Genomic DNA, 461373 nt, shown 5'->3' with positions numbered 1-461373 from the left:
AAAATTTCTCAAAAACTTAAAAGCCAGCTTTGGTGGCTTATTATATCGGTTGATTATGATTACAGCCGGATATCTATTGCCGAACACGACATTACGGATGAAGTGCTTACTTTGTGGCTGGAAGATAAGCAGGATTTTAAAAATTCAATTGATGAATGTCTCCAGGTAGATATCCGGGTCCGTGACCTGGCCCGGATCATTAAAACTGAAAACCTGAATAGCTACGAGGGGACCAAATTGCATCCAACCAAAAACTTTGTTTACAAAGCCCGCATCGAAATTAACACTCCCCTGCAATGGTATAAGGATGATGCATCATCACCTGAACAGCAGTGGACCCGTGAAGCTGTATTGAAAGCTTTGCTTACACAACTTGTAGAAGAGGGCGCAGCAAGCGATTATGAGTATTAAATTAGCTATGAAATATGCTATTTGGCATTGTTTACATAATTTGCCAGGTTGTTAAAATTGCTTTAAATGCTGCTTTTTATGCTTAAGCAAATTAAATTTGATTGATAGCTTGTTGTAAAAGCCTGTTAAATTCTGCAGGTTTTTCAATCATAGGGAAATGCCCTGTGGCATGTATTTGCAGCAAGCGGTAAGGGATCCCTGCTTTGACAAACCCAATTGTGTCATTAGGTGTGTAGTCGCTGTTAATAAGATAGAGCTTTGTTTTGGCGGCTTTAAGTTTGGCTGTTGTGTTAAAACTGTTGTCTTCCATACTTGCTATGGCAATGGCACTATCGGCATTGGCCACATCGTTAAGTATGCGTTTCCTGATTGCGGCGCTGGTTGTTTTATAAAAAAGGTCCTGGTTAAAATAGGTTGTGGCTACTGCTTTAAAATGTTTTTTTAACATGGCTATGGCTTCTGCATAATCGGCTTTGGCCTTTGCGCTTTCGGGTTTTCCGTCAAAGCCCTTAAAGTTATCAATGCCTACCAGCCCTATCACCTGGTTAGGGGTATTGAGCCTGGCCTGTACAATAATTTCGCCGGCCATGGAGTGGCCAATGAGGATTACGTTTTTTAATTTAAGAGTGGTTATCGCGAAGGTTACATCACGGGCAAAATCATTCACCGTCCATGAGTTACGGTTTTTACCTGATTGGCCGTAGCCAGGCAAATCAATCGTAACAACCCGGTATTTATTACCAAAATATTTTACCTGATTGTTAAAGTAGCTTTTGTTAATGCACCAGCCATGTACAAAAAGCAATGTGGTATCACCCTTGCCGGTATCTGTATAAGCAATGTTAACGCCATGGTTGCTGATTTTTATGGCGGGCTTATCAATTGTATTTTTGTTTTGCGGGTGCTGGGTGCAGGCATACCACAATCCGATTGAAGTTGCCAGTGAAAATAATGCGGGTAACTTTTTCATACAGACAGATAATTATATGCAATGATTTCGCTATATAAATATCCGTTTATGAATAGGTTGCAGCCAAATGTTTAACTTATTTTAACAAAGTAATTACTGTGAGCCTGAAGGCGACGGCAGGAGGCAGGTTTCGACACTATTTTACTTTTACCAGCTGTTGTTCTTTTTCAATATGCTCAACAAGCTCCAAATCTTCGCTAACAGCTTCGGCCTCCGGACTTGCGTAATTTAGTTTGCGGAAACGCCACTGGGCAAATGCAGGTTCCTGGAAACGGTTTATCAGTTTAAAAAATTTGGGAAAATTGTGTACCTCTTCCAATAACAGGCCGGTTACAATGCCATTGTTATCAAGTATTTCGCGGATGGTGTACTCCTTATCCCTGGTGATCCAGATCTCAAAATCCTGCCGTATTTCAGCCATCTTTTCAGGATCTATTTTGTCGTTTATACAAATTACCTTATCGCCCGGTTTCATGATAGTCGCAATTTTATGTATCCCTTTTGTTAAGAGATTGTGAATGTAAAGGTCGGCTTTTTATGCGTATTTTAAAATTTGTGCATCGGGTAATTTTTGTGTTAGAAAAATATTCGAAAAAAGTTTTAAATATTATGCAACCTTATTTTATTGGCTTCGTATTAAAATGTATAATGAATGTTTAATATCAGGGCTTTATATGGATTATTTTTATTTGTTTATGATAGGAGGGCTCGGACTGGTATTTGTTATTTTACAGTTTGATAAGCAGCAACGGAGCAGGGTTAATTTATTGCTGAAAAATGCGAACGATGTGCAGCCGTTACTTATGAAAAGGTGTGTGGATCAAAAATTTAATAAAATTAATGCAGGGCTCACTACCGATACCTATCATACGCATATGCGCAACGATGCGAAGCAGAAAATAGAGGCAAGCCTGCAACAAATAGCAAGTGATTACAATACAGGAAAGATCAGTTTGCCTGTTTATAATGATAAACTTGGCGAGCTGCTTGAAAATTTAGGAAATAAATAGTTGTTGTTTTAACCTAAGCTTATTTATTGTCATATATAGTTTTTGTTGGTTAGTTTTACTTTAAGGTCATTTGCTGTTGGGGCATTTGACCTTTTTTGTTTTCGGGGCTTGTTCAATAAGCAATTATATATTGCATGGATAAACAAAATGATTATTATTGCAGTCACTTATGTCTGACGAAGCGATTATAAAACGGTTAAAGGTAGTTGTGAAAGAGCATGGCGGCCAGCTGGGGCTTGCCGGTGCTATTGGCGTTGATCAGGGGTTTATTAGCAAAGTGATCAACAAAAAGCAGGATATTAGCTATTATCTTATCCGTAAGCTTTGTTTTCAGCTTAAATATTCGCCCGAATGGCTTATCCTTGGTACCGGCGAAAAGATGATCAACAAGCCCGAATCAGCCAAACTCATTACCGAAATACAAATGATGCGTACCGAGGTTGATATTTTACAGGCCCGTATGCGCGCCTACGAAATGGAATTGAAAGAGCTGCGTGAACAATTACATATAGCAGGTAAGAAGGCTGTATAGCCCACGCAGTTCCGCGCAAATGTAAAAGCCCCTTGCGGGGCTTGGTTGTTATTTATAGATCAGTTAATAGTTATTTATTTTACGAGTATTGTAAATAAAAAGTTATTGTTATTTACAATATTTTGCAATGGAATCGGCCGCTTCTTTTGAGCCCATACTTAAAGCTTTATTCATATCGGCGCAGCTGCCTGTTTTATCATCAAGAGCTATTTTCGCAAGCCCCCTTTGTAAATAGGCCCGGCTATTTTTTGCATCAAGGCTTATTGCGGTATTACAATCCAAGACGGCTCCGTTCAGGTCTTTTAAATTTGTTTTGGCCGCAGCCCTGTCAATATATAGATCCGGATTGTTAGGAGCAAGTTTAAACGCGGTAGCAAAGTCTTCTTTTACCCCCTGGGCATCCCCAAGATTGCTTTTAGCAATACCGCTATGCGCGTAAGCTTTTACATTTGCATCGTTCATATAGGTGGCGTTATGATAATCATCGGCAGCGCCGGCATAATCCTTCATAGCCATTTTGGTATCGCCCCTGAGTAAAAAAGTTTCATCGTTTGAGTAAATTGATACAGCACGGTCAAGATCGGCAAGGGCGCCTTTATAGTTTTTAAGTTTGGCTTTTACAAAGCCGCGAGCTTGCCAAACTAAAGCGGTTGAGTCGGATAATGAGTCGATTTTTAATGCACTGCTCAGATCAGCTATGGCGCCGCTGTTGTCTTCGGCATCTGCTTTGGCCAGGCCACGTTTTAACAATAACGTTATATTTTTAGGTGCTTTGAGTACACCGGTGTTATAATCGGCCATGGCCCCTTTGCCGTCACCTGCGGCGGCTTTTGCTTCACCGCGGTAAAGGTAAAAATCGGCAATTGCAGGGTTCAGTGTTATAGCCTTAGTAAATAGTTGTACGCCATTATTAGTGTACTTGTAAAAATTATTGATTTTACCCAATCGTAAATAGCCATTTTGCTGTTGCGGGGCAATGCTGATCAGTTTTTCGAGGTCATTTACGGCCGCAGTATAATCACCCAGTTTGGTTTTTTCAATAGCCCGGTTTAAAAAGGCGTAAGTATAAACCGGGTTTATAGCAATGGCTTTAGTGTAGTCGTTAATGGCGGCCAAAGGGACCCCTAAGTCACGATAGGCATCGCCGCGTGACAAATAGGCTTCATCGCTTTTACCGTTCAGGTTAATAGCTTTTGTTAAATCTGCAATCACCCCTGCGGTATCCTTCATAGCCATTTTAGCTTTGCTCAGGCTTACGTAAGCACTTATGCTGTTAGGGTTTATTTTAATTGCCGAATCGGCATCAAGTTTAGCACCTCCGTAATTGCCTAATGCCAGTTTTGAAAATGAACGGCTTTGGTATGTATCGCCATTTTTAGGGTCAAGCGCAATAGCTTTGTTAAAATCCTCCAGGGCAGCCTGGTTATCTTTCTTGTCACTTTTAATAATTCCGCGGTACAGGTACAGGTTTGCATTTTTAGGGGACTGCGCAATAGCCTTGTTAAAATAATCGAGAGCGCCATTGGTATCGCCCAGGCTGCTTTGGGCATTAGCCATGTAAAGCAAAAGGTTTTTAAGGTTGGGGTTGATAGCGGCCGCTTTTTTATAATCATCAACAGCACCTTTTAAATCATTTAGTTTTGCCCTGGTATTTGCCCGGTAAAAATAGGCTTCGGCATTATCAGGATTAAGCGAAAGCGTTTTGGTATAATCAGCAATAGCGCCATTATAATCGTTTATGCTGGCTTTGCTGCCTGCCATATATTGGTAAACCTCGGCGCTGTTAGGGTTTAGTTTGATAGCCATATTATAATCGGCAATGGCTCCGGTAAAATCGTTATTATTGTTTTTGGCCAGGCCACGGTATTTATACAGGTCGGCATTGTTTGGCGTAAGTTGAAGTGCGGTGGTAAAATCGGCAATAGCGCCGGTATAATCGCTCATGTTGCTTTTGGCATTGCCCCTGTAATGGAACATGTCTGCTGTTTTTGGTCCCAATGCTATCGCCCGGTCAAAATCAATAAGGGCGGCTTGATAATCTTGTATGGCAGCCTCGGCATTAGCTTTATACAGGTAAGCATTGGTCAGCTCTGGTTTCAGCGCAATGGCCTGCGCATAATCATTAATAGCCGCCTTATAGTCTTTAAGGTTGCCATATGCATTAGCCCTGTAATAAAAAACATCGGCATTTTTGTTGTTTAATTCTATAGCGCGGGTAAAGTTCTGCACGGCATCTTTATAATCCCTGGCATTGGCTTTTGAATTTCCCTCCCGGATATAGGTACTTGCTGTTTGGGCAAGTGAGCACAACGGCAAAAAAAGCAGAAACAGAATTTTTTTCATGAACGCGGTAGCGGTTTATCAAATATCAATAAAAAACTATTATTGATTATGGCAAAACTTATACCATCATGAAATATCTTATAACTAATAAGAAATGAGCGGAGGGTAGTGTGGTATTGGGGTAAAATTGGGGCGTAAAAGCCCCAATGTTAGAGAGGTTAATTAAAACCCAACTGAAATATTCCTTTGTTTTTTTATCAGTGATCAGGAAAAAGAAGCTTCGTTTGTCCTGTTCTGATTTCGTTTTTTTCCGTATGCTATTGCGGCAGTACAAAGCGCAATGCAAACCAATAATGCTACCTCAATTACAACATGAACCACCGGAACCTTGCCAGGAAAATTTGACAACAAAATACCTGCATCAGGAACCAGTAAACCAACCAGCGGGAAGCAGAAGAACATTCTTAATATTATTAATTTTTCCATAATTATTAACATTTAGTATGACAATGCTAAGGTACGGGTTATTTCTTTATAATTTAAATAAAATTTACATTCATTAATCGAAGCCTTCAAAAATAGCTTGCTAAAGCCTTTATAATTTTTAATTAAACAATAGTAAAACACGGGACCCCGGTTATTGTTTTAGCGTTCGTGTTTTTTATAGATTTTTTTAATGGTGATACAAGTTTTCGGTTTGTCATTTTAGCTATCTTAGGGGAATTTAAACCTTATGGAAACCCAGGTATTCAGATTAAATCCCGAAAGCTACCCTGCGCTGCGTAAAAGAATAATCATTAGAACAACTTTGCTCATGTTGATAGCATGGGGTGGAGTATCGTTCATGCTGTTAAAAGATGGGGATAACGACGGCACCGGAATGTGGTTTGTAATTGGCATGGCATTGTTTTATGGATATCTTATTTTTAAAACATCAAAAAAGCGGAGAAAAATATACGAGAGCTATACTTTAGTTATCGATGAGTTGAATATAACACGTAAGCAAGATGGTTTGAAAGATATGCAGGTTCCATTAAGTGAAATTACTATCATTGAGAAGAACGCGGAAAACCGGTTTGAGATAAGAGGAAAAAGTAAGGCGCCGTTTGAACGGATATTAATTCCGCGGCAGGTTGAGGGCTATGATAGGGTAGAAGAAATCCTGGCCGGCATTAAACCCATCGAAATAAATCCTAAACCCAATTATCTGGAGAAATATGGATTGCTGGTCACATTGATACTTATAGCCCCAATTTTAGGTGTATATATTGTTGATAATAAGATAATTGTTAGTATTTGCGCGGTATTGGCCGTAACAATGCTTGTTTATAGTATGTTTTATATGCTAAAATACAAAAACACTGTAAAAAGCTGGAAACACACTTTGTGGATGTTGCCCCTCGTTATTATATCAATTTTGGTGGTTGCCTATTATAAACTGATAAGTTAATTTTAATTGGCACAGTTACATGCCCGGCTGCATAAAATGCTATCATCCAAATACTGCGTAATGTAAAGGTTTCCTGAATTATATGAAACTGGTAGTCCGGTTTTATGTAAAGTGATTAATAGCCAAGTTGTTATAGTTAGTTTTAAGCTTTCTGCTTTTAGAAAATAAAAATAAAATTTTAAATAAACGAACGCTCACTTATATTTGTATTGAAATGAGGCCACGCGACGAATATAAAGAAGCCCAAATACGCCAAAAGGCGATAGCGTTGATAGTTGCTGAAGGGCTTGACGGTTTTGGGGTTAATAAACTTGCCCGGGCCGCAGGGGTATCACCTGCTACCATCTATATTTATTATAAGGATAAAGAAGAATTAATAAGCAGTATTTGCGTTGGTGCAGCCGAAAAGATGATGACTTTTAGTCTTCAGAATTTTTCGCCCGATATGGATTTTGCAGATGGGTTAAGGGTACAATGGCACAACAGGCTTGAGTATTTCATGAAATGTCCATTAGATATGGAGTTTATTGAAATTATGCGTTATACTCATTTTTATGAAAAAGTAACGGCCATGCTTACCGTTAATTTCGGACAGGTACTGGGAGCATTTATGCGTAATGCCGAAGAAAAACAGCAGCTTATACCGTTGCCTTTTGAGGTTTACTGGGCAGTAGCTTATGCGCCTCTTTATCAACTCATTAAATTTCATAACCAGGGCAATAGCTATGTGAACAGCAGTTTTGCACTGGATGATAAACTGATGGAACAAACACTCGGCCTTGTATTAAAAGCATTAAAACCCTGATTATTATGTCGGTAACTACTATTAAGCTTAATCATGTTAATTTGCCGGTGACCGATGTTGCTGCCAGCTCTCATTTTTTTGAGCAATATTTTAACTTTAAATGTACCGGTGTAAAAGGCAATAATATGCTGGCGGTAATGGAGGGCAAGGATGGCTTTATCCTGGTGCTTATGGCCGATACCTTTAATCGGAATGGCAACAACAGCTACCCGGATGCTTTTCATATCGGTTTTTTGGTTGACAGCCATGAGCAGGTGGCCGAAGTTTATGACCGCCTGATAAAAGGAGGGATAGCTGTAACCCAACCTCCGGCCTCCTTGCGGGGTGGTTACGGGTTTTATTTTAATGCTCCGGGTAATATATTAACAGAGGTTACCTGTTTAGCTCAATAAATTTAACATTTAAGTATCTAAATAAAATAGTTAACTTATGGTACATGCATCAGCCTATAAAGATCCTCATCATGTAATGCTTTTTTTTGAAGAGATTGGCAGTCTTGCGGATAACGAACAATGTTTAGTTGACAGGAATGGTTATTACGATGATCTTAAAAGCAATGGTAAAGTAGTTATAAGCGGTAATTTCTGGAACCAGGACAAAAATTTTGTAATTGTTTCTGTATCAGATGATAATGAGCTTGTTCAGATCATTGAAAACGATCCTGCCATAAAACATAATGTACTGGAATTGGTAAAAGCAATGCCTTTTTAACCCTTTTTTGAGGTGAAAATACGTAGTGTAAAATGGGTTAAAATACGGGGTGCATTGTGCTTGCATATCTGTATGTTACACAATATTTTTGTGTACACGGATGCCCATGGAGCCTTTTGAACTAAAAGTTAATAAACGGACTTATAAAATTATACCTTCGGCTGCTAATAAAACTACGTTTAGTGTATTAAACTACTCGGCTTTTTACACCATAACCAGGTTAACAAAAGGTTACTGGGAAATTATTGAGCATCGTTTCGGAGATCATTTGATCCCTTTGCAGGAAATAGGCCGCTCAATTGAGGAGTATTATAAACTCTGATATTATCGAATCCTTTAAAAACGTTTCATTAACCATGCCGAAAATATTTATTGCTTTTTAATAAATATTATTTTTTTATTACTTTGTAAAGTTTTAAATTAGACGTATTAAACTTATACCTTAAATGTTATGGAAAAATTAGCAATTTTAAGAATGTTTGCCGGCTTTCCATTGTTCGGCTTATTACTGCCTGATATTTCTACTTTTATAGTTGGCCGTTTTAAAGATATTTCTCCTTTTCATATTTACATTGAATGTTTTTTATTGCTTTTTATAATTGCGTGTACATTGGGCATAGCCTACATGCGGAAATTAGGCGATAGGCCTGATTCGCAGTTGCAATAATAAATTACCGGCTTTGTCCAGTGGCCGCCGGTCGTTTTTATAAATATATCATTGATAAGCCAGTACATTGTTTAGCACCCTTAAAGCCAGGGGAATCGTTTTTAAATAATTGTGGTTATTCGAAGAAATCGCGGAGAAAATTTTGACACGAATTGCCTTGCAGGTATGCCACAATTAATCGAATTACACGAATTAAAATTCGTTCTATATTAAACATTCGGATAATTCGGAAAAATTAGTGTGTGAATTTTTCACTTATCTGCTTTTAATTCTTCTATAATGTTTTAAACGCGATTTCTCTGCCCTTAAAGCCTTAGGCCCGGTTTATAACCGGGTTTTTTTGTAGCTTTTACATGTTATGAAATTAATTTAGTGTTCCCGGTTAACTTTATTTTTTTATTTTTACGGGTAAATGAACCCTAAACACCATTATCTAAACTCTCCCTTCAAGGTGTATTTACTCCTCATGAAAAAATCAGCTATCTGTTTTAAGCTATTTTTAATAGTTATACTGTTTTGTTGTTTTAACGCTGCTATGGCCCAGCATCATTCCAGCCGGGCTTTAACTTATGGCGGCGGCGGCAGCGGCGCAGTTAATTTTAGCGATGGCTGGGGGGTAGCCGCCGGTACGGGTGTTGATATCCCGCAAGGTAACTTTAATTATACCTTTAAGCCCGCCAATTATTTTAATGCCAGCGTTTACCGGTTTTTAGGCCCCTTTACCGCCAATGTAAGCTTAGGGTACATGAATTTTAAGCCAGATGAATATTTAATTTCAGAAACAGTTGAAGGCACCGGCGCAACTGCAAATACATATTATGCAGATATGCCTGTAATTGCCGCATATGGCGGCGCGGCTTATAATATTGACGTAGCCGATAACTTCAGAGTTTATGGCGGTGTGAACTTAGGAGTGTATTTTACTGATTTTGCTGTGGGTTATGAAATTGATGGCATAGATCCATTTGTTTATGATAAATGGTCGCAATCGCTATATTATGCTCCTAAAGTAGGGGTAATATTCCCGATAACTCCTAAATTGGGGATCAGTATCGAATCAAAATATAATTTCTTTTCCCAGAAACTAACTTTAGGCGATGTTTCGGGTAAGCAAAACTGGAACTCGCTTTCGCTTGGGGCCGAGCTGGTTTTCAAGTTTTAGTAATCAGTTTGTAGCGCTATATACAGCAATTTGCAATTGCCGGTGATATCAATCTCAATTTACCGATATTTGCGCCAAATATTTGTATTAATGAAAGGCTTGCGTACCGTTACATTCCTGTTTATTTCCAACACCTTCATGACATTTGCCTGGTACGGGCACCTTAAGTTTAAGGAGTATGACTGGGGCAAAAACCTAAGCTTAATAGCCATTATACTAATAAGCTGGGGGTTGGCATTTTTTGAATACCTGTTCCAGGTACCCGCTAATGAAGGCGGCTTCAAGGAAAACGGTGGCCCTTTTACCCTGGTTGAATTAAAAACCATACAGGAAGCTATTACCCTTACCGTATTTATGATATTCACAACCCTGCTTTTCAAAAACGAAAAATTGGGCTGGAACCATTTGGTAGGTTTCGGGCTTATTGTGCTGGCCGTATTTGTTATTTTTAAAAAATGGTAATTAAAGGCAGTTGCTATAAAGTATCCTGAAGTATACTTCAAAAAACTTATTGATTTCTCTCGTTTTTATATTTGCTGGACTACCTGCTTTCTCAATCCTGGCTTATTGGGATAGTGCAGATGCTGTTTACATTTGAATATAAGTATGTAAACAACTCAACAACAATATGGAAATAACTTATAAAACAGGTACAATACCAACAGCCCGGCAAGTGATAGAACTTTATGACACAGCAGGGTTGAAACGTCCAACCCATGACGAGCAGCGAATTGCCAGGATGTATCAAAACTCAAACCTTGTGGTGAGTGCCTGGGATGGCGATAAACTGGTAGGCATATCACGCGCACTTACCGATTTTTGTTACAGTTGCTATCTTTCAGACCTGGCAGTTACCAAAGCTTATCAAAAAGAGGGAATAGGTAAAAAACTGATTGAACTAACCAAACAGGCTATCGGAGATGAGACTATGCTTTTACTGCTTTCGGCCACAACTGCTATGGAATATTATCCAAAAGTAGGTATGGAAACTGTTCATAACGGGTTTATCATTCATAGGGTAAAGTAAATAAGGGCAGTGGGGATACTGCATGTATCCCACTGCCCTGAAGTTTAGTGCTTATTTACCGCCAAATACATAAAATACAGAAAGTGCTAAACCATTATTTATCAAATTGAAAGTAACATTATCGCCGCTCCCTGTTTGCCGTGTATCATCTTTTAGTTTACTGTGACTATAAGAAAGATTAGCCAGTGTGGCAGATACGCCAAGTTTTCTTACCGGGTAATAAACAAGTGCCATATTTGCTCCTGCAAAATAGTTATCTGATTTATTCCTGGTTGCAGTTCCGGCATCTATGTATTTAAAATCGTAGCGGGCATATCCTATGTAAGGACCTGTGCGCAGACCAAATTTATCGCCAAACATAAAATATTTCCGTAAAAAGAGTTCAGCCGCATATTGGCGCGTGGTTTGAGTACTTGAATAACTGGTGTTTCGATTGTCTTGCTTGGTATAAGCATAAGTAAGGCTTGTGCCAATATCAAGTTTATCGGCGATAAAATAACTGTAAGTGGGTCCGGCGTTGAAAATTGTTAGTTTAAAATCAGAATTATAGGTATCGAAACCTGGGCGAATGGTGTTCTCTGATGATTTTTGATGCTGGAATTGTAAATCAATGCCGATAGTTTGTGAACCTTTTTCAGTTTGGGCCTTCGAAATTTGAAATGCCAGTAAAAATGCCGGGATTAAGACAAGGATTTTTTTCATTTGTGTTTTGGTTTTGATTAGCCTTTGAAACGGGGAAACACAAAAGATATTTTGCTGAATAAGGCTTTATATAATAAATATAAAATAAATTTTTATTGCGGTTTAAATCGATAATATAAGGCATAAATGCCCGTTAAAGTCGATTGCTTTGTTATGTTGTTGAAATAAATATTTGAATGCCGGTAATAAATATAAAAAAGAAGCGTGATAGTTAATCGCTCAATTATATCGATCAGTTCCCCTCCAGATTATTGCGGTATTGCTTTAGTGCAGTGAGTATTGACCGTACAATTTCGTTTTGCCCGCCGGCCGAGTTCAGGTATGCTTCATCGGATGGATTATTAATAAAACCTGTTTCAACCAGTACCGCAGGCATGCCGCTTTGTGCTAATACCAAAACCCCCTGTTCTTTTACGCCCAAACTATGCCTCCCATTAGTTTTACGGAACTGGTTGTCAATTAAATCGCCAAACTGGATGCTTTGCTTGCGGTATTTTTGCTGAAACGCGTTAAGTACAATAGTATTTACTACAGCATCATCGCCATAGCCATTATATTTCTCCTTATAATCCTTTTCTATAAATATCGAAGCGTTTTCGCGTAAGGCTTCGCGTTGTTCCTGGCTGCGGTGAAAGCCGTACACAAGCAGCAAGGTTCCCCTCGATGATCCTTTACGCTGCGGCGACGAATTGCAATGGATGGAAATGAACAGGTTTCCATGATTGTCGTTAGCTATGTCGGTACGTTTATGAAGCTCAATAAAAACGTCGGTGCTGCGGGTCATTACTACTTTTATGCCGCTCATTTCATCGTTTATGGCATCCCTTAATTTTTTGGCGATACTTAACGAAACATTTTTTTCCTTTGAATAAGCCCCATGTGATCCGGGATCTTTTCCTCCGTGACCGGCATCGATAATAACCGTTTTAAATTTGAAACGATTGGATGTTGCTGCTGCAGGCTGTTGCCCGAAACACCTGGCGGCGAAAAGCACACATAGCAAAGAAAAAAGCGAAGTAACTATTTTATATTTTTTAGGAAAGGTAGCAGGCATGAACATATATGTATACAGGTTTATAACATTCATTCTATAACAAATAATTATAGGTATGATATTGTTTTAACCGTATGGTTTAAAAAGCGCTTTTGTTAAAGTGCGCAAATATAATACATGTTTGATTTACAGCACTATCTAAAAAATAATTGCTGAGCCCTGCAACAGAAGTTTAAACTGTGCATTATGTATGTATATTTAATGAACTTAAATCTGGCCGATCATGATGTTAAAAAAACTTTTGTTAGTTGTACTGGTATGCCAGGCATTTATGGCCTGCAGTCAGCAAAAAGGCATTGTTTATGGCGATAACGCCGCTGCCGGCAAGTATTACGATGTTAGGGGGATAAAGCTTTATACCGAGGTTTATGGTAAAGGCAAACCCCTGTTAATGATCCACGGTAATGGAGGCAGCATTAATGCTTTTGAAAAAAACATACCCTATTTTGCTAAAAAGTATAAAGTTATAGCGGTTGACAGCCGCGCACACGGCAAATCTACCGATCCGCGCGATTCACTTACTTTTGAAATGATGGCTGATGATTTTGCTGCTTTGCTTGATATAATGCACATCGATTCGGCTTATGTGATAGGCTGGAGCGATGGCGGTATCAATGCCCTGGTAATGGCTATGCGCCATCCCGAAAAAGTGATAAAACTGGCCTCGACCGGTGCCAACCTTTGGCCCGATTCTACAGCGCTTATCCCTTCGTTATGGAGGGACATGGAAAAAGAATATACCAGCAAAAAGGATTATCATTTCGTTACCGCTAAAGAAAAGAACGACAGGAAGGTTTTTATGCTTGATTATAAAGAACCCAATATTAAACTATCGGCATTGAAGGCTATTAAATGTCCGTCGCTTATTATTGCCGGAGATCATGACCTTATTGTAACAATGCACACCGTGCAGATAGCCGAAAATATCCCCAATGCATATTTATGGATCCTGCCCAATTCGGGCCATGGCACGTTGGTTGAGCACGCCGGCGAGTTTAATAAAAAGGTAGATGGTTTTTTTGAACAGCCGTTTTATCGGCGTTAAATGATATAAAAAGACGTGGATATAACGTGGATATAATTGGTTATACAGCCCTTAAAAAAGATGGCCCGGTATTACGCCGGGCTATCTCACATAATTACTTTAATTTAGTAAAATCTCAATTACGTTTAGGTAACAATTTTATTTGCTTTAGGTTTTATAAAATTTACGTTACGTATGCCTTTTTAACTAAATTTCTCATAATAATAATGAGCTGATATCGTTTCTACAGTAACTCAATCATAAGCCAACCTGCAGCTTTTACTGTTTAAATTAATGGTAATATGGAATCAAAAAACCAAAGGTTGCTTATCGACGCACTTTTAGCCCTCTCATTCCTTTTAGTAGTTTTACTCGCCGTAATTATGGTTTTTCAACCGGGCGTTAATCCCAATTAATATTATCTTTATCAGGAAGTAAACCCAGATAAAAGACCATGCTTAAACCCGGCCAGCATATTGAAGGCACACCTGCCGAATTGCAGATCCTGCTTGACAGCGATGCTGAAGCTCGTGCATTTTTTGAAAGCCTGTCCAAATCATACAAACAAGGTTATTGCGATTGGGTAGGTTCGGCTAAACAGGAGGCTACCCGTAAAGTAAGGGCAGGTAAGGCGATGATCATGCTCCGTAACAAACAAAAAACCTTAAAAACATAGGCTATAATTTTCTCAAAAAAAGCCTATTGCTCTTGTAAGTTCTACTAAAATGGTAGTATATTGTCATCCGATTTCAATAAAAACATGTTTAAACATTTATTTTATTTAAAGTCCCGATCATTTATATACTTTTGAGTCATAAATCAAAAACAAAAAAGAAATTAAAACAATGAAAAAGATTCTTATCCTGTTAGCAGCAGCATTTACTTACACGACGGCATCAGCACAAACTACCTGGACTGTAGACAAAGCCCACTCAAACGTTAAATTTACAGTAACCCACTTAATGGTATCTGACGTTGATGGTATTTTTAAAAACTATGATGCAACCATTACTGCCGCTAAACCTGATTTCAGCGACGCTAAATTCCAGATCAGCATACAAACAGCATCAGTAACTACAGATAACGATCAGCGCGATAAACACATCACAAGCCCTGATTTTTTTGATGTTGCTACTTACCCAACCATTACTTTTACCAGCACTGGTATCACCAAAACATCTGATAAGCACTACAAACTTACCGGTAATTTAACCTTACATGGTGTAACCAAACCGGCTTCATTTGATTTATGGTACCGTGGTACTATCCAAAACCCGATGAGCAAAGCTGATGATGCAGGTTTCCAGTTAACCGGTACTATCAAACGTTCTGACTTTAACTTCGGTTCAAAATTCGGTAACGCTATGGTAAGCGACGAAGTTGCTATCAAAGCTAATGGCGAGTTTGGCAAAGCCAAATAATTGCAAAGATATATTAACAGGAACGGCGCGGATAACCCGCGCCGTTTTCTTGTTTTATGATACAGGCAGTGGAAGATCTATGCTTGGGAGTGCAGGTACTGCATTTTTAATCCTTGCTTTTTTTGATAGCGGATTATTAATGTACAAATGCCGATTATTGAAATAAGGGCTGTGCCCGCTACTATATGCGTAAAGGGTAATTTAAACTCCGGATTGATAAACTTTTCGGTTATGTCGGGAATGATGATGGCGATGAGGGGCAAGCAGCTGAATAACCTCAGGAAACCAAGTTTTTTCATAAAGAGTGATAATGGTGTTTGGCGCATTAATGCGCTGCAAATATGCCACTATATTTCCTTTTATAAAATACCCGTTATAAGGTATTTTACAACCTGTATTGGTAATTTGCTGATTAGCTGATCAGTTTTTGAAAGAGATGCGGTAAAAGGAAGGAGAAAAGAAGGTTAACTCAGGCTTTCCGGGAAAGCAGTTGCTTAAGCGTATTAAACCACAATTGATTTTTAGCTCCAAAAAGGGTATGATCAACAATAAGATATAAGGTGATAAGATCTTCTTTTAGCCTGTAGCGTAGCCTCAATGGTTGCCAGAATAAACCATTGTTCCGCACCATCGAACGTTTGTAAAGCTCATCAAAACCTAAATATAATTGTTCCAGGCTGTCAAGCGGGATGTGTTCATAACTATCGCCGTCAAGTACAAGGCTTTTGGGGGTAAGGATAATTTCGCCGTTATAATGGTGTGGTGGCGGGGTAAATGCAAATAATGCGCCTCCGGCATTTGCCAACCCTAATGTGGCCAGGTCATAATCATGACTCCACATCACCTTTCCAATTCTCAATATCTGCATGTTATAAACTTCGGTATTATAAACGGCATTTGCAATAGATTGTTATCATTGTAGTTTCATTTTGTTACAATAATGTTAATACCCCTTGTGGGCACCATATCATGTGCTAAACAGTAAAATCCCTATCTTTGATTTACAGGGAATATTTTCCTTTTATAAAGTAATTGAATAGTATCAATAATCAAGTTATTAGCTTAAAGCTTTGTGTATTCTGCTTTCAGCTTTTATATAAATAATATGGCTACAGAAGTTAAGTGCCCCAGTTGTGGTTTCGGTTTTCCGATAGAAGAGGTTATGGCCGAGGAGTATAAAAAAGAGCTCAGGGTTAAAATGATGGATTATACCCGTCAAAAAGAGGAAGAATACCGCAAAAAGGATGAGGAGTTTTTAAATAAGGAGCGCCAGCAGCAGGCAGCCTTTGAACAAAGGCTTAACAACGAAAAAAAGCAATTACAGCAAACGCTTGAAGATAACCTGCGTAAAACCATAAGTCAGGATTTTGAGAACCAGCTTGTACTGCTCAAAAACTCTGCTGCCGAAACTGAGGAAAAACTAAAACTATCACGCCAGAAAGAGCTGGAATTTTTACAGCGCGAGAAACAACTGCATCAAAAGGAAGAGGAAATGGAGCTTGCTGTACAGCGTAAGCTGCAGGAGCAACGGAACGAACTTACCGACCAGATCCGCAAGCAGGAAGCCGAGCGCCACAGCATAAAAGATACCGAATACCAGTTAAAGGTTAAAGAGCTTGAAAAACAGCTTGACGACCAGAAGAAGCTGGCCGATGAAATGAAGCGCAAAGCGGAGCAAGGCTCCATGCAGCTGCAGGGCGAAGCCCAGGAGCTTATACTGGAAGAATTATTACGCAATTATTTCCCGTTTGATATCATAAGCGAGGTAGGAAAGGGCGTACGCGGGGCCGATTGCGTACAAACCGTACGCAATCAGTTTGGCCAGGAATGCGGCCGCATTATTTATGAAAGCAAGCGTACCAATGCTTTTTCGGCAGATTGGATCGAGAAGCTTAAAAAGGACATGCGCAGTATGGGCGTGGACGTAGCCGTCATCGTAACCCAATGCTACCCAAAAGGGATGGATTGCTTTGGCGAACGTGATGGTGTCTGGATCTGTAGTTTTGACGAGGTAAAGGCAGTATCCTATATTTTAAGGGATGGGGTAATGAAGTTATCAAACCTGGCCAAATCGCAGGATAATAGAGGCGATAAAATGCACCTGTTGTACGATTACCTCACCAGCAGCGAGTTTTCAGAACAATGGAAGGCCATTCGCGAAGGGTATATGAGCATGCGCCAATCCATTCAGCGCGAACGCGATGCTATGGAAAAACTTTGGAAAGCCCGTGAAAAGCAATTGGATAAAGTACTGCTAAGCGCCGCTCACATCCGCGGCAGCATTGAAGGGATTGCGGGGAGTGATACCATTCAGCTTAACCTTACCGATGATGAGGATGCGTTGCTGTTAGAGTAATTAATGCAGTTTCGGTCGTCCATATGCTCCTGCAAGCGTCGTCGCTTGCGGGTTTCATGCTATGTTGTGCGGATTGCTTATCAAATTGATAACCTAAACGTGGACTATAAGCGGAGGCGCCCGGAATTATAAGTTCTTAAATACTGAAGGATTATATTTTGTAAGTTTTTGCTGCCATATTTTGGATAGTGTACTTGCAAGGCAATTATAATTTGATTGTCTTGTCAATATATTAGTTTTTGCGTTAGGTGGAAAGGCATGGAATTTTAATCCGAAAAGCAAGGCGCAATGAACTTAAATAATATTAAAAATCAATTTTGACAAAAGCATAATTAACCAATTGAGTTTTGTGGAAACCTTGCTGCTCAACAAGAAACAGACAACGCTCATAATAACCTGCTAATGAAAATAGCCTAACTTAAGTTGGCTGTTTACATACTGAACCTTGCCTTTATATAAATGAAAGTTAATTTTATTAACGGTTTAATTTTACGCTCGGCTGCTTTGTCGTACAGACAAAAGCTCGGTAAAAAAAACTTGCTTACATTATGGCATAACAGGCTAATTAAGGAAAGTATTTACATAGCAAGTAAATCGCTTTATAATGAACTGGATGCTTTTTTTGCACATGGGCAGCAAATGCAGGCAAAAGAAGCGCAATTACTATCAAGCTTTTATAAATATATGGCCCGTATGGCAAACCGGGCTACACCGTTTGGGTTGTTTGCGGGTTGTTCGTCGGTTTATTGGGGTGCGGCTAACAAAGTGAAACTTTCAGCAAAGTTCAGGAAACATGCGGTGCCTGATGCTGTGGTGAGCTTTTCGCTTGCCAAACAAATTGAAAATGCCAATCAATTATCGGCAGGATATAAGCTTAACAATACCCTTTATAAAGTTGGGGACGATTTACGTTTCATTACTTATCAAATTATTGATGACCAAAGGGTTTACCAGGTTAGTGCTATTGCCTGCAATGAGGTGCTTGATGATATAGTTGCTGTTGTTGGTGATAAAATATGGAGTAAACAACAGTTGCTTGAAAAATTCCCGGATTTTGACCATGATGATTTCATTGCATTTATTAATGACCTTATTGATGGGCAATTGCTAAAACCGGCATTTGAACCGGCAATAGGTTATGATTTCCCGGTTTTTTTGCAAAAGACTGATAATACGGAATTAAGCAACACCATTGATGAATTGATCAAATTGCTTAATAAAATTAATAACGATGGTGCTGAAAATTCAAACTGGTTTTTGTTCTATACCGCAATTGAACAAATTACTAATCATATAACCGGCAGGGAGCTCAAAGACCAGGTACATGTAACCAGGTTTAACGAACTGGAAAGCCGGGAGCTTGACCAATCATTGCAATGGAAAATAACTAAGGGGATTGTATTACTTAATAACCTGAATGCCCCGGCGCCCAATAAAAGGATTGAACAGTTTAAGGGCAGGTTCAGGAAAAGGTACGAGGAGCAGAGCGTACCGCTTTTGGAGGCATTTGACACCGATACAGGAATTGAATACGGGCAATGGTATGAGCATGAAACCCTTTTTACAGAAGGGCTGTATACCGGGAGTGAGGGAGTGCCTTCATGGGTGGATTATACAGAGATAGATTTTAAAATGCTCAACCTGTTAAACCGCGCAAAAATTGAAAAACAGTATAAGGTTATTATACCCGATAATTTTGTCAAAGAGCGCAGTGCAGATAATTTGCCATTTTCCATGTGCGCGCTTTTTCAGCTTTTTGAAAACAATGTGGTATACCTGGAAAGGGTTACCGGGCCTGGCGCCTTGAGCATGATAGCCCGGTTTGCGGTTGGGGATGCCGAAATTTATAAAACAGGTTTAGAGATAGCTGCAAAGGAGACCGCCAACAGCCCGGACGCCATGTTTGCCGAAGTGATCCATATGCCCGAAGAACGGATCTTAAACGTTATGATGCACCCGCCTTTCTGGCCCCATGAGCTGGCTTATATTGATGATGCTAAGGGCAGTTCGGTTTTGAGGCTTGACGATATCTACATAAAGCTTGAGCAGAATGTGTTTAAGCTGTTTTCAAAAAAACATCAGCGGGAAGTAATTCCGCGGTTAAGCAGTGCGTATAATTATAACAGGTCGCAGCACCCCATTTATACCTTTTTGTGCGATATTCAGCATCAGCGGGGTAATGGCAGCTTAAGTTTTAACTGGGGGGCGCTCTCAACCGATTTTGTGTTTTTTCCGCGCGTTGAAACCGGCTTTGGTGTTATCCTGCACCGCGCAACCTGGAAGTTTACACCTGCTATTTTGGACGAACTTTGCAAAGCCGAAAAGTTCATGGATAAATTCGGCGATTTGTTTAACAGCTTTAGGAATGAGTGGCTGCTGCCCGATAAATTTTATATAATAAAAGGCGATAATGAATTACTGATTGATACTGCAAATGAAATTAGTATACAGGTACTTGCAAAGGAAATAGCAAGGCAGGCCCCGGTTTTGATTTTGTCTGAATGTATTCATTTTCAATATGAAACGATTGTAAAAGATATGGATGGCAACCCTTATATGCACCAGTTTGTTGCACCCTTTTATTTCGAAAGGCCTTTAAAGCCGCAATATTTCCAATATATGGAAAATACACTCCAGCGCAATTTTTTTCCCGGCAGCGAGTGGTTGTTTATCAAGCTATATCTCAGCAGTAATATTGCCAACGAGGTGCTGCTGAAACTTGATGAACTGTTAAATTATTCGGGTACTGTTAAAATAAAGCAATGGTTTTTTATCCGGTACCATGATCCGGATAATCACATCAGGGTTAGGATTAATTTGTTTGAAGAGGTTGATTTTCAGAATGTTTACCTGGCAGTACGCGAAGTGCTGTCGCCATTTTTGACAAGCGGGCAGCTCCATGTTGTACAGCTTGATACCTACGTGCGCGAACTGGAACGTTACGGGCAGCAGATTGAACAGGCCGAGGGCCTTTTTTGCATTGAAACTTCATTTTGCTGCAGCGTATTCAGGCTGCTTGAAAGTAATCGTTATGATACTGAAGACTGGCTCCTGATTTTTTGGCTGATCAAAGATTACTTAAACCTGATGAGCCCGGATCTGAACGATCAACTACAGTTTGTTGAAAAGCAGCAGGCTTACTTTTTTACCGAGTTTGATGACAAGGCAGTTAAAATACAAATTGATCAGTTGTATCGAAAATATCATGGCAGCCTGAATAACCTGCTTTTGGCATACGATGATCTGCTTCAGCAAAAAAGAACGCAGGTTGAATTACTGCTGCAAACCTACAGTATCAACTGGAATGCGAAGTTTTTGAGCAGCGTGATCCACATGGCAGTTAACCGCTATTTCAGTACCCGGCAACGCCTGCATGAATGTATCCTGTACGGGTTGCTGTTAAAGTTCCTTAAATCGGAAAAAGCCCGGAAAGGGAAGGCTTAGATTACTTGAACATCTTATTATTGAGCAGTGCAAAAAAACTGTCGCGGTAAGTAACCCCTATCGGGATCTTTTCTTTAATCTTATCAAAGATCACCATGTTGCCGTCAATGGCCTTAATGCGTTTTAAAGCGATAATGTATGATTTATGGGTCCGTGCAAAATTTTCCTGGGGCAGGGTATCAACCAACGTTTTCATGCTTACCAGCGAGATATGCCGTTCATTTTCGGTAAAAACCGAACAGTAATTTTTAAGCCCTTCTATATAAATGATATCCTCAAAGTTGATGCGCACAATTTTACCGTGATCGGTTTTCAGGTAAAATGAGTCGGGCTTTGGCTGCAGGTCAATTACAGGGGCTGGCTTATTAAATGAAAGCAGTATTAGTTTATCAAGGGCTTTTTGTGAAGCCTGTAAAAACCTGTCGAAGGCAAATGGTTTAAGCAGGTAGTCGAGCACATTGTTTTCAAACCCTGCCAGTGCAAATTCACTAAAGGCCGATGTTATGATGATCTCCGTACTTTTGGGCAGCATTTTAATCAGGTCGATACCCGAAAGCTCAGGCATATTTATATCAAGAAAAATGAGGTCAGTTGCCGATTCTTTTAAATATAATAATGCCTCAATAGGATTTGTAAATGTTTCGGTAAGGTTAATGAAAGGTACCTTTGATATAAAATCGCTTAAAATATCAATGGCGTAAGGTTCATCCTCAACTATAATACAGTTAATTACTTTCATGATACTTTAAAGGCATGGTAAGTTTGCATTCATAGCTGTTATGCGTTTCATTGATCAATAGCTCATATCCTTCCCGGCCATACTCATCCGTTAATCTTTCGCGAATATAATTTAACCCTATCCCGTTAGACTGTATTTTGTTAACGCTGTTATTGTTTTTATAATTAAGCGAATAAAAATGCAGTTTCCCGTTTTCAACAGTAATGCTCAAAGCAGCCTCCTTTGTGCTCTGATTGAAAATGCCGTGCTTAAACATGTTTTCGATAAGGGTAATTAAAACCAATGATACTACCTTATACGGAATAACACCGCTTTCGATACTTATCTTCATAAAAAAAGCTTTACTCCGGTTTTCATGAATTTTTATGAAATCTTTGATGTAGGCAAGTTCACTTTCAAGGCTGCTAAACCCGTCTTCATTCTTGGTTAACGCATGCCGCATGATGTTTGAAAGCGTAATAATTGACTGCCCAACTTCGGGGAGTTTTTTATAAGTTTCGGCATATAAAAAGCCGAGTGTGTTGAATACAAAGTGCGGGTTGATCTGCGATTTGATTACATTTAGTTCGGCCTGAAGTGCTTTCTTTTCAAGCTTTTGCTGTTGTTCGAGGATCTGAGCTTTTTCTATACTGTGTTGAGCAACTTCGCGTTCCCGTTGTATCAGTTCTCTTGCAAAACCAAATGCAGCTCCCATTCCGCCAAAATATATTGTGCGCATAATAAGGCTGGAGATTTTATCAGGGTCGGCCGAAACCTGGAATGATGTATGGTACATTAACGCATCAACTTCCAGCTTAAACAATACCGTTATCACAATGATAGCTGTGGATACTACAAATAAAACGGGTGCCAGGAAAAAAACATTAGTGATCTTTTTACTTATGGCCCTTAAAATTTTCCAGGTGTTATAAAATATAATGGCATTTACAATAAAAGCAAAAACAGTGCTTATATCAATTTTAGAAAAATAGACAACGGCCTCTTCATATAATATATAAATAAGCCATCCAAGCAGGTGTTGAAAGAATACCCTTATCCTGGATTTTGGCCGCTTTACATTCGTTGTCATAAATTTTTTGTCCTGCTTTTAATGGGTTTGGTCGTCCCCAAGGGCGCATTGGTACTAATTTTTTCCTCCCCTGCATCCGCTTAGCCACATTTATCCTATAACGGCAGATAAATCATCATTCACACCATTTAAAAAGCTTAAAAGTATGAAAAATTATGGCAAAGCATCTTTACCAAAGATCCAAATTAAACAAGTGCAAATTTTAAACCGGGCACTTACAAATAACATCGGAAAAAATGGTGGCGCTGTAGATTTCTATATGACTATGACAGGAACCACAACAGAAAAAACCTCAAGTTCAACAGGGTTCTAAGGGCGGGCTTAGATCACATTGGGTATGTCTGTTTTATAATAAGAACCATCAAAAGGCAACTATAATGAAAACAGCAAAGCTTTCCGGGCAATATAAATTTTCATCAGGCCTAATGCTCAGGTTTCCTGCATTTGATTGTGCGGAAGCCATTGATAGGGAAACCATTAGGGCATTTACTAAGGATGGATTGTTTATGCAGGCGCTTTGGCTTGCTTCTAAAGATTTGTATGAAGCGGTTTTGCATATAGATGATATTACGGATGCAAAAAAACTGGAGAAGCTTGAAATAACCCTTGCCAAATTTATTAACAGGAGCACAACCGGCACCAACCCGTTGGGGTTATTTGCAGGCTGCGCTCCTGTTACCTGGGGGGATACGACCGATTTACAACTTGGCGATGATTACCGGCATGTAAGGCTCAACGTTGCCGCAGCAGTTAATTTGAACCGCCAAATTTTAAATAATAGTGTCGTGAGGGCATTGTTAAGTTACAGGGCAAATAAAACACTGTATACCTTAAACGGGGTCTACCGTAAAATTGACCGTCAAACTGCAAACTGTGGTAAATACAAAGCATCGTCGGTAAAGGTATCTGATGACCTGCAGGCGGTTATCGGGTTTTGTGAAAACACCAGAACATATAATTCGATTGGCTTATTTATAACGCAAACACTTGGAAAAAACACGGAAGATGCCGCCGCTTTTTTGAACCAATTGATTGAAAACCAGGTTTTGTGGAGCGAGCTTGAACCCTGTATTGAGGGCGAAGAATACCTTGACCAGGCCATTGGCATTTTTACCCGGTTGGCACATCAAAGTGCGCAGGCACAAAACTATTTATCAAAACTGAATACCATTAAGCAGGTGCTGACCGGCACCGATAACGTAATTACAAAAAATAATAAGGTTGCTATGATTTTGAAAGATTTGCCAGGTGATGCCTCACAGGGGACATTGCTGCAGGTTGATTATTTTAGGCAGGGGGCTTCGGCTACGCTTGATAAAGCTTATGCGGATAAATTGCTCGATGCCATTGATCTGCTTAACCGGATCACACCCCGACGCCAAAGTAAAAATCTGGAAACATTTATAAAACGCTTCCGTAACCGGTATCATGAGCGGGAGGTTTTGCTAACAGATGCGCTTGATCCCGAAAAAGGTATTGGTTATGCTGTAAACTCTTATACAGAATCATCCGGCTTTGCGGCTGATAAGGAAGATCTGCAATATACCAGTGCCGTGAAGTGGCTTATCGGGCAAATTGTTAATAATCCCGGGCAGGAAATTATCCATTTGCAAAAGTCGCAGTTTGACAGCATTAAGGCCTATGATGATGAATTGCCCCCAAGTTTTTCAGTAATGTTCCGTATTTCAGGCCATGATGAGCCCTTGCTTTATCTTGAACATTGCGGGTGGCCGGCCGGTACTGCCATGTTTGGCCGTTTGGCCAATGCCGAGAGAAATTTTGGCCAGATCCTTGATGAAATAGCCGAAACGGAAGCCCGTATTTATGAGCCGGCGATAGTTGCCGAAATTGTACACACGCCTGATGACTGTTTGGGGAGTTTTACCTCTGCACCGTACCGGGATTACCAGTTTCAAACGCCGGTAAACGCCGGTGACCAGGAAGTTAATTTAACAGATTTGCTTATATCTGTTAAAGGGAATAACGTTGTGCTGCGGTCGGCCAAACTGGGCAAACGGATTATCCCCCGCTTAAATACAGCATATAATTACGGCATGACGGCCTTACCTGTGTACCGGTTCCTGGCCGATTTGCAATGCCAGGATTCAAAATACCAGCTTGGGTTTAACCTTGATATATTACCTGAACTTGGGGTAACCAAAACGCCAAGGGTAGTTTATGAAGGTGTAATATTAGCCTTGAAAACCTGGTACATGACCAATGCTGATTTACAGCAGCTGTTAAAAGAACTGGCTGTTGATTACAACGAAGCATGGACAAGATTTGTTAAATACTGGGATTTGCCCGGAGCTTTTGTTTTTACAGATATTGAGAGTGAATTGGTGGTACATACCAACAGCAGGCTTGAGGTTGCGGCATGGCTTTCATCGTGCAAAAAAAAGAGTGAAATTATTTTACAGGAATACATTGGCGAACGCAATAACATCATGCTTAAAAAGAAGGATGAAAAGTTTATTGGTAACCAGTTTGTTGCTGTTTTAAAACGGGGCGAAAAAATAGCCGGCAAATATACCGGTATGGGGCCGCTTAGTACAAACGCCGCTAAACGCCAGTTTTTCCCGGGCGATGAATGGTTATATGTAAAACTATATTGCGGGGTTAAAACCGCGGAGCATGTAATAGGCAATGAACTAATACAGCTAAGCAAGAAGCTTTACCATGAAGACCTGATTGACCAATGGTTTTATGTACGTTATGCCGATCCTGAGCCTCATATTCGTTTCAGGGTGCACCTTGCTTCTGTATTTGCATTGGGGAGGGTAATTCAAAATATCAACAGCTCCTTTTCGGCCTTAATTAAATCAAAGCAGATCTGGAAGGTTCAGTTTGATACCTACGAGCGCGAACTGGAACGCTATGGCGAAGCATCAATTGAGCTTGTTGAACAATTGTTTTTTAACGACAGCCTTGCCATAGCCAGCCTCATATCAAGAGCGGATGTGACCGACAACTTTGAAGAGGTGAGGTGGCTTTGGGGGCTGTTATCAATTGACAGGCTATTGAATGATTTTGATTTTCAGATCGAACAAAAAAACGAGCTTATGGAGCTGCTTGTAGCATCGTCATATCCTGAAGTTAATTATGATAATCTGCTTTCAAAGCAACTGACTTTTAAATACAGGCATTACCGAAACAAGATTGAAGGCCTTTTTGCCGAAGGCGCCGCGGTTGCAGGCAACGATCTGCTCAGGTACCGGAGCTTAAACAACAGGCCGGCAGCTTTACTGCTTGCGGAACTGATTTCATCCGGTACGGTTCCGCAGGATTTGAACCTGCTTGTCATCAGCCTTATTCAAATGAGTATGAACCGCTTGTTTAAAACCAGGCAACGGGTCCACGAACTGGGCGTGTACGATTTTCTGCTGCTTTATTATAAATCAGTTTTACAAAACAAAGAAACGGGTTACGACAACAAATACATTGCCGGGGCTGTAAATGAGTACATGGCAGGCAGGCCATATCTTCAATAAATAATGGCTAAGTGCCCCGAAACAATATTTTAACCTTCCCTACACAAATCTCATTAAGTCTTCTGCTAACGCGGAAGGCTTTTTGTTTTATATAGATGTTCTGGTCATTATTTTCTTAATAAAAGTTTAACAGAAATTCCGGCGGCCCGCCAACATTATAAATGTATTTTTAACCCCAAAATTGCCTGAACACGGGAGGCAGCTTTTATATTATGGAAAGAAGATCAGCATTAAAAAATATTGGCGGCCTGCTTCTGGCGCCTTCATTAGCACTTGGCAACACAACACAGGCTGCAAAGCCATCATTGCGGATAGCCCATATTACCGATGTGCACCTGAAGGATAAGTTTGATGCCCCTGCCAGGTTCACCAGGTGCCTCCACCACCTGCAGCAGCAAACCCCAAAGGTTGATATGGTATTAAATGGCGGCGACATTGTTTTTGATATGAACAAGGAAAACATCGGCACCATCAATGATCAATGGAAGCTGGTGCAAAACATCATGAAAAATGAATGCAGCCTGCCTGTTCATTATTGCCTGGGTAACCATGATATCTGGTGGTACGAGGACGATAAAGGCCAGGCCATCTACGGAAAAAAGTACGCCCTTGACAAATTGCAGCTTGTAAAGCCTTATTACAGTATGGTTAAAAACGGCTGGAAGATCATTGTGCTGGACAGTGTGCATTTAGATATTGATAATACCTGGTACATTGGCAAACTGGGCGATGAACAGTTAAACTGGCTTAGTGATGAACTGAAAGCTACAGATGCCAATATGCCGGTGATGGTCATGTCGCACATACCGATTTTGACTGCTTTGCTGATGATAGAGGACGATATTGTAAATAAGTGGACAATGCTGGGCGGCGATATGCATACCGATACAGCTAAGATCATCAACCTGTTTTACCGCTACCCTAACGTAAAGCTATGTGTAAGCGGTCACCTGCACATGCGCGATAAGGTGGTTTATAACAATGTTACTTACCTGTGCAACGGCGCCGTTTCCGGTGCCTGGTGGGAGGGTAACCGCCGCGAAACAGCTCCCGGCTACGGTTTGATCGACCTGTATGCCGATGGTACTTTTGAAGAAAAGTATGTGAATTATTAAAGTATAAAAAAGGGGCAGGCTAAATTAAATAGCCTGCCCCATAGCATATATATGTTGGTTGTTTAGAGCTGGAGAATACTTTTAAACTTTTCGGCATAATCATTAAGCTGGGCAATTAATTGTCCGCTTAGTTCTTTTTGATTGCCGTTATGGGTGATAGCAACCATGTTGTTTAACAGTGACATACTGATCTGTACGTCGCGCGGGCTCAACCTGCCTGTATCCTTTTGCAACTGATGATAGTTATAATCAAGCTTATCGGTAAGGTAGCTGTTAACGCTTTTGATAAGCTTATTGCCCAGTTTGGCATAATCAAGCTTATAAGAGGTATCGGCCATTGTTATTTTGCCCTGGGCAGTCATAAAGTTAGGGTTGATATCGGGCATCACTTCTTCGTATTTGTGCAGCGCATTAAGTGCAAGGTTTTGGTGGCCATCTTTTAATAATCCTGCCGACAGGTCGGAAAAAGTTGATACCAGTTGCGGATAAAATACCTGGGTTGATTGCTGATCAAGATATCTGGCCGTTTTAAAATTGCCGAATTTGAACCTGTTCATCACGTTGCTGTACATCACCAGGCTGTTAGTTTTTGAAAGCTGATCGGCTAACGATGAGTCTGTTTTGAAAGGCAGCAGGCGGTAGGCAAAACCTTCCTGGTACAAATAAGGCTGCAACCCGATCATACTTGACGGGCTGATCGAAGTTGTAAAGCAGATAGGGCGTTTCCAGTCGTTATGTGCCAGTATATCTATCATGGCAAGGTTTTCTTTGGTGATATAATTAGGAGTGAATTTCCACTTTATAGTATCCGTAAGTAAGCCTTTTTGCTCGGGCGTGATCACCTTATTTTTCATTACGTCATCGGCATTAACCGCGAGCTTGAAGTTTTTGGTAGGCAAATAATTTTCGGTGGTACCGTTGGTGTATTCAACGTGGGTACGTTTATCATCTGAAGTGATAAAATCAAATATATCCTTCACATCGGTATAGCCCGGTATTTTGGCATCATTATACCTGATCACATCGCGGGTGCCCAGTTTGTATTTGTCAAAGTTCATGGTGATAGGCAGGGCATCTGCCTGGTTTATTTTGCGCTGCATTTGCTTTACCGACCAATCGGCGCTTAGCAGGCTCAGGTTTACGATACGTACATCAGGCCGGATGTTCTCCACTTCCTGGTCGTACCAGAGCGAGTAGGTGTCGTTATCACCCAAATCAAACAAAATGGCATTTTTAGGGCAGGACATCAGGTAATTGTAAGCCATATCATGCGCCGCCATTTTGGTTGACCGGTCGTGATTTTTCCACTCCTTACTGGCCAGTAAAACAGGGCCAACAATCATGCAAATAACAAAAGCTCCAATGGTGGCAAACCGCGGACTGATCTTTTTAGGCGCTATGTCAATCAGCGCTATCAATCCTAAACCAATCCAAATGGCAAAGGCATAAAATGAACCAACGTATGAGTAATCGCGCTCACGCGGCTGTACCGAAGGCTGATTAACGTATAACACGATAGCCAGCCCTGTGAAAAAAAACAGCAGGGTGATTATCAGCGCGTCTTTTTTCCTTTTTTTAAAGTGATAAAGCATGCCTAACAAGCCAACCACTAAAGGCAGCGCATAAAGCGGGGTATAAGTAACATTATTCAATATGGATTTTGGTGTATTGGAGGCGTTATTGAACAAGCCCGATGTCCAGTTGCCGCCAATGCCATTCATGTTGGTTTGGCCCTCCATGTCGTCATCGTTATAGCGGCCAACAAAATTCCACATAAAATAGCGCCAGTACATCTGGTACATTTGCCAGCTGAACATCCACCTTAAATTATCCGAAAAGGCAGGGGTGGCGTTATCGCTCAATTGCAGCCAGTCGCGGTAAAATTGCGCGTCCTGGGCATAGGTGGTATTCTCCTCTGTCGACCACATACGCGGCAGGATGCTGGTGTGGTCATAAACATAGTTGGGCTTGTTATAGGCTACCTCGTATTTGCTTTTGCCCTTTCGGTAAAGCGGGGTACCGTCGGTAACATCCGTGATTTTGTCATCGAAGTAAGGGCCTTTCAGCAAAGGTGTTTCACCATATTGGGTACGGTTAAGGTATTCATACATGGTAAAGGCGTCGCTGGGGTGCGAGTTATTAAGGTTGGTGCCTGCCGACGCCCTGATAGGGATGTAAACAAAAGAACTATAACCAAAGTAAACGAACACAATGCAAAGCAGGCTTATATTTAAAAGATGTTTCTGCTTGCGGATGCTATACCTGATCCCGGCAATAAGCAGGCCTATGATCAATAAGAAAAAGAACAAAACGCCGCTGCCAAAACCAAGCCCAAGTGAGTTTACAAAAAACAGATCGAACCTGGCAGCGAGGCCAATAGTATATCCCCTGATGCCAAACTGAACAAAGGCCAGGATCAGGATGCTTACAGCAAATGCCAAAAGCCCGCTTTTAACATTGATGTTTTTATGCCTGCGGAAATAATAAACCATTACCAAAGCCGGTATGGTTAATAAATTAAGCAGGTGGATACCGATAGAAAGGCCTATAACATAAGCTATAAAAACCAGCCACCTGTCGGCACGTGGTTCATCGGCAACGGCATCCCATTTTAAAATAGCCCAGAATACTATAGCTGTACATAATGATGCCCAGGCAAAAACAATAGTTTCCACAGCCGAAAACCAAAAGGTATCGGTAAAGGTAAATGCAAGGGCGCCGGTTAACCCGGCACCCATTATTTGTAAGGTTTGGGTTGTATTAACAGGGGTAAGTTTTATAGTAAGCAGTTTTTTGGCAAGGGCTGTTATGGTCCAGAATAAAAACATAATGGTGGCCCCGCTGGCCAATGCCGAACCAAGGTTGGTAAAGTAGGCAACTTTTGTCCTGTCGCCCATGGAAAGCAGGGAGAAGGCTTTGCCTATCATGGCAAAAAGCGGGTAGCCCGGCTGGTGCGATACCTGGAGTTTATAGGCGCAGGAAATAAACTCGCCGCAGTCCCAAAAACTTACAGAGGGCTCTAAAGTAAGGATGTAAGTTAAGGATGCAAGGGTAAAACAAAGCCAGCCCAAAAGGTTGTTGATCTTGTTGTAGCTCATGATAAAGTGTAAAAGTTTTTTCAAATAGTTAATACCAAATTAGGGCTTAAAATTGGTAACGTATTGAAATTTAACACTTTTAACAATAATTAACACTTGAGGGATTGAAGTGTTAAATGGGTGTTAAAACAAACCCTTCCCCCAAATATGCGTTAAGCATAGGTGGTTTTTTGTGCGAAAGCTAAACGATTTGTTTTATGAAGATTGAAAAGTTTTATGAACAGGTATACATTTGGGTGATCCGTTATGCGCCCAGTTTTTTGATAGGGTTGGTGGTTTTATTCATCGGCCTCTGGCTAATTAACCTGCTGCTGAAATGGTGGCAGGCCCATATGCAAAAAAAGGAAATAGACCCAACCATAAAGCCATTTTTGCAAAGCCTTGTAGGGGTTATATTACGTGTGTTACTGATATTAGGGGTTGTGCAGATCATGGGTGTGCCCATTACTTTGTTCACTGCACTGGTAGGTGCTTTTGGTGTGGCGGCCGGTTTGGCACTTTCGGGTACATTACAAAACTTTGCCAGCGGAGTGCTCATTCTGCTGCTCAAACCCTTTGTTGTAGGCGATAATATCATAGCCCAGGGCCTTGAAGGGACAGTTACCGCTATCCAGATCTTTTATACCGTTGTTAAAACATTTGATAACCGGATAGTTATTATACCTAACGGTAAACTATCGAACGAGGTGATCATCAACATCAGCAGAGAAGGCACCCGCAGGCTTGATATCGAATTGAAGTTTACCAACGATATCGATTATAACGAAGTAAAGTCGGTCATTAACTCCTCTATTGATAAATCAAAAAATATATTGGAAACTCCGGACCGCCGGATAGGTATAGCCGGGTTGGATCCGGATGGTTACCGCGTGGGTGTTAATGTATGGGTACATGCCCACGGTTTCCAGGATACAAAGCTGGGCGTGCAGGAAAATATTTTGCAGGATCTAAAAGCTTCCGGGATTAAAATTCCTGGTTTATAAAACAGATATAGCATGGATAATTTAGAAAATAAGATCACGGTGATTGTTGAAACGCCCAGGGGCTGCGGTCACAAGTATGATTATGATGCGGCCACTAATCAGTTCAGGCTTAAAAAGCTACTGCCAGCAGGTATGGTTTTTCCTTTTGATTTTGGTTTTATCCCCAATACAGTTGGAGGCGACGGCGATCCGCTGGATGTGCTAATCATATCGGAGATCAGTACTTTTCCGGGCTGTGTGATAGATTGCCGGCTGATAGGGGCCTTTAAGGTAGAACAAACGGGCCCCGATGGAAGGCGTTACCGGAACGACAGGTTGCTGGCAGTGCCGGTAGTATCAAAAATTTTTACCGATCTGCATGATGCCGCACAACTGCCGCACAGCCTTACCGACCAAATAGAGGCTTTTTTTACAAACTACAACCGCCTTGAATCCAAAGAATTTAATTTGATGGAACGCCTTGGTGCAGAGGGTGCTATGGAGCTTGTTAATAAAGCAATTGCCGGAGATGGGCAGGTTTAAGGCAATTCGATAAAACTCAATTAATGTTTGCCTGTTTTACAATATAAACATTGTTGAATTTAAATGTAACGATTATGAAAGATCAACAGGATTTTAAGAATAATGCTAATGCACAAGGCAAACCAACTGCCGACCGTGCCTTTACCAACCACAATGACGCCCAAAAACAAAAAGGTATCAGTAATGCGGGCGGGCAGCGTTCCGATCAAACATCAAGCAGGGACAGTGCTCACCATCCTGAAAAGAAAAAAGCGTAATATTGTATTCATAAAAGCGCCCTTGCTTACCAGGCAAAGGCGCTTTGTATTTAAAGTAAGTGTATAAAGTTAAACTGCCACAGCTTTTCTGGCTTCGGCTTCGTCACGGCTCATTTGTTTAATATGTTCGCGGTGTTTCATGCCCCATTCGCGCATTTCATTAATAACATTGCTCAGAGAATCGGCATAATCTGTCCGTTCGTAAATTACAGTTACCGGCGTGGTATCATAAACTATCCTTTTAACAAAACCATTTAATTCCAGGTCGCGCAGTTCTTTGGAAAGTACTTTAGGGGTGATGCTTTCCAGCTCGCGCTGAAGTTCCTTAAATCGTTTAGGGCCGGTCATCAAACTTACCAGCATGGGTAACTTCCATTTGCCGTTTACTACATATAGGGTATCACGTACCGCGTTTACAGCGGCATTGCAGGCTTCTTTTGTGTGAATGATTGGTTTGTGATTCATACTTGCTATCCTTAATGATACCGGTATCCTTTAGGATAGTAGTATCTTTTTAATAGTAAAGGTAATTAAGTTTGCGCAAAACAAACAATCACAAATGAAAACTACCAAGATATTTTACTGGATATTGACAGCTATTGTAGCATTGATGATGGCTTTTTCATGCTACTCCTATTTAACAAAGCCCGAAATGGCAGCTGCCTTTCACCACTTAGGCTTCCCCGATTACTTCAGGATTGAACTGGCAATAGCAAAGCTTATTGGAGCTGTTGTATTATTAATACCGGCAGGCGCGCGACTAAAAGAATGGGCTTATGCAGGATTTGCCATAGTTTTTGTGTCTGCTTTTATAGCGCATACCGTATCCGGTGATCCGGTACCAAACCGTATTATGCCATTGGTGTTTTTAGGGATTTTGGGAGGATCGTATTTTTTGTATTATAAGAAACAGCAGTAACTTGAGAGATGCTTAGTTTGCGTCTTCACCACGTCATTGCGAGTAACCATCAGAAAAATCCTGAAAAAAAATGTAATGACGTACAAGCTATACTTTAGGGATGTTGGGCGGGGGCGCGTTAGGGATAGCAGCGTAAAGCCCACAGCGCGGGTTGGGTTTGCGGGCAGGCAAGGCGAGGACTTGCATCCGCCAGCTGGCGGACCGGCCCGTTAGCTAACGGCAACGCCCATATCATAAAACGCATCGAAAAAATATCTTAATAATCAACAATTTACGATCACGTCATTATAAGGTACGAAGCAATCCCCAAGAAGCAGAGCGGCTAAGCAAATCCTCTCTGTCTAGTTCGCGATTGCTTCGTACCTCGCAATGACGGGAAGAGATTTTTTTCTTTTATCATTTACGGCACCAGCAATTTTTCAAACGCTGTACTGTCACCCTTAAAAACATTGAAATCTACAACGTGGTTAATGCCGTTAACATGTGCTTTATCTGAGTGTTGCCAAAATTTCCAGTTCGTTTTGTTTGATACGAGCAACTTGGGTTGATAATAATGGGCTATCCAAAGGGTATAGCCATCAAAATAGCCTTCCAGGTAATCCTGGTAAAATTTTAAATTGGTGTAGATGATGGGCTTGATACCCGTACGGGTTTCAATGGTTTTGATAAAGCTTTCCAATTGTTCGCGCATTTTTTCGGGACTGGTACGATATAATCGTTCCACGTCTACCACCATGGGCAGGTCGCCTTTTTCGGTTTTTACTGTTTGCAGGAAAAATTTGGCCTGCCATACACCGCTTTTTTGCGGAAGAAAAAAATGATAAGCTCCACACATGATGCCTGCCTTCGGGGCTTCTCGCCAGTTACGCTGAAAATAGGGGTCGACACTCAATACGCCTTCCGTGGCTTTTATAAATGCAAAGCTGATGTGAACATCGCCCTCGCGCATGGCCTTTACCTGTTTCCAGTTAATGCGGCCCTGGTATGACGACACATCAATACCATATACCGAATAACCGTCGGGAATATGGATAGCAAAGTTCTTGTATTTCCGGTAATGAGTGTCTTCGCCCGAGTCCATGATCCACCGCCAGGTGGCGCTGCCGAATTTTAAAATGTAACCATAGTAGAAGGGGGAGAGCAGGATGAGCAGCAAAGCGCCTATAGCCACCGCCCACTGTGTAGAAAAGCCAGCTTGCTGTTTTGCTTTGGCTGCCGGTTTTTTTCGGGCAGGCGCTTTCTTTCTTACAGGTGTTTTCTTTTCAGGAGCAGGCACGGGGTAAAAATAATAATCTGAACCGGGATTTGGGTGGATTTTCCGGATTTTGGGGATTTGTGTTTTTTTAATAAATAAATTTCCTGTTCTAAATCAAAGATTAGCTGGAAAATCTGCGTAATCCGGAAAATTCACCCAAATCCCGGTTCGGTTTTACACTCCCTTAACAAAACAATCTTTATATTTGTAAGGTAAACTTATAAGTTTAACTGAATAATTATATGAGTGAAGAAAAAGAGATCCAACTGGCTTCCGAATTGCGGTTTATCATAGGCCGGCTGAGTAAAAAGATCAGGAAGACTTCGGCCACTGCCGAAAGGCTTTCGCTGACCGAGCGATCAACCATGGCGCTGATCTTTCAGCATGAAGAGATCCTGCCTAATGAGCTGGCTGCCATGGAAAAGATCACCACACAATCCATGTCGCAGATCCTGAGTAACCTGCTCAATCTCGGGCTGATCAAAAGGCGCATCTCCGAACTGGATAAACGTAAGGTGATCATTTCACTTTCCGAAGAGGGGATCAACCTCATCCATAAATCCCGGAGCGAAAAAGATGAATGGCTTAACCGCGCCCTCGAAGCTACCTGCACCGCCGGGGAGCAGGAGATGCTGAAAAAGGCACTGGTTCCCCTGGCCAAACTGGTTGAGTTTGATTAGTTGAAAATTGACTGAAGAGAAAAGAGATAGATGAGTAAAATAAGCACGTTCAATGCTTTTAAAAGCCGCAACTACCGGTTGTATTTTGCCGGGCAATCCGTTTCGTTGTTGGGTACCTGGATGCAGAAAACCGCTGTAAGCTGGGTGATCTATTCACAAACACACTCCAAGTTTATGCTTGGTTTAACCTTGTTTGCCAGCCTGTTCCCCTCGTTCCTGTTCTCGTTTTTGGGTGGTGTGGTATCCGACAGGTACAACCGCTTTAAGGTACTGCTGGTTACACAGGTAGCATCAATGGTACAGGCAATTTTGCTTACCGCACTGGTGTTTTTTGGCTCGTACTCGGTTTGGGTAATCATGGCTTTAACCGCCCTGTTGGGGCTCATCAACGCATTTGATGTACCTGCACGCCAATCCCTGGTTTATGAAATGGTTAATGACAAGGCCGACCTGCCTAATGCACTTGCACTCAACTCATCCATGGTTAATTTATCAAGGCTGATAGGGCCGGGCATAGCGGGCCTGATACTTGAAAAATTTGGCGATTCGGTATGTTTCGGCGCAAACGCGGTAAGTTTTATAGCCGTGATTGGTTCGTTGCTGATGATGCATCTGCCTAAAGTTGCGGAAAGGAGACGGAGCAAAAATGTACTTACCGATTTAAAGGAAGGCTTTCAATATATCCAAAATACCCCAACCATTAAGTTTATACTGCTGATGCTGGCCTCGGTAAGCCTTTTTGTGCTGCCTTTCAGTACACTGATCCCGGTTTATGCCAAAGATATATTTAAAGGTACCGCCTCAACCTTCGGGATAATAGATAGTGTGATAGGGCTCGGTGCTTTTGGCGGAGGGATCTTCCTGGCCTCACTGAGTGCGGGCACCGATCTGAAAAAGATCCTCGCTATCAATACGCTGGTATTTGGCGTAGGGTTGATCGTGTTTTCGCACATGCATAATTATCCTGTTGCGCTGTTGTTTTCGGCCATTATCGGTTTCGGTATGATGTCGCAGATCACCATTGGCAATACCATTATCCAGACTACGGCAAGCCCCGAAATGCGCGGCCGGGTTATCAGCTATTATGCTATGGCTTTTTTGGGATGCAGCCGCTTGGCGGTTTGCTCATTGGTGCGGTTTCGCAAAAAATAGGCGTGCCCGATACCGTTATGGCCGAAGGTATGATAGCGCTGCTTTTGGGCATTATACATTTTAGTTTTTTAAGGCGCAGCAGGCTTAAAAAGAAAGCCATCGCTGCTATGCAGCAACCTGCCGAAGTTATTTCTTAAACATTAAACAATCAAATTACCATGATAACTACATTGGATCAAAATACAGCACTGGTACTGATAGACTTGCAGAAATACATTGTGCAACTTTCATGTGCGCACCCAATGGCCGGCATCCTTGAAAAATCGGCAGAGTTGGTCGATGCCTTTCGTAAAGCACGTAAACCCGTGGTTGTTGTTCGTGTTGAGCCAACCGGCAACGCGTTTAAAATCAGGCGCGACAACAACAGAAACAGCATGACCGAACTCCCGGCCGACTGGAACGAAATAGCCCCTGAAATAAAAACCGAGCCAACAGATATTTTTATCACCAAGAAAACCTGGGGCGCTTTTTATAACACAGGCTTGCACGAAGAACTGCAAAAAAGAGGCATCACACAAATTGTACTGGCAGGTGTAGCTACCAGTATCGGTGTTGAAGCTACGGCCCGCTCGGCCAATGAGTATGCCTACAACATAGCCTTTGCCAGCGATGCCATGACCGATATGTTTGCCGAAGCGCATGCCCACAGTTTTAAATACATTTTCCCGAGGATAGGGGAGGTTGGGACTACGGCTGAGATTATTGAGAAATTGGGGTAGTTAAGAGCATAGTCTTCAATTACAAATAAAAAGGCGCTATTGAATTGTGAAAATCCGGCAGACTGTGAAGGGAAAATCACATCCATGACAAGTTGAAAAAAAGGCGTCATCCCGAACTTGTTTCGGGACCCCACAGGACAAATATCCCGCATGAAGTACACTTAGCAGGTGGGGTGCTGAAACAAGTTCAGCATGACGAATGGTGAAGATGTCATTTCACCTTCAGAGGCCCCGGATTTTACCTGCTCAGCATGACGTGGTAGAGATGTCATTATACCTTCAGAGACCCCGGGTTTTTACCTTTTTATAATGGCGTGATTGTAAATAGCTGATTATTAAGCGTATTTTTGGTTCGATTTTATAAACATGGGCGTTGCCTGCGGCCCGGGCTGTACGCTCATAACGCACCGGCATTATCCGTCAGCTGACGGACGGTATCCGCTTCCATCCCTAACGCAGCCCCTTGCACCATCGCCAAAATATATTTTAAACTTCATTACGACTTTTTCCGGAACTTCCCTGGTGGTTATTCGCAATGACCGTTTTTGTGTTTGATATGTTAATGCCATTAATACTCAGGGAAATCATGTTTAAAATAAAAAGTAAACAGGAGGCGCCTACGGAGCCCTGATATTTTGCTTTTCAAGCTATAAACATGATACTCCTACGGAGTTAAGAAAGTGTCTCGTCCTAAAAAGTTTACTGTCTTGTCCTGAAATGAGTTTACACAAAAATAAACTACATGGAAAAGATCATTATTGATGGAAAAGGACATTATTCACTTGAATTTAAGCATTCAGTTATCAAAGAGTATTTGGCTGGCAGTGTTAGTCAAAAGGCGTTGTTGAGGAAATATGATATCAAGATACATAGTGGCATAACGCGTTGGATGCAGAAGTTAGGTTATGCAGAAGTTCCGGAAAAAGACAGATATTTGTCATCAGTAAAACCACTATCCTTGCCCGCAAAGAAGCCCCATAAAGATCCGCCTACAGGTGCCTTGTCGCAAGAACAACAACGCATCAAAGAACTCGAACGTCAGCTTGAAGATGAGCAGCTTCGCAGTGAAATGTACAAGCGTATGATCGAGATTGCTGAACGTGATCTTAATATTCCTATCCGAAAAAAGTCGGATACCAAGTGATCCATGAGATGAAAGACATGTATACAAGGATCAGCCTTGTACGATTATGTCGGTTACTTGGTATTACCCGTCAGGCCTATTATCAGCACTTTTGGCAACAAGAAGCATCTGGAATAGAGGATACACTTATATTGCAGGAGGTTGTCAGCATTCGCCAAGACCACCGGGCAATGGGTGGCAGGAAGCTTTATGAAAAGCTGCACCCTTTTTTGCTTGATCATGGCATTAAAATGGGACGGGATGCACTGTTCGACCTGTTGTCAGCTAATGGACTGTTAGTAAAGAAACGCCGCAGGCGGCATGTGACGACCTGGTCGGGTCACCGGTTCAACAGATGGCCGAATATCATACGCAGCCTGGAGGTCGTCAGGCCTAACCAACTGTGGGTAAGCGATATCACCTACTGGAAAGTAAAAGAAGAACATTTGTACATCAGTTTGATAACGGACGCTTATTCGCACAAAGTAGTTGGCTATCATTTGGCTGATACCTTAGAAACGATCGAAACGATACAGGCCTTGAAAATGGCTTTAAAAGACCTGCCTGAACAATTGCCGGAGGCACTTATACATCACTCGGACCGGGGAGTGCAATATTGCACAGAAAGCTATGTAAAGCTATTACAGGACAGATACATCAAGATCAGTATGACCGAGAACGGTGACCCATTAGAGAATGCCGTTGCTGAACGAATGAACGGCATTCTTAAAGAAGAATATCTTAAGCATCACCGGCCTGAGAATAAGCAACAAGCAAAACAATTACTGGATAGAGCTATCGAGTTGTATAACAAACACCGGCCACACTTCAGTATCGGTCTGCTAACGCCCCAACATGTGCATGATAAAAGCTTGCTACCTCAAAAATTGTGGAAGAACTATTATCGCAAAAACACTAACATTGTAAACGTATCACAGGACATCACTACACTTGTAAATACATAACAGGACTATCTCATAAAATGTAAACTTTTTTTAGGACGAGACACATTTTAAAACAGTGTTTGGGGCTCCGTAGGTGCCTCCTTTTTTAAAAGCGATTGCCTGCATTAACACTCCGGCATTCAAACAATCTATACAGAATAGCTATATTAGTAGCATGATTTGCCATAGTTGAGAAACTATGTATCTATCGCCTATGAAAAAAATCTCCCCGCTTAAATTCCTGGTAGTTTTAGTTCATTTGCAGGGCTTGCTTTTTTGCTTTACAGATAAAGCTGCTGCCCAGGCCGATTCGGCGATGGTTACTGTGAATAGTCCGGCGTTTATCCCCCCGGCTGTCCGGCGCTGGGACGATCGTGTGATGATCGATCTGCAAAATCAGCGCACACCCGGTCAAACGGGCTTTTTCATGTTCCTGAGCAAGAATGTTTTGTATGGCGATATTGGGATCCCGGCGGGTTTACTATTAGGAGGTATTGCAAGCAATAATAAAGAAATGCGCCAAAACGCGGGTTATGTGGCCAGCAGCACGGCCATATCATACGGCTTTATGCTGCTGATCAAGCACCTGGTGAAGAGGCCGCGGCCATTTATTCAAAATATCAATATCACGCCGGTTTACCGGGCGGGCGGTACCTCGTTCCCTTCTGGCCATACTTCGTCAAGTTTTGCTACGGCTACGGCTTTATCGGCGGCTTATCCTAAATGGTATGTGATAGCACCATCTTTCTTTTGGGCAGGAGCTACCAGTTATTCGAGAATGTACCTCGGTGTTCATTATCCTACTGATGTGGCTGCCGGGCTAACATTGGGTGTTGGTAGTGCGGCGGCTATGTCGTTTTTGAAAAAATAGCGGTAATTGATTTCTGAAAATCTTTTAATTTATGATTTAATAGGTACCTTTAGTTATCAATTTGTCAGATATATGATTGCCATACTCGATTTGTTAGCTGGACTGTTACTTACCGACTGGAAGCGTATCCGCAGGCTTAAATGGAACCGCAATAGATAAGTATACATTTAGCTTCCCGGCATTTTCCAGCTATCATCCGTCAAAACAGGATTAAACTCTATTGAGGTTGTGTTTGATGTGACCTTGCTTTTTCCGTCAGATGATTCGGTTGTAACAGGGTAGGTGATACCATTGGTTTTAGTGAAATCTTTGTAGATAGAAATATTAGGAGATGTTGAATTAATAGAGTAAGCATTCCCTTTCAGGCTATAATCACTGCCAACCAGGTACACCAGCTTACTCTTATTTCTGTAAAAAGTGACGATATAATCATTCCCCGATACCGACACTGTGCCTGTAAGGAAAGAGCTGTTTAGCTTTTTATGCAAACCCAGGATCCCCTGGTACAGGCTTAAAGTTAGCTCGTCTTTTTCATCCTGCGTTAAAGGTTTTTTTGTTCCATTCATCCATTGCCAGCCTTCGTTGTTGTCCAGTTGTTTTACCAGTAACAACTTCCCGTTCTGCCTTACTTCGGCACGGATCCTGTTCTTGGCGATATCTGTTAAAGCAATGATTTGCATGTTGCCTGTTATCGTAGCCGTTTCCCTAACAGTTGTTAACTTGTCAATGTTTTCACCACCATATTGTGCCCTAAGTTTGGTAAGCAGACTGGCCGGCGCAGGCATGCCGGTTGCTACAGGTTCACTTGTATTTGTCTTTGAACCAATGGTGGTTCTTTGTGCAATTGCAGGCTTTTCTTTCTCATCATCCTTCCTGAAATAGAATTCGCCATTCAACAAAACCAGGTCTTCCTCATTCGGGGGACTGTAAAAAAAGCTTTGCCTGGCAATATTGCCATTACCAAATGTTAAAGTTATTTCTCCATCGCCCAGTTTATAGGTTCCGCTGGTTTTTCCGTTCTTTTCAAATTTCCCGCCAACTGTGCCGCCTGCTGCATCTCCCGTTACTCCTACAACACTTGAGCGGTCGGTCGAAAAATTTCCTTTACCATCAAAGTAGATTAATTCAGAAGAAAAAGCACCCACCGCCGGCATTCCGGTACCCATTCCACCGCTGGAGGAAGCGCTTCTTTTTTCATACATGCCGGCGGGAATGGCAGCCACTTTTTTTACCTTGTGCAGGGTATGTTTTATCCCAGCCGTGCTTTCGAGGTTACCGTTAGCAGCCAGTTTATATTTTTTGCTCTCGTCGCCATTTCTGAATGTCAGCTGTATAAGGTTATTTTTAACAGTATAGGAACCGCTTGCCTTTGTTTTCCAATCGGGCTGGTTCAATGTGTTGTTAAAAGTACCATCGTTCCTGAAACTGATCACGATATTATTGATCTGCATGCCGTCAAAAGGTGTGTTGTATAATTCGGCCCCAACATATACGCCATTAAGCACCGGCGATTGAGCGCAGGATGTAAATGTTTTTACAATAAACAGGCACAGGAAGAGGAGAAGGTTTTTTGTCATCGGATAATGAGCCGAAAAATTGTACCAAATAGCTTGTTATGAAATTAATTTTCTGTTAAATCTTTAAAAATGCACAATTTCTTCCGGGGGAGGTAGAGGTATGTAAATGACTATTTCTTTGCAGCTATGAACAATTGCATAAAAAAAATTCCGAAAGCAGCCATATTTGGCACAATGGGTGTATAGATATTATGCCGGTGATTGTTGAATGTAAAAAGATTTACACAAAAAAAGTTAACCTTATTTAAATTAAAAAAGTAATATATTGACCTCAATGCTCAGATAACCTGCCGTAGTTAGCGGCTAATGATAGCGTATATAAAATGAATACAAACATTGATGAAAATGGCTCCAAAAAGATAGGCTTAGTGCTTTCGGGAGGTGGTGTAAGGGGGGTATCGCATCTGGGTGTGATACAGGCCCTGACCGATCACGGTATCAAATTTTCGCATATCTCGGGCACAAGCGCAGGGTCAATTGCAGCAGCTTTTTTTGCAGAGGGGTTTGCACCCAAAGAAATTTTACGGATCATTAAAGATAACAGCCTGCTTAAATTGTTGCGGCCTGCATTTGGCAGCAACGGTTTGCTCTCTATTTTACACACCCGGACTTTAATTAATAAATATATTCCGCACAATTCTTTTCAAAATCTTAAAACGCGTGTTACCATTCCTGCAGTTGACATTGGGGAAGCAAAGCTGGTTTATTTTACCGAGGGTGAACTGGACATAGCAATTTTAGCTTCATGCTGTTTGCCCGGCATTTTCAGGCCCATTATTATTAACGACCATATGTTTGTTGACGGCGGCATACTTAATAATTTTCCGGTTGAACCATTGGTAGGTAATTGCGACCTGATCATTGGCTCTTGCTGTAACCATTTGCCTGTAGTTACAAAAATCAAATCCTTTGGAAGCCTGGTTGACAGGGCTGCGATGATAACTATTAATTCGGGCCTTAATGCACATAAAATGCTGTGCGATATAATTATTGAGCCGCATGGCTTGGGTGGTTATGGTATTTTTGATACCGATGCGGCCGAAGAGATTTATATGATAGGTTACGAGGAAGGTTTAAAAACCATCAAGAGTAACGAAAAATTGAAAGAAGTTATCCTGGCACAAAAAAAGTAAAAACCACTTTGGAAACCACACCGAAATGGAGGCTTAAAAATTACAATCAGCGTTATTGAGAGATTTGAAAACAGATTTGATAATGTCTGAAAATAGAGGGAACTTGCTCAAAAGGTTCGACATAAGGGGCCAATTAACCAGTGTTGATTGGGTTTTATATTTGTGCCAATTTTTTCCATATTTATCACCCTTTTAATCATATAAACACATATAAAATGAAAAAAGTAACAGGCTTTGGGGGCGTATTTTTTAAATGCGACGATCCGAAAGGTATGAACGAATGGTATGCCAAAAACCTTGGGCTGCCTTCCGGTGAATACGGAACTACGTTTGAGTGGCGGCATGCAGATGATCCGTCGAAAATAGGTTCCACGTCCTGGTGCACTTTTCCGCAGGATACCAAATATTTCAATCCCTCGACTAAGCCTTTTATGATTAATTACCGGGTAGAAAATCTCGCTGCACTGGTAAACGACCTAAAAAAGGACGGCGTAACCATTATTGATGAGATTGCTGAATATGATTATGGCAAATTTGTCCATGTTCTTGACCCGGAAGGGAATATCATTGAGCTTTGGGAGCCGGGCGATGAATCGGATCTGGATAATGCAGCAGGGTAATTTTAGTCTTTAGCCGAAAGTCTTAAGTTCTAAGTCGAAAGAAAGCGAACCCCGCTCATGACTTAGAACTTAAGACTTTCCACTCAGAACTAAGGAAACTTAACCCCATTATAATCAGATATATTTACCTGTGGTATTGATGAATTGTATTTGTCATTAATGGCTTTGATAAATTCATTGGCTACAATAGCATACCCGCGCGGGGTGAGGTGTACCCCATCCAGCGAGAACAGGCCACCGCTGATATAATTAGAATTAACGCTTACGCCGTCAACCACCAGGCCATTCAGTTTGATATTTTGCAGAAAAGTATAAGCATCAAATACCGCCAGACCTTTTGCCGCTGCTATTGATTTTATGGTGGTGTTATAAGAAGTAACATAATCCTCGGTTAGGGCCGTCTCTTTTTCATCAAGCACATACTGGTTGTCTATTGGGGTATATGGCGTTAAACCATAAGGCAGGTTGCCAACAGGTGTTGCAACCGGCTGTCCGATCTTGCTTGTCGGGAAGGTAAGTATGATAAGATCATTAGTTGTTGCTGCGCGAGGTACATAGGTGCTACCCGAAACCAGCGCGTTGATATACAATGCCTTCGCATTCGGGTTTGCTTTTTGTACACCGGCCAGTATTGCAGAAACGGTGATGGTATTAAAATAAGGTATCGAGGTTACATCGGGCACGGTTGCAACCACGCCTTTCTGCCCCTTGGCAGTGAGGGTGTTGATCAATACATTATATAAGGCGGCAAAAGTATTTTTATCTGTCAGCACATCGCCTGCCCCGCCGGATGTGGCATAGCCTAAGGCATCATTATTCCCCAGCCAGTTAGAGAAAAAGGTGAATGGCTTAGCCATAACAAAATCAAGATAGGTGGTGGAATTTGTTGGCGCATTACCGGGCAGCAGGCGTTCAAAATATCCGTTAACGTTACCATAGGGTGCATAAGTGATGTGCATCAGCTTAATGCCGGGTACACCATAGTTATTAATATCGCCGGTATATTTGGTGTACAGGGTAACATCTCCAAAGCCGGGTACTGTAAGTTTTCCGCGTACCGCGAGATTGGTAGTTACAGGAGTTGTAATAGGTGTACCATCAGCATTAAACCCGGTGAGTGATAAATAGCCCGATCCGTTTGCCTGGGCAGTATTAAATAATGGCTGTGTAAATGCGCCCCCGCCAACCGACTGCATTTGTTTACCCATGATGCTGGGATAAGATACCTGCTGACCTGCAAGGTATAAGCCCCCATCGGCATACCCGGCGGTAAGCGAATTACCTAACGAGATAAACCGTGAAAAATCAACAGAGCCTGCGGATGGTTTTGGTGTATGGATTTCGGGTTTGCAGGCGCCTAATAGCAGCAACCCTGCAATAATATAAATATTGTGTTTAAACGTTTTCATGTATTAATTTCTTTAAGAATTACCAATGATAAGCCACTGAGATACCTGGTATATAAACATCGGTTTTAAATGTGCCCGATAGCTGCGATTCGATATTGGTTTGGGTACGCTGCATCAGGTGCTCATACTCAAAGGAGATATCTATATCGAGGTGTTTGGCTACGGTATAACCTAAGCCCAGGGTACCATAAACCCTGTTGGCGTCCGGAACTTCAGGAGTTACATAACCATCCAAAACAGCGGTACCGCCATAGCCGCCGCCAAAGCGCAGGGCCAGTTTATCGGCAGCCTTATATTGAGCGCCTCCGCGTAAGCTAAATGCCTGCTGGTAATTCCGGGCAGAGTGGGTATCCTGTAATACAGCCGTATTGTTTTTATAATCAAACGATAGGGTTTTATAACTATCCCAGTTAACCAGGTTAACATCCATGGCCAATATCCATTTGCTACTGGGGTAAAAGCCGAAACCGATGGAATTAGTGGCCGGCAGCGGTATGGTTGAGCTAAAAGTATTAGGTTGCGGAAAGCTGCTTTGCAGCGATGCCGGTACTTTAAAAATAGCATTCCCTCCCGAAATTGTGGTATTTACCTGCGACCGGTGTGTGATGCCTATGGTAATGCCCGCCTCTGTTTTGAAGTAAACGCCCGCATTCCATCCATAGCCTTTGCCGCTGCCTTTCAACCGGGCCTGGCCTGCTTCACCGTTGCTGTTGGCAAGTGGAATGGCCCGCGTCAAATCAACGCTGCCATGGTTGTAAACGAAGCCTCCGCCAATGCTCATCCAGTCGGCCAGTTTTATACTTAGTGTTGGCTGAATATAAATGGCTTTCAGGTCGAGGCTTTCCAGCACATATTTGCCTTGCCAGGTATTGCCCCAGTCGGTTAAACCGCCAAAAGGGGTATAAACGCCAATCCCCAGTTTCCAGAAGGACGATTTGGGCCCCCATACCGCATAAGCATGGAACGGAGTAGCAACTTTATCGGAAGTATGGTTTTGTATTGATGTTCCGGCAGGATTGAAAACAGATTTGAACAATAAGGGGCTTATCCCGCCCTGTATGTAATTTTCGGACAGCATAGCCACTGCGCCCGGGTTAAAAAATACGGAAGCGCCATCCTGCACGATCCCCGTACCTGTATGGCCCATTCCTATTTGCTTTTGCCCCCCCAGGTTCACCTGGAAACCCTGGGAAAAAGCTAACAGCGGTGCTGCGGTGAGCACCAATAGTAGAATTTTTCTCATAAAAATATAATTGGTTCGTGACAGGAAATTGCTTGTAGGTTACAATTTGAAACTGTCAGGGATAAAATTAGTTTGGATTAAAAAGAAAAAAAGGGCTATAATGCGGAGATATTAGTCAAAAAGTCGGATAAAGCTTATTTTTAATATCAGATAAGAAAAATTGCTTTACAACCGTCTTTAATAAATACAATAGTTAAATTATAATATCGAAACTATATGAATAATAAAGTTGGACAATTAAGCCTGTCGAAATTTGCAGATCTGTATGCAGACAAGCTGGCTGGTGCCGATTTTTTTGTTGTTGACGAAAAGCAATTATTGAGCTTGAGCGAATATCCTTATCGTTCGGATGGTTATATTATAGGCATTTGTACCCGGGGCACAGCCAAGGTTGAAGTAAACCTGCAGATCTATGATGCCCGGCCGGATGCCATGCTTCTGGCAACCCCTTTTCATGTTTTAAGGATCTACGATAGCAGTGCCGATTTTTTATGCCGGTTTGTTGTTTTCAGCAAAGCTTTTTTAATCGAAAATAATGCCAACAGCCATTTCCTTGAATCATTCAGTTATTTCAATAGCGCATCTATCCCTGTAATTTATCCGGGCAATGCCGATGCGAAAATGATACTGGAGATTTATTTACTGATCCAGCGAAAATTAGCAAGGGAAGGTCACCCTTACGATGTTGAAATATCCAGGAGCATTTTAATGACACTGCTTTATGAAATACAGGCTATTTACGAAAAGCAACACCTCATAATAAAAGGTAAACAAACCAGGAAACAGGAACTGAACGTGCTTTTCCAGTCCCTCATTTTCCATCATTACAAAGAACACCGCAGCGTGCAGTATTATGCCGATGCGCTGTATGTATCTCCCAAACATTTAACCGAAACCATTAAGGAAGTAACCGGGAGAACCGCAGGCGAATGGATAGACGATGCCGTAATACTGGAAGCCAAGGTATTGCTGAGAAACCATGAGATAAGCATAGCGCGGGCCGCCGAAAGTATCCATTTCCCTGATCAATCGTCATTTGGCAAATATTTCAAAAAACATACCGGTATGTCGCCCTCTGATTATAGGGCGATATCGGCGCATTGATTGGTTAAAGGAAACCAAAACGTGTTATTAGTGCGTAAAATCAGCGGCCTCCGAAGGAAAGTGACATACCCTTGTCATGCCGAATTTATTTCGGCATCCCATAGGACAGGTAGACCGCTTTGCTTAGCATGGTTGCTTAGTGAGTGGGGTGCTGAAACAAGTTCAGCATGACTTTAATTTTTATATGTCATAGCGCCGCTCCTCCTCTTAATGATATTTTTTGTGTCGTCAAACACTTCTACCATTATCACCTCACGCCATCCATCACTCCAGACATTTCCGACTTTTTGACTAATATCTCCGCATTGCTGCCCTTTCTTTGGCTTGATAATGCCTCTAATTTTACCCTTGATTATAAACCAATAAAACTTTATGAATGCCACAGAACCGATGAAAGCCATAAAAGGAGGTGAGTTTCTGATCAGGGAAACTTCCGCCGATAGCGTTTTTATTCCTGAAGAATGGAATGAAGAGCAGTTGATGATCGCCGAAACATGTACCAATTTTTTGGCACAGCAGGTAACCCCAAATTTGCAGCGCATTGACGAACAGGAGGAGGGATTAATGCGTCATTTAATGGACGAGGCAGGGGCACTTGGATTGTTAGGCATTTCCGTGCCCGAAGAATACGGCGGTTTTGGTAAGGATTTTAAAACTGCCATGCTGGTTACTGAAAAGCTGGGTGCCGGTCACTCATTTTCCGTTGCTTTTTCGGCACATACGGGTATCGGAACCATGCCTATATTATACTATGGCAATGATGCCCAAAAACAAAAATATATTCCTAAGCTGGCAAGCGGTGAGTGGAAAGGGGCTTATTGCCTTACAGAGCCTGCTGCGGGTTCGGATGCCAATTCGGGTAAAACCAGGGCAAAGCTTTCGGCCGATGGCAAACATTATCTCATCACCGGGCAAAAAATGTGGATTACCAACGCGGGTTTCGCAGATGTGTTTACCGTTTTCGCCAAGATAGACGATGATGAAAACCTGAGCGCATTTATTGTTGAAAAGGATTTTGAGGGACTTTCTCTCAATACGGAAGAACACAAAATGGGGATCAAGGGCAGCTCAACCCGCCAGGTATTTTTTAACGATTGCAAAGTGCCGGTTGAAAACCTGCTTTCCGAACGGCAGAATGGTTTTAAGATAGCCGTTAATATACTGAATCTTGGCCGCATTAAATTAGGAGGCGGCACAGTTGGCGCAAGTAAGGATGTGATCACCTCATCGGTACGTTACGCCAATGAACGGGAACAGTTCGGTCGGGCTATTTCCAAATACGGAGCGATAAAATATAAACTGGCTGAGCAGGCTATCCGTACCTATGCCGCGGAATCGGCGGTGTACCGTGCCAGTCAGAATATGGAGGAGGCTACAGAAATGTTAATAGCATCCGGCCTTGATGAAACCAAAGCCAAATTAAAAGGGACTGAGCAATACGCAATAGAAGCGGCGATCCTTAAAGTTCACGCATCGGAAGTTTTGGATTATGTAACCGATGAAGGTGTACAGATTTACGGTGGCATGGGCTACAGCGCCGAGGCGCCGATGGACAGGTCGTACCGCGATTCACGGATCAACCGCATCTTTGAGGGTACCAACGAAATTAACCGCTTGTTAACGGTTGACATGATGCTGAAACGCGCCATGAAAGGCGAGCTCGACCTGATGGGGCCGGCCCAGAAAGTGGCGGGTGAATTGATGAGCATCCCCGATTTTGGCGCAGCCGAAGAGGATGGCTTGTTTACCAAAGAGAAAAAATACATAGCCAATTTTAAAAAGGCCATATTGATGGTAGCCGGTGCGGCTGTTCAAAAACTAATGACGCAATTGAGCAAAGAGCAGGAAGTATTGATGAACCTGGCCGATATGCTGATTGAGCTTTATGTGAGCGAATCGCTGCAGTTGAGGGTGGAGAAACTGGTTGGTTTAAGGGGCGAAGATGCCTGTAAAGAACAACTGGATATGATGCGGGTGTACATCAATGATGCTGCTGAACACATTGCCAAATCGGGCAAGGAGGCGCTAAACTCATTTGCCGAAGGCGACGAAAGAAGGATGATGCTGATGGGGTTGAAGCGTTTCACCAAAACAGAAGACATCAATACCACCCAGGCACGCAGAAATATTGCTGCAAAGCTCATCGCTGAAAATAGATATTGCTTTTAGCTTTTTTAATCCCCTCTTGAGAGGGGGCGCGAAGGAACGAGTGGTGGCAGGGGTGTGTTATACAAGCAATAAGCCGCACGTAGAATAACACACCCCTCCACCCCTCTTGAGAGCAGGGCTGTTGCATTCTAAATATTATAAGTTAACTTGAGGTCAAAAAAGTTAGGATGGATAAGAGCATATTAGCGTATTTATCAGAGTTACCGGATATAAGGCGAAAGGCAGGCCAGCGCCATGACCAGACTTTCATTCTGTTGCTTGTGTTAATGAGTACAATGAGCGGTTATCATGGCTATCGTTCGATGGGTGATTTTATAAAGCGGAATGAAGTCGATCTTTTGGCCTTCTTTCAGCCTAATAAAGCCCGCCTTCCAAGCTTTTATACTATAAGACGTGTAATACAAGATTTAGACTTTAACAGCTTAAATGAGAGTTTCCATAAATGGGCCAGTCAGCATATTGATTTGTCTAAAAATGAATGGCTACATATAGATGGTAAGGCAATGAAAGGGACGATGAGCGATTATTCTCTTGACAAACAACGATTTGTAAGCCTGGTAAGCTTGTATAGTAGCAGGAGTAATCAAGTCGTTGGCCATGGTTTAGTTGACAACTCAAAACAAAGTGAAATCTCTGTAGTTCAGCAGCTTATTTCCAGTTTAGGATTACAGGGGGTAACGTTTACACTTGACGCATTACATTGTCAAAAAAAACGGTAGAGGCTATTATTGATACAGATAACAATTATATAATAGGTGTGAAGAAGAATCAAAAGAACCTTTACAAAAAGATCGAAACCATTACATCGGACGAGGCAATGGTTTGTAGTAAGTTTGTTGAGTTGTTGAAAAACAAAGGGCGAATAGAACGTAGAACAGTTTGGGTGTACCCGGGAACAGAGGAAATCAGTAACACATGGGCTGGGGTAAGCCAACTTATTAAAGTGCATCGCTGGGTAAAAGAAAAAGGACGTATCCGGGAAGAATACGCCTTTTTCATCAGTAGCTTAATCGGTAATGCGCAAATATTCTGCCATGGTATTAAAAGCCATTGGAGTATAGAAAACAGTCTTCATTGGGTAAAGGACGTGACATTTAACGAAGACGCTTCACGAATTAGAACATCCAATGCGCCTGAAAATACTTCTGTGTTCAGAAACATAGTTATTAATGTATTTAGAATAAATGATTACCCAAACCTCGCACAAGCGCAAAGGCTTGTTTGCAACGATATCAACAGGTTGAAACAACTATTAAATTAGAATGCAACAGCCCTGCTCTCAAGAGGGGAATCGCACAAGCCCACGCTTTTTACTCCTTGTGTTAACGATAATAGCGGCATGGAGTCTTCATTTCCCTAAATAATATCAACCTAAAAAAACAAAATTCTGATAATGAAAATATTAGTGTGCATAAGCCAGGTGCCGGACACGAGCACCAAAATTGTATTGAAAAATAATAATACCTCGGTTAACAGTGATGGTGTTACCTGGGTGATCAACCCGTACGATGAATGGTATGCGTTGATCAAAGCTATCGAATTAAAAGAAAACGGTATAGCCACCGATGTTCACCTGGTAACTGTGGGCAGGGCCGATGTTGAGCCCGTGATCAGGAAAGCGCTGGCGTTGGGTGGCGATGAAGCCATCCGCATCGATGCAGAGAGCAACGACCCTTATGAAATCGCTCATTATATAGCTGGATATGCTGCCGGGGTTGGCTATGATCTCATCTTATGTGGCAAAGAATCTATCGATTACAATAACGGAACTACAGGCGCCATGCTGGCCGAATTGCTTGATCTCGATTACATTGGTTTTGCAACCGGGATCAGCATAGAGGCCAATACTGCTGTGGTAACACGTGAAATTGAAGGCGGCGAAGAAACAGATGCCTGTAATTTGCCGGTAGTAATTTCCTGCCAAAAAGGTGTGGCCGAAGCCCGGATCCCCAATATGCGCGGGATAATGGCTGCCCGTACCCGTCCGTTAAAGGTTATTACGCCTTCAGGAATAACTGCTGTAACCGAAATATTGTCCTACGAGTTACCGCCTGCCAAGTCGGGTATCAAACTGGTAAACCCGGACAACCTGGATGAACTGGTGCAACTGTTGCATACGGAAGCTAAGGTTATTTAATATCATGTTTATTGCCCGGCGATAGGTGCCCGGAAGATTTGAAAAGCATGGAGATTGTGCGATTCCCTCCCAGGGGAGGGAATTAAAAAATCTACTGAACACTTATGGTGTCCGCACCGGAACATCTCAACTAAAAAAAATAAAAAATGTCTGTAATAGTATTGGTAGAACATACCGGAGGAATTATAAAAAAACAAAGCTTTGAAGCAGTGCAATATGCCGCGCAAATAGCCCAAAAAATGGATACTACGGTAACCGCACTTGCTTTAGGAAGCGTTACCGCTGCCGAAATGGAAAACCTTGGTCAGTATGGTGCGCAAAAAGTGCTGCGCGTTGCTGATGGCCGATTGGACGAACTGCATTCAAGGGCCTATGCCGGCGCATTAATAGCCGCAGCGCAAAAGGAGAATAGTAAAATAATTGTAACCCTTCATGATGTTAAAGGCAGGGCAGTCGCCCCGCGGGTGGCTGTAAAGTTACAAGCTGGCCTGGTAGCCGGAGCGCTTTCATATCCTGATACAGACAAAGGCTTTGTGATTAAAAAGGCCGTGTTTTCGGGCAAAGCGTTTGCCTATGTAAACATTGTAAGTGAGGTAAAAGTAATTATGCTGATGCCTAACACCTTTCCACTTCAAAAGCTGGAGGGTAAAGCAGTTGTTGAGCAGCTGGGTATTACTTTTAGCGAAAACGATTTCGGCGTAAAAGTGAAATCGGTGAACAAAGTAGTTGGCGAGGTACCACTTGCTGATGCCGAGCTGGTTGTTTCGGGAGGTAGAGGTTTGAAAGGCCCTGAAAATTGGGGCATACTGGAGGACCTGGCAAAAGAGTTGGGTGCCGCTACGGCCTGCTCGCGCCCGGTGGCCGATTCGCACTGGAGGCCGCATCATGAGCATGTGGGGCAAACAGGCGGCACCGTTCGCCCAAACCTGTATATCGCGGTGGGGATCTCCGGGGCTATCCAGCACCTGGCAGGGGTTAACGGTTCAAAAACTATTGTAGTGATCAATAAAGATCCCGAAGCCCCATTTTTTAAAGCAGCCAATTATGGTGTTGTGGGTGATGCAATGGAGATTTTACCGAAGCTGACAGCCGCAGTCAAAAAATTTAAGGAACATCATCAATAAAATAATCAAGGCTATGGAGTTTTTTTATGAAGGACAGGTGCTGTGGTCGCAGATAGACTCGAACCAGCACATGCGGCACTCCGCCTATGCCGATCTTGCAGCACAGGCGCGTATCACCATGCTTGAAAGCCTGGGCTTAAAGCTGCCTACACTTTATGAATACAAAATAGGACCTGTATTATTCAGGGAAGAGTTGATCTACCTGCGCGAGATTGGGATTAACGAGCAGGTAAAAGTAACATGCGAGCTGATCAAATCCCGGCCTGATGGTTCGCGCTGGGCAATCAGGCACGAGCTGTACCGGGGCGATGGGGTTAAAGCTGCGATAATAAATGCCGAGGGTTCATGGATAGATATGGAAAAACGCAAACTCGCGGTATTACCTGCAGCGCTAAGCGAAATGTTTATGAAAGCGCCCCGCAGCAGCGATTACGTTGAAGAGGGCAGTTAACTTAAGGGGAAAAAAGCGCGGGATTGCGCGATTCCCCTCTTGAGAGCAGGGCCGTTGCATTCTAATATTCAGTTCTTAATAACACGCACGATTAAGCGTCTACGCTTGGTCGTTTGCCTTAATTGAGCGTCCACGCTCCCGTAATATGTTATAAACGTAAGCGTGGACGCTTACTTTGGTTATAATTCAAGCGAAGGACGCTTGAACTTGCGAAACATAAATTAGAATGCAACAGCCCTGCTCTCAAGAGGGGTGGAGGGGTGTGTTTCTGCTTTGATAAGCCTGTAGCAGAAACACACCCCTGCCATCACTCGTGCCTCCGCGCGCCCTCTCAAGCTACAGTGTGTACACAAGTATTATATAAAAGAAAATGTCATTTCGATTGAGCAGGGGCGGGCTAAGAAGTGGGGCGAAAGAGAAATCTTCTACATCAGGCTCTACAATCATACTTATAAAAGCAGGGCGTAGAAGATTTCTCCTCACCCCCCTGCGCGCTAATTCTTCCACCAGGTTCGTTCGAAATGACATTTTTTTCAATTATTGATAGAATTTAAAAGATGTGTACACACAGTAGCCCTCTCAAAAGGGGATTTTAAAATCTTTATACAATTAATTGCTTAAGTTAACGGCTAAGCTATGTTGAAGAGGCCAATCCAACCTGAAATAATTTAATATAACAATTAACCGAAACTAATTAATCAGCTTTAAGCTTTAAACCTTCTGCTTTTAGCTTTTAAATAATTTATCTATGACCGACCTGAATGATGCTTTTGAAAAAGCAGTTAAAGAGAGTAAAGAATTGCCTTCAAAGCCTGATAATGAAACATTATTACGCCTGTACAGTTTATACAAACAGGCAACGGAAGGTGATATTAATACAGAAAACCCTCCGGGTATGTTTGATTTTGTGGCTAAAGCAAAGTATGACGCATGGTTAAAACAGAAAGGCACTACTGCCGATGATGCCATGCAGCAATATATCCGGCTTGTAGCGCAATTATCAAATAAAACCAGCTAAATTTAATTCCGAAATATTGACAAATGTTTCCGCCGTTTAGACCTTTATAAAGCGCTGCAGAAATAGATATTTGTTATTATAAACCGCCCGGTAATTATGCCGGGACTAAATTATTTAACCATTTTATAATTCTACCTGTCTCTTTTTTAGAAGGCTTCTGATGCCGGATCTTACTATTCGGTAAAATCTGAAAAGCATGTACCTGCTTTAAAAAAGAGCTGTTTTTAATTATAAAAAACACCTAAGGCAATGTCAGTATCAAAAAAACATTTCGTCCGTTTTGCATTAATCCTGCTAACGGTTGTAGCTGTAAGTATCAACGCAAAAGCGCAAACCGATAAAATTGAAGGCTTATGGTACAATGATGTAAAGAGTGCCAAAATCCAGATCACTAAGGAAAGCAACGGCAAGTTTTATGGTAAGGTGGTATGGCTTAAGGAACCCTTAAAAAACGGGAAGCCTAAGGTCGACGAAATGAATACCGATGAAAAACTACGCTCCAGACCGAGGCTGGGTTTACCTGTATTGGCCGATTTTGTAAAAGACGGCGATAACAAATATTCGGGCGGAACAATTTATGACCCTAATAACGGTAAAACGTACTCCTGCAAAATGACCTACAAAGGTGAAACCTTGGATATCCGCGGATACATCGGTATTTCGCTTTTCGGGCGTACAACAACCTGGTCGCGGGCCGAATAAATTAAAGAATTAATAAAACAAGCAGATACTAATGGATGCTAAACGAATTATAAAAAAGGTTGCAGTATTGGGGTCGGGAGTAATGGGCAGTCGTATCGCCTGCCATTTTGCAAATGTCGGCGTACAGGTACTGTTGCTTGATATTGTACCCAAGGATGCCCCGCCGGCAGATAAGAAAGCGCGGAACAAAATTGTGAATGACGCGCTGGATTTTGCTCTGAAATCAAACCCTTCGCCCATCTATCTCAAATCGTTTGCAAAACGTATTACAACCGGCAATTTTGAAGATGATATGCCCAAAATTGCGGATTGCGACTGGGTGATAGAGGTAGTGGTTGAACGGCTGGACATTAAGCAGCAGGTGTTTGAAACTGTAGAGAAATTCAGAAAACCCGGAACGCTCATCACTTCAAACACATCCGGGATCCCGATACATTTAATGGCCGAAGGCAGGAGCGATGACTTTAAAAAACATTTTTGCGGCAGCCATTTCTTTAACCCGCCGCGATATTTAAAACTTTTGGAGATCATCCCCACAAAAGATACACAGGCAGGCGTCATTGATTTTTTGATGGAATATGGCACAAAGTACCTGGGCAAAACCACGGTGTTAGCCAAAGATACCCCTGCGTTCATAGGCAACCGTATCGGTGTGTTTAGCATCATGAGCGTGTTGCATTATGTACAGCAAACCGGTATGACTGTTGAAGAGGTTGATAAGTTGACTGGCCCCGTGATAGGTCACCCTAAATCGGCCACATTCCGCACCAATGATGTGGTGGGGCTGGATACCATGGTGCACGTTGCTAACGGGCTTTACCAAAACGCTCCTGATGATGAGGCCAGGGAGTTATTCAAGATCCCTGAATTTGTAGATGGGATGGTGAAAAATAACTGGCTGGGCAGCAAAACCGGTCAGGGATTTTATAAAAAGGAAAAAGGTGAAGGAGGAAACCAGTTTTATGCGCTTGACCTGAAAACGCTTGAATACAAACCTTCTCAAAAGGTAAAATTTGCATCGCTTGAAACTACAAAAGCGGTTGATAACCTGAAAGAAAGGCTCAGAATCCTGATTGCGGCAAAAGACAAAGCCGGCGATTTTTACCGCAGCACCTTTTACCAGTTATTTGCTTATGCCAGTAACCGCATCCCTGAAATAGCCGACGAACTTTATAAAATAGATGCTGCCACCAACGCCGGTTTTGGTTGGGAACTGGGCCCCTTTGAAAAATGGGACGCGCTTGGTGTTGAAGATACGGTAAAAGCCATGGAAGCTGCCGGGAATAAACCGGCTCAATGGGTTTACGACATGCTTGCGGCGGGAGCAAAGAGCTTCTACAAAGTAGAGGATGGCAAACGCCTGTATTATGATATCCAATCGAAAAGCTACAAGGTAATTCCGGGTACGGAAGGGCTTATCTTGCTCAATAATATCCGGGAAACAAATACGGTGTGGGAAAACAGCGGTACTACCATTACCGATATTGGCGATGGCATCCTGAACCTGGAGTTTCATACCAAAATGAATACGATAGGCGGCGAGGTAATAGAGGGCATCAATAAAGCCATCACCCTTGCCGAAGCAAGTCACAAAGGGCTCGTTATCTCAAACGAGGGTGCTAATTTCAGCGCCGGGGCCAATGTGGGTATGATATTTATGATGGCCGTTGAGCAGGAGTTCGACGAGCTGAATATGGTAATCAAGGCCTTTCAGAATACGATGATGCGGATCCGCTACTCGTCTGTTCCGGTGGTGATAGCGCCTCATCAAATGGCTTTGGGCGGCGGCTGCGAAATGTGCCTGCACGCCGATAAAGTGGTAGCGCATGCCGAACTATATATGGGCCTGGTTGAGTTTGGTGTTGGTTTGATACCGGGAGGCGGAGGAACGAAAGAGTTTGCCCTGCGCCTTTCAGACGAACTGCAGGAAGGCGATGTTGAACTCAATAATTTCCGCGACCGTTTTTTAACCATCGGCCAGGCCAAAGTATCAACGTCGGCCTATGAGGCTTTTGAATTTGGCTACCTCAAAAAAGGCAGGGACGTAGTCGTGGTATCCCGCGACAGGTTACTCGCCGAAGCTAAACAACAGTGCCTGCAAATGGCAAATGAAGGGTACATACAACCTATTCCGCGCGGTGATATCAGGGTGCTGGGCAAGCAGGCGCTGGGCCTGGGTTACGTAGGTGCCAATACCATGTACAGCGGTAATTACATCAGCGAGCATGATGTAAAGATCTCGCAGAAACTGGCTTATGTGCTTTCGGGGGGCGATCTGTCCCAGCCCTCAATGGTGAGCGAGGAATATTTGCTGGGGCTGGAACGTGAAGCCTTTGTTTCGCTTTGCACCGAAAAGAAAACGCTTGAACGGATCCAATCTATTTTAACCGGCGGAAAAGTGTTAAGGAACTAAATTTTAATAAGTATAAAATCTCAATAAAATGAACGCATATATAGTGGCAGCCAGCCGCAGCGCTGTTGGAAAAGCTACCCGGGGCGGGTTCAGGTTTACCCGTCCGGATACGCTTGCGGCAGATGTTATCAGGCATCTGCTGGCATCGGTGCCCAACGTTGATAAAGAGCAGATAGACGATGTGATAGTAGGCAACGCTACGCCCGAAGCCGAACAGGGATTGAATGTAGCCCGGCTCATTTCGTTAATGGCGCTTGATACGGACAAGGTTCCCGGCATGACGGTAAACCGCTATTGTTCATCGGGCCTCGAAACAATAGCCATCGCGTCGGCAAAAATACACAGCGGCATTGCTGATTGCATTATTGCGGGTGGGGTGGAAAGTATGAGCCTGATCCCGATGGGGGGATGGCGCATTGTTCCTAACGCCGATATTGCCCTTGCTCATCCAGATTATTACTGGGGCATGGGCCTCACCGCCGAAGCTGTTGCCAGGGAATATCATATCAGCCGCGAAGAGCAGGACCAGTTTGCTTATAACTCGCATCAAAAAGCCATCAGCGCCATTAAGGAGGGCAAGTTTAAAGAGGAAATAGCACCGGTAAATATCGTGGAGACTTATGTCGATGAGAGCGGCAAAAAAAAGAAACGGGAATTTAAGGTTGATACAGATGAAGGTCCGCGCAGCGATACCTCAATTGAAGCATTGGCTAAGCTTAAACCTGTATTTGATGCAAAAGGCGTGGTGACTGCCGGCAACTCGTCGCAAACCAGTGACGGGGCAGCCTTTGTAATGGTAGTTAGCGAACGCTTTTTGAAAGAAAATAACCTTAAACCCATTGCCCGGCTGGTTAATTATGCCGTTGCAGGTGTACCGCCCCGGATCATGGGGATAGGTCCGCTGGTAGCCATTCCCAAAGTGTTAAAAATGGCCGGGATGAAGCAGCAGGACATAGAGTTGATAGAATTGAATGAAGCCTTTGCTTCACAATCATTGGCCATAATAAAAGGCCTGGAGCTTAACCCCGACATTGTAAATGTAAACGGCGGCGCCATATCGCTTGGGCATCCGCTTGGCTGCACCGGGGCCAAACTTTCTGTTCAGCTTTTTAACGAATTGAAAAGGCGCGAAAAAAAGTATGGCATGGTTACCATGTGTGTAGGCACCGGGCAAGGCGCAGCGGGTGTATTTGAACTGTTATAGGAAATTACCTTTATCTAAACCATTGCAAGCATGGAAAAGGCGACAAGATTGTTTGATTGCATGATTACCCAGGCTAAGGAGCCCAAGGTTGATCTTTTGAATGCAAAGGAGAATGGTTCCTGGAGGTCATACAGCACCGAAGAGGTGCATACGATGATTAACCAGCTATCTTCGGCTTTGTTGGATCTGGGAGTTTCGGGCGGTGACGGCACTACCGAAGGCCGCGATAAAATAGGGTTGATAAGCAGCGGCAGGCCCGAGTGGATCATAACCGATCTGGCAGTACAGCAAACTGGCGCCATATTGGTCCCGCTATACCCTAATACAGGCACTAAAGAAATTGAGCAGATCCTGAACGAGGCCGGAGTTAAATATGTATTTGTAAGCAGTAAAGATCTATGCGATAAGGTTAAAGAGGTTCATTTAAATATCCCATCGTTAAAAGCCATTTTTACTTTCGATAACATCGACGGATGTAATCATTGGGGAACATTGCTCAATCCTTTAAAAGAGGATTCTCTGCAAAAAATACAGCAAATAACTGACCAGATCACCGAAGACGATGTGGCAACCATCATTTATACTTCGGGCACTACGGGCCGACCAAAAGGGGTAATGCTTACACATAAAAACATCATGACCAATGCCTCGGCATCCGGCGACATCCTTAGCCGGATCCCGGTTACAGAAAAACGTGCTTTGAGCTTTTTGCCGCTGAACCACATTTTTGAAAAGATGTGTACCTATGTTTATCTCTACTACGGTTTTTCTATTTATTACGCCGAAAGTATGGACACCATCGGTGCAAATATGAAAGAGGTAAAGCCTTCCCTTTTTACCGCTGTGCCCCGTTTGCTCGAAAAAGTGTTTGAGAAAATTATGGTACAGGGACAGAAACTAACCGGTATTAAGAGGAAGATCTTTTTCTGGTCGGTAAAACTGGCCGAAGCGTATGAAATTAATAATACCAGCCTGCGGTATAAGATCAAGCTGGCCATAGCTGATAAACTGGTTTACAGTAAATGGCGTGCTGCCATAGGCGGAAATATAAAGGCCATAGTAGTTGGCAGTTCTGCCTGCCCCATAAAACTGGAAAGAATTTTCACTGCTGCTAATATTGTTATTATGGAAGGTTACGGGCTTACCGAAACGTCGCCGGTAATTGCTGTTAACTGTTATGAAAAAAGCGGCCGGAAATTTGGCACCGTAGGCCGTTTGCTGAGCGGTGTGCAGGTGAAGATAGCCGCCGATGGCGAGATCCTTTGCAAAGGGCCGAATGTGATGTTAGGCTATTATAAAAACCCTGAACTAACGGCAGAGGTACTGGAAGACGGATGGTTCCACACCGGGGATATAGGTGAGCTGGACAAAGATTCGTTCCTGAAAATAACCGATCGTAAAAAAGAGATCTTTAAAACATCGGGCGGTAAATATGTGGCCCCGCTACCCATCGAAACTAAGATGAAGGAAAATTATTTTATTGAGCAGATGATGGTTGTTGGTTCGGAAAAGAAATTTGTTGCCGCATTGATCGTTCCATCCTACACGCATTTAAAACCCTGGTGCAAGGAAAATGGTATTGCGTTTACAACTAACAATGAATTGGTTAAAGATGCGAGGGTGATTGAGCTTTATCATTCAATTATCAGTACCTATAACCCCGAATTTAACCATGTTGAACAGGTGAAGAAAATAACCTTGCTTCCTAATGAATGGTCGATAGACAGCGGTGAGCTTACCCCGACAGGTAAAATGAAACGGAAGGTGATCACCGAAAAATACAAAACAGAAATAGATAAAATGTATCCCTGCGAAGTGAGCGAGGACCCTACTCTTGTAAATTAATTGATGAATACATTTCAAACAACCATACAGGGCAAATTGGTTACAATTACGCTCGACAGGGGACGGTCAAATGCCATCAACCACGAAATGGTTAAGGAACTGGATGCCTGTATAAAAACGCTGGAGAATGATGATAATGTAGGAGGAGTTATTTTAACCGGGAAGGAAGGCTTTTTCTCCTCGGGGATCGACCTGATTGAGGCTTATGATTATAACGAAGAGCAAAGCCGCCAGTTTTGGATAGATTTTTTGGCCCTGCAAAGCACTTTAGCAGCTTTCAGGAAGCCAATAGTAGCGGCGATAAGCGGGCACAGTCCGGCCGGGGGCTGTATATTAGCCATTTGCTGCGACTACCGGGTAATGGCAGCGGGAACATTCATCATCGGGTTAAATGAAGTACCAGTAGGGATCATCGTTCCTGATAGTGTGTTTAGTCTGTATGCATTCTGGCTTGGCCAGCGTAAGGCTTATCAATATTTAATGGAGGGTAAGCTCCTGAAAGTAGACGAAGCGCTGGACGCCGGGCTGATCGATGAGATTTCCTCCCCGGATAAGTTAATGAACGCGGCAGTAGAAAAGGTTACAGCTTATATGAAACTGAATCCTGTTACCTGGACGGAGAGTAAATTGAATTTACGTAAGGAGCTCACAGGCAAATTAAAGGCCGATCAGACCGATACCTTGAACAAAATGCTGAAGCAATGGTGGGCACCCGAAACCAGGCAGGGCCTGCAAATGATGATCCAAAATTTAAAATCAAAAAATACCCCTGTAAATTAACCGATAATGACAGATCCGACAATTCCGAATAATACTACGACTGCCGGCCCTGCCGGTGGAATGTTAAGAGATGATGCCTTGAAAGGGAAAACCATCATAGTAACCGGCGGCGGAACAGGTTTGGGCAAGGCAATGGGGACTTACTTTTTGCATTTGGGCGCTAACCTGGTAATCACCAGCCGTAAACTTGAGGTGTTGAAGGAAACAGCCGCCGAAATGCAGTCCACGACCGGCGGAAAGGTATTACCAATAGCCTGCGACGTACGCAAATATGATGAGGTTGAAGCGATGCTGCAACAAGCCATTGAGGCGTTTGGACAGGTTGACGTACTGTTGAATAACGCGGCCGGTAATTTCATTTCACCTACGGAGCGTTTGTCGGCAAATGCGTTTTCGGCTATCATTGATATTGTTTTAAAGGGTTCGGCCAATTGCTCGCTGGCTTTGGGTAAATATTGGATCAAAGAAAAAATGCCCGGTAATATATTGAATATTATTACCACCTATGCCTTTACCGGCTCGGCTTACGTTGTGCCCTCGGCCTGTGCAAAGGGTGGTGTGCTGGCCATGACCAGGTCTTTAGCCGTTGAATGGGGCAGGCATGGTATCCGTGCAAATGCCATTGCGCCTGGGCCATTTCCTACCAAAGGGGCCTGGGAAAGGTTGTTGCCCGGTGATATGGCCCAGAAATTCGATTTTAAAAACAGGGTGCCGCTTAAACGGGTAGGGGAACACCAGGAACTGGCTAACCTGGCCGCCTTCCTGGTATCTGATTTTTCAGGGTATATCAACGGCGAAGTAATTACGATCGATGGTGGGGAGTGGCTGCAGGGGGCCGGACAGTTCAGCGGGTTTGAAATGATACCGGATGAAATGTGGGATGATATTGAGAAAGCTACGCGGTCGGCGTAATGCCTGTATTAATTATCGTTATGGGGAAGTAAGCTTTCGAATGCTTTTTTACTTTCGTCGAAAACTTTTAAGTCTTCTTCTGTCCAGGTTGAAACTTGAGATATTTTCTTTTTGTAGGAAGAAGCCTGCGACTTAACTCCCTGTTGTATGGTTACGCCAAGCTCTTTAAGTATTTGTTTGACCAAAATGCTTTTTGCATTGGGTACATATATTACCAATTTCTCCACTTATATAAAGTCTAATATATTTTTACAATTAAAGAAAAAAAATGTAACTTGCTTACATGAGCAAAGTAGCATTAAAAATAGAACATTATACTTCAGAAGAGTTACGATCCCTATTGAGGAAAGACGAGAAGTATCAACAGGCGATAAGATTATACGCCTGTTACCAGGTTTCTTTAGGTAAGCGGCCACAGGAGTTGGAATCGATTTACGAAACGTCTTTTAAGTCGATTTGCAATTGGGTAAACCGTTTAAATGAAGGCGGGATAGAGGCATTAATAGATAAGGTAAAACCGGGAAGAAATAACCGGCTTACGAATGATGAGCTACAATCGATAAAAGCTGTATTGTTAAATAAGCAGCCCGATGATTATGGATTTAACAGCGCCACCTGGACAGGGCCGTTATTGATTGAACTGATCAGGAAGGAATATCAGGTTGAATATAAAAAAGCGCAGATATACAATATATTAAAGAAGTTAGGTTTGACATTTCAAAAGGGTAAAGGCCTGTATCCCGAAGCACAGGACAGGGAAGAAAAGGTAAATGCTTTAAAAAAAACTCCGGGGGTTTCGGCAAGCTGATGCGGTAATCGTATTTGAGGATGAAGCAAGTTTGTCAAACACAGCTACAGTTTCGTATATGTGGGCAGAAAAAGGTAAGCAGCCGAAAATAAATCAAAAACAACGAAAAAGAGAAAGGAAAACTTTGTTCGGTTGTATTGAACCTGAAACCGGGATTGTAATCACCGGTAAAGCCGACAAAGGCAATACTGTCAGCTTTTTTAGTTTCCTGCTATTGGTAACGAAAATGTACCGGGACCGTAAGGTGATAATGGTTCTGGATAATGTGCCCTATCATCACGCCAAAAGACTGAAACCGATATTGGAGCGATACAGGCACAGGATAGAATTACTATACCTTCCAGCGTATTCTCCCGACCTGAATCCCATTGAGCGGGTTTGGTGGTATATGAGAAAGAAGATTACTCATAATCGGTATGTTCACAATCTGGAAGACCGGATCAATAGCTTTGACGTCTTTATGCAGGATTTCAAAGTTGAAAATGATCTCGGAAAGAATTTAGCTAAATTAATTGTAAATATTTAATGTACTTTATATAGTTACTAATTAAAATTGAAAAATATACCCATCTAATTGTTCTGTGATATCCGACTCATCGGGAGTATCAACAGATTTGCAAATTATTTCAAAATTATGTTCAGCTTCTTTATCGTCAAGATCTGCTTCAATAACAATTTGCGCGTGAAAGGTCTGCTCTTGTTCTAATGTTATAGTATTAGATTCACATCCATAATATCGATCATCCTCTTTATCATAAATGGCGTAGGAGCAGTCCTCATATGTTACGTCTAACTTATATTCTATTTCACCGGTAACTTGAAGTGTTGTTTCAAGACTATCACTCATATCCTCAACTTGATAATCGGTGATCTCAATATGAGTTATTAATACATTATCTATGCTTATATCGAAACCGATCTCATCCTTTATTTTAAATATAAAAGCATCTTTTATTTTCTGAATAATTTGTGTCTGGTTACTGTAATAGATTTTTGAAATTAAATCGTATTTATCAGAATGAAGTTGTTTGTTTATTTTATCGAGTAAACTAGAAAGAGAATTTTCAACTATTATATTTTTAAAGGAAAAACCATCAAAATCTTTATCGCCACTTATAAAATACATGTTTTGTTTTTCTCTTTGACACCAGTCCTCTACTGCGCTGATAACAAATGCGTCAGGAAATTCACTCTTTTTTTTACCAATGCCAAATGGTTGCTCATGTTTGAAATATTTAGAAAATATTTCTCCCAGGTCTACTGCCGAATAATCTATTATAAAAACCCTTGAAGTTTTAATGATTTCTTCTAATTGGCTTAGTAGTTCTTTAAATGCTTCGTCTATATCAAATGGTCGGAGTTTAGTGTAGTTCTTACCATAAGATAAATTTTTGATGATTTTACCGTTATTATTTATTGCTTTGTTGAATTTATTGATCTCCGACGATGAACGTTGCAAGTCTTCTTTAATATTACTTTTGATTTCATTTATTGTTATTTCAGTCAAAAACAAATTAATATGACCGGCTTCGGCTAAATCAAAAAGCTCATTAAGTCTCGGGCTGTTAAAATAATTATTCTGCACAAATGTCTGTGTATCTAAAAAGATATTCCTCGTCTCCAGCATTACCTTATATTTAATTAAGCAATTTAAATATAAAGAATTTTAACACAAACTCTTTGGAAGTACTAATATTAAATACGATGAAAAATCGAATAGAAAAAATAAATTTAGCAGGGCAGTTCAGCTATGAAAGTGTCTAAATAAAAAAGCCCTCAGCATTTGCTAAGAGCTTTCCAAAATATGTTTTCCTACAAGGGCTCGAACCTCAATCTTCAGAGCCAGAATCTGACGTGTTCAGTATTTAGCGACATTCTCAAGGCTTAGTACCATTAATCCGTCCGAAGAATATTCATCTAACAGGGATCCTTATAGAAAGACCAGAGCGCGTGTCGGCCTAACCGGTTAACATATCAGTGTTAGATAGTAAAGCCCTAATGATTCGGATTTATCGCCTGCTTTCCACTGTGTAGACAAAACTGTCTGCCTTATAATAACCAAGATTGTACTCCATAGGACGATCGCCCTGATCAAATACAAAACGCTTTCTGACCAGCACCGGCTCTCCGAACTTAATTTGCAATTTATCTGCTATCAACGCGTCTGCGGCATGGGCACTGATCTCTTCTTTGGAAAGTGAGGCAATGGTCGAATGCTCCTGTTCAAGCATTTCGTATAAAGGCAATTTGAAATCTTCATCTCCTGATAACCCTATCCTCGGATGAAAATAGGATATAAAATAAACGAACGGCCCGTCCGGCTTTCCGCGTACTCTTTCCATTTTTAATAATTTTTTATCAGGCTTAATCTCAAAAAAATTTACAAGTTGTTCGTCGGGCTCAACCCAGGTAACGTGCAGTTCAAAGTTTTTAATAGCGATGCCACGTAATTTCATTTCCTGTGAAAAGCTGAGCCAATTATTAGATTTTGAACTCACCGTTGATTGGTTGACCTTGGTACCGGTTCTTTTTTTGCGGATAAGCAAGCCTTCAAAGACCAGTTTGTTTATAGCCTGGCGAAGTGTGGTTCTTGATATTGCCAAAAGTTTGGCAAGTTCTACCTCGTTGGGCAACACCTTGCCGTTCTGGTAAATATCTTCGGTAATTAACTTTCTTAAGATTTCCTCCGCCTGGGCATGAAGTGGTACGGGGCTTCTATGATCGATGGAATACTTCATTTTAAATGATTGGCACAATGATAACAATTTTGGCTGGTTGAATGAAATGTTCATACATAATAATGTGTTTTAAAATACTGGTATATAATGATTATATGATTGTAAATTAAAAATGTAAAAGAAATTTGCAACTTTGAAATTTGTTTATATGTTTGTACATAGTATTTATAGCCTATAATTTATTTTGAATTTTTCTTACCGCTCTGCCAGTTTTTATTGGTTAAAAACGCGTTTTTATATGTTTATACATTTATACAAATAATGGAAATTGATTTTAATAATTCAGAATCGTACACCGGCTTGGAATCCGGACTGAGAAAAACCCAGCAGTTCCTGATGCCGCCTCAATTAACTAAAGCTTTCCAGCCACAGGGGGGGTACAACATTTATCCTGCTGCCAGGCTGCAGGCAGGAAAAATTTTTAATGGTTTTGAATCCCTCGCATTGTTCATCGCCGGGCATAAATCCGTAATGATTGATGGTTATGTGGGCGTATTCTGGAGCCGCGTAAAAGAAAGCCTTCAGAAATGTTTTTGTGAACAAGGTATAGCTATAAACTGGATTGAAACTGCCGATTATCTGAAAAAAGAGCACGACATAGAACAACTTGTGCAGCCGTTTCTGGGCGAATATACGTCGGTATGGGGCACCAAAGCTACCTTAGGTTTGGCGGATTTCTTTGTGGACGAAATTAAATCGCAAGATCAACATCAATTTGGCAGCATCAACATCATTATCGGTCCCGGTGCGGCTTTATCAGGATGGAATGCGCCGCTAATTTACTTTGATATTCCTAAAAACGAGATCCAGTTTAGGATGCGTGCCGGCAGTATCACCAACTTGGGTGCGGCTGAACCCGAAGAACCTTTCCAGATGTACAAGCGGTTTTATTTTGTCGATTGGGTGGTGCTTAATGATCACAAAAAAGCCATCCTCGGCAAGGTTTCGATAATGGCAGATGCACAATGGCCCGAAACTATTAACTGGATGCATCAACCTGACCTTATTGACGGGCTGAATAAATTGAGCAGTTCGGTATTCAGGGTTAGGCCGTGGTTTGAGCCGGGTGCCTGGGGCGGGCAGTGGATAAAGGAGCATATCAGTAACCTAAATACCGATGTTGTTAACCTGGCCTGGTCATTTGAGCTTATCGTTCCCGAAAACGGATTGGTGTTTGAAAGTGACGGCAACCTGCTGGAGGTTACTTTTGATACCCTCATGTTCAGCAACCAGGAGAATGTTTTGGGCGAACATGCTGCACGTTTCGGTGATGAGTTTCCAATTCGTTTTGATTTTCTTGATACGTACAATGGGGGGAACCTGTCGATACAATGCCATCCGAGATTAGAATATATCAGGGAACAATTCGGCGAAACGATTACGCAGGATGAAACCTATTATATTTTGGATTGCGACGATAGCGCCTCCGTTTATCTCGGTTTTCAGGAAGAGATTGATCCGTCTGAATATAAGCAGGCGCTCGAAAGCAGTCAGGCTACCGGCCAGGCTATCGACATCGAAAAGTATGTGCAGGTACATCCTGCAAAAAAGCATGACCTGTTCCTGATCCCCAATGGTACTGTGCACAGTGCCGGTGCGGGTAACCTGGTACTGGAAATCAGCGCGACGCCTTACATTTTTACCTTCAAAATGTATGACTGGGTACGTTTGGATCTCGACGGAAAACCGCGTCCCATCAATATTGATCATGCTTTTAATAATCTTGATTTTGACCGTAAAGGCAATAAGGTACAACAGGAGCTCATCTCACATCCGCAAATAATTAACGAAGGCCGGGATTACCGTTTGGTTCACCTGCCAACACATCCCGATCATTTTTATGATGTGCACCGCCTTGAATTTGACCACGCCATTGAAGTGGCCACCAATAACCTGTGCCATGTGCTGATGCTTGTTGAAGGACACTCAATTACAGTTGAAACATCCGGCGGCGCCAAGCAGGATTTTGCTTATGCCGAAACATTTGTGATACCGGCAGCATCGGGAAGTTATCGCCTTGTAAATAAGGGTAAGCAACGCGCAAAAGTGATTAAAGCATTTTTAAAATAATGGAAATGTCATCTAAAATTCAACAGTCCGGTTCAAAAAAGAACCGCACTTTCCTCCATCTCGTTTGTTTGGTAGCGGCGCTTGGCGGTTTCCTTTTTGGTTTTGATACGGCTGTTATTTCCGGCACAGTTGGGCTTGTAAAAAATGATTTTCATTTAAATGCCGTAACAGAGGGTTGGTTTGTTAGCTGCGCCTTGCTCGGTTGTGTAGTCGGTGTAGCATTATCCGGGGCTTTGAGTGACAAGTATGGCCGCAAGGTAGTACTTATCCTGTCGGCAATCCTCTTTTTGGCATCGGCGCTGGGCTGTATGTGGTCGGGCTCCTTCACGGTACTGATCGCCTTCAGGTTAATAGGAGGCTTGGGCATCGGTGTGGCTTCGATGGTATCGCCGCTGTATATTTCTGAATTTGCACCATCCCGCTACCGCGGTATGATGGTGTCGCTTTACCAGCTGGCACTCACCGTGGGCATTGTAATAGCATACTTTTCTAACGCCTATCTTTTAAACCATACAAAAATTGATTTGTCTGGTCCCGTCCTAAAGCTTATTCTCTCAGCTCAGGTTTGGCGGGCCATGCTGGGCCTTGGGGCTTTACCCGCGGGGATTTTCCTGCTTTCTCTTTTGGCTGTACCTGAATCACCGAGATGGCTGCTGCTGAAAAACAGGGTTGCGGAAGCCAAAGTGATATTGATCAGGATTGACGGTTTACAAGCGGCAGAAAACGAGATCGCTGCTTTTCAAAATGGGGAAGGTATCCAGGATGAAAAAGGGCTCAGGGAACTTTTACGGCCAGTATACCGCCGGCCGCTCCTCATAGGGATATTATTGCCTTTGTTTTCGCAATTATGCGGCATAAACGCTGTTATTTACTACGGGCCCAAAATTTTGGAGCAGGCAGGCTTCGCCCTTAACAATGCGCTTGGTGGTCAGGTAACTATAGGGCTGGTCAATGTGGTATTTACATTCGTAGCCATTTTCACTGTAGATCGTTGGGGGCGCAAACCGTTATTGTTCGCCGGAGTAGGTGGGGCGGTTGCAGCCTTGATCCTGATCGGCGTGCTTTTCTTTGCCGGGGTTACATCAGGGCCGTGGATCCTAACTGCCATTTTACTCTTTATCGCCTGTTTTGCGTTCTCTTTTGGTCCTGTATGCTGGGTTATTGTAGGCGAGATCTTTCCGGGCGCTGTGCGCGGGAAGGCTATGTCGTTAGCCACACTTTCTTTGTGGATCGGTAATTTCCTGGTTGGTCTGCTTACACCGGTATTGTTGGAAGGCGCAGGGCCGGCATGGACCTTTTGGATTTTCGCGGGCTGCTGTGCGCCCGCGCTGTTGCTCACGTATCGAATTATCCCGGAAACCAAGGGGAAATCATTAGAAAGCATAGAGACTTACTGGGCCGAATCATTCGCGCCATCAAAATCACCTGAAAACCAGAAGGTCGGACCAAGCTTACCATAACCATGACCAAATTATAAATAATGAATTAACCAATTAAAAACCAAACAAATGAGATTTAAACTTTTACCCAAACCCCAAAAAAAGCAAAGGCATGTTTACCGGGCAATTATTCCGGCGCTGTTGCCTGCCGTGTTTTTCTGCTGGAACATGCCGGTTGCCCGTGCCGCTGTTCCGGGCACTACCCATGCCGACCTGAGACGTGCCGCCGGCATTATTGTTACCGGACAGGTAACCGATGAACAGGGCCGCCCCTTACCGGGAGTGAGCATCCGTTTGCTCAATTCAGGAACAGGCACAGTGAGCGATATTAATGGAAACTACAAATTGTCTGTCCCGGATGCGGGTATAAATGGAACGCTGTCATTTTCTTTTATCGGTTTTATTACCCAAACTGTAGCTATTAACAATAAAACGCAGTTCAATGTCAGCCTAAAGCCGGATACTACCAAAGCCCTGAACGAAGTTGTTGTTGTAGGTTACGGTACACAGCGCCGTGCAACCATTAATAGTGCCATAGGCACCGTTGGCGCTAAAGATATCAATGACAAACCCGTTCTAAATCCCGCGCAGGCACTGCAGGGGCAATCACCCAATCTCATCATTCAGCAAAGCACGCTGGACCCTGGAAGCAGTCCAAGCATCAATATTCGCGGCGTGGCCACAACGGGAAATAACGATCCGTTACTGGTTATTGATGGAATTGTTTCGCAATCAGTTGGCGACCTCAACTTGCTTAACCCAAATGATATTGCGAGTGTTACCGTGCTTAAGGATGCGGGTTCGGCCGCTATATATGGTTCGCGCGGCGCAAACGGTGTTTTGCTTGTAACGACAAAAAGCGGTAAGCTGAACCAAAAGGCGACAGCAACTTATAATGGTAACTTTGGCTGGCAGAAACCCGATATACTGGTAAAAAAAGTAAGCGGGGCCGATAATGCTTATTACAAAAATGAAGCCCTGGCCAATTCAGGCCTTCCGCCTGCATTCACACCCGAACAGATCCAGCAGCTTGCTGCTCAGGGTGATGGAAACTGGGATATCAATCATGTACTTTATAACGCGCCGCAGACTTCGCAGAATGTTAGTGTGAGCGGTGGCGGGGCAAATAACACCTACTTTATCTCTGCAGGTTACCTTAACCAGCTCAGCAATTTTATCGGAAGCGGCGGCTCCGGCAGTAAATTCGGGTATCAAAAATATAACCTCCGCCTAAACCAGTCAACCATCATCGGTCGTTTCAAATTATCCGGAATACTGGAATATACCAAATCCAGGAACAAGACCAACAGTGTAGGCGATAATAATATTTTTGCCGATGCTAACCGCGTACCGCATAATTACAGCTGGACGGATGCTAACGGTAATTATCTGACAAACCCTGTTGCTTCTCAGTATAATGAATACGGGGTTTTGGAAAAAGGTGGTTTTAACCAGGCAGATAACGACCGCGTTTTTGGTAACCTGAACGGAACCCTGAGCATCACCAACGAACTGAGTTTAACCGGTGTTTTTGGTGGTACCCTCCAAAACAACGGTAATTTTTTCAGGCGCGCTCAGGTCAACTATCTTCCTGTAGGTGTATATGGCAATGACCTCACCACCTTTGATAACAATTCCAAATCCAGTTCATTTAACACGCAGGTATATCTGGGTTATAACAAGGCCTTTGGCTCACATAATATCAGCGCTACATTAGGTGTTTCGAGCGAATTGAACAGCCAGCGTGGCTTTCAGTTGATGAAGTCATTAACCGATCCGGTTTTTGGCAATGCTACAACAGGAACGCTGATTGATGCTACCAACTCGTACAACAGCGTTACTATTCAGGCCAACAGTATGCAATCGGCTTTTGGCCGGATCGGCTATGATTATAACAACCGCTACTTCGTTGATTTTGTATTCCGTGATGATGCTTCGTCAAAATTTGCCAAAGGGCAAAGAAATGGCTTTTTTCCGTCAGTGAATGTTGGTTATGTGATCACCGGGGAAAGTTTTATGGAGCCGCTGAAAAATACCCTTAATCATTTAAAGTTAAGAGGCAGCTATGGTGTGGTCGGTAACAATCAGTCGGCGGGTAACTATACTTATTTAACCACCTATTTCAATTATCCCGGCGCTTATGGTTACAATGGCGTTATTCAGGGTGGGGCGGGGACTAACCTGTCAAACCCGATGCTTACCTGGGAGCGGGCGCATACATTGAACGTTGGTTTTGATTTTGGCCTGTTCCATAACAAACTAACCGGATCTTTCGATTATTTTAACAAAGTAACCAGCAATATCCAGCAAACCCCGCTTGATGTGCCTACCATTTTTGGTGCTGCGCCGCCGGTGGCCAATGTAGCCAAGGTACGTGATATGGGCTGGGAGGTTGAACTAACCTATACCTGGAAAACGCCAAAGGTTACACAGAGCTTTAGCGCTAACATAGGCAACACGCAAAATAAGTTGATGCAGCTTACCGGCAGCACAAAGCAAATTATTTATAACCAGGATGTTTATCAGCTTATTCGCCGCGTTGGTGAGCCTATAACGCAATATTATGGCTATGTTACCAACGGCTATTTCCAGAACGAAGCAGATGTAAACAGTTATCCAAAACCGGCAGGTGCGATAGTTGGCCCCGGCGACTTAAAATTTAAAGATTTGAACGGCGATGGTAAAATAGATGATAACGATAAAAAGGTTATCGGTAATCCGTTCCCGCATTACACCTTCGGCTTTACTTACCGGCTTGCAGTTGCAGGTTTTGATGTCTCCTTATTTATCCAGGGTGTTGGCCAGCGTGATGAATTTTTGCGTGGCGAATTGGTGGAACCTTTTCACTACAACTACGGTGCTACGCTGTACGAACACATGACCGACTATTGGACGCCAAATAACCCGAACGCCCGTTACCCAAGGCTGGCAACCATCGGTTCGCCGTCTAATACCAATAACTGGCGTAGCGGCTCCGACCTGTATCGCTTTAACGCCGCTTATGCGCGCCTTAAAAATGTCAATATCGGCTATACGCTGCCGCAGGAACTTACGCGCAGGGCAGGAATGGAGCGTGTACGTGTTTCGCTCATAGGGCAAAACCTGTTAACGCTTACAAAACTCAAGTTCATTGATCCTGAAACCACGGAGTTCGGTAATAACGTAAGCCCGAACTCGGCTTCTAACAGTGCGAGAAATTACCTGCTTCCTATTTTTTACGGTGCAGGCCTTGACATCACTTTTTAACCATTTACTGAAGGGACATGAAAATTTTAAATAAATATTTCGCCATTACCGCACTGGTGCTGGTGAGCGGGTGCCGTAAATTAGATATAGCACCAACAGATGCATACTCGGTTCTTAACTTCTGGAGTTCGGACGCTAACGTGTATAACGCACTCAATAATAACTATAGCCTGATGTATAACAGCGGTCTTTACTTCGCGGCCGAGGGGTTATCAGATAACGCTTATTCACAAACCAACACCGATCTTATTCAAATAGCAAGTGGTAATGCCAACGCGCAAACACCTAAGTTCGCGGGCGATTGGGCTTATTACTATGCTACGATCAAATCCTGTAACCAGTTTCTGGCTAATGTTGACAAAAATACAACACTTGGCGCGGCTACACTTGGGAGGGTAAAGGCCGAAACCCGTTTCATCAGGGCGTTTGAGGATTTTAACCTGACCAAATGGTATGGCGACGTTCCGCTGGTAAGCACGGATATCTCGCAGGACGAAGCAAAGGTAATTCAACGTACGCCCAAAGCAGAAGTGATAAACTTTATTCTAAGCGAATTGAATGCGATTTTACCGGCGCTTCCGTCAAAAGATCAACTGCCTGCCGCCGAAAATGGCCGTATTACCAAAGGCGCGGCGTTAGCTTTACAGGCACGGGTACTGCTATATCAGGGTAACCGTATGTCTGATGTGGTTACCACATGCGAAAGCTTGATGAACGGCACCTCTAACGGCACTTATTCGCTTAATCCAAGTTACAGCAATCTTTTCAGCGATCCGGCAACTAACAGGAATAATCCGGAAACGATATTGTCATTGCAGTATGTTCCGGCAACTACCCGTACCTGGACGGATTTTTGGGATTTTGCACCAAACAGTGTAGGTGGCCGTGTGAATTCGTTGGCCCCGAGCCAGGAACTGGTAAATGATTATATCATGCTTAATGGCAAGGGGATCAATGATGCCGGGTCCGGATATAATGAGAGCAATCCTTATGCGGGCCGCGACCCCCGGCTTACAGCTACCATTGTTTATGACCGTTACAACTGGAATAGCGGTGGCGGCGTGAATGGCACAAGCAAGATGATTTACATTAAGCCAGGTAGTGATCCAACCCGCCCGGGGCCTGATGAGTATTCTTCCGGCCGGCAAAGTTCATCCCCAACCGGGTACTACTGGCGTAAATACTTTGACCCTTCGGCATTGGCCAATTTTACTTCGGGTAATAATATCCACCTGTTCCGCTATGCCGAAATACTGCTTGACTATGCAGAGGCAAAAAGCAGCCTTGGCCAAATGGACGCTACGGTATGGAATAAAACCATAGGTGCGCTGCGTACAAGGGCAGGCTTTACTGATCCTGCCGCATTAAACTATCCGGGAGGTGACCTAACTAATGTAATCCGCCGCGAGCGCCGGGTTGAACTGGCCATGGAAGGAGCCCGTATTGACGATATCCGCAGATGGAAGATAGCAGAAACCGTATTGAATGGTTATGTTCACGGGGCTAAATTCTCCGGTGACCCCGCTACTGACAACGGCTATATCCGCGCGCAGCTGAGAAGGTTCAATACAAACCGCGATTACTTGTGGGCCATACCCGGCGGCGATTTGAGTTTAGATTCCAAGCTCACTCAAAATCCAGGTTATTAAACTTTAAATCACCAATTATTCCTGAATAATATGAAAAGATTATTTGTACTTGCGCTAACAGCATTGGCTGTAGCTTTTGTCATCAGCTCCTGTAAAAAAGATAAGCGGGCATTGGATACCAGCATAAGCGCGGTTAATACACTTGCGGCCCCGCTTAATGCCAGCAGCATAAACCTCCAGGCAGGCGGCCCCGCCGTAACATTTAAGTGGAGCGCCGCAACTGCCATTGACGGCGGGTTAATCATGTATGAGGTTACTTTTGATAAGGCGGGCGGCGATTTTAGTAAACCTGTATACCGTATTTTATCCGACGGTTCCGGCGTACAGGCGCAGGCCACCATTCCGCAGGACACCTTGAATAAGATCGCATCGCTGGCCGGCGTGGCTTCATCAAGCATAGGGACGTTGAAATGGACGGTTATTGCTTCAAAGGCTACCAATATGCAACTCAGCAAAATTTCTAATACCCTGCAGGTAAGCCGGCCGGCCGGCTTTGCAGTGCCGCCGACAACCTTGTTTCTTACCGGAACGGCTACAGAAGGAGGCACCGATATTTCCAAAGCAATTCCTTTCAAGCAAACTTCAGCGGGCGTTTTTGAATTGTATACCTCACTTGCGCCGGGCACCTACGGGTTTACCGATAAAGCAAGCGGCAGCGGCGTCAAATATTACCTGGATGATAAAGGCGTTATCCGGCAAGGGAGCGGCTCTGTAACGATTAGCCCGGCAAAAACAACCTACCGCCTGCGGCTGGATTTTAACGTGGCTACCAGTAATGTAGTAGGTATTCAATCGCTGGGGCTGTTCATGTCGGCTTACAACACGGAGATCGGGCAATTAAATTATATTGGTAATGGTACCTGGGAAAATCCTAAGATTGCGGTTACATTTTACCAGTTTTCGTGGGGAAGGGACGAGCGTTACAAGTTTGCGCTCCATACTACCAATGGGATTGAATATTTAGGCAGCTCGAATGTCAACAACATCGCGCCTGCCGGACAGCCTGCAAGTTATTTTTATCTGCTGCCGGTAACCAATGCGCAATGGGATAACACGTATAAATTTGACCCTTCAATTGACACGCATAATGCTAAAGTTGATGTGTATTTCAATACGGGTGGGCCATATACCCATACGGCTGTCGCGGTTAACTGATGTGCAGGCTAAGGCATATATAACCCTATGTTAATTTACTCCGCCTGCGGTTTTAAAAACCGCGGGCAATTTTAAAACAGAATCTAAGTTATGAAGATGCAATTTCGCTGCGGTATAGCAGTACTTACGTTGGCATTCGCCTCCTGCGGAAAATCTAAGGTTGATCCCGGGAACAATGGTAGTAACAACAATTCGGGTGGTAACAACGGAGGTGATAATGGCGGCACTACAACTGAATCCGTTTACTTAACCAATGCAAAAGCTACCCACGCTTTTGTAGCGTCGGGCTATGCTACACCTTACGGCAGCTACCGGGTAAATACCACAACCAATACCGGCGGCGCTTTTGAATGGTATGTTGCGAGCCAGTTGTACGCCGATGCCGCGATGGTTGAACGGGGCGATGCGAACTATAAATCTTCCATGAATAATACGTTAACATGGCTAAATAAGCTTGTTGATAAAACGGATGGCAACGGCGGGCTTTTTGCCGCCGCGGGTTTGGATGGTTCTGGCGCGGGTGGCGGAAAATATGTAGACGATAACGCGCTTACGGGCATGGCCTTCCTGGCTGGCTATGATGTTACCACAGGAACCGACCGGGAGGCTTACCTTGCCGCGGCCGAAAATTGCGCCAGGTGGCTGATGAACAGCGGACAATGGGATAACGACCTTGGCGGCGGCTTTTGGTGGTCAACTGATAAAACCGTTAAACCCAGTCAATCCAACGGACTGGCGATGCAGTTATTTTGTCGTTTGTATAAGATAACAGGAAACTCGCTTTATAAAAATTGGGCAATTTTGGTTAATAGTTGGCTTAATACCCAGATGTATGATAGTGTAAGCGGCCTTTACATCTGGCAGATAGAAAAAAACGGCACTAAAGACACCTATAAATTCAGCTATGACAATGCGATCATTGTAGAAGCGCAGTTGCTTTATGCCGATGCGATGCAGGACAACACTTATCAGGCCAAAGCACAGGCTTTAGGTAACGCGATGATCAAAACACTTTGGGACAAAGGTCACAATGTGTTCATTTTTAATACCAACGACCCCAGAATCAATCCTTGCTATAGCGGCTGGGCTACGCAAGCTATGATCAAACTTTATGAGACAGATAACAACAGTAACTGGCTGGTTTATGCCAAAGGTAATGTAGATGCGATTAACGTAGTCCTTAAAAATCCGGCCCTTAATGGTTATTATCAATATGCGGCATTGGATGGAGCCGGAAGATACCCGAATTTAGAGGGTGTTGATCAGGCATGGATGCAGCGGATCCAAACACTGTTATCGAAATATAAGTAGGCTATTCAACATACAGAGGAACAAAATAAACAGGTATAATGAGATCATTATCAAAATCAGGGGTTTTATTGTTATTGGCTTTACCATGCTGGAGCAAGGTATCGGCACAGGACATATTAAAATACGTTGATCCCAACATTGGCACAGCGCACAGCAGGTGGTTTTTTTACACGCCGGCAGCGGTACCATATGGTATGGCAAAACTGGCCCCGTCAACCAACGGGCACTACGGCAACCCTTCCGGGTGGGAAGCGGTTGGATATGATACCCGGCAAAATTCGATTGAAGGCTTTGTTCATTTCCACGAATGGCAGGTAGGTGGTGTAAGCTACATGCCCACAACCGGCAAGCTGATTACCCGCCCGGGCGATCTGGAACGGAAAACCCCGGGTTATCGTTCCGGCTTCGACAGAAAAAACCAGGTGGCCGAACCCGGCTATTATAAAGTTAAACTGGACGACTATCAGATTACTGCCGAACTTACAGCAACAAAGCGGGTTGGCTTCCAACGGTACACATTTCCCAAGAATAGTCAGTCGCATATTATCCTGGATATTGGCAATAAACAGGGTGAAAGTGATACCGTGACCGACGCAAGTATCAAAATGCTTGATGATAAGCACTTTGAAGGTTATGTGTATACTTATCCAAAGTACGTAAGGATTTATGATCCGGCTGGTAAAGTGGCCCTGTATTTTTATGGCGAGATCAGCAAAAAGCCAGCAACTGTAACAGCTTTCACTACCGGGCGGCTTGATAACAACCAAAGCAGTGCTAAAGGGCATGGCGCCGGATTGTCGTTAAATTACCATACCGCCGCCAACGAGGTAATTGAGGTAAAAACAGGTTTATCATACACCTCGATCGCTAATGCCCGTAAAAATTTCGTAACAGAAGCAAGCGGGCTTACGTTTGCAAAGGCCAGGGAGCAGGCACAGCAAACATGGAGATCGGAACTGGGTAAGATAGCGGTAGAAGATACCAGCACCGAAAACAAGACAAAATTTTATACCGGGCTTTTCCATGCGCTTTTGGGCAGGGGCATTGCCAGTGATGTTAACGGCGCTTATCCAAAACATGCCGGACTTACCGGGCAGTTGCCGATAATAAAAAATCAACAACCGAAAGCAGAGTTTATCAATACAGACGCCATTTGGGGCGGATTTTGGAATATCACGCAGCTATGGGCATTATCATACCCGCAATGGTACGGCAGTTTCGTAAATACACAGCTACAACTTTATAAGGATAAAGGCTGGTTTGGCGATGGTATTGCCAACAGCGAATACGTATCAGGTGTGGGTACAAACTTTGTTGGGCTCGCTATAGCAGGGGCTTATAATTCAGGCATTCGTAACTATGATGTAAACCTGGCCTATAAAGCAGTAAAAGATAACGAACTGAAGTATGAAAACCGGCCGGTAGGTCCGGGTAAATTAGATATTAAAGCGTTTATTGATCATGGCTTTGTCCCGTTTTTTGACCAGACGGGACGGGATTTCGTGACAGATTCCACAGGTTCAAATTTTGCCGGCTCGCATATCTTAGAATACAGCTACAGCGCTTTCGCCGCTGCGCAGATGGCTAAAGCCCTGGGTAAAAGCAAAGATTATGAACAGCTTATCAAATTATCAAATGGCTGGCGGCAAATATTTAACCCGCAAAACAAGCTCATGCAGCCGAAGCGGTTAAACGGAAGCTTTATCGAAAAATTTGATCCCTATCAGCCGTGGCGAGGTTTCCAGGAAGGCAATGCTGTACAATATTCATTTTATGTACCTCAAAATCCGGCCGGTTTAATTGACGCGATAGGTAGAGATAATTTCAACAAAAGACTGGACAGTATTTTCACCGTTTCGGAAAAACAGGGCTTCGGTGGCGGTAAAACTATCGACGCCTTTGCCGGGATCAACTCTATTTATAATCATGGCAACCAGCCCAACCTGCATATCAGCTGGCTCTTCAACTTCTCCGGCCGCCCCTGGCTTACACAAAAATGGACGAGGCTGATAGGAGAGGAATTTTACGGCACCGGGCCGATTCATGGATATGGCTACGGTCAGGACGAAGACCAGGGGCAGCTTGGGTCCTGGTATGTGATCAACGCTTTAGGATTATTTGATGTAAAAGGACTTACAGATTTGCGGCCTGTCATTGAACTCGGCAGCCCTTTATTCAGAAAAGCGACTATCAGGTTGGGTACCGGTAAAGTGCTGGTGATCGAGACCCTCAATAATTCGGCAGAAAACGTTTACATCCAATCTGCCCGGTTTAATGGTAAGCCTCTTGATAATTGCTGGCTTTACCGGGATCAACTCATGCAGGGAGGCAGCTTGAGCTTTGTGATGGGTAAAGAGCCTAATAAACAATGGGGAACTAAGCTTCCTCCACCATCGACACAATAAATTTAAAAGAAATAGCGAGGAGAATTGGTGCTGACGTTGGCTGTATAAATTAAAAAAACCTGTATAAACAACCGTTATGAAAACTAAATTATTCCAAAAATTAATTCCGGCATACGTGATGCTGGCACTTGGCTTCGCGGCCTGTAAAAAAGAAAACGCTGCGTTACATACTAAAAGTGGCATTACTGATGCGGGCGAAAAAGTAAAAACGGCAAGCACGAGCTCTGCCTACTATATCAAGGCGGGTGAAACCCACAATTTTGTATATGGGAACATCCTTACCAGTTATAACAGTTACCGGGTTAACACCACAACATCTACCGGAACTGCGTACGAGTGGTATAACGTAAGCCAGATCTATGCGGATGCCGCGATGGTGAAGATTGGGAACACGGCTTATGCGCCCTATATGAACAATACTTTTGCATGGATGAACAATATGTGGAACGGCAGTAACCCCAACGGAGGATACTTTGCCGCAGCCAATATAAACGGCACGGGTGCTGCAGGTGATCAATATGTAGATGATAATGCATTAAGTGGCGTTGCCTACCTGGATGCCTACGATGTAACAACAGGTACTACACAAATCAATTACCTGAACGCGGCTAAGGCGTGTGCTAACTGGCTGATGAACAGTGGGCAATGGGATAATACCTACGGCGGCGGCTTTTGGTGGAACACCGTTAAAGAAAGTAAGCCCACCCAATCCAACGGCCTGGCCATGCAGTTGTTTTTACGCTTATACCAAATCACCGGGCAAACCTTTTATCGTGATTGGTCGGTGTCTGTTAAAAACTGGCTTTTGGCTAATATGTTCGATTCGGCTACGGGTTTGTACATCTGGAAAATTGACGGCAGCGGAGCCGGGACCAAGCATTTTGAGAAATTTACCTATGATAACGCGATCATGACAGAGGCTTTCCTGTTATATGCACAGATCATGGCCGATAACAGTTTTGTAACCAAGGCCCAGAATTTAGGTATTGCCATGAACACTACATTATGGAACAGCACTTATCATGTTTACAGGTTTAACACTGCCGATGGGCGGGTAAACCCGGCATGGTGTGTTTGGGGCTCGCAGGCTATGATCAGGCTTTACCAGCGTGATGGTAATACCGCCTGGTTGGATTACGCGCAGCAAAATATAGATTATATTAATTCCAAACTGCGGAATGCCACCAATCTTGGCTACTATACCTTCTGCAATTTTGACGGAAGCGGGCTTGATACACGGCAGGAAGGTGTTGATCAGGCCTGGATGCAAAGAACGCAGGCTTTGTTGTCTGATTACAGATAGTCATATATAATTATCATTAAAATGTATCGAAAATTTATAATTATCGTCGTTGCGGCGGTAGTATCGGGGATTTCATTGCCCGTTGCAGCACAGAAAAGCCTTCGCAATACTTATCAGGTGCGTGCCGACAGTATGTTTCAAAATATATGGAAGCGATACCGTGTTTATTCGCAAAAGGGTTTATTCCTGGAAAACTATCCGTCGGGAAAGGGTGATTCGCTCAATTATTTCCAGGGCGATGCGGTAAAAGAAAAAGCGGTGAGTTTCTTATGGCCCTTTTCGGGTATGTTCTCGGCAACCAATGTACTTATGCGCGTTCCGGGCCTTAAAGATAAATACACATTATACGAGGATAGCCTGGTAACCGGAATAGAGCAATATAGGGATACCTCAAGAAAGCCGGCCGGATACCAGGCATACCCGGTTAAATTTGAAAAGGCCGACCGGTATTATGATGACAACGGGTTGGTGGGCATTGATTATATGGAGAGTTATTTCAACACCAAAAAACCTATATATCTGCAACGGGCTAAAGACGTTTTTAAATTCATCATAAGCGGATGGAACGACGATGTTGGTGGAGGAATTACCTGGCTCGAAGGGCATAACGATCAAAAGCCCGCCTGCAGTAACGGAATGGCCGCGCTCACCGCGTTAAAGATCTATGAGGGCTGCCATGAGCTATATTACCTGCAACAAGGCGAAAGAATTTATAACTGGATGTATCGCTCGTTACGTGACAGCACAACCGGAATGATCAGCAATGATATTAAACTTAGTGGAGATCAAAACCATACCTTTTGGAGCTATAACACAGGATCGATGATTGAGGCGGCAGTACTACTTTACCGGTTTACCGGCAGGCAACGCTATTTGCAACAGGCTAAAGCTTTGGCATCCGTAAGTTATAAATACTACGAAGGTTTACCGCATGATAAGCGGTTAATACTTAAAATAGATGTTCCATGGTTTATTGCTGTGCTGTTTCGGGGGTATGAGGCCCTGCGTAAGGTGGATGGAAATAATAAATATATAGCCGCCATTGAACATGATCTGAATTATGCCTGGAACAACTCGAAAGATAAATTTGGTTTGACCACACATAGCTGGCTGCCGAAACCCGGCGAGTTGGTCAAGCCTAAATGGCTTTTGGATGAGGCCTGTATTGCCGAAATGTATGCCCGGTTAAGTTTGGCGCGCTGATAAATTCGGCTGTTACAATAGGTTGATTAATATAGCCGCCGATTGAGACCCGGCGGCTCTTATTTTTTATAAGATATATTAATCGGACTTTTGTGTTTATAAATAAATCCAGCCAAAATTTTGCTGGTGCCCCCCTTCCTTCGACTACTGCGGAAGGAGTGCGATTAGCTTGTTCCTCTTTTGCTCATCCACCTGTTTCAGCGATCTTATAACCAAACACGTATCGCGATAGCATCGGCACATGGCCTGCTGTTCTGAAAATTACAGTTAAAGTAAGGTACGTACATGATGTACGCGCCTTACTTATTTTATTACATCAATCTTTACTGCAATAGCCAGCGTTGCTGCGCACCGCCATTCCATCCCCATTGCACAAGCTTGTAGCCATTTACAGATGAGCTTGAATTATCCAAAGCTCCGCTGGTAGCCTGGCTCCAGATTTTGAAGGTACCATCAGATTGCTTGTCGACCCACCAGCGTTGATTATTAGCACGGGTGGGTGTCCATTGATCCAGTTGCAAGCCGTTGGTTGCAGCACCGCCCGGAACATCCAGCGCCAGCCAGCTCATTTGGCTTACAATATTCCATGAGCTATCCTCATTCTGGGTGAAATTCCATTTTTGAGTTTGCCCGTGGTTTAAGCCCCATTGCACAATACCTGCGCCGTTGGTACTGGTATTGTTGTTATCAACCGCTACACCGTTTTGGTTGCTTACAATGTAATGCATACCGGCAATTTCGTCGGGTTGTGCGCCGGGGGTATATTGCAGCCATGCCACCGCGCTGGCAAATTTGCTGGTGGTTAAAGTATTATCGGTAGGTGTAGCCTGGTTCCAGCCGTTCCAGGTGATGTTATAATCGGTGCGGCGGTTGGTCCAGATGGCGTTGGCATTTTGTACCATCCATGCGTAATAGGTACTCCACATACGGTTATCCCTTACAAAATGGCCTAACCCGCGTGCAAATTCATCACCCCAGGTATTAAGGTAACCGGCGTTATTGGTAATGACACCATTGGTGGTCATGTTGTTTTTTACATAATCAATTGATCGTTTGGCATCGTTGTAATAATTTACGTTCCCGGTTATCTGGTAAAGTAAGTTGGCGTAATCAACAAAAGTACCCTGGTTATACACTGCCGATCCTGTATCAACTACATTATTACGATCTATTCCGGCGTAAACCTGGCCGGTGGTAGAGTTGTAAATGTGATGCCAAACCCAATCGTAGATCTGGATGGCCTTATCCAGATAATTTTGATCATGTGTGCTTTGATAAATGTAGCAGGCCACCTTACCGAGGCTGTTGTTGGATAGCGCTTGTTTGTTGATCGGTTCGCCGGCCGGGGTTTTATCGGGTTGTTGCTCCCAGATACCTCCGCCGTTGTACTGTGTGTCCCAGCCACGGGCATAGGCCATATCGAAGCCGTATTTGGCCTGCGTTAAAAAGTTGGAATTATTGGTGATCTGGTAGCCGCGGACCAGCGCCAGCGAAAACCAGCCGATGTCATCGTTCCATCCGTCCCAGGTCCAGGGTACGGGTGTATTTTGCAGCCAGGTGGCGCAGAGGTTGTTCACCAATGTTTTGTGTGCTGCGCTGCCTGTGCGCTCGTAGGCATCTTCGGCCACCAAAATATCCAGCGAGGCTACCCAGGTGCCATCGGCAGTACCGTCGCTGATAGATTTTTTGTAATACGTTTGCCCCCCGGAGTTTACCAGAAAGGCATTATTGTAGGCGTTAAAAGCCACATCGGCATTGCCGGGGTTCACTACATTGTGAGTGCCCAGTTTTTGACCTGTCGGTTGATCGGTATTGACTTTTACAAAATCGTTCTTTTTACAGGCCGATAATGTTAACGCCAGGCCGGCGGCAAGGGGCAAAAAAAGCCGCATAGGGTTGTTGGTTGTCAGGTGTTTCTTCTTCATGGTTTGTTGTTTTGTTTATAGATTGATATTGATTGATGTGCAGATGAAAGCGAGAGGCGGTTATTATGGCAAAGGCATCCCGGGCCGGGCGTTTTCCGGCAAAAAATATGTTTTCAGTATAGTGTAGGGCATTAATCAACAGGTGGTTAGGCTGCCACCTGTTGATCATGTTTTTTAGAAAGCGTTAAACTCGGCCACTTGTGTGTAGGAGGCGTTGTATGCCGAATTAACGATTACCTTGATGTACCTGGCGCTTTTAAACCCGTTGGGCAAAAACTGCTTTTGCAGGTCTTTGTTATTCAGTAAGTTGAATGTGCCGGCATCTGTCCATATAGTATTATCGGGGCTTACCTGGATATTAACCTCATTAGGCTTACCACCTCCGTCGGCCTGGCGGCCAACAAACGATACGCCGTGGAGGGTTTTAGCTTCCTTCATATCAATGATGATATAATGCGGTGGCCCCGGCGAAGCGCCAGACCATTGCGTATGCCAAAAAGTTGAGGTATTGCCGTCCAGTGCAAATATAGCCCGTCCGTTGTTGGGCCCTTCGCCATTAGCCTCCTGCGAGGAAAAGCCTATAATAGCCCAGTTAGCACGATCATAATTTGCATAATCGTTAAAATCGGGCTGGGCTTTAAGGATAAAGAAAGTAGTACGTAAAGCTTCGCGCACTTTTACCGGGTTACCGCTAATACTTACGGGTAAAATATAAGTTTTTAAAGCGTCCATTGCGCCTGTTCCATTGGTTTTTAGGCTAATGGTTAAAGGTGCTGTACTTACCTTGCCCTTCGGAATAACCGCCGAATTTGCCGATAGCGTATAACTGCCTTCGGGCAAAAGCGGGTAGCTGGTATTATTGGCCACGTTAAAACTATCGGCCAGCGCTTTATTAACCGCGAAGTTAACGGAGATGTCGCTGCCCGGATATCCCTGGCCGCCATAATTGGCCCCATAAATAAGGGTTTGCACACTATCGGTTATTTTTAGTGTTTTCACTACCGGGCCATTTACGGCCTCGGGCATGTAAATTTGGTTATAGCTGTCTATGGGCTGGTAAGGTAAAACTACATTATCCTTACAGCCCGATAAAACGGTACTTTGAACAAGGGCCACCAGGCCCATGAACTTTAAAATATGTTGAATTTTCATACTCCTCTTACTGAATAATTAATGAATTGCTTACCATCCGGGGTTTTGAACAACCAGTTTTGAACGGTCCATATCGTACTGGCTTATCGGGAACCAATAGGAGGCCGGCGACCTGAACAGGTGATTACTTACAACCGTACGTTTATAAAAGTCGTTGCCATCCTTGTTCATGTTCATACCATGTACATCGCCCATTACCTGTGCTGCAATTTTCCAGCGGCGGATATCAAACCACCTTAGCGATTCGAAAGCCAGCTCAACCCGGCGTTCCTGGCGGATACGCGTACGCATATCTGCCTGGCTTGGCGGTATGGGCAGATCGGTAGTGCCATATTGCGGTACACCGGCCCGCTCCCTGATCAGATTTAAGTATTTTACGATATCGGCATCACCAGGGCTATATTCGTTCAAGGCCTCGGCATAATTTAAATAAACCTCGCCCAATCTGAACAAAACCAGCGGGCGAGCTTGCTGCGCACCATTACCGCCTGAGCCAGCGTTGGTTTGCGTGCCCACATTTTTACGCACCAGGTAGCCGGTTTTGGTAAAATCAGTAGGGTGGCCGTTTTTGCTGTTAGGCCCGCTCACAAAAAAGCTGATAGGTGCTGCCGACTGCATATTCCCTCCCTGGAAAACAGCATTATTATAAGTTACCGACGCGTAAAACCTTGGCTCGCGGTTGATATACATATTATAAACCTGTACGCCGTTTACGTTGGTAAAACCTGTTTCGGAGTATAAAGATGATTCGGTAATTGGTTTGCCATCTTTCATGAAGTAAGCGTCAACCTGTTCCTGCGTTACACCAATGCCATCCCAGCCTCCGGCCTGGCGCGGCATACAGTGGGTATCCCAGGTAGGTAAGCTGTTTGATTTACGGTTGAAGATCTGTTCTGAATTCCATTGTTGTAAGAAAATACCCTGGTAGGATTTTGCAGGATCGCCGCTGCCGTCTTTATATAGTTGATATAACCCTAAATCGATAACTGCCTTGGCGGCATCGGCAGCTTTTTTCCATTTCTGCAAATCATAGGTTTGATTGATTAACGGTTTTCCATCCGATCCTTTAAACGATGCATATTCGATATTGCCATTATACAACGGACTTGCAGCATAAAGCAACATTCTCGCTTTTACAGCCAAAGCCATCCCAATTGTCGCTCGCCCGGCCTGGACATCGCTGGCCTGGCCGTTATTAGATGCAACCCGTGGTAATACAGCCGCGGCTTTATCCAACTCACTGCTTACATAGCTTACGCAATCATCATAAGGGCTTCGGGGTAACTGCATGGCATCGGCTGTGGCATCGGCAGGGATCTCTTTTTCTCCAACCAAAACTACCGGGCCATACTGGCGCATCAGCAGAAAATAAAAATATGCGCGCAAAAAGCGGGCTTCGGCTTTGTACTGATCAATTAACTGCTGTCCGTTCAATGCCAGAATTTCGGCGTTGCCATCAATGTGGTTTAAAAAGTAGGTGGCCGAACGGATGCCATTGTAATAGTAGCTCCACCTATCGAATATAGCGTTGCTCGGGCCTATGTTACCGATGTTGAGATCGTAAATGGTGTATTTAGACCAGGTTATATCCACCTCGTCGGCATTACCGAGCCATGGGTTTTGTGTCCATTGTTCGGATAGGTCATCTACGTAACTGTAAATATTAGCGAGGTATTGCTCGGAAGGGCCTTTCTTTTGAAATACCTGTTCGATGGTGATCCTGTCATTAGGCACCTGGTCCAGGTATTTTTTACAGCTGCTGCTAAACAGCAGGGTTACTGTTAGTATTACAGTGCTGCACTTTATGATAGTATTTTTCATATTTAATATTATATTGTATGATCAATTATTTAAAGGTGCATTTGATGCCCATATTATAAGTTTTTAACAGCGGGTATTGCGCGCCGCGACCATCGCCAAGCTCTACGTCCCAAAGCTTAAAACCACTTACCGTCCATAAATTGTAGCCGATAAAATAAATGTTGAAGTTTGACATGCCTACCGAACGGAGCCATTTTGCGCCGGCAAAATCATAGCTAAGCTGCAGGGTTTGCAGGCGCATAAACGCGCCGTTTTTAACCCACCAGGTGCTGTTGGCGTAGTTCATGTTATCATTACCGTAAGTTAGGCGCGGGTAAAACGGGCGGGGATTGGTGCTGTTAGGGGTCCATCTGTCGGTGATTTGGGCAAGCAGGTTGCCACGTTCGCCACCCTGGCTAAAGGGTTGCAGCCCATCTCCGTTCAAGGATACATCAACATTGCTAATGCCTTTAAACCAGCCCGCTATAGAGAAACCTTTATAGCTTATGGTAGGGCCAAAACCATAAACAATTTCCGGGATGCTGCCGTAACCGATAGGGCCCTGATCAAAATTATCGATCTTGCCGTCGCCGTTCAGGTCTTTGTATTTGATATCGCCCGGCTTGTTCGTGCCGGTTTGGTAAGGGCTGTTGGCTACATCGGCATCGCTCTGAAACAAGCCCAGATCAGTATAGCCAAAACGCTGGCCAAGTTTACGCCCAATGCGTTGTTGCCATGGGTATGGCCAGGGGGCGTTGGCATCATTAATTACTTTAGCCCTGTTCCAGGTAAAGTTGCCCCTGAAGGCTGCTACCCAGTTGGCGCCAATCCGTTTGTTGATATCCAATGTAGCATCGATGCCACGGTTATGCACTTCGCCAAGGTTGGCATAGGGGAGCGTGCGGATCCCGGTATAGGTGGGCACATCGCCGCGCTGCCTGAAAATGCCGGTGCGGTTTTCCTGGAAAACATCGGCAGTTAATGAAATCGCGTTATCGAGCATTTTAAACTCAATACCCAGGTTTTGTTTTTTTGCCTTTTCCCAGGTTACGCTCACGGCATAATCGCCGATATCAAGGCCGTTCAGGCTTTGGTCGGTACCATTTTGGCCGTATGAGTAGTTGCCGTTACCGCCGCCAACAGTTGAGATATAAGCAAACCTGCGGCCGCCGATATTACTGTTACCCACCACACCGTACGAATATCTCAGTTTTAAAAACTGGAAGGTATTGGCCAACGGCTTAAAAAATGATTCTTCAGAAATTACCCATCCTAAACCAAATGAAGGGAAGAAACCAAAGCGATGATCAGGAGCGAAGGTTTCGGAGCCGTTATAGCCAAAGTTAGCCTCAGCCAGGTATTTATTATTGTAGGCATAGGTGGCCCTGCCTGCAAGCCCCATATAACGGTAGGGGATAGAGCTGATGAAATCATTGGCAAAGGCATCTTCCCTGTCTGATTGATTGTAGAGGATCAGCCCGGTAACCGCATGTTTTCCAAATGTATTATTGTAATTAACGGCCGCTTCAGTGTAAAATTGGCGCGTGCCTCCATTTGAGCGGTTATAACCCAAAAAGCTGGTGCCGATGGAGGTTTTATCCAGGAGCAGGTTGCTTTTATCATCCCGACCGGTAGCCAGGTACCCGTCAACCGTTTTTGTGCGGCTTATGATATGCGTATTATAGTTATCAAACGAGTACATGGCTGTTGCCGAGAGGCCCTTCAATAGCTTACCCAGATCCTGGGTTACCCGAATGTTACTCCATAACTGGCTCCTGAATTCATTGACATAGCCGCTTTGTGTAAGCAGGTTGTAGGGGTTCAACACATCGCCGGTACGGATCTGTGAATGCAGGCCATTAGAATAAACCGGAGGGATCACAATAGGGGGCATCACATATGCCGAACCCCAGATGGCATCAACCGAATTGCCAGGGTAGTTACCGTTGCTTATCCAACCGGAGGCACCGAAATCAACCTTGGTGGTTTTGGTAACATTAAGGGTTAGGTTAGATGTAAAATTATACCTGTCGAACTTAATGGCCGAATTATAATTAGCCAGCTGATCTGTTTTATATAAGCCGTTCTCGTTATAATATCCAACAGATAAATAATACTGCGCGTTTTCTGACCCGCCGTTAGCGTTGACCCTTGCCCGGCGGTTCTGGCCGAATTTGTTAAACAGGGTTTTAAACCAGTCAACATTAGGATAAAGGTCGGGATCAGCGCCACTGGCTGTTTTCTGGATACGATCGTCACTGTATTTAGGCAGGGGATCATTAGGGTTACTGCTTTTATAGGCTTCATTAGCCATTTGCATATAGGTAACACCATCGGCAAATTTAGGGATGCGGGTAAACTGGGTTACACCCTGGTCATACTGCGCGTTAATGGTAGCTTTGCCTGGTTTACCTTTTTTTGTTTGAATAATGATAACGCCGTTGGCCCCCCGCACACCATAAACTGCTGTAGCCGAAGCATCTTTCAAAATACTGAAACTGGCTATATCCTCCGGATCTACGTTAGCGAGGTCCCTTTCAACACCATCAACCAATACAAGCGGACTGCTGCTGGTAAAAGTAGCGATACCACGGATGTAGATCTCCGCATTATCATATCCCGGTTGGCCGCTGCGCTGTACACCGATAACACCGGCTACACGACCGGCAATCAGATCTGAAAGGTTGGCAACAGGTTGTTTTAGTTCCTCCGCTTTTATCGTGCTTATGGCCCCTATCAGGCTTACCTTTTTTTGTTGGCCATAGGCTACTACTACCACATCATTTAACCCGGTAGCTGTTTCCTTCAGCACAACATTGATCTCATGTTTATTATTTACAGGTACTTCCTGCGTGGCGAAGCCAATAAATGTGAACACCAGCGTACTATTACCATCGGGTAGTTTTACCGAGTACGAGCCATCTTTACGGGTTGATGTACTTGCGGGGCCGTCTTTTAGCTTTACGGTTACACCGGCGAGGGGAATGCCCTTCTCGTCGGTAACTTTACCTGTTACCGTTACGGCTAACGACTTACTATCCGCCGTGTTATCGACAGGTCGTTGTTTAATAATAATCATATTCTCGATGATCTCGTAGGTGATGGGCTGCTGCGAAAAACACCTGTCGAGCACGGCAGATAAAGGCTCGTTTACGGCGTTGATACTCACGTGTTTTGCCTCTTTCAGCATTTTGTTATCGTACACAAACTCAACACCGCTTTGCCGGTGCAGTTGCTTAAACACATCTAAAAGTGAAACATCTTTTACCTTTAAACTGATGTTTTGCGAATAGGTGGCCGCGCTTACATGGAGTAAGGCAACCAGCAATAAAACAAACGTGAGCTTCATTATCAGCAAAATTTTGAACAGGACACGCCGGTCCCAGTTGCATGGGAATGCAATGAAAAATTTATACATTTGGTTAGGGTTAGTAAATAATTGGTTGTAAGAAAATAATCGGTTGTTAACCCTTATGCCGAAAGGTATTTGACCGGGGGCGCTCCGACCTGCTCCTGGTCTCTTTTTACATAAAGGTTTTGTAATGAGATTTTTAGGTAACTGTTAATCCATCACTGTGATCCTCCTTCCTGTAATTTTAAAATGAACTGATCCTGTTGCTTCCAGTGCTTTAAGTACGATATCGATATTTTTATGCCGTGAAATTGTGCCGCCGAAACTGTGCTGATTTTGCAGGCTTTTTTTGTTTTCAAATACAACTTCCACATTATACCAACGGCTTATTTTTTGCATGGTGCTTTCAATACTTTCGTTATCAAACACAAAATAGCCTTCTTTCCAGGCCACCACATCGTCGGTATTTACCGTTGACACCGAAAAGTCGGAAGCATTAAATATTCCTTGCTGGCCCGGTATCAGGTGTGTGTTATTATTGGTTGAATGGAGACTAACCGAACCTTCTAAAAGGGTGGTTTTAATTGTTTTATCTTCGGGATAACCCATTACATTAAAGTGTGTGCCCAAAACCAGGACCTCCATACCGTTAACCGCTACTTTAAATGGCATTTTCCTGTTTTTGGCAACCTCAAAATAAGCCTCGCCTGTAAGCGCCACCCGGCGTTCCTTACCCATAAATGCCACGGGGTATTTGATAGATGAGGCCGAGTTAAGCCACACTTTTGTGCCATCGGACAGGATGGTTTGATAAATACCCCCGCGTGGTACAGTCAGCGAATTGCTATCTGGAATGATTGTATTTTCGATGTTATTATTTGTATTATTATTTTGACGATATGAAAGTATACTGTCGCTTATTTTTTGAATAATAACTCCGGAAGCGCCGCCAATCTGCCCGTTTTTTGTATTGTTTAAGATAATAGATTGTCCGTTGGATAAGGTAAGGTAGGCCTGGTTTTTACCCGGTAAAATATTATTGACCGATTGGTTATTCCGTGTTTTTTGTTCCCGGTAATGCCATAAAAAAAGCCCGGCCGAGAGTAGGAAAATTATGCTGGCGGCATACTTTAGCCAGGCATTTGACCGCTTTTTGATAATCTCAATCGGCTTGTTAAAATCCAACTCCGACTGCATTTTAGCTATGATTTGGGCTTTGATAGCCTCTTCATCGCCAAGGGTATTGTCCCACTCATTGTCCATGAGTTTTATTTCGGAGTAATGGCTCTCCAAAAGCTGCTTTTCTTCGTCGGTGCATTGCCCGGAAAGGAACTTCTCGTAAAGTGAAATAAAATCCTGTTTCGACATTTTGTGGTTTATATAAGTATAGTACCCGGTTCATCAAAAAGCTCACATACTTTTTTTATCTTTTTTATATTTCATTATGCGGTTTTAACATTTTTTTTGATTATTTTTATAATACCAGTTATAATGTTAAAATACTCAAAAACAGATCTTGAACTATGGCAATCGGTACGCCATGATGATCAAACAGCATTCGATTTGTTGTTTGATCGTTACTGGATTAGCCTGTATAAAACAGCTCATTATTACCTGGACGATGACGAGGTTTGTGCCGATGCTGTTAACGATGTTTTTGTAAGTATCTGGAACCGGAGAAAAGAACTGGAAATAGCTTCTTTTTCCAATTTTATGCAAACCTCCGTCCGCTTCCAGATCTACAAACGGCGCAAAGCGGTTAAGCTTGAAATTGTTTTTAAAGAGGATATTGTTGTTGAAGGAAGGCACGAAAATAACGACGGTGAAACCCGGATCAGGCAATCTGAAATTGACAACCTGCTCAGTAATCATTTAGATCAACTACCCAAACGTTGTCAGGAAATTTTTGAACTGAGCCGGTTTGATAACCTCTCCAATTCAGAAATTGCCGAGCGCCTCAATATCTCAAAACGCACTGTCGAAAATCAATTAACTTTAGCTGTAAAACACCTTAAGGTTTGTTTGAAGCATATTTATCTTTTGGTGTTTTTTTATTTTATGTGATTACAGGAGATATCGTTACTGCTGCCGTTCGCTTCAGATGAGTGGCTATTGTTCCTGCTTTTGCTACGGCGGCCGGAGGCCGCTGGATAGTTGCCACTCGGCTGGAGCCCATAGCCGTTAACTTAAGGAATTAATTGAACAACGGGCTTTAAAAATCCCCTCTCGAGAGCAGGGCGCGGAGGAACGAGTGGTGGCAGGGGTGTGTTTCTGCTACAAGCTTATCAAAGCAGAAACACACCCCTCCGCCCCTCTCAAGAGGGGAATCGCACAATTCCGCGCTTTTTCTTCCTAAGTTAACGGCTATGGGCTGGAGCCGGGCGGCGGCTTTAAAAAAGGCAGTCCGAAGCTTGTGGCTTCGGACTGCGAATAGCGATACTGCCGGGTGACGGAGTGTAAGTTTATAAACTCAATTGAGCTAAAGTTGAAAACTTTAGCTATGTTTCACCATGGGGTACGCTACGCTAAACCCGCGGGAGATTTTTTAATTCTTCACAATTTTATAAATACTACCGTTGGCATTTTCCGGCCCGGTATCCGAATTGGTCAACACATAAACTTCGCCAGCCGGATCCTCGCCAAAACCGATGATCTTTAAATTAGCCGGGATATTTTGAAAGGTAATTTTGCCGCGTTGCCATTGGCTTCCGCTTTTTTGCAGGTAAAACATTTTGCCTACCCAATCGGCAAATACATACTTGCTTTTTAAAACAGGTACTTGTTTGCCGTTATATACATAACCACCTATTACAGAAACCCCTTCGGTATGGCTATATTCGGCAATGGGCATCGTAATTCCTTTAATGTCGCAACCGGTAGCAGGGTTATAACAATGTGTGCCCTCTGTTAAGCGCCAGCCGTAGTTGGCTCCTTTGGTTACAATGTCCACTTCTTCCCAAAGGTCCTGGCCTACATCGCCGGCAAATAGTTGTCCCGATGCTTTATCAAACGAAAAACGGTAGGGGTTACGGAAACCAGAAGCCCATATTTCAGGTCGTGCGTCTTTTTTCCCAACAAAGGGGTTTGTTTTGGGAACGTTATAGGTTGCATTTGTATTCACATCAACACGCAAAATCTTACCAAGCAGGTTGCCTAAGTTCTGTCCGTTACCGATCTCGCCATGCTTATCGCCCTGGCCTCCGCCGTCGCCAAAAGATATATACAAATAACCATCACGGCCAAATTGGATGCAGCCACCGTCGTGATTACCATCGGGTTTATCCTGTTCAAGGATAATACGGCCGCTGTTTGGGTCGATCCCGTTTGAATTAGCTGACAGTTTATACTCGGCTATCACATCTTTGTGGTTGAACTTACCTGTAGTATTAGCGCTGTAAAAAACGTAAAATTTTTTATTTGATTTAAATTGCGGGTGCAGGCAGATGCCCAACAAACCGCGCTCTTCATAACCCTTGTTCACTTTCAGCATTTTGCTTCGCAGATCAAGCAAGGGTTCATCAAGCAGTTTACCGTTTTTAACTACCCGGATTTTGCCGGGTTGCTCGGTTACCCAGATGTCGCCATTACCCGGAAAAGTGAGTGCCGTCGGCGATTGTAAATTGGAACTGACCTGTTGAACTTTTACGGTAATAAGTGGTGGTTCGGCTATGTTTGGTTTAGATCCCGGAAAAACATACGATGAACAAATAATCATCACAGCACTCATGCCCATAATACCCCAAAAGGCAGGCCTTTTTTTATTGTTGACGAATAATTTTTTCATAAAGGTTTTGTTGGTTGGTTTAATGTTTTTAGTGCTTAATGCCCGAAATCGAACCAGAGCGTACCGCTTACCGGTTCACCACTGGCCTGATTAGTTTGGCTTTGCGGCCCCATTACTTTTGCCGCCTGGAACTTGGTACCAATCGGGCTTATGGCATTTAAAAAACCGATACTGCCTTCGGGGAAAGCAGGTTCAACGTTATTATTATTCAGCGCAGCCTGTTCCCGTGCCGGGCGCAGCATTTGCAGGTAAATGTTTTTGTTAGCTGTGTAAACTGTAAAAGGAGACTCCTTGGTTTCAATAACCGCCCAGTTAAGTTCGGCGTGATAGCCTTTAAACTCCGGATATCCCCAGGTTTGACCGGTGATGGTATTATTATAAGCCTTATGCCAAACGCCAAATTGCTGCCCTTTGAGCCTGTTTTTCCAAACACGGTACGGGCCGCGGCCCAGCCACTTCATCCCCGTGATCTTTTCTTCGGGATAGTTAAAAGTGATGCCCATAAAATCGGCATCGCCTTTTTGAGTATATTGATATTCCAGTTTTGCAGGCTGCCCCGGGGTAAAAGTCCACTTTACATGGAGGGTTGCATCGCCATCATAATCGGTTTCAACAATATGCCCGCCTTTAATGGCCTTATTGGTAAACAGTTTTAATGATGTATTTACACCAGCCAAAATAGGACCGCCCGATAAAGAAATGGTGCCCGATGGTTTAATTACCTTTTGAATATAGCCGGTAGTTTTATCGAAATAATAAGTGATGCCATCACACACAACCTGGAGTTGCTGATCAGTTTCATTGATTTTTATTGGTGATTTAACAGGGGAGGAGACAATTTTGTTAATAACAGCAGGGGCTTTTAATGCCCAGCTCCAGGTAAAGATCTCTTTTTTATCCGGCCCATAGGCAGTAAGGTACAGCGCGTCGTTTTTTGCCCACGATGTTGGCAGGTTCAAATTGAGCACACCTTTTTCGCCGGGTTTAAGATCAAACTTGGCCATTGAACCTACAGCGCTTACAGTTGTAGCAGTTGTTTTGGCACTGGCCGATGGAAATTTGACCAATTGCCATTTAAACGTACACTGGTTAAGATTGGTAAAACTATACCTGTTTTCTACGGGTACTTTTCCGTTGAAGGTTTTATCAATTGGCTGGGGATCAATGTAAACCGGCGACCAGATCTCTTTGATAGCATAAAAGCTACCTTCTTTTTCGCGATGCGGGCCAACGATCCCGTCGGGTGCATGGTTACCATCCGAATCATAGGTTCCGTTTTTATCGGTGCGGATAACCGCTTCATCTAAAAATGCCCATATAAAGCCGCCTGCACCATGCGGGTGCTTTACCATTTGCGCCCAAAAATCATCAAGCGCCGCACCGGCACCGCCGTCATATAAACCGTGCATAAACTCGGTAGGGAAAAATACTTCCTTTCCGTTGGCGGCAGCGTTAACCATATAGTTATAATCGGGATAGTGTTTGGTATCCGTACCGTTAAACTTTTCCCAGGGATGAATAACTGTACGCTTTTGAGGGTCATACAGGCCATAATCATTATCCAGGTCACGGTTAAAACCGCCTTCGTTGCCATTATCCCAAAATAGGATGGAAGGGTGGTTTACGTCGCGCACAACAAGTTCTTTTACTAACTTACGTCCCGTAGGTGTATCATAATTGGCCTGCCAGCCGGTAAGTTCATCCAAAACGTAAATACCTAAGGAATCGCATACATCTAAAAAGTCGGCATCAGGGGGATAGTGTGACATGCGTACCGCGTTCATGTTCATCTGTTTCATTAGCTTAACATCCATTAACTGAATGTCGTGGCTTAGGGTACGACCGGTTTCGGGCCAAAAACTATGGCGGTCGCTGCCTTTCATGATAATCCTGGCTCCGTTTACATACAAGCCGTCGTTAACACGCAACTCAACAGTGCGGAACCCGAATTTTTGCTTAACCTGATGAACAACGCCTTGTTTATTTTTTATAGCGACGGTAACCTGGTATAAATTAGGAAACTCGGCATTCCATAACAAAGGTTTATTGATGTTCGATTTTAGTTCGATATGATCACCGGGAGTGTTTGCTTTTAATGAAAAAGGCCGGCCAACCTTTTCGCCGGTTAATTTTTGTATTTGCGCTTCTATGGTTTCGCCGCCTTTTAAGTTTTGTGAATATACATCTGCTTGAAATGAACCATCGGCCCTGGCGTTAATAGCAAGCCTGTCAATATAAGTTTCGGGTACAACTTCAAGGTAAACCGGGCGATATATACCGCCAAATACCCAAAAGTCGCTATTGCGGCGTTCGGCATCATTCACAGATGCATTTGCAGATGTTTTATCAACGGTAACCTCAAGCAGGTTTTGAGCATTGAGCTTTACCAGGTTGGTTATGTCATACTTGAACCTGTAAAAACTGCCCTGATGTATGGGGCCTGCCTGCTTACCGTTCACCATTACTTTAGTATCGGTCATGGACCCTTCAAAAACGATAAGCACCCTTTTATTTTGCCAGTTACCTGCGGCAAACTCATGCTTATATAAACCCTGCTCGTTAGCCTTAACTTTATCATGGCCGTAATTGTAGGTACCGAAGCCCTGTAGCTCCCAGTTGGATGGAACCGGGATTTTTGTCCACTGATTGCTCTTACGCCCATCGGTACAAAAGAAATCCCATTGCACGGTGTGGTCTTTATCTGTGCCCGACAAATATTTAATAATGGTTTGTTGTCCTGATGCGTTGAAGCAGGTAGCGATGAAGAATAGTTGCAGAAGTGCTTTTTTCATTACTGGTTATTTAAGCCTGTTGCGAAGTTTGTTGGTAAAATGTTAATTGGTTGTACTACAGGAATATTTAAGCCTGTTAACAAGATTACTCAACCTTAAACTGCAAAAAAAGAATATGCCCAATTAAAACTATGCAATCGTTTCCGGAAGAGGGTTTTATTTGATTGTTAACAAAAGCCGTCATTGCGAGGTACGAAGCAATCCCCGATTAGCAGAGCCGCTTTGTATAGTTTGGGGATTATTAATACTTATAATTTGTTTTTTATAGGTATTAATGAGCTCCCTTCGGTCGGTTGTCTTCGTACCTCGCAATGACGATTTTTTAATTATGTTTCTTATTTTAGTATAGTGAGCCTCTTTACTTTTTGCCCAACAATTGGATCTGGTAGCTAAACGACGCAGGTTTTGCGTAAACCCGGTATTGTTCTAATGGTTTAGGGCCGCAGCCGTTTGATCCCACGCCTAAAGTTTTATGGCTGATGCACAATACAGTGCCTTTGCTTTTCGGCAAATCTATTTTGTATTCAACATCGGTCATTTCCTCGTCGCTGTACGGCAGCGCAGTTACCTGGAACAGCTCATCTGCCTGCTTAACAGCAATACCGGTACCTTTAGCAGTACTTACATTGGCCCACCTTACGTCTTCGTGATTACCGCAGTCCATCGGTTTTTCATACGGTGTCATTTGTTGCGCTATAGTACTGGTGTAACGGCCAACATCAAAGCCGCTTTTCCTGTCGGCATAATTTTCCATCGGCCCGCGGCCAAAATATTCAAACTGATTAAAGTCCTGTTTCAGGAACAGGCGCACGCCTAAGCGGCCAAGCACTATTTTATCGCTGCCATTGAAGCTTACGTTGTTATCAACTTTAATGTTTCCGCTACCATCAATAGTGTAAACGGCCTGATGATGAACAGCAAAGTCGTGTTTGCCGGTACCGGTTAGGCTTGCTTTTATCTCTACACTGCCGTTGGTAAGCTGGGTAGCTTTTACATCATCGGTTTTCCAGGCGATTTCTTTCAATCCATATTTTACCCAATAATCATCATAAGCCCACATGTCATCCTTGCGGTGAGGCGCACGCCATAAATGCAGCATCGGGCCACCGTTATTTTGCAAAACATTTTCTCCGTTTTTCTCCATTTTGGAGAAAGTGCCTTTTTCCTTGTCAAATTCCAGGCTAAAACCATTACCTTTTACTTTGATCTCATTGCCGGCATCGGATAAAGATAGTTTACCTGTTATAGGTCGTTCTTTGGTCGCAGGGATGGCTATCGGAAGCTCTAACTGCTGGGCGGCAACTTCATATCCTTTTTTCGCCCATAAATTATCTGCAGCCTGATCAAACGAAACCCTCAGAAAGTATTCGGCTCCGGGTTTAGGTGTAATGTTGTAAGGAACCTTTACATCCAGTTCGTTGCCCGGTTTAATTTCTTTTAATGCCAGGTTGCCTGATGATATGGTTGAGCCGTTTTCGCTAACTTCCCACTTAGCTGTAAAGCTGTTAAGGGTGATGAACTGGTAGCGATTTTTAATGGTAACAATGCCATTTTTCAGATCTTTTGGGTGGATGCTGATCCACTGGTAAGCATGTTTAAGTTCGGGGTAGTGTGGTTTCAAGGAACGATCAGAGAATACAACGCCTTTATGGATAAAGTACTGATCATTCGGGTATTCGCCGAAGCCGCCGCCAAAAGCGGTTATCGGGTGTTTAGGATCGCGGTTGTTATAGATGCCCTGATCCTGCCATTCCCAGATGGCGCCGCCTAATAACTGTGGATATTTATCAAACAGGTCGTTATAAATATCAACCGAACCCATAGAGTTGAACATGGCATGGGCGTATTCGCACAGATAAAACGGCTTGGTTAAAGTGTTGTCGTTTGCATGTTTTTCAAGGTTTTGAACATCGGTATACATTTCGCTGTCCATATCAGCAGGGTTGTTTTTACCGATACCGAAACCCTGGTAGTGCGTAGGGCGGGTAGTATCAATATCTTTAATTACTTTCAGGATAGCCCTGAAGTTTGAGCCGCCGCTGCCGCACTCGTTACCTAAACTCCAGATCACGACCGAAGGGTGGTTCTTGAAGTTTTCTACGTTGGCCACATTCCTGTCAATTAAGGCGGCTTTGATCCTTGGCTCTTCATTAAACTCATCCCAGGCACCATGGCTCTCTAAGTTAGCTTCCGCCACAAGGTAAATGCCATACTGGTCGCACAGTTCATACCAGCGCGGATCGTCAGAATAATGGCAGGTTCGCACATGGTTACAGTTGGCTTGCTTGATCAGTACAATGTCCCTGATCATTTGCTCTTCAGTAACCGCGTGGCCATCATTAGGCCAGTTTTCGTGGCGGTTTACACCTTTCAGCTTAATTGGTACGCCATTAACCAGGAACAAACGCCCTTTAATTTCAATGTTCCTGAAACCTGTGCGGGATGACAGGGTTTCAACGGAATTGGCGCCGTCATTAATTTTAACAACAGTAGTATAAAGTTTGGGTGTTTCGGCGGTCCATTTTTGCGGGTTGTTTACGTGGAAACTGGTTTCAACAATAACTTCTTCGCCCGGCTGCAGGGCAGGGATAGCCTTTTTTGCAGTTGCCCCCGGTACGGGTACACTACCATTATATAAAGCTACATCCAATACACGGGCTTTAACCGCAGCAGTACCGTAGTTTTTTACCTTGGTTGATACCACTACATCTGCATTTTTATACTGTTTATCCAGATTGGTTTTTACAAAATAGTCCCTGATATGCTCCTGGGGGCTGCTCCATAAGGTTACATTTCTGAAAATACCGCTTAAACGCCACATATCCTGGTCTTCCAGGTAACTGCCGGTGGTAAAACGGTAAACTTCTACAGCCAAAGTGTTTTTACCTGGTTTGATATATTTGGTAAGGTCAAACTCGGCTGCATTACGACTGTTTACACTGTAACCTACCTTTTTGCCGTTCACCCATACAAAGAAACCGGCATCAACCCCATCAAAAGTGATAAAAATGCGGCGGCCACTCCATTCGGCAGGCACAGTAAAATCACGGCGGTAACTGCCTACCGGGTTTCTTTCGGTAAAGGCGGTATATTTTTCGGGAGGGGTACTCATCACCCTCGGGAAATCTTTTTGGAAGATATACGTGAAATTGCTATAGTAGGGGGTACCATAACCTTCAACCTGCCAGTTGGATGGTACTTTGATATCCTTCCATTTAGATACATCATAATCGGGTTTGTAAAAATTAACAGGGCGTTTCTGTGGCCAGTCTACCCAGTTAAATTTCCAAAGCCCGTTCAGGCTGCGGCTAAATGACGATGCATGACGATTGCCGGTCAAGGCCTCCTTTAATGATGCATAAGGCATTAGTGTGGCATGGCTGGCTTCTTTATTGATGCCGATATTTTCGGGATCTTCAATTTCTTTGGGAACAGAAGCTGTATCCGTTGCGGATAGCCTGCTGCCGGCAGGTGCCTGGAAAGCGAAGCTTGTCTTGTAACAGGAAATAAGGCTTAGTGTTAGTACAACAATAGTTTTTTTAGAGAAAAAGGTTTTACTCATATAGATGTTTATGATTTTGAAATTTGGGGCGGTTGATAATTGTACATTTCCAATACAAATAAATGTAAATTTTACAGCTGCAAATTGTCATACTGTACATTTTTATTGTCAAATTGTGCATTTTAAATTGAGGATATTATATTAATCGGTATAGAAAATTCATTTTTGTTATATAGCAGCGTACAATGTTGAACCAATGCTTTAGGCGGTGATTTTTGCATGCTATGGTAAACCAATTTTAATACTGATATATACTGTTTAGAGCAGCCGCTATTCTCTTAAGCCGGATAATGTTGTTACAGTATTTTTAAATCCAAAAACCGACAGCAATATAAATGAACGTCAAAAACCTCTTCGGGTTAAATAAAGGCCTGCACGCAAAAGCATTATATGTCTTTGTTTTTTTTAGCTGTATAGTTATATCTGTTGCCTGCGCCCAACCTTATCCTTATAAATTCAATTATCTTACAGTAGATGAAGGCCTGTCACACACGGACGCTAATTACATTACGCAGGATAAGCAGGGATATATATGGGTTGCAACGTTTTTTGGCCTTGACCGGTACGATGGTTACTCGGTTAAGAGGTTTTATAACAGCAATGTACCACTTAATAATGCGTTTAAAAACAGGCTGATTTCCCTTTATCCTGATGATCAGGACAATATTTGGCTAAGCACTGAGGGCGGGTTGCAATGTTTTAATACCCGGCAGGAAAAATATACCGATTTCACTGAAACTGCCGGTTCAAGAACAAGTTTTGAAAAGGTAATTAAACCATCCGGCGACTTTCTGTATGTTTTTACAGGAAGCCAGTTTAAATTATTCAAGGTTAAGGGAAATAAGATTGAGCCGCAAAAATTAAACATGCCTGCCGGTATCCGGGTTACGGATATTACAATTGATAAATATGGGGCTCTTTATTTATCGGGCAATATGGGCATCTGGCTGCTTGATAAAAAACACGTGCTGCATAAAGTGGATATTAAAGGACTTGCCACGCAGCAGCTTTCACATGTGTTTATTGATAACGGTGGTAACCTGATGGTTTCGGCTAAAAATGAATTATTGCTGGTAAATGAGCAAAGCGGTGTATTTACAGCAGGCAGCCGGTTTGTGTGTACTGGTTATTCAGATATAAAGGGAGTGGTACGCAGCAGCCACGGAGATTATTGGATAAATGTACCAAGTGCGGTTCTGCGGCTTGACAATCAGCTCAGGTTTATCCAGGCGGTAAATGATAAAAGCTCACCTCATGGTTTAAACTCAAACTCGTTGAGCAAGATCTTTATTGATCGTACAGATTGCCTGTGGATCTGCACTTTTGGAGGCGGCGTTAACTATTGTGATTTAAACGAAAAGCTTTTTTACACCCTTCAACATAATCCGGAAATAGCTAACTCGTTGGCCGGTAATCATATTCGATCGGTATTGGCCAATGGCGACGATATCTGGATTGGTACTACTGCCAATGGATTGAACCGGTACAGTTTAAAGACGCAAAGATTCAGCTATTATAATACGTATAATTCTCCTGTCAGGATAAAAAATGATGCTGTAACTGCTTTAACGTTTGACAATGATCATAACCTATGGATTGGCAGTTCTGGCGGAATCGATATCCTGAAACCGGACGGCTCCCTATGGAAACCGGCCGGATCGGAACTGTTCCCGACACATGTTGTGGATTGCTTTGCCAGGGACTATTACGGTAATATTTGGTTTGGCAATCACCAGGATCATTTAGGGGTAATTTTGAAAGATGCACAAAATCGTTACAGGATAAAATATTACGGTGAAGGCTATTTTATTTTTGCTGATAAAAACCGGCCACAATTGCTTGTCTCAAGTATCCATGGTTTAAAACGGATGATCATTGACAGAGAGGGGAATGTAGTAAAAAGTTTCTCATATAACGCGTCATCCTCAAAACCAAACTCATTAAGTTCAGACTATACTTATCCTATAGATAAACAAAATGACAGTACCTATTGGATAGGCACCATCGGCGGTGGTTTGAATAAGTTAGTACTGCATGAAAAAAACGATTCGTATGCTATCAGCACTTATGCGGGCAGTTATGGGATTTTTAACGATGTAGAAAGTCTTGAAATAGATCATGCCGGAAATATATGGATGGGTGGCAACGGCTTGGAATGTTTTAATCCAACAACCGGCAAACTGATTCGTTATGATAAAAACGACGGACTTCAGGGCAACAGTTTTAAAGTAGGCGCATCCTATAAAGGAGATGACGGGCGATTATACTTTGGCGGGATAAAAGGATTAAATTATTTTTATCCCGATCAAATCAAACCCAATAAGATAACCGCGCGGCCTGTTTTTACCGATATATTGATCAATAATCTACGGCCGGTTTACACCAATCCCGATTCAACAAAAAATGCAATTCCGCAGGCTATCGGTTATTGTAATCAGTTAACGCTTAATTACCTGCAAAATAATTTCGTTATCGCATTTTCATCTATGCATTTTGCCAATCCTTTAAAGTGCAAATACCGCTACAAGCTTAACGGTTTTGATAGGGATTGGAAATATACCGATGGTAAAAACCCCACGGCAGCCTATAGCAACCTCGATTATGCCAGTTATAAATTTGTGGTTGAGGCCACTAACAACGACGGTATCTGGAGTGAAAGTAATGCCGGAATGACTATTACGATAACTCCGCCATGGTGGAAATCGGGCTTTGCCAAATTGATTTACTTCATACTGTTTATATCGGGCTTAGTGGGTATTTATATTTACCAGGCCAGGTTGTACCGGCTTAAACGGGAAATGGAGGTGCGCGCCATTAATGAAAACAAACGTGAAGAAATGCATCAGCAGCGCGAAGAGCTCTACCAGCAGCAGCTAATGTTTTTTACCAACGTTTCGCATGAGTTCCGTACGCCGTTGACATTAATACTCGGTCCGCTCGAAAGCCTCATTGGGCAGAATAAAAATCCGGCGCTTGATTATTCGTACCAATTGATGTACAGGAACGCCAAGCGGTTAATGAACCTGATTAGTGAACTGATGAACTTTAAAAAAGTAGCAGACAGCATCATCAAGCTCCAGGTTCAGCCGCTGCTGATCAGTCAGTTTTGTAAAGACATAACCTGGGAATTTCAAAACCTTGCCGTTAATAAAAGCATCATTTTTGAAATTAACGATCATACCGAAGCGCAAATGACAGCTACAGGTATGGCCCCGTTTGATGTCCAGGTTCTTGAAAAGATCCTGTTTAATTTGCTTAACAATTCTTTTAAATACACCAATGCAGGCGGTAAGGTAGTGTTTGAAATCTTTTTTGATATAGATCAATTCAAGCCATCTTTTAACACCGGATTTGAGCTTTTGAATAAGGATCACCGCGCAAAAAAATATGTCTATTTCAGGGTTGCCGACACCGGGATAGGTATTTCCGGCGATTCCATTAACCGCATTTTTGACCGGTATTACCGGATCAGCAAAAATCATTTGGGTTCGGGCGTAGGTTTAGCGATGGTTAAAAGCCTGACCCAACTACACAAAGGGGATATTTATGTTTATAGCGAACGATATAAGGGAACAGAGATTATTATAGGCATACCCTGGGGAGAAGAAAATTACGATGCTGCAGAAAAAGCAGCAGGCGCAGGCGTGGTAGCACACCTGGAAGCTATTGATAATGCTATGCAAATTCAATTGCCGGACATGGAGACCGCTGAAAATCATCTGCCGGAAAAAAATCGCAAACATCTGCTATTGGTTGAAGACAACCCCGAGTTGCGCACATTTTTAAAACACGCGTTTGAGAAATATTATTTGGTTTACGAAGCCGAAGATGGAAAACAAGGTTTTGAGATCGCTACCGAAAAAATGCCCGACCTGATTATCAGCGACGTGATGATGCCCGGTATGAATGGAATTGAACTTTGTAAGCTGCTCAAAGAGCAGTTTGAAACCAGCCATATCCCTTTTGTGATATTATCGGCAAAAGATGCACTGGATACCAAAATTGAAGGAATGGAGTCGGGCGCTGATTTTTATTTTGCCAAGCCATTAAGTATAGATCTGTTGCTGTTAACAGTTAGCAATATATTTGAACAGGCCGAAAAACTGAAGCAACGGTACAGCAAAAACTACCTGTTAGAAGCCACAGAACTTGTACATACGGAAAAGGATAAAGAGTTTTTTCAAAAGCTGATCAACATTATTGAAGATAATATACAGGATTTGAACCTTGATGTTGATTTTTTGTGCAGGCATTTATTCATTAGCCGTACCAAGCTTTATCAAAAAATTAAGGGGATCTCCGATCAGTCAGTAGGTGAATTTATCCGCACAGTGAGGCTCAAGCGTGCTATCCACATTATGACCCACGAGGATGTGTCTATGAACGAAGTGGCTGATAGGATAGGCCTTCAAAGTAATTCGAACTTTTCAAGGGCATTTAAAAAAGAGTACGGTAAATCACCACTGCAATTCATGCAATCGTTGAGGAAGGCTCAGTCATAACGGTGGCCAATAATTAAAAAAGAATATATCGTCAATAAATTTGTATGATTAGTATTGCGCTGAATCAATTTAGCAGGTAACTTGCATCGCTAACAAAACCTATCAATGAACAAACCAATTAAAATCCTGATCAGCCTAACATTATTGATTTTTTTTACGGTAAATGCGGCAAACGCGCAAACCCAACCGGTGCACACTAAGTATGTAAACACTTTCATAGGTACCGCGCCGCTCAATGATCCTAAAATTCTGGGCTATGAGTTGCCTAAAGGATGGCGGTCCTGGGCCGGGCTTACCTTTCCAGGCAGTTCGCTGCCAAATGCCATGGTGCAATTAAGTCCTGTTACAGCTTATGGCTCAGGGGCAGGCTACCAATATGAGGACTCAGTTATCTATGGCTTTACCCATACCAATAAAGGTCACTGGAACCTGTGTAATATTCCTATTCTGCCGGTATCAAATCCGCAGGGAAGCAAATTCGGTTCAAGATTTTCGCATAAAAAAGAAAGCTCGGCACCCGGCTTTTACCAGGTATATCTTGACGATTACCAGGTAAATGTGAGCCTGACTTCTACGCTCAGGAGCGGCTACCATAAATATGAATTTAAAACTAACACCAGCAGGCAAATACTTTTTGACCTGGGCAAAGCCAACAGCAGGGTATCAACCTGGCGTATAGAACAAGTGGGGCCGACCGCCGTGCAAGGTTTTCAGGGCGGCGAAAACGTTTATTTTTATGCCGAACTAAACACCAAAATAAACAAATTAGAAAAAACAGACGAAGGGCAGCGCAGCGGATATGCAATGTTGTATTTAGCCGATGGGGGTACAACGCCTGTTGAACTTAAAATTGGGCTTTCGTTTGTAAGCGAGAAAAACGCTAAAGAAAACCTGGAGAGGGAGATAGGCAATAAAAGCTTCGATATTATCCGCAGCGAGGCATCGCAAACCTGGGAAAAGTTATTATCAGCCATACAGGTTAAAGGTGGTACAGAAAAACAAAAACGGATGTTTTATTCCTGCCTGTACCGTTCGTTTTTGTGGCCTGCTTTGCGCAGCGATGTGAACGGCGAATTTACCGACGCTAAAAGGAACGTTGTGAAAACAGGGGCAAGGTACTATACCGAACCATCGTTATGGGATACCTACCGCAATAAAGATGTGCTGCTGGGCTTAATTACGCCCGATGTAACACTTGATGTTATTAAATCATTAAAAGATGTTGGTGATAAAACCGGCTTTATCCCTACGTTTTTCCACGGAGATCATGGGGCTTCATCTATAGCTGGTGCGTATCTGCGGGGGATTGACAAATTTGATGTTGAAGGCACTTATAAATTGCTTTTAAGAAACGCTAACGTTGAAGGTGGTCCGCGGCCCTTCATTACCGAGTATATTCAGAAAGGCTATATCTCCGATCCCGACATCGCCAAACCCGAGGTAGAAACCAAAGCCAAAGCCGGTGTTTCAAAAACATTGGAGTACTCATACGATGATTATTCAGTAGCTCAAATAGCCAAAAAATTAGGGGATACTGCTAATTATCGCATTTTGATGGCCCGTTCGCAAAACTATAAAAACATGTTTGATCCATCTACCCGGTTTATGCGGGGCAGACTGGAAAACGGTGAATGGATCAAGAATTTTGACCCTCAGCATCCATATTACGAATACATGTACCGTGAAGCTAATGCCTGGCAGGTATCCTTTTTTGCACCACATGATATGCCCGGGCTGATAAAGCTTTACGGTGGGCCAAAGGGTTTCGAATCAAAGCTTGATTCGTTATTTACGCTGCCATGGAACCCTAATTATATTGCCCGCAATGTGGAAACAATGATAGGCCAATACTGCCAGGGTAACCAACCCGATCATGAAGCTCCGTTTGCATATATTTTTATTAATAAACCGGCAAAATCGCAGAAGATAATCGATTATATTTTGAATAACCTGTATGGCATTGGCAATGAAGGTTTGGAACTCAGCGGTATGGACGATGCCGGCGAAATGTCGTCATGGTACGTTTTCAGCGCATTGGGCTTGTATCCGTTTTCGGCAACCGATCCAAAATACATTGTTACTGCCCCGCTGTTTGATGAAGTGAAATGGACAACCAGCAACGGCAAAACATTAACTATCAGCAAACCCGGAAAAGGCAGGGCCGTTACCTCAATTCAGGTGAACGGAAAGGCAAATAATGGTTATTTTGTATCGCACGATTTGTTTAAAACCGGTGGTAAAATAACTGTTGTTACCAATTAATTATATCGTTTTAATCGTAATAAAAAAGAGGCCGGATCATTAAAAGATTGCGGCCTTCTTTGTATTGTACTGAAAAGTATAGCCTAACTATAAAGTGGTAATATGGCACCGGAAAGCGTTGAAAAACTTATTGAGAAACTTGAGTAGTTAAAAACTGCTCTTTTTCTTTTAACAAGCTTAGACCAATCTGGAGATATATAAATATCTGTAATTACGGCTAAGGTCGATGTGATTTAAAGATAAAGCAATGTCATCTTTGCTGAAACGGCAAACGTTTTTGGCAAAATTTGCCAATGAGTTTCTTGCCATATAAAACTCAATTACACCGTCAAACATTTTCATTCCGCGTTCTTTAATGTAATGATCATTTATAGCATGATTCAGCTTGTTTAAGCCATAGCTTATAACTCTTCTCAGACCGGTGCTATCTGTATAAATCGAACTGAGTTTGCAAAAAAAATTCTCAATTAAATGATATCGACATCGGCGTTTTCTTCTTAATGTCTTTAATAAGGACTCAGGAAGGCATGAAAAAAGCCCTTGGCGGCGATGCTAAGGGCTTGGATTTTTAGTTTTCCTACAAGGGCTCGAACCTCAATCTTCAGAGCCAGAATCTGACGTGCTACCATTACACCATAGGAAAATAACCCGAACATCAGCACTATAAAAGAATGCGTTTTTTGTTCAGTGCAAATATACGAAATATGCAAACTGGTGTAAACCCCGTTTTAAAAAAAGCCGCATCCGGATTGAACCAGATGCGGCTTTTTTACAGTGGGATTATGTGCAGGTTAGTCCTCGTTCACAAATGAGCGCAGCATCCAGGTGTTTTTTTCGTTGAACTGCATGAAACGGTTGATCATATCATTGGTACCGTCGTCACCGGCATCGGCAGTGATGTTCAATATCTCACGTTCCATTTTTATCAGCGCAGCCAAATCGTCAATAATGGCTTTCACCATCAACTGATCTTTTAAACCAATGGTCTGGATCTCTTTAATGCTTGATGTTTCGATATAATCCTTAAACGTACTGATGGGAGGTTTGCCAAGGCTCAGGATCCTTTCGGCAAGCTCATCAATAGTAACAAGCGCTGCGGTATATAGCTCTTCAAATTTAAGGTGCAGGGTAAAAAAGCTTGTGCCTTTAACGTTCCAATGGCAGCCGCGCAGTTTTTGGTAGTGGATATGGTAATTGGCCAGCAGATCGTTCAGGTGGTCAACTACCGGTTTTACTTTACTTTCTTCGAGGCTTATTTCTTTTGCGTTCATAAATAAATGTGATGTTTTTAAGTACAACATGCCTTTGCGGGCAATGTTTGGTAAAGGTAAACAGTTTTAATTTTAATGAGCATATTTGCAACTTTATGACTTCGCTTTTACCCTTCATCAGTAAAATTTACCAGGCCCCGGTTTGGCGTATGGAAATTGACGAAAGCAGCCAGACGCTGTTCCTCGAGATCAGGGACCATGCCGATAAACAGGTTAGTTTTTCGGCCCTGAACCTGCAAAGCGGTGATGTTTATTTTGAAGGTTTAACTACTCCCGAGCGTTGGCTTACCGGTATTGAAACAGCTTATAATGGTGTATTGCTACTGCACAACTACCAATCGGCTACGGGGCCGGTACATAAAGGTTTGACGGCTATCGAGGCTGTATCCGGTAAAGAATTATGGAGCAATTTTACTTTAGCCTTTGATCATCTGTCGGTAAACGGTCCTATAGTTTATAATGCGCAGTTACAACCGAAGAAATTATTTTTACTTGATGTTAAAACCGGCAATATATTAAGAGGATACGAACCCGCGCCTGATCAACCTTTGAATAATCAGGTCATTAGCCCGGAATTGCTGCCCGCAACGGAAGTAAATGATTTATATTTATCGCTTAGGGTACATGCAAATGCGGTTCATTATATCAGCTACAATAGTTTCAGAATTGTATCTTTGCACACGCTTTTGCAGGAGCATCTTGAACAGCACTTGTTTGTATTTAACGAGGAGGGTACCCTTTTGTATCACGATTTGTTACATGACGCTATACAAAAAATGCAGCCCGAGGCGTTTGTACTACATAATAATCAGCTCATCTATTTAAAAAACAGATCGGGCTTAATAGTGTTGAACTTATAAATTACTGTATTATAATTTATTATGAAATTTAAGATTTTATTATTGGTCACTCCCTTACTCACATTCTCTATATCGCTTTTTGCAAATCCGCTTGTCGACTCGATAGGCGTTGAAAACCTGAACGGCAAAAAAGTGATCGTTCACAAGCTCGATCCCAAAGATAATTACTACTCTATAGGCCGTCGCTACAACATCAGCCCTAAAGCCATTATACAGTTCAATAATAACGCCCCCCTTAAAATTGGCGGTATTGTAAAAGTACCTACCGAATTACCTTTTTCGGGCGAAGCTGCTGCACAACCTGCAGTAACTGCACCTGCAAAACAAGTAGTTACAACTCCTGCTCCTGCGCAACAAAAGCCGGTTACCCAGGCTCCTGTTCAGCAAAACAAACCACAGGTTCAGCCTCCGGTTAGCTCACCTGCGCCTGTAGCGCAAAACGCTGCGGCTAAACCACAGCAGGCACCGGCTGATACCGTTAAAAAGGTAAGCATGCTTAATGTGCAGCAATACAAGGTATCAGCAGGGGAGACCTTGTTTTCTATTGCCAAACGTTTCAATACTTCGGTAGATGATATTAAATCACTTAATAAATTAAGCTCAGATTCATTAGCGCCTAACCAGGTAATTAATGTGCGCAGTGGTTTACCTCCCGAAGAAGCTAAACAACCTGTAATGCAGCGCGATTCAACTGCTGTTGCCGCGCAGCAGGATACAACCGGCGGCGACCATGGTAAAGCAAACCGTTTTGGCCTGTACGAAAAAGTTGAAAAAGGTGTAGCTACCTGGATGGATGATGCCGGCTTGGATCCTAAAAAGGAACTGGTATTGCACCGCACCGCGCCGATAGGTACCATCATTAAAATTACCAATCCAATGAACAATCATACCACCTTTGCTAAAGTGGTTGGCCGTTTTACTGATAATGAGGTAAATAAAAATGTGCTCATCATCATGACCAAAAACACAGCCGATGCATTAGGTGCTTTAGATAAACGTTTCCAGGTAAATATCAGCTACGGCAGCCCGAATGAATAAACCTTATATTATTGGAATTGCCGGCGGTAGCGGATCGGGCAAAACCTTTTTTTTGAAGTCCTTTTTAGAACATTTTACTGCCGAGGAGGTAAGCCTCGTATCGCAGGATGACTATTACATCCCGGTAGCACATAACATGACCAAAGAGGAGAACAAGTTGTACAACTTCGATCTTCCTTCAACTATTGATCATGAACATTTTCAGCAGGATATCAGCAAGCTTTTAAATAAGGAAGCTATCCTGAAACAGGAGTATACTTTTAACAATCCCGATGCTATCCCTAAAATGATAGAGATCAAACCGGCGCCCATTTTAATGGTGGAAGGCTTGTTCATCCTGCATTTTAAAGATATTGCCGAACTGCTCGATCTGAAGATTTTTATTGACGCCGATGAGGATATAGCCTTGCAACGCCGCCTTAAACGCGACCTGATAGAACGCGGCTATTCGCACGACGATGCGATGTACAAATGGATCAACCACGTAGTGCCTGCCTACAAAGAATACCTGTTACCCTACAAAGATGAATGCGACCGCGTGATCACAAACAACACCCATGTTGCCGAAGATATTATGGTGATAACTGAAGAGATCTCGGCCGATTTGAGAAAGAAGCTTTTTTAACAGTTGAAAACTGTCTAATAAAAACCGTCATTGCGAGGTACGAAGCAATCACCGACTTGCAGAGTCACTTTGTATAGTTCGCGATTGCTTCGTGCCTCGCAATGACGGTTGAGCAACAGATTAAACCGCTATCTCCGGTACATCCCCCTCAACAATAAGCTTCCCTGCCGTAGCCTGTTTTATTTCTTCAACACTTACCCCCGGCGCACGTTCAATGAGCCTGAAACCGCCTTCGGGCAATACGTCAAAGACACCAAGTTCGGTCACGATTTTTTTAACGCAGTGAACCCCGGTTAGGGGGAGGGTGCATTGAGGGAGCAGCTTTGATTCGCCCGCTTTGTTTACATGCTGCATGGCTACGATAATGTTTTCGGCCGATGCCACCAGGTCCATAGCGCCGCCCATACCTTTAACCATTTTGCCGGGGATTTTCCAGTTGGCGATGTCGCCGTTTTCGGATACTTCCATAGCGCCAAGGATGGTAAGGTTTACTTTTTTTGCGCGGATCATCCCAAAGCTCATAGCCGAATCGAATATAGCCGAGCCTGGTAGCATGGTAATGGTTTGTTTGCCTGCATTAATAGTATCAGGGTCTTCCTCTCCCTCAAAAGGAAAGGGGCCCATGCCCAATAAACCATTTTCGGACTGTAATACCACATCCATGGTATCGGGGATATAATTGGCTACCAGCGTAGGGATGCCAATGCCGAGGTTAACGTGGTAACCGTCTTTTATTTCTTTCGCAATTCGCTTTGCGATGCCTTGTTTGTCTAACATAAATTCAATTTGAAAATGTGTTTTGTCTCCAACCGTCATTGCGAGGTACGAAGCAATCCCCAACAAGCAGAGCGGCTAAGCAAGTCTCTCTGTACAGTTCGCGATTGCTTCGTACCTCGCAATGACGGGTAGTTAGTATTATTTATTGCTGTTCTTTACTCCTTACCGTTGCGTGCTCTATCCTTTTCTCGTAATGATCACCCTTAAAAATCCGGTGCACGTAAATACCCGGCGTATGGATATGATCCGGATCTAATTCGCCGGGTTGCACAAGTTCCTCTACTTCGGCAATGGTAATTTTACCGGCCATGGCCATCACAGGGTTGAAATTACGGGCGGTTGAACGGTAAACCAGGTTACCCATGGTATCGCCTTTCCAGGCTTTTACAATGGCGAAATCGGCATTAAAGGCCATCTCCATTAAATAATCTTTACCGTTAAAATTGCGTACTTCCTTCCCCTCGGCTACTTCGGTGCCAATACCTGCGGGGGTGAATATAGCCGGCATGCCGTAACCGGCTGCCATACAGCGGGTGGCTAACGTACCTTGTGGAATAAGCTCAACTTCCAGTTCGCCGCTTAGCAGCTGGCGTTCAAATTCGGCGTTTTCACCCACGTACGATGAGATCATTTTTTTTACCTGGCGCTGCTTCAGCAACAAACCTATCCCAAAATCATCAACCCCGGCATTGTTGGAGATACAGGTAAGCTGTTTAACTCCCTTTTTTACCAGTGCAGCAATACAATTTTCGGGCAATCCGCATAAACCGAAACCACCCAGCATGAGGGTCATGCCGTCGGTAACGTCGCGGATGGCCTCCTCGGCACCACTAACTACTTTATTCATATATTATAATTGGTTGCTATAAAAATAAGTAAAATAAGCCTTAAGCTTATCGCTATGTAGATAACTTATTAGGATGGATTAGTGTTTTATGAATGCCGAGGATATTATTTGTCTTAGCTCAAGTTTTACGTGATGGCAAAGGGCGCTGGAGAACCTGGGCTGTAAATTTTTCAAGACGATACAGGTATTAGAAGGTCACAAGTAAGCCCTACACCATCCGGCACACAAGACTTGCGCCAGAAGAGGTTTTTATGAAAGACGATTTATAGGTTTTATAAAACAATTGGAAATTAATTGTATTATTAATTAATACATCAAACATCAAAACCTATGGAATTACGAGATGACGAGTTCAGGAGCGATGAGCTTAAACGCCCCGAACATGAAGAAAACAAACCCAACGCTTATCGTGTAGATGACGATAGCAATGAGGACGAAAATGACCTGAAACGAAGCTATCTGTTTGGCAGTTCGGAAATGAAAAGTCCCAAAGATCCGGGTATGGAGGGGAATGGTATGGGAGGCGAAAACTTTGGCCAAAACAATATCACCCCCGCAGGTAACGATAAGGATAATCCATCACAAATGGCGGGCAATGATAACGAGTACTTTAACCGCACCCAGCCTGCCGAGGAACATCCCGAAAACAGCAATTTTAAAGACCCTAACCAGGCAGGTAATGCCAACTACAGCAATGTGATCAACGTATCACAAAACGGACGATCAGATGAGGATGAAGGACAAACAGAAACTAATGATAGCAAGCCCAACCCGCAGCAGCAATACCAGGAAGGAACTGCGGATGATGACGGGGATGCCAGCAAAAAGCAGCAAACCAATATCCCCGGACCTAATGAGGTGCCTGATCAGCAGAAGGTAGGGGAATAGGAATGAAAATGAATAAAATAAATTAAAAGATGTCATTTCGACTGAGCAGAGAGGGGTTGAGCGCAGGGGCGAAAGAGAAATCTTATATGCCCTGAAAAGCGAAAATACAAGGCCCACTAACGAAGCGTATAAGATTTCTCACTCGTTCCTCGTTTCGAAATGACATTTTTTAAGTTTTACCTACCATTTAACAGTCTTCTCCATAAAAGCAATCAAATCATCGGCCATGGCTTGCTGCTCTTTAATACTCGGGTGACCGGGCGTATTTTTGTACGGAATAAAATGAGTATAAATTTGTTTATCGTTTAAGGCTGCAACTGCCTTTTCAATATATCCCGGCCATGGCGAACCTGCCCTGGTTGCATCCATACTGCCCAGCGCACAAATGATCTGCGCTTTTGGATACACCTTGCGGATATTTTTCACAAACTCTTTATACGTTTTAATGATCTGCTCAGGCTCGGGGGCTTTACTGCCAAAACGCTCTTTAAACTGTGGGTTGTTGGGTTGGTTTACAATCCACGAATCATTTTGAAACAGGTTGATCACTACCACATCAGGCGTATACTTTTTGAAATTCCAGGTGCTTGTTGGGTCTGTTGGATCAAGGCGGTTATACATTTCGGGCATAATGAGCGGGAACCAGCTCACCGTGATGCCAATGCCGCTTTTTGACGTACAAACATACTGTGCATCAAAATGACGGGCTGTCAGGGCAGCATAGCTCAGGTAACCGTTTTCATAAGGGGCGCTGCCGCGGTCCTGCCCGGTGGTGTCTTCATCGGCATAACCGCAGGTAATAGAATTGCCAAAAAATTCGATCTTACGTTTTTTGGCCTCCGGTGGGGGAAGGGCGGTGGCATCTTTAGCCAAGGTAAACTGGTAGAAAAAGGTTTTGCCCTTGTCCCATTCGGTACGTTTAAACAGCTCAAGCGTGTGCTTACCGGTGGGCAGGTTTTCGGCAAGGGTATAAGTTTGTTTGGTATTATCCGGGTGAATGGTATTGATCACCTTACCATCAACTATGATAGTATAGTAATTTTCACCGCGTTCGTCCTGCATCAGGGCCGAGGCCCCTGTTCCGTCAAAGTTGATTTTTAAGGATGAGCCCGTCCAGTATAGTTCGGCAGCTTCATCGGTTTGATTGATCCGCCCGGTGTAACGGATGCGCTGATCTTTGCTCTTTAAAATAATATTTTGAGCGGCACAGCTTGTTATTGAACCGGTAAATGCAATGAAAAGTACAAGAAAATATAATTTGCGCATTTTTATCAGGGTTTGGCTGCCCTAAAAATAGGAAACTTATACAAAAGTAATGCAGCAAAAAAATCCCCTCTTGAGAGCAGGGCTGTTGCATGCTACTATTTTCTTCGCAAGTTCAAGCGTCTTTCGCTTGAATTATATCTCAGGTAAGCGTCCACGCTTACTTTTTAACATTATAACGCGAGCGTGGACGCTCACGAATGGCAGCAGTCAAGCGTAGACGCTTGACCGGGCAGGTGTTTTATTAAGAAGTTAAAAATAGAATGCAACAGCCCTGCTCTTGAGAGGGGGCGCGGAGGAAAGAGCGGTAGCAGGGGTGTGTTTCTGCAATCGATAAGCAAAGTGTAGAAACACACCCCTCCGCCCCTCTCAAGAGGGGAATCGCTCGTGCCTCGCCTTTTTTATCTGGTTATCATTCAATGGGCATCCCAAACTGCAGCAGGTAACCATTATAATCAAAAACACCAAACTCGCGCATGCCGTAATTGAAATCTTCAATGGGGTAACAAATCACCGCCCTGTCTTTCAGTTCGCTCCACAAAAGATCAACTTTATCGGTACGGATATAGAAAGAGCCGGTAAATTTGGGTACGGTGAACGATGCATTATCAACAGGCAAAGCCAGCATGATCTCAATATCATCACGGCTTACCGTAGCCCAGCCCCAGTCCTCATCATAGCCAATACAGGTAAAACCAAGGTTATTAATATAAAAATCAACACTTTCCCGTACCTGCCGGGTGTATAACATGGGCGCAATAGATTTTAAAGACATATTTTGAAATAAGTTAAGGTTGAAATGGGATCAAAAAATTACGTCATTGCGAGGAACGAAGCAATCCCCGATTTACAGAGCCACCCTGTATAGCTTGGGATTGCTTCGCACCTCGTAATAACGTGGTTAATAAGGATGTCATGCTGAGCCCGTCGAAGCATGGTGGTCAGGCCTCTACGCGCGAGTCTTCGACAGGCTCAGTCTTACAACCCTTTTTAATTTTATCTTGAATAACTTTTTTAACGTTACGTTTACTTCAAATATACATAAGTTATTCCATCTCCGCCACGGTCGGCATGCTCATCTTCCATACGGTCAACCTGTTCATACTTTTTGAGGTACTGCCTGATCATTTTACGTAAAATGCCATCGCCTTTACCATGAATGATCTTGAGGTTGTTAAAGCCCATCATCAGGGCACGGTCAAACAGTTTTTCAATGGCATGCAGCGCATCTTCGGTACGTTGGCCCCGCACATCAATCTCCGGACTAAAGCTGGCCATATCATTGGTTTGTGCACTGAAATTACGCCTGATCTCTTTAGGGACCGATGATTTGGAAACCTTGATCACCCGTTTCTTTTTTGCAACCGTACGCAAATCGCCTATGGCAATCACCACATTTTCTTTAATGATCTCTATCACCTGGCCCGTGGTTTCCGAGTCGGTGAGTTTCACCCAGTCGCCCGGTTTTAGTTCCTCATCAGCAGGCGCAGCAGGCTTCGGTGTCTCTACTTTGACTGTGTTTTTTTTAAGTTCAACATTTAGGTTTTCGCGCAGCTGGCGGGTTTTCTCCTTATCAGCGTTGCTGCTCTTAATTTCGGATATGGTGTTTTCAACCAGCTTGTTGGCGTTCAGGATAATATTCTTAGCCTGGTCTTTAGCTTCCCTGATGAGGGAACGTTGGTTTTCTTCGAGATATCTTTTCAGTTTCTCGTTTTCGGCCAGGAGCTCATTTACCTTGCGCTGCTGCTTATCCAGTTTTTGTTTGGTGTCAAAAATAGAACGTTTTTCGCGCTCCAGGTCAACTAACAGGGTATCAACCTTTTTTTGCCCCTCGCTTATTTTGTTTTTGGCGAGGTTAAGCACGTTTTGTGGTAAGCCTATTTTCTGTGCGATCTCAAAAGCATATGAGCTGCCGGGCTTGCCAATCTCCAATTGGTAAAGTGGCCTCATCTCAATGTTATTGAAAAGCATCGATGCATTCTCGATACCCTCGGTATTGCTGGCGAATATTTTAAGGTTGGAATAGTGGGTGGTTACCATACCTTTAACCTTTTTTTGATTAAGCGATTCGAGCACGGCTTCGGCAATCGGGCCGCCAAATTGCGGATCGGTACCGGTACCAAACTCATCTATCAGGATAAGGGTTTTGCCGTTGGCCTGCTCCACAAAGTTTTTCATTTTGGATAGGTGCGCACTGTACGTACTCAAATCACTTTCTATCGACTGGTCATCACCGATATCAACAAAAAGCTGCTTAAATACACCCACAACGCTGGCTTCATCGGCGGGGATCAGTAAACCGGCCTGCACCATCATTTGCAACAGGCCAACGGTTTTCATACAAACAGATTTACCGCCCGCGTTGGGACCGGATACTACGATGATGCGGGTACCTTCGTCTATCTGCATATTGAGCGGAACAACCGTTTTCTTTTCGGCCTTAAAATTCAGGAACAGCAAGGGGTGACGTGCATTATACAGCTTAACCCTGGCTTCGTTGACTACCTGCGGCATTTCGGCTTCAATGTCAATGGCAAACAACGCTTTGGCGCGTACAAAATCAAGTTTGGTTAACAGGCCGTGATAGGAGAGTAGCAGGGGGACATACGGCCTTAATTCGGTAGTTAGGGCGGTCAGGATTTTTACTATCTCGCGGCGGCGTTCAAACTCCAGGTCCCGGATGCGGTTGTTGAGTACAAAAACCTCTTCGGGCTCAATGTACACCGTTTGCCCCGAGGCTGACTCGTCATGCACAAAGCCTTTCAGCTTGCGTTTGTTTTCGGCCAGTAGCGGGATCACCAGCCTGCCATCACGTACAGTTAATGAACCATCGGCAGCCCAGCCGTTTGATGTGGCATTTTTAAAAACCATATCAATCTTTTTACGGGCTTCCTGCTCGGCTTTGGCAATGCCTGTGGTTATTTCCATCAGCTCGCGCGATGCATTGGGCCTAATCTTGCCTTTTTGATCAATCACGGCGTCTATCTTTTTAAGGATAGCCTTTTCAATAGGCAGGTGCTCAAAAAGGGCTTCAAGATTTGGGTACAAACCTTCACGTTCGTTAAAGTACGCTATAACGGCAAAGACTGTATTCAGCGAAGCCTGTACCTGGTAAAATTCTTCTTCGCTTAAAAAAACGCCCTCTATACGGGCTTTATTGGCAAGGGACTTTATATCGAAAAAATGCTGGATGGGCAGGGCCTCATCATTAACCAGGATATTCTTAAACTCGTTTGCCTGGTTCAGGAATTTATGGATCTGGTCGTAATTGCTCATCACCTGGATCTTGTCAACCATTTGTTGACCCATTTCGCTCAGGCAATGCGCTTTTATCAGTTCTTTTATTTCGGTAAAACCCAGCTTATCTACACTATTTTGGGGGTAAAGCATCAGGTTATGACTTTAAGTTTTTTAACGAATCGGCTTTGCGGTTTCTGTTGCTTTTGCGGGGATGAAACCTCCGTGCCGAATCGGGTTTTAGTTTAGTTTTTAAATTTTCCAATGAGTCGGCTTTGCGGGCTACCGGGTTTTCATGCGGGTGCATTTTCCTTGCCGAATCTATTTTAGTTTTAATATTTAAGTTTTTTAACGAATCGAGCTTGCGCGTAGCCTTGCTCTGTTCTGTTTGTACTTTGGCAAGCGAATCGGTTTTGCTTTTAATTTTAATATCCACCTGGTCATAAATGGCCAGCAGCTTATCGGGCTGCGTGGCGTAGTACCGCATACTGCGGTTAAAATGCGCGGTATCGGTATGCAGGCGTTGAAACATGGCAATATATTTGCCCGCGCCGTATTTATACAAACTATCGGGCGCCTGCATGGTGTTATATAAGCTGCCGTCGATGATGTGCATTTCGGTTAAAACCGCTGCCATAGTTTCGGGTTTAAGAACATCGTTGGGAATACTTTTGCCATTGCAGGCACATAAAAAAAGTGCTGCAGAAAAAAACAAGGTTATATATTTATGCATTCAGTAATTTAGCGGCTGATTAATTAAGCAAATTTACGGATAAATGAGCATTGCAGATAACATCAAAAGCTTAAAAAAGGAAACGGAAGCAGATAAGGTAATATTATTGGCAGTATCAAAAACAAAACCTGCCAGCGATGTACAGGAAGCTTATGATGCAGGACAGCGCCTGTTTGGCGAAAATATAGTGCAGGAGATGGTTGAAAAGTATGAGCAGCTGCCTAAAGATATTGAATGGCATTTGATTGGTCACCTGCAAACCAACAAGGTAAAATATATTGCGCCTTTCGTGAGCATGATCCAGTCTGTTGATAGCCTGAAGCTTTTGCATGAAATAAACAAGCATGCCGAAAAAGCCGGGCGGGTAATTGACTGCCTGCTGCAGATTTACATTGCCGACGAAGAAACCAAATACGGACTGGGCTTTGATGAAGCGATAGAATTGCTGCGCTCTGAAGAGTTTGCCATAATGAAAAACATCCGGATCCGCGGATTGATGGGCATTGCCACCAATACCGATAACGAAAAGCAGATCAAGGAAGAATATTACGAGCTGAATACCTTTTTTGAAGGTATAAAACTGAGCTATTTCAGGAAGGAAGAAAGTTTTGATATTTTGTCGATGGGCATGTCGTCGGATTATAAGCTGGCCATTGAGCAGGGCAGTAATATGGTAAGACTGGGCAGCACCATATTTGGCGGGAGGGTAATTAAGCACTGGAAGAATAACTAAAAAGATGTCATTGCGAGCGCAGCGCGGGCAATCGCACGGAGGCATAGCCGCTCTCAGGCCGTTGTTGGTGGTGTTGCCATTGCCGGTTAACCTAAGCAATTAATTGAACAAGGGTTTAAAAAATCCCCTCTCGAGAGCAGGGCTGTTGCATTCTAATTTATGTTTCGCAAGTTCAAGCGTCCTTCGCTTGAATTATAACCAAAGTAAGCGTCCACGCTTACGTTTATAACATATTACGGGAGCGTGGACGCTCAATTAAGGCAAACGACCAAGCGTAGACGCTTAATCGTGCGTGTTATTAAGAACTGAATATTAGAATGCAACAGCCCTGCTCTCGAGAGGGGGCGCGGAGGAAGGGTGTGTGTTTCTGCTACAAGCTTATCAAAGCAGAAATACACCCCGCCACCCCTCTCAAGAGGGGAATCGCACAATCCCGCGCTTTTTCTTCCTTAAATTAACAGCGATGGCGTTGCCATTAGCAACCTGTTTTTTGAAGCGAAATTTAAGTGTTCAACTTTTTAAAAACGGGTGTTCAGCTTTTGAAATTCAGAAAAGTTAAGTGGTTGATAGTCAATGCTTAAGTGTTCATGTTTGATAAATGAACAATAATGTTAAAAGTTAAAGTGTTGATAGTCAGTGTTTTTTTAATTGAAGATAATTGCAAGTGTTCACACTTTTAAAAGTTGAACACCTAAAAAATAGATAGAAAGTTGTTGGTGACAACACCACTGGTGTTCGGAAGATTTTTTAGTTCCCTCCTTGGGGAGGGGTGCGGTTGGATGTGTATTGGCAGGGAGGGGTTTATGCGCCATTAAAGCAAATAGGTCTGGCGGAGAAACCCCTCCCTACACCCTCCCAAGGGAGGAATCGCACGATCCCCGAGCTTTTAGTAATTGCGAAATAATAAAATGAACAATACAGAAAATAAAATTGAAAGTCAGCACCCCCTTCAGGGGGCGGGGGGGATAATTATCAGGGAAGCTATTCAAGCCGATTGCCCCCGCCTAATGGAGCTGGTGCACGAATTGGCCCTATTTGAAAAAGCCCCGGAAGAGGTTACCGTAACCCTGCAGCATTTTGAAGAAACCGGGTTTGGCCCTAACCCGGTCTGGAAGGCTTTTGTTGCTGAAGTTGACGGCCTGGTTGTAGGTTTTGCTTTATACTATGTCCGCTATTCCACCTGGAAAGGCTCCCGCATGTACCTGGAAGACCTGATAGTAACCGAAGATATGCGCGGCAAAAAGATCGGCAAACTGCTTTTCGACAGGCTGATCCGGGAAGCTAAGGAGCAAGGTTTCAGCGGTATGGTTTGGCAGGTGCTCGACTGGAACGAACCGGCCATTAACTTTTACAATAAGTACGGCGCGAATATTGAGGCAGGCTGGCTGAATGCTTCGCTTTCAAAAGAGCAGTTGTTAAACTACTAAATAATTACCTATGAAAAATCTGTGCCTGTTGTTTTTTATGGCGATGGGGTTATCATCGTGTCAGTGGGGCGTTCCTAATAAGGTTGCCGAGAAGTCATTTGATACCCTGCACTATGCCTATAAAGTAATAAAAGCCCGGGCGGCAGATTGCGGCACAAAGCCTGATAGCGCCTGTACCGTAGTGAAAATTAACTATCCGGTTTTTGACAGTGCCAAAACTTTAAATGATACTATAACCCGTAAGCTTACAGCGATGTTTGCTATGGATGGCAAACCCGACACCAGCCTGGAACTGATGACCAAAAAGTTCCTGAAATCATATGACGATTTTAAGAAGGGTGATCCGCGATCAGGAATGTTTTTCACACTGGATGATTCTGTTAAGGTGATCCACCAGGATTCGAGCTTAACAACGCTTGAAGTACGCGGTTATTCATATATGGGGGGCGCACATGGCGGCACATCTGTCAGCTTTATAAATTGGGATACAAAGGCGGGTAAAAACCTCAGACTTGATGATATATTTGCAACAGGCTATCACGATAAATTAACTGCCATTGCCGAAAAGATCTTCAGGAAGAATGAAAAGTTGAGCGACACAGCATCGCTAAAGGATAACTATTTTTTCAAGGATGATAAATTCGCCCTCAATGAAAACTTTTCTATTACACCCCTTGGGATCAAATTTCTGTATAACCAGTACGAGATAAAGCCTTACGCAGCGGGTATTACCGAACTGTTTATTCCCTACGCACAGATCAAATCATTAGTACAGCCGGGTTCGGTTGTAGCTCAATTCATCAAATAAATGCTTGTTTTTAAATTCGGAGGGGCATCGGTTAAAGATGCTGCGGGTGTTACCAACCTTGCTAATGTTGTAAAACAATATACTGATAAACAATTGCTCATCGTGGTATCGGCCATGGGCAAAACTACCAACGGGCTCGAAAAGCTTACCAAAGCCTATATGGAGCAAACCAATGATATGCATGAGATCTTTAACGAGATCAAGGAATATCATTACAATATCCTTGGCGGATTATTTGAACCCGGCCACCCGGTATTTGACGAAGTTGCCAATACTTTTGTAGAGATTGACTGGGCCATTGAGGACGAGCCGCACGATAGCTATGATTTTGTATATGATCAGATCGTTTCCATCGGCGAACTGGTTTCAACCCGAATAGTTAATGCCTATCTGGACAAGGCTGGCCTGAAAAGTAAATGGCTTGATGTACGCGGATATGTGCATACCGATAATACATACAGGGAAGGCGTAGTAGACTGGGACAAAACTAAAGCAAGTATCAGTAAAGATCTTCCGGCTATGCTCGAAAAAGGCATCGTAATAACCCAGGGCTTTTTAGGTGGCACATCCGAAAATTTCACTACTACACTTGGCCGCGAAGGATCGGATTATACCGCATCCATATTTGCAGCCTGTTTAGGTGCTGAATCGGTTACTACCTGGAAAGATGTTCCCGGCATCCTGAATGCCGATCCGAAATACTTTACCGATACCGTTAAATTTGATGAGCTCTCCTATACCGAAGCCATCGAAATGACTTATTACGGCGCCAGCGTCATCCACCCGAAAACTATCAAACCCTTACAAAATGCTAAAATACCACTGCTGGTAAAGCCCTTTACAGATCCATCTGCCCCCGGTACCGTAATTAAGGAGGATGGACATAATCAGTTTACCAGGCCGGTGATCATCCTGAAACAAAACCAGGTATTACTATCAGTGTCGGGTAAGGACTATTCATTTATTACGGAAGATCACCTGAGTGATGTGTTTCGCCTGTTTGCCCAGAACAATGTCAAGGTAAACGTAATGCAAACATCAGCATTAAGTTTTTCGGTTTGCTTTGATTTGAATGAGGAGCGTTTTGAAAAGCTGCTGAACGGCCTTAAACAGGATTTTAAGGTGAAGTATAATGAAGGGCTAACGCTTATCACTGTACGCCATGACGGGATAAATACCATTAAAGAGTTAACCGAAGGCAAAACTATTTTATTGGAGCAGATCAGCCGGAATACGATACAGGTGGTGGTGAGGTGATTAGCCTTTAATTGAATGTAAAAGGTCTTTTAACTCGGCGTCCGTCATTGTTTCTGCCTCGCTTTTGTCGTATATCTTAAGGAGATAAAGTGTTTCATTATCTAAATTAATGAGTAGATGAGTAATTATTCTCGCGCCGCCACTTTTGCCTTTACCTTTACTGGCAATAGATAGGCGTATTTTGAAACAATTTTTTCCTATTGGAGTACCATGCTGTGGAGTAACTTCAAGAATATCAAGCAGGGCAGCAAAATCTGCCTTTAACGAAGGATGTTTTTTTGCAAGTCGTTTTAATTCTTTGCTAAAACTTGCAATAGGGACAATATTAAAGCTCATCGAGTAATTCTCTTGCAGTCTTTAATTTTATCTTTCCTTCCTGATGTAGTTTGATTTCGTGAAAAGCGTTTTCAAGATCAGCTTTAAATTTCTTTTTGGTGGAAGATTCTTTGGAGTTTTCAGCGTTTATAACTTTAACCTTTCCACCTAATTTTGAGATAACTTTCAAAATCATTTCAGCATCTTTTTCTTTCAATTTCACTTCAGCGGTGATCATAAACAATTATTTAAATAAAGATAAGGAATTTGTATAAAACAAAACACTCTGTTGAGGAACAACTATTTTTGTTTGAATAATTAATACCCACATCGCAATATATTTAAGGCTGACTGGTCTTGGCTATTTTACCCTGTCATACCCGCCTTTAACCCCAAAAAGCTATATTTGAGCATGAAGGCAATCAACACTATCAGGGATTCAGCAAATATCGGACTCGGGATTTTATCAGCAGCTTTTGGCCTTAAAGGTTTTTTACTATCAAGCCATTTTATCGATGGCGGCGCCACCGGTGTTTCCATGCTGATATCTGATATAACCTCCATTCCCATCTCTGTTTTGATCTTTGTTATTAATGTACCTTTTTTGTGGATCGGTTACCGGAAACTCGGACTTTGGTTTGCTATAAAAAGTACCGCGGCTATTGCTTTGCTTTCATTATGTCTTGCAGTAGTTCAGTTTCCGGACGTTACCCACGATAAATTGCTTACAGCGGTATTTGGCGGTGTTTTCATTGGTACCGGTAGTGGGTTGGCCATGCGCGGCGGCGCTGTGCTCGACGGTACCGAAATAGCGGCAGTACTGGTAAGTAAAAAGACGCAGCTGCTTAAAGTGAGCGACTTTATTTTACTGCTTAACGTTTTGATATTTGGGGTGGCGGCATCGGTATTGGGTGTTGAACCGGCCATGTATTCCATATTAACCTATATGGCTGCCGCCAAAATGATTGACTTTTTGCTGAATGGTATCGAGCAATATTCGGGTGTCACTGTTATCTCAACCAAAAGCGATGCTATCAGACGCGCTATAACGGTTACCCTTGGCAGGGGTGTTACTATTTATCAGGGGAAAAGCGGTTATGGAAAAGACGGTCATGTGAACGATCCCCGTGATATTGTTTTCACTGTGGCTACCCGTTTGGAGATTCCTTCATTAAAGCAAACTATTTTACGGATAGATCCCAAAGCTTTTATTGTGCAGCAAAGTATTGATGATACTACCGGCGGCTTATTAAAGCGGAAGAAACTACATTAGAAAGCTGAAAGCCTAAGGCGTAAAGCCGAAAGCTTTTTATTAAGCGGTAAAGCTTTCGGCCTTAGGCTTTAAGCCCTCAGCTTATAAAACGCTTACCGGGTGTTTATGATCATCAATAGCAACAAAGGTAAAAGTGCCGGTGATGGCTTTTTCGCGCACAAAGGAATACATTTCTTCAATATAAATCTCAACCAAAACTTTTAGGCTGGTATTGCCGATATGGGATATACGGCCAACAAGCTCAATAATGGTACCGGCGGGGATTGGGCGGTTAAAGTCAATCCTGTCGGATGATACGGTAACCATTTTTTTACGCGTGAAGCGGGTAGCCGTAATAAAAGCTACTTCATCCATCATAGCCATTGCCGAACCTCCGAAAAGCGTGTCGTAATGGTTGGTATCGCTCGGGAACACTGTTTTAAATATTCGCGATTCCGATTCTTTAATCCGTTCTTCAGTTGTCATAGAGGTTTGTATCATTTGCTCGCCGGCACGAAACTTCTCCCTCCGGGAAAGGGAAAATAATTTTATTTTAAGCCCTCCCTCCCGGGGAGGGTGGGGTGGGGCTTATCTCAATTTACCCCACTTTAGATAGGTAGCGCCCCATGAAAAGCCTGCACCAAATGCTGTCAGGATCATGTTATCGTTCTCTTTGAAATCTTCTTTATAATCCCACAACGCCAGCGGGATGGTAGCGGCTGTAGTGTTGCCATAACGGTCGATGTTGATCTTCACACGGCTTTCAGGTAAACCCAAAGCATCACCTACAGCGTGGATAATGCGGTAATTAGCCTGGTGGGGGATTAGCCAGTTGATATCATCTATGGTAAGGTTGTTGCGCTGCAGTACAGCTGTGCAGCTTTCAGTCATGCCTTTAATGGCAGCTTTGAAAACTACGCGACCGTCCTGGCGTATATAATGCAGTTTGCCGTCAATGGTTTCTTCCGAGGCCGGGTTCATAGAACCGCCGCCGGGTACATATAAATGTTCCCTGCCATGCCCATCTGTTTTAAACACGCTGTCGATAACACCGAGATCTTCGGTTGATGGTTCAAGCAGTACCGCACCGGCGCCATCCCCAAAAAGGATACAGGTGTTGCGGTCGGCATAGTTTACAATAGCACTGTTTTGATCGGCCCCGATAACGATTACTTTTTTATAACGGTTGCTTTCAACCAGGCTTGAGCCAAGTGTAAAGGCATAAAGGAAACCGCTGCATGCCGCATTAACATCAGATGCCCAGGCGTTGCTTAATCCGCATTTATCGCAAACAATACTGGCCGTAGAGATGAGCAGATAATCTGGGGTTGAAGTAGCTACAATAACACAGTCAATTTCAGAAGGATCAACTTTGGCATTTTTAAGTAAATTTTTTACTGCAAAGGCCGCCATGTCTGAAGTAGCCATCGATCTGTCGGCGAGGATCCTTCTTTCTTTGATCCCTGTACGCGAAACTATCCAGTCGCTGTTAGTTTCAACCATTTTTTCTAAATCATTGTTAGTTAAAATGTTGTCAGGAACATAGCCGCCTACACCGGTAATCACCGCACTACTTTTTAATGCCATAAATATTATCTACTCTCAAAAAAACATGCAAAGATAGAGAAATTTGACGGTTTAAAGTTGTCATGCAACTGTATGTTTATACAATCTTATCTTCCCGCACACCAATAATTTGCCGTTTATCGACACAAAAAAGGCAGATAACCGACACATGTTTTAATACCAACAGCATCGCTTTTACTTTTGAATCAACAGATTAGATTAAACTTAAAAGGAGAACATACAATGGAAAGAAAGAACTTTTTAAAAAGCCTGGTAATCGGCGCAGTGTCATCGTCAGTGTTGGTTGAAGCCTGCAAAAAAGATGCGGATACCGCCACAACTACTACAACTACTTCAGAGAGTTCATCTTCCGGCAGTACTTCGGGTTCAACTGACTCAGGCAGCTGTAGTGTTGCGCCTACCGAAACGGAAGGCCCATATCCAACACATTCGCCTGCTTCATATGTAAGGAGCGATATTACCGATGGCCGTACCGGGTATAAGCTTACCATAAAAATTACAATCAATAATAGTAATAATAGCTGCAGCGCGCTTTCCGGGGCATTGGTTGATATCTGGCATTGCGATGCCGAGGGTAATTATTCTGAATATGGCGGCAGCGGTACGCAATCAACAAACTATACCTCTGTACACTTTTTACGCGGCAGGCAAACTACCGATTCAAACGGCCTGGTAACCTTTACTTCCATATTTCCGGGATGGTATACAGGCAGGGCAACGCATATTCACGTACATACGTATAACTCATCAGGTACATCATTGAAAGTAACACAGATTGCTTTTCCGGAAGGTACAGGCTCGGCGCTGTTAGCTGTTAGCGGTTATGCCAAAGGCATGAGCGGTTACACTTACAACGCCAGTGATAATGTGTTTAGCGATGGGTATACGCTTGAAACTGCTACTGTTACCGGTAGCACCACTGCCGGTTTTGTATTAGCTATCAGTTTAAGTGTACCTGCTTAAAATTTTCATTTTTGTTTTGTAACAGAGCGCCGGCTGTTGCTGGCGTTTTGTTTTTGGAATCATAACATGCAAAAACGTGTAATCATTTTGTGTTACCGTAAAATCATCGATATCCGGTCGGTTAAGCAATGGGATAAGCTGGTTTTTGAAAGCACTTACCTGGAATTTAAAATGCAGGCCCAGAATTTTAGCCGGGGAACGGCCTATACTTCCTATGCCGAATTGATGAGGAATGTGCCCAATGCCCAACGTATAACCGGCATGGTTACACCATCGGTTACAGGTTATATTCAGCAACTTGGCAGTATTATGCCCGATATTTTAAATAATGTTGGCAGGCGGTTCCTTACATTCAGTAAATTCCAATTGGAGATCATCAATTCGGATATTAATGATAAAGACAAACACCAGGTTGCGGTTAATTTCTATTCCGAACCGCTGATCTGGCATGATACTATTGATAGCTATCTGCTGATATCTGATCATACTCCCGAAAATCAATTACCTCCCGAAAATAACAGTATATCCACCAATCTTATGCAGTTACAGCCTTACGTAAACATCAGTTCATTACAATATCACAATTAAAATGGAAAAGATTTCACCGGGACAAATACACTTAGCCGACCAAAGAGGTTTCACGAAGACCCCAACCCTGAGGCGTTACAGCAGTTTTAACTATGGTAACTACTTTAATGAGCATCGTAAACCCTTTGGCAGGCTGGAGGTATGGAATGATGAAATGCTGGCGGGTGGTAGTTCAATTGATATTGCTGTCGAAAACCCCGGCTGGTTTGTTTTAATGCCGGTGACCGGCGAAGTATTATTAAAAAGGGCAAATGGAGATATCCGTTTGATTGATGTTGGAGAGGTGTTTGCGGGGTATGCAACTGCCGGTGAGCGGCTTGAATTAACCAATCTTTATAAAAGCGATTGGATCAATTACATTTATTTACAGTTAAAGGATGATGAGGTTATAAATCTGCCGCGCGATACGGTTTTTAAATTTGATATTGCCAACAGGCAAAATGAACTGATTGACCTGATCCCCACCAGCGGAATGCATCCGTTTCGATTGCATATCGGAGTATTTGGCGGGAGGGTAGACGCCCTTTATCAACTTCAAAACAATAAATCGTTGTTTTACGCATTTGTGCTTACAGGGGCTTTTGAGCTGCAGGGCCGCCTGATGCATGAGCGTGACGGATTGGCGCTGTGGCAGTTGAAAGAAGCCGATCTGGAAGCGCTGAGTAATAACGCGGTGATTGTAATATTGGAAATATTAAAATAAATTCCTGTTTGTGGAGATGTATAATTGAGTCTTCGGTAGCACAGGGTTAGTCCCATAATAAAAAGGGTGTCTCATTAACCCAACGAGACACCCGACCAATCAAATTTTGTTACTTAAACAAACATCCCGCCCGAAGCCTCAATGCGTTGAGCGTTTACCCAACGTGCATCCTCTGTACACAGAAAGGCAACAACGCCGCCGATATCTTCCGGAACACCGGGCCTGCCCAAGGCTGTTACGCTGCTCACCATTTTTTGCAGCTCCTCGCTGTTACGCAAATGGCCATCGCCAAAATCAGTCATAATAGCTCCGGGGGCAACCACATTAGCCCGGATGCCCCTGCCTCCAAGCTCTTTAGCCAGGTAACGGGTGAAAGTCTCCACAGCGCCCTTCATTGAAGCGTAAGCGGAAGAGCCGGGTACCGATACACGTGTCAACCCGGACGAAACATTCACAATACCGCCGCCATCGTTTATCAACGGGAGCAACTTTTGAGTTAAAAAGTATATGCCTTTAAAGTGAACATTCAATAGGTCGTCAAAAAACTCTTCGGTAACATCGGGGATAGCGCTGTAGCCACCTTGCCCGGCATTATTGATCAGGAAATCAATATGGTTGGTTTTAAATTTATCAGTTAATACCCGGCGGAGCTTTTCTGCAAAGGCATCAAAGCTTTTAATTACTCCTGTATTTAGTTGTAACGCTGCAGCCTTTGCGCCGCTTTGTTCAATTAAATTAACAACTTTCGCTGCTTCATCGGCATTGGTGTTATAAGTTAAGATAACGTCGATGCCTTTTTCAGCAAGCCTTAAGGCCATATCCTTGCCTAATCCGCGGCTGCCGCCGGTTACTATAGCAATCTTATTTTTGTTTTCCATTTTCTTGTTATTTATAGTACAAAAGTAAAACGGATAGGAGGGCAGGTGTTTCAACAAATCAATCCATTATTTGCAAAATTCAAATAATGGATTGATAAGCTGGTTGATTTTAATAGTTATATAACTTCGGCTTAAACCTTTTGGCTAAGTAGCCGGTAGCCTTTTCTGTATCAATATCAACTACAATTACGCCTGTTGTTCCATAGGCCTGGTAAGCTAAACAAGTGCCATCCGGTGCTATAACTGAGCTTGCCGATTCGGGGTAAAGCGAACCGTAGTTTGAACTGGCAAAATAGATGGTATTTTCCAAAGCGCGCATCATCATAGCCTTTTCATAATAAGGGTTTGCCATACTGCCCCATTCGGTAAGCAATACACCATCAGTATTACTGCCCGAAAAATGCGGGTGGAAAACAATATGTGCGCCAGCACGTGCCGCCCATCGCACAGATTCGGGATAACGGAACCCTTCGTGACAAATGGTAACGCCAAGTTTTAATCCATTTATTTCAAAAATACTACGTTGGCTGCCCGGAACCCAAATCGCATCTTCCGAGGGATCTAACTGGTTTTTGGTTTGATAGCCAAGTATATCGCCGGTTTTGGATATTATATGTGCGACGTTTAAAAGCCCGCCTTCGCTGTACCAATCCATGGGCATAATTACTGCTATATTATTTTTAGCTGCCATCCTGCACACTTCATCCAATGCCGATTGCAATATTACCGGTGATGTTGGTTCGGGATCAGCTATCATACCCGGATATCCCGGTATGTATGATTCAGGGAAGCAGATAACCTCTGCCTGTTGCGATGCTGCATCCTCAATCAGTTTTTCAGCTTGTTGTAAACCATCATTAATTGATTTTGGGAAAGGGGGAGTGGCAATGGCTATTTTCATGCAATGTTAATCTATATGCTAAATTAAACGATTGCTTTTATCTGTGGTTAATAATATCCATTCAAGTGTCAGTTTTTTTATTTCAACGCCACGGCGGGGTAATATTTGTGAAATATCATTGTACATTTGTTATGGAGATCCTCTCCAAATTCAATAAATCATCATTCACACTACTTAACATTTACTACTATGATTGAAACAAAAGCGTATGCTGCGCAAAGTGAAACCACACCGCTTGCTCCCTGGACTTTTGAGAGGCGCGAAGTTGGTGCCCACGACGTGCAGTTTGATATTTTGTACTGCGGCGTTTGCCACTCCGACTTGCACCAGATCAAAAATGACTGGTTCCCCGGCATTTTTCCAATGGTACCCGGACACGAAATTGTTGGCCGCGTAGTTAAAGTTGGCGAGCATGTAAAAGGTTTTAAAGTTGGCGACCTTGCCGCTACCGGCTGTTTGGTTGACTCATGCCGTGTATGCGAAAACTGTAAACGCGATTTGGAACAATATTGCCTCAATGGCAATTCACAAACTTATAACGGTCTTGAGCAGGATCATAAAACACCTACTTACGGTGGTTACTCAAACACCATTGTTGTTAATGAGGATTTTGTGCTGCACTTAAAAGAAGGTGTTGATCTTGCCGCTGTTGCCCCGCTGTTATGCGCCGGTATCACCACTTACTCGCCGTTAAGGCACTGGAAAGTAGGCAAAGGCCATAAGCTGGCTGTGCTTGGCTTGGGTGGCTTAGGCCACATGGCGGTTAAATTTGGTGTTGCCTTTGGTGCCGATGTTACCGTATTAAGTACATCGCCTAAGAAAGAAGAAGACGCTAAAAAATTAGGTGCTCACCATTTTGTGGTAACTACCGATCCAAAACAGGTTGAAGCAGCTAAAAATTCATTCGATTTTATTTTGGATACCGTATCGGCCGAGCATGACTTTAACATGTACCTGTCATTATTACGTACCGATGGCGTTCATATTTGCGTAGGCGTACCGCCTAAGCCAGCACAGATTGCTGCCTTCAGCTTATTGGGTGGCCGTAAAAGCTTAGCTGGTTCAGGAATTGGCGGCATTAAAGAAACCCAGGAGATGCTTGATTTCTGTGCCGAAAACAACATTGTTTCGGATATTGAAATGATTGATATCAAGGATATTCAAACCGCTTATGACCGTATGGAAAAAGGCGATGTGCGTTACAGGTTTGTAATTGATATGGCTACTTTGTAATGTAATTTATCATTGGTAAGAGAAGGCCGTGCGGGAGCATGGCCTTTTTACTATAGTCATATTTACACCCTTTAAAAGTCGCTTTAGCCCCCTGCATACAATGGGATACCGGTTTAATTTTGATATATAAAATATAACCACTGATATTATGAGAAACTTAGTATTGTTTATGCACATTTCGCTTGATGGTATGGTTGCCCGCGCTGATGGCGCTATGGACTGGATCAAAGTGAGCAGTGAGCTATTTGAGTATGCCAACGCCCGCACACAGGTAGCTGATATTGCCCTATATGGCCGTAAAACCTTTGAAATGATGGATGCCTACTGGCCAACAGCGGCCGATGGGCCAAACCCCTCAAAGCATACTATTGAACACGCTACATGGTATAATAATACACTTAAGTATGTGGTGTCTGAAACTGCTGCCAAGCAAAATACCGATAAGATTAAATTTATCAGTGATGACGTAAAGTCGCAGATTTCAGACCTCAAAAAACAGGAAGGCGGCGAGATTATCATGTTTGGCAGCCCCGGCCTTGCGCGTTATTTGATGCAGGAAGGTTTGGTTGATGAATTTTGGCTGTTTATAAACCCAATTGTGCTCGGCGCCGGTGTTCCGCTGTTTCCAAATACGGAAATAAAGCTCAAACTGGAAAAAAGCACAACTTTTGCCGATGGTGTTGTTGGGGTGCATTATATAAAAGAGTAGTGTTTTGCAGGTAGATCCCTTTGCCGTTATAAAAAAATCTGCAACCTGAGGCAACGCCTTTGCTAAAATGGTAGTAATCATTATGTACACAAAATATCAAACATGAAATTACTATCAAAGTTAACAGCAGCGGCCCTTGTGACAGGAACACTGTTTTTTTCAAATACGGTAAAAGCGCAAACTACTCCTGCAAATGCGTTCCGTTTAGGTTTAGGAATTGAAACCGGCTTGCCTACAGGTGTAGCAAAAATTGGCACTACTTTTACATTAGGTGGTACAGCCCGTTTGCAATATGGTATAAGCAATAGTTTTGCGCTTACTTATACTATGGGCGGATATCATTTTTTTCCTAAAAAAAATCCGGTTACAGGCAAACGCTATCAAAGCTATGGTGAAATCCCTATTAAATTCGGTTTCAAGGAGTTTTTTGTACCAAGTGTATATGTTGCCGGCGAAGCTGGTATCGCTTACGAAAAACTGGAAGAAGGCTGGGGCCCGCACAGGCTTGATCTTTCGCCTGGTATAGGCTGGGCCAATAAAACCTGGGATGTAAGTGTACGCTATGAAAACTTTTCGGGCGCTAACCAGGACCATTTCGGTATGGTTGGCCTGCGTTTAGCTTACGGATTTGCTTTATAAGGTTTTATGAAATTTTGACCAACCCACTCACCCTGTTGCGTTGATTATGCTGACCCTCTTCCTGTTTTTGCAGGAGGAGGGTTTTTATTTGTTTTCAGGGTTAACGGTTATTATGCTATCCTGATTTAGGATCAGATGTTAACTATCTATTAAAATTATGCCAGCCAGGGCAATTGATAAGTTTAACTTACCAGCTAAACTTTAAAAGGGCCACACCCTGCCTTGGTAACAATACAGTGGCACCAGACAGCCCTGATTTAGCCGGTAGTGTAACCGGTTTGCCAAACTGTTGTAATTGCCCCGATTTTTCAAGCTCTTTAATTTGCGCAGCTGTAGGACTTTGCGGTGAACCCATCTTTTTCCACACTTCGTAGGCGTTGCTATGCTCATCATCAATGCGGTATTGAGTTAGTTTTACAAAGGTTGGTGGCAGATGTTCTATCCTGATCTTTACGGTTTTTCCTGCATTATGCAGGTCATTGTCATGGTAGTTCCACAGCAATACGGTCATTTCTTTTTTATCTGCGGCTGCCAAAGCACCGATATCTGTATTATTTCCCCTGATGCTTGAATCGGCTACGGTTTTAAGCGAATACATTTGGTCGCTGGTTACCTTCAGGCGTTTACCCTTCATCATCCCAAGCATCCGGAAAACGTTGAGTACCGGCTTATCAACACCATTGGTAGCCAGATCGCGGAAACCATAAAACCAGGGCTGGTTTTCAAACTCAAACGACCAGGATACCGAGCCCATAAAGTTTACACCTAAGGAATCGGCCAGTTGGTATTCGCGGGCTATGGAAGCTGCTGTATAGCTTGAGTACATAGTGCCGTTACGATAAGCATTTGACGGATTGGTAGCCATACCGCAGGCTGCGCAACCTTCCGGGTCCGATTCGCCTATAACTATTGGCGTGTTTTTAGTTTCGGGGTATGATGCTACAATTTTAAACCCTTCCCTGATATCACGGATCTGCGGCGCCATATTCATGCGCACCCGGCCATTGACCAGCGTAGGCTGCCCTTTAGCATGGAAAGAGATCACATCAACAGGTGAGCCTATTTTGCCTGTTGCATAATTGGTGTCAGCAATGCAATGTTTAATAAAGGCGTTCAAAAACTTCATCCCGCCGGGGCTTGAGCCACCTGCAACTTCCGGTCCGCCAACGTGTGCTGTTGGCAGTGCCCGTTTTACGCCATGTGCGGCGTAATCGTATAGTTTAAAGAACTCCTGCATCGTCCCTTTCCAGTAGCCTATGTTTGGCTCGTTCCAAACCTCCCAGTACCAGCTTTCAACCTCGGCCTTGCCGTAGCGCTGTACGCAATGCTTTACCCACTGATAAACAAGTTCTTCCCATTTGTTATAATCTTTGGGTGGATACGCCCAGCCGGTGTAAACATCATCATAGTTATCGCCAGGTTTCCAGTAATGACGATAAGGCTTGGGATGGGTTGACAAGGCCTCGGGCATAAAACCTATCTGGGCATAAGGTTTCATGCCCAGTTTAATGTAAGTATCAAATATACTATCTACCAGGTGCCAGTTATAAACAGGTTTGCCGTTTGGATCTTCAGTATAAGCATTGGTCGATCCCCATTTCAGTGCCGCTGTTCCATCGCCGCTGGTAAGCAGGTTATGAACCCGCATGCGCACCGGTACGGGGCTCAAGGCGGCCAACTCCGACAGGAGTTTACGACCATCCTTCATGTAGGTATAGTTAGGCTCATCGTGGCCAAACCACGCCCAAAAGGGGTACATATCGCCAACTTTATCCTGTAGGCTTATGGTGATATTGGCCCGTTCTTGGGCAAGAATACGGCTGCCAGCAAATAATAAAAGGCAGGGGATAAGTTTGATGATCTTCATTGAGGTAGTTTGGTGGTTTATAAGGAGTACAGATCAAACATAGGTATTTTTATTTATTGTTAAAAGGACAATTAAAATGAAAGACAGGCCTTAAAATCAATTTGAAATGACGTATAACATATTGGATGTAATTTACGTTAACAGCGTGTTAATTTATTGTTTACGTGCTTCAGAAATTATACAGAATTGAACTGTATAATTGTATTTTATCAGCGCTTAATAAGGGGGATTCTTTGCAAAAGTTCAGGTTTTATTTTATTTCGATGCTATTGGCAGCTTCGTTCTCGCTGCCATCATATGCCCAGGTTAAGGATACATTACAAAAAGATGCGGTAAAAAAGGACTCTTTGCAAAAAGACTCTGCCAGGAATATCCTGACTTTGCCCGATACAGTCAAACATCTTCAAAGTAAGTTTCCATCATATATACCGCCGGCAGCTTTTATTACTTATGGTCTGCTATCGCTAAAGATAAAAGTGATTCGAAATCTTGACTATAGTGTGCATGATGATTTAACTACTGATCATCCCGGCTTTCATACCAAGATGGATAATTACCTTCAATACGCGCCAATTGTATCGGTGTATGCGCTGAACCTGGCCGGTGTTCATGGTAAAAATACATTTATTGACCGCACCATGCTGCTGGTGCTTTCTGAAGCCATATTTGCCGGCACCACTTTCGGTTTAAAACGCGTTACCCACAGGACGAGGCCCGATGGTTCAGATAAGTTTTCGTTTCCTTCAGGCCATACCGGTAACGCCTTTGTTTCTGCCGAGTTTATGGCCCAGGAATATGGGGATCGTTCGCCCATATACGGCGGCGTTGGTTATGGTTTTGCTACCGCTACAGCTATTTTACGAGTGTATAACAACAAGCACTGGTTTAGTGATATCATAGCGGGGGCCGGTTTTGGTATTCTTTCAACCAAAGCGGCTTATTACCTGTACCCGCTTATCCGTAACGGTGTATTTCGCGGAGGCAACGAAAAGGGCAAAAACAATAACTCCTTATTATTGCCAACTTACCAGGATGGCAAGGTTGGTTTAACCTTTGCGAAGAGTTTTTAAAAACTGATCTTATTATTTATAACGTACAACCACCTTAGTATTAGGGTGGTTGTTTTTGTTATGGCTGAATTTTTTTCAATAAAAAACAACTTGGTTATTGCAACGTACGTTTTTAATACATACCTTTGGTTTATGAGTTTGTTTAAGAAGGATATTCCCGCTGATGTAACGCCCACAAAAACCGAAATGGATGTATTGCAGGTGTTATGGCAGTACGGCCCATCAACAGTGCGGTTTGTGCATGATAAGCTTAATGAACAAAAGGAAGCGGTAATTTACACCAGTACCCTTAAGCTGATGCAGGTAATGAAAGAGAAGGGAATGCTTGAACGTGATGAAACCAATATGAAGCACGTTTACAGCGCCGCGGTTGAGGAAGACAAAGTGAAAGGTAATATGCTTGGCCGCTTTGTTGATTCAATGTATAACGGTTCGCCGAGCGATTTGATGGTAGCCCTGTTGGGTAACGACAAAACATCGGCCGAAGAACTCAAAAAAATAAAAGAGCTGCTCAAAAACATGGACGATCAATAATTAAACTTTACAGATATGTACCTGCTCCTTAACTCCAACGCCATTTCCCACAGCCTGATACAGGCTTTTAGCTGGATGCTGATCCATTCACTATGGCAGGGTTTGTTGTTGTCGGTTATGAGCGCGGTGGTGATGCTGCTTACCAAAAAAGCAAGCGCGGCAGTAAGGTACAACCTGGTACTTGTACAGTTTTTACTGTTTGTTGGCGCCTGCCTGTTCACTTTTACCTGGGAGTGGAGTAAGCATCCGCAGCAAAATATGGTACAGTTTGGTGATGTCATAGGGAGCAGGGCATCGGCTTTATTAAAGCTTAATGCCGATGGGGTCCGAAATTTTGCCAATATCTGTATCGGTTATTTTACTGCCAATGCACCAATGGTGGTACTGCTATGGTTTGTGTTTTTCCTGTTCCGCTCAGTAAGGATGATGCGGGGGCTCATGTTTATCCATACTGCTAAGCACAGGGATGTGTCTGAACCGGCTGGTTACTGGAAAAACAGGGTTGAGCTGCTTTGCGAAAAGCTGCAATTGAAGCGGGCCGTACGGCTGCTGGAATCGGGTTTTGTAAAAATGCCCATGGTTATAGGGCACCTGAAGCCGGTTATCCTGATCCCGGCAGGTTTACTGTCCGGTTTACCGCCCGAGCAGGTCGAAGCGGTAGTGTTGCATGAACTGGCCCACATCCGCAGGCACGATTATATTGTTAATTTTTTACAAACTGTTACCGAAACTGTATTTTTCTTCAATCCGGGTTTGTTATGGATTTCGGCCCTGCTGCGAGACGAGCGGGAAAACTGCTGCGATGATATTGCTATAGCACAAACAAAAAATAAGCGGGAGTTTATACAGGCACTTATCAGCTTTAAAGAACATTCGCTTTACGGCTCGAGTTATGCGGTTGCATTTCCTGGCAAAAAAAATCAGCTGCTGCAAAGGGTAAGTCGCATCCTGGGGAATAAAAACAAAGCAGTAACCTCGGGCGAGAGGGCATTTTTGATAGGCGGAGTTATCATCTTTTCGGCCATCATAGCTACTGCCGCCATTGCACAGATCAGGAAAATTAATTATCCGGATAACAGCAGTCCCCATATATACAAACAGAAACAGCGAGCGATGCAACCAGCCGGCGTGCAATCCACAGTAACGGTAAAACAGGCCGGGAAACCAAAGCGCCTAAAAAGCAAATACGTTGCCGATATTCAGAAGCGTACCTATCCAAAGGAAAATGTAGTTATGGCTAATGCCGGGGCTGTTTCTCCGCAGGAGGTGGTTGAGCGTGACGCATTGGCAGCGAAGCAGCGGGCCGAACAGGAAAACCGGCAGACCTTAGCTGATAAAGCTCAGTTTAACCGGGAACAGGAACAAGCCAAACGCGACCAGGAGCACGCCAAAATAGATCAGGAACAAGCGCGCCGTGATCAGGAGCAGGCCATGCGTGATCAGGCCCAGGCCAAACTTGACCAGGAACAGGCAGAAAGGGATCAGATACAAGCTAAGCGGGATCAGGTGCAGGCGGTAAAGGATCAGTCACAGGCAAATAATCAAAAAACAGCACCTATAAGGAGTAAAGCAAGCGTTCAGGATTAAGCAGTTAATTTTCTTATTTGGTTTGTAAGACAGGAGTGCACCCTGTTTTATAGGCCGGACTATGTAATAATCGCAATTTGTAATTATCAATTTTTAAACTGTCCCTGGGCAGAAGGGAAAGCTATTGCCCAATTTTTAACCTTTAAATCAACAGAAAAATGAAAACCAATTATTTAAGAAGTGCCCTTTTGCTGATTGCAGCAACGGCATTAACAACCGCAGCAAACGCCCAAAAGCCGGCAAAAAGAACAGCCTATGCAGCATATAACAATTATGATACCTTTGATGGTAAGGGGCGCGAACGTATCCAAACTACCTGGAAAGGAAAAACTTACCAAATGGAGCTGGCAAACAACAAGCTGTTGGCTTTGGCTGTTGACGGCGAAATTATCCCGTCAACCAAATGGGGCGAATACAGTACAGCTATTGCCGCCATCCGCGAGCAGATCAGGAAAGACCGGATCCAGGCTAAAAAAGATCAGGCCCAGGCTAAACTTGACCAGGAACAAGCCCGCCGTGATCAGCAGCAGGCAAAGCGCGACCAGGAGCAAGCGAGCCGCGAACAGGCCCATGCAAAACTTGACCAGGAGCAAGCCGAACGTGACCAGGTGCAGGCAAAGCATGACCAGGAACAAGCTGCAAAAGATCAGCAAGCAGCCAAACACGATCAGGAGCAAGCTGCCCGTGATCAGGAACAAGCCAAACGTGATCAGGAACAGGCTCACTTAGATCAGATCCAGGCCAAAAAAGATCAGGCAATAGCCGCCGAAGACCAGCGCCAATTAAAACTGATGATCAGCGATATGGTGACCGATCATATCATCCCGAATGAAGATGGGTTACATGAACTTTCATTTAACGCAGAGGAAATGATCGTAAACGGTAAAAAACAGCCTGAAAGCGTATTTAAAAAATATAGTGCAAAATATCCGCGCTTTGCCCAAGGCAATACCAGTTATGAAAATGGTAAAAGGCAGTTTAATGGGTTACATATCCATAGGGATTAGGTATAACGCAGACGCTATAATTTGAAAATAGTTAACGGCAAACGAAAGCGTTATTGCGAGGTACGAAGCAATCCCAAACTTTACAGAGCGGCTCTGCTCATCGGGGATTGCTTCGTAATGACGCTTTATATTAATGCGTTCGTTAACGTATATAAAGAGCAGAGCATAAGTCAATTTTCTTGCTTTTTCAAATTCCTCGCCCTTAATTTACTCAAAAACTCGGGCGAAATACCCAGATATGAAGCTATATAATGTTGCGGCACTCTTTGCGGAATATTGGGGTAACGATTAATAAACTCCAGGTATTTTTCCATAGCTGTGGTGGAGATGGTTTTAAATAGCCGTTTCTGAATTACTGTAAGGTGCCTTTGCAGCATGAGCCTGAACATGCGTTCCAGCTTGGGCACTTCAGTTAACAGGCGCTCTTTTGAATCGCGGGTGAGGATGAGCAGTTCACAATCTTCCAGGGTTTCAATGTACATGGTGCAGGGACTTTGATCCTGGAAACTGGCCAGGTCGCTTACCCACCAGTCTTCAACCGCAAATTGCAGGGTCACTTCTGCGCCATTCTCATCAATAATATATTCGCGGATACAGCCTTTGTTTACGTAGGCTTCAAAGTTGCAGATATCGCCGGCGGCAAGCAGGCGGGTCTTTTTGGGTACTTTACGGTATTCCAATAGCTCATTAAACAGCGTTGTTTCTTCGGCAGTTAAATTAACCGATCGTGCTGCGTAATTATTGATATTTTGAAACATGGTTCAAATATAAGCCCGGTTATGACCATACCTGCAAATATTGGCCGGTAAATAATTTCATTTCTTGTCCCAGTTCAATGGATTTTTAGGATAGATAAATCAATTTTACACCATCTAATTTTTTATTGATCAAATATGACCTATCTACCCAATCAAAACCGTTATCAGGATATGGAATACCGCCGTTGCGGTAACAGCGGCTTAAAACTGCCTGCAGTATCGCTTGGCTTATGGCATAACTTCGGTGGTATCGACAGCCTGGAGAATGCCCGCAATATTTTACGTTTGGCCTTTGATAAAGGCATTACCCATTTTGACCTCGCCAATAATTACGGTCCACCGGCAGGATCAGCCGAGGAAACTTTCGGCCGTATTTTTAAGGACGACTTTAAAAACTATCGCGATGAGTTGATTATTTCGAGCAAAGCTGGATGGGGCATGTGGGAAGGTCCGTATGGTGACTGGGGCTCAAAAAAATACCTGGTAGCCAGTTTGGATCAAAGCCTTAAACGGATGGGGCTTGATTATGTAGATATTTTCTATCACCATCGCCCTGATCCCGAAACCCCTATTGAAGAAACCATGGGTGCACTGGACCTGATAGTACGCCAGGGCAAAGCTTTGTATGTTGGGATCTCAAGCTACAGCGCTTCCGAAACCGAAAAAGCCGTTGCCGTATTGAAAGAACTAGGCACGCCATGCCTCATCCATCAGCCTAAATATTCCATGTTCGACAGGTGGGTTGAAGGTGGTTTGCTTGATGTGCTGGAAGATAAAGGCATTGGCTGTATCCCGTTCTCACCGCTGGCACAAGGTTTATTAACTAATAAGTACCTGAAAGGTATTCCTGAGGGCTCAAGGGCCGCTGCTCACCGTGGTAACGGTGCTATTGACGAAGATGCGATAACTGAGCAAAACATAGCCAAAGCCGCAAAACTGAATGAACTTGCCCTGCAGCGCGGTCAAAACCTGGCGCAGATGGCGTTATCGTGGATCCTGAAAGATAAGCGCATTACTTCTGTATTGATCGGCGCAAGCAAACCTGAGCAGGTTACTGACTCTATCGGTTGTTTGGCTAATACTTCATTTACGGATGAAGAGCTGAAGTTGATCAATCATATACTGGCTTAAAACTAACCAATTTCGAAATAGCGTGATCATTTGTTGTAAGCCTTCGGTGTAAACCGGAGGCTTTTTGTTTTGAATTAATAGCCAGTTTATTACCTTTGCACCAATAACAAGGAAAACTCTCAAAAATTAGAGCCATGTAATCTCATTAGCATAAACATTTAATGAGCCTCCCCATCCCAGGGGAGGAGGTGAATTTCTATTTCTTTTAATTAAAATTTTACAACATGGCTATATCACAAAAATATGGTCGTACGTATCATTATCCGTTTTCGCCGGGTACAACCAGCGACGACAGGATACAGCACGACTATTGGCAACATATACAAAAAATACCCACGCTTATCCATACCGAAAAGCTGGATGGAGAGAATAACTGTTTATCGCGATACGGTGTTTTTGCACGTTCGCACGCGGCGCCAACGATTTCTGCCTGGACTGAAAGCATCCGCAGGTTTTGGCAAATGATCAAAAATGATCTGGGCAATTTGGAGATCTTTCTTGAAAATCTTTACGCCATCCATTCCATCGAATACCGGAACCTTGAACATCATTTTTATGTTTTTGGCATCCGTGAACATGACCGTTGGCTAAGCTGGGAAGAGACTAAATTTTATGCAGCAATGATAGGGCTGCCAACCGCACCCGAAATGGGAATAGTTCAGCGGCCTTCCGAACAATCTGTATTTGAGCAGGAGGTTTTGGCACTTACCAAAGGAAGGGGAACTTTAGATCCTTATGATGTACAGCACGGACAGCCTGCAACCATCGAAGGAATAGTCACCCGAAATGCGGATGGTTATGCAGTGAATGATTTTGCACATAACGTATTTAAATATGTACGAAAAGGGCACGTTAAAACTGACCAGCACTGGACACGCAGTTGGAAACGTGCACCTTTAAAAAATGAAGGAGGTACCTATGTGGACCATTACTGAAAATAAAGACTGGGCATATCTTGAAACTCGTTTTGATTGGATAAAACGGATGGAGAATGTACCCCAGGATGCCATCTATCATGCCGAAGGCAATGTGGCTATCCATACCAAAATGGTGTTGGAGGCGCTGATGGCGCAGCCGGCTTACCAGCAATTATTGGCACAGGAACAGGAGATCCTTTGGGCTGCTGCATTGCTGCACGATGTTGAAAAGTACAGCACTACTGTAATTGAACCCGATGGCCGGATCACCTCAAACGGACATGCCCGCAAAGGAGCTATGACTGCAAGGCAGATCCTTTACCGGGAAGCGCCGGCGTCTTTTACTGTACGTGAGCAGGTGGTTTCCCTGGTAAGGTATCACGGACTACCACTTTGGGTTTTTGAGAAGCTCGATCCGGCAAAAGCACTCACTATAGCAAGCATGGAGGTTAATACCCAGTGGTTAGCATTGCTTGCCCGTGCCGATGTATTAGGGAGGATCTGTACCGATCAGGATGAAATGCTTTATAAAATAGATTGTTTTGAAGCTTTCTGTCGCGAACAAAGCTGCTGGGGTACTGCCCGCAACTTTGCAACCAACGAGGCGAAAATGTATTATATGCAGCATGAAAACGCTTACTCCGATTACGTACCGTTTGAGCAGCCTGGCGCTGAAGTAATATTGATGAGTGGCCTACCGGGAGCAGGTAAAAACACGTATATCCAAAAGCACTACCCGGATCTGCCGGTTGTATCGCTTGATGATATCCGTGTGGCACGAGCTATCTCGCCTACTGATAAAAGTGGTAATGGCATGGTGATCCAAGAAGCTAAGGAGCAAGCCAGGGTATTTTTAAGAAAGCAAAAAAGCTTTATCTGGAATGCTACTGATATTACCAGGCAAATGCGCCTGCAATTGGTTGAACTGTTCATAACTTATAAGGCTGCTGTAAAAATCATTTATGTAGAAGTGCCTTACCGCGAATTGCTAAAACAAAACAGGAACCGCGAAGCAGCTATACCAGATATTGTTTTGGAAAGGTTGATTGATAAGCTGGAAGTTCCGGCCCTATGGGAGGTACATGAGGTTAGTTATAGCGTGGCCGAAGTTATTTGAAAATTAAGCGCCGCCAATTCTGGTGGCGCTTTTGCTGATGCTAAGCCTCTTTTTGCTTCCGCATGCGCCAAATAAAGCCATCAAGCACATAGTGGGTTGACTGCGGCAAGGCTAAAAACGGAACGGTTAAGGCCAGCAGCATATCGCTTTTAATGGATGGCAGCTCTGCAAAGATCCTGAATACCGAAACATGCTCTTTCCAGATAAGGCCATCCCAAAGACCTTCTTCTACATAAGCAAACAAAATAAGCAGTCCGATAAATGAAAGTACCCCGTATTTGCTAAAAGTGATTTTCATGAATTGGGTTCGGTAGCTCTTCCAGCCGGTGAATTTTTTCTGCTCATAAAACCAAACCAGGGCCATATACGGGATGCCGTGCGATACCACGTTGAGCGTGGTAAAAGCCATGTCCCCATTATAATAAACAATTCTGCGCTGGATAACAATAAGTTATATTTAGCGGATGTAAATTCAGATAAAATGTGAAGTCCAGGTTTGTAGGGCATTAGTTTAAATAAATTCGGAACTAAAGATATGAAAATATTTATAGTACTTGATTATAAGCTTTATCCAGGTAACCTGTTTTAGTAATGGAGGAATCTGATCGTTTATATTATTGTTTAAGTGACAATTAAAAGCATTGTTTCGGCGGCTAATGTTAAGGAGGCTAATTTTAACTTTATATGAATTTTATTTGAGATTAATATGATTTACTCTTATAGCGGTCGTTTGAGGCATATAAAACAATTTAGCATGAACCGTTACTGGTAAGTAGATCATCATAGAAAAATTATTTTAATTGTTTTTTGAACAATTAAAATAATTTTATACCTTAGATTTTCATTAGCGTGATAACCCCGCTTTAATGAAGGCCAATTACCAATTATATTGATTTAAACCATACTTAACCCGTTTCGGGTTTTGATAAAAGTAATTATAACCGATAAAGGAATGTTGGATACCGAAGTTAAGTACTTGCTTAATGATATTGCTCTAAACAGCAGCAGGGCTTCCTTTAAAAGGCTGTACTTATTTTATTATGGTAAATTGTTTGGCCTGGCAAAATCACTGGTAAAACAGGATGAATTGGCCGAAGAGATCACCAACGACGTTTTTATGAACCTGTGGGCACGCCGGGCATCGTTGGCCGAAATCAATAACTTTACTTATTACTGCTATACATCGGTAAAAAATAAATCACTTACCTGCCTCGCCAAAAATCAGCTAAAAAGCGTGAATATTGATGACGTTCATATAGATGTTGCCGATTCAAGTGCAACAGGGGAGGATAAGCTGGTTTGCGAGGACCTTACCAAACTGATCAATACCACATTAAGCAAACTATCCGCCCAATGCCGTCTTGTTTTTAAGCTGATAAAAGAAGACGACCTGAAATATCGTGAAGTAGCCGATTTACTCGATATCTCCATAAAAACTGTTGAATACCACATGGGCAACGCCCTGAAAACGCTTGTGCTGGGGTTAAAGGATGCCCAGAAATTGCCGGTTACAGTTAGCCACGAAAAAATTTCAAAAAATATTTAATTTCCTACTGGGGTATCCCGATTATTTACAGTCTTTATATATAGAGCCGTAAATAATGATTAATAACATCTGGATACTTATTGGTAAAAAGTTAAATGGTGAAGCTTCGCCCGAAGAGTTACTTGAACTTGAGCAACTGTTACAGCAACAGGGGGATACCATTATGTACCCGATGGATGAGCTGGAGGAGATCTGGAAAAATGATCAGCAAATCGCCGGGGATGAAAAACTGCTGAGCAAATGGGATGCTTTTGACGCCGAACTTGATGCCATTGAAGCAAAGGAAGCTGAAGAGGCTGCGCAGGTTATCGCCATTCAAACTAAAAGGAAAAAAGCCAGGATCGTTAAAATGGGCTCGTTATTGGCCGCAGCCTGTTTAATATTAGGTATCTTTTGGTTTACCCGCAAAGAAACTATTGCACCGGGAAAGTCAAATGAAATAACTGCTCCTAAAAACGGGATCAGTAAAATTCAACTGCCTGACGGTAGCCGTGTCTGGCTCAATATGGGCAGCAGACTTACCTACAGCAATGATTTTGGCACCGATCAAAGACGGGTGTCCCTTGTAGGTGAAGCTTTTTTTGACGTGGTTAAAGACCCGCAGCGCCCTTTTGTGGTTACCACGCCAACCATCAGTATCAGGGTATTAGGTACTAAATTCAATGTGCGCTCGTATAAAAATGATAAAACATCCGAAGCCGCACTCATCCGTGGTAAAATTGAACTTACCGTTTTAAAAAATCCTGAAAAAAAGATCATCCTCAACCCTTCAGAAAAACTTACGGTAATCAATAATCAGGAGCTCCATATAAAAAATAATGTTCCAACAATTAAGGTGGCCGAGGAGACGCCACTTATAGCACTGAGCCGCATTCATCAGGCAAAAAAAGATACGCTGCCGTCTGAAGCTTTATGGCTCGAAAATAAACTGGCCTTTGATGCCGAGGATTTTGAAAATATCGCTCAAAAAATGGAGCGCAGATATAACGTGAATATCGTTTTTGAAAATGATGATGTAAAAAAGCTGCGTTTTACGGGGAAATTTCAAAAAGAATCGATTAGCAAGGCTTTATTGAGCTTGCAAAAAACAGCTGCGTTCAGTTATAAAATTGACACTAACCAAATTGTAATTTATTAATTAATAAACCTTTATGAAATAGCCTATGCGTACATAAGTATCAAATCTTAAACCATAAAAAATGGGAAGATGTTCCCGCATCCCCCCATTATAATGTGGTACAAGTTAACTACCAGTCCTTCTATAAACCAAATAGTTAAAATAACCTTAATGCTAAATTATGAAAAAAAATGAACACCGCATTAACCCATTGCGGCTGAACCAATTTTTGAAAGTACTTCTTATGTGTAAATTTATCCTTATCCTGGTCCTCGTCTCCTCGTTGCAGGCGTTTTCAAAAGGATATGGTCAGACAAAGATCAACGTAAATTTCCAAAACATACCTTTAAAAAAGGCGCTTAAGGAGATCGAAAAAAAATCTGACTATCGCTTTTTGTATAACGATGACATGTTGTTAAAAAACGACGTGCAGGCCAGTTTAAATACAAAAGATGCATCGCTTGAAGAGGTGATGAAAGCTGTACTTAGCAATACCAACCTCGGTTACACGCTGAGTGACAATAACCTGGTTATCCTTACCGAAAAGGGCAAGGCCATGGCCCCGGGCGCTGTGAGCGGTAAAGTTACCGACGAGTCTGACCTGCCCATGCCTGGCGTTACCGTGAAGGTAAAGGGCACCAACGTCAGCGCTCAAACCGATTTGCAGGGACGTTATACTTTAAATATACCCGATGGTAATGCCAGTAGCGTGGTGCTTGTGTTTTCGTTTGTTGGCTATGCCACGCAGGAAATAACAGTTAGCGGCAACTCGTTGATCAATGTACAGTTAAAGGCTGCATCCAACTCGTTAAATGAAGTAATTGTGGTGGGTTATGGCACGCAGAAAAAGGAAAATCTTACCGGTTCTGTTACTGTAGTAAACCTTAAGGATGCCAACAAGCGTGTAACACCCGATGTTGCAAGAGCGCTGCAGGGCCAGGTAGCAGGCGTACAGGTAAACGGATCTGGTGTTCCGGGGGAAGGTGTTTCTATCCGCATCCGTGGTGTAAGCTCATTAAATAGCAATAACCCATTATTTATAATTGATGGCGTGCCAACATTTGAGCCTTTTGATTTTCCAAATACTGATATCGAAAGTTTACAAGTGATTAAGGATGCATCTGCCGGTGCAATTTATGGGTTTCGTGGCGCTAATGGTGTAGTTATCATTACTACCAAAAAAGGCAAGAACGGTCCCATGAAAATCAACTATAATGGTTACGCGGGCTTTCAAAAAAATCCTAAAACGTTATCCGTTACCGATAGGGTAGGTTACCAGCAAATTGTTAATGCCGCTGAAACTAATGCAGGTTTGTCATTAGCGCCGGGCAATGACCCATCATCAAGCAAATTCATCAGCAATGTAAATACCGACTGGCAAAAATCTGGTTTCAGAACAGGCTATACCCAAAGCCATGACCTGGGCTTATCGGGAGGTAACGATAACATGAGTTATAATGTTGCTTTTGATTATTTTAACCAAACCGGTACAACAGTATCCGGACCGTCGTATACGCGTTATAACCTGAGCGGTAATATCCAGGGTAAAAAAGGCATTGTATCCTTCGGTACCAAATTTGCTTATACAGAAGGTGATTATAACAACCTGGCGTACCCGCATTTACATGGTACCGGCAATCAGATAGTTGACCTGGTAACGGCTATCCCAACTATGCCTATCTATGACCCTAACCGTGTTGGCGGTTACGGCGGTGTTGATCAAAACACGCAAAGGGCTATTTCCCTTAACATTATTGGCGTAAATAATTTATTGAACAGCACAGGGCAGCGTAACCGCATGCTGGCATCAGCCTGGATGGAGGTAGATATACTTAAAAATCTGAAATACCGCATTAGCGGAAGTTATGATCGCAACGATTTTAGAAACACATACTTTGACCCTATTTATGATCTGGGCTGGTTTTATCCAAACACAACAGCCTACTATAGTGATGCCCGGGGTAATTATTATACCCAGCTGATAGAAAACACGCTGAGCTATAAGCTAAATGTAAACAAACATAATTTCGAGATACTTGCCGGTACAGCGTATCAAAAAAATGCTAACAGTAATTTAACAGGTGTTGCATTAAATTTGCCACAGCCGTACTTGTTCGCGCTGGATAATGTAAGTAATCCTGCCAATAAAACAGCTTATAGTAATAACACGCTTACTAAATTTTACTCTCCGATATTTGCGCGCCTTAATTATAATTATGACGACCGTTACCTGCTAACCTTTAACTACAGACGCGATGGTAGTTCGCAGCTTACATCCAAAAATCGCTACGGAAATTTCCCGGGTGCATCCATAGGCTGGAACATCAATAAAGAAAAATTTATCCACCTGCCAGAGGTTATTACGCAGTTAAAACTTAAAGCCGGGTACGGAATATTGGGTAACATCAATGCGTTATCTAATCCATATCCTTACCAAACCATTGTAAATGGAAACGCTAGTTATGTGTTTGGTAATACACTTGCCACGGGAACAACGCAAACCCAGGTGTTTGACCAAACCAATAAATGGGAGGGTAAAAAAACAACTAACATTGGCCTTGATTTAAGTTTGTTCCATGATCAGCTTGCATTTTCATCTGAGTATTATATCAATAAAATTACCGGTGTATTGTTAGGGGTGCCTATTCCGCCTTCAGTAGGGGCAATTAATACGCCGCTTGTTAATGCCGCCTCGTTTACCAATAAAGGTATCGAGTTTACGGTAACATATCGCAGTAAGGACACAGGGCCGTTTAACTATACCATAAGCGCAAATGCTTCTACTGTTAAAAACAAGGTAACATCATTAGGCAATGGCGGTAATCCGATATATGGTGCGTACAGCAAAACAGCAGTAGGTGGAGAAGTAGGTCAACTATACGCCTTTAAAACTGAAGGCATTTTTAAAGATGCAGCTGATGTAGCCGCCCACGCCACCCAAACCGGCGCCGCTCCCGGTGATGTTAAATTTGTTGATACCGATCATAACGGCATCATCAATGATAACGACCGTGTTTACTTAGGTTCCGCTATACCAAAACTTTACTATGGCTTCAACTTTAGCGCCAACTATAAAAATATTGATGCATCAATATTTATACAGGGTAACTACGGCAGTAAAATTGCCAACGGTGTATACCAGGCTTTAATGACTGGCCAATATACCAATGCCAGCACCGATGAGCTGAACTACTGGACACCAAGCAATACCAATACCAACGTTCCGCGTCCGATAATCGGCGACCCTAATGCCAATAACCGCAATTCTGACAGGTTTATTCAAAGTGCCTCATATGCCCGCCTGCAAACTGCGCAATTGGGTTATACTTTGCCGGTATCAGTATTAAACCGCACACATGTGTTCAGGAGTGTAAGGATCTATTTGTCGGGCCAAAACCTTTATACCATAACCAAATACAAAGGTTACGATCCTGATTTTATTAACGATGGTACCATTAACCGTGGTTTCGACTACGGTTCGTTCCCTAACCCGCGCACTTTGCTGGTTGGTTTACAGGTTGGCTTATAATTATTGATAAACATTAAACATTAGTATAATGAAAAATATATTTAAAAAGACCGTAGTTACCGGCCTGGTACTATCGGCTTTTGTAATGGGTTGTAAAAAAGGTAGTTTGGATACGGTAAACCCTAACGCGCAAACCACCCAAACATTCTGGAAAACTGCCGACGACGCTGTAAAAGGGATAAACGCCGTATACGGCAGTTTAATTATTGATGGTTCATACATGCGCTTTTCGCCGATAGTTGAAAATACAAGGGGCGATGACGCTACAAGCTACAGCCCCTGGGACCAGATCTATAACATGGGTAAATTCAACATGCAGAGCACAGGAGATGGCGTGCTGTTTTCATGGACTGCCTACTACCAGGGCATTTTGCGCGCAAACGAGGTGCTGAAATATGTGCCGGATATTAACATGGATGCTGAACTAAAGAAACGCGTATTAGGACAAGCATATTTCCTGCGTGGACTGTACTATTTCCACCTCGCCGATTTTTATAAAAACGTGCCGATGCCATTGCTTCCAGCTGCATCAAGCGCCGATTATTTCCAGAAACAGCAACCACAGGATGTTGTTTGGGCGCAGGTGATCAGCGATTTTAAAGCTGCTGAAGGCATGCTGCCAACAACCTATACTGGTTTATCTCCCGATGGGCAAACCGGCCGCGCTACAAAAGGTGCTGCGGCAGCATACCTGGGTAAAACTTATCTGTTCACTAAGAAATATGCCGAGGCGGCTGCCGAGTTCAAATCAGTTATTGATATGGGTACCTATAGCCTGGTGGCCAATTATTACGATAACTTTTTTGCCAATAATGAAAACAACTCCGAATCGATTTTTGAGGTTCAGTTTTCAAGGGATGCCGGCGGTACTGATCTGGGCTGGGGAGGTGATCCGTCATCGGGATGGGGCCGTACATCCGCCCGGGCTATCACTTTTGGCGCAGCAAGTTTTGGTTTTACCGATGTACAGCCAACGCCTGCATTATACAATGAATATCTGCAGGAAAAAACAACCAGCGGGGGCGTTGACCCACGCTTGGATGTAACGATGTACTACAATAAACCCGGCGAAAAATTATACAACCAGGATTTTGCTGCCCGCTACGCCGGCAGCTCGTCATTAAATGCGCTGTTTTGCCATAAGTATGAAAACGGCGATAGCGGCCAGGCCGACGAGTATGACTGGAGATCGGGTATTAACGAAAGGTTGATGCGTTATGCCGATGTACTGCTGATGTACGCTGAGTGTTTGAACGAATTGGGCCAGACAAACGATGCTTATCAATACATCCAGCGGGTGCGCAGCCGTGTTGGTTTGCCAAATCTGGCCACAGTAAAACCAGGCATGAGCCAGGCTGAGATGCGTGAGCAGATAGGTCACGAACGTTTCCTGGAGTTTTCATTGGAAGGCCACAGGTTTGATGATATCCGTCGCTGGGGCTGGTTACAGGATCCAACTAAACTGGCCTGGCTAAAAGCCCGCGACCCTGAATTTAATACTTACACCGCAGGTAAGGAGTATTTACCGATACCGCTTACCGAGGTACAAACCAATGTTGGTTTAGTGCAGAATGCGGGGTATTAGCCCCACCCAACCCTCCCCGGAAGGGGAGGGCTTTTAAAATCCCTTGACGAGAGGGCACACGACGGGTAAAGGTTGTGGCAGGGGTGTGTTATGCGTGCGATTATTAAAGCAGAAACACACCCCTCCACCTCTCTCAAGACGGGAATCGCACAATCCGGCGCTTTTCGCGAAGATTAGTTAATAAATAAACAAATAAAGAAAGTCTCCCTTCCGGGGGAGATTTAGAGGGGCTGATTATGAAAAATCTATACTTAATAACGGCATTGGCAACGGTACTGTTTTCCTGCTCAAAAAAGGAAACACCTACGCCAGCTAAAACGGATACTACTACTACACCGGTAACAACAACGTTTGATATCAATAGTATCAGTGATACTTATGCAGATATAGCGGCGTTTACGTATTACCCTAAATGGACGGTGTATAACGTGCATGACCCGTCCATTAAAAAGTTTGGCGATTATTATTACTGCTATAGCACCGATGTGGCTTTTGGTACCGATGTACGGTCGGGTTTGCAAATCCGCAGGTCGAAGGATTTGGTGCAGTGGGAATATGTGGGCTGGGTATTTTCGTCATTACCGGCGCAGGGGGCCGCCTATATTACGGGTAAAGGCGGCACGCCTTACAACGCCTTATGGGCACCTTATGTTATGAAGGTAGGTTCAGAGTACAGATTGTATTATTCGCTTTCATCGCCCGTGGCGCGCCTGAGTGTTATCGGTATGGCGACGGCTTCATCGCCTGAAGGACCCTGGACGGAAAAAGGTCTCGTGGTAACATCGGCTAATGATGCCAGTATCCAAACTAACGCCATCGACCCAACAGTAATTACCACAACAAGCGGCGAGCAGTATATGTACTACGGCTCGGCCTGGGATGGGATCTATATCCTGAAACTTGATCCTTCAACCGGTTTAGCGGCCAATTCTGGCGATAAGGGCAAGCGCATAGCTAACCGCGGCTTTACCGGCGGCAAATACAATGGTAACATTGAAGGCGCCGAGGTGATCTATAATCCCGATCTGAAAAAGTATTTCCTGTTTATCAGTTATGACTGGCTGCAAACCAAGTATAACGTAAGGGTAGGGCGGGGCGATAGTCCGACCGGTCCCTTTTATGATTATAACGGGCATGACATTAATACCGATGAGGATCATGGGCCAATGATCCTGGCGCCTTATCAATTCACCAATCAAAGCGGCTGGCAAGGTACAGGCCATTGCGCGGTGTTTGACAATGGCAGCGGGCAATATTATATGGCACACCAGGGCAGGCCGGGTATCAACTCCTATTTTATGGACCTGCACGTTCGTAAAATATCATGGACAATTGATGGCTGGCCGATAGTATCGCCTGAGCGATATGCCAATGTCGCCCAGACAGCAATAGTGTCGACCGATGTGGCCGGAACCTATGAAAAGATCACGCTGAACTACCACATTGTACCAGGTTATGGTACCGAGCAAACCAATCCGGATTTCCAGGTTTCAACAACCTTTAAACTGGATGCTGCGGGTACTATTGATGGCAATGCGGCGGATAAATGGACATTCACCGCTCCATGGCTTGAGCTTAAATACAGCAACGGCGACACTTACAAGATAAAAGTTGAACGTGAGCGCGACTGGGAAAACAAAATAACATCAACCCTGATATTTACCGGGTTGGATAACCATGGCACCGCCATTTGGGGAAAGAGAAAACAATAGGTTTGTTTTTATATAGGTTGGTAGCCCTTCGGTTTAAGTACCGAGGGGCTTTTTTATTTATTGCAAAGCACAATAAATGTTATGTTTTTAGAGCTGGTATTATTGCATAATGTATTGAAACATAAAATCTTTTCCACAATTGATTGTTTTTCTGTTACTTATTCGTAACTTGAATTTACCAAATTAACCTGAGTATTTATGAAAAGTGTAAAGCATATCCTGGCCCGCAAGGGGAACAACGTTACTGCAGTACCCGCCGAAACCACCGTGTTTAATGTATTGAAACTGATGGCCGAAAAAAACATCGGATCGGTAGTGGTAACTGAAAATGGCAGGTATATGGGCCTGATGACTGAGAGGGATTACTCCCGTAAAATCATTTTAATGGGTAAACACTCCGACGAAACCACTGCCGGGGAAATTATAAGTACCAATTTCCCGAGGATCACTCCCGAATCATCAGTTGATGAATGCATGCTGATCATGAGCGAAAACAATATCAGGTATTTACCGGTGTTTGATGCGGCAGATCAGTTGTGTGGTATCATTTCTATGAGTGATGTGGTGTACGAAACCATTTACTCGCAAAGGGAAACCATTGAGCAATTGCACAGCTACATTCAATCAACATAAACAGAAAACGCTTTTAATTACTGACTACGGTTAACCTGATATTTGTTTCGCATAAATTATCAAAACAAATATTAGGTTTGTTAACCATTGCATTATTTATGAAGCCCCTTATTATTTGTTTGTGTTTAAGTTTTCTTTATTCTGCTCCTATTAGTCAGCAATCTTCATTTGATGCTTTTTGCAAAGATTTTGTAACGGGCTATACGGAATTGCATTTGCCCCAATTGGAGTTAAGCTACGTAAGCGGATTAGAACACATCGGCACCGTTGCTGATGTGCAAAAACAGTTAACCTTTTTTACAAAAGTAAAGGCTGATTTATCGGCCTTCAAAGCAGATCAGCTCACCGAACCGGAAAAAGTAGATTATCAGCTGATAAGCTATGAAACCGGCCTTAATTTAGAGCGGATTAAACTTGAGCAGGGTTGGTTAAAAAATAAGCCTGCCGCTATCCCCGCAGGTGGTATTATCACTATCCCTAACGGCAAAGCCTGGTATGCCTACCTGCTAAAACGCTGGACCAGCGCCAGCGCAACACCTGATGAAATCTACCGGTTTGGCCTTACCGAAGTGGCCCGCGTTCAAAAGCATATCGAGGCTATCCGCCTGCAAACCGGGTTAAGCGAAGATGATTTTTATAAACATCTCAATGATCCGTCCTTTTTTATTAGTGACCCGAAGGCAGTACAGCAATCCTTCGAAAATACCAAAGAGATCATTTACGCCAACATGCCCAAATTGTTTGATAATACCAACATAGCGCCGCTAAAAATTGTAAAAGGCGAAAGCAGGCAACTGGCCCAAACACCCGGCTATTACGATAATAATGTGTTTTACTACAATCTTTTTGATAAGCCATACAATAAGCGGCAGGTCGACTGGCTTTTTATCCACGAGGGTGTTCCCGGTCATCATTACCAGGCGAGTATGGAGGCTCAAACCAAAACATCGGCAGTGCAGCAGTTGTTTTATTATATGGGCTTCGCCGAAGGCTGGGGTGCCTATACCGAAGAGTTGGGCAAACAGCTTGGCGTATACAAAACACCTTATGACGAGCTGGGCAAATGGGAGTGGGATATTGTGCGGTCGGTACGTGTGCCTTTGGATGTGGCGTTGAACTATTATGGCTGGACAGATGAACAGGCGCTGGCTTTTTGGAAAAAAAATATCCGCGGGCAGGATGAGATCGCCATGCGCGAGATTGCCCGCATGCGCCGCTGGCCGGCACAAGTGGTTACCTACAAGTATGGGGCATTACAAATACTGCACTGGAAAGAGCAATTGCAGCAAAAACAAGGTGCCCAATTTAGCAACAGGGATTTTCATTCACGCGTGCTTGACCACGGTTCGCTGCCGCTGTTTATGGTGAAGGAAAACGTGTTTAAAAAGAGTTAAATCTTTTGCTCTGCAAGTTAGTTGTTTAAGGCTACCGTGTGCACATTTAAAAAAATTGTCATACGATAGAGCAGGAGGCGGGTTGGGTGGTGGAGCGAAAGAGAAATCTTCTGCATTAGGCTCTACAACCATACCTGTAAAAGCAGGGTGTAGCAGATTTCTCCTCACCTCAGGCGCACAATCCTCACTCTTGGTTCGTCGAAATGACATTTTTTCTATTAATAAAAAGATGCCTGCAGGCAGTAGTGTCTAAAGGCAGCAGCAGAGGTGCTAAAGGTTTGTAGTAAATTAGGCTCTGACAGATTTAGCGTGCCGGAGGTATGCAACTTCTGCGCTGTTTCATGTTAGTCTAAATCCCTTTATTCAACAACTCCTGGTAGCAATCAATATACTGGCCCACGTGGATGCCATCAACCAAAGCATGGTTTACATGGATGGATACCGGCATGGTGCGCTTACCATGATGCCCGGTCATTTTACCGAACGAAACCTTGGGGCAGCTATCCGCAAATGAAAACATGCGCGCGTGCGACAACGAAGTAAAGTTGATCCACGGTAGTGAAGAATAACGGATCACGTTGTTTAAAGCCTTGCGTTCAAGCAGGTTGTTGCTTTGTACACGTTCTATTTCTTTGGTGGCTTCGCGGTTAAAATCTTCAAACAAAGGATGAAAGGGCCATTCCCCAAATCCAAATGTGCCGTTAGCCCGCGGAATAGTCGAACTGGCATCAATCCGGTCATAAATAAATACTTCGTCGCCCTCCATCCGGTACTTGAATGGTTCAATAATTTGCGATGCTGCTAAGGACTGGTACATGGTATAAAGAAAAAACGAGATCCCGTTATCCTTAACAAACTTATAGGCGGCTGTTACATCAACATTTACGTTTACACCATAATAGGGCTCTTCAAACTGTTTAAAAAAGTTGTAATGCTCTTTCCTGATCCAGTTTTCAATATCTACTTTTTGTTTCATAACTATTGTCACCGCAATAATAGGGATATTAAGTCGTAAGTTAGAAGTACTAAGTATTAAGTCAAAAGCTTGTTTTTTGACTTAATACTTACGACTACAGGTTATATTTAGCTTAATTTCGAAACAAACTAATCTGCCTCAAAATGTCATCTTCCTTAAATAATCCCCAACATCAAAAAGCCGAAGTTTTTAAAGCCCTGCATGAGCGCGATGGCTTGTTCATTATCCCTAACCCATGGGATGCCGGTTCGGCTAAAATTTTAACAGGATTGGGCTTTGAAGCTTTTACCACCACAAGCGCCGGGTTGGCCTACGCACTTGGCCGGCCGGATGGTCATGCCTTGATCAGTCGCGATGAAACGCTTGATAATGCACGCGCTATTATCAACGCAACGCATTTGCCGGTAGCTGCTGATTTAGAAAATGGTTTTGGTGACACGCCGGAGATTTGTGCCGAAACTATTTTGGCGGCAGCAGGAGTGGGATTGGTTGGCGGTTCGATAGAAGATGCTACGGGTAATGATAAAAATCCTATTTATAATTTAGAGCTTTCTGTTGCACGGGTAAAGGCAGCTGTTAAAGCAGCGCGGAGCCTGCCTTTTCATTTTACGCTAACTGCCAGGGCCGAAAATATGATCCACGGGAAAATAGACCTGCAGGATACCATAAAACGGCTTGTTGCTTATGCCGATGCTGGTGCCGATGTGCTTTTTGCGCCCGGCCTCAAAATAAGGGAACAAATAAGCGAAGTAGTAAAAGCCGTAGCACCCAAACCTGTAAATATTGTGTTGGGCGCGGCAGGTTTTGACATCGGTTTTCATGAACTTGCCGACCTGGGTGTAAAAAGGGTAAGTCTTGGTTCGGCATTGGCAAGAGCTGCTTTAGGGGCTTTTCAAAGGGCAGCTGTTGAGTTAAGCAAGGGTAGTTATAATTTTGTGGATGACGCTGTACCTTATCTGGAATTAAATAAAATTTTCGGAAAATAATTCAATCTCTTTTCTATCCCTAACCATGCTGGTTTTTGAACTGTTTTGGCTTTTGGTCACTGCCATAACCCGGTAATATTCAGTAGGTAAAGCCTGTTCGGATTGATATATCAAAATACCAAATGGTATATATTTATATCTTTGCGCCGATTTTAATAAAACCATCATGTTAAACAGAGTAGTTATAACAGGTCTGGGCGCTTTAACACCGCTTGGAAATAATGTAAAAACTTATTGGCAAAACTTAGTTGCCGGTAAAAGCGGGGCGGCCACCATCACCCGTTTTGACGCATCCTTGTTCCGCACGCAATTTGCCTGCGAACTGAAAGATTTCAATATCACAGACCACCTTGATAAGGCCGAATTAAAACGTACCGACACCTTTACCCAATACGCATTGGTAGCCTCTGATGAAGCTATCCGCGATTCGGGTTTTGATTTTAATAAAATGGACCCGTTTGATGTTGGTGTGATCTGGGGAAGCGGACAAGGTGGTATGGAAACTTTTGAAGAGCAGGTAACCGAATATGCCAGGGGTAACGGACAACCTCGGTTCAGCCCGTTTTTTGTGCCGAAGTTTATTTCCAACATGGCATCTGGTATGATCTCTATCCGCAACGGTTTTATGGGGATCAATTATACCACGGTTTCGGCCTGTGCAACCTCCAATACTGCCATTATGGATGCCTTTAACTATATCCGTTTGGGTAAGGCTAAGGTTATAGTTACCGGTGGTTCTGAAGCGCCTATTACCCCAGCTTCAATTGGTGGTTTTAGTTCGATGAAGGCCATGTCGGCCCGTAATAATGATCCGCAACACGCTTCAAGGCCATTTGATATCGATCGTGATGGTTTTGTTATGGGCGAAGGTGCCGGTGCTTTGGTGTTGGAAGATTATGAGCATGCCGTGAGCCGTGGCGCCCATATTTATGCTGAAGTAACCGGGGCATCTATGACCGCCGATGCATACCATATGACAGCCACACATCCGGAAGGATTAGGTGCCGCCCGTGCCATGCAGCAGGCGCTTACCGAATCGGGTTTAAGTATTGAAGATGTCGACTACCTGAATATGCATGCTACTTCAACGCCGGTAGGCGATCTTTCTGAGATCAACGCCCTGCTTGCAGTTACCAAAGGCAAAGCAACAGATACTATTATAGGTTCAACCAAATCCATGACCGGTCACCTGCTGGGTGCCGCCGGTGCTATCGAAGCTATTGCAGCCATAAAATCAATTGAAAACCAGGTGATCCCGCCAACAATCAACACCACAACTCTGGATCCTGCTATTCCGGATACTTTAAAGTTTGTATTGAAAGATGCCATCGACCATAAAGTAAAAGTAGCTATGAGCAATACTTTCGGCTTCGGCGGGCATAATGGGATTGTTGTATTTAAGGCAGTGTAAAGTAATTGAAGACTTACGAAGTTTCAAAAACTTCGTAAGTCTGAATTTTATAAACTATCTAAGGCAACAGCTTCCAGGTTTTAAGTTCGCCTTTTATCACCACCATAATTTTATTGGTTACCATTTTATTCAGTATAACTTTTGCGCCTATCCATAGTAAACTTTTGGTAAGCCAGCCTAAATCAGCTACATTAAGCATTATGGTTTGGATGCGATCTTTTAAGCCGCTGCTAAACCTGTCGATATCTTTTTCTTTAAGCGTAGGCCAGTTGGTACCCGAACTGAATTTAATATCGGGAAATTTGATCTCCTGTTCAAATACAGGGATGATTTGGTAGCTATCGCTTTGGGTCGATTTAAATCTGGCCAGGTCGGCATGAGCATAGCCATCTTTAAAAATAGGATTGGTTGTAAGTGCTTTGGCAGGTACGGTAAAGTAATCGCGTAAAAAGATCTTACAATTGTGCCGGCCTAAAAAGAAATCATGCACCCTGAATTCTTTATTTAAAAATCCGCTAAACCCGCTCAGCGCACCGCAGGCTATGGCCTGTTCGCCTGTCAGGTCTGTCGATGTACCATCGGGTGCATCCACTCTGCGCGACGGGGTGATCAGATACTGGCCTGCGCAATCCTCGTCCATAGCGTCTTTAATATTAACCGCTTTTGAGCGCATTTGCGATAGCATGGATGACAATGTTAAGCCAATCACGTTTGATATAGCCCGTGATTGCGAAATTGGTTTTGGCGGTTGGGTAGGGAAGGGTTCGATCATCAGCACGGTTGAAACAAACTTGTTAAAGTTGTTATAATCAACACTGGGCTGACCGGTAAGGTCGTCTAAAACACTCCGTACTTTATCAAACGGCTCATTGTTGATCATACCACCATCAACATTCAGGGTTTGATAACCGCCGGCATCTATAGGGCTATTAGCTAAGTAATTGCTTAGCCACGGGTTATTGTTAACATATTGGGCATCGCGTTTAACAATTCTTGATTGTAACCCAACCGGAAAGGCACCGGTAGCCATGGCAGCGTCGGCGGCTATATCCGTGTTGATTTTATTTTTGAGGTCGAGCGGCATCCAGCCGTCATTATGTCCGGCGATGGCGTTTTCGGTAAGCTCAAAGCATGCATAATCATTATGGATACGCATATTATACTTGGTACGCTGCGGCGATGACGAATTGAACGGAACATTATAGGCATAGCCCTGCAGGTTTGTAAGCGTGGTGAAAATCTTTAAACCCGGTTTAATATAAGCAGGTAGCGGCTGCCATTGCTTAGGATCGGCAGCAACTACGCGTTTGGCAACATCATTAATAAAATCAGAATTAAGCGCCGATATTACACCCGAGCTTTTAATGTCACTGGTATCCAGCATTTTTGTGAACATATCGGCCTGCACAAGGTCAACCCAGGAGTGGTAGAGTTTATTTTCGGGATGTTCGGCTAAGATATCTCCCGATGGCTTGTCGATATGGGTTATCGGGTTGTTAAGGGAAGATGCCGCCATGATACTGGTCATGCCGCCAGCCGATGCGCCGCCCATTACCGGGATCTGCACCTTGTGCGATGGTACGCCGGGTTCATTGCGGTGCTTGTCCCATTCGGTTAATGCCTGAAGCAGGTAATCAATAACTCCTGCTGTATAAGCACCGGCAGATACGGCGCCGGCCATACAAAGTCCTACATAAAATACTTGCTGATCTGAAGTTTTATCTGCTGCCATGAGATAGATATTAGGTTGGGTTGTTAAATTTAAAAAAAGGATCTTATAAAATGATGCGTGAAACTACGTGAGTTAATAGCGGGTTTTACCCGATCACATGGCTTTATCGGCTTTTTGCGGCTTTGGGTGTTCCCTGGGTTTAAGTTCCCGGTCAATGATCTGTCGCTCAAAGTCTTTTTCGTCTTTGCGGTCGGTTTTAACTATCCATATCATTAATGCTATTAACATGGCTATTACAGTGGCTACTATGAAATAATTGATCTGCATGTTTATATATTTGGCTCACCTTAAATTTAACCGGGCTGTATTAACTGGCGATTAAATTTGAGTGCGAAATAAAACATGTCGATCAACCCGGATTTTGGGGATAAAAAAGCTTCAACAAAAACAATTACGCTATGCAGGCCCATGTAACCGCCATTACCCTTGCTGTTAAAGATCTTGTTTTAGGCAAAGCATTTTATACCGGAAAATTCGGATGGCAGACCCTTGCCGAAAATGAAAAGGTAATAATGTTAAAGCTTGATAATTTGGTGCTTACCCTTTGCGATGAGCTGCTTTTTGCAGCATACACAAATATAAGCAATAATGCCGGGAGCAATCGTTTTTATCTTACTATAAATCTGGCTTCAAAAGCTGATGTTGATGCCAAAATAGCCCAACTGAGGCAGGCAGAAGTACAAATCCTGAAGCATCCGGCTGAAACTTTTTGGGGCGGTTATGCCGGTTTTATTGCCGATCCGGAAGGGAATTGCTGGGAAATCTGTTATAATCCGTTTGTTGCAGGCGGATGAAGCTGGGCCAATAATATGTAGGGCTTTACCATCTTTATTCGCCTTTGGGCATTCTGCTTTTAGCTTTTATATAATTTCAATTTAATGGTATTGTAAACCAAAAGGTACTGCCTTTGTCCACTTCGCTTTCAACGCCCATTTCGCCGCCATGAAGTTCAATGATCTCAGCGCTGATATACAAGCCGAGTCCAAGACCAGAGTATTGAATGCCCGAGGTATCAACTCTATAGTAGCGTTCAAATAAATGCGGAATATTTTCCGGGGGAATGCCCCTGCCAAAATCCTGTACCGATATTTTGGCCATGTTGCCCTGTTTACTGATATTGATGACTATCCGGTTGCTGTCGGGCGCATATTTAACCGCATTGTTTACAAAATTAACAACAACCTGGTCTATCCGTTGCCTGTCGGCGTATAGTTCCAGATCGGTGTCGCCTGTAAGCTCAAGTTCATGCGTACCCGCAAGCCTCACATGGTCGCAGCATTCATTGATCATTTGTGCTGCCAAAAAACGTGTTTTATGAAGGGCAAGTTGCCCGGCGGTAATTTTTGAAACATTAAGCAAGCTATCAACCAGTTGCTGCATTTTATTCAAGCTGCTGTTGCCGCGGCTGATAAACTGGGGGATCTTATCAGATGAAGGATCAACCTTGATCAACCTGTCAAGCAATTGCATCGATGCCTTGATGGATGTCATCGGTGTTTTTAGCTCGTGACTGGCAACGCTTATAAAATCGTCTTTTTGTTGTTGCAGGTGTTTAAATTCGGTAATATCAAGTAAGGTGCCCAGTATGCGCAACGGTTTGTTTATTGATCCGTAATAAACTTTGCCTTGTGCCCTGATCCAGCGTAAAGAGCCATTGGGCCAGATAATCCTTGCCTCATAAAATAGTTTTCCGGTAATAAGCGCGGTTTTATGAGCATTATTGCGTAATTCAAGGTCATCAGGGTGCAGTGCTTTCAAAAATAAATCGCGGGGGACATCACGGCCAACTCCAAAAATAATGTTAAACCTTTCAGATGTAAGTATCTCGCCGGTAACCAGGTCAAGATCAAAGGTACCTATTTCGGCAGCTTCAACGGCCAGCCTGGCCCTTTCTTCGGCTTCCTCAATTTTGCGGCGTGCAAAAACTTTTTCAGTTACATCAATAGCAATTACCATGATGGCACTTATCTCACCGTCAAAACCTTTCACAGGTTCATAAACAAAATCAATAAATACCATTTCGGGTACGCCATTGCGTACAAGCAACAATTTGTGCTCCTTGGCAGTAATCGGTTGCCCTGTTTCAATAACGTTATCCATTACGGGGGCATATAATTCGGCAGTTTCGGGTATGGCTTCCCAAACGCCCCGGTTTTCCATTTCTGTACGTTTACGGCCTACAAGCTCAAGATAGGAGTCATTAACTACTTCAATTACCAGGTTATCGCTGTTTATGATGCAAATACCAACGGGGGCCTGCCTCACCATGTTATACAAGGTATGCCTGCTCTCTTCCATGGCCTGCCGGGCATGTTCAATTTCGGTAACATCGGTCGAAAAACAAATAACACCAACTATTTTACCGCGTGAGTTACGTACAGCCTGGTAGGTAAACTTATAATAATTTATTTGCCGTTTGCCGTTAATTAAAAATTCGGCCGGTGCATTGTTGCCATAGTAAGTTTCGCCGGTACGGTATACTTCGCCAATCAGGCTGCTGAAAGGCTGGCCTACAAGGTCAGGCAGCGCCTCGTCAAAAGGTTTCCCAATTATTGACTTATCTTTTCCCCATGCTTTTAAGGTAGCATCATTGGCTATGGCAATGAGCTTATCCTGCCCCATACACATATACACCGGAAAAGGCGAGGCCTCAATAATGCTTCGAAAAAAGTTTTCAGTAGGTTCCAAGTTACGGCGTGGTTTTATTCGGTAAAAGATGCTTTTCAAAAATAAAAATATTTTCGTACAGATTTAAATATGCAGGGCCAGTTCTGCTATGGTTTATCGATAATTAAAGAATTATCTGCACAGATTTTCAAATTAATTGCAAATCTGCTCAAAAAGTGTAAAAAATGACCTTTATAGGCGAAAGACACCGGCTTGCTGTATGACCGGGCGCGGCTGCGTTGCTTAGGTGTGATAGGCACATTTTTTTGATCAAAGCCTGCCCACATTTGATCAAAAAAATATCACAAATGAAAAATAAGTTTTTATTGGCATGCATAGTAGGGTTATTATCTGCCAGCACCATGTACGGCCGTCCGGCCGCCGAAACAGGATACGCCAGCGTGATCCGCGATTTCATTGACAGCCACATGACCTCCAACTTTAAAAAATTAAAATCAATAATGAGTGACAATTCTGTTTTAAAAATACCCCGCGGCGAAAAGGTGCTTGTACAGGAAAAGGACGACCTGGTAAGCATGATGAAAAAGGATGCCGGTACCCGGCAAAATTGCCAGTCGGGTTATGAGGTGCTTGCCAAAAGCGATGCCATGGTAATTGCCAGGGTTGATTTCAACTACGAAAACTGTACACAGCATGATTACCTGATCATCGAGAAAAATGACCGGCAGGACTGGAAAATTACCCAGGTATGCAAAATGTTTGAAGACATAAAAACGCCTTTAAACAACGACAATTCTGTAGTAGCTAAAAATTAAAATTTACTCCCTTAACTGATAATAATTAATCACCCTATTGGGGTGATTTTTTTTATTTTAATTAGCTTTAATTTAACTTTTTAATTGTACCCCCATACAGGTGATTTAATTTGCGTTTTTAATTGAATAAGCTATCGCGTTTCCCCGTTTTTCTGCTTTTGTGTTCCCTGGCAGGTATGCTGTTGTTTACAGGCCGGGCCAATGCACAGAAATACATTTTTGCGCACTATGATATTGAGGATGGGCTCATCCAGTCGCAAATAAACAAGCTATCCATGGATACCGACCATCGCCTTTGGATAGGTACCTTTGGAGGGGCCTGCCGTTTTGATGGAAAGGATTTTACCGCATATACCCGCTTAACAGGTTTGCCGGATAACTATGTTGCTACCATTTTTTCGGATAAAGGCGGCTGTACCTGGTTTGGCACAATGAACGGGCTTGCACGGCTTTATAACGGCCGGATTATAAGGTATAAACCGGATATACCGGTGAAACGCTCTTTTGTAGGCAACATAACCCAGGATGGAGAGGGAACTATCTGGGTAACAGCTGCCGGGATGCTGTTCAGGGTGAAAAATGATAAAATGCAGCATGTGCCCATTAATGATGATCCCGATATTTTTATTACCAGTTTGGCTGTTAATAGCGCAGGTTCGCTATACGTGTCTGCTTACAAAAAAGGTATTTATCATCTTAAAGCACAAAAATGGGAACATGTAATTGACATTGATCCGCAATATAATGAGCAAATTATCAAAAGGATTTTTTTCGACCGTTTTGATAAAAGCAAAACCTATCTTTTAACCCGCTCGGCCTTGTTATGTGCCAGGAACGGTATGGCTAAACCGCTGGATATAAAAAATATTACTGAAAAAATAAAAGGTCAGTTGTTGTGCATTGAGCAGGACGCCGATGCCAACATTTGGCTGGGTACCGATAACGGAGCCTATTGTATTATGGGTGACGGTGTGATCCACTATAACTCATCAAACGGCCTTACCGATAACTCTATTCCTGATATTTATTTTGATGCCGATAAAAACCTGTGGCTGGGCAGCCTTGGCAATGGCCTTTACCGCTGCGAAGGCGACAGATATACTGTTTTTGACCGTACACAGGGCATTCCTGAATCCAAAATTGTAATGTCGGTAACCCAGGACTGGAACAATAATGTTTTAATGGGGATTGATGGGGCCGGTCTTTTGCGCTATGATGGGAAAAGAACCAGCGAAGTGCCCGTACCAACCGGTTCGCCATATTTAAAGGGTGTGCAGAGTTTGTATACTGATAAAAACGGCACCGTTTGGATTGGCACCGGGCAAACCGGTTTATGGCAGTATGATAAAAACGGTTTCAGACAGGTAAAAAACAGTTCATCTTTTGCCTGTAATTTTATTACTGCCGATGATAGTGGCACTATATGGCTGGGTACGTCAATGGGCTGTTTCTATTATCAGAACGGCGAATTGAAACAATTGGAAGGTATGCCCCCTTATACGGCTTCAATGCTTAGTTTGGGGCGTGATTCTGTTTTGATAGGTACTCAAAACGGTGTTATGCTGACCGTAAATAAAAAGATAGTTCCGGGTTTTAAACTTAAATCGTTCCCGGCTACGGCAGTTTACAGCATGATCCGGTACCGTGACCTGCTGCTGGTAGGTACCGACGACAGCGGTTTATACACCTGGGATATGACAACCGGGGCTGTTAATATTTATAATGTTGATGATGGCCTCAAGGCCAACAGTATTTACAGCCTTGCTGCTGATGAACGCGGCCGCCTTTGGATGGGCACCGGCAGGGGAATTAACCGGATGCAGTACAACCCTGCAAAGAAAACTTTTTGGGTAATTGACAACATAGGCTCAAAAGAACCTGTGGTAGAGGCCAACCAAAATGCTATTATGCACCGTGGGCACGAGGTTTGGATCAGTACTACCAAGGCTGTTATGGTGTATAATACCATGACAAAAATGGTTCCTTCGCCGCCGCCGCATGTGTTCATCAAATCGGTACAGCTGATGAAGGAGGACGGCGAAAAACGATCCTCTATCGACCTTAATGACTGGGCCGAGCTTAAACATAATCAAAATCATTTGTCGATATCTTTTCTTGGCGTTTACCTCAAAAACCCAGATGCGGTATCTTACCAGTATAAGCTGGTTGGGCTGGATAGTGCTTTTAGCTCGCCCATGCGTAATAATGTGGTCAATTATCCTTCACTGCCGCCGGGTACCTATACCTTCAGGGTAAAAGCCATAAGCCCCGACGGGCAGGTATCGCCAAAGATGGCCAGCTTCAGTTTTGTGATCGTTCCGCCTTTTTATCAAACTTTTACCTTCAGGTTATTAGCCATTATATTGTTGGTACTGCTTGGTTTCGGTGTGCAAAATTTAGTGCATCAGCGTAAAATAAAACGTCAAAAGGCAATTGAAGCCATGAAGCGGGAAGAGAAGCTAAAGATCCGCCAGCAAACAGCCGAAGATTTTCATGACGATTTGGGTAACAAATTAACCCGGATCACTGTCTTATCAGAAATACTGAATGCCAAAATAGATAAAGAGCAGGCAGATCAGCGCGGAATTGTTGACCAAATCAAGCAAAACGCAGCATCATTATACAACGGTACAAAGGATATCCTGTGGGCGCTCGACCCTAAAAGCGATAACCTGTATGAAACACTTAACCATATCCGCGAGATAGGGATAGAGGTTTTTCATGATGTGCCGGTTGATTTTGAGTTTGCTGCCGTTGATGAAGATATCCAGCTGATAAAACTGCCCATGGAATACAGTCGTAACATCACCATGATATTTAAGGAGCTGTTAAACAACATCCTTAAACATGCTGATGCCGGACATGTAATTTTTGAGCTTGACCAAAGCGATAAAAACGCGATAGCAATGAAGCTTACAGACGATGGCAAAGGATTTGACAGCAGCATAGCACACCGGGGGCGGGGGATCAATAACATTAATGCCCGCGCCAAACGGATCAATGCAATGCTGCTCATTAATTCGGAAGCAGGCAAGGGTACTTCAGTAACGTTAAAATTTAGTAAAAACCAGTTAAGTAATTAAGCATGGCCCGTAACATTAAGGTAAGTATTATTGAGGATGATGAAACCCTGCGCGATGGCTATGCCTTTTTAATTGGTGCTACCGAGGGCTATGATGTAATTAGTACTTACTGCTCATATGATGAGGCTGCTAAAAAAATAGCTGCAGATAAACCGGATGTGATCCTGCTGGATATAGAGCTGCCCGGCGTTAACGGCATTGATGCTATACCCAAATTAAAAAAGCTGCTGCCCAACTGCTATATCCTGATCCTTACTGTTTATGAATCTGAAAAACAGATTTTTAACGCGCTGGCTAACGGCGCGTCGGGCTATCTAACAAAAAATACCCCCTCAACCAAGATCATTGAATCGATAAAAGAGGTACGGGAGGGCGGCGGCCCCATGAGCATCAACATTGCGCGCCTCGTGATCCGCTCGTTCCAAAAAAACCAGGAATCGCCCTTATCCAAGCGTGAAACCCAGATCCTGGAACTGATTGGCGAGGGCAAAAGCCGCGGTCAGATAGCCAATGAATTATTCATTGATCTTGAAACTGTTCGCAGCCATATCAAAAACATCTACCTCAAACTTGATGTAAACTCACGAGCCGATGCCATTAAACTGGCCAGGCAGAATAAATTGATATAGTAAACTCTGACTTGAGCGAGGCGATCCGTGGGGGCACGGTCGCTGGAATAATTAATAATATCCCCGATCCGTGTCCTCAGGGATCGCCTGAAGTATGATAATCATTACAAGCCCACTAATTCATAAATCCCCCAAATAGGGGGATACTATCCCCCCGCAGGTAAAGTACCTTTGGTATGTTAAGTAGTTTTAACTGACCGGCTACTGTAAACCCGCTTCAAAAATTACCCTGTACGCTGCCTTTAGCCAACAGGTTGGTTTTCCGTTATTAAATCTGGTTCCCGTTAATAGCTACTGCAAAATGAAATTGAAATATATACCTGTGTATACAGCCGACTTTGAGGGGCAAATTGATTTTTATACTCAAAAATTAGGTTTCAAAATAACAGGTACAATGACATTTTACGAGGGCAGGGAAAGCACGGTGATCCAGTCGGATAAATTAAATGTGGCGTTGCTTGTAACTAATAACGACAGCAACAGTGATAAGAGTAATATTATCATTAACACTGCCGACTGTTTGAACGATTATCATGTGCTCCGTACGGCCGGCGTATTTTTTTGCAAATCGCCTGCATATTTACCGGCCGGATTGGCAGCCGAATTTTTAGACCCGGCGGGGAACAAATTTATGTTACTGGAAGAAAGAAATTATAACGAACAATAAAATCATATCACAATGGACTATTCAAAAGTATTACGCAATAACAACAAGATTGTAAGCCGCACCGGTAGCCAAAGGCAGGGGCCGCAGTATACTTCAGATTTAAGCCTTCGCTTTGTATTAAGCGGTAATGAACGTTATGATATTGGCCGCAGACATTTGTCCATATATCCCGATTCGTTCCTGATCCTGAACAGGGGCACACAATATTCAACCGATACCGATCTGGGGCAGCAGGTACAATCATTTGCCATCAATTTTGATCAGCAGTTTTTACAGGATTTTAAAGAATGCTGGACCTTTGACAATGACACTTTGTTAAGTAAAGGCTATGGTAATGGTAAAGTACAGCCCGAATTTAATGAAACTATTTATCCGTTTGCAGGCGATATCAAGTACAATGTATGTCACCTGAAACAACACCTGGATAATGGGATGCAGGACGAAATGCTGATCAATGAATACCTGCACCATACGCTCATCAATTACTTTCATATTTATAATGATGAGATTTGCAAAAAAGCCGAGAAACTTGACTTTTTAAACCAGGGTACCAGGGTTGAGATCCTGCGCCGCCTTAACCTGGCTAAGGAGTACCTGTACAGTAATTATAACCAGAACATTAGTCTTGAAGACCTTGCCGAGCATGCCTGCCTTTCGGTTAACCATTTGCTGCGCACTTTTAAGCAGGCTTTTGGTTTAACGCCGCACCAATTTTTGATCCAGTTGCGTTTAAAACGTTCATTAATGCTGCTGAAGGATACCCGGTATCCTGTAAATGAAGTGGTTGGCATGGTAGGTTTTGAATGCCCAAGCTCATTTATCAGGTTGTTTCGTACACATTACAAGATAACTCCGTTAAAGTACAGGCAGTCAGCTTGATATGTGTTTGCTTTTACGGTGTTAAGATGGTGCTTTTCACACATGTGGCCCGCTTGTAACACATTATGTTTGTAATACCAGATAGTTTTTTGTTAAGGATATTTGGTCAGTTAATAGTTAATGAAAAGTCAGTAACGCGAGGTCACTGACTTTTTGTTTTTAGGGGGAACTCTACCACCACCTCATTGCGAATGACACGATAGCGAACATTACAGAGAGGTTTGCATGACCTCCCTGCCAATCGGGGATTGCTTCGTTCTTCGCAATGATGTGTTTTTCAGGGATATCCTTATGGGGAAATGTGCGAAAATCAACATTTCCCATTACCGCTGTAACATTCCCAAAAAAATATCGTCTTTTAAGTTAAAACCTACTGCTATGAAATTTTTTACCATACTGGCCGTTACCGGTGGCTTGTTTTTTACTTCGCTCCAGATAGAAAAGACTAACGTTGCGGGCGCTAAACACAAAAACAAATGCTGTGTAAACGCAAAAAAATCAAAATGCCCGCTTGCAGCCAAACGGGCAAAATCGGTTAAGTTAAACAGTTAAAAACGATACAGGGTTTCATCCCTCAAAAGGCGTCCGGTGATTTAAGGGGAATCTGTTGCCGGCGCCTTTGCACGGTTTTTATTTAGTCTCTTCAAATTTGAAAAGCGCAGCATAGCCTGCTTTTACTACAATGCTGCTCATGTTATTTAGGTTATAACCTTGTAATAATGATTTGGTAGCCGCTGCTTTGCCGGCTTCAAGGCCTGTCCGTTTAGGATCAATGGCATACGTTTTATCCTCATGCTGCCAATTTTTTGCGTGAATTGCTCAGTTGTACCAGTTTCGGTAAACAAAAGATTGTAAATAAGGCACCCGGGAAGTGGATGCCTTAATATGATGAACAAAGTTGTTTATGCTTTAACGGCCATAATGTTTTTGATTTGTCCGTTAACCTTCACCTTAACCATACGCGGAGTAGGCGAAGTCACTTTGTATGCGGTTATTTTACCATCTTTCCATTTCATATCAACGGTGAAATTACCGCGTGCTTTAAGGCCTTTAACCTCGCCTTGCGCTTTCCAAGCATCAGGGATAGAAGGGATAAAATCAATGAACCCGGCGTGGCTCTGGATCAGCATTTCGGCAATACCAGCAGTTGCGCCAAAGTTACCGTCAATTTGGAACGGCGGACCGGCTGATAACAGGTTAGGGTATACGCCACCGCCTGCGCCATAGTTAATATCTGTTTTGATGGTAGGCTTCATCAGCTCTTTAAATAGTTTGTAAGTACGGTTGCCGTCGTGCAGGCGTGCCCACCACAATATTTTGTAAGCTATAGACCAGCTCGGGCCATCATCGCCCCTTACCTCTAATGTTTTTTTAGCAGCTTCGGCAAGGGCGGGAGTAGCCTCGGGGGTAATTTCAGATGCAGGGAACAAACCGTACAGGTGCGAAACGTGGCGGTGTTGCGGCTCGGTTTCTTTATAATCTTCCAGCCATTCCTGGATGCGGCCGTCTTTGGCTATAATGCCCGGAGGGGGAAGTTTTTTTACTTTGGCAGCTAAGGTTTTACTGAAACCTTTATCCTTACCCAGTACTTTGCTTGCGGTGATCACATTGTTAAATAACTGGCGAATGATCTGGTTATCAATGGTTGGGCCTACACAGATGCTGGCATGTGTGCCATCGGGCAGGTAAAAGCTGTTCTCGGGCGATGATGAAGGTGAGGTAACCAGCCAGCCGGTTTTGGCATCACTGATAAGCATGCTGTTGTAAAATTGGGCCGCACCTTTCAGTATGGGGTAAATTTGTTTCAGGTAGTTTTTATCGCCGGTAAAATCATAATGCTGCCACAGGTTGTCACACAGCCAGCCCGAACCTACCTTACAAATACCCCATGAAGCGCTTTCGCCCGGCTCAGTAAAACCCCAGGGATTGGTAATTACGTGCGCTACCCAGCCATCGGCATTGTAATAGGCTTTGGCTGTTTTTTCGCCATGCGGCACCATGCCTTTAACTAAGTCGGCGAGGGGCAGGTTCAATTCTGACAGGTTGGAAACCTCAACCGGCCATTGGTTCATTTCAATATTGATATCCAGGTGATAGTCGCCGTTCCACGGGGTATGTACTTCGTTGGCCCATAAACCCTGCAGGTTTGGCGGAAGTAAACCAACGCGGGTGCTGCAAATGCTCAGGTAGCGGCCAAACTGGTAAAATAAAACAGGCAGCCCTTTATCGGCATCAGGATTGGTATGGAAGGCAATGAGCCTTTGATCTGTAGTAAGCTTTTCCGCTTCTGAAGCGCCCAGGTCAACCTTTACCCTGTTAAAAAGCTTTTGAAAATTGGCTATGTGCTGTTGTTTTTCCAAAGCATATGGCTTTTTCATGGCAGCCGTCAGCGCATTGTCTATTTTGGTCAAATACAGGTGGTTTTTAAAATCAGTACCTGCAGATACATAAATGATCACCTCGGTTGCGTCCTTAATAACCAGCGAAGCAGGGGTAGTGCTCAACGTGCCGCCGGTTAGCCGCGCTTTAACTCTGGCTTTGTAAGCCACTCCTTTACCATCGGTGCCATTATCCAACTGACCGGTTAAATCAAGTTCATTGCCGGTAGTACTGGTAACACCCCGCTCCGGGCGGTTGATATTAATGCTCAGGTTAAGCATGCCCGGTTTGTCGGCGCTTAGTTTAATCACATCAACATCATCACCAAAACTGGTAAAGTATTCGCGTTTGTAGGTGACGCCATTTACTTTGCAGGTGGTTTTGGCAAGGGCATTGTTCAATGATAACTCACGCTCGTAACTTTCATATTTTACATCTTTATCTTCAATACCTTTGTATTGATATTTAAGGTTGAGGTCGGCCAGCATCTGGAAACAACCAAAAGGTACGCCGCCTGATCCTTTGCCGGTACAAACAAATGATTTATCGATAATTGCCTGTGCTTTCACATTTTTACCGGCCGCAAGCAAACTCCGTATTTCGGGCAATTTTTTATAAGCCTCATAGTTATTAGCATCCTGCGATGATCCCGACCACATGGTGATATCATTCAATACTATTTTTTCGTTGGTAATGCCGCCATCGGGCATCATCCCCAAACGGCCGTTACCAAGTGCAACGGTTTCTTCCCAGCGCTGGGCAGGTTGTTTGTACCAGAGTTTTAGTTGTTTGGTTTGTGCGTAAGTAAACGTTGTAATACCTGTTATCATTACAGTTATTAACAGCGGCGTTTTTATTGGCATGTTTATTTAATTAGGTTTTCTGTTTTAAGTTATTTACACGCAGAACTACAGCACCTCTCCTTTGGTTAAATTAAAAAAATTAATTTGTTAAAAAATAAAGTACCTGGCACGTGTTCCCTTTGCTGTTTTTATTTTTATCGGAGTCTACTTTCAGGCTGAGCGTGTGTGAGCCTTTTTTAAGGTCGGTGCTGAAGGTTACATACCAGGGCAGGTAGATCCAGGAACTGAATTGCGTATATAAGTCCATCTTTTGTTCAGCGCCGCCGTCAATGCTATAACTTATAATTCCTGCATCAGGTCCGGATACGATGGCTATACCTATAGCGGTGCCGCTAAATGGCAGTGTTAATGATGAACCCGGTTTTGTGCCAATTAACATAGGCTTATGTACAAAGCCATCGCGGGTGCTCAGTTTATCATTTGGCGACCAATCGGGGTTGATGGTCCAGCCGTTTAGATTTTTTGCATTTTGGATACTGTAATAGCGGCCATTGCCGAGATTGAGTGTATTAAGCGGTTTGGGTAATGAATTTATTTTTGGAATAATGCCCTGCCGGTTATCAAAGCATGTATTAAGCAGGCTTTTTATGGTGGCAAAGTAAAGTTCCTGCCCGTAAATGGCCGGGTGCAGGTTTTTAAAATCATATTGCCATGAAAACTCGTGGTTATTTAATTTGTCAGCAACTTCTTTGGCAAGATTAATGGATGGTAAACCATAGTGCTCTGCAACCAGTTCGTGGTTTTTTATTTGCACCGGGGTTTTACCATTGTTGTAATCCCTGATCTTATCCGGATCAACAAACGACATCATGACGAGGTCCATCAGCGGATTGGCTTTTTTGGCATGCCTTACAATGCCTTCCAAAGCGCGTATCTCGGTCAGGCTATCCAGCCCGTTCACATTATCGTTTACCGCAGCTTCAACAAACATCAAATCAACTTTGCCCGGGTCAAGCACATCCCGCTGTAAGCGGAAAGCATGAGGTACGCTACCTAATGAAGGGATCCCGGCCTGTATAAAATGAAAATCAGTTGATGGAAAGCGTTCGGTAAGGTAACGGCTTATTTTTTGACGCCAGCCCGGATTATAAGTGATGGAGCCACCTAAAAATGCTACCGTAGCTTTTTTACCCGAACGCAATACGTTAAAACTATTAGCCAGCCCATTACGGGTGGTAAAATAATCGCTATAGGGAAGTATCTTTTTTACAGGATAGCTATAGTCTGTAATGATATCGGCCCAGTGCTCCGGGTGCTCAATCGGGAAGTGGTGCCCGTTCAACTCCTGAGGGCCGGCAGTTACGGGGTATATCATCATTGGTCCGCCTAAAGCGGTATAGCGTTGTGCAAGGATGTTGGTGTTTTCGGCATTAGGCACCAACTTGTCGTTTATACCAATGATGTGCATAACAGGTACTTTAAAGGCAGCAAGCCCATCCAGGTTATCAATGGGGTTGTCTTTATAATCAAGCGCTTGTTGTTCTGTGAAGTGGTAAACCTGTTGCAGTTGTTTCCAAAGATTAGTGTCACCAGCGGCAGTTAGCTTGCCGCCCGGCCAGCTTTTGATATCGCAAACAGGGGCTTCGTTATAAATACAACTGATTTTATCGGGATTGCGTTTGGCCCAGCCATATACATATAAGCCGCCGCGGCTTACACCCTCAAGCGCGGCTTTTGGAGCAAAAGCCTGTTTAGTGGTTAGGTATCTGTAAAAAGTATCCCAAACCTGCAAAGCATAGGGGCTGCCATATTGATTATCAACATTTACAAAAGCAACATGAAAACCCCTGGTTAGCAGGATACTGTCAATATCGGTATGCCAATCCGGAAATGAGGCCCGCCATACCCATGGGTTGCCTTCGAGTGCCTTTTTAGGGTTTACATAATAAGCTTTATGGGGGCCTATGGTAATGTTGATCCGTTCAAATCCCTTCCAGGTATCGTTAGCTGCATTTTGAATAGTATAGGTGGCAGGGGCACTCCCTGCGCTGCCATTTTTGGTTTTTTGGGCTAAGACAGTACCGGCCGTGAACCCCAATAATAGCGTAATTAGTAAAGCTTTAATCATTCAATTTTGGATATAGAAATTCCGCTTCAAAAACTTCTCCCTTTTTGGATTGCTGTTTCCGATTAAAAATGTTTTGTAAACCTTTAGTAGCTGGCGTTATAATCAGGGTAAAAATATGGAGGACATTACCAATAAATTGTACTTAAATTGATTTGTTTTGATACTATTTTGACAACCTGCTTTTTGTTTTATGCTTAAAATGGTATTTTGAAACAATTTAGTTGTAATAAGTGTGTTTTTAACAACAAAATAACTTATGAGTTTTTAAAGCCCTTAACTTCGTGGCTGTAAATCGCCAGTCAATGGTGCGTGCCGGGTTCTTTTTGTTCTTCTCTTCATAACTAAACCAGCCAGCCTTTTGGGATAAGATATGACGGCGAAAAATCAGCGTCATTTGATTTTTTACTTTCACTTTAATTGGTAACCTTCGATAGTATTTTTGCTTATATTTAACTTTTCTGTTAATGTTTTGTTAAAATGAAACCAATTTTAGCCGTATTGTCTGACGGGGTACAGTCAGAAGACCTTTTCATTGCCCGGGAAGTGAAGCTTCCTTTTTTTTCAAATGAGTTTCATTTTCATGAAGAATGCCAGTTAGTGCACATTGTAAAAAGTTCGGGTAAAAGGATCATTGGCGACCTGGTTGATTATTTTGAAAGCGGGGAGTTGATTTTTCTTGGCTCAAATATCCCGCATGTTTGGCATAACACCCATGAGCAGGCCAACGAGGACGATCCTGAACCTTACGCGCACTCATTATCTATTCATTTCAATCCTTCAAAATTGCTGATGCACCTTTCCGCATTTGGGAATGTGCGTAAGGTGGAGTCGTTTTTAAATAAAGCACAGAGAGGAGTGGAGCTAAAGGGGAAAAGCAAGGACCTGGTAGTAACGCTGATGTACCGGATATTACAACTGGAAGGGTTGCAAAAGATCATTACCCTGCTCGAAATCCTTAACATCATGAGCTCGGATACGGAGCATAACCTGCTGGCCAGTATCAACTATATCAACTATTATCAATATCATGATAGTAAGCGCATGGACCAGGTATTTAAATACATCTTTGATAATTTCAGGGAGGATATCTCACTAAATACTATTGCCGATGTGGCTAACATGAACACATTTGCCTTTTGCCGGTTTTTTAAGGCACGTACCCAAAAATCATTTACCCAGTTTGTAAATGAAACAAGAATTGGCTATGCCTGCAAACTGCTAAGTAATAAAGATAACAGTATTACTGATATAGCTTATGAATGCGGCTTCAATAATGTATCAAACTTTAACCGCTTTTTTAAAGTGATTAAAAAGGTAAGTCCGCGCCAGTACCGGAACCAGATTTTGTCATAGTATATGATGGTTGCTTACCGGCGCGGTTTTTTTTCGAAGGTTGCTTATTTCCTTAAAAATATCTCTCACCTTATCTTCAGAGCCGAAGCCAGTGAATACTCAATCATGCAGCTCTGCATCCGGCGGATACCATGTTGTATTGACGGTAGTAACAATTCAATTACAAACCCATTCCCGCCCAAAATAAAAGTGTAATTAATACACAGTGAATTTTTTAAATAGTAATATTGTGTTAGCCAATTGTTGAACAGCCCTTTTTAGCGATACTGCATTTCATATTTTTTTGCCTTGTACATAAATCCTTTTAGCAAGGCGATGAGTTAATGCTGCTTTTATAGCTGTTCATTAAATGTAAACCAATAATAACCTCAAACATGTCATTAAAAACAAAACTCACCTTCGTTTTTTTGACAGGATTAACTTTCCTGCTTTATTCCTTTAAAAAACCATTTGATAAGCCGCGTGTGCTGGTATTTTCAAAAACTTTAGGCTGGCACCACTCGTGTATCCCGTTCGGGATAGCGGCTATTCAAAAATTAGGCAGCGAGAATGGCTTTGATGTGGATACCACCACCAATTCTGCTAATTTTAATGACGATAACCTTAAAAAATACCAGGCAGTAGTATTTAACTGCACCACCGGCAATGTGCTTAATGCCGTTGAGCAGGCAGCTTTTGAACGTTATATCCAGGCAGGCGGCGGTTTTATGGGTGTACACTCTGCTGCTGATACCGAGTACGACTGGCCCTGGTACGGCAAACTGGTTGGGGCCTATTTTTCAAGCCATCCCAATAATTCCAACATTCGCAAGGCCACAATAGATGTAACCGATAAAAGCCAGCCGGCCACTGCCAACCTGCCCTCCAGGTGGGAACGTACTGATGAATGGTACAACTACAAATCTATATACAGTGGTATCCATGTGCTGGCAAGCCTGGACGAAAATACTTACGATGGAGGTACCAACGGCGCTAATCATCCCATAACCTGGTACCACGAATTTGATGGCGGCCGGTCATTTTACACAGGCTGCGGCCATACCGATGAGAGCTACAGCGATCCCCTGTTTTTGGGGCAATTGCTTGGCGGAATCAAATATGCCATGGGCAATGGCAAACCGCTTGATTATGGTAAATCATATGCTAAAGTAGCGCCCGATCAAAGTCGTTTTATCAAAACTGTGCTGGTGAGTAACATAGCCTCGCCTATGGAACTGGCTGCTGCGAAAGATGGTCGTGTGTTTTTTACCCAGTTATTGGGCAACTTTTCTGTCTATAATACCAAAACCAATAAGTTTAAATTAATCCATAAATTCCCGATTACTTATGAAGGCGGCACAGGTGTTATCGGCCTCACGCTCGACCCCGATTTTGACAGGAACCAGTTTGTTTACATCTACTACATGCCGGCCGGGCAAACCATTGAACCGCTTAATTTCCAGCTTTCGCGCTTCAAGTTAAGCCCAACGGATGTGCTCGACCTTAAGTCAGAAAAAATCCTGCTTAAAGTACCGGTACAAAAGGTGAGCGGCGCTCACCACGGCGGCTCGCTGGCCTGGGATAAGGATAAAAACCTTTACCTGTCCACAGGTGATAGCTCAAGCCCCTTTCCTTCTGATGGTTATGCACCGCTGGATGAGCGCCCCGGAACAGAGCATTACAGCCTTGACGCGCAACGGAGCGCCGGCAATACCAATGATTTTAAAGGCAAGATCCTGCGTATCCATCCCGAGGCCGACGGAACTTACACCATCCCCGAAGGAAACCTTTTCCCGAAAGGTATGGCCAAAACCAAGCCTGAAATTTATGTGATGGGCTGCCGCAACCCATACCGGATTGCAGTAAACCCTAAAACATCAGTTTTATACTGGGGCGAGATTGGGCCTGATGCGGGTAAAGATTCGCCGCGGGGGCCGCGAGGGTACGATGAGTTTAACCAGGCGCGCAAGGCAGGGAATTTTGGCTGGCCATATTTTGTGGGTAACAACTTTGCCTACTCGCACTGGGATTTTGTGAATGCCAAACCTGGGCCAAATTTTGATCCTAAAGCGCCGGTAAACAATTCGCCTAATAATACCGGCTTAAATATATTGCCGCCGGCTACACCCGCCATGATCTGGTATCCTTACGCCGCGTCCGACGAGTTTCCCGAATTAGGTATGGGTGGCCGCTGCGCTATTGGCGGCGATTTTTATGAGTTTGATAAAAAAATCAAGAACCCGAACAAATTCCCCGAATATTATGACGGTGCCTTATTTGTGGCCGATTGGATGCGCAACTGGGTAATAGACCTTAGGTTTGATAAGGATGAGAACTATTTACGCAACGAGGCGTTTATGCCTGCCAATGGCGATTTCCGCCGGCCGATTGATATGGAATTTGGGCCGGATGGTGCTTTATACATGCTTGAATATGGCTCTGTTTACGGTGCCCAAAATGAAGATGCCCGTTTAGTTAAGATTGAATACAATACCGGTAACCGGGCACCTATAGCTAAAGCCAGCATTTCGGACACAGCCGCATTTAATAAATTCGCCAAAACCAGGTTTTTAACTGCCGAGTTAAAAGAATTTCCGGCTAAAAAGGAAATAGCCGGGCAAGCCCCGCTTAAGGTAAGTTTCAGCAGTCAAAACAGCAAGGATTTGGATGACGATGATAAGATCACTTACCAATGGCTGTTTGATGGTAAAACTGTCGGTGCTAACACTTCATCAGCCAGTTATACTTTCACCAGGCCTGGTGTATATAAAACTATTTTAAAGGTAACTGATAAAGGAGGGCTAACCGGCAGGGATACCGTGGTTGTAAGGGTTGGTAACACCAAACCAGAGGTTACCATCGCCAGTGCTGATAATAAATCATTTATTTGGAAGGGCAAGCCTTTTCATTACCATGTGGTAGCTACCGATAAGGAGGATGGCAGGATCGATCCTAAAAAGCTGAAACTGTTTTACATCTATAATCCGCAGCCGTCGGTCAACAGTACCACGCAAAATTTAACGGCACTTTCAACTACCCAGGTAAGCTATCCGGGCAAGGGGCTGATGGCTAATAGTGATTGCAAATCATGCCATACTATTAATAAAACTGCGGTAGGGCCAAGCTTTATGGCTATTGCAAAACGGTACAAAACACAAAAGGGAGCTATTGATCAGCTCTCTAAAAAGATAATTGCAGGTGGTGCGGGAAGTTGGGGTACCGAGCATGTGATGAGTGCACACCCGCAACTATCAAATGCAGATACGAGGGAAATTGTGAAATACATTTTTTCGCTTACCGATAAAAAGAGCCCGGTATTACCGCTGCCTTTAACCGGTGTGCTCAATCTGAAATTTAATGATGCCGAACCGCGCGGAGAATACACACTGCTGGCATCTTATACCGATAAGGGCGGCAAACTTGTTGGTCCGCTGAAGGCTACGGATATGGTGGTGCTGCGTAATGCCGCAGAAAAGGCCGTTTATGCCGATGAGTTGAAAGGTTTTAACAGGTTTAAAAATGATCTTTCGGCAGGGAGCCATAAATCATACGTACTGTTCAGGAATATCGACCTGACCAATATCAGCAAGTTTGCTTATACATATGCATCGAAGGATTATGACGGCGAGATAGAGGTGAGGATCGATTCGCAGGCCGGGCCGGTGATCAGCTCCGTAGCTTACCAAACCACAGGTTCATGGGATAAAACCGGCGAAGTGACCGGCCAGGTGAATAAGCCGGTGAACGGAAAGCACGATGTATACTTTTTCGCCATAAAACATTCTAAACCCAGCGATGGTATTTTAAATTTGAAGGATATCCAGTTTGTTGAATAGTTTTAATTATAATACCGTCATTGCGAGGGACGAAGCAATCCCAAACTATACAGGGTGGACCTGCTAATCGGGGATTGCTCCGTCCCTCGCAATGACGCTTTTTTAACCGCTTTTAGAAAGAAAGTTATTCCAATTTAACCATGAAAAAATCAACCATTCTTATAGCCCTTTTAGCTACTATGGCTCTGGGCCGAAATAAGGCGTCTGCACAAGGTGGCAAGCCACTGTTTACCGGCCCAATAGGGGTGCAGGCTTATACATTTCGCAGCAGTATGCCAAAAGCTACCGCTGCTGTGTTGGATACCATTAAATCATTAGGCATAACCGAAATTGAAGGAGAGGGGCCAAAAGGCATGCCGCCCGAGGAATTCAGGAAAATGTGCGATGACCGCGGGATCAGCATCCCATCAACAGGGGCTGGGTATGAAGCAATTGTTAATGACCCGGGCAGCGTGATCAAGCTGGCCAAAACGCTTGGTGCTAAATATGTGATGGTTGCCTGGATTCCGCATGGTAAGGAGTTTACTTTGGATGATGCCAAAAAGGCTGCTGCCGACTTCAATCGTGTTGTTAAAATATTGAGCGAAGCGGGTTTAACTTTCTGTTACCATAACCACGGTTACGAGTTTGGAACTTATAACGATGGTACGCTGTTCGATTATATCGCCCAAAATACCGACCCGAAATATGTTTCGTTCGAGATAGATATCCTGTGGTCGTTCCATGGCGGGCAGGATCCGGCTGCATTGATCAATAAGTATGCGTCGAGGATGAAACTGATGCACCTGAAAGATATCCGCAAAGGCGTAGCTAACGACCTTACCGGCGGCACCGACACCAAAAATGATGTTGCCTTAGGTACCGGGCAAATTGATATCCCCGGAGTGCTGAAAGCTGCAAAAAAGGCCGGGATTAAACATTACTTTATTGAGGATGAAAGTCCATCATACAGTCAGCAATTGCCTGTTACCATTGCCTATCTGAAAGGTTTAAAAGATTAGTATATGAGCAACTTAAACCGCAGGCAAGTGTTAAAAGCAATAGGTTTAACGGCAGCCGCCGCTGTATTGAGCGAAGCAGGAACCGTGGCAGCAGCGCCAATAGCGCCCAAAGCGGGCAACGGTTTTGTTTACTCGTTAAACATGAGTACCATCCGCGGTCATAACCTTGGTTTTATTAAAGAGCTTGAAATAGCTGCCAAAGCCGGCTTTACTTCGGTTGAGATCTGGATAGATACCCTGCAAACTTATCTGCAAAGTGGTGGATCGCTGACTGAAGCCAAAAAGATCATCGACGGGTTAGGCCTTAAAGTTGAAGATGCTATAGGTTTTGCCGCATGGCTGGCCGATGATGAACCTACCCGCAAAAAAGCCCTGGAACAGTTACAGCAGGAAATGGAAATGCTGGCGCGGATTGACTGTCATCGGATAGCAGCCCCTCCGGCCGGCATGACCAAAGGCCCGGTGCTTGATCTGGATGTAGTTACAGAACGGTACCTTGCCATCCTGAAAATGGGTGAGCAAACTGGAGTTATGCCTCAGCTGGAAATGTGGGGCGGATCGCAAAACTTAAAACATATAAGCCAGGTACTTTATGTGGCTACCCAATGTGATAACCCCAATGCACGCGTGCTTTTAGATGTGTTTCATATTTTTAAAGGTCAATCGGCTGCAGAGAGCCTGAAGTATGTTGGACACCATGCGCTGGATATTTTTCACGTAAATGATTATCCGGCAGGTATCAGTCCCGGGCAGATCTCCGAACCCGACAGAGTCTATTGCGGAGACGGTATCGCCCCACTTAAACAGATCCTCCAAATAGTTAAAAACCCCGAAAGGCCACTGGTGATCTCGTTCGAGGTTTTTAATAAAAGTTATTACGCTCAGGATGCTTTAACGGTAGCTAAAACAGCACTGGCGAAGATGAAGGCGGTAGCCCGGTAATGCGAATAGTGGTTATAAAAAGATTGTGCAATTCCCTCCCTCAGGAACTACCAGGTGTACACCTTATTGAAAAAACTGTCATTTCGACGAACCGGGGATGCGATTTGTGCGGCGGAGGTGAGGAGAAATCTTCTACGTCATGCTTTTACAGGCATAGTTGTGAAGCTTGGCGTAGAAGATTTCTCTTTCGCTCCACCACTCGGTCTGCCCTGCTCTGTCGAAATGATATTTTCCTTTTTTTAAGATATGTACACAGTCAACCGTTGTTTATTATTCTCTTAAGAGGAAGTATTAAATTTTCTTTCTTACTTCCCTTTATAAACAAACTCCACACTATCTTTCACTGTAAGCCCGCTCATATTTTGTCCTACGTAAATAACAGTATATTTTGATGGTTTACTGATGTCATAAGCCTTTAACAGGTCAATGGTAGCCGTTAAGCTATCCTTTGGATTCACCTTAATATAGTTGCTGGGCGGCGGTGGCATAATCCTCTTGGCCATAGCGCCTTTATATAACATTTCCTGGCCGCTTGCATCTTTAACGTCAAGATATTTGCTCATAAGCGGCTCAAACGGTGTATGCCATTTGCAGAATTGACGAGCAGTATCGGCATCGTTATAAACTGTAAATTTTAGTTCAACAGCTTCGCCAATCTTAATAGTGGGCTTTATTTGCATTTTGGCAAACAGGCTGGCACTCGCAGCAGTAGCGTTACTTTGATTTTCAGCAGAATCAGAACCGGCAGATGTGTTTTTAACATGATTAACACCGCAAGCCGATAAAGCCAGCAAGGTTGCAGATAAGATTATTTTGTAGTTTTTCATATGGCAAAGGTAAACACTTCAATTGCCATTGGCCTGATAGAATTTTGGCCCTGGTAATCTCAAGCTGCTCTTCTTAAACGTTAAACCCCAATTTAACCCTGCCTTAATATTAGGTTGCGTAATTTTGGCGGTATCATGGAGCAGATGGCTTTAATTTCTTCATTAAAACACACCGGCCCGGTCATCAAAAAAGATCAGCCGGATGACAGCTATAAATTTCAGCCCCTGCCCGGGCCCTCCGGCGATTATCCTTATCATTTATCCGTAGATGATGTAGTGCCCGGCATTGCTGATAATAAAATGGTTTTTCATATGGTGGGCGATACCGGCAGCATCCGTAACCCCGGTTCGCAAAGGCGTATAGCCGCTTTAATGGCTGCACAGTATCAAGTGCTTTCCGGCGCTGACAAGCCAAAATTTTTATACCATTTAGGCGATGTTGTTTACAACTACGGAGAGGCTCAAAACTATCACGACCAGTTTTTTGAACCCTACAGCATGTATCCGGGGCCGATATTCGCGATAGCCGGTAACCATGATAGTGATGTAAATCCGGCGGCTGCAATGCCGTATCAAAGCCTTGATGCTTTTACAACGGTGTTTTGTGATACGGTTTCGCGCCCGGCAATGTTAAGCCGAAGGATAGACCGCAAAAGCATGCCGCAGCCCAATATTTACTGGACAATGGATGCCCCGCTGGCAACTATTATCGGTTTACATACCAATGTTCCCAAATATGGCGTTGTTACCCGCGAGCAGCGCGATTGGTTTATGGAGGAACTGCGATCTGCGGATATGCAGCGGCCAGATAAGGCTATTATCCTTTGTATGCACCATGCCCCTTATTCGGCAGATATTAATCATGGCGCCAGTTTGCCGATGATTGATTTTTTAGAAGGGGTTTTTGAAGAAACCGGTATCAGGCCCGATATAGTTTTTAGTGGGCACGTACATAACTATCAGCGTTTCAGTAAGCAATATGATGATTTAGTTATAGTACCTTATATTGTTGCCGGTACAGGAGGTTTTGACGAATTACATCCCATCGCCTTAACAGACAATAACGGTTTTACTCCCGAAGATTCCCGGTTTGATGGCGTAAACCTTGAATACAGCTGTGATACCCGTCACGGCTTTTTAAAGATCGCTGTTGAAAAGATTAACAATGGGCTCACTTTAACCGGTGAATATTACACCGTAGCCGATGAGGACGAACATACATCTGTTTTAACGGATAGCTTTGTTGTGAAGATTTGATTGTTAGAAAGCACAAACAAAAACGGGAGGCTTTAGCCTCCCGTTTTTGTTTAAATTAAAGCTCAATAGCCTGTATCGCTTTATCTAAAGCCGTTTCCTGTAAACCCGGCACTTTTATGCCTTCAACCCTGAACGCTTTAATATCTGTCATTCCTAAAAAACCTAAAGCTGCTCTTAAATAAGGTTCGGTAAAATCATAAGCTTTCATAAACCCTTCAGAATATACTCCACCAGATGAAATGGCAAGGTATACTTTTTTATTTTTAACCAGTCCCTCAGGTGTTTTTCCATCGTATTTGAAAGTTTTGCCTGCACGGGCAATATGGTCTATCCATGTTTTTAAGGTCGATGGAATACCGAAGTTGTACATTGGTGTATCGATAACTACAGCGTCTGCGTTCATCAGTTCGGCAATTGCCTCGTCCGAATGTTTAACGGCTTCAACAAGCTCGGGTGTCCTTTTTTCTTCAGGAGTGAAAAAAGATGTAATGTGTGCTTCTTCCAGGTGTGGAAATGGGGTGGCGGTTAAATCATGTGTGGTTAAAGTATGATCCGGATGGGCCGATTGTAATTCGCCCACAATGGCGTTGCCTAATTTTACGCTGAATGATGCTTCGCCCTGCGGGCTGCTGATGAGATGTAATATTTTCATTGCTCTTTATTTTGTAAAGCAAAATTACCTTGATTAACTATCAAAAAGATACTACTATCCTAAAGGATACCGGTATCCTTTAGGATAGCAACACTTGCCTTCGGCTAATTATCTGAAGTACAGGAGCACCGAAAATGTGCAGATCCGCGCCGCGCTAAAATTCATGGTTTTTAACCTTAGGCCTGTTTGGCTGTAAATACTTAAATATAAAAAGCCCGTTTTAACTATAGATTAAAGGTTTTGTGTTCTTTTAACCTATTCATTACCACGTATTTATACGTGTGTCAATTGCGTATAAATACGTGGTAATTAACGTGCATACACTTGCACGTTACTAAAGCCAGATGCCCAACTTTGGATTAACATCAGCAGCCAACCTGCAACCACCTATAAACATCTAATTATCATGATTTACCAAACCGTAAGTTTTTTAGCCGAACAGTTAAATAACTATCTCAAAACAACCGACGGGAACAGCGGGCTCAGCTCAAGCTTCACCCAGCTTAAAAACGTGGCCCACCTGAGTGATGATGAGATCAAAGGGCTTGAAAATATCCTGGTGACACTGGTAAATATCTCCGAAGAGTTTACCATGAAAAATATACCCAATTATGTACGCAACGGCGATGATATCAACTATCGCAACGCGCCGATGTACCTTAACCTGTATGTTTTGTTTTCGGCCTGCCTGGATTCTTCTTATGAAAAATCACTGATCTTCCTGTCGCATATCGTCGAATTTTTTCAGGGGAAGAGCACTTTTACCAAGCAAAACAGCCCGACCACAAAAGTAGGCCTCGGCGATTTTCGCCTCATACTTGATATCTACTCGCCCACATTTGAGCAGGCCAATTACCTGTGGAGTACACTGGGCGGCAAACAATTTCCATATGTATTGTACCGCGTTAGGCTGATTGAAATACTGCGCGATAATGTGACAGAAACACGCGGCATCATTAAAAAGATAGAACTGAGCGATAAACTGAGCTAACGATTAGCGCCGGCGATTAACCTGTAAATTATAACCCGATGGTACTGGACCTGAACTACGAAACGCTTTTTGAGGTTGACATCCGTCATCATTATCACCTCGATGACGGGATCACACTCTTTGACACGCTGAGCGCCGACGCGCGCCTGGCCATGCTGGAGCGTTATGATATAGGCAGTTTCATGAGTGTAATGCCTACTAAAACTACAAGGGCAAAGTTTGCAGGCTTGCACATGGTTTATAAACAAACAGAAACCGGCATTATTACCGGTATCCCGTACACTTTGAACGGGGGGAAGGAACAGCCGCAAATAGTACCGGCAGATAATACCGTATTTAGCTTTAGTTTGGCTATTAACGATGGGCTTTTTGCCAACTACAGCTCATTGCCTTTAAAGGCGCCGGATGGCATGGTATACTTTTTTACCAACGATCCTTCGTATTCGCCGCGTGTGGCTCCGTTTTTAACAGCAACACCAAATGTGTACAAAGCTGCTACCGATTATTACCCCGGCGATATGCTGGTTGACAATCAGGCTGCACCAACTAAATTATTCATCGCCCAGAAAAAAAATAACCTTGACCCGGCGGTGGGCGCTACCCCGGCGGGCAACTGGGTAACTGATCCTCTGGTAGGCGGAAAACCGCTGGCCTACGCAAGTAATAATGATTTGATCCGCCAGTTTGGGCGCATATTTACCTACCAGGTAACGGTGGCAAATAAAACTCCGGCACTCACTATAAAAGATCGCTTTGGCAATGTTGTAAACGTGCCCAGCAGTGTGGAAACCGGGCCTTTGAGTATTATCAAAGCTGATATGGGCAATTTACCTGAAGGTTTATATACCGCCCACCTGGCAACTACAGGTTATACAGACGATTTTCCGTTTTACTATAGCATGGATGCATCGGCCTGGGCTTTTATTGATATCTGTGTTAAAACAAGCGGTGCAACTTATAACCTGTTACAGGCGGATACCACGCTTAAATCGCCGGTGTTTAGCTTAAGGTTTAAAAACCGGGCAACCTACTGGCGCTATATAGGTAAAACTTTTGGGGCGGCATCAGTAACTGATAATGCGCTGCCCCTTACCCGGCAGGGTTTTATAGCTGTGAAAGTAAAGGATAAAAATAATAATCCAACCACTATCGACCTGCCCAATGCAACGGCATCGCTACTTAAACCAGAAACCAATCAGATTTTTTCAGACATATTTTTTTAGGAAGTAAAAAACAGTAATATGGCAACAACATACAAAACTCCGGGTGTTTACGTGGAAGAAATTCCGCTCCTACCTCCATCGGTAGCCGAGGTTGAAACGGCTATCCCTGCCTTTATAGGCTACACACAAAATATTAGCTATAACGGGGCATCGCTGCAGTACAACCCTGTCAGGATCAAATCGCTTAAAGAGTATGAGCAGATTTTTGGTTTTGCCGAGAATACCCTGTTCACCACAACCGGAACAGCAACCGGTATCAAGATCAAAAAGGCGGCAGGTGTATTTTCATTTGATGCGGCGGTTGACGATCCATATGCAGCCCTGAAATTCAGGATGTACTATTGCCTGCAACTTTACTTTGCCAATGGCGGAGGCCCTTGTTATATTGTTTCGGCAGGCCAAACAGGTGCAGCTGTTAATGTTGACAAAGCCTTGCTTGGTAACGCGCTTGCCGCGGTTCAAAAAGAAGACGAGCCGACCATCCTGCTGTTTACCGATGCCGTAACCCTTACCGCACCTGCGGATTATTATGGCTTGTTTACCGCGGCATTGGCTCAGGCGGCATTTCTACAGGATAGGGTAGTGCTTATCGACCCATATGTGGCAGTGGCCGATAAAGGCAAAAAAACGTTCGGCGATATCGCGACTGCTTTCCGTACGGCTATCGGGGTTAATAACCTTAGTTATGGTGCTGCCTATTATCCATGGCTGCAAACCAGCATCAACTATTTCAGCAATGAAAGCAAGCAACTGATCGTTTCCGGAACAGGCGTTACACCGACTGACTTTCCGGCCACCGCCGTTTTGCGCGATGATGCCAATACCGCCAATTCCATCTATCACTTAAACAGTGATCTGTATAACTATATCAAACAGCAAACCAGCCTGTTTTCGGTTATTCTGCCTCCGGCAGCGGCAATAGCAGGTGTATATGCTTCTGTTGATAATACGCGCGGTGTTTGGAAAGCGCCGGCAAATGTAAGCCTTAACATGGTAGCTGCCCCAATGGTTAAAATTGATGATGCCGACCAGGAAGATATGAACGTTACCAGCACCGGTAAATCGGTAAATGCCATCAGGGCATTTTCGGGCAAGGGTGTGTTGGTTTGGGGAGCACGTACACTGGCAGGTAATGACAACGAATGGCGCTACATATCCGTAAGGCGATTCTTCAACATGGTCGAAGAATCGGTTAAAAACTCAACCCAACCCTTTGTATTTGAGCCTAACGATGGTAACACCTGGGCAAAGGTACGCGGTATGATTGCCAACTTTTTAATACTGCAATGGCGCGCAGGTGCTTTACAAGGTGCCAAGCCCGAGGATGCCTTCTTTGTACACGTTGGCCTTGGCGAAACCATGACCTCGTTGGATATACTGGAAGGCAGGCTCATTGTTGAAGTGGGCATGGCTGTGGTTCGTCCGGCCGAGTTCATCATTCTTCGTTTCAGTCATAAAATGGTTCAATCTTAAATCAATTAGTCATGGCTTATAAAACACCCGGAGTTTACGTGCAGGAGATTGCACTGTTTCCGCCATCAGTTGCCCAGGTTGAAACCGCTATACCTGCCTTTATTGGTTTTACAGCGTTTGCATTAACCCCCGAAGGTAAATCGCTGGTAAATGTACCAACCCGTATAAAATCATTGCTGGAGTTTGAAAGCTTATTTGGCGGCGGTTATGTACCGGCCACCATTAAGGTTACTGTTAACCCGGCGACAAACCAGATCCTGAACGTAGCACCCGATAAACGGTTTCACCTGTATGTATCGCTCAGGCAGTATTTTGATAATGGCGGCGGGCCATGCTATATCGTTTCGGTGGGAGATTTCTCATCTGCGGTAACAGCGCCGCCTATATCAGGAGGTATCGATACCCTATCAGCCGAGGATGAGCCTACACTGATCCTGTTTCCCGACGCGGTTGAGCTGGTAGCCGGCGGCAAGCCCGATCTTGTTGCCTTTAGCGGTTTGCAAACCAAAGCATTGGGCTTGTGCGCCTCCATGCAGGACAGGTTTTCGATACTTGATGTGCTGCAGGGCGATAAACGTCAGGATGTTACCAATAAGCCAATTGATAATTTCCGCAGCTCAATCGGTATCAATAACCTCAATTATGGCGCGGCTTACTATCCCTGGATTATAACCACTTATGATGTTAACGTTGATTTCAGGCAGATGGAGTTTTGGAATAATGCTTCTCCGTCAGTCAAGATCACCAACTACGACGGCTTTTCAAAAAGTGCAGCCGAAAAAGCGCTGGTAACCAACCTGCAAAATGCTATCAAGGATACTGATAAAGTAATTGGATCTGTATTTAGCACTGCGGCCGATGCAACTGCATTGAGGGTAAGCGGTATTGATGCAGTTAAAGCAAAGTTGACCGCACTGGCAAATAATATTGCCAAAAACATAACGCCCGATGTACAGCTAACCAGTTACCTCGATTTGCTGGCGGCCATTGTTACCGCGGGTAAAAAGGCTAAAGATGCTCCCGCCGTTGGTGCGTTATATGGCAAAGATATCGATGCATTGAGTAAAGATGCAAAGCTTGCCGCTGCCATCACCAACCTTATTGCCTACGAAAAAAATGCCAAGGTTGCTGCTAATACAACTGCCGGTCGTAATCCAACACCTGTTTATTCGGTATTAGATAACACGCCCTGGGTAGCTAACTCCAACTATGCAGCTATAGCTGCCAATGCAGACAACTTTACCAAGGATGCAGCCGGTGCACTTTCTGTTGTACAGGCACTGCAGGATACCGTTGCTACTATTTTAACGGGTTTTGGCGCATTAATAAATGGCGCCCTGTTTTATGAAAACCTCGCCGAGCAGGCACTATTTTCCGGAAACGTATTTTTCGGCGCTGCAAACTCGGCAATAACGACTAAAAGGAGCACCATCCCGCCATCGGGAGCAATTGCCGGGGTTTATGCCAACGTTGACGGTACCCGCGGCGTTTGGAAAGCACCCGCCAATGTGAGCCTTAATAATGTGATTGGCCCTGTTGTGAAAATTGACAACAGCGACCAGGACGATATGAACGTTACAGCCACCGGTAAATCGATCAACGCTATCAGGGCTTTTGCGGGCCGGGGTACTTTGGTTTGGGGTGCGCGTACCTTAGCAGGTAATGATAACGAATGGCGCTACATCCCTGTCAGGCGTTTCTTTATCATGGTTGAGGAATCGGTTAAAAAGGCTACTTATCCTTTTGTATTTGAAACAAACGATGCCAACACCTGGACAAAAGTGAGGGTGATGATCCAAAACTTTTTAACGCTGCAATGGCGTGCCGGTGCCTTACAGGGCGCTAAGCCCGAAGACGCATTTTTTGTAAATGTGGGCCTTAACGAAACCATGACCGCGCTCGATATTTTGGAGGGCCGCATGATAGTTGAAATAGGTATGGCTGTAGTAAGGCCTGCCGAGTTCATCATCCTCCGCTTTTCACACAAAATGCAGGAGAGTTAAAAAATCAATTGAATTTCATTTAAAACAAATAAAATGGCAAATTATCCTCTACCCAAATTCCATTTCCAGGTTGACTGGGGTGGCACACGCATCGGTTTTACCGAAGTAACCGGTTTACAGATTGAGACCGAAGTGGTTGAATACCGCGAAGGCAGCAGCAAGGAATATAACAAGGTAAAAATGCCCGGCATGCGCAAATATGGTAATATCACCCTAAAACGCGGCACATTTGCTAACGATAACGAGTTTTATGACTGGATGAACACCGTAAAACTAAATCAGATAGACCGCCGTGACCTTACCATTAACCTGCTTAATGAAGAGCATCAGCCGGTAGTTACATGGTCGGTTAAAAATGCCTTCCCGGTTAAAATTCAGTCGGCCGATTTGAAGGCAGATGCCAACGAGGCTGCAATTGAAACGCTTGAGGTTGCACATGAAGGTTTAACCATTAAAAACGGCTAACCATGGCCTTCGACGCTAAATCGGGTTATCCGCCTTTAGGTTTTCACTTTAAGGTGGTGTTTACGGGCATTGGCGATGAAGAAATCGACAGCCGGTTCCAGAACGTATCGGGCCTATCCATGGAGATGGAAACAGAATCCAAAAAGGAGGGCGGTGAAAATCGTTTTGAACACGCGCTGCCGGTAAGGGCCAAGTTTCCGGCACTGGTGCTGAAACGGGGGCTCATTACCGAATCAAAACTGCTGATGAACTGGTGTAATAACGTGTTCAATAATTTCATTATCGAACCTAAAGACCTTACCGTAAGCCTGCTTAACGAAGAACATGACCCGCTTTTAACCTGGAACGTAGTGCAGGCCTGGCCCAAAAAATGGAGCCTGAGCGATCTGAACGCTGAGCAAAACAGCATTGCTATTGAAAGCTTTGAGCTGCAATATCAGTATTACACCCTTCAAACCTGATGTTATGCCAATTGAGATCAGAGAACTGAACATCCGCGTGAGCGTAAACCAAAGCCCTGCCGAACAGGATTCAAAGTCCGCTGGGGGCGGTGGCAGCAAAGGCGGTGGCGGCGGTGATAAGGACGAGATCATTGCCGAGTGCGTGGAACAGATCCTGGAGATTTTGAAAAATAAAAACGAACGCTGATGGCCGATAACGTAACCAAAATGAAGATCGTGGCCTGGTCCGATCCTCAGAGCAAAAATGAGGAAGGCTCCATGTTTGTGCAGGTCAACCCCGAAAGCTACAGCCAGAAGATCGAGATCAAGTATTCTGACAAACAGGCGCAGGGAACATCGGGCAAGCTGCCCAAGTTTTCCAAGATCGAGCCGCAGAAGATGGATTTCGAGCTGATGTTTGATCGTACCGGGGTGATCAATGGTGCTACCGCCGGTGAGTTAGGGGTTGACGAGGACATCGACAACCTACAAAAACTCATCATTGAGTACCAGGGCGATAAGCACCGGCCAAGGTTTGTAAGTATCTATTGGGGAACGCTTCAGTTCGATGGCGCGTTGGAAACCATGGATATCAGCTACAAACTGTTTGACAGCCAGGGCCGCCCGCTCAGGGCTATTGTAAAAGCTTCGTTCATTGGTTCGGTTGAAGATAAAAAGCGGGTTGCGAAGGAAAATGCCCAGTCGCCCGATTTAACAAAAGTGAGGGTGATAAACGAAGGTGATACACTACCACTGCTCTGCTACCAGATTTACGGCGATTCAAAGTATTACATAGAAGTAGCCCGGGCAAACAGCCTCAACGATTTCAGGTACCTCGAAACAGGCGCAAAGATCAAATTTCCACCATTAAACCAATAACAGATCATGGCAGACAGCCGCACCATAGAAACCACCCGGCCAAGTACCGTTGTCACCCCGATTGTAAAAGTTGAGGGTACCGAGATACCGCGTACCATGCAGGTGGAGGCTATAGTGATTGATAAAGGTGTAAACCGCATAGCCGCCGCCAAGCTGGTGATCATGGATGGCGATACCTCGGCCCAAAAGTTTGATGCCAGCAACGGCGACTTGTTTGTGCCGGGTAAAAACGTCGAGATCCTGTGCGGTTATGAATCTGACAACTACACACTGTTTAAAGGTGTGGTTATCAAGCACAGCATCAAGCTGCGCAACAGCGGTTCGCAATTGGTTATTGAATGCCGCGATAAAGCCATAGCCATGACACTTGCCCGCCACAGCAAATACTTTGGCGAAAACGTGAAAGACAGCGATGCCATAACCACGCTTGCCGGCACCTATAGTGGTTTAACTGCCGATGTTGCCAATATGAACATCACCACCAGCGACCTTGTGCAATATGAAGCCACCGATTGGGATTTCATAACCGGCCGGGCCGAACTGAACGGGATGCTGGTTTATACCGATGATAATACCCTATCCATCAAAAAGCCGGAAATAAGCGGCACCGCGGTTGTGGAATTATCATTTGGCGCTACCATGCTGGAGTTGGATGCCGAGATTGATTCAAGGATCCAGTTCCCCTCTATAACCGGCCGCACCTGGAACCCGGCATCGCAGGAAATTGAAAAGGTTGATGCCAATCCGCCATCGGGCGAGATGAACGGAAATCTGAGTTCAGATGACCTGGCAGGGGTGTTCAATGAAAGTAATTATCATTTAAATCATGGCGGTAAACTTTCGCAGCCCGAACTGCAGGCATGGGCAACATCGCTCAAGCAAAAACAGGTACTTTCAAAAGTGCGGGGCAGGGTAAAGTTTAAAGGCATTCATACGGTTAAGCCGGGTATGATCATTAAGCTCAGTAACCTGAGCGATCGGTTTAACGGTAACGCCTTTGTAAGTCATATCCAACACCACATATCTGCCGGCGACTGGCAACTGGAAGTACAGTTTGGGTTAGACCCGCAATGGTTTACCGAAAAGTTTGAAACCAGTATAAAACCGGCTTCGGCTTTGATCCAGGCAGTACCGGGTTTGCAGATAGGGGTAGTAACCCAATTGGAAAGCGACCCCGATGGCGAATGCCGCATTTTGGTACGCATGCCGGTGATCAGTCCTGACGACCAGGGCATCTGGGCCCGCGTGGCCACTTTAGATGCAGGCAAGGACCGCGGAAGTTTCTTTCTGCCCGAGGTGGGCGACGAAGTAGTGGTAGGTTTCTTAAACAGCGACCCGCGTAAGCCGGTAGTGTTGGGCATGCTTAACAGCAGCAATAAAACCGCCCCTCTAACCGCGGCCGATGCCAACAATCAGAAGGGTTTTGTAACCCGCAGCAAAATGAAGCTCATTTTTGATGACGATAAAAAATCGGTAACCATAGAAACGCCTGCCGGGAAAAAAATAACCATGGATGAAGATGCCGGGGCGATTGAGTTAAAGGATGAGAACAACAACTCTATAAAAATGAACAGCGATGGCATCACCATCGAAACCCAGGGCAAACTGGTGCTTAAGGCCCAGAAGGATTTTAATGCCGAAGGAATGAACCTGGGCCTGAAAGCCAATACCGCCTTCTCGGCCGAAGGATCGGCCAGTGTGGAAGTAAAGTCAAGCGGTACGGCAGCGCTAAAAGGCTCAATTGTACAAATAAATTAATAACAAAAATGGGAGCAGCAGCAAGGATAGGCGATATGCACGTATGCCCTATGTTCAACGGGCCTTCGCCTCATGTAGGCGGACCGGTGATAGGGCCGGGGGTACCAACGGTGCTCATTGGCGGTATGCCGGCCGTATGCGTGGGCGATATGTGTACCTGCGCCGGGCCGCCCGACTCAATCATCATGGGTTCGGCAACGGTGCTGATAGGGGGGAAACCCGCCGCCCGCATGGGCGATAGCACAGCCCACGGCGGATCGATAGTGTTAGGCTGCCCAACAGTAATAATAGGAGGCTGATCAATGGAACCAAAAATACCTTTTATAGGCAGGGGATGGAGTTTCCCGCCAAGCTTTGACAAGGCTGCCGGTAAAGTTGAAATGCTTACCGACGAGGCCGATATTGAAAGCAGCCTCGGCATACTGTTCACTACCCGGCTGGGCGAGCGCGTTATGCAGCCAACTTTCGGGTGTGATTTGCAGAAAATAGTTTTTGAGGCTGTTAACCTCACCCTCAAAACCTACATCAAAGATTTGATTGAAACAGCCGTACTGTACTTTGAACCCAGGATAACGCTCAACAGCACCGAGGTTGACACCAGTATGGATAACGAAGGGATCTTGCTCATAAAGCTCAACTACACGGTACGTACCACCAATTCAAGGTACAATTATGTGTTCCCTTATTATAAAAATGACATAACCAGCATAACTACCAACCAATAAGAACTAACCATGGCCTGTAACGATAAAAATCCGCTTCAACGTGATGGCTCAAGCCAGTCACAGCGCTTCCTGAAAGCGCTTGACCCAGCCTACGCCCCAATTGAGGAATTGGGCATGGAAGATTGGCTAACGTTCGCGGCCGCTTATGCCGATAAAATAAACTACTATTCCCTTAAAGACAGCAACTATCCGCAAGGCGATTGGAAGCCGTTTTTTATACAGGATAAAAAAGCACTGCAGGACTTTCTGAAGCAAGTTGAAGTGAAAATGCAGAACGCAGGCCTTGGTTTCCCCGATTCAAGCATTAAAAGCGATGTAGAGCCACACCTGGCGCTGTTCATGTGTTTCATTATGCTGCTGCAACACTCAGAAGATGCATTGAACCAGTTTACCGGCAGGCACCTTGATTTTTATTTTAAACGGGTATTGCAATTGCGCAACCGCCCCGAAGTACCCGATAAGGTACACGTAATATTTGAATTGGCCCGAAACCTCACTGGTTTTTTACTGCCAAAAGATACGGCGCTTGATGCCGGTAAGGATAAAAGCCCTAAACCTAAACCCGTTGTTTTTAAAACTAACGCCGAACTGGCGGTAAATAGCGCTACGATAACCGCCATGAAAAGCTGGTATCAATCGCCTGCGGATAAAAAGGTAGCCTATGCCGATGTTAGTTTTTCGGCTGATGGTTTGGGTACGCCTTTTAAGGATGATGTACCTAAGTGGAACCCTTTTGGCAGTAAAAGCTGGCCAACTGCGTCAATGGGCTTTGCTTTTGCATCAAAAGTATTGCTCATGAGCGAAGGAGATCGCAGCATAACGCTCACCCTTAATTTCACAGGGCTGGGTACTGTTGACCCGGCGGTAATGGGCCAATTGTTCAAAGTGTTTTTAACATCCGAAAAAGAATGGCTGCAGGCCGATTTTTCCACTACAGATGCCTTTAAGGTTAATCAGCAGCAAATTATTATTACAGTAAATATACCGGCAAAGGCAAAGGCTGTTGTGCCCTATGATCAGGTAATTCATAAAGAAAATTATAAAACCGATTTCCCGGTAATTCGCCTGCTGATGAGCGTTCAGGATAATGCCTATCCCGTTTATGTTGCGCTGAGTAAAGCTAAGCTCAATAATGTGCAGATAGATGTGACTGTGAAAGGTATGAAAAACCTGTCCGTTGAAAATGATAACGGTAAAGTTGACCCATCAAAGCCCTTTTTTGCCTTTGGCGCACTGCCAAAAGTTGGTTCAACCCTATACATCGGCAGCGCCGAGATCTTTCAAAAAGAGTGGACGGAAATTACGCCCGATATTGAATGGAAAGGCGTACCTGCTGATCTGAAAAGTTATTATACGGCTTATCGTACAGATTATCTCAAGTCAACATTAAGCCCCGGTGCATATAACATTAACGCCAGTAATGAGGCTTCAGATACCACGGGGACTTCGAGGGTAATAACTGCCAAAAGTGATTTTAAAGCAAAAGTAGCCTATATCAAAAACGGTGCATGGTTCCCAAGCGACGGCAGTGAGATCAATGTGCTCGATAATACCTTTACACTTAAACCGGATGGCGTTCAGCAAACGGTAAATCCCGCACCTTATTTCATTAATAAATACCTGTATTTTAATGTGTCGGGCTCTTTTAAACAGGGTAGCTGGCCACAGGCCGAAAAGGCGTTGGTGCAACAGTATGTGCAACCAATGCAGATGTTTTTCCCGGTGCTGGGTTTTGTTGGTTTTCAGCAAACTGCTACTACAGTTCAAACACAAACCGAAAATTTTTCGGCAGGAGTTAAGGATAATTATATCCGTATAAGCCTTGAAAAGGATTTTCTGCATAGTATATATCCGCAATTGTTTGCCGCTGCCATGACAGATACAACAAGGGCCGCGCTTATCCCTAAAGAACCCTATACTCCCGAAATTGCATCGCTAAAGCTCGATTACAAGGCATCGGCTAAAAATAAGATTGACGATTTGACCGGCAGTAATGATAACCCTGGTTTACTGGCTGATTATGTGAACCATAACGTTCAGTTTTTTCACGAAACACCATTTGGCCAGGCCGAGCAGCATGCTTTCCTCAAAAAACAATATCATGGCCTTATTGATGGCAATATCACAGCCATACCACAGGCGCCTGATCTTGCTGCTTTTTACATAGGTATTGCAGGCATCGAAACGGGTTCTGTAGCCAGTATTCTTTTCCAGGTGGCCGAGGGTAGTGAAGATGCACTTGCGCCGTCGTTCTCTGATACTATTCAACCTAAATGGTATTATTTATCAGGCAATGAATGGCTTGCTTTGGATAAAAACAATATCATCAGCGACGATACCAATGATTTTTTACGCTCCGGTATCATCAAATTTTTAATCCCCGAAGGTGCCACAACCAACAATACATTCCTTAACCAAAGCCTCACCTGGCTTGGTGTAGAGCTGCCACCTGCAGTAAGTATCGATTCGGTTTGTAAGTTCATCAACGTACATATCCAGGCGGCCGAAGCCGAATTTGCCGATAATGATAATGAACTTTCGCACCTGGAAACCGGGTTGCCCGCAGGTACCATCAGCAAGCTGGTCGACAGGCTGCCGCAGATCAAATCGGTTACCCAGCCATACGCTTCGTTTGGCGGTTTACTGCCGGAGGATGACGGCGCTTTCCGTTTACGGGTAAGTGAGCGGTTGAGGCATAAACACCGGGCTATCACCATCTGGGATTATGAACACCTGGTAATGGCGCAGTTTCCACAGGTGTTCAGGGTTAAATGCCTTAACCATACCAATGATAATATTGAAGTTGCTCCGGGCAGCGTAAGGGTTGTGGCAATACCTGATATCCGTAACCAGATCAGTTTTGATCCATTTAAGCCGCGCGTAAGCAAAAATACCCTGAGCCAGATCACCAAATACCTGTCGGGTTTAAACTCCATGCATGTTGACCTGCTGGCTATTAACCCTGATTACGAGGAAGTGATCCTTGATTTTAAGGTGAAATTTTACTTCGGACTGGATGAAAACCTATACGCAGCTAAGTTGAACACCGATGTGATCAACTATCTATCGCCCTGGGCTTTTAACCGCAATGCAGATATTGATTTTGGCGGCATCCTGTACAAAAGTGTGGTGATCCGCTTTATTGAAGAACTACCCTATGTTGATTATATAGCCGATTTTAAGATGTACTTCACAGCATCGGGGCCCGCAAACCCCGATGTTTTGGAGGCAGGCAATTCAAAGGCCATTCTTGTATCGGCAAAGCAACATTTAATTGATACCAAAACCATACCTACATGCCCATGATTGATCAGTTAACGATACCGAAACAAATTGATACCAGCCTTGGGCCCGAGTACAATACCCTGCGCACCGAAGGCATGCAGCATATCCGCGACCTCGCCAGCGCCATCTGGTCGGATTATAACGTGCATGATCCGGGCATTACCACGCTTGAGATGCTTTGCTATGCGCTTACCGATCTGAACTATCGCATCACCCTGCCCGTTGAAAATATTTTGGCGGTTGATCATGACAATACCACCAGTATGCATGAGCAGTTCTTATCTGCCATAAAAATACTGCCCACATACCCGGTTACGCCCGACGACTACCGCCAGCTGTTTGTGCGGATAGATGGTGTGCGGAACGCCTGGATCAAAAAATCGCCCCACAGCATTATTGCCAACTATAAACAACCTGATGGTAAACCGCTGCTGCGTTATGCCAAACCGGGCGAAAATGCGCTGACCGGTAAAGAGGTTAAATTCGATTTAAAAGGCATCAACGATATCCTGATAGATTTTGAGGATTTTCCTGAATTGAATGGTGATGCCGCCAAGATCAAAGCCAGACAGGACGATATCATCAAGCAAATAAAATCGGTATATCATTATTTCCGCGAATTGTGCGAGGACCTTGACCAGGTAAAAGCAGTTGAAAATCAGGAAATAGTTATATGTGCCGAAATTGAGCTTCAGCCCCAGGCTGATCCGGAAATGATCTGGGCACAGATCATGTTCAATATTGAACAATACCTCACACCTGATATTAAATTTTACCTGCTTAAAGAATTGCTGGATAAAGGCATGCAGCCCGACGAGATCTTTGAAGGCCCGGTGCTTGATTTTGAAAGCCTGCAGGGCATCGATACCCAATTTACAAAACAAGGTTTTATCATCCCTGCTGAGCTTGCAGCCTCACAATTGCGTACCGAAGTGCGTTTGTCTGATCTGTACCGCATTATCATGGAAATTGACGGCGTACGATTGGTAAAAAGGATCTCCTTTGGTTTTTGCGGCTGTACGGCGCCTCAAAGCGAGGTTGCCGATAAAATCTATAAATCAAATGAGTGGCTGCTTTGTGTACAGGACGGTCATAAACCTGTTTTGTGCGAAACCAACTCCTCATTCACATTTTATAAAGATGTGGTGCCTATCGAGCTAAAACAATCCGAAGCCCAGGCCGATCTTAACCGGATCCGTAAGGACTGGCAGGATAGTGTTGAGGCTAAAAAGATAGTCGACCTGCCCGTACCTGAAGGTGATTATCGCGATATAGGCCATTATGAAACGCTGCAAAACCAGTTTCCCGAAAATTACGGCATTTCACCGCTGGGTTTGCCTGATACTGCTACAACCGGGCAACGTTCGCTGGCTTTACAGCTTAAAGGATATCTGTTGTTTTACGATCAGGTGCTGGCCAATTACTTCGCCCAGCTTTCAAATGCCAGGATTTTGCTCACCGCCGATGACAGCATCCGTAAAACCTATTTCAGTAATACGGTAAATGGCATCCGCGATGCGGAAAAACTGTTAGATGGTTATGCACAATGGGAGCAAACGGTTGATGACGTAATTAAAGAAACCGGCCAGGATAACTATCCCGAACGGAAAAATAAATTCCTCGATCATTTGCTGGCCCGCTTTGCCGAGCAGTTTAACGAGTATGTTTTTTTAATGTACCGCATTTATGGCGAGGATTACCAGCGCAATATCATCAGGCATAAGGTTAAGTTTTTGAAAGATTACGACCAGATGAGCATTTGCCGCGGCAGCGGGATGGATTTGTACAACGCCAAAACCCCGGATCAGCAACTGGTAAATGTATCCGGAATGGAAAAGCGGATCTCGATGCTGCTGGGTTTCTCCAACTATAAAATGCAGCAGCTAAGCGTTGAGGATTACCTTTTGTTTAAGGCTGATGCCCTGCATTACAACTGGACAATATCACAGCTTGGCGTAGTTAAATTTAAAGGTAATGCCAACTTCCTGAAAGAGATTGATGCTTATGAAGATCTTGGCCTGGTATCCGTACTGGCTTGCGACAGGGAGAATTACCGCTTAAGTCCGGGCGCAACTGCGGGCAAGTATGTATATAATATAGCCAACTCCGCAGGCACTTTGCTTACCCATAATGATATGGAGTTCAGCGCTGCCGCCATCGAAACCGAGATTGCGTTTATCATCAAATTTATGCAGAACGATTTCAAGATGGAGGGCCTGTACGTGATTGAGAACATCCTGCTGCGCCCGCCATTTGATTATACCGGCGATGACAGCACTCATCACCAGTTTATGCCGGTTTGCCTTGATCCCAATGGCGTATATTGTGAACCGCTTGATCCTTATTCGTTCCGCGTTTGTGTGGTACTGCCTGGCTACAGCGTAAGGTTGCGTAACACAGCTTTCCGCACCTATGCCGAACGGCTTATCCGCACCGAAACGCCTGCCCACATCCTGCCGCGGATCTGCTTCATAGGGCATGATCAGATGGTTGAGTTTGAAAAGCTTTATAAAGAATGGCTTGCTGCCAAACACGGAGCAGTAAGCACCGATACACCTATCGACTCTGTGCTGAACAGCAAATTTATTGATCTGATTGAAAAATTGTACACCGTTTACCAGCAGGGGCAGCTAAGTGATTGCAACGATGATACCCAGGAAACCAACCCGATAATATTGAACAAAACCAGCCTTGGCACATTGCAGGGCGGCACAAATAATAACAGTTAAAACCTAAATGAAAAAGCCATGCCACCAGTAACCAACATAAAGCTCACCGATATAACTTTAGAGTATAACTCCTTTGTTGACAGCCAGGTGCTTACAGCCAAACAGCTGAACGATATTGTAGAGTTTTTTGAAGATCAGCAGCGCCTTACCCGTACCTGTTTAATTGGTGTTGGCCTGGTTTGCGGCCTTAGCTTTAAAGGCGACGCCAACGGCATAACCGTAGGCAAAGGCTGCGGCGTAACTACCGACGGCGATTTGCTTTACATGCCCGAAACAACCTATAAAAACTTCAGGGCTTATGATAATTCGCTCATCAAATACCCGCCGTTTTATCCCATGGGTACCGATGCCGCACAGATGGCTTTATGGGAACTGGTAACACCCGATGATAAAGGCGCTTTCCCGGTTGATAGTTTTGCCCTTACCAATTTTAAATCAAAGGCGGGCAAGGAACTTACCGAAATGTACGGTCTGCTTTACCTGGAGTATTACTCGAAAGACCCGGATGCCTGTACCGCTATTGATTGCGATAACCAGGGCCGCAAGCAGGTAGCCAAGCCCAAAGTGCTGCTTATTGCGCAGGCGGATATGAACCAGATCATTGAGCAAACCGGTTCGGAAATTATTTATGATGATATCTACAAAAAGTATTTCAATGCTTACAACGCGTACTTTGATGCCCCTGTGCTGGCAGCAAAACGGGTATTTTTTAACAAGCAGACAACCGCATCGTCATCGGCGCTTACCACTGCCTTTTCAAAAATTGCGAATGACGGTGCCGGTGGTTTATCAAGTGCTGTTCAAACGCTCTACAACACATTCAAATTCGCGCTCGATCCGCAATCTGTTTACCCTATCACCAGCATCGTTGCCAATATCAATACCACGCTAAGCAAAGCTACAGCGCCCATGCAGGCACAATATCTGTATGATTTTTACAAGGACCTGTTAACAGGCTACAACGAATTGCGGGCCTTGCTTTCGGATATTATTTACCAGTGCTGCCCTAATATTTACGCCTTCCCCAAACATATTATGCTGGGGGCTTTAAATATCACACCAACGGCCAAGCCAACACCTTATCGCCATAAGTTTTATGCTTCGCCAGCTATCAGCGCCAATAAAGATAAGCTGAATGTTGCCATTAACCTGCTCGACAGGCTGAACATCATGAGCAGCGGATTTACACTACCTCCGAGCCCGGCGGTGAAAATAACGCCATCTATAGATAACAGTAAACCTTTGGAAGCAAGGGCTATCCCCTTTTATTATGGTAAGCCGGTTGACCTGGTTCAAAAGTGGAGCTATGGCCGGTGGCTGCAGGGCACAGATAAGCTGATACTTAGCTATAATGCCGGGGCCTACTCACCAGCAAATGATATGGTGGTAAATCCGCTGGCTTATTCAATCGACTCCAATAATTTTTTCAGGATTGAAGGGCATATCGGTAAAAAATATACCGAAGCTATTGCCGCGGTTGATAAGATCAGGCAGGACAGTAACCTGCCATTTGATGTGGTTGCCATCCGTTTGGGCGATGTTACCCTTAGTGATATCGATATAGATGATTATGCCTGCCAGTTTAATGATCTTGAAGCCACGTTAAAAGCCTTCCAGGCCGAGCAAAATTGCCTTTATGGTGATGTAAGCAAGTTTTTTTCAAGCTTTAATACAAAAACAGGTTATGCGGTGGCGAATGATATCCGGTATCAGGCGGCCCAGCAGAAACTGGAATTGGCCAATGAGGAGGAATCGGCCGCTCCTAAAATGCGAATGGCTGCTGCCAAAACAGCGGACACAGGCGAAGTACAGGCAACTGCGCGTGAGCAAATAAGCAGCGGACTTGTGATCAATAAAAGCACCGATAGATATGTGATTGACGGCGGTATCGATGCAGTTGACAATAATATCAATATTGCACAAGACAGTATAGGCTATTATGTAGATCAGATCCGCAGGCAGGGCGGGGCCATCAGTATCTCGGATTATGCAGATGCTGCAGGCAAAACTGTTGATACCTCGGCAACAGGCTCATACGAGCAAGCTATTGCAGTTGATATCCCCGTGCGTATGATAGCCGGTACCCGTAATATAAGCCAGTGGCTGCCCGACAGGCTGGTTGATATTGACGAAGATACCATTGATAATTTTACAGCACGGCTGGATGACCTTTGTAATGAAGTAAAGTCGGCTGCTCAAAAAAGCCGTCAGATTTTTGCTAAAAGCGATTATGTACGCAAAGGCTATGAAGATGATTACGAACTGCAGTTATGGCGCTTATCTGAAAATTGTTGTGCAGGCCAGGCGCTTGCCGTAATATTAAAGGAAATTCAGGACCGCAAAACCAAGCTGCTGCAACAGCTCACCTTTTCGGCTTACGCTGCCAATCATACCGGGTTAGAGCACCTGGCGGGTGTGCCGGCGGGTGGTACTTTTGTAATGGTTTATGCTACTGCGGTAACTGCGCCTAATTCAACCACCCCTCCAACTAAATCTCCGCTCGAAGACAGGTTAAAGGCGCTTGAGAGCGAACAGCAGTTTGTAAAAGGTTTTGCAAGCGATAGCGACGCGATGGCCTATATCGCCAAAAATACCGATTATGATGACATCGCCGATGCTGTAAAATATTATGAAAGCCGGTCGAAACGTAAGTATACCCCGACAAATGAAGCCGAGGTTATCAAGAAAACTCAGGCGTTAGCGCTCGAACTGGGAAAATCAAGGGCCGTAGCCGCAAACCCCGATGTACCTGCCGATATAGTATTTGCCGATTTTTGCCTGCCGTATATGTGCTGTTCCGATTGTCCGCCGGTAGCATTTATTATGCCTAAGCCACAGGTAGGGCTTAGTTTACCTAAGGCCGTAGCATGTTCTGATGAAGGTTTGCTGCAGTTTAAAGTTAGCCCGGCTGATGGCGTTATCAAAGCCTCGGTTGGTTTTGAAACTACAGTTGTAACTAAAGGCGCAATAACCTATTTTGATACCACTAAAGTTAAAGACGGCACATTTGGCCAGCAGATTAAATTTACGGTAAACGATCAGCCAACCGACTGCACCATTACCGTATTTAAACACCCGGCTGTTAAACCTGCGGCCACAATAAGCGATACAACGCAGTTTGCAGTATTTATCGCGCTTTCGGCTACCACTAACCAGGCAACGGGCGATACATTTGCTTACACCTGGACTATGCCCGACGGGCAGGTACATGCTAATCTGGCCAAGCCGGATGATAACATTACCTTCCAGTATGCCGACCTTCGTCAAAAATTCCCTGATGGTAAGCTCACCTTCACGTTATCTGCCAATAACCACGATTGTACCGATACGCAACAGGTTGTACTTACTGTACCAATCCCTGAAGAACCGGTAGACCTGAAGTTAGCCGCCGGCGAAGTATGTTCAGATAGTGGCAATATAAACTTTACAACAGTACAGCCTGCAACCGGTATCATCACCTCAAAAATAGCCGGGGATGCAGTGAAATTGCTGGGCAGCCAGTGGGTTGTTGATCCATCCAAAGGCCCTTATGATGTTAATATTAACGACTTTATGGTGAATGGCAAACCTGTGGCCGGTTGTACCCTTATGATCCACGAACATCCGCAGGCCTCGTTTGACTATAAGGTGGTTATGGATAACGAAAAAGGTGCTGCCACTGTTACTTTAACAAATAAGACCCCGAATCCGGGTAGCTTTAAGTTTACATGGACATTTGATGATGGAACTACCAGTAATGAGGTAAACACAGTAAAAGTGTTTGATATGCGCCAGTTTCCGCGTGGTCGCAATACAGTTATTACACTTACAGCAGTGAATGGTAAGTTTGATAAGTGTCGTGCCGTATTTACACCTGCGCCGCCTGTTGCTTTGCCTCCTATAACCACCACTCCGGTACTTACCCACTTGCCACCGGAAACCACTACACCAGTAGTTGCTAAGGTTCCGCCGGTAGTTACTACCACGCCTCCGGTAGTTACAGTTAAGGATACACCTGCTGTAACACCATCGGTAACACCAACGCCAATTGTAACGCCGAAAGTGGACACGTCTGCGATTAAAACTAATCCTGCGGCAACACCAGCGGCCACACCGAAGGTGGACCCGACAGTAACGCCGAAAGTGGACACATCTACGATTAAAGCGAATCCCGCAGTGACACATAAAGCAGACTCAACCACGATAAAAAAAGATCCGGGCACTACCGATCCGGGTACCGTTAAATAAAGCTGAATATGGCAGGGAGCATACATATCATCCATAAAGTGATACTTGATATAGAAGTATCGCAGCGGGGCACTGCCCAAAAGGTGCAGGACGAGGCTGTGCGGTACTTTGAACAGGTGCTGCTCAAAAAGCTGGAGCAACTGCTGGATGATATGGATGTGCCTGCCCATGTTTTGATAGATAAGATCGATCTTGACCTGGGCTCCGGGAAACTGGAGGACGTTCTTGAACAATTGGAGGCGAGCTTATATAAAACACTTGAGCCGGTTATATACCCTGTAATATTGCCTGTTGGTAATGAACCTGATAATGAGATCACCTATTCATTGCTTACTGAAGAGCAGCAGGCTTTTAGTGTGTTTGCTCATTTTCTCAATACAGGCAGGCTCCCCTGGTACACCGGTGCCGCAACAGTATGGGTGCGAGACGAAAGTGCATGGTTAAGTCATTTAATTGCACTTTTAATAAACAACGGAACATACAGTACCAGGCTTACCGGTCTTCTTAAAAGTTCCCCGCTTGCATTGAGCAGGTTATTTAACCAGTTCGGCATCATATTTATTAAAAAGCTCGCCGCTATTTTATTGAAGATTGAAATCCAAACACTTCAAAAAGCTATAGATACAATTGTTGTTGAATTGCGGCGAATCATCATAGCTGAGTTAGCAAACGATGCCGAAGTTTTAAATATTAAAAACAGCGGTGAAGCTATTTCGGCAAGAGGTTTTGATAGTGATGCTATTGAAAAACTATTATTAATGCTTTGCCTGAGTACAGGCAGGGTTGAACCGGTGAATAATAATGATAGCGTTATCCTGAGAAAACTAACTGATTTAATCATCGGGGAATTAAAAGCATCAGCTTCCTTATCAAATAATCTTATTCAAATTGTTGAAAAGGCTATCAAATCAATAGAAAGCAGCTCTCCCCCGCAAAAAAATAAACCCATAGCAACACCGGATCATGTAGCCGAAACATCTGTGGAAAAACAGGAAGATACCGGCGGAATTTATGTAAACCAGGCTGGTTTGGTGATCCTGCACCCCTTTTTGGAGTATTTTTTTAAGGATTTCGGCTTGCTGCAGGATAACGATTTTGTTGATCTGCCCGCAAGGCAACTTGCCGTTCACCTGCTGCATTATCTGGGTACCGGTAATATAAACGCTTTTGAATATGATCTTTATTTTGAAAAATTTTTATGCCGCTGGCCTCTTGACGAGCCGTTAGCACGTGAAGTTGAAATACCGCAACGCATGCTTGATGAAGGCGACAATATGCTCCGCACCGTGATAAAATACTGGAAAGCATTAAAAAATACGTCGCCTGGCGGCTTGCGTGATGCATTTTTAATACGCAACGGGAAACTGATTGAAGCAGAACAGCCCGCCCGGCTTATTGTGGAGCGGATGGACCTGGATATCCTGCTTTCGTCATTGCCGTGGGGCATTGGCGTAATTAAACTGCTCTGGATGGATGAACCTTTTTACGTGGAATGGCAATGAAGACACCGCAAAAGGCAGCACCGGCAAATACCAAACAAAACCAGCCCGTAAACAAACAAGGGGCAGGGAAAGATCCTTTTTTCTCAGCCGCTCATGATGTTGAACAGGTGCAGGAAGCGCCCTTTTTTGAAGGGAACAAAGTTCAGCGGAAAATGACGGTGAATGAACCCGGCGATCATTTTGAACAACAGGCCGACCAGGTGGCAGACAAAGTTGTACAACATATCAATCAGCCTAAAACCGTAGCTAACTCTGCAACTGCTTCTACTCCTGTAAATGCTCCTGCCACTGCAACCAACTCCGCCGTACAAAAGAAAGAAGATAAAAAGGAGGATAAACAGGAGAAAGAACAAAACGGGGCCGATAAAGAATTGCAGCGCCGCCCGGTTTTTGAAAGCGATGGCGATCCAAACGAGGGCAATACGCTAAAACGCAGCAGCCAGTCGGCAGCGCCTGATGTATCGCCGCAAACCCAGCAAAAAATTGAAGGCAGCAAAGGTGGCGGTGAACCATTGCCTGCCAATACCCGCGAGGAAATGGAAGGTGCCATGGGCACTGATTTGAGCAGCGTACGGGTCCATAATAACAGCGAGGCTGCCGGTTTAAGTAATGATTTACAGGCCCAGGCTTTTACCCATGGTAATGATATTTATTTCGGGGCGGGTAAATATGATCCGCAGAGCCAATCGGGGCAGCATTTGCTGGCGCATGAGGTGGCGCATACCGTACAACAGGGTGGAAATGGTGTTAAAAAGAAAGGGGTTATTCAACGGGCGGAAACCGGCGTTGCAGAAAGTGGAAAAGCCAAGACGCACACCGGTGATGATAAAATTGACCAAACCAATAAAACTATAAAGGTTGAGAAAATAGATATTCCAGGTTTTAAATATGACATGATGCCATCTAAAACCGATTACTCGTTTAAAAAAACGACGAGAAGCGGGAAACATTTGGCTACCTGGGAAAAAGATGCAGCTACAGATGCCGGCTTTGGGAAAAAGTTTGATGACTTGAAAAAGGTTGAGTTACCCAATGGCGGGACATCTCCCGCGGGAAATAATACTTATTTCATGGTATCAAAAACCAATGTTACCGGGGGCATATTGTTTGGTAACCCCGATGAGATAAGGACCCGGTCGGTGAGGCCTAACTGGCGGCGTGCCGGGCAAATGCATGAGTTTGAAGTTGATCATAAAGTAGAGTTGCAAATTGGAGGGGCCGATAACGATATCGGCAACTTATGGCTTCTTTCCCAAAAAATTAACGGCTCGTCAGGCGGTACTATTCAGGCCAATATAAAAAGTGCTGTAGATGAAACTATTAAAGCCGAAAAAGCCAAGGACCCTGAAAAAGTAAAAGGTCTGTCGGTACAGGGCATTGTAGATAATTACAGTATCACCACTGCAAAGTTAAATAAAGCCGGATCGCCGGACAGTGTAGGCGACCAGGATAAATATTCGCTTTCTGAAATTCAGAAGGGAGAGCATCTCAACGGTATGCGCTTTTTAGTACCCGGCAAAGATGATAAGATTTTAAAAGAGCTTGTAGATACCAATACTGTACACCTGTTTTTGAATGAGAGGCGGAGCAAAGCTATCAAAATGCCTAAAAAAGGGCCTTTTAAACTTCAAAACTCAAAAAAGTATACTGCCAATATTGATTCTGTTACATATGACCCTAAAACAGATATTATGCAACAGGGTGGGGCAGGCAGCATAACAGTAACCATGTTTAAAACCAGTAAAACTGCCGACAAGATTACTGAAAGCTTTACATTAAATCCTATCCCGGGGGTGTACGGGGGATACGTTTCGAGACAAGACATTTTAGATAAATTACGTCCGCAGGTCAAGGCCTTAAGTCCTGTTCAACTCTCAGAGGCTGGTTTTAGTGATGATGGAGAGCTTGAAGCGAAAGGAAAAGTACACACAACCATACCGCTTATTGACAATGCGGATATTGATATTATCATAAACAGCAGCGGCTTAAGTATCCGGAAAGTTTTTGATGGTGGCGAGATCAAGCTTCCCTCTCCATTTAAAATTACAGATACTTCGCTCGGTATTACTTTGGGCGATTCGGGTTTGACGGTTGATGGTAACATGAACTTTGAGATCAAAAAACTTGGGAAAGGCGAAGTTCATGCAAAAGCGGGTACATCAGGGGCTTTCGCGCTGGGTGGTTCATTTGATTTCGACTCCAAAACTTTTAACCCGGCCCGTATCACGGTTGACTATGTTAAGCCCGGTGATGGCGGCGGCGGAGGTTTATCTGCTACCGGTGAGATAGGAATCGGCCCTAATAAGATAAAGGGAATCAAATCGGCCCATATTAATATAGCTTATGCAAACAATGAGTTTACAGCTTCAGGCACTGCCGAACCGGATATTAAAGGGGTAAAAAGTGCCGAGATCCACGTTAGTTACGCTAATGAAACCTTAGTTATAGGTGGCAGCTTCGTTCTTGATGAAAATATGCCGGGCATCCAAAGCGGGAGCGGTAATGTTGAGGTTACCCGTGGCCCGGATGAAATTTACCATGTAAAAGCCAGCGGTAAAGCGGTACCCAAAATTCCGAAGATCAATACCGAATTGTCCATTTCTTATGATGACGGCGCACTGACGATAGAGGGCAAGGCATCGTATGCTGCCGATAGGGTATCGGGCGAGGTAACCGTGGGGGCAACCAACCGGGCTATTGCTGCCGATGGTACGCCTTCGGGCCCCGCGGGGGATAAGTTTACCGCTTATGGATCGGGCAAATTAACCCTTAAAGTTACCGATTGGCTGCAGGCTTCCGCAAGTGTAAGGGTGACCCCGGCCGGTGAAATTGAAGTTGTAGGCCGTTTGGACTTGCCTTCGGCAGTTGACGTTTTTCCTAAAAAGAGCATCAATAAAGAACTTTTCAAAGTACCTACCATTCAGATCCCAATATTTGCTATCCCGCTTGGGCCAAAGAGCATAGGTATTGTGGCAACTATTGATGGCGGCCTTGATTTTGATGCTGCCGTAGGGCCGGGCCAACTCAAAGATGTTTTTGGACAGATAGAATTTAACCCTTCGCATCCCGAAAATACGCGGATAAGCGGCGGGGCAAAATTTGTGATCCCGGCACATGCGGGTTTAAAACTAAAAGCCGCATTGGGCATTGGTTTAAGTATTGGCCCTGCCAGTGTTACCGGTGGTATTCAGATAGTTGGGGGGCTGGGCCTTGAAGGAGAAGCAAGCGCCGCCGCCGACCTGGCTTGGTCGCCAACAACCGGTTTCGAGTTTAACGCCCTCGGTGAGATCGAGGTACACCCTAAGTTTACGTTTGATGTAAATGCATTCATTAAAGCCGAACTTGATCTGTTGGTTACCGATATTTCAAAAGAGTGGACCAAAAACCTGGCATCATTTAGCTACGGCCCTGATCTGCAGGTTAAGGTTTCCCTGCCAATCCATTATAAAGATGGCGAACCATTTGATGTGAAAACCGATGATATTAAAGTTACCTATCCTGAAATCAGCGTTACTGATATAGCAGGCGGGATAGCAGATAAAGTTAAAGAAGAAATATTATGAGCAACCAAAGCCAATTAACCGAACTGATAAACCTTGGCGCCATGCAGCAGCTGAATGGCAATTTTGACGCTGCCGAGGCTTATTATGCAAAAGCTGCCGATTTAAATGAGCCAAACGTTACCCTGCTCAATAACAGGGGAATGTTGTTTTATCAGCAAAATAAATTTGCCGAGGCGAAGCCGCTTTTTGAGCGTGCCTTAGAAATTGATAACCTAAATGCTTCGGCATGGCTCAATCTGGCTAATACCGAGGTTTTGCTGGGGCAGTATGACAGGGCTTTAAACGCTTTCAGGCAAACTATAACGCTTAAGGTCGATCAGTTTGAAGCCTGGGAAGGATTGGCTAAATTGTATATGCTATCGGCGGATATGGAAAGTGCCGAAACATGCTGGTTGAAGGCGGTTGAGCTTAATCCAACAAGTTTGAGTTTGTTGATGGGCCTGGCACAGGTTTACCTTTCAACCGGCAGGTATGATGAAGCTTTTGAAATGGCCGACTATGTTTTATCAGAGAACCCGCAAAACAGCCGGGCATTGCAAACAGCCGGGTTGGCCCAGCTGATGATAAAAAACTATGCGTCGGCTACCGGCTATCTGATCAGGTATTTGATGCTGTTTCCTGCCGATATTGCTGTGCGCAACCATCTCGCAGTTGCTTATTTGCAAAGCGGTCAGTTAAACGAGGGGGCTGCTGAGTACGAAAGGATCCTGGAATATGATCCCGAAAACGAGGAAATCAGGTTAAATACCGGTGTGCTTTGCCTCGGGCTTAATCGCTTTGACGATGCGTTGGCACACCTTGACTTGTTGCTTGAACAATACCCCGGAAATAAGAAAGGAAAACTTTATCTCGGTATAGCCCTGGCCAATTTAAATCAAAAGGATAAAGCAAAAAAGGTTTTTGAAGACCTGCTGAATGACCCCGGCGAGTGGGCCGCCCATGCCAAAAAACAATTGGATCTGTTAAACAATTTAAACTGAATTACCCATGAAATACATCCATAATACACGCCAGCCGCTTAGTCAAAAACAGGCAGACAAAGCAGATAAGCCTTTTTTTAGTGGCAGCCGCGAAAAAAGCAAGCAGGATGGTGATGCTTTTTTTCAGGCCAGGAAAATTGATGGTAACCAGGATAGTGCCCTTGAGCAGGAGGCCGATGCGGTAGCTCATAAGGTAACGATGGCACAGCAGGCGCCAGTTAATTCGTCACAGCGAATGGGACAAATGAGCGTTCAGAAAAAAGGCGCTGATGATGAAAAAGATGCCAAAGGAACCCAAAAGAAAGAGCAAAAGGACGAGAAGGAGGAGGGCAAGCCTCAGAAAAAAGACGAAAAGAAAGAAGAAGAGAAACCAACTCAAAAGAAAGAGGAGGATAAAAAAGATAAAGAGCCCCAGAAAAAAGAAGAGGATAAAAAGGATAAGGAAGGCGTTCAGAAAAAAGAGGAAGAGAAAAAAGATAAGGAGCCACAGAAGAAGGAAGAAGATAAGAAAGACAAGGAGCCGCAAAAAAAAGGTGAAGAAGATAAAAAGGACGAAGGCAAGCCGCAGAAAAAAGAAAAAGGTGAAGAAAAAGACGATAAAGCCGCCGCCCAAAAAAAGGAAGAGAAGGGTGGCAGCGTAGAGAAAACAGAAGGCAAACCTGAAGCCCCTGAAGCTAAGTTTGATAGATTACTGAATGAAAGTAAAGGCGGAGGCAGTCCATTACCGGCTAAAGTCCGTACACAGTTAGAGCACCAGATGAACGCCAACTTTGAGCAGGTGAAGATCCACACCGGGCAGCAGGCTGTGGAGCTTTGCAATCTTTCAAAGGCGCAGGCTTTTACGCATGGTAATGATATTTATTTTAACGCAGCTAAGTTTGATCCGGAAAGCACCGCGGGTATGAACCTGCTGGCGCACGAGTTAACCCATGTTGTACAGCAAAACGGTCCGCGTAAGTAATATGAATACTAATATTAAACAGTTAAAAGCGCTGATGCAGTATACGGCCGGGTGTATTGAGGCACGGCTGCAAACCGTATTTGGCAATGATGCAACTTATTTGCCGCCACTGTTGCCCCAACTGGAGCGAAACGGAAGCGTGCTTGAAAAAATAATTAACGATCATAGCCTGAGCAGCAATGAGGTTATTATATTGATGATGGCCCTGGCGCCACATTTACAGGTTGAGTTTTTTGACGAAATTATTCAACCGTATATGCGTGAATCTGGCGATTTCCAGCAGCTTGGTGGCGTTAGGAGCCGTAACGGGCGCAGTTTTCTGCCAACCGGCCAAACAGCGGTTTTTGTATTGGCAGGTAATGATGTAGAAAAGCGGCTGGAGATAGCCGAACTGTTCCATCACCATAGCACTTTTGCAATGCAACATATTTTATACCTGGAGGATGTGCCGGAGGGAGAGCCTGCCTTATCAGGCAGGTTGGTGCTGCAAGCGGAATATATTGAGCTTTTAATCAGCGGTACCGAATCTATCCCCAAATTAAGCATGAACTTCCCGGCACAACACCTGGAAACTACCTATAACTGGGATGATCTGGTATTGAACGATTCCACCCGCAGGCAAATTGCCGAACTGGAAAACTGGGTAAACTATCAGCAGGTATTAATGACCGACTGGGGGATGGAACGGAAGTTAAAACCGGGCTACCGGGCACTATTCCACGGCCCGCCGGGAACAGGGAAAACGCTTACGGCATCATTGCTCGGTAAATACACCGGTAAGCCGGTTTTCAGGATCGATCTGTCCATGATCGTATCCAAGTTTATTGGCGAGACGGAAAAAAACCTCTCCAAATTATTTGAAAAGGCGGATAATAAAAACTGGATCCTGTTTTTTGACGAAGCCGACGCACTTTTTGGCAAGCGGACCAACGTTAAAGACGCGCACGATAAATATGCCAACCAGGAAGCATCATACCTGCTGCAGCGCGTGGAGCAGCACAATGGCCTGGTAATACTCGCTACCAATTTTAAAAATAACATTGATGAGGCCTTTATGCGCCGGTTCCAGTCGGTTATTAACTTCCCGCTGCCTAATGCCGATGAACGCTATACCATCTGGCAAAAATCCTTTCCGCCCAAAGCCAACCTTAACGGGCATATTAACCTTGAGCAGATCTCGCGTAAGTATGAGCTCAGTGGTTCCGGGATCTTAAATGTGGTGCAGTTTGCCTGTTTGCAAATGCTGGCCCGCAAGGAAAGCCGCATCACATCCGAGCTGATATTGGAAGGTATCGAGCGGGAATACACTAAAGAGAACCGTGTTTGGTAATTATCATTTCTGGGTACTTATCGGCTATCCATAATCTGTACAACCGAATCCATGGTCTGTACATTGATTGGTTCAACAGGGTTAGGCATTTTTATGTTGGCCTGGATCCTATTTATATTTCAGCAATAAAGAAAATTTAGCTTCCTGCTTATTGATGCCATTTGCATAAAATTGAATAAATTTAGCAAATCATCGCCTATCACAATTCTGTGGCATTCACAGGAGATGATTTTGTTATGGTTTTGTCTGTAATTGTCTCTGAAGCAATAAAATGCCATGTGTATGCTTAAATATATATTGATATGTTTTATTGTTGTGATCGTTGCTTCAAACGCGTCCGGGCAAAAAAAGATGGACATTGCTACCATTAAACTAAGCCTCGGCAACCCCAAAAACAAAGCCGATACCAATACCATTAAACTCCAAATACAATTAGGCAGCTACTATCTCCATAAACCGGGCGATCATCAAGAAGTGCTTGACAGCGGCATCACCGCTTTTAATAAAGCCATACAAATGAGCGCTGCTATCCATTCGGCAAAATGGCTTAATGAGGCCACGATGCTTAAAGGGGCGTCATATATTAAACAAAATAACCTGGAGCGGGGCAAGTCCATTTTTATGGACGTAGTTAATTATTACCGTAAAATAGGCGACAAGTACCAGGAAGGCAAAACCTGGGCACGGTTGGGCGATGATATATCTATTGACATTGCAGCTGCCATCCCCGATAAAATAAATAGTTATGAGCAGGCCCATGCTTTATTCCAGCAAACAAATCATAAACTGGAAGAAGCAGACATGAACAAGAATGTAGCGGATATCCACCTCAACCAAAAGAAGCTTGATCTGGCCGAAACCGAACTACGCCAGGTGCTGGCGCAATACAAAGCAATAGGTTATAAAAAGCTGCATTATGCCTATTACTCCCTTGCCGAGATAAGCAAACAAAAGGTTGATCTGCATAACGAGCTTTTATATCGCCATGAGGTAATAAAAAGTATGAACGCTACGGCCGATACAGCTTTGGCCGATTTTTATTACGCCAAACTTGCATTGGTATATGCCGATCTGAATAAATATGACCAAAGCCTGATCTACATTCTTAAGTCGGCAGAGATCCTGAAAAGCAGGAAACAATATGAAGATTTTTATGGCTACCTGAGTCTTATTATTTATGATTTCATTAAGGCCAAAAAACCAAAGGAGGCTTTGGTATACCTGAAACAGGCCGTAATTGATGTGCCGCCGAAGATCCTTGCGCAAAAGGTTGACATGTATGAGGCATTTGGCAATATCTACGTTGCCCTGAAAGATTACCCGGAGGCCGAGCAATACTATCTTAAAATGATGGAAGTATATAAGGTTACTAACTTTAGTAAGGATTTTTATACCACCAACGAGCAAATGGTTACCGATTTTGTGCATTACAACGAAACCATGGCCGGCTTTTACCTGCTTATCCAACAGTATAAAAAGGCAGGCATTTATACCAAACAGATCTTGTCGCTGCCATCAAATGCTATCAGGCCTATCACCCTCACCAAGATCCATCGGATGCAGTTCCGGGTGGATTCGGCGTCGGGCAACTATGTGGCTGCCATAAAACATTTCGAGACCCATAAACGCCTTGATGATTCGCTGTTTAACGCCATCAAAAATAAGCAGATAGAGGAGCTTGATATCAGATATAAGACTAATGAGAACAAACAGTCGATAAGGTTTTTGCAGGAACAAAGTAAGAACCAGAAAGCTGAGCTTCAAAAGGTAAACATGCAGCGTAACATTACTTTTGGAGGTGTGGCTATGCTCATCATTATAGCGGGTTTGGCATTTAACGGTTACCGGCATAAGCAAAGGAGCAATCAACAATTACAGCTAAAACAAACGGAGATCAATGATCAGAACCTATCTTTACAAACCCTGCTTAACGAAAAGGATGGCCTGTTAGATGAAAAGGACTGGCTGTTAAAGGAGGTGCATCACCGGGTAAAAAACAACCTGCAAATTGTAATGAGCCTGCTTAATACACAATCGGCATTTTTGAAGAATAATGCAGCGCTTGCCGCCATTCGCGAAAGCCAGAACCGGGTGCAGGCCATAGCGCTCATTCATCAAAAGCTGTACAGCAATTCGGATGTGGCTTACATCGATATGTCGGTTTATATTAATGAGCTGATCAGTTACCTGGCCGATTGTTATAATCCTGGCGATAGGGGAATCCGTTTTGAGCAAATGATACAACCCGTAAAGCTTGATGTTGCCCAGGCCGTACCTGTTGGCCTGATACTAAATGAAGCTATTACAAACGCCATAAAATATGCCTTCCCAACGCGGCAGGGTGAAATAAAAATAGCCTTACAACTGGCCGAGGAAACTATTATACTTACCATAGCTGATAATGGAATAGGCTTGCCGCTTGATTTTGACATCCAAAAAGCAAGCTCATTGGGGATGGAGATGATGAAAGCATTAAGTAAACAGTTGGGCGGTTATTTTAAAATGGAGAATTACGGCGGCGCAGTAATTACCGTCGAGTTCAGGACTGAGAAGATGTTAAGCAATATTAAACGAAAAACTTTTGTAGCTAATTAAAATATGAACAAAAAAATATTAATAGTTGAGGATGAGTCGCTGGTGGCGTATGACCTGAAATTAATATTAACCCGTGCCGGTTATAAAGTTTGCGGCATTGCCGATTCTGTGGCCGAAGCACTGGAGATCATTGAGGAGCAAAAACCGGAAATGGTATTGCTTGATATATTTTTAAAGGGCAACCTGAATGGTATTGACCTTGCCAAGATCCTTACTTCAAAAAATATAGCATTTGTATACCTGTCGGCCAATTTCCAGGAAAGTATCCTGGAACGGGCAAAGGCCACGCAGCCATACGGCTTTTTGGTAAAGCCATTTCGCGAAAAAGAGTTACTGATAACCCTTGATGTGGCATTTTACCGCCATCAAAACAGCATTGAATCAAAACTGCGCCAGGAGCAGGCATTGGAGCAGGTATTTAAAAATATTGTTGCCGAGCCTATAAACTGGAAACAAAAACTGCTGAAAATAGCTATGAGCATCCAGCCGCATGTTCCGTTTGATTATTTAACCATTATCATGAAAAATGGCATGAGCTTTCCTGATAATGCCCTCTCGTTTTTGCGTACAGGGTTTGATGAATACCAGGTGATAGGCACGGATGAATTTGTAAACATCACAAAAACTAATAAGGCCCAACTGAAGCAAATGCAGGAAGACAGCCTGGTGGCTACAAACGCCGATTTTTATAATGCTGCTAATTTTGAAAAGGTGTGGCCGCAGTTTCCTGTTAAAAAGCTTATTGCCCAGGTTTTTAATATGCAATCGTTGTTAGCGCTACCTTTGCTCAGCTCAAAAGGCGATATGATCCATTTGTCGTTTTACAGCCGTAAAACTGATTGTTATACCAATGATCACTTGATCTTGTTAGATCGCCTGCACAGATCGTTATTGACGACGGTAGAAGCCATTATTCCATTTGATGTGCCCGAGCAATCAATAACCAGGGTTGATAAATCAATCCAAAATGAATTAAGCGGGAAAAGCAAAGCAGCCGGTTTTAAAGACATTATTGGCAAAAGCCACCAAATGCTTACTGTACTTGACCACATTGGTATAGTGGCACCGCTTGATACATCGGTATTGGTTTTGGGCGAAAGCGGGACCGGTAAAGAGCAGATAGCTAAAAGCATCCATTACCTGTCGCTCCGTAAAAATAAACCTTTGGTAGTGGTAAACTGCGCTTCTATGCCTGCCACATTGATTGAGTCCGAACTGTTCGGACACGAAAAAGGTGCTTTTACCGGCGCTGTTGAAAAGCGTACCGGAAAGTTCGAGCTGGCCGATGGGGGCACTATTTTCTTAGATGAGATAGGCGAAATGCCGGCCGAGCTGCAGGTTAAGCTGCTACGTGTTTTACAGGAGCAGGAGATTGAGCGGATAGGTGGTAGGGGCCCGATTAAGATCAATGTGCGCATAGTTGCGGCTACTAACCGAAATCTTGAAAAAGAAGTTGAAGAGGGCCGCTTCCGGCTCGACTTGTATTACAGGCTATTTGTGTTCCCCATCATAATACCACCTTTAAGGGAACGTAAGGATGATATCCCGGTATTAGCCAATCATTTTCTGGTGCGATACGCACAAAAGACCGGTAAAGCGATAACGGGCATCTCGCCAAACGTAATGGCCCAGTTGCTTGAATATCACTGGCCCGGCAATGTGCGCGAGCTGGAGCATTTTATTGAACGCAGTATCCTGTTAACGGATGGCCCTGTAATAAAAGATGCTTACCTGCCCAAGCTGCAGGGAAAAAAAGAAAACCCGGTTTATGCCGAAATAGCTACTGATAGATTAAAAACCATTGATGAGCATGCCCGCGACCATATTTTGGACGTGTTGAAACGCTGCAATGGTAAAATAAGCGGCAAGGACGGAGCAGCATCTAAATTAGGTTTGCCGCCATCAACCCTGCACTCAAAAATGCAAAAGCTGGGGATTAAAAAGTGGGAATAGGAATAAGGCCTAAAGTTGAAAGAAGCCTAAGGCAGAAAGTGAAAATCTTTCAGCCTTAGGCCTTTTGCTTTCAGCTCTAAAGGCGTGAGACCGGGATTGTTTACTTTTCTAAAGCCTGTTTAATGTCTTCAATTAAATAATGCGGGTCTTCCAGGCCAATATACATCCTGATCAATTGGTGATGGCTATTATCCGCTGAATATTCATCCTCACTAAATGACGCTATGGCGGGGACAGCGAGACTTTCATGCCCTCCCCAGGAAACAGCAAGGAGAATATGCTGCAGGCTGTTACAAAACTTTTCGATTTTGCTAAATGAGCTGTTTTTTAATGTAAGGCTAAATAATCCCCCGCAACCCTGCATTTGCCGGGTAACTAATTCGGCCTGTTTAAACTGTGGGCTAAAAGGCCAGATCACGTCCTGTACAGCCGGGTGGGTGGCAAGCCATTCGGTAATGATCCGGGTGCTTTCAAAGCTGCGCTGCAGGCGGAGCGGCAGCGTTCTTAACCCACGCAAAAGCAGCCATGCCGAATGGGGTGATAGCGCCGGGCCGGTATTCATAAACTCGTGCTCGAAGATTTTTTTAAGCGCGGCCTTGCTGCCTGTAAGCACACCTGCCACAACATCCGAGTGGCCGCCGATATATTTTGTAGCTGATTGTGCCACAAGGTCAACCCCCATGGATATTGGCTGTTGGTAAAGCGGGCTGCAGTAGCTGTTATCAATCATGGTTATGATACCTCTTGATTTGGCAAAAGCGGTTACTTTCCTGATATCCTGCAATTCGTAACAAAATGTATTAGGGCTTTCAAGGTAAATTAAGCGGGTTTGTGGAGTTGCGGCTTGTTCAAAATTTTCAAAAACTGTCCCGTCAATAAATGTGGTGGTGATGCCAAATTTGGGTAAAAAGTCTTTAAATAATTTGATTGTCCAGCTGTACAGGTTATCTACAGCAATAATATGATCCCCGGATTTCAATAGCGATAAAATGGGGACACTTATTGCGCTGATGCCACTGCTGAACAACAGGGCGTCCTCTGCGCCATCTAACGCGGCAAGCTTTTTTCTGAGTATAGTGAGTGTTGGGTTTTGCCCCCTTGAGTACAGGCTGCTTTCAAATTCATCATTCATCGCCTCCCTGAGCCTTGCAACATCTTTAAAACAGAAGTTGCTTGATTGCATAATTGGCGGCGAAACGGCGTTAAAATAATTTTCTCTTTCCTCCCCAAGTTCATTTAAAATAAATGACAAATCCATAATTAAAGTGTAGTAATAGGTTTTTGGCTTCGTTTTGTGATATAGTAAATAATAAGGCCTGCAATAAATGCACAGATGCATATTAAAGCAGCCTGCGGATTTTCAATAAAAATGCTGATAGTGACAAACCAATAAGTAGTAATAAATATGACAGGTATAACAGGGTACCACTTCATAATATAGATGCCGGTATTATTGAGCTGTTTGGTTTTTCGCCGTAAAATGAAGATCGTTATAGCTGCAGTTGAAAGGCCAACGGTATCAAAAAACATCACATAATTTAATATGGTTTGAAACGAATTGGCAAAAAACAGGACGACGAGCACCGCGCCCACAAAAAAGCTCAATCCAAACTCCTGTACCTGGGTTTGGCTGTTTACGCGTTTAAAACGGGCAGGTAATATACCGTCTTCAGCCATGGCATAATAAACACGTGGATTGGCCATAATATTAACGTTAACGAAAGCCAGTACCGAAACAAACATAAGCAGTGATACTATTTTATAACCTGCCGCGCCGAACAAAACCCCGGCAAGCGTTGCCGCAAGCGTTGTTTTTTGCTGAAGCCCGCTGATGCCTAAAACCGAATAATAGGCAAAGTTGATAAGCATGTATAATGATATCACGGTAGCTATTCCAAAAAATATAGCCTTGGGGATATTGATCTTCGGGTTTATAATATCGCCTCCAAAATTTATAGTTTGCTGATAACCGCCGTAGGTAAAAAATACAGCTACCAAGCTTAATCCGAACGCGCTTATATTGTTATTATTATGATAAGCGATAACTTCTTTAGTGGTATATATATTGCCCTTGAACACCGCAGCACACAAAATCAGGATCATGCCTATTTTAAAAAGCGTGAGCACGTTTTGAGTACGGGCACTCATTTTAATCCCCAGGTAATTGATAATATATAAAACGAGTACCGAAGTTATGGTCATGATTTTGATGCCTGTATCGTTTTGCAGGCTTTGCGGCATAATAACGGGGTTAATGTATTCTGCGCCTATAAGTGCTACGGCAGCAACCGAGGCTGCGTTGCTTATTACCAGCACCCAGTTAATCATAAAGGCAAAAGCCGGGTGAAAGCAATACGAAAAAACTTTGTAAAAACCGCCGGTGGTAGGGTAGCGGGCACCAATTTCGGCAAAGGTGAGCGCCCCGCACAGGCTTACCGCTCCTCCAAGCAGCCAGGCCCCGAAATATAAGAGGGGAGTGCCTGAACTTTTTGCTACCTCTGCCGGTGCCGCAAAAATGCCCATGCCTATTACAAGGCTCACAACAATCATTGAAAGATCAAAGCGGTTGAGTTTTGGCGTTATGCTCATGAAGTTTTAAAATACCAATTAACCAGGGAAAACACAAAATCTAAATTTAGCATTAATTTGTTAGCAATTGATATGATGAAAACTTTTATAAATAGATCTTCTATTTTGCCTTTTTTAATGATCTTACTGAAAATTTATAACCATTTTGAATGTTTTGTAACAAATTGTTGTTAAAAAGATTAAAAATGGAAGTCATAAGCTATATTTACCAGCCCGGTTTTAAAGGTTTACATTGCAAGGTTAAAATATTGGCAATTAGTAAAATAAACTTGCTGGTTTTTGATTGAAAAAGACAGAAAATTGAATTTTTAATAGAGGCACCTGGTTTTGACTAAATTGCCGGTTTAACATAGAACTGATAAGACTTTAAGACGTTGGGCATACTAAACCTTAAACCTGAATTTGAGAAACGATGATGAAAAAAAAGATATCCATTAAGGATATAGCTAAGCTTACCGATACGTCAATAACTACTGTTTCATTTGTTTTAAATGGCAAGGGCCGTATTAGCAAAGAAATCAGTAAAAAGATATTGGATGTGGCCCAGAAAAATGGTTACGAACCTAATCGCATGGCGGTTGGCTTGCGTACGGGTGTTTCAAAAGTTATCGGGCTGATTGTGGAGAGCATTGGCGGGCCATTTTTTGGAGAGATGGCAAAGGTGATAGAAGAAGAGGCCGAAAAAGACGGCTATCGCATAATATATTGCAGCACCAACAATAACCTGCAAAAGGGCAAGGATATGATCAGGATGCTAAGCCAGCAACTGGTTGATGGTTATATTATTACCCCAATGAAAGGGCTGGAAAAAGATATCCAGAACCTGGTTGATAATGAAAAGCCGGTAGTACTTATTGACGGATATTTCCCGGGGACAAATATTCCTCATGTGCTGGTTGATAATTATGCAAGCGCCTATAACGCGGTTGATTGTTTTGTAAGATCAGGGTATAAAAATATCGGGATGGTAACTGCCGACCTCGGGCTGATCCAGCTTAATGACCGGAGCCTGGGCTATAAAGCTGCTTTAAAGGATAATAACCTGAAAGATAACAGCAAGATGGTTTTAAAAGTTCCTTTTGATATGGACAAGAATGAAGGGGTTGAAGCCGTTAAAGCATTTATTGAAAAGCAAAAGCAAATGGATGCTGTTTTCTTTACCACCAATTATTTGGGTACTATGGGTTTACAGGCCATTAAAGATCTTAAACTCAGCATCCCCGAAGATCTGGCCGTGATCAGTTTTGATGACAATGAGGTGTTTAGCCTGTATCCGCCGGGTATTACTACCATACAGCAACCTACTTACGATATAGCAAAATCGGCAATTGATATTTTAATGGCGCAGATCAATACCCACAAACTTGATGCTTCAAAAATTGATCTTAAGATCCCGTCGAAACTGATTGAGCGGGGATCGACCTTAAAGAAGGCTACAGCGTAACCATAGTTTAGTATTGGTAAACAAATTTCCTTAAAATCATTTGGTAAAACGTTTTATTTAATTAGCTTTGAACATTGCTGCTACTTACCTGATAGTTAAAACCGGGTAGGCTTAGCAAGGGGCTACCCTCCACAATAGTTCAAATGCTTCATAGTTCTTTTTTGATAATATTGTTTAATTAATAAAACGCCTGTTGTTTGAAGAGCAACAGGCGTTTGTTTTTAAACAGGTTGAAAGGGATAGAACTATAAGAATATTACAAGGAATCTATTTTAATGATAAAACGTTTTATCTATATTTGAATGGTTTTAACTAATATCAATCGCAAAAACCAAAACTATTCATGAAAAAAATATTTATTTTCTCACTACTCTTAATTTCGGGCTTGTTCATGGGGGTGAATGCCCATGCGCAGGAAGTTTTTAAACAAAAGGGCTACCAGGTAACTTTTATCAGTAAGGATGCTGCATTTAGCTCGGATTTGAAAGACAGGCTGATCAAAACCTTTTTTGATGTGTATCCAAAACTTGCCAGGGAGTACAATAAAAAAACATCTAAAAAAGTAACGTTTGTCATCGATACTGCTTATGACGGTGTGGCCGCTACCGGGAATGACACCGTAGTATTCAGTGCAAAATACATGACCAAACATCCCGGCGATATTGACGTGGTTACCCACGAAGTAATGCATATTGTGCAGGCTTATGGTAACAGCGATGGCCCTGGTTGGTTAACCGAAGGAATTGCCGATTATGCGCGCTTTAAATTTGGCGTTGATAACGCCGGTGCCAAATGGGCATTACCCGCATTTAAATCGACCCAAAACTATGATAATGCATATCGTGTAACTGCCCGCTTTTTGGTATGGGCCGAAAAAAACGCAAAGCCCGGTCTTGTGAAAATACTTGATAAGCAATTGCGTGAGCATACTTTCACCAACGATAGCTGGAAAAACCTTACAGGTAAAACAGTTGACGAATTGTGGGCTGCTTACGCTTCAAATTCTGCTGTTTAAGCCGGTTTATTTACAGGTATCTGTAACAAATACCACGTGCTCCCATATTTAGCGGGCTGCTTTATATAAATTAGTTGCTATGTTGCAAAGGCGCTACGGCCAGTGACAGCGACGCAGAATTTCCTCATACACGAGAGGGAATAATGAATATACTTAAGATTACAATGAGAAGATTACTTACAGCATTATTAATAGGTACGGCCGTTTATAGCCAGGCTCAAAACAAAACAGAAAAGCTGGTTGATTATGTTAACCCTATTATAGGTACGCAACGTATGGGGCATACTTATCCGGGAGCAACGGTGCCATTTGGCATGGTGCAATTAAGCCCTGAAACTGATACCGCCAGTTATGAAAAGGACGGTCATTACAATCCGGATGTATATAAATACTGCGCAGGATATCAGTATGACGATAAAACGATAGTAGGCTTTAGCCACACGCATTTCAGTGGTACCGGCCACTCAGACCTGGGCGATTTTTTAATTATGCCAACTGTTGGGGCTTTGAAACTCAATCCAGGTGTGGCCGATAAACCAGGCAGCGGCTATCGTTCGGCATTTTCGCACCAAAACGAGGTTAGCGGGGCCAACTATTACAAGGTAAAGCTTGATGCCAGTAACATTACTGCCGAGCTAACCACCACGGCAAGGGTTGGTTTTCATCAGTATACTTTCCCCAAGTCGGATCAGTCGCACATTATACTCGACCTGATGGCCGGGATCTATAATTATCCCGACAAAAATGTATGGACTTACCTTAAGGTAGTTAACGATTCAACGGTTGTAGGCTACCGTCAAACCAATGGCTGGGCCCGCACACGTACTTTATACTTCGCTATGTCATTTTCAAAACCATTCTATCAGCATGGGTATAAAAAATACGACAAGCGCGAGGTGTACGGCGGTTTCTGGGGAAAATTCAATCAAACCAAAAACTTTCCTGAAATTGCAGGCAGGCAGATCCGCAGTTACTTCGACTTTAAAACTGAAGAAGGGGAGAAGATCAAAATTAAGTTTGCCATATCTCCGGTAAGTATGGACGGCGCATTGAACAATATGCGCGCTGAAGCACCGGGCTGGGATTTTGACAAGGTGAAGAACGATGGCCAGCAGCTTTGGGAAAACGAACTGCATAAAATTGAGATAGCCGGAAGTAAGGAAACCATGCAGAATTTCTATACTTCGATGTACCATACCATGATAAACCCTACGTTGTACATGGATGCCGATGGCCAGTACAAGGGGCTCGACCAAAATGCGCACAAGGCGGACGGGTTTACCAATTACACTACCTTTTCACTTTGGGATACTTACCGGGCATTACATCCGCTCTTCAATATCATCGAGCCAAAACGTAATACAGATATGATCCGGTCGATGTTAGCCCATTTTGATCAAAGCCCGGAGCATATGCTGCCGGTATGGTCAAACTCCGGTAACGAAAACTGGTGTATGAGCGGTTACCACAGCGTTGCCGTAATTGCTGATGCCGTAATAAAAGGTAACGTTAATTTTGATGCTAATAAAGCGCTTGATGCCTGTGTTGCTACAGCCCGCCATCGCGATTATGAAGGCATTGGCGAGTATATGGACAAAGGATATATTCCTGATGAAAAAAGCGGAGTGTCGGTATCTTCAACGCTTGAATATGCTTTTGACGACTGGGCTATAGCGCAACTGGCTAAAAAATTAAACAGGAATGATATTTACGAAGAATTCATCAAACGTTCTGAAAACTATAAAAATGTTTATGATCCTTCGGTTGGTTTCATGCGCCCTAAACTAATTAGCGGTAGCTTCCGGGCTAAGTTTGACCCGTTAAGCACCATTAACGAAGGCTTTATTGAAGGCAATAGCTGGAATTATACCTTATTTGCCCCCCAGGACCCTGAAGGTTTGATTAAACTCATGGGCGGCGACAAACGTTTTGTACGCTACCTGGATTCATTGTTCACCATGAACCTGCCCGATAAATACTTTGCTGAAACAGAAGATATTACCCGCGACGGTATCATCGGCAACTATGTGCACGGCAATGAGCCATCGCACCACGTAGCTTACCTGTACAACTGGACAAATAAACCATGGAAAACACAGGAGCGCGTACGCATGATTTTGCCAATGATGTACAAGCCAACCCCTGACGGTTTGGGCGGTAATGATGACACCGGGCAGATGAGCGCATGGTATATTTTTACATCGCTTGGTTTTTACCCGGTAGCGCCTGGCTCTGACCAATACTCAACCGGTAGTCCGGCTGTTGATCATGCAGTGATCAATCTGGATAATGGTAAGAAGTTTACCATCAATGTAAAAAATCAAAGCGCTAAAAATGTTTACGTACAAAAGATGGTATTAAATGGTAAGCCGCTTGATAAGTTGTTCATTAGTCACGATGAGATCATGAATGGCGGCGAGATCACTTTTTACATGAGTGCGAAGCACAAATAGAGATTGGTTTTGATTTCGGATTTCGGGTTTCCGATTTCGGAGTTAAAAAAGGGCTTTCCGCATTGGAAGGCCCTTTTTTATTTCAAATATAAAAATTGCATGCTATCTCCATTTGATTTACCTGTAATGATAAAAAATTCCCCTGTCAAAAGGCGTCCATACACAGGCGGTTTGTCCGCTTGTTTTTAAGGCATTATTGGCCCATGTGTTGCAGGTGTAAAACAAATTGTATTTGCCCCTGGCTTCGTAAAAGGCATCGTTTTGATCATAATTAGCGTTTGTTTTTATATTGATGACTTTACCTGCGGCATCTCTTTTAAAGCTACTATCTACAAATGCAACCAAACGCTTATACTGGTCATTGCTGATCATTATTTTTTTACAGTCGTTACTTTCGGGCATGGTTGGATAGTAGGTGGCATGAATAGCGGAGGTACTTAATGCAAATGTCGCTTTGAAAGCAGTGCTAAATTTTAAGTCAGCCCAGGTGGGCGTACCGAGATAGAATCCTTTATCACCCCAGCCTATGGCTAAGTATTGATTTGTAGTATCTTTCGCTACAGTGTTTTGATAACTGATCTCCTTGCTCCAATCGGTAATGGCATTTTTTACCGGGACAACAATATCAGTATGATCTCCATTGGTTAATATATAGATGGCTAAATCATTTGAGATAACGGGCTCTTTCTTAACACTCCATACTGACAATATAACAGCCGAAAATAGGTAGAGCGCTACAAATGCCACAAATCCCAGCACGAGCCTTAAAATTACTTTTGCAATTTTTTTGAAGATGATCATAATTAAGGTTTTTAGGTTCGGTTACCTTAATTAATACCGGAAGTGCAGGAAGGTGACCCGGTTGTATCGTTTCGATTGTGATTTTAAAAGATTGAAAAAATGAAAGAGCTACTAACAGCAGGTGTATTCCGGATTCGAACCGGCATTCATGTATTGCTACATGTCTTTCAACCAGCGAAGTAACACCCGCTTACGGCATCTTTCATTACTTATCCCGAAGAGAAAAGTATTGTAGTTAAAAATCAGGAAATAAAGAGCAATAAACAGCAGCGATTTGCTTGACAGGCGAAGTAACGCTTACCTACGGCATCTTATTCCTGATTGCAACAGGTTTAGGTAAAAGAAATTTATGAACAACAGGCTAAAGGCAACAGCTAACAAGTGGTTCAGTCGTCCCATGCTCTAAACTGTCCGAGCTACCTTAACTTATGACTAAAGGCCGGATTTTTACCGGCGACCCTGGGGTTAAAAAGCGAAGTAATACTTGTTTACGGCACTTTACCTGTTGTTCATTTAAAAAAATAAGGGCAATGGTCAACAAATCTTCTGCATTATGCTCTAACCAACTGAGCTACCGCGGTTACCAGCGGGCCGGGTTCGAACCGGCGACCCTAACGTCCCAAATCGAAGTAGTACTTGTTTACGGCACCTTATTTTATTTTTAATATTTTAAAAGAAGGGTAAAAAGCTATAAGTGCTTGCTTACTCTGCGTTTTAACCATCTTAACTACCCTTTCGGGGCCGGACTCGAACCGACGTCTCAGTTTTGGAATTTCGAAGTAACACTTATAAACGACACCTTCTTTTATAAAGAGCAAAGGCGGCAAGAGAGCTGGGGGCTGCAAGCGAGGACTCGAACCTCCATCATGGTTTTCACCACAATGCCCTCCCCATTATTGGTTGCGAAGTAACTCTTGCCTACGGCATCTTTATTTTTTAAATGCGGGGATGTTAGCCTCCCCGCACGTTGTTATAAATCTATATTGTTAATAATGTTCAGCGCCGAGCTTCCGCTTTCAATTGCCGCTAACACATCGAAAACTTTATCGCTCCAGCCTGCTATTAAATACACGTCGTTTTGTAACAGCTGCAATGGCGCCTGGCCGTAACCCGCCAGGTCAAACAGGTACAGTTTTGCCTTTGGCGCAATGTGTTGTTTGTAATAAACCCATTGCTCCTGGATGTGGTTGCCGCCGCCATTACTGTTCCATAACTGGCAATCGGTAAATAACATTACCTTGTCCATGGCTACGCGACGGGTGCTCAGGTCATGGATAACCAGGTAACCGTTGGTGGAATAACCTACTTCACCTTCACGGCGGTAAAACTCCTGCACGTTGCCTAAAATATTGCTACGTGGTACAGTAATGGTTTTCCAGCGGTCGCCAAACATCCCTACTTCCACATTTTTACAACGGGATTGCAGCAACATCGCCAGCATCAAACCTATATCGTACAACAGTATTTTCGATTTTGCCGATACCGGTTTCTGCATTGAGCCAGACACATCGCAGGCCAGCAGCATACGGGTGTTTTCATCAAAACCCCTGATGTTGGCAGCACTCGCCTGTACTGCTTTTTCCAAAGCGTCCAGCAGTTCGCCGGTATAGCCTTTGTTGCCGGTTATGACTGCTTTAGCTGCCCTTGCAATGTTTTGCACTGCGGAAGCCGGCGTTATCAACTCGCGGTAAGCCGCCAGATAACGGAATGGGAACTGTTTGGCTTTAGCCACCTGTTCACCATCGGCTAATGTTGCGCATACTTTTTTAAAATGTGCATAGCTTACGCCAGCATCCTGTATATTGCGCAGGTTCCGCAGCAGGGCCATATAACCTATTTTACCGCTGTCTATCAGTTCTTCCCACTTGGCACGGAACGCTATTGCTTTTGCTTCGGCACTGTCAAAATTCAGCTGACCGAGAGCCGAGAGCTCTGTTTCCCAGGTGTAAGGTGTTTGCAGTTCGTTTGTCGCTATCTTGTTAAAGATCAGCTGCTGTAGATCATCCTTAGCACGTGGGTGCACCAGGAACAAGGCGTCGCGCATTTTTATAGCGCCGTCGCGGTTATATTTAGCAAACTGGTATTCATCAAAGCGGTTAAACGCCTGTGATAAACCTTTTTGCATTTGCTTTGATAAGCGGTTGAGCTTTTTAGTGCCCTTACGCTCATTTAATGTTTCATAACAGGCCAATAACTCGGTGATCTCATCGGCGCGACCGATAACCCCGTCGGTAACCCGGGCAACCAGATCGTTGCCCGAGTGCAGCTTAGCCAATTCGGTAACCAGCACCAGCGGTACCGAACGCAGATACATTTTGGTACGGGCATAAACTGCCAGTTTACCAACAAATACCGGGTTGCATTTAGCTATCAAGTTGCGCAGGCGCTCCATACGTGCCTGGTCTTTTTCATAAAAGGTATCGTTTAAGCTCCAGGTAACTACCGTGGTGTACAATTCCATTTCGGCAGTCATGGTAAAGGCTTTTGCACCTTCATGATTTGTCGTTTTGGTTTTTACTTTGCTTAACAGGTTGAATTTCATTTTGAACCTCCTTTATTTCGTTTTGTTGATACAAAGGTTGAAGGCCACTGCGCAGTGTATTTGCGCAGTAGAAATTATTTTTATTTTTTTTCTGAACCTTGATTCGTAGGATTAAAAGATAGACGTGATGCTTTAACGACTTGTAAAGTCAGAAGGTTGATTGTTACTTTAGAGTTCTACTCAAGTAATCCTTTAATCCTACGAATCAAGGTTCAAATAATTTTATAAATATTTTTTCATAATTATTTTTTATTTAAATATTTTTTGTATCATTGCATCATGAAAACAACAATATGTATACAGTGTCCATCACCCATACTGATTTATCAGAGGAGATAGCTATGTGTATATAGTAAGAAATATAAACAACATGAAAATCCTCTTAGATAAAAACTAAGGGGATTTTTTGCTTTACAGGGTAGTATATCAATTGGTCAGATTACCACATTTGGGATGTGGAGGCTCCCTGTTCGAGTCCGGGTTACCCTACTGATTTACAGCTTGAAATGTAGCTTAATGGTTAGAGCAGCACCCTTATACGGTGTCGGTTAAAGGTTCAAGTCCTTTTATTTCCACAATATGGCCGGTTGCCCGAGTGGTTCAAGGGAGTCCTCTGCAAAAGGAATGTCCGCAAGTTCGAATCTTGTACCGGCCTCTTTTATTTTGCCTGCGTAATAGCATTATGCCAGGTCATAGCTTTCATAATCCCGGCGCAGAGCCGGGCATGGATAACTATTGTTTTTTATTTATTTAATAGTATTTTTATCGTATTTTGTTTGGTATTTTTTTAGTTTTATGGTGATTGATAAAAGGTTATAAGTTTCAGCAAAAATTGCGCTCCTTTTTGGCCTCTCACAAAATCAAGGGTCTTTTGGTCTTAATTTAAGGCAATATTTATTTAAACAAATCTTCAAACAGGCAGTATGGGAATGTAGAGGAGGGCAGGGATTTGGAAACGGGAATTTTTATATGAGACTGTGAGATCAGGTCTGTTCGTCCCTTAACTTACGGATCTGTTCAAGAGCTATGATATCGATTTGGTCTTTAGGTCGGTTTATTACTCTTTTATTTGCAATCAATTGATTGATATGCAAAAAAGGCACTTTCACTTTTTCAATTTCTGCTACAGAAGCCATCTCCAGGCATTCATCGAATGAATAACCTTCGAGGCCTTTCATATCGATAAGTATATCTAATTTGAGGCTATTGTTAAGTTGGAAATCTGTCCAGCCGGGTACAAATTGCATATGTTCAATCATTGGGAAGTCGCCCATATTGCAACTGATAAAAACTTTGCGCAGTTGTTGCCTGTTTTGCAGGGTATCTTTTATCCAGATATCAAGGTCTCCTGTAAATCGTTGATAGCCATGCAGGTTGATGGCGAATCCGCCAACCATAATATATTGCACATTAAAGTCCTGGAGTGCTTGCCAGAAACTTAATATTTCCTTGTCAAATACATCCACAGATTATTTGCTGATAAATGGTTTATGTACTATCGAAGCCTTGTTCATGGTTTGCTGTATCTTGTACAAACGGGTGGCCATTTGAAAACGCTCTTTATAACTTCGTTTCAAGCCTTCTTTCAGAAGTTCAATCTCAGCCTCGCTGAGTGTTTGCCTGTTTGCCTCCATGCTGTTGTTAATCAAATTTATGAAAAATAGGGCATTCAACGAAATACGAAAAATCTGGCTTTGAAAGCCTTACGAAGGTTTCAAAACTTCGTAAGGCTGCACAAAAGAATTTTAGATCTGCGAATATGCTGCAGGCACCAGCATAGTTGATGTTATTTTGCTCACCAGCAGGGCATCGGCATATTCGGGCATAGCGCTGATCTTTTTCCATTGCGGATCGCTTCCAAAAGCTTTCCAGTGGGTATTCTTGGCATCAAGATCATCAAAGGTGATCATATAGGTAAGATTAGGCCTTTGTGAACCTATTACGGTTTCGCCCCAAAAAACAGGTTTAAAACCGAGGCGTTTAAATACATCTATTTCGCCTTCATTATTAAACATTTCAATCTTCTTTTTACCTGCGGCTTCAGTTGCGCTTTGATACTGCCTCAACTCAAAGATCCTCGTTTTATTTTCAGGTGCTTCCAGGTGCGGCATGTGTACAAATGCTTTTAACAAAGAACTTTCTATCCGTTCATAAGCCGGGGCCGCGGCAGGGGTACTAAGGTAAGCAGCGCCTTTGGCCTGTAGTTCTGCATCGCCGGCGAAACTATCGGTCACTGTTGCAAAATGGGCAAGACTGTTAAACTGCACCAGCACAAAAAGCCTGGTTTGGCCCTCGGGCTTCATTTCGGTAAATACACCAACATGTTTTACACCTAACCGGTTGAAAGCAGGTATAGCGGTATCTTTCAGAAAATCCTCTACCAGTTTTTGCTGTTCCGGGTTTTTAAGGTTGTATACCCTTAGTTCATAGTATTCGGCAGCCCTGGGGGAAGTTTCTGTAGCTTTGCTCATAGCGGGTAAAACAGTTGCGGTAACACCGGTTAACAGGGTTGATTTAACAAAGGATCGCCTTTTCATAGCAGGTTTGATTGTTTGGCTAAGATAGGTTTTTCGACAAAAAACAAGTGTCACATTTTTGTTTTGAGGGGAAGTTCGGATGCCTTATCCATCATTTAAATGTATTATTAAGCAGTGCAGGCGGATTCAATTTTGGACACCCTGCAAATTTCTTTAATTTGGCTTTCCTGCTTTTTGCAGATCATTTTTAATTATGAGCCAGCTAATATTACCCGCCTCCAGCTTTGATTTTATGAGGCAATTGAAACAGAACAGTAACCGCGACTGGTTTGCTCAACATAAAGAGGCATATCAACAGCAGCTTGAACTGGTGGAGGTTTTTACTGCCGGGTTATTGAACCTGCTCAATACGCATGATGTTATCGAAACGCCCAGCGCAAAAAAGGCCCTGCACCGCATTTACCGCGATATCCGTTTTTCGAAAGATAAAACGCCTTTTAAAACTAACTGGAGCGGTAATTTTAAACGGGCAGGCAAGCACCGCCGCGGTGGTTATTATTTTCACCTGGAACCGGGCAATACATTTATAGCAGGCGGCTTTTGGGCCCCGGATACGCCCGATCTTAAGCGGATCCGCGACGACATCGCTTTTGATGCTTCACCTTTGAAACAAATCATCGGCAGTAAAGAATTTACAACAGCTTTTGGCGTTTTGGAAGGCGAGCAGCTGAAAACCGCACCCAAAGGTTATGCTGCAGATCATGAGGCTATCGAACTGCTGCGTTACAAACAGTTTTTAGTAAGACGGCGCTTTACCGATGGGGAGGCTTTAAGCCCGGATTTCATAAAAAAAGCTTCGGATACTTTTAAAAGCATGCGGCCCTTTTTTGATTATATGAGCGATGTGCTTACTGCCAATGTAAACGGAGAAGAAGATTAACTATTCGTGCCTCGTTGAGCCGTCATTAGCCTCGGTGATCTTGCTGAGGTTGTAATGCATTTGCCCGTTATGTTCTTCGCCTTTAATGAGGCCTTTATTGTAAAGGCTGACAAGAGTGGTTTTAACCAGCGCGGTGACCTGTTCGTTCACAATACCGGGCTGAAGGGTTCCCAGCTCTTTCAGTACACTGTCTGCCGTACCTTCGCCAATTTGTGCCAGCGCATATATAGCCTTATTTTGCTGGGTATCCTGTGGATCAAAATGTGAAGGGATGTGCAGTGGTTTATATTCTTCCCTGAATTCTTCGTCGCTTAATGTCATCGTAGTACAGCTTATAGTAACACTAAACAAATGTTATTAAAGTTTGTGTGACATTTTTAGCTTAAATTCAAAACAATAAACGCGGGCTTGCGGCCCGCGTTCTGTTTTCTTATAAAAATAGTTTTTAAACTGCTGAAGGGCTTCTGATAATGCCAAGTAAAAATGAAATAACGGCAATTACCAATAAAGCGTGAATTAAACCTGTTGCCGAATAGGCAAAAACACTGATCGCCCATCCTATAATGAGGATAACTGCGATGATATACAATAGTGATCTCATAGTTTGATGTTTTAGTTTGTTATATATAACACTTTAAAAATCATGCCATAATTCAATCTTTATTGAAAAATATTATTTATACTGAAAGTAAATTAATTTTATAGAAACAATGATTATGGCATTCCTCTTGCTATATTTTGTTGCTACACTTAATACTACATATGAAGCCATTCTTTATTACTATAGCTAAAAATTTAACACTTCTTATAATGCCGGATAGTGATGCCCATGCAGACGGGCACCCGGTGTTAACCTATACTTACAGTATTTATCGCCGGAATAATTCAACTTTAGGCAAGCTTAACCAGCCTGATAAGCTTTTGCAGGTGAATAAAAAGAATAACCCCGATTACCTGGGGTATATTACTTTTGAGCAACCCGGAAAAGTGTTTAGTTACGTTGCCGACGGCGAAAATGAGCTATCGCCCGATGAAGTACTGGAAGTGATTGAGGAGATCAGTCATTTCAGGGATACACCGCAATTGTGGACCATTTGATTAGGTATAAGCCCGCAGGAACGCGGAGGTGCAAAGGCTCCTTCGCGTTCCTGCGGGAAGATGGTTGCGAATAATGTTTACTTAGTTGGTGGGATCAGCTGCATAAAAGTTACGATGCTGCTGGCTTCGTATGATTGGATATCGCCGGTTGGGGTAGGTACCGCATAATTACGATAAGTAAGGTTCCGGCTATCACGATTTTTCCAGCCTGAGTTAACATTGGTTTGGATCCAGCTCAGGTATTGGCTTTGGGCACCCTCATTGATCAGCTGCACTATGTATTGAGCGAAAATGGCTTTCAGAACACCCTGTTCGTTAAAGTCCCCTTCGGCAGGCAATATGCCGTTGGTGCACATATTGTTTTTTACATAATCGGCATACAATTTGGCATCGTTAAGGTAAGCTGCATCGTTGGTTTGCTTGTACAATGCCATAGCCGCGCCAATGGCGGTACCTGAGTTATAAGTATAATCCTGGCCACCCGGAGGGTTATTGCCTATTTTATTGTCGTTCACTTTACCGGATGCATCAACCAAATTAGTTTTCGACCATGAATAGATAGATTTAGCCTTATTAAGATAAGAGACATCCTTAGTGATATTATATAGTTTCATGGCTGCTATAACGGTAGGGAAGTTGATACATGAGTTTTTGCCGCTGTGCTGAAAATCCCAGAACATACCGCCATCTATCGGATCGTATGAGCCATTCCAAACCCTGTCGAACCCGGATTTTGCTTTTTCAAGATAAGTGGCATTGCCGGTAAGCTGATTAGCGCGCGCCAGGGCAATAACCCACCACATCATATCGTCATAAATAAACCAAACGGTGGTATTGTTCCAGTTATAGCCATCGTAATGATTATAATTACCCTGGTATATATCGCCAATGCGTGTAAGCTGTGCCGGGGTTTTGGTGCGCTCGTAAACATTCATGGCCATATCCCAGTAAATAGCCTGTGTCCATATGGCGGCTACGCCATCTTTTTTAGTAGTGCTGAAGTAAAGTTTATTGTTCGAGTCGTAAAAAGCGTTATTGAAGGCTGTATAGGCAAGATCGGCATCGGCGCTGCTAAATCCTGTACTGTTATCGGTTTTGGTAGTATCCGTTGCAGGTTTAGTGGTAACGGGTGTAATATCCTTGCCCTTGCTGCAGCTTACAATGGTAATGAACAGGTTCAGGATCAAAAAGTAGTTCAGTTTTTTCATATGATAAATGATGGTTAGTAATAGGGTTATGGCCCGGTAGCGGAATAAGGTTTTTTTAATTATTGGTTAATTATTTACAGGCAAGGCAATTATAGGTTAAAAAATGGCCGATAACCAACGTTTTAACCCATAAAAAATCATTAACCCAATTTTTAACCGTGATTTTAACCGGGGAGGGGGTTGGGTTAGTTATGTTTAGCGGATGTTTTCTCGCAAAGGCGCTAAGTCGCAAAGTTTTTTCTTAACCTCACCATGTCTTTGTTACCGGCGACGGCTAATAAAGTTACCTTAACCTTGCGCAGGCTTGCGTTTTGCGGCAGGTGGTTTATTTTCCTTTTTCTCTGGCGAAGGTACCGCTGCCGCAACCGGAGGGTGCTGGGGCTTATGCCCGTGTACCAGGCGCTCATGCATGAAGCGTGTAAGCTTGTGATGGAAAGGTACCAGTACGGAGGCCAGGCATACCAGGATCACCAGTTCAAGCACGGGCAAATGGTTACTGAGGCGCTGTACCACAGGGTGGATGAGCAGGGTAAGAAACTCAAAGGCCAGCAGCAGGCATAACACGCTCATAAACTCGATTACCTTACGGTGGGTGCGGCTTTTGCTCAGCAGTAATACCACCAGGAAAAATGTTGGGATAAACACAGCAATGCCTACCATTTGCAGGTTAATTATCCGGGCTTCCTCTTCGCGGTGCTTTTCTTCGGCAATTTCTTCCTGCCGGGCTGCTTCGTTAAAGCTTAGGGTTTGGATCTGCTTAATTTTTTCGGCATTGAACATACTGTCTTTGGCGGCAAGGGCGGTTTTTAAATAAAGCAGTTCGAGGTGCTCACTTTTGCCCCGGTACACATCGGTAAGCAGGTTGCTGGCATGGAAAATCCCCTCGGGATATAACGCATTTTTTGCAGCATTAAGGGCCAGCGTTGCATAATAGATGCTTGAATCGGCCATGCCTGTTTGCTTATAGAGTTGTGCTATGCTGTTATAGCTGTCGGCAAGGCTGTTTTGATCGTTTGTTTTTGCTGCATAGTTTATACTTACACGGTAATAATCGAGCGCTAAGGCTGTATGCCCCATTTTATAGTTGATATCGCCTAAAATGGATAGGGTGTTTGGCATGGTAGCCGTATCTTTCAGGCTTTGCTTTATGGTGTAAGCCTGCATTTCATAGTTTAAAGCCGAATCAACCTTGTTAAGTTTAATGTAACAGTTGCCGATATTGGCCAGGATAATGCCCAGGCGCGCTGTTTCATGTAGTTCTTCGGCGACAGCTTTAGCCTTAAAATGGTAGGAGAGGGCTTTTACGTTATCCAATTGATCGGAGTAAACAATGCCTATATCGCTTAGGCTTTTTAAAATGCCGAGCCGGTCGTTAATTTCTTCGCGTATTTTTAATGAGTTGAGTAAAAAAGAAAGGGCCTGGTCATATTTGCCATTTTTCCATAAAACCACACCCAGTCTGTTCATGCAATCGGCTTCGCCTTTTTTGAATGAGAATTTGCGGGCCAGCTCAAGCCCCTGTTGGGCATAGATGAGTGCGCTATCGGGCCGGTTAGCTTGTAGTTGTAAGCTTATTTGCCTTAATGGTTCAACACCTGCAGTATCATTTTTATGCCGGGCTGCTTGTAATCTTAATTGATTGAGCGTGTTTTTTTGAGCATAGGTATTTTGGGCCATGCCTGTTAAAAGGCATACGCAAACCATTCCCTTTAGTATGTGGTATAGCATAAATTAAAAAATAAAACAAAAGCCCGGTTTATGGCAGGGGCAGGTGTACAGGGTAATGGTACTGGCTATTAAACAGTTTCCTAACTATCCATCGAAGGTTCTTCGGTTGTATCATCCGGGTCGGGCGAAACTACAAATCCATCGGCGGCTTCGTTTTCCGGCTCAAGGCTTGTTTCATTATCAGCAAATCCCATTGAGGTATTTTTGTCCCTAAAACCCATCGAGGTGTTTTTGTCGAATGCTTTGGTTGATGTGCTCATGGCTTTAATGGTTAAAATCGGTTTGAGTTCAGTTAATTGCTAAGCGAGCAGGTATATAAATATACATTTATATTTTGCTGATAGTCAAATTTTTACGCATTATGTGAAATGGTGTGGCGTTTTATGCGGGTATTTGCCGGTTTAGCCGGATGTATGTTAAATGAGACTGGAAAAAACAAAACAATCAGCTCATACAGGAGGAGGTAAATGGAAGTGACCGAAACAAGTTTGTTTACACTTGCGACAGGGCTTTTTTTCGATGAAATAAGGCCTCTTCCACATATTTCCCGTGGTTTTTATGCCAGGTGGTTATTTCGGCCGGATCAATAAATTTTATTTCGAGGCTTTCTATGGATGTTTCGATATTGCCGCTAACGTATTTGCATAAATAAAGCACCACTACCGAGCTATGGGGCTGCTGAAATTTGCCGGCCGGGACTGCGAAGAATTTGATGATCTCAAGAGGTTCCACAATTAGCCGGGCTTCTTCCCAAAACTCGCGTTTCATGGCTGTTTCCGGGTCTTCGCCAACATCAACCCAGCCGCCGGGCAATCCCCATAAAAAATCGTCGCTGCGGTGTTCAACCAGCAGGCGGCCATTGTCATCAAACAAGATACCGTTAACGCCTACTTTGGGTGTGGCATATCCCAGGTCATTACGAAAGCGTTCTTTTAAAACGTCGGTATCGAGGCCGGTAAATTCGCTGTATTCCTGTGTGGCTATATCAAGCAGTTTTTGATAGCGTTCCATGTCGAAAGGGCTTTTGGTATACCTGATACCGGTTTGCGCCAGGGCATAGATGTTTTCGAGCAGATCGATATAGTTCTTTTTCATATGGTGCCTGCAATATAGCTAACAGATGATATAACCGCGATAAAGAAACAGGGAAATCGCTTTTAAATAATTGTGGTTATTCGAAGAAATTGCGGAGAGAAATTTTTACACGAATTACCTTGCCTGTATGCCACAATTAATCGAATTACGCGAATTAAAATTCTTTCTATATTAAAATTCGTGTAATTTGATTAATTCGGAAAAATTAGTGTGTAAATTTTTCGCTTAAAGAAATTATAAAATCATTGTTTAAAGTTATTTTGTTAGCCGTCGCGTTTTTCCTATCATTTGTCGCATACACACCGCAGGTGTTATTGCTTTATTGATGAGATTTGTATCATAACAAAAAGCAAATTTTAAACATAAACTACATCAGGAGGTAAATCGTATGAGAAAGATAATCGTTTTAACGTTCATGACATTAGACGGCGTAATGCAGGCACCGGGTGGCCCGGAAGAAGATAATGCAGGCGGTTTTAAATATGGCGGCTGGTCTGCGCCTTTTGCCGATGAGGCTTCGGGTAAGATCATGCAAAAACAAATGGAAGCAACAGATATTCTGCTGGGCCGAAAAACATTCGACATTTTTGAAGATTACTGGCCTAAGCACGCGAATTTTTGGCCCGGTATCAATGAGGTAACCAAATACGTGCTATCCAATACAAAAGACAAATCCGACTGGAGCAATAGCGTGTTCCTTACAAATGTAGAAGAGATTAAAAAGCTTAAAAATTCAGAAGGTTCAGACCTTAAAGTCTGGGGCAGCGGGGAACTGGTTAAGTTGTTACTGAAACATGACCTTGTAGACGAGCTCTGGCTCAAAATATACCCGGTGCTGCTTGGTAAAGGGAAAACCATATTCAGTGAGGACACTGTGCCTACGACATTGGAGGTAACAGAAAGCACCGTTACACCAAGCGGAGTGATCTTTGTTAATTACAAACGCGCCGGAGAGGTTAAGACCGGTAATATGGGAGCTTAAGAGATTTTAGAGCAAGCCACTCATTCCCCAAAAAGAATGCGGACCATCTCGGCATGGTTATTCAGGAAATGCCTGGTAACCATATAGTGTTCCGTTTCTTCATAACGAACTTGTTTTATACCCGAATCATCCAGCTGGTAAATGGTAGCACCGGGGTAGGCTAATAAAATAGGGGAGTGGGTGGCGATTATAAATTGCGAATTTTCATTCACCAGCGTATTGATGAGCGAGAGTGCCGCCATTTGCCGGTTTGGCGATAAGGCGGCCTCGGGCTCATCAAATATATATAGCCCGTTGCCGGTAAGCCTGTTGGTTAGGGTTGCCATAAATGATTCGCCATGCGAGCATTCATGCAGCGAGTTTACACCATATTGCCGGGCAAATGCACCTTTGTCATTTTCATAAACATTTTCCATATAGGTGGCCAGGTTGTAATAGCTTTCGGCGCGGAGAAAGAAATAATCGGTTGGTTTTTTGAAGCTTTTAACACCAGTTAAATAATTAAAAAGCTGTGAGGAGTTATTATGCGTTTGAAACTGGGCATTTCTTGAACCGCCCTCGGTACTGAACCCCATTTGCAAAGCAATAGCCTCTATCAGCGTTGATTTCCCCGAACCATTTTCGCCGATTATAAAAGTAACATCGCGATGAAACTTTAATGATTGTAAGCTCCTAATCGCCGGGATCTGAAAAGGGTAGGTATCAAAAGATGGTACCATTTCTCGTTTTAGCAGGATTTCTTTTAGAAAAGGCTTGGCTTCCATGGTAGGGTAAAGATAGGGATTTGATTTTTATTTAGACACAGTCTACATGCATATTGATCCGTAGTCGGAGACTACGGATAGCGGGAAGATAGGAATTTGGGTTAGATAGTGGTTTTCTTTATACCCGAAATAACTTGATCGATATCCGGTATAATACCCACACTATCGGATAGCACATAGCTATTGCAAATATGAGCATTGATATAGCATAGAGGTCTTTGTTGAACTTGTATCTTAAATCAGGCTGTAATAAGATTACTGTTTCGGATGCGATTATTAGTACGTAAAGCGCCATTCTTATAGTAAACCAGTGGGGGGAATTGATACGATTTTGCACTAACTTATAAGCCTCATTATCTTCAATTGTTCGTTGCTTTATATTAGAAATATGCGTTTCAATTTGTTTATTTATTGAGAGCCACAAATGGCAATTATTCAAAGTGAAATCTTTATAGGCGGATAAGAACGCCAATATTTCATCACACATGTTTTCAAAAGACTCCGGACCGAATACCTCCAGTATCCCGTCAGATAGCCAATATAGAGAGTCTCTTTCTTGATCGGTCAGTGAATTGAGTAAAGCGATATTATCCATGATAGCGGATGCTTTTTGTAGCTTGATTGTGTTATTGTAGATTTTGTAATAAGTTAAACCAAGCAACACACGGCCGATTACAGGCTCATTGTCCATACTCGTTTCATTACTAATAAGCGCCATAGCTTCGCTACTATCTTTACTCATTGAAAGCTCAATGAAAAAATAATCGGGTTCAACTTCGGCAGTAATGATATCATCTGCCCATTTTACTACGTCGGCTTTGGTCACAAGTCCCCATTTTAGCCCGAAATAGAATACTTTAAGCAGGAGGTTATATGATTGTGGTGAGGGGGGCATTTTATTATTTGGTTTTAATTTTGCTTTGGTCTGTAGACACAGTTTACAGGCATAGGTAATCCTTAGTCAGAGACTACAGATGGCAAAAGTTATTGATAACAAACCTGATCTTTCATTGAAAATTATTTTTTTCAATGAAAGTAAAATCTTTATTTAATTCAAGATCAATACTAAGGGACTTGTAAATTAGATGTGCATATTCTAATAGGTTATTTATAATTTCGTCAGCGTTATATGGATTTAACAATAAAAGGTTTTTTTTAAGTGAAAAATTGTTTTGAAATAGTTTTTTAAGATTCTTTTTGGTCATGGCTTCCATAAAATCTCCTGGGACATTTTGTCTTCGGTGCACAACAATGTGACGTATGATCGCAATAAGATCAAACCAATTACTCATATCTCGCTTCCAAATATTATTTCTTTCATGTGATTTGAAAAATGGAGAGGTACCGCGAATTGTTTTGATAAATCCTTTATTATTACTTCCTTGAATTCGATAAAGCTCATTTCGGATTGAAATGAAATCATCGTTTTGGAAAACTATCTTTATCTTTTTCTGAATATGAGGATTATGGCAGATTGTTTCTGCAATTATATTTTTTAAGAAACTTTCAAAAGCATCAAAAATTTGAGATAGTGTTAAACAGGAAACGTAGCTTAGAATTCTTACTATTTCATCATCTAAATTGTCGGTTGTCAATTCATAGCTATTGCCAGTAGGATATAAATTACTTCCTCCTTCTAATTGTGAAAGGTCTCTATAGCATGAAATCATCTTATATAACGTATAATTAGAAATCGGAAAGTCAACTTTTAGTTGCTGATTTCGAGTTGTTAATAAAACATCAATGATTTTCAGATTAGCATTTAGAGAAGTTGCCTCTGAAAAAAAGGCTTCAGTATGTTGTTTTAGGTAATTTGGCGACATTTCTTATTTGATTATAAATGAGTGTTAATTTTGTAGCAGCGGCGTCTAAATATAAACTCCTCCCGCTGTCCGTAGACTCTGTCTACGGATGCCATATGCATGTAGACTGTGTCTACATGCATATGCTAAGCAGGCTGATAGCTTTTCATGTAGATAACCTAAACGCGGGTCACAAGTGAGGACACTTGCGGCAGCATTCGCAGCGTTTAAATCAATCATACAAACTCCCCCTTCAGGGGGCCGGGGGCATCTAATCCTCCGGCTTCTCCTTAGCATCAGCCATCCTTACTATCCTTGGCTGAAAGCTGGCCAGTACATCAACCAGATCATGCTGAGCTGCCATCACTGCATGGATATCCTTATAAACCATCGGTGCCTCGTCAAGGTCGCTTCCCATCAGGGTGATACGTTTAGCTACAAGATTGGCAGCTACCGCTTTTGGATCGACAGTTTTAAAGGCTGCGCTTCGGCTCATTAAACGCCCTGCACCGTGTGATGCGGAGTTGATGGAAGCTGCATCGCCTTTACCGCGTACTACAAAGCCGGGTGTGCTCATGCTGCCGGGGATGATACCTAATACCCCTTCGCCGGCCGGGGTAGCGCCTTTTCGGTGCACCATTACTTCGGTACCGTCGGCAAGCTGTTCTTTCCAGGCAAAGTTGTGATGGTTCTCGATCATCATTACCGGTTTAAGGTTAAGCGCACGGGCAATTTTGTTATGGATTTCGTGGTGATTGGCGCTGGCATAATCACCGGCCAGGTTCATGGCAATCCAGTATTCCTGCCCTTCGTCGTTATCTAAATTTAACCAAGCCAAATGTTTAGCCTCCTGCGGAAGCTTTGTTTTGCTCATGGCAATTTTTGAGTAATGATCGGCAATGCTCCCTCCAAATCCGCGTGAGCCCGAGTGTGACAATAAAGCGAGATAGCTACCTGCCGGGATCCCTTCGAGAGCGCTTTCGGCAACGGTAAGCTCGCCCCATTCCACAAAGTGGTTGCCGGTACCCGACGTGCCCAATTGTGAATAGGCTTTATTCTTAAGGTTCCGGATCACCTTGGTTTCGCTCCATGCAGGCCTGTCGAACAGCGAGGTGTCGAAATGCGTTTTGGTAATCCCGCCAATCCCGAAGTTGGTATGATCAAGCAACAGCCCTTTAAGCATATCAGTTTCAGTATCGACCACACCGGCAGGCAGATCAAAAATGCTCAGGCACATACGGCAGGCAATATCCACCCCAACCGCAAATGGAATGATGGTATTGGCTGTTGTAGCCAGCACACCGCCAATCGGTAAACCATAACCCTGGTGTGCATCGGGCATTAAAGCTCCTGCAACAGCTATGGGTAATTTAACGGCTGTTCTCATCTGCGCCAGCGCACCTATCTCAATATGCTCGAGACCATAAACCGGGAAGTCGGCTATCTCCTGTTTCAGTGCGAAGTTGGTTCGCGGCTGTTTCAGGAATTTTCCTTCTTTTCGTAAATCAATCACGGCTTCGGCCAGGTTCTTGAACTTACCGCCTTTTTTAAGGGCGTAAGGCATCGGATCGTCAATAAGGGCTTCCAGGTTGGCCAGGATCTGGTCTTTATCCATCACGCCATGTTTTAAAAGGCCATTGGCCACACGGCTGAAGTTCTCTAATATCTTTACGTCGTTAATACCTAATGTGGTAAGTTCGTTGTTGCTTATTTTTATCTTTTCCATAAAGCGGCCCCCTCTAAATCTCCCCCGGTAGGGGAGACTTGGGTTTGTCTATTAATATTTTTTTAAGCCCTCCCCCCTCCGGGGAGGGTTGGGTGGGGCTAATGATACAAAGTAAAATTGCAACTGCGCAATGTATTTGCGTAGTAAAAAATAATTTAATAATATTATAAAAAAAATGGTCATTATCTATCCCGTCATTGCGAGGCACGAAGCAATCCCCATGAAGCAGAGCAGCTATGCAGAGTCTCTGTACAGTTTGGGATTGCTTCGTGCCTCGCAATGACGGGCGATGAAAAAAACGAAATCCCAAATCAAAATATGCCTGTAAACCGCAACGCCCTTATCCGCTACCGAACTATCGACAGTTGCCTGCAAAACCGTCGCAGGCAATGGACGCTTGACGATCTGATTGACGCCTGTTCTGAAGCCTTGTACGAGTACCAGGGAATAGACAGCGGCGTAAGCCGCCGCACCGTGCAGGCCGATATTGAGATGATGCGCAGCAATAAGCTTGGCTATGAAGCACCTATTGTGGTGGTTGATAAAAAATACTATACCTATTCGGATAAAAGCTATAGCATCAATAACATTCCGCTCAATAACCAGGACATGCAGGTACTTAGCGAGGTGGCCGGTTTGCTGGGGCAGTTTAAAGGACTGGGCCATTTTGCCGATCTTAATGAGATGGTTACCAAATTGGAAGACAAGATCTACAGTCAAAAAACGCACAGCACACCGGTGGTTGATTTTGAAAAGAACGATAATCTGAAGGGTTTGGAGTGGATAGAGATCATCAGGAAAGCTATTGTGGCTAAGAATACGCTGTGCGTTAGCTACCAGTCGTTTAAGGCCAGGGGGGCCAGCACATTTTGTTTCAGTGCTTATTTGTTGAAGGAGTACCGTAACCGATGGTTTGTATTGGGTGTATCGCACGTAAGGAATAAGCCGCTGCTCACGCTGGCGCTCGACAGGATCCAGACTATTGAGGTGCATGCCGACGAATACCTTGAAAATACCAGGATAGACCTGGCTACTTATTATAATGATGTACTGGGCGTAACCAAATCACCGGGACAGCGTGATGGTGAAGTTATTTTTTGGGTAGATGATAAAAATGCCCCTTATGTTACTACCAAGCCATTGCACCACACGCAAAAAATATTAAAAGTTACGGCAGACGGAACGATATTCAGCATCAGGGTGATCATGAACTTCGAGTTGGAGCGTGAACTGCTTGGTTTCGGGCCAAAGCTGAAGGTTCTTGGTCCGCGGATATTGGTTAAGCAAATGAAGGATTTGCTCAGGAAATCATTGGAACATTATGCTGGGATAGCCCTATTCCGCAGGGAAGGAACTTAAGTAGTTTGTTGAATTAGTGAGAAATGCTTCCTCAAAAAGGCGGGCTTGTGCGATTCCCCTCTTGAGAGGGGCGGAGGGGTGTGTTTAATACAAAGGCTTATAAACATTAGTGAAACACACCCCTGCTACCGCGCATTTCCTCGCGCCCCCTCTCGAGAGCAGGGCTGTTGCATTCTAATTTATGTTTCGCAAGTTCAAGCGTCCTTCGCTTGAATTATAACCAAAGTAAGCGTCCACGCTTACGTTTATAACATATTACGGGAGCGTGGACGCTCAATTAAGGCAAACGACCAAGCGTAGACGCTTAATCGTGCGTGTTATCAAGAACTGAATATTAGAATGCAACAGCCCTGCTCTCGAGAGGGGAATTTAAAAATGGATGCTATTTGGCCGTCTTAACCCGGGATAAATCCGAAATCGAACATCCGAATTTCGAAATCGGAAAATGACACTTTATTGACTTTTGTACCGGGTTAGTCGAAACTTTATTTTTCAAAACACTTGCAGCAGATGTAGCAAACCTGTTACATTTAGGAAAATTATAAACTGAAATGCCAAAACACATCCTAATTATTTACGTATTGGTTGCCTGCTGTATCATGGGCATTATGATCAACTCATTTGTAAAATGCTGGTTAAGCAAAAAGGCTGAACAAAGGCGGATGCTGAAACCTGTTAACCGTTCTTAATTGTTTTATCCTTTCAAAGAGCAGGCTCTGTGATCACAGCGGGGCCTGCTGCAAAGCATTATCTGTGCTTTGCTTATCGTTAGCCGGTAATATTATTACAAAAAGGGGGGTAACATATTTTTTGTATAAAAAACACTCAATTGATTGATTATTAAATAGATATGTAAATGTTAACCCTGAATTGTGTTAACCCTGTTAACCCCCTTTTTAAGTAGAATCAATCCAACCCAAAACGATATATTGCTTAAGTATTTGAATAAGTCAACAAAAATGAGGCTGCATTGTGATACAGCCTCATTTTTGTTTTAAGGTATACTGGATCTGTTTTCTAAAACCCGTCAAAAACAAAAGTTTCGTTTTCAAGCGGTTTCCTTGGCAGCATTTCGGGGCGGATACTGGCCTGGTACACAAATGAGGCAACGATGATGGCGGCTTGTTTCAGATCGTCTATCATCAGGTGGTCGTAATCGTCCATATTGCTGTGGTGGGTGCGGGTTTCATAATCAATGGGGTCCTGCACAAACTGGAAACCCGGTATGCCTGCCCAATCAAACGCCAGGTGATCGGTTGAACCCGTATTGGCCATAGTTACCGTTGTGGCGCCAAGATCATTAAAGGGTTTTAGCCACTGTTCAAATATTGGTTTCATTTTTTCGTTGCTTTGCGCAAAGATCCCCCTGATTTTTCCTGTGCCGTTATCCAGGTTAAAATAAACCGATACTTTAGCCTGCTCGGGCTTTACGGTAAACTTAACACCATCCCTGAAGTGATTTTTAATGTACCCGAATGAACCCAGCAAACCCTGTTCTTCGCCACTCCACAATGCAATGCGGATGGTGCGTTTAGGTTTAAGCCCAAGCGAATCGAGCAGCCGAACTGCTTCCAGCATCACAATACAGCCGGCGGCATTATCAGTTGCGCCGGTGGCGGCCTGCCATGAATCAAGATGGCCACCCAGCATCACCAGTTGCGATTTTAGTTTGGGGTCGGTGCCGGGGATTTCGCCTACTACGTTGTAGCCGTTTGTGTCTTCGGTAGATGTTTTGCCGGTAAAACTCATGGCCAGCTCAACTTTCTGACCCGATTGGATCAGCCGTTTGATTTTTTGCCCGTCCTCCGAAGCCATGGTAACCTGCGGTACTGTTTCCGGATCAGTCAATTTATAGCCGTAGCGGCCTTGCACAAAAACGGTTCCGTTAACATTATTACGGCCCGCGCTAATGAAGGCCAGCGCACCGGCGTTTTTCAGTATCTGGTCTGCTGTTTTAAAGATCTTCAAGTATTTAGCAGTATACATGGTGATCATGGAGCGGGACACCATATATGTATCCTTCAGGTTGGCTAAGGCGGTGTCGGCCAGTCTTTCGGCCGACGGTTCAAAATTCTTTTTATAATCGGCAGCATCACCGGTAACCAGTACAAATTTGCCTTTAAACCCGGCGGCATGACCATTCAGATAAGTAGTATCCATAGCCTGCGCCGATGAAATTACCATAACTTCGCCTTGCAGCAAGCCTTTGCTGCCCGGGCTCCAGGGATTAGGGTAAGCCCTGATCTGGGCATTATAGGGTGCACGCATCATCATGCTGAAATCCTGCACTTCCCATTGTTTGCCAAAAGTGCCCCAGCGTTCGGTAGCGGCATTGGCCATTCCCCATTTTTTCATGGTGGCAACTGCCCAGCTTGCCGCCCGGGCATAACCCGGTGAATTGGTTAACCGCGGACCGGACACATCGGTTAAATAATGCGCTATCTGTGGAATTTGTGAGCTGCTAAGCTCCGCCTTACGGATGTGGCTGAAAGCTGCGGTGTCAATAACTTCCTGCTGGGCATAGCCGCCGGTACAGGCAAGCAACAACGCGCCGAAAATAAAAGAGTGTTTTATATATTTCATAGTGAGGGTTTTATATTTGAATATAAGGTTTTTAGTTTGAAAGATATAAATAAGAGAGGGTAAAATCTGAACCAAGCCGTGCAGTTAATACAATAAGGGATAGATGACGGCGCCGATATCACTAAATAACGTAAAAACCGCATCCCGAAAGCGTATAAACACTATGTTACCCGGGTGATTTTATCGTCAATTTTATCTTCTCTAATTAAAGTCATTTAACCGGAAGGCATTTTGCAGCTTTCTGAATCGGCAAATAGCTTGAATAAATAGTATTTATAGTATTCCGGCCGCCTATGTATGGCTTTGAATGTATGTGAACCAACAATCAAATTATATAAACTTAAAACTACAACCTATGTCTTTTTTATCAAAAATGTGGGACCATGTAAAATCCCTGTTCCACAACGCTTCCGACGTTGTACATGAAATCATTACCGTTGCCGACAAAGTTGCTAACGGAGTCAAAAACCTTGAAGCAAGCCAGGCCGGCCAGTTTTTGGAAATGACATTGGAAACCCTGGTGCCGGCATCAGCAGTAATTGTGAACGGCATTAAATTATGGCTGCCCAAGGTGGTTACCGATTTAAACTGGGCTGTACAGGAGGACGGCAAAACCGATGCGCAAAAAATAGCTGATGCGGTGGCTTATTTGGCAAAACTGAAAGGCGCCAATCCCGATGCTTATGCCAGCCAACTGAACACTTTGAATGCCCTCATCCAAAAATGGATGTCAGATCAGCAGGGTGCCGGGCTTAACATTCAGCAGGCCCTTACCATTAGCCAGGTTAACCATAACCCCGACCTGGTTTCGGCTTAATAACGATTGATGACCAAGAGTAACATTGCAATGAACACTTCCGAAGTTTGAAAAACTTCGGAAGTGTTCACCTTTCACCTTTCACCTTTCACCTTTCACCTTTCACCTTTCACCTTTCACCTTTCACCTTTCACCTTTCACCTTTCACCTTTCACCTTTCACCTTTCACCAATTCTGAGGCCATTATGTAACAATATGCTATCATGTTTAATTTAGTTTGTTTTATTAATCCTCATAATAAGATATTTATAATGTTTAGTTGGAGCCGGTTTTCTGTTGACCTGAGGTTTATGAACTTTTTTTGATTGAACATACAAATGATGAAACGGATATTGTTTTGTTTGCTTGTGCTGATGACTTGTTTAGCAAGCAATGAAGTGCGCGCACAGTCGCCAAATGGTAATTTGCCGCGGTTACTCATCAGGCTGGATGATATCGGCATGAACCATTCGGTAAATATGGCTTTGCTCAAGGCTGCTCAAACCGGTATGCCGCTTTCGGCCTCGGTGCAGTTTGCATGCCCCTGGTACCAGGAAGCGGTTGAAATACTAAAACAATATCCCAATGTTACGGTCGGTGTTCACCTTACATTGACCTCCGAATGGAAAAATTACCGCTGGGGGCCTGTCACCGGCCGTACGGCTGTCGCGAGCCTGGTTGATTCAAACGGGTATTTTCCGCAATCCACACGGGCTGTTGCCAAAAGCGGGTATAAACTTAGCGAAATTGAAACCGAATTGTCGGCACAAATTGAAAGGGCGCAGGCATCAGGGTTAAAAATAACCTATATCGATCCGCACATGGGCATAGCGCTCTCGACACCCGAATTACGTGCCCTTACCGAAAAACTGGCTCATAAATATAAACTGGCCATATCAACTTTAAGCAGCATAACTTATTTCGGCGAAACCTATAAGGAAATGTGGGGCGAACCTATCGCTACCAAAAAGGAGGCGTTTTTAGCTTATATAAGTAAGCTTGATCCTGATAAGCCAAACATGATGGTGCTTCATACTGCTACTCCAAGCCCCGAGATGGATGTACTGGTTGATATGAACAGTAACATGATGAATTCAAAAGAGGGTAAGCCGCTTACCAGTTTGCACCGCCAAACCGAACTTAATGCCTTACTCTCGCCCGAGTTTGCGGCTATGGCGGGTAAAAAGTTTCAACTGATCAATTATCAGCAACTGCTTGCCGGTAAAGACATTAGCGTACTTAAACCGGTAGATAATAAATGAATGCCCTATTTTTTTGAGGTAGCAACTACAACAATACCGCCTATCACTAATAACCCGCCGAGGTAGGGTGGCCAGTTAACAGTTTTTTCCCTGTCGGCTGATACCTGTATAGGGCCGGCATCAATGATCTTTTCCTTTTTGGTGTAAGTAAAGCCCGTCCAGATGAGCATGGCCGCGCCTACAATAATGAGTACGATCCCTATGGCTTTGTTCATGGTTATATAATTTGGTTGTTTATAATAATAGCGTTTAATTACTATTTGTTTTGCATTTGTCACCAAGGTTGGCGTATAAAGTTTTTTTGCTTTCAACTTTTTTTTAGATTAGAAGCCTGAACCCGGAGCGGGAAACCGCCAGCCGGATTTTTAACAGCCTGAAAATAAAACCGAGGATGCAAGATGATTTGATACTGGAAACCATATCGGTTACCAAAAACTTTTTTGGGGATAAGTCTTCGGGGGTTAATAACGTTACCATTTTTATTCCGAAAGGTAAGATAACTGCAATAGTTGGTGAGAGCGGCAGCGGGAAAACCACATTGCTTAACTTGTTATATGGAACGCTGGAGCCCGATCACGGAGAAGTGTTTTTTAAAGAAGAGCAGGTACTAAGCAGGCAAAAAGGTATTCAGCATGCCCACAAGGTTATGCGGATGGTAACGCAGCACGATAACGATCTTGATCCGCGAATATCGGTATGGGACACCATATGTGAAGGTTTGCCGGCCGAAGATCAAAGTCACGCTATACACCGTGTTACCGAAGCCTTGAACCTTTTAAATATCTACACCCTTAGGGAAATGCCTTTTGGCAAATTAAGCGGCGGTGAAAAGCAGCGCGTAACCATTGCCAAAGCATTGATCAGCCGCCCGGAGGTTTTATTGCTTGATGAACCCTTTAACCAGGTCGACGCCACCTACAGGGAAGGTTTACAGCACGATATCAGGTATATTGTAAAGGAATGGGGAGTTACCGTAGTATTGGTATCGCATGATCCTGCCGAGATCCTTTCCATGGCCGATGAACTAATTGTACTTAAAGAAGGGGAGATTGTGGAGAACGGCAGTCCCGAGCAGTTGTATCATTCGCCTAAATTATTGTACACGGCGCAAATATTGGCCAGTTGCACCCGGCTAACATCGGCCCAGGCAAAAGTTTGCGGCATAAAAAGTAAACGCAGCGTTGTAGTGGTTTACGCCGAGCATATTAAAATTAGCAGCCTGGGCAGCAAATGGCTGGTGAAAATGGTATTGTTTAAAGGCTTTTTTGAGGAGCTTGTTATCGAAAAAGAAGGTATCACATTAAGGGTTCTTAATTACGACAGGCGTAAATACCCGGTAGGCAGTAAAGTTGGTATCAGTATCAGTAAATATTTTGAATTTGGGAAGTGGGAGAGTTGAGGTTAAACGTAACTGTATTAAATAAAATAACTATGTCATTGCGAGCGATAGCGTGGCAATCTCGTAGCTATGCAAAGCCGCTTTGCTTCCGTGCGATTGCCGCGCTGCGCTCGCAATGACATAGTTTTTTCAGTAATTGTCGTCACTTCGCAACCGCTAATTCTCCTGTTTTCGCCTTCCTGTACTTCGATAAATTGATCAGCAACACACTGCTCAATATCACAACCAGCCCAATAACTTGTATCAGGGTCACATGCTCCCCGGCAAAAATCACCCCCAGCAAAACAGCTATCACTGGGTTAACATAGGCATAGGTACCAACCTGGGTTGCCGGCCTCACCTGTAAAAGCCATACATAAGCGCTAAATGCCGCTATCGACCCAAATACAATCAAATAGGCCAATGCATACCAGCTATGCGCCGGTATTGCGTTCCATTGAACTTTGCCCATCTCGTTATTTAAAAAGCTTGAAGGCAGAAAGAACATACCCGCTGCAAGCATTTGCCATGCTGTATTTACCGATACAGATCCTTTGGTATTATAATGCTTTGAATATAATGAACCTGAAGCCCAGCCCAGCGTACCAAATAACAACAATATCATTCCCGGTAATTTTGATGGGCCTGCCGATGATCCCAATACATCCGCAATCTGATCCCGAAATAATAGTATCACACCTATAAAGCCAATGATGAGGCCGAGAATGGTGCTTTTACTTTTGAAGTTGGTGGCCCAGTTTGGTTTATCAAGCAGCACAAACCAAATTGGCGGCGAGGTTACCATAATGGCCACCATAGCGCTTGGTAAAGTTTGTTCGGCCCATATTACGGCACCATTACCAATTACCAGTAACAGGAAACCGCTTACCGCAGCATGAAATATATTTTGTTTTATAAAGATATTTTCACCTTTAATTGCACACCACACCATTAACAACAAACCCGCCGTGAAAAAACGCAGCGCACCCAACAGCAGCGGCGGAAAACCGGCTACAGCCATTTTTATAAAAAAGTAGGTGGAGCCCCATACTATATAAACGGTAGCGAAAGCTATAATAACTAATATGGGTGAAGCTGATTTTGCGGTAGTAGGTGTCATGATATATTTATTTTTCGGGTATAACCAGTTGTTGTTGTTCTTTAATAGTTTCGAGCACTATGGTGGTGCGGGTACTCAAGATATTGGGTATTTTGCTAAAGTAGCTGCGCATTAAATGCATCAGCGATGCCGAATCATAGGTGCGTACTTTTATTAAATAACAATCATCGCCGGCTATATGGTGTACTTCCTGCACCTCGGGTATTTTGGCCAGTTCGCTTGATGTGGCATCACTCCCGGGCCCGTCGGCGGCTTTCATAAAAATAAAAGCCAGCATTTTTTGCTGCAGGGCTGCCGGGTTAATGCGTGTGGTATACTGTTGGATCACGTTTTTTTGTTCCAGTTTTTTTACACGCTCCAGTATGCCGGATGGCGCCATGCCAAGCTCACGGGCCAGGTCGGCATTGGAGATGCGGGCATTTTCCTGCATCAATCGTAAAATGTGCAGGTCGGTTTTATCTAAAATAACTTCCGGTTCGTTAATCATACAGTAATATTCGATATAAATTGAATAAAATTCAAATATTATTAATTAAAATGAATTTAATTCGACAAAACTATCTTTATGGTGTTTAAACATCATTCTCTTGAGATGTTTATTTAATCAAATAAATACTGTTTTAGCTATGTGAAACGGCTTTTTGATATGTAATAGATTTTTTTGAAAAAAAATTAAAATGTTTTTAAATCACAATCGTCTTTATCTTTAAAAAGGATAAAGAAATTGACAACAGCGATAATGCCCCAGGACAAAAACAGCCACATCATACAAACAATTGCTTCGTATGGTAAAAGCCTGTTGGGATTTATTCGCCGGAGGGTAAAAAACGATGCCGACGCCGAGGATATACTCCAGGACGTTTGGTACCAGTTTAGCGCTGTTATCAATTCTGAACCGATTGAACAAACCAGCGCCTGGCTATACCGGGTGGCCCGGAACAAAATAACTGATAAGCATAAAAAAAAGACGGAAACCCTGCTTGATGATATGCTGGCCGATGATGAGGATTATGACGATGAGGCTCCGGACTTTAAAGCCATACTCCTTACCGAAGCTACCACTCCCGAAACCGAGTATTTGCGCAACCTTTTTTGGGAGCAGTTATTTTTTGCGCTGGATGAATTGCCCGAAGAACAAAAACAGGTATTTGTTTGGCATGAGCTTGAGGATATCCCCTTTGAGGAAATTGCCAAACGTACCGGGCTAAATACCAACACGCTGGTATCAAGAAAACGTTACGCCGTATTACACTTGCGCAAACGGCTTGCCCAGCTTTACACGGAAATTACTGAATATTAAAAATTAAGACATTATATAACATGAAACCATTTTTTTATAAAAGGCGATTTTTCTTCATCCCGCTTGGGGTGATCGCCTGCCTGGCCGTCATCAGCTTTATAGTAATGCAGCTGTGGAATAATTTATTGCCGGATATTTTACACGTAACAGCTATTACTTACTGGCAGGCCATGGGCATATTTATTTTATGCAAGATATTGTTTGGCTTTGGCAAAGGCGGCCCTAAAGGCGGAGGAGGTGCCCCCTGGATGCGCGGACGCATGGCCGAACGGTTTAAAAATATGAGCCCCGAAGACAGAGACAAATTCCGTGCTCAATGGGAAGACCGCATGTGCGGATGGAAAGGCCACGGGCATGGCAGGTTTAGCCGCGACTGGGACGACTTTAAGACTACCGTAAACGAAGAGAAGAAAGCTGAGTAAGTAAATCGGCATGTCAGCTTTAAGCTTTTTATAATTATTTATCTACCTCAAAATAACATTACAATGGATGTATTGGTATTTGCAACAAGTGTACGGCAGAGACGGCAGGTGAGCCGGGTACAAAATTTATTAACCAAAATACCTGCCATAGCCCAATGGAACTTTGACCTGGAAGATTGCGACAATATTTTACGGGTGGAGGCTGAGGATCTTTCGCCGCGTTATATCGAATCGCTGTTGCAAAAGGCCGGCATCCATTGCCAGGAGCTTGATTATTAATACCCTTTTACAATGACAGCCGCGCTTGAACGTAAGGTGATCCGATGGGTCCATATCTTATTAAGCATCCCCGTTGTAGGATATATTTATGGCCCGGTTGCTCAAATTCCTAACGCGGCTGCTGCGGTAAAATGGGTGTTCTTCCCAATAATAGTACTTTCGGGCTTTTGGCTGTGGAAAGGCTATTGGTTTAAAAAGAAATACAAAAATTTAGTTAAGTGATTGTTTGGCAGCCCGGCTTATTTTTTAGCCGGGCTGTTTATTTCAATCCAGTAGCCATCCGGATCCTGGAAGTATAGTTGCAGTACGCCATCGGCCCGGTAGGTAGGTTCTTTACTGTCGCCTTTCCAGTTTGAGTATGGGATATTCATTTCATCAAGCGTTTTTGCAAACTCTTTTACCGACGAAACAGTGAAGCAAAGATGTACGCCTTTAACTTGTTTTTCGTTCCGTTCGGCCTGTATAACATGTAGTTTTACATTATTGCCAAGACTATACCATTGGTGTACGGTATCGGCAAAAGGATTGTCAACTTTTTTAAGGTGTAATACTTTGGTATAAAATTCGGTGCTTTTTTTAAGGTTACCGGTAGTAATGGCAATATGATCAACCACCGGCGAGATATCAGTACCGTTTTGGGCCTCGCATACCACTGGCAACAGCACAGTTATTACCAGCAGCAATGTGGTTAGTTTGGCTGTTTTAAAGATTATTGATAATGATCTCATATTTAGGATTAGTAATTTAAATGCCTAAAGATATAGGTTTAGCATTGCCGTTAACGCAATGCACAAATAAATTACACAAGCATTCAATGAAAACTGAATATTAATTTTTCCTCCTGGTGATTAATACAATTGATATTGTGTAAATTCCAGTCATTAATATCAATAAGGCCCGCATGGGTCCTGTAATGACTGTCATCAACAGGGCATTTAACAACATATCCAATATCTTTAATCAGCACAATTATTGGTCTTGCACCGCAAACCTTGCAGCAGTTACAATCAACCGATCCTGGTATATTTACATAGCCCCTCATACTTCATCCGGCGTTTAAGTAAGTTTTTAATTGCGATTAGTTATCAGGTCAATCAACTTTGTTGAAGTACTCGTATTTTATCCTCAAAAGTTAAAAAAATGCTAATTGAGAATAAAATCCTCCATAAAAATATAATACGTATGGAATTGAATTTAGGTTACTGTACTTTGCAGATTATTATTTATTTAAGGGATAATAATAGTTTGTCTGTATTTTACCGGACCGTTTTTATAGTAAACTAAACACTGTAAACAGCTATGGAACAATATCAACTACCTATTAATGATACGGGTAAAGGCCGTAAATGGTTGTACATCTTTACTATTATTATATGGTTCAGTTTAGTTTTGCAAATAACCATATCCATCCCCGCCTATTTAAAAGCAGGACGGAGCTTAGCCGGTACGCTGGTACAACTATTTAGTTATTTTACTATCCTTACTAATTTGCTTGCGGCTATATGCCTGGCCGCTGTATTATTTAAAATCAATATCCGTTTAGGAAAATATTTTTCACAAAGCCATGTTTTTAGCGCTATTGCTTTATATATCACAATAGTAGGAATGGTTTATAACCTGGTGCTCCGTAGTTTGTGGCACCCCGAAGGTTTGTTTAAGCTGGCCGATGAACTGCTGCACTCCGTAAACCCCTTTTTGTTCGTAGTTTATTGGTTAATATACATGCCAAAAGCAAATTTAAAATGGGCACAGGCCTTGATCTGGCTTTGGTTTCCTTTTATCTATTCGGTATATATATTTATCCGTGGCAGTATCAGCCATTTGTATCCTTATCCGTTTCTGGATCTTGATAAATTAGGATTGCCCCGGGTTGCTATAAATTCATTATTGATGCTTATAGCCTTTCTGTTCATCGGTTTTTTGTTTGTTTGGATTAACCGGGTTATGGTGAAACGTGGCTCCTGAGTTTGTGGTTTGAATAGTTGTGGAACGATGATGATCCTACTGTAACATTCCTTTTACCGCGGTTGTTGTTGTATCGTTATGGCATGATAAGTGTTTAAGTATAGTTTTTCTATTGAAAACTTATAAATCATTTGCTATGAAAATCACTGTTTCACGCTCAATTGCATTATTAATATTAGCAGCAATAGGCTTTACAAGCTGTTCGGCCGAATACCGCGAACGCCACAGGCACCGCCACGATGAAAGGGTTCGTGTACACGAGCGCGTAGTTATACATAATTAACAGGTAAATACAACAAAACAGGCCGTGCTGATGAAGCACGGCCTGTTTTGTTTATGGCGTTTAAAAACCGGGATTGTTTTATGGTAAAATCAATCGTTCCAGAGGTGCCGTGAATGAAGGCTGCCCTCCAGTTTGTTTTTAATCATAAGGTCGTCTTTATGCAAAATGCAATCGCCCTGATTGATGTCTTCTTCGGCAGTAACTTTGATGATGCTGCCTGATATCTGTTCAACTATACTTGATAGTGTGAAAATCTCTGTGTCGGGTATTTGTACGGTTAATATTGCCATGGGTAGATGATGTTATTTTTTAATAATTCAAAAATATGGCAATAAAATTTACCCAATGTTTTATGAAAGTAAAATTTAAATAACCTTTATTTTACAAATGTATCAACAATATTAATTCACGGTTTTAGTTACCAGCACCCAGTCGACAATGGTTTTGGCATCACCGGCTTTTATTTTGTTAACTGTATTTTCAGATAAGCCATAATAGGGTTTGGTAACCTTGTTAACACCACCCGGATAACCGCCGCCTAATGCAAAATTGAGGATGATGAATTTTTTGTTATCAAAAGCCCAGCGGCCATATTTTTCAACCATTGCTTTTGTTACCGTATAGGTGATTTTGCCATCAACTTTAAAAACAAGGCTCTCCGGCAACCAGTCGACCGAATATACATGCCACTGGCTAACATCAATGCCTGCCGGGAAAAATACCCGTTTTGCAAGCGGCGTATCGCCAAAGTAGCCGGGCCCATGTAAAGCATGGCTTACCCAGCTTGAGTCGCCTACGGTTTCCATTACGTCAATTTCGCCGCAGTTGGGCCATTTACCGTTGCCAAGCGCCCAAAAGGCTGGCCATAAGCCGGCGCCTGCTGCCATTTTCATTCTGCATGAAGCAGTGCCATAGGTAAATTCCATTTTAGCGCGGGTATTAATGCGGCCTGAAATGAAATCGTATTTACGTTGTTCTTTACTGGTAAAGCCTGGCTGATATAAAGCCCTTAAAACAAGTGCGCCATTTTCGGCTCCTTCAGCTTTGCCATCTATCATATAAATGGTAGCCGCCGAATCAACATAGGCCTGTTGCTCGTCATTAACAGTATTGCCTGTAACTTCAACATTCCATTTGTTCCTGTTGAGGGTTGGTTTATTAAAATCTTCAAAGAAAACAGTATCGGTTTTAGCTTTATTTTGAGCGAATGCCTGTAACGTTGATAAAAGTGCAGCTGATAGCAGCAGATGTTTTAGCTTCATTTTTAATGTGTGAGATAAGGGTTTAAAAGTAGGCAAATTGATGATACGAATTTAGTATTTACCAATTGCGATCAATTTTACAGTAGTGTCCCGGTTTGAAAGTTAAAAGATACATTGCCAAATAAACAGGGAGAGAATTTGTGTTGACATTGTTATATTTGTGCAAATACTCATCTTAGGGTTATGGGTAATAACACAGCAAACTTATATTTCAGTTCAAAAAGGGCTTCATTAATGATATTGGCGGTAACGGCTATCATTTGCTCCAGGTTGCTGTTCTTTTTTTTCAATGACCCTGAAGGTCCAAATCCTTTAATAGTTGCAGGCCTGGCACTCGCTGTATTTTTATTATCCTGGGTGGTATATATATTCGGCCCATTCAAAATAAATGGCTTTAAACGACTTTCTGCGGTAATTTGTATTCAAATACTATTAGTTATTGGTCTCTATTTTTGGTTGAAGTAATTTTTCGTCTTTCTCAAAATCTTTGAACCCGGCCTGCATCTGCAATTTTACCCTCCAATTACCTTTACTTTTTTAAATTGCAATCTTATATGGATCCATATGCACAGTAGTGGCTTTTTAAAAGTATTCGCAATTATTGCGTTGATTAGTTTATTGTTTGATTGGTACATCCATTCCGGCCTTAAAACCTTAACTGCCGACTGGCAATCAAACCTGTGGCGCAGTGTTGTTTTATGGGGATACTTAATCATATCGGTTGGTGTAACTGCTTTGTTCTTGCTTGGTTTTGGTGCTTTTAGCACGGCAAGCGGTATGCGCCCTTTTCATGAATGGATGCTGAGCCTGTTCCTTACATTTTTTGTTACCAAACTTGTTTTCATAATTGTACTGTCCCTTGGCGATCTGGGACGGTTTTTTGTGGGAGTATTCAATTTGATCAGTGGTTCGGGCAGGGGGGCCGGGCAGTCAGCTTTTCCCGGCCGGCGTAAGTTTATCAGCGAGATAGCAGTACTGGTAGCTGCTGTACCTTTCACTTCGTTTTTTTATGCCATGCTTAAGGGTAAATACGATTATAAGCTTCATAAAACCACACTTTATTTTGATGATTTGCCCGATGCCTTTGATGGCTTTACCATTACCCAGCTTTCTGATATCCATTCGGGAAGCTTTGATAATACGGAGGCAATGCAGCGCGGTATCGACCTGGCTAAAGCGCAAAAGAGCGACCTGTTTGTTTTTACCGGCGACCTGGTGAATAATGCAGCATCGGAAATTGAACCTTATATCGACAGGTTCGGGCAGATCAAAGCGCCTTACGGACAGTTTTCCATTTTGGGGAACCACGATTACGGTGATTATATCCATTGGGATAGCATACAGGAAAAGGCAGCCAACCTCGATAAGCTTAAACAACATCACAAAGCATTAGGTTATCGTTTGCTGCTGGATGAAAATGTGACCATTGAAAAAGGCGGACAAAAGATCTCCCTGATCGGGATCCAAAACTGGGGCAGAGGTTTCATTCAAGTAGGTGATTTGAATAAGGCGCTTCAGGGCGTGCCCCAGGATGCTTTTAAAATACTGCTTTCGCATGACCCTACCCATTGGGAAGAGCAGGTTCGTTATAACCCAACAACCATCCATCTTACCTTATCAGGGCATACTCATGGGGCGCAGTTTGGTGTAGAGATTCCCGGCTTTAGATGGAGCCCGGTAAAATACCGCTATGTGGACTGGGCTGGGCTGGCTAATGAAAAGGACCGCTACCTGTACGTAAACCGCGGTTTTGGTTTCCTGGCATTTTCGGGCAGGCTGGGCATTTGGCCGGAGGTTACAGTTATTGAGCTGAAGAAAAAGACAGCGTAAGCAAATAAAAGGAGAGTTGGCGTTGGCGGTGTAATTTATGGCAAGGTTTTTATGCTTTTTGTACTAAGCATTTAAAACTAAAATTATGACAACTAACGATATAAAAAGGATAGGTAAGCATGGCCCGCAGGTGCAACATCAGTATAGCAATGCCTGGCAAGTGATGAAACCCTTTGTACATTTTAGTGTGAAAGCTATAAGCGCAATAGCCCATACACTTATCTACATCATAAAACATATTCCCAAACCTGGTTCCCACAAAGCCCCCGGGCGAACAGGTGGTAAGATCATCAAAATATAAATGGCAGGCCCGGTATATTCATATCGGGCTTTTTATGTAATCCAATCATGTTATCTACCGTTATTTAACGGAATAAAATACCGTGTTTTCACGGATTGCGGGAGCATTTTTAAATGTCGAGATTTAAGCGTTGATTAAATCTTGCAAAACAAGAATAGCCACCACCTATAACAGGCTGCTAATGTTACCTTTCAATAATAATTGATACAATATTAAAAACCTAAACCTTAACTTTAACCTTGTCTTTACACCCGTCAGTTTGATGGGTGTTTTTTGTTTTATACCAGTTCAAATTAATAAGCGTTCAGTAAGCAGCCTTGTTGTTTAAATTACAATTTGTACTTACTTTCACCCTCAATGAATCATCTGTTTACCGGTTACAAAACGCTTCAAAAATTAATACTTCCGGCGCTATTACTTTCTGCTACAATATTAAAAGCGCAGGTTTTTGGTGGTAACCCGCCATCAATAAAGTGGAAACAGGTAAACACATCGCCTGCACGGGTAATATTCCCGGCCGGTTTGGATTCGGCTGGGCTAAGGGTTGCCAATATTGTTCAGCAAATGAACGGTTTGATACGGCCAACAATCGGCTTTAAGCAAAAACAGATCAGTATTGTATTGCAAAACCAAACTACCGTAGCCAACGGTTATGTAGGATTGGCCCCCTTCAGGAGCGAGTTTTTTTTAACCCCCGAACAAAATAGCTTTGATATAGGCAGCCTGCCATGGCCGCAGCAGTTGGCCATTCACGAGTACAGGCACGTGCAGCAGTACAATAATTTTAATGTGGGCCTGTCGCATTTACTTCGCATAATATTTGGCGAGGGCGGGCAGGCACTGGGTAACGACCTGGCCGTACCCAATTGGTTTTTTGAAGGCGATGCCGTATTTAACGAAACCCTGGTGAGTGAACAGGGCAGGGGCCGGTTACCTTATTTTTTTACGGGTTACCGCGCGTTGTGGGCTGCTGATAAAAACTACAGCTATATGAAGCTTCGCAATGGCTCGTACCGCGATTATGTGCCCGATCATTACCCGCTTGGCTACATGATGGTAGCCTACGGCCGCGAAAAATATGGCAGCGAGCTGTGGAAAAACGTAACACATGACGCTGCGGCTTATCGCGGTGGTTTTTATCCTTTTCAATGGGCTGTTAAAAAATACACCGGCGAAAGTTTCAAAACCTTTTCAAATAACGGGTTCACTTTTTTCAAACAGCAATTTACCGAAGATAATGCCCAGCCGGTTGCCGAAAGGAAGAGACATTTTGATGCCAACCGGCAATACCCGGCCTTTGTGAACGATAGTACGCTCATCTATGCCAAAAATACCTATGATCATTTACCTGCCTTTGTCATTAAAACAGGTGATAAAGAGGTAAAGCTCAGTACTCGTTCCTATTCATTGGATAGTTATTTTGATTATCACAATGGTAAAATAATTTACGCATCCTATCGTCCCGATTTACGCTGGGGGTACCGTAATTATAGCGAACTGATGCTGCTTGATGCAAAAACAGGGCATGAACACCGGATCACCTCAAAAGCAAAATACTTTTCGCCTGCTTTTAGTGCCGATGGCCAAAGCATTGTTGCCGTACAGGTTGATCCATCAGGTGCAAGCCGGCTGCATATTTTGGATACTGCAGGTAAGCTGCAACAGGAAATCCCAAATCCGCGTGGGCTGTTTTATACCTACCCTAAGTTTTATGGCGATGGCAAATTGCTATCGGCGGCACGTAATACGGATGGTAAAATGGGGATAGCCCTTACGGAGATCGCAACCGGTAAAACAGCGTATTTAACACCGCAGAGTTATCGCCCGATAGGTTTTATCGCCCTGAAAAAAGATACACTTTATTTTACCCAAACCGATGGTAAAAACGACCGCCTGTTTGTAATGATGCTTAACGATAAAAGTGTTTATGAGATGCTGCCTACAGGTAACGACAGTGGCATAGGCTATTACCAACCTGCTGTAAGCGACAATAAACTGGCCTGGGTAGGTTTTACTGCCGATGGTTACCGGATTAACCAGGCCAAGAAAAAAGACTTGAAATGGATAGCGGCCGGGGGGGATTATGCCCGCTACCTGCCCGATCTGGGGATCACCGCACTCAAAAAAGATTCGGCTGCTAATTTAGTAACAGGGATAGTTGATAAGCCATTGCCGGTTACCAATTATTCCAAAGCGCATGGATTGTTTAATTTTCACAGCATCATCCCCAACATCAGCGACCCTAATTACTCGTTTGCTATCACGGGCGAGAATGTGCTGAATACTTTCCAGTCCGAATTGTCTTTTGATTATAATACCAACGAAGGCTACAAGCAGTTTGGTTTCGATGCCATTTATGGTGCTTTGTTTCCTTACATTTCGGCCGGGGCCGATTATACGCTCGACAGGCGGAGTTTTTATAAAGGGCAATACGTTTACTGGAACGAAACTGCTGTGCACGGCGGTTTGAGGGTTCCCCTGAATTTTAGTGAGGGCGGGCGTTTAACCAGTCTTACGTTTGGCAGCGACCTGTACTTTAACAGTATCAACTTTCAACAGGCCTACAAAAGCAGCTTTGCCGACCGATCATATAGCTATTTAAATAATTATCTCAGCTTTAGCAATCAAAGTCAGCAGGCACAGAAAAATATCTATCCACGATTTGCACAAAGCATAGGGGTTAATTATAAATCTGCAATTTCGGGTTCGGGGGCAACACAGCTGTTAACAACCGGGTCGTTTTACTTCCCGGGCTTGTTTGTGAACCACAACTTTGTCATCAGCCTGGCGCACCAGCAAAAAGGGAGGGATAACGTGATCAGTTTCTCTAATGATTTTCCCTTCTCCAAAGGTTATACCGCCGAAAACCTGGATAATATGAACAAGTTTGGCTTAACCTACCACATGCCAATAGCCTATCCTGATGCAGGTTTTGGTAACCTGTTTTACCTGTTACGCCTGCGCGCTGCATTGTTTTTTGATTATACCCATGCCAATGCCTCCAACTTTTTTACGGATGGCAGCAGTTTTAAACAAAATTTCAGATCGGCAGGTGGTACGTTGTATTTCGATACTAAATTCTTTAATCAAAACAGCATCACATTCGGTATCAGGTACAGCAGGCTGCTGGATGATGACTTTTTTGGTGGAACAGGGCGAAATAGGATTGAGTTGGTTTTGCCTGTAACTTTCTTTTGATAGGATTTACAAGATACCAGTCTTGTGTCCTGATATCTTGTTTCTTGAATCTTTTATCTAACTATTCGCCAACCTGATCAATTCCTTAACCCTGTCAACCCCTGTTACATCAATACTGTATTCATCACCTGCTTCGGCGCTCATCATGATATGTTCATTATGGAACTTCATTTTGCTGGCAATTTTTATCCTTGCTGATGAATGAACTTCTTTAGCCCCTGTAAAATGGATCAGATCCGCAACGTTTGCTTCACTTACACCGCTTCCGGGCATAATGCTGATGCGGTCTGCAGCCTGTTCAATAAGACGGTTTAAGTTGCTGGCACCTTCAATAGCGGTACTTTTACCACCCGAGGTCAGGATCCGCTCACAGCCCATTTCAATAATTTCTTCAAGGGCTTTGTGCTGGTCCGCACACATATCGAAAGCCCGGTGGAACGTTACGCCCAGCCCCCATTGCCGGGCGAGGCGCACCATTTCGGTACAGCGTTCTATATCTATCGTGCCGTCTTCCCGAAGTATGCCTATCACAATGCCATCGCATCCGGCATCAATACAATACCTGATATCGGCCATCATGAGTTTGTATTCCATATCATTGTACAAAAAGTCGCCGCCGCGCGGGCGAATAAGTACATAAAGCTTGATATGGAGCAGGCTGCGGGCCATTAATATGGTACCGTGCGAGGGGGTGGTACCGCCATCTTTCAAATTTTCGCAAAGTTCAACACGTACAGCGCCGCCCTCCTGGGCCGCCAGGGCCGAGGTAACCGAATTAGCACAAACTTCGAGCGATACGGGTTGATACATTTTTATCTTATATTTTTTAGTTGATGGTTCATAGTTGATAGATCATGGTTCATAGCAAAAGTGCTTATGATTACTTCGGCTATCAACTATGAGCCATGAACAAGGCTATGAACCATCAACCATGATCTATGAACTAAATAATTCTATTTATAATAACTCTTGCCCGGTATCAACAGGTCCTGCTGCTGCGCATTGCAAACAGCGTATGAAAAACCACTTTGTATGGCATAAGCGCCGTATTCACCTTTTTTGTTGATGGCTAAAAAGCCCACCTGGATTTTTTTTGCTATCTCGGGTTTCTTTTTGATAATGCGGTTTACGGCTTCTTTGCAGGCATCCTCGGGCGATAAACCCTGGCGCATCAGCTCAACTACCAAAAAGCTGCCCACATTGCGGATCACTTCCTCGCCAACACCGGTTGATGTTGCACCGCCCACTTCATTATCTACATAAAGGCCTGCGCCTATAATAGGGCTGTCGCCAACACGGCCATGCAGTTTAAAGGCCATGCCGCTGGTAGTGCAGCCACCCGAGATATTGCCTTTAGCGTCAATGGCCAGCATACCAATAGTATCATGGTTGTATTTATTGCCCGGTTTGCCGCCGTTTTCGATATTCATTACGGGGCTGTACTGGGCTTTTTTAAGCCATTCTTTCCAGATCTTTTCAGTTTCCGGGGTTAGCAGTTTTTCTTTTTTCATGCCCTGCTCAACGGCAAACTGGGTTGCGCCTTCGCCAACCAGCATTACGTGAGGGGTTTTTTCCATCACCAAACGGGCTACCGAAATAGGATGGGCTATATTCTCCATGGCAGCTACTGAGCCGCAGTTGCCAAACTCGTCCATGATACATGAATCGAGGGTAACATGTCCGTCGCGATCGGGCAAGCCGGTGCGGCCAACAGTATGGTTGGTGATATCTTCGGCTTCGGGGATGCGGGCTCCGGCTTCAATGGCATCAAGCGCACGGCCCCCGGCTGATAATACTTTCCAGGCACCTTTGTTGGCAATGATGCCAAAATCCCAGGTCGAGATTACGATAGGATAACCACCCTCGGGCCTTGATATGACAGTTTTTGCTATGGTAGATTTAGAAAGCGCTGCAAATGAAGCACCTGCGGCGGATAATTTGATGAACTTACGGCGGTTGAACATAGCGCTAATATATAAAAAACAGTCTTAAGTCTGAAGTCAGAAGTCTCAAGTCCGAAGCCTTGAGTTCGAAGTCCGAAGTCAGGAGCTATCAAGTTAAAAAATAAAGACTTTCGACTTAGAGCTTAAGACTTCTGACTTAAAAGGGCTATTCAAAATCCCGCTGGCAGTTAAAGCAATGCCACGCTTTACGGCTATAAAAAGGGAATATCATTAATAAAAATGAGATGATGGCGGTGAGCCAATGAACCCTTTTTTCGGTTGCAGAGCCATAGCGTACATTGGTTGAGCCGCAGTAAGGACAGATCACCGCGTTAAGTGTTTCGTCGTCAATTTCAATATGGTCCTGGTCATGCAGATCGCCTTCGGCAGCTAAGATTTCACGGCAACGTTCCAGGTCGCGCTCAAATATTTTAAGTTTAATGCCGCCCACCGCCTGATTATAAAGCGGGTTAGAACCAATGGTGTTTTCATCGGCAATGAAGCAGGGAATGCCATAACCCTCCAGTTTGGTACGGATGATATGGGCAAGCATCACATCATAATAGGTTTCAAATGTTATGATCTTTTCTTCGGGTTGAACGGCCATATTGTAGATAAATATTAATCAAAGGTAAATTGTTTTTTATTTAATTTGGACGCCATGAACCGCATCGACCGAATATCAGCCATTTTGATCCAACTACAATCACGCAGGGTAGTAAAGGCGGGGGATATCGCCGATAGGTTTAACATTAGCCTGCGTACGGTTTACCGTGATATTAAAACGCTTGAAGAGGCGGGTATCCCCCTTATAGGTGAAGCCGGCGTTGGTTACTCCATTATGGATGGTTACCGCCTGCCCCCGGTTATGTTTACCCGCGAGGAAGCTACAGCCTTTTTAACTGCCGAAAAGTTTGTCGAAAAGCTTACCGATACCTCAACCACGGCACAATACCAATCGGCCATGTATAAGGTGAGGGCCATTCTTAAATCATCCGAAAAGGATGCTTTAGAAAATCTCGACGGCAGCATCGAAGTATTGAAAAGCCATAGCCAAAAACGCGCCGGAAATACTGATCATATTCAAACCATACTGGATTGTATCGTGTGTAAAAAGATCATGTGCATTGACTACTTCGCTGCCCACTCGCAGGAAAACACCAAACGCGATGTAGAGCCGGTCGGCGTTTTTTTTCTTGATAGTTTCTGGCACCTGATAGCTTACTGCCGCCTGCGTAATGATTACCGCGATTTCAGGATAGACCGCATCAAAAAGCTGATGGTAACAGATAAAAGTTATATCAACAGCAAGCACCCTACGCTAAAGGATTATATTGATAAAATGGCGAGCGAAAAGCAGCTTGAGCAGGTGGTGATCAAAGTTGATAAGGAGATCCATAGTTATCTCGACCATCAAAAATACTATGGCGGTTTTGTATCTGAGAAAACCGTGGGCAATAAAATTGAGATGACTTTTCTTACTATTTCGTTAGAAGGTTTTGCCCGTTGGTATATGACCTTTGGCGACCGCGCTGAAATCCTCAAACCTGATACACTGTTGCAGCGTGTACGGGAGATTACCGCAACCATCACCCAAAAAATAAATTAATTTCCATCCGTTTTTTCCCTGCTGACATAGGGCTGTCACCAGTGTGTTGTTACTTTGTTTCATAATAGCAGGGCAAGGCTTTTATTGGTCGTGTTTTTGCGGGTAATTTAAACCATACACTTATGAAACATTGGATAATAGTAGTATCAAAAGATCACATTGGCCGTGGCATTTCCGGGGGATTTATACAGGCCAATCATGGTAAACTGGCGCCGCTTAAACGTATGGAGGTTGGCGACTGGGTGGCGGTGTATTCGCCTAAGCAAAAGATGAACGGCGACGAGCCTTTGCAGGCCTTTACTGCCATTGGCCAGGTGCGGGACGAAGATATCTATCAAAAGCAAATGGCCATTGATTTTATCCCTTACCGCCGAAATGTAAATTACTACGAATGTACCGAAGTTCCGATAGCTCCGATGATTGACGAGCTTGATTTTATCACTAACAAAAAAGCATGGGGTTATAACTTCAGGTTTGGATTTTTTGAAGTTCCCGGCGCGGATTTTGAGAAGATAAAGGAACAAATGATCACTGCGAAACAACCACTATTAAATAAAGCTACGTTATGGAAAAATTAACAGTAAATGTGCAGGTGAAATTTAAAGCACCGATGGCTAAAGTTTGGCAAGGCCTTACTGATCCTGCTATGGTGAAAAAATATTTTTTTGGTACCGATCTTGAATCGAGCTGGAGGGTAGGGGAGCCTATTAAATTCAGCGGCGAGTGGAATGGTAAGAAGTATGAAGATCATGGAACCATACTGGATATTGATCCCGGTACATTTGTAAAATACGATTACTGGAGCAGTATGAGCGGTACCGAAGATAAGCCCGAAAACTACGCCAATATTACCTATAACCTAACCGAAAACAACGGCGAAACAGAGCTCACCGTTACCCAGGACAATGTAAAAAATGAGGAAGCCAAAACGCATTCTGAACAAAATTGGAAAGGGATTTTTGAGGAGCTAAAGAAATTGATTGAATAAGATTTTTGTAAACCTATTGTTTATATAGATAATGTAATAATTTGACTAAAAGTTAATTATATATCAATATAACAAATAGTAATACCCCTGACATGGATAAATTGAAAATAAAAGGCTTCTTTTTAGTCGGCATTTCGGTACGCACGACAAACCAAAACGGGCAGGCGATGAAGGACATTGCCGGACTCTGGAACTGGTTTATGAGCGAAGGGATTTTACAGCAGGTAGTGAACCGTCTCAGCGATGATATTTATTGTGTTTACACTGACTATGAAAGCGACAAAGACGGTTTTTATACTACCGTGCTCGGTTGCAGGGTGGCTACGAAAGATAATATCCCGGAAGGGCTGATCTGCATCACCGTGCCACCGGGAAATTATAACCGCTACGTAGCTAAAGGTGCGCTGCCGCAGGCGGTAGGCGAAACCTGGCACCAGATCTGGACAAGTGATATTGACAGGAGGTATATGGCTGATTTTGATGTATACGGCGCTAAAGCACAAAGCCCCGGTAATGCGGAGGTGGAAGTTTTTGTTGGGGTGAATTAGCCAAAATATTGTCATGTTGGCTATATAAACCCGTCGAACTCTAAAGGCAAAATAACATCTCCACGCCGTCATGCTGAACTTGTTTCAGCACCCCACAAGAAAGGTAGACGATTTGCTTAGCATGTGGCTTAGCGAGTGGGATGTTGAAACAATCAACATGACGGCGGTTTTTTAATTATGTCATGGGGGTGATTGTTTCAACACTTTTTCTGGCGCAAGTCTTGTGTGGTGGATAGTGCAGGGTTGACTTGTGCCTTCTACGTAAACCTATTTTAGGACGATACAGAGTCACAAGTCATCCACCCTCTCAGGGCCGCCGCGCAAGACTTGCGCCAATAAAAAGTAAATTTAGGCAGGTGTTTCGGGCTCAAGAAAATTCTGTAAATCCTAAAATTCTGCAAACTCTGATTCAGACTACCTGCTAAAAGTCAATCGTTTACCAGCTTTACCTTCAATAATACTGCCATTGGCATAGGCCAGATTTCCCGATATCAATGTATAAGCTACTTGTGAGCGGAAGGTATTGCCTTCAAACGGGCTCCAGTTACACTTATACAGGATATTGCTTTTATTTACGTTCCAGGGTTTGTTTAAATCTACAAGTACAAGGTCGGCCCAATAACCTTCGCGGATAAAGCCACGTTTTTCTATTTGAAAAAGTGTAGCTACGTTATGCGCCATTTTTTCTGCTATTTGTTCGAGGCTTATTTTGCCATGATGATACAGCTCTAACATGGCAGGTAAAGCATGCTGAACCAACGGACCGCCGGATGGGGCCTGCAGGTAAGGCTGCTCTTTTTCTTCAATGGTATGCGGGGCATGGTCGGTAGCAATAACATCAATGCGGCCATCCAAAACGGCTCTTAAAATACCATCACGGTCTGCCTCTGTTTTTACTGCCGGGTTCCACTTAATATAGTTGCCTTTTGTTTCATAATCCGCATCGGTAAACCACAGGTGATGGATGCAGGCTTCGGCGGTAATTCGTTTATCTTTTAATGGAATTGTGTTGTCAAAAAGATGTGTCTCCCGCTCGGTAGAAATGTGCAAAATATGCAAACGGGTGTTGTGTTTTTTTGCCAGCTCAACCGCCATTGATGACGACAAATAGCAGGCCTCCGCGCTCCTGATTTTTGGATGCATCCGCACCGGAATATTTTCGCCAAGCAGTTGCTTGTAATGGGCAAGATTACTCTTGATTGTAGCCTCATCTTCGCAGTGTGTTGCGATGAGCATTGGAGATTGCGCGAAGAGTTTTTCGAGTGTGTGAGGATCGTCAACCAGCATGTTGCCGGTAGAGGATCCCATGAACACTTTGATGCCGCAAACCTTGCTGGTATCGGTGCGCAAAACCTCATCCAGATTGTTGTTGGATGCGCCCATAAAAAACGAGTAATTAGCCAGCGAATTTTGCGATGCGATCTGGTATTTATCCTCCAAAAGCTCCTGCGTTAACGTGTTGGGAACGGTGTTCGGCATCTCCATAAATGAGGTGATACCACCGGCAACAGCAGCCCTGGATTCGGTATAAATATCGGCCTTATAAATTAAGCCCGGCTCGCGAAAGTGCACCTGATCGTCAATACATCCGGGCAGCAGGTACAGGCCTTCGGCATTGATCACTTCATCGGCTTGCTGGTCTATCTGGTTATCGATACGATCTATCAAACCATCTTTGATCAATACATCGGCAACGTATTGTTTATGCTCGTTAACTATGGTGGCTGCTTTTATGAGGATTGTAGACATGGGTTTTGATTTCGGATTTTTCACAATTTAATTGTTCTTTCAACGGTGTTCAAGAGGGCTATGCCGTTTGGGATGTTCGATTTCGGATTTGTTTGATATGGTTCAAACTTACAAAGTTTTTGAAACTTCGTAAGCTTCTATAGCGTTAGCGATCTCCTGCTCTATTGGAAAGTCTCCCAAACTTCTGTAAATGGCCTTGCCATTTGCTTCGCTATCCTCAACCGCCCATTTAGCCATCGCGTACATTACCGGTCGCAAACCCATGCCCGTTTCACTGAGCCGGTAGGTTACATACGGTGGTACAACAGGCTTCGCTTCCCTTACCACGAGCCCGGCTGCTTCCAGTTGTTTCAGGTGCTGGATCAGCATTTTCTCGGTAATAGTTGGGATAGACTTTTTTAATTCGCTGTAACGTTTGCTGCCAGCCAGCAAGTGAAACAAAATGATAGGCTTCCAATAGCCGCTTATGCGTTCCATTACATAGGTTACCGGGCATTCTTTAAATGCGGCTTGTTTGTTTTCCTGTATGGTCGAGCTTTCTTTTATCGCAGTCATGATGATACATACTTTAGGGTAAGTACTTGTAAAAAAGTAAGTACAAAAATACCTTTGTCATCAACAAAAAACAAGTAATCATGAAAATTATAGTAACAGGTTCAACAGGTAATATAAGCAAACCATTAACACAAACTTTGGTTGCCGCAGGGCATAACGTAACAGTAATCAGCAGCAGTGCCGATAAAGTGACAGATATTGAAGCGCTGGGCGCCAAAGCTGCAATTGGTTCATTAACCGATGCCGATTTTTTGACCGGAACGTTTACTGGTGCCGATGCGCTTTACGCTATGGTACCACCAAGCTTTAGTGCCGAAAGTTTAAGAGCATATCAAAATGAAACCGGTAAAAGTTATGCGGAGGCTATCAAACGTTCGGGAATAAAAAAGGTAGTTGCGCTAAGCAGCATCGGTGCGCATTTGGATAGTGGGGTAGGGCCGATAAAAGGGATGCACGATGTTGAGGGGGTTTTAAGTGCGCTGGATGGTGTAGCAGTTAAGTTTATCCGCGCGCCATTCTTCTACATCAATTTTTACAGTAATATCCCGCTTATTAAGCACCAGGGGATCATCGGATCGAACTACCCGGCAGATACAAGGCTCATCATGGTACATCCCAGGGATATTGCCGCCGCCATTGCCGAAGAATTGGAGCAGGAGTTTAGCAGCAAAAGCGTTCGTTATATTGTAAGTGATGAATCGACAACCGGTGAAGTGGCTGCTGTTTTAGGCCAGGCTATTGGTAACCCAGGTTTGCCCTGGATAGAATTTAGCGATGAACAGCTTACAGAGGGTTTGCAGCAGGCAGGTGTTCCACCCGAAATGACCCGCAACTTTGTTGAGATGGGTACGGCGGTACGCAGCGCGAAAATTTGGGAGGATTATGACAAGCACAAGCCCGCAGTATCCGGCAAAGTGAGTTTGCAGGATTTTGCCAAAGAGTTTGCAGGAGCATACAACGCCTGATCCTTTTTTATTGATCATTCAATTTGTTCGACTGAATTACATCCAGGAAAACAATAAACCCGGCCAAACTGGCTGGGTTTATTGTTTTTTGTTAATTAATCTTAAAGTATAATTAAGTTGTGTATCGGTATTATTAATTAAATCCTTTATTGTTGGCTGTACCTCATATTCAGGTATTACACCTCTCCCCTTTGAATATTTAACAGCTAATTGCAACCTGATCAATGGAATTTCAATTTTAATTTTAGAGTTTGGCAGTATCAAAATGGGTATGTTCAGAGAAGTTGGTCCTTCCATTGCTCCCCCCGTTTCTTCACCAATGAAAACTGCACGTTTACTGTTTCTCAAAATACTTGATAAAATACCCGCAGCGGAGCCTGTAGCCCCACTTGTAAGCACGTATATCTTTCCTTTAAAATAATGGGGTTGGGGATAAGTATCAGTGTATCCGGCTATAGTTGGCTCATATTTACTTTTTAACCGATACATTCCTGATTTATTTCGATATAAAAGCGAGTCGATGAAAAATGCGTTTTCAGTATTTTCAAAATATTCAGAGGTAGATGGCAGGCCACTGTAAGCAACTTCGATATAATCAAATACGCGAAATGGTTTGTTCATTAAATAGGATAATAACAGCAAATAAGAATTATCGCCACCTTCGCAGCGCCTTAAATCAAGTATTAAATTAGGGGTTTTATTACTATCAAGCTGGTTAAAAACGTTCTCAAACAACTTGTCAAAATCCTGTTTAAATGATTCGCGATAAGTAGTATGAAAAGAGCTGATGTTTAAGAAGGCGATATCTTTGGTTAAGAATTTAAATATTAAGGGTGGCTCATGGGTATTTCGTTTCCGATAAAATTCCGAATACTCTTTAAAATATAGCGGCTTGCAGTTGATATCTAATACTTCGCCCTTTTGCTTCCTGATCTTTAAAGTTATTTTATTCTTTAAATTATAGAAAAACGGATAATCCAGGTCGAAAATATTTTCATTTTGAGTTGGTGAAAAATCCTCTAAATGACGGTACAAAAATGTATTTATATAACCATCGCGATGGAGATACTTAATAAGTTTTTGTATGATACTTTCGGCCCCGACACCATCTATAGTAATAATTTCATCCCCTGTTTTTAAATACGGGCATGCACTTTTGTAAACGTACATTTTGCCTTTTATCACTTTGAAATTAAATGGTAAAAATCGCGTCAGCTTCTTATACACTTCATTATAGTAGGCATCTGACGGGGTTGGAATTATATGCTCATCTTTCATTATTGCTGCGGTAGCAGCAATAAAAGGATAAAATTGTTTTTCTGTCATTGGGCGGCGAAGCTTATCCAGATTATCTTTAAAAAACCTATCCAGGTCATTTTTAGTATTATAACGATAGGTGCTTGGATAGGCTTCCTGTAAAGTTTTAATCAATACCCGATAATCTTGCTGTAATTGTACAGGAGTAAATAGCCGGTTATTTCCTGCCGGATGAGTTGTTTGGGCAATTGATTGAACAAAATAAAATTCAAGAAATGCCAGCAAGGCAATAGTCATTATTCTTTTCATCTCAATTAAAAAGTAATTTATATTAGAGATATATGGAGGAAGTATAAAATACGAATATTAAATGAAGATGTTAGTAACCTAAAAAAGGTTGCAGATGTATTAATAATAAATTTAGAGATTTATGCTTGCCGATAGTATTGTCGGTCTTGTTTCCTGACTCCTGCTTTCTTACTTCTCCAATTCACCACAAACCATCTTGTTTCCTGCCTCTTGACTTCCTGCTTCTATCCAATTCCTGACACCGCCATGTTTTGGGCAATTGTTCCTACTTCAACAAAAAGCCTATCTTTGCGGCATGGCTGTAAACTTTGAAGATTTTAATTTTAACCGGCAAATCCTGAACGCGATAGCCGATGCCGGTTATACCGAAGCTACGCCTATCCAGCAAAAAGCTATCCCGCCTATTTTGAACGGGCAGGATGTGATGGGTATAGCGCAAACAGGCACCGGTAAAACGGCGGCCTACGTATTGCCCATTATCATGAAGCTTAAATATGCACAGGGTGAACATGCCCGGGCGCTCATCATTTCGCCTACGCGTGAGCTGGCCATGCAGATTGAAGAAAATGTAAAAATTTTTGCTGCTAATACTGATCTGCGTGTGGTGGTGCTTTATGGCGGTATCGGCCCTAAAACACAAATTGAGCAAATCAAAAAAGGGGTAGATATCATTGTGGCTTCTCCAGGCCGTTTTATGGATATTTACCTTGCCGGGCATATCGTAACCAAAACACTGCAGGTACTGGTTTTGGATGAGGCCGATAAAATGATGGATATGGGTTTTATGCCCCAGATAAACCGCATCCTGGAAGTGGTGCCGGTAAAAAGGCAAAACCTGCTTTTTTCGGCTACGATGAGCGAAAAGGTACACCAGCTTTCGGCCAATTTCCTGGAGTTTCCGACGGTTATTGAAGTTACCCCGCAGGCTACGCCGGCACAAACGGTTAACCAGCATTTATACCATGTGCCCAATATCAAAACCAAAATAAACCTGCTCAAAAAACTGCTCGATAATGAGGGCGATATCACCAAGCTGATAGTTTTCTGTAAAACCCGGGCGGTAGCCGAGGATGTTTTTAAATTCCTGACCCGCAAATTTGGCGAACAGGACGTGAAGGTATTACACGCCAATAAAGGGCAAAATACGAGGATCAATTCCATCAATTCGTTTAAAAACGATGAAGTGAAGATCCTGGTAGCTACTGATGTGGCATCGCGCGGTATTGATGTGAGCCATGTAAGCCATGTGATCAATTTTGACGTGCCGGTGGTTATCGAGGATTATGTGCACAGGATTGGCCGCACGGGCCGTGCATTACAATCAGGCGAGGCCATTACTTTCGCTACACCGTCCGAAGAATACTATATCCGCAAGATAGAAAAGCTTATCAAGCAAACTATTCCTGTCGAAAACATTCCGGGCGATGTGTTTATTGAGGAAACCCCTTATGAAGAACGCCAGGACCAGGCCCGGGAAATAGATATGCAAAAGCGCAAAGAAGACCCCGATTTTAAAGGCGCTTTCCACGAAAAGAAATCCCTCAACCAGCGTAAAAAGTTTGATGCCAATAAAGACAAGGCCAAATATGGCTCAAAGGCAGCAAGGCAGGGTACAGGCCGATCATCCAAAAGCAAAAAAAGACACTAAGCCCCATCAATGAAATTCAGATTTACCCCTTTAAACTTTTTTACCGCGTTTTTGGTAGCGGTGGCAGCCTATGTTTTTATTTATGGGGCCGGTATAGCCGGGCGACCGCTTGAGCATTGGGGAGGCACCATAGGCTGGATCTTTTTGTTGTTTGCCTTTGTGGTTTTTGTGATTGATATCATGTTCCGCAACTTTTTTATTGAAACCAAAAAAATATGGATGGTGGAGACATTTTTCATTGTTCTGGTTATAATTATATTCTTACTTGTTAAATAAATTTTGAAATGAAAACTGCTGAAATAAAGCTTACCGTTACGCTTGATGATAATAATGTTCCTGAACATATCCTTTGGGAATCAACCGACTCAAACAATAAAGAGGCATTGCCCGTAAAATCAATGATGCTTGCCCTTTGGGACCAAAGCTATAAAAATACCCTGCGCATTGACCTTTGGACAAAGGATATGCCCGTTGATGAAATGAAGCGCTTTTTTTATGAAACCCTGCAAACCATGGGCGACAGCTTTTTACGCGCAACCGGCGAGAAAAATATTGTTGAAGACCTGCGCGACTATTGTGCCCACTTTGCCGATAAGATGGAAATAACACAAAAATAACAACCTAATATGCGCCTTAGCTCAATTTTATCATTTGCAGGGTTTACCCTGCTGTTTGCCGCAACCTATTGCCCCTTGCTGCGGGTATTCCATGTAACCAGCTGGAATATTTACAAGCTTAACCAGCCTTATGGCCTGGTACTTTTACTGGTGGCTGTTGTTGGTATTATTGTATCGTTCCTAAACCAGGCCAAAATTATGCGTGTGGCTGCCTGGCTGTCAGTAGGGCTTGTTGTATTGCTGCTGATTGCTGCTATTTTAAAAGTGAATTCGGCATTCAGCTTTATTCCGTTTAAAGGTATTAACAGGTTTTTAACCAGCCAGCTCAAATTTCAATGGGGCTGGTATGTGATGTTTGCTGGTCCGGTTTTGGCATTAATAGGTGCTTTAAGCAGCCGTCCTAAGGTTTTTATATCAAACACTACCGATACCACGATAGCAAGTTAATATTCCTGGTATGTTTAATTAGCTGTAATATTAACATTACAGCTTTTTTTTAAACATATTTGTAATTCAGATTAATACGAATACCTAATGTTAAAGTTTTCCTTCCGCCAGCAGGTTTTAGCGGGCTTTGTAGTATCAATCATCCTTGTTTTTGTGGTGGGCATTTTGTCTTTTAACAGTCTGCGCCAATTTGAGGAGGATAATACCTGGGTTGATCATACTCAAAAGGTTATTCATACATCAACAAGTTTATTGCAGGATCTGATAGATGCTGAAACAGGTATGCGGGGCTACGGTGCCACCAATAACAAGGCATTTCTTGAACCATATAACGCTTCGTTGCCTAAAATAGCCGATGGTATTGCCACTTTGAAGGATTTGGTGAAGGATAATCCTGTACAGGTAAAACGCGTTGATTCGATAAATAAACTGGTAAAGGAGCAATTGCTGATACTCAAAACAAATGTTGAAACGCGCGAAAGTCAGGGGCTTGATTACATGTTGCAGCGCAATATGTTTTTAAATGGCAAAGAGAATATGGACCAGATCCGTATGCTTATTGATCATTTAACTAACACCGAAACCCGGTTGTTAGCCAGCAGGAAGGAAAGCTCGCAGGAAGCATCTACGTTTGTTAAAATCATAATTACATGCGGTTCACTGGTTTTCCTGTTCATCATCCTGGTGCTGTTCTTCTATATTCAAAAAACCTTTGATCAGCAAAAGAAAATTGAAGAAGACATCAGGCTTGCTAATATTGAACTTGGCAAAGTGCTTGCCGATAACGAAGCCAAAAACTGGCTGCTTACCGGAACCGGTCAGCTGAATGAAAAAATGCAAGGCCAGCAGGTTGAAAAAGAACTATCCAATAATATATTAACCGAAGTTTGTACCTATACCAATGCTGCGGCAGGTACATTTTACCTGTATAATGAAGCAAGCAACAGGCTTGAGCTTTATGCTTCATATGCCTTCCATAATCCTGATTTTGTTAAAAAGTCGGTACAAATGGCCGAAGGCTGGCTTGGCCAGGTAGCCAAAGATGGTAAAGCAGCGGTTGTAAAAGGTAAACTGAACGATAAGCTTGAGCTTTCATCGTCGGTATTAAAAACTGAACTGGCCGAATCATTCATTATACCTTTCTTTTTTGATAAAAAGTTAAAAGGCGTAATGGAGGTTGCTTTTAATGAAGGGATCTCAAAAAATAAATCTGAATACATTTTAGCTATTGTCAATGATATAGGTATAGCTGTTAACACTTCGCAGGCCCGTACCATTATGCACGACCTGTACGAGGAAACCCAGCAGCAGGCCGAAGAGCTGGAAGCACAACAGGAAGAACTGCGTGTTACCAATGAGGAGCTTGTTCAGAAAACGGAAGAGCTCCAGGCCTCAGAAGAAGAACTTCGGGTACAGCAGGAAGAACTGCGTACCACCAATGCCGAACTGGAAGAAAAAGCCAGTTTGCTTGAAGAAAAGAACCAGGCCATTGAACAGGCCCGCCAGGCCATTAACCTTAAGGTTGAAGAGCTGGAAACCACGGGCAAGTACAAATCGGAGTTTTTGGCAAACATGAGCCATGAGCTGCGCACGCCGCTTAACAGTATCCTGGTACTGGCACGGATCCTTAAAGATAACAAGCCTGCCAACCTTTCTGAAGACCAGATCAAATATGCCAGCGTTATCTTCAACGCCGGTAATGACCTGCTTACTTTGATCAATGATATCCTCGACCTTTCCAAGATTGAATCGGGCAAGCTGGATATGCAAAATGAGGATATTAGGGTAAGTGATATTGTTGGCGATATGGAAATGCTGTTTGCCGAAGTAGCCAGCAACAAAAAAATCAATTACACAACAAGTGTAGACAGACAGCTGCCGCAAACCATATTTACCGATAAGGTGCGTATAGAACAGGTGATCAAGAACCTGTTAAGCAACGCGTTTAAGTTTACTTCTGAAAATGGCTCCATCGCTATTAATGTAAAGCCGGGTGTTAAAGATAAAACCATAAGCTTTGCCGTCAAAGATTCGGGTATCGGGATCCCCGCCGATAAGCAAAAAGTTATTTTTGAAGCATTTCAGCAGGCAGATGGCTCAACAAGCCGTAAATATGGCGGTACCGGTTTAGGCTTATCTATAAGCCGTGAGCTTGCTTTTCTTTTGGGCGGCAGCATAACCCTGAGCAGTGAGCCGGGTATAGGCAGCGAATTTGTACTTACTGTGCCTTATGAAGCTAAATTAACACCGGCGGCCTTAATTGAGGAAGTATTGCCAACTGCCGAAACTTTTAAACCTGTAACAGAGTTCCTGAGCCCTGTTAAAGCAGCCCTGCGTGATCCAGGCAAAGAGCCTTTGGTTGTAATTGTTGAGGATGATAAAAATTTTGCCAGCATATTGCAGGATTATGCCCGCGACCATGGGTATAAATCAATTATGGTGTATGAGGGTACCCGGGCGGTTGAAATTGTGAAGGAAGCCAAACCTGATGCGGTGATACTGGATATTATGCTGCCGGGTAAAGACGGCTGGCAGATTTTGAAGGAGTTAAAGAATGATGAGGATACGATGCATATCCCGGTTCACCTGATGTCGGCCGGGGATGCTGCGGCAAACCGTGTACGGAGGGAAGGTGCCATCAACTTCATGAAGAAGCCTATCAATACCGAAACGCTGGATAAGCTTTTCGCCGATATCATGGTACAAAGCGGCACCCGGTTTAAACAGATCCTGCTAATTGAAGATCACAAAGCTCAAAGCCAGGCATTGAAAGACCTGATGCAAGGCCAGGGCATAACTGTCGACCAGGCTTTTGACGGCGAATCGGCATTCAGGATGCTGCATGAAAACGAGTACCAGTGTGTGATCCTTGACCTTAACCTGCCTGATATTTCGGGGCTTGATTTGCTGGATAAGATCAAAGAGGTTGACCGCTTTGCTTCGCTGCCGGTTATCATCAATACCGCAATGGAGCTTGATAAAACATCGGTTAACAGGCTAATGCACTATGCCAACGCTATGGTGGTTAAAACCAATAAATCATCCGACAGGCTGATTGACGAGGTTAACCTGTTCCTGAACAAGATCAGCGAAACGGCGATTGCCCCGGCACAGCAGGCACCATCGCCTAAACCTAAAACGCTGACTAAAGGCAAGGATGCCATTAAAGGTAAAAAGGTGCTCATAGTTGATGATGACATGCGTAACATTTTTGCGCTGAGCAGCGCCCTGCAAAGCTATGACCTCAATGTAGAGATAGCTAACGATGGGGAAGAAGCCATAGCTAAGCTTGAAGATATTAAGGATATTGATATAGTGCTTATGGATATCATGATGCCTAAAATGGATGGCTACGAGGCAACAAGACATATCCGCAAACAAAACAAATGGGCTAAATTGCCTGTAATAGCATTAACTGCAAAAGCAATGAAAGACGACCGTGAAAAATGTATAGCGGCCGGCGCCAATGATTATATCACCAAGCCGGTTGATATGGACAGGCTGATATCGCTGATGCAGCTTTGGCTTGAAAGTTAGGTTATGGATACAGAGCAGGGAATTATATCACATGCACAGGTTCATGAGCTTATTGATATTGTAAGAAAGGTTCATGGCTTTGATTTTTCGGGTTATACCAAAGCTTCGTTAAAACGGAGGTTAACCCGCATCATGCTGCTTAACAGGTTTGAGTTTTATGACCTTAAACACGTGCTTATTAACGATGCGGATTTTTTTCAGGGCTTTTTGGAAGAAATTACGGTTAACGTAACCGAGATGTTCCGCGATCCTTCATTCTATCGTGCGGTTAACTCGCAGGTTGTTCCGTATCTTTCAACTTACCAGCACGTCAAAATCTGGAGTGCGGGCTGCTCAACCGGCGAAGAGGTTTACTCCATGGCCATATTGCTGAACGAGGCTGGTTTGGGCAAAAAGTCGTTTATATACGGTACGGATATCAATACCGAGGTTTTAAGGGAGGCCCGTAAAGGGATTTACAGTTTGCGTAATATAAAAAGTTATGCAGAAAACTATCAGTATACCGATTTAAAAGGTTCAATTACAGATCATTTTACTATTTTGTACGATGCCGCATCGATACATAATGAGTTAAAGCAAAATACGCTGTTTTCGGTGCATAATTTAATATCAGATACGGTATTTAATGAGTTTCAGATGATAAGTTGCCGGAATGTTTTTATTTACTTTGAAACATACCTGCAGGAACGGATCCTCGACCTGTTTTATAAAAGCCTTTGTCCGCTGGGTTATTTATGCCTTGGCAGCAAAGAAACCATCCGGTCAGATTCGTTTAAGAGTAAGTTTAAGGTGATCAACCAAAAAGAAAACATTTACCAAAAAGTTGGGACCTGATAAAAAGTTACTGGAAAGATGGCATGCCGCCCAGGTCATATTATTGGGCGGATCGGCAGGCTCGTTCAAAATTTTATTCCGGATCATAAAAGATCTTCCCGAAAAACTGGGGAAAACCGTAATCCTTATCATACACAGGAAAAAAAATTTTTTCAGCGAAATAGAGAAACTATTTGCCGAGAATAGCCGTATGTACATGCGCGAAATTGAGGACAAGGATATTCTTAAAACGAATACTATGTATATTGCCCCGGCAAATTATCATACCTTAATTGAACATGGCGGTTATTTTAGCCTGGACGTTTCGGAACCGGTATGGTATTCAAAGCCATCAATAGATGTTACTTTTGAAAGCGCTGCCGAGGTTTATGGTGATAGGTGCATGGCGATATTATTGTCGGGAGCTAATCAGGATGGCGCCGAAGGCTTATTAAAATTAAAAAAAAGCGGCAGCCTTACCATAGCGCAGGAGCCCGGTGATGCTGAAATGGCCGAAATGCCAAGGGCGGCTATAAATTTAGGTGCTGCCGACTATGTTTTAACACAGGATGAGATTTTTAAACTTTTACTTTCATAACAATCACCAACCCCCTAATTAATATTAAATGACCCCTGTTAATATTCTAATTGTTGATGACAGAGAAGAGAATATTATTGCGCTTGAAGCATTGCTGGAACGCGATGATATTAAGATATTCTCTACTACTTCGCCAAATGAAGCCCTTAAAATTGCCTGGGAAACCAATATAGCCATTGCCTTAGTTGATGTTCAGATGCCCGAAATGGACGGCTTTGAGCTGGTGGAAATGCTTAAATCAAACCCGCGTACCAAAGATATCCTGGTTATTTTTGTTACCGCTATTTCAAAGGAAGCCAAGTATGCCGTTAAAGGCCTCGGTACCGGGGCCGTAGATTATCTTTACAAACCGCTTGACCCTTACATTACATCGGCCAAGGTTGACTCATTTGTACAGCTGGCCCGCACCCAGGCCGAATTAAAGCAAAAAAACGATGAGCTGCAGGATTATGCTATAGTTGTAAGAAACTCGGCCGATGTTATCACTTCGGTTGACGCACAAAGCCTCCGCATTGAGAATATCAACCCCACCGTCGAAAAGATAATGGGTTTCAGGCCTGATGAACTTATTGGTAAAAGTATTGTTGACCTGGCCATAGACGATCATAGGCCGTCGTTTCGCAAAAAACTGGGCGAGATCATTAAAGACAACCTGAATTATGCCATTTTTGAGTTTAAGTTTGAAACTTTTGATAAAAGGGTAATTTGGGTGGAATGCCGGGCAGCATACCGTAACAAAACCATATTTATTAATATCAGTGATATTTCTCCGCAAAAAAGTTACCAGGAACAGCTCATCAAATCAAAGGAAAACGCAGAATACAGCAAAAAGGTAAAAGAAACTTTTTTGGCCAATATGAGCCATGAACTGCGTACACCGGTTAATGGTATTATAGGTATCACTTCGCTGTTGCGTAAAACCACCCTTACCGATCAGCAAATGGGGATGCTTGATTTGCTTGACACCTCATCAAAATCATTATTGGGTGTGATCAATGATGTGCTTGATATATCAAAAATTGAAGCGGGTAAATTCAGTATCATCCGCACCTCAAATAATGTTTATGACATTGTAAACTCGGTTTTTAACCTGCTTAAGTTTAAAGCCGACGAAAATAATATCGAATTTTTGCTGGATATTGAAGATGAAGTGCCTGAATACCTTATGTTGGATTCATTGCGCCTGAACCAGATATTGATGAACCTGCTGAGCAATGCGCTTAAATTTACCGAAAGGGGATATGTAAAGCTCAGGATCACCATACTTCAAAAGCACAATGATAAGGTGAAACTGAAGTTCAGTGTTGAGGATACAGGTATCGGGATCCCGGCCGACAGGCTTAACAGGATCTTTGAATCATTTGAACAGGCCGAAGAAGATACCGTAAATAAATACGGCGGTACCGGGCTTGGTTTAACCATAGTGAAAAAGCTTGCCGAGTTAAAAGGAGGCGAACTTACCGTAAGCAGCCAGGTAGGCAGGGGCAGCACTTTCAATTTTGTTTGCTGGTATACCATAAGCATTAAGCCCAAAGGCAAGGCAGCTCCCAAAACTGATAAGATACTGCCGCCATTTAATAATGTACGGGTGCTGGTAGCCGAAGATAATATGGTGAACCAGTTTATGCTCTCCAAGATATTAAAGGATTGGAATGTAGAGGTAGAGATGGTTGATAACGGGCGCAAGGTTATTGACAGGCTTACCAATAAAGACTATGACATTATTTTAATGGATACGCACATGCCCGAAATGAACGGTTACCAGGCAGCCAAAACCATCCGCGTTGATTTTGAGGAACCTAAACGGAGTATTCCAATCATATCGCTATCGGCAGCAAGTTATGATCATGAGCAGCAGGAAGCATTATCGGCAGGGATGAACGACGTGCTTTCGAAGCCGTTCCAGCCTTATCAGCTGCATGAAAAAATGTCGAGGTTATTGAAGGTGGGCGTTTAAAACTCCAGCCTGGTTTGCCCAACGCCCAGTACCTTTGCCTCGTGCTCAAGCAGCCATTTTTTGCGCCACACCCCGCCTGCGTAGCCGGTTAAGCTGCCATTTGAACCTATTACCCGGTGACAGGGCACTACAACCCAAAGGTTATTACGACCGTTGGCAGATGCTATTGCCCTAATGGCCAAAGGATTGTTCATCTGGTTTGACTGCTGGGCGTAAGTAATGGTTGCTCCATAAGGGATCTGTAACAGCTCGTCCCAAACCTGTTGTTGAAACTCACTGCCTTCCTGCTTTATAGGAAAGGTAAATTCCTTCCTTGTGCCGGCAAAGTACTCATTTAACTCATCAATAGCAGCTTGCAACAGCGGGGTGGGGGCAGGTTCAATCTCGTATTCCTCATCGCGTATGGATACGGATGCTATAAAGCCATCTTCTTCAGTAATGCGGGCAATGCCAACAGGCGTGCGGAAATAAGCTACAGGCATGGTAATTGGTATGTTATATTCAAAATTAAGCTAATTTTTTTAGCTTGTCAAATGCCCTTACTCACTCGCAGGTAATTATTACATTTGCGGTCATGAAACTTGTTAATGAAACCTGGTACCTGCTAAAAAAAGAAGTTTTGCTGGAGTGGCGGTCCAAATATGCTTTTAATGGCGTTTTGCTGTATGTGGTTTCAACGGTTTTTGTTTGTTATATCTCCCTCAATTTAAATCCCGGCTTTTCAAGCAGCAGCGGTTACCCCATAGTTTGGAACGTGTTGTTCTGGATCATTATGCTGTTTGCATCGGTAAATGCCATAGCCAAAAGCTTTATGCAGGAAAGTAAAAGCCGGCTGCTTTATTATTACTCCATTGCCAGTCCGCAGGCAATTATTCTGTCTAAAACAATCTATAATATTTTGCTGATGGCTTTGCTGAGCACACTGGCATTAATTATCTATAAAGTATTTTTCACCAACACCCTTGGCGATCCGCTGTATTATTTCCTGGCGGTGCTGTTAGGAAGCGTCAGTTTTTCTACCGTATTTACCATGATCTCGGCCATCGCGTCAAAGGCCGGTAATAACGGTACCCTGATGGCCATATTAAGCTTCCCGGTTATTATCCCTGTTATACTGGTGCTTATTAAATTAAGCAAGAGTGCAATGGACGGGGTAGACCGAAGCTTCTTTTACGGTAACATTGGCGTTTTGTGCGCTATCAATGCTATTGTAATAGCTACCGCCTTATTGCTTTTCCCATATTTGTGGAGGGACTGATCGCTCAACCCATCTTATTTTTGGGGCTTATTTTTCAATTCGATATTCAAAATGGCCTGGCCCTGTTGCTTTAAATAAGCTTTAACAAACGGCGCATATAGTTGCGACCCGTTATCAGAATTGGTGAAGATCAGCATTCCCCGTCCGGATTTGGGGAGGATAAAAACGATTGTGTTAACGCCGGGATCACGGCCGCCGTGCGAAATGCCATATTCACCATCGCCCAAATCATCATAAACCGACCAGCCCAGCCCCATATATACATGTTCTTTGATCTCAACCTGTTTATCAATCATTTGCCCGAACAGATCTTTTGATAAGCCGCCGCCTTTTAATACCCAAACCAAAAACCGGCCGTAATCACCAACTGTTGTTTTAAGCAGGTCGGCAGCATTGGCTTCTGTATTTTTTGGTATTTTAAGTGGTTTGCCATTCCCATCGGCAGGTACAGCAAAACGGCTTTCCATTTTATCATTCCAGGTGAAACTGGTGCTGCGCATTCTTAAAGGTTTAAAGATGATGGAATCGGCCAGCTGACCCAGCGTACGATGAAACTTACTTTCAAGTGCATGCCTCAGGTATTCAAAACCCTCACCTGAGTAACCATATTTAGTCCCCGGATCAGCCTGGAAGGCCAGCTTTCCATCCTTTAATTGCGAACGCCAGTTAGGAAAACCAGTGCGATGGTTCAGGATATCTTTTGTAGTGAGCTTTTGGCTGCGCGGATCATCTTTAATGTCGGGATCGGTCCAGTAATGAAACAAGGGTTCATCCAACTGCCACTTACCCGCATTCACCAGGTTTAATGTAACCATGGTTACGATGGGCTTGGTAAGGGAGGCAACATTAAATAAAGCCTCATCATTGGCCGGCGTACCCGGTTTAAGGTCGCCGAATACCTTCAAAGATTGTAATTTACCCTTTTCGATGTAGGCTAATCCGAGGGCTGGTATGTGCTTTTCTTTAAGCCAGGCAACCACTTTTGCCTTGTCATTCATATTCGGAACAGTATCTGTTTTATCCTGTGCATAAACCAAAGAGGTAAGCATCAGTAACAAGAAGCTTGAAATGAAATTTTTCATATGGAAGGTTTAATCATTAGTCGCATCAGGCTGTGTTTAGGTGACAGCTTAGCGCATTTTTTGTGTTTTTAAGACAAGAGCAAGATATCGCCGTTTTTTTGCGTTAGCGATAGTAGCGGATACCGGCCGGGCGCGTAATGCCTGTAGGTGTATGAGCGGATAGCGCGGCCCGTTAGCTAACGGGAACGCCATCATTGATTTCGGACTTGGGATGTTCGATTTCGGATTTTGATGTCCCCTCAGGGTCTCTCGTAGATGACCCTGAGGTTCTGCGCTTTCTAAACACCTATCAGAGTATTGGGAATGGTGAATTTGCATGACGCATACATCAGGGTCCTCTACGAGAGACCCTGATGGGACGGGAACGTGATGGATTGCGAAATATATTTATCGACATTGTGCGTGGGGCAGCGTTAGGATTGTAGCGGAAAACCCACAGCGCGGGCAGGCCTTTGCAGTACGGGCAAGGCGAGGATTTGCATCCGCCAGCTGGCGGACCGGCCCGTTGGCTAACGGGAACGCCCATATTCTGAACCATGATTTTTAGGATTTAAGGATTCCCGGGATATTTCTGAACCGGAGGCTTCCAATGGGCTTACATTTAATGTTCCCTCTGGGTCCTCTCGTAGAGGACCCAGAGGCTTTGCGCTTTCTAAACATCTATCAGGGTATGTCTTGTCCTGAAATGAGTTTACACAAAAATAAACTACATGGAAAAGATCATTATTGATGGAAAAGGACATTATTCACTTGAATTTAAGCATTCAGTTATCAAAGAGTATTTGGCTGGCAGTGTTAGTCAAAAGGCGTTGTTGAGGAAATATGATATCAAGATACATAGTGGCATAACGCGTTGGATGCAGAAGTTAGGTTATGCAGAAGTTTCGGAAAAAGACAGATATTTGTCATCAGTAAAACCACTATCCTTGCCCGCAAAGAAGCCCCATAAAGATCCGCCTACAGGTGCCTTGTCGCAAGAACAACAACGCATCAAAGAACTCGAACGTCAGCTTGAAGATGAGCAGCTTCGCAGTGAAATGTACAAGCGTATGATCGAGATTGCTGAACGTGATCTTAATATTCCTATCCGAAAAAAGTCGGATACCAAGTGATCCATGAGATGAAAGACATGTATACAAGGATCAGCCTTGTACGATTATGTCGGTTACTTGGTATTACCCGTCAGGCCTATTATCAGCACTTTTGGCAACAAGAAGCATCTGGAATAGAGGATACACTTATATTGCAGGAGGTTGTCAGCATTCGCCAAGACCACCGGGCAATGGGTGGCAGGAAGCTTTATGAAAAGCTGCACCCTTTTTTGCTTGATCATGGCATTAAAATGGGACGGGATGCACTGTTCGACCTGTTGTCAGCTAATGGACTGTTAGTAAAGAAACGCCGCAGGCGGCATGTGACGACCTGGTCGGGTCACCGGTTCAACAGATGGCCGAATATCATACGCAGCCTGGAGGTCGTCAGGCCTAACCAACTGTGGGTAAGCGATATCACCTACTGGAAAGTAAAAGAAGAACATTTGTACATCAGTTTGATAACGGACGCTTATTCGCACAAAGTAGTTGGCTATCATTTGGCTGATACCTTAGAAACGATCGAAACGATACAGGCCTTGAAAATGGCTTTAAAAGACCTGCCTGAACAATTGCCGGAGGCACTTATACATCACTCGGACCGGGGAGTGCAATATTGCACAGAAAGCTATGTAAAGCTATTACAGGACAGATACATCAAGATCAGTATGACCGAGAACGGTGACCCATTAGAGAATGCCGTTGCTGAACGAATGAACGGCATTCTTAAAGAAGAATATCTTAAGCATCACCGGCCTGAGAATAAGCAACAAGCAAAACAATTACTGGATAGAGCTATCGAGTTGTATAACAAACACCGGCCACACTTCAGTATCGGTCTGCTAACGCCCCAACATGTGCATGATAAAAGCTTGCTACCTCAAAAATTGTGGAAGAACTATTATCGCAAAAACACTAACATTGTAAACGTATCACAGGACATCACTACACTTGTAAATACATAACAGGACTATCTCATAAAATGTAAACTTTTTTTAGGACGAGACAGTATTTAGAACAGTGGATTTGCATGGCGCATACATCAGGGTCCTCTGCGAGAGACCCTGATGGGACGGGAAAGGGACGGGAAATTAAAATGATCAAAAATTCTATAAATTCTTTAATTCAATAAATTCGAGTTCAGACACCACCGCAACAAAAATTATACACCGGCAATTCATTAACCGTTCATAAAAAATGTGTTTTTTAGTAGATTGAAAAAATATCCTAATTTTATTTAATGCGCTTTTATTGGTTTTTGCTTATTGCGTTTATATGTCCGCTCATAGTTTCGGCGCAAACCGGTACTATTACAGGTAAGGTGGTGCGGGCTGATACTAAAAGCCCGGTAGCCAATGCCAGCGTATTTTTAAATAATGCCACTTATGGCACTTCTACTGCCGAGGATGGTACTTTTACTCTGGCCGGGGTTAAACCGGGCCAATACCAGCTGGTAGTTACCGGCGTTAGTATTGAAGAGTATTCCACAACTGTGCTGGTTGGCCGCGAACCGGCAAAACTGAGTATCGAGGTTAATCAAAAAGTGCTGATGCTGCGCGAAGTAGTGATCAGCAGCAGTGCCGACTGGAAAAAGAACTACGAATTGTTCAGGAAGGAATTTGTTGGCGATACCGAAAACGGCAAGGAGTGTAAGGTTACCAATCCGCACATCCTTAATATTATTTACCACAGGGGCAAGCAGCAACTGGAAGCATCGGGCGATGAGTTTTTAGTGGTAGAGAACCTGGCCCTGGGCTACCGTACCAAGTTTTTGCTGAAAAATTTTTTGTACGATGCTATTGAGCACACCATATCCTATTCGGGTAGTGCCCTGTTCGAGAACCTGCCCGGTAGCGCAGCACAAAAAAAGCTCTGGAAGCAGAAACGTGAACAGGCTTACTACGGATCGGCCCAGCATTTTTTCCGTTCGCTTTATAAAGGGAAGTTGAAGGAAGAAGGCTTTGAAGCGCATGATTTTACCAGGCAAATCAACCCCGAACGGCCCGAAGAAGCTGTGCTGATGCAAAAGATGAAGAAATACAGGGAGGGTCCGCGGGATTCGGCCATGCGCTATTACAACCTGTCGAAAATGACCAAATGGTACCGTGAAAACCTGGCCAAGCTGCCTTACCAGGAGTTTGAGATCTTACGGAAAACACCACAAGACGGCATCTATGCGCTTACTTTCCCGCATTTTTTATACGTTGTATATACCAAACGCGAAGAAACCACCGAGTTTAAGGACGTTTATCATCCGCTGGATATGCCAAATTACGAAACCAGTATCATGACCAAATACTCGGGCTATATAGCTTTTGATATGAACGGTATTGTAGTGTCAAGCCCGAGCCCGCTTTATGAAGGCTCATGGTCAAAAGCCAAGCTGGGGGATTTGTTGCCGGTGGATTATGAACCGGGGGATTAGTTGACTAAAGGAAACTTTATTTATTTTGAATTACATTTGCTGCTACTATCACAGACCTGATTCCTGCTATCATCATTTTATGAAATACACAAGTTTTTTAGTATCGCTTTTAGTTTTTATTGCACAGGGAGTATGCGCGCAGCAAATAGTGTTTAAAGATAAAAATCTGAAATCAGCCTTGCTGAACAAGGGGTATGATTTTAATAAAAACGGTGAAATAGAAGTATCAGAAATAGATACAGTCTCAAAATTGAATATAGCCAAATGTAACATTAAGTCATTGGATGATTTAAGAGCTTTTAAAAGCTTAAAAGCAATCTACGCAATGGATAATCATATAGGGAGTCTGGATGTTTTTTTTGATAATAATACTATTGAGGAAATTTATATTGGGGGAAATTCCCTTGGTGGAAAATTAACGCTGAAGAATATTAAAAATCTAACTGATTTAGCTGCTGCTCAAAATAGCCTGGAAGAAATTGAATTAGTTGGGACGGACAATGTTAAATTTCTTTCCCTGCAGAATAATGCATTTAAAAAGATCGATTTGAGAAATTTGGCAAATCTCAATACATTAGAATTAATAGGTAATAAGGAATTGAAATCTATTAGAATTGATTCAAATCCTTCACTTACCTATCTTTGTCTACTCTCAACAGCTGTGACACGATTAGATATAACACACAATAAACTCCTAAATACGCTTTACGTAGCCGGGAATGTAGCGATTATAAAAGAAAACAGCCAGGCTCAATTTAAACCTGCTCCAATTGTAAAGGAAATTCACTAAATCGAGCAGTACATTATGTTTGCCCAATCAGACTTTCGAGTCAATGAGCAAATAATTAGTTACATTTGCCTGCATAAATCATATGAAGTTTATTTATCAAACATGGTGGAAGGTAGCAGCTGTTTTGCTGGTACTATCTACCTTTTACACCGGCCTGGTTTTCAAAGCGCCGAGGCTGCCCATTATTCACGAAACCATCCGCAATTTATATTTCCACGTACCCATGTGGATGGGCATGCTGACGGTTTTTGTGGTATCGGTTTATTTCAGTATCAAATACTTGCAAACAGGTAAAGAGGAGCATGACCTTGCTGCTGTTGAGAGCGTTAATACCGGCTTGCTGTTTTACACCTTAGGCCTTTTAACCGGTATGCTTTGGGCAAAATATACCTGGGGCGAGTTTTGGAGCGGTGACCCTAAACAAAACAGCGCGGCCATTGCATTTTTGTTGTATTGTGCTTACCTGGTGCTTCGTAACTCTATTGATGAGGAGCAGAAGCGGGCCAAGATCTCGGCCATTTACAACATATTCGCTTTCCCCATCATGATTGTGCTGATATTTGTTTTGCCCCGCATGACAGATTCATTGCACCCCGGCAGCGGCGGTAACCCGGCATTTGGTAAGTACGACCTTGATAATGGTATGAAAGTGGCCTTTTACCCGGCTATGTTGGGCTGGAGCTTTATTGCCCTTTGGATAGCAACTATCCGTTACCGCATCCGTTTAATTGAGAATAAGAAGAACGCTATAAATTAAGATGAAGAAATTAACGCTTTTATTGTTGCTGCTCACCTTTTGCACCGTTGTTTTTGCACAACAGGGGCAGCAAGTTGAAATGGCCGACGCCCTGCGCCAGTCGGGAAAAATTTACGTAGTTGTAGCAACTATTTCCATAATTTTTGTTGGACTGGCTATTTACCTGTTTACTATAGACCGCAGATTAAAAAAAGTCGAAAACGAAAAGTAGTTCAAATAATATGTTTAAACAATTTAAACATATTATTCGTGGCGGTGTTTGGTGGTGTATAGGGCACACTAACTAAGAAATATTTGCAATATTGATAAAAATTGTACCAAATTTGCTCACTTTTTTAAGAGATTAATATTTATACAATAGTTATGGCTACGAATATTTTGATTGCCGACCAGGAAACACACTTCTTCAGCGACGTGTGTAAAAACTTCGATCACGCTGCCCAGTTCACCAAACATGATGCCGGTTTGCTTGATCAAATTAAATCATGTAACAGCGTTTACCGCTTCCGTTTTCCTATCCGTAAAGGCAACAGCTTTGAGGTAATTGACGCCTGGCGTGTTGAGCACTCGCACCACCAGTCGCCAACCAAAGGCGGCATCCGCTACAGCGAAATGGTGAACGAAGATGAGGTAATGGCCCTCGCCGCGCTCATGACCTACAAATGCGCTATTGTTAATGTTCCGTTTGGCGGCGCCAAAGGCGGTATCAAAATTAACCCTAAAAACTACACCGTAAGCGAGCTGGAAAACATCACCCGCCGTTATACTGTTGAGTTAATTAAAAAGAACTTTATCGGCCCGAGCATTGACGTACCTGCACCGGATTATGGATCGGGCGAGCGCGAAATGAGCTGGATTGCCGATACTTATGCAACCATGAACCCCGGTCAGCTGGATGCTATGGGCGCTGTAACAGGCAAACCTATTGCTCTGCACGGTATTGCGGGCAGGAGGGAAGCTACCGGTCGCGGTGTGGCTATTGCTACCCGCGAGTGTGTAAGCGTTGGCGAGGATATGCAAAGGATTGGCCTGCTGCCAGGTTTATCGGGCAAGAGGGTAATTGTACAGGGCCTTGGTAACGTGGGTTATTATTCGGCTAAGTTTTTATCTGAAATGGGGGCGATAATAGTTGGTCTTTGCGAGTTTGAAGGCGCTATTTATAACGAGAACGGTTTAGATATCGAAGCGGTATTTCAGCACCGCAAGGCTACAGGTTCTATTTTAGGCTATGCTGCGGCAATTCAGGAATTTACAAACACCATGGAAGGCCTTGAGCAGCCATGTGATATCCTGGTGCCTGCCGCTCTTGAAAATCAAATTACAGAATCAAACATCCGCAATATCCAGGCTAAGATTATTGTTGAAGGCGCTAACGGCCCAACCTCACCCGAAGCCGAAGCCATATTTTATGCCAATGGCGGGATGATTGTACCTGATATGTTTGCCAATGCCGGCGGTGTAACTGTATCATATTTTGAATGGTTAAAAAACCTGAGCCACGTAGCATTCGGCCGCATGAACCGCAGGTTTGAAGAAAACTCCAACCTTAACCTGGTAAACATGGTTGAAGGCATCACCGGCGTAGCTTTAACCCCGGTACAACGTTCAACTATCATTAAAGGTGCATCAGAGCTTGAGCTGGTAAACTCAGGTTTGGAAGATACCATGATCCGCTCATACCACGAGATCAGGGAGATCTACAAAAATAATCCAGACATCGGTACACTGCGTAATGCAGCTATGGTTGGCGCTATTAATAAAATAGCTGTATCGTACCAAAATTTAGGTATCTGGCCGTAAATAAAGATTTAATAGTTTTATATATAGCGAGGTGGGTTTGAAAAAAGCTCATCTCGTTTTTTTTGTAGTCTTCCGGCGATAGGGATCGGAGCGGATACCGGCCAACGAGCGTAATGCCTGCAGGCGTATGAGTGGAGAGCCGGGCCGCAGGCATCGCCAAAAATATTGTCAGAAACGGGATGATTTAATAAAGCTGTCATCATTGTACGGGGCAATTTTCACCCACCCGTCATTGCGGGGAACGAAGCAATCGCGAACTATACAGAGCTGCTCTGCAAGTAGGGGATTGCTTCGTTCCTCGCAATGACGCTGGTTCTTGAGTATTCTATCAAGAATGATTCTAAATAATACATATGTCTTGTAATAAACATTATTCGCTGCACGTTTTGTATTTTTGCAAATCGTTATTTTAATAATATAAACCGCGGATGAAAAAAAGTGCAATTTTTGGTCTTGTTGTTATCGCTATAGCCATAGCGGTTATCATTAGTGTTTATTCAAGCTCAAGCACCTATGCAACCTTTGCCGAAGCGCAGCAAACTAACAGCGAACTGCATGTAATAGGCCACTTCAGTAAGGGAAAGGAAATGGTTTATGACGCCACCAAGGATGCCAATTATTTTTCATTTTACATGAAAGATAATAAAGGGGCGGAGCGCAAAGTTGTTTTTACCGGTACCAAGCCCGAAGATTTTGAGCGTTCAGAACAACTGGTGCTTACCGGCCAGATGGTTGGCAACGAGTTTCACGCCTCAAAGATCCTGATGAAATGCCCATCCAAATACACCCAGGATAAGTTAGAAGTTACAGAAGTAAAGGCTAAACAAGCCAGCATTTAATCATTTTTGATGAATACAGTTTTTAAGGGCGAACACCTTTTACCGGGACAGATTGGCCAGTTTTTTATCGTTCTTTCGTTTGGCGCCGCCCTGTTATCATTCATAAGCTATTACTTTGCTACTACTGATGATGCCGGCAAGGCTAACAGCAGCTGGCAACGTTTAGGCCGTTTAGGCTTTTATGTAAACTCCGTTTCTATTTTAGGAATGGGCACCTGCCTGTTCTATGTGCTTTATAATCATTATTTCGAATATCATTACGCCTGGGCATACACCTCGCGCTCATTGCCTGTTTATTACCTGGTATCGGGTTTCTGGAATGGGCAGGAGGGCGGCTTTTTGCTTTGGGCTTTTTGGCAGGCAGTTTTAGGCAATGTACTTATTGCAAGGGCTAAATCATGGGAGCGCCCTGTTATGACCGTTGTGGCATTATCACAAGTGATATTGGGTACCATGGTGTTGGGTATCGATATTTTTGGTCAGCGGATAGGTAGCTCCCCGTTTTTGCTGTTGCGTAATTCGGGTATCGAAGCGCCTATATTTTCACAACCTAACTACCTGGACTTTATAAAAGACGGGCAGGGTATGAACCCCTCGCTCCAAAATTACTGGATGGTTATCCACCCGCCAACATTGTTCCTGGGTTTTGCATCTATTATAGTTCCGTTTGCTTACGCGGTTGCCGGGCTTTGGCAAAAACGTTATAAAGAGTGGGTACAACCTGCCATATCATACGCTTTGTTTGGTTCGATGATATTGGGCACAGGCGTTATCATGGGTTCGTTTTGGGCATATGAGTCATTGAATTTTGGCGGTTTCTGGGCCTGGGACCCGGTTGAGAACGGCTCGATATTTCCATGGTTAACTATGGTTGCGGCCTTGCACGTACTTATTGTATTTAAAAATACAGGCCACTCCTATTTTACGGCCACACTGCTGGTGTTGCTGAGCTTTGTACTGGTATGGTACACGTCATTCCTTTCAAGGAGCGGTATTTTGGGCGAAAGCTCTGTACACGCTTTTACCGACCTTGGCATGTTTTGGCAGCTGGTGATCGGCATCCTGATATTCCTTGCTTTGTCTGTTTTTGTTTTAGTATGGCGATGGAAGGAATTACCTGTCACCAAAAAAGACGAAGAAACCTACTCGCGTGAGTTTTGGATGTTTGTTGGTTCGGTATTTTTAGGTTTGTCATGCTTTCACCTTATCGTAGTAACATCAGTACCTGTATGGAACGCCATGTTTGGCACCAAGATAGCGCCGCCGGCCGATGCCGTTAAACATTATAACGTGATCCAGTCGTCATTTGCGTTTGTGGTGACTTTACTTACCGGCTTTACGCAATTCCTTAAATATAAAAAGACTGATATTACCCGGTTCTTCATCACTACCGGTGTTTACCTTGTGTTTGCCATACTGGTAACCGCGCTTGTTGTTTATTTAACCGGGGTTTATCGCCTTAGCTTCGTATTCAATTTGGTAATGTGCGGTTCGGTTTATTCGGTTATTGCCAACGCCAAAGTTTTGGTTGATGCCTTTAAGGGCAAGTTTAAGCTGGCTGGTTCGGCAGTGGCGCATTTGGGTTTTGGTTTACTGATGGTTGGCGCGGTAATAGCGGCCGGAACCAGTAAAGTAGTTTCTGAAAACGCGAGCGGCGTGGTTAATGTGCAGGGTTTTGATGCTAAAGCCGGTAACGCCCGCGAAAATATCATGATCTACAAAAACACCCCGGTAAAGATGGGCGATTATACAGTTACTTATCTTGGCGACTCCATATCATCACCATACCATTTTTACAGGGTTGATTATAAAAAGTTTGATGCTAATGGTAAAGTGTTGGAGAACTTTGTGCTTAAACCAAAGGTACAGGCCAGCCGTGATGCGGGAATGTCTTCATCGCCTGATACCAAGCACTACCTGTTAAATGACTTATATACCCACGTTACCGCTATCCCAAGCGAAGGTTTTGCCATGCAGGGCGAGGCCGGTCATGACGAAGGTAATGATGATAAAAACTACGATGAACCTGTAGCGCATGAAGTTGCCATTGGTGATACCATCAGATACCGGGATGGATTTATGCTGGTTAAATCATTAAACAAACAGGCTACGGTACAAAATATCCCGCTTACTGCCAATGATGTAGCCATTGGTGCTAATATCGAAGTTCATGCGCATGATGGCAAGGTGTATACTGCCGAACCTGTATTTATGATCAGGGGTGGTAATGTGTTTGATTTTGCCCGTAAGGTTGAGGATGCCGGTTTAAAACTGCGTTTCTCAAGGATTAATCCTGAAAATAAAAAGGTAGAGATCACGGTTTATCAGCAGCCGCAAAACAAGCGCCCATGGATTGTGATGCGTGCCATCAGCTTCCCGTATATCAATTTCTTCTGGAGCGGTACAATCATTATGGTTATCGGCTTCCTGCTTTCTATCCAAAGGCGTAATAAAGAACTTAAAACCGTTTAAATTTGTTAGGTGGATATTATTGGGCACCGGAATAATATAGCTCATGACGGATTTACCGTAGTAGAGGATATTTATACCGGTGCCGAAGTTAATGCCATTATCAACGCCATTGAATCCGCCGACAGATCAGGCCCGCCGTTTCGTCAAACGGCTGACGTATTTGCTATAAGGCAGTTTCTTAAAGCCGTTCCGGGTGTTGCTCCTCTTTTATTTAATGACAGGCTAAAAAGCATTATCTCCAATATTTTTGGTGAGGGATATTTCGCTGTTAAATCCATCTATTTCGATAAACCCGAATCGTCCAACTGGTTTGTAGCCTGGCACCAGGACCTGACCATTTCTGTTGATAAAAAGATTGAGATAACAGGCTACGGCCCCTGGACGGTTAAACATAACCAATTTGCAGTGCAACCGCCTCTAAAGGTGCTGGAGGACAACTTCACTATCCGCATCCATCTTGATGATACCGGTGAAGGTAACGGCGCCCTGAAAGTGCTGCCGGGTTCACATCTCAAAGAGATCTATCGTCCTGAAAACATCGACTGGCAACAGGAAACTGAAGTAAGCTGCAATGTACATGCCGGCGGTGTGATGATCATGAGGCCATTGCTTATGCATGCGTCAAACCGTACTACCAATAATAAAAAGAGGAAGGTAGTGCATATTGAGTTTAGCAGGGCGGAGCTTGCTAAAGGGATTGATTGGGCGGAAAAGAACTAAAGCTGTTATAAGTGCCCCAATCCGGCGGTTATAAATGCAAGATGATATATATATCCATCGTGTCAATTGTAAGTATCTACAACGGAAACCCTGGAAAAAATCGTGATGGGGGTAAAATACATTTTAGCGATGGTGCGCGGGGCCGCCTTAGGGGTTGCAGTGAAAAGCCCGGAGCGTGCACTTGGTTTGTGCGTGGGTAAAGCGAGGACTTGTAACGGAAAGCCCGGCCCGTTAGCTAACGGGAACGCCATGTAATAAAATGAATCGAAAATGTGCTTAATAATCAATAACTTATTGTTGTGTTATTACAAGGGACGAAGGCAACTAATCCAAGGGAGCTCATTAATACCTATAAAATCAAATTATAATTATTAATAATCCCTTCCTTACAAAGCCGCTCTTTACAGTTCGCGATTGCTTCGTGCCTCGCAATGACGGTCTTATATGTCTTCTTCTTTCATAATACATACAATTGGCTTAAGGAATAATCTTTATCTTACCCCTTCAAAAACGAAAGGATCTTAGCATTCACGGTATCGGCTTTTTCAATCATGGGTAAATGTGCAGCTCCATCAACAGGGAAAAAATCGGTTTTCAATACGCTGCGGATGGAGTCACTAAAACGTATGGGCAAGGTTTTATCAGCTTTACCCCATATCAGCAATACGTTTTTACCGGCACTGTTGAGGCAGGTATTACTTTGGAGGCCGTTTTGATTGTAATTATACAGGGTTGAAACCAGTGCATTTCTAAACCCTTTATACTCCATTTGGGGGAGGTAACGGCTTACCCATCCGGCGTGGTTTTTCGGATAAAGGAAATCTGTTGTTTGTCCTTTCGCCCTTTCGTCGGAGTTCACAGCTTCGTTATAAAGAGTGAAATATTGCGGAGCTACCGGTTTTTTTTGTTCATATACGGGGTCGACAAGGATTACTTTATTAACAAGATCGGGGTGACTACAGGTAAAGTTTGTTATTACCGCGCCGCCAAATGATACACCTGCTAAATTTATTTTTCCGCTTAACTTAAGTTGATTAATAAGATCGAGCAGTTGCGTGTTGTAAAGCTCCTGGTTATAAGGCACATCGGGCCTGTCTGAATAGCCGCGGCCGTACATATCATAGCGTAACACTTTGTAGCCCTTTTTTACAAGATAATCATAGGTGGGGTCCCATATATAATAAGGCACACTAAAACCGTGAACAAGTATAATAACCTGAGCGCTATCGGGGCCTTCAAGCTGGTAGTGGGTTATGCCCTGGCTTAATTTAATGAAACTTCCGGAAATGTTTTTGCGGCCGGCATCGGTTAGGGTTTTGTTTTCCTTATTGTTATATCTATAGAAGCCGTAAAGGATCAAAGAGGTAGCTCCGACAAGAAATATCACAATTATTATGCTTACTTTAAGTATTTTCATGCGGTATTAGATGTTGGTTCCTAAAATACAGAAATATTTATACTACAGTTAGTTAAATAATTTATCCCATTGTAAAGATAATATGAACATTACCATAATAGGCTCGGGCAACGTTGCTACGCATATGGCGGCAGCTTTTAAAAATGCCGGTCACCGTATTGTACAGGTATTTAGCCGCAACATGCAGCATGCCGCGCTGCTGGCCTACCATGTAGGTGCCGAAGCTATTGACAACCTCGGCAATATTAATCCTGATACCGGATTATTTGTTGTTTCGGTTAAGGACGATGCTATAACTACTGTTGTTAAAGCATTGTCGGCCCATAAAAAGCTAATAGTACATACATCGGGTTCAACCGATTTGAACAGTTTGCTGGCTTTTACCCCGAATGCCGGTGTGTTTTATCCCCTGCAAACGTTTAGCAAGATAAGAGAGGTTGATTTCAGATCTGTCCCGCTCTGTCTTGAAGGTGCTGATGATGGTATACTTGCTGATTTAAAGCAGCTGGCATTTACCATCAGTAATCATGTATATAGCGTTAACTCCGCCCGGCGCAAAATATTGCACCTCGCAGCGGTATTTGCCTGTAATTTTCCCAATTATTTGTACGGGGTTGCCCAGGACCTGCTTGCACAAAATCAAATGGAGTTTAACATGCTGCGCCCCCTGATCCTGGAAACTGCCCAAAAGGTACTTGAACAGGAACCCCGCAACGTACAAACCGGTCCGGCGGTACGTAATGATGAGGGTACTATGGCTGTGCACATGCAGATGCTGGGCGATATGCCTATGTTACAGGAAGTTTATACTTTATTAAGTCAGGGTATTATCAAAAACAATAAAGGGCTTACGGCAGACGAGTAATTTTGTTACTTTTGCTTAAATGAACATTTATAAAATAAAGATCAATTTCGAGGAAAAAGGGCACGAAAGCATTGAGTTACCTATAGCCGAAGGCGAATCTGTATTAGACGTATGCCTGGAGAACGGCATTGAACTACAGCACAATTGCGGTGGCGTTTGCGGGTGCAGCACATGCCATGTTTACGTAAATAAGGGGATGGATAACATCCAGGAGATATCCGATAAGGAAGAGGATTTTATTGACAGGGCTGTTAACCCGCGTATTAACTCGCGCCTGGGTTGCCAGTGCGTGATTGTTGATGGCGACATTGAAGTTACCCTGCCTGATCAGTCGCAGTTTTTAGGCCACTAATATTTGCATTAATCCGTTTAAAACAACAAACAAAACGTATAACTTACAACGTATTAGCGTAACCCCCGGGTAGTACGTAAAATCAATAAAAATGAGCGATAATAAATTTGCCTTGCCAATTCACTGGAATGATTATGAAGATATTGCCATTGAACTTTATGAAAAGTTTGGTGACGATTTTGACGAATCAAAAATATACCGCATCCGTTTTACCGAACTGCTGGAGTGGGTATTGAGCCTGCCTAATTTTGCAGGTGCCCGTGCCGAATCAAACGAAGGCCACCTGGAGCAGATCCAATCGGCCTGGGTATACGAGTGGCGGGATAATCAATAGTTGGCAATTTTGAGTTAGCAGCAGGTAGTTAAGCTGTGGTTTTAACAGCTGCTGGCTTGGTTTAAATCAATTTTGCAGGCGAAAGGAATCATTGAAAATCACCTGTAATAGCAGGTGAAATTCAATAGAAAAAATCGGTGAAATCATAAAATCACCGGCGAAATCAAAAAAATAATGGAGTCATTCCTGAATAAATTAAAAGATATTACTACCCTCATTTTTGATGTGGATGGTGTTTTAACCGACGGGTCTGTTTTTGTAACGGAAGCGGGCGAACAAAGCCGTGCTTTTAATATTAAAGATGGTTATGCGCTGCAACTGGCCGTTAAATGCGGGTATAATGTTTGCGCAATATCGGGCAGCCGCTCAAAAAGCGCCATGTACAGGTTAAACAGCCTTGGCATCCAGGATGTGTATATGGGCACACATACCAAATCGCAAAGGTTTAAGATCTATCTTGAAGAAAAAAGCATTATCGCTACCAATGTATTATACATGGGCGATGATATCCCCGACCTGGAAGTGATGAAGCTTGCAGGCCTGCCTGTTTGCCCTGCCGATGCTGTTGAAGAGATCAAAGCGGTTAGCGCCTACGTATCGCCCTATGGCGGCGGCAAAGGCTGTGCCCGCGATATCATTGAAAAAGTGCTCAAGGTTCAGGATAAATGGATGAGCAAACAGGCGTATAGCTGGTAGGCCCCACCCAAATCCTCCCCGGTAGGGAGGGCTTTATGAATAATTTTCCGTTTTGATATATTGGTTATGGATTCATCAGCTACAAACACAATACCAAACAAAGTCTCCCCTGCCGGGGGAGATTTAGAGGGGGCTGCTATTCCCCCTGTAATCCTCGCATCAAAATCGCCAAGGCGGCAGGAGCTGCTCAGGCTTATGGATATTGATTTCAGGGTTGTGCTTAAAGAGGTTGATGAGTCATTTCCCGATGGGCTTACCCCAGCAGAGGTGGCCTTGCATATAGCCCGCAAAAAAGCCGAAGCATTTGACGAAACAGTAGGGGACGAGGTTGTGCTTACTGCCGATACCATAGTTTGTATTGACGGCCTCATACTGGGTAAACCCGAAACCCGCGCACATGCTATCGAAATGCTGCAAATGCTATCGGGCCGTGTACACCAGGTTATTACCGGTGTATGCTTGCTGTATAAAGGGCATTATAACAATTTTTATGATCTTACTGAGGTGCTCTTCCGCAAACTTTCTGATGCTGAGATCAGCAATTATGTAGATAAATATCAGCCGCTTGACAAGGCAGGATCATACGGCATCCAGGAACTGATAGGCCTGACAGGCATTGAACGCATTGAAGGTTCTTATACCAATGTTGTTGGCTTACCTACCCAAAAGGTTTATGCACAATTGCTTAGCTTAAGCAAATAGATTTCCTGTATTACGCACGCCGTCTCTCACTGGCGCAAGTATTGTGAGGTTGCCCGTGCAGGGATTACTTGTGCCTTTCCTGCCTGGTAATCATTTTATTCGTCGTTACAATTTCGCTAAACATCGTTACTTTTTGATAAAGCGGGCTTTCCCGGTACATTTAAATAAATAATTATTTAATTTAAACCTTTGTTTCCTGCACAGTCTAATGTTTTAAATAAAGGGAGTAATTTGTCATGAAAAAAACTATGAATACAGGGCTGGTGTTATTGCTGGTGGCCGCCTTGTCTGCTTGCAGCAGTTACAATTATTACACCGCAGCCCGAAACAAAACAGATTTATCCGCTTACCGTACATTTGCCTGGCTACCTCCTGCAACCATGACCAATAAAGCCGGCGCAGTTGTTAAAAAGGAAGTGGCTGATGAAAGGGTTAAGGATGCGGCTATTTCGGCATTGGAAAACAAAGGGTTAAAATTCCAGGAAAACAACCCCGATCTGCTGGTAAGTTATACTACAGTTACCGGCCGGGGAATGAAAACTGAATTTTATCCTTATTACTATGGCGGTTACCCGGGCTTTGGTTTAGGATTTGGCTGGGGTTGGGGCGGTGGCTGGGGCTATCGTCCGTTTTATGGCTACGGCGGCTGGGGTTGGGGATACCCTTATGGTTACGGTTATGGCGGCGGCGGTTATGCCCGCGTGCCTTACAAAGAAGGTACCCTGATTATCGACATTATGGATACCAGATCGCGCAAATTGGTATGGCGTGGTTTTGGTGTTGGCGAACTGCACAATCCGCAAAAAACTGTAAAAGAATTGCCAAAAGTTGTTAACGGTATTATTGAGCAACTACAGCTTAACCAGGTACAACAGCCGCAGGTGCCAATGAAAAAAGCATAAGAAATTTACTGATCAATTATTGAACTAATGCAAAAATCCCTTTGGGCGCTAAGCCTGGAGGGATTTTTGTTTGCGGTATAAATGAATTGCGGCAAAAGTAAATACAGCTGCAGCTAAAACAATAACCCAGGTATCAAGCGGGCAGGTAGCGTCGCCGTCGGCATTATCACAGGGATTATCTAACTGGGCAAAACAACTTAAGGTGCCGGCCGCAAAAACAAGAGCGGTTAAAAAGAACTTTTTTTTCATATGCGCAAATCGTTTATTATAGTTTTAAAAATTTACCGGTGCCAATCAACTGTTTTGTTTTGTTATCGATAACCCTTATAATGTATGTTCCGGGTACTAAACCGGCCACGTTGTTTTTCCAGTAAAGCTGTGTGATATTTACTGTCTTCAATATCATACCGCTACTGTTAGTTAATTGGATATTATAATTTGATGCTGTGTTGGATTGCGCTATGGTTAAGTTTACCGTTTCCTTTACCGGGTTTGGATATATCGAGAGCAGGCTATTGCCTATGTTATTTTTTGTATTGGCATACATTAACGGCAATTCTTTTGACAGGCTGGTATCATTGTTTAAATCAGTTAACTGAACACGGTATTTATTTAAGCCTTTAGCCGGGTTAGGGTCGGTATAAGAGTAGGTGCCCAAACCTTCCGATTGTATAACTTTCAAATCTTCCCAGGTATTACCGGCGTCGATGCTTCTTTGCAGCGCAAACGTTGTGTAGTTGGCCTCATTTTCAACAACCCAGGTTGTTTTAGCTCCGTCCGTTGCTTTGATGGCATTAAAATCAAGCAGCCGCAGGCCCAATGCAGGCGATTGGCGCAATATTAGCTGAAACCGGTTTTTACCGAAAGTAGCCGGAGTGCTTTTATCAATATTATAGCTGTAGATATTGTTGTGTTTAAGATCCAGCGAATCTTTAGTAAAGTTATCCTTAAGCCATACTTCGTAGATGGCAGGTACATTGCTGAGCTCCCTTAACTTTAATTGATACGGCCCTGATGCGGAAGCGTCAGACGTTAGGGGGATGATCTCCTGTTGTTTTTTTGGGAAAGGCCGGTGATGGATGACGGTTTTGACGCTATCGCTTGACAGGGCCGATAATGCTATCTGTGCGCCATTGGTACCCAGGTCTTCCGCGTCTTTACTGTTTTCAAACGCTGTGCCGGCATCGTTGTTAAATGCAAGCACAATATCATCGGTATTAATGGAATCCTTTATCATTTGCAGCCTTAATATCGGTTCGGCCGATGATGATGAAGTTTGTTGTGAAGCCGCTGATTGTGCTTCGGCGGCTTTCAATATGCCCATATCGGCAGCTGTGGCAGCCAGTTTTTGCAAGCCCTTATCAGCAGGGGCACTTAGTAGGGCAATCAGGTTTGATGCTGTTGGTTGCGTTGTTGATTTCGCCGATTCCCTGAAAGTTAATGATTGCGAAGCTGACGTAGCCTGTATAAAAAAGGCCTGCCCGCTGGCTATCATATTACTTGCATAGCCATCGCTTGAAATGCCGGGATTAATATTGGTAGTTGTATCCGCCGTTGATATAGCAGTTGCTTTTTGCATGTAGCTGGCATACTGCTTTGTTTTTGGGTTGTAAACCCATATTTTGCCCGGAGCCGATAAGGTTGCAGCCGAAGATACCTCCGACGGGAAACCTGCCCCATAAATCGAAGATGTGGCGGAAACGGTTGTTGTTGTGCCCCTGCGGTTAAATTTTTCCCAATTGATGGTGGCCGCGTAAGGGTTTCCAACCAGGTTATATCCGTTAACCTGGCTGCCTGTAGTATTGCTGAACAAGAGGCTGGTTGTGCCGCTGTACCAGTTTGTTACAGTAATGTTGCCTGTATTTAACGTGCCTGTTGTTGTTAAAGTGGTGTTGGTAGGCACATAGCTTGCTGTTGTTGACGTTGCAAGATCGGCAGCTGTCCTGTCTCCCCTGAAAAAGAAAAGGAAGCCGTTGCCAACAGGTATGGTATGTGAGCCGTCTGTATCAAAAATATAAGTTGGAGATGAGTTGATATTGTTGATCCCCCTGAAGTTGCCGGCTGTAAAAGAGGCTTGCGATGAGGCTATATTCTCCCTGAAGCAATAAATTGTGGGATTGCCCGATTTATCAAAGCCGCCTGTAGTACCCGTAGTGCCGGTTATCCATGATGAATTTTTAAGGTAATTTATACTGATAACCTTAGCAGGCGAACCCGTGTTAACCGGCGACGAAAGCAAACGGTACCCCCTGTTATATGAATTGCCGCCGCTTATAAAACGCTGTACGTTTACATTGCCTGTAATTGCTGTTCCGGAAGGAATAGCATCTACAGTGGCCGAGCCCGTAGCATCGGAGTTTAATGTTAAAACGCCGCCGGCGGCAAGGGTAGCTGTACCGCCCATAGTAAGTATACCCGAGGATGATACCGCGAATTTACCTGTGCCCGACATGGTTTTGGTATTGCTGCCGTTAACAGTAACATTATTGAATTTTGTGCCGTTGGTGCTGTTGTCTGTAAGGGATTGAGCGCCTGCTTTACTAAAGAATACAGTCCCGGTACCTGCCGTAAACGTACCTGTATTGGTATAATCGCCATTGAAAGTTAGTGTGCCCGAACCGCCCGTTATAACAGCGCTGTTAGTAGTATTGCCTGTAATGGCAATGTTGCCCGAACCCTGGGTTACGTTTGCTGAGTTGGTCCAGGTACCTGTAACAGTTATAACAGGGTTATTAGTGTTAAGGTTTATGGCGCCGCCGCTTGTGGCCCAGCTTTCGCTTACAGTTAGCGCACCTCCGTCAACAGTTTTAGCAGCAGCTCCTGATAAAGTAAGGTTATCATAATTGGAAGGGTTGGTTCCGATAAAGCTGTCATTAGTAGCGTATACTGTTTGCGTGCCCGAGGTTGCTGCATAATTTACAAGTCCTGTACCGATTCCGCCTGTTGTGAAATCAATAGTACCGCCGGTAGCAGCACTCAATGGGGTATTGCCAGTTAAAGTTAATGTGGAGGCACCGGTACCGGTATCCATATCAACTAATGCGGCGTTGGTTATAGTTACTATACCATCATTCCGGTTTACATAGTTTAAATTGGTAGTAGCTATGTTGCTTACAGTTAATGATCCGGAATTTAGATGGAATGCCGCATTATTTACCGAATAGTTTTGCAGGAACCCTAAGGCGTAATAGCCAAGTGCCGAAGACGTGGTATTTAATGATAACGAATTGGTGATACTAAATACGGGGACTGTGGTATTGATGGTAGTGGTATTTGATGTTGGCGAGCTAAATATGTTCGGCGCGGGCGGCGTTGTATTATCGCCGACAATAAATGAGTTGCAGCTTAATGTTGCGTTTCCTGTACCCGTAATGGTTGTTGTTACATCACCGCTGCTGCTGTTGTGGTTTTGTGTTATGGCGCCATTTACCGTAAGTGAATAGGTATTATTGATAGTTAAGGTAATTGACGGAGACCCGGATAGCGTGCTGGTTAAAGGGCCAAATACCATGGACGCTATACTGGGTACGCTGCTTTGAACAATAGGCTGGTTTTTAAATGAAACAACACCTATGCGTGCCACATTAGTTGAAGTTGGCACCGTTGCCGGGCTCCAGTTGCCGGTATTGTTCCAGTTATTGTCAGATGCGCCTGTCCAGTCAATAGCATTTGCAAAAGTTATGATATTACCATTTGACGATGGGCCCGTATAAGTAATGGCCGAGCTGTTACCATTCCCCGTAAGGGTGTTAATGCTGGTGACGGTAATGGTACCTGTAGGGCTGCCACCATAATTTAGCTGGCTTTTTACCGTGCCCGTCCAAAAATAATACCCGGGCACCGAGTATGACCCATCGGTATTGCCCGAACTCGTTATAAGATCGCCCACATTATAATTCTGGATAGCGTTCCCGGTATAAGTTACCGAGCTTATCAATGCATCAGACGATGTAGAATAGTACGAATCATCTGATCGGTACAAACTCCCTGAACTATTGAAATAGCCTTCGAAACCTGCCCCGGATGTGTTCATTACCAGTTGGTTAATAACAAAGTTGCCCCTTGATATTATTTTTAGCCCATACAGGGTTACGCTTTCATTTTCATAATAAGCAGGCTGTGTTACATTATTAGCCGTTCCGTTTGCCCCTGTGGTGGTAAATTGAAGCACACGGGTATACATATCAAAGTTGTCCCATTGAAAGCGGCCGGCGGTAGTACATGTTGATTCGAGATAGGAGTAATAGTAAGTGCTGTAGCCGCCGCCCGTAGTGCTTGTACTTGACGCAACAAGCGTTTTGGCTGTGGTCATGCCTGCTACAAAAACGTCCTTGAAAATTGCCCAGCGGCCGTCTTTCAAACGTTGTACTTTGATCATGTATGTTTGCTGATCATTGGCCATGGTAGCATTAAGCAGTTCATTATAATGGCCCGAAAAGGTGCCATTGTCATACCTGTACCGCAAGCTAAGTGTGGTGCCCGTATGGGTTATATAAATACCTTGCATGTTATTGGTGGTATAATCATTGGCAATGAGCCAATAACGCCAGGTATTGTTGCCAACAGCCATCACGTCGGGATCGGATGGGCCCGTGTTGCTGTTGTTTTTATAAATAAAATTCCATTCAAAATCATTGGCAGTAAGATCAACGCTTCCGGATGTGCCGCTTCCGACAAAATCCCACCTGATGGCGCTTATGGCGTTGGTTGCCGGTACTGCAGATCTTAGGCTTACCGAGCCATTTAAAGCACTGGTGGTTGATGCATCTATGGTAACCGACGAACTTGTGCGGGTTGCATTACCAACACCGGTTGCACCTAAGGAAGTTATAGTACCGGCAGATGAAGTTTCAAAGTTGTTGTAATAGTAGGTAAGGTTATCGCTGGTTTCCTGGGCCGCAACTGAACTGATCAGGCATAGCAGATATCCGGTAAATAAAACGCAGCGTAATTGTGTTTTCAAATTAATAGGGTTTCGGGAGAGTAAGTGCAATAATGATGCTGATTCAATAAAAACGGAATTAAAGTACAAATTTCAACTCAAATGTGGATTCGTGTTGCGAATAGTATTGATGGTTGTGCTTTTTGTTGAAAAAATGGAAAATTTCAGGAAATTAATTATTGATTATTGTTTACTCATTTTGGGGAATATTTTCCCCCGTTGTTTTAATCAATAAGCACGTGGTTAACTTATAGTGCGGGGGAATTAATTAGAGGAAAACGATAAATATTTTCAATATATTCCTGTTAGGAGTGAAGTTTTTTTATCGCAATTAAGAAGTTGTGCAAAACGGAGTTAAATATTTCAGAAATGAATAATTGTGTTTCCCGTAGGATAAGCTTTACATGCAATGTGCAATCTTAACACAAATGGTCAGGAAAATAATTCAATTTGTTCAAATAAACTGAAATAGGAAATTTTAACATGAATACTTTTCAAACCAGTCGCAATTAATCTGATTATACAAATTTTTAATTGATGCTGATTGCAGGGTGGGGGAAGTGTTCAATTTTTAAAAAGCGGGTGTTCAACCTTTTTTAGTATATGAATTTAAGTGTTTGATTATCAGTGCGTATGTGTTTAGTTGGTGTTTTAGGACAAATGCAAGTGGTTGATAATCAGTGTGTGTTTGTTTTAAAAAATACACCAGGTGTTCACCATAAAAAAAAATGAACATCTGGCGTTATATGCTTTATTTAACCTTTTGGCTGTTATTACCGCGGTTAAGGTCAGGCAGGGCATTGTCGGGGTCAACGGTTACCGATTCGGCCTCCTGTGTGGTAGGCAGGGTATAGGTTATTTGTTTGTATTGCAGCCAGGTTTCAACCGGCAGGTAAAAACGTTTTTTACTGCCATCTTTAAATTTTACTTCAACGGTAAATGGCATGGGCAGTTGCTCTTTGTTTACCACGTTGATGGTAATGCCTTTTGAAGCATCCTTACCTGCATATCTGGCATCAATGAGGGCGATATCCATCAGCCAGTTATTGTAAAACCAGCCTTTCCAAAACCAGGAAAGGTCTTCGCCGGCACCATTCTCCATCGAACGGAAAAAGTCATCAGGCTGCGGGTGTTTGTAAGCCCACTGGTTAATGTAGTTTTTAAAGGCATAGTCAAACCTGTCTTTCCCTAAAATTTGTTCGCGCAGCAATACCAGGCCAAAGGCCGGCTTGTAGTAGGTAAGGGGATGACGGTATTTTTCGGGGATGGCATCGGGGGCCGTCATAATACCCGGCGATTGCGGATCAAGCAGCGAAGGGATGATCTCATCGGCAGGGTTACCGCCGCCGGGCGCATACTCACTATCGCGCTTGGGGGCGTATTCACCCTTATTGAAGGCGTCGGAAGCATATATGTCAATAAAAGTGTTGAGGCCTTCATCCATCCAGGCATAACGGCGCTCGTTTGATCCTACGATCATCGGGAACCAGTTATGGCCTATCTCATGCGCGGTTACCCAATAAAGTACGCTGCCCTTATCGGTAATGCCGTCAAACACAATACCTGGGTATTCCATACCGCCGGCAATGCCGGCCTCGTTAATAGCAACCGGGTAAGGATATACAAACCATTTTTCTGAAAAATATTCAATTGATTTTTTGAGATATTCGGTAGCGCGGCCCCAGGCATCGTTACCGTAGCTTTCGGCAGGGTAAACGCTCATTGCCAGTGATTTTTTACCGCCGGGCAGGTTCACCCTTGCCGCATCCCATATGTAAGCTTTTGATGCACCGAAGGCGACATCGCGGGTATTGAGCATTTTGAAATGCCAGGTGAGGGTACCCTTGTTAACCGGGCGGCTGGCCGGATCATTAACCTCGGCCAAATCGCGGATCATGATGGTTTTATCGCTGTTGCGGGCCTGGTCTAAGCGGGTAATTTGTTTGGCTGTCAAAACCTCTTTAGGGTTAAGCAATTCGCCCGATCCGGCTACGATCATATCCCATGGTACGGTTACCTGGTAATCGATATCGCCATAATCTAAATAAAACTCACCGCTGCCCAGGAAAGGCAGAGTATCCCAGCCGTGGCTACCGTCATAAACACACATCCGCGGAAACCATTGCGCAATTTCGTAGATCTTGCCATTTTTGGTATCGCAATAATCGGTACGGCCACCAAATGCACCGGGAATAATATAATGGTATTTGATACGCAGTTTTATAGCCCCTTTTTGCAGCGGATGTGCAAGGCGCACCTGCATGCGGGCGTCGGTAATTATATAAGGTACAGGTTTAATCACATCGCCATTATCAACTGATACTGATTCTATCTGGTAACCGCTGGTATGCTGGTCAGCGCTGGGGGTACGGTCGGTAAAAAAGTTAGAGCGGGCATCCTGTTTATAAGTATTTTGATCAAGCTGCAGCCAAAGGTAGGGTAATGCATCCGGGCTGTTGTTTACATAGTTAATCACTACTGTACCGCTGATGGTTTTGCTTACGGTATCAAGGGTGACTTTCAGGTTATAGTCGGCCCTGTTTTGCCAGTACTTTGGTCCGGGCGCACCATTGGCCGAATGGAAATAGTTACCTTTTTCGGTATAAAACATAGGCGAGAAAGCCTCGGCCGGGTTGTAGTTTGATGAAGTATCGTTAGGGTTGAGTTTCCTTTTTTGCGCCGATGCGCCAAGTGCTAAAACCGACAGTAAGCAAATGCCGATAGATCTTAATTTCATGGTATGTATTTAAGCACCCAATATACAAAGGATGGAGGCTAAAATCAGTATTATTCCAACATACCTGCCAAAACCCCTTCTTTTAATGAATTTGTACACATACTCACCTTATGAAGATCCAGCGCATGCATAATAAAGCGGGTAACTAAGGAAGCGGCTACGATCATATCAACCCGCACAGGTATGATGCCTTTATTGGCCAAACGATCTTTATGGCTTGAAAGGATGAGCTTATTGGTGATGGTTAACAATTCTTCTTCATCAAAATCATAATGCTGAACGCTCTTCAGGTCAAATGGTTTTGCTTTTTCGGTTTCTATGAGCCCGGCGAAAGTTTCAAATGAGCCGGATGAGCCAACAAGGGTATCTATTTCAATACCGGCAGTGGCAATGAACAGATCGTTCAGGGTATCCTCTAAATATAAATTCATAGCCTCGATAGATGCCGGGGGGATAGGATCGGTATGATGGAACCGGTCCATAAGGCGGGCGGCGCCAACTTCAAAGCTCTGTTTCCACAAGATCTTATCGGTGTTGCCCAAAATAAATTCCACACTGCCGCCACCAATATCCATAATGAGCGAGTTTTTGGCCGATAGGCATCCACTTAACTTTACGCCATTATAAATAAAACCGGCTTCCTGTTCTCCGTCAATGATCTCGATAGCAATGCCTGTTTGTGTTTTAACTTCTTTAATGAAATCTTTACCATTTGAGGCGCTTCGCAAGGCCGAAGTTGCTATTGCCCTAACGCCGGTAACATTATTGGCGTGGATAAGCTCATTAAAGCGTTGCATAGTATTTACACCACGCTGAAATGCTTCGGGTAAAATATATCCTTTGTTAATACCGCCCTCACCAAGTTTAACGGCTTCGGTGATATGTACAATTTCACGGTAGCTATGGATCTCACCTTCGGCAATCAATAAATGGAAGGTATTTGTGCCCAGGTCCATTACTGCAACGCGTTTACTCATACGGCTAAAATAAATAATCCCCGAAAATGTTTTCCATTCTCAGGGGATTTTATTCAGTAAATCCGAAATCGAATATCCGAAATCAAAAATTATTCTTTATAAAAGAACCACTTAGCCAGCTCTTTATAACTTGCTTTTTTGCCGTACATCAATACGCCCACACGGTAGATCCGCGCTGCAACATAGGTAGTAAATAAAAAGCCTATTACCATTAAGCTCATCGATAAAGCAACCTGCCAGGGTGGTGGATCAAACGGGATCCGTACCATCATGGCAACAGGGGCCGTAAAGGGTATCATGGAAAGCCATACCGCCAAGGGACTGTCCGGCGCACGGAATAATACCGATACCGATAAAATATAAGTGAACAGTAAGGGCATGGTAATTGGGAACATGAACTGCTGGGTTTCTGTTTCACTGTCAACTGCCGAGCCTACGGCCGCAAACAGGGCGGCGTATAAAAGATATCCGCTTAAAAAGTAAAATATAAAGCAGCCCATAATATACCCGAACGGAATGGTTTGCAATACCGCAAGCGCATTTATCATCGGACTGGTTGGAGAGTTAAGCGCGTGACCGGCTATTTTGGTGGATATTACGGATAAAATTATCCAGGCACCAAATTGGGTTAAGCCAACTAAGCCAACGCCAATGATTTTACCCAACATCAACTGAAAAGGCTTTACTGATGATATAACCACTTCGATAATGCGATTGGTTTTTTCCTCAATTACCCCGCGCATTACCTGGCCGCCGTATATAAACAGGGATATGTAAATGAGGATAGCGCAGGCGATACCAATCAAAATATTGGGGCCGATATTGGCATTCTTATCACCTTTATCAGAAATTTCAATGGCATTTAATGATATGTTAGTTCTTTTTATGCTACGCAACAAGGCTGTATCAATATGGTGCCGGATCAGGTTATTTGAAAATGCGATATCGCTCATCTGCTTTTCTATTTCTTCGGAAAGGGGGATAGAGGCTTTCTTTTTTGAAAAGATCTGCACCGAATCCTTTTGCGTATAGTTTGCAGGGATATATAAAATAGAAATGCCTTCGCTGTCCTTTAATAACTGCTTTGATGATTTAAGATCAGTGAGGGCATACGTGAACTTTACGTTAGTTACGTCGTGGAACTTATTGGCAAAATCTCCGCTTTTATCAATCACGTTCACTGTTTGCAAGGAAGATAATTTATCGCTGTCTTTAGCTACCATGGTAACAACGAATCCCATAGCCAGGATCAGCAGCGGTACTACGAATATCATGATGATAAATGATTTTTTTCGTACACGGGTAAGGTACTCGCGCTGTATGATGAGTAATACTTTATTCATGGCCGGTGGAATTTAGGTTTACTTTTTCTATGAAGATTTCGTGCATGCTGGGGATAACCTCCTGCAACATATTTACCCGCGCTTTAGGAATTAAGTATTGCAGTACATCATTGGAGTTATGCCCCTCCCTTAGTTTTATTTTGATGTTGTGATTGTCCTCATCGGCAATAAGTTCGCTCATTATTTCAAAGGGCTGGCTGCCATCAAATGCTATACGTTCGCCGGCATACTCAATAAGGTAGGTTTCGTTACGGTACGAGTTGCGGATGTGTTTAACCTTGCCATCCAGGATCTTGTGCGATTTATGGATGAGGGCAATGGCGTCGCAAAGCTCCTCAACCGATTCCATGCGATGGGTAGAGAACAGGATGGTTGCGCCTTTTTCGTTTAGTTTCAGGATCTCGTCTTTAATCTGTTCGGCGTTTACCGGGTCGAACCCGCTGAAAGGTTCGTCCAAAATGATCAGGTCGGGCTCGTGCAGTACTGTTGCCACAAACTGCGCTTTTTGCTGCATGCCTTTTGAAAGCTCTTCTATTTTCTTTTTCCACCAGGTTTCCATCCCCAGTTTCTCAAACCAAAATTTAAGGCGTTTTTGTGCTTCAGCCCGGCTTAACCCTTTCAAACGAGCCAGGTAGATCATCTGCTCTCCAATCTCCATCTTTTTGTACAGACCGCGCTCTTCGGGCAGGTAACCGATACGTTCGATGTGGGATTGGTTAAGTTTTTCGCCGTTAAAATAGATCTCCCCAGAGTCGGGAGCAGTAATTTGGTTAACTATACGGATAAGCGATGTTTTACCGGCACCGTTAGGGCCAAGCAGGCCAAAAATCTGCCCGCTTTCAACTTCCAAACTTACATCACTGAGTGCACGGTGACCGGCGTATTGTTTAACAATATTGCGGATGCTTAGCATTTATTAAGGTTTATGTATCTGTTTTGCTTGTTAGATGAAGTTAAGCAACAAAAGTTACAGCTCCGGTTTATCATATGGTTGGTCGGGGTTATCCATTTCATAGAACGGCTTTTGCCATTGCTGATTATTGATAACATTTAACGCGGTTACTGCTATGTAAATTCCTGTAGCAGGGACTATCAGATATATAAGCCCGAGATAGCGGATGTAAAGAATATAACTGGAATTTCCAATGAATGTAAATACTATCGGTACAACTATGTAAAATACCAGGATAAATAGCTCGCCCAGGGCAAAAAGCCGTAGCGGCAGTCTGAATTCGGTAGGGCGTAGCAAAAAAGTCATGATCACGAGGCAAATTACCATCAGGAAATTGATAGCACCGCTAACCTGGTAAAAGATGATTAATGATTGTACATTGATTTGAAAAATGCTGATAGCCGCACTAACTAAGCCCCATACCGCACTATAGATCGCGTAAATGATAAATGCGTTCACTATAAAAGGTTTTTCATTGGTGTATTTTAAAATACCTATCACAAATATCATCAGCCACGCAAAGCAAATGACGGGAATAAATGAAAATAAATGCCTGACACTTTCCGGAACTGTAAATGAAATGGTTTGCATAGCATGTATTAATAATAATACCAAAGCACTTATAACTGATGTAGCAATGGTAAGATAGGCAGTATCACGGGTTGGTTTCATGAGCAGGGCAGGTTTAAATTTAAAGTAAACGGCATAAATAATTAGCCTAACCGGTAATCAGGCATGGCTGTTTATTGAAATAAAAAAACGGCGTAATTGTTTCGCTACAAAATACGTTGTTTATTTAATATGTAGCCTGTGAGTTTATTTTAGTTGTTTTAAACTGAACCTTAAGGTTTCAATAGCTTCCTTTTGCCTTGAAATGATTACGTACATATAGCCATTATAAATAATGGTATGCGGATACCCATATTGCCCGCCTTTCCACAAACCTTCTTTTTTAAGATGATAAAGTTCACTGGCTATGATATAGTTTTTGTCGAATGATTTGCCATCTTCTGATAAGGAGAGCACGAGCGGATTACGGTCGTAATGGTGCAGAGTATCAGGTATGCCAACATAATAAAAGCGTTTATCCGGCAGGCGGCCAAAGTGGAATTTGCTATCGTTATCCGAAAATGGTGCCTCTGCAGGCCGCGACCAGTTTTTGCCGTTATTCTTGCTTTCGGTGAGCCACAAATGGCCTTTCCAACCCTTTCCGGTTACCCTTAAAAGCATGTGTAAGATGTTGTCGTCGGTTTGAAAAAATGAACCTTCACAAAGTGGCGGCAAGCCAAGCTTAGCTGCCGGCGCATAAAAAGCCGATGAATTATCCTGTGTATACAATGAGTCGGGGTAGAAGCTGCTTAAATTCCAACCTGAAATACCGGCGGGATCATCGGTATAGGGGAATAAAAAGTTGCCGCTGATAATGAGCCGCCCGCTTTTGGTAGCCTCCGGGCCATGATTGGGGATCAATGGTACGTGCATATCTATCGCTCCACTCCAATGTGTGCCATCCGTACTGGTTTTGGCCCAAAGGTGAGTATTTTGGCGGTGTTTGGTGTACTCGCCATAATAGGCAACCAGGGTGCCTTTGTATTGGTATAAGCCCGCCGCGGTAAGTACAGTGAGGGTGTCATTAACTTTACCTGGTGACGCCAGCACCGCCGGTGCCGACCAATGCTTAAAATCCTTCGATATAGAATAAACTACACGCTGGCCCGGCGAATCTTCATCGATAAGCCCGTTGCTCCATATCGCTATAAACTTATCTTTAAAATGGATAATAGAAGGGTGGTGGTTATATAGCCATTCTTTATCCGGCGAGTAAATCATTGATCGTTCAATGTTTAGTTTAGGAACGCCGGCTTCGGTTTGATAGTTATTGCGAATAGATGAGGTTTGGGCGTAAATATCGGGAACGGATAAGAAAAGGAAGATAATTAATAGGAGCTTGAATTTTGCAGACATGACTCTAATTAACATAAATTATCCGGTAAGTGAAAATGGAGTTGAGGTGCCCGCGTTTGTTTGTTCAGAAAATCATCGGCATTAATATGCCAAACTTTTGTAATAAAATCATGGCAATCCCTTTTATTCCAAAAATCAAGGTTCTTTTACTAAATTACAGGCTCTATCAAAATACATCATTTATGAAGCGAGCCTTATTCCTTATACTCACGCTTTCTACTGCCTTTAATGTATCTGCCCAACAAAAAAAACCTTTAAAACCTGCTGATGTTTACCGGATCCCAACGGTAAGCGATCCGCAATTATCGCCCGATGGCAAGTGGGTGGCTTATAGTGTATCGGAAGTTGATACCGCAAAAGACCGTCGCGTATCACACCTGTGGATGCAGAGTTTTGATGGTAAAGAGTCCATCGAGCTGACCCATGGTGAGGAGGCTGCTTCATCGCCGCGTTGGAGCCCGGATGGTAAGTATTTATCATTCCTTTCCTCGCGCGATTCAAAAACAGGCTCACAGGTTTGGCTCATCGATCGCCGTGGTGGCGAGGGGGTAAAACTGACCAACATTAAAGGCGATCTGAGCGATTATGCCTGGAGCCCTGACGGCAAACGTTTAGTAATGGTGATAGGCGACCCAGAAAACAAAGGTAAGGAAGAACCAAAAACCCCCAAGCCTATAGTTATTGACCGTTATCATTTTAAACAGGATATCGTGGGGTACCTTCAGCACCTGCATAACCACCTGTATTTAATTGATATAACCACAAAAAAGCTGGATACATTAACCAGGGGCGAAAAAGATGAAAGCTCACCGGTTTGGTCGCCGGATAGTAAGACAATTGCTTTTGTAAGTAACCGCAGCGCCGATCCCGATAAAAATCAGAATACTGATATTTTTACTATCGATGCCAGGCCGGGCGCCAGTATGCTGCAGCTAACCACCTGGAAGGGGAGGGACGGTAACCCGCAATGGAGCCCCGATGGCAGGTATATCTCCTACCTGCGCTCAACCAGCGACGCTGATTATATGATGTATGATCAAAATGTGGTTTGCATAATGGATGTTGTAGGGCAAAATAATAAACCGCTCACCTTGCAACTTGACCGTCCCGCAGGCTCGCAAACCTGGGCTAAAGACAGCAAAAACATCGTATTTATAGTAACTGACGACCGTACCCGCTATTTGGCCAATATCAATATCAACAGCGGAAAGATCACAATAATAAATAAGGGTGATTATGTTTTTAACGATATAAACACCAATCTTTCGGGCAACTGGATAGTGCAAAAGACAGACCCATACACGCCCGCCGAATTATTTGCCCTGGAAGATAAAAAGCTGCGCCGCCTCACTTTTCATCATGAGAAGTGGTTAAACACCGTACAATTGGCTTATGTCAAAGGTTTTGAATCAACCAGTGTTGATGGTACCAGGGTATCGGGTATTATTTTAACGCCGGATAGTGTTCCTAATAAAAAATATCCGTTGATCCTGTTTATTCATGGCGGCCCGGTGGGGCAGGATGAATTTGTTTTTGACGCTACAAGGCAAACGCTGGCGGCTGCCGGTTATGCTGTAGCGGCGGTAAACTACAGGGGCAGCAATGGCCGCGGGCTGGATTATTGTAAAGCCATTTATGCCGATTGGGGCAATAAGGAAGTAAAGGATTTGCTTGGCGCAGTCGATCAGCTTGAAAAATTAGGCATTGCAGATCCTGATAAGCTGGGCATAGGCGGCTGGAGCTACGGCGGTATCCTTACCGATTATACTATAGCCTCCGACACCCGCTTTAAAGCTGCCGCCAGCGGGGCGGGTAGTGCGCTGCAGCTTTCTGTTTACGGCAGCGATCAGTATGTGTTACAGTACGAAAACGAAATAGGCGTGCCCTGGAAAAATGCTGATAAGTGGATCCAGATCTCGTATCCGTTTTTCCATGCCGATAAAATAAAAACCCCGGTGCTATTTATGTCCGGCTTGAAAGACTTTAACGTGCCAACCATCGGCAGCGAGCAGATGTATGAAGCGTTACGTACACAAGGTATCCCAACCGAACTGATATTATATCCTAATCAGTTCCATGGCCTTACAAAACCAAGCTACCAGGTTGACAGGCTGCAACGCTATGTGGATTGGTATGATAAGTATTTAAAAAAATAGGCAGAAGGGCAAGTCGCTCAAGAGTTCATGGATTGTATTGACCTCATAAATTTTACGTCTGAGATGATTTGATCCTTAGCTTCCGGTGATAATTCATTAAGTTCAGTTTCATCAACCAGTGTTTGGAGTATTTGATTTGCCAAAATGGTAAGAAAATGTGATCCTGTAAAGCGATCATACATCCGGCCTATTTGCTTGTCAAAATCGCGAACTTCATTGAATAATTTATAGTACTGGTCTTGCGGTGTATCGGAACTCTTTTTTAACTCCTGAATAAGCTGATCGAAATGTTGCATCCCTCGTTTAAAGTCTTCGGCGATGTCCTTATCAATTAGTGCCCTAACTATCTTTTTGTCCTTCTTGCTAAGTTCCTGATATGAGTTGTGCATGAGGGTGGTTTTAATGGGTAATACAAAAAAATTGAGCGTTGCTTGTTCAAAACAATGCAATAATAAAAACCTTGTAATAATATTAGGTAGTTTAATTAGTAATTTTCCGGTCAATTGCACTTCCTATGCATAAAAATGTACTTTTAATTACAGCGATTTTAATATTTAACATTGCTTCTGCCCAAACCACCAAAAAGCCGCTCAAGCCTGCCGATCTGTATAAACAGCCAACGCTGATGGCGCCACAGCTTTCTCCGGATGGTAAATGGATAGTTTATGAATTATCAGAAGTGGATACAGCTAAGGATAAGCGTGTGTCGCACTTGTGGATGCAAAGTTTCGACGGCAAACAATCCATTCAGCTTACTTATGGCGATGAGCCGGCATCCACTCCGAAATGGACCCCTGATGGTAAGTTTATCTCTTATCTGTCCGAAAAAGATTCAAAAAATGGCGGGCAGGTTTGGCTGATGGACAGGCGCGGTGGCGAGGGGCATAAGCTCACTGATATTAAAGGTGAGCTTGAAGAGTATGTTTGGTCGCCGGATAGCAAAAGGCTGGCATTTATCATTAAAGATCCTGAAAATAGAGGAAAGGAAGCCCCTAAAACCACGCCTCCTATAAAAATAGACCGTTACCATTTTAAGCAGGATATTGAAGGATATCTGCAGCACCTGCATTCGCATTTGTACCTGTATGATGTGGCCGCAAAAAAGTTGGATACCCTAACCAGCGGTATTATGGACGATAGTTCGCCGCAGTGGAGCCCCGACGGAAAAACGATTGCTTACGTAAGTAATCATACAGCCGATCCGGATCGGAATGAGAATACAGACATCTTTACGATAGAAGCTAAGCCCGGTGCTGAGTCACAACAGCTTACCACTTTTACCGGCCATGATATTAATCCCCTCTGGAGTCCTGATGGAAAGCGCATAGCCTACCTCCGGTCAACAAGCGATGCTGATTACTTTATTTATCAGCACGATATCTTATGCCTGATGGATGCCGACGGTAAAAATAACCGCCTGTTAACGGATCAACTTGACAGACCAGTCAGCAATATAGCCTGGAGCCGGGACAGCAAAGACCTGGAATACCTGGTACACAGCGACCGAATCCGTTACATCAACAGATATAACCTGCTTACCCGTAAATCGGTATTAGTGTATAAAGGGAACCAATGCAGTTTTGCTGATATTATCGGGCATTCATTGGGAGTATGGGTAGGGAAGATGACTACACCCTATATGCCGCATGAGCTGGTTGCAATTGAAAATGGGAAAATCCGCCGTTTAACTTTTCACCAGGAAAAATGGCTGAGCGAAGTTAAGCTGGCCTATGTGAAAGGCTTCCAGTCGTTTAGCAGCGATGGTACACTGGTTTCGGGTATACTTTATACGCCCGATAGTGTGGTCACTAAGAAAATGCCTTTCATTCTTTACATTCACGGCGGTCCTACCGATCAGGATGAGTTTGAGTTTGATGACATCAGGCAAACGCTGGCCTGTGCCGGTTATGCCGTAGCAGCGGTAAACTATCGCGGCAGCACCGGGCGGGGGATTGAATATACCAAAGCTATTTATGCCGATTGGGGGAATAAGGAAGTAAAGGATTTGCTTGGAGCTGTGGATGAGCTGGTTAAACTTGGCATAGCCGATAAAGACCGCCTCGGTATTGGTGGCTGGAGTTACGGGGGCATCCTTACCGATTATACTATAGCTACCGATACCCGTTTTAAAGCAGCATCAAGCGGGGCAGGCAGTGCGTTACAGTTAGCCATCTATGGATCGGATCAATGGGTAATGCAGTATGACAATGAACTTGGTGCGCCATGGAAAAATGCTGATAAATATATCAAGCTCTCGTACCCGTTTTTTCATGCCGATAAGATAAAAACGCCTACCCAGTTCATGTCTGGTTTAAAAGATTTTAACGTGCCAACAGGCGGGGGCGAACAAATGTATGAAGCGCTGAGATCGCAGGGTGTACCAACACAACTGGTACTTTATCCCGGCCAGTATCATGGCATTACCATACCAAGTTACCAGGTTGACAGGCTGCAGCGCTATATCGATTGGTTTGATAAATATTTGGCCCCCCAGCCCCCTAAAGCAGGAGCTTTTTGATTAGCAAAACATAAGGGCTTGAGTTTTATTACCCAAGCCCTTTTTTATTCTGTCGATTTAATAATCTGAAACCCCGATCTCAGACAACAAGCTTTCCCTCAACCGAATCATCAATAGTTTTGCCGATAGCTGCACCGGCAAGCCGTTTTACAAAGGCGATGGCATTGCCATGTTTATTGTCCCAGTAATAACCTTCGGTTGGTTCAACTTTAATAATGCTGATGCGCGGATCGTCAATACCTTCGGTAAACCACACTTTGAGTGTAGGTTCCCATAGTTCTTTGATCTTTTCTTTATCTTCAGTAATGGTGGCTATTCCATAAAGGTTTAAAAAGTCAGAATATCCGGAACCCTGGAAAAGCAAGTGGACAAAGGGATCTTTAACTAACTCATCATTTTTGTGGCTATCGTTGGCACTCAGAAACCAAAAATTACCCTCATCGTCAATTTTCTGCGCTGACATCGGCCTTACCGAAGCAGGTACGCCTGTTTTAAGACTGCTCACAAAGAAGCAGCTTTTTGCACTTTCGGCAAGTTCTTTGATTTTGGCCAAGGCTTCAGGTCCATTCAGGTCCTTCATATTATCCTCAGGCTGTTGTTGATTGATGCTATCCATTGTTTCAAGTTTTTTTGGTAAGTGTTATAGGGTTAACCAATCAAAAACTCAATTGTGTGGGTTTATTTAACTTAATAGATAATTATTTAGTTATAAGTTTTTGTGAGGGGCCTATCCAAACACCACCATTCTGTCCGGATATTTAGATGCGTAGGTAGCTACAATATTTTTGATATAATCATTTCCCGGGTAGGGTGTGAGATAGCTTTTGAGTTGCTGCACGTTATCGGCATCAAAATAATGGGAGATATAGCCCATACCATAAAACTGGCCTTTCTCAACCAAAATACAGCTATGTTCATCGCCGGTACGGCCTTCATCCCTGATGGCGTAAGTGGGTAAAGCCTGTTTAAGCTGATCAATGGCATTGTTGACCTTTTCATTATAGCTGTCGGGAGGTTCAATCCCCTCGCAGGCGCAACTACTTCCGGCTGCGCTGATGCATGGCTCATTGTTTTTTTGTATAAAGCAAAGCTTAGGGCACAGGTCAAATGCTTCTATCAGTTTGTTGAGCAGGTTATACCCGTCAAGCAGGGAGTTGCAGGTATATATCGGGTCGCTGTATTTGCGGTATTTATCAACTGCCAAACGAATGTACCCGCGCTGATCTTCAAAAGCGTAAAGGCAGAAAGCGTTTTCAAAGCGTTTTAATGAACGGTTATATTTTGGCCACAGGCGTTTGATCTCGATGGCTTCCAATACAAAAGCGATAAGTTCAGTACCGCAAACCTGGTAGCTTACCTGGTGAATGTTACGCAAAAACTCCTGGCGTTGCAATCCCGGATTATTACCTGTAAAATGACTGCTTACCCGTTTTTTAAGGTTTTTAGCTTTACCTACGTATATTACTTTCCCTTTTTGATCATGAAAGTAATATACGCCCGGTGTGTAAGGTAGCTGGTCCACATCCTTTTTAGGAAGATTGGGCGGCAATACCTGGTCTTTTGAGCCCTGCTTAAGGGATTGTTTGATATGGTTATCCGTATCGCTGTTCAGCAACAGGGTAAACAGTTCGGCAGTAGCTTCGGCATCGCCCATAGCTCTGTGGCGGCTTTGGTTATCTATGCCCAGATGTTTGCATAGCCGGCCCAGGCTGTATGAGGGTAATCCCGGTAATATTTTACGACCGAGCCTTACGGTACAAAGCTTATTGGTTTGCAGATCATACCCGGCAGCAGCGAGATGGTACCTTACAAAAGAAAAATCAAAGTTTACATTGTGGGCAACAAAGATCTTGCCGTGGATGAGGTGATAAATGTCTGCTGCCACATCCTCAAAAGGAGGGGCTTCCCTTACCATCTCATTGGTAATACCGGTTAAGGCGCTGATGTAGATAGGGATTTCACGCTGCGGGTTTACAAGCGTTTCAAATCGTTTCACTATTTTTTTACCATCGTGTATGCATATGGCTATTTCAGTAATACCATTAGCGCTGGCATGCCCCCCTGTGGTTTCTATATCGACAATTGCATACATGATATTTCAAATGTAATACAATTTTGCTAATTATATTAGTTCTTTTTGAAAAAGTCCGCAGTCGGGAAGTTCGAATGTCGGGAATAGTTTGTAAGGTTTGATGCATGCAAAAAGCCCCTGAGAAGAGAAACTTTCTCAGGGGCTTTAAAATGTCTTTCGGACTTCGGACAGCGGACTTCCAGACTCAAAAATATCTTCCGGACTTTCCGACAGCGGACTTCTGACTAAAAAATTACGGCTTCTTCTTAGCCTGGATTTGCTGTTGCTGGCGCATCATCTCTTCCATTTTGGCGCCAAAGCCTGATTTTTTCTTCTTGGTATCTTCAGGTTTCTTTTTGTTTTCCTGGATCTGGGCATGGATCTTTTTATCATCAACCATGAATTTGATCAGGTATTGCTGTAAAAAGGTGAACATGTTGGCTAAGAAGTAATAATAGTTCAAACCGGCAGGGTAGCTGTTAAGCGTAAACAGGAACACCAGCGGGGTGATGTAACCAATATATTTCATTTGCCCGGTAGCACCCGAGATCTGGTTGTTGAAATAAGTATAAATCAACGTTGAAATGGTCATCAGTAAACACATTAAGCTAATGTGGTTAACGCCGCCGAGGAAAGCTATCGGAGCAAATTTGATAACTGAATCATAAGTTGAAAGGTCATGCATCCACAGGAAGCTTTCGCCCCTTAGCTCAAATAAACTTGGGAAAAAGCGGAAGAACGCGATAACTATAGGCATCTGGATCAGCAATGGTAAACAGCCGCCCAATGGGTTAACACCTGCTTTTTTATACAGCTTAAGGTATTCCTGTTGTAGCAATGTAGGGTTATCCTCACCAACTTTAGCTTTGATCTCATCCATTTCGGGCTTCAGCACACGCATTTTAGCCATTGAAAGGTATGATTTGTAAGTAAGTGGCGATAACACCAGCTTAAGCAATACAGTCAATACCAGGATGATCAAACCATAGTTCCAATTAAACTTGTTAAGGAAGTTAAATACCGGCAATACCGCGAAACGGTTGATGTATTTTAACGGTCCCCAGCCAAGGTTAACCAGTTTATCAAGGTCGTGGCCCTGGTCTTTAAGGGTGTTAAAACGGTTAGGGCCGAAGTAAAACTCCAAAGGTAAAGAACCATCGGCGCCGCGGGTAAGCGACAGGTCGGCTTTCATTTGTTTTACATCGGTGGTATCGTTAAAATCTGTAGCAACGGCAATATCTGTTTTGGTAATGCCGCCTTTAGCAATCAGTACGTTTGAAAAGAAATGTTGTTTGAAAGCAACCCAGGCCATTTTTTTATCGCTGATGCTTTTCTGATCGTCTTTGCCTTCGCTTAGGTAATCAGCATCACCATCGGTATTGTAATAGTATACCGTTGAATACTGGCGCTCCATTTTGATGTCTTTTTCCTGTTTGTGCAGGCTGGTGGCCCAGTTAAGGTTAATGGTGCTGCTATTGGCAATAACGCCGTCAAGACCGGTAGGCTTGATGGTTAGCCCAAGTTTAAAACCATCACCTTTTAAGCTGTACACATAATCAATGTACTGGGTAGGGCTATAGCTTAAACGCATGGTAACCGAACCGGAATCTTTTTCGGCTATGTTAAGCTCCTTTACACTTGGGGTAAAATAGTAATTGTTGGTATTGATATTGGCAACCCCGGCAGCAAACTTTAACCCAAACTGGTTATTGTCGCCGCTGAAAAGCACTAAAGGCTTTTTATCAAAAGTTTTATAATTCTTTAACTCAACAGAAGCTACCTTGCCTCCATGGGTGCTTAATTTAATAAGCAATTCTTTATTACCGATGGTAACAAACTCTTCTTTACCAACTGATGCGGCGCCAAAAGGCATTTTTAACAAAGCCGAATCAACTTTGGCTGTTTTGGCGGTATCAAACTTAGCTGTGGTTTTAGCAGCAGCGGCAGCTACAGCGGCACCCGCTTTTTTCAGCGAATCCTGGTGCTGTACCTCGCGCTCTTTTTTAAGGTCGGCTTCCGATGGCTTTAAAAAGTATATCGAGCCGGCAATGATCGCCATGATCAGGAATAATCCTGTAAACGTATTTTTATCCATTATCTAATTATCGTACAATTACTTATTTTTTGCGGGCATAAGCCAGCGAAGCGGCGACAAAGTTAATAAAAAGTGGGTGCGGATTAGCAACTGTTGATTTTAATTCGGGGTGAAATTGCGAACCGACAAAAAACGGGTGATTTTTAAGCTCTACAATCTCCACCAGGCCATTGTCAGGATTTATGCCCGATGGGGTAAGGCCGGCGGCCTCATATTGCTTAAGATACTCGTTATTAAACTCATAACGGTGGCGGTGCCTTTCGGATATGTGGTTTTTTCCGTAAATAGCCGCCGCTTTGGTGCCTTTTTTAATATCGCAGGGATAAGCGCCTAAACGCATGGTGCCGCCTTTGTTGGTGATGTTTTTCTGATCTTCCATCATGCCGATAACCGGGTAAGGGGTGTCAGGGTTCATTTCGGTACTGTTGGCATCCTCAAATCCTAATACGTTACGGCCAAACTCAACTACCGCACATTGCATACCTAAACAGATCCCAAAAAATGGGATGTTGTTTTCGCGCACGTGGCGGATAGCCTGGATCTTGCCTTCAAAACCACGCTCGCCAAATCCGGGGGCAACCAGTACGCCGTGCATACCTTTTAGTTTTTCAACAGCGTTTTCGGGCGTAAGCTGCTCCGAAGGGATATATTCAATCCGTACTTTACATTCCTGCTTAGCACCGGCATGGATAAAAGCCTCGGTAATGGATTTGTATGCATCCGGTAGCTCCACATATTTACCAACCAGCGCAATACGTACATCGGCGGTCGGGTTTTTCAGGCGGCCAAGAAATTCTTTCCAGTTTTCGAGGCTCGGCTCGTTTTTGTGCGGAAGCTTTAATTTGGTCAATACGGTTTTGTCAAGCTGTTCTTTCAGCATTAACAGGGGCACATCATAAATACTTGGCGCGTCAATTGACTCAATAACAGCATTGATATTCACGTTACAAAACAACGCTATCTTTTTGCGGATATCGTTGGTAAGGTGATGTTCGGTACGGCAAACCAGGATATCGGGCTGGATACCATATTCCAGTAACATTTTTACCGAGTGCTGTGTTGGTTTGGTTTTTAGCTCACCTGCTGCTGCAAGGAAAGGTACCAGTGTAAGGTGGATAACCAAAGAGTTAGCTGAGCCAATTTCCCAGCGGAACTGCCTTACAGCCTCAATATATGGTAACGATTCAATATCGCCTACGGTACCTCCCAATTCGGTGATCACAATGTCATATTCACCGTTTTCGCCCAGGATACGGAAGTTTCTTTTTATTTCGTCGGTAATGTGGGGCACTACCTGTACAGTTTTTCCTAAAAATGCTCCTTCGCGCTCTTTATTAATTACATTTTGGTAGATACGGCCGGTAGTGATGTTGTTGGCCTTTGAAGTAGGCGTGTTCAGAAAACGCTCATAATGGCCAAGGTCAAGATCGGTTTCGGCGCCATCTTCGGTAACATAGCATTCGCCGTGCTCATAAGGGTTAAGCGTTCCCGGATCAATATTGATATAAGGATCAAACTTTTGGATGGTTACGCGGTAACCGCGCGATTGAAGGAGCTTGGCTAAAGAAGCAGAGATTATACCTTTTCCTAACGATGAGGTAACACCGCCCGTAACAAAAATATATTTAGTCATGATTTTTTTTGAAAATGACCGCGCTTTTATACCGCGACCAATTGTTTCTGTACGGGATACAAAAGTAAGAAAATTTTCACGCTTCGCCGTATCTGTTTTTCAAAAAAGGGAACCGCTAAGGTGTTTTGTTTGTAAGTTGCTTTTATAGAGTAGGTTGTGCGCTTATTTGCAAGGGGCGTCAAAAAGAAACAGATGTTATACCCTTTCCTTTTGCCTGCTGTATAACTCAATCTTGCGGTGCAGTTCATTGGGGTTAAAGGGCTTGCTCACATAATCATTCATACCAACGGTGAACGCCATATCCTGGATATCAAGCATGGCAGATGCGGTGAGGGCTATGATGGGCAGTTTTTTGTACTTATCGTCAGGCAGTTCGCGTATGGCGCGGGTTGCCTGGTAGCCGTCCATTTCGGGCATTTGCAGGTCCATCAAAACCATATCATAGTCATGAGTTTGCACCAGCATCAGGGCTATTTCGCCGTTTTCGGCAACATCACATTCAACCTCCCATTGTTTCATGAACTGTTTGGCCAGTATCACATTGATCTGGTTATCTTCGGCAATCAACAGCCTGGTACCTTTAAGGCTTTTTAAACGGTAAAACTCATCGCTATCGGCCGTGCTGCTCAATAGTTTTTTACTGTTTTTAAAAGTAAGGCTGAAGTTAAATACCGAGCCTTTGCCATATTCGCTTTCAACTGTAATGTCACTGCCAAGCAGTTGCAGCAGGCGTTTGGTAATAGTTAAGCCCAAACCCGTACCACCGTATTTGCGGGTTGTATCTGAACTGGCCTGGTTAAAGCTTTCAAAAATATGATCAATTTTATCGGGCGTTATACCAATGCCGGTATCGGCTATCTCAAAATCAATGGTTGATGAATTAGCTGTGCTGCTTGCTAAGGATGCGGTTATTGTTACCTTTCCTTTATGCGTAAATTTAACAGCATTGCTCATCAGGTTTGTGAGGATCTGACCAAGGCGCACCGGATCGCCAATGATGGCATTGGGCAAGTCCTGGTCCATCATCAGTTTTATCTGGATGTTTTTTTCGTTTGCCTTTTGCAGCAGGGCCAGGCGTATATTTTTGATCAGATCGGTAAGACTAAAGTCCACATTTTCAAATTCAACGCCACCGGCTTCTATCTTACTAAAATCCAATATATCATTGATGAGCACCAGCAGGTTTTCGGCCGAAAACTTGAGGAAGTTCAGAAACTCCATTTGCTCGGGCTTGGGGTCCTGGTGGATGAGCAGGTGCGTAAAACCAATAACGGCGTTCATTGGCGTACGGATCTCGTGGCTCATAATACTCAGGAACTGTGCTTTGGCCATTGCCGCCTTTTCGGCAAGCTCTTTTGAATGGATCAGGTCAACTTCCAGTTCTTTAGCTTTGGCTATGCGCTCATGTAAAAAGCTGATGATATGGATGAGGTCATCGTCTGAGTCGGAGATGTTTAACTCCACATCGGGATTAAGTGCCCTTATAGCTTCTTTTAGTTGAGAGGTAGAACGCTGTTTGATCTCATTTTGCAGCTTCAGGTTATCCGTAACGGTTACGTATTCGCGCTCACTCACATTAAAAGCATGATCGGCCAGTTTTATCGACTTTTCAAAATTTTTGAAACTGTTATTTACGGCACCCAAAAACTGCAAAATAGCTTCATCTTCCAGGTACTGTGCCGGAAGCATCTTCTTTATCTGCTTATCTAATAAGTAATGGTAATCCATAAATTAACGTTCGGTAAAGGTGGTGATAGTCATGGTTTGGTTATGCAGCTCACAATTTGACCCTTTATTAAGGGGCGACAGCTCTCCGTATGAATAAAAGCCTGCCATAGCGGTTTCATTACCGAAAATATGTTTGGCTGCCATTAACTCTTCGTCGGTGCGGTCATTAAGCACCAGTTTTCGGCCCACACAACTAATCAATATGGCCAGGTTGGCATGCTCCGGCCCTGTTATGGCATCGGTAGCGGCCGATGATGAAGCACCTATCAGTTTTTCAAAGTTGGCTTTCATCAGGCGTACTTTACTCCCTTCGGGCAAATTGCCGGCAAAAGTCATTGATTTTTTGTCTTCGTTAACGCTTAATATGGTTCGCACGAGCTTTTTGTCCGAATCTTCAATGTTTAATGATAATGGGAACAATAGGGCCGAGCCGGGCAGCTCTTTAGCATACTCACCTAAATATTCTTTGTAAAGATCGAGTGCGCTTTTACCATCTATCTCAAAAAGTACGTTTTTATCCGACCGGGTGATGGTTCGTTGAGGCCCAAACTCTTCCCAGCCCCCGCTTGAGCCGTGGCTAATTTGCAGGCTATCACCATAAAAGCCAATGGCTATCACATTGCCTTGGGTGGGAATGGCGTTAAGACTGGTAAATGTACTGTTAAACCGTGCTGCATCACCGGCCAGGCCACCTGTTACGGGAACCTTCCCGGGGTTATCGCGGTTAAAGCCGTCAACCAGCTCACTTCCGTTTATAAAAGTGCCGTCGGATATAATGAATACACAGTTTAAGCCTTTTTTATCCAGTTGCGCCATCAGGAAGGCACCTGTTTCGGCACTGTTAGCCTGTTTGTTTACGTGGGTACACGTGCAGGTAATGGTTGATTTTTCAAGCTCAAGAGCCGTCACTACTATACTATCATCATATACCTCACTACCTAGGATCTCGCCCGCGGTGGAGGCGAAAACAATATTGGCATTGGGATAGCTTGTTTTAAGATAATCATAGATTTCAGGACCGGTAATTAATTTCGGCGCACCGAAAGCAAGTACCAGCTGGCATTTTTCAGCACTAAATTCAGGATCGGCAAAATAATTTACCCAGCCCTTGTTTACAAAATGATGCTGCCTTATCCTCATAATGATTTTAGGTTAATAATGTGGTGGTGCTACAGGTGAAGTTAATAAATTAAGAAGCAAAAATTGGTTAAAATACGAAAGTATCAAACGATTTATTGTTTACAGAAAATTCATTAATTATAACTATTGAAATTGTGTTTCAATAGTTTAAATAACCTTTAATGCGGCACACTTAATCTTATACGTATTAAGAATAACAAGGTTATCAGTACAGGAGTGCTGACTTATAATTGGGAGGGTTGAACCGGAAACTATATATCAAACTTTAGTTTCTCCAGGTCTTCCGGCACATCAACCGCATGGGTTTCCAGCTCGGTTTCGGCCACTTTGATGCGGTAGCCATTATCTATCCAGCGAAGCTGCTCCAGGCTTTCGGCTTTTTCAAGCGGGGATACAGGAAGTTTGGTGATCAGTTGCAATACATCGGCCCGGTAACCATAAATGCCTATGTGCTTATAAAAAATATGAAATTCGAGCCAGTTTTCAGGCTCCTGCCCACGGACGTGAGGTAGCGTGGCGCGTGAAAAATAAATGGCTTCGGATAGTTTATTGATCACCACCTTGGGCGAATTGGTATTATGCAGTTCCTGTTCGGTCAGGATCCTTTTTACAAGAGTGGCCAGTTGGGTATCAGGATCGTTAAAGCACGCTGTTAATTTGGTGATCTGCTCTGGATCGATAAAAGGCTCGTCGCCCTGGATATTGATAATCACATCATACCCGGGGTGCAGGCGGGCAACTTCGGCACAACGGTCGGTACCACTATGGTGATTGGAACCGGTCATTACGGCAATCCCGCCAAAGCTGTTTACATGATTAAAAATACGGTCGTCATCGGTAGCTACGATAACCTCGCTAAGGCTCCGGCATTTTTTAGCCTGCTCATATACGCGCCTGATCATGGTTTTACCACCGATATCAACCAATGGTTTACCGGGAAAACGTGACGATGCGTAACGGGCGGGTATGATGCCTAAAAAGCCCTTCTTAATCTCCCCGGAGGGGAGAGATTGATTTTTTTCCATAGCTTTTATTAAAAAGTCCTCCTGCCAACTGGCGGGGGAGGATTTAGGAGGGGCGCTAAAACAACCCGTTAATCTCCCGTTCAATCAGGTTTACGATGGTGGCCATATCTTCCGTATTGTTGGCAAAATCAAGGTTATCCTTATCGAGGATCAGTAGCTTGCCCAATTTATAATTGTTGATCCACTTATCATACTTTTCGTTCAGTTTTGAAAGATAATCTAAACGGATACCTATTTCATACTCACGGCCGCGGCGCTGGATATTGCTTACCAGTGTTGGTACCGAAGCTTTAAGGTAAACCAGCAGATCGGGCGGTTTTATAAACTCGGTTATATTCTGAAAAATTGATTCATAGTTTTCGTAATCGCGCGTTGTCATCAGGCCCATATCATGCAGGTTTTCGGCAAAAATATAGGCATCCTCATAAATGGTACGGTCCTGGATAATATTATGCCCGCTTTTTTGGATGTCGATGATCTGGCGGTAACGGCTGTTCAGGAAATAGATCTGCAGGTTAAAGCTCCAGCGTTTCATATCGCTGTAAAAATCCTCTAAATAGGGGTTATTATCTACAGCTTCATACAAAGGGTCCCACCCGTAATTTTTGGTGAGCATCTCGGTAAGGGTGGTCTTTCCGGCGCCTATATTTCCTACAATAGCTAAGTGCATATTTATTTAGTTCATGGGTTATAGTACATGGTTCATAGCTGATGTTTTTGACGAAGAACATCAGCTATTTTGAAATGAACTCCGACTAATATACACTATGAACTATGAACTATCAAAACCCGCTATTTAAAATTTCCTGAAACCGATGATCTCTCTAACCTCTCTTATTGTTCTTGAAGCGCTTTCGCGGGCCTTTTCTGCACCCATTTCGGCTACTTTACGCAGGTAATCGGCATCGCTGGCAATGGCGTTGATCCTGTCGCGGATAGGGGCTGTTGCCAGTACCATATCTTCGGCAAGCTGCTTTTTTAAATCGCCATAGCGGATGGCCATTTTGTTATATGATTCGTCAAAATGTGCAAGCGTATCAGGTGTTGATACTACTTTCATCAAATCAAACAGGTTTTGGATTTCCTGTGGTTTTTGCTGGTTTTCAACGGTCGGGCCGCTATCGGTTACCGCGCGCATTACTTTTTTGCGGATAGCCTCCGGGGTATCGCCCAAAAATATCGCATTGCCTTCACCCTCCGATTTGCCCATTTTTCCCTTGCCATCCAGTCCCGGAATTTTTACCAAACTTTCGCCAAAGCTAAAGGCAAAAGGCTCTGGGAAATAATCATGGTTGTACAGCCTGTTAAAACGGTTGCCGAAAGTGCGGGCCATTTCAAGGTGTTGCTCCTGGTCTTTACCAACGGGTACTTTGGTGGCTTTGTGGATAATAATATCTGCCGCCATTAAAACCGGGTAGGTTAACAGACCGGCGTTAACGTTTTCGGGATTGGCGCGTACTTTATCTTTAAAAGAAGTTGCGCGTTCCAGCTCGCCCAGGTAAGCGTTCATGTTCAGGTACAGGTATAATTCGGTAACCTCCGGAACATCCGATTGTACATATATAGTAGCCTTTTCCGGGTCGATGCCAGCGGCTAAATATTCTATCAACACTTGCTTCACGTTGCCATGTAAATTGGCAGGTGTAGGGTGTGTGGTTAACGAGTGGAGGTCAGCAATAAAGAAAAAGCAGTTGTATTCATCCTGCATTTTTATAAAGTTTTGCAACGCCCCGTAATAATTTCCTAAGTGTAAGTTTCCGGTCGAACGGATGCCACTAACAACAGTCTCCATAGTGTGGCGAAAGTAAGGAATTTTTCTATTTTTGGTGATGATGAAAATGATATTGAGAAAAGTACACGTATATCTTTACATTGTGAGCGTGGCCCTTGGCTATCTTTTATTATGGCCTTTTTTCTATTATTTTTCCCGTAAACCTGAACGCTATCGCACCCTTAATTTATTCAGAAGGCTTTGGGGATTAGTAAGTTCGGCTTTTGCAGGTATATTTTACCATTTTGAGTATGAAGAACCGATTGACTGGAGCAGGCCTTATATCATTTGTCCTAATCATACCTCAAACCTTGATATTTCGGCTATGTGTATCCTGGTTAAAAGCAATTGCTGTTTTATGGGCAAGCAGGAACTGGAAGACGGCCTGGTAACCGGTCTTTTCTTCCGTACGGTAGATATACCTGTTAACCGGGATAGTAAAATGTCGTCGTTCCGCGCGTTTAAAAAAGCATCCGAAAAATTACAGGAAGGCATTTCTCTTATCATTTTCCCCGAGGGAGGTATTTCAGATCATTACCCGCCGCAGCTTTGCCCGTTTAAAAATGGCCCTTTCAGGCTGGCTATTGAGCTGAAAATACCTGTCATTCCGGTGTCCTCGGCCAATGCCTGGCAAATACTTTGGGATACGGGTACCAGGCATGGCAGCAGACCGGGCCTGTGCAAATTTAAGGTACACAAACCTGTTGAAACCGCCCACCTAAGCATTGACGATGCTGATGCCTTGCGCGACGAAATATTTGAAATTATGAATAATGATTTAAAGTCTGAAGATACTGTTTCTACTTTCGCTTAGTCAATTATATGGCAGCAGACCGGGAATTTGTAATATATTTGTACATAAACCCATTGAAGCGGGCATGTAACTTTAGATGATGCCGACGCTTTGCACGATGAGGTTCACGCTATTATAAAACAAAAAACAACAGGCATGACCATTGATAAAGAAACCGTTGAAAAAGTAGCCCACCTGGCCCGCCTTGAACTTACCGAAGCCGAAGTACAGGATAACATGAAGGATATGAGCAAGATCCTTGATTTTATGGCCAAACTTAACGAGGTGGATACTACAGGTGTTGAACCGCTGGTTTATATGACCACCGGTGCCAACGTGCTGCGTGAGGATGTGGTGAAACAACAAATTACCCACGAAGAAGCTTTGGAGAATGCCCCTAAACATGATGAGAACTACTTTTTAGTAGCCAAGGTTATTGAAAAGTAAGCGTTTTTGAGTCCGAAAGTCGGAAAAGTCCGTAAGTCGGAAAGCCCGAAAGAATGGGAGCTAAAAAACTTGCGGACTTGCGGGCATCGGACTTACAGACTTCGCCTGACTAAAAATAAAAACTGCTGTAACATTAGGCACCCCAGTGCAGTCAAAACAAAAAATAATTCATGGAGCCAATAAATACTGCCAAGCCGTTAATAACTATAAAAGATATCGGGCGTAAATATGTGATAGGTGCAGAGGTGATCCACGCGCTTAAATCTGTTTCGCTTTCTATTAACAAAGGCGAGTTTGTTGCTTTGATGGGCCCTTCAGGTTCGGGCAAATCAACGCTCATGAATATTTTAGGCTGCCTGGACACCCCAACCAAAGGGCAGTATATCCTTAACGGCATAGATGTAAGCCACATGACCGATAGCCAGCTTGCCGAAGTGCGTAACTCGGAAATTGGTTTCGTATTCCAGACATTTAACCTGCTGCCCCGTAATACTGCTTTGGATAATGTGGCGCTGCCACTGATCTATGCGGGTATAAATAAGGAAAAACGTAAGGAACGTGCCTCTAACGCCCTCAAAAACGTAGGGCTTGGTAACCGTATGGATCATAAACCAAACGAGCTTTCGGGCGGGCAAAGACAGCGTGTTGCGGTAGCAAGGGCGTTGATCAATGATCCCTCAATTATACTGGCCGATGAGCCGACCGGTAATCTCGATACCAAAACATCCATCGAGATTATGGGCCTTATTGAAGACATCCACGCTAAAGGCAATACTATTATACTTGTAACGCATGAAGAGGACATCGCCATGCATGCACACCGCATAGTGAGGATGCGCGATGGATTGATAGAGAATGATTATGCTAATACCAACGTTCAAACTGTCGACCGCAGGGTAGAGGAGGTTTAGCCCCCCGGCCCCTGAAGGGGGAGTGATAGTGTTTATTATCTGTATAATAATGCAATAATCCATCTCCGTGAAACAGTTACAAACAGGCAGCTTTTACGGACAAACCAATCAAACAACAAATTTGCAGGGTATCACTATAACGGATACCGAATATACCCTTGATAAGGTAGACTGGCATTACCATGAAAATGCCTACTTCACTTTTATATTGGCCGGTAATGTTATTGAAGGCAATAAGAAAGAAGTTTATCATTGCCCGGCGGGCAGTTTGCTATTTCATAACTGGCATGATCCGCATTATAATATTAAGCCCAAAGGTTTTACCCGCGGCTTTCATATCGAGTTACAAAAACATTGGTTTGATGCGCTAGAGTTAAAACAGGATAAACTGGAAGGCAGCTTTGCCGTTGATGACCCGGATGTGAAGTTCCTTTTATACCGGATTTTTAAAGAATCAAAGATTTGTGACGATATGACCGCGATAGCTATAGAATCGTTATTGCTGCAATCGCTCAATAAAATGCAGCTAAATAGTGCCGGCATGTCGCGGCAAGTGCCCGTGTGGGTTGGCAGGTTGAAAGAGGTGCTGGCCGATGATCCTGCCAGCAAGCATACGCTTACCGAACTTTCCGGGCTGTTACAGATCCATCCGGTTCATTTATCCCGTGATTTTTCGAAGTATTTTAATTGCACTTTGGGCGAATACATCCGCAAGCTCAGGATTGAAAGATCATTTGCGTTACTGGCAGATGAGGGATTATCTTTAACGGATATCGCTTTTGCCTGTGGATTTGCCGATCAAAGCCATTTTTTGCGATGCTTCAGGCAATTTGGCGGCAGTAATCCATCGGCATACCGTAAGCTTTTGTTGAGGGCATGTTAATCCTGTTCTATTTTAAATGTGTTGATTGAGACAGATTTGTAAAATCTAAACAAATAAAAATGAAACGATATTTATCAATACTCTCTATCATAATTGCTGCAACCTGTAACACATTTGCCCAAACCGGCAATATCATCGAACCTGAACCTATAACCTCCGCTATTCAAAAAGCCAATATAGGTAAGGTTGTTTTTGAGGCAGATACTATCCCGCTTGAAAAACTGGAACAAAGCGATCTGTTAACAAGATATGAGGCTAAGCCGGTAAACAATTTGTACATGCGGCTTTTGCTTGCCAATTCATTAACCAATTATCAGCATAGCTTACAGCCTTCATTAAGCGTTGAACAATTAAACCAGGGCAACTTTCAGTTTACTTTTTATGTAGATGGCAAACAGGTTTACCAGGAAAACCTGCATAAAAGGGCTAATTTGCCCATCGTAAAAAATACAAAGACCACCATATTTGTCCCGTTCGTCAGTAACAGGGGTGAGGATTCATGGGGACGTTTTTTATGGGGAAGGTTTATGGCCCATGGCGGGGAAGATGCGCTTACAACAGGTACGCACCAGCTAAAAATTGAAGTACGACCTTATATTGCTGTCCCTGATTTGAAAGTAGGTGCGTTGATAGCGCAGGGAGAGATCAGGTTTACCGTACCTGCAATTGACCCAAAGGATGCCGAATTGCAGCCCATAAAGCCAGGCAGCGGCTGGCAAGTATCAAAAGATGGCTTCGATACAAAGAAGATCATGGAGATGAATGCCCTTATTGCGGGCAACAGGTTTAAACAGATCACCAGTGTGGTGGTGATTAAAAATGGTAAATTGTTAATTGAGGAATATTTTAACGGCAGCGCCCGCGATTCATTACACAATCCCCGTTCGGTGGGTAAAACATTTGCTTCGGCGATGATGGGGATAGCTGTCCATGATGGCTATATCAAAAGCATTAATCAAACCTTAAAGGAGTTTTATGACCTTAAAAAATTCAGTAACTACTCTCCCCAAAAAGAGAATGTAACGCTAAAAAGCCTGCTTACCATGAGCTCGGTTTTTGATGCGGATGATAATAAAAGCGACTCGCCCGGTAACGAGGAAAATATGTACCCTACAGATGATTGGGTTAAATTTACCCTCAACCTTAAAACAGACAGCAATAAAAGCGCAGGTAAACAATGGAATTATTTTACGGCGGGCGTGGTGGTATTGGGCGATATCCTGAACAAATCCGTACCCGGCGGACTTGATAAATATTCGGCCGAGAAACTGTTCAAGCCATTGGGCATCAGTAATTATCGCTGGCAGTACACCCCGCAAAATGTACCCAATACCGCAGGCGGCCTGCAAATGCGTTCGCTTGATTATGCCAAATTTGGGCAATTGTATAAAAATGGCGGTATATGGAATGGTAAACAGATAATTCCGCAAAGCTGGGTTAAAGAATCATTTACCCAACACCTTACGTTACCGAAGGATGTGGTGGGCGAAGGCTTTTACGGCTACCTGTTTTGGAACAAAACCTATACCGTAAACAATAAAACTTGCGAAACCTATTATTGCTCGGGGAATGGCGGCAACAAGATTTTCGTTTTTACCGATCAGCCACTGGTGGTTATTATAACAGCCGAGGCTTACAATACGCCGTATGCGCATCCGCAGGTTGATAAAATGATGAAGGATTATATTTTACCGGCAGTATTAAAATGAGTTTCTGTAGAGAGTCATCATATGCGTCTCTACAGAAAAAAATATTTTATCTGCTGCTGACAACTTATTATTCACATTTAAGCTTAATCGCAGGTGGTGCACAGTCTCGAAACAAACTCTGCCAGGTGCATAGCTTTTTCTACGGAGATTGCGTGGGTATTACCGATAATGAGGGTATGCTCAACAATCTCTATTACAAAATCATCCAGCCTGATATCCATTACCACGTTGCGGAAATTACGGTCGGCACCGGTAATTGCTTTTTGACGGTCGCTTACCAGCATATAAAAAGTATCACTAAAAGCTTTGTCTTCGGCAAAATCAAGCTCAACCGGATGGATCAGTTCAATGATCTTGTCAACCAATGTTTCGCGCCTGATAAGTACCCTGCCAAAATCATGCTTTAAATAAGCCAGTGCCCAGGTTTGATATGGTGCGGAGGTTACAGCCTTGCCGTGATGATGCCCGATATGTTTTGACTGGCATTCGGTAAACAGCATATAACTGTCATTATTTTTATTTTTTATAGCGTATGATTCCTTTACACTAATGTCGAGATAGTCTTTGAAAATACTAAACTGCTCTAAATGAAAATCAATATGCCCGGTTTGTTCAATCCTGAATCTGTTTTTCAGGCTGTCCAGGATATCACCGAACTGGTCGGTTGCCGGGGGGAACAAGCCGGCGTTTTCAATAGCGGATTCCAAATGTTAAAGTTTAGTGTTGTAAAATGCTAATACAATAATAGCTTTTTTACTTCGAAATTAAAAAATCGATAGTGTCTCAGTTTGAAATTTCTATCTGTTTATAGAAGCAAACCTATAATACGCCACTAACGAAGCCACTATCAGAACGGCGGTTAGCATAGGCAACATTTTATATTCCCTCTTTATCGTATGGTTAATCATGCCGGCTACCATTATAAGACAAAAACAGACTGCTGTAATAGGTGTAAGTATTGGTGCGACCCCTGTTAGCCAGGGAACAATCATGCCCGCACATCCAGCAACTCTAATACACCAAGTATGCGGATAGGAAGCAAATTTCCATCTGGTTTAATATGTCCGTCAGCAATATGGCTTGCTCTGCTGCCACTAATTTTACCAACACCCGGCATAATAAAAAAGGCTGCTAAAGCAACCTGAAAGACCCATATAACAGCATTCATTGATCTTTTAATTAAATTTAGAGATAATAAAAGTATATAAATAAGCATTGAGAAAAGAATGCCACTCAAACTGAGACACTACCCCCCAATTTAAATAACAGGGAAATTGCTTTTAAATAATTGTGGTTATTCGAAGAAATCGCGGAGAGAAATTTTTACACGAATTACCTTGCCGGTATGCCACAATTAATCGAATTACACGAATTAAAATTTTTTCTTTATTAAACATTCGTGTAATTTGAATAATTCGGAAAAATTAGTGTGTAAATTTTTTGCTTATCTGCTTTTAATTCTTCTGCGATGTTTTAAACGTGATTTACCTGCCTTTAATAATGGTAAGGCTTCATTTTACCGCATGAACAAACACAATTGGCATCGTTAACCCCCAGTTTTTTCAGAAAAAACTGGTAAAAGCCAATTCTGTCGTTCATGTTATACATATTTTCGCCCTTGTTACATTCAACTTCGCCGTTCACAATATTAATGGTCATACCAAAGCCGGGCGTGCGGCCTTCGGCTTTATCTTCTGCATTGGGTTGCCATTTGCCAGTCATTACATCATGTGCCGATGGTTTATGGGTTTGGGGCGTCATCCAAAAATAGATGGCGGTTTTAAAGGCCATTACCGGGTCGGTCTCTACCATCTCGGGGTTTTGGAGCAATATTTTATCATCACCTAAAATACAATCCGAAGCATAACCGTAATTGCCGTTATAGCTCAGCTGCATTGGTCCGCGGCCATAGTATTTTTTACCGGCAACGGGTGGGTATTCATCATTTTCGGCAACATAAGGCAAGCTGGTATTACTTTCGTGGATCAGCATGAGGCCATCGGTATAGGTAGCATTTACGCCATGACGGGTTTCGTGGGCGATGTGTGCAAAAAAGGCGGCGAGTTCTTTTTTATTTACATCAGTGCTGTATTCGGTGCAGAAATTGCCATAATCAATGGTGTAGGTGCTATCTGGTTTGGCTTTGGCCCATTCTTCGTTCCAATCAACATCCTGGCGTACAACGGCCTTTTTGCCTGTTTTTTTATCGGTGCGTACCAGCTGGTAAACGGATGTTGCCCGGCGGGTTACTTTTACACTGACCATGCCAAGCTCATCAGCTGCTTTAATAAAGGCTGCATAAGTATAAAATTTATCACGTTGCGGAAAAAGATCATTAAATTGTTTTTCGCTTAGCAAGCCGGCCATGCTTACCCTGGGTGGGGCAGCTTTTTTTTGAGCAGGCGCTTTGGTATTGCTGTTGCCACCGCAGCTAAAGGCGGTTGAAAGCAGGATGATAAGCGATAAGGAGAGCAGCTTGGATGATAATATGATCGGTTTCATGAGTTTAACGCTAAGTATGTTTGATGATATTACGGATGCAAGTTTAAGCTATCATTTTAAAAATTACACTTCATTGGCAAAAAATATGCTAAAGTGTGATGAAATACAAAATTTAAGATGATAGATTTGAAATAACACCAATCATGGAAAAAAGATTTGACAGGCCTGGTTTTATTGCCTGATAATCGGTATCATTTTTTTTTTGTAACCAGATTGTAGGAGTTTATTGTTAATTAAGTATGAAAATATATACTAAAACGGGAGATAAAGGGTTTACCTCATTAATTGGTGGTACGCGCGTGCCCAAGCACCATATCCGCATTGAAAGCTATGGTACGGTTGATGAACTTAACTCGTACATCGGGCTTATTGGTGATCAGGATATTGATGCACATGATAAGGAGGTATTGAAGGAGATACAGGACAGGTTGTTTACAATCGGCTCCTCACTGGCAGCCGACCCGGAGCGGTCACGGATGATTATTCCTGACCTGCACATGAGTGACGTGGAAATGCTGGAAACGGAAATGGATACCATGAATGAAAGCCTGCCGGCGCTTAAATATTTTATTTTGCCGGGCGGCAGTAATGTGATTTCATTTTGCCATATTGCAAGATGTGTTTGCCGGCGTGCCGAAAGGATAAGCGTTCAGCTTGCGGAAGAGAGTACAGTTGACGAAAAAGTGAATATTTATCTGAACAGATTGAGTGATTACCTGTTCACTTTGGCCCGCAAAATTGCTAATGATAATAAAATAGCTGAAAATCAGTGGGTACCACGGGTTTAAAAAATTGAAAAAAAATATTGATATTCAATTTGAAAATGTTATACTTTTGCGAAAAAGTAAATTTTACTGATAATTATAATATAAATAAAAACGATGTATTGGACACTTGAACTGGCATCGCACCTGGAAGATGCACCATGGCCCGCAACTAAAGACGAATTAATTGATTATGCTATCCGTTCAGGCGCTCCTGTTGAGGTTATCGAAAACCTTCAGGCACTTGAAGACGATGGCGAACCGTACGAAAACATAGAAGAGATCTGGCCGGATTATCCGACTAAAGACGACTTCTTCTTTAATGAAGACGAGTATTAAACACGATAATGAAACCCTTAGCAATAAGGGTTTTTTTTATTAACCGCTAATTTTGGAATGGTTTTGGTATAGGTAATTACACATTTACTTAACTAAAAACATAACAAAATGAGAGGCTTATTGTACATTATCGCTGTTATCCTGGTTATAGGATGGCTGTTTGGGGCATTTATACACCCATTTGGAGGTGGTTTGATCCACATATTATTAGTAATAGCTATCATAGCTGTACTTTTAGGTGTAATCAGGCGGGCATAACAAATTTAACCTTGTATTGCAAATCAAAAAAGCCACAGACTTTATAGCTGTGGCTTTTTGCTTAAAAGCAGTTCGGCAATGGCAATATCTTCGGGGAAGGTGATCTTGATGTTGCTGTGATCGCCTTCAGTAAGTTTTATTTCAGCCCCATACTGCTCAACAACGCTGGCATCATCTGTAAACCTGGTATCAAACGGCTGCTCATAGGCTTTTTTTAAGAGCGAAACTTTGAAGGTTTGCGGAGTTTGCACCAGGTAAATTTCATCCCTGACCAGGCTTACCGACCGGCCTTTTTTTACCTGACGTATCGAATCGCGGCTTTTAACGGCCACTACGGCGGTTCCGTGCTCTGCAGCGCATTGGTAGGCCTCGTCTATAATATAGGGTGATGTAAGCGGGCGTACGGCATCCTGTACGGCAACCAGGGCTTCCTGATCGGTAATCAGGTCGAGCCCGTTTTTAACCGAATGAAAACGGGTTTCTCCGCCGGTAACCAACCGGTGTGGGATGGTAAAGGAATATTCTTGAATCAATTGCTGCCAGTAAGTATGATAAGCAGCAGGTAAAACCAGTATAATGGCTGGTTTCGCCGCTGATTGATCAAAGGCCTCGATAGTATGCATCAATACAGGCTTACCGTTAAGCAGCAAAAACTGTTTGGGCAAGCTCGATTGCATCCGGCTGCCCGAGCCTCCGGCTACTATGATAACGTAGTGGGGGAGATTAGTGGTTAGAGATTGGAGATTAGAGGGCATTTGTTTTTTTACTAAAAATAAAGACTTAATTAACCATGTCATTGCGAGCGATAGCGCGGCAATCGCATACTATACAGAGACCCTGAGGGAGACTCGATGATATGATTGTAAGTTGTTAATTATTAAATGTATTTCCGATTAGTTTATGAATATGGGCGTTCCCGTTAGCTAACGGGCCGGGCTTTTCGTTCCAAGTCCTCGCCTTTCCTGCCCGCAATCCCTACACGCGCTGTGGGCTTTCCACTGCAATCCCTAACGCGGCCCCTTGCACAACATTGTTAAAATATATTTTACACACCATTACAGTTTTTTTAGGGTTTTCTCTTTTGGCTCCTACCCATGACATAATTGAAAATTATCGTCATGTTGAACTTGTTTCAACACCTCACTCGCTAAGCCACATGCTAAGCAAATCGCCTACCTTTCTTTTGGGGTGCTGCAACAAGTTCAGCATGACGGCGTGGGGCGTCGTTTCGCCTTCAAAGCCTGACGGATATTAACACTTACAATGACAAGGCTTTTTTTTGCATAAAACTACCACAAAAAAAATGAGATATGAAACACAGTCTCATATCTCAAATCTCAAATCTCACATCTAAGAAGATTAGATGATCAGCATAGCATCGCCGTAGCTGTAAAAGCGGTATTTTTCTTTTACTGCAATTTCATATGCATTCATTACGTGTTCGTAACCGCCAAATGCCGAGATCATCATCAATAGTGTTGACTCGGGGGTATGGAAGTTGGTGATCATGGTATTGGCAATGCTGAAATCATACGGCGGGAAGATGAATTTGCTGGTCCAGTCGTTAGCAGCTTTCAGAGTTTTGTTTGCCGATACAGCCGATTCAATAGCACGCATTGAAGTTGTGCCCACTGCACAGATCCGTGCTTTGCGTTCAATGCCCCGGTTTACAATATCAGCTTGTTTTTGTTCAATGATGAATTGTTCCGAATCCATTTTGTGTTTGGTTAAATCTTCAACCTCAACCGGGCGGAATGTGCCTAAGCCAACGTGCAGGGTAACTTCGGCAAAATCAACACCTTTTAATTCAAGGCGTTTCATGAGCTCACGGCTGAAGTGTAAACCGGCTGTAGGAGCTGCAACAGCACCTTCATGTTTAGCGAAAATGGTTTGATAGCGCTCTTTATCTTCGGCGGTAGCTTTGCGTTTAATGTATTTAGGCAGTGGTGTTTCGCCTAAAATTTCAACGTTACGACGGAATTCTTCGTCAGTTCCGTCAAACAAAAAGCGAATGGTACGGCCGCGTGAAGTGGTGTTGTCAACAACTTCGGCAATCAGCAAGTCGTCATCGCCAAAATATAATTTATTGCCTACGCGTATTTTACGGGCCGGATCAACCAGTACATCCCATAAACGCAGCTCTTTATTCAGTTCGCGCAGCAAAAATACTTCGATGGTGGCACCGGTTTTTTCTTTGTTGCCATATAAACGGGCAGGGAAAACTTTAGTATTATTAAGGATCATTACATCCTTATCATCAAAATAATCCAGCACGTCTTTAAATATTTTATGCTCAATTTTGCCCGAATCTTTGTGTAAAACCATTAAACGTGATTCATCGCGGGTGGCAGAGGGTGTATGGGCGATAAGGGATTCAGGTAAGTTGAATTTAAATTGAGATAATTTCATGCTTGTTTTTATGAATTTTCAAGGGCGCAAATGTACGAATTTTTTTGTTAATTTAACAGATTTTTTTAAGAAGCAGTTTAATTACACTACCGTTATATTAATTGAAAAATACTGTAACTTAAATCATGGGCTGTTGTCTAAAAAAATATGAGCAGGCGGTTTAACGTATCAGCAATAAAAGCGTCCGTTGTTTTATTACCTCCACGCGCTAACCGTGCAATATGGATTGATTAACAAGTAAGATCAAAATAAGTTATATGCTTTTTTTAAAACTTTTAAGGGAAAGTTTTTTGTTTGCCGGCGATGCCCTGCGGCAGAACAAAACACGTACGTTGCTATCATTACTTGGAGTAACCATTGGTATATTTACCATCATAGCTGTACAATCGGCAGTTGATACCCTGCGTAATAACCTGCAAAACAGTGTTAATAAGCTGGGTAATAACAGTATATATGTGCAAAAGTGGCCGTGGGTAGGCGGGAGCGATTTCCCCTGGTGGAAGTACCTGCAAAGGCCCGAATCTGACCTTCGCGATTTTAATGAGCTCTCGCGCCGTATCACAACCGCCGAGGCATTATCCTACGAAATAAACATCGATAACCGCACCATAAAATATAAAAGCAATACGGTTGAAGGCGCCCAGGTGGATGCTGCGTCGCAGGATCATGACAAAACCTGGAATTTTGACCTTGAAAGCGGTCGTTACTTTACCGAAATGGAATCAAAAACCGGGGCGCCTATAACCGATATTGGTTATGATATTGCGCAGGCCCTTTTTTCCGATGGCGATGCTGTAGGCAAGCAGATCAAGGTAATGGGGCGATATGTGACCATCGTAGGCGTGTTCTCAAAACAAGGCAAGGATATGCTGGGTATCTCTACTGATAAAGAGGTGCTGCTGCCCCTTAACTTTGCCCGCAATTTAATTGATATACAGAGTTCAAAATACGGTCCGTCAATTATTGTGCGCGGTAAAAAAGGGATCCCGACCGATGATGTTGAAAGCGAGATCAAAGGGCTTATGCGTTCTATAAGAAGGCTAAGGCCCGGTGCCGATGACAATTTTTCGTTAAACCGTACAACCATGATCACCCAGCAGCTCGACGATCTTTTTAAAGTAGTTAACATTGCTGGTGCAATTATCGGCGGGTTCTCCATTTTGGTTGGTGGTTTCGGCATCGCCAATATCATGTTCGTATCGGTAAAGGAGCGTACCAATATCATAGGCATACAAAAATCATTAGGTGCTAAAAACTATTTCATATTATTGCAGTTTTTAATTGAATCGGTGCTGCTTTGTTTTGTGGGCGGGATCATCGGGTTGTTTTTTGTGTATCTGGCCACATTTGCCGTAAAGGCGGCTTTAGATGTACAGGTAATACTTGATGCAGCTAACGTAACAAGGGGCTTAAGCTATTCAATTATAATAGGGGTAATAGCCGGTATCATTCCAGCGTATTCGGCCTCAAGGCTGGATCCGGTTGAAGCTATCCGCACAAACTAATTGTAATATGAAAATAATTAAAGGATTTTGTTTTTTAGCGGTTTTGGCCGCTGTAGCATGTAATCAACCCGCAAAGCAACAACAGGAAACTGCTAAGGCAGATAGTGTTGCAGCCGATTCGGCTAAAACCACCGCTGTACCGGTAGCAGATACTGCAGGTGTGGTTAAAGCTTACATTGCCCTGAAAGATGAATTTTTAAAATCGGATGTAGCAGGGGTTAAAATTGCAGCCACCGCTTTGGAAGCAAGGCTGGCTGGTATTAAAGGCTGTACCGAAACGGCAACTGTAGCACACCAGATAGCTACCGTCGACGATATCAAAGTTCAGCGGAATGAATTTTTAGTTTTGAGTAAAGATGTGATCGCACTAATAAAAGGTGCCAAATTTAAATCAGATCCAATTTATGTTGATTTTTGCCCAATGGCAGATGGGGGTAAAGGTGGGTATTGGTTGTCTTCGGCCAAAAACATCGAAAATCCGTACTTCCCTGAGCATATGAAGGAATGCGGATCGGTAAAGGAGCAGATCAATTAAAAAAACTGAACCCTGATTTTCATGATTCAGGGATTTCATGATATTTTAAAAGCGATGCGGATACTGTCGCTTTTTTATTTTGAACCTTGATTCTCATGATTTGAGGATTTAATGATATTTAAAGCGATAAGGGATGCCTGTCGCTTTTTTATTTTGATGGAGTTAGGCGATTCGCTGTCCGTAGACTTTGTCTACGGATGACTTATGTATGTAGTTTGCAACTACATACATAGGCTATTGTGTCCTGATTTTATTTTAGCGTGTAGGGCTGGAGTTGCAAACTCCAGGCATAGTTAATTCGAAGTCAGAGATTTCGAATAGCTGCTTAGGCGATTGAGGACAATCCGAAATCGAAAATCCGAAACCCGAAATCAAACTCACGCTGATTGCCTGATATGTTTTGCCAGTTTACTGTACAGTATTTCGGGGACAAAGGGTTTGGTGAGGTAATCAACCATACCGGCTGCCAGGGCTTTTTCGTAGGTTTCGGGCATGGCATCTGCTGTGAGGGCTATGATGGGTAGGTCTGGTTGTGACTGTTTGATAACTGCCGTCGCTTCAAAACCATCCATAACAGGCATCTGCAGGTCCATGATAATAAGGTCGTAAACGTTATGGTTAACCAGGTCAACAGCTATTTGTCCGTTCAATGCTTCCTGAACCTGGGCATTCCAGCGCTTTAAAAATTTGCCGGCTATCATCAGGTTCATTTTGTTATCGTCGACAATTAAAATGTTCATGCCCTGCAGATTATTATCTGTAATATTTACGGCATCTCCAACTGGCTTCGGAATACTAACCTCCGGTGCCACAGGAAAACTTATCGTAAAACTAAATGTAGTACCCTTGCCCAGTTCGCTTGATACTGCAATTGTGCTGTTATGCAGTTCAACCAGTCTTTTGGTAATAGCCAGGCCTAAACCGGTTCCGCCATAGTCGTTATTGATCACCTGCTGGTCTTGCATAAAAGGATCAAAAACTATGTTAAAGCTTTCGGGCGAAATGCCGATGCCGGTATCAGTAACTGCAAATTTAATATTGACAGTGCTTTCGGTTAGTACATCTCTATCCAACCGGATAATAACCTTGCCTGCATGCGTAAATTTAATAGCGTTGCCTATCAGGTTATTGAGTACCTGGCTCAGGCGCATGGCATCGCCCATTAAATCGCCTGGAATAGTATCATCGGTTATCAATTCAAGCGTCAATTCTTTCTCGGCAGCCCGGGGTTCAAAAGATTGCTTTATTTTACGGATCAGCTGGTGGATGTTGAACCTCGAATTGTTCAGTTCCAGTTTGCCTGCTTCTATCTTATTGTAATCTAAAATATCATTGATGATGGCCAACAGGTTTTCGCCCGAAAATTTGAGCGTGTTGAGATATTCCATCTGTTCGGGCCGCGGGTTTTCGTCGATCAGCAGGTTAGTTGTGCCAATAACCGCGTTCATCGGTGTACGGATCTCATGGCTCATGATAGATAAAAATTCCGACTTGAACTTGGATGATTTTTCGGCCATTTCCTTAGCCCAGATCAATTCCTGCCGGGCCTTTTGCTGATCGGTAATATCTTCGCCAATACTGGTCGTTTCTTTAATATTGCCATTCTCATCATAAAAAACGGTGTTTTGCCAGCTGATGACACGCTGTTCGCCGTTACGGCAAACAATAGGGTTTATATAATGAGGTAAAACAGCATTGTTGGCAAACCAATCTTTTAAAAATTCCTTCAGATCTTCAGGTATGAAGTTATCCATCCAGTTCATACCTATCAGTTCATGCTGTTTATAGCCTATAAGCTTGGCTAAATATTTATTGCAGAAAGTGATCAATCCGCTTCCGTCAACGGTAATGGCTACCATGTTTATTTTTTCCAGTACCGATTTGTATTTGCTTTCGGCACCCCTGTAGTCAAGCTCGGCCTGTTTGCGCTCGGTTATATCCTGAAGGGTACCTATGATTTTGCGTACGCTGCCATCTTCATTATACAAGCGTTTGCCCGCTATAATGCTCAGGTGTTTTAAATTGCCCTGAGGGGTTATGATACGATATTCGTGCGATGAATCCATGTTGTTCGCATTGCTTTGCAGCAACTTCCTGATGATAGACTTGTCATTAGGATGAACGTATTTAAGCAGCAGGTTTATGAATGTTTTGCGGTACAATGAAGTATCTTTCCCAAGCTCGTAAATGTTGTTCAACTCGTCCGACCAGCTGAGGCTACCCGTAGCTACATCATATTTCCAGTTGCCTATTTTAGCCATGGCTTGGGCTTCCATAAGCTCAAGCTGGCTTAGTTTAACCGCTTTATCGGCCAACCGCGCTTCGGTAATATCCTGAATAATCCCAAAAGTACGCGTGCTGGTATCTGATTGTGATTTTTTTTCGCCGCGTTGGATCCTGATGTACTTCAGGTTGCCGGCCGGCGTGATAAATTTATGCTCGAGTTTGTTTTGAGTTGTTGAACGGATAGATGCGAGGTATTCGAAAACAGCGTTCCGGTCATCCGGATGAACAAGGCTTATGTAATATTGAAAGCGGCTCATATCAGCAGGAATCTGTTCAATCCCAAGCAGGTCGTTCAGGTTTGCCGACCAAAACGTTTCCTTATTTTCATGGTCATACCACCAGTTGCCTATTTTGGCGATGTTTTGAGCTTCCAATAATAGCCCTTCATTTTCCTTAAGTGCGCGTTCGTATTTTCTTTGTTCGGTTATATCAACTACCGAGGCCGAGATCCTGCCGGTGTAGCCTGTTGTTTTATCAAATATGGGGGTAAAGTTGGCTGTAAATGAATGTCCGCTATCATAATCAGATAAAAACCCGATGGAGATAGGTTTGCGGTTTTCAATAACATAGTTTAAGGCTTTGTCATACTTTTCGGCTTTTTGCGGGCCTACTACCTTATCGAGTGTTTTGCCAATTGCTATCCGCGGGTCAACTATGCGTTCGGTCAATTCATTAAACCAAACGTTAATACATGTTTTGCTTTCATCAAACTCAAAAATGATGTCATTTAACGAGTTAATGAGCGCGTTGAGATGATTGCGGCTTTCACGCAGCCTGGCATCATTAATCATGAGGCTTTGGTTAAGCTTCATCACGTTATCAACAGCATTCTTTAGCTGGTACTGATAAGCCATTACCACTAAAAACGAAACATATGCTATTACAGTGAAAATCAAAATAAGCACTATCAACACTGCGGGCGAAATGGCAAGGCTGGGGGCGGTGAAATAGGCGACTATAATAGCCGCGAGGTTGGCCTCGCTGATCATTATGAACTCTTTACTTTTTTTGCAAAAAAGGGTTAAGGCAATAAAGATGGTTATGGCGCTAAACAGGTACACATGTTCAAAACCGTTTTTGCCAAGTAAAATGCAGTTGTTTATGACCAGGAAAGATAATATGGTAGCAAAGATCCCCGCTTTATAAAGGGTTTTATTATTAATGAAAGAAAAAAATAAAGTGATGGCACAAAAAAAACAGTTTATAGCCCTTAACCAAAAAGGATCGTACGAATTGTTGTAGCAAAGATAATGTAACGAGGGACTGGCAATTAATAAACCTATAAGTAAGAGCCGGTAAACAGTAGCTTCGTTTTGGATCATTACCAATGAGTTACCTTTTAACGACATGGATTGCAGTAATTTTTTAATCAATTATTAACGTGTATAAACAAAAATACAGGTTGTAAAATAATAAATTTGCCCGTAAATTTTTACAAACAGTAAATTATATTAGCGGTTATTTAATACGCAGATTTATTTACATTTGTTGCAGATACAAATTTCTATGGCGGAAACAGCACAACTAAAAATTGGTGATAAAACATTTGAGCTCCCGGTAATTGAGGGCACTGAAGGTGAAAAGGCAATCGATATTTCTAAGCTTCGCGATCAAACCGGTTATGTAACACTTGATATCGGGTACAAAAATACAGGCGCTACCAAAAGCGCCATTACTTTTTTAGATGGCGAGCAGGGGATCCTTAAATATCGTGGTTATCCAATTGAGCAATTAGCCGAAAAATCATCATTTATTGAAGTTGCCTATTTGCTGATCTATGGTGAACTGCCATCTGCCGAAAAACTAAAATCATTCCAGTACGAGTTAAGCCGCCATACCCTGGTGCATGAGGATATGAAGAAGTTTTTTGATGGCTTTCCGTCAAAATCGCACCCGATGGGGCAGTTGTCATCATTGGTGTCTGCATTATCTGCTTTTTATCCCGAATCATTAAAACCATCCCAAACTACAGAGGAGCTTAACCAGAGCATTATTAAAATGCTTGCTAAAATGGCTACCGTGGTTTCATGGATCTATAAAAAATCATTAGGGCACCCGGTTATCTATCCGCAAAACAAATACGATTACGTTACCAACTTCCTGCACATGACCTTTGGTCAGCGTACAGAGGAAGTAGAAATTGATCCGGTTGTTATGGATGCCATGAACAAACTGTTGATCTTACATGCCGATCATGAGCAAAACTGTTCAGCATCTACTGTTCGTATTGTTGGCTCTTCTGATTCTAACATTTATGCTTCGGTATCTGCAGGTATTTCTGCGCTTTGGGGCCCCTTACATGGCGGCGCCAACCAGGCTGTAATTGAAATGCTGGAGAAGATCAAAGAAGATGGCGGCGATACTGATAAATGGATTGCCAAGGCTAAAGACAAAAATGATCCTTTCCGTTTAATGGGTTTTGGTCACCGCGTTTATAAAAACTTTGACCCGCGTGCAAGGATCATCAAAAAAGCCTGCGACGATATTTTAGAAAAGCTGGGAGTTAATGACGAGGTACTGGAAATAGCCAAAAAACTGGAAGAGGTTGCCCTAAAAGATCCATACTTTGTTGAGCGCAAACTTTATCCTAACGTTGATTTTTACTCAGGCATTATTTATCGTGCATTAGGTTTCCCAACCGATATGTTCACTGTGTTGTTTGCCCTTGGCCGTTTACCGGGATGGATTGCCCAGTGGAAAGAAATGAAAGAAAACAAAGAGCCTATCGGCCGCCCGCGCCAGATTTACGTTGGTGCTACCAGTAAAGAGTACGTGGATATAGCAAACAGGTAAGTTCATTTTTGGTTCATGGTTAATGGATCATAGTTCATAGATAAAAACATAAAACAGAAAAGCGATGAGGGATGACCTCATCGCTTTTTTTTGAACCATGATTTTTAGGATTTAAGGATGACCATGAGGATATGTACTTTTCACATTCTAATCGACATCATCTACCCTGCCAATCCTCAAATCCTAAAAAATCATGGTTCAGATCAAAAAGAGGCCCCGCAGGTAATCACCATACGGGGCCATATAAATAAATCAATCAACTGCGGTTTTTGCGCTTAAAGTTTTGTGATGGTAAAGGTGTTGGCGTTAGCATTTAATACTATTTTGCACGTACCTCCGGCAGATATTGTATAATTAGCTCCGCCCGGTGTAAGTGCACCTGGTGTTCCGCCTAAGTTTAAATCCCAGCTATGATTAAACCTGAATTTCAGATCCTTGCCCCCAATTAAAGCAGCTGTAACACTCCATGTTTTGGTGGTAGCATCATAAAGCATATCGGTATCAGTGCTCCAGCCGCCCGGAGTAGCATCACCAATAATGCTCCAAAATACAGGCGTAGCGGTAAATGTGCCCTTGGTTTTATCGTTTTGGTCAATAACAGCGTGCAACGCATAATATCCTGCGGCAGGTACCGAAAGGTTACCGCCCGTAGTACTTATCTTACCGCTGCCTGCATCTCCATATGACAAATCCCAGTTCTTTTTAGGGGTAAGTTTAAACTCAAGCTTGCCTGCAGGATAACCGATATAACCATCATATACACCATCATTATTTGGCGAAGTAAGGCTATCGGCAGTTGCCGGATCCCAGCCCTGGTAGGCACCCGGAACATAAATATAACCTGTACCCTGGTACGGTAATACAGTTAATGTAATGATATTTGAATAGGAGGCAGCCAGGTTTGGGGCAGCAGATGATTTAATGCGGACATCAACCTGCGATGAGTTATCATAAGATAGCTTCAGTGCGGTCAGCATATCGTTAAGTGCACCTACCTTTAGTGTTTGGGTGAGCTTATCGGTACTTACTTCCCTTGCGTTTTTGAAATTATTGCCTTTTACATCTAACTGTATAGTATAGGTGATAGGGGCATTATAGCCCGTTACCGTGGTTGCAACCCAGTTAAAAGTAACGGCATCATTATTAGCATTGGGCTTTGATAGTTCGGGGGCGGTTGTTGTTGATGTTAAAGCGCCTACCTTGCCTACGTTTGCTACAACCTTTACTTCATCTTTTTTACATGATGCCAGCATCAGCAGTGCGATGCCGCCGAATGCCAGGAGCGTGGTAAATATTTTTTTCATATCCTTTTTTAGGTTTTATGGTTTTACGGGAGATACCTGTAAAGCATCTCCCGGTATATTATTAGTATCCTGTATTTTGTTTCAGATTAGGGTTAGCGGTAACATCTGCCGATGGTAACGGATATACCGTACGGAAACTTTCAACACCTTTGCCATCTTTTGAACCGCCTTTAAAAGGCCACAAGTAGGTAGCCTCAACAAACTTTTTATAACGTACAAGGTCGGTACGGCGGAAACCTTCCCAATACAGTTCACGTCCTCTCTCATCAAGCAGCAGGTCGGTTGTTAACGCGGTTAACTGGCCGGTGGTAGCACTTTGGTAAGCACGGGCCCTTAATTTGTTAACATAACTTAAAGCAAGTGCAGCATTACCGCCACCGCCACGTGTTGTAGCTTCGGCATAAATCAAATATTGTTCGGCTAAACGGAAAATAGGAAGGTCCATATCTGCATAATCCAAACTCTGCGGGGCACCACCGTCTATCTTAACATCTTTGAATTTACTGATAGCGTAGCCATCGGTAAAACTACTTATTGTATTGATATCGATATTCTGGCCATCAGTATAAAACTGGGCACGTTTATCAGCACTTGAAGCGCCTCCCGGAAACAGGTTTACAAAAGCTTTTGTAGTACGTAAACCGGCCCAGCCACCTGAAATTCCAAAATCAGCGGCAGGCATACTGCCACCTACAGGCGCGTGTGTCATAAAAGTAGCGCCACCGTAGCTTTGTGTATGCAGGCCATCGTAGTTAATGGTTAAAATAAACTCATTTTTATTGAGGTTGTTATCAGCACGCATTAACTTGCTATAATCTGTAACCAGGGTATAGCCGGCATCAATCACCTTTTTTGAATAAGTTACGGCATCTGCATAACGTGCGGTTCCGGTATAAACTTCAGCATTAAGGTAAATCCTGGCTAACAAAGCCCATGCAGCAGCTTTATCAGCACGCCCATACTCGTTACCACGGGCATCAACAAGCCCACCATCTATAGCTTTAAGCTCACTTTCAATATAATTAAACAAATCTTTACGGCTTATCTGCTTGGGCAAAGCACCACCCAAAGCGTCGTTTTCGGTAACGAAGGGAGGGTTCCCGAACAGATCCATTAAAATCGAATATTGATAAGCCCTTAAAAAACGGGCCTCGGCAACATATTGGCGAACTTTATCGGCATCGGCACCGGTAATTCCCCTGCTGCTTAGCTTAGCATCAGATGACTGGCGGATGAAATCGTTAGCCAGTGTAACCTGGTACATACAACGGTAATATAAACCTGTAAGGAACAGGTTGCTTGATGACCATGTCATGCTGTGAAAATCGGGCAAACCTACGTCGCCCCAGCCTACAACAGCTTCATCAGTAGGTAATTCTTCAGCGCACCAGTAAAGGCGAAAGAAATCGGAGGTGCCTTCATCAATACCTTGTACGTCACCGTTACCTGCTGGACCGGTGTTGCCGGTAAGCGCGTATGCGGCGTAAACCTTAGCAAATGCTTGCTTGTAACCCTCAGGCGAGCTGTAAACCTGCTCGGCTGTTACATCATTGGTAGGAAGCAAATTAAGCTTCTTGGTGCACGATGTTAAACTCCCGGCTATCAGGCCGGTCATTAATATATATTTTAATGAATTTCTTTTCATGTTAATTTTTTTCTGCGTTATCAGCTTTATATTATAACGAAAGGTTTAAACCTAACACATATGTACGCGGCCTTGGATAAAAGTTGTTATCGATACCGCTACTAACTTCGGGGTCGAGACCTTTGTATTTGGTAATGGTAAATACGTTTTGTACGTTGGCACTTACACGCAAATTGCCGGTGTTGCCAAACACTTTGCCAAAGTTATAACCCAGGTTAATATTATCCATTTTTATAAACGACGCGTTCTGTATGTAATAATCGGATAGTCTCATCTTATCAGAAGAGCCCACTATACCAGTTTGAAGCAAACTTGTAGAAGCGTTGTTCAATATTCCGATACCGTTAAATACACTTAATTGCGTGCCCGAGCTTGCCTCTACGTTGTTATAAGCATAATTACCTACACTTGCCCTTGCTGAGAAACCTGCCGACCATTTTTTATAATTGAAGTTTGAATTAAGACCGAAGTAAGCCTTAGGATCTGAACTTTTATATCTGTAAAGGTCGCTGCTATTGATAATGCCATCCTTATTGCGGTCCACAAAAACACCGTCAAGCGGTCTGCCATCGGTGCCGTAAACCTGTTGATACACATAAAAAGAAAGGCGGGGATAATTAACCGAATTGATTTGAATTGTGTTACCGGTACCACCTGATATGCCACCTGTTAACACCCCGGGATAGCTTGGATCAGGGGCCAGCGTAAGCCGGGTGATTTTATTGGTATTATAGGTAGCATTAAAACCAATGCTCCAGTTCATATCCTGTGATCTGATCACATCGGCATTAAGACTTAATTCAACACCCTTACTGGTTAAATCGCCAATATTGGCCACAATAGTATTTGAAAAGTTAGTGCCTGCAGGTTGTGGTATGCTGTTTAGGAGTTTTGATGTTTTGCGGTAATAAAAGTCGAGGGTACCGGTAATGCGGTTGTCAAGAAATCCAAAATCGAGCCCGGCGTTTGATGAGGCTGTTTGCTCCCAGGTACGTTGTGAATAGTATCCGCCCGGACGGTACAGATTGTATAAAATATCGCCTAACTGATATTGGGCGGCGTTACCGCTAAGATTATAAAATGATATTACATCATAATTACCAATACCATCCTGTTGTCCGGTTACACCATAGCCCAATCGTAATTTAAGATCAGATAATGCGGTTATCCCCTTAAACATTTGCTCTTGTTTCAGTTTCCAGGCAAATGCTACAGAAGGGAATGTACCGAACCGTTTGTCGGGGTTGAATTTTGATGAACCATCCCGGCGTACAGTACCGGTTAGGATATATTTATCTTGAAATACGTAATTTAAACGGCCATAAACAGATATCAGCCTGTTTTCTGGTTCATCAAAATTAAAGTTTGGATTAGAGCCTGGTCTTTCGGTTCCGTCAAATGCATAGGATCCGTAATAGTAATTTTTTGTGCTAAAATCCTGGTATGAATAGCCTGCAACCGCATCGATATGACTTGCGATATTTTTCAGATCTTTAGCATAGCTGAAGTAACCTTCAAATATAGTATTTGATTGTGTGCCCTTATATGGGTTTCGCTGGCCGCGGTGAGTGATCCCTTTACTGTCCTGAAATCCGTTGTAGTTTGAAGCCGCACTGTCAGGAATGTTCACGCTGCCCGAGCCTTTAGATACATCGTAGCCTAAGTTAACATTTGCATGCAATTCGGGTAAAAAGTGAAATTTATAATCCAATTGGAGGTTGCCTATACTACGATAAACATTACTGCGGTTGTCTTGCTCTTCAAGTAAACCCAGTGGGTTAAGTGTGGCTAACCCTTTAAGCTGACTTGTGGCCGGTTTTGATGGATCATTTAACCATTCGTAATAGCCACCAAAACGATTGCTGCCCGAGTAAACAGGTTTGGTAGGATCAAAGCTAACTGCCGAACCAATTGCACCTTCATTTGCAAACCGCTGTTTAACCTGTGAGCCCTTGGCATTCAGCGTCACTTTCAAATGGTCTGTGAAAAAGCTTGGACTTAAGTTGATTGCGCCGGTAAACCGTTGTAATGAACTGGTTTTTAAAATGCCTGTCTGGTCAAAATACCCGGCAGAGACGCGATAAGGCAGGTGTTTGGTTGCACCTGATATACTAATGTTATTATCGGTAGTAATGCCTGTTTGGTAAATTTGCTTTTGCCAATTGGTATTTGCTGTGCCAAGCTGTGATTTTTGTATTGCTGTGCCATTAGCATTCACATAATCGCGTATTTGATCGCCTGTAAGCACGTCAACATACTTGTTGAGCTTGCTTGCCGAAAACTGCGTGCTGAAATCTATAACCGGTTTACCGCTTTTGCCCTTTTTAGTAGTGATCAATATAACGCCGTTTGAGGCCCTGTTACCATAAATGGCAGCAGCCGACGCATCTTTCAGTATGGAAAAAGATTCGATATCATTTGGGTTAATTAAGCTTAACGGGTCTGCAACGCCCGGTATTTTCGATGTGCCGTCACCATTACGCGGGCGATCGATAGGGACACCATCAATTACGATCAGCGGATCATTACCCGCGGCAAGTGATACACCGGCACGTACGCGGATAGTGCTACCTGCGCCCGGTGCACCGCTGTTTGATATGACAGATACACCGGCAACTTTACCGGCAATTAATTGCTCGGGAGTAGTGATAACGCCTTTTTGGAAATCTTTGGCGGTTACATTGGTGATAGCGCCTGAAAGGTCTTTTTTGCGCTGGGTACCGTAACCTATAACCACTACCTCGTTAAGGCTTTTGCTTTCGGGAACGAGGCTGAAGTTCTCGACAGTTGCACCGCTAACAGTTACTGCTTTTTTGATGGTGATATAACCGATAAATTTTACGCTTAGGGTATAAGTACCGGCTTTAACATTGTTAATGGCATAGTTACCATTAGGGTCGGTAGTTGAACCAATAGTGGTACCATCGATAGTAACCGTAGCACCGGGGAGGGGCTGGTTGGTTTCGTCAGATACCTTTCCTTTAATACTCCCGGTTTGTGAAAACGCCATGAATGACATCATCAGGAAAGCACAAAGAAGAACATACTTTTTTGAGTAATTTTTTCTCATTTACTTATTGATTTTTATGAATAAAAAAAGGCTTATTTTGCCGGCTATAATTGGTTTATTATTGTGGCCGAAACAGCATGCGACTAATTTACATTTACAAATATCAATTGCAAATTTTATGTAAAAGATAATTTTAAAGCGTTTAATTAAGGCTTTTTTAACTTTAACGAAATGTTGAAATTTATTAAAATAACAGAGAAAAATTATTGTTTTTATGCGAAATTTGGATTTAAACACATATTTTAGAAATAGGTAAGTGTCAAGTTTACACAATAGGTGATTTTACTTTTATGCAACCAATTTCCGGGAACGTTCCCGGAAACGTTCCCGGTTTTGCCCTTTTTATCATGATGAAAAAAATAATTTTCTGCGCGTTTTTGCTTTTTGGCCAAAAATTTTTGCTTTTTAGCCAGGTGAAAATCTCCTTTTTTACCGGCAAAATTGTAGCACCGAAAAGCCCGCCTGAGCACCTGTTTCTGGCAGGTGATTTTAACGGCTGGAACCCTGCCGACAGGGCCTGGGAATTGCTCAAAACCCCGGATGGGAGTTATGTGTTAAAAAAAGACCTGCCGGTCGGGATTATCCATTTTAAAGTGACACGTGGCAGTTGGAACACAGTGGAATGCGATGCCGCCGGAAAGGCCATCGATAACCGTGACCTTATAATAAAAAGAGATACGGGCGTTAAACTTGATATAGCAGGCTGGCAAGACAATTTTGCACAACCCGAAAAGAAACATACGGCTACTGCCCGGGTACATATCATTAGCGAAAATTTTGAGATGCCGCAATTGGGCAGGCAACGCCGCGTTTGGATCTACCTGCCCGCCGGGTATGATGCAGACAAGAAGCAATACCCGGTAATTTATATGCATGACGGGCAAAACCTTTTTGATGAGTATACTTCCAGCTATGGCGAATGGGGCATTGACGAGCTTATGGATAAAATACCGGCTCGACAGGAATGCATTATTGTGGGTATTGATCACGGCGGCGAATATCGAATACCCGAATATGATCCGTATAACTCAAAATATGGTGAAGGTAGGGGAGATGATTATGTTCAATTTTTGATGAAGGAGCTTAAGCCATATATTGATACGCATTATCGTACGCAAAGTGATGCTGCGCACACAACAATTGCCGGCAGCTCAATGGGTGGGCTTATCTCCATGTATGCAGCACTTAAATACCCTGAGGTGTTTGGAAATGCCGGCGTATTTTCACCGGCGTTTTGGATTGCACCTCAAATTTATGACCAGGCCCAGCAGGCTAATGTAAGTAAAATGAGCCGGTTTTATTTTGTTTGCGGCGATGCTGAAAGCGAAAGCATGGTAGCCGATATGCAAAAAATGGCCGATATCGTAAAGGCCAAAGGGATAAGTGCTTCTAATGCGCCGGTAACAGTGATCAAAGGCGCATCGCACAACGAAAAGCAATGGAATGGTGACTGGCCGGGGTTTTATAAATGGTTGATGGGGTTTTAATTAAATGGTATCTCCAACGCGTCATTGCGAGGGACGAAGCAATCTCAAACTATACAGGGCGGCTCTGCAAATCGGGGATTGCTTCGTTCCTCGCAATGACGGGCGGACAATTCAACTCATAACCCGCCCAAATTTCCCTTAAATTTAATAGTTTTGAGGTCAGCACATGCCCATGATAATCGAAGAAATATTAAAACAGTACTGGAACCATGATACCTTCAGACCTATGCAGGCCGAGATCATCCAATCTGTTTTATTGGGGAACGATACATTGGCGCTTTTGCCCACCGGCGGCGGAAAATCAGTTTGTTTCCAGGTGCCGGCATTGGCTAAAGAGGGTGTATGCATTGTGATATCACCGCTTGTTGCCCTGATGAAAGACCAGGTTGAAAACTTGCGGGCCAAAGGGATCAATGCCATATCCATAGTATCGGGCATGGGGCGCCGTGAGATAGACCTGGCGCTGGATAATTGCATTTACGGGTCGGTGAAATTCCTGTACCTGTCGCCTGAGCGCCTATTAAGCGAGCTGGTGCGTGAACGGGTAAAGTACATGAAAGTGAACCTGTTTGCCATTGATGAGGCGCATTGTATCTCGCAGTGGGGCTATGATTTCAGGCCGCCGTATTTGCATATCGCCGATTTAAGGAAACTACACCCGAATGTGCCGGTGCTTGCACTCACGGCTACAGCAACGGCTGATGTTAAGGCCGATATCCAGGAAAAACTAAAATTCAAGAACCCGGTAGTTTATCAGCAAAGTTTTGAACGGCGCAATATCAGCTATGTGGTGCAGCATGAGGAAGATAAGTTCCGGAAAATGCTGAATATTGTACGCAGCGTTAAGGGAAGCGGCATTGTATATGTACGGAGCAGAAAAGAAACGTTTGAGATAGCAAAGTTCCTGACAGATAACGGCATAAGGGCTGATTATTATAACGCAGGACTGACTATTGATCAGCGTGCCGAAAAGCAGGAGGCCTGGAAAAATAACCGGGTACAGGTTATTGTAGCTACCAATGCTTTTGGCATGGGGATAGATAAGCCGGATGTAAGGTTTGTGATCCATAAGGATATCCCTGAAAGCCTGGAAGCTTACTACCAGGAGGCCGGTCGGGGCGGGCGCGATGGTAACAAGGCGTTTGGGGTATTGCTATATACCCCTGCCGACAAGCTTAAGCAGGAAAAGATGTATGAACTTAATTTTCCATCTGTTGAGGAGATTAAGCAGGTATACCATAACCTGGCCAATTACTACCAGGTAGCCTATGAGGCCGGCGAGGGACTGAGCTTTGATCTTGACCTCGGCGAATTTTGCAGCCGCTTTAAGCTCGATGCTATTAAAACGCTTAACGCCCTTAAGTTTTTGGAGCGCGACGAATACCTGGCTTTTAACGAGAGCGTATTTTTGCCCTCGCGTTTCCAGTTTGAGGTAGTTAACGAACAATTATACAACTTCCAGATCCAGAACGCAGGCTGGGATCCATTCATCAAAACCCTGCTGCGTTCCTACGGAGGCGCGTTTGAGAATTATGTGCGCATTAAGGAGTTTGATATTGCAAGGCGAACAGGCTTAAGCGTTCAGCAGGTTATTGAAGGGATGTTACAATTGCAGCAATATGGCTTGTTAAGCTATATGCAGCAAACCGATAAACCCCAGGTTACTTACTTAAAGCCGCGTGTACAAGGAAGTCATCTCATTATCGATAGGAAATATATTGAGCAGCGCAAGGAGGTTTACCGTCAAAAAATGGAAGCGGTTTTTGCCTACGCTATTCATAAACGGTGCCGGAGCCAGATGTTGCTGGCTTACTTTGACGAGCCTGATGGCCGCAAGTGTGGCGTCTGCGATGTTTGTCTTGAAGAAAAACGCCGGGTAAACCAGGACGAGATCTTCGATAATATCACCACCGAAATAGTGCAACTGCTCAGTATCTCGAACCCGGACATTGGCGGCCTGATAACCGGGATCAACATTGGTACCGAAAAGGAAAAAATGGAAGCCGTACGCCTGCTCCTCGATGCCGGAAAGATTAAAACTGATGGTGAGGCTTATTATTTGAGTTGATGGGTTTGTCCGTTTAATAGCTTACCCGTCATCCTGAACTTGTTTCAGGACCCCACAGGACATATCAACGCTTTGTTCAGCACACGGAAGCTTAGCGAGTGGGATGCCGAAACAAGATTCGGCATGACATTAATAATTATTAATGCGCTATAATCTTAATCCGCCCTCAATTTTTCTCCCCCATTTCACCGGGAAAAATCACCCGCTTACCGACAAAAACCTGCTCTCCGGCTAATTAGGCCAAAACTGCTGTAACGTTTTTTTATTGGGATCGTCATATGTGTGTATTCAATGAAATAAAATAATAATCACTTGACAATCAAAATATTAATACCATGAAAACTACATTAACCGCCATCGCTACCGTACTGTTTATGGTACTTGGCTTCGCAAACATTGCATCTGCTAATACTGCAAAAAATGATGCAGGCATCGTTTTAACCGACATCAGCAAAATTAACAAAATTGAAGTTTACGGTAACGTTGAACTGTACATATCAAGCGGCCCGGCCGACCAAGTGAAAGTGTACAACCGTTACTATTCTGAAAACGCGTTGGTTCAGTCACAAAAAGGCGTATTGCGCATCTCTTCATACAAAACTGAAAAATTGGTGGTTTGGGTAACCGTAAACCAATTGAGCGCTATTAACGCCTATGATAACGCAGAGATCAAATCATTCGGTAATCTTTCAGGCATTGAGCTTGATGTTAAATTGAACAACAACGCATCTGCCAGTCTTGACCTGGATACTTACAGCGCCAGCATCACCCTGAGCGGCAACGCAAAAGCCGAACTTAAAGGTAACACTAACGAATATAGCTTAACCCGCAACGCAACTTCAAATGTAAACAGCAATGGCTTAGCATACGCCCACGCTACCGAAACTTTGAACAAAGAAACCAAACCAAGGGTTAATGATTTTGCAACTTTATAAATGCCATTTTTTTGAGTCAATTATATATAGTGTAGCCGCCCTGAAAGGGGCGGCTTTTTTGTTCGTTTTGAGTTGTATGCGAGCGCGTGCTAAAAGATGCTTTACTATTGTTACCGATGGGATAACTAAAAAAATATTGTCATGTTGAACTTGTTTCAACATCTCACCTGCAAAGCTACATGCTAAGCAAATCGCCTGCTTTTTTTTGTGGGGTGCTGAAATAAGTTACCCATGACAAAGACGGTCATGCTGAACTTGTTTCAGCACCCCACTCGCTAAGCAGCATGCTAAGCAAGTCGCCTACCTATCCAGTGGGGTCCTGAAATGAATTCAGGATGACGGGCGGAGAGATGTCATTTCTCCTTCAGAGTCCCAATTTACCTACTTAGCATGACGGCGTAGAGGTGTTATTTTTACCTTCAGAGTCGCCGGATTTAAACACTCATAAACCCTTCTTTCATCCCAATGTCATCAATCAAAATACAATTTCAATTTTCGACTTTTTAGTCTAATTTTGACTCGTCAAATAAAACAACAATGGGCAAAGCAGAAAGAACCAGGCAATTCATTATAGAGACGGCAGCGCCGATCTTTAATGAAAAGGGTATAGCCGGTACTACCATTGATGATATCCTGGCTGCAACCGGGATGGCGAAAGGCGGCCTTTATGGTCACTTTGAAAGCAAAGACGAAATTGCCAGGGTAATGGTTGATTACCTGCTGGGTAAACTGAACGATAAGGTAACAGCAGTTGTAAATAAGGAAAAGACGGCTGTAAAAAAGATCTTCGCCTTTATTGATGTTTATAAGGATCCGATAGATTCATATATAAACGGTGGCTGTCCGATACTTAATTTTGGTGTTGAGGCCGATGATAATAACCCCATGCTTAAGCAAAAGCTAAAGATTCAGATTGAAGAAGGGCAAAAGACCCTTACCGAAATCATAAACAAAGGTATTGCTGATGGCGAAATATCTCCCAAAATAGATGCCGAAGATTATGCACTAAAGGCATTTGCTTCGCTGGAAGGAGGGATGCTGGTATCAAGGGTAACCGGAAGCAGCAAATATATGAACAGCCTTGTGCGCATGCTCAAAAACGAATTAAAGGAATATCAGCTGAAATAATTTTTTTTGATTTTAAATAGACTTTTTGGTCGATTGTAATCAAGGGATAAATGGGAAGTACGATACAAAGAACCGGAGACGGTCTTTTTTTAAGAGATAAAAACGACTAAAAAGTCTAAAAATAATAAAGCACTATAAAACAAATAACAACCATGAAAACTCAAAAAGTAATATTAGTTACCGGTGCCTCAAAAGGCTTCGGTTTAGAAATAGCTAAAACAGCATTGGCCGCTGGCGATAAAGTAATAGCAACCGTACGCAGCAAAGCCGACCAGCTTGCCGTCTCATTGAATAATGACCCTAACCTGTTGGTGGTAACTATGGATGTGACCAATGAAGCACAGGTTAAAGCCGCTATAGCCGAAGGTTTATTACGCTTTGGTAAAATTGACGTAGTGATCAATAATGCAGGTTATGGTATAGTGACCGCTATTGAAGAAGCCACCGATGCAGAAGTGAAAGCGCAATATGAAACCAATGTGTTTGGTCTGCTCAACGTAATCCGTGCCGTGCTACCTCATTTACGTGCTCAAAGATCAGGTCATATCATTAACGTTTCTTCGTTATTTGGCTTTGATGCTATCCCTGGCTGGGCTTTGTATGGCTCTACCAAGTTTGCGGTTGAAGGTATTTCAAAAGGCCTTGCAGTTGAGCTTGAACCGCTTAATATTAAAGTAACCGTAGTTGAACCAGGCTTGTTCAGCACCGAGTTCCTGAGCGCCGAATCATACAGCGCTTCAAAAAATATCATTGACGATTATGCCGCTACAGTTGGCCCTATGAGGACGGGTGCTGATCAGTTACATGGTAACCAACCAGGCGATCCGAAGAAACTGGCCCAGGTGGTAGTTGACATCGCTCATAATGAAAACCCTCCGTTACACCTGCCTATTGGTAAGGATGCGGTAGGAATGTATAAAGCCAATGCCGAAAAAACAAGCAACGAAATTGATCAATGGATTGAGGTATCAACCAGTACCGATCATGATCATGTTGCCGCAAATTAATTAATCATCATTCACTCAACCATAAATAGAAAATATCATGTCAACAAAAAAAATTGCCTTAATAACAGGCGCAAACCGCGGTATCGGTTTTGAAACCGCTAAACAATTAGGCGAAAACGGCGTGGCTGTAATAGTGGCCGCACGTAAATTAAACGCTGCCGAAGAAACTGTTGCACAGTTAACGGCACAAGGTATTGAAGCATACGGTGTTCAGCTGGATGTTACCAATGCCGACGAAAGAACAGCAGTTGCTGCTTATATCGAAAATAAATTTGGTAAACTGGATATCCTTGTAAATAATGCAGGTGTTGGTCCTAAAGATGATGACCTATTTGTTAAAAAGACCGTTGCCACAAAGCCGGATGAGTTTGAGTACATCTTTAACACCAATTTGTTCAGCATTGTATATTTAACTAATGAACTGCTTCCCTTGCTTAAAAAGAGCGAAGCCGGTCGTATTGTTAACCTATCGAGCATATTGGGCTCAATTACATTGCATGCGACTGAAGGCAGCCCAATAGCCGATTTTAAACGTTTATCATACGCATCGTCAAAAGCAGCTTTGAATGTATTCACTGTATTATTGGCCGATGAATTAAAAGGTACCAACATCAAAGTAAACTCTGCACATCCGGGCTGGGTGCAAACAGAACTGGGCAGTGTTGAACATGCACCAATGACTGTCCCTGATGGTGCCAAAACCAGTGTTGAACTGTCGCTTATTGGCGAGGATGGCCCTAACGGCAGGTTCATACACCTTGGCGAAGAACTTCCGTGGTAAGTTGAACTGACCTCAATTGTTTTCTGGAGCGTCGTTGCCTTTAACCGGGTAGCGGCGTTTTTTTTGTTCTAATTAGATATATAACGCTATTCGAAGTCTCTGACTTCGAATTTAGTATGCCTGTAGTTGCAAACTACAGGCATACTAGGCTATCAACTTTCTTAAGCAAAATATCCTGTAGTCAGAGACTACAGGCATAGTCGTCCGAAGTCAGAGACTTCGGACAGCGTTATTTTTACTTCCAGCGCCCCCATTCCTTCCATTTTTCATCTGCACATCAGAAATCTGCACATCTGCAGTCAAAATTTCTTCCGCTTTTACCGATGATATTCCGCCGTTTGCCGACTAAAACCTGCTATACATCTAATTTGCCCGAAACCGCTGTAACGTTTTAAAAATGGGGGCGTCTTATCTGTGTATTAAATGAAATAGAAACACAAATAATTGACAATCAAAATATTAATCATCATGAAAACTACAATATTAACAATCGCAACCTCTTTAGTTTTAGCACTTGGAGTATCAACCGCAGCTAATGCAACAACCAAAATTGATAACGGCGCAGCCGTAGTTTTAAACAACGTAAGCAAGATCAGCAAGATCGAAGTTCGCGGTAATGTTGAAGTATATGTATCAGCCGGAGAAAATGACAATGTTAAAGTTTATAACAAGTATTACTCAGAAAGCGCATTGGTACAAAACAACAACGGTACACTGCGTATCACCTCATACAAAAACGAAAAACTGGTAGTTTGGGTAACTGCAAATGATCTTAAAGCTATTAATGCTTATGACAATGCCGAGGTTAAATCATTCGGAAAACTAACAGCCCTTGACCTGAACGTTAACCTTTACAACAACGCATCAGCCAAATTAAACGTTGATGCTTATGCAGCAACAGTTAACGTTAATGATAAAGCTAAAGCGGAGTTTACCGGTACCGCCGATGTTTACACCCTGAACCACACCCGCGAATCATTTGTAAACAACAACGCTTTTGCCGCAGCAAGCTTTACCGATAAAGTAACCAACGCCCCTGCAAAGTACACCGTTGAAAACGAATTTGCAGGTCTTTAATCGCTCACTTTCATAAAAGCCTATCATATATTCAAAAGCTATCACCCAAAATGTGATAGCTTTTTTTAATTTTGATGTAACACTAAACTGCCAACCGGCGTCATAACACCAAAACCATGAAAAAATACCTTTTTACCTTCACTATAGTAAGTGCATTTATAACCACCGGCATATTATCATCATGCAACTACAGATGTGTGCATGGCTCAGGCAATCAAACCACCGAAAAACGCCAGGCCGAAGATTTTAAAAAAGTTGAAATTTCAGGCGCGTTTAAAGTACACCTGAAGCAGGATAGCTCTTTAACTATCGATATCAAAGCTGATGACAACCTGATTAAATATATTTCAACTTCGGTTGAAGGTGGCGTATTGCACATTAAATCAAAAAAGAATTTCTGCGATCCCGGCGATATGGTGATCAATATCGGCGTGAAAAACCTTGATGAAATTAAAGCTTCGGGCGCGGTTGAAGTTAATTCTGACGGCAAGCTTAACGCCAAAGATTTTAAGCTTGATCTTTCAGGTGCCACAAAAGTAACCCTTGACCTCAATGCGGCCAATGTATCAACCGACGGCAGTGGAGCAACAGAAGTACACCTTACAGGCCAGGCAGCATCGCACAAAATTGACCTGAGCGGTGCAGGTAAAATAGAAGCATTTGATTTTGTTGTTGGTGACTATGATATTGAAACATCGGGCATTGGCCATTGCAAGATCAACGTGCTTAAAACTTTGAATGTGCATACCAGCGGTGCTTCCGAAATTGAGTACAAAGGCTCCCCATCTACTGTGAATAACGATAAATCGGGTGCGTCGTCCATCAAAAAAGTTGACTGATCGACTTTTATAATAATAAACAAAGAGGCTGAGGGATATAATTGATTCGCGGCCTTTTTTGATTTTAACCACCTATCACTAATTAAAAATTTGAATGAAAAAGTTTTTAAAATGGACGGCCTATGTAGTTATAACGCTTGTCCTCATCGCTGTTGCCGGCATCTCCTACATAACGCTGGCATTGCCCAATGTGGGCCAACCCGAAACTACTAAAGTAGATGCCACACCGCAACGCATAGCCCGCGGCAAGTACCTGGCCAATAATGTTACGGTTTGCCTGGATTGCCATTCTACCCGGAGCTGGGATAAATTTGCAGGCCCTTCCGATTCGACAGTTTCCGGTTCTGGCGGTGAAAAATTTGATGCTTCAGCAGGTTTTCCCGGCACGGTTTATTCGCCTAATATTACTCCGTTAAATTTAAACAATTGGACTGATGGCGAAATCTTCAGGGCAATGACCACCGGTGTTAAAAAAGATGGTTCGGCCATATTTCCGATAATGCCGTGGCCTTACTATGCAAAAATGGATAGGGAAGACCTTTATTCCATTATTGCTTATATCCGCACTTTAAAACCCAGCGGTAAAAACTACCCGGGCCATCAGCTCGATTTTCCGCTGAATATTATAGTACATACCATGCCGCAAAAGGCTGCGCTGGGTAATATCCCAAATCCGGTGGATACTGTTAAATATGGAGCTTATTTATTAAATGCAGCTGCCTGCAAAGAATGTCACACCCAGTCAGATAAAGGTAAATTGAATGAGTCAATGGCTTTTGCCGGTGGACAGGGTTATATTGTACCGGGCGGAAGCAAAGTGTTTTCGGCCAATATTACGCCCGATAAAGAAACCGGGATAGGCAGCTGGACAAAGGAGCAATTTGTAAGCCGGTTCACCCAATATGCAAATGGTAAAATACAGCCAACACCGGTAAAGCCGGGCGATTTTCAGACCATTATGCCATGGTGGAGATATGGCAGTATGAAGGTGTCAGACCTGGAGGCGATTTATGCGTATTTGAAAACGATAAAGCCCATCAGTAACCATGTTGTAAAATTTGAAAGGAATGGGAAATAGAGATTAGAGGTTAGTTGGGTTTAACGCCCGGTTTTATGGGCAGTGCGGAGGCCGCGTCAGGATAGCAGCGTAAAGCCCACAGCGCGGGTTGGGATTGCGGGCAGGAAAGGCGAGGACTTGCAGCGTAAAGCCCGGCCCGTTAGCTAACGGGAACGCCCATATTGTCTGGACCTGAATTTATTGAATTAAAGAATTTACCAAAAACGATATGAAAGTCCACTTGTTTTCAATCAATTCTAAAAATCGTTTAATTCGGGTTCAGGCAAACACAGGTTCGGACAAGTTTATACGCCATCGTTGTGCGGACCCTGCCGGTCAATTCATTTAAAAGCAGTTTCATTTTCCTCGAAAACAATATAAAATCAAACGCTAATTAAAAATAAATTCATACTTTTGCGCCTCGAATTTTGTATAGCACGGATTAGGTTTTAGGCTATATTTCAAAGGATTAAATTAAATACCCGGTAAAAGATGAATATTACACAGGAAAAAATTAATGACCTGAACGCAGTTGTTAAAATTAACATCAACCCTGAAGATTACCAGCCACGTGTTGAAAAAGCTATAAAGGAAAATGCTAAAAAAGCAAAAATTCCTGGTTTTCGCCCGGGCATGGTGCCTGCATCGCACATCAAAAAAATGTACGGTAAAAGCATCCTTGTTGATGAGATCAACAACCTGTTACAAGATACTTTAAATAACTATATCGACGAGCAAAAACTGGCCGTATTAGGTCAGCCTTTACCTGCTGCCGATGATAACAAAGAATATAACTGGGATTTTGCCGATAATTTTGAGTTCAAATATGAATTAGGCCTGGCTCCTGAGTTCAGCATCGACTTTTCATCAAAAGATAAATTAACCCAATACGTAATTAAAGTTGATGACGAAACGCTGGCTTCAAGGATCAAAAATATCCGCAGGAGCTATGGCAAAATGACAAATCCTGACGTATCGGCAGATGATGACGTTCTTTACAGCGAATTGGTTCAACTTTCGGCTGATGGTAGTGTTTTTGAGGGTGGAATAACCAATACAGCGTCTGTACGTTTAGATCAGATCAAAGACGAAGCTATCAAAGCTTCACTGATCGGTTTGAAAAAAGGCGACGTATTAACATTCGATATTCGTAAAGCTTTTGATAACGACGCAGCTAAAATTGCCGGTTTATTGAAAATTGAAGAAGACGATGCCGCTGATTTAAGGTCAGATTTCCAATTGACTGTTAAAAACGTTAACCGTTTAGAAGAAAGCGATCTTAACCAGGAGTTCTTTGACAAATTATTTGGTGAAGGTACAGTAACTACCGAAGAGGAGTTCACGGCTAAAATTACCGAGGAGCTTGAAAGTATGATGGTTCAGGATGCCGACCGCAAATTGCAGGACGACATGTACAAACTGGCTATCGCTAAAGTTGATTTCGCCCTTCCTGATGAGTTCCTGAAACGCTGGTTAAAAGCAACTAACGAAAAACTGAGCGACGAGGAATTAGAAGGCGGTTACAATGATTTTGCTCAAAACCTGAAATGGACTTTGATCGAAAATAAGATCATTACCGACAACTCTATCGAGATTAAATACGAAGATGTGTTTGAATTAGCTAAGATCCGTTTAGATCAGCAGTTCAGGATGTACAGCCCAACTGCGATCCCTGAAGATCAGTTAGGTCAGTACACTGTTCAGTACCTGCAAAACAAAGACAACGCTAACAAAATATTTGAAGAGGTAAAAGCATTAAAGGTATTTGATTATATCAAAAATGTGATCACTTTAGATAAGCAGGATATCCTTTACACTGATTTCAGTGCATTGGTTACAGCAGCACAGTAAGCAGTTTTATCTCCTGTTGGAGATTAGCATATTCACCAAAAGCAACTCATCGGGTTGCTTTTGGTGTTTTCAGGCGAGAAGGTGTTGGGGCTTATCCGTCTTATGGGTTCAGTAATGGATAATCGTCCAAAATATCAGACCTGTGTAAATGCTAAGTAACTTTCGGACTTTACCGACTTTCGGACTTGCCGACTCAAAAAGGCCTCATCAAAAAATTACTTAATAAAAACTATCTTGCAAAAAATCTATTGAACTAAAAACTATATTTATCGCGGGTAAGACGCCCGCATTTCCTAACGAACAACAAACAAAAACCATGAACAGTAATATCGATAAAAACGAATTCAGAAAATATGCTGTTAAGCATCACCGTATTAACAGTCTTTATGTAGACAAGTATATTGGAAGTGTTGAAAGAAGCAGCATGCCTTCTGGAATCACTACCGTGCCAACTGGCATGACGCCGTACATTCTTGAAGAACGCCAGCTTAATGTACAGGCGATGGACGTGTTTTCACGTTTAATGATGGACCGTATCATTTTCCTTGGCGATGCCATTTATGATAATATTGCAAACATTATCCAGGCTCAATTGCTTTTCTTACAATCGGCCGATGCTAAACGTGATATCCAGATCTATATCAATTCACCAGGCGGTTCGGTTTATGCAGGTTTAGGTATCTATGATACTATGCAATTTATATCAAATGACGTGGCTACCATTTGTACAGGTATGGCCGCTTCAATGGCTGCAGTATTATTAGTAGCAGGTACAGAAGGTAAAAGGGCAGCGCTTCCGCATGCAAGGGTAATGATCCACCAGCCATCAGGCGGCGCTCAGGGCCAGCAGTCGGATATTGAGATCACCTACCAGGAGATCACTAAATTGAAAAAAGAGCTGTACCAGATCATTGCTGATCACAGTGGTGCACCTTATCAAAAGGTTTGGGATGCATCTGACCGTGATTACTGGATGATTGCCGAGGAAGCCAAAGAATTTGGTATGGTTGATGAAATTTTAAGAGGTAACAAAGGAAAATAATTTTGTCCTGAGAGTTCGGAAGTCCGATAAGTCGGAAAGTCCGGATGTTTGGAATGTTAAAAAGTTATTAAAGTCCGGAAGCGGAGCTGCTTCCGGACTTGCTGACTTTCCCGACTTACGGACAGAATTTTTTTTTCTGCCACTAATTTTTTAACTTTGAGTAAGAAGACGAATCAGATGAATAAAAACAGCAAAGAGATCAGGTGTTCATTTTGCGGTGCCGGTAAACAGGATTCCCTGATGTTAATAGCAGGACTTGATGCACACATTTGTGACAAATGTGTGAACCAGGCCAATGAAATATTGGCTGAGGAGTTGAAGGTACGTAAAGTGAAGTCATCGCCTCTGGCGCCGGCCTTGCTTAAGCCATCAGAAATGAAGGCACATCTTGATCAGTATGTTATTGGACAGGATGATGCCAAAAAGATACTTTCGGTAGCTGTATATAATCATTATAAACGCTTAAACCAGCGTATTGATAAAGATGAGGTTGAGATTGAAAAATCGAACATCATCATGGTAGGTGAAACAGGTACGGGTAAAACCCTGCTTGCCAAAACACTCGCCAAGGTACTTAACGTTCCGTTTTGCATTTGCGATGCCACTGTATTAACCGAAGCAGGTTATGTAGGGGAGGACGTTGAAAGTATCCTCACCCGTTTGTTACAATCTGCCGATTATGATGTAACCCTTGCCGAAAAAGGTATTGTTTACATTGATGAGGTTGATAAAATAGCACGTAAAAGCGATAATGCTTCTATAACCCGCGACGTATCCGGAGAGGGTGTGCAACAAGCGTTATTGAAGATATTAGAAGGCACCATGGTTAACGTACCACCGCAAGGTGGCCGTAAACACCCGGATCAGAAAATGATCACCGTAAATACCAGCAACATCCTTTTCATTTGCGGCGGAGCATTTGACGGTATTGAAAGAAAGATTGCCAATCGCCTGCGTACCCAAACGGTTGGTTACAAGTTTAAACACGACGAAGGCGATATCGACACCAAGAATTTTTACAAATATATCACCCCGCAGGATTTGAAATCGTTTGGTTTGATTCCCGAGTTGATAGGCCGTTTACCGGTGCTAACCTACCTCAACCCGCTTGATAGGGAAGCATTGCACAATATCCTTACCGAGCCTAAAAATTCGTTATTGAAACAGTACAAAAAACTGTTTGAATACGAAGGTGTAAAGCTTGATTTTGAAGACGAAGTATTGGAGTTTATTGTTGACAAAGCAATGGAATTTAAACTTGGTGCAAGGGGCTTACGCTCAATATGCGAGGCTATCATGATTGATGCTATGTTTGAGTTTCCATCTAAAAAAGATGTGAAACGTTTGAACGTAACGTTAGATTACGCACACGAAAAATTTGAAAAGTCTGATCTGAAAAAGTTAAAAGTAGCTTAACGTACAGTATATAAGTAAACACTTATATTTATTAAAAAAATAAAGCGGCCCTGGTTATCATACCGGGGTTTGCTGTATAAAAAGAAATCATATGAACGAAGAATTAAACATTAAAAAAGACGGAGATGCCTTACCACCGCCGGTGAAGGAAGTGCAATCGCCCGTAAAATCAGGATTAAAGACTAAAGAAGCAATTGTAGCCAACTGGCTGCCGCGTTACACAGGCAGGCCCCTTGAAGCATTTGGCGAGTATATTATCCTCACAAATTTTTCAAAGTATATCCAGCTGTTTTCGCAATGGCATGATAACGCGCCTATCATGGGAATTGAAAAGCCGATGCAGAGCGTTACTGCCAACGGGATTACCATTATCAACTTTGGTATGGGCAGCTCGGTTGCTGCTACTGTAATGGACTTACTTACTGCCATTCATCCTAAAGCTGTAATATTTTTAGGTAAATGCGGCGGTTTGAAAAAGAAGAACAACGTAGGTGACCTGATATTGCCAATAGCTGCTATCCGCGGCGAAGGTACATCAAACGATTATATGCCACAGGAAGTGCCCGCATTGCCGTCATTCGCGCTGCAAAAAGCTATTTCGACCACCATCCGCGACTACTCACGCGATTACTGGACTGGTACCTGCTACACCACCAACCGCCGCGTTTGGGAGCACGACAAAGTATTTAAAAAATACCTGAAAGATTTACGTGCCATGGCCGTTGATATGGAAACAGCAACCATATTTACAACCGGCTTCGCCAACAAGATCCCTACAGGCGCATTGCTGCTGGTGTCAGATCAGCCGATGATCCCCGAAGGTGTAAAAACCGCCGAAAGCGATTCATCAGTAACCGAGCAATTTGTTGAAACACACCTGCACATCGGTATCGAATCGTTAAAGCAGTTGATCAATAACGGGTTAACGGTTAAACACTTGAAATTCTAAGGAACCATGATTTTTAGGATTTAAGGATTACCTGATAGATTATGATATCAAGAAATCCTTAAATCAGGAAAATCAAGGTTCTAATCAATGACCACGCTCTTCATCCCCTCTCTGCCGTAAAATACCGGGAAATACATCATTTCGGCTTTGGCCGGGTTCAGGGTGTATTTACCGTTGTAACGGGGATGAGGTTTACGGTGAACGTATATTTGCCCTGTTTAAGACTGCGGCAAAATATACTTACTTTCTCCTTAAAATATTCGCGGTGCACTTCTCCATTTTGCCAATGCTGCTTTTGGCGTATCTTAGATAAGTTATTTATCTATTTACTATTCCATAAAAGAAATATCATTTAAGAAACTTATTTTTGGGGCGTAACCCTGCTTTATATACCGGGTTAGTAGAGATTTAAATTATGTGGTACAATAACATACTCGATACCATTGGCAATACGCCGCTGGTAAAATTGAATAAAGTAGCAAAAGATATCCCTGCTACCGTTTTAGCCAAGATAGAGACAACCAACCCGGGCAACTCCATAAAAGACCGTATGGCCCTTAAAATGATTGAGGATGCCGAAAAGAGCGGCAAGCTTAAACCCGGCGGAACCATTATTGAAGGTACTTCGGGGAATACCGGTATGGGCCTGGCTATTGCAGCTGTGATAAAAGGCTATAAATGCATTTTCACCAGTACCGATAAACAATCAAAAGAAAAGTTTGATGCCCTGCGTGCCTTTGGTGCCGAGGTAATAGTTTGCCCAACCAATGTGGAGCCAGAAGATCCGCGTTCATATTATTCGGTATCATCACGCCTGGAACGTGAAGTTCCTAACTCATGGAAACCCAATCAGTATGATAACCTGAGTAACTCGGAAGCGCATTACGAATCAACAGGTCCCGAAATTTGGGAGCAAACTGAAGGTAAAATCACCCACCTTATTGCTGGCGTGGGCACCGGCGGTACCATATCAGGCATCGCCCGTTATCTGAAAGAAAAGAACCCCGCCATCCAGGTGTTGGGTATCGATACTTATGGCTCGGTATTTAAAAAATACAAGGAGACCGGCGTTTTTGATAAAAACGAGATCTATCCATACATTACCGAAGGTATCGGCGAAGATTTTTTGCCCGCCAACGTTGATTTCAGCCTGATAGATCATTTTGAAAAGGTGACCGATAAAGATGCCGCCCTCATGACCCGCGAAATTGCCCGTAAAGAAGGAATTTTCTCCGGTAACTCAACCGGATCGGCAGTGGCAGGCTTGCTGCAGATGAAGGATAAGTTTAAAGAAGGCGATGTAGTGGTGATTATTTTCCCGGACCATGGCACACGCTATCTTGGAAAAATGTATAACGACGACTGGCTGCGCGACCGCGGTTTTCTGAAAGACGAAAAGCTTACTGCACACGATATCATCAGCAAAAAAGATGTGCAGGAAATTATTACGATAGATTGCGAAAAGAGTGTATTAGAAGCTATCAATACCATCAAATCACTCAATATCTCTCAGATCCCGGTTACGCAAAAAGGCATGGTAATAGGCAAGATCACCGAAAGTGATATCCTTGATTCGCTGATCGAGAACCCATCTATCAAATCGCAGCCAATTAAAAATATCACGACTGCGCCGTTCCCGTTTGTTGATCTGAATACATCGATAGACAGGATCTCTGCCATGATCAATAAAGATAACATTGCCGTACTGGTTGAGGACGGTCAAGGCAAAATAGAGATCATTACCCAGTATGATATTATAAACGCTATATCAGCTTAGGAGCTGAAAGATAAGAAGATTGAAAACGGTGTCATGTGAAGAATATGGCACCGTTTTGTTTTTAAAGTGATTTATGACGATATTTAAATTAAACCTAAGAAGCTGTTTGAAAATGCAAAATACTCATTGCCGTTGGTTTTAACCAACGGTAGGAAAAAGATAAAAAATCTTGGCTTTAGCCCAATTATGGAAGCGGATTTGGGCTGAAGCCCTCTTATCGCTACGCATTATTCCGTTGGTTAAAACCAACGGCAATGAAATTTTATTTAGCTGTAAATAATATCTATCAAATTTAAACAGAGCTTTAAAATCTCTTGACAATGAAATATTTGTATATGCTATTGGCAATGATATTTTTTGTCTCATATCATAATCACGCGGCATTTACTCGAGAAGAGGTTGAGGCTTCAAAAAGAATGATCAGCTTGGCTCTTAAGTATCCAACGCGCTATAATATTATCGCGGGGCATAAAATAGGAACTGAATACGAGGCGATTGAATTTGCAGAGCCGATCTTGTTTAGAATTTTTGGAGAAGATGATATAAGAGATGAAAAACCTTACATGATTGACTTGGTCGACGGTTTTTGGATTATGGAAGGCAGTTTACCTAAAGAAACACATGGCGGCACGTTCCACATTATTTTTTCGGCGAATAATGGACGAGTAATACAATTATATCATGACAAATAGCGCAACGAAGATGATTTAAACTTACTCCAGCCTCTTCTTCGCCAATTCCGGGCTATATCGTTCATTTAGCCTGTAATTAGGTGTAATGATAAACACAGCTGTGCCTTTTTCGCGGGCGAGGGGATTGGTTACTTCACCAACTTTGGTAAAGCTGCCTATCATTTTTCCTTCCACAAATTCTTTAATGTTTTTGCCGCCACCGTCATCTACATAGATCAGGTATTTGCACTTCAGGCTATCGGGCGCCCAGAGGGTAAAGCTGCTGTTCAGCGAAATTGCATCAGGATAGCCGTATTGCTTGCCATAATGGTGCAGGGCGCCGGCTTCGCCGTAGTTATCGGCATAAACCATGGTTTGCTTCTGATCTTCGGGGCTAAGGCTTTTGTAGGCCTTATCAACCAGTGCGGCCATATCGTCCCAGCCCAGCATATCAGCATAATCCTGGGTGGTAGCGTGTTTTTTGCCATCTTCCCAGGTCATTGAAAAGCGAGCAGGAGGGAGGTATTTATCGGCAAAACGAAAAAACGCGAGGGTTTGGTTTATTGGTAAAACAGGCAATAAAATTGGCAGCAACAATGCGTTGGGCAATGTAAAGACTACGATCAGCGCTGTACGCAAAACATAGCCGCTTGTTTTTAATAATCGTTCGAAACCAAAGCCCCCGGCTGCAAACAGCATAGGGTAAGCACCGAAGATGTAGTAGTTTTTGCCGTCCATCATCAGTAAAAAAAAGAAGATGAGCGCATAAGCCAGGGCGATAAACTGGAAATTACGCAGCCTGAACGAAAATATCAGGAATGCCAGCCCATTAAGCCATACAAATAAGGCGATACCATTTACCAGTAATTGTTGTTTTATAAAGTTTGTTGGGGTAATATAATCCAGTTGCTGCTCGCGCAGGGCTTTCATATGCGTAAATACCGGCATGTGGTGCGTTATTTGCCAGATCAGGTTAGGCAACACAATAAGTATTGTTATTAAAGCAGCACCGAAAATATGCTTGTTGAATAGCAGCTTACGCTGTTTGCTTATAAGGATGCCGATAATCAACGAAACTGTAAAAAAGAGCATCGTATACTTGGTAAGTATGCCAAAACCAACGACCGCCCCCAGCCAGTACAGGTACCTCACGTCAGTAGTGTTGAGGTATTTTATCAGCAGCCAAACGGTTAGCACCCACCAAAACTGGTCAAAAACTACCGGCTGGAAAAGATAATCACTCGCCACAAAAGCAGGTGCAAAAATGAGTGATAAACAGGCAAGGGTTATAGCAAACTTCTTCCCGCCAAATTCAATGACAATGAGGCCGGTAAGCAGGACAATGAGACCGCCAAATAATGTCGGGAACAATCGCGCAGCAAAAACTGAATTGCCGAAACAAGTAATAGAAATTTTTGCCAGTATGGCTATAAATGGCGGTACTTCTTTATATCCCCAATCCAGGTGATCGGCCAGTACAAGGTGCAGAAACTCATCGCGGTGAAAACCAAAATGCGATATAGCGAACAAATTAAGGACAACTTTAATAAATACAAATATCAGTACAAAATAAACGTAGGTAGATTTCCGGTTTTTGTAAGGCATTGTTTATAGAATGGTTTTTTTAAAGGTAGTATTTTTGAGGTGAAAGGTAAAAGGTTAAAGGCGAAAGGTTTTTAAAAAGGAAAGATTAATGCGCGTTACATGCAACTATTTCAGTATTCCCGGTTTAAGTACTATGTTTTGATAGGAAAAGTCCTAAAATTAAAAAAGGTTAAAGGCTGTGCTAAGTGCAGCTACCTTTAACCTTTAACCTTTCGCCTTTAACCTAAAATTTAGATCCGGGTTATATCAGCCCCCAAAGCTTTAAGCCTGGTGTCAATATGCTGATAGCCGCGTTCAATTTGTTCGATATTGTAAATGGTCGACTGACCCTGTGCCGAAAGCGCTGCGATCAATAATGAAACCCCTGCACGGATATCCGGCGAGGTCATGGAGATACCGCGCAGTTTAACCTGGTTATCCAGACCGATAACGGTAGCACGGTGCGGATCGCAAAGGATGATCTGCGCGCCCATATCCAGCAATTTATCCACAAAGAATAAGCGGCTTTCAAACATCTTCTGGTGGATCAGTACCGAACCCTTTGCCTGAATAGCGACAACCAGCACAATGCTTAATAAGTCGGGGGTGAAGCCCGGCCATGGTGCATCGGCAATGGTCATGATACTGCCGTCGATGAAAGTTTCTATTTCGTAATGTTCCTGGGCTGGGATAAAGATATCATCGCCTCTTAATTCAAGCTTAATGCCTAAACGTTTGAAAACATCGGGGATCATGCCCAGTTCTTTGTATTGAACATCTTTAATTGTTATTTCAGATCCGGTCATGGCCGCCAAACCAATGAACGAACCGATCTCGATCATATCGGGCAGTAAACGGTGCTCTGTACCACCCAGTTTTTCAACGCCTTCAATAGTGAGCAGGTTTGAGCCTATACCGTTGATTTTAGCGCCCATACGGCTCAGCATTTTGCATAGCTGTTGTAAGTAAGGTTCGCAGGCAGCATTGTAAATGGTGGTAGTTCCTTTGGCCAAAACTGCAGCCATTACTACATTGGCTGTTCCTGTTACCGAAGCTTCATCAAGCAGGATGTAAGTACCCTGCAGGTTGGAGGCATCTACATTAAAGAAACCATTTTCGGGATTGTAGTTGAATTGTGCGCCCAGTTTCTCAAAACCGAGGAAGTGGGTATCCAGCCTGCGGCGACCGATTTTATCGCCACCCGGTTTAGGGATAGAAGCCTTGCCAAAGCGGGCAAGCAGGGGGCCAACTATCATGATAGAACCACGTAAGCCGCCGCCTTTTGATTTGAAGGTTTCGGACAAGAAAAAGTCCTGGTTGATGTCTTTGGCCTCAAAAGTATAGGTATGCTCGTTGATGCGTTCAACAATAACACCCATATCGCCAAGCAACTCTATTAGCTTGTTTACATCCTTAATATCAGGGATATTGCTGATGGTTACCTTTTCGGCTGTAAGCAATACGGCAGATATAACCTGTAAAGCTTCGTTTTTTGCACCCTGCGGGGTTATTTCACCTTTTAGCGGTTTGCCGCCGTTTATTACAAATGCGTTAGTCATGCGGAGTTTCGGATAATTGATAAGATCACCAATGATAAACTGTAAAAGCTATGATCGGTTTTGTCAAATAATTTATATGGGGCAAAGATTAGAAAATTAATGCAGATAAAATAAAAGGCAGACTGGATTTATCATTAATGATATTGGCGCAAAAAAAGTCATTGCTGAGGTACCAAAAGGCGAACCCCGGAAAAATCATGGTGACGTTTAAAATATATTTTGGAGAGGGTGTGTGGGGCTGCGATAGGGATGGGAGCGGATACCGTCCGTTAGCCAACGGATTATGCCTTGTGCAGTATGAGCGTACAGCCCGGGCCGCAGGCAACGCCCAAACTAAAATCGATCAAAAAAGTTCATTATAATCAATGATTCATAATCATGTTATTAATAAGGTACGAAACAATCACAAATTAAACAGGGCGAACCTGCTTATCGGGGATTGCTTTATTTCGAATCTGCCTGATGTGACATGAAAGACGGTATGCCGTAGAAAGTAAAAAGCCCTCTCCTTTGGAGAGGGTTGGGTGAGGTTCTTAATATTTTTTTGCGCCGCCGTTGTTACGGTTGCGGTTTTGGTTGTTGTTGCGGTTTTGATTATTGTTTTGCCTGCCGCCGTTGCTGCCACCGCGGTTTTGATTGTTCTGGTTATTGTTACGGCCGCGGTTGTTGTTATTGGTATTGTTTTGCTGAAAGTTATTAGGACGGAAATCAACGCGGTTAAGGTTAATGTTCTCTTCCAGTTTCAGCGTACCGCCTGACAAGGCATACAAGTCAGACAGGATACTTTCGTCACTTACCGAATCCTTGTTCCATTGCACGTAAGCCATTTTCATGAAATTGGCTATCGCCTGGATCATATGGCGCTTGCGTTCGGGTTCCTCAATAGCTTTAGCTTTTTCAATCATCAGCTCAATGGTTTTGCCGTAGTGCTTGTATTTGATGCGCTGATGAGGATAATTTAAAGGCGCTGGCTTAATATGCACAGCATCCGGCGATGGCTTGGGATATGGTGAATCAACATCAATCTGGTAATCAGATATGATATGCAGGTGGTCCCATAGTTTGTGCTTAAAATCGGCCACATCGCGCAGGTGGGGGTTAAGGAAACCCATAAGGTCAATAACTACCTGTGCGTAGCGGTTACGTTCTTCTTTAGTTGGCAGCGCTACAATATATTTAACCATATTTTGTACGTTACGGCCATATTCAGACAGGATCAGTTTATTCCTGGTTGAGTTATAATCAAAATTTGCAGGCGTGTTTTCTTTAGCCATGTTAATAGTGTTTTATGAAGATTTGAAAGTTAGCCAGACAAATTTCCCTGATGGAAGGGCAAAAGAGGCTAAAATTGAATTGTTACTTGTATTGAAGTAATGCAAATATAAACTAATACTTATAATAAGCAAATTACGTTGGTTAATTGTTGCAATTATTTGTTTTAACTTAGCTTTTAAACATCTACAATTTGGAAAATCAGCAAATTACCATCACCCATATAGAGATCTACCGCTTCAGTATCCCGATGGAGCCGTTTACCATTGCTACCGGAACTTTATCCCATGCTCAAAATGTTTTTATCCGCGTACATACCGATGCCGGTTTTTACGGCGTAGGGGAGTGCTCTGCTTTCCCGATGATTGTGGGCGAAACACAGGATACCTGCCTGCTTATGGCGCGTGAGTTTGCGCGGTTATGGAAAGGCAAGGACGCGCTTGATATTGAAGCGCGTCTTCAGGAGTTGCATAGCTTTACTGCCGGTAATACCACTATAAAAAGTGCCTTTGATAACGCCTTGTTTGATATAGCCGCTAAAAACGCGGGCTTGCCTTTATACCAGTTTTTAGGGGGCGAAAAGCGCGTTGTAGAATCGGATATTACTATAGGTATAGCCGGGCATCATACCATGGCTTTAAAAGCCCTTGATTTTAAAGCTTCCGGCGCAAATATCCTGAAGGTAAAGCTGGGTAAAAATGTAGTAGAAGATGTGGAACGCATTAAGCAGATCCGCGAAGCTGTTGGCCCGGCTATGAAGATCCGTATTGATGCCAACCAGGGCTGGACTTTTAACGAAGCCGTTTTTGCATTGCAGTCAATTGCGCAATATGATATTGAATTTTGCGAACAACCCATCCGTACCTGGTATGATGACAGGGTGCCCGAACTGATGCAGTTGTCACCCGTTAAAATCATGGCCGATGAAAGCGTGTATAACCATCACGACGCCCGTAAGCAGATCAATGCCGGGGCCTGTCACTATATTAATATAAAGATGGCTAAATCGGGCGGTATTTATGAGGCCAAAAAGATCCATGATGTCGCGGCCTCATATGGTATTCCCTGTATGATGGGAGGGATGCTGGAAAGCCGTATAGCCCTAAGCGCCAAGCTGCACTTTGTATACGCCAGCCCGAATATCCGGTTTTACGATATGGATACGTGTAAGTTGGGGCATTTGGTTGATCCCTGTATTGGCGGGGCTATCTACGATGGCTATCATTTAACTATTGAAGATGCGCCTGGGATTGGTGCAGATGCTGATGAAGCATTCCTGGCGGATTGCGAACGCTTTACTATCTAACTAATATGCTGATCAGAAAAGCTACCATTGAAGACCTGCCTGTATTGTTGCAATTTGAGCAGGGTATAATCACTGCCGAACGCCCTTTTGATAGCACACTCAAGCCCGGCGCTATAAGTTATTATGATTTAAACGGGTTTATAACCTCGGCCGAAGTACAGGTTTTAGTGGCCGAAATTGACGGAGAGATAGCAGGCAGTGGTTACGCCCGCATTAAAAAGAACCCCGATACCTATTACGACTTTGAAAAATACGCCTACCTGGGTTTTATGTATGTATTGCCCGCACACCGCGGAAAAGGAGTAAACCAGGCAATTATTGAGGAGCTGAAGAAATGGGTAGCAGATCAGGGACTTGTTGAAATAAGACTTGAAGTATATAACGATAATACAGGTGCTATTAAAGCCTATGAAAAGGTGGGGTTTGAAAAGCGGATGATCGAGATGCGGATAAGGCTGTAATGGAAAAAAACGAGCCGGTCAGTTTTGCTTGCCGGCTCGTGCAGGTTGTTATAAATATATCTTATAACAGGGGCTTTCGTTTCATTTTGTTTCCGCTCAAGGCCTTTGCGGTGTTTGTTTTTTCCTGTTTAAGTGGTTTGAGATCGCGCAACTGCTTAGATGCATCGGTCTTTTCTTTGTCCAATTCTTTAGTTGCCATGGTTTTGATTTTTGTATAGTTAGATAATATCATAAATATATTATTTGTTTTACGTAAAATCAAAAAATAACCACCGTTAAATTCAAATTAAGGCCACTTAGTGTTAGTTTGACAACTCCGCAAAATATTTGTGAAACAGCGGAATGGTTTCAATTCCTTTATAATAATTATAAATATCATATTTTTCGTTAGGCGAGTGCAGGGCATCACTATCAAGCCCGAAACCCATCAATACGGTCTTTAAGCCAAGCTCGGCTTCAAACAACGCAACAATAGGGATACTGCCACCACCACGGGTTGGGATAGGCTCTTTACCAAAGGATTCGGCGATGGCTTTTTGGGCTGCACGGTAGGCTACACTATCGGTAGGGGTTACAGCCGGTTCGCCGCCATGATGAGGGGTTACCTTAACCTTAACATAAGGAGGGGCAATGCTCAAAAAGTGATCGGTAAACAGTTTGGTTATTGCTTCTGATGTTTGGTTAGGCACCAAACGCATAGAGATTTTGGCATTGGCTTTTGAAGGCAGCACTGTTTTGGCACCTTCGCCGATATAGCCGCCCCAAATGCCGTTTAGCTCAAGGGTAGGACGGGTGCCTGTACGCTCAAATGTGCTGTAACCTTTTTCGCCCCAAAGTTCGGTAACGTCAAGGTCTTTTTTGTATTCGGCTTCATCATAGGGGGCACTGTTCAGGGCCTTGCGTTCTGCTTCGGTAAGCGGCACCACATCGTTATAAAAACCGGGAATGGTGATATGATTGTTTTCATCGTGCAGGCTGGCAATCATCTGGGCCAGGATAGTGATGGGGTTGGCTACGGCGCCACCGTAAACACCCGAATGCAGATCGCGGTTAGGGCCGGTTACTTCAACCTCAAGGTATGATAGACCGCGTAAGCCGGTTTCAAGCGAAGGGTGCTCCATACTGATCATCGATGTATCAGAAATCAGCACCACGTCGGCTTTTAGTTTTTCTTTATTGGCTTTTACAAAGATGCCCAGGTTTGATGAGCCAACCTCTTCTTCGCCCTCTATCATAAACTTGATATTGCAGGGGAGCGTGCCGGTTTGCATCATGAGCTCAAAAGCTTTTACATGCATATAAAACTGGCCTTTATCATCGCAGGCACCGCGGGCATATATTTTTCCGTCGCGAACAGTTGGTTCGAAGGGAGGGGTTTTCCACAGTTCTAACGGATCCGGTGGTTGTACATCATAGTGCCCATAAACCAGTACCGTAGGTTTAGATGCATCTATAATCTTTTCGCCGTATACAATAGGGTAACCGGCGGTTTGGCAAATTTCAACGTTATCGGCTCCGGCATCGCGAAGCTTTGCTGCCACGTAATCGGCAGTCTTTAATACTTCAGGTTTGTATTTTGGATCGGCACTAACCGAAGCTAAACGTAACAGGTCAAATAACTCATCAAGTAAACGCTGTTTGTTTTGCTCAACATATTGCTTTATGTGCTGCATAGTATTATTATTTGCAGCAAATATAGGTAATTAGGTCATTGCCGTCATTAGGTCATTGAGTCATTACAATCTGCAGAAATTTTAATAATTCAATATATGCAATATGTAAATAGCTTCCGGCCAGCCGAATTTTCGATTCGTGTAATTCGATAAAATTCGCGCCGGTTCGGGTTAATCAATCTGCCGATCCCAGGTCTGATTTTGGGGCATTAACTGCTTTAGGGGCAAACTCAATTTTTTCGACTTTTATTTTAGCTTCTTGTTTAGGCGCTTTATGAGTTAATGATACAGCTGTAAGGCCTGTAGTTATTAAAATCGCTGCGGCAATGATGAATTTTTTCATGTCGTTAACTATTTAAATTTTAGTTTATAACATATAATTTTACAATTGAAGAGTTGGTGATTATGCCATGAAATCAGCGGAACCTAAATCTCTTTTCGGGCCAGGACCAGACATTGCAAAATCAGCAGAACCTAAGTCTCTTTTTGGGCCAGGACCAGACATTGCAAAATCAGCAGAACCTAAATCTCTTTTTGGACCAGGACCAGACACTGCAAAATCAGCAGAACCTAAATCTCTTTTTGGGCCAGGACCAGACATTGCGAAATCAGCAGAACCTAAATCTCTTTTTGGACCAGGACCAGACATTGCAAAATCAGCAGAACCTAAATCTCTTTTTGGACCAGGACCGGACATTGCGAAATCAGCAGAACCTAAATCTCTTTTTGGACCAGGACCAGATACTGCAAAATCAGCAGAACCTAAATCTCTTTTTGGGCCAGGACCAGACATCGCGAAATCAGCAGAACCTAAATCTCTTTTTGGACCAGGACCAGACATTGCGAAATCAGCAGAACCTAAGTCACGTTTTGGCTGAGGGCCGAAAGCGAAGTCAGCAGAACCAAGGTCGCGTTTTGGCTGAGGGCCGAAAGCAAAATCAGCAGAACCTAAATCACGTTTTGGCTGAGGACCGAAAGCGAAATCAGCAGAACCTAAATCTCTTTTTGGCTGAGGGCCGAAAGCGAAATCAGCAGAACCTAAATCACGTTTTGGTTGAGGGCCGAAAGCAAAATCAGCAGAACCTAAGTCGCGTTTTGGCTGAGGGCCGAAAGCAAAATCAGCAGAACCTAAGTCGCGTTTTGGCTGGGGACCACGGGCAAAATCAGCAGAACCTAAGTCGCGTTTTGGCTGGGGACCACGAGCAAAATCAGCAGAACCTAAGTCGCGTTTTGGCTGGGGACCACGAGCAAAATCAGCAGAACCAAGATCACGTTTTGGTTGAGGACCGAAAGCGAAATCAGCAGAACCTAAGTCACGTTTTGGCTGGGGACCACGAGCAAAATCAGCAGAACCTAAGTCGCGTTTTGGCTGAGGACCACGAGCATCAGCAGAACCTAAGTCGCGTTTTGGTTGAGGGCCGTTAGCTGCGTTTGCTAATGTTGCAGTTGATAATATGGTGCTTAATGCTAAAGTTGCTATTAGTGTTAAATTTTTCATGATTTTTTTGAATGTGGGGGTACGTAAATATTTTTTGTTTATTAAATCTCTTGTATGTTATTTTTTTTAGTCGGCGCTGCCTAAATCTCTTTTAAAACCGGTTGTCAACGAGTTTACTGGTGCAATCACAAGTTTCGTTTTGTTTTCATTTTTGTTTGTAGCTGATGATAATGCACCTGCACTAAGAGCTACTGTTGCTATGAGGATAAGTTTTTTCATGTTGTTTTATGTTTTATTGATCTTGAATAGATAAATCAGTCGGCACTTCCCAGGTCTCTTTTGTAACCGGTTGTGAATAAGTGAAGATTAGCAAACTCAGCTTTGGGTCTTTCCTTTTTGCAGGATGAAATAGCTCCTGTGAAGAGAACTGCTAAAGTGATGGTGATTATTTTTTTCATGATCGTGTTATATTATCGATGTTGAATTTTCTGTGCGATTTAATTGGATCTCAGTCGGCGCTTCCCAGGTCGCGTTTAAAACCTGTGGGCGTTTTGGTGAAATTGACAGCTGTTGGCTGTACGTCTTTTTTTGCCGATGATGACAAAACTGATGACGATGAGAGTACTCCGGCGCCTACGGTAAGGAGTACAAAAAACACTGTTTTTTTCATATTGATTAATTATTATATTTAATATTCTATTTTTTAAATTAATACGATACCTGATATTTATTAAAACTCGTCAAGCTTATTTTAAGCTTATCACAAATATTTTAAAAGTCGGATTTTATGCTCCGTTTTTTAAAAACTCTGTTTTTTTTAAATTTTAAAAAAGACTCTCTGTTTCGTATTTTTACACTGTTAATTATGGCGTTAAATTACTAATTTTAAATGTAATATCATCCGGCGAATTAATTGTATGGTATACAATTTTATTGCACAGTTTTCACATTATTTCACTTATTTGATATACAAACTATAATTATATTGCAAACTTCAAGATATATGTTGTAATATTATTGTAATTGGCTATAATTCATTTAAGGTAGTATTGTATAGTAGTTCTTTTGTATTTAATATATTGTATGTCAGATATTTAACACTGCAAATATAAATATGTTTTTTATTGCAATAAAAAACATATGAAAATAATTTTCCACAATGTTTTTATTCCTAACATTAAATATAATTCAGCATTATTTTATAACTTTCACCCCAACAGAACGTAGAAGTGTTTTAATGAAAAAAATCGGCACAATTATATTATTCTTTTTATTATCGCTGTCGGTATACGCGAATGATATAATTGATGTTGCTGCGAAAGATACTAATGAAGTAATAAGCCTGAATACCAGTGCCTATACTAACAGGCTAACAAATCCGGAGCAAACCGTTGAAGATGCTACCAGGGCGCTGAAGCTCTCTACCAGGCTCAATTATATTGATGGTATTGCAGAGGCTTACCGTGTTATAGGTATTGGTAAATACTACCTTGATCAGCCTGAAAAGGCGATTGAAAATTACCTGAACTCCCTTTCATATTTTACCCGCAACAATAACCTGCGGGGCGAGGCCAAGGTTTATAATAATATAGGGATCCTGTTCCGCGACCACGACTACGAACGCTCCCTTACCTATCTTAACAGATCGCTGGAGATAGCACAAAAAATAAATGATACTAAATTGGTAGGTTCATTATATTTAAATATAGGCAACGTTTATACGCGTAAAAATAACCTGTATATGGCGCTTAAGTTTTATGACAAAAGTTTCCCTATATTTCAAAAGCTGCGCGACTCAGTAAACCTGATCCAATGTTTGCAAAACCGTGGTGTTATTTATTTTAAGCTTAAGGACTACGATAAAGCCCTGAGTTTATTGCTGGAGGCTAATGCAGGTGCAAAAGCGCGCGATTTAAACGAGTCGGTAGCCAGCGTTGATCTTACACTTGCTGCGCTTTACATGACAAAAGGCGATTTTAAAAACGCGGAAAAGATGGTGCAGGAAGGGACTGCTTATACGCAGTTGGTAAAGGATCCTAAGCTTGATTACGATTATAAATACACTACGTACGAACTGGAATATAACAAAAAGAATTTCGCCCGGGCGGTAAATTTATTACGGGAAATATACACGCAGGATAGTGTTACCTATAAAACGAACGTATCGGCACAAATGAATTTGGTTGAGGCCAAACGCCGGCAGGAAGAGCAGCTGAAAGAAAACGAAAGAATTGCAGAGCGCCAGGCCTACGACCGGTCGAAATTTTGGGCGGTAACCGTAGTTGCAGGTTTGATGCTTGTAGTAATTGGTTTGCTGATCAGTAATGTAAAACGTAAAGCCAAAACCAATGCACAGCTTACGCTGCTAAACGGTGAAGTGTCCCGGCAAAAGGATAACCTTGATCGGATCAATCATCACCTCGAAGAGATCATTGACGAGCGTACCAAGGATTTACAGTTGAAAAACAAGAAGCTTTCTGAGCATTCGTCGTATCTGTCACATCAGATCAGGGGGCCAATAGCCACATTACGCGGCTTGATCAACCTTGAAAAAGAAGGCCTGGTTGACCAGGCCGAATGTTTGGATATGATGGATAAATGCGTATCTGAAATTGATGAAAAAATCATCGAAATGAGCGATATGCTGCATAACCCACCGAGAGTTTGACCTGTTTGGCCTCTTTTGTCCATTAACTAAAGTGTACAGGCAGGCTTGAGTGGATCTGCGCTTCTATAAGCCCCAGGTAAATACAATACCACGATATCATTTGTAAAACCAGCAGCTGCCTGTGTTTGTTATAGCCCTGCGTTTCAAAAGCAAGTGTTTCATCGCCGGCAGTTACAAAAAATCTTACTTCACCTTTGCTGGGTTTAAAACGTGCCCGCAGCAAATCAAACGCCTTAACTTTCAACTTGCTTTTAGGATCGTGAATGATACCGTCGCTCAAGGTTTCGTTTTTTGATATGGAGATAAGATAATTTGACATACATTTTGTATTTGTAACCTGCATGCCACAATTATTACTCCAAAACCGTTATAAAGCGCTCATCATCGATAAATTAGCTAATTTGCTAAAAAGACTTTTTAATCTAATTTCCTTTAATTAAATATTGTTAACTCGTGCTTAATGTGATGAATAAAACAGGACACAGAGGCGAAGCAAACAATGTACACTATCTGTAAATTGTAATGTTTACAGCACACATTTACAAAGCTACGCTGGCCTTATTGCGCAGTTCTTCATAAAGCAATATTACTTTACGCTGTAAGTTGGCAATTTCTGATTCGCGGTCTATCAGCTTTTTCTGCGCAACGCTTAAACTCGACGGCCTCATATCAACCTCTTCGGTATCAAGGGCAAGTATATTCACCACGTTTATATCAAAAATATTGGCTATTTGTTCAAGGCGCGACAGGTTTATATCCGTTACTCCTGTTTCAATTTTTGAAAATGCAGGAATAGAGATGCCCAAACGGTTAGCCACATCTTCCTGGCTCCATCCATGCTGATGACGTAATGTCCGGATGTTTTTACCAACGGATTTGTTTGTTTTCTTTTTTATAGTATCGCTCATATCAATTAAATATTAATTAAGGAAAAGGGGATACTTATACAATCCAAATGGTATGCCATCATTAAATTACCTTTAAATTAGTGTTATAAAGGCAATTTAATGATAGACTGTGGCGAGGCTTGGGGAATCAATTCCTCAAAGTAGGGATTTTAACTCTTAGTTTATCTTTACTGAACTATGTAAAGTTTCGCAAATTTTAATAACAACTGCTTTTGACCAATCTCCTTAAAGAAGATGGTGGCTTTTATATCGGGTTTATTTCCCTCAAGAGCAAGTACTTTACCAAAGCCAAAACGCTCGTGTTCAACCTCCATACCCACTTGTAAATTGGAAGTATCAGAAGGCTTGAAATTGGCCGAGGGTACGTGTGCCTTGGCCAGTATGGAAGTGGTTTTTACCGGGGCAGCAGCTGCCGGTTTTGGCCGCGAAAATGTGTCGGGTTGTTTATCCCTGCTCCATGCTTTCCGCTCATCATCAAAAAATGGGCTGTTACCTGAAGCTGGTTTGGCGGTATAATCGAGTTCAAGGTATTTTGCATCAATTTCATCCAGGAAGCGGCTTGGCTCGCAATTGATTAATGTTCCAAACTTAAAGCGTGAAGTGGCATAACTGATATGGAGCTTACTTTCTGCACGGGTAACGGCTACATAAAATAATCGGCGCTCTTCTTCAAGGTCGCTGCGTGAATTAAGCGACATTTGCGACGGGAACAGGTTTTCTTCCAGTCCCACAACATAAACCTGCGGAAACTCAAGCCCTTTTGAGGAGTGGATGGTCATGAGCGATACCGTTTCGGCATCCTTGTTTTTATCCTTGTCATCGTTGGTAAGCAGGGCTACATCCTGCATGAAAATATCAAGGCCTTTTTCTTCAATATCCTCGCGTTCTGAAAACTCCTTGATCCCGTTTAAAAGCTCCTGGATATTTTCGTAACGGTTAAGCCCCTCTACCGATTTATCTTCATAAAGGTCCTTCAATAAGCCCGAATGCTGGGCGATATATAAAGCCGATTCATAGGCAGACTTGGTTTTGGTCAGCACCTGGAAGCTTTGGATCATGGTAGCAAAGGTGGCTACCGCGCCGGATATTTTGCCCTCGAGGTATTTGCCCGGCTCAACAATAACTTCCCATGGTGTTATACCATGCTGATCGGCTGATACAATGATCTTATCGACCGATGTGTCGCCAATACCGCGTTTGGGGTAATTGATAACACGTTTTAAGGCTTCCTCATCGTTAGGATTAAAGGTGAGCCTGAAATAGGCTATCAGGTCTTTAATCTCCTTACGTTGATAAAACGACAAGCCTCCATATATTTTATACGGGATGCCCAGTTTGCGTAAAGCCTCCTCCATGGAGCGTGATTGCGCATTGGTACGGTAAAGGATGGCAAATGCCGACCATTTAAGCCCGTTTGAGCTGCGGTCTTGCATAATGGCTTCGGCTACTATTTTGCCTTCCTCGTTATCACTGAAGGCGCGCATCACCTTGATCTTATCACCCGATTCTTTTTCGGAGAATACGTTTTTTTTAAGCTGGTCTTTATTATTGCGGATGATGCTGTTGGCTACATTCACAATGTTTTGGGTTGAGCGGTAGTTTTGCTCCAGTTTAAACACCTTCAGATCCGGATAATCCTTTTCAAAATTGAGGATGTTTTGGATATTTGCACCGCGGAAAGCATAGATACTTTGCGCATCGTCGCCCACAACACAAAGGTTTTCGTTAACGGCAGCGAGTTTTTTAACAATCAGGTACTGCGAAAAGTTGGTATCCTGATACTCATCAACCATGAGGTATTTAAATTTGTGCTGGTATTTATTGAGCACATCGGGGTGCAGTTTCAGCAGTTCGTTGGTTTTGTACAACAAATCGTCAAAGTCCATTGCGCCGGCACGGTAGCAGCGGGTAGCATACATCTCATAAATTTTGCCCATTTGCCCGCGGCCGCTCGAAAAATCGTCGGCCTGGATCTGCTCATTCTTGTTATATTCCTGCCAGGAGATCAGGTTGTTTTTTGACGCCGAGATACGGTTAAGTACAAAGTTTACATTATACAGTTTATCGTCAAGGTTCATTTCTTTTAAAATGGCCCTTAAAACGCTTTTGCTGTCGTCAGTATCGTAAATGGTGAAATTGCTGGGATAGCCAATTTTTTCGGCCTCCACCCGTAATATTTTGGCAAACACCGAGTGGAAGGTGCCCATCCATATATTTTTGGCTTCGGTACCAACTACGTGGGTGATACGCTCGCGCATTTCGCGGGCAGCCTTGTTGGTAAAGGTAAGTACCAGTATGTTAAATGAATCAACACCCTTGCGTATCAAATGCGCCACGCGATAGGTAATAACACGTGTTTTGCCCGATCCGGCACCGGCAATGATCATCACCGGCCCCTCAGTTTGCTCAACCGCTGCCCTTTGTTCGGGATTTAAACCCTGTAAGTAATCCAAAATCTTTTCCTCTTTCTATGAGCCAGCGAAATTAAGGTTTTGGGGCGAAAGGGGAAAGCGGTTTTGTGGATTTCGGAATGAGAATATTTTAGCTATTTCTGTATAAGAGAAATAGTATAAATCAATATATTGATAGACTTAAAATAAATCTTATGGAGAAATTTGAAACTTATCTAACCTTTGAAAATTTGTTCACTTTAAGAACCGTTTTTTACTTATTGCTTTTTATTATATATGAATTAGGGTATAAGATTTTAGTTGTCAACAAGCTTGAGTGGCGAGTAAAAAGAGAAATCTCCAAAGAACAAATAGAAATTCAGGAAAATATAAAAGGTTTCTACAATGAAAAACTGGAAAGACAGAAGGCTGAGAATCTAAACGAGAATAATAAATTGAAAAATGCGTTAGAGAAGCTCTTATCACTTCAGCTTCAACATAGAACCGAAGAAAGGCAAGCTCTCATCAGTTTTTTATCAAATTGTAATCAATGGATTTTTAATTTGTATCGAATAAAATTTGACAACTATACTGTTGATAATATTGGAGATTTGAAATTAAAAGTTGAAAGTATTCAAGACGAATATTTTCTAAATATCCATGCGGAACGAATCAAGATTTTACTTTTTATGGGGGAGGAAAGTGTAACTGAAGCTAATAATGAGCTTATTAATACTTTGAGAAAATATAAAATCGATATGGAAAATATACTAACCGACCTTTTAATTTTATTAAAGCAGCAATACAATTCTCGATACGAGTATATAGATGTATTCGAAGATATCGGTGAAGCGATAGTAACTGCTTATAGTATCGATAATGGAAAGAAGATAGCAGAGTTATTTCTCGATTTTGAGAATTTTAACGGCAAAAGTTTTGGAAACTGTATGAATCAGGTAGAAAACTTTACGGCTATTGCGAAAAGTTACCTTGCCTCATTAGAACTTGCAATAATTTGAGATTATAATTAATCGTCTGGAGCCCTCCATCTTGTGCTCATCGTTGATGAGTGACTAACGTGGCTTCGCGATTATATAGCGCTTAATAAACGTTACACTGCTATTAATCAATAGGCATCACGGCAACAATTGTACGTGGAGAAATTAATTCAAAAACCTGTTAATCGTCTTCACCAGCTTATTTATATCGAAGGGCTTGGGTACAAATGCGTCATAACCAAAATTAACCAGGGCAATGGCCTGTTCATGATAGGCGGAGATCAGGATCACCGGGATATGCCGTGTATCTTCGTTGCCTTTAATAAGCTGGCAAATGCGGCCGCCATTGAGGCCGGGCAGCATATAGTCGGTTAAAACCAGATCAGGGTTATAGTTTTTTACGGCAGCAATAATATCGTCGGTACGGCTAAGGCCCGTAACTTCAAAATCATGAAAGGTGAGCACTGTTTCAAGCACCCGTAAAATTTCAGCATCATCTTCAATTATGAGTATATTTCTTGCCATAGGTAACATGCTAATTGTAATTTGCTATTAGCCTTTAATACTAAAAATAAACAAAATGTTTTATAATTAAAAATATTTTCCTGTGTTAAACTGAAGTTATGTTAACAATATCTTCCTTATTAGTAGTTAGATATGGTACTATTTTAACAGTATTTTGTCATTAGTAAAGGTACGTAATTGTATAACTGATTGCAATACACCAACTCATAGTTAACTAAACAAAATCATCAAAAAAAAGCGATGAGCCCAAACACTCATCGCTTTTTGAAATTAATCTCTAATCTCCGATAAATCCGAAATCGAAATTCCCAAATTCCAAATCAAAATCACTCTCCCCTGTAAACGTTGTTTTTCAGGTCGGCATCGGGTAGTTGATGATCAGGATCTATTTCCATGCTTTTGATGGCTGATGTTGAGGGGTATTTAAATTTCCAAACGCCATCACGCTGCCAGATGTTTACCGGCAGGTGAATAGTTTCGGTTTTGCCATTAGCCTGAACAATTTTGAGGTCAACAGGCATGGCCATTTTTTCGTTATTGGTTAGGGTGATCAGCGCGCCATCGGCCGGGTTACCTTTGATGTAGTTTACCGAAGTAATGGCCTGGTCGAGCTTCCAGGTGGTGAAGAACCATGATTTCCAAAACCAGTTCAGGTCTTCGCCGCTGGCATCATTCATCGCCCTGAAAAGATCGTACGGAAGCGGGTGCTTAAATGCCCAGTTCTTAACATACTCGCGGAAGGCATAGTCAAAGCGCTCGGGGCCAAGCACTACGTTGCGTAACATATCCAAGCCTAATGCGGTTTTGGTATAATACTGACCGTAGTCATTAAGGCCTATAGCTTCAGGAGCGGTCATGAGCGGGTCTTTACTGTTGCGGTAGCCTGCTAATACATTTTGTGCCGAACCACTTTTCTCAACATACTCGCCTTTATTAAACTGCTCGGTAGCATACTCATTAATAAAAGTGTTAAAACCTTCGTCCTGCCACATATATTTGCGCTCGTTTGAGCCCACGATCATCGGGAACCAGTTATGGCCTATCTCGTGGGTAACATCGCCCCAAAGCTGTCCCTTTTTAAGGTTGCTGAGGCAAAAGATAGCACCCGGGTATTCCATACCTAATGCCACGCCTGATACATTTACTGCTGAGTTCCACGGGTATTCAAAATAAGCTTTTGAATAAATTTCCATGCTGTTTTTCAGGTATTCGGTTGAGCGGCCCCAGCCATCATTGCCCGAACTTTCAACCGGGTAGGCCGACATGGCAATACCCTTACGGCCCGACGGGAAATTAACCCTTGCCGCATCCCAGATAAAAGCATCCGAAGCCCCCCAGGCAATATCGCGGGTATTCTGCATTTTAAAATGCCAGGTAAGTGTGCCTTTAAACGGACGGGTTGAGCCTTTGCCAACTTCGCCTGCGCTGATGATGGTGACGGTTTTATCGCTGTTGCGGGCCTCTTCCAACCTTTTTAGTTGTGCCGGGGTAAGTACATCTTCCGGGTTTTGCAAATCGCCCGAGCCAACTACTATTTTATTGGCAGGAGCAGTGATATAATAATCAAAATCGCCGTATTCGCAATAAAATTCACCTAATCCCATGTAGGGCAGCGTGTTCCAGCCTTCCACATCGTCATAAACGCACATGCGCGGGTACCACTGGGCAATTTCATAAACATAACCCTGTTTAAATTTTTTGCGGCCCATGCGGTCGGCGCCATAAAAAGGGATTGCAAAATCATAATTAACCTTAATCTCTATTTTTTCGCCTTTGCCATCCATCGGCGTATTAAGGCGCAACTGCATCCGGGCATCGGTAATGATAGGATCAACTTTGTAGGTTTCGCCTTTGTACGTAACATCAACAGAGGCAATATGGTAACCGCCGCGACTAAAACCACGAACATCAAACCTGTCGCCGGTATATGGAGTTACTGCAGCTCCGCGCGAATCCGGTTTAAAAAGATTTTGATCCAACTGCAGCCACAGGTAATCCAGCTTATCCGGGCTGTTATTGGTGTAGGTAATGATAACCTCTCCTGTTATGGTTGTATCCTTGCCTTCATTCAGGGAAGCTTTGATCTGGTAATCAGCACGGTTTTGCCAGTAATTTGGAGATGGCTTGCCTGCGGCCGAATGTGTGCCGCCGCTGGTGACAGGCCAGGTAATTGGGCCAAAAAGGTCCTGGTGATTGTATTTTGTAGTATCGGTACTTTGAGCAGATGCCGTTCGCGTTAACGGCATCAGCGCTACAGCGCATAATAAATAATTCAGTTTTAAACAGTTCATCTTAAATTTTTGATAACAAGGGGGCAAATAAAGGGAAATAATTTGTGAGTTTGATAATTTTCGATGCCGAAAGGGTTGGATATAAATGATTTTTAACCTCACCTAAATCCTCTCCAAAGGAGAGGACTTTGAAATCAGTGGTGAAGTATCAAAGTTTTTACACCCTCTCCTTTGGAGAGGGCAGGGTGAGGTTAAAACTTTTCTAAATAATTACCATTTAACTTACAGGTGCAATTATATCTGCATTTTTGCAGCAAATCCACAGCTATATGAATCGTTTGGCCAACTCTACATCACCATATTTATTACAACATGCCAATAACCCGGTTAACTGGTACCCCTGGGGTAAGGAAGCCCTTGATAAAGCCAAAGCCGAAAATAAACTGATCCTGGTAAGTATCGGTTATTCTGCCTGCCACTGGTGCCATGTAATGGAGCATGAAAGTTTTGAGGATGAAGCTGTAGCCGCCGTTATGAACGAATATTTTGTTTGCATTAAGGTAGACAGGGAAGAACGCCCCGATGTTGACCAGATTTACATGAGCGCCGTACAGCTCATGAGCGGCAGGGGCGGCTGGCCGTTAAACTGTATCTGCCTGCCCGATCAACGGCCTATTTACGGCGGCACCTATTTCCGTAAAAACGACTGGACGTCACTGCTCTTTAACCTGGCCGATTTCTATAAACAAAAGCCCGAAGAGGCCGAAGACTATGCCGTCCGCCTTACCGAAGGGATTCAAAAATATGAGTCGATAGAATTTGTGGTGGCGCAGGCCCAGTATAGCAAAGCCGATCTGCAAGCTATCGTAAGCAATTGGAAACGATATTTTGATAAACAGGAGGGAGGCTCGGGTAATGCGCCCAAATTCCCGATGCCGAATAACTGGCTTGCTTTAACCCGCTATGCCCATTTGATGAAGGATGATGAAGTAGCGGCACAAGTGAAACTTACTTTGCATAAAATGGCATTCGGCGGCATTTATGACCATGTTGGCGGCGGCTTTGCCCGTTACTCGGTTGATGGGCGCTGGCATGTGCCGCATTTTGAAAAAATGCTTTATGATAACGCCCAGCTTATCAGCCTGTATGCAGAAGCTTATACCTGGCAGCCGGATGGATTGTACAAACAGGTTGTTGACGAGATCATCACTTTCAGTACCCGCGAGCTGATGTCGCCTGAGTATGGGTTTTATTCGGCGCTTGACGCGGATAGCGAAGGAAAGGAAGGCAAGTTCTATATTTTCACCAAAGATGAGATTGAAGAGATTTTAGGCGATGAAGTTGGTTTGTTCAGTATCTACTACAATATTACGGAGGATGGCAACTGGGAAGAGGAGGAATCGAACGTTTTATTCCGTAAAGATAGCGATGAAGGCCTGGCTGGAAAATTAGGTTTGCCTGCTGATGAATTGCTTAGCCAAATAACTGCATCCCGTCAAAAAGTATTTGAGGCCCGCAGTGTACGCGTACGGCCGGGACTGGATAACAAGATCCTGGCATCATGGAATGGCCTTATGCTGAAAGGCCTGAGCGAAGCTTACCGCACGTTTAATAAACCAGAATACCTTGAGCTTGCGCTTAACAATGCCGGGTTTATTTTAAATAAGCTACTTGGCCAAAATGGCAGGTTATCACGGGTTTACAGCGCCACATCGTCACCGGATAAGCCTGTAGCGTTTTTGGATGATTACGCTAATATCATTGATGGGCTCATTGCATTGTATGAAGTTACCTTCAATGAGTATTGGCTGCAGCAGGCTAAAAGCCTTGCCGATACGGCCATAGCCCATTATTATGATGAAGCAAAGGGCATTTTCTTTTTCACTGCCGATGATGATGAGCAGCTGATTGCCCGTAAATCTGAAATTATGGATGGGGTGATCCCGGCCTCCAATTCGGTTATGGCACGGGTGCTTAAAAAGTTAGGCTTGCTTTTTGATAACGAAAGTTACATTGAGGTTTCGGCACAGTTGTTACGCAATGTAATGCCGCAGCTGGCAAAATATGGCTCGGCCTATTCAAATTGGGTGATGCATTTGCTGGATGAGGTGTTTGGAATAAACGAAATTGCGATAACAGGTACCGAAGCGGAAACTTTCAGAAAGGAAATGGAAAATAATTACATCCCCAATAAAATTATGTTGGGCGGTAATACAGGAAGTTTACCTTTGCTGCAGGATAAGTTTGGTGCATCAACACAAATTTTCATTTGTAAAGATAAAACCTGCGGATTACCTGCTAATAACCCGGCCGACGCCCTTAATGAGGTTGAAGCCAGATTTTACAACTAAAAACAATTTACAATGAAGATTGCACCACAACACGTAGTATCATTAACCTACGATTTGTACGTAGACCGCGAAAACACCGGTACCGAAACTTTGGTAGAAAGTACCACCCAGGAACAGCCGCTTACCTTTTTATTTGGTGCAGGCCAGATGCTGCCCAAATTTGAAGATAACCTGAGCACACTTTCAACAGGTGATGCCTACGAGTTTCGCTTATCTCCCGAAGATGCTTATGGCGTATATGATGAAGAAGCAGTAGCCAATCTGCCTAAAGAAATGTTCCAGGGTGCTGAACTGCCTGAAATTGGCAGCATTTTGCCTTTACAGGATAATCAGGGCCACCGTTTCCAGGCTATGGTAGTTTCAATTGCCGAAGATGCCGTTATTGTTGATCTTAATCACCCTATGGCCGGCCAGGAACTGCACTTTAAAGGTAATATCCTTAACGTACGCCCTGCAACAGCCGAAGAATTATCGCACGGCCACGCACACGGCCCGGATGGTCATCACGATCATTAAGCCCCATCCAAACCCTCCCCGGAAGGGAGGGCTTTAAATAAAAAAAGGTTCATTTTATTTTTTATATAAAATGAACCTTTTTTATTTAACTGCTAATAAAGTCTCCCCTTCCGGGGGAGATTTAGAGGGGGCAGGGCGGTATGCTGCTAATAAAACTCCAGCCCGCCATCGGTCCTGAAAGCACATTTGATAAGCACACGGCAGCTAACACCTTCGCCGTTTACGGTAGCCGGTACAAAGATCTTATCGGCCGGGTCAGGTACGTCAATGCTCATATTGAATGTTTTCTCGTACGAACCGCTGTACACATGCACTTTAAATGAGGCAAGTCTCCCCAACGGACTAATCAACAGTTCTACCGCTCCAAATGATACATCAGGGTTAAGGTTCATTAAATCGGGCGGAAGCTTAAAGAGGTTCAGATAGGGGAGATACCCAAAAAATCTGCCGCCTACTTTAAGTGGTTTAGTTGTTTTTGCTGTGTCATTAAGCTTTACATCAACAAAATACTGCAGGTTTGATGTGCTGTCTTCGGGGGCTTCATAAGTGATTTGGTTGGTCCTGTAGTCAAAATTTTGTACCAGGTGGCCGCGGTTGTCAAAAAAGTGCCACACGCCCGCCCTTTTGTTGTTGTCGTAATAGCCGCTGGCCAGCGCATAGTTTTTTTGATAAAGGGCCTGGTATAAACCCTGCCGGATGCCTTTATTACTTTTAAGTACGCTGAACCGTTCAACTACCGAATCGGTAAGACGATGTTTTTGGATAACAGTTTCAGGGCCGGCTTTTCCGGCGGTGGCATCTTTAGTTTGTGCAAACGCGCTGCCGATATATAATATCGATATAAAGGTTAAAATAAGTTTTCTCAATGCAGGAATATAGATTGTTGTAAATATATAACAGCGCTTAACGTTTTTCAAAAAAAGCAGGACACAAATTATCCCCTGCCTCCGCGGCGGCCACCTCCTCCGCCTCCAAAACCACGACCGCCGCCGTTACGCCCGCCTTGCGGACGACTGCCGGTAAATTTTTGAAGCCGGATGGTAAAGCTGAGCATAAAATATCTGCCCAGCCGGTTGGTGCGCGTATCAATAATCTGATTGCCTACGGCGGTACGGGTTATGCCTTTGTTCTCGTCAAAAATATCAAAAGCCTGGAACCGGAGCGAGGCAATATGCTTGTTTAAAAACTGGTATTCCAGATAGCTGCTCAGCAGGGTAGGGTTCGCTTTCACGGTACTGCTGAAACCGTGATTGATGGTTTGAGTTAAACTGTAACCAAGCACCCAGCTGTAAAAAAAATAATTACGGCCGTCGAGCCCTAATGTCCAGGTTTGGGCATCGGTGTTTAATGACGATGGCAGGCTGTAACGGGTAGTATTAATGCTGTAATTAGCGCTGATCTCGCTGTCCATAATGCTGTCAAGATCAAACCTGAGTTTAACACCCTGGTTAAGTACCCAGTTTTTACCCTCATTGCGCTGATTTTCAATGTACGATATATTGTTGTTGTAGCTTGCGCCGCCGTTTAATGATACGGTGTACTTGCGTTCGGCGAAAGGTTTTGAAAAGGAATAGTTGCCGCTTACATTATAAAAGCCATTGGTGTTAATATAGCGGGTTGCCTGTATGGTGTTGTTGCCCTTTGTGCTTTGGGTGCTATCGGTAACAGGGGCCGAATTGGTAACTATTTTATCCTGGGTTTCGGCAAATGATAAACTGGTGAACAGTGAATTGCCGCTGGCAATGTCAAACTGGTTATAACGCACATTAAAGCTGTTGGTAAACTCGGGTTTTAGATCAGGGTTTCCATAAACCCTGTTTTGCGGGTTTGAATAATCGGGCTGAAGCTGCAGCTGGCTAAATGAGGGCTGGGCGTTGGAGCCGCTGTAATTAAAAGAGAAGGAATGGTTTTTTGAAAAGTTATAGATAAACCTTGCCGTTGGGATAATATTAAAGGTAGATGTAGAGGTATGAAAATTGTGCGATTCCCCATCGAGTTTTGAAGGCTGAACAGCCAGTCCCAGCGTATAATTATATTTAGGTTGGATCCCGCGAAGGTTTAACCCAATACGGTTAGTGATGAACTGGTAGTTATACAACGTACTCAATGAATCAACATAGGTTTGATTGCCTGTTACAGGATCTACCCGGTAATTGTAGCGGTTGTTATCGGTATTTGAATAATTATAACTGTAATTACTTTCCAGGTAGGTTGTTTTGCCGATAGGTTCGATATATGAAAAATGCAGGCTTACCCTTTGCGATTGATTATCGGAGTTGATCTGCTGAAACAATGGCGTTACTACGGTATCCTGCCGGGTAGTATATTTATCGTTCAGTGCCTGGTCGTTTTTAGAATAGCTTACATTGGCATTGATACTAAAATTACGCCCCTTTTTATGGAACTTGTGGTTATAAAGCACATTAAGGCTGCCTGTTTGCGACGAGTTATTGGTGAGGGCCAATTCGTTGCCCGTAACCAAACTTTGATTACGGATATTGCTGAAAGTATCCGTGCTCATATTTTCGGCAGTTGCATATGAAAAGCCCGGGTTTATTTTGATGTAGTTAGATGTATCTATTTTGTACTCGATATTGAAATCAAAACGGTGGTTAATACCATGGTTATGGTTGGTGCTATTATCCATATTGATGATATTGCCCGATTGATAAAGATTTTGCTGCAGGGTTGTGCTGTTGATATCCCTGTCTTTATCGGCAAAACTATAGCTGCCGTACACGGTTACCTTTTTGCCCCAGTCATCGCGGTAATTGGTACCTATGGAGCGGTTGGTGGTGATGCCATTAGCTGTACTTACCCCGCCGGCGCTGCTGCCGCCGCCGCCACCTCCGCGCCCGGCCCTGCCTCCTCCGCCACCGCTGCTGCCAAGGTTGAAGCTATTGGTGTTATTATTATTCCAGGTGCCGATAACCGCCAGCTGCCGTGCATCATAAAATGAATTGGCCGAAAGACGGGCCTGGTACCGGTCGTCATTACCAACGCCAACGCTGCCCTGGCCAAAATTGCCTTTGCTTTTTCCTTTTTGTATGGTGATGTTCAGGATCTTGTCCGGGTCGCCGGTTTTAATGCCGGTAAGGTTGGCCTGGTCGCCGTAATCGTCAATCACCTGTATGTTTTCCACGATGTCGGCGGGTAGGTTCTGAGTGGCGGTTTGCACATCGCCGGTAAAATAATCCTTGCCGTTAACCCGCACCTTGGTAACCTGTTTGCCATGCGCGGTTACATTGCCGTCTTTATCAACGCTTACGCCCGGCAGTTTTTTGAGCAGGTCTTCTACCGGCGACCCTTCACGTACTTTATAGGCGCTGGCTTTATATTCCACCGTATCCTCCTTTATGGTGATAGGGATCACTGCCGAAATCACTACCGTATTCAGCATATTGGTTTGCACCTTTACTTTGATGGGATCGAGGTTAATGGGTTTGGTGTCGTTATCCATTACATAACGGCGGGTAAAGGGCTGGTAACCGATACCGCTTATGCTGAGTTTGAAGTTTTTGGAGACGACGGCGGGGAAATAGAATGCCCCCGCAGTGCTGGTTGCTACTACTGCGCTGTCTTTATCTGATATCAGCTTTACCGTAATTCCGGGTACGGCGCCCACGCTGTCAACCACCGTACCATGCACTTCGCGGGCTTGCTGGGCATAGGCCGTTGATAAAAAAAGAATACCGATAAACGCGAGCAGTAAGTGTTTTTTCATAGTTTAGGGTCAATTTAGGTTATTGACTACTAAAGTTTAACGAAGGTTTAACTATTTAACCCTCTGTAATACTAATGTTGCATAAATTGTATTTTAGTGCTTAACCTTATACTATATTACCATTATTATGAACCCCTTACCCGATATCGACGGCTATAAAAGCGTGGCATTTTCGCAGGCCACTATTATTGAACTGATGATCCCTTCGTATTCCAATTTTGGTGGAAAGATCCATGGAGGGATCTTGCTTTCGCTGATGGACAAGGTGGCTTATGTATGCGCCGCCAAACACGCAGGTAACTATTGCGTAACAGCATCTATCGACACTGTGGATTTTTTACAGCCTGTGGAAGTAGGAGAACTGGTATCGCTCATGGCATCGGTAAACTATGTAGGCAATACCTCGCTGGTGGTAGGGATCCGGGTGATATCTGAAAACATCAAAAACCATTCGGTAAAGCATACTAATACCAGCTATTTTACGATGGTAGCCAAAGATGAATTTAATAAGCCGGCCAAAGTGCCCGGCCTGGTTTTGGAAAACCGGGAGCAGGTAAGGCGTTTTATTGAAGCCCGCCGCCGTAAAGAGATTAAGCAGAGTTATATGAAAGAGGTTGAACAGATTCAAATGCCCGATAACTACGAGAATTGTATTGAACTGCTGCAGGGCGAGCGCTGCATTGTTGCCGGATAGCTATTGCCTGTATTAAGTTTATGATTAGATTGCAGTCTGAAACTGTTAGCGAATGACAAGGCCCCTTGGTTTATTATTGCTGTTATTGATGCATAGTGCTATTTATGCGCAAAAAACAAGCGGAACCGGGCCCAAAAAAACGCCGGCATTAATCAAAACTATCGACAGCCTTAACAAACTTGTTGAGGAAACCTATGTTGGTGCCCCCTACGAGGCAAGGATACGGGCCGAACAGGCCTTACTGCTTTCAGAAAAAATAAAATATAATGAAGGTACGGGCTGCGCCTTTTTAAATTTAGGGCATGTGTACTGGTCTCAGTCATATTATCCTATCAGTTTGTTTTATTTTAATTCGGCTTTAAATTATCTGCCCAAAAACAAGCCTTTATTACTTGCCCACTGTTATAGCTCCATGGGCAGGGCTTATACAGATTTGCAAAACTATAGTAAGGCCTTAAAAAATTTAGACATAGCTGCCCGCTTTGCAGGCCATGATCCTAAAATGCTTGCCGAAGTTTATAATGAACGTTCGTTTGTTTACTCCAGGCTTAAACAATATGATAGGGGCATTGCTCTTGCCAAACTTGCCATGCAGCTTAGCCATACCGTAAATGATCAGCCTGCAATATGTATTTTATACAGCCGGCTGGCTAACGCATATCGATTAAAGGGGCAATATAAAGAGGCCATAACTTATTCAGACACAGCCTTGCAAATGAGTTATGTTGTTAATAATAGGCGCCTGCGGGCTATCTCATTTATTGAACGTGCTGCCATTTACAATTCGTTAAACCAGTTTGACAAGGCCATTGACCTTGCAAAAAAAGGCGCGGCTTTATCCGATAGCATTGGGGTTATGGATGGCATCTCGTCGGCTTATAAAACCATGGCCCGCAGCTTTGAGCAAAAGCATGATATGGTTCAGTCGTTAGCCTATCAAAAAAAATACACCCAGGTACTTGATAGCCTTAGCGCTGCTAATAAACGTAAAAGTACCGAGCTGATACAAAGTTATTTTGAACTTAACAGCCGCCTTAACGCTATTGCTGCTGTTGAGCAAAAGGCCGGACAATACCGCGAAAAAATTCATTTGCAAAAGGCTATAATTATTACACTGCTTATTTCATTGCTGGTTGTAATATTGGCTTTGTCGGTTACCTATTACCTTTATAAACAAAAACGGGTTTTAAATAACCGGATGCGTAAGCAGCATAAAGCCTTATTGATTCAGAAAGAACTGATAGAAGAGCAGTCGGTAAACCTGGCGGGCATCAATAGCCTTAAAGATAAGTTACTGGCTGTGATAGGGCATGATCTGCGTACACCGCTTGCTAATCTGAATTCTATATTACGCCTGTATAATACAGGTGTTTTAACTGATGCAGAAGTGCAAGGCCTGATGAAGGAGATTGAACCTGTAGTACAGGGTGCCGAATTAACGCTTTCAAACCTGCTTGAATGGGCAGGCAGCCAGATTAAAGGAATCAATCATGAGCCATCGGCGGTCGACATTCATTTAATTGGCATTGAAATCGGGAGGATCTTTAGTTACCTTTTTCAGCAGAAAAATATCAGGTTTGAAAACATGGCTTTGCCGGGGATGTGCGTGCAAGCCGATGAAAGGCATATAAAAGTGGTTTTAAGTAACCTGGTTAGTAATGCTATTAAGTTTACAGGTAATTATGGTATTGTTAGTTTACTAAGCACCGTTGATGGAGGCATGGCGGTGATCAGTGTTAATGATACAGGTAACGGTATTCCTGCAGAAAAACTTGAGCGGTTATTCAGCCTTAATACAAAATATACAGCAACGGGTACCTCCGGTGAGAAAGGGACCGGCATTGGTTTGTTTTTGTGCAAGGAGCTTATTGAGTTTAATGACGGCAGGCTTTGGGTAAATTCTGAAGTAAACAGGGGCAGCACCTTCAGTTTTAGTCTTCCTTTGGTAACCGATTAGCCCTCCCTCAAAAACTATTCCTATTTAAAATTCACTGTTTTTTGTGGTTGATAATTACTATTAAGTAATATGTAGTGGATATTGCCTTTTATAATTTCCTATAAAGAAATTTAATTATTTTGAAAAAGTTTTAATCATTTGTGGGGTAATTTAAATCTATTTATCCCGTTGTTACGTATAAGCAATAAGTACTTTTTACTATATTGTGACAAAATAGACAGATATTCCCACTCTTTAAACTAATCTCCCCAAAACTTAATGGCATTTTTAAACACTGTGCTCGAACCACCTGCATATGGTTGGACAGATGAACTTGGCAACCTCTCAAAACCCACAAACAAACAAATTGTAAAAGAATTTTTTAAACGGCTTAACGTATTTAGCGATAAAAAGAACTGGCTTTCGTTTTTAAGCTGGTCGCTTGTGCTGGCTTTGGTGCCGTTTTTAGGTCTGTTCATTTTTAAATATTTCAGCATTACAGGCCTTATTGTTGCCTTTGTTTACAGCATGATCATTATGGGTACTCACGGCACCATTTGGCATCACAGGTATTGCACACATGGCGCTTATAGCTTTAAAAATAACTTTTGGCGATTTTTTACCCAAAACCTTACGCTTAAAATCATTCCCGAAGAGATCTATGCGGTATCGCACCACGTACACCATGCTTTATCTGATCAGCCCGGCGACCCGTATAATGCCCAGGGCGGTTTCATGTATTGCTTTTTAGCCGATGTTAACCATCAGCCTATAGCCCGCAATATGGACGAGGCTTCTTACAAAAAATGTGTTAACCTCATGAAACATACAGGGGTAACTACCAATACTTACAAACAATATCAAAAGTGGGGCACCCTTGCCAATCCAGCACGTACCATAGTTGGGATCATCCTTAACTGGGGGTTTTGGTTTGCTGCTTTCTATCTGTTAGGCGGACCGGCCCTTGCCTGCGCGGTATTTGGTTCGGCGGGGATCTGGGCCGTTGGTGTTCGCACGTTTAATTACGAAGGTCATGGCAAAGGGAAAGATATGCGCCGCGATGGCATCGACCATAACCGCGAAGATATGTCGATCAATCAGTTATGGCCGGGTTACGTTGCCGGCGAATGGCATAATAATCATCATTTGTACCCAAAAAGCGCCCGTTCGGGCTTTAAACCATACCAGTTTGACCTGGCCTGGTGCTATATTAAAATGATGAGTATGCTGGGAGCTGTAAGCTCATATCGCGACTCGAAGGCTGATTTTTTGAAGGAATATTGTACGCCTGTCCCTGTAGTTGTGCCGGTTGCAGAAATACTGGTGGCGGCGGAGTAACCTGTTTTATAATATTATACATAGAAGCCACAGTGGGTAACCGTTGTGGCTTTTTTGTTTTTGCTTTGCTGTTGCTGGTGACAACGGCAAAGTTTTTTAATTCCCTCCCGAGGGAGCTACTGTGTGTACACATTTTTTAAATAAAAGAAGATGTCATTTCGATTGAGCAGGGGCGGGCTAAGAGTGGGACGAAAGAGAAATCTTCTACATCAGGCTCTACAATCATAGTTATAAAAGCAGGGCGTAGAAGATTTCTCCTCACCCCCCTGCGCGCGAATTCTCCCACCAGGTTCGTTCGGAAATGACAATTTTTTCAATTATTGATAGAATTTAAAAGATGTGTACACACAGTAGCCCTTGGGAGGGGAGCGGTCGGAATACGTGATGGCAGGGAGGGGTCTATACGCCATTTCAAGCGAATAAGCCTATCGATGAAACCCCTCCCTGCACCCTCCCAGGGGCGCGAATCGCGCAACCCCGCGCTTTTTTATTTCTTCCGAACACTTATGTTAACAACACCAGTATCAGCCCAACAAGCTATAATGTTCTTTTAAAAGCCCAGGGTGTTAAAATTACACTTTGTAAAAATCTGGCTATATTTAAAAAATCAGCAGAAATGTTAAAATAGTACTATCTTAATTGCAAATTGATTATATACCTTTAGTGAACCGATTATAGTGCACACTAAACGCCTAAAAACCAATGCGCAGTAAAATATTTAGTTTTGTTTTATGCCTGGCTTACCTTGTTTTGTTAATTCCGAAAGCAAATGCGCAAGGTCCCGGGATCTTTGACGGGCAAACCGATGTGGGTACAGTCAAGCATCAGGGAAGCGGCGTATACGACGCCAAATTACAGCAATATACCCTAACCGGTTCGGGCCAAAATATCTGGGCTACACGCGATGATTTTCATTTTGTGTGGAAGAAAATGAAAGGTGATTTCATTCTTCGCACCAACGCTGCTTTTATAGGTAAAGGTGTCGAAGAGCATCGCAAGGTTGGGCTAATGGTTCGTACTACGCTCGATTCAAATTCAAAACATATCAATGCTGTTGTTCATGGCGATGGCTTAACCTCGCTGCAATACCGTAAAACGGTAAGCGGCATCACTGAAGAAAAGAAAGCATCCATTACCGCTGCCGATGTGATCCAGCTGGAACGTAAAGGCAATACCTACACCATGTCGGTAGCCCGCAAAGGCGATTTGTTTGTGAGCGAGGAAGTTACCGGTCTTGACCTGGGCGATGATGTATATGTAGGCATCTTTATTTGCTCGCACAATGCAGATGTTACTGAAAAAGCAGTATTCAACAATACACGTATCGTTACTCCGGCCCCGCCAACTCTTGTACCGTATAAGCAATATTTAGGCAGCGCTATTGAACTGCTCGACCTGGAAAGTCAGAATGCAACAGTGGTTTATCAGTCGCCAAAGTCACTTCAGGCCCCAAACTGGACGCTCGATGGCAAGTCACTCATTTATAACAGCGAAGGTTCACTCTATAAATTCGATCTTAAATCGCATACACCAAAGGCATTGAATACAGGCATCGCTAAAAACAACAATAATGATCATGTGCTTTCGTTTGATGGCAAAATGCTGGCTGTCAGCAGCGGCGATGGCGGGCCTTCTATTGGTTACACTGTGTCATCGGCTGGCGGCGAAGCTACCCGGGTTACACAAACAGGCCATGGGGCAAGTTATATGCATGGGTGGTCGCCCGATAATAAGTACCTTGTTTTTTGTGGTGAGCGCAATAAGGAATTTGATGTGTACCGGATCCCGGCAGGCGGCGGGCCTGAAGAAAGGCTTACTACAACGCCCGGTTTAGATGATGGCCCTGAATATTCGCCCGATGGCAAATACATTTACTTTAACTCGGTACGCAGCGGCCTGATGCAGATCTGGCGCATGAAAACCGACGGCAGCGAACAAACCCAGCTTACCAATGACGATTACAATAACTGGTTCCCGCATATTTCGCCCGATGGTAAATGGATAGTATACATCACCTTCCTCAAAAGCGAAGTATCCCCCGGCGACCATCCTTTTTATAAACATGTATATTTAAGGCTGATGCCGGTTGGCGGCGGCCCGTCAAAAGTGGTGGCTTATTTATACGGAGGTCAGGGTACTATCAACACTCCTTCATGGGCACCGGATAGTAAGCACCTGGCATTTGTAAGTAATTCTGATTTATTGTTTCCTGTATTTCCTATAGCAAAATAACCTTAAACGTATAAACATGTATACATCACGCAGATCATTTTTAAAAACCGGCGCAATTGCAGTTGCCGGGGCGGCACTACTTCCTGATAGTTTATTTGCCGCTACGGATAATAAACTTAAACGGGTAGGGGTGCAGCTTTACAGCGTACGCGACGCCATGAAGGCCGATCCGCAGGGAACGCTTAAAAAGATTGCTGATGCGGGTTACGCGCATGTAGAGCATGCTAATTACATCGACAGGAAATTTTACGGTTATACCGCCAAAGAATTTAAAAAGATCCTGGCCGACCTTGACCTTAAAATGCCAAGCGGCCATACGGTAATGACGCCACAGCACTGGGATGCAGCCAAAAATGATTTTACCGATGCGTGGAAATATACCGTTGAAGACGCAGCCACCATGGGGCAAAAGTTTGTGATAAGCCCATGGCTGGATGAAAAGGTACGTACAGATACCGATGCCCTGAAACGCACTATGGAACAGTTTAATAAATGCGGTGAGCTTTGCAAGCAATCATCAATGATGTTTGGTTATCATAACCACAATTTTGAGATCAGTACCAAAGTGGGCGATATCACCCTTTATGATTATATCATCCAAAATACCGATCCGGCCCTGGTGGCCCAGCAGATTGATATTGGTAATATGTTGACTACAGGCGGTTATGCGTTGGCGTTTATTAATAAATACCCGGGGCGTTTTCAGTCCATGCACGTGAAAGACGAAATTAAAGTACCGCCCCATAATGGCGATGACACCGAAAGTACCATTTTAGGAGCAGGAATAATGCCGGTTAGAGATATTGTTAAAGCCGGTGCCAAAAAAGGCGGTACCACGCTGTTCATTATCGAGCAGGAAGCATACCAGGGCAAAGACCCAATCGATTGTGTAAAAATTGATTTACAAATCATGAAAAAATGGGGCTATTAATAGTATAAAGCTAACTTACACCCCGTGAAGATTTAATTTTTACAGCCTTTGATTTTGAATTGTAATTATTAAGTTTGGGAACACGTTATAAATCATATTAAGCCTTTTCTCTTACCTGTTCAATAAGCTAAAAGTTTGGTGAGCAGATAAATGGGCTTCGCTAAAACAATTTAGTTTAAACAATGGACCGGCGTACCGTCATTAAAAACCTGGCTTTGATAATAGGAGGGGCTGCATTGCTCCCGGCCTGTTCGCAGGATAAAGCAAAATCAAAAGTTGCACTCAAGAATATCGATATCAGTGCCGACCAGGAGCAGTTGATAGGTAATATTTCAGAAACTGTCATCCCTAAAACAACAACGCCCGGGGCTAAAGACCTGATGCTGCATTTATTTGTACTGAAGATGATAGATGACTGCTACAGAAAGCAGGAGCAGGAAGCTTTTGTAACAGGGATCGGCCAGTTTAACGATGTTGTTTTGAAACAATACGGTAAAACGTTTAATCAGCTTGATGCTAAAACCCGTGAGGCATTTTTACTTGACATAGAAAAAGAAGCTAAGATATACAGTGAAAAAACTTCGGCTACAGGCAGTAAAAAAATTCCGACCGGTGCATCGTCAGTAATAAGTAAGTATCCCGGCGAGTTGCAGGCTTTTTACTTCACCGTAAAAAATCAAACCATTAACGGTTACACCAATTCAAAATATTTTATGACCAACATAGTGGTTTATGAGCTTGTGCCGGGCAGGTATAATGCGCGTTTTCCTTATAAACAAAAGCAAGCAGTATAAGTAATGGCTAATTTAAATATCGACAGCGTTAAGGAACGCACTTTTGATGCGATAGTAATTGGCTCGGGTATGAGCGGGGGATGGGCTGCTAAAGAGTTTACCGATAAAGGGCTAAAAACGCTGATATTGGAGCGCGGCCGCGATGTGAAGCACATCAAGGATTACCCTACCACTAATATGTATCCCTGGGAGTTTGAACACCGGGGGCAGTTGCCTGCAGCTATACAAGACGCTAATCCTATTGTAAACCGTTGCTATGCTTTTGGCGAAAGTGCTGCACATTTTTTTGTTAAAGATGCCGAGCACCCTTACATACAGGATAAACCGTTCGATTGGATCCGCGGATACCAGGTTGGCGGTAAATCCCTGCTTTGGGCACGCCAAACCCAGCGCTGGAGCGATTTTGATTTTGAAGGCCCCGCCCGGGATGGTTTCGCGGTGGACTGGCCTATTCGTTATAAAGATATTGCGCCCTGGTATAGCTATGTAGAGAAGTTTGCAGGCATCTCCGGAAACCGTGATGGTATAGCCGAATTGCCGGATGGCGAGTTTCTGCCCGCATTTCCTTTAAATACTGTTGAAGAATATTTTAGAGATCACGTAAAAAGTAAATATAAAAACCGCCACGTGATCAGCGCGCGTTGTGCACATTTATCAACCCCCAACCAGATCCATCTGGATCAGGGCAGGGTACAATGTCAGAGGCGCACTATATGCGAGCGTGGCTGTCCGTTCGGAGGATATTTTAGTGCTAACGCCACTACAATTCCATGGGCTTTAAAATCCGGCCACGCAACGTTAAGGCCGTTTTCGGTAGTAGAATCTATTATATATGATGATAAGCTGGGCAAAGCTACCGGGGTGCGGGTTATTGATACCAATACCAAAGAAGCTATCGACTATTACGCCAAAGTAATATTCGTCAATGCCGCGGCGTTAAATACTAACCTGATATTGCTTAATTCTAAATCGCACCGTTTCCCTAATGGTTTGGGCAATGATAGTGGCGTGCTGGGTAAATATGTAGCCTTTCATAATTATTCGGCCCATATCGGAGCCGAGTATGATGGCGCTAAAGAATGGACAACAGATGGGCGCAATCCTGCCGGTGGGGGCTATATCCCAAGGTTCAGGAACGTATATAAACAGGAAACCGACTTTTTACGCGGCTATGCGTCGGGTTTTAGTGCATACCGTTTCCCGCAGCGCAGCTGGGATGGAGTAGGCGGCAGTCTTAAAGAGAATCTCGCCAATAAAGAACTTGGCCCATGGCATGTAGGGTCGCATATGATGGGCGAAACCATCCCGAAGGAAAGCAATTTTGTAAGCCTTGATGACAAGCAAAAAGATGCCTGGGGCGTACCATTATTAAAGATGAACATTGATTACGACGATAACGATGAAAAGATGAAGAAGGATTATGTGGAGCAGTTAACCGAGATGTTTACCAGTGCAGGCTTTACTAATATTAAAGCCGGTACCGATAAACGCGCCCCCGGTTTGGATATCCATGAAATGGGCGGCGCCCGCATGGGGAATGATCCTAAAACATCGATATTGAACAAATGGAACCAGGTACACAGCGTTAAAAACGTATTTGTTACCGACGGCGCCAGCATGACATCAACCTCATGCCAAAATCCGTCACTAACCTATATGGCCTTTACCGCCCGCGCTGCCGATTATGCCATGAGCGAGATGAAAAAGGGGAACCTCTCCTAAATCCTCTCCAAAGGAGAGGACTTAAAAAGGGGGTGCATAAAAGCAGCTCCCTCTCCTTTGGAGAGGGCTGGGGTGAGGTCTTCGTGTAAAAAAAACACAATGTAATATTTGGAAAATGAATTTTATTCATACATTTAACGAGATAACCAAGTAATAAACAAATTAAACTAATCATATTATTCGTATGTCTGCAAACACTTATGACGCAATAGTCATTGGCTCAGGAATTTCAGGCGGGTGGGCTGCCAAGGAACTAACACAAAAGGGTTTGAAAACCATCATGCTTGAGCGTGGCCGTAATATCGAGCACATTAAAGATTACGTAAACGCAACTAAAGACCCATGGGAATTTCCGCACAGAGGCGGCCGTACCCAGAAAATGATTGATGATTACCCGGTTCTTAAACGCGACTATCCTTTAAATGAAACCAACCTCGACTACTGGGCAAGTGATAAAGATAGTCCTTATACAGAAATTAAACGTTTCGACTGGTTCCGTGGTTATCACGTAGGCGGCCGCTCACTGATGTGGGGGCGCCAATCGTACCGCTGGGCTGATGTTGATTTTGAAGCCAACCTGAAAGATGGCATCGCTGTTGACTGGCCTATCCGTTACAAAGACATTGCTCCATGGTACAGCTATGCAGAGCAGTTTGCCGGGATCTCTGGTAATAAAGATGGTTTACCTATCCTTCCTGATGGCGATTTTATGCCGCCTATGGAAATGAACGTGGTAGAAAAAGACGTTGCAAAACGCCTTAAAGAATATTATAAAGAAGCACGCCATATGATCATTGGCCGTACCGCCAACATCACTGTGCCGCATAATAACCGTACCAACTGTCAGTACCGTAACAAATGCTGGTTAGGCTGTCCGTTCGGCGCTTACTTCAGTACCCAATCGGCTACATTGCCTGCAGCTATGGCTACCGGTAATTTAACCGTACGCCCGTGGTCTATTGTTACCAAAATATTGTACGATAAGGATACTAAAAAAGCCAAAGGCGTTGAGGTATTGGATGCTGAAACCAACAAAACATACGAATACTTTGCAAAGATCGTATTTGTAAATGCTTCAACCATTAACTCGGCCTGGATCCTGATGAACTCAGCAACCGACGTTTGGGAAGGCGGCCTGGGCAGCAGCAGCGGCGAACTTGGCCACAACCTGATGGACCACCACCTTAATGTTAGTGCTTATGGCAGGATTGAAGGCTATGAGGATAAATATTATTTCGGTCGCCGTGCAAATGGCTTCTATATCCCGCGCTATCGTAACCTTAACGGCGAAAAGCGTGATTACATCCGCGGTTTCGGTTACCAGGGTTCGGCAAGCCGCGAAGGCTGGAGCCGTGACATTGCCGAACTGAACATAGGCGGTGCATTTAAGGATGCATTGACTGAGCCGGGTTCATGGCATGTAGGTATGGGCGCTTTTGGCGAAACATTGCCTTACCACGATAACAAGGTTACCATCGACAAAACCAAAAAAGATAAATGGGGCTTGCCTGTTGTTGCCATTGATGCCGAATTAAAAGCAAATGAGCTGAAAATGCGTATCGATATGGAAAGGGACGGTAAGGAAATGCTGGAAGCAATTGGCGCTAAAGATGTGCAAACTGCCAGTACTAATCCGTTCCTTGGCCGTGGCATCCATGAAATGGGTACTGCACGTATGGGCCGCGATCCAAAAACTTCAGTATTGAACCAGTGGAACCAGGTTTGGGACGCCAAGAACGTATTTGTTACCGATGGCTCATGTATGACATCGGCAGCATGCCAAAACCCGTCACTTACTTATATGGCGCTAACCGCCCGTGCTGCCAACTATGCAGTTGACGCGCTTAAAAAGGGAGAAATTTAACCAGCATCACATAAAAACAACCTAATAAAAACACCTATGACTGAAGAAAAGGACAAAACCCCAAACCCGTCAAGACGGCAATTTATTAAAAGCAGCGCCATAGCGGCCGCTGGTTTTATGATAGTTCCGCGCCATGTTTTGGGCGGTAAAGGTTTTATAGCTCCAAGCGATAAGTTATTGATTGCCGGCGTAGGTGCCGGTGGTAAAGGGCAAAGCGATATTGCTAATTTTTACAAAAGCGGTAAAGCCGAGATCGCCTTCCTGTGCGATGTTGACGACCGCAGATCGGCAAGATCACGCAGCGATTTTCCTAAGGCAAAGTATTATAAAGACTGGCGCGAGATGTTTGACAAAGAACACAAACATTTTGATGCGGTATCGGTTTCAACGCCCGATCATAACCACGCCATTATTACCTATAATGCTATGCAGCTGAATAAACACGTATATGTTCAGAAACCGCTGACGCATGATATTTGGGAAGCCCGTATGTTAACTGAGGCTGCCAAAAAATATAAAGTGGTTACACAAATGGGTAACCAGGGTGCATCAAACGATGGTACCCGTTTGCTTTCAGAATGGTATGATGCCGACCTGATTGGCGATGTGCACACCGTTTACTGCTGGACAAACCGCCCCGTTTGGCCGCAAGGTATTGCATGGCCGCCACCACAGCAAAATATCCCTAAAGAATTGGATTGGGACCTGTGGTTAGGTACTGCGCCTAAAAAAGATTATGTTGATAAACTGGTACCATTCAACTGGCGTGGCTGGTGGGATTACGGTACCGGCGCCCTTGGCGATATGGGCTGCCACCTTGTTGAAGCGCCTTTCCGCGTGTTGGGTATCCAGTATGCTAAGGATGTGCAGGCCAGTGTTGGCAGTGTTTATGTAGATGAGTTTAAGGAAGGCCACTTCCCTGAAAGCTGTCCTCCGTCAAGCCACATTACCTTAACATTCCCTAAAACTGAAAAAACTAAAGGCGATGTTACCCTGCACTGGATGGACGGTGGTATCCAGCCCGAAAGGCCTATTGAATTACTGGCAAGCGAAAATTTCGGTGGCGAAGAAGGCAACGGTACTTTGTTCATCGGTACCAAGGGAAAAATGTACGCAAGTACTTATTCTGATGCGCCTACTTTATTGCCAAAATCATTAACCAAAGACGCGAAAGCTCCTCAAAAATGGGCACGTGTACAGGGTGGTGCAAACGGGCACTACGCGCAATGGGTTGAAGGCTGTATTGCCGGTTACGGTAAAACAGAGTTAAGCTCATCGTTTGACAAAGCCGGTCCGCTTACTGAAGCATTGCTGATGGCTAACCTTGCGGTACGCGGTCATGAGTTGCAAGGCGGCAGGGTAAAATTGGTATGGGATAACCAGGCCATGAAGGTTACCAACTTTGATGCCGTTAACCAATATATTAAACGCGATTACCGCGAAGGTTTCGTGTTGAAAGCGTAGCTTTTTAAATTATTGAATTATTGAGTTAGCGAATTATTGATTTAATTGCTAACTCATAATTCATCAATAATTGGAAAATCAAATAACTCGATAATTCAATAATTCAGTAAATCAATAATTAAACATGAATAGAAGAGAAGCGATAGGCAGGGTAGGTTTGATCCTTGGCGGTACCATCATCGGCGCCGAGTTCTTCATCTCCGGATGTAAATCATCTTCGCCAAAAGTAAACGACCTTTTTACACAGGATGATGTGGCCCTGATGGATGAAATTGGTGAAACCATTTTACCCGCAACTTCAACCCCGGGTGCTAAAGCTGCCGAAATTGGTAAATTTATGACGGTAATGGTACAGGATTGCTACAAGGCCGACGATCAGAAAATTTTCACCAAAGGCCTTAAAGACCTTAATGATGCAAGCGACAAGAAATTTGGTAAAAAGTTCATGGAGGCTACTCCCGAGCAACGTACCGAACTGTTAACCGAGCTTGACAAAGAACAAAAAGCATATACCAAAACAAAAAAACCGGAAGATCCTAACCATTACTTCAGGATGTTGAAAGAATTAACCCTGCTGGGTTTCTTCACTTCAAAGCCGGGTGCCACACAGGCATTGCGTTATATAGCCGTTCCTGGTAAATATGACGGTAACCTGCCATACAAAAAAGGTGATAAAGCCTGGGCAACCTAAAAAATTGCAATATCAATTGATTATACCTTTGGTTTTTACAAAATTTGAATTGCCATCAAAAACAGCATTATGTAATAATGCTGTTTTTGATGTATACAATCGATTGAGAAGCGTTTAATCAAAACATCAACCCCAACAAAAACAAATGAAATTAAGATTAGGAATGATAGGCGGCGGACAAGGTGCCTTTATCGGTGCCGTACATCGCATAGCTGCCCGCATTGATGGCGAATATGAACTGGTTTGCGGCGCATTCAGCAGTAATGCCGAAAAATCACAGGCCAGCGGCCTTTTGCTTGGCCTGCCGGCAAGCCGCTCATACAGCTCATACCAGGAACTGATTGAAAAAGAAAAACAACTGCCCGAAAATGAGCGTGTGCAGGTGATCAGCATTGTAACGCCTAACCATGTGCATTTTGCCCCAACCAAAATGGCGCTTGAAAACGGCTTTCACGTGGTGCTTGATAAACCTATGACCTTTTCGCTTGAGGAAGCCAAAGAGCTGGAAAAAGTGGTTAATGCATCGGGTAAACTGTTTTGCCTTACACATACCTACACCGGCTACCCAATGGTTAAGGAAGCTAAGCAACTGATCAAAGCAGGTGCTATAGGTACAGTACGGAAAGTTTATGTTGAATATCCGCAGGGATGGTTAAGCAGCTTTTTAGAAGGAGAAGATAACAAACAAGCCTCATGGCGTACCGATCCGGGTAAAAGCGGGATTGCTGGTGCCATGGGTGATATAGGTACTCACGCCTTTAACCTGGCCGAGTATGTTACCGGCTTACAGGTTACTAAAATTTGTGCCGATATCAATATCGTGGTTGAAGGCCGCAAGCTTGACGACGACGGTGCAGCTTTGTTAAAATTTAACAACGGTGCAAGCGGTGTGCTAACAGCTACCCAAATTGCAGCCGGCGAAGAAAATAATGTGAAGATCAGGGTTTATGGTGAAAAAGGCGGTTTAGAATGGCACCAGAGCGATGCTAACTCGTTAACCGTAATGTACACCGATAAACCTGCCGAAACCTGGCGCACCGGTGGAGGTTATACCAGCTCATTCGCGCAGCATAATACGCGTACACCTGCCGGCCACCCGGAAGGTTACCTGGAGGCATTTGCCAACCTTTACCGCAATTTTGCTTTAACTGTTAAAGCTGGTTTGGAAGGTAAGGAAGCTACTCCTGAGGAGTTGGACTTCCCGGGTATCGAAGAAGGTATTCGCGGAATGGCTTTCATTGAAAATGTGATCGCTTCGGGCAAATCAGATACCAAGTGGACTAATTTTACTATTTAATTTACCATCTATTTAAAACAAAAAACATGACCACTATAAAAGGACCTGCCATATTTATAGCACAGTTTATAGGAGACGCGGCACCATTCAACAGCCTGGAATCTATTTGTCAGTGGGCAGCAGGCTTGGGCTACAAAGGTGTACAACTGCCAACAAATGATACCCGTTTTATCGATCTGCAAAAGGCTGCTGAAAGCAAAACTTATGCAGACGAAATTAAAGGGATAGTGAATGCTGCCGGTTTAGAAATTACCGAGCTTTCAACTCACCTGCAAGGTCAGTTGGTTGCTGTAAACCCGGTTTATGATGCACTGTTTGATGGCTTTGCGCCCGAGCATTTGCGCGGTAACCCGGCCGAAAGGCAAAAATGGGCTGTACAGCAACTGAAATATGCGGCTCAGGCTTCAAAAAATTTAGGTTTAAATGCATCGGTTACCTTTAGCGGTGCGCTGCTTTGGCCTATGGTTTACCCATGGCCTCAACGCCCTGCCGGTATTGTTGAAACTGCTTTTGGCGAACTGGCTAAACGCTGGACACCGATCCTGGATGTTTACGAAGATAACGGTATCGACCTATGCTACGAGATCCACCCGGGCGAAGACCTGCATGACGGTATCACTTACGAGATGTTCCTTGATCATGTAAAAGGGCACAAACGTGCCAATTTGCTTTATGATCCGTCGCATTTTGTATTGCAGTGCCTGGATTATTTAGAATATATCGATCTGTATCACGAACGTATTAAAATGTTCCACGTTAAAGATGCTGAGTTTAATCCAACAGGTCGCCAGGGTGTTTATGGTGGTTACCAGAACTGGGTTAACCGTGCCGGCCGCTTCCGCTCATTGGGTGATGGACAGGTTGATTTTAAATCGATATTTAGTAAATTAACGCAATATGACTTCAAAGGATGGGCCGTGCTTGAATGGGAATGCGCACTCAAACATCCGGAAGACGGTGCAAGAGAAGGCGCTCAATTCATTAAAGATCATATTATCCGTGTAACCGAACGTGCTTTTGATGATTTTGCCGCATCAGGTTCTGATGACGCTTTCAACAGAAAAACGTTGGGAATATAACTTTTGATTTCGGAACTGAGATTTTCGATTTTGGATTTATTGAATGATTTAGAATTTAAAAAAACGTCATGCCGAACTTGTTTCGGCACCCCACAAGGCAGGTAGACGATGTGCTTAGCATGATCGCCTGGCAAGTGAGGTGTTGAAACAAGTTCAACATGACAATAGGGTTTAAGCCTTACGAAGTTTTTAAAGCTTCGTAAGGCTGGACTCTACCACGTCATGCCGAACTTGTTTCGGCACCCCACAAGGCAGGTAGACGATGTGCTTAGCATGATCGCCCGGCAAGTGAGGTGTTGAAACAAGTTCAACATGACAATAGGGTTTAAGCCTTACGAAGTTTTTAAAGCTTCGTAAGGCTGGACTCTACCACGTCATGCCGAACTTGTTTCGGCATCTCATAGGACAAGTAGCCGATTGCTCAGCGTGGTTGCTTAGCGAGTGGGGTGTTGAAACAAGTTCAACATGACCGTAATTTTATCATGTCATCGGTAGCAATAGCGAAGAAGATGCTTCGTTCCTCAGTATGACAAAGTTTTTTTATTACTTCCCGCCAGTAAAGATGGGATTCACGAAGCGGGTGAATAAACAGCTGAAACATATTCAGCAAAAAGCATTTTGATACAACCAATTAACCAATTATCAAATAACCTAAAATAATTTAAAATGCAAACTATTAACCGTACACAGCTATTCAGGGCAAGCTGCCTGTCGTTGCTGGTAACTTCATTGTCATTCGGTATCCGTGCCGGGATTTTGAACGACCAGGGCGTAAGATTCCATTTGAATGCTTCGCAACTGGGCACCATTGCAGCAACCGCTTTCTGGGGCTTTCCGCTGGCTATCATTGTAGGCGGCTTTATTGTTGATATCATCGGTATGAAAAAGCTCCTGGTATCAGCCTTCGTATTTCACCTGGTGGGGATCCTGCTTACCATTTTTGCCAATGGCTACTGGACGCTGTTCCTTTCTACCTTAATGATCGGTATCGCTAATGGTACGGTTGAGGCATCCTGCAACCCGCTTGTAGCTTCGCTGTATACAGATAATAAAACAACCAAGCTTAACCACTTTCACCTTTGGTTTCCGGCGGGTATTGTAATAGGTACTTTAATAGTATTCGGGCTGGATACAGCACTGGCCCACGGCGTATCACCAAAGCCATACTGGATCTCGCAGGTTGAAATAGCTTTAATGCTAATCCCAACCATTGCTTATGGCTACCTGTTCTCTAAATTGGATTTTCCGGTTACCGAGCGTGTATCCGCTGGTGTAAGTACCGAGGATATGTATAAAGCATTGATCAACCCGTTGTTCCTGTTCATGATCATTTGTATGTTCGGCACAGCTATTACAGAACTGTTCACCAACCAGTGGACTGATGTTTTATTCAAAACAGTTACGGACAACGCCATCCTTATTTTAACTTTTGTAGCCTCGGTACAGGTGTTGGGCCGTGCATTTGCAAGCCCGATCGTACACCGTTTGGCTCCGCAGGGGGTATTGTTAATCTCGGCTATTTTATCTGCACTGGGCATTTATTTGATGGTACACCTGCATGGCGATGCTATCTATTTTGCAGCAGTAGTTTTTGGTTTGGGGGTAGCTTTCTTCTGGCCATGTATGATAGGCTTTGTGGCCGAAAACCTGCCGCGTACAGGTGCCGTAGGTTTAAACCTGATGGGTGGTGCCGGTATGTTCGGGGTATCTATTTATATGATATTCATGGGCGGTTTTTACGATAAAATCATGGCTTCAAAATTACCGGCGGGTGCCAGTCTGGACGCTTACCGTTCGGCACCGGCGGGCTCGGATATGGCCAAGGCCTTTGACGCTGCACGGTCGGCAGCAGGCCCCGAAGTATTAAACACCACCCTGATTATCCCGGTTGTATTAATCGTTGCATTTATAGGATTGGTAATTTACATGCGTTCACGTAAAAAAACCGCTTCATTAGGCGCTATATCGGTTTAATAAGGTTTTATTTATGATAAAAAGTTGTAATTTTCGCCTCATTAACCAACCCAATTAAAATTACATGATGAAAAACAGCAGGGGCTTTGCTAAGGAACAGATTTTCTGTTAGGTTATCATCAAAAACCACAATTAATCTTTATGAAAAAAGTATTCGTTATTCTTTGTATCAGTGCAGCGTTTGCTGCCTGTGGCGGAAATTCATCAAAAAACACCGGCGGCAGCGACAGTACCAATAGCGCAAACCAGACAGCAAAGGCTGCCAATTCTGATGCCGATACTGTAGTGGCAAAAACAGGTACCGAATCGGCAGGTGGTTCTGCAGGTTCAGCAACCGGCGAAAAATTAATGGCATCGTTAGATTGCAGCACCTGCCATAAAGTTGATACCAAAGTTATCGGCCCTGCATTCCAGGATATCGCAAAAAAATATGATGCTTCACAGGCTAATATCGATATGCTTGCCAAAAAGATCATCAGCGGCGGCAGCGGTAACTGGGGCAACATAGCCATGACCCCGCACCCTTCATTGCCCGAAAGCGATGCCAAAGAAATTGTACAGTACATTTTATCATTAAAAAAATAACGAGGGATAATTAAATCCGGCTTTAAAATATAATTATGAATATTGGAATTAGGGTAAAACTTTCAACAATGATGTTCCTGGAGTTCTTTACCTGGGGCGCGTGGTTTGTAACAATGGGCACTTATTTAACGGTTACGTTAAAGGCTACCGGCACGCAAAATGCGGGTGCTTACGCAACGCAATCGTTAGGTGCTATTATAGCTCCTTTTGTTATCGGACTTATTGCTGATAAATACTTTTCGGCACAAAAAATATTAGGGGTGCTCCACCTGTTAGGTGCAGCATCATTATATTATGCAACTACCATAGCCGATTTTGATAAGTTTTACCCTAATATCCTGTTTTATATGATCATTTACATGCCAACACTGGCTTTGGTAAATTCGGTTTCGTTTAAGCAGATGCAAAACCCAAGTAAGGAATTTCCTTTGATCAGGGTTTTTGGAACAGCAGGATGGATCATTGCCGGTATCACTATAGGTTTGTTGGGATGGGAAAAAAGCGGAACGCTGGTGCTTACATTCAAAATGGCATCGGTAGCTTCATTGATATTAGGCTTGTTAAGCTTTACGCTGCCTGATACCCCGCCGGTAAAAAAGGGTCAGAAAACTACATTTGGTGATATCATTGGTTTAGACTCGATAGGGTTATTAAAAAATAAGTCGTATCTGATTTTCTTTTTGGCATCGGTAGCTATATGTGTGCCTTTGGCATTTTACTATAACTTTACCAATCCTTTTTTGAACGAAGTAGGCGTTAAGGCAGCTGCTGGTGTACAGTCGATGGGCCAAATGTCCGAACTGGCATTCATGGCAGCTATGCCCTTGTTTTTTGTGCGCTTCGGCGTTAAAAAAATGCTGGCTATTGGCATGTTAGCCTGGGTATTACGTTATATATTCTTTGCGTATGGCGACGCGGGCTCAAACTACTGGATGCTGATAGCTGGTATCGTAATGCATGGTATCTGCTATGACTTCTTCTTTGTAACCGGACAAATTTATACTGATAATTTAGCGGGAGAACGCTTTAAAAGCGCAGCACAGGGCTTTATCACCCTGGCAACTTATGGCGTTGGTATGCTTATCGGCTCATACATTTCAGGCCCTATTGTTGACCATTGGAAAATATCTGAAACATCACATAACTGGCAAACCATTTGGCTTATCCCTGCAGGTATTGCCGCGGTGGTGTTAATCTTTTTCCTTGCATTGTTTAAAGATAAAACCAGCATGGCTGCAAAACCGGGGTTGGATATTGAAGAACCATCTGCACAAACCAAAATATAACCAATGGCATCAAATCAAAACAGGCGTTCGGCTATTAAAAGCATGATCGCGGGCACGGCCGCCATAGGCGCGTCGGGCGTACTATCTTCATTTACCACTGAAACTGAAAAACATATGCAGGCTGATGATAAGCTCAAAGGCAATATTAACCATGCCGTATGCCGCTGGTGTTACGGCGATTTTACGGTAGATCAGCTTTGTGCCGCCGCAAAAGATATTGGCATAAAAGGCATCGATTTGGTTGGCCCTTCTGACTGGCCTACACTTAAAAAATACGGCCTGTTCTCATCCATGTGCAACGGTGCCGAAATCAACCTCACAGATGGTTTCGGTGATAAGCAATTTCATGCCAAACTGCATGAAAATTATACCAAAATGATCCCGCTTGTTGCTGAAGCCGGTTATAAAAACCTGATCTGTTTTAGCGGAAGCCGCAGAGGTAAAACCGATGAGGAAGGCTGGAACAATTGCGTTGAAGGCCTTAAACCGATGGTAGCGCTTGCTGAAAAACACAACGTAATACTGGTAATGGAACTGCTTAACAGCAAAATTGACCATAAAGATTACCAGTGCGACAGGGTAGAGTGGGGCGCTGAGCTTTGCCGCAGGCTTGGTTCAGAAAACTTTAAACTGCTGTATGATATCTATCATATGCAAATTGACGAGGGCGACGTGATCCGTAACATCCGGGCCAATCACCAGTACATAGCGCACTACCATACTGGCGGTGTTCCCGGTCGTAACGAAATTGATGATACACAGGAGCTTTACTATCCGGCCATTATGCGTGCCATTGTTGAGGTAGGGCATAAAGGTTTTGTGGCGCAGGAGTTCATCCCCAAACAAAAAGACAAAATAGCTTCGCTTAAAAAAGCGGTACATATTTGTGATGTTTAAACCTTACATCACCTTATCACTCTAAAAGCTAAACTAAAAAAATAAATACATGACAACCAGAAGAACATTTTTAGCACAAGCCGGACTAATAGCTGCCGGTGCTGTTATTGCACCTAAGTTGGTTTCGGCAAAGGCTTCAAATAAAGTGGGCCTGCAGTTATATAGCCTGCGCGATCAATTACCAAAAGATGTAAAAGGTGTTATTGCACAAGTGGCAAAAGCCGGTTATAACGAGGTTGAAACCTTTGGTTTTAACAAGGAAACCGGTTATTGGGGATTAAAAGGCAAGGAATTTAGCCAGCTTTTAAAAGATAACGGTTTAACAACACCAAGCGGTCACTACGGCCTGGACGAGTATTTGGGCTCGGGTAAAACTGGTGATCTGAACGCTTACATCGAGGTTGCCAATACCATCGGTCAATCACATATCATTATCCCTGCTTTAAATCATAACTTCATTAAAACCGTTGACGACTGTAAAGGCGTTGCCGAAAAAATGAACAAGATTGCCGGGATCCTGAAAGCATCGGGCTTAAAATTAGGTTACCATAACCACAACTTTGAGTGGGCACCTGTTGGCGATACTACTTTTTACGATGTAGTGCTTGCCAATACAGATCCTAAACTGGTAGCCATGGAAATGGATATTTACTGGGTAGTACGTGCCGGTAAAGACCCGGTTGAGATTTTTGAAAAACATCCCGGCCGGTTCAGCTTTGTGCATGTTAAAGACAGGGATAAAACCAATGCCGAACTGAATACAGAAATAGGCAATGGTGATATCGATTTTAAAACCATATTGGGTAAAGCTAAACTTGCAGGCATTAAACATTTTATTGTTGAGCAGGAAAACTATACCAATATTGACCCGTATGTGAGCATTGCAAAAAGCGCTTCATACCTGAAAGATACGCTTCACGTTTAAACCAATTATTTTTAGAGAGATGAAATATCCATTAATACTAACTGCCCTTTTAGCAGGAAGCTGCTTCATGGCAAACGCGCAAAATGCCAAACCTGAAGACACCGAGATTTGGGAACCGGTACCTAAAGTAGTTACACCCGGTAAAAACTTAGGCGATGCACCATCTGACGCCATCGTTTTATTCAACGGTAAAGGTCTTGACGAGTGGGTTTCTGTTGAAGATAAAACCCCCGCCAAATGGCTGGTGAAAGGTGATGTGCTTACCGTAAACAAGGCTACCGGCAACATCGAAACCAAAAGGTCTTTTGGCAATTACCAATTACACATTGAATGGAAAGTGCCTGCAAGCATTACAGGCAGTGGCCAGGCCCGCGGTAACAGCGGTGTGTTCTTAGCTTCGATAGGCAAGGGCGATGCCGGTTATGAACTGCAGGTTTTAGATTCTTATGATAACAAAACCTATGTTAATGGTATGGCAGGCAGCTTATACAAGCAGGTAATCCCGTTGGCAAACCCTGGCCGCAAGCCCGGCGAGTGGAATGTTTATGACGTAATTTGGACTGCTCCTGTATTTAACGAAGACGGTTCATTGAAATCGGCAGCAAGAGCTACTGTATTTTTCAATGGCGTATTGGTTGAAAACAACTTTGAGCTGCTTGGCCCTACACAATACATCGGCAAGCCATCGTACGAAGGTAAAAAACATGGTCCTTCGCCAATTAAATTACAGGCGCATGGCGATAAAAGCGAGCCGCTTAGCTTCCGCAATATTTGGGTAAGAGAGCTGTAAGCAACGCCACTAATTTTTGAAAATATGATAAGCCTTCCGGTATTGCCGGGAGGCTTTTTTTTGGTGTTGGTTTAGTGTGCTACCGGCAAATATCCCATACCGAAAAATTTCTACACAAATGCTTTTCAAACCTTCCACAATTAATCGAATTACAGAATCGCAAATTAATGCCAATTAAAAATTTGTGTAATCCGATTAATACGCAAAAATCCGTGTGAAATTTCTCTTTTATCGTTTTTTAATCTGCTCCTGATTCAAAAACGATTTTCATAACTATTGCTTAATTGTATATCTGTTTTGTTGCTTTTTTTTATCTATATTAAACTTATAAACAAGGTAGCCGTATAAGCTAAACTATAAACCATTCTGTTTTTCTTTTTAAGGGGCAGATTTTCAGGAACATTAAAACTCAACACCGCCTGTTATTTTGAATATCTATAAATGTTTGTTTGTTGTGGTTGCCTTATTGGTTGCCCAAAATGGGTTTTCGCAGGACAGGAACCTTAAGTTTGAGCATATCGGTACCCGGGAGGGCTTATCACAAATTAATGTAAGTACTATAATTCAGGATAGCCGGGGCTTTATGTGGATAGGTACCCGCGACGGCCTTAACCGGTATGACGGGTACGGCTTTGTGATATATAAGCACAGTATCCAGGATGATAATTCATTAAGCAGCAACCTGATATCAGATATTGCCGAAGATAAAGAAGGTAACATATGGCTGGCTACACTTTTTGGCTTAAATAAGCTCGACCGTAAAACGGGTAAATTTATCCATTACTTTCATGACAGCGCCAATTCAAACAGCATCTCGAGTAATTTTGTAAACAGGCTGATATTTGATCATGATGGTATTTTATGGATAGGCAGCCAAAAAGGCGGGCTCGACCGGTTTGATATCTACCAAAATAAATTTACCCATTATAAGCATAACGAGGCCGACCTGGCCTCATTAAGTGATGATGATGTAACCGCGTTGAAGGAAGATTCAAAACACCGCTTATGGGTAGGTACACTGAGCGGTGGCTTTAACCTGTTTGACAGAAAGAAAGAAACTTTTACACGATATCAAAATGAGCCTGGAGTAAATACCAGCCTTTCCGGAAGTTATGTAAGCACTATTTATGAAGATAATGCAGGCAGGTTATGGGTAGGAACGGAAGACGGGGGCCTTAATTTATTTGACGTGGGAAAGGGCACATTTAAACATTACCTACATAAAGAAAAAGGTTCCGGCTCCATCTCGGGTTATACCGTTTTGGCATTAAGCATGGACCTGAACGGTAATTTGTGGGTAGGTACGGAAAATAATGGGGTTAATATCCTGAACCTTGTTACCGGGAAAATAACAGCCTATAAACATGACGATATTGACAGGGGCAGTATGAATGGCAATTCTATTTATAGTATTTGCCGGGATAGGATGGGCAATATGTGGCTTGGGGCCTTTAGCGGCGGCATTAACCTGTATAAGCGCAGTACCGAAAGTTTTTCGCATTTCAGGCATAGCTCATCACCAAACAGCCTGGCCAATAATTTTGTACTTTGTCTGCATGAAGATCAGGATAGCAATATTTGGGTAGGTACCGACGGCGGCGGTGTTAATGTGTTTAACAAAGATGGTACTGTTAAACACTATGTGAATGATCCGGCTAATGCCAATAGCCTGGCAGGAAATTATGTATTGAACATCATCCAGGATTTTAAAGGCGACTTTTGGATAGGCACCTGGGCTGATGGTTTGTGTCGGTTTAATCCCCGCACCGGCAAGTTTACCAGCTTTAAACATGACGTGGCAAAGCCCGGCAGCTTAAGTAACAACAATGTTTATGCCCTTACCCAAACCCGCGATAACCGCATCTGGGTAGGCACCTATAACGGCGGCCTCGACCTGTATGATGAAAAGTCGGGCACCTTTTCGGCTTTCAATTATGATCCTAACGATCCTAAAAGTATCAGCAGCGATAGGGTATATGCCCTGCTTGAGGATCATAACGGCAATTTTTGGGTTGGCACCTTTGATGCCGGCCTGAATTTGATGGATAGGAAAACAGGCACCTTTACCCGGTTTCAGCATGACGAGAAGCGCAACAGCATCAGCAACAACAGCGTCCCCGATTTGTTTGAGGATAGTAAGGGCCGCATCTGGATCAGTACACTCTCGGGGCTTAATCTGTTTAACCCGGTTACCAAGCATTTTACGGCATTTACAACCAAAAATGGCTTACCAAGTGATGTGATTTATGCCGTTCGGGAAGATAAGCTGGGCACCATATGGGTGAGTACCAATAATGGCTTATCCAACTATGATCCGGTTAAACACACTTTTAAAAACTATACTATTGAAGATGGGTTACAGGATGAAGAATTTAAATCACATTCGGCCCTGCAAACAAAGGAAGGCAGGATCTTTTTTGGGGGGATTAACGGTTTCAATTCTTTTACTCCCGGGCAAATCTTAAAACCATCGGCCTTTATGCCCCTGGTTATTACCAATTTTCAATTGTTTAATAAAACCGTGAAAATTGCCCGCGGCAAGGATGACCCATCTCCGTTAAAGCAAGATATAAGTGATACAAAGTCAATTAAATTGTCCTATACTCAATCCGTAATAACATTACAGTATGCGGCGCTTGATTACTCATCATCTGATAAAAAGAATTACAGTTATATACTCGAAAATTTCGATACAGACTGGAACAATGTGGGAAGCCGGAATACAGCTTCATACACCAATTTGCCACCAGGCGAGTATACTTTTAAATTAAAGTATCAGAATACGTCAGGGTTATGGTCGCCGCCTTCAGCGGGATTAAAAATTACTATTGTGCCCCCGTTTTGGTTAACCTGGTGGTTTAAATTAATTGCTGTGGTAAGCATAATTGCTTTGGTGTACTCTGTTTTTAAATACCGGGTTAAATTTCTCAAGGCACAGAAAACCGTACTGGAACGCCAGGTAAAAGAACGTACCGAAAGCCTGGTGGAAATGACAGCGAATGAACGCCTGGCCCGCGAAGCATCAGAAAAAGCACGTGAAGAAGCCGAAAGCGCCAATAAAGCCAAGAGTATTTTCCTGGCTACCATGAGCCATGAGATCCGTACACCGATGAACGGTGTTATCGGCATGGCAACGCTGCTGGCCAGTACCCGGCTTACCAGCGAGCAGGAAGAGTATACCGAAACCATAAAAAATTGCGGCGACGCCCTGTTAACTGTTATCAATGATATTCTTGACTTCTCTAAAATTGAATCGGGCAATATGGAGCTTGATGAGGAGGATTTTGACCTGCGCGATTGCATAGAAGGGGTTTTGGATGTTTTTGCTGAAAAGGCCTCGCGTTTAAACCTCGACCTGGTTTACCAGGTTGAGCACAATGTACCGGTACAAATTATTTCCGATTCAATACGCCTTCGCCAAATCCTGATTAACCTGGTGGGCAATGCCGTGAAATTTACAACCCAGGGCGAAGTTTTTATACTGGTAGGGGTAAAAGAGCAAAAAGAGGACGACCTTGAATTGATCTTTAAAATAAGGGATACAGGCATCGGCATTGCCGAGGATAAGCTGGAGCGTTTGTTTAAGCCGTTTTCGCAGGTTGATTCAAGTACCACACGTAAGTATGGGGGCACAGGTTTGGGTTTGGCTATCAGCGAAAAACTTGTTAAGCTGATGGGCGGCGAGATCAGCGTACAGAGTGAAATAGGCAGGGGAACTACTTTCTCATTTACTTTAAAATCAAAAGTGGGGCAAAAGGTAAAGCGAAATTACGTTTACCTTAACCTTACCGAACTGGAAAACAAGCGGATCTTATTTGTTGATGACAATGCTACCAACCGCGATATTATTGATGCGCAGCTCAGGCAGTGGAAGTATGATCCGGTAGTTGTGGCATCGGCAACTGAGGCATTGAAAGTGCTTAACGATCAGGATGAACGTGTTGACCTGTTGATAACAGATATGAGCATGCCCGAAATGGATGGCCTGCAGCTGGCTAAAGAAGTAAAGCGGAAGTTTCCTGAAATGCCCATTGTATTGCTAAGCTCAATAGGAAGCGAACAAAATAAACGGGATGATAATGTATTTAACGCAGTATTGACAAAGCCTACAAAGCATAACCTGCTACATAAGCATATTGTTGAACAGTTAAAGGCCGGTAGCGGTATTAAAACTGAATACCAGCAGGTGCAAACAGCATTTTCAAAAGATTTTGCTAAAAATTATCCCATGAGCATTTTGATAGCCGAGGATAACTTAATAAACCAGAAACTTGCTATTCATATGCTTAGCAAAATGGGCTATAGCGCTGATATTGCCGAAAATGGCCACGTTGCGCTAAATGCTATGGTAACAAAACATTATAACCTGATTTTGATGGATGTACAAATGCCCGATATGGATGGTTTGGAAGCAACACGCTTTATCCGCAGTAATATGCAGGACCAGCCGGTAATTGTTGCCATGACCGCAAACGCTATGCCCGAGGATAAGCAGGCATGCATTGATGCCGGCATGAATGATTACCTGAGCAAGCCCATGAAACTTTCTGACTTAATGGAGATGCTTGAAAAATGGGGTAAATATATAAACGGACATAATACAGGTTTACTGAATTGAGGCTATATTTACTTCGAAAATATTCGACCATTATGAATCCTTTTGTTAAATCATCTATCGCTTTTTTTACCTGTTTATTTATCGCTGCGGCGGCATTGGCAAACGCACCGGCGCGTAATTATTATCAGCTTAAAATATATCACTATAAAACCCAGGCACAGGAAAGTACCATTGAAAAGTATTTACAACAGGCCTACATACCTGCGCTGCACCGGGCCGGTATTAAAAATGTAGGTGTATTTAAGCCTATAAGTCAGGCAGATACTGCAAAGCTGTTATATGTGTTTACGCCCTTTCAATCATGGGACAAGTTAATGGGTATTGATCAAAAATTACAAGCTGATGCCGCATATCTTGCCGATGGAAAAGAATATATTGATGCTGCTTATAATGATCAGCCTTATACCCGTTTGGAAACTATTATACTGCAGGCTTTTCCGGGCATGCCTTCAACAGAAGTACCTAACCTCACCGCTAACAAAGCCGAGAGGGTTTACGAATTGCGCAGTTATGAAAGCCCTACCGAAAAATACAATATCAATAAAGTAACTATGTTTAACACCGGCGATGAGATAGGCCTGTTTAAACGGCTTGGTTTTAATGCGGTTTTTTATTCGGAGGTTATTGCGGGCAGCCACATGCCTAATTTAATGTACATGACCACTTTTAACAGTAAAGAGGACCGGGACAAGCATTGGGACACTTTTGGTAAAGATGCTTACTGGAAAACACTTTCGGCTAAAGCTGAGTACCAGCATAACGTTTCCCATGCTGATATTATCTTCCTTCGCCCGGCAGATTACTCTGATTTTTAAGTTTATCCGTGATTTGCGCACGAGTTTGATCCACAGGTGAGTTTCAGGGTAAACTTTATTTAAATAAAGCGCTTCACGCTGCCACATAGGCTTGATTTTTGTTGCCTGGTGCTTAGGTGGAAAATACAAAGAAGATCATGATAGCGGACGATGATCCGGGGATTGTGGATGCGGTGGAGATCATACTTGATTTTGAAGGTTACCAGGTTTCGTCGACAGTAAATGGCGCAACTATTTTAGATATGAAAACAGAGTTTCCCGACCTGTTGCTGCTGGATATCTGGATGTCGGGTTTTGACGGTCGCGATATATGCCGCAAACTTAAAAATGACGATACTACCAAAAGGATCCCTATCATTATGATCTCGGCCAGCCGCGATATTGAGCGATCAGCCTACGATGCAGGTGCCGACGACTTTTTAGCCAAACCTTTTGAAATAGATGAGCTGCTGGGGAAGATCCGCAAGCTCCTTGAAGTATAAAGCAATAGCTAACGATTAATTTTTCGTCCCATCAGGGTCTCTCGTAGAGGACCCTGATGTATACGCATGCAGATTCCATGTCCTGGACATCAATCATTATTTACAGTTATGTCATTATAAGCGATAGCGCGGCAATCTCGTAGCTAATGCCTATCGAATATGCAAAGCGGCTATGCATTGCAACGAGATTGCCATGTCGCCCCGGCGCTTTGCACATATAATGACCTAAGCTTAATATTTGAGTTGTTTTAATCCTCATATCATCCTCGCCATCAGCGCAATCAAAAACAATCAGCGGTCGGAATCAGATGTTTTGTCCGATACCGATCACTTTTTCAAAACCAAAAACATATAACTTATTGGTAATTAATGTTTTAATATTGGTATAGCTCTTGCAAAACCTTATCCAAATTTGTCATAATGGATAAGGAAATTACACTTGAAGTTACAGCTGCCAAACGCAAAAAAAACGCGGTTGTCATCATCAGCAGCATAGCTGTTTTGGTGCTTGCCGTAATGCTTTTGCGGGGATATATTAAATCAACCATTACCCGGTCTGAAATAACTACTGCCAAAGTTGAGATCGCCAATATCGAAAATACTATAAATGCTACCGGCGAGGTTTTGCCTGAGTTTGAGGAGATCATCACCAGCCCGATAAACGCTTCCATCAAAAGCGCGCTGATGGATGCAGGCAATAAGATCAAAGCCGGTCAATCGATATTAACGCTGGATAAATCGGCCACCCAAACCGATTATGAGAAACAAAAGTTTCAGCTCGAAACCAAACGCACAGAGATCAGCAAGCTTAAGCTTGATTTGAACAAAAGCTTCTACGACATCCAATCAAACAACGATATTAAACAGCTCCACATCAGCAACCTTGCCGATGCCGTTGAAAACGCCAAACGTCTGTACAAAGCCGGCGGCGGTACCCGCGAAAATATTGAACAGGCAGAGCTGAACCTTAAAGTTGCCCAGCTTGAAAAAAAGCAACTGGAAAACGAGATCAAAAGCAAGCAGCAAACCATGCAGCTGGAGATCAGGGAGGCGGAAATAGCTGCAGATATCCAGCAAAACGACCTTAAAGAATTACAACGTAAGCTTGACCTGGCCAACGTAGTGGCAACCCGCGCCGGTGTTATCACTTATGTAAACAAAAATATTGGCGCCAATATTCATGAGGGCGAAACCCTGGCCCGGATCGCCGACCTGGGCAGTTTCCGGATCCAGGGCAGTATGTCCGATAACTCTGCCGATCAGCTGCATAGCGGCTTGCCGGTTATTGTACGGATCAATGATGCCCAGCTAAGGGGGCATGTAAGCAACGTATCCCCATCGGTACAAAACAGCATAATTTCTTTCGATGTTCAGCTGGATGACCGGGCCAGCAAACTGCTCAGGCCCAATATGAAGGTTGACGTTTTTTTAGTAACGGCTACGCATAATAAGATCATGCGGGTGGCCAATGGCCCGGCATTTAAAGGCCCCTCCGTTCAGGACATTTTTGTACTGAACAACGGCAAAGCCGAACGCCGAACCGTACACATCGGCCTTACCAATTTTGATTATGTAGAGATCCGGGACGGCGTAAAACCCGGTGATATGGTCATTACATCGGACATGAGCGAATACAAAAACTCGAAGGAAGTAACGGTGAAGTAAACATCAGCCCCACCCAAACCCTCCCCGGAAGGGAGGGCTTAAAATAAGGAGAGAGGGTTATAAGAAAAAATTTGCCGCTGTTGGTGTTGTCACCACAGCCGTTAACCTAAGCAATTAATTGAACAAGGATTTTAAAAATCCTCTCAAGAGGGCGCGCGGAGGAACGAGTGGTGGCAGGGGTGTGTTTCTGCTACAAGCTTATCAAAGCAGAAACACACCCCTCCACCCCTCTCAAGAGCAGGGCTGTTGCATTCTAAATATTATAAGTTAACTTGAGGTCAAAAAAGTTAGGATGGATAAGAGCATATTAGCGTATTTATCAGAGTTACCGGATATAAGGCGAAAGGCAGGCCAGCGCCATGACCAGACTTTCATTCTGTTGCTTGTGTTAATGAGTACAATGAGCGGTTATCATGGCTATCGTTCGATGGGTGATTTTATAAAGCGGAATGAAGTCGATCTTTTGGCCTTCTTTCAGCCTAATAAAGCCCGCCTTCCAAGCTTTTATACTATAAGACGTGTAATACAAGATTTAGACTTTAACAGCTTAAATGAGAGTTTCCATAAATGGGCCAGTCAGCATATTGATTTGTCTAAAAATGAATGGCTACATATAGATGGTAAGGCAATGAAAGGGACGATGAGCGATTATTCTCTTGACAAACAACGATTTGTAAGCCTGGTAAGCTTGTATAGTAGCAGGAGTAATCAAGTCGTTGGCCATGGTTTGGTTGACAACTCAAAACAAAGTGAAATCTCTGTAGTTCAGCAGCTTATTTCCAGTTTAGGATTACAGGGGGTAACGTTTACACTTGACGCATTACATTGTCAAAAAAAACGGTAGAGGCTATTATTGATACAGATAACAATTATATAATAGGCGTGAAGAAGAATCAAAAGAACCTTTACAAAAAGATCGAAACCATTACATCGGACGAGGCAATGGTTTGTAGTAAGTTTGTTGAGTTGTTGAAAAACAAAGGGCGAATAGAACGTAGAACAGTTTGGGTGTACCCGGGAACAGAGGAAATCAGTAACACATGGGCTGGGGTAAGCCAACTTATTAAAGTGCATCGCTGGGTAAAAGAAAAAGGACGTATCCGGGAAGAATACGCCTTTTTCATCAGTAGCTTAATCGGTAATGCGCAAACATTCTGCCATGGTATTAAAAGCCATTGGAGTATAGAAAACAGTCTTCATTGGGTAAAGGACGTGACATTTAACGAAGACGCTTCACGAATTAGAACATCCAATGCGCCTGAAAATACTTCTGTGTTCAGAAACATAGTTATTAATGTATTTAGAATAAATGATTACCCAAACCTCGCACAAGCGCAAAGGCTTGTTTGCAACGATATCAACAGGTTAAAACAACTATTAAATTAGAATGCAACAGCCCTGCTCTCAAGAGGGGAATCGTACAATCCCTCGCTTCTTCCTTAAGTTAACGGCTGTGGTGACAACACCAACAACGGCGGCGGATAAAATATTAAAAATATAAAAGTAAAAGTCTTCCCCTTTAGGGGGAGATTTAGAGGGGGCATCATGAAAATACTATACATCATATTATTATTAACCATAAGCACAGAAGTGTTCGGCCGGAGTGGCAGCGATACCTTGCGACTAACCCTGCAGCAGGTGGTAGAGCTGGCAAAAGCCAATTCAATAGCTGCGAAGCAGGCCGCTACCGTACGCGAAACCAAGTATTGGGAATACCGCACCTACAAATCAAATTATCAACCGCAGCTGGCATTAAGCGGTACTTTACCGGGATATACCAAAACATTTTCGCAGGTGCAGCAGCCCGATGGTACCATACTTTTCCAGCCTATCCATAATGACAACTCGTCGTTACAGCTTAACTTTAGCCAGAGCATTACAGCCACCGGCGGTACTATTTATGGTACCACACAATTGCAGCGGTTTGATGATTTTGACAGGCATAACGTTTTGTATAACGGTATCCCTTATGGTATAAATTATTCACAGCCGTTGTTTCAGTTCAACAGCCTTAAATGGGATAAAAAAATTGAGCCTTTAAAGTTTAACGAAAGCAAGCAGGTTTACATTGAAGCCCAGGAAAAGATAGCAGTTGACGTGGAAGGCTATTTTTTCGACCTGCTGCTGGCCCAGGTAAACCTTAAAATTGCCGAAACCAATTTAACTAATACCCAGGGAATCTTAAAGGTGGCCAACCTCAAGTATGAGTTAGGAAAGGTATCTAAAAATGAGATCCTGCAATTGCAGCTTGAAAAGATCAACGCGCAGAAAGCCGTTGGTACGGCCAGGCGCGATATGGAGATTGCCACACTGAACCTGCGCAGTTTTACAGGGCAGGAAGGGAATGAAAGGATAGTACTGGTGGTGCCGAAAAATATCAGCCAGATGACCGTATCATCAGATAAAGTGCTGGCCGAAGCTTACGCCAACCGCTCGGATGCCATCGCTTTTTCACGCCGTATTGCAGAAGCAAAGCGCGATGTAGCTAAAGCCAAAGGGCAAAATGGTTTAACTGCCACGCTTACCGCCAGCCTGGGCTTTTCAAATACCGCTACCAATATCCCTGATGTATACAAGAACCCTCAAAACCAGCAATTGCTGCAGGTACAGCTCTCTATACCGATACTGGATTGGGGCAGGTCAAAATCGCGGGCTAAAACGGCTTTGGCTAACCAGCAGTTTACCGAATATGCTGTTGAGCAGGATAAGCAAACTTTTAAACAGCAGATAGTAACCCAGGTATCGCTTTTTAATGTAATGAAAGAGCAACTGGTTTATACCGCTCAGGCTGATAGCATAGCTGCTGAAAAATACCAGATAGCACGTGAACGCTATGTTTTAGGCGACCTGAGCATTACCGACCTTGGCATAGCCTTCCGTGAAAACGACCAGGCCCAGCGCGATTATGTAGCTGCCCTCCGTGATTTTTGGGGAGCTTACTACCAGTTGCGTTACCTTTCGCTCTACGACTTTGAAACAAACAAAAAAATCACTTATAACTAATCGCTATAAAAATTCAATAATTCAATAACTCAATAATTCAAACCTAAAATATGATACGTTTACAAAACATTGAAAAGGTATACCGTACCGATACCGTAGAAACCCTGGCCCTGAACAGCGTAAGCCTTGATATTGCCAAAGGCGAATTTTTATCCATTATGGGCCCCTCGGGCTGTGGCAAAAGCACCCTGCTTAACATTATGGGCCTGCTTGACGCGCCATCAAAAGGTGATATCAGGATTGACGATCAAAAAACAGAAGGGATGAACGATAAGCAACTGGCAGCTTTCCGCAATAAAAAGCTGGGCTTCATTTTTCAGAGCTATCACCTTATTAATGACCTGCAGGTGCTTGATAATGTAGAGCTGCCCTTGCTTTACCGGGATACCACCGCCAAACAACGCCGTGAACTGGCTGCAGAGGCACTGGAAAAAGTAGGGCTGGCCAATCGTTTAAAACATTTTCCTACGCAACTTTCAGGTGGTCAGCGGCAGCGTGTGGCCATAGCCAGGGCCATTGTAGGCAGGCCCGAAATTATTTTGGCCGATGAGCCTACCGGTAACCTGGATAGCGCCATGGGCAACGAGATCATGGAGATCCTCCTTAACCTTAACCGTAATGACGGCACCACTATAGTAATGGTAACGCATGATGAAAATATGGCGCATAAAACCCACCGTTTGGTGCGCCTGTTTGATGGGGCCCAGGTTCAATAATTAACCGGTTTTAAAATTAAAGTTATGCTTAAAAATTATTTTAAAATAGCCATAGCGGTATTGAAGCGCCGTAAGTTTTTTACGTTTATCAGCCTGTTCGGTATTAGTTTTACTTTGACCATATTGATGGTTTTAACTGCTTTTGTTGATAAAGTAGTAGGCGATAATTACCCGGATAAAAAACGCGACAGATCATTATATATTAACCGGATCCAGGAGTCGGGTAAGGACAATCTGCAGTCGAGCACGTTATCATATTACTTTTTGAGCCATTATACAGGCATGATGAAAACACCTGTAAAGGTTGCTATATCGTCAGCATTTAACGGTACCAATACTTACGTTAACAATAAGAAAATAGCAGTAAATTATAAGTATACCAATGCCGAATATTGGGACGTGCTTGACTATGATTTTACCGAAGGTAAGGCGTTCAATAACCTGCAGGTTACCAATGCAGATCGTGTTGCAGTGATATCTGAGGATATGAAACGCGAGTATTTTGGAGATGTACCCTCGGTAGTTGGTAAATACATTGAAGCAGATAACGTAAACTACCGGGTTATGGGCGTAGTTAAAAACGTACCCATAACCGATTATATGCTTTACAGCGATATCTACCTGCCCTATACTGTTTCAAAAGCTAATTATAAAGACAAAGGGTATATGGGGGGATATATGGGGATTTTATTAGCCAATTCGCCGGGCGATGTACAAAAGATGCATGATGAGTATGAAAACCTCATGAAAAGGGTCCCGGTTGAAAGGAAGGAGTTTACACACCTGTACAGCCATGCCAACACATTTTTGTCCGCTTATCTTGATACAGGTAATGAACAGCATTCAGGAGTGTCGATAGCGCTTTTGGCCATAAGTATATTTGTTTTCATATTTACCCTTTTACCAACGCTTAACCTGGTAAATATCAACATCACCCGAATTATGGAGCGCTCCTCAGAAATTGGGGTACGTAAAGCCTTTGGCGCATCATCCAAAACACTGGTTTACCAATTTATTGTCGAAAATCTGATTCTCACCTTGTTAGGGGGCGTGCTTGGTGTTGCGTTATCCCTGCTTGCACTCTATGTTATCAACAATGCAAATCTGATAGCCAACCTTGAATTGAGCATTAATTTTACGGTTCTGTTTATCGGCTTGCTGGTGTGCCTTGTTTTTGGCTTGTTATCGGGTGTGTACCCTGCATGGCGCATGTCAAAGTTAAATGTAGTTACGGCGCTTAAAGCCCAATAAAATATTCATCATTAATTAAAAATATTATGTTCAAGCATTTATTTAAACTCATCTGGAACAAAAAGAAGCAGAACTTTCTGCTCATGACCGAGATGCTGGTATCGTTCCTGGTACTGTTTGCGGTGTTTACGCTGATGGTTTACTATTACAGCAATTATAAAAAGCCCATGGGTATCGAATATCAAAACGTTTGGGTCATAAACTATGGTAATGCATATCAAACAAAAAATATCGATTCGCTTAACCTGTATTATGAAACGTTAAGAAAAACAATAAAATCATTGCCGCAGGTGCAGGAAATAAGCTTTTTGAGCAATAATATTCCGTTTTCTCAACAGGTTAATGAAAGCGCCTTAACCTTTAACGGAAAACACGTTAACCATTTAAATAATTTTACGGTTGAAGACGGCTATAAAGATGTACTTAACGTTCGGCTGCTTGAAGGCCGGTGGTTTAATAAACAGGATGCCGTTGCCAAAAACAAAATTGTTGTTATTGATGCTGCATTAAAGGAAGCAATCTTTGGTAATGAACCGGCTGCAGGCAAACTTTTGGGTAATGATAACGATAAGGACAGGCTAAAAGTAGTAGGCGTAATCCAAACCATAAAAAGAAATGGTGATTATGTAAATCCCGGCCCCGGGCTATATTTCAGAACCGATACCGGATCGTTCCGCTGGCTTGGCAAGATCCTGGTTAAAGTGGCTCCCGGTACCGATGCTGCCTTTGAAGGTCGGCTCTACAAAACTATGGCTAACTACATGAAAAATTCAAACGTGGAAATTGAGCACCTTACCAATAAGCTAAAAGACAGTAACTACTTTGCACTGGTGCCTATGATCATATTGGGTATTGTAAGTACCTTTTTGATTATTAATGTTGCGCTCGGCTTGTTTGGGGTATTGTGGTACAACATAAACAAGCGTAAAGGGGAGATAGGACTGCGCAGGGCCATTGGGGCTACCGGAAATTCAGTGTCATCCCAGTTGGTAAGCGAGTCCATGATCCTGGCTACGATTTCGCTTATTATAGGTGTGTTTTTCGCTGCACAGTTTCCCCTGCTTAATGTATTCGATCTGCCTGCCGGTATATATATTGGGGGGATGCTTTTATCTGTATTATTTGTTTATGTACTTGTGCTTATCTGTTCACTATACCCCGGCAAACAGGCGGCTGCAATTTACCCGGCTGTTGCTTTACACGAAGAATAATTACGATATTGACCGCATATTATGATATTGGTTATTGATGATGATATTGCCGTACGCACCTCGCTGATCCTGCTGTTAAAAAGCGAGGGTTATGACGCTGCAAGTACCGATGAGCCTGCCGAAGCCCTGAAGATCATTAAGAAAAAAGCGCCTGAGCTTGTTATTCTTGATCTTAATTTTTCGATAGATACCTCCGGGCAGGAGGGAATGGACCTGCTTGGAAAAATCAAGGCTATCAACGGCGCCATCCCGGTTATTCTCATCACCGGATGGGGGAGTATTGAGCTTGCGGTTAAAGGCATGAAGCTGGGGGCAAATGATTTTATCAACAAGCCATGGGTTAACGAGCATCTCATTCAATCGGTAAAAACCCTGCTCGACCTGCAGGATAAAAGGACGGAGCACCGCACCCGTAAGCAACTGGATAAAACTTACAATTTTGAAAACATTGTAGGCGAAGATGCCCGGATGCTTGATATCCTGGAAACTATAGGCCGGGTTGCTTCTACCGATGCTTCGGTATTGATCATGGGCGAAAGCGGTACGGGCAAGGAGTTGATTGCTGAAGCCATTCACCAAAATAGCCTTCGCCGTAATAAGCCATTCATTAAGGTGAATTTGGGTGGGATCTCTACTTCGTTGTTTGAAAGCGAAATGTTCGGCCACATCCGCGGAGCGTTTACTGATGCCCGGTTTGACAGGATAGGCCGCTTTGAAATGGCCAACAAAGGCACCATTTTTTTAGATGAAATAGGCGATCTGGATGCCAGCAGCCAGGTAAAGCTGCTTAGGGTATTGCAGGACCGTACTTATGAAGTATTGGGCAGCAGCCGTACAAAAACCGTTGATGCCCGCGTGATATGTGCCACTAATAAAAACCTGAACGAAATGGTGGCACGCAGTACTTTTCGCGAGGATTTGTTGTACCGGATCAACCTCATAACAGTTTACCTGCCCGCCCTGCGCGAGCGGCCTAAGGATATTCCTTTGCTGGTTAACTTTTTTATTAATAATTTAAAGCAGATCTATAACCGGCCAAATTTGTCGGTAGCACCATCAGCCTTGAAATGGCTGCAGCAGTTGCCATTACCGGGCAATATCAGGCAGTTGAAAAACCTTGTGGAGCGTTCCATTTTGGTGAGCCGGAAGGATGTGCTGAGCATTGATGACTTCCGGTCGCAGCTGGAAATGTCGCCCATAAAAAAGGGGAATATCCAGTTACCGGGCGTGGGCACTTTAACTTTAGAGGAGGTAGAGGTGGAAATGATAAAGCGGGCTTTAGATCACCATAAGAACAAGATAAGCAAAGCAGCGGCGGCGCTGGGCCTTACACGCAGCGCCCTGTACCGGCGGCTCGAAAAATACCAGATCCCATACGATGAAGTTGAGGACTAAATACATTTTATTTGTGGTGGTCCTGCACCTGCTTACCCTGGTGCTTGCATGGTTTATTTTCATCGACAATAAGATCTATTTTATCATAGCCGAAGCTTTTGTCCTTATCTCGGCAGTCGTGGCTATACAGCTTTACCGCCAGCTTGTATTGCCTTTAAAAATGTTACTGCAGGGTATTGAGGCTATAAAAGACAAAGATTTTAATGTGAAATTTCTTTCGACCGGCAAGCAGGAGGTTGACGCGCTGATTGATGTTTATAACCAGATGATGGACGAATTAAGAACTGAACGGACACGACAGGAGCAACAGCATTTCTTTTTAGAAAAGCTAATCCACACCTCGCCAACAGGTATCATCATCCTTGATTTTGATGACCGCGTGCAGCAGGTAAATCCTAAAGCGCTGCAGGCGCTGAACATGAGCGAAAAAGCATTGATAGGCGAACTGGCCGGCGAATTGAAACACCCGCTCTTTGCACAGATCAAAACCCTTAAATCGGGTGAAACCATAGTGGTTAAGCTGGATGGGATCAACTCATTCAAACTGCAAAAATCACACTTTATCGACCGGGGCTTTTCCCGTCATTTTATTATGCTGGAGGACTTGACTGCCGAGATCCTGGCAGCCGAAAAAAAGGTTTACGGTAAAGTGATCAGGATGATGGCGCATGAGGTGAACAATACCATAGGCCCTGTTAACTCCATCATGCAATCGGCCATGAAAACCGACCAGCTTTGGCAAAGTCACAATTTCGACCCGATAAAGGATGCACTACAGGTAGCGATGGACAGGAACCAGAACCTCAACCTTTTTATGCGCAATTTTGCCGATTTGGTGAAGCTGCCGCAAGCCAACAAGCAACCGGTTGTATTGCAAAAACTGATCGCCTCGGTAACAAAACTGATGAGTATCCGTGCCGGGGAAAAAGGGGTATCGCTTAATGCGGATTTACCCGAAGAACCTGTTAAGATCATGGCAGATGAACAACAATTGGAGCAGGCATTCATTAACATTGTAAAAAACGCTATCGAGGCTATTGATGACCAGGGATCAGTAACATTTACCATCAACCCCAAAGAAAAAAAGCTTGTTATTACCGATACAGGCAAAGGTATTACAGCCGAGCAAAATGACAACCTGTTTACCCCCTTCTTCAGCACCAAAAAAGACGGGCAAGGCATAGGCTTAACCCTGGTACGCGAAATTATGTTAAACCATGGCTTTGAGTTTTCGCTGAAAACTGTTGCCGAGCGGCAGACGGAGTTTGTGGTTTACTGGAGCTGAGGGCGACATCTTTCCGCCGCCGCCCGGCTCCAGCCCATAGCCATTAACTTAAGCAATTAATTAAACAAACGGGTTTTAAAAATCCTCTCGAGAGGGGGCGCGGAGGAACAAGCGGTAGCAGGGGTGTGTTTCTGCTACAAGCTTATCAAAGCAGAAACACACCCCTCCGCCCCTCTCAAGAGGGGAATCGCACAATCCCGCGCTTTTTCTTCCTTGATGTCCCCTCAGGGTCTCTCGCAGAGGACCCTGAGGTTCATCGCTGTTCTAAACATTGTCTCGTCCTAAAAAAAGTTTACATTTTATGAGATAGTCCTGTTATGTATTTACAAGTGTAGTGATGTCCTGTGATACGTTTACAATGTTAGTGTTTTTGCGATAATAGTTCTTCCACAATTTTTGAGGTAGCAAGCTTTTATCATGCACATGTTGGGGCGTTAGCAGACCGATACTGAAGTGTGGCCGGTGTTTGTTATACAACTCGATAGCTCTATCCAGTAATTGTTTTGCTTGTTGCTTATTCTCAGGCCGGTGATGCTTAAGATATTCTTCTTTAAGAATGCCGTTCATTCGTTCAGCAACGGCATTCTCTAATGGGTCACCGTTCTCGGTCATACTGATCTTGATGTATCTGTCCTGTAATAGCTTTACATAGCTTTCTGTGCAATATTGCACTCCCCGGTCCGAGTGATGTATAAGTGCCTCCGGCAATTGTTCAGGCAGGTCTTTTAAAGCCATTTTCAAGGCCTGTATCGTTTCGATCGTTTCTAAGGTATCAGCCAAATGATAGCCAACTACTTTGTGCGAATAAGCGTCCGTTATCAAACTGATGTACAAATGTTCTTCTTTTACTTTCCAGTAGGTGATATCGCTTACCCACAGTTGGTTAGGCCTGACGACCTCCAGGCTGCGTATGATATTCGGCCATCTGTTGAACCGGTGACCCGACCAGGTCGTCACATGCCGCCTGCGGCGTTTCTTTACTAACAGTCCATTAGCTGACAACAGGTCGAACAGTGCATCCCGTCCCATTTTAATGCCATGATCAAGCAAAAAAGGGTGCAGCTTTTCATAAAGCTTCCTGCCACCCATTGCCCGGTGGTCTTGGCGAATGCTGACAACCTCCTGCAATATAAGTGTATCCTCTATTCCAGATGCTTCTTGTTGCCAAAAGTGCTGATAATAGGCCTGACGGGTAATACCAAGTAACCGACATAATCGTACAAGGCTGATCCTTGTATACATGTCTTTCATCTCATGGATCACTTGGTATCCGACTTTTTTCGGATAGGAATATTAAGATCACGTTCAGCAATCTCGATCATACGCTTGTACATTTCACTGCGAAGCTGCTCATCTTCAAGCTGACGTTCGAGTTCTTTGATGCGTTGTTGTTCTTGCGACAAGGCACCTGTAGGCGGATCTTTATGGGGCTTCTTTGCGGGCAAGGATAGTGGTTTTACTGATGACAAATATCTGTCTTTTTCCGAAACTTCTGCATAACCTAACTTCTGCATCCAACGCGTTATGCCACTATGTATCTTGATATCATATTTCCTCAACAACGCCTTTTGACTAACACTGCCAGCCAAATACTCTTTGATAACTGAATGCTTAAATTCAAGTGAATAATGTCCTTTTCCATCAATAATGATCTTTTCCATGTAGTTTATTTTTGTGTAAACTCATTTCAGGACAAGACACATTTACCAGGATATTTAGAACGGCGAATCTGCACGGCGTATACATCAGGGTCCTCTGCGAGAGACCCTGATGGGACGTTAACTGTTGCTGAGCGGCAGACGGAATTTGTGGTTTATTGGGGGTGAAGTGGGGAGATAAAAAAGGAGGGGATAAAAAAATATCCGCCGCCGCCCGGCTCCAGCCGAGTGGCAATTATCAAGCGGCCTCCGGCCGCCGTGGCAAAAGCAGACCAGAGGAGAGAGCAGGGTAACGCAAATAAAATTCCATAATTGTATTAGTTTTTGCTTAATCCTTTTAGTAACGTTGTAAACCAATTTAAATGTTACCTTAACAGATAATCACTGCAATTAAATCTACTATGCAAAGACGGCATTTTATAAAAATTTCTGCAACTACCGCGGCTGCAATGCTTTTTAGCAGGCTTACTTATTCGGCTTCAAACGGGGCCGCGATGATGAACGCTCCGGACGAGGTTTGGGCTCAATCCGGTACCGGTTGGGTTAAGCTTAAGCCATCAAACGGATCACATTACAACTATAAAGATCTCAGCGTAACTCTTAAAACTAATGGCAATGCGCTTGGCGTTTATGTTTCATCGCCAAAACAGGAATTAAATAGCGTACGGTTAAAATGGAAACACAACACTGCAGCTTCAACTAAATTCCTGGGCGATCACTGGGAGCGTTCCTATGGCGATCTGCAATGGAAATCCATAGCTGCCGGTATTAAAAATCCGTGGTATGTAATTATACATGATGATAAGCAAACGGTCTGCTTCGGGGTAAAAACCGGCGCTAACAGTATTTGCTGGTGGGGCGTAAATAATGACAGCATTGAACTTACTTTAGATACAACTTCGGGCGGGGCAGGTGTATTGCTGGGCGACAGGCAACTGCATGCAGCCGATATCATAACTACTAATGCCAGGGCCAACGAAGATACTTTTGCCGCAACCCATCGCTTTTGTAAAATGATGTGCGAAAAGCCGCGCATTCCAAAACAACCGGTATATGGCATTAACGACTGGTATTTTGCCTATGGCAACAACTCGGCCGAACTGATCAAAAAAACTACCGCTATGATGGCCGAACTGGTTACAGATCATAGCAATAAGCCGTTTTCGGTAATTGATGCCGGTTGGGCAACCTATTCGCCGCTATTACCAGGCGATGGCGGCTGGAACGACGATTTTTCAAAGCCAAACGATAAGTTCAAGGATATGCATGCGCTGGGCGATGAGATCAAAAAATTGGGTATGCGCCCCGGCTTATGGATGCGCCCGCTTTGTGCTAAGCATGATGAAAAAGCCAGCCTGCTTGCGCCAAAGATCCCCGGCAGGGATGATCCTAAAAACCCAACGCTCGACCCAACCATCCCCGAAAATATAGCACGCATCAAACATAATTTTGATGTATACAAGCAATGGGGCTATGAAATGGTGAAGCACGATTTTTCAACTTATGACATTGCCGGGCGTTGGGGTTTTGATATGAAGGATAGCTTTGCTTCGCCGGGTTGGCACTTTAACGACAGGACAAAAACCAACGCCGAGATCATCCTGAACCTTTACCGCTCCATCCGCGAGGCTGCCGGCGACGGTATTTATGTAATTGGCTGCAACACCATGAGCCACCTTTCGGCAGGAATATTTGAGCTTTGCCGTATCGGCGATGATACCAGTGGTCATGAGTGGGCGCGTACCCGTAAAATGGGCGTTAACACACTGGCTTTCCGCCTGCCGCAGCATAACGCCTTTTATGCGGTAGATGGCGATTGCGTAGGCCTCACTACCGATATTGAGTGGAAAAGGAACAAGCAATGGCTGCAACTATTAGCCGAAAGCGGCGCGCCGCTGTTTATCTCCGGTCAGCCCGAAGCCATGGGCGAAGAGCAAAAGAAAGCCGTTAAAACAGCCTTTGCGCAGGCCGCCAAAGTACAGCCGCTTGGCGAGCCATTGGATTGGATGGAAACATTAACGCCCGCCAAATGGAAACTGAACGGCAGGGTGGTTGATTTTGACTGGGCGTAGGAAAGCTACTTAAAATGGCATAGCATAAGCTTTTTGTCATCCTGAGTATTTAAATCCGTTGGATACTGAAGTTGAAATGACATCTCCAAGCCGTCATGCTGTCCGCCGGCTGGCGGATCAGCACCCCACAAGAAAGGTAGGCGATTTGCTTAGCATGTGGTTTAGCGAGTGGGATGTTTGAAACAAGTTCAACATGACGATATCCCTTTAAATATGTCATGGGTAGCGATAGCGAAGAAATTCCCCTGTGCATTCACAACTCAAAATATTTGCAATTAACTGTTAGGCTATTAAAAAAATATAACGATTATTGGCGCGTGATAAATTACAGCCTGATATGGTTTACTGACATGGCTGTGTCAGTGTTCAACTTTTAAAAAGCAGGTGTTCAATTAAATATATTGGAAAATATTAAACTGTTGTTTATCAGTGTGTTAATTTTTTTTAGTATTTTACTGAACACTCAAGTGCTTGATTGTCAATGTTGATTTTTTTTGAAGTGTTCACACTTTTAAAAATTGAACACTCCTGTTTTTGAATATTAAACCTACGATATAAAAATGAGTGCTACCAATACAAGCAATACTTTCAGCATGATCAATACTATGCGCTGGTACGGCCCTAACGATCCTGTGAGTTTAGCCGATATCAGGCAGGCGGGGTGTACAGGCGTAGTAAGCGCCCTGCACCAGGTACCCAACGGCCAGGTATGGACAGTTGAGGCCATTAACGAACGCAAGGCCATTATCGAGGCTGCCGGGCTTACCTGGGATGTAGTTGAAAGCGTACCCGTACATGAAGCCATCAAAACCCAAACCGGCGACTATCTGCAATACATCGAAAACTATAAGCAAAGCCTGCAAAACCTGGCGGCCTGCGGTATCCACATAGTTACCTACAATTTTATGCCGGTACTTGACTGGACCCGTACCGATCTAAGCTTTACCGTTGAAGACGGTTCAAAAGCCCTCCGTTTTGAAAAAGCCGCTTTTATTGCCTTCGATGTATTCATGCTGAAAAGGGAAGGGGCCGAACAGGAGTACACTGCCGATGAGCTTGCCCGTGCCAAAGCCCGTTTTGACGGCATGAGCGATGATGACAAGCAACTGTTGCAGCGCAATATCATAGCCGGCTTACCAGGCAGCGAAGAAAGCTTTACGCTGGATAAATTCAGGGAAGCTTTGGCTGCCTATGACGGCATTGATGCGGAAAGGTTAAGGCAAAACCTGATCTTTTTCCTGCGGCAGGTTATCCCGGTTGCCGACGCCAATAATATAAAAATGGTTATCCACCCTGACGATCCGCCGTATGCCATTTTGGGCCTGCCGCGGGTAGTGAGCACCGCCCAACATATCAATGCACTTATTGAAGCCGTACCATCGTTAAACAATGGCTTATGCTTCTGCACCGGATCATACGGCGTACGGCCGGATAACGACCTGCCGGCCATGGTTAAACAATTTGGCGACAGGATCAATTTTATCCACCTGCGCAGTACCCGCAGCAACGAGTTTGGCGATTTTTATGAGGATAACCACCTGGAGGGTGATGTGGATATGTACGCTGTGGTAAAAGAGCTTGTACAGGTAATGAAGCAACGTAAATTAAGTATCCCTATGCGCCCCGATCACGGTCACCAGATGCTGGATGATCTTAAAAAGAAAACTAACCCCGGATATTCGGCCATTGGCAGGCTTCGCGGCCTTGCCGAGCTTAGGGGACTTGAGCTGGGAGTTATCCGCTCGATGGAATAATTTCTTGTATCCTGTGGGATAAAAACAAAAGGCCTTTGCGGAGAGCGAAGGCCTTTGTCATTTATTATTGGTTAGGTGCTCTTAACCCATGTTATAAAAAAACTGCTCGGCTATAATTTTTCCGTCTTTTACTTCATAAACGGCTATTTCATTCATTGGCATGCGGCCGCCTTCTTTATAGGTGACATCCATATCCATAGTTACCGCGAAAAAGTTACCGGTAACAATCGGGTCAGATACCTCACCGCTGTGTACTTCCTGTACCGAGGCATACCAATATTCTGTTTTGCCTTTAACAGCTTCTTTACCTTCAGTTAGTTCCATCGGCGAACCTTTTGGTTCACGGCTCACAATATTGGCTGCATAAAGCTCATCAATAGCCTGGGTATGTTGACCCTCGCGGCAATACTGTACTAATTTTTCTGCTACTTCGGTGGTGGTCATGATCTTATGGTTTTAATTGTTGATATAAAGTTAGTTAATAACACTTCAAACCAGTTGCCTGTTTGGTTTAAATTTCTGTTAAGTTTGATCTGCAATTGAATCCCCCGAAAAAAAATAAAAATTTTCTGTAACCATTTTACGCCGCCGAAGTACTTAAGGTATATTACATAATTACAAACTGATTGAACACGCTTACAGACAATGCCATTATGCTAAAGGTGAAAGCCGGCGACCTTGACAGGATGGGTATGCTCTTTGAGCGCTACAATCGGCAATTGTATGGCTTCCTGTTTCACATGACCTACCAGCGCGAGCTAAGCGAGGATATGGTACAGCAGGTGTTTTATAAAATGCTCAAGTACCGGCATACCTTTACCGGCACCGGCGAATATATTCACTGGATGTACTCCATTGCCCGCAATGTTTTAAAAGATCACTGGCGCAAAAACAAGCAGCAGGTTCAGCATGAGGGTGTGGAAGCCGCCGAAACCATAGCCGGAGGCCTGGTACCTGATGAAGCTTTTGAAAAAAAACAGGCCAAAGCCGGGCTGCATAAAGCAATGGAAAGGTTAAGCGAAAGCCAGCGCGAGATTTTGGCCCTGAGCCGTTTCCAGGAACTAAAATGCCAGGAGATAGCCGAAATACTGGGCATGACCGAAGGTACGGTGAAAGTGCGCATCCACCGGGCTATGCAGGAGCTGAAAAGTATTTATGTAAAAATGGAACGATAAAACAGTATAAGATGAAATGTGAGCTATATGAGGAACTGTTTACCGGTTGGATAAACAAAGAACTAAGTCCAGAGGAAAGGGGAGCTTTAGAACGGCATATCGCAGGCTGCGCCAACTGCCGTGAAGAGCTGCAGGGACTTCAGCAGATGTGGGATACAATGGGCCATATCGAAACGCCCGAACCATCGGCCAATATGGGGGTGAAGTTTTATGCCATGCTGGACACCTACAAGGAGTCGGTAAAAGAGCAAAGGAGCTTATGGGCTGATATTAAACACCAGGTAAGCCGGATCTGGGAGTGGCAGCCGCGCTGGCCAATGGTTTATAACCTGGCCATGATCATCATATTGGTAAGTGCAGGCTACTTGTTTTTCGGTAAAAACAAAAGTGATGACCAGGATAAACAATTGAAAGTCCTAAGCTCGCAGGTACATGAGCTTAAACAAACCATGATGCTGGCCCTGCTTGAAAATCCATCGGCTTCTGAGCGTATAAGGGGGGTAAGCTATACCAGCGAGATTAAACATGCAGATAAGCAGGTGATAGATGCTTTATTAGCTACGCTGAACAACGACCCAAATGTAAATGTACGCCTGAGCACGCTTGATGCGCTTACACACCTTACCGGTTACCCGGAGGTTAGGGAAGGCCTCATCAAGTCAATAGTTGAGCAGGATTCGCCGCTGATGCAACTGGCCATTGCCGATGTGATGCTGAAACTGCAGGAAAAACGGTCAGTAAAATCATTTAGAGAACTGCTGAAACAAAAAGACCTTGATCATGGCGTACGCGACAAAATCAAACAAACAATAACCCAACTTATTTAGATAAACCAAATCATGAAAAGATCACTATTGCCTGTTTTAGCAGGTTTGGGGCTTTGCCTTGCCCAAATTTCGGTCCATGCCCAGGATTATAAAGAGCATATCAGTAAGCAATTCACTTTGCAGGGAGCGGCTTCGGGCACTACACTGGCCATTTACAACATTTGGGGTTCGATAACCGTGCAGGGATATTCGGGCAACCAGGTATCAATTGAGGTAGATGAAACTATCCGGGGCAAAAATGCCGGTGATGTGGAAACAGGTAAAAAAGAAGTAAAACTGGGATTCGATCAAAAGGCCAATAGTATTATCGCTTACACGGCCGAACCCTACGACACCCGCCCGCGCCGCAACTGGAACCGCGAAGATCATCACCATATGGACTATACGGTAAAATTAGAGTACACTGTTAAAGTGCCCTATGGCATGAACCTGTGCGTATCAACCGTAAACGATGGTAATGTTGAAGTTAAAGATGTTTACGGCGCATTAAAAGTAAACAATGTAAACGGCGGTATAACCATTGCCAATGCCAAAGGTACAACCAGCGCACACACCATTAACGGGCCGCTTAACGTAACTTACCTGTCGGTGCCGCCCGATGTTTCCAGCTATTATACACTTAATGGTAAGCTTGAAGTAACTTATCCGGCTAACCTGGCGGCGGACCTGGAATTTAAAAGCATGAACGGACAATTTTATACCGATTTTCCGGATGCCGAAATTTTGCCTACAAGAGTAAGTAAAACCGAATCAAAAAGCGGAAGCGGCACTACTTACAAACTTAGTAAAAATAATGGTGTACGGATAGGGGCGGGTGGCAAGCTATTTAAGTTTGAAACACTTAACGGCAATATTTATATCAAAAAACAACAATAAAAAATAACAACATGAAAACGATAAGATTTACAGGAACATTAATATTTGCTGTGCTGCTGAGCGCCAGGCTTTGGGCGCAGGACGGCGAAAAAGGGCAGTTGGTTGTGCCGTTAAGTGATCCGGGAAAACCATATAAACTGGAAGTGGGACTGGTTAATGGTTCAATAACCATAACAGGTTATGAGGGTAAGGATATTATTATTGATGCCCAGGGCGAAGAAAGAAAACACCGTGAAAAGGAACCGGCACCGGGAGGAATGAGGCGTTTATCGGCCGGAAGCAATCTTGATGTGCAGGCCCAGGAAAACAATAACCAGGTAAACGTTCATGGCAGCCCTAATAAAACTACTAATTTGACTATTAAAGTGCCCATGAACAGTACCAGCGTTAAATTATCTACGGTAAATAATGGTAATATCAATGCCAGCAACATCAGCGGCGACCTGGAGATCAGGAATGTTAATGGTTATATCAAACTAAACAATATATCAGGATCTGTAGTGGCCAATACGGTTAACGGCAATGTTGAAGTTACCTTTAAAAGTATTGATGCAAAAGCAGCTATGGCATTTTCAACACTTAACGGCAAGGTCGACGTTACATTCCCGGCAAGCCTTAAAGCTAATGTAAAATTAAAATCAGACCAGGGTGATATCTTTACCGATTTTGATGTGGTAACTGAGCAGCGTAAGCCGGTTGTTACAAAAAATAGCGGTGAAAAGGGGATGTACAGCCTGAAAATGGAGGATTGGGTTTATGGAAAAATAGCCGGTGGCGGTCCCGAACTATTAATGAAAACCACCTTCGGCAGTCTTTATATCCGTAAGACAAAATAATTAAGCAGTGTTTAATAAGTTTTAACCAGGTATTGGCAATGTTGGGGAATCTGTGGGTAATTTTATCAGCAAATTTCACCGGTTAAATGATAATGCATGGCTTTATGAGTATTGAGAAAATAAAATTAAACCATTGAATTGTCAACCGGTGCTCATATTATAATCGATCCTGTAAATAGCATCAATCTATAATGATACTGCGCATGTTCATGAGACCGGCATAAGGCTGTTAAGTGAAAAGCAAGTAGTTGATTATGAGTTGAAATAATAACCTGGGCGCTAAAAAGATTCGAATGGGAGTGATCCAATACAATTTATTATACAATTAGTGTGAAATTGGCGTTCCGGGATGCGATCCGGAACGCTTTTTTTATAAATAAGCCTTTAACAGACGGTTGAGCAATAGGCTAAACCATTTTTGTGCACTATATTTGCTGACTGGTTACCTATTGCAATTACATAGTAAAGTATGATTAAGCTTTTTATCGTGGGTTTTCCACGAGATATGGAAGAAATTGAACTTGTTGAACTGTTCAGTGCTTATGGCACGGTAAGTACCGTGCGGATAATTACCGATAAAGACAGCGGCATTAGTAAAGGTTATGGTTTTTTAGAAATGACTGATGAGGCAGGCGCTCAACGTGCAATTGACGCTATGAACGGTGCTACTATCGATGAGCGTGAAATAAGCGTGAGGGTAGCTGAGCAAAAGCACCAGCCGCAGCAACAGCAGCAATTTTCAAAACCCAAAGCTGGTTTTAACAAAGTAAAGCCGCAAGGTTATAATAAGCCCCGCTTTCCGCGCGAAAACAATCGTTATGAGCAACAGGAAGCAGCTGCGCCGGTTAGGGCAAAGCGCCCGCGCAGGCAGCAGCCATAAGCTTTAATTTCAGGAATTATAAAGTTCTTGTGTTAAAAATTGGTTCCTGAATTTTCCATGCGGATCATATTCGGCAACCAGAGCTTTAAAAGCATCCATCTTTTCGTAACGTGCCGCTAATGTTTTAGCCGGAATGGTAAAGATCTTACCCCAGTGCGGCCTTGCCTTAAACGGAGAAAGCTCCCGTTCAATTTGAGGGAGTAATTTCAAGACGGCTTCTGTTTCCTGTTTCCAGGTGAAATGGATAGCCACCGATTTCTGATTATGCGCAGGGCTCATCCACAAATCATCAGCGGCAATGGTACGGATCTCGGTAATAAAGAGGTGCGGGCCAATCTGCTTCCCTAATCGCGCCACAGCTTCAATAGCCTCCACAGCATGATCAAAGGGCACAAAAAACTCTGATTGCAGTTCTTTGCCGCTGCTTGGTGTAAACCCCATTTTAAAATGCGGCAACCGCTCATACCAGGGGCCGGGAACGCCCATTTGTTCGGTACAGTTTTCTGCAGAGAGCGCTATGATAGGGTGCAGGTTTTGGGTAGCCGCTTTTGCCCCGTAAAACTCTTTCAGGTTTTCATCTTTATCTGTACCTATCCGGCTTTTTATCCAAACCTCGTTAATATGGTGGCTTTGCCAGTCGGTAAACAGGCTGACACTATACCCGGCCGAAACAATTTTTTCAAAATGCTGCTTTAATTCGCTCATAGGCAAGCCGGTAAATACATGTTGCTTCATCATGTAAGTTGGCTGTATTTGCAATGTAACTTTAGTGATTACGCCTAAGGCGCCAAGCCCAACCACTGCTGCATTTAGCTTAGCTGCATCTTTTGTTTTTGAAAGATGAACAATACTTCCATCAGCTTTAACAATCTCCAAACCAAGCACCGCGCTTGAAAGATTGCCGTTTTTTACGCCCGAGCCATGTGTGGCCGTTGTAATTGACCCTGCTACTGAAATGTGTGGCAAAGAGGCCAGGTTATGCAGGGCAAAGCCTTCTTTATGCAGGTATGGCGCAAGTTCGCCGTATTTTATCCCGCCTTCAACAGTAACAGTATGATTTTGCCTGTCAAGTGATACCACCTTGTTCAGGTCGCGTGTGGAGAGCAGGTTATCTTTACTATCAGCAATGGTATTAAAGCAGTGCCTTGTGCCCAGGGCTTTTATTTTATCGTGTTTTTTAATCAGTTGTTGTACTTCTTCAACCGATTTGGGGTAAAATACATTGCCCGTGCTGTAAGTTAAATTGCCCGACCAGTTTTGCAGGCGGGGTTGTTGTGCAAATGATTCGAGTGATGATAATAAGGGAGATGCCATCAAGGTAGTACTTAATTGAATGAAAGTTTTTCTTTTCATAACAAATTGGTTAGCACAAGGTAGCTAATTATTGAACAGAAGTGAAGGGGAAATTATATGCAGCTTGTCAGGATTTACCTGGCTTGAAAAGTTTTTATATTTTTTTAATAAGTAAATGTAGATTTTTAAAAAATTTATAAACTTTTTATTTATTTTGGTAAAAAAATTAACATTGGGATGTTAATTCAACGTTATTCATTGATTTGGAATGCGCTTTTGGTAAATTGAAAAAAAATATCTTATAAAACATAGTGAAGGAAGTTTACGCCCCCTTTATTCCGGGTACTTACAATGAAAATAACCTTGATGAGCTATCTGTTTTGCTCGAAAAAGGAAAAAAGTACGCTATCGATAATCTTTTATGGAGTGATACAGGATATTTTCCATCGGTTAGTTTTTCAATAGCACATACCGGGGATGGTATCGCATTAAAGTATTTTGTAAAAGAGCAACATACCAGCGCGACTTATAAAACAGTAAACGACCCTGTTTATAAAGACAGCTGTGTTGAATTTTTTATAAGTTTTGGCGATGGCCAATATTACAACCTGGAATTTAATGCCCTCGGGACTGCACTGGTAGGCTTCGGTGAAGACCGCCACGGAAGGACCCCGGTTCCCGATGATCGGGTGAGCAGCATAAAAGCCCTGAGTAATATCAATTGGGCTGAAAATACAGATGGTTTTAATACCTGGGATTTGACATTGCTGGTCCCTTTTGATGTTTTTATTTATCATGATATCAAAACATTAAATGGAACTACCAGTCAAGCAAACTTTTTTAAATGCGGCGATGACCTGCCCCAACCACATTTTATAAGCTGGAGCAACATAGACAGCCCCGTGCCTGATTTTCATTTGTCGCAGTTTTTTGGAACGATAAAATTCATTTAAAGTAAAATTCCTCTAATTAAACAACATACTATGGCCCAGGCAACAAGTTCAGTACTCGAATCGCCGGTAAAAAAATCAGCGATAAACCCGATAGTTATTATCGGGGCCTTATTTTTCATTTTTGGTTTTGTAACCTGGATGAATGGTACACTCATTCCCTACTTAAAAATAGCGTGTGAGCTGAGTACCAGGGAAGCATATTTTGTAACTACAGCTTTTTACATTGCTTACGTTGTTATGGGCATCCCTGCAGGTAAAACCATCAAAAAGTTTGGCTTTAAAAACGGAATGGCCATAGGCTTATTTGTAATGGCTTTAGGCGCATTGATATTTATCCCCGCTGCAATGAGCCGTACTTACGGGATATTTTTAATCGGCCTGTTTGTTCAGGGTACCGGACTAACTGTGTTACAAACCGCTTCAAACCCCTATATCACTATTTTAGGGCCTGCCGAAACTGCCGCCCGACGGATCAGTATTATGGGGATCTGTAACAAAATTGCCGGCGCTTTGGCTCCTGTAATTTTGGGCACGGTGGTACTTGCCAATATTGATTCGATAACCGAAAAACTTAAAACTTTGAGTGCAACAGAAAAGGCACTGGAGTTAAATGAGCTGGCATCAAGGGTGATTATGCCTTACAGCATCATGGTGGTAGTTTTGATTTTGCTGGCCATTCTTATTTATTTTTCGTCGTTACCGGAGATCAACACCGAGCATGAAGACGAAACCGTAGCTGCGGCAAATACCAATAAAACAAGTATTGTACAGTTTCCGCATCTGATGCTTGGGGTAGCAACCTTGTTTGTTTATGTAGGTGCCGAAGTTATTGCCGGCGATTCAATTTCACTTTACGGCACTTCTCAGCATATCCCATTATCAACAGCTAAGTTTTTTACATCATGTACTTTGATCTCCATGATTGCGGGCTACCTGGTTGGTGTTTTCTGTATCCCGAAACTAATCACACAACAGAAAGCGTTGGTAGGTTCGGCAATTTTGGGCATCCTTTTAACCATTGCAACGTTGCTAACTCATGGCTATGCATCGGTGTTTTGTATTGCATTGCTTGGTTTGGCCAATTCGTTAATGTGGCCGGCTATATGGCCGCTGGCATTGGCCGGTTTAGGCCGGTTTACCAAAATAGCATCTTCATTATTGGTTATGGGTATTGCAGGCGGCGCTGTTTTACCTCCGCTCTACGGCTATTTTTCGGAGAAGTTTTCGGCGCAGTCTGCCTATATTTTGCTTATTCCTATTTATCTGTTTATTCTTTTTTATTCAACAATAGGGCATAAGGCCGGCAGGCAAAACATAAAAGCCTGATCGTAGCATCCCTTTGCGCGTTTTATCTAAAAGCCTGAGAAGTTCTACTTCTCAGGCTTTGTTGTTTGAAAACTGCCCTGAATACAATTTAAAAACTGGTTATGTTATTAATAATTGTATTGGTTATTTACGGCTAATAATCGTTATATAATCGTCAATACTCGAAATATAGTGAATTTTAATTTAGTGGTATTGATGTAATTTGCTGGTATCTAAATAGTTAATAAATGGCATGCCGTGTGTATAAGTTCTAAAACAAACTGAATTAAAAACATCTGAAAAAATCAACTATGGAAATGTTTATATTCTGGATAACCCGCCTGGTATTGCTTGCCTGCCTTGCTATACTGGTTTACATGATGATGCCAAACTACGCCGAACAGGGCGACGGATGGGACTAAAATATGCTGATTAATAAATTTTATTACAATAATTTATTAATTAATAATCAAACCTTTAATTGGCCGATCTGTTAATATATCAATCATAAAACTAATCATGAACAACAGGAACAAAGCGGGATTGCATGACAACAGCCTCATCAATACCAGCGAAAATTATGAGGTTGAGTACTGGGCAAACAAATTTGGTGTTCGCCCCGAAAGGTTAAAAACAGCAGTACGTGCTGTTGGAAATTCAGCAGCCGCAGTAGCCAAGTTTTTGAACAACAAATAGCACCACTATGAGCCTGGAAAAGTATGCAGAAAAACGCGATTTTAGCAAAACCCTTGAGCCCAAAGCGGGGAGAAGCAAAGATAAGGACCACCTGATGTTTGTGATCCAAAAACATGACGCATCGCGTTTACACTATGATTTCAGGCTTGAAATGGATGGTGTGCTTAAAAGCTGGGCCATACCTAAAGGCCCTTCAACCGATCCAAAAGTTAAGCGCCTTGCTATGATGGTTGAGGACCATCCTTTTGATTACCGGAATTTTGAAGGCCTGATCCCCAAAGGTGAATACGGCGGCGGTACCGTTATAGTTTGGGATGAGGGCACTTATGAACCCATTGAAGAAATCAAAGGCAAAAAAGCACAGGAAAAACACCTGCTTAAACAACTCGAATCCGGCTCGGTGAAAATCAAACTCCATGGCGAAAAGCTGGAGGGTGAATACGCCCTTGTTAAAACCCATGGTATGGGCGAAAATGGCTGGCTGCTCATTAAGCATAATGACCGATTTGCTTCGGTTAAAGACATTACCAAAGAAGATAAATCTATCCTATCCGGCAAAACCATCGAAAGTATGGAAAAAACCAGCGAAAAGGTTTGGCAGCACGGGCGTGAAGAGGATGTAGAAAAACCTGAAAAAACAGGTAAAAAAAAAGCCCTGAACGAACCGGTTGAACAACTGGAAAAGAAAGTAGATACCATCGATACGGAGGATTTTGATGTTGAGCAACTGCTTAAACAAGCCCCTGAATCAAAAGCGCCGACTAAGATAAAGCCAATGAAGGCCACTCTTGTAGATGAGCCCTTTGATGACCCCGACTGGCTTTACGAGGTTAAATGGGATGGTTACCGGGCTATTGCCATGATCGACAAGAAAGGAGCGGAGCTTATCTCCCGTAATAATCTTCCTTTCGATAAATATTATCCCATCAATAAATTGCTGAAAGATTGGCAGATCAATGCTGTAATTGACGGCGAGGTCCTGGTGTTGAATGATAAGGGAGTCTCCGATTTTGGAGCGCTGCAAAACTGGCGGAGCGAGGCCGATGGCAATTTGGTTTATTATGTTTTCGATATCCTTTGGTATGAAGGCAAAAACCTGATGGGATTGCCACTTAAACAACGCCAGGCTATCCTAAGTGCGGTTCTTCCTACCAATGACGATCGCATCCGCCAAAGCAAAGTTTTTGATACCGGCGGGATCGAATTTTTTAACGCCGCCGAAAGGATTGGCCTGGAAGGTATCATCGCTAAAAAAGCCAGCAGTGTTTATACTTCCGATCTCCGCTCAAAAGAGTGGCTCAAAATAAAAGTTCACCGCAGGCAGGAAGTGATCATTGCCGGCTTTACCAAAAATGCCGGCACCTCCAAATCGTTCAGCGCGTTGATACTTGCTTTATATGATGATAAGGGCAAACTACAGTATGCCGGTAAAGTGGGTACAGGCTTTTCTGATAAACTGCAGAAAGAGATGATGGAGCAATTTAAGCCGCTTATTACCGATAAAAGTCCGTTTGAGGTGGAGCCTGATGTGGATAAGCCGTCAAGGTTCAGGCCGCAGCGCTTAGGGGCCAAACCCACCTGGCTTAAACCCGAATTGGTTTGTGAGGTGGCATTTGCCGAGGTAACCGGCGATGGGGTATTCAGACAAGCCTCTTTTAAAGGGATGCGTACCGATAAAAAGACAAAGGACGTTGTACTGGAAACTCCGAAACCTACAGCAGAAACGGTAGAGGAGGCCGAAGGAGCTGATAATGATACACACGCTAAAGCCATTAAACCCGTGAAAAATACTGATCGGAAAACCCTGCTTAATCCGAAAGACGAAACCCAGGTACGCAAAATTTGCGGGCATGAGCTCAAATTTACACACCTGAGCAAAGTTTACTGGCCCGAAGATGGCGTAACCAAGCGGGATATGTTTAATTACTATTACCAGGCCGCTGAATATATTTTACCTTATTTAAAAGACAGGCCAATGTCGCTCAACAGGTTTCCCAATGGTATTCATGGGCCAAGTTTTTACCAAAAGGATGTGAAAGGTAAAGCACCCGATTGGATCACTAAAACTTTCCCGTACACCACCAGCGAAGGGGAGCATAAAGAATATTTAGTTGGGTCTGACGAATCTTATTTACTGTGGATGGCATCATTGGGGTGTATTGAAATGAACCCCTGGTTTAGCCGGGTGAAATCTCCGGATAATCCTGATTACTGTGTGATCGACCTCGACCCGGATAAAAACACGTTCGACCAGGTTATTGCGGCTGCTTTGGAAGTGAAAAAAGTATTGGATGCTGTAGATGTGCCGTCGTGTTGTAAAACATCGGGCTCAACAGGGATGCACATTTATATCCCGCTGGGGGCGAAGTATGATTACGATCAGTCGCAAATGTTTGCGCGCCTCGTGGTGGGCATTGTTCACAAGCAAATTCCCGATTATACAAGTCTGGAACGTATGGTAGCCAAACGAAATGGTAAAATGTATCTTGATTTTTTGCAGAACCGTCCGGGAGCTACCATTGCCGGCCCGTATTCATTAAGGCCCAAACCAGGTGCTACCGTTTCCATGCCCCTGCATTGGGACGAAGTTAAACCCGGCCTCACCATGAAAGATTTTACCATTTTCAATTCCATTGATCGCCTTAAAGAAACCGGCGACCTTTTTAAAGGTGTGCTGGCAAAAGGCATCGACCTGGAAAAAACTATTAAGAAGGCGAAGAGTGTGTTTGAGTGAAAATCAATAAAAATACGTTACTAACTCAGCAAGTCATGCAGAGCGTTTAAATCCGGTGAATTTTTTTAATTATGTCATGGGTAACTTGTTTCAGCACCCCATAAGAAAGGCAGGCGATTCGCTTAGCATGTGGCTTAGCGAGTGAGGTGTTGAAACAAATTCAACATGACGGTAGTTTTATTATTCACTATTCACTGTCTGAAGCTCTGACTTCGGACAGTGAATAAACCCCTATAACCCTTCAAGCCACAGCAGCCGACAGTATTATCCCATTATGTGCATTCACTACACCATTAGCATAGCCATTGCTATCTATGAACATCTTTTCATTTTCGATCAGGAAATGCGCCCCGCCAACAAAGAAATTGCCTTTAATGGTGACCACATGATCAGGGTGCTGCGCGTGGATTTCATTCAGCACATGGCTTGATAAGCCCGGGTATTCATGTGGGTCGAACTGGTAAACATCCAGTACAGGCTCATCATGACCGGGTTGGAATATCTTAATGCGGCCTTTAGTTACATCAAGACGGATATTAGCGCTGTTTTCATTGGCATTAGCACTTATCCTGATAGTTTCGCCGTTTTGAGCGTTGATATTGGCGTCGACGGTAAGCACTTTGCCTTTTTGCTCATTATAAAATGAAAGGATCCTCAAAAACTCAATATTACTAAGCCCATCGCTATAAGTAAGCGTATTTTGCTCGCACAAAAATATAGTAGTCCCAAAAATGAATGCATGTTTCATGACGGAAATTTTAATAGGTTAATTGATATTGATACAATTATCAAAATCTCAAAATGTTTTAAATTTCCCTTATTCTTTCAAAGGAAAACAACATGTTTTGTCAAACAACTATCACAAAGCATTAATATGGTAATTTTGCTCAACGCTACCTGTGCTTTTTACGTTAGTTGCTATAAATATGCATCGGATTAAAATCTATATGTTATACATGAAAAAAATAATTTGTTCAATAGCCGTGCTGTTAACGGTTTGTTTCTCCGTATCGGCATCTGCCCGTAAAAAAGTATTAGATACCGCCACTTTTGCTACCGGCTGCTTCTGGTGCACCGAAGCCAAATTTCAGCAACTAAAAGGGGTAGAAAAAGTGATCTCCGGATTTTCCGGAGGGCATGTGGCCAACCCATCCTATGAATTGGTTTGTACCGGTACAACCGGTCATGCAGAAGCCTGCAATATTATCTACGACCCCGCAAAAATCACGTATGACGAGTTGCTGGCTGCATTTTTTGTGGCGCATGACCCAACGCAATTAAACAGGCAGGGTAATGATGTAGGCACACAATACCGGTCGGCTATATTTTATCATAATGCTCAGCAAAAGCAAAAGGCCCAGTATTACATCACCAGGCTGAATGCCGAAAAAGCTTATAAAGATCCGATAGTAACACAGGTAGTTCCATACAAAGCTTTTTACAAAGCTGAAGACTATCACCAAAACTATTTTAACCAGAACGGCAGTCAGCCATATTGTAAATATGTGATCCAACCCGAGTTAGAAAAATTTAAAAAGGTGTTTAAAGATAAACTCAAGCAATAATGAAAACGGCATATATTATAGCAGCCCTGTTCTTTTTAGCTACAGGTGTATTTGCGCAGCAGTCCAAAACTATAAAAGGGCACGAAAACAATCCTTATTACTCCAATACCGATACCCGGCATTTGAATGTACCCAACGCCGAGTGGAAAAAGATCCTGCCGACTGCTTTGTACGCCACCGCGAGAGAACAGGAAACAGAACGCGCGTTTACCGGTAAATACTGGAATAAAGATACCAAGGGCACGTACTATTGCGCCGTTTGCGGCAACAAGCTTTTCCGCTCGGATGCTAAGTTTGCAAGTGATTGCGGCTGGCCAAGCTTTTATGAGCCGGTACGCAAAAACAGTGTGATCTACAAAGAAGATAACTCGTACGGCATGCAGCGTACCGAGGTGATTTGCGCCCGCTGTGATTCACACCTCGGGCATATATTTGATGACGGTCCGCCGCCGACACATAAAAGGTTTTGTATGAATTCTGTTTCTCTTGATTTTGTGCCTGAAGGGTTTGGACTGTAAGCCGCTGTGATAAGTACTAACGACTGATTTGTTGCATCAATTTACCTGCTAAAGTCATCCACAAGTAAACCTGCAATATTACCTGCCCCGCTTAAAACAAGTATGAATTAACTTGTGTTATTCAGCAACAATCAAGCAATTTACTTATGGAACTGCAAAGCCTGAAAAATATCGCAAAACAGCTGATGGCCGGGAATAAAGGCCTTTTGGCAATGGACGAAAGCACCGCTACCTGTAATAAACGTTTTAAAGCGTTGAATATCCCTCAAACGGAGGAGTACCGCCGCAAATACCGCGACCTGATTGTAAACACACCAAAGCTGGAAGAAGCAATAAGCGGAGCTATTTTGTTTGATGAAACAATAAGGCAAAGTACCGTGGATGGTAAGTTGTTTATCGATATATTGAAGGAGAAGGGGATCATCCCCGGCATTAAGGTAGATGAAAGTGCCCGGGATATGGATGGTTTCCCGGGAGAAAAAATAACCGAGGGCCTTGACGGCTTGCCGGAACGCTTAGCCGAATATTATAAAATGGGTGCCCGTTTTGCCAAGTGGCGCGCGGTGATTACGATAGGTGAAAATACCCCGACGAGCGGCAGTATCAAAGCCAATGCTTTTCTGCTGGCCCGTTACGCAATCATTTGCCAGGAAGCCGGCATAGTACCCATTGTAGAACCCGAAGTTTTAATGGATGGCGACCATTCACTTCAAACCTGTGCCGATGTAACCAATGAGGTTTTGCATACTGTATTTAACCAGTTGTACCAGCAAAGGGTGAATTTTGAAGGAATGATCTTAAAACCTAATATGATTGTGCCAGGCATTAAAGCTGCACAGCAGGATAGCGCAAATGTGGTAGCCGATGCTACTATCAATTGTTTTCTGCGTTGTGTACCAGCCTCGGTACCCGGCATCGCATTCCTTTCGGGCGGGCAATCTCCCGAACTGGCCTCCGAACGGTTAAACGCTATGCACATACGTTTCAAAGATAAAATGCCCTGGGCCTTAACATTCTCCTATTCAAGAGCAGTGCAGCAACCTGCTCTTGAAAAATGGGGCGGAAGCGATGAAAATATCGAAGAAGCACAAAGGTTACTTTACGAGCGTGCCCATATCAATACCATAGCCCGTGATGGCAAATATACACCGGCGATGGAAAAACACTCGGTAGCTTAAAGCAAAAAGCCGCCTTTTTCGGGCGGCGTTTTTGTTGAGTTGTTTTTATAACCCCTTAATCTTGTAATGGGTATAAGTAGTAAAACCTAAAAAGGTGTTATCGATAGGGACGCCGAGCGGCGCTTGTAAGCCTCTTAAATATTTTAAGTTATCGGTGTTATAATGGCCGTAAGCAACCTCAACACCCGGAAAAATGCGGCTGTTTAAGTTGCAGTAATCGCAGCCGGTTTTTTGCTCGTAGGCCTTCCGCATAAAATCATATCCAAGACTGATGTTTTTTGATCCGATTTCCCATAAACTGTTATCTCCCCTTATTTTGGCAATTGCAGCAGCATACGTATAGGCCGTTAACGAATATTGGTAATGCACACAGTCTTTACGCACGCATAGCTCAGGCAGGGTCCCGTCTGGTTGAATGATGTTGGGTAACTCTTTTACTAAAAGATCGTAGCCCTCCCGGTAAGCTGCCTCATCATTTAAAAATACCCCGATTGCCATTTTTGCATAACCTGCTGATGCGTCCCAGTTGTTTTTATAATCCGGGATCTTGTTAATGTAATTATCCTTTATGTTAATAAGATATTTACAAAACTGCTCAATATCAGCAGCAGCCCATCCGGCAGATTTGCCTTTAACTTTATAACACCTGATGATCTCGGCGGCAGCAACAAAACTCGGGGTAGTCCATGATGCTTCAAGATCGGGTTGGTTTGGATTGGTTTTCCCTTCCAGCAGGCCGTAATCTTTAAAGGCGTAAGCCCAACCGTTCAGTAAACCAATTGCTTTTTGGGCATAGTCTGTATTACCGGTAGCAGCCCAGGCCAATGCAAAGGCATAAACCAACTCACAATCTTTCCTGATCTGTGTTTTTGACGGCGATGTAGCCCCATTTGAACCTACTACGATGGTTGATGGAAATGAAGCTGGATACTCATGATCTTTAATAAAATCAAGCACCTTTTGGTAGGCCGCTGTACGCATGGTATCACCGGCTTTTAGCTGTGCGCTGATGAAGTCCAAACTGGCCCTGGTATTTAAAATACCAGGGTGCACAAATTTGGTTTTATTGTTTTCCTGTGCTCGCAGGCTAAAGCTTAAGAGCAGCATCAGGAATGCGAATAAGGTTTTTTTATTATATCCCATCTTCAGCTTACTTATCCAGTCCGCCGCGGCGCGTTGCTTTAATCTGCGCCGGCCATTTAATGCCTTCGGTTTTGGTATTAACGGTTTTTTGCGGGTCTTCGCTGGCCATGTAAGCCATGATGGCGGCTAAAATGGCGTTGTTTTTCAGATCGTCAAAAACCACCTTGTCGTAAGTGTCGCGGTTGGTATGCCAGGTATATGACCCGTACGACCAGTTAAGCGAACCCAGAGAAAAGCCGGGCGCACCAACAGCTACAAACGATGCAAAATCAGACCCACCGCCGCCTGGTTGACCAGGAAATACAGTTTTGATCCGGTTTTTGATGGTATCCGGTACAGCGGCAAGCCATCTGCTTAAATAATCCTTAGCTTCCACAAAACCCTGGCCGGTAAGGTTCACTACACGTCCGGTGCCATTATCCTGGTTAAACAGGGCTTGCAGATTACTAACAATTTCGGGATGGTCTTCAACAAAAGCACGTGAGCCGTTCAGGCCTTCCTCTTCGCTGCCCCAATGGCCTACCAGTATGGTACGTTTTGGGTGCGGATAGAATTTTTTCAACAAACGCATAGCTTCCATCATAGTTAGGGTGCCTGTGCCGTTATCGGTAGCGCCGGTGCCGCCATCCCACGAATCAAAATGGGCGCTTAGCATTACATATTCGTTCGGCTTTTCGCTTCCTTTGATTTCGGCAATGGTATTAAAGGTTGGCACCACGCCTAATTCTTTTGATTCGCAATGAATGCTGATCACTGGTTTGTCGCCCGATTCGCTCAGGCGGTAAAGCATGCCATAATCTTCCAATGCAATATCAACCGTAGGCACAATTTTGGTATAGGCAGCAAAGATCTTATCAACCCCAAAACCTGCCGACCAGTTATTGGTCAGGATCCCTGCTGCGCCCGCATTTTCCAATGCTACGGGTAATGTTTTATTGGTGAAGCCGGTTTTGCTGATGCGTTTTTTCCATGCATCGGTTTGGGCGGTACGTTCGGCCTTCATTTTATCAAACGATTCTTTCAGGGCAAACTCCTGCCAGTTATAATCGGGCCGGCCGGTTGGCTGCAGCATAGAGATCATTACAAACTTGCCTTTAACATTAGGCAGCCATTGCTGAAAAGCCACCGAATCGGCCACATCAGGCAAAATGATCACTTCGGCGATAGTAGTTTTTTTACCCATACCCGGGCTCCAGGCCAGTTGGGTGCCTTCTAATGATTTTGCCCTTGGCGACACCATATCAATATGCGATATGCCGCGTTCCCATCCGCGCCATTCGCCCCATTTTTCATTTTTAGCCTGAATATCCCAGCTTTTGTATTTAGCAACAGCCCAATCATTGGCCTGTTTCATTTGCGGCGTGCCAACCAAACGCGGGCCGATTCCGTCAAACAGTTCATGCGCCAGTTTTTCCAGTTGCGAGTTGGTGGTTTCTTCAGCCATGATGCTGTTGATAACCGGGTTAGTTGATTGTGCCGAAGCTATGCCGCTGCAAAGCAGCATGCCCAAAACAAAAGGCCTTGCCTTATTCCAAAGGTTGTTGCAGGTATAATGGTAAATATGTTTCATAAGGTTAAAAATATGAAAAAGCAGATGAGGTAATACGTTTTATCGGCAATGATATTGGTAAGTAACATAATTATTGCAAAACATTAAGTTGCTGATATGTTAAGATTCTATAGAATTTTACCCTGTATGTTAAATTATTGTTATATAATTAACAGTAGGTTTACATAAGACGGGTTCTTTTGTAAAAGTTAATCAATCGCACACCCAATGAAAAAACAACTACTTAGCCTCATCGCGGCATCTGCGGTGATCCTTTCTTCCTGCCATGACGATAACAAGGTAAACCCTTTCAGCTATCCTGATATGGCCGAGGCACAAAACCCGGCTATCCTTTTCACCACTGCCGACGGTGTGAAAGTATACAACGGAGGCTTTGGTTCGGCAGTGGCTGCAGATCCAAACCAGAAAGACGTGTTTTACCTGCTTACAGACCGCGGCTCAAACGTTGCCGGACAGACAGCTAATTCCATCATTATCGGTAAACCAGATTTTGATCCGCAGATAGGTAAATTCAGGTTAAAGGATGATAAACTGGTACTGGAGCAAACCATAGAGTTAAAAAATGCCAGCGGGGGGAAACTGAATGGTTTACCAAACCCGGACGGAATGGGAGCTTCGGGCGAAATTCCTTTTGATCTTAGCGGAAATCAGTTATCTCCAAGTGCCGATGGCATTGATTCGGAAGGTTTGGTTTTAGCGGCCGACGGTACTTTTTGGGTAAGTGACGAATACGGGCCGCATATTGTTCATTTTGATGCAAGTGGAAAAACCATTGAGCGCATCAATCCTTTTGGTACAGGAACGGGCGGCCGTAAAATTCCTGCAGTATTCGCCACCCGCAGGGCTAACCGCGGTATGGAAGGTTTAACTATAACACCCGATGGCAAAACATTGGTGGGCATGATGCAATCGCCAATGTATAACCCATCTAAAGCAAAGGTTGCTAATTCAACTGTATTGCGCATCCTTACCTTTGATATTGCAACAGGCAATACAAAACAGTATGCTTACCTTATGGATAATACGTCATTAACGGGTGTTAGTGACATAACCGCTGTTAATGCCACTACGTTTTTAACTATTGAACGCGATGGTAAGTTCGGAGGTGCGTCTACCGATCCCGCTACATTTAAAAAAGTATTTAAAATAGATATCAGCAATGCTACCGATATCTCCGATCCTGCAAACGGCGCTAACGGTAAATTATATAACACCAAAACTGTTGAAGAGCTTAATGATGCAGCCGGTTTGCAGGCCGCGGGTATTACCCCGGTTACCAAAACCCAGGTGCTTGACCTGCTTAAAGATTTGCCAAAGGTATATCCTCATGATAAAGCCGAAGGTTTGGCTTTATTGCCTGGTAATATCCTTGCAATATCAAATGATGACGATTTTGGTGTTGTTGATAACGGTAAAAATGGTTTTGCAGCTAAAATTCTGCCTGCTACCAATTCGGTTGACAGGAACAGGATTTATTTTGTGAAGCTCAAATAATCAGCATCTTTAAATTTATGAGGCATGCCGGTATTAACCGGGATGCCTTTTTTTGTTTATGGGGAATAATAACAAGCATTGCGCCTTATCAAAAGTTATTTTTTCAAGGCATGGTTTTCAATTTCAATGAAAATTGTTGTTAAAATAACATTTATAAACTAAGCGATATTTAACGTTTATGGATATTATTTTAACACGATTTCTTCATTTTATTGCTTGTTTTTATTGTTATTTTTTCTTAATTTATTGATTTGTAGTTGATTAAACAAAAATCACGCGCTTTTTTACTTATGTTAAAATAATACAAAAAACCACTCATATTGTATTACAATCGATTGTTTTCTGTAAGTACATTTACTTGGTGTATAATTACTTTGACAATAACTGTTAAAAAGTGATTATATGCATCAAACCAATTTTAACAAATTAAAGTAAAACGTATGAGAGGAAAACTACGCATCAAAAAAGTTGTGGCCTTAATCTGTACAAGTTTGTCATTCGTGTTGATAAGCCTGTCGGGGCATGCCCAAAGTAAACTGGTTACCGGTAAGATCACCGGTTCGGATAACGGGCTACCTTTGCCGGGTGTTACCGTTAAGATAAAAGGGAGTACGCAAGCCGCGGGTTCAAAAGCCGACGGTACTTACTCAATAACTGCCGGTAGTAATGAAACGCTTGTTTTTAGCTTTGTTGGCTTCTTAAACCAGGAGGTTGCAATAAACGGCAGATCTGTTATTAACGTATCACTGGTGCCCGATAATAAAACCCTTACCGAGGTTGTTGTGGTTGGTTACGGTACTACCAAGCGTAAAGATTTAACGGGAGCTATTAGCTCAGTTACAGCAGACCAGATCGCTAAGGTGCCGGTAACGGCATTAGATCAGGCTTTACAGGGCCGTTCGTCAGGCGTACAAGTGACTAATAATGATGGCGCACCGGGTGCAGGTGTTAGCGTACAGATCAGGGGTATTGGTAGTTTGGGTAACAATGATCCGTTATATGTAGTTGACGGGTACCCAATAACTGGCGGCCTTAACAATATCAACCCAAATGATATCGCTTCTATGGATGTATTGAAAGATGCATCTGCTACAGCTATTTACGGTGTAAGGGCATCAAATGGAGTTGTTATCATTACAACCAAAAAAGGAAAAAAAGATGGTGTGCAGGTATCATTGGATGCATACGCTTCACTTCAGACTGAGCCTAAAAAATATAAAGTGCTGAATGCGCAGCAATGGGCTACCTTGGCAAATGAGGTACATGCCGCCGAAGGTTTTACTGAATTGCCTGAATGGACTACTCCATCATCCCTGCACAATGTCGACTGGCAAGATGCGGTTTATCGCCAGGGGCTTAAACAAAACTATAATCTTGCCATTCGCGGCGGAAATGATAAAATTCAATCGGCTTTTTCTGCCGGTTATTATGATCAGAAGGGTATTGTACTTGGCTCATTCTTTAAAAGGATCAATCTGGGGATGAATATCGATTATAATATCAGCAATTGGTTAAAGTCATCAACAAGCGCCAAATTCTCAAGGCAAAATACCAAAAATCCATTCGGAACAGGTTCATTAGCACAATTGAGCGAATTGATTCCAACACTTGATGGCGGTAATAAGCTTACCAATGAAATTAAAGATTCAAAAGGTAATTATGGTTTCTTTAACCCGGTAAACATCTACACCAAAAGCTGGAATAATCCTGTTTACTCTATCGAAACACAGGATATCAAAAATTTACAGAATTACTTTTTAGGTTCTACCTCGTTGGAAGCTACCATATTTGATGGCCTGAAGATCAAAAGTAATTTAGGTATCAATACAAGCGATTTTTCGGGTTATTATTTTCAACCTGAGGACGACAGATCGAGCGAGCAATATAATTTAGGCGGCGCAAACCAGCTGAGTGTTTACTCGCAAAATGCAAGTAACACATTTGAGTGGCTGTGGGAAAACACCATTTCATACAGCAAAACATTTGGTCAGCATGCTATTGACTTTGTTGGTGGTGTTTCTGAACAGGAAAATACCGGCCGACAGATAGGCGGCAGCGGTAACAATTTACCAAGTAACGCTATTAGAGATTTAAGCCAGGTGCAAAATCTTGTTGCCTACGGCGGTCAGCAAACCTATTCGCTGGCATCACAGTTTGCAAGGTTAAACTACAAGTTTGCCGATAAATATCTTATTACGGCTACTGTAAGGCGTGATGGTTCATCTAAATTTTACCAGGGACATAAATACGGTACTTTCCCCTCAGGTTCGGTAGCCTGGAAAGTTAAGGAAGAAGCATTTTTAAAGAATGTTAACTGGCTTTCCGATCTGAAATTCCGTGGTAGCTATGGTACCGTGGGTAACCAGTCAAGTATCGGCCTTTTCCAATATTTGGCGCGTTATACTTCTGGTGGCCCAGCTTCTTCTGGTTCAAACGTTGGTTATCCGTTCGGTAAGATCTATCAAAGCGGTTTGGCACTTACCAACCTTGATAATGTTAACCTGAAATGGGAAACATCCAAACAAACCGACATCGGTATGGATGTAGCATTCCTGAACAACAGCTTGACTTTAACTGTTGATTATTATAAAAAAGATTCGAAAGATTTCTTGTTAAACCTGCTTACCCCAGCCCAAACGGGTTTTACATCGGCAACGCAAAATGCCGGTAGCATCAGCAATAAAGGTTTTGAGTTCGCTTTAAATTACAGGCATGCTATCAGGGATTTTAACTACGGTTTAGGTTTAAACATTACTACGGTTAGCAATAAGTTAGTAAGCATAAACAAGAATACTCAGTTTATTACCAACCTCGTTAACCTGCCGCTTCCGGCAAATGGCTGGGCAACCTTTAGTGAAACAAATATAGGCCAGCCGGTAGGTGAATTTTACGGCTACCAATCGGTAGGTATCTTCCAAAACCAGGCCGAAATTGACGCGCTGAACGCTAAATCGCCTACAGGTCATTACCAGGTAGCTACTACACAACCCGGAGATCGTAAGTTTAAAGATATCAACGGTGATGGTCAGATCACTGCCGATGATCGTACCAGTTTAGGCAGCCCGATCCCTAAATTTTATGGTGGCTTAAACATCGACCTGTCATACAAAGCGTTTGATTTTAACGCATTCTTTTATGGTAGCTATGGTAACAAGATATTCAATTACCAGGAGCGTAACCTTGAAAGTTTCCAGGCGCCAGGCTTTGTGGGTGTTGAAAACGTTAGCGAGCAGTATTATTTAAACCGCTGGACGCCAGCTAACCCGTCAAACCGCTTTGCAAGAGCTACCTATAATGATGATGTTAGCGCCAATAACGTAGCATCAAGCGTATATGTTGAAAATGGCAGCTACCTGCGTTTAAGGAACGTTACATTTGGTTATACTTTACCTGCCGCACTTACTAAAAAGATGAGTGTAAGTAAAATCAGGTTCTATATAGCAGCTCAAAACCTGTTCACGATTACCAAATACACCGGTCTTGATCCTGAAATTGGACAAGCCACCGGTACCGATCCTATTACAGGGGCTACTATCACCAACCCAACAGGTTCAGGTATCGACTTAGGTACTTACCCTTCATCAAAATTTTACACCTTAGGTTTAAATGTAACTTTCTAAC

The 461373-nt window shown here is 43.3% G+C and carries 385 protein-coding genes, 3 tRNA genes and 2 pseudogenes (1 of these 390 only partly in view); 255 read left to right on the top strand and 135 right to left on the bottom strand.

The genetic code is table 11. The features are described 5' to 3' along the window. A protein-coding gene (locus tag SNE26_RS14650) for a hypothetical protein (RefSeq protein ID WP_321554685.1) crosses the window boundary here: on the top strand, positions 1-411 show its 3' portion. 6 nt of this gene lie to the left of the window's left edge; the window shows 411 of its 417 coding nt (coding positions 7-417); the start codon falls outside the window, past its left edge; it ends in the stop codon at positions 409-411. Positions 412-502: 91 nt separating this feature from the next. On the opposite strand, the gene SNE26_RS14645 is transcribed toward SNE26_RS14650, so the two are convergent. Beyond that, positions 503-1381 carry an alpha/beta hydrolase gene (locus tag SNE26_RS14645; protein WP_321554684.1) on the bottom strand — a complete coding sequence of 293 codons (879 nt, stop codon included), beginning with the start codon at positions 1379-1381 and terminating at the stop codon, positions 503-505. A gap of 136 nt (positions 1382-1517) precedes the next feature. Further along, entirely contained in the window at positions 1518-1856 is a 339-nt protein-coding gene (locus SNE26_RS14640; protein ID WP_274989567.1) for a hypothetical protein, read from the bottom strand. A gap of 199 nt (positions 1857-2055) precedes the next feature. On the opposite strand from SNE26_RS14640, the gene SNE26_RS14635 reads away from it, so the two are divergent. Both SNE26_RS14635 and SNE26_RS14630 read left to right on the top strand, forming a co-directional pair. After that, entirely contained in the window at positions 2056-2391 is a 336-nt protein-coding gene (locus SNE26_RS14635; RefSeq protein WP_321554683.1) for a hypothetical protein, read from the top strand. A 169-nt stretch (positions 2392-2560) separates the two neighbouring features. Beyond that, positions 2561-2923: a hypothetical protein gene (locus SNE26_RS14630; protein WP_321554682.1), complete on the top strand. Its 363-nt coding sequence runs from the start codon at positions 2561-2563 to the stop codon at positions 2921-2923. 108 nt (positions 2924-3031) lie between these two features. On the opposite strand, the gene SNE26_RS14625 is transcribed toward SNE26_RS14630, so the two are convergent. Together SNE26_RS14625 and SNE26_RS14620 are read right to left on the bottom strand one after the other, a co-directional pair. Continuing rightward, positions 3032-5266 carry a tetratricopeptide repeat protein gene (locus SNE26_RS14625; RefSeq protein ID WP_321554681.1) on the bottom strand — a complete coding sequence of 745 codons (2235 nt, stop codon included), beginning with the start codon at positions 5264-5266 and terminating at the stop codon, positions 3032-3034. Positions 5267-5470: 204 nt separating this feature from the next. After that, positions 5471-5692: a hypothetical protein gene (locus SNE26_RS14620; protein WP_321554680.1), complete on the bottom strand. Its 222-nt coding sequence runs from the start codon at positions 5690-5692 to the stop codon at positions 5471-5473. 247 nt (positions 5693-5939) lie between these two features. Here SNE26_RS14620 and SNE26_RS14615 point away from each other — a divergent pair, with 247 nt between their 5' ends. The 9 genes from SNE26_RS14615 (at position 5940) to SNE26_RS14575 (ending at position 11028) form a co-directional block, all read left to right on the top strand. Then, the gene (locus SNE26_RS14615; protein ID WP_321554679.1) at positions 5940-6656 is read left to right on the top strand and encodes a hypothetical protein; all 717 of its coding nucleotides are present in this window, start codon (positions 5940-5942) and stop codon (positions 6654-6656) included. 214 nt (positions 6657-6870) lie between these two features. Then, entirely contained in the window at positions 6871-7461 is a 591-nt protein-coding gene (locus SNE26_RS14610) for a TetR/AcrR family transcriptional regulator (RefSeq protein WP_321554678.1), read from the top strand. Positions 7462-7466: 5 nt separating this feature from the next. Beyond that, complete coding sequence (locus SNE26_RS14605; protein WP_321554677.1) at positions 7467-7853, top strand: VOC family protein; 387 nt, start codon at positions 7467-7469, stop codon at positions 7851-7853. Between the two features lie 37 nt (positions 7854-7890). Further along, complete coding sequence (locus SNE26_RS14600) at positions 7891-8172, top strand: YciI family protein (RefSeq protein ID WP_321554676.1); 282 nt, start codon at positions 7891-7893, stop codon at positions 8170-8172. A gap of 106 nt (positions 8173-8278) precedes the next feature. Further along, positions 8279-8494, top strand: a complete 216-nt coding sequence (locus tag SNE26_RS14595; RefSeq protein ID WP_321554675.1) for a hypothetical protein — start codon at positions 8279-8281, stop codon at positions 8492-8494. 129 nt (positions 8495-8623) lie between these two features. After that, a complete protein-coding gene (locus SNE26_RS14590; RefSeq protein ID WP_321554674.1) occupies positions 8624-8839 on the top strand; it encodes a hypothetical protein in 216 nt (71 codons plus the stop codon). Positions 8840-9305: 466 nt separating this feature from the next. Beyond that, positions 9306-10001 (top strand): hypothetical protein, encoded by a 696-nt coding sequence (locus tag SNE26_RS14585; RefSeq protein WP_321554673.1) that lies wholly within the window; start codon positions 9306-9308, stop codon positions 9999-10001. 90 nt (positions 10002-10091) lie between these two features. Further along, positions 10092-10463 (top strand): DMT family protein, encoded by a 372-nt coding sequence (locus tag SNE26_RS14580; protein ID WP_090523799.1) that lies wholly within the window; start codon positions 10092-10094, stop codon positions 10461-10463. A 166-nt stretch (positions 10464-10629) separates the two neighbouring features. Continuing rightward, a complete protein-coding gene (locus tag SNE26_RS14575) occupies positions 10630-11028 on the top strand; it encodes a GNAT family N-acetyltransferase (protein ID WP_321554672.1) in 399 nt (132 codons plus the stop codon). Between the two features lie 51 nt (positions 11029-11079). Here SNE26_RS14575 and SNE26_RS14570 read toward each other — a convergent pair whose 3' ends face one another. Then, positions 11080-11730 (bottom strand): hypothetical protein, encoded by a 651-nt coding sequence (locus SNE26_RS14570; protein WP_321554671.1) that lies wholly within the window; start codon positions 11728-11730, stop codon positions 11080-11082. Between the two features lie 232 nt (positions 11731-11962). Beyond that, positions 11963-12817 carry an N-acetylmuramoyl-L-alanine amidase gene (locus tag SNE26_RS14565; protein ID WP_321554670.1) on the bottom strand — a complete coding sequence of 285 codons (855 nt, stop codon included), beginning with the start codon at positions 12815-12817 and terminating at the stop codon, positions 11963-11965. A gap of 190 nt (positions 12818-13007) precedes the next feature. Between SNE26_RS14565 and SNE26_RS14560 the strand changes: the two genes are divergently transcribed. The 3 genes from SNE26_RS14560 to SNE26_RS14550 all read left to right on the top strand — a co-directional run bounded on the left by SNE26_RS14560 (position 13008) and on the right by SNE26_RS14550 (position 15229). After that, positions 13008-13829, top strand: coding sequence for an alpha/beta hydrolase (locus tag SNE26_RS14560; RefSeq protein WP_321554669.1), 822 nt, complete (start codon positions 13008-13010; stop codon positions 13827-13829). 433 nt (positions 13830-14262) lie between these two features. Beyond that, positions 14263-14484: a YdeI/OmpD-associated family protein gene (locus SNE26_RS14555; RefSeq protein ID WP_321554668.1), complete on the top strand. Its 222-nt coding sequence runs from the start codon at positions 14263-14265 to the stop codon at positions 14482-14484. A 169-nt stretch (positions 14485-14653) separates the two neighbouring features. Continuing rightward, complete coding sequence (locus tag SNE26_RS14550; RefSeq protein ID WP_321554667.1) at positions 14654-15229, top strand: YceI family protein; 576 nt, start codon at positions 14654-14656, stop codon at positions 15227-15229. 469 nt (positions 15230-15698) lie between these two features. Here the strand turns inward: SNE26_RS14550 and SNE26_RS14545 are convergent, their stop codons facing one another. After that, entirely contained in the window at positions 15699-16097 is a 399-nt protein-coding gene (locus tag SNE26_RS14545; RefSeq protein ID WP_321554666.1) for a hypothetical protein, read from the bottom strand. A gap of 237 nt (positions 16098-16334) precedes the next feature. On the opposite strand from SNE26_RS14545, the gene SNE26_RS14540 reads away from it, so the two are divergent. Further along, positions 16335-17585: a DUF2130 domain-containing protein gene (locus SNE26_RS14540; protein WP_321554665.1), complete on the top strand. Its 1251-nt coding sequence runs from the start codon at positions 16335-16337 to the stop codon at positions 17583-17585. A 459-nt stretch (positions 17586-18044) separates the two neighbouring features. Further along, positions 18045-21029: a lantibiotic dehydratase gene (locus tag SNE26_RS14535; protein WP_321554664.1), complete on the top strand. Its 2985-nt coding sequence runs from the start codon at positions 18045-18047 to the stop codon at positions 21027-21029. Position 21030: 1 nt separating this feature from the next. Here SNE26_RS14535 and SNE26_RS14530 read toward each other — a convergent pair whose 3' ends face one another. Further along, positions 21031-21768: a response regulator transcription factor gene (locus tag SNE26_RS14530; protein WP_321554663.1), complete on the bottom strand. Its 738-nt coding sequence runs from the start codon at positions 21766-21768 to the stop codon at positions 21031-21033. Further along, positions 21755-22837 (bottom strand): sensor histidine kinase, encoded by a 1083-nt coding sequence (locus SNE26_RS14525; RefSeq protein ID WP_321554662.1) that lies wholly within the window; start codon positions 22835-22837, stop codon positions 21755-21757. The genes SNE26_RS14530 and SNE26_RS14525 overlap by 14 nt, the downstream gene beginning before the upstream one ends. A gap of 145 nt (positions 22838-22982) precedes the next feature. On the opposite strand from SNE26_RS14525, the gene SNE26_RS14520 reads away from it, so the two are divergent. The 3 genes from SNE26_RS14520 to SNE26_RS14510 all read left to right on the top strand — a co-directional run bounded on the left by SNE26_RS14520 (position 22983) and on the right by SNE26_RS14510 (position 27443). Continuing rightward, the gene (locus SNE26_RS14520; protein ID WP_321554661.1) at positions 22983-23150 is read left to right on the top strand and encodes a hypothetical protein; all 168 of its coding nucleotides are present in this window, start codon (positions 22983-22985) and stop codon (positions 23148-23150) included. A 64-nt stretch (positions 23151-23214) separates the two neighbouring features. Beyond that, positions 23215-26328 carry a lantibiotic dehydratase gene (locus SNE26_RS14515; RefSeq protein ID WP_321554660.1) on the top strand — a complete coding sequence of 1038 codons (3114 nt, stop codon included), beginning with the start codon at positions 23215-23217 and terminating at the stop codon, positions 26326-26328. 212 nt (positions 26329-26540) lie between these two features. Further along, positions 26541-27443 (top strand): metallophosphoesterase, encoded by a 903-nt coding sequence (locus SNE26_RS14510; RefSeq protein WP_321554659.1) that lies wholly within the window; start codon positions 26541-26543, stop codon positions 27441-27443. A 62-nt stretch (positions 27444-27505) separates the two neighbouring features. On the opposite strand, the gene SNE26_RS14505 is transcribed toward SNE26_RS14510, so the two are convergent. Then, on the bottom strand, positions 27506-30565 hold the full coding sequence (locus SNE26_RS14505) for a DUF2723 domain-containing protein (protein ID WP_321554658.1): 3060 nt from the start codon (positions 30563-30565) through the stop codon (positions 27506-27508). Between the two features lie 173 nt (positions 30566-30738). Between SNE26_RS14505 and SNE26_RS14500 the strand changes: the two genes are divergently transcribed. From SNE26_RS14500 to SNE26_RS14490, 3 genes are all read left to right on the top strand, one after another. Then, positions 30739-31524, top strand: coding sequence for a mechanosensitive ion channel family protein (locus tag SNE26_RS14500; protein ID WP_321554657.1), 786 nt, complete (start codon positions 30739-30741; stop codon positions 31522-31524). Between the two features lie 12 nt (positions 31525-31536). Continuing rightward, on the top strand, positions 31537-32046 hold the full coding sequence (locus SNE26_RS14495) for an inorganic diphosphatase (RefSeq protein WP_321554656.1): 510 nt from the start codon (positions 31537-31539) through the stop codon (positions 32044-32046). Positions 32047-32120: 74 nt separating this feature from the next. Continuing rightward, positions 32121-32303 (top strand): hypothetical protein, encoded by a 183-nt coding sequence (locus SNE26_RS14490; protein WP_321554655.1) that lies wholly within the window; start codon positions 32121-32123, stop codon positions 32301-32303. Positions 32304-32372: 69 nt separating this feature from the next. Here the strand turns inward: SNE26_RS14490 and SNE26_RS14485 are convergent, their stop codons facing one another. Beyond that, positions 32373-32768 carry a helix-turn-helix domain-containing protein gene (locus tag SNE26_RS14485; RefSeq protein ID WP_321554654.1) on the bottom strand — a complete coding sequence of 132 codons (396 nt, stop codon included), beginning with the start codon at positions 32766-32768 and terminating at the stop codon, positions 32373-32375. Positions 32769-32862: 94 nt separating this feature from the next. On the opposite strand from SNE26_RS14485, the gene SNE26_RS14480 reads away from it, so the two are divergent. Then, positions 32863-33222, top strand: coding sequence for a DoxX family protein (locus SNE26_RS14480; RefSeq protein WP_321554653.1), 360 nt, complete (start codon positions 32863-32865; stop codon positions 33220-33222). 400 nt (positions 33223-33622) lie between these two features. On the opposite strand, the gene SNE26_RS14475 is transcribed toward SNE26_RS14480, so the two are convergent. Next, positions 33623-34498, bottom strand: coding sequence for a glycoside hydrolase family 25 protein (locus SNE26_RS14475; RefSeq protein WP_321554652.1), 876 nt, complete (start codon positions 34496-34498; stop codon positions 33623-33625). A 221-nt stretch (positions 34499-34719) separates the two neighbouring features. Here SNE26_RS14475 and SNE26_RS14470 point away from each other — a divergent pair, with 221 nt between their 5' ends. The 7 genes from SNE26_RS14470 (at position 34720) to SNE26_RS14440 (ending at position 39966) form a co-directional block, all read left to right on the top strand. Beyond that, complete coding sequence (locus SNE26_RS14470; RefSeq protein ID WP_321554651.1) at positions 34720-35157, top strand: MarR family winged helix-turn-helix transcriptional regulator; 438 nt, start codon at positions 34720-34722, stop codon at positions 35155-35157. Between the two features lie 30 nt (positions 35158-35187). Then, complete coding sequence (locus SNE26_RS14465; RefSeq protein WP_321554650.1) at positions 35188-36309, top strand: MFS transporter; 1122 nt, start codon at positions 35188-35190, stop codon at positions 36307-36309. Then, a complete protein-coding gene (locus SNE26_RS14460; protein WP_321560065.1) occupies positions 36261-36446 on the top strand; it encodes a hypothetical protein in 186 nt (61 codons plus the stop codon). Before SNE26_RS14465 ends, SNE26_RS14460 begins: the two co-directional genes overlap by 49 nt. Positions 36447-36467: 21 nt before the next feature. After that, positions 36468-37028: an isochorismatase family protein gene (locus SNE26_RS14455; RefSeq protein ID WP_321554649.1), complete on the top strand. Its 561-nt coding sequence runs from the start codon at positions 36468-36470 to the stop codon at positions 37026-37028. A gap of 742 nt (positions 37029-37770) precedes the next feature. Continuing rightward, complete coding sequence (locus SNE26_RS14450; protein WP_321554648.1) at positions 37771-38172, top strand: hypothetical protein; 402 nt, start codon at positions 37771-37773, stop codon at positions 38170-38172. Between the two features lie 8 nt (positions 38173-38180). Then, a complete protein-coding gene (locus SNE26_RS14445; RefSeq protein WP_321554647.1) occupies positions 38181-39116 on the top strand; it encodes an IS3 family transposase in 936 nt (311 codons plus the stop codon). Between the two features lie 193 nt (positions 39117-39309). After that, the gene (locus SNE26_RS14440; RefSeq protein WP_321554646.1) at positions 39310-39966 is read left to right on the top strand and encodes a phosphatase PAP2 family protein; all 657 of its coding nucleotides are present in this window, start codon (positions 39310-39312) and stop codon (positions 39964-39966) included. 167 nt (positions 39967-40133) lie between these two features. Here the strand turns inward: SNE26_RS14440 and SNE26_RS14435 are convergent, their stop codons facing one another. Further along, the gene (locus SNE26_RS14435; RefSeq protein WP_321554645.1) at positions 40134-41543 is read right to left on the bottom strand and encodes a hypothetical protein; all 1410 of its coding nucleotides are present in this window, start codon (positions 41541-41543) and stop codon (positions 40134-40136) included. Positions 41544-41866: 323 nt separating this feature from the next. Here SNE26_RS14435 and SNE26_RS14430 point away from each other — a divergent pair, with 323 nt between their 5' ends. Further along, a complete protein-coding gene (locus SNE26_RS14430; RefSeq protein ID WP_321554644.1) occupies positions 41867-42676 on the top strand; it encodes a patatin-like phospholipase family protein in 810 nt (269 codons plus the stop codon). A 215-nt stretch (positions 42677-42891) separates the two neighbouring features. After that, positions 42892-43296 carry a VOC family protein gene (locus SNE26_RS14425; RefSeq protein ID WP_321554643.1) on the top strand — a complete coding sequence of 135 codons (405 nt, stop codon included), beginning with the start codon at positions 42892-42894 and terminating at the stop codon, positions 43294-43296. Between the two features lie 89 nt (positions 43297-43385). Here the strand turns inward: SNE26_RS14425 and SNE26_RS14420 are convergent, their stop codons facing one another. Together SNE26_RS14420 and SNE26_RS14415 are read right to left on the bottom strand one after the other, a co-directional pair. Further along, positions 43386-44705, bottom strand: coding sequence for an SGNH/GDSL hydrolase family protein (locus tag SNE26_RS14420; RefSeq protein ID WP_321554642.1), 1320 nt, complete (start codon positions 44703-44705; stop codon positions 43386-43388). A 19-nt stretch (positions 44706-44724) separates the two neighbouring features. Then, a complete protein-coding gene (locus tag SNE26_RS14415) occupies positions 44725-45948 on the bottom strand; it encodes an outer membrane protein transport protein (protein WP_321554641.1) in 1224 nt (407 codons plus the stop codon). 216 nt (positions 45949-46164) lie between these two features. Between SNE26_RS14415 and SNE26_RS14410 the strand changes: the two genes are divergently transcribed. The 13 genes and pseudogenes from SNE26_RS14410 (at position 46165) to SNE26_RS14345 (ending at position 61807) form a co-directional block, all read left to right on the top strand. After that, on the top strand, positions 46165-47052 hold the full coding sequence (locus SNE26_RS14410; protein WP_321554640.1) for a helix-turn-helix transcriptional regulator: 888 nt from the start codon (positions 46165-46167) through the stop codon (positions 47050-47052). A 372-nt stretch (positions 47053-47424) separates the two neighbouring features. After that, complete coding sequence (locus SNE26_RS14405; protein WP_321554639.1) at positions 47425-49221, top strand: acyl-CoA dehydrogenase family protein; 1797 nt, start codon at positions 47425-47427, stop codon at positions 49219-49221. A 167-nt stretch (positions 49222-49388) separates the two neighbouring features. After that, a pseudogene (locus SNE26_RS29550) lies at positions 49389-50482 on the top strand (ISAs1 family transposase). 132 nt (positions 50483-50614) lie between these two features. Next, positions 50615-51358, top strand: coding sequence for an electron transfer flavoprotein subunit beta/FixA family protein (locus SNE26_RS14390; protein WP_321554636.1), 744 nt, complete (start codon positions 50615-50617; stop codon positions 51356-51358). 146 nt (positions 51359-51504) lie between these two features. Beyond that, on the top strand, positions 51505-52482 hold the full coding sequence (locus tag SNE26_RS14385; protein ID WP_321554635.1) for an electron transfer flavoprotein subunit alpha/FixB family protein: 978 nt from the start codon (positions 51505-51507) through the stop codon (positions 52480-52482). 13 nt (positions 52483-52495) lie between these two features. Next, a complete protein-coding gene (locus SNE26_RS14380; RefSeq protein WP_321554634.1) occupies positions 52496-52933 on the top strand; it encodes an acyl-CoA thioesterase in 438 nt (145 codons plus the stop codon). A gap of 748 nt (positions 52934-53681) precedes the next feature. Beyond that, positions 53682-53951: an acyl-CoA-binding protein gene (locus SNE26_RS14375; protein WP_321554633.1), complete on the top strand. Its 270-nt coding sequence runs from the start codon at positions 53682-53684 to the stop codon at positions 53949-53951. 249 nt (positions 53952-54200) lie between these two features. Next, positions 54201-54653 carry a DUF2147 domain-containing protein gene (locus SNE26_RS14370; protein ID WP_321554632.1) on the top strand — a complete coding sequence of 151 codons (453 nt, stop codon included), beginning with the start codon at positions 54201-54203 and terminating at the stop codon, positions 54651-54653. Positions 54654-54684: 31 nt separating this feature from the next. Continuing rightward, entirely contained in the window at positions 54685-57066 is a 2382-nt protein-coding gene (locus SNE26_RS14365) for a 3-hydroxyacyl-CoA dehydrogenase/enoyl-CoA hydratase family protein (RefSeq protein ID WP_321554631.1), read from the top strand. A 28-nt stretch (positions 57067-57094) separates the two neighbouring features. Beyond that, positions 57095-58270 (top strand): acetyl-CoA C-acyltransferase, encoded by a 1176-nt coding sequence (locus SNE26_RS14360; RefSeq protein WP_321554630.1) that lies wholly within the window; start codon positions 57095-57097, stop codon positions 58268-58270. Between the two features lie 30 nt (positions 58271-58300). Then, positions 58301-60115, top strand: a complete 1815-nt coding sequence (locus tag SNE26_RS14355) for a long-chain fatty acid--CoA ligase (RefSeq protein ID WP_321554629.1) — start codon at positions 58301-58303, stop codon at positions 60113-60115. A gap of 3 nt (positions 60116-60118) precedes the next feature. Next, complete coding sequence (locus SNE26_RS14350) at positions 60119-60895, top strand: enoyl-CoA hydratase/isomerase family protein (protein WP_321554628.1); 777 nt, start codon at positions 60119-60121, stop codon at positions 60893-60895. 6 nt (positions 60896-60901) lie between these two features. Next, entirely contained in the window at positions 60902-61807 is a 906-nt protein-coding gene (locus SNE26_RS14345) for an SDR family oxidoreductase (protein WP_321554627.1), read from the top strand. 8 nt (positions 61808-61815) lie between these two features. Here the strand turns inward: SNE26_RS14345 and SNE26_RS14340 are convergent, their stop codons facing one another. Beyond that, positions 61816-62034 (bottom strand): hypothetical protein, encoded by a 219-nt coding sequence (locus tag SNE26_RS14340; protein WP_321554626.1) that lies wholly within the window; start codon positions 62032-62034, stop codon positions 61816-61818. A 56-nt stretch (positions 62035-62090) separates the two neighbouring features. Between SNE26_RS14340 and SNE26_RS14335 the strand changes: the two genes are divergently transcribed. Next, on the top strand, positions 62091-62615 hold the full coding sequence (locus tag SNE26_RS14335) for a helix-turn-helix domain-containing protein (protein ID WP_321554625.1): 525 nt from the start codon (positions 62091-62093) through the stop codon (positions 62613-62615). 7 nt (positions 62616-62622) lie between these two features. Then, complete coding sequence (locus SNE26_RS14330; protein ID WP_321560018.1) at positions 62623-63141, top strand: IS630 family transposase; 519 nt, start codon at positions 62623-62625, stop codon at positions 63139-63141. Between the two features lie 21 nt (positions 63142-63162). Here SNE26_RS14330 and SNE26_RS14325 read toward each other — a convergent pair whose 3' ends face one another. Next, positions 63163-64242, bottom strand: a complete 1080-nt coding sequence (locus tag SNE26_RS14325; RefSeq protein WP_321554624.1) for a PIN domain-containing protein — start codon at positions 64240-64242, stop codon at positions 63163-63165. A 382-nt stretch (positions 64243-64624) separates the two neighbouring features. Beyond that, positions 64625-65407, bottom strand: a complete 783-nt coding sequence (locus SNE26_RS14320) for a GntR family transcriptional regulator (protein WP_321554623.1) — start codon at positions 65405-65407, stop codon at positions 64625-64627. Between the two features lie 207 nt (positions 65408-65614). On the opposite strand from SNE26_RS14320, the gene SNE26_RS14315 reads away from it, so the two are divergent. From SNE26_RS14315 to SNE26_RS14275, 9 genes are all read left to right on the top strand, one after another. After that, complete coding sequence (locus SNE26_RS14315) at positions 65615-67423, top strand: class I mannose-6-phosphate isomerase (RefSeq protein WP_321554622.1); 1809 nt, start codon at positions 65615-65617, stop codon at positions 67421-67423. 5 nt (positions 67424-67428) lie between these two features. Next, positions 67429-68883 carry a sugar porter family MFS transporter gene (locus SNE26_RS14310; RefSeq protein ID WP_321554621.1) on the top strand — a complete coding sequence of 485 codons (1455 nt, stop codon included), beginning with the start codon at positions 67429-67431 and terminating at the stop codon, positions 68881-68883. A 48-nt stretch (positions 68884-68931) separates the two neighbouring features. Further along, positions 68932-72108 carry a TonB-dependent receptor gene (locus tag SNE26_RS14305; RefSeq protein WP_321554620.1) on the top strand — a complete coding sequence of 1059 codons (3177 nt, stop codon included), beginning with the start codon at positions 68932-68934 and terminating at the stop codon, positions 72106-72108. Between the two features lie 17 nt (positions 72109-72125). Next, on the top strand, positions 72126-73757 hold the full coding sequence (locus SNE26_RS14300; protein ID WP_321554619.1) for a RagB/SusD family nutrient uptake outer membrane protein: 1632 nt from the start codon (positions 72126-72128) through the stop codon (positions 73755-73757). 30 nt (positions 73758-73787) lie between these two features. Next, on the top strand, positions 73788-74912 hold the full coding sequence (locus SNE26_RS14295) for a SusE domain-containing protein (protein ID WP_321554618.1): 1125 nt from the start codon (positions 73788-73790) through the stop codon (positions 74910-74912). A 90-nt stretch (positions 74913-75002) separates the two neighbouring features. Next, positions 75003-76223: a glycoside hydrolase family 76 protein gene (locus tag SNE26_RS14290; protein ID WP_321554617.1), complete on the top strand. Its 1221-nt coding sequence runs from the start codon at positions 75003-75005 to the stop codon at positions 76221-76223. Between the two features lie 38 nt (positions 76224-76261). Beyond that, positions 76262-78628 carry a GH92 family glycosyl hydrolase gene (locus tag SNE26_RS14285; protein WP_321560016.1) on the top strand — a complete coding sequence of 789 codons (2367 nt, stop codon included), beginning with the start codon at positions 76262-76264 and terminating at the stop codon, positions 78626-78628. A 76-nt stretch (positions 78629-78704) separates the two neighbouring features. Further along, on the top strand, positions 78705-79931 hold the full coding sequence (locus SNE26_RS14280; protein WP_321560015.1) for a glycoside hydrolase family 76 protein: 1227 nt from the start codon (positions 78705-78707) through the stop codon (positions 79929-79931). 21 nt (positions 79932-79952) lie between these two features. Continuing rightward, positions 79953-81134: a glycoside hydrolase family 76 protein gene (locus tag SNE26_RS14275; RefSeq protein WP_321560014.1), complete on the top strand. Its 1182-nt coding sequence runs from the start codon at positions 79953-79955 to the stop codon at positions 81132-81134. A 323-nt stretch (positions 81135-81457) separates the two neighbouring features. Here SNE26_RS14275 and SNE26_RS14270 read toward each other — a convergent pair whose 3' ends face one another. The 5 genes from SNE26_RS14270 to SNE26_RS14250 all read right to left on the bottom strand — a co-directional run bounded on the left by SNE26_RS14270 (position 81458) and on the right by SNE26_RS14250 (position 90731). Further along, a complete protein-coding gene (locus SNE26_RS14270; RefSeq protein ID WP_321560013.1) occupies positions 81458-83059 on the bottom strand; it encodes an RICIN domain-containing protein in 1602 nt (533 codons plus the stop codon). 174 nt (positions 83060-83233) lie between these two features. Next, a complete protein-coding gene (locus SNE26_RS14265; protein ID WP_321560012.1) occupies positions 83234-84211 on the bottom strand; it encodes a BT_3987 domain-containing protein in 978 nt (325 codons plus the stop codon). A gap of 30 nt (positions 84212-84241) precedes the next feature. Then, a complete protein-coding gene (locus tag SNE26_RS14260; RefSeq protein WP_321560011.1) occupies positions 84242-86032 on the bottom strand; it encodes a RagB/SusD family nutrient uptake outer membrane protein in 1791 nt (596 codons plus the stop codon). A 25-nt stretch (positions 86033-86057) separates the two neighbouring features. Continuing rightward, the gene (locus SNE26_RS14255; protein WP_321560010.1) at positions 86058-89360 is read right to left on the bottom strand and encodes a SusC/RagA family TonB-linked outer membrane protein; all 3303 of its coding nucleotides are present in this window, start codon (positions 89358-89360) and stop codon (positions 86058-86060) included. Positions 89361-89573: 213 nt separating this feature from the next. After that, positions 89574-90731 (bottom strand): FecR family protein, encoded by a 1158-nt coding sequence (locus tag SNE26_RS14250; RefSeq protein WP_321560009.1) that lies wholly within the window; start codon positions 90729-90731, stop codon positions 89574-89576. Between the two features lie 123 nt (positions 90732-90854). Between SNE26_RS14250 and SNE26_RS14245 the strand changes: the two genes are divergently transcribed. Then, complete coding sequence (locus SNE26_RS14245; protein WP_321560008.1) at positions 90855-91427, top strand: RNA polymerase sigma-70 factor; 573 nt, start codon at positions 90855-90857, stop codon at positions 91425-91427. Positions 91428-91908: 481 nt separating this feature from the next. On the opposite strand, the gene SNE26_RS14240 is transcribed toward SNE26_RS14245, so the two are convergent. The 3 genes from SNE26_RS14240 to SNE26_RS14230 form a co-directional block, all read right to left on the bottom strand. Then, positions 91909-93147, bottom strand: a complete 1239-nt coding sequence (locus tag SNE26_RS14240; RefSeq protein WP_321560007.1) for a PQQ-dependent sugar dehydrogenase — start codon at positions 93145-93147, stop codon at positions 91909-91911. A 35-nt stretch (positions 93148-93182) separates the two neighbouring features. Further along, the gene (locus SNE26_RS14235) at positions 93183-95939 is read right to left on the bottom strand and encodes a glycoside hydrolase family 2 TIM barrel-domain containing protein (RefSeq protein WP_321560006.1); all 2757 of its coding nucleotides are present in this window, start codon (positions 95937-95939) and stop codon (positions 93183-93185) included. A gap of 358 nt (positions 95940-96297) precedes the next feature. After that, positions 96298-99501: a glycoside hydrolase family 2 TIM barrel-domain containing protein gene (locus SNE26_RS14230; RefSeq protein ID WP_321560005.1), complete on the bottom strand. Its 3204-nt coding sequence runs from the start codon at positions 99499-99501 to the stop codon at positions 96298-96300. 335 nt (positions 99502-99836) lie between these two features. Here SNE26_RS14230 and SNE26_RS14225 point away from each other — a divergent pair, with 335 nt between their 5' ends. Continuing rightward, complete coding sequence (locus SNE26_RS14225) at positions 99837-104003, top strand: response regulator (protein WP_321560004.1); 4167 nt, start codon at positions 99837-99839, stop codon at positions 104001-104003. A gap of 105 nt (positions 104004-104108) precedes the next feature. Next, positions 104109-106265, top strand: coding sequence for a GH92 family glycosyl hydrolase (locus SNE26_RS14220; protein WP_321560003.1), 2157 nt, complete (start codon positions 104109-104111; stop codon positions 106263-106265). A gap of 791 nt (positions 106266-107056) precedes the next feature. On the opposite strand, the gene SNE26_RS14215 is transcribed toward SNE26_RS14220, so the two are convergent. Then, entirely contained in the window at positions 107057-107536 is a 480-nt protein-coding gene (locus SNE26_RS14215) for a DNA starvation/stationary phase protection protein (RefSeq protein ID WP_321560002.1), read from the bottom strand. A gap of 95 nt (positions 107537-107631) precedes the next feature. On the opposite strand from SNE26_RS14215, the gene SNE26_RS14210 reads away from it, so the two are divergent. The 3 genes from SNE26_RS14210 to SNE26_RS14200 are packed head-to-tail and all read left to right on the top strand — an operon-like array spanning position 107632 to position 110059. After that, entirely contained in the window at positions 107632-108396 is a 765-nt protein-coding gene (locus tag SNE26_RS14210) for a DUF4905 domain-containing protein (RefSeq protein ID WP_321560001.1), read from the top strand. 21 nt (positions 108397-108417) lie between these two features. Beyond that, positions 108418-109434 carry a LysM peptidoglycan-binding domain-containing protein gene (locus tag SNE26_RS14205; RefSeq protein WP_321560000.1) on the top strand — a complete coding sequence of 339 codons (1017 nt, stop codon included), beginning with the start codon at positions 108418-108420 and terminating at the stop codon, positions 109432-109434. Further along, positions 109427-110059, top strand: a complete 633-nt coding sequence (locus SNE26_RS14200; RefSeq protein WP_321559999.1) for a uridine kinase — start codon at positions 109427-109429, stop codon at positions 110057-110059. Before SNE26_RS14205 ends, SNE26_RS14200 begins: the two co-directional genes overlap by 8 nt. A 120-nt stretch (positions 110060-110179) precedes the next feature. Here the strand turns inward: SNE26_RS14200 and SNE26_RS14195 are convergent, their stop codons facing one another. Beyond that, positions 110180-110836 (bottom strand): 3-oxoacid CoA-transferase subunit B, encoded by a 657-nt coding sequence (locus tag SNE26_RS14195; RefSeq protein ID WP_321559998.1) that lies wholly within the window; start codon positions 110834-110836, stop codon positions 110180-110182. A gap of 142 nt (positions 110837-110978) precedes the next feature. Next, positions 110979-111683 (bottom strand): CoA transferase subunit A, encoded by a 705-nt coding sequence (locus SNE26_RS14190; RefSeq protein WP_321559997.1) that lies wholly within the window; start codon positions 111681-111683, stop codon positions 110979-110981. 330 nt (positions 111684-112013) lie between these two features. Between SNE26_RS14190 and SNE26_RS14185 the strand changes: the two genes are divergently transcribed. Beyond that, positions 112014-112571, top strand: a complete 558-nt coding sequence (locus tag SNE26_RS14185; protein ID WP_321559996.1) for a hypothetical protein — start codon at positions 112014-112016, stop codon at positions 112569-112571. 180 nt (positions 112572-112751) lie between these two features. Here SNE26_RS14185 and SNE26_RS14180 read toward each other — a convergent pair whose 3' ends face one another. The 4 genes from SNE26_RS14180 to SNE26_RS14165 form a co-directional block, all read right to left on the bottom strand. After that, positions 112752-113837 carry an SGNH/GDSL hydrolase family protein gene (locus SNE26_RS14180; RefSeq protein ID WP_321559995.1) on the bottom strand — a complete coding sequence of 362 codons (1086 nt, stop codon included), beginning with the start codon at positions 113835-113837 and terminating at the stop codon, positions 112752-112754. A gap of 409 nt (positions 113838-114246) precedes the next feature. Continuing rightward, entirely contained in the window at positions 114247-114609 is a 363-nt protein-coding gene (locus SNE26_RS14175) for a VOC family protein (protein WP_208102442.1), read from the bottom strand. A 251-nt stretch (positions 114610-114860) separates the two neighbouring features. Continuing rightward, positions 114861-117224: an endonuclease MutS2 gene (locus SNE26_RS14170; protein WP_321559994.1), complete on the bottom strand. Its 2364-nt coding sequence runs from the start codon at positions 117222-117224 to the stop codon at positions 114861-114863. Positions 117225-117228: 4 nt separating this feature from the next. Then, positions 117229-117804, bottom strand: a complete 576-nt coding sequence (locus SNE26_RS14165; protein ID WP_321559993.1) for a DUF4296 domain-containing protein — start codon at positions 117802-117804, stop codon at positions 117229-117231. Between the two features lie 43 nt (positions 117805-117847). Between SNE26_RS14165 and SNE26_RS14160 the strand changes: the two genes are divergently transcribed. From SNE26_RS14160 to SNE26_RS14145, 4 genes are all read left to right on the top strand, one after another. Then, positions 117848-118537 (top strand): YggS family pyridoxal phosphate-dependent enzyme, encoded by a 690-nt coding sequence (locus SNE26_RS14160; RefSeq protein ID WP_321559992.1) that lies wholly within the window; start codon positions 117848-117850, stop codon positions 118535-118537. Between the two features lie 908 nt (positions 118538-119445). Further along, on the top strand, positions 119446-119964 hold the full coding sequence (locus SNE26_RS14155; protein WP_321559991.1) for a GNAT family N-acetyltransferase: 519 nt from the start codon (positions 119446-119448) through the stop codon (positions 119962-119964). 10 nt (positions 119965-119974) lie between these two features. Continuing rightward, on the top strand, positions 119975-120772 hold the full coding sequence (locus SNE26_RS14150; RefSeq protein WP_321559990.1) for a DUF3298 domain-containing protein: 798 nt from the start codon (positions 119975-119977) through the stop codon (positions 120770-120772). Beyond that, the gene (locus SNE26_RS14145) at positions 120773-122029 is read left to right on the top strand and encodes an aspartate kinase (protein ID WP_321559989.1); all 1257 of its coding nucleotides are present in this window, start codon (positions 120773-120775) and stop codon (positions 122027-122029) included. It begins immediately after the preceding gene. Here SNE26_RS14145 and SNE26_RS14140 read toward each other — a convergent pair whose 3' ends face one another. Beyond that, complete coding sequence (locus SNE26_RS14140; RefSeq protein WP_321559988.1) at positions 122030-122365, bottom strand: hypothetical protein; 336 nt, start codon at positions 122363-122365, stop codon at positions 122030-122032. It abuts the gene before it with no gap. After that, on the bottom strand, positions 122355-122582 hold the full coding sequence (locus tag SNE26_RS14135) for a hypothetical protein (protein WP_321559987.1): 228 nt from the start codon (positions 122580-122582) through the stop codon (positions 122355-122357). The genes SNE26_RS14140 and SNE26_RS14135 overlap by 11 nt, the downstream gene beginning before the upstream one ends. A 174-nt stretch (positions 122583-122756) precedes the next feature. Between SNE26_RS14135 and SNE26_RS14130 the strand changes: the two genes are divergently transcribed. Further along, on the top strand, positions 122757-123617 hold the full coding sequence (locus tag SNE26_RS14130; RefSeq protein ID WP_321559986.1) for a YitT family protein: 861 nt from the start codon (positions 122757-122759) through the stop codon (positions 123615-123617). Between the two features lie 81 nt (positions 123618-123698). On the opposite strand, the gene SNE26_RS14125 is transcribed toward SNE26_RS14130, so the two are convergent. Both SNE26_RS14125 and SNE26_RS14120 read right to left on the bottom strand, forming a co-directional pair. Further along, positions 123699-124082 carry an acyl-CoA thioesterase gene (locus SNE26_RS14125; RefSeq protein WP_321559985.1) on the bottom strand — a complete coding sequence of 128 codons (384 nt, stop codon included), beginning with the start codon at positions 124080-124082 and terminating at the stop codon, positions 123699-123701. A gap of 102 nt (positions 124083-124184) precedes the next feature. Next, a complete protein-coding gene (locus tag SNE26_RS14120) occupies positions 124185-125183 on the bottom strand; it encodes a beta-ketoacyl-ACP synthase III (RefSeq protein WP_321559984.1) in 999 nt (332 codons plus the stop codon). Positions 125184-125405: 222 nt separating this feature from the next. Here SNE26_RS14120 and SNE26_RS14115 point away from each other — a divergent pair, with 222 nt between their 5' ends. From SNE26_RS14115 to SNE26_RS14105, 3 genes are all read left to right on the top strand, one after another. After that, positions 125406-126146, top strand: a complete 741-nt coding sequence (locus tag SNE26_RS14115) for an intradiol ring-cleavage dioxygenase (protein ID WP_321559983.1) — start codon at positions 125406-125408, stop codon at positions 126144-126146. 66 nt (positions 126147-126212) lie between these two features. Next, positions 126213-126734, top strand: a complete 522-nt coding sequence (locus SNE26_RS14110) for a hypothetical protein (protein WP_321559982.1) — start codon at positions 126213-126215, stop codon at positions 126732-126734. A gap of 1 nt (position 126735) precedes the next feature. Then, positions 126736-127437, top strand: coding sequence for a hypothetical protein (locus tag SNE26_RS14105; RefSeq protein WP_321559981.1), 702 nt, complete (start codon positions 126736-126738; stop codon positions 127435-127437). 113 nt (positions 127438-127550) lie between these two features. Here SNE26_RS14105 and SNE26_RS14100 read toward each other — a convergent pair whose 3' ends face one another. Beyond that, positions 127551-128315 carry an SDR family oxidoreductase gene (locus tag SNE26_RS14100; RefSeq protein WP_321559980.1) on the bottom strand — a complete coding sequence of 255 codons (765 nt, stop codon included), beginning with the start codon at positions 128313-128315 and terminating at the stop codon, positions 127551-127553. Between the two features lie 109 nt (positions 128316-128424). Continuing rightward, positions 128425-129216 (bottom strand): carbon-nitrogen hydrolase family protein, encoded by a 792-nt coding sequence (locus SNE26_RS14095; protein WP_321559979.1) that lies wholly within the window; start codon positions 129214-129216, stop codon positions 128425-128427. Positions 129217-129405: 189 nt separating this feature from the next. Here SNE26_RS14095 and SNE26_RS14090 point away from each other — a divergent pair, with 189 nt between their 5' ends. The 3 genes from SNE26_RS14090 to SNE26_RS14080 all read left to right on the top strand — a co-directional run bounded on the left by SNE26_RS14090 (position 129406) and on the right by SNE26_RS14080 (position 131797). Further along, positions 129406-130449 carry an NAD(P)-dependent alcohol dehydrogenase gene (locus SNE26_RS14090; RefSeq protein WP_321559978.1) on the top strand — a complete coding sequence of 348 codons (1044 nt, stop codon included), beginning with the start codon at positions 129406-129408 and terminating at the stop codon, positions 130447-130449. Between the two features lie 148 nt (positions 130450-130597). Further along, complete coding sequence (locus SNE26_RS14085) at positions 130598-131158, top strand: dihydrofolate reductase family protein (RefSeq protein ID WP_321559977.1); 561 nt, start codon at positions 130598-130600, stop codon at positions 131156-131158. 102 nt (positions 131159-131260) lie between these two features. Next, positions 131261-131797, top strand: coding sequence for a hypothetical protein (locus SNE26_RS14080; RefSeq protein ID WP_321559976.1), 537 nt, complete (start codon positions 131261-131263; stop codon positions 131795-131797). 187 nt (positions 131798-131984) lie between these two features. Here SNE26_RS14080 and SNE26_RS14075 read toward each other — a convergent pair whose 3' ends face one another. Then, complete coding sequence (locus SNE26_RS14075) at positions 131985-133664, bottom strand: beta-xylosidase (protein ID WP_321559975.1); 1680 nt, start codon at positions 133662-133664, stop codon at positions 131985-131987. Positions 133665-133897: 233 nt separating this feature from the next. Here SNE26_RS14075 and SNE26_RS14070 point away from each other — a divergent pair, with 233 nt between their 5' ends. From SNE26_RS14070 to SNE26_RS14055, 4 genes are all read left to right on the top strand, one after another. Continuing rightward, positions 133898-134734 carry a phosphatase PAP2 family protein gene (locus tag SNE26_RS14070; RefSeq protein WP_321559974.1) on the top strand — a complete coding sequence of 279 codons (837 nt, stop codon included), beginning with the start codon at positions 133898-133900 and terminating at the stop codon, positions 134732-134734. Positions 134735-134866: 132 nt separating this feature from the next. Next, positions 134867-135268 carry a BlaI/MecI/CopY family transcriptional regulator gene (locus SNE26_RS14065; RefSeq protein ID WP_321559973.1) on the top strand — a complete coding sequence of 134 codons (402 nt, stop codon included), beginning with the start codon at positions 134867-134869 and terminating at the stop codon, positions 135266-135268. Positions 135269-135283: 15 nt separating this feature from the next. Beyond that, a complete protein-coding gene (locus SNE26_RS14060) occupies positions 135284-136855 on the top strand; it encodes a M56 family metallopeptidase (protein WP_321559972.1) in 1572 nt (523 codons plus the stop codon). A 158-nt stretch (positions 136856-137013) separates the two neighbouring features. After that, positions 137014-137862, top strand: coding sequence for a hypothetical protein (locus SNE26_RS14055; RefSeq protein WP_321559971.1), 849 nt, complete (start codon positions 137014-137016; stop codon positions 137860-137862). Positions 137863-138032: 170 nt separating this feature from the next. On the opposite strand, the gene SNE26_RS14050 is transcribed toward SNE26_RS14055, so the two are convergent. Next, positions 138033-138620, bottom strand: coding sequence for a Crp/Fnr family transcriptional regulator (locus SNE26_RS14050; protein WP_321559970.1), 588 nt, complete (start codon positions 138618-138620; stop codon positions 138033-138035). Positions 138621-138755: 135 nt separating this feature from the next. Here SNE26_RS14050 and mgrA point away from each other — a divergent pair, with 135 nt between their 5' ends. From mgrA to SNE26_RS14035, 3 genes are all read left to right on the top strand, one after another. Next, the gene (gene mgrA, locus SNE26_RS14045) at positions 138756-139751 is read left to right on the top strand and encodes an L-glyceraldehyde 3-phosphate reductase (RefSeq protein ID WP_321559969.1); all 996 of its coding nucleotides are present in this window, start codon (positions 138756-138758) and stop codon (positions 139749-139751) included. Positions 139752-139975: 224 nt separating this feature from the next. Next, positions 139976-140686, top strand: coding sequence for an RNA ligase family protein (locus tag SNE26_RS14040; RefSeq protein WP_321559968.1), 711 nt, complete (start codon positions 139976-139978; stop codon positions 140684-140686). Further along, on the top strand, positions 140655-141785 hold the full coding sequence (locus SNE26_RS14035; protein ID WP_321559967.1) for an AAA family ATPase: 1131 nt from the start codon (positions 140655-140657) through the stop codon (positions 141783-141785). The genes SNE26_RS14040 and SNE26_RS14035 overlap by 32 nt, the downstream gene beginning before the upstream one ends. A gap of 40 nt (positions 141786-141825) precedes the next feature. On the opposite strand, the gene SNE26_RS14030 is transcribed toward SNE26_RS14035, so the two are convergent. Continuing rightward, a complete protein-coding gene (locus SNE26_RS14030; protein ID WP_321559966.1) occupies positions 141826-142194 on the bottom strand; it encodes a hypothetical protein in 369 nt (122 codons plus the stop codon). A gap of 513 nt (positions 142195-142707) precedes the next feature. Here SNE26_RS14030 and SNE26_RS14025 point away from each other — a divergent pair. The 7 genes from SNE26_RS14025 to SNE26_RS13995 all read left to right on the top strand — a co-directional run bounded on the left by SNE26_RS14025 (position 142708) and on the right by SNE26_RS13995 (position 153301). Continuing rightward, positions 142708-143331 (top strand): RNA polymerase sigma-70 factor, encoded by a 624-nt coding sequence (locus SNE26_RS14025; RefSeq protein WP_321559965.1) that lies wholly within the window; start codon positions 142708-142710, stop codon positions 143329-143331. Between the two features lie 55 nt (positions 143332-143386). After that, positions 143387-144469, top strand: coding sequence for a FecR family protein (locus SNE26_RS14020; RefSeq protein ID WP_321559964.1), 1083 nt, complete (start codon positions 143387-143389; stop codon positions 144467-144469). A 160-nt stretch (positions 144470-144629) separates the two neighbouring features. Then, positions 144630-147977: a TonB-dependent receptor gene (locus SNE26_RS14015; RefSeq protein ID WP_321559963.1), complete on the top strand. Its 3348-nt coding sequence runs from the start codon at positions 144630-144632 to the stop codon at positions 147975-147977. Positions 147978-148005: 28 nt separating this feature from the next. Then, on the top strand, positions 148006-149562 hold the full coding sequence (locus SNE26_RS14010; RefSeq protein WP_321559962.1) for a RagB/SusD family nutrient uptake outer membrane protein: 1557 nt from the start codon (positions 148006-148008) through the stop codon (positions 149560-149562). A gap of 236 nt (positions 149563-149798) precedes the next feature. Then, the gene (locus SNE26_RS14005) at positions 149799-151274 is read left to right on the top strand and encodes an arabinan endo-1,5-alpha-L-arabinosidase (RefSeq protein ID WP_321559961.1); all 1476 of its coding nucleotides are present in this window, start codon (positions 149799-149801) and stop codon (positions 151272-151274) included. Positions 151275-151472: 198 nt separating this feature from the next. Next, a complete protein-coding gene (locus SNE26_RS14000; RefSeq protein ID WP_321559960.1) occupies positions 151473-151907 on the top strand; it encodes a CBS domain-containing protein in 435 nt (144 codons plus the stop codon). A 98-nt stretch (positions 151908-152005) separates the two neighbouring features. Beyond that, the gene (locus SNE26_RS13995; RefSeq protein WP_321559959.1) at positions 152006-153301 is read left to right on the top strand and encodes a DUF885 domain-containing protein; all 1296 of its coding nucleotides are present in this window, start codon (positions 152006-152008) and stop codon (positions 153299-153301) included. A gap of 349 nt (positions 153302-153650) precedes the next feature. On the opposite strand, the gene SNE26_RS13990 is transcribed toward SNE26_RS13995, so the two are convergent. Next, on the bottom strand, positions 153651-154277 hold the full coding sequence (locus SNE26_RS13990; protein WP_321559958.1) for a chloramphenicol acetyltransferase: 627 nt from the start codon (positions 154275-154277) through the stop codon (positions 153651-153653). A 143-nt stretch (positions 154278-154420) separates the two neighbouring features. On the opposite strand from SNE26_RS13990, the gene SNE26_RS13985 reads away from it, so the two are divergent. Then, a complete protein-coding gene (locus tag SNE26_RS13985; RefSeq protein ID WP_321559957.1) occupies positions 154421-155263 on the top strand; it encodes an isocitrate lyase/phosphoenolpyruvate mutase family protein in 843 nt (280 codons plus the stop codon). Positions 155264-155429: 166 nt separating this feature from the next. Beyond that, positions 155430-156674, top strand: coding sequence for a beta-ketoacyl-ACP synthase II (gene fabF, locus SNE26_RS13980; protein ID WP_321559956.1), 1245 nt, complete (start codon positions 155430-155432; stop codon positions 156672-156674). A 58-nt stretch (positions 156675-156732) separates the two neighbouring features. Here fabF and SNE26_RS13975 read toward each other — a convergent pair whose 3' ends face one another. Then, positions 156733-158406, bottom strand: a complete 1674-nt coding sequence (locus tag SNE26_RS13975) for a patatin-like phospholipase family protein (protein ID WP_321559955.1) — start codon at positions 158404-158406, stop codon at positions 156733-156735. Positions 158407-158499: 93 nt separating this feature from the next. Beyond that, on the bottom strand, positions 158500-158673 hold the full coding sequence (locus SNE26_RS13970; protein ID WP_321559954.1) for a hypothetical protein: 174 nt from the start codon (positions 158671-158673) through the stop codon (positions 158500-158502). 131 nt (positions 158674-158804) lie between these two features. On the opposite strand from SNE26_RS13970, the gene SNE26_RS13965 reads away from it, so the two are divergent. Continuing rightward, positions 158805-159200, top strand: coding sequence for a VOC family protein (locus SNE26_RS13965; RefSeq protein WP_321559953.1), 396 nt, complete (start codon positions 158805-158807; stop codon positions 159198-159200). Positions 159201-159276: 76 nt separating this feature from the next. On the opposite strand, the gene SNE26_RS13960 is transcribed toward SNE26_RS13965, so the two are convergent. Next, on the bottom strand, positions 159277-161094 hold the full coding sequence (locus SNE26_RS13960) for an ATP-binding protein (protein ID WP_321559952.1): 1818 nt from the start codon (positions 161092-161094) through the stop codon (positions 159277-159279). Between the two features lie 287 nt (positions 161095-161381). Here SNE26_RS13960 and SNE26_RS13955 point away from each other — a divergent pair, with 287 nt between their 5' ends. The 6 genes from SNE26_RS13955 (at position 161382) to SNE26_RS13930 (ending at position 167659) form a co-directional block, all read left to right on the top strand. Beyond that, positions 161382-161849 (top strand): nuclear transport factor 2 family protein, encoded by a 468-nt coding sequence (locus tag SNE26_RS13955; RefSeq protein ID WP_321559951.1) that lies wholly within the window; start codon positions 161382-161384, stop codon positions 161847-161849. Positions 161850-161971: 122 nt separating this feature from the next. After that, positions 161972-164932: a two-component regulator propeller domain-containing protein gene (locus tag SNE26_RS13950; protein ID WP_321559950.1), complete on the top strand. Its 2961-nt coding sequence runs from the start codon at positions 161972-161974 to the stop codon at positions 164930-164932. A gap of 2 nt (positions 164933-164934) precedes the next feature. Beyond that, complete coding sequence (locus SNE26_RS13945; protein WP_090524105.1) at positions 164935-165561, top strand: response regulator; 627 nt, start codon at positions 164935-164937, stop codon at positions 165559-165561. Between the two features lie 301 nt (positions 165562-165862). Continuing rightward, a complete protein-coding gene (locus SNE26_RS13940) occupies positions 165863-166228 on the top strand; it encodes a VOC family protein (protein WP_091171082.1) in 366 nt (121 codons plus the stop codon). A 12-nt stretch (positions 166229-166240) separates the two neighbouring features. Beyond that, a complete protein-coding gene (locus tag SNE26_RS13935; RefSeq protein ID WP_321559949.1) occupies positions 166241-167107 on the top strand; it encodes an AraC family transcriptional regulator in 867 nt (288 codons plus the stop codon). A 378-nt stretch (positions 167108-167485) separates the two neighbouring features. Further along, positions 167486-167659, top strand: coding sequence for a hypothetical protein (locus tag SNE26_RS13930; protein ID WP_321559948.1), 174 nt, complete (start codon positions 167486-167488; stop codon positions 167657-167659). A gap of 350 nt (positions 167660-168009) precedes the next feature. Here SNE26_RS13930 and SNE26_RS13925 read toward each other — a convergent pair whose 3' ends face one another. Both SNE26_RS13925 and SNE26_RS13920 read right to left on the bottom strand, forming a co-directional pair. Beyond that, the gene (locus SNE26_RS13925; RefSeq protein WP_321559947.1) at positions 168010-170349 is read right to left on the bottom strand and encodes a glycoside hydrolase family 95 protein; all 2340 of its coding nucleotides are present in this window, start codon (positions 170347-170349) and stop codon (positions 168010-168012) included. 79 nt (positions 170350-170428) lie between these two features. Then, on the bottom strand, positions 170429-172417 hold the full coding sequence (locus SNE26_RS13920; RefSeq protein ID WP_321559946.1) for an SGNH/GDSL hydrolase family protein: 1989 nt from the start codon (positions 172415-172417) through the stop codon (positions 170429-170431). Positions 172418-172894: 477 nt separating this feature from the next. Here SNE26_RS13920 and SNE26_RS13915 point away from each other — a divergent pair, with 477 nt between their 5' ends. The 4 genes from SNE26_RS13915 (at position 172895) to SNE26_RS13900 (ending at position 179528) form a co-directional block, all read left to right on the top strand. Beyond that, positions 172895-173770 (top strand): AraC family transcriptional regulator, encoded by an 876-nt coding sequence (locus tag SNE26_RS13915; protein WP_321559945.1) that lies wholly within the window; start codon positions 172895-172897, stop codon positions 173768-173770. Positions 173771-174144: 374 nt separating this feature from the next. After that, positions 174145-177585, top strand: coding sequence for a ThuA domain-containing protein (locus SNE26_RS13910; RefSeq protein ID WP_321559944.1), 3441 nt, complete (start codon positions 174145-174147; stop codon positions 177583-177585). A 140-nt stretch (positions 177586-177725) separates the two neighbouring features. After that, positions 177726-178586, top strand: a complete 861-nt coding sequence (locus tag SNE26_RS13905) for a sugar phosphate isomerase/epimerase (protein ID WP_321559943.1) — start codon at positions 177726-177728, stop codon at positions 178584-178586. Between the two features lie 3 nt (positions 178587-178589). Further along, entirely contained in the window at positions 178590-179528 is a 939-nt protein-coding gene (locus SNE26_RS13900) for a sugar phosphate isomerase/epimerase family protein (protein ID WP_321559942.1), read from the top strand. A gap of 305 nt (positions 179529-179833) precedes the next feature. Here the strand turns inward: SNE26_RS13900 and SNE26_RS13895 are convergent, their stop codons facing one another. Further along, positions 179834-180355, bottom strand: coding sequence for a protease (locus SNE26_RS13895; RefSeq protein WP_321559941.1), 522 nt, complete (start codon positions 180353-180355; stop codon positions 179834-179836). A gap of 135 nt (positions 180356-180490) precedes the next feature. Between SNE26_RS13895 and SNE26_RS13890 the strand changes: the two genes are divergently transcribed. Next, positions 180491-181612, top strand: coding sequence for a metallophosphoesterase (locus SNE26_RS13890; RefSeq protein ID WP_321559940.1), 1122 nt, complete (start codon positions 180491-180493; stop codon positions 181610-181612). A gap of 55 nt (positions 181613-181667) precedes the next feature. On the opposite strand, the gene SNE26_RS13885 is transcribed toward SNE26_RS13890, so the two are convergent. Next, positions 181668-182264, bottom strand: coding sequence for an NAD(P)H-dependent oxidoreductase (locus SNE26_RS13885; protein WP_321559939.1), 597 nt, complete (start codon positions 182262-182264; stop codon positions 181668-181670). A gap of 406 nt (positions 182265-182670) precedes the next feature. Here SNE26_RS13885 and SNE26_RS13880 point away from each other — a divergent pair, with 406 nt between their 5' ends. The 21 genes from SNE26_RS13880 (at position 182671) to SNE26_RS13780 (ending at position 215346) form a co-directional block, all read left to right on the top strand. Continuing rightward, entirely contained in the window at positions 182671-183255 is a 585-nt protein-coding gene (locus SNE26_RS13880) for a DUF4255 domain-containing protein (RefSeq protein ID WP_321559938.1), read from the top strand. A gap of 38 nt (positions 183256-183293) precedes the next feature. Next, on the top strand, positions 183294-184478 hold the full coding sequence (locus SNE26_RS13875) for a hypothetical protein (RefSeq protein WP_321559937.1): 1185 nt from the start codon (positions 183294-183296) through the stop codon (positions 184476-184478). An 18-nt stretch (positions 184479-184496) separates the two neighbouring features. Beyond that, on the top strand, positions 184497-185951 hold the full coding sequence (locus SNE26_RS13870) for a phage tail sheath C-terminal domain-containing protein (protein ID WP_321559936.1): 1455 nt from the start codon (positions 184497-184499) through the stop codon (positions 185949-185951). A gap of 11 nt (positions 185952-185962) precedes the next feature. Continuing rightward, positions 185963-187954 carry a phage tail sheath C-terminal domain-containing protein gene (locus tag SNE26_RS13865; protein WP_321559935.1) on the top strand — a complete coding sequence of 664 codons (1992 nt, stop codon included), beginning with the start codon at positions 185963-185965 and terminating at the stop codon, positions 187952-187954. A 33-nt stretch (positions 187955-187987) separates the two neighbouring features. Continuing rightward, positions 187988-188419 carry a phage tail protein gene (locus SNE26_RS13860; RefSeq protein ID WP_090524162.1) on the top strand — a complete coding sequence of 144 codons (432 nt, stop codon included), beginning with the start codon at positions 187988-187990 and terminating at the stop codon, positions 188417-188419. A gap of 2 nt (positions 188420-188421) precedes the next feature. Then, entirely contained in the window at positions 188422-188880 is a 459-nt protein-coding gene (locus tag SNE26_RS13855) for a phage tail protein (RefSeq protein ID WP_321559934.1), read from the top strand. A 4-nt stretch (positions 188881-188884) separates the two neighbouring features. Beyond that, the gene (locus SNE26_RS13850; RefSeq protein ID WP_321559933.1) at positions 188885-189067 is read left to right on the top strand and encodes a DUF5908 family protein; all 183 of its coding nucleotides are present in this window, start codon (positions 188885-188887) and stop codon (positions 189065-189067) included. Then, positions 189067-189738, top strand: a complete 672-nt coding sequence (locus tag SNE26_RS13845; protein WP_321559932.1) for a LysM peptidoglycan-binding domain-containing protein — start codon at positions 189067-189069, stop codon at positions 189736-189738. The genes SNE26_RS13850 and SNE26_RS13845 overlap by 1 nt, the downstream gene beginning before the upstream one ends. A 6-nt stretch (positions 189739-189744) precedes the next feature. Then, on the top strand, positions 189745-191496 hold the full coding sequence (gene vgrG, locus SNE26_RS13840) for a type VI secretion system tip protein VgrG (RefSeq protein ID WP_321559931.1): 1752 nt from the start codon (positions 189745-189747) through the stop codon (positions 191494-191496). Positions 191497-191504: 8 nt separating this feature from the next. Further along, the gene (locus SNE26_RS13835; protein WP_112652159.1) at positions 191505-191795 is read left to right on the top strand and encodes a PAAR domain-containing protein; all 291 of its coding nucleotides are present in this window, start codon (positions 191505-191507) and stop codon (positions 191793-191795) included. A 3-nt stretch (positions 191796-191798) separates the two neighbouring features. After that, positions 191799-192221: a GPW/gp25 family protein gene (locus SNE26_RS13830; RefSeq protein ID WP_321559930.1), complete on the top strand. Its 423-nt coding sequence runs from the start codon at positions 191799-191801 to the stop codon at positions 192219-192221. A gap of 9 nt (positions 192222-192230) precedes the next feature. Next, positions 192231-195527 (top strand): baseplate J/gp47 family protein, encoded by a 3297-nt coding sequence (locus tag SNE26_RS13825; RefSeq protein ID WP_321559929.1) that lies wholly within the window; start codon positions 192231-192233, stop codon positions 195525-195527. Beyond that, entirely contained in the window at positions 195518-198235 is a 2718-nt protein-coding gene (locus SNE26_RS13820; protein ID WP_321559928.1) for a hypothetical protein, read from the top strand. The genes SNE26_RS13825 and SNE26_RS13820 overlap by 10 nt, the downstream gene beginning before the upstream one ends. A gap of 18 nt (positions 198236-198253) precedes the next feature. After that, positions 198254-202462 carry a hypothetical protein gene (locus tag SNE26_RS13815; protein ID WP_321559927.1) on the top strand — a complete coding sequence of 1403 codons (4209 nt, stop codon included), beginning with the start codon at positions 198254-198256 and terminating at the stop codon, positions 202460-202462. Between the two features lie 8 nt (positions 202463-202470). Beyond that, positions 202471-203964, top strand: coding sequence for a contractile injection system tape measure protein (locus SNE26_RS13810; RefSeq protein ID WP_321559926.1), 1494 nt, complete (start codon positions 202471-202473; stop codon positions 203962-203964). Continuing rightward, entirely contained in the window at positions 203961-207527 is a 3567-nt protein-coding gene (locus SNE26_RS13805) for a DUF4157 domain-containing protein (RefSeq protein ID WP_321559925.1), read from the top strand. Before SNE26_RS13810 ends, SNE26_RS13805 begins: the two co-directional genes overlap by 4 nt. Beyond that, positions 207524-208507 carry a tetratricopeptide repeat protein gene (locus SNE26_RS13800; protein WP_321559924.1) on the top strand — a complete coding sequence of 328 codons (984 nt, stop codon included), beginning with the start codon at positions 207524-207526 and terminating at the stop codon, positions 208505-208507. The genes SNE26_RS13805 and SNE26_RS13800 overlap by 4 nt, the downstream gene beginning before the upstream one ends. A 7-nt stretch (positions 208508-208514) precedes the next feature. Next, positions 208515-209468 (top strand): DUF4157 domain-containing protein, encoded by a 954-nt coding sequence (locus SNE26_RS13795; RefSeq protein ID WP_321559923.1) that lies wholly within the window; start codon positions 208515-208517, stop codon positions 209466-209468. Position 209469: 1 nt separating this feature from the next. After that, positions 209470-210798: an ATP-binding protein gene (locus tag SNE26_RS13790; protein WP_321559922.1), complete on the top strand. Its 1329-nt coding sequence runs from the start codon at positions 209470-209472 to the stop codon at positions 210796-210798. Positions 210799-211080: 282 nt separating this feature from the next. Further along, a complete protein-coding gene (locus SNE26_RS13785; protein ID WP_321559921.1) occupies positions 211081-213393 on the top strand; it encodes a sensor histidine kinase in 2313 nt (770 codons plus the stop codon). A 3-nt stretch (positions 213394-213396) separates the two neighbouring features. Further along, on the top strand, positions 213397-215346 hold the full coding sequence (locus SNE26_RS13780; protein WP_321559920.1) for a sigma 54-interacting transcriptional regulator: 1950 nt from the start codon (positions 213397-213399) through the stop codon (positions 215344-215346). 100 nt (positions 215347-215446) lie between these two features. Here the strand turns inward: SNE26_RS13780 and SNE26_RS13775 are convergent, their stop codons facing one another. Both SNE26_RS13775 and SNE26_RS13770 read right to left on the bottom strand, forming a co-directional pair. Then, positions 215447-216604, bottom strand: coding sequence for an aminotransferase class I/II-fold pyridoxal phosphate-dependent enzyme (locus SNE26_RS13775; RefSeq protein ID WP_321559919.1), 1158 nt, complete (start codon positions 216602-216604; stop codon positions 215447-215449). Positions 216605-216606: 2 nt separating this feature from the next. Then, positions 216607-217935 carry an amino acid permease gene (locus tag SNE26_RS13770; RefSeq protein ID WP_321559918.1) on the bottom strand — a complete coding sequence of 443 codons (1329 nt, stop codon included), beginning with the start codon at positions 217933-217935 and terminating at the stop codon, positions 216607-216609. Between the two features lie 412 nt (positions 217936-218347). Here SNE26_RS13770 and SNE26_RS13765 point away from each other — a divergent pair, with 412 nt between their 5' ends. The 3 genes from SNE26_RS13765 (at position 218348) to SNE26_RS13755 (ending at position 222847) form a co-directional block, all read left to right on the top strand. Beyond that, a complete protein-coding gene (locus SNE26_RS13765; RefSeq protein ID WP_321559917.1) occupies positions 218348-219379 on the top strand; it encodes a substrate-binding domain-containing protein in 1032 nt (343 codons plus the stop codon). A gap of 343 nt (positions 219380-219722) precedes the next feature. Beyond that, on the top strand, positions 219723-220394 hold the full coding sequence (locus SNE26_RS13760; protein ID WP_321559916.1) for a basic secretory protein-like protein: 672 nt from the start codon (positions 219723-219725) through the stop codon (positions 220392-220394). A 164-nt stretch (positions 220395-220558) separates the two neighbouring features. Beyond that, entirely contained in the window at positions 220559-222847 is a 2289-nt protein-coding gene (locus SNE26_RS13755) for a GH92 family glycosyl hydrolase (protein WP_321559915.1), read from the top strand. 117 nt (positions 222848-222964) lie between these two features. Here the strand turns inward: SNE26_RS13755 and SNE26_RS13750 are convergent, their stop codons facing one another. Together SNE26_RS13750 and SNE26_RS13745 are read right to left on the bottom strand one after the other, a co-directional pair. Continuing rightward, positions 222965-223648, bottom strand: a complete 684-nt coding sequence (locus SNE26_RS13750; protein ID WP_321559914.1) for a TIGR02117 family protein — start codon at positions 223646-223648, stop codon at positions 222965-222967. Positions 223649-224618: 970 nt separating this feature from the next. Beyond that, positions 224619-226190 (bottom strand): TROVE domain-containing protein, encoded by a 1572-nt coding sequence (locus SNE26_RS13745; RefSeq protein WP_321559913.1) that lies wholly within the window; start codon positions 226188-226190, stop codon positions 224619-224621. Positions 226191-226605: 415 nt separating this feature from the next. Between SNE26_RS13745 and SNE26_RS13740 the strand changes: the two genes are divergently transcribed. The 3 genes from SNE26_RS13740 (at position 226606) to SNE26_RS13730 (ending at position 226845) form a co-directional block, all read left to right on the top strand. Then, a tRNA-Pro gene (locus SNE26_RS13740) sits at positions 226606-226679 on the top strand. A 14-nt stretch (positions 226680-226693) separates the two neighbouring features. Further along, positions 226694-226765 (top strand) — tRNA-Ile (locus SNE26_RS13735). 6 nt (positions 226766-226771) lie between these two features. Beyond that, positions 226772-226845, top strand: a tRNA-Cys gene (locus SNE26_RS13730). Between the two features lie 328 nt (positions 226846-227173). On the opposite strand, the gene SNE26_RS13725 is transcribed toward SNE26_RS13730, so the two are convergent. From SNE26_RS13725 to SNE26_RS13715, 3 genes are all read right to left on the bottom strand, one after another. Next, positions 227174-227656 (bottom strand): hypothetical protein, encoded by a 483-nt coding sequence (locus SNE26_RS13725; protein ID WP_321559912.1) that lies wholly within the window; start codon positions 227654-227656, stop codon positions 227174-227176. A 3-nt stretch (positions 227657-227659) separates the two neighbouring features. Then, a complete protein-coding gene (locus tag SNE26_RS13720) occupies positions 227660-227824 on the bottom strand; it encodes a hypothetical protein (protein ID WP_321559911.1) in 165 nt (54 codons plus the stop codon). Positions 227825-227935: 111 nt separating this feature from the next. Beyond that, complete coding sequence (locus SNE26_RS13715; RefSeq protein WP_321559910.1) at positions 227936-228727, bottom strand: NIPSNAP family protein; 792 nt, start codon at positions 228725-228727, stop codon at positions 227936-227938. A 193-nt stretch (positions 228728-228920) separates the two neighbouring features. On the opposite strand from SNE26_RS13715, the gene SNE26_RS13710 reads away from it, so the two are divergent. After that, the gene (locus tag SNE26_RS13710; RefSeq protein ID WP_321559909.1) at positions 228921-229607 is read left to right on the top strand and encodes a DUF2461 domain-containing protein; all 687 of its coding nucleotides are present in this window, start codon (positions 228921-228923) and stop codon (positions 229605-229607) included. Here the strand turns inward: SNE26_RS13710 and SNE26_RS13705 are convergent, their stop codons facing one another. Together SNE26_RS13705 and SNE26_RS13700 are read right to left on the bottom strand one after the other, a co-directional pair. Next, on the bottom strand, positions 229608-229928 hold the full coding sequence (locus SNE26_RS13705) for a hypothetical protein (RefSeq protein WP_321559908.1): 321 nt from the start codon (positions 229926-229928) through the stop codon (positions 229608-229610). It abuts the gene before it with no gap. A gap of 124 nt (positions 229929-230052) precedes the next feature. Then, a complete protein-coding gene (locus tag SNE26_RS13700) occupies positions 230053-230208 on the bottom strand; it encodes a lmo0937 family membrane protein (RefSeq protein WP_321559907.1) in 156 nt (51 codons plus the stop codon). Between the two features lie 161 nt (positions 230209-230369). Here SNE26_RS13700 and SNE26_RS13695 point away from each other — a divergent pair, with 161 nt between their 5' ends. Next, positions 230370-230705, top strand: a complete 336-nt coding sequence (locus SNE26_RS13695) for a hypothetical protein (protein ID WP_321559906.1) — start codon at positions 230370-230372, stop codon at positions 230703-230705. A gap of 77 nt (positions 230706-230782) precedes the next feature. Here SNE26_RS13695 and SNE26_RS13690 read toward each other — a convergent pair whose 3' ends face one another. The 4 genes from SNE26_RS13690 to SNE26_RS13675 form a co-directional block, all read right to left on the bottom strand. Beyond that, the gene (locus tag SNE26_RS13690) at positions 230783-231913 is read right to left on the bottom strand and encodes a glycoside hydrolase family 76 protein (protein ID WP_321559905.1); all 1131 of its coding nucleotides are present in this window, start codon (positions 231911-231913) and stop codon (positions 230783-230785) included. A gap of 288 nt (positions 231914-232201) precedes the next feature. Beyond that, the gene (locus tag SNE26_RS13685; RefSeq protein ID WP_321559904.1) at positions 232202-233641 is read right to left on the bottom strand and encodes a tetratricopeptide repeat protein; all 1440 of its coding nucleotides are present in this window, start codon (positions 233639-233641) and stop codon (positions 232202-232204) included. A gap of 80 nt (positions 233642-233721) precedes the next feature. Beyond that, positions 233722-233901: a hypothetical protein gene (locus SNE26_RS13680; RefSeq protein WP_321559903.1), complete on the bottom strand. Its 180-nt coding sequence runs from the start codon at positions 233899-233901 to the stop codon at positions 233722-233724. A gap of 232 nt (positions 233902-234133) precedes the next feature. After that, positions 234134-234736, bottom strand: a complete 603-nt coding sequence (locus SNE26_RS13675) for an NUDIX hydrolase N-terminal domain-containing protein (protein ID WP_321559902.1) — start codon at positions 234734-234736, stop codon at positions 234134-234136. A gap of 388 nt (positions 234737-235124) precedes the next feature. On the opposite strand from SNE26_RS13675, the gene SNE26_RS13670 reads away from it, so the two are divergent. After that, the gene (locus SNE26_RS13670; protein WP_321559901.1) at positions 235125-235718 is read left to right on the top strand and encodes a dihydrofolate reductase family protein; all 594 of its coding nucleotides are present in this window, start codon (positions 235125-235127) and stop codon (positions 235716-235718) included. A 20-nt stretch (positions 235719-235738) separates the two neighbouring features. Here the strand turns inward: SNE26_RS13670 and SNE26_RS13665 are convergent, their stop codons facing one another. From SNE26_RS13665 to SNE26_RS13650, 4 genes are all read right to left on the bottom strand, one after another. Beyond that, entirely contained in the window at positions 235739-236482 is a 744-nt protein-coding gene (locus tag SNE26_RS13665) for an AAA family ATPase (protein WP_321559900.1), read from the bottom strand. A gap of 118 nt (positions 236483-236600) precedes the next feature. Further along, positions 236601-237377 (bottom strand): hypothetical protein, encoded by a 777-nt coding sequence (locus SNE26_RS13660; protein ID WP_321559899.1) that lies wholly within the window; start codon positions 237375-237377, stop codon positions 236601-236603. A gap of 112 nt (positions 237378-237489) precedes the next feature. Further along, on the bottom strand, positions 237490-238305 hold the full coding sequence (locus tag SNE26_RS13655; RefSeq protein WP_321559898.1) for a hypothetical protein: 816 nt from the start codon (positions 238303-238305) through the stop codon (positions 237490-237492). Between the two features lie 250 nt (positions 238306-238555). Further along, a complete protein-coding gene (locus SNE26_RS13650; protein ID WP_321559897.1) occupies positions 238556-240010 on the bottom strand; it encodes an RtcB family protein in 1455 nt (484 codons plus the stop codon). Between the two features lie 318 nt (positions 240011-240328). Between SNE26_RS13650 and SNE26_RS13645 the strand changes: the two genes are divergently transcribed. After that, the gene (locus SNE26_RS13645; protein ID WP_321559896.1) at positions 240329-241369 is read left to right on the top strand and encodes a WYL domain-containing protein; all 1041 of its coding nucleotides are present in this window, start codon (positions 240329-240331) and stop codon (positions 241367-241369) included. A 1017-nt stretch (positions 241370-242386) separates the two neighbouring features. Here the strand turns inward: SNE26_RS13645 and SNE26_RS13640 are convergent. Further along, the gene (locus tag SNE26_RS13640) at positions 242387-243952 is read right to left on the bottom strand and encodes a M20/M25/M40 family metallo-hydrolase (protein ID WP_321559895.1); all 1566 of its coding nucleotides are present in this window, start codon (positions 243950-243952) and stop codon (positions 242387-242389) included. Positions 243953-244307: 355 nt separating this feature from the next. Between SNE26_RS13640 and SNE26_RS13635 the strand changes: the two genes are divergently transcribed. Beyond that, positions 244308-244769: a hypothetical protein gene (locus tag SNE26_RS13635; protein ID WP_321559894.1), complete on the top strand. Its 462-nt coding sequence runs from the start codon at positions 244308-244310 to the stop codon at positions 244767-244769. A 317-nt stretch (positions 244770-245086) separates the two neighbouring features. Further along, on the top strand, positions 245087-246010 hold the full coding sequence (locus tag SNE26_RS13630; RefSeq protein ID WP_321559893.1) for a ChbG/HpnK family deacetylase: 924 nt from the start codon (positions 245087-245089) through the stop codon (positions 246008-246010). A gap of 5 nt (positions 246011-246015) precedes the next feature. Here SNE26_RS13630 and SNE26_RS13625 read toward each other — a convergent pair whose 3' ends face one another. Further along, a complete protein-coding gene (locus SNE26_RS13625) occupies positions 246016-246225 on the bottom strand; it encodes a hypothetical protein (protein WP_090524308.1) in 210 nt (69 codons plus the stop codon). Between the two features lie 176 nt (positions 246226-246401). Between SNE26_RS13625 and SNE26_RS13620 the strand changes: the two genes are divergently transcribed. Then, positions 246402-247409, top strand: coding sequence for an ATP-binding cassette domain-containing protein (locus tag SNE26_RS13620; protein WP_321559892.1), 1008 nt, complete (start codon positions 246402-246404; stop codon positions 247407-247409). Positions 247410-247551: 142 nt separating this feature from the next. On the opposite strand, the gene SNE26_RS13615 is transcribed toward SNE26_RS13620, so the two are convergent. Further along, a complete protein-coding gene (locus SNE26_RS13615) occupies positions 247552-248508 on the bottom strand; it encodes an EamA family transporter (protein WP_321559891.1) in 957 nt (318 codons plus the stop codon). A 7-nt stretch (positions 248509-248515) separates the two neighbouring features. Then, positions 248516-248995 carry an Lrp/AsnC family transcriptional regulator gene (locus SNE26_RS13610; RefSeq protein WP_321559890.1) on the bottom strand — a complete coding sequence of 160 codons (480 nt, stop codon included), beginning with the start codon at positions 248993-248995 and terminating at the stop codon, positions 248516-248518. A 237-nt stretch (positions 248996-249232) separates the two neighbouring features. On the opposite strand from SNE26_RS13610, the gene SNE26_RS13605 reads away from it, so the two are divergent. From SNE26_RS13605 to SNE26_RS13590, 4 genes are all read left to right on the top strand, one after another. Then, complete coding sequence (locus SNE26_RS13605) at positions 249233-249808, top strand: RNA polymerase sigma factor (RefSeq protein ID WP_243770747.1); 576 nt, start codon at positions 249233-249235, stop codon at positions 249806-249808. A 20-nt stretch (positions 249809-249828) separates the two neighbouring features. Continuing rightward, positions 249829-250230 (top strand): hypothetical protein, encoded by a 402-nt coding sequence (locus SNE26_RS13600; protein WP_321559889.1) that lies wholly within the window; start codon positions 249829-249831, stop codon positions 250228-250230. A gap of 63 nt (positions 250231-250293) precedes the next feature. Further along, positions 250294-250509 (top strand): hypothetical protein, encoded by a 216-nt coding sequence (locus SNE26_RS13595; RefSeq protein WP_090524321.1) that lies wholly within the window; start codon positions 250294-250296, stop codon positions 250507-250509. A 12-nt stretch (positions 250510-250521) separates the two neighbouring features. Beyond that, entirely contained in the window at positions 250522-250731 is a 210-nt protein-coding gene (locus SNE26_RS13590; RefSeq protein WP_321559888.1) for a hypothetical protein, read from the top strand. A gap of 17 nt (positions 250732-250748) precedes the next feature. Here the strand turns inward: SNE26_RS13590 and SNE26_RS13585 are convergent, their stop codons facing one another. Next, positions 250749-251237 (bottom strand): VOC family protein, encoded by a 489-nt coding sequence (locus SNE26_RS13585; protein ID WP_321559887.1) that lies wholly within the window; start codon positions 251235-251237, stop codon positions 250749-250751. Positions 251238-251808: 571 nt separating this feature from the next. Here SNE26_RS13585 and SNE26_RS13580 point away from each other — a divergent pair. Together SNE26_RS13580 and SNE26_RS13575 are read left to right on the top strand one after the other, a co-directional pair. Continuing rightward, positions 251809-252474: a Pr6Pr family membrane protein gene (locus SNE26_RS13580; protein WP_321559886.1), complete on the top strand. Its 666-nt coding sequence runs from the start codon at positions 251809-251811 to the stop codon at positions 252472-252474. Between the two features lie 136 nt (positions 252475-252610). Further along, positions 252611-252757 (top strand): hypothetical protein, encoded by a 147-nt coding sequence (locus SNE26_RS13575; protein ID WP_321559885.1) that lies wholly within the window; start codon positions 252611-252613, stop codon positions 252755-252757. 89 nt (positions 252758-252846) lie between these two features. Here SNE26_RS13575 and SNE26_RS13570 read toward each other — a convergent pair whose 3' ends face one another. Continuing rightward, positions 252847-253047 carry a hypothetical protein gene (locus SNE26_RS13570; protein WP_321559884.1) on the bottom strand — a complete coding sequence of 67 codons (201 nt, stop codon included), beginning with the start codon at positions 253045-253047 and terminating at the stop codon, positions 252847-252849. 111 nt (positions 253048-253158) lie between these two features. Then, positions 253159-254019: a glycoside hydrolase family 16 protein gene (locus tag SNE26_RS13565; RefSeq protein WP_321559883.1), complete on the bottom strand. Its 861-nt coding sequence runs from the start codon at positions 254017-254019 to the stop codon at positions 253159-253161. A gap of 564 nt (positions 254020-254583) precedes the next feature. On the opposite strand from SNE26_RS13565, the gene SNE26_RS13560 reads away from it, so the two are divergent. The 3 genes from SNE26_RS13560 (at position 254584) to SNE26_RS13550 (ending at position 259348) form a co-directional block, all read left to right on the top strand. Continuing rightward, a complete protein-coding gene (locus SNE26_RS13560; protein ID WP_321559882.1) occupies positions 254584-255849 on the top strand; it encodes a metallophosphoesterase in 1266 nt (421 codons plus the stop codon). A gap of 85 nt (positions 255850-255934) precedes the next feature. Beyond that, positions 255935-256150, top strand: a complete 216-nt coding sequence (locus tag SNE26_RS13555) for a hypothetical protein (protein ID WP_321559881.1) — start codon at positions 255935-255937, stop codon at positions 256148-256150. A 357-nt stretch (positions 256151-256507) separates the two neighbouring features. Further along, the gene (locus SNE26_RS13550; RefSeq protein WP_321559880.1) at positions 256508-259348 is read left to right on the top strand and encodes a hypothetical protein; all 2841 of its coding nucleotides are present in this window, start codon (positions 256508-256510) and stop codon (positions 259346-259348) included. A gap of 57 nt (positions 259349-259405) precedes the next feature. On the opposite strand, the gene SNE26_RS13545 is transcribed toward SNE26_RS13550, so the two are convergent. From SNE26_RS13545 to SNE26_RS13535, 3 genes are all read right to left on the bottom strand, one after another. Then, positions 259406-260158 carry a copper homeostasis protein CutC gene (locus SNE26_RS13545; protein ID WP_321559879.1) on the bottom strand — a complete coding sequence of 251 codons (753 nt, stop codon included), beginning with the start codon at positions 260156-260158 and terminating at the stop codon, positions 259406-259408. A 143-nt stretch (positions 260159-260301) separates the two neighbouring features. Continuing rightward, positions 260302-261312 carry a N(4)-(beta-N-acetylglucosaminyl)-L-asparaginase gene (locus tag SNE26_RS13540; RefSeq protein ID WP_321559878.1) on the bottom strand — a complete coding sequence of 337 codons (1011 nt, stop codon included), beginning with the start codon at positions 261310-261312 and terminating at the stop codon, positions 260302-260304. Between the two features lie 145 nt (positions 261313-261457). Beyond that, positions 261458-261898, bottom strand: coding sequence for a DUF2007 domain-containing protein (locus SNE26_RS13535; protein WP_090524347.1), 441 nt, complete (start codon positions 261896-261898; stop codon positions 261458-261460). A 54-nt stretch (positions 261899-261952) separates the two neighbouring features. Between SNE26_RS13535 and SNE26_RS13530 the strand changes: the two genes are divergently transcribed. From SNE26_RS13530 to SNE26_RS13515, 4 genes are all read left to right on the top strand, one after another. Then, the gene (locus SNE26_RS13530) at positions 261953-262900 is read left to right on the top strand and encodes a YafY family protein (RefSeq protein ID WP_321559877.1); all 948 of its coding nucleotides are present in this window, start codon (positions 261953-261955) and stop codon (positions 262898-262900) included. Positions 262901-263022: 122 nt separating this feature from the next. Then, on the top strand, positions 263023-263478 hold the full coding sequence (locus SNE26_RS13525; RefSeq protein WP_321559876.1) for an EVE domain-containing protein: 456 nt from the start codon (positions 263023-263025) through the stop codon (positions 263476-263478). Continuing rightward, positions 263466-263888: an SRPBCC family protein gene (locus SNE26_RS13520; RefSeq protein WP_321559875.1), complete on the top strand. Its 423-nt coding sequence runs from the start codon at positions 263466-263468 to the stop codon at positions 263886-263888. The genes SNE26_RS13525 and SNE26_RS13520 overlap by 13 nt, the downstream gene beginning before the upstream one ends. A gap of 92 nt (positions 263889-263980) precedes the next feature. Then, complete coding sequence (locus SNE26_RS13515) at positions 263981-264436, top strand: GyrI-like domain-containing protein (protein ID WP_321559874.1); 456 nt, start codon at positions 263981-263983, stop codon at positions 264434-264436. 414 nt (positions 264437-264850) lie between these two features. On the opposite strand, the gene SNE26_RS13510 is transcribed toward SNE26_RS13515, so the two are convergent. Both SNE26_RS13510 and SNE26_RS13505 read right to left on the bottom strand, forming a co-directional pair. Beyond that, positions 264851-266185 carry a dihydroorotase gene (locus SNE26_RS13510; protein WP_321559873.1) on the bottom strand — a complete coding sequence of 445 codons (1335 nt, stop codon included), beginning with the start codon at positions 266183-266185 and terminating at the stop codon, positions 264851-264853. Between the two features lie 108 nt (positions 266186-266293). Continuing rightward, positions 266294-266740 (bottom strand): helix-turn-helix domain-containing protein, encoded by a 447-nt coding sequence (locus tag SNE26_RS13505; RefSeq protein ID WP_321559872.1) that lies wholly within the window; start codon positions 266738-266740, stop codon positions 266294-266296. Between the two features lie 80 nt (positions 266741-266820). On the opposite strand from SNE26_RS13505, the gene SNE26_RS13500 reads away from it, so the two are divergent. Continuing rightward, a complete protein-coding gene (locus tag SNE26_RS13500) occupies positions 266821-267705 on the top strand; it encodes an NmrA family NAD(P)-binding protein (protein ID WP_321559871.1) in 885 nt (294 codons plus the stop codon). A 78-nt stretch (positions 267706-267783) separates the two neighbouring features. On the opposite strand, the gene SNE26_RS13495 is transcribed toward SNE26_RS13500, so the two are convergent. Then, entirely contained in the window at positions 267784-269271 is a 1488-nt protein-coding gene (locus tag SNE26_RS13495) for a S41 family peptidase (RefSeq protein ID WP_321559870.1), read from the bottom strand. A 295-nt stretch (positions 269272-269566) separates the two neighbouring features. Between SNE26_RS13495 and SNE26_RS13490 the strand changes: the two genes are divergently transcribed. The 8 genes from SNE26_RS13490 to SNE26_RS13455 all read left to right on the top strand — a co-directional run bounded on the left by SNE26_RS13490 (position 269567) and on the right by SNE26_RS13455 (position 278888). Next, the gene (locus SNE26_RS13490; protein WP_321559869.1) at positions 269567-270919 is read left to right on the top strand and encodes a DEAD/DEAH box helicase; all 1353 of its coding nucleotides are present in this window, start codon (positions 269567-269569) and stop codon (positions 270917-270919) included. Between the two features lie 9 nt (positions 270920-270928). Further along, on the top strand, positions 270929-271195 hold the full coding sequence (locus SNE26_RS13485) for a hypothetical protein (protein ID WP_091211280.1): 267 nt from the start codon (positions 270929-270931) through the stop codon (positions 271193-271195). 8 nt (positions 271196-271203) lie between these two features. After that, on the top strand, positions 271204-271536 hold the full coding sequence (gene gldC / locus SNE26_RS13480; RefSeq protein WP_110585089.1) for a gliding motility protein GldC: 333 nt from the start codon (positions 271204-271206) through the stop codon (positions 271534-271536). 9 nt (positions 271537-271545) lie between these two features. Further along, entirely contained in the window at positions 271546-271983 is a 438-nt protein-coding gene (locus SNE26_RS13475; protein ID WP_321559868.1) for a hypothetical protein, read from the top strand. A gap of 87 nt (positions 271984-272070) precedes the next feature. Beyond that, complete coding sequence (locus tag SNE26_RS13470; protein ID WP_321559867.1) at positions 272071-275520, top strand: response regulator; 3450 nt, start codon at positions 272071-272073, stop codon at positions 275518-275520. A 3-nt stretch (positions 275521-275523) separates the two neighbouring features. After that, positions 275524-276354 carry a protein-glutamate O-methyltransferase CheR gene (locus SNE26_RS13465; RefSeq protein ID WP_321559866.1) on the top strand — a complete coding sequence of 277 codons (831 nt, stop codon included), beginning with the start codon at positions 275524-275526 and terminating at the stop codon, positions 276352-276354. Then, positions 276344-276931 (top strand): chemotaxis protein CheB, encoded by a 588-nt coding sequence (locus SNE26_RS13460; RefSeq protein ID WP_321559865.1) that lies wholly within the window; start codon positions 276344-276346, stop codon positions 276929-276931. Before SNE26_RS13465 ends, SNE26_RS13460 begins: the two co-directional genes overlap by 11 nt. Positions 276932-276959: 28 nt before the next feature. Beyond that, the gene (locus tag SNE26_RS13455; RefSeq protein ID WP_321559864.1) at positions 276960-278888 is read left to right on the top strand and encodes a response regulator; all 1929 of its coding nucleotides are present in this window, start codon (positions 276960-276962) and stop codon (positions 278886-278888) included. Here the strand turns inward: SNE26_RS13455 and SNE26_RS13450 are convergent. Then, entirely contained in the window at positions 278885-279370 is a 486-nt protein-coding gene (locus SNE26_RS13450; RefSeq protein ID WP_321559863.1) for a methylated-DNA--[protein]-cysteine S-methyltransferase, read from the bottom strand. The genes SNE26_RS13455 and SNE26_RS13450 overlap by 4 nt on opposite strands. Positions 279371-279462: 92 nt before the next feature. Here SNE26_RS13450 and SNE26_RS13445 point away from each other — a divergent pair, with 92 nt between their 5' ends. Then, complete coding sequence (locus SNE26_RS13445; protein WP_321559862.1) at positions 279463-280146, top strand: heme exporter protein CcmB; 684 nt, start codon at positions 279463-279465, stop codon at positions 280144-280146. A gap of 14 nt (positions 280147-280160) precedes the next feature. On the opposite strand, the gene SNE26_RS13440 is transcribed toward SNE26_RS13445, so the two are convergent. After that, positions 280161-281228, bottom strand: a complete 1068-nt coding sequence (locus tag SNE26_RS13440; protein WP_321559861.1) for a serine hydrolase domain-containing protein — start codon at positions 281226-281228, stop codon at positions 280161-280163. A gap of 710 nt (positions 281229-281938) precedes the next feature. Here SNE26_RS13440 and SNE26_RS13435 point away from each other — a divergent pair. From SNE26_RS13435 to SNE26_RS13390, 10 genes are all read left to right on the top strand, one after another. Then, positions 281939-282340, top strand: a complete 402-nt coding sequence (locus tag SNE26_RS13435; RefSeq protein WP_321555051.1) for a hypothetical protein — start codon at positions 281939-281941, stop codon at positions 282338-282340. 8 nt (positions 282341-282348) lie between these two features. Next, complete coding sequence (locus tag SNE26_RS13430; RefSeq protein ID WP_321554647.1) at positions 282349-283284, top strand: IS3 family transposase; 936 nt, start codon at positions 282349-282351, stop codon at positions 283282-283284. Positions 283285-283559: 275 nt separating this feature from the next. After that, the gene (locus tag SNE26_RS13425; protein WP_321559860.1) at positions 283560-284744 is read left to right on the top strand and encodes a carboxypeptidase-like regulatory domain-containing protein; all 1185 of its coding nucleotides are present in this window, start codon (positions 283560-283562) and stop codon (positions 284742-284744) included. A 79-nt stretch (positions 284745-284823) separates the two neighbouring features. Continuing rightward, complete coding sequence (locus SNE26_RS13420) at positions 284824-285534, top strand: hypothetical protein (RefSeq protein WP_321559859.1); 711 nt, start codon at positions 284824-284826, stop codon at positions 285532-285534. An 82-nt stretch (positions 285535-285616) separates the two neighbouring features. Next, positions 285617-286291, top strand: a complete 675-nt coding sequence (gene ccsA / locus SNE26_RS13415) for a cytochrome c biogenesis protein CcsA (protein ID WP_373695594.1) — start codon at positions 285617-285619, stop codon at positions 286289-286291. Between the two features lies 1 nt (position 286292). After that, positions 286293-286502 carry a CcmD family protein gene (locus SNE26_RS13410; RefSeq protein ID WP_121227648.1) on the top strand — a complete coding sequence of 70 codons (210 nt, stop codon included), beginning with the start codon at positions 286293-286295 and terminating at the stop codon, positions 286500-286502. Positions 286503-286654: 152 nt separating this feature from the next. Further along, the gene (locus SNE26_RS13405) at positions 286655-288091 is read left to right on the top strand and encodes a Glu/Leu/Phe/Val dehydrogenase (protein ID WP_321559858.1); all 1437 of its coding nucleotides are present in this window, start codon (positions 286655-286657) and stop codon (positions 288089-288091) included. Between the two features lie 428 nt (positions 288092-288519). After that, positions 288520-288930, top strand: coding sequence for a cytochrome c maturation protein CcmE (locus SNE26_RS13400; RefSeq protein ID WP_321559857.1), 411 nt, complete (start codon positions 288520-288522; stop codon positions 288928-288930). 9 nt (positions 288931-288939) lie between these two features. Next, positions 288940-291402 (top strand): cytochrome c biogenesis protein CcsA, encoded by a 2463-nt coding sequence (gene ccsA, locus SNE26_RS13395; RefSeq protein ID WP_321559856.1) that lies wholly within the window; start codon positions 288940-288942, stop codon positions 291400-291402. A gap of 9 nt (positions 291403-291411) precedes the next feature. Further along, the gene (locus SNE26_RS13390; RefSeq protein WP_321559855.1) at positions 291412-292122 is read left to right on the top strand and encodes a phytanoyl-CoA dioxygenase family protein; all 711 of its coding nucleotides are present in this window, start codon (positions 291412-291414) and stop codon (positions 292120-292122) included. Between the two features lie 496 nt (positions 292123-292618). Here SNE26_RS13390 and SNE26_RS13385 read toward each other — a convergent pair whose 3' ends face one another. Further along, entirely contained in the window at positions 292619-293539 is a 921-nt protein-coding gene (locus tag SNE26_RS13385) for an alpha/beta hydrolase (protein WP_321559854.1), read from the bottom strand. Between the two features lie 82 nt (positions 293540-293621). On the opposite strand from SNE26_RS13385, the gene SNE26_RS13380 reads away from it, so the two are divergent. The 6 genes from SNE26_RS13380 (at position 293622) to SNE26_RS13355 (ending at position 297390) form a co-directional block, all read left to right on the top strand. Beyond that, positions 293622-294404 (top strand): DUF2520 domain-containing protein, encoded by a 783-nt coding sequence (locus SNE26_RS13380; RefSeq protein WP_321559853.1) that lies wholly within the window; start codon positions 293622-293624, stop codon positions 294402-294404. Between the two features lie 19 nt (positions 294405-294423). Next, a complete protein-coding gene (locus SNE26_RS13375; RefSeq protein ID WP_321559852.1) occupies positions 294424-294756 on the top strand; it encodes a 2Fe-2S iron-sulfur cluster-binding protein in 333 nt (110 codons plus the stop codon). A gap of 91 nt (positions 294757-294847) precedes the next feature. Then, complete coding sequence (gene iscX, locus SNE26_RS13370) at positions 294848-295090, top strand: Fe-S cluster assembly protein IscX (protein WP_321559851.1); 243 nt, start codon at positions 294848-294850, stop codon at positions 295088-295090. Positions 295091-295264: 174 nt separating this feature from the next. Continuing rightward, positions 295265-295786, top strand: a complete 522-nt coding sequence (locus SNE26_RS13365) for an HAD family hydrolase (RefSeq protein ID WP_090524424.1) — start codon at positions 295265-295267, stop codon at positions 295784-295786. 66 nt (positions 295787-295852) lie between these two features. Then, positions 295853-296488, top strand: a complete 636-nt coding sequence (locus SNE26_RS13360) for a Maf family protein (RefSeq protein ID WP_321559850.1) — start codon at positions 295853-295855, stop codon at positions 296486-296488. 236 nt (positions 296489-296724) lie between these two features. Then, positions 296725-297390 (top strand): DUF4136 domain-containing protein, encoded by a 666-nt coding sequence (locus SNE26_RS13355; RefSeq protein WP_321559849.1) that lies wholly within the window; start codon positions 296725-296727, stop codon positions 297388-297390. A gap of 48 nt (positions 297391-297438) precedes the next feature. On the opposite strand, the gene SNE26_RS13350 is transcribed toward SNE26_RS13355, so the two are convergent. The 8 genes from SNE26_RS13350 to SNE26_RS13315 all read right to left on the bottom strand — a co-directional run bounded on the left by SNE26_RS13350 (position 297439) and on the right by SNE26_RS13315 (position 310306). Further along, positions 297439-297639 (bottom strand): hypothetical protein, encoded by a 201-nt coding sequence (locus SNE26_RS13350; protein ID WP_321559848.1) that lies wholly within the window; start codon positions 297637-297639, stop codon positions 297439-297441. Positions 297640-297655: 16 nt separating this feature from the next. Beyond that, on the bottom strand, positions 297656-302353 hold the full coding sequence (locus tag SNE26_RS13345) for a T9SS type A sorting domain-containing protein (protein WP_321559847.1): 4698 nt from the start codon (positions 302351-302353) through the stop codon (positions 297656-297658). 730 nt (positions 302354-303083) lie between these two features. Continuing rightward, positions 303084-305069 (bottom strand): M1 family metallopeptidase, encoded by a 1986-nt coding sequence (locus SNE26_RS13340; protein WP_321559846.1) that lies wholly within the window; start codon positions 305067-305069, stop codon positions 303084-303086. A gap of 50 nt (positions 305070-305119) precedes the next feature. After that, complete coding sequence (locus tag SNE26_RS13335) at positions 305120-306046, bottom strand: Ppx/GppA phosphatase family protein (RefSeq protein WP_321559845.1); 927 nt, start codon at positions 306044-306046, stop codon at positions 305120-305122. 89 nt (positions 306047-306135) lie between these two features. Further along, complete coding sequence (locus SNE26_RS13330) at positions 306136-307389, bottom strand: ABC transporter permease (RefSeq protein WP_321559844.1); 1254 nt, start codon at positions 307387-307389, stop codon at positions 306136-306138. Continuing rightward, on the bottom strand, positions 307382-308302 hold the full coding sequence (locus SNE26_RS13325) for an ATP-binding cassette domain-containing protein (RefSeq protein ID WP_321559843.1): 921 nt from the start codon (positions 308300-308302) through the stop codon (positions 307382-307384). The genes SNE26_RS13330 and SNE26_RS13325 overlap by 8 nt, the downstream gene beginning before the upstream one ends. A 54-nt stretch (positions 308303-308356) precedes the next feature. Continuing rightward, on the bottom strand, positions 308357-309013 hold the full coding sequence (locus SNE26_RS13320) for a hypothetical protein (RefSeq protein ID WP_321559842.1): 657 nt from the start codon (positions 309011-309013) through the stop codon (positions 308357-308359). A 144-nt stretch (positions 309014-309157) separates the two neighbouring features. Continuing rightward, on the bottom strand, positions 309158-310306 hold the full coding sequence (locus SNE26_RS13315) for an exo-alpha-sialidase (RefSeq protein ID WP_321559841.1): 1149 nt from the start codon (positions 310304-310306) through the stop codon (positions 309158-309160). Between the two features lie 182 nt (positions 310307-310488). Between SNE26_RS13315 and SNE26_RS13310 the strand changes: the two genes are divergently transcribed. Further along, positions 310489-312462 carry a S9 family peptidase gene (locus SNE26_RS13310; protein WP_321559840.1) on the top strand — a complete coding sequence of 658 codons (1974 nt, stop codon included), beginning with the start codon at positions 310489-310491 and terminating at the stop codon, positions 312460-312462. A 17-nt stretch (positions 312463-312479) separates the two neighbouring features. Here the strand turns inward: SNE26_RS13310 and SNE26_RS13305 are convergent, their stop codons facing one another. After that, positions 312480-312851, bottom strand: a complete 372-nt coding sequence (locus SNE26_RS13305) for a hypothetical protein (RefSeq protein WP_321559839.1) — start codon at positions 312849-312851, stop codon at positions 312480-312482. A gap of 125 nt (positions 312852-312976) precedes the next feature. On the opposite strand from SNE26_RS13305, the gene SNE26_RS13300 reads away from it, so the two are divergent. Next, positions 312977-314980: a S9 family peptidase gene (locus SNE26_RS13300; protein ID WP_321559838.1), complete on the top strand. Its 2004-nt coding sequence runs from the start codon at positions 312977-312979 to the stop codon at positions 314978-314980. A gap of 79 nt (positions 314981-315059) precedes the next feature. Here SNE26_RS13300 and SNE26_RS13295 read toward each other — a convergent pair whose 3' ends face one another. The 9 genes from SNE26_RS13295 to trpS all read right to left on the bottom strand — a co-directional run bounded on the left by SNE26_RS13295 (position 315060) and on the right by trpS (position 326464). Beyond that, positions 315060-315596: a pyridoxamine 5'-phosphate oxidase family protein gene (locus tag SNE26_RS13295; RefSeq protein WP_321559837.1), complete on the bottom strand. Its 537-nt coding sequence runs from the start codon at positions 315594-315596 to the stop codon at positions 315060-315062. A gap of 111 nt (positions 315597-315707) precedes the next feature. Beyond that, a complete protein-coding gene (locus tag SNE26_RS13290; protein WP_321559836.1) occupies positions 315708-317072 on the bottom strand; it encodes an exonuclease domain-containing protein in 1365 nt (454 codons plus the stop codon). Positions 317073-317304: 232 nt separating this feature from the next. Then, positions 317305-319146, bottom strand: coding sequence for a membrane protein insertase YidC (gene yidC / locus SNE26_RS13285; protein WP_321559835.1), 1842 nt, complete (start codon positions 319144-319146; stop codon positions 317305-317307). A 22-nt stretch (positions 319147-319168) separates the two neighbouring features. Next, positions 319169-320779, bottom strand: a complete 1611-nt coding sequence (locus SNE26_RS13280; RefSeq protein ID WP_321559834.1) for a CTP synthase — start codon at positions 320777-320779, stop codon at positions 319169-319171. A 195-nt stretch (positions 320780-320974) separates the two neighbouring features. Continuing rightward, on the bottom strand, positions 320975-322507 hold the full coding sequence (locus SNE26_RS13275) for an ATP-binding protein (RefSeq protein ID WP_321559833.1): 1533 nt from the start codon (positions 322505-322507) through the stop codon (positions 320975-320977). A 3-nt stretch (positions 322508-322510) separates the two neighbouring features. Further along, positions 322511-323647, bottom strand: a complete 1137-nt coding sequence (locus tag SNE26_RS13270; RefSeq protein ID WP_321559832.1) for an FIST N-terminal domain-containing protein — start codon at positions 323645-323647, stop codon at positions 322511-322513. Positions 323648-323898: 251 nt separating this feature from the next. Then, on the bottom strand, positions 323899-324672 hold the full coding sequence (kdsB, locus tag SNE26_RS13265) for a 3-deoxy-manno-octulosonate cytidylyltransferase (RefSeq protein WP_321559831.1): 774 nt from the start codon (positions 324670-324672) through the stop codon (positions 323899-323901). Positions 324673-324727: 55 nt separating this feature from the next. Beyond that, positions 324728-325342: a deoxynucleoside kinase gene (locus SNE26_RS13260; protein ID WP_090524476.1), complete on the bottom strand. Its 615-nt coding sequence runs from the start codon at positions 325340-325342 to the stop codon at positions 324728-324730. Between the two features lie 126 nt (positions 325343-325468). After that, positions 325469-326464 carry a tryptophan--tRNA ligase gene (gene trpS / locus SNE26_RS13255; RefSeq protein WP_321559830.1) on the bottom strand — a complete coding sequence of 332 codons (996 nt, stop codon included), beginning with the start codon at positions 326462-326464 and terminating at the stop codon, positions 325469-325471. Between the two features lie 46 nt (positions 326465-326510). On the opposite strand from trpS, the gene SNE26_RS13250 reads away from it, so the two are divergent. From SNE26_RS13250 to SNE26_RS13230, 5 genes are all read left to right on the top strand, one after another. Then, positions 326511-327257, top strand: coding sequence for a lysophospholipid acyltransferase family protein (locus SNE26_RS13250; RefSeq protein WP_321559829.1), 747 nt, complete (start codon positions 326511-326513; stop codon positions 327255-327257). Between the two features lie 135 nt (positions 327258-327392). Next, complete coding sequence (gene gatC, locus SNE26_RS13245; RefSeq protein ID WP_321559828.1) at positions 327393-327683, top strand: Asp-tRNA(Asn)/Glu-tRNA(Gln) amidotransferase subunit GatC; 291 nt, start codon at positions 327393-327395, stop codon at positions 327681-327683. A gap of 170 nt (positions 327684-327853) precedes the next feature. Next, positions 327854-328594 (top strand): ABC transporter ATP-binding protein, encoded by a 741-nt coding sequence (locus SNE26_RS13240; RefSeq protein ID WP_321559827.1) that lies wholly within the window; start codon positions 327854-327856, stop codon positions 328592-328594. Between the two features lie 67 nt (positions 328595-328661). Beyond that, the gene (locus SNE26_RS13235; RefSeq protein WP_321559826.1) at positions 328662-329477 is read left to right on the top strand and encodes an AraC family transcriptional regulator; all 816 of its coding nucleotides are present in this window, start codon (positions 328662-328664) and stop codon (positions 329475-329477) included. Between the two features lie 59 nt (positions 329478-329536). Beyond that, on the top strand, positions 329537-331186 hold the full coding sequence (locus SNE26_RS13230) for a serine hydrolase (RefSeq protein WP_321559825.1): 1650 nt from the start codon (positions 329537-329539) through the stop codon (positions 331184-331186). Between the two features lie 83 nt (positions 331187-331269). Here the strand turns inward: SNE26_RS13230 and SNE26_RS13225 are convergent, their stop codons facing one another. The 4 genes from SNE26_RS13225 to SNE26_RS13215 all read right to left on the bottom strand — a co-directional run bounded on the left by SNE26_RS13225 (position 331270) and on the right by SNE26_RS13215 (position 333688). After that, positions 331270-331893, bottom strand: a complete 624-nt coding sequence (locus SNE26_RS13225; protein ID WP_321559824.1) for a hypothetical protein — start codon at positions 331891-331893, stop codon at positions 331270-331272. A 90-nt stretch (positions 331894-331983) separates the two neighbouring features. Beyond that, positions 331984-332178 (bottom strand): hypothetical protein, encoded by a 195-nt coding sequence (locus tag SNE26_RS29545; RefSeq protein ID WP_373695593.1) that lies wholly within the window; start codon positions 332176-332178, stop codon positions 331984-331986. Beyond that, entirely contained in the window at positions 332175-332354 is a 180-nt protein-coding gene (locus tag SNE26_RS13220; protein ID WP_321559823.1) for a hypothetical protein, read from the bottom strand. The genes SNE26_RS29545 and SNE26_RS13220 overlap by 4 nt, the downstream gene beginning before the upstream one ends. Before the next feature lie 326 nt (positions 332355-332680). Then, a complete protein-coding gene (locus tag SNE26_RS13215) occupies positions 332681-333688 on the bottom strand; it encodes a chitinase (protein ID WP_321559822.1) in 1008 nt (335 codons plus the stop codon). A 239-nt stretch (positions 333689-333927) separates the two neighbouring features. Between SNE26_RS13215 and SNE26_RS13210 the strand changes: the two genes are divergently transcribed. The 3 genes from SNE26_RS13210 (at position 333928) to SNE26_RS13200 (ending at position 335049) form a co-directional block, all read left to right on the top strand. After that, a complete protein-coding gene (locus SNE26_RS13210; RefSeq protein ID WP_321559821.1) occupies positions 333928-334476 on the top strand; it encodes a cob(I)yrinic acid a,c-diamide adenosyltransferase in 549 nt (182 codons plus the stop codon). 93 nt (positions 334477-334569) lie between these two features. After that, positions 334570-334791: a DUF2795 domain-containing protein gene (locus tag SNE26_RS13205; RefSeq protein ID WP_002996718.1), complete on the top strand. Its 222-nt coding sequence runs from the start codon at positions 334570-334572 to the stop codon at positions 334789-334791. A 108-nt stretch (positions 334792-334899) separates the two neighbouring features. Then, positions 334900-335049, top strand: coding sequence for a lmo0937 family membrane protein (locus SNE26_RS13200; RefSeq protein WP_110585189.1), 150 nt, complete (start codon positions 334900-334902; stop codon positions 335047-335049). 41 nt (positions 335050-335090) lie between these two features. Here the strand turns inward: SNE26_RS13200 and SNE26_RS13195 are convergent, their stop codons facing one another. Further along, entirely contained in the window at positions 335091-335804 is a 714-nt protein-coding gene (locus tag SNE26_RS13195) for a 2-C-methyl-D-erythritol 4-phosphate cytidylyltransferase (RefSeq protein ID WP_321559820.1), read from the bottom strand. A 604-nt stretch (positions 335805-336408) separates the two neighbouring features. After that, positions 336409-337458: a tRNA preQ1(34) S-adenosylmethionine ribosyltransferase-isomerase QueA gene (queA, locus tag SNE26_RS13190; protein ID WP_321559819.1), complete on the bottom strand. Its 1050-nt coding sequence runs from the start codon at positions 337456-337458 to the stop codon at positions 336409-336411. A gap of 257 nt (positions 337459-337715) precedes the next feature. On the opposite strand from queA, the gene SNE26_RS13185 reads away from it, so the two are divergent. Together SNE26_RS13185 and SNE26_RS13180 are read left to right on the top strand one after the other, a co-directional pair. Further along, positions 337716-338963 (top strand): ABC transporter permease, encoded by a 1248-nt coding sequence (locus tag SNE26_RS13185; protein WP_321559818.1) that lies wholly within the window; start codon positions 337716-337718, stop codon positions 338961-338963. Between the two features lie 7 nt (positions 338964-338970). Further along, positions 338971-339498 carry a DUF3347 domain-containing protein gene (locus SNE26_RS13180; RefSeq protein WP_321559817.1) on the top strand — a complete coding sequence of 176 codons (528 nt, stop codon included), beginning with the start codon at positions 338971-338973 and terminating at the stop codon, positions 339496-339498. A 377-nt stretch (positions 339499-339875) separates the two neighbouring features. Here SNE26_RS13180 and SNE26_RS13175 read toward each other — a convergent pair whose 3' ends face one another. Next, a complete protein-coding gene (locus tag SNE26_RS13175; RefSeq protein ID WP_321559816.1) occupies positions 339876-343157 on the bottom strand; it encodes a PAS domain S-box protein in 3282 nt (1093 codons plus the stop codon). A gap of 133 nt (positions 343158-343290) precedes the next feature. On the opposite strand from SNE26_RS13175, the gene SNE26_RS13170 reads away from it, so the two are divergent. Then, positions 343291-344577, top strand: a complete 1287-nt coding sequence (locus tag SNE26_RS13170; RefSeq protein WP_321559815.1) for a citrate synthase — start codon at positions 343291-343293, stop codon at positions 344575-344577. Positions 344578-344852: 275 nt separating this feature from the next. On the opposite strand, the gene SNE26_RS13165 is transcribed toward SNE26_RS13170, so the two are convergent. The 3 genes from SNE26_RS13165 to SNE26_RS13155 all read right to left on the bottom strand — a co-directional run bounded on the left by SNE26_RS13165 (position 344853) and on the right by SNE26_RS13155 (position 350596). Further along, on the bottom strand, positions 344853-345881 hold the full coding sequence (locus SNE26_RS13165) for a SusE domain-containing protein (RefSeq protein ID WP_321559814.1): 1029 nt from the start codon (positions 345879-345881) through the stop codon (positions 344853-344855). Positions 345882-345942: 61 nt separating this feature from the next. Continuing rightward, positions 345943-347526 (bottom strand): RagB/SusD family nutrient uptake outer membrane protein, encoded by a 1584-nt coding sequence (locus SNE26_RS13160; RefSeq protein ID WP_321559813.1) that lies wholly within the window; start codon positions 347524-347526, stop codon positions 345943-345945. 31 nt (positions 347527-347557) lie between these two features. Next, positions 347558-350596 (bottom strand): TonB-dependent receptor, encoded by a 3039-nt coding sequence (locus SNE26_RS13155; protein ID WP_321559812.1) that lies wholly within the window; start codon positions 350594-350596, stop codon positions 347558-347560. A 347-nt stretch (positions 350597-350943) separates the two neighbouring features. On the opposite strand from SNE26_RS13155, the gene SNE26_RS13150 reads away from it, so the two are divergent. From SNE26_RS13150 to SNE26_RS13080, 15 genes are all read left to right on the top strand, one after another. Next, entirely contained in the window at positions 350944-352083 is a 1140-nt protein-coding gene (locus SNE26_RS13150; protein ID WP_321559811.1) for an alpha/beta hydrolase-fold protein, read from the top strand. 172 nt (positions 352084-352255) lie between these two features. After that, positions 352256-354151 (top strand): ATP-dependent DNA helicase RecQ, encoded by a 1896-nt coding sequence (locus tag SNE26_RS13145; RefSeq protein WP_321559810.1) that lies wholly within the window; start codon positions 352256-352258, stop codon positions 354149-354151. A gap of 335 nt (positions 354152-354486) precedes the next feature. Further along, the gene (locus SNE26_RS13140; protein ID WP_321559809.1) at positions 354487-355086 is read left to right on the top strand and encodes a GIN domain-containing protein; all 600 of its coding nucleotides are present in this window, start codon (positions 354487-354489) and stop codon (positions 355084-355086) included. Positions 355087-355623: 537 nt separating this feature from the next. Further along, complete coding sequence (locus SNE26_RS13135) at positions 355624-356214, top strand: TetR/AcrR family transcriptional regulator (protein ID WP_321559808.1); 591 nt, start codon at positions 355624-355626, stop codon at positions 356212-356214. Positions 356215-356366: 152 nt separating this feature from the next. Then, a complete protein-coding gene (locus tag SNE26_RS13130) occupies positions 356367-357221 on the top strand; it encodes an oxidoreductase (RefSeq protein WP_321559807.1) in 855 nt (284 codons plus the stop codon). Between the two features lie 37 nt (positions 357222-357258). Beyond that, the gene (locus tag SNE26_RS13125; RefSeq protein ID WP_321559806.1) at positions 357259-358002 is read left to right on the top strand and encodes an SDR family oxidoreductase; all 744 of its coding nucleotides are present in this window, start codon (positions 357259-357261) and stop codon (positions 358000-358002) included. Between the two features lie 468 nt (positions 358003-358470). Then, on the top strand, positions 358471-359079 hold the full coding sequence (locus tag SNE26_RS13120; protein ID WP_321559805.1) for a GIN domain-containing protein: 609 nt from the start codon (positions 358471-358473) through the stop codon (positions 359077-359079). Positions 359080-359195: 116 nt separating this feature from the next. After that, positions 359196-359918: a head GIN domain-containing protein gene (locus SNE26_RS13115; RefSeq protein ID WP_321559804.1), complete on the top strand. Its 723-nt coding sequence runs from the start codon at positions 359196-359198 to the stop codon at positions 359916-359918. Positions 359919-360012: 94 nt separating this feature from the next. After that, positions 360013-360996, top strand: coding sequence for a cytochrome C (locus SNE26_RS13110; RefSeq protein WP_321559803.1), 984 nt, complete (start codon positions 360013-360015; stop codon positions 360994-360996). A 471-nt stretch (positions 360997-361467) separates the two neighbouring features. After that, positions 361468-362826, top strand: a complete 1359-nt coding sequence (gene tig / locus SNE26_RS13105; RefSeq protein ID WP_321559802.1) for a trigger factor — start codon at positions 361468-361470, stop codon at positions 362824-362826. A 316-nt stretch (positions 362827-363142) separates the two neighbouring features. After that, positions 363143-363868 carry an ATP-dependent Clp protease proteolytic subunit gene (locus SNE26_RS13100; protein ID WP_321559801.1) on the top strand — a complete coding sequence of 242 codons (726 nt, stop codon included), beginning with the start codon at positions 363143-363145 and terminating at the stop codon, positions 363866-363868. A gap of 177 nt (positions 363869-364045) precedes the next feature. Then, entirely contained in the window at positions 364046-365284 is a 1239-nt protein-coding gene (gene clpX, locus SNE26_RS13095; protein ID WP_321560033.1) for an ATP-dependent Clp protease ATP-binding subunit ClpX, read from the top strand. 91 nt (positions 365285-365375) lie between these two features. Continuing rightward, on the top strand, positions 365376-366233 hold the full coding sequence (locus SNE26_RS13090) for an AMP nucleosidase (protein WP_321559800.1): 858 nt from the start codon (positions 365376-365378) through the stop codon (positions 366231-366233). A gap of 415 nt (positions 366234-366648) precedes the next feature. Beyond that, positions 366649-368010 (top strand): cystathionine beta-synthase, encoded by a 1362-nt coding sequence (locus tag SNE26_RS13085; RefSeq protein WP_321559799.1) that lies wholly within the window; start codon positions 366649-366651, stop codon positions 368008-368010. A 320-nt stretch (positions 368011-368330) separates the two neighbouring features. Further along, the gene (locus SNE26_RS13080) at positions 368331-368702 is read left to right on the top strand and encodes an NTF2 fold immunity protein (protein WP_321559798.1); all 372 of its coding nucleotides are present in this window, start codon (positions 368331-368333) and stop codon (positions 368700-368702) included. A gap of 21 nt (positions 368703-368723) precedes the next feature. Here SNE26_RS13080 and SNE26_RS13075 read toward each other — a convergent pair whose 3' ends face one another. The 3 genes from SNE26_RS13075 to SNE26_RS13065 form a co-directional block, all read right to left on the bottom strand. After that, positions 368724-370286: a glycosyltransferase family 39 protein gene (locus tag SNE26_RS13075; RefSeq protein ID WP_321559797.1), complete on the bottom strand. Its 1563-nt coding sequence runs from the start codon at positions 370284-370286 to the stop codon at positions 368724-368726. Between the two features lie 230 nt (positions 370287-370516). Continuing rightward, entirely contained in the window at positions 370517-371824 is a 1308-nt protein-coding gene (gene murA, locus SNE26_RS13070; RefSeq protein ID WP_321559796.1) for a UDP-N-acetylglucosamine 1-carboxyvinyltransferase, read from the bottom strand. 533 nt (positions 371825-372357) lie between these two features. Then, positions 372358-373098, bottom strand: coding sequence for a DUF4290 domain-containing protein (locus tag SNE26_RS13065; RefSeq protein ID WP_321559795.1), 741 nt, complete (start codon positions 373096-373098; stop codon positions 372358-372360). Positions 373099-373304: 206 nt separating this feature from the next. Here SNE26_RS13065 and SNE26_RS13060 point away from each other — a divergent pair, with 206 nt between their 5' ends. Together SNE26_RS13060 and SNE26_RS13055 are read left to right on the top strand one after the other, a co-directional pair. After that, complete coding sequence (locus tag SNE26_RS13060) at positions 373305-374402, top strand: dipeptide epimerase (RefSeq protein ID WP_321560032.1); 1098 nt, start codon at positions 373305-373307, stop codon at positions 374400-374402. Between the two features lie 5 nt (positions 374403-374407). Beyond that, on the top strand, positions 374408-374863 hold the full coding sequence (locus tag SNE26_RS13055; RefSeq protein ID WP_321559794.1) for a GNAT family N-acetyltransferase: 456 nt from the start codon (positions 374408-374410) through the stop codon (positions 374861-374863). A gap of 61 nt (positions 374864-374924) precedes the next feature. On the opposite strand, the gene SNE26_RS13050 is transcribed toward SNE26_RS13055, so the two are convergent. The 7 genes from SNE26_RS13050 to SNE26_RS13020 all read right to left on the bottom strand — a co-directional run bounded on the left by SNE26_RS13050 (position 374925) and on the right by SNE26_RS13020 (position 378644). Then, on the bottom strand, positions 374925-375062 hold the full coding sequence (locus SNE26_RS13050) for a hypothetical protein (protein ID WP_321559793.1): 138 nt from the start codon (positions 375060-375062) through the stop codon (positions 374925-374927). 103 nt (positions 375063-375165) lie between these two features. Further along, complete coding sequence (locus tag SNE26_RS13045; protein ID WP_321559792.1) at positions 375166-376536, bottom strand: dipeptidase; 1371 nt, start codon at positions 376534-376536, stop codon at positions 375166-375168. A gap of 175 nt (positions 376537-376711) precedes the next feature. Then, positions 376712-376879 carry a hypothetical protein gene (locus SNE26_RS13040; RefSeq protein WP_321559791.1) on the bottom strand — a complete coding sequence of 56 codons (168 nt, stop codon included), beginning with the start codon at positions 376877-376879 and terminating at the stop codon, positions 376712-376714. Positions 376880-376939: 60 nt separating this feature from the next. Beyond that, positions 376940-378034 (bottom strand): hypothetical protein, encoded by a 1095-nt coding sequence (locus SNE26_RS13035; RefSeq protein WP_321559790.1) that lies wholly within the window; start codon positions 378032-378034, stop codon positions 376940-376942. Positions 378035-378100: 66 nt separating this feature from the next. Continuing rightward, a complete protein-coding gene (locus SNE26_RS13030; protein WP_321559789.1) occupies positions 378101-378253 on the bottom strand; it encodes a hypothetical protein in 153 nt (50 codons plus the stop codon). Between the two features lie 35 nt (positions 378254-378288). Further along, positions 378289-378432 (bottom strand): hypothetical protein, encoded by a 144-nt coding sequence (locus SNE26_RS13025; RefSeq protein ID WP_321559788.1) that lies wholly within the window; start codon positions 378430-378432, stop codon positions 378289-378291. A gap of 50 nt (positions 378433-378482) precedes the next feature. Further along, positions 378483-378644 carry a hypothetical protein gene (locus SNE26_RS13020; RefSeq protein ID WP_321559787.1) on the bottom strand — a complete coding sequence of 54 codons (162 nt, stop codon included), beginning with the start codon at positions 378642-378644 and terminating at the stop codon, positions 378483-378485. A 567-nt stretch (positions 378645-379211) separates the two neighbouring features. On the opposite strand from SNE26_RS13020, the gene SNE26_RS13015 reads away from it, so the two are divergent. Then, a complete protein-coding gene (locus SNE26_RS13015; RefSeq protein ID WP_321559786.1) occupies positions 379212-380642 on the top strand; it encodes a tetratricopeptide repeat protein in 1431 nt (476 codons plus the stop codon). Between the two features lie 22 nt (positions 380643-380664). Here the strand turns inward: SNE26_RS13015 and SNE26_RS13010 are convergent, their stop codons facing one another. From SNE26_RS13010 to SNE26_RS13000, 3 genes are all read right to left on the bottom strand, one after another. Then, on the bottom strand, positions 380665-380961 hold the full coding sequence (locus tag SNE26_RS13010) for a hypothetical protein (RefSeq protein WP_321559785.1): 297 nt from the start codon (positions 380959-380961) through the stop codon (positions 380665-380667). Positions 380962-381181: 220 nt separating this feature from the next. Next, positions 381182-381550, bottom strand: a complete 369-nt coding sequence (locus SNE26_RS13005) for a helix-turn-helix transcriptional regulator (protein ID WP_321559784.1) — start codon at positions 381548-381550, stop codon at positions 381182-381184. A 167-nt stretch (positions 381551-381717) separates the two neighbouring features. Next, positions 381718-384003 carry a UvrD-helicase domain-containing protein gene (locus tag SNE26_RS13000; protein WP_321559783.1) on the bottom strand — a complete coding sequence of 762 codons (2286 nt, stop codon included), beginning with the start codon at positions 384001-384003 and terminating at the stop codon, positions 381718-381720. 152 nt (positions 384004-384155) lie between these two features. On the opposite strand from SNE26_RS13000, the gene SNE26_RS12995 reads away from it, so the two are divergent. Then, entirely contained in the window at positions 384156-384959 is an 804-nt protein-coding gene (locus tag SNE26_RS12995) for a hypothetical protein (protein WP_321559782.1), read from the top strand. Positions 384960-385103: 144 nt separating this feature from the next. Here SNE26_RS12995 and SNE26_RS12990 read toward each other — a convergent pair whose 3' ends face one another. Together SNE26_RS12990 and SNE26_RS12985 are read right to left on the bottom strand one after the other, a co-directional pair. After that, positions 385104-385463, bottom strand: coding sequence for a response regulator (locus SNE26_RS12990; protein WP_321559781.1), 360 nt, complete (start codon positions 385461-385463; stop codon positions 385104-385106). A 326-nt stretch (positions 385464-385789) separates the two neighbouring features. After that, positions 385790-387754, bottom strand: a complete 1965-nt coding sequence (locus tag SNE26_RS12985) for a M1 family metallopeptidase (protein WP_321559780.1) — start codon at positions 387752-387754, stop codon at positions 385790-385792. 269 nt (positions 387755-388023) lie between these two features. Here SNE26_RS12985 and SNE26_RS12980 point away from each other — a divergent pair, with 269 nt between their 5' ends. Beyond that, positions 388024-390045, top strand: coding sequence for a thioredoxin domain-containing protein (locus SNE26_RS12980; protein ID WP_321559779.1), 2022 nt, complete (start codon positions 388024-388026; stop codon positions 390043-390045). 12 nt (positions 390046-390057) lie between these two features. Then, entirely contained in the window at positions 390058-390561 is a 504-nt protein-coding gene (locus SNE26_RS12975) for a peptidylprolyl isomerase (RefSeq protein WP_321559778.1), read from the top strand. 146 nt (positions 390562-390707) lie between these two features. On the opposite strand, the gene SNE26_RS12970 is transcribed toward SNE26_RS12975, so the two are convergent. Next, positions 390708-391427 (bottom strand): hypothetical protein, encoded by a 720-nt coding sequence (locus tag SNE26_RS12970; RefSeq protein ID WP_321559777.1) that lies wholly within the window; start codon positions 391425-391427, stop codon positions 390708-390710. 68 nt (positions 391428-391495) lie between these two features. Next, positions 391496-394285, bottom strand: coding sequence for a TonB-dependent receptor (locus tag SNE26_RS12965; RefSeq protein ID WP_321559776.1), 2790 nt, complete (start codon positions 394283-394285; stop codon positions 391496-391498). Between the two features lie 127 nt (positions 394286-394412). Here SNE26_RS12965 and SNE26_RS12960 point away from each other — a divergent pair, with 127 nt between their 5' ends. From SNE26_RS12960 to SNE26_RS12815, 29 genes and pseudogenes are all read left to right on the top strand, one after another. Continuing rightward, on the top strand, positions 394413-394979 hold the full coding sequence (locus tag SNE26_RS12960) for an acyl-CoA thioesterase (RefSeq protein WP_321559775.1): 567 nt from the start codon (positions 394413-394415) through the stop codon (positions 394977-394979). 52 nt (positions 394980-395031) lie between these two features. Continuing rightward, positions 395032-396936, top strand: a complete 1905-nt coding sequence (locus tag SNE26_RS12955) for a tetratricopeptide repeat-containing sensor histidine kinase (protein WP_321559774.1) — start codon at positions 395032-395034, stop codon at positions 396934-396936. 258 nt (positions 396937-397194) lie between these two features. Beyond that, on the top strand, positions 397195-398253 hold the full coding sequence (locus SNE26_RS12950; protein ID WP_321559773.1) for a fatty acid desaturase: 1059 nt from the start codon (positions 397195-397197) through the stop codon (positions 398251-398253). A gap of 702 nt (positions 398254-398955) precedes the next feature. Then, on the top strand, positions 398956-400485 hold the full coding sequence (locus SNE26_RS12945; protein ID WP_321559772.1) for a hypothetical protein: 1530 nt from the start codon (positions 398956-398958) through the stop codon (positions 400483-400485). Between the two features lie 16 nt (positions 400486-400501). Then, positions 400502-401416 carry a TIM barrel protein gene (locus tag SNE26_RS12940; RefSeq protein WP_321559771.1) on the top strand — a complete coding sequence of 305 codons (915 nt, stop codon included), beginning with the start codon at positions 400502-400504 and terminating at the stop codon, positions 401414-401416. A gap of 182 nt (positions 401417-401598) precedes the next feature. Then, on the top strand, positions 401599-402210 hold the full coding sequence (locus SNE26_RS12935; RefSeq protein WP_321559770.1) for a gluconate 2-dehydrogenase subunit 3 family protein: 612 nt from the start codon (positions 401599-401601) through the stop codon (positions 402208-402210). Positions 402211-402213: 3 nt separating this feature from the next. After that, positions 402214-403932: a GMC family oxidoreductase gene (locus tag SNE26_RS12930; RefSeq protein ID WP_321559769.1), complete on the top strand. Its 1719-nt coding sequence runs from the start codon at positions 402214-402216 to the stop codon at positions 403930-403932. A 184-nt stretch (positions 403933-404116) separates the two neighbouring features. Next, a complete protein-coding gene (locus SNE26_RS12925; RefSeq protein WP_321559768.1) occupies positions 404117-405796 on the top strand; it encodes a GMC family oxidoreductase in 1680 nt (559 codons plus the stop codon). Between the two features lie 36 nt (positions 405797-405832). Beyond that, positions 405833-407260 carry a Gfo/Idh/MocA family oxidoreductase gene (locus SNE26_RS12920; protein ID WP_321559767.1) on the top strand — a complete coding sequence of 476 codons (1428 nt, stop codon included), beginning with the start codon at positions 405833-405835 and terminating at the stop codon, positions 407258-407260. A gap of 124 nt (positions 407261-407384) precedes the next feature. Continuing rightward, positions 407385-407951 (top strand): gluconate 2-dehydrogenase subunit 3 family protein, encoded by a 567-nt coding sequence (locus SNE26_RS12915; RefSeq protein ID WP_321559766.1) that lies wholly within the window; start codon positions 407385-407387, stop codon positions 407949-407951. 145 nt (positions 407952-408096) lie between these two features. After that, positions 408097-409248: a Gfo/Idh/MocA family oxidoreductase gene (locus SNE26_RS12910; RefSeq protein WP_321559765.1), complete on the top strand. Its 1152-nt coding sequence runs from the start codon at positions 408097-408099 to the stop codon at positions 409246-409248. Between the two features lie 26 nt (positions 409249-409274). Further along, a complete protein-coding gene (locus SNE26_RS12905) occupies positions 409275-410327 on the top strand; it encodes a sugar phosphate isomerase/epimerase (RefSeq protein WP_321559764.1) in 1053 nt (350 codons plus the stop codon). Positions 410328-410993: 666 nt separating this feature from the next. Continuing rightward, positions 410994-412301: an MFS transporter gene (locus SNE26_RS12900; protein WP_321559763.1), complete on the top strand. Its 1308-nt coding sequence runs from the start codon at positions 410994-410996 to the stop codon at positions 412299-412301. 141 nt (positions 412302-412442) lie between these two features. Beyond that, positions 412443-412886: a c-type cytochrome gene (locus SNE26_RS12895; RefSeq protein WP_321559762.1), complete on the top strand. Its 444-nt coding sequence runs from the start codon at positions 412443-412445 to the stop codon at positions 412884-412886. 35 nt (positions 412887-412921) lie between these two features. Beyond that, positions 412922-414172, top strand: coding sequence for a nucleoside permease (locus SNE26_RS12890; protein WP_321559761.1), 1251 nt, complete (start codon positions 412922-412924; stop codon positions 414170-414172). 3 nt (positions 414173-414175) lie between these two features. Next, positions 414176-415069: a TIM barrel protein gene (locus SNE26_RS12885; protein ID WP_321559760.1), complete on the top strand. Its 894-nt coding sequence runs from the start codon at positions 414176-414178 to the stop codon at positions 415067-415069. 49 nt (positions 415070-415118) lie between these two features. Beyond that, entirely contained in the window at positions 415119-415994 is an 876-nt protein-coding gene (locus SNE26_RS12880) for a sugar phosphate isomerase/epimerase (RefSeq protein ID WP_321559759.1), read from the top strand. Positions 415995-416013: 19 nt separating this feature from the next. Next, positions 416014-416784: a DUF1080 domain-containing protein gene (locus tag SNE26_RS12875; RefSeq protein ID WP_321559758.1), complete on the top strand. Its 771-nt coding sequence runs from the start codon at positions 416014-416016 to the stop codon at positions 416782-416784. Positions 416785-417211: 427 nt separating this feature from the next. Next, positions 417212-421402 (top strand): two-component regulator propeller domain-containing protein, encoded by a 4191-nt coding sequence (locus tag SNE26_RS12870; protein WP_321559757.1) that lies wholly within the window; start codon positions 417212-417214, stop codon positions 421400-421402. A gap of 32 nt (positions 421403-421434) precedes the next feature. After that, positions 421435-422217 carry an NIPSNAP family protein gene (locus SNE26_RS12865; RefSeq protein WP_321559756.1) on the top strand — a complete coding sequence of 261 codons (783 nt, stop codon included), beginning with the start codon at positions 421435-421437 and terminating at the stop codon, positions 422215-422217. A 137-nt stretch (positions 422218-422354) separates the two neighbouring features. Continuing rightward, entirely contained in the window at positions 422355-422699 is a 345-nt protein-coding gene (locus SNE26_RS12860) for a response regulator (protein WP_321559755.1), read from the top strand. Positions 422700-423119: 420 nt separating this feature from the next. Next, on the top strand, positions 423120-424364 hold the full coding sequence (locus SNE26_RS12855; RefSeq protein WP_321559754.1) for an HlyD family efflux transporter periplasmic adaptor subunit: 1245 nt from the start codon (positions 423120-423122) through the stop codon (positions 424362-424364). 292 nt (positions 424365-424656) lie between these two features. After that, positions 424657-425750: pseudogene (locus SNE26_RS29540) on the top strand (ISAs1 family transposase). A gap of 159 nt (positions 425751-425909) precedes the next feature. After that, the gene (locus SNE26_RS12840) at positions 425910-427367 is read left to right on the top strand and encodes a TolC family protein (RefSeq protein ID WP_321559753.1); all 1458 of its coding nucleotides are present in this window, start codon (positions 425910-425912) and stop codon (positions 427365-427367) included. A gap of 50 nt (positions 427368-427417) precedes the next feature. After that, positions 427418-428083 carry an ABC transporter ATP-binding protein gene (locus SNE26_RS12835; RefSeq protein WP_321559752.1) on the top strand — a complete coding sequence of 222 codons (666 nt, stop codon included), beginning with the start codon at positions 427418-427420 and terminating at the stop codon, positions 428081-428083. Between the two features lie 24 nt (positions 428084-428107). After that, positions 428108-429334 (top strand): ABC transporter permease, encoded by a 1227-nt coding sequence (locus SNE26_RS12830; RefSeq protein ID WP_321559751.1) that lies wholly within the window; start codon positions 428108-428110, stop codon positions 429332-429334. A 26-nt stretch (positions 429335-429360) separates the two neighbouring features. After that, on the top strand, positions 429361-430545 hold the full coding sequence (locus SNE26_RS12825; RefSeq protein ID WP_321559750.1) for an FtsX-like permease family protein: 1185 nt from the start codon (positions 429361-429363) through the stop codon (positions 430543-430545). Positions 430546-430566: 21 nt separating this feature from the next. After that, positions 430567-431940, top strand: coding sequence for a sigma-54 dependent transcriptional regulator (locus tag SNE26_RS12820; RefSeq protein ID WP_321559749.1), 1374 nt, complete (start codon positions 430567-430569; stop codon positions 431938-431940). Next, the gene (locus SNE26_RS12815; protein ID WP_321559748.1) at positions 431924-433225 is read left to right on the top strand and encodes an ATP-binding protein; all 1302 of its coding nucleotides are present in this window, start codon (positions 431924-431926) and stop codon (positions 433223-433225) included. Before SNE26_RS12820 ends, SNE26_RS12815 begins: the two co-directional genes overlap by 17 nt. 315 nt (positions 433226-433540) lie before the next feature. Here SNE26_RS12815 and SNE26_RS12810 read toward each other — a convergent pair whose 3' ends face one another. Together SNE26_RS12810 and SNE26_RS12805 are read right to left on the bottom strand one after the other, a co-directional pair. Then, positions 433541-434476: an IS3 family transposase gene (locus SNE26_RS12810; protein ID WP_321554647.1), complete on the bottom strand. Its 936-nt coding sequence runs from the start codon at positions 434474-434476 to the stop codon at positions 433541-433543. An 8-nt stretch (positions 434477-434484) separates the two neighbouring features. Beyond that, complete coding sequence (locus tag SNE26_RS12805) at positions 434485-434886, bottom strand: hypothetical protein (RefSeq protein WP_321555051.1); 402 nt, start codon at positions 434884-434886, stop codon at positions 434485-434487. A gap of 398 nt (positions 434887-435284) precedes the next feature. Here SNE26_RS12805 and SNE26_RS12800 point away from each other — a divergent pair, with 398 nt between their 5' ends. Further along, a complete protein-coding gene (locus tag SNE26_RS12800) occupies positions 435285-436955 on the top strand; it encodes a hypothetical protein (protein ID WP_321559747.1) in 1671 nt (556 codons plus the stop codon). A 560-nt stretch (positions 436956-437515) separates the two neighbouring features. Beyond that, on the top strand, positions 437516-438709 hold the full coding sequence (uxuA, locus tag SNE26_RS12795; protein ID WP_321559746.1) for a mannonate dehydratase: 1194 nt from the start codon (positions 437516-437518) through the stop codon (positions 438707-438709). 81 nt (positions 438710-438790) lie between these two features. On the opposite strand, the gene SNE26_RS12790 is transcribed toward uxuA, so the two are convergent. After that, the gene (locus SNE26_RS12790; protein ID WP_321559745.1) at positions 438791-439153 is read right to left on the bottom strand and encodes a nuclear transport factor 2 family protein; all 363 of its coding nucleotides are present in this window, start codon (positions 439151-439153) and stop codon (positions 438791-438793) included. 182 nt (positions 439154-439335) lie between these two features. Between SNE26_RS12790 and SNE26_RS12785 the strand changes: the two genes are divergently transcribed. The 5 genes from SNE26_RS12785 to SNE26_RS12765 all read left to right on the top strand — a co-directional run bounded on the left by SNE26_RS12785 (position 439336) and on the right by SNE26_RS12765 (position 443303). Continuing rightward, positions 439336-439884 carry a sigma-70 family RNA polymerase sigma factor gene (locus tag SNE26_RS12785; RefSeq protein ID WP_321559744.1) on the top strand — a complete coding sequence of 183 codons (549 nt, stop codon included), beginning with the start codon at positions 439336-439338 and terminating at the stop codon, positions 439882-439884. Between the two features lie 11 nt (positions 439885-439895). Continuing rightward, the gene (locus SNE26_RS12780) at positions 439896-440711 is read left to right on the top strand and encodes a zf-HC2 domain-containing protein (RefSeq protein ID WP_321559743.1); all 816 of its coding nucleotides are present in this window, start codon (positions 439896-439898) and stop codon (positions 440709-440711) included. Positions 440712-440723: 12 nt separating this feature from the next. After that, a complete protein-coding gene (locus SNE26_RS12775; RefSeq protein WP_321559742.1) occupies positions 440724-441587 on the top strand; it encodes a hypothetical protein in 864 nt (287 codons plus the stop codon). An 11-nt stretch (positions 441588-441598) separates the two neighbouring features. Continuing rightward, entirely contained in the window at positions 441599-442423 is an 825-nt protein-coding gene (locus SNE26_RS12770; protein ID WP_321559741.1) for a DUF4097 family beta strand repeat-containing protein, read from the top strand. Between the two features lie 469 nt (positions 442424-442892). Continuing rightward, positions 442893-443303 carry an RNA-binding protein gene (locus SNE26_RS12765; RefSeq protein WP_321559740.1) on the top strand — a complete coding sequence of 137 codons (411 nt, stop codon included), beginning with the start codon at positions 442893-442895 and terminating at the stop codon, positions 443301-443303. A 9-nt stretch (positions 443304-443312) separates the two neighbouring features. Here SNE26_RS12765 and SNE26_RS12760 read toward each other — a convergent pair whose 3' ends face one another. Next, entirely contained in the window at positions 443313-444656 is a 1344-nt protein-coding gene (locus SNE26_RS12760) for an FAD-binding protein (RefSeq protein WP_321559739.1), read from the bottom strand. Positions 444657-444907: 251 nt separating this feature from the next. Here SNE26_RS12760 and SNE26_RS12755 point away from each other — a divergent pair, with 251 nt between their 5' ends. The 4 genes from SNE26_RS12755 to ligD all read left to right on the top strand — a co-directional run bounded on the left by SNE26_RS12755 (position 444908) and on the right by ligD (position 450284). After that, entirely contained in the window at positions 444908-445549 is a 642-nt protein-coding gene (locus tag SNE26_RS12755; protein WP_321559738.1) for a carbohydrate-binding family 9-like protein, read from the top strand. 30 nt (positions 445550-445579) lie between these two features. Beyond that, positions 445580-446875, top strand: a complete 1296-nt coding sequence (locus tag SNE26_RS12750) for a sugar MFS transporter (RefSeq protein WP_321559737.1) — start codon at positions 445580-445582, stop codon at positions 446873-446875. A gap of 498 nt (positions 446876-447373) precedes the next feature. Next, on the top strand, positions 447374-447550 hold the full coding sequence (locus SNE26_RS12745; RefSeq protein ID WP_175489907.1) for a DUF3606 domain-containing protein: 177 nt from the start codon (positions 447374-447376) through the stop codon (positions 447548-447550). 7 nt (positions 447551-447557) lie between these two features. Beyond that, a complete protein-coding gene (gene ligD / locus SNE26_RS12740) occupies positions 447558-450284 on the top strand; it encodes a DNA ligase D (protein ID WP_321559736.1) in 2727 nt (908 codons plus the stop codon). Between the two features lie 241 nt (positions 450285-450525). Here ligD and SNE26_RS12735 read toward each other — a convergent pair whose 3' ends face one another. Then, positions 450526-451032, bottom strand: a complete 507-nt coding sequence (locus SNE26_RS12735) for a hypothetical protein (protein WP_321559735.1) — start codon at positions 451030-451032, stop codon at positions 450526-450528. Positions 451033-451240: 208 nt separating this feature from the next. On the opposite strand from SNE26_RS12735, the gene msrA reads away from it, so the two are divergent. From msrA to SNE26_RS12720, 3 genes are all read left to right on the top strand, one after another. Next, positions 451241-451849 (top strand): peptide-methionine (S)-S-oxide reductase MsrA, encoded by a 609-nt coding sequence (msrA, locus tag SNE26_RS12730; RefSeq protein WP_321559734.1) that lies wholly within the window; start codon positions 451241-451243, stop codon positions 451847-451849. Next, positions 451849-452367 (top strand): peptide-methionine (R)-S-oxide reductase MsrB, encoded by a 519-nt coding sequence (gene msrB / locus SNE26_RS12725; protein ID WP_321559733.1) that lies wholly within the window; start codon positions 451849-451851, stop codon positions 452365-452367. The genes msrA and msrB overlap by 1 nt, the downstream gene beginning before the upstream one ends. Positions 452368-452513: 146 nt before the next feature. After that, the gene (locus SNE26_RS12720) at positions 452514-453545 is read left to right on the top strand and encodes a class I fructose-bisphosphate aldolase (protein ID WP_321559732.1); all 1032 of its coding nucleotides are present in this window, start codon (positions 452514-452516) and stop codon (positions 453543-453545) included. A 45-nt stretch (positions 453546-453590) separates the two neighbouring features. Here SNE26_RS12720 and SNE26_RS12715 read toward each other — a convergent pair whose 3' ends face one another. Then, a complete protein-coding gene (locus SNE26_RS12715) occupies positions 453591-454688 on the bottom strand; it encodes an alginate lyase family protein (protein ID WP_321559731.1) in 1098 nt (365 codons plus the stop codon). 7 nt (positions 454689-454695) lie between these two features. Next, positions 454696-456258, bottom strand: coding sequence for a M20/M25/M40 family metallo-hydrolase (locus SNE26_RS12710; RefSeq protein WP_321559730.1), 1563 nt, complete (start codon positions 456256-456258; stop codon positions 454696-454698). A gap of 207 nt (positions 456259-456465) precedes the next feature. Here SNE26_RS12710 and SNE26_RS12705 point away from each other — a divergent pair, with 207 nt between their 5' ends. Continuing rightward, a complete protein-coding gene (locus tag SNE26_RS12705) occupies positions 456466-457752 on the top strand; it encodes an esterase-like activity of phytase family protein (protein ID WP_321559729.1) in 1287 nt (428 codons plus the stop codon). A gap of 440 nt (positions 457753-458192) precedes the next feature. After that, positions 458193-461372, top strand: coding sequence for a TonB-dependent receptor (locus tag SNE26_RS12700; RefSeq protein ID WP_321559728.1), 3180 nt, complete (start codon positions 458193-458195; stop codon positions 461370-461372). Position 461373 lies beyond the last annotated feature (1 nt).

The organism is Mucilaginibacter sp. cycad4, from assembly GCF_034263275.1.
Taxonomy (GTDB): domain Bacteria; phylum Bacteroidota; class Bacteroidia; order Sphingobacteriales; family Sphingobacteriaceae; genus Mucilaginibacter.
Note: the sequence above shows the minus strand (reverse complement) of the source record. Positions and strands in the feature narration are given on the sequence as shown.

Excerpts from the sequence above, each read along its gene's own strand:
- SNE26_RS14645 (WP_321554684.1), bottom strand. The coding sequence starts at position 1,381 with ATGAAAAAGTTACCCGCATTATTTTCACTGGCAACTTCAATCGGATTG.
- SNE26_RS14640 (WP_274989567.1), bottom strand. The coding sequence starts at position 1,856 with ATGAAACCGGGCGATAAGGTAATTTGTATAAACGACAAAATAGATCCT.
- SNE26_RS14635 (WP_321554683.1), top strand. The coding sequence starts at position 2,056 with ATGGATTATTTTTATTTGTTTATGATAGGAGGGCTCGGACTGGTATTT.
- SNE26_RS14630 (WP_321554682.1), top strand. The coding sequence starts at position 2,561 with ATGTCTGACGAAGCGATTATAAAACGGTTAAAGGTAGTTGTGAAAGAG.
- SNE26_RS14625 (WP_321554681.1), bottom strand. The coding sequence starts at position 5,266 with ATGAAAAAAATTCTGTTTCTGCTTTTTTTGCCGTTGTGCTCACTTGCC.
- SNE26_RS14620 (WP_321554680.1), bottom strand. The coding sequence starts at position 5,692 with ATGGAAAAATTAATAATATTAAGAATGTTCTTCTGCTTCCCGCTGGTT.
- SNE26_RS14615 (WP_321554679.1), top strand. The coding sequence starts at position 5,940 with ATGGAAACCCAGGTATTCAGATTAAATCCCGAAAGCTACCCTGCGCTG.
- SNE26_RS14610 (WP_321554678.1), top strand. The coding sequence starts at position 6,871 with ATGAGGCCACGCGACGAATATAAAGAAGCCCAAATACGCCAAAAGGCG.
- SNE26_RS14605 (WP_321554677.1), top strand. The coding sequence starts at position 7,467 with ATGTCGGTAACTACTATTAAGCTTAATCATGTTAATTTGCCGGTGACC.
- SNE26_RS14600 (WP_321554676.1), top strand. The coding sequence starts at position 7,891 with ATGGTACATGCATCAGCCTATAAAGATCCTCATCATGTAATGCTTTTT.
- SNE26_RS14595 (WP_321554675.1), top strand. The coding sequence starts at position 8,279 with ATGGAGCCTTTTGAACTAAAAGTTAATAAACGGACTTATAAAATTATA.
- SNE26_RS14590 (WP_321554674.1), top strand. The coding sequence starts at position 8,624 with ATGGAAAAATTAGCAATTTTAAGAATGTTTGCCGGCTTTCCATTGTTC.
- SNE26_RS14585 (WP_321554673.1), top strand. The coding sequence starts at position 9,306 with ATGAAAAAATCAGCTATCTGTTTTAAGCTATTTTTAATAGTTATACTG.
- SNE26_RS14580 (WP_090523799.1), top strand. The coding sequence starts at position 10,092 with ATGAAAGGCTTGCGTACCGTTACATTCCTGTTTATTTCCAACACCTTC.
- SNE26_RS14575 (WP_321554672.1), top strand. The coding sequence starts at position 10,630 with ATGGAAATAACTTATAAAACAGGTACAATACCAACAGCCCGGCAAGTG.
- SNE26_RS14570 (WP_321554671.1), bottom strand. The coding sequence starts at position 11,730 with ATGAAAAAAATCCTTGTCTTAATCCCGGCATTTTTACTGGCATTTCAA.
- SNE26_RS14565 (WP_321554670.1), bottom strand. The coding sequence starts at position 12,817 with ATGAATGTTATAAACCTGTATACATATATGTTCATGCCTGCTACCTTT.
- SNE26_RS14560 (WP_321554669.1), top strand. The coding sequence starts at position 13,008 with ATGATGTTAAAAAAACTTTTGTTAGTTGTACTGGTATGCCAGGCATTT.
- SNE26_RS14555 (WP_321554668.1), top strand. The coding sequence starts at position 14,263 with ATGCTTAAACCCGGCCAGCATATTGAAGGCACACCTGCCGAATTGCAG.
- SNE26_RS14550 (WP_321554667.1), top strand. The coding sequence starts at position 14,654 with ATGAAAAAGATTCTTATCCTGTTAGCAGCAGCATTTACTTACACGACG.
- SNE26_RS14545 (WP_321554666.1), bottom strand. The coding sequence starts at position 16,097 with ATGCAGATATTGAGAATTGGAAAGGTGATGTGGAGTCATGATTATGAC.
- SNE26_RS14540 (WP_321554665.1), top strand. The coding sequence starts at position 16,335 with ATGGCTACAGAAGTTAAGTGCCCCAGTTGTGGTTTCGGTTTTCCGATA.
- SNE26_RS14535 (WP_321554664.1), top strand. The coding sequence starts at position 18,045 with ATGAAAGTTAATTTTATTAACGGTTTAATTTTACGCTCGGCTGCTTTG.
- SNE26_RS14530 (WP_321554663.1), bottom strand. The coding sequence starts at position 21,768 with ATGAAAGTAATTAACTGTATTATAGTTGAGGATGAACCTTACGCCATT.
- SNE26_RS14525 (WP_321554662.1), bottom strand. The coding sequence starts at position 22,837 with ATGACAACGAATGTAAAGCGGCCAAAATCCAGGATAAGGGTATTCTTT.
- SNE26_RS14520 (WP_321554661.1), top strand. The coding sequence starts at position 22,983 with ATGAAAAATTATGGCAAAGCATCTTTACCAAAGATCCAAATTAAACAA.
- SNE26_RS14515 (WP_321554660.1), top strand. The coding sequence starts at position 23,215 with ATGAAAACAGCAAAGCTTTCCGGGCAATATAAATTTTCATCAGGCCTA.
- SNE26_RS14510 (WP_321554659.1), top strand. The coding sequence starts at position 26,541 with ATGGAAAGAAGATCAGCATTAAAAAATATTGGCGGCCTGCTTCTGGCG.
- SNE26_RS14500 (WP_321554657.1), top strand. The coding sequence starts at position 30,739 with ATGAAGATTGAAAAGTTTTATGAACAGGTATACATTTGGGTGATCCGT.
- SNE26_RS14495 (WP_321554656.1), top strand. The coding sequence starts at position 31,537 with ATGGATAATTTAGAAAATAAGATCACGGTGATTGTTGAAACGCCCAGG.
- SNE26_RS14490 (WP_321554655.1), top strand. The coding sequence starts at position 32,121 with ATGAAAGATCAACAGGATTTTAAGAATAATGCTAATGCACAAGGCAAA.
- SNE26_RS14485 (WP_321554654.1), bottom strand. The coding sequence starts at position 32,768 with ATGAATCACAAACCAATCATTCACACAAAAGAAGCCTGCAATGCCGCT.
- SNE26_RS14480 (WP_321554653.1), top strand. The coding sequence starts at position 32,863 with ATGAAAACTACCAAGATATTTTACTGGATATTGACAGCTATTGTAGCA.
- SNE26_RS14470 (WP_321554651.1), top strand. The coding sequence starts at position 34,720 with ATGAGTGAAGAAAAAGAGATCCAACTGGCTTCCGAATTGCGGTTTATC.
- SNE26_RS14465 (WP_321554650.1), top strand. The coding sequence starts at position 35,188 with ATGAGTAAAATAAGCACGTTCAATGCTTTTAAAAGCCGCAACTACCGG.
- SNE26_RS14460 (WP_321560065.1), top strand. The coding sequence starts at position 36,261 with ATGCAGCCGCTTGGCGGTTTGCTCATTGGTGCGGTTTCGCAAAAAATA.
- SNE26_RS14455 (WP_321554649.1), top strand. The coding sequence starts at position 36,468 with ATGATAACTACATTGGATCAAAATACAGCACTGGTACTGATAGACTTG.
- SNE26_RS14450 (WP_321554648.1), top strand. The coding sequence starts at position 37,771 with ATGGAAAAGATCATTATTGATGGAAAAGGACATTATTCACTTGAATTT.
- SNE26_RS14445 (WP_321554647.1), top strand. The coding sequence starts at position 38,181 with ATGAAAGACATGTATACAAGGATCAGCCTTGTACGATTATGTCGGTTA.
- SNE26_RS14440 (WP_321554646.1), top strand. The coding sequence starts at position 39,310 with ATGAAAAAAATCTCCCCGCTTAAATTCCTGGTAGTTTTAGTTCATTTG.
- SNE26_RS14435 (WP_321554645.1), bottom strand. The coding sequence starts at position 41,543 with ATGACAAAAAACCTTCTCCTCTTCCTGTGCCTGTTTATTGTAAAAACA.
- SNE26_RS14430 (WP_321554644.1), top strand. The coding sequence starts at position 41,867 with ATGAATACAAACATTGATGAAAATGGCTCCAAAAAGATAGGCTTAGTG.
- SNE26_RS14425 (WP_321554643.1), top strand. The coding sequence starts at position 42,892 with ATGAAAAAAGTAACAGGCTTTGGGGGCGTATTTTTTAAATGCGACGAT.
- SNE26_RS14420 (WP_321554642.1), bottom strand. The coding sequence starts at position 44,705 with ATGAAAACGTTTAAACACAATATTTATATTATTGCAGGGTTGCTGCTA.
- SNE26_RS14415 (WP_321554641.1), bottom strand. The coding sequence starts at position 45,948 with ATGAGAAAAATTCTACTATTGGTGCTCACCGCAGCACCGCTGTTAGCT.
- SNE26_RS14410 (WP_321554640.1), top strand. The coding sequence starts at position 46,165 with ATGAATAATAAAGTTGGACAATTAAGCCTGTCGAAATTTGCAGATCTG.
- SNE26_RS14405 (WP_321554639.1), top strand. The coding sequence starts at position 47,425 with ATGAATGCCACAGAACCGATGAAAGCCATAAAAGGAGGTGAGTTTCTG.
- SNE26_RS14390 (WP_321554636.1), top strand. The coding sequence starts at position 50,615 with ATGAAAATATTAGTGTGCATAAGCCAGGTGCCGGACACGAGCACCAAA.
- SNE26_RS14385 (WP_321554635.1), top strand. The coding sequence starts at position 51,505 with ATGTCTGTAATAGTATTGGTAGAACATACCGGAGGAATTATAAAAAAA.
- SNE26_RS14380 (WP_321554634.1), top strand. The coding sequence starts at position 52,496 with ATGGAGTTTTTTTATGAAGGACAGGTGCTGTGGTCGCAGATAGACTCG.
- SNE26_RS14375 (WP_321554633.1), top strand. The coding sequence starts at position 53,682 with ATGACCGACCTGAATGATGCTTTTGAAAAAGCAGTTAAAGAGAGTAAA.
- SNE26_RS14370 (WP_321554632.1), top strand. The coding sequence starts at position 54,201 with ATGTCAGTATCAAAAAAACATTTCGTCCGTTTTGCATTAATCCTGCTA.
- SNE26_RS14365 (WP_321554631.1), top strand. The coding sequence starts at position 54,685 with ATGGATGCTAAACGAATTATAAAAAAGGTTGCAGTATTGGGGTCGGGA.
- SNE26_RS14360 (WP_321554630.1), top strand. The coding sequence starts at position 57,095 with ATGAACGCATATATAGTGGCAGCCAGCCGCAGCGCTGTTGGAAAAGCT.
- SNE26_RS14355 (WP_321554629.1), top strand. The coding sequence starts at position 58,301 with ATGGAAAAGGCGACAAGATTGTTTGATTGCATGATTACCCAGGCTAAG.
- SNE26_RS14350 (WP_321554628.1), top strand. The coding sequence starts at position 60,119 with ATGAATACATTTCAAACAACCATACAGGGCAAATTGGTTACAATTACG.
- SNE26_RS14345 (WP_321554627.1), top strand. The coding sequence starts at position 60,902 with ATGACAGATCCGACAATTCCGAATAATACTACGACTGCCGGCCCTGCC.
- SNE26_RS14335 (WP_321554625.1), top strand. The coding sequence starts at position 62,091 with ATGAGCAAAGTAGCATTAAAAATAGAACATTATACTTCAGAAGAGTTA.
- SNE26_RS14325 (WP_321554624.1), bottom strand. The coding sequence starts at position 64,242 with ATGCTGGAGACGAGGAATATCTTTTTAGATACACAGACATTTGTGCAG.
- SNE26_RS14320 (WP_321554623.1), bottom strand. The coding sequence starts at position 65,407 with ATGAACATTTCATTCAACCAGCCAAAATTGTTATCATTGTGCCAATCA.
- SNE26_RS14315 (WP_321554622.1), top strand. The coding sequence starts at position 65,615 with ATGGAAATTGATTTTAATAATTCAGAATCGTACACCGGCTTGGAATCC.
- SNE26_RS14310 (WP_321554621.1), top strand. The coding sequence starts at position 67,429 with ATGTCATCTAAAATTCAACAGTCCGGTTCAAAAAAGAACCGCACTTTC.
- SNE26_RS14305 (WP_321554620.1), top strand. The coding sequence starts at position 68,932 with ATGAGATTTAAACTTTTACCCAAACCCCAAAAAAAGCAAAGGCATGTT.
- SNE26_RS14300 (WP_321554619.1), top strand. The coding sequence starts at position 72,126 with ATGAAAATTTTAAATAAATATTTCGCCATTACCGCACTGGTGCTGGTG.
- SNE26_RS14295 (WP_321554618.1), top strand. The coding sequence starts at position 73,788 with ATGAAAAGATTATTTGTACTTGCGCTAACAGCATTGGCTGTAGCTTTT.
- SNE26_RS14290 (WP_321554617.1), top strand. The coding sequence starts at position 75,003 with ATGAAGATGCAATTTCGCTGCGGTATAGCAGTACTTACGTTGGCATTC.
- SNE26_RS14285 (WP_321560016.1), top strand. The coding sequence starts at position 76,262 with ATGAGATCATTATCAAAATCAGGGGTTTTATTGTTATTGGCTTTACCA.
- SNE26_RS14280 (WP_321560015.1), top strand. The coding sequence starts at position 78,705 with ATGAAAACTAAATTATTCCAAAAATTAATTCCGGCATACGTGATGCTG.
- SNE26_RS14275 (WP_321560014.1), top strand. The coding sequence starts at position 79,953 with ATGTATCGAAAATTTATAATTATCGTCGTTGCGGCGGTAGTATCGGGG.
- SNE26_RS14270 (WP_321560013.1), bottom strand. The coding sequence starts at position 83,059 with ATGAAGAAGAAACACCTGACAACCAACAACCCTATGCGGCTTTTTTTG.
- SNE26_RS14265 (WP_321560012.1), bottom strand. The coding sequence starts at position 84,211 with ATGAAAATTCAACATATTTTAAAGTTCATGGGCCTGGTGGCCCTTGTT.
- SNE26_RS14260 (WP_321560011.1), bottom strand. The coding sequence starts at position 86,032 with ATGAAAAATACTATCATAAAGTGCAGCACTGTAATACTAACAGTAACC.
- SNE26_RS14255 (WP_321560010.1), bottom strand. The coding sequence starts at position 89,360 with ATGAAGCTCACGTTTGTTTTATTGCTGGTTGCCTTACTCCATGTAAGC.
- SNE26_RS14250 (WP_321560009.1), bottom strand. The coding sequence starts at position 90,731 with ATGTCGAAACAGGATTTTATTTCACTTTACGAGAAGTTCCTTTCCGGG.
- SNE26_RS14245 (WP_321560008.1), top strand. The coding sequence starts at position 90,855 with ATGTTAAAATACTCAAAAACAGATCTTGAACTATGGCAATCGGTACGC.
- SNE26_RS14240 (WP_321560007.1), bottom strand. The coding sequence starts at position 93,147 with ATGAAAAAATTATTCGTCAACAATAAAAAAAGGCCTGCCTTTTGGGGT.
- SNE26_RS14235 (WP_321560006.1), bottom strand. The coding sequence starts at position 95,939 with ATGAAAAAAGCACTTCTGCAACTATTCTTCATCGCTACCTGCTTCAAC.
- SNE26_RS14230 (WP_321560005.1), bottom strand. The coding sequence starts at position 99,501 with ATGAGTAAAACCTTTTTCTCTAAAAAAACTATTGTTGTACTAACACTA.
- SNE26_RS14225 (WP_321560004.1), top strand. The coding sequence starts at position 99,837 with ATGAACGTCAAAAACCTCTTCGGGTTAAATAAAGGCCTGCACGCAAAA.
- SNE26_RS14220 (WP_321560003.1), top strand. The coding sequence starts at position 104,109 with ATGAACAAACCAATTAAAATCCTGATCAGCCTAACATTATTGATTTTT.
- SNE26_RS14215 (WP_321560002.1), bottom strand. The coding sequence starts at position 107,536 with ATGAACGCAAAAGAAATAAGCCTCGAAGAAAGTAAAGTAAAACCGGTA.
- SNE26_RS14210 (WP_321560001.1), top strand. The coding sequence starts at position 107,632 with ATGACTTCGCTTTTACCCTTCATCAGTAAAATTTACCAGGCCCCGGTT.
- SNE26_RS14205 (WP_321560000.1), top strand. The coding sequence starts at position 108,418 with ATGAAATTTAAGATTTTATTATTGGTCACTCCCTTACTCACATTCTCT.
- SNE26_RS14200 (WP_321559999.1), top strand. The coding sequence starts at position 109,427 with ATGAATAAACCTTATATTATTGGAATTGCCGGCGGTAGCGGATCGGGC.
- SNE26_RS14195 (WP_321559998.1), bottom strand. The coding sequence starts at position 110,836 with ATGTTAGACAAACAAGGCATCGCAAAGCGAATTGCGAAAGAAATAAAA.
- SNE26_RS14190 (WP_321559997.1), bottom strand. The coding sequence starts at position 111,683 with ATGAATAAAGTAGTTAGTGGTGCCGAGGAGGCCATCCGCGACGTTACC.
- SNE26_RS14185 (WP_321559996.1), top strand. The coding sequence starts at position 112,014 with ATGGAATTACGAGATGACGAGTTCAGGAGCGATGAGCTTAAACGCCCC.
- SNE26_RS14180 (WP_321559995.1), bottom strand. The coding sequence starts at position 113,837 with ATGCGCAAATTATATTTTCTTGTACTTTTCATTGCATTTACCGGTTCA.
- SNE26_RS14175 (WP_208102442.1), bottom strand. The coding sequence starts at position 114,609 with ATGTCTTTAAAATCTATTGCGCCCATGTTATACACCCGGCAGGTACGG.
- SNE26_RS14170 (WP_321559994.1), bottom strand. The coding sequence starts at position 117,224 with ATGCTTTACCCCCAAAATAGTGTAGATAAGCTGGGTTTTACCGAAATA.
- SNE26_RS14165 (WP_321559993.1), bottom strand. The coding sequence starts at position 117,804 with ATGCATAAATATATAACCTTGTTTTTTTCTGCAGCACTTTTTTTATGT.
- SNE26_RS14160 (WP_321559992.1), top strand. The coding sequence starts at position 117,848 with ATGAGCATTGCAGATAACATCAAAAGCTTAAAAAAGGAAACGGAAGCA.
- SNE26_RS14155 (WP_321559991.1), top strand. The coding sequence starts at position 119,446 with ATGAACAATACAGAAAATAAAATTGAAAGTCAGCACCCCCTTCAGGGG.
- SNE26_RS14150 (WP_321559990.1), top strand. The coding sequence starts at position 119,975 with ATGAAAAATCTGTGCCTGTTGTTTTTTATGGCGATGGGGTTATCATCG.
- SNE26_RS14145 (WP_321559989.1), top strand. The coding sequence starts at position 120,773 with ATGCTTGTTTTTAAATTCGGAGGGGCATCGGTTAAAGATGCTGCGGGT.
- SNE26_RS14140 (WP_321559988.1), bottom strand. The coding sequence starts at position 122,365 with ATGAGCTTTAATATTGTCCCTATTGCAAGTTTTAGCAAAGAATTAAAA.
- SNE26_RS14135 (WP_321559987.1), bottom strand. The coding sequence starts at position 122,582 with ATGATCACCGCTGAAGTGAAATTGAAAGAAAAAGATGCTGAAATGATT.
- SNE26_RS14130 (WP_321559986.1), top strand. The coding sequence starts at position 122,757 with ATGAAGGCAATCAACACTATCAGGGATTCAGCAAATATCGGACTCGGG.
- SNE26_RS14125 (WP_321559985.1), bottom strand. The coding sequence starts at position 124,082 with ATGACAACTGAAGAACGGATTAAAGAATCGGAATCGCGAATATTTAAA.
- SNE26_RS14120 (WP_321559984.1), bottom strand. The coding sequence starts at position 125,183 with ATGGCATTAAAAAGTAGTGCGGTGATTACCGGTGTAGGCGGCTATGTT.
- SNE26_RS14115 (WP_321559983.1), top strand. The coding sequence starts at position 125,406 with ATGGAAAGAAAGAACTTTTTAAAAAGCCTGGTAATCGGCGCAGTGTCA.
- SNE26_RS14110 (WP_321559982.1), top strand. The coding sequence starts at position 126,213 with ATGCAAAAACGTGTAATCATTTTGTGTTACCGTAAAATCATCGATATC.
- SNE26_RS14105 (WP_321559981.1), top strand. The coding sequence starts at position 126,736 with ATGGAAAAGATTTCACCGGGACAAATACACTTAGCCGACCAAAGAGGT.
- SNE26_RS14100 (WP_321559980.1), bottom strand. The coding sequence starts at position 128,315 with ATGGAAAACAAAAATAAGATTGCTATAGTAACCGGCGGCAGCCGCGGA.
- SNE26_RS14095 (WP_321559979.1), bottom strand. The coding sequence starts at position 129,216 with ATGAAAATAGCCATTGCCACTCCCCCTTTCCCAAAATCAATTAATGAT.
- SNE26_RS14090 (WP_321559978.1), top strand. The coding sequence starts at position 129,406 with ATGATTGAAACAAAAGCGTATGCTGCGCAAAGTGAAACCACACCGCTT.
- SNE26_RS14085 (WP_321559977.1), top strand. The coding sequence starts at position 130,598 with ATGAGAAACTTAGTATTGTTTATGCACATTTCGCTTGATGGTATGGTT.
- SNE26_RS14080 (WP_321559976.1), top strand. The coding sequence starts at position 131,261 with ATGAAATTACTATCAAAGTTAACAGCAGCGGCCCTTGTGACAGGAACA.
- SNE26_RS14075 (WP_321559975.1), bottom strand. The coding sequence starts at position 133,664 with ATGAAGATCATCAAACTTATCCCCTGCCTTTTATTATTTGCTGGCAGC.
- SNE26_RS14065 (WP_321559973.1), top strand. The coding sequence starts at position 134,867 with ATGAGTTTGTTTAAGAAGGATATTCCCGCTGATGTAACGCCCACAAAA.
- SNE26_RS14060 (WP_321559972.1), top strand. The coding sequence starts at position 135,284 with ATGTACCTGCTCCTTAACTCCAACGCCATTTCCCACAGCCTGATACAG.
- SNE26_RS14055 (WP_321559971.1), top strand. The coding sequence starts at position 137,014 with ATGAAAACCAATTATTTAAGAAGTGCCCTTTTGCTGATTGCAGCAACG.
- SNE26_RS14050 (WP_321559970.1), bottom strand. The coding sequence starts at position 138,620 with ATGTTTCAAAATATCAATAATTACGCAGCACGATCGGTTAATTTAACT.
- mgrA (WP_321559969.1), top strand. The coding sequence starts at position 138,756 with ATGACCTATCTACCCAATCAAAACCGTTATCAGGATATGGAATACCGC.
- SNE26_RS14040 (WP_321559968.1), top strand. The coding sequence starts at position 139,976 with ATGGCTATATCACAAAAATATGGTCGTACGTATCATTATCCGTTTTCG.
- SNE26_RS14035 (WP_321559967.1), top strand. The coding sequence starts at position 140,655 with ATGAAGGAGGTACCTATGTGGACCATTACTGAAAATAAAGACTGGGCA.
- SNE26_RS14030 (WP_321559966.1), bottom strand. The coding sequence starts at position 142,194 with ATGGCTTTTACCACGCTCAACGTGGTATCGCACGGCATCCCGTATATG.
- SNE26_RS14020 (WP_321559964.1), top strand. The coding sequence starts at position 143,387 with ATGATTAATAACATCTGGATACTTATTGGTAAAAAGTTAAATGGTGAA.
- SNE26_RS14015 (WP_321559963.1), top strand. The coding sequence starts at position 144,630 with ATGAAAAAAAATGAACACCGCATTAACCCATTGCGGCTGAACCAATTT.
- SNE26_RS14010 (WP_321559962.1), top strand. The coding sequence starts at position 148,006 with ATGAAAAATATATTTAAAAAGACCGTAGTTACCGGCCTGGTACTATCG.
- SNE26_RS14005 (WP_321559961.1), top strand. The coding sequence starts at position 149,799 with ATGAAAAATCTATACTTAATAACGGCATTGGCAACGGTACTGTTTTCC.
- SNE26_RS14000 (WP_321559960.1), top strand. The coding sequence starts at position 151,473 with ATGAAAAGTGTAAAGCATATCCTGGCCCGCAAGGGGAACAACGTTACT.
- SNE26_RS13995 (WP_321559959.1), top strand. The coding sequence starts at position 152,006 with ATGAAGCCCCTTATTATTTGTTTGTGTTTAAGTTTTCTTTATTCTGCT.
- SNE26_RS13990 (WP_321559958.1), bottom strand. The coding sequence starts at position 154,277 with ATGAAACAAAAAGTAGATATTGAAAACTGGATCAGGAAAGAGCATTAC.
- SNE26_RS13985 (WP_321559957.1), top strand. The coding sequence starts at position 154,421 with ATGTCATCTTCCTTAAATAATCCCCAACATCAAAAAGCCGAAGTTTTT.
- fabF (WP_321559956.1), top strand. The coding sequence starts at position 155,430 with ATGTTAAACAGAGTAGTTATAACAGGTCTGGGCGCTTTAACACCGCTT.
- SNE26_RS13975 (WP_321559955.1), bottom strand. The coding sequence starts at position 158,406 with ATGGCAGCAGATAAAACTTCAGATCAGCAAGTATTTTATGTAGGACTT.
- SNE26_RS13970 (WP_321559954.1), bottom strand. The coding sequence starts at position 158,673 with ATGCAGATCAATTATTTCATAGTAGCCACTGTAATAGCCATGTTAATA.
- SNE26_RS13965 (WP_321559953.1), top strand. The coding sequence starts at position 158,805 with ATGCAGGCCCATGTAACCGCCATTACCCTTGCTGTTAAAGATCTTGTT.
- SNE26_RS13955 (WP_321559951.1), top strand. The coding sequence starts at position 161,382 with ATGAAAAATAAGTTTTTATTGGCATGCATAGTAGGGTTATTATCTGCC.
- SNE26_RS13945 (WP_090524105.1), top strand. The coding sequence starts at position 164,935 with ATGGCCCGTAACATTAAGGTAAGTATTATTGAGGATGATGAAACCCTG.
- SNE26_RS13940 (WP_091171082.1), top strand. The coding sequence starts at position 165,863 with ATGAAATTGAAATATATACCTGTGTATACAGCCGACTTTGAGGGGCAA.
- SNE26_RS13935 (WP_321559949.1), top strand. The coding sequence starts at position 166,241 with ATGGACTATTCAAAAGTATTACGCAATAACAACAAGATTGTAAGCCGC.
- SNE26_RS13930 (WP_321559948.1), top strand. The coding sequence starts at position 167,486 with ATGAAATTTTTTACCATACTGGCCGTTACCGGTGGCTTGTTTTTTACT.
- SNE26_RS13925 (WP_321559947.1), bottom strand. The coding sequence starts at position 170,349 with ATGCCAATAAAAACGCCGCTGTTAATAACTGTAATGATAACAGGTATT.
- SNE26_RS13920 (WP_321559946.1), bottom strand. The coding sequence starts at position 172,417 with ATGATTAAAGCTTTACTAATTACGCTATTATTGGGGTTCACGGCCGGT.
- SNE26_RS13915 (WP_321559945.1), top strand. The coding sequence starts at position 172,895 with ATGAAACCAATTTTAGCCGTATTGTCTGACGGGGTACAGTCAGAAGAC.
- SNE26_RS13910 (WP_321559944.1), top strand. The coding sequence starts at position 174,145 with ATGTCATTAAAAACAAAACTCACCTTCGTTTTTTTGACAGGATTAACT.
- SNE26_RS13905 (WP_321559943.1), top strand. The coding sequence starts at position 177,726 with ATGAAAAAATCAACCATTCTTATAGCCCTTTTAGCTACTATGGCTCTG.
- SNE26_RS13900 (WP_321559942.1), top strand. The coding sequence starts at position 178,590 with ATGAGCAACTTAAACCGCAGGCAAGTGTTAAAAGCAATAGGTTTAACG.
- SNE26_RS13895 (WP_321559941.1), bottom strand. The coding sequence starts at position 180,355 with ATGAAAAACTACAAAATAATCTTATCTGCAACCTTGCTGGCTTTATCG.
- SNE26_RS13890 (WP_321559940.1), top strand. The coding sequence starts at position 180,491 with ATGGAGCAGATGGCTTTAATTTCTTCATTAAAACACACCGGCCCGGTC.
- SNE26_RS13885 (WP_321559939.1), bottom strand. The coding sequence starts at position 182,264 with ATGAAAATATTACATCTCATCAGCAGCCCGCAGGGCGAAGCATCATTC.
- SNE26_RS13880 (WP_321559938.1), top strand. The coding sequence starts at position 182,671 with ATGATTTACCAAACCGTAAGTTTTTTAGCCGAACAGTTAAATAACTAT.
- SNE26_RS13875 (WP_321559937.1), top strand. The coding sequence starts at position 183,294 with ATGGTACTGGACCTGAACTACGAAACGCTTTTTGAGGTTGACATCCGT.
- SNE26_RS13870 (WP_321559936.1), top strand. The coding sequence starts at position 184,497 with ATGGCAACAACATACAAAACTCCGGGTGTTTACGTGGAAGAAATTCCG.
- SNE26_RS13865 (WP_321559935.1), top strand. The coding sequence starts at position 185,963 with ATGGCTTATAAAACACCCGGAGTTTACGTGCAGGAGATTGCACTGTTT.
- SNE26_RS13860 (WP_090524162.1), top strand. The coding sequence starts at position 187,988 with ATGGCAAATTATCCTCTACCCAAATTCCATTTCCAGGTTGACTGGGGT.
- SNE26_RS13855 (WP_321559934.1), top strand. The coding sequence starts at position 188,422 with ATGGCCTTCGACGCTAAATCGGGTTATCCGCCTTTAGGTTTTCACTTT.
- SNE26_RS13850 (WP_321559933.1), top strand. The coding sequence starts at position 188,885 with ATGCCAATTGAGATCAGAGAACTGAACATCCGCGTGAGCGTAAACCAA.
- SNE26_RS13845 (WP_321559932.1), top strand. The coding sequence starts at position 189,067 with ATGGCCGATAACGTAACCAAAATGAAGATCGTGGCCTGGTCCGATCCT.
- vgrG (WP_321559931.1), top strand. The coding sequence starts at position 189,745 with ATGGCAGACAGCCGCACCATAGAAACCACCCGGCCAAGTACCGTTGTC.
- SNE26_RS13835 (WP_112652159.1), top strand. The coding sequence starts at position 191,505 with ATGGGAGCAGCAGCAAGGATAGGCGATATGCACGTATGCCCTATGTTC.
- SNE26_RS13830 (WP_321559930.1), top strand. The coding sequence starts at position 191,799 with ATGGAACCAAAAATACCTTTTATAGGCAGGGGATGGAGTTTCCCGCCA.
- SNE26_RS13825 (WP_321559929.1), top strand. The coding sequence starts at position 192,231 with ATGGCCTGTAACGATAAAAATCCGCTTCAACGTGATGGCTCAAGCCAG.
- SNE26_RS13820 (WP_321559928.1), top strand. The coding sequence starts at position 195,518 with ATGCCCATGATTGATCAGTTAACGATACCGAAACAAATTGATACCAGC.
- SNE26_RS13815 (WP_321559927.1), top strand. The coding sequence starts at position 198,254 with ATGCCACCAGTAACCAACATAAAGCTCACCGATATAACTTTAGAGTAT.
- SNE26_RS13810 (WP_321559926.1), top strand. The coding sequence starts at position 202,471 with ATGGCAGGGAGCATACATATCATCCATAAAGTGATACTTGATATAGAA.
- SNE26_RS13805 (WP_321559925.1), top strand. The coding sequence starts at position 203,961 with ATGAAGACACCGCAAAAGGCAGCACCGGCAAATACCAAACAAAACCAG.
- SNE26_RS13800 (WP_321559924.1), top strand. The coding sequence starts at position 207,524 with ATGAGCAACCAAAGCCAATTAACCGAACTGATAAACCTTGGCGCCATG.
- SNE26_RS13795 (WP_321559923.1), top strand. The coding sequence starts at position 208,515 with ATGAAATACATCCATAATACACGCCAGCCGCTTAGTCAAAAACAGGCA.
- SNE26_RS13790 (WP_321559922.1), top strand. The coding sequence starts at position 209,470 with ATGAATACTAATATTAAACAGTTAAAAGCGCTGATGCAGTATACGGCC.
- SNE26_RS13785 (WP_321559921.1), top strand. The coding sequence starts at position 211,081 with ATGCTTAAATATATATTGATATGTTTTATTGTTGTGATCGTTGCTTCA.
- SNE26_RS13780 (WP_321559920.1), top strand. The coding sequence starts at position 213,397 with ATGAACAAAAAAATATTAATAGTTGAGGATGAGTCGCTGGTGGCGTAT.
- SNE26_RS13775 (WP_321559919.1), bottom strand. The coding sequence starts at position 216,604 with ATGGATTTGTCATTTATTTTAAATGAACTTGGGGAGGAAAGAGAAAAT.
- SNE26_RS13770 (WP_321559918.1), bottom strand. The coding sequence starts at position 217,935 with ATGAGCATAACGCCAAAACTCAACCGCTTTGATCTTTCAATGATTGTT.
- SNE26_RS13765 (WP_321559917.1), top strand. The coding sequence starts at position 218,348 with ATGATGAAAAAAAAGATATCCATTAAGGATATAGCTAAGCTTACCGAT.
- SNE26_RS13760 (WP_321559916.1), top strand. The coding sequence starts at position 219,723 with ATGAAAAAAATATTTATTTTCTCACTACTCTTAATTTCGGGCTTGTTC.
- SNE26_RS13755 (WP_321559915.1), top strand. The coding sequence starts at position 220,559 with ATGAGAAGATTACTTACAGCATTATTAATAGGTACGGCCGTTTATAGC.
- SNE26_RS13750 (WP_321559914.1), bottom strand. The coding sequence starts at position 223,648 with ATGATCATCTTCAAAAAAATTGCAAAAGTAATTTTAAGGCTCGTGCTG.
- SNE26_RS13745 (WP_321559913.1), bottom strand. The coding sequence starts at position 226,190 with ATGAAATTCAACCTGTTAAGCAAAGTAAAAACCAAAACGACAAATCAT.
- SNE26_RS13720 (WP_321559911.1), bottom strand. The coding sequence starts at position 227,824 with ATGGAGGCAAACAGGCAAACACTCAGCGAGGCTGAGATTGAACTTCTG.
- SNE26_RS13715 (WP_321559910.1), bottom strand. The coding sequence starts at position 228,727 with ATGAAAAGGCGATCCTTTGTTAAATCAACCCTGTTAACCGGTGTTACC.
- SNE26_RS13710 (WP_321559909.1), top strand. The coding sequence starts at position 228,921 with ATGAGCCAGCTAATATTACCCGCCTCCAGCTTTGATTTTATGAGGCAA.
- SNE26_RS13705 (WP_321559908.1), bottom strand. The coding sequence starts at position 229,928 with ATGACATTAAGCGACGAAGAATTCAGGGAAGAATATAAACCACTGCAC.
- SNE26_RS13700 (WP_321559907.1), bottom strand. The coding sequence starts at position 230,208 with ATGAGATCACTATTGTATATCATCGCAGTTATCCTCATTATAGGATGG.
- SNE26_RS13695 (WP_321559906.1), top strand. The coding sequence starts at position 230,370 with ATGAAGCCATTCTTTATTACTATAGCTAAAAATTTAACACTTCTTATA.
- SNE26_RS13690 (WP_321559905.1), bottom strand. The coding sequence starts at position 231,913 with ATGAAAAAACTGAACTACTTTTTGATCCTGAACCTGTTCATTACCATT.
- SNE26_RS13685 (WP_321559904.1), bottom strand. The coding sequence starts at position 233,641 with ATGCTATACCACATACTAAAGGGAATGGTTTGCGTATGCCTTTTAACA.
- SNE26_RS13680 (WP_321559903.1), bottom strand. The coding sequence starts at position 233,901 with ATGAGCACATCAACCAAAGCATTCGACAAAAACACCTCGATGGGTTTT.
- SNE26_RS13675 (WP_321559902.1), bottom strand. The coding sequence starts at position 234,736 with ATGAAAAAGAACTATATCGATCTGCTCGAAAACATCTATGCCCTGGCG.
- SNE26_RS13670 (WP_321559901.1), top strand. The coding sequence starts at position 235,125 with ATGAGAAAGATAATCGTTTTAACGTTCATGACATTAGACGGCGTAATG.
- SNE26_RS13665 (WP_321559900.1), bottom strand. The coding sequence starts at position 236,482 with ATGGAAGCCAAGCCTTTTCTAAAAGAAATCCTGCTAAAACGAGAAATG.
- SNE26_RS13660 (WP_321559899.1), bottom strand. The coding sequence starts at position 237,377 with ATGCCCCCCTCACCACAATCATATAACCTCCTGCTTAAAGTATTCTAT.
- SNE26_RS13655 (WP_321559898.1), bottom strand. The coding sequence starts at position 238,305 with ATGTCGCCAAATTACCTAAAACAACATACTGAAGCCTTTTTTTCAGAG.
- SNE26_RS13650 (WP_321559897.1), bottom strand. The coding sequence starts at position 240,010 with ATGGAAAAGATAAAAATAAGCAACAACGAACTTACCACATTAGGTATT.
- SNE26_RS13645 (WP_321559896.1), top strand. The coding sequence starts at position 240,329 with ATGCCTGTAAACCGCAACGCCCTTATCCGCTACCGAACTATCGACAGT.
- SNE26_RS13640 (WP_321559895.1), bottom strand. The coding sequence starts at position 243,952 with ATGAAATATATAAAACACTCTTTTATTTTCGGCGCGTTGTTGCTTGCC.
- SNE26_RS13635 (WP_321559894.1), top strand. The coding sequence starts at position 244,308 with ATGTCTTTTTTATCAAAAATGTGGGACCATGTAAAATCCCTGTTCCAC.
- SNE26_RS13630 (WP_321559893.1), top strand. The coding sequence starts at position 245,087 with ATGATGAAACGGATATTGTTTTGTTTGCTTGTGCTGATGACTTGTTTA.
- SNE26_RS13625 (WP_090524308.1), bottom strand. The coding sequence starts at position 246,225 with ATGAACAAAGCCATAGGGATCGTACTCATTATTGTAGGCGCGGCCATG.
- SNE26_RS13620 (WP_321559892.1), top strand. The coding sequence starts at position 246,402 with ATGCAAGATGATTTGATACTGGAAACCATATCGGTTACCAAAAACTTT.
- SNE26_RS13615 (WP_321559891.1), bottom strand. The coding sequence starts at position 248,508 with ATGACACCTACTACCGCAAAATCAGCTTCACCCATATTAGTTATTATA.
- SNE26_RS13610 (WP_321559890.1), bottom strand. The coding sequence starts at position 248,995 with ATGATTAACGAACCGGAAGTTATTTTAGATAAAACCGACCTGCACATT.
- SNE26_RS13600 (WP_321559889.1), top strand. The coding sequence starts at position 249,829 with ATGAAACCATTTTTTTATAAAAGGCGATTTTTCTTCATCCCGCTTGGG.
- SNE26_RS13595 (WP_090524321.1), top strand. The coding sequence starts at position 250,294 with ATGGATGTATTGGTATTTGCAACAAGTGTACGGCAGAGACGGCAGGTG.
- SNE26_RS13590 (WP_321559888.1), top strand. The coding sequence starts at position 250,522 with ATGACAGCCGCGCTTGAACGTAAGGTGATCCGATGGGTCCATATCTTA.
- SNE26_RS13585 (WP_321559887.1), bottom strand. The coding sequence starts at position 251,237 with ATGAGATCATTATCAATAATCTTTAAAACAGCCAAACTAACCACATTG.
- SNE26_RS13580 (WP_321559886.1), top strand. The coding sequence starts at position 251,809 with ATGGAACAATATCAACTACCTATTAATGATACGGGTAAAGGCCGTAAA.
- SNE26_RS13575 (WP_321559885.1), top strand. The coding sequence starts at position 252,611 with ATGAAAATCACTGTTTCACGCTCAATTGCATTATTAATATTAGCAGCA.
- SNE26_RS13570 (WP_321559884.1), bottom strand. The coding sequence starts at position 253,047 with ATGGCAATATTAACCGTACAAATACCCGACACAGAGATTTTCACACTA.
- SNE26_RS13565 (WP_321559883.1), bottom strand. The coding sequence starts at position 254,019 with ATGAAGCTAAAACATCTGCTGCTATCAGCTGCACTTTTATCAACGTTA.
- SNE26_RS13560 (WP_321559882.1), top strand. The coding sequence starts at position 254,584 with ATGCACAGTAGTGGCTTTTTAAAAGTATTCGCAATTATTGCGTTGATT.
- SNE26_RS13555 (WP_321559881.1), top strand. The coding sequence starts at position 255,935 with ATGACAACTAACGATATAAAAAGGATAGGTAAGCATGGCCCGCAGGTG.
- SNE26_RS13550 (WP_321559880.1), top strand. The coding sequence starts at position 256,508 with ATGAATCATCTGTTTACCGGTTACAAAACGCTTCAAAAATTAATACTT.
- SNE26_RS13545 (WP_321559879.1), bottom strand. The coding sequence starts at position 260,158 with ATGTATCAACCCGTATCGCTCGAAGTTTGTGCTAATTCGGTTACCTCG.
- SNE26_RS13540 (WP_321559878.1), bottom strand. The coding sequence starts at position 261,312 with ATGTTCAACCGCCGTAAGTTCATCAAATTATCCGCCGCAGGTGCTTCA.
- SNE26_RS13535 (WP_090524347.1), bottom strand. The coding sequence starts at position 261,898 with ATGGCCGTTCAACCCGAAGAAAAGATCATAACATTTGAAACCTATTAT.
- SNE26_RS13530 (WP_321559877.1), top strand. The coding sequence starts at position 261,953 with ATGAACCGCATCGACCGAATATCAGCCATTTTGATCCAACTACAATCA.
- SNE26_RS13525 (WP_321559876.1), top strand. The coding sequence starts at position 263,023 with ATGAAACATTGGATAATAGTAGTATCAAAAGATCACATTGGCCGTGGC.
- SNE26_RS13520 (WP_321559875.1), top strand. The coding sequence starts at position 263,466 with ATGGAAAAATTAACAGTAAATGTGCAGGTGAAATTTAAAGCACCGATG.
- SNE26_RS13515 (WP_321559874.1), top strand. The coding sequence starts at position 263,981 with ATGGATAAATTGAAAATAAAAGGCTTCTTTTTAGTCGGCATTTCGGTA.
- SNE26_RS13510 (WP_321559873.1), bottom strand. The coding sequence starts at position 266,185 with ATGTCTACAATCCTCATAAAAGCAGCCACCATAGTTAACGAGCATAAA.
- SNE26_RS13505 (WP_321559872.1), bottom strand. The coding sequence starts at position 266,740 with ATGACTGCGATAAAAGAAAGCTCGACCATACAGGAAAACAAACAAGCC.
- SNE26_RS13500 (WP_321559871.1), top strand. The coding sequence starts at position 266,821 with ATGAAAATTATAGTAACAGGTTCAACAGGTAATATAAGCAAACCATTA.
- SNE26_RS13495 (WP_321559870.1), bottom strand. The coding sequence starts at position 269,271 with ATGAAAAGAATAATGACTATTGCCTTGCTGGCATTTCTTGAATTTTAT.
- SNE26_RS13490 (WP_321559869.1), top strand. The coding sequence starts at position 269,567 with ATGGCTGTAAACTTTGAAGATTTTAATTTTAACCGGCAAATCCTGAAC.
- SNE26_RS13485 (WP_091211280.1), top strand. The coding sequence starts at position 270,929 with ATGAAATTCAGATTTACCCCTTTAAACTTTTTTACCGCGTTTTTGGTA.
- gldC (WP_110585089.1), top strand. The coding sequence starts at position 271,204 with ATGAAAACTGCTGAAATAAAGCTTACCGTTACGCTTGATGATAATAAT.
- SNE26_RS13475 (WP_321559868.1), top strand. The coding sequence starts at position 271,546 with ATGCGCCTTAGCTCAATTTTATCATTTGCAGGGTTTACCCTGCTGTTT.
- SNE26_RS13470 (WP_321559867.1), top strand. The coding sequence starts at position 272,071 with ATGTTAAAGTTTTCCTTCCGCCAGCAGGTTTTAGCGGGCTTTGTAGTA.
- SNE26_RS13465 (WP_321559866.1), top strand. The coding sequence starts at position 275,524 with ATGGATACAGAGCAGGGAATTATATCACATGCACAGGTTCATGAGCTT.
- SNE26_RS13455 (WP_321559864.1), top strand. The coding sequence starts at position 276,960 with ATGACCCCTGTTAATATTCTAATTGTTGATGACAGAGAAGAGAATATT.
- SNE26_RS13450 (WP_321559863.1), bottom strand. The coding sequence starts at position 279,370 with ATGCCTGTAGCTTATTTCCGCACGCCTGTTGGCATTGCCCGCATTACT.
- SNE26_RS13445 (WP_321559862.1), top strand. The coding sequence starts at position 279,463 with ATGAAACTTGTTAATGAAACCTGGTACCTGCTAAAAAAAGAAGTTTTG.
- SNE26_RS13440 (WP_321559861.1), bottom strand. The coding sequence starts at position 281,228 with ATGAAAAATTTCATTTCAAGCTTCTTGTTACTGATGCTTACCTCTTTG.
- SNE26_RS13435 (WP_321555051.1), top strand. The coding sequence starts at position 281,939 with ATGGAAAAGATCATTATTGATGGAAAAGGACATTATTCACTTGAATTT.
- SNE26_RS13430 (WP_321554647.1), top strand. The coding sequence starts at position 282,349 with ATGAAAGACATGTATACAAGGATCAGCCTTGTACGATTATGTCGGTTA.
- SNE26_RS13425 (WP_321559860.1), top strand. The coding sequence starts at position 283,560 with ATGCGCTTTTATTGGTTTTTGCTTATTGCGTTTATATGTCCGCTCATA.
- SNE26_RS13420 (WP_321559859.1), top strand. The coding sequence starts at position 284,824 with ATGAAATACACAAGTTTTTTAGTATCGCTTTTAGTTTTTATTGCACAG.
- ccsA (WP_373695594.1), top strand. The coding sequence starts at position 285,617 with ATGAAGTTTATTTATCAAACATGGTGGAAGGTAGCAGCTGTTTTGCTG.
- SNE26_RS13410 (WP_121227648.1), top strand. The coding sequence starts at position 286,293 with ATGAAGAAATTAACGCTTTTATTGTTGCTGCTCACCTTTTGCACCGTT.
- SNE26_RS13405 (WP_321559858.1), top strand. The coding sequence starts at position 286,655 with ATGGCTACGAATATTTTGATTGCCGACCAGGAAACACACTTCTTCAGC.
- SNE26_RS13400 (WP_321559857.1), top strand. The coding sequence starts at position 288,520 with ATGAAAAAAAGTGCAATTTTTGGTCTTGTTGTTATCGCTATAGCCATA.
- ccsA (WP_321559856.1), top strand. The coding sequence starts at position 288,940 with ATGAATACAGTTTTTAAGGGCGAACACCTTTTACCGGGACAGATTGGC.
- SNE26_RS13385 (WP_321559854.1), bottom strand. The coding sequence starts at position 293,539 with ATGAAAATACTTAAAGTAAGCATAATAATTGTGATATTTCTTGTCGGA.
- SNE26_RS13380 (WP_321559853.1), top strand. The coding sequence starts at position 293,622 with ATGAACATTACCATAATAGGCTCGGGCAACGTTGCTACGCATATGGCG.
- SNE26_RS13375 (WP_321559852.1), top strand. The coding sequence starts at position 294,424 with ATGAACATTTATAAAATAAAGATCAATTTCGAGGAAAAAGGGCACGAA.
- iscX (WP_321559851.1), top strand. The coding sequence starts at position 294,848 with ATGAGCGATAATAAATTTGCCTTGCCAATTCACTGGAATGATTATGAA.
- SNE26_RS13365 (WP_090524424.1), top strand. The coding sequence starts at position 295,265 with ATGGAGTCATTCCTGAATAAATTAAAAGATATTACTACCCTCATTTTT.
- SNE26_RS13360 (WP_321559850.1), top strand. The coding sequence starts at position 295,853 with ATGGATTCATCAGCTACAAACACAATACCAAACAAAGTCTCCCCTGCC.
- SNE26_RS13355 (WP_321559849.1), top strand. The coding sequence starts at position 296,725 with ATGAAAAAAACTATGAATACAGGGCTGGTGTTATTGCTGGTGGCCGCC.
- SNE26_RS13350 (WP_321559848.1), bottom strand. The coding sequence starts at position 297,639 with ATGAAAAAAAAGTTCTTTTTAACCGCTCTTGTTTTTGCGGCCGGCACC.
- SNE26_RS13340 (WP_321559846.1), bottom strand. The coding sequence starts at position 305,069 with ATGAAATTAAGATCTATCGGCATTTGCTTACTGTCGGTTTTAGCACTT.
- SNE26_RS13335 (WP_321559845.1), bottom strand. The coding sequence starts at position 306,046 with ATGAGTAAACGCGTTGCAGTAATGGACCTGGGCACAAATACCTTCCAT.
- SNE26_RS13330 (WP_321559844.1), bottom strand. The coding sequence starts at position 307,389 with ATGAATAAAGTATTACTCATCATACAGCGCGAGTACCTTACCCGTGTA.
- SNE26_RS13325 (WP_321559843.1), bottom strand. The coding sequence starts at position 308,302 with ATGCTAAGCATCCGCAATATTGTTAAACAATACGCCGGTCACCGTGCA.
- SNE26_RS13320 (WP_321559842.1), bottom strand. The coding sequence starts at position 309,013 with ATGAAACCAACCCGTGATACTGCCTATCTTACCATTGCTACATCAGTT.
- SNE26_RS13315 (WP_321559841.1), bottom strand. The coding sequence starts at position 310,306 with ATGTCTGCAAAATTCAAGCTCCTATTAATTATCTTCCTTTTCTTATCC.
- SNE26_RS13310 (WP_321559840.1), top strand. The coding sequence starts at position 310,489 with ATGAAGCGAGCCTTATTCCTTATACTCACGCTTTCTACTGCCTTTAAT.
- SNE26_RS13305 (WP_321559839.1), bottom strand. The coding sequence starts at position 312,851 with ATGCACAACTCATATCAGGAACTTAGCAAGAAGGACAAAAAGATAGTT.
- SNE26_RS13300 (WP_321559838.1), top strand. The coding sequence starts at position 312,977 with ATGCATAAAAATGTACTTTTAATTACAGCGATTTTAATATTTAACATT.
- SNE26_RS13295 (WP_321559837.1), bottom strand. The coding sequence starts at position 315,596 with ATGGATAGCATCAATCAACAACAGCCTGAGGATAATATGAAGGACCTG.
- SNE26_RS13290 (WP_321559836.1), bottom strand. The coding sequence starts at position 317,072 with ATGTATGCAATTGTCGATATAGAAACCACAGGGGGGCATGCCAGCGCT.
- yidC (WP_321559835.1), bottom strand. The coding sequence starts at position 319,146 with ATGGATAAAAATACGTTTACAGGATTATTCCTGATCATGGCGATCATT.
- SNE26_RS13280 (WP_321559834.1), bottom strand. The coding sequence starts at position 320,779 with ATGACTAAATATATTTTTGTTACGGGCGGTGTTACCTCATCGTTAGGA.
- SNE26_RS13275 (WP_321559833.1), bottom strand. The coding sequence starts at position 322,507 with ATGGATTACCATTACTTATTAGATAAGCAGATAAAGAAGATGCTTCCG.
- SNE26_RS13270 (WP_321559832.1), bottom strand. The coding sequence starts at position 323,647 with ATGAGGATAAGGCAGCATCATTTTGTAAACAAGGGCTGGGTAAATTAT.
- kdsB (WP_321559831.1), bottom strand. The coding sequence starts at position 324,672 with ATGGAAAAAAATCAATCTCTCCCCTCCGGGGAGATTAAGAAGGGCTTT.
- SNE26_RS13260 (WP_090524476.1), bottom strand. The coding sequence starts at position 325,342 with ATGCACTTAGCTATTGTAGGAAATATAGGCGCCGGAAAGACCACCCTT.
- trpS (WP_321559830.1), bottom strand. The coding sequence starts at position 326,464 with ATGGAGACTGTTGTTAGTGGCATCCGTTCGACCGGAAACTTACACTTA.
- SNE26_RS13250 (WP_321559829.1), top strand. The coding sequence starts at position 326,511 with ATGATATTGAGAAAAGTACACGTATATCTTTACATTGTGAGCGTGGCC.
- gatC (WP_321559828.1), top strand. The coding sequence starts at position 327,393 with ATGACCATTGATAAAGAAACCGTTGAAAAAGTAGCCCACCTGGCCCGC.
- SNE26_RS13240 (WP_321559827.1), top strand. The coding sequence starts at position 327,854 with ATGGAGCCAATAAATACTGCCAAGCCGTTAATAACTATAAAAGATATC.
- SNE26_RS13230 (WP_321559825.1), top strand. The coding sequence starts at position 329,537 with ATGAAACGATATTTATCAATACTCTCTATCATAATTGCTGCAACCTGT.
- SNE26_RS29545 (WP_373695593.1), bottom strand. The coding sequence starts at position 332,178 with ATGATTGTTCCCTGGCTAACAGGGGTCGCACCAATACTTACACCTATT.
- SNE26_RS13220 (WP_321559823.1), bottom strand. The coding sequence starts at position 332,354 with ATGAATGCTGTTATATGGGTCTTTCAGGTTGCTTTAGCAGCCTTTTTT.
- SNE26_RS13215 (WP_321559822.1), bottom strand. The coding sequence starts at position 333,688 with ATGAAACCGATCATATTATCATCCAAGCTGCTCTCCTTATCGCTTATC.
- SNE26_RS13210 (WP_321559821.1), top strand. The coding sequence starts at position 333,928 with ATGAAAATATATACTAAAACGGGAGATAAAGGGTTTACCTCATTAATT.
- SNE26_RS13205 (WP_002996718.1), top strand. The coding sequence starts at position 334,570 with ATGTATTGGACACTTGAACTGGCATCGCACCTGGAAGATGCACCATGG.
- SNE26_RS13200 (WP_110585189.1), top strand. The coding sequence starts at position 334,900 with ATGAGAGGCTTATTGTACATTATCGCTGTTATCCTGGTTATAGGATGG.
- SNE26_RS13195 (WP_321559820.1), bottom strand. The coding sequence starts at position 335,804 with ATGCCCTCTAATCTCCAATCTCTAACCACTAATCTCCCCCACTACGTT.
- queA (WP_321559819.1), bottom strand. The coding sequence starts at position 337,458 with ATGAAATTATCTCAATTTAAATTCAACTTACCTGAATCCCTTATCGCC.
- SNE26_RS13185 (WP_321559818.1), top strand. The coding sequence starts at position 337,716 with ATGCTTTTTTTAAAACTTTTAAGGGAAAGTTTTTTGTTTGCCGGCGAT.
- SNE26_RS13180 (WP_321559817.1), top strand. The coding sequence starts at position 338,971 with ATGAAAATAATTAAAGGATTTTGTTTTTTAGCGGTTTTGGCCGCTGTA.
- SNE26_RS13170 (WP_321559815.1), top strand. The coding sequence starts at position 343,291 with ATGGCGGAAACAGCACAACTAAAAATTGGTGATAAAACATTTGAGCTC.
- SNE26_RS13165 (WP_321559814.1), bottom strand. The coding sequence starts at position 345,881 with ATGAAAAAAATATTTACCACGCTCCTGGCATTCGGCGGCATCGCACTG.
- SNE26_RS13160 (WP_321559813.1), bottom strand. The coding sequence starts at position 347,526 with ATGAAAAGAAATTCATTAAAATATATATTAATGACCGGCCTGATAGCC.
- SNE26_RS13155 (WP_321559812.1), bottom strand. The coding sequence starts at position 350,596 with ATGAGAAAAAATTACTCAAAAAAGTATGTTCTTCTTTGTGCTTTCCTG.
- SNE26_RS13150 (WP_321559811.1), top strand. The coding sequence starts at position 350,944 with ATGATGAAAAAAATAATTTTCTGCGCGTTTTTGCTTTTTGGCCAAAAA.
- SNE26_RS13145 (WP_321559810.1), top strand. The coding sequence starts at position 352,256 with ATGATAATCGAAGAAATATTAAAACAGTACTGGAACCATGATACCTTC.
- SNE26_RS13140 (WP_321559809.1), top strand. The coding sequence starts at position 354,487 with ATGAAAACTACATTAACCGCCATCGCTACCGTACTGTTTATGGTACTT.
- SNE26_RS13135 (WP_321559808.1), top strand. The coding sequence starts at position 355,624 with ATGGGCAAAGCAGAAAGAACCAGGCAATTCATTATAGAGACGGCAGCG.
- SNE26_RS13130 (WP_321559807.1), top strand. The coding sequence starts at position 356,367 with ATGAAAACTCAAAAAGTAATATTAGTTACCGGTGCCTCAAAAGGCTTC.
- SNE26_RS13125 (WP_321559806.1), top strand. The coding sequence starts at position 357,259 with ATGTCAACAAAAAAAATTGCCTTAATAACAGGCGCAAACCGCGGTATC.
- SNE26_RS13120 (WP_321559805.1), top strand. The coding sequence starts at position 358,471 with ATGAAAACTACAATATTAACAATCGCAACCTCTTTAGTTTTAGCACTT.
- SNE26_RS13115 (WP_321559804.1), top strand. The coding sequence starts at position 359,196 with ATGAAAAAATACCTTTTTACCTTCACTATAGTAAGTGCATTTATAACC.
- SNE26_RS13110 (WP_321559803.1), top strand. The coding sequence starts at position 360,013 with ATGAAAAAGTTTTTAAAATGGACGGCCTATGTAGTTATAACGCTTGTC.
- tig (WP_321559802.1), top strand. The coding sequence starts at position 361,468 with ATGAATATTACACAGGAAAAAATTAATGACCTGAACGCAGTTGTTAAA.
- SNE26_RS13100 (WP_321559801.1), top strand. The coding sequence starts at position 363,143 with ATGAACAGTAATATCGATAAAAACGAATTCAGAAAATATGCTGTTAAG.
- clpX (WP_321560033.1), top strand. The coding sequence starts at position 364,046 with ATGAATAAAAACAGCAAAGAGATCAGGTGTTCATTTTGCGGTGCCGGT.
- SNE26_RS13090 (WP_321559800.1), top strand. The coding sequence starts at position 365,376 with ATGAACGAAGAATTAAACATTAAAAAAGACGGAGATGCCTTACCACCG.
- SNE26_RS13085 (WP_321559799.1), top strand. The coding sequence starts at position 366,649 with ATGTGGTACAATAACATACTCGATACCATTGGCAATACGCCGCTGGTA.
- SNE26_RS13080 (WP_321559798.1), top strand. The coding sequence starts at position 368,331 with ATGAAATATTTGTATATGCTATTGGCAATGATATTTTTTGTCTCATAT.
- SNE26_RS13075 (WP_321559797.1), bottom strand. The coding sequence starts at position 370,286 with ATGCCTTACAAAAACCGGAAATCTACCTACGTTTATTTTGTACTGATA.
- murA (WP_321559796.1), bottom strand. The coding sequence starts at position 371,824 with ATGACTAACGCATTTGTAATAAACGGCGGCAAACCGCTAAAAGGTGAA.
- SNE26_RS13065 (WP_321559795.1), bottom strand. The coding sequence starts at position 373,098 with ATGGCTAAAGAAAACACGCCTGCAAATTTTGATTATAACTCAACCAGG.
- SNE26_RS13055 (WP_321559794.1), top strand. The coding sequence starts at position 374,408 with ATGCTGATCAGAAAAGCTACCATTGAAGACCTGCCTGTATTGTTGCAA.
- SNE26_RS13050 (WP_321559793.1), bottom strand. The coding sequence starts at position 375,062 with ATGGCAACTAAAGAATTGGACAAAGAAAAGACCGATGCATCTAAGCAG.
- SNE26_RS13045 (WP_321559792.1), bottom strand. The coding sequence starts at position 376,536 with ATGCAGCACATAAAGCAATATGTTGAGCAAAACAAACAGCGTTTACTT.
- SNE26_RS13040 (WP_321559791.1), bottom strand. The coding sequence starts at position 376,879 with ATGAAAAAATTCATCATTGCCGCAGCGATTTTAATAACTACAGGCCTT.
- SNE26_RS13035 (WP_321559790.1), bottom strand. The coding sequence starts at position 378,034 with ATGAAAAATTTAACACTAATAGCAACTTTAGCATTAAGCACCATATTA.
- SNE26_RS13030 (WP_321559789.1), bottom strand. The coding sequence starts at position 378,253 with ATGAAAAAACTTATCCTCATAGCAACAGTAGCTCTTAGTGCAGGTGCA.
- SNE26_RS13025 (WP_321559788.1), bottom strand. The coding sequence starts at position 378,432 with ATGAAAAAAATAATCACCATCACTTTAGCAGTTCTCTTCACAGGAGCT.
- SNE26_RS13020 (WP_321559787.1), bottom strand. The coding sequence starts at position 378,644 with ATGAAAAAAACAGTGTTTTTTGTACTCCTTACCGTAGGCGCCGGAGTA.
- SNE26_RS13015 (WP_321559786.1), top strand. The coding sequence starts at position 379,212 with ATGAAAAAAATCGGCACAATTATATTATTCTTTTTATTATCGCTGTCG.
- SNE26_RS13010 (WP_321559785.1), bottom strand. The coding sequence starts at position 380,961 with ATGTCAAATTATCTTATCTCCATATCAAAAAACGAAACCTTGAGCGAC.
- SNE26_RS13005 (WP_321559784.1), bottom strand. The coding sequence starts at position 381,550 with ATGAGCGATACTATAAAAAAGAAAACAAACAAATCCGTTGGTAAAAAC.
- SNE26_RS12995 (WP_321559782.1), top strand. The coding sequence starts at position 384,156 with ATGGAGAAATTTGAAACTTATCTAACCTTTGAAAATTTGTTCACTTTA.
- SNE26_RS12990 (WP_321559781.1), bottom strand. The coding sequence starts at position 385,463 with ATGGCAAGAAATATACTCATAATTGAAGATGATGCTGAAATTTTACGG.
- SNE26_RS12985 (WP_321559780.1), bottom strand. The coding sequence starts at position 387,754 with ATGAACTGTTTAAAACTGAATTATTTATTATGCGCTGTAGCGCTGATG.
- SNE26_RS12980 (WP_321559779.1), top strand. The coding sequence starts at position 388,024 with ATGAATCGTTTGGCCAACTCTACATCACCATATTTATTACAACATGCC.
- SNE26_RS12975 (WP_321559778.1), top strand. The coding sequence starts at position 390,058 with ATGAAGATTGCACCACAACACGTAGTATCATTAACCTACGATTTGTAC.
- SNE26_RS12965 (WP_321559776.1), bottom strand. The coding sequence starts at position 394,285 with ATGAAAAAACACTTACTGCTCGCGTTTATCGGTATTCTTTTTTTATCA.
- SNE26_RS12960 (WP_321559775.1), top strand. The coding sequence starts at position 394,413 with ATGAACCCCTTACCCGATATCGACGGCTATAAAAGCGTGGCATTTTCG.
- SNE26_RS12955 (WP_321559774.1), top strand. The coding sequence starts at position 395,032 with ATGACAAGGCCCCTTGGTTTATTATTGCTGTTATTGATGCATAGTGCT.
- SNE26_RS12950 (WP_321559773.1), top strand. The coding sequence starts at position 397,195 with ATGGCATTTTTAAACACTGTGCTCGAACCACCTGCATATGGTTGGACA.
- SNE26_RS12945 (WP_321559772.1), top strand. The coding sequence starts at position 398,956 with ATGCGCAGTAAAATATTTAGTTTTGTTTTATGCCTGGCTTACCTTGTT.
- SNE26_RS12940 (WP_321559771.1), top strand. The coding sequence starts at position 400,502 with ATGTATACATCACGCAGATCATTTTTAAAAACCGGCGCAATTGCAGTT.
- SNE26_RS12935 (WP_321559770.1), top strand. The coding sequence starts at position 401,599 with ATGGACCGGCGTACCGTCATTAAAAACCTGGCTTTGATAATAGGAGGG.
- SNE26_RS12930 (WP_321559769.1), top strand. The coding sequence starts at position 402,214 with ATGGCTAATTTAAATATCGACAGCGTTAAGGAACGCACTTTTGATGCG.
- SNE26_RS12925 (WP_321559768.1), top strand. The coding sequence starts at position 404,117 with ATGTCTGCAAACACTTATGACGCAATAGTCATTGGCTCAGGAATTTCA.
- SNE26_RS12920 (WP_321559767.1), top strand. The coding sequence starts at position 405,833 with ATGACTGAAGAAAAGGACAAAACCCCAAACCCGTCAAGACGGCAATTT.
- SNE26_RS12915 (WP_321559766.1), top strand. The coding sequence starts at position 407,385 with ATGAATAGAAGAGAAGCGATAGGCAGGGTAGGTTTGATCCTTGGCGGT.
- SNE26_RS12910 (WP_321559765.1), top strand. The coding sequence starts at position 408,097 with ATGAAATTAAGATTAGGAATGATAGGCGGCGGACAAGGTGCCTTTATC.
- SNE26_RS12905 (WP_321559764.1), top strand. The coding sequence starts at position 409,275 with ATGACCACTATAAAAGGACCTGCCATATTTATAGCACAGTTTATAGGA.
- SNE26_RS12900 (WP_321559763.1), top strand. The coding sequence starts at position 410,994 with ATGCAAACTATTAACCGTACACAGCTATTCAGGGCAAGCTGCCTGTCG.
- SNE26_RS12895 (WP_321559762.1), top strand. The coding sequence starts at position 412,443 with ATGAAAAAAGTATTCGTTATTCTTTGTATCAGTGCAGCGTTTGCTGCC.
- SNE26_RS12890 (WP_321559761.1), top strand. The coding sequence starts at position 412,922 with ATGAATATTGGAATTAGGGTAAAACTTTCAACAATGATGTTCCTGGAG.
- SNE26_RS12885 (WP_321559760.1), top strand. The coding sequence starts at position 414,176 with ATGGCATCAAATCAAAACAGGCGTTCGGCTATTAAAAGCATGATCGCG.
- SNE26_RS12880 (WP_321559759.1), top strand. The coding sequence starts at position 415,119 with ATGACAACCAGAAGAACATTTTTAGCACAAGCCGGACTAATAGCTGCC.
- SNE26_RS12875 (WP_321559758.1), top strand. The coding sequence starts at position 416,014 with ATGAAATATCCATTAATACTAACTGCCCTTTTAGCAGGAAGCTGCTTC.
- SNE26_RS12865 (WP_321559756.1), top strand. The coding sequence starts at position 421,435 with ATGAATCCTTTTGTTAAATCATCTATCGCTTTTTTTACCTGTTTATTT.
- SNE26_RS12860 (WP_321559755.1), top strand. The coding sequence starts at position 422,355 with ATGATAGCGGACGATGATCCGGGGATTGTGGATGCGGTGGAGATCATA.
- SNE26_RS12855 (WP_321559754.1), top strand. The coding sequence starts at position 423,120 with ATGGATAAGGAAATTACACTTGAAGTTACAGCTGCCAAACGCAAAAAA.
- SNE26_RS12840 (WP_321559753.1), top strand. The coding sequence starts at position 425,910 with ATGAAAATACTATACATCATATTATTATTAACCATAAGCACAGAAGTG.
- SNE26_RS12835 (WP_321559752.1), top strand. The coding sequence starts at position 427,418 with ATGATACGTTTACAAAACATTGAAAAGGTATACCGTACCGATACCGTA.
- SNE26_RS12830 (WP_321559751.1), top strand. The coding sequence starts at position 428,108 with ATGCTTAAAAATTATTTTAAAATAGCCATAGCGGTATTGAAGCGCCGT.
- SNE26_RS12825 (WP_321559750.1), top strand. The coding sequence starts at position 429,361 with ATGTTCAAGCATTTATTTAAACTCATCTGGAACAAAAAGAAGCAGAAC.
- SNE26_RS12820 (WP_321559749.1), top strand. The coding sequence starts at position 430,567 with ATGATATTGGTTATTGATGATGATATTGCCGTACGCACCTCGCTGATC.
- SNE26_RS12815 (WP_321559748.1), top strand. The coding sequence starts at position 431,924 with ATGAAGTTGAGGACTAAATACATTTTATTTGTGGTGGTCCTGCACCTG.
- SNE26_RS12810 (WP_321554647.1), bottom strand. The coding sequence starts at position 434,476 with ATGAAAGACATGTATACAAGGATCAGCCTTGTACGATTATGTCGGTTA.
- SNE26_RS12805 (WP_321555051.1), bottom strand. The coding sequence starts at position 434,886 with ATGGAAAAGATCATTATTGATGGAAAAGGACATTATTCACTTGAATTT.
- SNE26_RS12800 (WP_321559747.1), top strand. The coding sequence starts at position 435,285 with ATGCAAAGACGGCATTTTATAAAAATTTCTGCAACTACCGCGGCTGCA.
- uxuA (WP_321559746.1), top strand. The coding sequence starts at position 437,516 with ATGAGTGCTACCAATACAAGCAATACTTTCAGCATGATCAATACTATG.
- SNE26_RS12790 (WP_321559745.1), bottom strand. The coding sequence starts at position 439,153 with ATGACCACCACCGAAGTAGCAGAAAAATTAGTACAGTATTGCCGCGAG.
- SNE26_RS12780 (WP_321559743.1), top strand. The coding sequence starts at position 439,896 with ATGAAATGTGAGCTATATGAGGAACTGTTTACCGGTTGGATAAACAAA.
- SNE26_RS12775 (WP_321559742.1), top strand. The coding sequence starts at position 440,724 with ATGAAAAGATCACTATTGCCTGTTTTAGCAGGTTTGGGGCTTTGCCTT.
- SNE26_RS12770 (WP_321559741.1), top strand. The coding sequence starts at position 441,599 with ATGAAAACGATAAGATTTACAGGAACATTAATATTTGCTGTGCTGCTG.
- SNE26_RS12765 (WP_321559740.1), top strand. The coding sequence starts at position 442,893 with ATGATTAAGCTTTTTATCGTGGGTTTTCCACGAGATATGGAAGAAATT.
- SNE26_RS12760 (WP_321559739.1), bottom strand. The coding sequence starts at position 444,656 with ATGAAAAGAAAAACTTTCATTCAATTAAGTACTACCTTGATGGCATCT.
- SNE26_RS12750 (WP_321559737.1), top strand. The coding sequence starts at position 445,580 with ATGGCCCAGGCAACAAGTTCAGTACTCGAATCGCCGGTAAAAAAATCA.
- SNE26_RS12745 (WP_175489907.1), top strand. The coding sequence starts at position 447,374 with ATGAACAACAGGAACAAAGCGGGATTGCATGACAACAGCCTCATCAAT.
- ligD (WP_321559736.1), top strand. The coding sequence starts at position 447,558 with ATGAGCCTGGAAAAGTATGCAGAAAAACGCGATTTTAGCAAAACCCTT.
- SNE26_RS12735 (WP_321559735.1), bottom strand. The coding sequence starts at position 451,032 with ATGAAACATGCATTCATTTTTGGGACTACTATATTTTTGTGCGAGCAA.
- msrA (WP_321559734.1), top strand. The coding sequence starts at position 451,241 with ATGAAAAAAATAATTTGTTCAATAGCCGTGCTGTTAACGGTTTGTTTC.
- msrB (WP_321559733.1), top strand. The coding sequence starts at position 451,849 with ATGAAAACGGCATATATTATAGCAGCCCTGTTCTTTTTAGCTACAGGT.
- SNE26_RS12720 (WP_321559732.1), top strand. The coding sequence starts at position 452,514 with ATGGAACTGCAAAGCCTGAAAAATATCGCAAAACAGCTGATGGCCGGG.
- SNE26_RS12715 (WP_321559731.1), bottom strand. The coding sequence starts at position 454,688 with ATGGGATATAATAAAAAAACCTTATTCGCATTCCTGATGCTGCTCTTA.
- SNE26_RS12710 (WP_321559730.1), bottom strand. The coding sequence starts at position 456,258 with ATGAAACATATTTACCATTATACCTGCAACAACCTTTGGAATAAGGCA.
- SNE26_RS12705 (WP_321559729.1), top strand. The coding sequence starts at position 456,466 with ATGAAAAAACAACTACTTAGCCTCATCGCGGCATCTGCGGTGATCCTT.
- SNE26_RS12700 (WP_321559728.1), top strand. The coding sequence starts at position 458,193 with ATGAGAGGAAAACTACGCATCAAAAAAGTTGTGGCCTTAATCTGTACA.